Origin of the sequence: Rhodopseudomonas palustris (genome assembly GCF_013415845.1) — a bacterium.
Lineage (GTDB): Bacteria > Pseudomonadota > Alphaproteobacteria > Rhizobiales > Xanthobacteraceae > Rhodopseudomonas > Rhodopseudomonas palustris_F.
Genome location: NZ_CP058907.1, coordinates 340,023 through 790,057 on the forward strand (window position 1 = coordinate 340,023; position 450,035 = coordinate 790,057).

410 protein-coding genes, 5 tRNA genes, 1 other RNA gene, 2 pseudogenes and 3 riboswitches (1 of these 421 only partly in view) are annotated in these 450,035 nt (G+C 65.5%); of the genes and pseudogenes, 187 read left to right on the forward strand and 231 right to left on the reverse strand.

Going from position 1 to position 450,035, the window contains the following annotated elements; translation table 11 throughout:
* From olsB to rsmI, 9 genes are all read right to left on the reverse strand, one after another.
* Nucleotides 1–767: the 5' portion of a l-ornithine N(alpha)-acyltransferase gene (gene olsB / locus HZF03_RS01605; protein WP_012494061.1), read on the reverse strand. It extends 184 nt beyond the left edge of the window; the window shows 767 of its 951 coding nt (coding positions 1–767); its start codon is at nt 765–767; the stop codon falls past the left edge of the window.
* 160 nt (nt 768–927) lie between these two features.
* Complete coding sequence (locus HZF03_RS01610) at nt 928–2,838, reverse strand: ATP-binding protein (protein ID WP_119017634.1); 1,911 nt, start codon at nt 2,836–2,838, stop codon at nt 928–930.
* 126 nt (nt 2,839–2,964) lie between these two features.
* A complete protein-coding gene (locus HZF03_RS01615) occupies nt 2,965–4,503 on the reverse strand; it encodes a YifB family Mg chelatase-like AAA ATPase (protein WP_104512606.1) in 1,539 nt (512 codons plus the stop codon).
* A gap of 99 nt (nt 4,504–4,602) precedes the next feature.
* Complete coding sequence (locus HZF03_RS01620) at nt 4,603–4,827, reverse strand: hypothetical protein (RefSeq protein WP_011155887.1); 225 nt, start codon at nt 4,825–4,827, stop codon at nt 4,603–4,605.
* Entirely contained in the window at nt 4,824–5,480 is a 657-nt protein-coding gene (gene rpaI, locus HZF03_RS01625; RefSeq protein WP_119017633.1) for a 4-coumaroyl-homoserine lactone synthase, read from the reverse strand. Before rpaI ends, HZF03_RS01620 begins: the two co-directional genes overlap by 4 nt.
* 85 nt (nt 5,481–5,565) lie before the next feature.
* On the reverse strand, nt 5,566–6,297 hold the full coding sequence (gene rpaR, locus HZF03_RS01630) for an HTH-type quorum sensing-dependent transcriptional regulator RpaR (RefSeq protein WP_011155889.1): 732 nt from the start codon (nt 6,295–6,297) through the stop codon (nt 5,566–5,568).
* A gap of 236 nt (nt 6,298–6,533) precedes the next feature.
* Nucleotides 6,534–7,475, reverse strand: a complete 942-nt coding sequence (gene gshB / locus HZF03_RS01635; RefSeq protein WP_119017632.1) for a glutathione synthase — start codon at nt 7,473–7,475, stop codon at nt 6,534–6,536.
* Between the two features lie 72 nt (nt 7,476–7,547).
* A complete protein-coding gene (locus tag HZF03_RS01640; RefSeq protein ID WP_011155891.1) occupies nt 7,548–7,940 on the reverse strand; it encodes a YraN family protein in 393 nt (130 codons plus the stop codon).
* Nucleotides 7,927–8,883, reverse strand: coding sequence for a 16S rRNA (cytidine(1402)-2'-O)-methyltransferase (gene rsmI / locus HZF03_RS01645; protein ID WP_119017631.1), 957 nt, complete (start codon nt 8,881–8,883; stop codon nt 7,927–7,929). The genes HZF03_RS01640 and rsmI overlap by 14 nt, the downstream gene beginning before the upstream one ends.
* A gap of 218 nt (nt 8,884–9,101) precedes the next feature.
* Between rsmI and HZF03_RS01650 the strand changes: the two genes are divergently transcribed.
* The gene (locus HZF03_RS01650) at nt 9,102–10,301 is read left to right on the forward strand and encodes a penicillin-binding protein activator (RefSeq protein ID WP_104512610.1); all 1,200 of its coding nucleotides are present in this window, start codon (nt 9,102–9,104) and stop codon (nt 10,299–10,301) included.
* A gap of 14 nt (nt 10,302–10,315) precedes the next feature.
* Here the strand turns inward: HZF03_RS01650 and HZF03_RS01655 are convergent, their stop codons facing one another.
* Nucleotides 10,316–10,678, reverse strand: a complete 363-nt coding sequence (locus HZF03_RS01655) for a winged helix-turn-helix transcriptional regulator (protein ID WP_119017630.1) — start codon at nt 10,676–10,678, stop codon at nt 10,316–10,318.
* 69 nt (nt 10,679–10,747) lie between these two features.
* Here HZF03_RS01655 and HZF03_RS01660 point away from each other — a divergent pair, with 69 nt between their 5' ends.
* On the forward strand, nt 10,748–11,077 hold the full coding sequence (locus tag HZF03_RS01660) for a nuclear transport factor 2 family protein (RefSeq protein WP_119017629.1): 330 nt from the start codon (nt 10,748–10,750) through the stop codon (nt 11,075–11,077).
* A 4-nt stretch (nt 11,078–11,081) separates the two neighbouring features.
* Here the strand turns inward: HZF03_RS01660 and hemW are convergent, their stop codons facing one another.
* The 3 genes from hemW to rph are packed head-to-tail and all read right to left on the reverse strand — an operon-like array spanning nt 11,082 to nt 13,626.
* Entirely contained in the window at nt 11,082–12,239 is a 1,158-nt protein-coding gene (hemW, locus tag HZF03_RS01665; protein ID WP_011155895.1) for a radical SAM family heme chaperone HemW, read from the reverse strand.
* The gene (gene rdgB, locus HZF03_RS01670; protein ID WP_011155896.1) at nt 12,229–12,861 is read right to left on the reverse strand and encodes an RdgB/HAM1 family non-canonical purine NTP pyrophosphatase; all 633 of its coding nucleotides are present in this window, start codon (nt 12,859–12,861) and stop codon (nt 12,229–12,231) included. The genes hemW and rdgB overlap by 11 nt, the downstream gene beginning before the upstream one ends.
* A gap of 51 nt (nt 12,862–12,912) precedes the next feature.
* Entirely contained in the window at nt 12,913–13,626 is a 714-nt protein-coding gene (gene rph / locus HZF03_RS01675) for a ribonuclease PH (RefSeq protein ID WP_011155897.1), read from the reverse strand.
* A gap of 154 nt (nt 13,627–13,780) precedes the next feature.
* Here rph and hrcA point away from each other — a divergent pair, with 154 nt between their 5' ends.
* Together hrcA and grpE are read left to right on the forward strand one after the other, a co-directional pair.
* The gene (hrcA, locus tag HZF03_RS01680) at nt 13,781–14,869 is read left to right on the forward strand and encodes a heat-inducible transcriptional repressor HrcA (protein WP_011155898.1); all 1,089 of its coding nucleotides are present in this window, start codon (nt 13,781–13,783) and stop codon (nt 14,867–14,869) included.
* Between the two features lie 90 nt (nt 14,870–14,959).
* Complete coding sequence (grpE, locus tag HZF03_RS01685; protein ID WP_042440699.1) at nt 14,960–15,583, forward strand: nucleotide exchange factor GrpE; 624 nt, start codon at nt 14,960–14,962, stop codon at nt 15,581–15,583.
* Between the two features lie 98 nt (nt 15,584–15,681).
* Here the strand turns inward: grpE and HZF03_RS01690 are convergent, their stop codons facing one another.
* Complete coding sequence (locus HZF03_RS01690; protein WP_011155900.1) at nt 15,682–16,623, reverse strand: hypothetical protein; 942 nt, start codon at nt 16,621–16,623, stop codon at nt 15,682–15,684.
* Nucleotides 16,624–16,957: 334 nt separating this feature from the next.
* Between HZF03_RS01690 and dnaK the strand changes: the two genes are divergently transcribed.
* The 7 genes from dnaK (at nt 16,958) to dapB (ending at nt 23,556) form a co-directional block, all read left to right on the forward strand.
* On the forward strand, nt 16,958–18,853 hold the full coding sequence (dnaK, locus tag HZF03_RS01695) for a molecular chaperone DnaK (RefSeq protein ID WP_011155901.1): 1,896 nt from the start codon (nt 16,958–16,960) through the stop codon (nt 18,851–18,853).
* Between the two features lie 214 nt (nt 18,854–19,067).
* Nucleotides 19,068–20,207 (forward strand): molecular chaperone DnaJ, encoded by a 1,140-nt coding sequence (gene dnaJ / locus HZF03_RS01700; RefSeq protein WP_119017628.1) that lies wholly within the window; start codon nt 19,068–19,070, stop codon nt 20,205–20,207.
* A 93-nt stretch (nt 20,208–20,300) separates the two neighbouring features.
* Nucleotides 20,301–20,906 (forward strand): class I SAM-dependent methyltransferase, encoded by a 606-nt coding sequence (locus HZF03_RS01705; protein ID WP_119017627.1) that lies wholly within the window; start codon nt 20,301–20,303, stop codon nt 20,904–20,906.
* Nucleotides 20,907–21,007: 101 nt separating this feature from the next.
* The gene (locus HZF03_RS01710; RefSeq protein ID WP_119017626.1) at nt 21,008–21,589 is read left to right on the forward strand and encodes an NADPH-dependent FMN reductase; all 582 of its coding nucleotides are present in this window, start codon (nt 21,008–21,010) and stop codon (nt 21,587–21,589) included.
* 7 nt (nt 21,590–21,596) lie between these two features.
* On the forward strand, nt 21,597–22,310 hold the full coding sequence (gene pyrF, locus HZF03_RS01715; RefSeq protein ID WP_012494075.1) for an orotidine-5'-phosphate decarboxylase: 714 nt from the start codon (nt 21,597–21,599) through the stop codon (nt 22,308–22,310).
* A 25-nt stretch (nt 22,311–22,335) separates the two neighbouring features.
* Entirely contained in the window at nt 22,336–22,644 is a 309-nt protein-coding gene (locus HZF03_RS01720; RefSeq protein WP_012494076.1) for a DUF1330 domain-containing protein, read from the forward strand.
* A 96-nt stretch (nt 22,645–22,740) separates the two neighbouring features.
* Nucleotides 22,741–23,556, forward strand: a complete 816-nt coding sequence (gene dapB / locus HZF03_RS01725) for a 4-hydroxy-tetrahydrodipicolinate reductase (protein WP_119017625.1) — start codon at nt 22,741–22,743, stop codon at nt 23,554–23,556.
* Between the two features lie 91 nt (nt 23,557–23,647).
* Here dapB and HZF03_RS01730 read toward each other — a convergent pair.
* The 4 genes from HZF03_RS01730 to HZF03_RS01745 all read right to left on the reverse strand — a co-directional run bounded on the left by HZF03_RS01730 (nt 23,648) and on the right by HZF03_RS01745 (nt 27,755).
* Nucleotides 23,648–24,596 (reverse strand): IS630 family transposase gene (locus tag HZF03_RS01730; RefSeq protein WP_119017624.1). Its coding sequence is split into 2 segments (ribosomal slippage): nt 23,648–24,259 and nt 24,261–24,596, totalling 948 coding nucleotides; the frame shifts between segments, so codons are not numbered across the junction.
* A gap of 89 nt (nt 24,597–24,685) precedes the next feature.
* The gene (gene gpmI / locus HZF03_RS01735; protein ID WP_119017623.1) at nt 24,686–26,200 is read right to left on the reverse strand and encodes a 2,3-bisphosphoglycerate-independent phosphoglycerate mutase; all 1,515 of its coding nucleotides are present in this window, start codon (nt 26,198–26,200) and stop codon (nt 24,686–24,688) included.
* Between the two features lie 91 nt (nt 26,201–26,291).
* On the reverse strand, nt 26,292–27,188 hold the full coding sequence (locus tag HZF03_RS01740) for a methylated-DNA--[protein]-cysteine S-methyltransferase (protein ID WP_119017622.1): 897 nt from the start codon (nt 27,186–27,188) through the stop codon (nt 26,292–26,294).
* 51 nt (nt 27,189–27,239) lie between these two features.
* Entirely contained in the window at nt 27,240–27,755 is a 516-nt protein-coding gene (locus tag HZF03_RS01745) for a DUF2244 domain-containing protein (protein ID WP_119017621.1), read from the reverse strand.
* Between the two features lie 22 nt (nt 27,756–27,777).
* Here HZF03_RS01745 and nth point away from each other — a divergent pair, with 22 nt between their 5' ends.
* A complete protein-coding gene (gene nth / locus HZF03_RS01750; RefSeq protein ID WP_119017620.1) occupies nt 27,778–28,563 on the forward strand; it encodes an endonuclease III in 786 nt (261 codons plus the stop codon).
* 113 nt (nt 28,564–28,676) lie between these two features.
* Here the strand turns inward: nth and HZF03_RS01755 are convergent, their stop codons facing one another.
* From HZF03_RS01755 to lepA, 6 genes are all read right to left on the reverse strand, one after another.
* Nucleotides 28,677–30,242, reverse strand: a complete 1,566-nt coding sequence (locus tag HZF03_RS01755; protein ID WP_119017699.1) for a S10 family peptidase — start codon at nt 30,240–30,242, stop codon at nt 28,677–28,679.
* A gap of 128 nt (nt 30,243–30,370) precedes the next feature.
* Nucleotides 30,371–31,339, reverse strand: a complete 969-nt coding sequence (bchO, locus tag HZF03_RS01760; protein WP_119017619.1) for an alpha/beta fold hydrolase BchO — start codon at nt 31,337–31,339, stop codon at nt 30,371–30,373.
* A gap of 573 nt (nt 31,340–31,912) precedes the next feature.
* Nucleotides 31,913–32,656, reverse strand: coding sequence for a sulfate transporter family protein (locus HZF03_RS01765; RefSeq protein ID WP_011155914.1), 744 nt, complete (start codon nt 32,654–32,656; stop codon nt 31,913–31,915).
* A gap of 87 nt (nt 32,657–32,743) precedes the next feature.
* Nucleotides 32,744–34,576: a bifunctional isocitrate dehydrogenase kinase/phosphatase gene (gene aceK / locus HZF03_RS01770; RefSeq protein ID WP_119017618.1), complete on the reverse strand. Its 1,833-nt coding sequence runs from the start codon at nt 34,574–34,576 to the stop codon at nt 32,744–32,746.
* Nucleotides 34,577–34,926: 350 nt separating this feature from the next.
* Nucleotides 34,927–35,775, reverse strand: coding sequence for an alpha/beta fold hydrolase (locus tag HZF03_RS01775; protein WP_119017617.1), 849 nt, complete (start codon nt 35,773–35,775; stop codon nt 34,927–34,929).
* Between the two features lie 115 nt (nt 35,776–35,890).
* Nucleotides 35,891–37,702 (reverse strand): translation elongation factor 4, encoded by a 1,812-nt coding sequence (gene lepA, locus HZF03_RS01780; RefSeq protein ID WP_011155920.1) that lies wholly within the window; start codon nt 37,700–37,702, stop codon nt 35,891–35,893.
* Between the two features lie 144 nt (nt 37,703–37,846).
* On the opposite strand from lepA, the gene HZF03_RS01785 reads away from it, so the two are divergent.
* Nucleotides 37,847–39,385: a glycosyltransferase family 39 protein gene (locus HZF03_RS01785; RefSeq protein WP_119017616.1), complete on the forward strand. Its 1,539-nt coding sequence runs from the start codon at nt 37,847–37,849 to the stop codon at nt 39,383–39,385.
* A gap of 51 nt (nt 39,386–39,436) precedes the next feature.
* On the opposite strand, the gene HZF03_RS01790 is transcribed toward HZF03_RS01785, so the two are convergent.
* From HZF03_RS01790 to HZF03_RS01810, 5 genes are all read right to left on the reverse strand, one after another.
* The gene (locus HZF03_RS01790) at nt 39,437–39,769 is read right to left on the reverse strand and encodes an HPr family phosphocarrier protein (protein WP_012494088.1); all 333 of its coding nucleotides are present in this window, start codon (nt 39,767–39,769) and stop codon (nt 39,437–39,439) included.
* A complete protein-coding gene (locus tag HZF03_RS01795) occupies nt 39,766–40,167 on the reverse strand; it encodes a PTS sugar transporter subunit IIA (RefSeq protein ID WP_011155923.1) in 402 nt (133 codons plus the stop codon). Before HZF03_RS01795 ends, HZF03_RS01790 begins: the two co-directional genes overlap by 4 nt.
* Before the next feature lie 187 nt (nt 40,168–40,354).
* Complete coding sequence (locus HZF03_RS01800) at nt 40,355–40,822, reverse strand: HPr kinase/phosphorylase (protein ID WP_119017615.1); 468 nt, start codon at nt 40,820–40,822, stop codon at nt 40,355–40,357.
* On the reverse strand, nt 40,819–42,621 hold the full coding sequence (locus HZF03_RS01805; protein ID WP_179906251.1) for a sensor histidine kinase: 1,803 nt from the start codon (nt 42,619–42,621) through the stop codon (nt 40,819–40,821). Before HZF03_RS01805 ends, HZF03_RS01800 begins: the two co-directional genes overlap by 4 nt.
* A gap of 105 nt (nt 42,622–42,726) precedes the next feature.
* Nucleotides 42,727–43,428 (reverse strand): response regulator transcription factor, encoded by a 702-nt coding sequence (locus tag HZF03_RS01810; RefSeq protein WP_011155926.1) that lies wholly within the window; start codon nt 43,426–43,428, stop codon nt 42,727–42,729.
* A 233-nt stretch (nt 43,429–43,661) separates the two neighbouring features.
* Here HZF03_RS01810 and HZF03_RS01815 point away from each other — a divergent pair, with 233 nt between their 5' ends.
* Both HZF03_RS01815 and HZF03_RS01820 read left to right on the forward strand, forming a co-directional pair.
* Nucleotides 43,662–44,396 (forward strand): HugZ family pyridoxamine 5'-phosphate oxidase, encoded by a 735-nt coding sequence (locus HZF03_RS01815; protein ID WP_119017614.1) that lies wholly within the window; start codon nt 43,662–43,664, stop codon nt 44,394–44,396.
* Between the two features lie 188 nt (nt 44,397–44,584).
* Nucleotides 44,585–46,198, forward strand: coding sequence for a phosphoenolpyruvate carboxykinase (locus tag HZF03_RS01820; protein ID WP_119017613.1), 1,614 nt, complete (start codon nt 44,585–44,587; stop codon nt 46,196–46,198).
* A 77-nt stretch (nt 46,199–46,275) separates the two neighbouring features.
* Here the strand turns inward: HZF03_RS01820 and HZF03_RS01825 are convergent, their stop codons facing one another.
* Nucleotides 46,276–47,151 carry a hypothetical protein gene (locus HZF03_RS01825; RefSeq protein WP_119017612.1) on the reverse strand — a complete coding sequence of 292 codons (876 nt, stop codon included), beginning with the start codon at nt 47,149–47,151 and terminating at the stop codon, nt 46,276–46,278.
* A gap of 268 nt (nt 47,152–47,419) precedes the next feature.
* Between HZF03_RS01825 and bla the strand changes: the two genes are divergently transcribed.
* Entirely contained in the window at nt 47,420–48,295 is an 876-nt protein-coding gene (gene bla / locus HZF03_RS01830; protein WP_119017611.1) for a class A beta-lactamase, read from the forward strand.
* Between the two features lie 15 nt (nt 48,296–48,310).
* Here bla and HZF03_RS01835 read toward each other — a convergent pair whose 3' ends face one another.
* Both HZF03_RS01835 and HZF03_RS01840 read right to left on the reverse strand, forming a co-directional pair.
* On the reverse strand, nt 48,311–49,438 hold the full coding sequence (locus tag HZF03_RS01835) for an endonuclease/exonuclease/phosphatase family protein (RefSeq protein WP_119017610.1): 1,128 nt from the start codon (nt 49,436–49,438) through the stop codon (nt 48,311–48,313).
* Nucleotides 49,439–49,516: 78 nt separating this feature from the next.
* A complete protein-coding gene (locus HZF03_RS01840) occupies nt 49,517–50,320 on the reverse strand; it encodes a sulfite exporter TauE/SafE family protein (protein WP_119017609.1) in 804 nt (267 codons plus the stop codon).
* Between the two features lie 93 nt (nt 50,321–50,413).
* On the opposite strand from HZF03_RS01840, the gene HZF03_RS01845 reads away from it, so the two are divergent.
* A complete protein-coding gene (locus HZF03_RS01845; protein ID WP_119017608.1) occupies nt 50,414–51,310 on the forward strand; it encodes an MBL fold metallo-hydrolase in 897 nt (298 codons plus the stop codon).
* A gap of 98 nt (nt 51,311–51,408) precedes the next feature.
* The gene (locus HZF03_RS01850) at nt 51,409–51,771 is read left to right on the forward strand and encodes a hypothetical protein (RefSeq protein WP_119017607.1); all 363 of its coding nucleotides are present in this window, start codon (nt 51,409–51,411) and stop codon (nt 51,769–51,771) included.
* Between the two features lie 209 nt (nt 51,772–51,980).
* Here the strand turns inward: HZF03_RS01850 and rpoH are convergent, their stop codons facing one another.
* Together rpoH and HZF03_RS01860 are read right to left on the reverse strand one after the other, a co-directional pair.
* Complete coding sequence (gene rpoH, locus HZF03_RS01855) at nt 51,981–52,880, reverse strand: RNA polymerase sigma factor RpoH (protein WP_011155935.1); 900 nt, start codon at nt 52,878–52,880, stop codon at nt 51,981–51,983.
* Between the two features lie 221 nt (nt 52,881–53,101).
* On the reverse strand, nt 53,102–54,076 hold the full coding sequence (locus HZF03_RS01860) for an RluA family pseudouridine synthase (protein ID WP_165858097.1): 975 nt from the start codon (nt 54,074–54,076) through the stop codon (nt 53,102–53,104).
* Between the two features lie 72 nt (nt 54,077–54,148).
* Here HZF03_RS01860 and HZF03_RS01865 point away from each other — a divergent pair, with 72 nt between their 5' ends.
* Together HZF03_RS01865 and HZF03_RS01870 are read left to right on the forward strand one after the other, a co-directional pair.
* Complete coding sequence (locus HZF03_RS01865) at nt 54,149–54,484, forward strand: hypothetical protein (protein ID WP_012494099.1); 336 nt, start codon at nt 54,149–54,151, stop codon at nt 54,482–54,484.
* 240 nt (nt 54,485–54,724) lie between these two features.
* Nucleotides 54,725–54,799 (forward strand) — tRNA-Glu (locus tag HZF03_RS01870).
* A gap of 49 nt (nt 54,800–54,848) precedes the next feature.
* On the opposite strand, the gene HZF03_RS01875 is transcribed toward HZF03_RS01870, so the two are convergent.
* Together HZF03_RS01875 and megL are read right to left on the reverse strand one after the other, a co-directional pair.
* Entirely contained in the window at nt 54,849–57,227 is a 2,379-nt protein-coding gene (locus HZF03_RS01875; protein ID WP_234832177.1) for a sensor domain-containing protein, read from the reverse strand.
* 344 nt (nt 57,228–57,571) lie between these two features.
* Complete coding sequence (megL, locus tag HZF03_RS01880) at nt 57,572–58,756, reverse strand: methionine gamma-lyase (protein ID WP_119017605.1); 1,185 nt, start codon at nt 58,754–58,756, stop codon at nt 57,572–57,574.
* Nucleotides 58,757–58,865: 109 nt separating this feature from the next.
* Between megL and HZF03_RS01885 the strand changes: the two genes are divergently transcribed.
* On the forward strand, nt 58,866–59,351 hold the full coding sequence (locus HZF03_RS01885) for an Lrp/AsnC family transcriptional regulator (RefSeq protein WP_119017604.1): 486 nt from the start codon (nt 58,866–58,868) through the stop codon (nt 59,349–59,351).
* Here HZF03_RS01885 and trxC read toward each other — a convergent pair whose 3' ends face one another.
* The 3 genes from trxC to HZF03_RS01900 form a co-directional block, all read right to left on the reverse strand.
* Nucleotides 59,352–59,789: a thioredoxin TrxC gene (trxC, locus tag HZF03_RS01890; RefSeq protein ID WP_119017603.1), complete on the reverse strand. Its 438-nt coding sequence runs from the start codon at nt 59,787–59,789 to the stop codon at nt 59,352–59,354. It abuts the gene before it with no gap.
* A gap of 139 nt (nt 59,790–59,928) precedes the next feature.
* Nucleotides 59,929–60,912, reverse strand: a complete 984-nt coding sequence (locus tag HZF03_RS01895; protein ID WP_119017602.1) for a zinc-dependent alcohol dehydrogenase family protein — start codon at nt 60,910–60,912, stop codon at nt 59,929–59,931.
* A gap of 73 nt (nt 60,913–60,985) precedes the next feature.
* A complete protein-coding gene (locus HZF03_RS01900; RefSeq protein ID WP_011155943.1) occupies nt 60,986–61,207 on the reverse strand; it encodes a ChaB family protein in 222 nt (73 codons plus the stop codon).
* A gap of 229 nt (nt 61,208–61,436) precedes the next feature.
* Here HZF03_RS01900 and HZF03_RS01905 point away from each other — a divergent pair, with 229 nt between their 5' ends.
* Together HZF03_RS01905 and HZF03_RS01910 are read left to right on the forward strand one after the other, a co-directional pair.
* Nucleotides 61,437–62,159 (forward strand): protein-L-isoaspartate(D-aspartate) O-methyltransferase, encoded by a 723-nt coding sequence (locus HZF03_RS01905; protein WP_011155944.1) that lies wholly within the window; start codon nt 61,437–61,439, stop codon nt 62,157–62,159.
* Between the two features lie 151 nt (nt 62,160–62,310).
* Entirely contained in the window at nt 62,311–63,135 is an 825-nt protein-coding gene (locus HZF03_RS01910) for a universal stress protein (protein WP_119017601.1), read from the forward strand.
* A gap of 197 nt (nt 63,136–63,332) precedes the next feature.
* Here the strand turns inward: HZF03_RS01910 and HZF03_RS01915 are convergent, their stop codons facing one another.
* Nucleotides 63,333–64,613 (reverse strand): alpha-glucosidase/alpha-galactosidase, encoded by a 1,281-nt coding sequence (locus HZF03_RS01915; protein ID WP_119017600.1) that lies wholly within the window; start codon nt 64,611–64,613, stop codon nt 63,333–63,335.
* A gap of 223 nt (nt 64,614–64,836) precedes the next feature.
* Between HZF03_RS01915 and HZF03_RS01920 the strand changes: the two genes are divergently transcribed.
* The 7 genes from HZF03_RS01920 to HZF03_RS01950 all read left to right on the forward strand — a co-directional run bounded on the left by HZF03_RS01920 (nt 64,837) and on the right by HZF03_RS01950 (nt 74,362).
* Complete coding sequence (locus HZF03_RS01920; protein WP_119017599.1) at nt 64,837–65,775, forward strand: 1-phosphofructokinase; 939 nt, start codon at nt 64,837–64,839, stop codon at nt 65,773–65,775.
* A 114-nt stretch (nt 65,776–65,889) separates the two neighbouring features.
* Complete coding sequence (locus tag HZF03_RS01925) at nt 65,890–68,202, forward strand: FdhF/YdeP family oxidoreductase (RefSeq protein WP_119017598.1); 2,313 nt, start codon at nt 65,890–65,892, stop codon at nt 68,200–68,202.
* A 271-nt stretch (nt 68,203–68,473) separates the two neighbouring features.
* Entirely contained in the window at nt 68,474–69,736 is a 1,263-nt protein-coding gene (gene glgC, locus HZF03_RS01930; protein WP_011155949.1) for a glucose-1-phosphate adenylyltransferase, read from the forward strand.
* Entirely contained in the window at nt 69,733–71,184 is a 1,452-nt protein-coding gene (glgA, locus tag HZF03_RS01935) for a glycogen synthase GlgA (RefSeq protein WP_011155950.1), read from the forward strand. The genes glgC and glgA overlap by 4 nt, the downstream gene beginning before the upstream one ends.
* Before the next feature lie 686 nt (nt 71,185–71,870).
* Entirely contained in the window at nt 71,871–72,647 is a 777-nt protein-coding gene (locus HZF03_RS01940; protein ID WP_119017597.1) for a hypothetical protein, read from the forward strand.
* Between the two features lie 345 nt (nt 72,648–72,992).
* Entirely contained in the window at nt 72,993–73,793 is an 801-nt protein-coding gene (locus HZF03_RS01945) for a crotonase/enoyl-CoA hydratase family protein (RefSeq protein ID WP_011155951.1), read from the forward strand.
* A gap of 56 nt (nt 73,794–73,849) precedes the next feature.
* Nucleotides 73,850–74,362, forward strand: a complete 513-nt coding sequence (locus HZF03_RS01950; protein ID WP_234906865.1) for an Lcl C-terminal domain-containing protein — start codon at nt 73,850–73,852, stop codon at nt 74,360–74,362.
* Between the two features lie 15 nt (nt 74,363–74,377).
* Here HZF03_RS01950 and radC read toward each other — a convergent pair whose 3' ends face one another.
* Both radC and HZF03_RS01960 read right to left on the reverse strand, forming a co-directional pair.
* Nucleotides 74,378–75,097: a RadC family protein gene (gene radC / locus HZF03_RS01955; protein WP_012494114.1), complete on the reverse strand. Its 720-nt coding sequence runs from the start codon at nt 75,095–75,097 to the stop codon at nt 74,378–74,380.
* Between the two features lie 94 nt (nt 75,098–75,191).
* Nucleotides 75,192–75,434: a hypothetical protein gene (locus tag HZF03_RS01960; RefSeq protein WP_012494115.1), complete on the reverse strand. Its 243-nt coding sequence runs from the start codon at nt 75,432–75,434 to the stop codon at nt 75,192–75,194.
* A gap of 106 nt (nt 75,435–75,540) precedes the next feature.
* Between HZF03_RS01960 and ku the strand changes: the two genes are divergently transcribed.
* Nucleotides 75,541–76,533, forward strand: a complete 993-nt coding sequence (ku, locus tag HZF03_RS01965; protein WP_119017595.1) for a non-homologous end joining protein Ku — start codon at nt 75,541–75,543, stop codon at nt 76,531–76,533.
* A gap of 258 nt (nt 76,534–76,791) precedes the next feature.
* On the opposite strand, the gene map is transcribed toward ku, so the two are convergent.
* On the reverse strand, nt 76,792–77,616 hold the full coding sequence (gene map, locus HZF03_RS01970) for a type I methionyl aminopeptidase (RefSeq protein ID WP_119017594.1): 825 nt from the start codon (nt 77,614–77,616) through the stop codon (nt 76,792–76,794).
* 195 nt (nt 77,617–77,811) lie between these two features.
* Here map and HZF03_RS01975 point away from each other — a divergent pair, with 195 nt between their 5' ends.
* Nucleotides 77,812–79,605 carry a potassium/proton antiporter gene (locus HZF03_RS01975; protein WP_119017593.1) on the forward strand — a complete coding sequence of 598 codons (1,794 nt, stop codon included), beginning with the start codon at nt 77,812–77,814 and terminating at the stop codon, nt 79,603–79,605.
* Nucleotides 79,606–79,629: 24 nt separating this feature from the next.
* Here HZF03_RS01975 and mepA read toward each other — a convergent pair whose 3' ends face one another.
* A complete protein-coding gene (gene mepA / locus HZF03_RS01980; RefSeq protein ID WP_119017592.1) occupies nt 79,630–80,592 on the reverse strand; it encodes a penicillin-insensitive murein endopeptidase in 963 nt (320 codons plus the stop codon).
* 379 nt (nt 80,593–80,971) lie between these two features.
* Between mepA and HZF03_RS01985 the strand changes: the two genes are divergently transcribed.
* Entirely contained in the window at nt 80,972–83,209 is a 2,238-nt protein-coding gene (locus tag HZF03_RS01985; protein WP_011155958.1) for a putative bifunctional diguanylate cyclase/phosphodiesterase, read from the forward strand.
* A 15-nt stretch (nt 83,210–83,224) separates the two neighbouring features.
* Here HZF03_RS01985 and HZF03_RS01990 read toward each other — a convergent pair.
* The 8 genes and pseudogenes from HZF03_RS01990 to HZF03_RS02025 form a co-directional block, all read right to left on the reverse strand.
* Nucleotides 83,225–84,981: pseudogene (locus HZF03_RS01990) on the reverse strand (alkaline phosphatase).
* Between the two features lie 241 nt (nt 84,982–85,222).
* Nucleotides 85,223–86,560, reverse strand: coding sequence for an argininosuccinate synthase (argG, locus tag HZF03_RS01995; RefSeq protein ID WP_119017591.1), 1,338 nt, complete (start codon nt 86,558–86,560; stop codon nt 85,223–85,225).
* A 100-nt stretch (nt 86,561–86,660) separates the two neighbouring features.
* On the reverse strand, nt 86,661–87,440 hold the full coding sequence (locus HZF03_RS02000) for a phosphatase PAP2 family protein (protein WP_119017590.1): 780 nt from the start codon (nt 87,438–87,440) through the stop codon (nt 86,661–86,663).
* Nucleotides 87,437–87,937 (reverse strand): hypothetical protein, encoded by a 501-nt coding sequence (locus HZF03_RS02005; RefSeq protein ID WP_011155962.1) that lies wholly within the window; start codon nt 87,935–87,937, stop codon nt 87,437–87,439. Before HZF03_RS02005 ends, HZF03_RS02000 begins: the two co-directional genes overlap by 4 nt.
* On the reverse strand, nt 87,937–88,530 hold the full coding sequence (locus HZF03_RS02010) for an HD domain-containing protein (protein WP_119017589.1): 594 nt from the start codon (nt 88,528–88,530) through the stop codon (nt 87,937–87,939). The genes HZF03_RS02005 and HZF03_RS02010 overlap by 1 nt, the downstream gene beginning before the upstream one ends.
* A gap of 4 nt (nt 88,531–88,534) precedes the next feature.
* On the reverse strand, nt 88,535–89,734 hold the full coding sequence (gene rlmN / locus HZF03_RS02015) for a dual-specificity RNA methyltransferase RlmN (protein WP_119017588.1): 1,200 nt from the start codon (nt 89,732–89,734) through the stop codon (nt 88,535–88,537).
* Between the two features lie 186 nt (nt 89,735–89,920).
* Nucleotides 89,921–90,451: an invasion associated locus B family protein gene (locus HZF03_RS02020; RefSeq protein WP_420853836.1), complete on the reverse strand. Its 531-nt coding sequence runs from the start codon at nt 90,449–90,451 to the stop codon at nt 89,921–89,923.
* 197 nt (nt 90,452–90,648) lie between these two features.
* The gene (locus tag HZF03_RS02025; RefSeq protein WP_119017587.1) at nt 90,649–91,485 is read right to left on the reverse strand and encodes an SDR family oxidoreductase; all 837 of its coding nucleotides are present in this window, start codon (nt 91,483–91,485) and stop codon (nt 90,649–90,651) included.
* Nucleotides 91,486–91,716: 231 nt separating this feature from the next.
* On the opposite strand from HZF03_RS02025, the gene HZF03_RS02030 reads away from it, so the two are divergent.
* A complete protein-coding gene (locus tag HZF03_RS02030; protein WP_011155968.1) occupies nt 91,717–92,691 on the forward strand; it encodes an NADPH:quinone oxidoreductase family protein in 975 nt (324 codons plus the stop codon).
* A gap of 132 nt (nt 92,692–92,823) precedes the next feature.
* On the opposite strand, the gene HZF03_RS02035 is transcribed toward HZF03_RS02030, so the two are convergent.
* Nucleotides 92,824–94,959, reverse strand: a complete 2,136-nt coding sequence (locus tag HZF03_RS02035) for a phytoene desaturase family protein (RefSeq protein ID WP_119017586.1) — start codon at nt 94,957–94,959, stop codon at nt 92,824–92,826.
* 139 nt (nt 94,960–95,098) lie between these two features.
* On the opposite strand from HZF03_RS02035, the gene HZF03_RS02040 reads away from it, so the two are divergent.
* On the forward strand, nt 95,099–95,719 hold the full coding sequence (locus HZF03_RS02040) for a TetR/AcrR family transcriptional regulator (RefSeq protein ID WP_119017585.1): 621 nt from the start codon (nt 95,099–95,101) through the stop codon (nt 95,717–95,719).
* A gap of 18 nt (nt 95,720–95,737) precedes the next feature.
* Here the strand turns inward: HZF03_RS02040 and HZF03_RS02045 are convergent, their stop codons facing one another.
* Nucleotides 95,738–96,112: a YkvA family protein gene (locus HZF03_RS02045; protein ID WP_012494129.1), complete on the reverse strand. Its 375-nt coding sequence runs from the start codon at nt 96,110–96,112 to the stop codon at nt 95,738–95,740.
* A gap of 82 nt (nt 96,113–96,194) precedes the next feature.
* The gene (locus HZF03_RS02050) at nt 96,195–96,497 is read right to left on the reverse strand and encodes a 4a-hydroxytetrahydrobiopterin dehydratase (protein WP_119017584.1); all 303 of its coding nucleotides are present in this window, start codon (nt 96,495–96,497) and stop codon (nt 96,195–96,197) included.
* Nucleotides 96,498–96,696: 199 nt separating this feature from the next.
* On the opposite strand from HZF03_RS02050, the gene HZF03_RS02055 reads away from it, so the two are divergent.
* Nucleotides 96,697–98,085 carry a TAXI family TRAP transporter solute-binding subunit gene (locus HZF03_RS02055; RefSeq protein ID WP_234832176.1) on the forward strand — a complete coding sequence of 463 codons (1,389 nt, stop codon included), beginning with the start codon at nt 96,697–96,699 and terminating at the stop codon, nt 98,083–98,085.
* A 3-nt stretch (nt 98,086–98,088) separates the two neighbouring features.
* Here the strand turns inward: HZF03_RS02055 and HZF03_RS02060 are convergent, their stop codons facing one another.
* Nucleotides 98,089–99,534 carry a PepSY domain-containing protein gene (locus HZF03_RS02060; RefSeq protein ID WP_119017582.1) on the reverse strand — a complete coding sequence of 482 codons (1,446 nt, stop codon included), beginning with the start codon at nt 99,532–99,534 and terminating at the stop codon, nt 98,089–98,091.
* Nucleotides 99,535–99,538: 4 nt separating this feature from the next.
* Nucleotides 99,539–101,815 carry a TonB-dependent receptor gene (locus HZF03_RS02065; protein WP_119017581.1) on the reverse strand — a complete coding sequence of 759 codons (2,277 nt, stop codon included), beginning with the start codon at nt 101,813–101,815 and terminating at the stop codon, nt 99,539–99,541.
* 109 nt (nt 101,816–101,924) lie between these two features.
* A riboswitch (cobalamin riboswitch) is annotated at nt 101,925–102,120 on the reverse strand.
* Between the two features lie 423 nt (nt 102,121–102,543).
* Between HZF03_RS02065 and typA the strand changes: the two genes are divergently transcribed.
* The 5 genes and pseudogenes from typA to HZF03_RS02090 all read left to right on the forward strand — a co-directional run.
* On the forward strand, nt 102,544–104,367 hold the full coding sequence (typA, locus tag HZF03_RS02070; protein ID WP_011155976.1) for a translational GTPase TypA: 1,824 nt from the start codon (nt 102,544–102,546) through the stop codon (nt 104,365–104,367).
* A gap of 109 nt (nt 104,368–104,476) precedes the next feature.
* Nucleotides 104,477–105,745: a flavin monoamine oxidase family protein gene (locus tag HZF03_RS02075; protein WP_119017580.1), complete on the forward strand. Its 1,269-nt coding sequence runs from the start codon at nt 104,477–104,479 to the stop codon at nt 105,743–105,745.
* A gap of 175 nt (nt 105,746–105,920) precedes the next feature.
* Entirely contained in the window at nt 105,921–106,430 is a 510-nt protein-coding gene (locus HZF03_RS02080; protein WP_107357360.1) for a GNAT family N-acetyltransferase, read from the forward strand.
* 76 nt (nt 106,431–106,506) lie between these two features.
* Nucleotides 106,507–107,043 carry an inorganic diphosphatase gene (gene ppa, locus HZF03_RS02085; RefSeq protein WP_011155979.1) on the forward strand — a complete coding sequence of 179 codons (537 nt, stop codon included), beginning with the start codon at nt 106,507–106,509 and terminating at the stop codon, nt 107,041–107,043.
* 29 nt (nt 107,044–107,072) lie between these two features.
* A pseudogene (locus HZF03_RS02090) lies at nt 107,073–108,560 on the forward strand (M20 family peptidase); the annotation flags it as partial.
* A 188-nt stretch (nt 108,561–108,748) separates the two neighbouring features.
* On the opposite strand, the gene folD reads toward HZF03_RS02090, so the two are convergent.
* The 3 genes from folD to HZF03_RS02105 form a co-directional block, all read right to left on the reverse strand.
* On the reverse strand, nt 108,749–109,636 hold the full coding sequence (folD, locus tag HZF03_RS02095) for a bifunctional methylenetetrahydrofolate dehydrogenase/methenyltetrahydrofolate cyclohydrolase FolD (protein ID WP_119017578.1): 888 nt from the start codon (nt 109,634–109,636) through the stop codon (nt 108,749–108,751).
* A 106-nt stretch (nt 109,637–109,742) separates the two neighbouring features.
* Complete coding sequence (locus HZF03_RS02100; protein WP_012494136.1) at nt 109,743–110,069, reverse strand: DUF167 domain-containing protein; 327 nt, start codon at nt 110,067–110,069, stop codon at nt 109,743–109,745.
* Nucleotides 110,070–110,094: 25 nt separating this feature from the next.
* Nucleotides 110,095–110,385, reverse strand: coding sequence for a YggT family protein (locus tag HZF03_RS02105; protein WP_012494137.1), 291 nt, complete (start codon nt 110,383–110,385; stop codon nt 110,095–110,097).
* A gap of 199 nt (nt 110,386–110,584) precedes the next feature.
* Here HZF03_RS02105 and HZF03_RS02110 point away from each other — a divergent pair.
* A tRNA-Ala gene (locus HZF03_RS02110) sits at nt 110,585–110,660 on the forward strand.
* A gap of 204 nt (nt 110,661–110,864) precedes the next feature.
* On the opposite strand, the gene HZF03_RS02115 is transcribed toward HZF03_RS02110, so the two are convergent.
* From HZF03_RS02115 to HZF03_RS02145, 7 genes are all read right to left on the reverse strand, one after another.
* Entirely contained in the window at nt 110,865–111,677 is an 813-nt protein-coding gene (locus HZF03_RS02115) for an enoyl-CoA hydratase (protein ID WP_119017577.1), read from the reverse strand.
* An 81-nt stretch (nt 111,678–111,758) separates the two neighbouring features.
* Complete coding sequence (locus HZF03_RS02120; protein ID WP_119017576.1) at nt 111,759–112,259, reverse strand: nuclear transport factor 2 family protein; 501 nt, start codon at nt 112,257–112,259, stop codon at nt 111,759–111,761.
* Nucleotides 112,260–112,362: 103 nt separating this feature from the next.
* Nucleotides 112,363–113,160 carry a glutamine amidotransferase gene (locus HZF03_RS02125; RefSeq protein WP_119017575.1) on the reverse strand — a complete coding sequence of 266 codons (798 nt, stop codon included), beginning with the start codon at nt 113,158–113,160 and terminating at the stop codon, nt 112,363–112,365.
* A gap of 120 nt (nt 113,161–113,280) precedes the next feature.
* On the reverse strand, nt 113,281–114,060 hold the full coding sequence (locus HZF03_RS02130) for an SDR family NAD(P)-dependent oxidoreductase (RefSeq protein WP_011155987.1): 780 nt from the start codon (nt 114,058–114,060) through the stop codon (nt 113,281–113,283).
* 182 nt (nt 114,061–114,242) lie between these two features.
* Nucleotides 114,243–114,770 carry a tellurite resistance TerB family protein gene (locus HZF03_RS02135; RefSeq protein WP_042440712.1) on the reverse strand — a complete coding sequence of 176 codons (528 nt, stop codon included), beginning with the start codon at nt 114,768–114,770 and terminating at the stop codon, nt 114,243–114,245.
* 132 nt (nt 114,771–114,902) lie between these two features.
* A complete protein-coding gene (locus HZF03_RS02140) occupies nt 114,903–116,288 on the reverse strand; it encodes a cytochrome P450 (protein ID WP_119017574.1) in 1,386 nt (461 codons plus the stop codon).
* Nucleotides 116,289–116,408: 120 nt separating this feature from the next.
* Entirely contained in the window at nt 116,409–117,410 is a 1,002-nt protein-coding gene (locus HZF03_RS02145) for a 2-hydroxyacid dehydrogenase (RefSeq protein ID WP_011155990.1), read from the reverse strand.
* A gap of 252 nt (nt 117,411–117,662) precedes the next feature.
* Here HZF03_RS02145 and HZF03_RS02150 point away from each other — a divergent pair, with 252 nt between their 5' ends.
* Nucleotides 117,663–118,169: an SH3 domain-containing protein gene (locus HZF03_RS02150; RefSeq protein WP_234819424.1), complete on the forward strand. Its 507-nt coding sequence runs from the start codon at nt 117,663–117,665 to the stop codon at nt 118,167–118,169.
* A gap of 107 nt (nt 118,170–118,276) precedes the next feature.
* On the opposite strand, the gene irrA is transcribed toward HZF03_RS02150, so the two are convergent.
* Nucleotides 118,277–118,726, reverse strand: a complete 450-nt coding sequence (gene irrA, locus HZF03_RS02155) for an iron response transcriptional regulator IrrA (protein WP_012494143.1) — start codon at nt 118,724–118,726, stop codon at nt 118,277–118,279.
* Between the two features lie 300 nt (nt 118,727–119,026).
* On the opposite strand from irrA, the gene fabA reads away from it, so the two are divergent.
* The 3 genes from fabA to fabI all read left to right on the forward strand — a co-directional run bounded on the left by fabA (nt 119,027) and on the right by fabI (nt 121,827).
* Nucleotides 119,027–119,554, forward strand: coding sequence for a bifunctional 3-hydroxydecanoyl-ACP dehydratase/trans-2-decenoyl-ACP isomerase (gene fabA / locus HZF03_RS02160; protein WP_011155993.1), 528 nt, complete (start codon nt 119,027–119,029; stop codon nt 119,552–119,554).
* Between the two features lie 61 nt (nt 119,555–119,615).
* Nucleotides 119,616–120,842 (forward strand): beta-ketoacyl-ACP synthase I, encoded by a 1,227-nt coding sequence (fabB, locus tag HZF03_RS02165; RefSeq protein ID WP_119017573.1) that lies wholly within the window; start codon nt 119,616–119,618, stop codon nt 120,840–120,842.
* 175 nt (nt 120,843–121,017) lie between these two features.
* Complete coding sequence (gene fabI / locus HZF03_RS02170; protein WP_119017572.1) at nt 121,018–121,827, forward strand: enoyl-ACP reductase FabI; 810 nt, start codon at nt 121,018–121,020, stop codon at nt 121,825–121,827.
* A 183-nt stretch (nt 121,828–122,010) separates the two neighbouring features.
* Here fabI and HZF03_RS02175 read toward each other — a convergent pair whose 3' ends face one another.
* Nucleotides 122,011–122,529, reverse strand: coding sequence for a DUF3060 domain-containing protein (locus HZF03_RS02175; protein WP_104511818.1), 519 nt, complete (start codon nt 122,527–122,529; stop codon nt 122,011–122,013).
* Nucleotides 122,530–122,759: 230 nt separating this feature from the next.
* Complete coding sequence (gene katG, locus HZF03_RS02180; protein ID WP_165858095.1) at nt 122,760–124,970, reverse strand: catalase/peroxidase HPI; 2,211 nt, start codon at nt 124,968–124,970, stop codon at nt 122,760–122,762.
* 269 nt (nt 124,971–125,239) lie between these two features.
* Between katG and HZF03_RS02185 the strand changes: the two genes are divergently transcribed.
* Entirely contained in the window at nt 125,240–126,178 is a 939-nt protein-coding gene (locus HZF03_RS02185; protein WP_119017571.1) for a LysR substrate-binding domain-containing protein, read from the forward strand.
* 11 nt (nt 126,179–126,189) lie between these two features.
* Here the strand turns inward: HZF03_RS02185 and HZF03_RS02190 are convergent, their stop codons facing one another.
* From HZF03_RS02190 to rimP, 9 genes are all read right to left on the reverse strand, one after another.
* Nucleotides 126,190–127,872: a methyl-accepting chemotaxis protein gene (locus tag HZF03_RS02190; RefSeq protein ID WP_119017570.1), complete on the reverse strand. Its 1,683-nt coding sequence runs from the start codon at nt 127,870–127,872 to the stop codon at nt 126,190–126,192.
* Nucleotides 127,873–128,161: 289 nt separating this feature from the next.
* Entirely contained in the window at nt 128,162–130,330 is a 2,169-nt protein-coding gene (gene pnp, locus HZF03_RS02195) for a polyribonucleotide nucleotidyltransferase (RefSeq protein ID WP_119017569.1), read from the reverse strand.
* A 338-nt stretch (nt 130,331–130,668) separates the two neighbouring features.
* Nucleotides 130,669–130,938 carry a 30S ribosomal protein S15 gene (gene rpsO / locus HZF03_RS02200; protein ID WP_011156001.1) on the reverse strand — a complete coding sequence of 90 codons (270 nt, stop codon included), beginning with the start codon at nt 130,936–130,938 and terminating at the stop codon, nt 130,669–130,671.
* A 2-nt stretch (nt 130,939–130,940) separates the two neighbouring features.
* Nucleotides 130,941–132,041: a tRNA pseudouridine(55) synthase TruB gene (gene truB / locus HZF03_RS02205; protein ID WP_011156002.1), complete on the reverse strand. Its 1,101-nt coding sequence runs from the start codon at nt 132,039–132,041 to the stop codon at nt 130,941–130,943.
* On the reverse strand, nt 132,041–132,454 hold the full coding sequence (gene rbfA, locus HZF03_RS02210; RefSeq protein ID WP_011156003.1) for a 30S ribosome-binding factor RbfA: 414 nt from the start codon (nt 132,452–132,454) through the stop codon (nt 132,041–132,043). The genes truB and rbfA overlap by 1 nt, the downstream gene beginning before the upstream one ends.
* 173 nt (nt 132,455–132,627) lie before the next feature.
* A complete protein-coding gene (infB, locus tag HZF03_RS02215; RefSeq protein ID WP_011156004.1) occupies nt 132,628–135,279 on the reverse strand; it encodes a translation initiation factor IF-2 in 2,652 nt (883 codons plus the stop codon).
* The gene (locus tag HZF03_RS02220; protein WP_119017568.1) at nt 135,272–136,051 is read right to left on the reverse strand and encodes an RNA-binding protein; all 780 of its coding nucleotides are present in this window, start codon (nt 136,049–136,051) and stop codon (nt 135,272–135,274) included. Before HZF03_RS02220 ends, infB begins: the two co-directional genes overlap by 8 nt.
* Nucleotides 136,052–136,112: 61 nt before the next feature.
* Nucleotides 136,113–137,726, reverse strand: coding sequence for a transcription termination factor NusA (gene nusA, locus HZF03_RS02225; protein ID WP_012494154.1), 1,614 nt, complete (start codon nt 137,724–137,726; stop codon nt 136,113–136,115).
* Nucleotides 137,727–137,728: 2 nt separating this feature from the next.
* Nucleotides 137,729–138,508 carry a ribosome maturation factor RimP gene (gene rimP / locus HZF03_RS02230; RefSeq protein ID WP_119017567.1) on the reverse strand — a complete coding sequence of 260 codons (780 nt, stop codon included), beginning with the start codon at nt 138,506–138,508 and terminating at the stop codon, nt 137,729–137,731.
* A 333-nt stretch (nt 138,509–138,841) separates the two neighbouring features.
* On the opposite strand from rimP, the gene HZF03_RS02235 reads away from it, so the two are divergent.
* Both HZF03_RS02235 and HZF03_RS02240 read left to right on the forward strand, forming a co-directional pair.
* A complete protein-coding gene (locus tag HZF03_RS02235) occupies nt 138,842–139,927 on the forward strand; it encodes a DUF2336 domain-containing protein (RefSeq protein WP_119017566.1) in 1,086 nt (361 codons plus the stop codon).
* 123 nt (nt 139,928–140,050) lie between these two features.
* Nucleotides 140,051–140,899, forward strand: coding sequence for a phytanoyl-CoA dioxygenase family protein (locus HZF03_RS02240; RefSeq protein WP_119017696.1), 849 nt, complete (start codon nt 140,051–140,053; stop codon nt 140,897–140,899).
* A 12-nt stretch (nt 140,900–140,911) separates the two neighbouring features.
* Here HZF03_RS02240 and HZF03_RS02245 read toward each other — a convergent pair whose 3' ends face one another.
* The 15 genes from HZF03_RS02245 to murJ all read right to left on the reverse strand — a co-directional run bounded on the left by HZF03_RS02245 (nt 140,912) and on the right by murJ (nt 154,999).
* A complete protein-coding gene (locus HZF03_RS02245; RefSeq protein WP_234832175.1) occupies nt 140,912–141,655 on the reverse strand; it encodes a tRNA (guanine(46)-N(7))-methyltransferase TrmB in 744 nt (247 codons plus the stop codon).
* 128 nt (nt 141,656–141,783) lie between these two features.
* Nucleotides 141,784–142,203 carry a helix-turn-helix domain-containing protein gene (locus HZF03_RS02250; RefSeq protein WP_011156011.1) on the reverse strand — a complete coding sequence of 140 codons (420 nt, stop codon included), beginning with the start codon at nt 142,201–142,203 and terminating at the stop codon, nt 141,784–141,786.
* Between the two features lie 200 nt (nt 142,204–142,403).
* Nucleotides 142,404–144,014 carry an apolipoprotein N-acyltransferase gene (lnt, locus tag HZF03_RS02255; RefSeq protein WP_119017564.1) on the reverse strand — a complete coding sequence of 537 codons (1,611 nt, stop codon included), beginning with the start codon at nt 144,012–144,014 and terminating at the stop codon, nt 142,404–142,406.
* Complete coding sequence (locus HZF03_RS02260) at nt 144,011–145,156, reverse strand: hemolysin family protein (protein ID WP_011156013.1); 1,146 nt, start codon at nt 145,154–145,156, stop codon at nt 144,011–144,013. The genes lnt and HZF03_RS02260 overlap by 4 nt, the downstream gene beginning before the upstream one ends.
* 1 nt (nt 145,157) lies before the next feature.
* Nucleotides 145,158–145,661 (reverse strand): rRNA maturation RNase YbeY, encoded by a 504-nt coding sequence (gene ybeY / locus HZF03_RS02265; protein ID WP_165858094.1) that lies wholly within the window; start codon nt 145,659–145,661, stop codon nt 145,158–145,160.
* A gap of 68 nt (nt 145,662–145,729) precedes the next feature.
* Nucleotides 145,730–146,785, reverse strand: a complete 1,056-nt coding sequence (locus HZF03_RS02270; protein WP_119017562.1) for a PhoH family protein — start codon at nt 146,783–146,785, stop codon at nt 145,730–145,732.
* A gap of 6 nt (nt 146,786–146,791) precedes the next feature.
* Nucleotides 146,792–148,183 (reverse strand): tRNA (N6-isopentenyl adenosine(37)-C2)-methylthiotransferase MiaB, encoded by a 1,392-nt coding sequence (gene miaB, locus HZF03_RS02275; RefSeq protein WP_119017561.1) that lies wholly within the window; start codon nt 148,181–148,183, stop codon nt 146,792–146,794.
* A gap of 119 nt (nt 148,184–148,302) precedes the next feature.
* Nucleotides 148,303–148,962, reverse strand: a complete 660-nt coding sequence (locus HZF03_RS02280; RefSeq protein WP_119017560.1) for an HAD family hydrolase — start codon at nt 148,960–148,962, stop codon at nt 148,303–148,305.
* 87 nt (nt 148,963–149,049) lie between these two features.
* Nucleotides 149,050–149,481, reverse strand: coding sequence for a Fur family transcriptional regulator (locus HZF03_RS02285; RefSeq protein ID WP_011156018.1), 432 nt, complete (start codon nt 149,479–149,481; stop codon nt 149,050–149,052).
* Between the two features lie 62 nt (nt 149,482–149,543).
* Nucleotides 149,544–150,029 carry a ribosomal protein S18-alanine N-acetyltransferase gene (gene rimI / locus HZF03_RS02290; RefSeq protein WP_011156019.1) on the reverse strand — a complete coding sequence of 162 codons (486 nt, stop codon included), beginning with the start codon at nt 150,027–150,029 and terminating at the stop codon, nt 149,544–149,546.
* A 22-nt stretch (nt 150,030–150,051) separates the two neighbouring features.
* Nucleotides 150,052–150,747, reverse strand: a complete 696-nt coding sequence (tsaB, locus tag HZF03_RS02295; protein WP_011156020.1) for a tRNA (adenosine(37)-N6)-threonylcarbamoyltransferase complex dimerization subunit type 1 TsaB — start codon at nt 150,745–150,747, stop codon at nt 150,052–150,054.
* A gap of 135 nt (nt 150,748–150,882) precedes the next feature.
* Nucleotides 150,883–151,449 carry a NifU family protein gene (locus tag HZF03_RS02300; protein ID WP_119017559.1) on the reverse strand — a complete coding sequence of 189 codons (567 nt, stop codon included), beginning with the start codon at nt 151,447–151,449 and terminating at the stop codon, nt 150,883–150,885.
* A 145-nt stretch (nt 151,450–151,594) separates the two neighbouring features.
* Nucleotides 151,595–152,089: a universal stress protein gene (locus HZF03_RS02305; RefSeq protein ID WP_012494166.1), complete on the reverse strand. Its 495-nt coding sequence runs from the start codon at nt 152,087–152,089 to the stop codon at nt 151,595–151,597.
* Between the two features lie 245 nt (nt 152,090–152,334).
* The gene (gene trpS, locus HZF03_RS02310) at nt 152,335–153,387 is read right to left on the reverse strand and encodes a tryptophan--tRNA ligase (protein WP_119017558.1); all 1,053 of its coding nucleotides are present in this window, start codon (nt 153,385–153,387) and stop codon (nt 152,335–152,337) included.
* A 55-nt stretch (nt 153,388–153,442) separates the two neighbouring features.
* Nucleotides 153,443–154,999, reverse strand: coding sequence for a murein biosynthesis integral membrane protein MurJ (murJ, locus tag HZF03_RS02315; RefSeq protein ID WP_119017695.1), 1,557 nt, complete (start codon nt 154,997–154,999; stop codon nt 153,443–153,445).
* A gap of 340 nt (nt 155,000–155,339) precedes the next feature.
* Between murJ and HZF03_RS02320 the strand changes: the two genes are divergently transcribed.
* Nucleotides 155,340–156,341: an adenosine kinase gene (locus HZF03_RS02320; RefSeq protein ID WP_119017557.1), complete on the forward strand. Its 1,002-nt coding sequence runs from the start codon at nt 155,340–155,342 to the stop codon at nt 156,339–156,341.
* A gap of 219 nt (nt 156,342–156,560) precedes the next feature.
* Here the strand turns inward: HZF03_RS02320 and HZF03_RS02325 are convergent, their stop codons facing one another.
* Nucleotides 156,561–158,255, reverse strand: a complete 1,695-nt coding sequence (locus tag HZF03_RS02325; RefSeq protein ID WP_119017556.1) for an AMP-binding protein — start codon at nt 158,253–158,255, stop codon at nt 156,561–156,563.
* Nucleotides 158,256–158,384: 129 nt separating this feature from the next.
* Nucleotides 158,385–159,572: a serine hydrolase domain-containing protein gene (locus HZF03_RS02330; protein ID WP_012494171.1), complete on the reverse strand. Its 1,188-nt coding sequence runs from the start codon at nt 159,570–159,572 to the stop codon at nt 158,385–158,387.
* Between the two features lie 240 nt (nt 159,573–159,812).
* Between HZF03_RS02330 and HZF03_RS02335 the strand changes: the two genes are divergently transcribed.
* Together HZF03_RS02335 and HZF03_RS02340 are read left to right on the forward strand one after the other, a co-directional pair.
* Complete coding sequence (locus tag HZF03_RS02335) at nt 159,813–160,139, forward strand: hypothetical protein (protein WP_042440721.1); 327 nt, start codon at nt 159,813–159,815, stop codon at nt 160,137–160,139.
* Nucleotides 160,140–160,300: 161 nt separating this feature from the next.
* On the forward strand, nt 160,301–161,794 hold the full coding sequence (locus HZF03_RS02340) for an NAD-dependent succinate-semialdehyde dehydrogenase (RefSeq protein WP_119017555.1): 1,494 nt from the start codon (nt 160,301–160,303) through the stop codon (nt 161,792–161,794).
* Between the two features lie 54 nt (nt 161,795–161,848).
* Here HZF03_RS02340 and HZF03_RS02345 read toward each other — a convergent pair whose 3' ends face one another.
* The 6 genes from HZF03_RS02345 to HZF03_RS02370 form a co-directional block, all read right to left on the reverse strand.
* Entirely contained in the window at nt 161,849–163,285 is a 1,437-nt protein-coding gene (locus HZF03_RS02345) for a DUF1254 domain-containing protein (protein WP_119017554.1), read from the reverse strand.
* Between the two features lie 139 nt (nt 163,286–163,424).
* Nucleotides 163,425–164,108 (reverse strand): protease inhibitor Inh/omp19 family protein, encoded by a 684-nt coding sequence (locus HZF03_RS02350; protein ID WP_012494175.1) that lies wholly within the window; start codon nt 164,106–164,108, stop codon nt 163,425–163,427.
* A gap of 2 nt (nt 164,109–164,110) precedes the next feature.
* Nucleotides 164,111–165,097: a 2-hydroxyacid dehydrogenase gene (locus tag HZF03_RS02355; RefSeq protein ID WP_119017553.1), complete on the reverse strand. Its 987-nt coding sequence runs from the start codon at nt 165,095–165,097 to the stop codon at nt 164,111–164,113.
* Nucleotides 165,097–165,921 (reverse strand): ABC transporter permease, encoded by an 825-nt coding sequence (locus HZF03_RS02360; RefSeq protein ID WP_119017552.1) that lies wholly within the window; start codon nt 165,919–165,921, stop codon nt 165,097–165,099. Before HZF03_RS02360 ends, HZF03_RS02355 begins: the two co-directional genes overlap by 1 nt.
* Nucleotides 165,918–166,748: an ABC transporter ATP-binding protein gene (locus HZF03_RS02365; protein ID WP_119017551.1), complete on the reverse strand. Its 831-nt coding sequence runs from the start codon at nt 166,746–166,748 to the stop codon at nt 165,918–165,920. Before HZF03_RS02365 ends, HZF03_RS02360 begins: the two co-directional genes overlap by 4 nt.
* An 8-nt stretch (nt 166,749–166,756) precedes the next feature.
* A complete protein-coding gene (locus tag HZF03_RS02370) occupies nt 166,757–167,899 on the reverse strand; it encodes an ABC transporter substrate-binding protein (protein ID WP_119017550.1) in 1,143 nt (380 codons plus the stop codon).
* A 129-nt stretch (nt 167,900–168,028) separates the two neighbouring features.
* Here HZF03_RS02370 and HZF03_RS02375 point away from each other — a divergent pair, with 129 nt between their 5' ends.
* A complete protein-coding gene (locus tag HZF03_RS02375) occupies nt 168,029–168,841 on the forward strand; it encodes a creatininase family protein (RefSeq protein ID WP_119017549.1) in 813 nt (270 codons plus the stop codon).
* 374 nt (nt 168,842–169,215) lie between these two features.
* The gene (locus HZF03_RS02380; protein ID WP_119017548.1) at nt 169,216–171,285 is read left to right on the forward strand and encodes a carbohydrate porin; all 2,070 of its coding nucleotides are present in this window, start codon (nt 169,216–169,218) and stop codon (nt 171,283–171,285) included.
* A 30-nt stretch (nt 171,286–171,315) separates the two neighbouring features.
* On the opposite strand, the gene HZF03_RS02385 is transcribed toward HZF03_RS02380, so the two are convergent.
* Entirely contained in the window at nt 171,316–172,947 is a 1,632-nt protein-coding gene (locus HZF03_RS02385) for an FMN-binding glutamate synthase family protein (protein ID WP_119017547.1), read from the reverse strand.
* A 294-nt stretch (nt 172,948–173,241) separates the two neighbouring features.
* Here HZF03_RS02385 and HZF03_RS02390 point away from each other — a divergent pair, with 294 nt between their 5' ends.
* Together HZF03_RS02390 and HZF03_RS02395 are read left to right on the forward strand one after the other, a co-directional pair.
* Complete coding sequence (locus tag HZF03_RS02390; RefSeq protein WP_119017546.1) at nt 173,242–174,192, forward strand: ATP-grasp domain-containing protein; 951 nt, start codon at nt 173,242–173,244, stop codon at nt 174,190–174,192.
* A gap of 92 nt (nt 174,193–174,284) precedes the next feature.
* The gene (locus HZF03_RS02395; protein WP_119017545.1) at nt 174,285–175,286 is read left to right on the forward strand and encodes an NADP-dependent oxidoreductase; all 1,002 of its coding nucleotides are present in this window, start codon (nt 174,285–174,287) and stop codon (nt 175,284–175,286) included.
* A 66-nt stretch (nt 175,287–175,352) separates the two neighbouring features.
* On the opposite strand, the gene HZF03_RS02400 is transcribed toward HZF03_RS02395, so the two are convergent.
* A tRNA-Arg gene (locus tag HZF03_RS02400) sits at nt 175,353–175,429 on the reverse strand.
* A gap of 210 nt (nt 175,430–175,639) precedes the next feature.
* On the opposite strand from HZF03_RS02400, the gene HZF03_RS02405 reads away from it, so the two are divergent.
* From HZF03_RS02405 to HZF03_RS02415, 3 genes are all read left to right on the forward strand, one after another.
* A complete protein-coding gene (locus tag HZF03_RS02405) occupies nt 175,640–176,971 on the forward strand; it encodes a TadE/TadG family type IV pilus assembly protein (RefSeq protein WP_119017544.1) in 1,332 nt (443 codons plus the stop codon).
* A gap of 137 nt (nt 176,972–177,108) precedes the next feature.
* On the forward strand, nt 177,109–177,669 hold the full coding sequence (locus tag HZF03_RS02410) for a YidB family protein (protein ID WP_119017543.1): 561 nt from the start codon (nt 177,109–177,111) through the stop codon (nt 177,667–177,669).
* Between the two features lie 72 nt (nt 177,670–177,741).
* A complete protein-coding gene (locus tag HZF03_RS02415; protein ID WP_107354016.1) occupies nt 177,742–178,038 on the forward strand; it encodes a GlsB/YeaQ/YmgE family stress response membrane protein in 297 nt (98 codons plus the stop codon).
* A gap of 52 nt (nt 178,039–178,090) precedes the next feature.
* Here HZF03_RS02415 and HZF03_RS02420 read toward each other — a convergent pair whose 3' ends face one another.
* On the reverse strand, nt 178,091–178,873 hold the full coding sequence (locus HZF03_RS02420; RefSeq protein WP_119017542.1) for an SDR family NAD(P)-dependent oxidoreductase: 783 nt from the start codon (nt 178,871–178,873) through the stop codon (nt 178,091–178,093).
* A gap of 260 nt (nt 178,874–179,133) precedes the next feature.
* On the opposite strand from HZF03_RS02420, the gene HZF03_RS02425 reads away from it, so the two are divergent.
* The 3 genes from HZF03_RS02425 to HZF03_RS02435 are packed head-to-tail and all read left to right on the forward strand — an operon-like array spanning nt 179,134 to nt 182,225.
* Nucleotides 179,134–180,198: an acyl-CoA dehydrogenase family protein gene (locus tag HZF03_RS02425; RefSeq protein ID WP_119017694.1), complete on the forward strand. Its 1,065-nt coding sequence runs from the start codon at nt 179,134–179,136 to the stop codon at nt 180,196–180,198.
* A gap of 26 nt (nt 180,199–180,224) precedes the next feature.
* Complete coding sequence (locus HZF03_RS02430) at nt 180,225–181,385, forward strand: acyl-CoA dehydrogenase family protein (RefSeq protein ID WP_119017541.1); 1,161 nt, start codon at nt 180,225–180,227, stop codon at nt 181,383–181,385.
* A 33-nt stretch (nt 181,386–181,418) separates the two neighbouring features.
* On the forward strand, nt 181,419–182,225 hold the full coding sequence (locus HZF03_RS02435) for an enoyl-CoA hydratase/isomerase family protein (RefSeq protein ID WP_119017540.1): 807 nt from the start codon (nt 181,419–181,421) through the stop codon (nt 182,223–182,225).
* Nucleotides 182,226–182,369: 144 nt separating this feature from the next.
* On the opposite strand, the gene HZF03_RS02440 is transcribed toward HZF03_RS02435, so the two are convergent.
* The 3 genes from HZF03_RS02440 to HZF03_RS02450 all read right to left on the reverse strand — a co-directional run bounded on the left by HZF03_RS02440 (nt 182,370) and on the right by HZF03_RS02450 (nt 185,308).
* A complete protein-coding gene (locus HZF03_RS02440) occupies nt 182,370–183,134 on the reverse strand; it encodes a VOC family protein (protein ID WP_119017539.1) in 765 nt (254 codons plus the stop codon).
* A 2-nt stretch (nt 183,135–183,136) separates the two neighbouring features.
* Complete coding sequence (locus HZF03_RS02445) at nt 183,137–183,925, reverse strand: enoyl-CoA hydratase (protein WP_119017538.1); 789 nt, start codon at nt 183,923–183,925, stop codon at nt 183,137–183,139.
* A gap of 177 nt (nt 183,926–184,102) precedes the next feature.
* Nucleotides 184,103–185,308 carry an ABC transporter substrate-binding protein gene (locus HZF03_RS02450; RefSeq protein ID WP_012494190.1) on the reverse strand — a complete coding sequence of 402 codons (1,206 nt, stop codon included), beginning with the start codon at nt 185,306–185,308 and terminating at the stop codon, nt 184,103–184,105.
* A 26-nt stretch (nt 185,309–185,334) separates the two neighbouring features.
* On the opposite strand from HZF03_RS02450, the gene HZF03_RS02455 reads away from it, so the two are divergent.
* From HZF03_RS02455 to HZF03_RS02465, 3 genes are all read left to right on the forward strand, one after another.
* On the forward strand, nt 185,335–185,556 hold the full coding sequence (locus HZF03_RS02455; RefSeq protein WP_133303221.1) for a hypothetical protein: 222 nt from the start codon (nt 185,335–185,337) through the stop codon (nt 185,554–185,556).
* A gap of 105 nt (nt 185,557–185,661) precedes the next feature.
* Nucleotides 185,662–186,450: a thermonuclease family protein gene (locus HZF03_RS02460; RefSeq protein WP_119017537.1), complete on the forward strand. Its 789-nt coding sequence runs from the start codon at nt 185,662–185,664 to the stop codon at nt 186,448–186,450.
* Between the two features lie 23 nt (nt 186,451–186,473).
* Nucleotides 186,474–187,979: a M48 family metalloprotease gene (locus HZF03_RS02465; RefSeq protein WP_234832174.1), complete on the forward strand. Its 1,506-nt coding sequence runs from the start codon at nt 186,474–186,476 to the stop codon at nt 187,977–187,979.
* Between the two features lie 104 nt (nt 187,980–188,083).
* Here HZF03_RS02465 and HZF03_RS02470 read toward each other — a convergent pair whose 3' ends face one another.
* The 5 genes from HZF03_RS02470 to HZF03_RS02490 all read right to left on the reverse strand — a co-directional run bounded on the left by HZF03_RS02470 (nt 188,084) and on the right by HZF03_RS02490 (nt 194,570).
* The gene (locus HZF03_RS02470; RefSeq protein WP_119017535.1) at nt 188,084–189,202 is read right to left on the reverse strand and encodes a CarD family transcriptional regulator; all 1,119 of its coding nucleotides are present in this window, start codon (nt 189,200–189,202) and stop codon (nt 188,084–188,086) included.
* A 240-nt stretch (nt 189,203–189,442) separates the two neighbouring features.
* The gene (gene fdxA / locus HZF03_RS02475; RefSeq protein WP_011156057.1) at nt 189,443–189,781 is read right to left on the reverse strand and encodes a ferredoxin FdxA; all 339 of its coding nucleotides are present in this window, start codon (nt 189,779–189,781) and stop codon (nt 189,443–189,445) included.
* Nucleotides 189,782–189,855: 74 nt separating this feature from the next.
* Nucleotides 189,856–190,125, reverse strand: coding sequence for an RNA-binding S4 domain-containing protein (locus HZF03_RS02480; protein ID WP_042440725.1), 270 nt, complete (start codon nt 190,123–190,125; stop codon nt 189,856–189,858).
* Nucleotides 190,126–190,155: 30 nt separating this feature from the next.
* A complete protein-coding gene (locus tag HZF03_RS02485) occupies nt 190,156–193,437 on the reverse strand; it encodes a helicase-related protein (protein ID WP_119017534.1) in 3,282 nt (1,093 codons plus the stop codon).
* Between the two features lie 302 nt (nt 193,438–193,739).
* The gene (locus HZF03_RS02490) at nt 193,740–194,570 is read right to left on the reverse strand and encodes a DUF3108 domain-containing protein (RefSeq protein WP_420853857.1); all 831 of its coding nucleotides are present in this window, start codon (nt 194,568–194,570) and stop codon (nt 193,740–193,742) included.
* Between the two features lie 342 nt (nt 194,571–194,912).
* On the opposite strand from HZF03_RS02490, the gene rpmB reads away from it, so the two are divergent.
* Both rpmB and HZF03_RS02500 read left to right on the forward strand, forming a co-directional pair.
* Nucleotides 194,913–195,218 (forward strand): 50S ribosomal protein L28, encoded by a 306-nt coding sequence (rpmB, locus tag HZF03_RS02495; protein WP_011156061.1) that lies wholly within the window; start codon nt 194,913–194,915, stop codon nt 195,216–195,218.
* A 324-nt stretch (nt 195,219–195,542) separates the two neighbouring features.
* The gene (locus tag HZF03_RS02500) at nt 195,543–198,788 is read left to right on the forward strand and encodes a PAS domain S-box protein (protein WP_119017533.1); all 3,246 of its coding nucleotides are present in this window, start codon (nt 195,543–195,545) and stop codon (nt 198,786–198,788) included.
* 23 nt (nt 198,789–198,811) lie between these two features.
* On the opposite strand, the gene HZF03_RS02505 is transcribed toward HZF03_RS02500, so the two are convergent.
* From HZF03_RS02505 to cobS, 3 genes are all read right to left on the reverse strand, one after another.
* Nucleotides 198,812–199,960: an esterase-like activity of phytase family protein gene (locus tag HZF03_RS02505; RefSeq protein ID WP_119017532.1), complete on the reverse strand. Its 1,149-nt coding sequence runs from the start codon at nt 199,958–199,960 to the stop codon at nt 198,812–198,814.
* A gap of 24 nt (nt 199,961–199,984) precedes the next feature.
* The gene (gene cobT / locus HZF03_RS02510) at nt 199,985–201,889 is read right to left on the reverse strand and encodes a cobaltochelatase subunit CobT (RefSeq protein ID WP_104511846.1); all 1,905 of its coding nucleotides are present in this window, start codon (nt 201,887–201,889) and stop codon (nt 199,985–199,987) included.
* 139 nt (nt 201,890–202,028) lie between these two features.
* Nucleotides 202,029–203,024: a cobaltochelatase subunit CobS gene (gene cobS / locus HZF03_RS02515; RefSeq protein ID WP_119017531.1), complete on the reverse strand. Its 996-nt coding sequence runs from the start codon at nt 203,022–203,024 to the stop codon at nt 202,029–202,031.
* 279 nt (nt 203,025–203,303) lie between these two features.
* Between cobS and HZF03_RS02520 the strand changes: the two genes are divergently transcribed.
* Nucleotides 203,304–203,921, forward strand: coding sequence for a DedA family protein (locus HZF03_RS02520; protein ID WP_119017530.1), 618 nt, complete (start codon nt 203,304–203,306; stop codon nt 203,919–203,921).
* A 64-nt stretch (nt 203,922–203,985) separates the two neighbouring features.
* On the opposite strand, the gene HZF03_RS02525 is transcribed toward HZF03_RS02520, so the two are convergent.
* Nucleotides 203,986–204,630 carry a J domain-containing protein gene (locus tag HZF03_RS02525; RefSeq protein WP_011156068.1) on the reverse strand — a complete coding sequence of 215 codons (645 nt, stop codon included), beginning with the start codon at nt 204,628–204,630 and terminating at the stop codon, nt 203,986–203,988.
* A 120-nt stretch (nt 204,631–204,750) separates the two neighbouring features.
* On the opposite strand from HZF03_RS02525, the gene HZF03_RS02530 reads away from it, so the two are divergent.
* Nucleotides 204,751–205,020: a BolA family protein gene (locus HZF03_RS02530; RefSeq protein WP_011156069.1), complete on the forward strand. Its 270-nt coding sequence runs from the start codon at nt 204,751–204,753 to the stop codon at nt 205,018–205,020.
* A 17-nt stretch (nt 205,021–205,037) separates the two neighbouring features.
* On the opposite strand, the gene HZF03_RS02535 is transcribed toward HZF03_RS02530, so the two are convergent.
* From HZF03_RS02535 to HZF03_RS02545, 3 genes are read right to left on the reverse strand one after another with little or no spacing between them, the layout of a single operon-like run.
* Complete coding sequence (locus HZF03_RS02535) at nt 205,038–206,399, reverse strand: HlyC/CorC family transporter (protein ID WP_011156070.1); 1,362 nt, start codon at nt 206,397–206,399, stop codon at nt 205,038–205,040.
* A 47-nt stretch (nt 206,400–206,446) separates the two neighbouring features.
* Nucleotides 206,447–207,592: a 3-dehydroquinate synthase gene (gene aroB, locus HZF03_RS02540; RefSeq protein WP_119017529.1), complete on the reverse strand. Its 1,146-nt coding sequence runs from the start codon at nt 207,590–207,592 to the stop codon at nt 206,447–206,449.
* Nucleotides 207,593–207,602: 10 nt separating this feature from the next.
* Nucleotides 207,603–208,205, reverse strand: coding sequence for a shikimate kinase (locus HZF03_RS02545; RefSeq protein WP_119017528.1), 603 nt, complete (start codon nt 208,203–208,205; stop codon nt 207,603–207,605).
* Nucleotides 208,206–208,344: 139 nt separating this feature from the next.
* On the opposite strand from HZF03_RS02545, the gene HZF03_RS02550 reads away from it, so the two are divergent.
* Both HZF03_RS02550 and xerD read left to right on the forward strand, forming a co-directional pair.
* Nucleotides 208,345–208,491 (forward strand): hypothetical protein, encoded by a 147-nt coding sequence (locus HZF03_RS02550; protein WP_011156073.1) that lies wholly within the window; start codon nt 208,345–208,347, stop codon nt 208,489–208,491.
* Between the two features lie 16 nt (nt 208,492–208,507).
* Nucleotides 208,508–209,524: a site-specific tyrosine recombinase XerD gene (gene xerD / locus HZF03_RS02555; RefSeq protein ID WP_119017527.1), complete on the forward strand. Its 1,017-nt coding sequence runs from the start codon at nt 208,508–208,510 to the stop codon at nt 209,522–209,524.
* A 6-nt stretch (nt 209,525–209,530) separates the two neighbouring features.
* On the opposite strand, the gene HZF03_RS02560 is transcribed toward xerD, so the two are convergent.
* Entirely contained in the window at nt 209,531–210,106 is a 576-nt protein-coding gene (locus tag HZF03_RS02560; protein WP_119017526.1) for a cytochrome b, read from the reverse strand.
* 263 nt (nt 210,107–210,369) lie between these two features.
* Between HZF03_RS02560 and HZF03_RS02565 the strand changes: the two genes are divergently transcribed.
* On the forward strand, nt 210,370–211,332 hold the full coding sequence (locus HZF03_RS02565) for an acetyl-CoA carboxylase carboxyltransferase subunit alpha (RefSeq protein WP_041809404.1): 963 nt from the start codon (nt 210,370–210,372) through the stop codon (nt 211,330–211,332).
* 370 nt (nt 211,333–211,702) lie between these two features.
* The gene (locus tag HZF03_RS02570) at nt 211,703–213,139 is read left to right on the forward strand and encodes a L,D-transpeptidase family protein (RefSeq protein ID WP_119017692.1); all 1,437 of its coding nucleotides are present in this window, start codon (nt 211,703–211,705) and stop codon (nt 213,137–213,139) included.
* Between the two features lie 240 nt (nt 213,140–213,379).
* Here the strand turns inward: HZF03_RS02570 and secA are convergent, their stop codons facing one another.
* On the reverse strand, nt 213,380–216,220 hold the full coding sequence (secA, locus tag HZF03_RS02575) for a preprotein translocase subunit SecA (RefSeq protein WP_119017525.1): 2,841 nt from the start codon (nt 216,218–216,220) through the stop codon (nt 213,380–213,382).
* A gap of 342 nt (nt 216,221–216,562) precedes the next feature.
* Between secA and HZF03_RS02580 the strand changes: the two genes are divergently transcribed.
* The gene (locus tag HZF03_RS02580) at nt 216,563–217,516 is read left to right on the forward strand and encodes a peptidylprolyl isomerase (protein ID WP_119017524.1); all 954 of its coding nucleotides are present in this window, start codon (nt 216,563–216,565) and stop codon (nt 217,514–217,516) included.
* 93 nt (nt 217,517–217,609) lie between these two features.
* On the opposite strand, the gene mutS is transcribed toward HZF03_RS02580, so the two are convergent.
* Nucleotides 217,610–220,333: a DNA mismatch repair protein MutS gene (gene mutS / locus HZF03_RS02585; protein WP_119017523.1), complete on the reverse strand. Its 2,724-nt coding sequence runs from the start codon at nt 220,331–220,333 to the stop codon at nt 217,610–217,612.
* Nucleotides 220,334–220,508: 175 nt separating this feature from the next.
* On the opposite strand from mutS, the gene pcaF reads away from it, so the two are divergent.
* A complete protein-coding gene (gene pcaF / locus HZF03_RS02590) occupies nt 220,509–221,717 on the forward strand; it encodes a 3-oxoadipyl-CoA thiolase (protein WP_119017522.1) in 1,209 nt (402 codons plus the stop codon).
* A 178-nt stretch (nt 221,718–221,895) separates the two neighbouring features.
* Here pcaF and HZF03_RS02595 read toward each other — a convergent pair whose 3' ends face one another.
* The 3 genes from HZF03_RS02595 to HZF03_RS02605 are packed head-to-tail and all read right to left on the reverse strand — an operon-like array spanning nt 221,896 to nt 225,109.
* Complete coding sequence (locus HZF03_RS02595; protein ID WP_119017521.1) at nt 221,896–223,458, reverse strand: DHA2 family efflux MFS transporter permease subunit; 1,563 nt, start codon at nt 223,456–223,458, stop codon at nt 221,896–221,898.
* 3 nt (nt 223,459–223,461) lie between these two features.
* Nucleotides 223,462–224,631, reverse strand: coding sequence for an HlyD family secretion protein (locus HZF03_RS02600; RefSeq protein WP_119017520.1), 1,170 nt, complete (start codon nt 224,629–224,631; stop codon nt 223,462–223,464).
* Nucleotides 224,624–225,109 carry a MarR family winged helix-turn-helix transcriptional regulator gene (locus HZF03_RS02605; RefSeq protein WP_119017519.1) on the reverse strand — a complete coding sequence of 162 codons (486 nt, stop codon included), beginning with the start codon at nt 225,107–225,109 and terminating at the stop codon, nt 224,624–224,626. The genes HZF03_RS02600 and HZF03_RS02605 overlap by 8 nt, the downstream gene beginning before the upstream one ends.
* A gap of 198 nt (nt 225,110–225,307) precedes the next feature.
* On the opposite strand from HZF03_RS02605, the gene HZF03_RS02610 reads away from it, so the two are divergent.
* The 3 genes from HZF03_RS02610 (at nt 225,308) to ispG (ending at nt 228,193) form a co-directional block, all read left to right on the forward strand.
* On the forward strand, nt 225,308–225,796 hold the full coding sequence (locus HZF03_RS02610; RefSeq protein ID WP_041810137.1) for a Fur family transcriptional regulator: 489 nt from the start codon (nt 225,308–225,310) through the stop codon (nt 225,794–225,796).
* Nucleotides 225,797–225,960: 164 nt separating this feature from the next.
* Entirely contained in the window at nt 225,961–226,884 is a 924-nt protein-coding gene (locus tag HZF03_RS02615) for a DMT family transporter (RefSeq protein ID WP_012494213.1), read from the forward strand.
* Nucleotides 226,885–226,897: 13 nt separating this feature from the next.
* Nucleotides 226,898–228,193 carry a flavodoxin-dependent (E)-4-hydroxy-3-methylbut-2-enyl-diphosphate synthase gene (gene ispG / locus HZF03_RS02620; RefSeq protein ID WP_042440732.1) on the forward strand — a complete coding sequence of 432 codons (1,296 nt, stop codon included), beginning with the start codon at nt 226,898–226,900 and terminating at the stop codon, nt 228,191–228,193.
* A 243-nt stretch (nt 228,194–228,436) separates the two neighbouring features.
* On the opposite strand, the gene HZF03_RS02625 is transcribed toward ispG, so the two are convergent.
* A complete protein-coding gene (locus HZF03_RS02625; protein ID WP_119017518.1) occupies nt 228,437–230,089 on the reverse strand; it encodes a Na+/H+ antiporter in 1,653 nt (550 codons plus the stop codon).
* A 308-nt stretch (nt 230,090–230,397) separates the two neighbouring features.
* Between HZF03_RS02625 and HZF03_RS02630 the strand changes: the two genes are divergently transcribed.
* On the forward strand, nt 230,398–231,981 hold the full coding sequence (locus HZF03_RS02630) for a putative bifunctional diguanylate cyclase/phosphodiesterase (RefSeq protein WP_012494215.1): 1,584 nt from the start codon (nt 230,398–230,400) through the stop codon (nt 231,979–231,981).
* A 17-nt stretch (nt 231,982–231,998) separates the two neighbouring features.
* Nucleotides 231,999–232,442 carry a BLUF domain-containing protein gene (locus HZF03_RS02635; protein WP_119017517.1) on the forward strand — a complete coding sequence of 148 codons (444 nt, stop codon included), beginning with the start codon at nt 231,999–232,001 and terminating at the stop codon, nt 232,440–232,442.
* Nucleotides 232,443–232,452: 10 nt separating this feature from the next.
* On the opposite strand, the gene HZF03_RS02640 is transcribed toward HZF03_RS02635, so the two are convergent.
* Complete coding sequence (locus tag HZF03_RS02640; RefSeq protein WP_011156091.1) at nt 232,453–233,139, reverse strand: DUF1345 domain-containing protein; 687 nt, start codon at nt 233,137–233,139, stop codon at nt 232,453–232,455.
* 7 nt (nt 233,140–233,146) lie between these two features.
* Nucleotides 233,147–234,073, reverse strand: a complete 927-nt coding sequence (locus HZF03_RS02645) for a polyprenyl synthetase family protein (RefSeq protein WP_012494216.1) — start codon at nt 234,071–234,073, stop codon at nt 233,147–233,149.
* 101 nt (nt 234,074–234,174) lie between these two features.
* Between HZF03_RS02645 and mtgA the strand changes: the two genes are divergently transcribed.
* From mtgA to HZF03_RS02660, 3 genes are all read left to right on the forward strand, one after another.
* Nucleotides 234,175–234,885 (forward strand): monofunctional biosynthetic peptidoglycan transglycosylase, encoded by a 711-nt coding sequence (gene mtgA / locus HZF03_RS02650; RefSeq protein WP_011156093.1) that lies wholly within the window; start codon nt 234,175–234,177, stop codon nt 234,883–234,885.
* Nucleotides 234,886–235,046: 161 nt separating this feature from the next.
* Complete coding sequence (gene rpmF, locus HZF03_RS02655; protein ID WP_011156094.1) at nt 235,047–235,229, forward strand: 50S ribosomal protein L32; 183 nt, start codon at nt 235,047–235,049, stop codon at nt 235,227–235,229.
* A gap of 242 nt (nt 235,230–235,471) precedes the next feature.
* Nucleotides 235,472–236,104: a hypothetical protein gene (locus HZF03_RS02660; RefSeq protein ID WP_119017516.1), complete on the forward strand. Its 633-nt coding sequence runs from the start codon at nt 235,472–235,474 to the stop codon at nt 236,102–236,104.
* A gap of 16 nt (nt 236,105–236,120) precedes the next feature.
* Here HZF03_RS02660 and HZF03_RS02665 read toward each other — a convergent pair whose 3' ends face one another.
* Nucleotides 236,121–236,435, reverse strand: coding sequence for a hypothetical protein (locus HZF03_RS02665; RefSeq protein ID WP_042440733.1), 315 nt, complete (start codon nt 236,433–236,435; stop codon nt 236,121–236,123).
* A 238-nt stretch (nt 236,436–236,673) separates the two neighbouring features.
* On the opposite strand from HZF03_RS02665, the gene HZF03_RS02670 reads away from it, so the two are divergent.
* Nucleotides 236,674–238,416: a putative bifunctional diguanylate cyclase/phosphodiesterase gene (locus HZF03_RS02670; RefSeq protein ID WP_119017515.1), complete on the forward strand. Its 1,743-nt coding sequence runs from the start codon at nt 236,674–236,676 to the stop codon at nt 238,414–238,416.
* A 130-nt stretch (nt 238,417–238,546) separates the two neighbouring features.
* Here HZF03_RS02670 and phaR read toward each other — a convergent pair whose 3' ends face one another.
* Nucleotides 238,547–239,137 (reverse strand): polyhydroxyalkanoate synthesis repressor PhaR, encoded by a 591-nt coding sequence (gene phaR, locus HZF03_RS02675; protein ID WP_012494220.1) that lies wholly within the window; start codon nt 239,135–239,137, stop codon nt 238,547–238,549.
* A 281-nt stretch (nt 239,138–239,418) separates the two neighbouring features.
* Between phaR and HZF03_RS02680 the strand changes: the two genes are divergently transcribed.
* From HZF03_RS02680 to yddG, 3 genes are all read left to right on the forward strand, one after another.
* Nucleotides 239,419–240,597 carry an acetyl-CoA C-acetyltransferase gene (locus tag HZF03_RS02680; RefSeq protein WP_012494221.1) on the forward strand — a complete coding sequence of 393 codons (1,179 nt, stop codon included), beginning with the start codon at nt 239,419–239,421 and terminating at the stop codon, nt 240,595–240,597.
* A gap of 182 nt (nt 240,598–240,779) precedes the next feature.
* The gene (gene phbB, locus HZF03_RS02685) at nt 240,780–241,505 is read left to right on the forward strand and encodes an acetoacetyl-CoA reductase (protein WP_119017514.1); all 726 of its coding nucleotides are present in this window, start codon (nt 240,780–240,782) and stop codon (nt 241,503–241,505) included.
* 76 nt (nt 241,506–241,581) lie between these two features.
* The gene (yddG, locus tag HZF03_RS02690) at nt 241,582–242,448 is read left to right on the forward strand and encodes an aromatic amino acid exporter YddG (RefSeq protein ID WP_119017513.1); all 867 of its coding nucleotides are present in this window, start codon (nt 241,582–241,584) and stop codon (nt 242,446–242,448) included.
* 19 nt (nt 242,449–242,467) lie between these two features.
* Here the strand turns inward: yddG and HZF03_RS02695 are convergent, their stop codons facing one another.
* Both HZF03_RS02695 and hrpB read right to left on the reverse strand, forming a co-directional pair.
* The gene (locus HZF03_RS02695; protein WP_119017512.1) at nt 242,468–242,989 is read right to left on the reverse strand and encodes a TIGR02281 family clan AA aspartic protease; all 522 of its coding nucleotides are present in this window, start codon (nt 242,987–242,989) and stop codon (nt 242,468–242,470) included.
* A 130-nt stretch (nt 242,990–243,119) separates the two neighbouring features.
* Nucleotides 243,120–245,597: an ATP-dependent helicase HrpB gene (hrpB, locus tag HZF03_RS02700; RefSeq protein WP_119017511.1), complete on the reverse strand. Its 2,478-nt coding sequence runs from the start codon at nt 245,595–245,597 to the stop codon at nt 243,120–243,122.
* A 173-nt stretch (nt 245,598–245,770) separates the two neighbouring features.
* On the opposite strand from hrpB, the gene HZF03_RS02705 reads away from it, so the two are divergent.
* Entirely contained in the window at nt 245,771–246,823 is a 1,053-nt protein-coding gene (locus tag HZF03_RS02705; protein ID WP_119017510.1) for an acyltransferase family protein, read from the forward strand.
* Nucleotides 246,824–246,962: 139 nt separating this feature from the next.
* Here the strand turns inward: HZF03_RS02705 and HZF03_RS02710 are convergent, their stop codons facing one another.
* A complete protein-coding gene (locus HZF03_RS02710; RefSeq protein ID WP_119017509.1) occupies nt 246,963–248,522 on the reverse strand; it encodes an acetyl-CoA hydrolase/transferase family protein in 1,560 nt (519 codons plus the stop codon).
* Between the two features lie 737 nt (nt 248,523–249,259).
* Nucleotides 249,260–250,714 (reverse strand): porin, encoded by a 1,455-nt coding sequence (locus HZF03_RS02715; RefSeq protein ID WP_179906253.1) that lies wholly within the window; start codon nt 250,712–250,714, stop codon nt 249,260–249,262.
* A gap of 589 nt (nt 250,715–251,303) precedes the next feature.
* Here HZF03_RS02715 and HZF03_RS02720 point away from each other — a divergent pair.
* Entirely contained in the window at nt 251,304–251,816 is a 513-nt protein-coding gene (locus HZF03_RS02720) for a MarR family winged helix-turn-helix transcriptional regulator (RefSeq protein ID WP_119020101.1), read from the forward strand.
* On the opposite strand, the gene HZF03_RS02725 is transcribed toward HZF03_RS02720, so the two are convergent.
* A complete protein-coding gene (locus HZF03_RS02725) occupies nt 251,811–252,929 on the reverse strand; it encodes an alpha/beta hydrolase family protein (RefSeq protein ID WP_234832346.1) in 1,119 nt (372 codons plus the stop codon). The two genes, HZF03_RS02720 and HZF03_RS02725, sit on opposite strands and share 6 nt — an antisense overlap.
* A gap of 216 nt (nt 252,930–253,145) precedes the next feature.
* Nucleotides 253,146–253,230, reverse strand: a tRNA-Leu gene (locus tag HZF03_RS02730).
* 169 nt (nt 253,231–253,399) lie between these two features.
* Between HZF03_RS02730 and HZF03_RS02735 the strand changes: the two genes are divergently transcribed.
* Nucleotides 253,400–253,948, forward strand: coding sequence for a disulfide bond formation protein B (locus HZF03_RS02735; protein ID WP_119020103.1), 549 nt, complete (start codon nt 253,400–253,402; stop codon nt 253,946–253,948).
* A gap of 3 nt (nt 253,949–253,951) precedes the next feature.
* On the opposite strand, the gene HZF03_RS02740 is transcribed toward HZF03_RS02735, so the two are convergent.
* Nucleotides 253,952–255,004 carry an AbrB family transcriptional regulator gene (locus tag HZF03_RS02740; RefSeq protein ID WP_011156110.1) on the reverse strand — a complete coding sequence of 351 codons (1,053 nt, stop codon included), beginning with the start codon at nt 255,002–255,004 and terminating at the stop codon, nt 253,952–253,954.
* A gap of 194 nt (nt 255,005–255,198) precedes the next feature.
* On the opposite strand from HZF03_RS02740, the gene HZF03_RS02745 reads away from it, so the two are divergent.
* The 4 genes from HZF03_RS02745 (at nt 255,199) to HZF03_RS02760 (ending at nt 257,541) form a co-directional block, all read left to right on the forward strand.
* Nucleotides 255,199–255,726 carry a hypothetical protein gene (locus HZF03_RS02745; RefSeq protein WP_011156111.1) on the forward strand — a complete coding sequence of 176 codons (528 nt, stop codon included), beginning with the start codon at nt 255,199–255,201 and terminating at the stop codon, nt 255,724–255,726.
* 153 nt (nt 255,727–255,879) lie between these two features.
* Complete coding sequence (locus HZF03_RS02750; RefSeq protein ID WP_011156112.1) at nt 255,880–256,263, forward strand: CidA/LrgA family protein; 384 nt, start codon at nt 255,880–255,882, stop codon at nt 256,261–256,263.
* Complete coding sequence (locus tag HZF03_RS02755; RefSeq protein ID WP_011156113.1) at nt 256,260–256,982, forward strand: LrgB family protein; 723 nt, start codon at nt 256,260–256,262, stop codon at nt 256,980–256,982. The genes HZF03_RS02750 and HZF03_RS02755 overlap by 4 nt, the downstream gene beginning before the upstream one ends.
* A gap of 94 nt (nt 256,983–257,076) precedes the next feature.
* The gene (locus HZF03_RS02760) at nt 257,077–257,541 is read left to right on the forward strand and encodes a hypothetical protein (RefSeq protein ID WP_119020104.1); all 465 of its coding nucleotides are present in this window, start codon (nt 257,077–257,079) and stop codon (nt 257,539–257,541) included.
* 3 nt (nt 257,542–257,544) lie between these two features.
* Here HZF03_RS02760 and HZF03_RS02765 read toward each other — a convergent pair whose 3' ends face one another.
* Nucleotides 257,545–258,621, reverse strand: coding sequence for a carboxylesterase family protein (locus HZF03_RS02765; protein WP_119020105.1), 1,077 nt, complete (start codon nt 258,619–258,621; stop codon nt 257,545–257,547).
* A 182-nt stretch (nt 258,622–258,803) separates the two neighbouring features.
* On the opposite strand from HZF03_RS02765, the gene HZF03_RS02770 reads away from it, so the two are divergent.
* On the forward strand, nt 258,804–259,958 hold the full coding sequence (locus HZF03_RS02770) for an AI-2E family transporter (RefSeq protein ID WP_119020106.1): 1,155 nt from the start codon (nt 258,804–258,806) through the stop codon (nt 259,956–259,958).
* Here HZF03_RS02770 and HZF03_RS02775 read toward each other — a convergent pair.
* The 3 genes from HZF03_RS02775 to HZF03_RS02785 all read right to left on the reverse strand — a co-directional run bounded on the left by HZF03_RS02775 (nt 259,955) and on the right by HZF03_RS02785 (nt 262,710).
* Nucleotides 259,955–260,617 carry a ChrR family anti-sigma-E factor gene (locus HZF03_RS02775; RefSeq protein WP_119020107.1) on the reverse strand — a complete coding sequence of 221 codons (663 nt, stop codon included), beginning with the start codon at nt 260,615–260,617 and terminating at the stop codon, nt 259,955–259,957. The genes HZF03_RS02770 and HZF03_RS02775 overlap by 4 nt on opposite strands.
* Nucleotides 260,614–261,201: a sigma-70 family RNA polymerase sigma factor gene (locus HZF03_RS02780; RefSeq protein ID WP_119020108.1), complete on the reverse strand. Its 588-nt coding sequence runs from the start codon at nt 261,199–261,201 to the stop codon at nt 260,614–260,616. The genes HZF03_RS02775 and HZF03_RS02780 overlap by 4 nt, the downstream gene beginning before the upstream one ends.
* Nucleotides 261,202–261,828: 627 nt before the next feature.
* Entirely contained in the window at nt 261,829–262,710 is an 882-nt protein-coding gene (locus tag HZF03_RS02785) for a LysR family transcriptional regulator (protein WP_011156119.1), read from the reverse strand.
* 105 nt (nt 262,711–262,815) lie between these two features.
* Between HZF03_RS02785 and HZF03_RS02790 the strand changes: the two genes are divergently transcribed.
* Genes HZF03_RS02790 through HZF03_RS02800 form a run of 3 tightly spaced genes read left to right on the forward strand, consistent with a single transcriptional unit; the run spans nt 262,816 to nt 265,509 of the window.
* Nucleotides 262,816–264,123 (forward strand): dicarboxylate/amino acid:cation symporter, encoded by a 1,308-nt coding sequence (locus tag HZF03_RS02790; protein WP_012494237.1) that lies wholly within the window; start codon nt 262,816–262,818, stop codon nt 264,121–264,123.
* A 37-nt stretch (nt 264,124–264,160) separates the two neighbouring features.
* Entirely contained in the window at nt 264,161–265,000 is an 840-nt protein-coding gene (locus tag HZF03_RS02795; protein ID WP_119020063.1) for a bifunctional allantoicase/(S)-ureidoglycine aminohydrolase, read from the forward strand.
* Nucleotides 264,997–265,509, forward strand: coding sequence for an ureidoglycolate lyase (locus tag HZF03_RS02800; RefSeq protein WP_119020064.1), 513 nt, complete (start codon nt 264,997–264,999; stop codon nt 265,507–265,509). The genes HZF03_RS02795 and HZF03_RS02800 overlap by 4 nt, the downstream gene beginning before the upstream one ends.
* Nucleotides 265,510–265,558: 49 nt before the next feature.
* Here HZF03_RS02800 and HZF03_RS02805 read toward each other — a convergent pair whose 3' ends face one another.
* Nucleotides 265,559–266,179 carry a class I SAM-dependent methyltransferase gene (locus tag HZF03_RS02805; protein ID WP_119020065.1) on the reverse strand — a complete coding sequence of 207 codons (621 nt, stop codon included), beginning with the start codon at nt 266,177–266,179 and terminating at the stop codon, nt 265,559–265,561.
* Nucleotides 266,180–266,298: 119 nt separating this feature from the next.
* Nucleotides 266,299–266,856, reverse strand: coding sequence for an HNH endonuclease (locus HZF03_RS02810; RefSeq protein WP_011156124.1), 558 nt, complete (start codon nt 266,854–266,856; stop codon nt 266,299–266,301).
* A gap of 280 nt (nt 266,857–267,136) precedes the next feature.
* Here HZF03_RS02810 and cysK point away from each other — a divergent pair, with 280 nt between their 5' ends.
* A complete protein-coding gene (gene cysK / locus HZF03_RS02815; protein ID WP_011156125.1) occupies nt 267,137–268,135 on the forward strand; it encodes a cysteine synthase A in 999 nt (332 codons plus the stop codon).
* A 71-nt stretch (nt 268,136–268,206) separates the two neighbouring features.
* On the opposite strand, the gene HZF03_RS02820 is transcribed toward cysK, so the two are convergent.
* The 5 genes from HZF03_RS02820 to HZF03_RS02840 form a co-directional block, all read right to left on the reverse strand.
* The gene (locus HZF03_RS02820; protein WP_119020066.1) at nt 268,207–269,124 is read right to left on the reverse strand and encodes a phosphoribosylaminoimidazolesuccinocarboxamide synthase; all 918 of its coding nucleotides are present in this window, start codon (nt 269,122–269,124) and stop codon (nt 268,207–268,209) included.
* A 70-nt stretch (nt 269,125–269,194) separates the two neighbouring features.
* On the reverse strand, nt 269,195–270,112 hold the full coding sequence (locus HZF03_RS02825) for a pirin family protein (RefSeq protein WP_119017362.1): 918 nt from the start codon (nt 270,110–270,112) through the stop codon (nt 269,195–269,197).
* 127 nt (nt 270,113–270,239) lie between these two features.
* Entirely contained in the window at nt 270,240–271,661 is a 1,422-nt protein-coding gene (locus tag HZF03_RS02830; RefSeq protein ID WP_119017495.1) for a malonyl-CoA decarboxylase, read from the reverse strand.
* A gap of 174 nt (nt 271,662–271,835) precedes the next feature.
* A complete protein-coding gene (locus tag HZF03_RS02835; RefSeq protein WP_012494244.1) occupies nt 271,836–272,441 on the reverse strand; it encodes a PAS domain-containing protein in 606 nt (201 codons plus the stop codon).
* A gap of 75 nt (nt 272,442–272,516) precedes the next feature.
* Complete coding sequence (locus HZF03_RS02840; protein ID WP_119017363.1) at nt 272,517–273,881, reverse strand: MmgE/PrpD family protein; 1,365 nt, start codon at nt 273,879–273,881, stop codon at nt 272,517–272,519.
* A gap of 170 nt (nt 273,882–274,051) precedes the next feature.
* Here HZF03_RS02840 and HZF03_RS02845 point away from each other — a divergent pair, with 170 nt between their 5' ends.
* Nucleotides 274,052–275,164: an FUSC family protein gene (locus HZF03_RS02845; RefSeq protein WP_119017496.1), complete on the forward strand. Its 1,113-nt coding sequence runs from the start codon at nt 274,052–274,054 to the stop codon at nt 275,162–275,164.
* A gap of 4 nt (nt 275,165–275,168) precedes the next feature.
* On the opposite strand, the gene HZF03_RS02850 is transcribed toward HZF03_RS02845, so the two are convergent.
* A complete protein-coding gene (locus HZF03_RS02850) occupies nt 275,169–275,630 on the reverse strand; it encodes a DUF2269 family protein (protein WP_119017364.1) in 462 nt (153 codons plus the stop codon).
* 373 nt (nt 275,631–276,003) lie between these two features.
* Here HZF03_RS02850 and HZF03_RS02855 point away from each other — a divergent pair, with 373 nt between their 5' ends.
* The 3 genes from HZF03_RS02855 (at nt 276,004) to HZF03_RS02865 (ending at nt 278,168) form a co-directional block, all read left to right on the forward strand.
* The gene (locus tag HZF03_RS02855; RefSeq protein ID WP_012494248.1) at nt 276,004–276,270 is read left to right on the forward strand and encodes a hypothetical protein; all 267 of its coding nucleotides are present in this window, start codon (nt 276,004–276,006) and stop codon (nt 276,268–276,270) included.
* Between the two features lie 162 nt (nt 276,271–276,432).
* Nucleotides 276,433–277,620 (forward strand): extracellular catalytic domain type 1 short-chain-length polyhydroxyalkanoate depolymerase, encoded by a 1,188-nt coding sequence (locus HZF03_RS02860; RefSeq protein WP_119017365.1) that lies wholly within the window; start codon nt 276,433–276,435, stop codon nt 277,618–277,620.
* A gap of 128 nt (nt 277,621–277,748) precedes the next feature.
* Nucleotides 277,749–278,168 carry a DUF1236 domain-containing protein gene (locus HZF03_RS02865; protein ID WP_011156134.1) on the forward strand — a complete coding sequence of 140 codons (420 nt, stop codon included), beginning with the start codon at nt 277,749–277,751 and terminating at the stop codon, nt 278,166–278,168.
* 75 nt (nt 278,169–278,243) lie between these two features.
* Here the strand turns inward: HZF03_RS02865 and HZF03_RS02870 are convergent, their stop codons facing one another.
* The 3 genes from HZF03_RS02870 to HZF03_RS02880 form a co-directional block, all read right to left on the reverse strand.
* Nucleotides 278,244–279,221, reverse strand: a complete 978-nt coding sequence (locus tag HZF03_RS02870; protein ID WP_012494250.1) for an AraC family transcriptional regulator — start codon at nt 279,219–279,221, stop codon at nt 278,244–278,246.
* A 280-nt stretch (nt 279,222–279,501) separates the two neighbouring features.
* Nucleotides 279,502–280,167, reverse strand: coding sequence for an MBL fold metallo-hydrolase (locus HZF03_RS02875; protein ID WP_012494251.1), 666 nt, complete (start codon nt 280,165–280,167; stop codon nt 279,502–279,504).
* 89 nt (nt 280,168–280,256) lie between these two features.
* Complete coding sequence (locus HZF03_RS02880) at nt 280,257–281,375, reverse strand: vWA domain-containing protein (RefSeq protein ID WP_119017366.1); 1,119 nt, start codon at nt 281,373–281,375, stop codon at nt 280,257–280,259.
* Nucleotides 281,376–281,530: 155 nt separating this feature from the next.
* On the opposite strand from HZF03_RS02880, the gene HZF03_RS02885 reads away from it, so the two are divergent.
* A complete protein-coding gene (locus HZF03_RS02885; protein ID WP_041809418.1) occupies nt 281,531–282,010 on the forward strand; it encodes an MmcB family DNA repair protein in 480 nt (159 codons plus the stop codon).
* Between the two features lie 138 nt (nt 282,011–282,148).
* Here the strand turns inward: HZF03_RS02885 and HZF03_RS02890 are convergent, their stop codons facing one another.
* Nucleotides 282,149–282,703, reverse strand: coding sequence for an ActR/PrrA/RegA family redox response regulator transcription factor (locus tag HZF03_RS02890; RefSeq protein WP_011156139.1), 555 nt, complete (start codon nt 282,701–282,703; stop codon nt 282,149–282,151).
* Nucleotides 282,704–282,794: 91 nt separating this feature from the next.
* A complete protein-coding gene (locus tag HZF03_RS02895; protein WP_119017367.1) occupies nt 282,795–284,117 on the reverse strand; it encodes an ActS/PrrB/RegB family redox-sensitive histidine kinase in 1,323 nt (440 codons plus the stop codon).
* A gap of 107 nt (nt 284,118–284,224) precedes the next feature.
* On the opposite strand from HZF03_RS02895, the gene HZF03_RS02900 reads away from it, so the two are divergent.
* The 4 genes from HZF03_RS02900 to HZF03_RS02915 all read left to right on the forward strand — a co-directional run bounded on the left by HZF03_RS02900 (nt 284,225) and on the right by HZF03_RS02915 (nt 288,406).
* Complete coding sequence (locus tag HZF03_RS02900; RefSeq protein ID WP_179906255.1) at nt 284,225–285,022, forward strand: ABC transporter ATP-binding protein; 798 nt, start codon at nt 284,225–284,227, stop codon at nt 285,020–285,022.
* The gene (locus tag HZF03_RS02905; RefSeq protein ID WP_119017368.1) at nt 285,019–285,849 is read left to right on the forward strand and encodes an ABC transporter permease; all 831 of its coding nucleotides are present in this window, start codon (nt 285,019–285,021) and stop codon (nt 285,847–285,849) included. The genes HZF03_RS02900 and HZF03_RS02905 overlap by 4 nt, the downstream gene beginning before the upstream one ends.
* A gap of 138 nt (nt 285,850–285,987) precedes the next feature.
* Nucleotides 285,988–287,316 carry a polyhydroxyalkanoate depolymerase gene (locus HZF03_RS02910; RefSeq protein WP_011156143.1) on the forward strand — a complete coding sequence of 443 codons (1,329 nt, stop codon included), beginning with the start codon at nt 285,988–285,990 and terminating at the stop codon, nt 287,314–287,316.
* A 256-nt stretch (nt 287,317–287,572) separates the two neighbouring features.
* Nucleotides 287,573–288,406 (forward strand): M48 family metallopeptidase, encoded by an 834-nt coding sequence (locus HZF03_RS02915; RefSeq protein ID WP_119017369.1) that lies wholly within the window; start codon nt 287,573–287,575, stop codon nt 288,404–288,406.
* 271 nt (nt 288,407–288,677) lie between these two features.
* Here the strand turns inward: HZF03_RS02915 and HZF03_RS02920 are convergent, their stop codons facing one another.
* A complete protein-coding gene (locus tag HZF03_RS02920) occupies nt 288,678–290,897 on the reverse strand; it encodes a transglycosylase domain-containing protein (protein ID WP_119017498.1) in 2,220 nt (739 codons plus the stop codon).
* 182 nt (nt 290,898–291,079) lie between these two features.
* On the opposite strand from HZF03_RS02920, the gene HZF03_RS02925 reads away from it, so the two are divergent.
* Nucleotides 291,080–291,331, forward strand: a complete 252-nt coding sequence (locus HZF03_RS02925; protein WP_012494257.1) for a hypothetical protein — start codon at nt 291,080–291,082, stop codon at nt 291,329–291,331.
* A 95-nt stretch (nt 291,332–291,426) separates the two neighbouring features.
* Here HZF03_RS02925 and HZF03_RS02930 read toward each other — a convergent pair whose 3' ends face one another.
* From HZF03_RS02930 to HZF03_RS02940, 3 genes are all read right to left on the reverse strand, one after another.
* Nucleotides 291,427–291,639 (reverse strand): hypothetical protein, encoded by a 213-nt coding sequence (locus HZF03_RS02930; RefSeq protein ID WP_011156147.1) that lies wholly within the window; start codon nt 291,637–291,639, stop codon nt 291,427–291,429.
* A 291-nt stretch (nt 291,640–291,930) separates the two neighbouring features.
* A complete protein-coding gene (locus tag HZF03_RS02935) occupies nt 291,931–293,151 on the reverse strand; it encodes an ABC transporter substrate-binding protein (protein WP_119017370.1) in 1,221 nt (406 codons plus the stop codon).
* 150 nt (nt 293,152–293,301) lie between these two features.
* Nucleotides 293,302–293,664: a DUF1304 domain-containing protein gene (locus HZF03_RS02940; RefSeq protein ID WP_011156149.1), complete on the reverse strand. Its 363-nt coding sequence runs from the start codon at nt 293,662–293,664 to the stop codon at nt 293,302–293,304.
* A gap of 82 nt (nt 293,665–293,746) precedes the next feature.
* Here HZF03_RS02940 and HZF03_RS02945 point away from each other — a divergent pair, with 82 nt between their 5' ends.
* The 3 genes from HZF03_RS02945 to HZF03_RS02955 all read left to right on the forward strand — a co-directional run bounded on the left by HZF03_RS02945 (nt 293,747) and on the right by HZF03_RS02955 (nt 299,539).
* On the forward strand, nt 293,747–294,175 hold the full coding sequence (locus HZF03_RS02945) for a DUF1330 domain-containing protein (RefSeq protein WP_011156150.1): 429 nt from the start codon (nt 293,747–293,749) through the stop codon (nt 294,173–294,175).
* A 94-nt stretch (nt 294,176–294,269) separates the two neighbouring features.
* The gene (locus HZF03_RS02950; RefSeq protein ID WP_119017371.1) at nt 294,270–297,011 is read left to right on the forward strand and encodes a hybrid sensor histidine kinase/response regulator; all 2,742 of its coding nucleotides are present in this window, start codon (nt 294,270–294,272) and stop codon (nt 297,009–297,011) included.
* A 191-nt stretch (nt 297,012–297,202) separates the two neighbouring features.
* Entirely contained in the window at nt 297,203–299,539 is a 2,337-nt protein-coding gene (locus HZF03_RS02955) for a Tex family protein (RefSeq protein ID WP_119017372.1), read from the forward strand.
* A gap of 22 nt (nt 299,540–299,561) precedes the next feature.
* Here the strand turns inward: HZF03_RS02955 and chrA are convergent, their stop codons facing one another.
* Genes chrA through HZF03_RS02975 form a run of 4 tightly spaced genes read right to left on the reverse strand, consistent with a single transcriptional unit; the run spans nt 299,562 to nt 303,862 of the window.
* Nucleotides 299,562–300,785 carry a chromate efflux transporter gene (gene chrA / locus HZF03_RS02960; protein ID WP_119017373.1) on the reverse strand — a complete coding sequence of 408 codons (1,224 nt, stop codon included), beginning with the start codon at nt 300,783–300,785 and terminating at the stop codon, nt 299,562–299,564.
* Nucleotides 300,782–301,675 (reverse strand): SDR family NAD(P)-dependent oxidoreductase, encoded by an 894-nt coding sequence (locus HZF03_RS02965; protein ID WP_119017374.1) that lies wholly within the window; start codon nt 301,673–301,675, stop codon nt 300,782–300,784. Before HZF03_RS02965 ends, chrA begins: the two co-directional genes overlap by 4 nt.
* Before the next feature lie 29 nt (nt 301,676–301,704).
* Nucleotides 301,705–303,186 (reverse strand): amino acid permease, encoded by a 1,482-nt coding sequence (locus HZF03_RS02970; RefSeq protein WP_119017375.1) that lies wholly within the window; start codon nt 303,184–303,186, stop codon nt 301,705–301,707.
* Nucleotides 303,187–303,226: 40 nt separating this feature from the next.
* On the reverse strand, nt 303,227–303,862 hold the full coding sequence (locus HZF03_RS02975) for a TetR/AcrR family transcriptional regulator (RefSeq protein WP_234906866.1): 636 nt from the start codon (nt 303,860–303,862) through the stop codon (nt 303,227–303,229).
* A gap of 139 nt (nt 303,863–304,001) precedes the next feature.
* Between HZF03_RS02975 and HZF03_RS02980 the strand changes: the two genes are divergently transcribed.
* Complete coding sequence (locus HZF03_RS02980) at nt 304,002–305,669, forward strand: isovaleryl-CoA dehydrogenase (protein ID WP_119017377.1); 1,668 nt, start codon at nt 304,002–304,004, stop codon at nt 305,667–305,669.
* A 162-nt stretch (nt 305,670–305,831) separates the two neighbouring features.
* Here the strand turns inward: HZF03_RS02980 and HZF03_RS02985 are convergent, their stop codons facing one another.
* Nucleotides 305,832–307,172 (reverse strand): S41 family peptidase, encoded by a 1,341-nt coding sequence (locus HZF03_RS02985; RefSeq protein WP_011156158.1) that lies wholly within the window; start codon nt 307,170–307,172, stop codon nt 305,832–305,834.
* A gap of 163 nt (nt 307,173–307,335) precedes the next feature.
* Nucleotides 307,336–310,137, reverse strand: a complete 2,802-nt coding sequence (locus tag HZF03_RS02990) for a [protein-PII] uridylyltransferase (RefSeq protein WP_119017378.1) — start codon at nt 310,135–310,137, stop codon at nt 307,336–307,338.
* A gap of 222 nt (nt 310,138–310,359) precedes the next feature.
* Here HZF03_RS02990 and argJ point away from each other — a divergent pair, with 222 nt between their 5' ends.
* Genes argJ through HZF03_RS03005 form a run of 3 tightly spaced genes read left to right on the forward strand, consistent with a single transcriptional unit; the run spans nt 310,360 to nt 312,504 of the window.
* A complete protein-coding gene (gene argJ, locus HZF03_RS02995) occupies nt 310,360–311,601 on the forward strand; it encodes a bifunctional glutamate N-acetyltransferase/amino-acid acetyltransferase ArgJ (protein ID WP_119017379.1) in 1,242 nt (413 codons plus the stop codon).
* Nucleotides 311,598–312,095, forward strand: a complete 498-nt coding sequence (locus HZF03_RS03000) for a hypothetical protein (protein ID WP_011156161.1) — start codon at nt 311,598–311,600, stop codon at nt 312,093–312,095. The genes argJ and HZF03_RS03000 overlap by 4 nt, the downstream gene beginning before the upstream one ends.
* Nucleotides 312,096–312,102: 7 nt before the next feature.
* Entirely contained in the window at nt 312,103–312,504 is a 402-nt protein-coding gene (locus tag HZF03_RS03005; protein WP_011156162.1) for a (deoxy)nucleoside triphosphate pyrophosphohydrolase, read from the forward strand.
* 186 nt (nt 312,505–312,690) lie between these two features.
* On the opposite strand, the gene HZF03_RS03010 is transcribed toward HZF03_RS03005, so the two are convergent.
* Together HZF03_RS03010 and HZF03_RS03015 are read right to left on the reverse strand one after the other, a co-directional pair.
* Complete coding sequence (locus tag HZF03_RS03010; protein ID WP_119017380.1) at nt 312,691–313,515, reverse strand: methyltransferase domain-containing protein; 825 nt, start codon at nt 313,513–313,515, stop codon at nt 312,691–312,693.
* Between the two features lie 26 nt (nt 313,516–313,541).
* Nucleotides 313,542–313,841, reverse strand: coding sequence for a hypothetical protein (locus HZF03_RS03015; RefSeq protein WP_119017381.1), 300 nt, complete (start codon nt 313,839–313,841; stop codon nt 313,542–313,544).
* Nucleotides 313,842–313,946: 105 nt separating this feature from the next.
* Between HZF03_RS03015 and HZF03_RS03020 the strand changes: the two genes are divergently transcribed.
* The 5 genes from HZF03_RS03020 (at nt 313,947) to HZF03_RS03040 (ending at nt 317,102) form a co-directional block, all read left to right on the forward strand.
* Nucleotides 313,947–314,762 (forward strand): ComF family protein, encoded by an 816-nt coding sequence (locus HZF03_RS03020; protein WP_119017382.1) that lies wholly within the window; start codon nt 313,947–313,949, stop codon nt 314,760–314,762.
* Nucleotides 314,763–314,804: 42 nt separating this feature from the next.
* Nucleotides 314,805–315,080 (forward strand): glutaredoxin 3, encoded by a 276-nt coding sequence (gene grxC, locus HZF03_RS03025; protein ID WP_119017383.1) that lies wholly within the window; start codon nt 314,805–314,807, stop codon nt 315,078–315,080.
* Nucleotides 315,077–315,952 (forward strand): carbon-nitrogen hydrolase family protein, encoded by an 876-nt coding sequence (locus HZF03_RS03030; protein WP_119017384.1) that lies wholly within the window; start codon nt 315,077–315,079, stop codon nt 315,950–315,952. Before grxC ends, HZF03_RS03030 begins: the two co-directional genes overlap by 4 nt.
* Entirely contained in the window at nt 315,949–316,443 is a 495-nt protein-coding gene (locus HZF03_RS03035; protein ID WP_119017385.1) for a DUF1178 family protein, read from the forward strand. The genes HZF03_RS03030 and HZF03_RS03035 overlap by 4 nt, the downstream gene beginning before the upstream one ends.
* Before the next feature lie 221 nt (nt 316,444–316,664).
* Nucleotides 316,665–317,102: an EamA family transporter gene (locus HZF03_RS03040; RefSeq protein ID WP_104511874.1), complete on the forward strand. Its 438-nt coding sequence runs from the start codon at nt 316,665–316,667 to the stop codon at nt 317,100–317,102.
* On the opposite strand, the gene HZF03_RS03045 is transcribed toward HZF03_RS03040, so the two are convergent.
* Both HZF03_RS03045 and ubiG read right to left on the reverse strand, forming a co-directional pair.
* Nucleotides 317,103–318,002, reverse strand: a complete 900-nt coding sequence (locus HZF03_RS03045) for an EamA family transporter (protein WP_119017386.1) — start codon at nt 318,000–318,002, stop codon at nt 317,103–317,105.
* A 127-nt stretch (nt 318,003–318,129) separates the two neighbouring features.
* On the reverse strand, nt 318,130–318,891 hold the full coding sequence (gene ubiG / locus HZF03_RS03050) for a bifunctional 2-polyprenyl-6-hydroxyphenol methylase/3-demethylubiquinol 3-O-methyltransferase UbiG (RefSeq protein ID WP_104511875.1): 762 nt from the start codon (nt 318,889–318,891) through the stop codon (nt 318,130–318,132).
* 192 nt (nt 318,892–319,083) lie between these two features.
* On the opposite strand from ubiG, the gene HZF03_RS03055 reads away from it, so the two are divergent.
* The 5 genes from HZF03_RS03055 to HZF03_RS03075 all read left to right on the forward strand — a co-directional run bounded on the left by HZF03_RS03055 (nt 319,084) and on the right by HZF03_RS03075 (nt 326,094).
* The gene (locus HZF03_RS03055) at nt 319,084–320,337 is read left to right on the forward strand and encodes an aspartate kinase (protein WP_011156172.1); all 1,254 of its coding nucleotides are present in this window, start codon (nt 319,084–319,086) and stop codon (nt 320,335–320,337) included.
* A 334-nt stretch (nt 320,338–320,671) separates the two neighbouring features.
* Entirely contained in the window at nt 320,672–322,939 is a 2,268-nt protein-coding gene (ptsP, locus tag HZF03_RS03060) for a phosphoenolpyruvate--protein phosphotransferase (protein ID WP_012494271.1), read from the forward strand.
* A 56-nt stretch (nt 322,940–322,995) separates the two neighbouring features.
* Nucleotides 322,996–324,081 (forward strand): peptide chain release factor 1, encoded by a 1,086-nt coding sequence (gene prfA / locus HZF03_RS03065; RefSeq protein ID WP_011156174.1) that lies wholly within the window; start codon nt 322,996–322,998, stop codon nt 324,079–324,081.
* On the forward strand, nt 324,078–324,947 hold the full coding sequence (gene prmC / locus HZF03_RS03070) for a peptide chain release factor N(5)-glutamine methyltransferase (RefSeq protein WP_119017387.1): 870 nt from the start codon (nt 324,078–324,080) through the stop codon (nt 324,945–324,947). The genes prfA and prmC overlap by 4 nt, the downstream gene beginning before the upstream one ends.
* A gap of 451 nt (nt 324,948–325,398) precedes the next feature.
* Nucleotides 325,399–326,094 carry a DUF4167 domain-containing protein gene (locus HZF03_RS03075; protein ID WP_119017388.1) on the forward strand — a complete coding sequence of 232 codons (696 nt, stop codon included), beginning with the start codon at nt 325,399–325,401 and terminating at the stop codon, nt 326,092–326,094.
* A 102-nt stretch (nt 326,095–326,196) separates the two neighbouring features.
* Here HZF03_RS03075 and HZF03_RS03080 read toward each other — a convergent pair whose 3' ends face one another.
* Entirely contained in the window at nt 326,197–326,967 is a 771-nt protein-coding gene (locus HZF03_RS03080) for a class I SAM-dependent methyltransferase (protein WP_085977323.1), read from the reverse strand.
* Between the two features lie 177 nt (nt 326,968–327,144).
* Between HZF03_RS03080 and gloB the strand changes: the two genes are divergently transcribed.
* Both gloB and HZF03_RS03090 read left to right on the forward strand, forming a co-directional pair.
* Nucleotides 327,145–327,912: a hydroxyacylglutathione hydrolase gene (gene gloB, locus HZF03_RS03085; RefSeq protein WP_012494274.1), complete on the forward strand. Its 768-nt coding sequence runs from the start codon at nt 327,145–327,147 to the stop codon at nt 327,910–327,912.
* Nucleotides 327,909–328,346, forward strand: coding sequence for a cupin domain-containing protein (locus HZF03_RS03090; protein ID WP_119017389.1), 438 nt, complete (start codon nt 327,909–327,911; stop codon nt 328,344–328,346). Before gloB ends, HZF03_RS03090 begins: the two co-directional genes overlap by 4 nt.
* 127 nt (nt 328,347–328,473) lie before the next feature.
* Here HZF03_RS03090 and HZF03_RS03095 read toward each other — a convergent pair whose 3' ends face one another.
* The 3 genes from HZF03_RS03095 to HZF03_RS03105 are packed head-to-tail and all read right to left on the reverse strand — an operon-like array spanning nt 328,474 to nt 330,765.
* The gene (locus HZF03_RS03095; protein WP_119017390.1) at nt 328,474–329,412 is read right to left on the reverse strand and encodes a sugar kinase; all 939 of its coding nucleotides are present in this window, start codon (nt 329,410–329,412) and stop codon (nt 328,474–328,476) included.
* Nucleotides 329,409–330,341, reverse strand: a complete 933-nt coding sequence (nudC, locus tag HZF03_RS03100) for an NAD(+) diphosphatase (RefSeq protein ID WP_119017391.1) — start codon at nt 330,339–330,341, stop codon at nt 329,409–329,411. Before nudC ends, HZF03_RS03095 begins: the two co-directional genes overlap by 4 nt.
* A 4-nt stretch (nt 330,342–330,345) precedes the next feature.
* Nucleotides 330,346–330,765 carry an HIT domain-containing protein gene (locus HZF03_RS03105; RefSeq protein WP_012494278.1) on the reverse strand — a complete coding sequence of 140 codons (420 nt, stop codon included), beginning with the start codon at nt 330,763–330,765 and terminating at the stop codon, nt 330,346–330,348.
* Nucleotides 330,766–330,953: 188 nt separating this feature from the next.
* Between HZF03_RS03105 and ffs the strand changes: the two genes are divergently transcribed.
* The 5 genes from ffs (at nt 330,954) to HZF03_RS03130 (ending at nt 334,597) form a co-directional block, all read left to right on the forward strand.
* An RNA gene (gene ffs, locus HZF03_RS03110) (signal recognition particle sRNA small type) lies at nt 330,954–331,050 on the forward strand.
* A 185-nt stretch (nt 331,051–331,235) separates the two neighbouring features.
* Complete coding sequence (locus HZF03_RS03115) at nt 331,236–333,107, forward strand: DNA polymerase III subunit gamma/tau (protein WP_119017392.1); 1,872 nt, start codon at nt 331,236–331,238, stop codon at nt 333,105–333,107.
* 21 nt (nt 333,108–333,128) lie between these two features.
* Nucleotides 333,129–333,449 carry a YbaB/EbfC family nucleoid-associated protein gene (locus tag HZF03_RS03120; protein ID WP_012494280.1) on the forward strand — a complete coding sequence of 107 codons (321 nt, stop codon included), beginning with the start codon at nt 333,129–333,131 and terminating at the stop codon, nt 333,447–333,449.
* A 97-nt stretch (nt 333,450–333,546) separates the two neighbouring features.
* On the forward strand, nt 333,547–334,149 hold the full coding sequence (gene recR, locus HZF03_RS03125) for a recombination mediator RecR (RefSeq protein ID WP_011156185.1): 603 nt from the start codon (nt 333,547–333,549) through the stop codon (nt 334,147–334,149).
* 19 nt (nt 334,150–334,168) lie between these two features.
* A complete protein-coding gene (locus HZF03_RS03130) occupies nt 334,169–334,597 on the forward strand; it encodes a hypothetical protein (RefSeq protein WP_011156186.1) in 429 nt (142 codons plus the stop codon).
* A gap of 40 nt (nt 334,598–334,637) precedes the next feature.
* Here the strand turns inward: HZF03_RS03130 and HZF03_RS03135 are convergent, their stop codons facing one another.
* Both HZF03_RS03135 and HZF03_RS03140 read right to left on the reverse strand, forming a co-directional pair.
* Nucleotides 334,638–336,017, reverse strand: a complete 1,380-nt coding sequence (locus HZF03_RS03135; protein WP_420853839.1) for an AmpG family muropeptide MFS transporter — start codon at nt 336,015–336,017, stop codon at nt 334,638–334,640.
* A gap of 68 nt (nt 336,018–336,085) precedes the next feature.
* Complete coding sequence (locus HZF03_RS03140; RefSeq protein WP_119017393.1) at nt 336,086–337,288, reverse strand: DNA recombination protein RmuC; 1,203 nt, start codon at nt 337,286–337,288, stop codon at nt 336,086–336,088.
* Nucleotides 337,289–337,437: 149 nt separating this feature from the next.
* Between HZF03_RS03140 and def the strand changes: the two genes are divergently transcribed.
* The 3 genes from def to truA all read left to right on the forward strand — a co-directional run bounded on the left by def (nt 337,438) and on the right by truA (nt 339,900).
* Nucleotides 337,438–337,965, forward strand: a complete 528-nt coding sequence (gene def / locus HZF03_RS03145; RefSeq protein ID WP_011156189.1) for a peptide deformylase — start codon at nt 337,438–337,440, stop codon at nt 337,963–337,965.
* A gap of 78 nt (nt 337,966–338,043) precedes the next feature.
* Complete coding sequence (gene fmt, locus HZF03_RS03150) at nt 338,044–338,976, forward strand: methionyl-tRNA formyltransferase (RefSeq protein ID WP_119017394.1); 933 nt, start codon at nt 338,044–338,046, stop codon at nt 338,974–338,976.
* Nucleotides 338,977–339,162: 186 nt separating this feature from the next.
* Nucleotides 339,163–339,900: a tRNA pseudouridine(38-40) synthase TruA gene (truA, locus tag HZF03_RS03155; protein ID WP_012494285.1), complete on the forward strand. Its 738-nt coding sequence runs from the start codon at nt 339,163–339,165 to the stop codon at nt 339,898–339,900.
* Between the two features lie 138 nt (nt 339,901–340,038).
* On the opposite strand, the gene dapE is transcribed toward truA, so the two are convergent.
* The 11 genes from dapE to rpmH all read right to left on the reverse strand — a co-directional run bounded on the left by dapE (nt 340,039) and on the right by rpmH (nt 349,103).
* Nucleotides 340,039–341,202: a succinyl-diaminopimelate desuccinylase gene (gene dapE, locus HZF03_RS03160; protein WP_119017395.1), complete on the reverse strand. Its 1,164-nt coding sequence runs from the start codon at nt 341,200–341,202 to the stop codon at nt 340,039–340,041.
* Entirely contained in the window at nt 341,202–341,675 is a 474-nt protein-coding gene (locus HZF03_RS03165; protein ID WP_119017396.1) for a DUF805 domain-containing protein, read from the reverse strand. The genes dapE and HZF03_RS03165 overlap by 1 nt, the downstream gene beginning before the upstream one ends.
* 18 nt (nt 341,676–341,693) lie before the next feature.
* Nucleotides 341,694–342,539 (reverse strand): 2,3,4,5-tetrahydropyridine-2,6-dicarboxylate N-succinyltransferase, encoded by an 846-nt coding sequence (gene dapD, locus HZF03_RS03170; RefSeq protein WP_119017397.1) that lies wholly within the window; start codon nt 342,537–342,539, stop codon nt 341,694–341,696.
* A 184-nt stretch (nt 342,540–342,723) separates the two neighbouring features.
* On the reverse strand, nt 342,724–343,425 hold the full coding sequence (locus tag HZF03_RS03175) for a pyrimidine 5'-nucleotidase (protein ID WP_119017398.1): 702 nt from the start codon (nt 343,423–343,425) through the stop codon (nt 342,724–342,726).
* Complete coding sequence (locus tag HZF03_RS03180; RefSeq protein ID WP_119017399.1) at nt 343,422–344,441, reverse strand: DUF1036 domain-containing protein; 1,020 nt, start codon at nt 344,439–344,441, stop codon at nt 343,422–343,424. The genes HZF03_RS03175 and HZF03_RS03180 overlap by 4 nt, the downstream gene beginning before the upstream one ends.
* Before the next feature lie 86 nt (nt 344,442–344,527).
* Complete coding sequence (gene argB, locus HZF03_RS03185) at nt 344,528–345,424, reverse strand: acetylglutamate kinase (RefSeq protein WP_012494288.1); 897 nt, start codon at nt 345,422–345,424, stop codon at nt 344,528–344,530.
* A 124-nt stretch (nt 345,425–345,548) separates the two neighbouring features.
* Nucleotides 345,549–345,917: a DUF423 domain-containing protein gene (locus tag HZF03_RS03190; RefSeq protein ID WP_119017400.1), complete on the reverse strand. Its 369-nt coding sequence runs from the start codon at nt 345,915–345,917 to the stop codon at nt 345,549–345,551.
* Entirely contained in the window at nt 345,917–346,567 is a 651-nt protein-coding gene (gene yihA / locus HZF03_RS03195; RefSeq protein ID WP_011156199.1) for a ribosome biogenesis GTP-binding protein YihA/YsxC, read from the reverse strand. The genes HZF03_RS03190 and yihA overlap by 1 nt, the downstream gene beginning before the upstream one ends.
* Before the next feature lie 151 nt (nt 346,568–346,718).
* Entirely contained in the window at nt 346,719–348,587 is a 1,869-nt protein-coding gene (gene yidC / locus HZF03_RS03200) for a membrane protein insertase YidC (RefSeq protein WP_119017401.1), read from the reverse strand.
* 16 nt (nt 348,588–348,603) lie between these two features.
* Nucleotides 348,604–348,945, reverse strand: a complete 342-nt coding sequence (gene rnpA, locus HZF03_RS03205) for a ribonuclease P protein component (protein WP_011156201.1) — start codon at nt 348,943–348,945, stop codon at nt 348,604–348,606.
* A 23-nt stretch (nt 348,946–348,968) separates the two neighbouring features.
* Nucleotides 348,969–349,103, reverse strand: coding sequence for a 50S ribosomal protein L34 (gene rpmH, locus HZF03_RS03210; protein WP_006609582.1), 135 nt, complete (start codon nt 349,101–349,103; stop codon nt 348,969–348,971).
* A 330-nt stretch (nt 349,104–349,433) separates the two neighbouring features.
* On the opposite strand from rpmH, the gene HZF03_RS03215 reads away from it, so the two are divergent.
* Both HZF03_RS03215 and HZF03_RS03220 read left to right on the forward strand, forming a co-directional pair.
* Entirely contained in the window at nt 349,434–350,912 is a 1,479-nt protein-coding gene (locus tag HZF03_RS03215) for a sensor histidine kinase (RefSeq protein WP_119017402.1), read from the forward strand.
* 249 nt (nt 350,913–351,161) lie between these two features.
* Nucleotides 351,162–351,238 (forward strand) — tRNA-Arg (locus HZF03_RS03220).
* A 119-nt stretch (nt 351,239–351,357) separates the two neighbouring features.
* On the opposite strand, the gene HZF03_RS03225 is transcribed toward HZF03_RS03220, so the two are convergent.
* From HZF03_RS03225 to HZF03_RS03235, 3 genes are all read right to left on the reverse strand, one after another.
* A complete protein-coding gene (locus HZF03_RS03225) occupies nt 351,358–351,867 on the reverse strand; it encodes a hypothetical protein (protein WP_119017403.1) in 510 nt (169 codons plus the stop codon).
* A gap of 26 nt (nt 351,868–351,893) precedes the next feature.
* Nucleotides 351,894–353,222 carry a hypothetical protein gene (locus HZF03_RS03230; RefSeq protein WP_119017404.1) on the reverse strand — a complete coding sequence of 443 codons (1,329 nt, stop codon included), beginning with the start codon at nt 353,220–353,222 and terminating at the stop codon, nt 351,894–351,896.
* A 76-nt stretch (nt 353,223–353,298) separates the two neighbouring features.
* Nucleotides 353,299–355,701, reverse strand: a complete 2,403-nt coding sequence (locus HZF03_RS03235; protein ID WP_119017405.1) for a hypothetical protein — start codon at nt 355,699–355,701, stop codon at nt 353,299–353,301.
* 502 nt (nt 355,702–356,203) lie between these two features.
* Here HZF03_RS03235 and HZF03_RS03240 point away from each other — a divergent pair.
* Nucleotides 356,204–356,902 (forward strand): RNA polymerase sigma factor, encoded by a 699-nt coding sequence (locus HZF03_RS03240; protein ID WP_119017406.1) that lies wholly within the window; start codon nt 356,204–356,206, stop codon nt 356,900–356,902.
* A 142-nt stretch (nt 356,903–357,044) separates the two neighbouring features.
* Nucleotides 357,045–357,869 (forward strand): flagellin, encoded by an 825-nt coding sequence (locus HZF03_RS03245; RefSeq protein ID WP_011156207.1) that lies wholly within the window; start codon nt 357,045–357,047, stop codon nt 357,867–357,869.
* Here HZF03_RS03245 and HZF03_RS24415 read toward each other — a convergent pair.
* Nucleotides 357,853–358,116, reverse strand: coding sequence for a hypothetical protein (locus tag HZF03_RS24415; RefSeq protein ID WP_234832169.1), 264 nt, complete (start codon nt 358,114–358,116; stop codon nt 357,853–357,855). The genes HZF03_RS03245 and HZF03_RS24415 overlap by 17 nt on opposite strands.
* On the opposite strand from HZF03_RS24415, the gene fliD reads away from it, so the two are divergent.
* From fliD to HZF03_RS03290, 9 genes are all read left to right on the forward strand, one after another.
* Nucleotides 358,076–359,647, forward strand: a complete 1,572-nt coding sequence (gene fliD, locus HZF03_RS03250; RefSeq protein ID WP_234832170.1) for a flagellar filament capping protein FliD — start codon at nt 358,076–358,078, stop codon at nt 359,645–359,647. The genes HZF03_RS24415 and fliD overlap by 41 nt on opposite strands.
* Nucleotides 359,647–360,039: a flagellar export chaperone FliS gene (locus tag HZF03_RS03255; RefSeq protein ID WP_104511884.1), complete on the forward strand. Its 393-nt coding sequence runs from the start codon at nt 359,647–359,649 to the stop codon at nt 360,037–360,039. The genes fliD and HZF03_RS03255 overlap by 1 nt, the downstream gene beginning before the upstream one ends.
* 95 nt (nt 360,040–360,134) lie before the next feature.
* Nucleotides 360,135–360,434 (forward strand): hypothetical protein, encoded by a 300-nt coding sequence (locus tag HZF03_RS03260; RefSeq protein ID WP_119017500.1) that lies wholly within the window; start codon nt 360,135–360,137, stop codon nt 360,432–360,434.
* Nucleotides 360,435–360,811: 377 nt separating this feature from the next.
* Entirely contained in the window at nt 360,812–361,480 is a 669-nt protein-coding gene (locus HZF03_RS03265; RefSeq protein ID WP_119017408.1) for a flagellar hook assembly protein FlgD, read from the forward strand.
* Between the two features lie 19 nt (nt 361,481–361,499).
* On the forward strand, nt 361,500–362,765 hold the full coding sequence (flgE, locus tag HZF03_RS03270; RefSeq protein ID WP_119017409.1) for a flagellar hook protein FlgE: 1,266 nt from the start codon (nt 361,500–361,502) through the stop codon (nt 362,763–362,765).
* 5 nt (nt 362,766–362,770) lie between these two features.
* Nucleotides 362,771–363,028, forward strand: a complete 258-nt coding sequence (locus tag HZF03_RS03275) for a hypothetical protein (protein WP_119017410.1) — start codon at nt 362,771–362,773, stop codon at nt 363,026–363,028.
* 24 nt (nt 363,029–363,052) lie between these two features.
* Entirely contained in the window at nt 363,053–363,505 is a 453-nt protein-coding gene (locus HZF03_RS03280; RefSeq protein ID WP_119017501.1) for a flagellar protein FlgN, read from the forward strand.
* A 21-nt stretch (nt 363,506–363,526) separates the two neighbouring features.
* The gene (gene flgK / locus HZF03_RS03285; protein ID WP_119017411.1) at nt 363,527–365,290 is read left to right on the forward strand and encodes a flagellar hook-associated protein FlgK; all 1,764 of its coding nucleotides are present in this window, start codon (nt 363,527–363,529) and stop codon (nt 365,288–365,290) included.
* 15 nt (nt 365,291–365,305) lie between these two features.
* Complete coding sequence (locus HZF03_RS03290; protein ID WP_119017412.1) at nt 365,306–366,217, forward strand: flagellin; 912 nt, start codon at nt 365,306–365,308, stop codon at nt 366,215–366,217.
* 19 nt (nt 366,218–366,236) lie between these two features.
* On the opposite strand, the gene HZF03_RS03295 is transcribed toward HZF03_RS03290, so the two are convergent.
* The 5 genes from HZF03_RS03295 to badH form a co-directional block, all read right to left on the reverse strand.
* Nucleotides 366,237–367,013 carry an enoyl-CoA hydratase-related protein gene (locus tag HZF03_RS03295; protein ID WP_119017413.1) on the reverse strand — a complete coding sequence of 259 codons (777 nt, stop codon included), beginning with the start codon at nt 367,011–367,013 and terminating at the stop codon, nt 366,237–366,239.
* Nucleotides 367,014–367,040: 27 nt separating this feature from the next.
* Nucleotides 367,041–368,684: a cyclohexanecarboxylate-CoA ligase gene (aliA, locus tag HZF03_RS03300; protein ID WP_119017414.1), complete on the reverse strand. Its 1,644-nt coding sequence runs from the start codon at nt 368,682–368,684 to the stop codon at nt 367,041–367,043.
* Between the two features lie 56 nt (nt 368,685–368,740).
* Complete coding sequence (gene aliB, locus HZF03_RS03305) at nt 368,741–369,892, reverse strand: cyclohexanecarboxyl-CoA dehydrogenase (protein WP_119017415.1); 1,152 nt, start codon at nt 369,890–369,892, stop codon at nt 368,741–368,743.
* 64 nt (nt 369,893–369,956) lie between these two features.
* Entirely contained in the window at nt 369,957–370,739 is a 783-nt protein-coding gene (gene badI / locus HZF03_RS03310; RefSeq protein WP_107354141.1) for a 2-ketocyclohexanecarboxyl-CoA hydrolase, read from the reverse strand.
* Nucleotides 370,740–370,768: 29 nt separating this feature from the next.
* Entirely contained in the window at nt 370,769–371,536 is a 768-nt protein-coding gene (gene badH, locus HZF03_RS03315; RefSeq protein WP_119017416.1) for a 2-hydroxycyclohexanecarboxyl-CoA dehydrogenase, read from the reverse strand.
* A gap of 122 nt (nt 371,537–371,658) precedes the next feature.
* On the opposite strand from badH, the gene HZF03_RS03320 reads away from it, so the two are divergent.
* The 8 genes from HZF03_RS03320 to HZF03_RS03355 all read left to right on the forward strand — a co-directional run bounded on the left by HZF03_RS03320 (nt 371,659) and on the right by HZF03_RS03355 (nt 380,150).
* Nucleotides 371,659–372,186, forward strand: coding sequence for a MarR family transcriptional regulator (locus tag HZF03_RS03320; protein WP_119017417.1), 528 nt, complete (start codon nt 371,659–371,661; stop codon nt 372,184–372,186).
* A gap of 75 nt (nt 372,187–372,261) precedes the next feature.
* Nucleotides 372,262–373,281 (forward strand): zinc-binding dehydrogenase, encoded by a 1,020-nt coding sequence (locus HZF03_RS03325; protein WP_119017418.1) that lies wholly within the window; start codon nt 372,262–372,264, stop codon nt 373,279–373,281.
* A gap of 171 nt (nt 373,282–373,452) precedes the next feature.
* Nucleotides 373,453–374,637, forward strand: coding sequence for a benzoyl-CoA reductase subunit C (bcrC, locus tag HZF03_RS03330; protein ID WP_119017419.1), 1,185 nt, complete (start codon nt 373,453–373,455; stop codon nt 374,635–374,637).
* The gene (gene bcrB, locus HZF03_RS03335) at nt 374,634–375,944 is read left to right on the forward strand and encodes a benzoyl-CoA reductase subunit B (RefSeq protein WP_119017420.1); all 1,311 of its coding nucleotides are present in this window, start codon (nt 374,634–374,636) and stop codon (nt 375,942–375,944) included. The genes bcrC and bcrB overlap by 4 nt, the downstream gene beginning before the upstream one ends.
* A gap of 11 nt (nt 375,945–375,955) precedes the next feature.
* Nucleotides 375,956–377,269: a benzoyl-CoA reductase subunit A gene (gene bcrA, locus HZF03_RS03340; protein WP_012494375.1), complete on the forward strand. Its 1,314-nt coding sequence runs from the start codon at nt 375,956–375,958 to the stop codon at nt 377,267–377,269.
* Between the two features lie 93 nt (nt 377,270–377,362).
* Nucleotides 377,363–378,196: a benzoyl-CoA reductase subunit D gene (bcrD, locus tag HZF03_RS03345; protein ID WP_119017421.1), complete on the forward strand. Its 834-nt coding sequence runs from the start codon at nt 377,363–377,365 to the stop codon at nt 378,194–378,196.
* Nucleotides 378,197–378,311: 115 nt separating this feature from the next.
* Nucleotides 378,312–379,886 carry a benzoate-CoA ligase family protein gene (locus HZF03_RS03350; RefSeq protein WP_119017422.1) on the forward strand — a complete coding sequence of 525 codons (1,575 nt, stop codon included), beginning with the start codon at nt 378,312–378,314 and terminating at the stop codon, nt 379,884–379,886.
* Between the two features lie 18 nt (nt 379,887–379,904).
* On the forward strand, nt 379,905–380,150 hold the full coding sequence (locus HZF03_RS03355; RefSeq protein WP_011156229.1) for a YfhL family 4Fe-4S dicluster ferredoxin: 246 nt from the start codon (nt 379,905–379,907) through the stop codon (nt 380,148–380,150).
* Between the two features lie 48 nt (nt 380,151–380,198).
* Here HZF03_RS03355 and HZF03_RS03360 read toward each other — a convergent pair whose 3' ends face one another.
* The 7 genes from HZF03_RS03360 to hbaA form a co-directional block, all read right to left on the reverse strand.
* Complete coding sequence (locus HZF03_RS03360; RefSeq protein WP_119017423.1) at nt 380,199–380,669, reverse strand: Rrf2 family transcriptional regulator; 471 nt, start codon at nt 380,667–380,669, stop codon at nt 380,199–380,201.
* Between the two features lie 54 nt (nt 380,670–380,723).
* Nucleotides 380,724–381,203 (reverse strand): GNAT family N-acetyltransferase, encoded by a 480-nt coding sequence (locus HZF03_RS03365; protein WP_119017424.1) that lies wholly within the window; start codon nt 381,201–381,203, stop codon nt 380,724–380,726.
* Between the two features lie 98 nt (nt 381,204–381,301).
* Complete coding sequence (locus tag HZF03_RS03370) at nt 381,302–382,024, reverse strand: ABC transporter ATP-binding protein (protein ID WP_119017425.1); 723 nt, start codon at nt 382,022–382,024, stop codon at nt 381,302–381,304.
* Nucleotides 382,021–383,808 (reverse strand): branched-chain amino acid ABC transporter ATP-binding protein/permease, encoded by a 1,788-nt coding sequence (locus tag HZF03_RS03375; RefSeq protein WP_119017426.1) that lies wholly within the window; start codon nt 383,806–383,808, stop codon nt 382,021–382,023. The genes HZF03_RS03370 and HZF03_RS03375 overlap by 4 nt, the downstream gene beginning before the upstream one ends.
* Before the next feature lie 2 nt (nt 383,809–383,810).
* The gene (locus HZF03_RS03380) at nt 383,811–384,671 is read right to left on the reverse strand and encodes a branched-chain amino acid ABC transporter permease (RefSeq protein WP_012494382.1); all 861 of its coding nucleotides are present in this window, start codon (nt 384,669–384,671) and stop codon (nt 383,811–383,813) included.
* A gap of 85 nt (nt 384,672–384,756) precedes the next feature.
* The gene (locus HZF03_RS03385; protein ID WP_119017427.1) at nt 384,757–385,935 is read right to left on the reverse strand and encodes an ABC transporter substrate-binding protein; all 1,179 of its coding nucleotides are present in this window, start codon (nt 385,933–385,935) and stop codon (nt 384,757–384,759) included.
* A 176-nt stretch (nt 385,936–386,111) separates the two neighbouring features.
* Nucleotides 386,112–387,731 carry a bifunctional 4-hydroxybenzoate--CoA/benzoate--CoA ligase gene (gene hbaA / locus HZF03_RS03390; protein ID WP_119017428.1) on the reverse strand — a complete coding sequence of 540 codons (1,620 nt, stop codon included), beginning with the start codon at nt 387,729–387,731 and terminating at the stop codon, nt 386,112–386,114.
* A 166-nt stretch (nt 387,732–387,897) separates the two neighbouring features.
* Here hbaA and hcrC point away from each other — a divergent pair, with 166 nt between their 5' ends.
* From hcrC to hcrB, 3 genes are read left to right on the forward strand one after another with little or no spacing between them, the layout of a single operon-like run.
* The gene (hcrC, locus tag HZF03_RS03395; RefSeq protein WP_119017429.1) at nt 387,898–388,389 is read left to right on the forward strand and encodes a 4-hydroxybenzoyl-CoA reductase subunit gamma; all 492 of its coding nucleotides are present in this window, start codon (nt 387,898–387,900) and stop codon (nt 388,387–388,389) included.
* Entirely contained in the window at nt 388,386–390,719 is a 2,334-nt protein-coding gene (gene hcrA, locus HZF03_RS03400; RefSeq protein WP_119017430.1) for a 4-hydroxybenzoyl-CoA reductase subunit alpha, read from the forward strand. Before hcrC ends, hcrA begins: the two co-directional genes overlap by 4 nt.
* The gene (gene hcrB / locus HZF03_RS03405) at nt 390,716–391,699 is read left to right on the forward strand and encodes a 4-hydroxybenzoyl-CoA reductase subunit beta (RefSeq protein ID WP_119017431.1); all 984 of its coding nucleotides are present in this window, start codon (nt 390,716–390,718) and stop codon (nt 391,697–391,699) included. Before hcrA ends, hcrB begins: the two co-directional genes overlap by 4 nt.
* A 24-nt stretch (nt 391,700–391,723) precedes the next feature.
* On the opposite strand, the gene HZF03_RS03410 is transcribed toward hcrB, so the two are convergent.
* A complete protein-coding gene (locus HZF03_RS03410) occupies nt 391,724–392,449 on the reverse strand; it encodes a Crp/Fnr family transcriptional regulator (RefSeq protein ID WP_011156240.1) in 726 nt (241 codons plus the stop codon).
* A gap of 191 nt (nt 392,450–392,640) precedes the next feature.
* Between HZF03_RS03410 and HZF03_RS03415 the strand changes: the two genes are divergently transcribed.
* The 5 genes from HZF03_RS03415 to gltA all read left to right on the forward strand — a co-directional run bounded on the left by HZF03_RS03415 (nt 392,641) and on the right by gltA (nt 401,365).
* Entirely contained in the window at nt 392,641–393,753 is a 1,113-nt protein-coding gene (locus HZF03_RS03415) for a Zn-dependent alcohol dehydrogenase (protein ID WP_119017432.1), read from the forward strand.
* 35 nt (nt 393,754–393,788) lie between these two features.
* A complete protein-coding gene (locus HZF03_RS03420; RefSeq protein ID WP_119017433.1) occupies nt 393,789–394,610 on the forward strand; it encodes an alpha/beta fold hydrolase in 822 nt (273 codons plus the stop codon).
* Between the two features lie 128 nt (nt 394,611–394,738).
* Nucleotides 394,739–396,433: a 2,3-epoxybenzoyl-CoA dihydrolase gene (boxC, locus tag HZF03_RS03425; RefSeq protein WP_119017434.1), complete on the forward strand. Its 1,695-nt coding sequence runs from the start codon at nt 394,739–394,741 to the stop codon at nt 396,431–396,433.
* Nucleotides 396,434–396,602: 169 nt separating this feature from the next.
* Nucleotides 396,603–398,054, forward strand: coding sequence for a benzoyl-CoA 2,3-epoxidase subunit BoxB (gene boxB, locus HZF03_RS03430; RefSeq protein ID WP_119017435.1), 1,452 nt, complete (start codon nt 396,603–396,605; stop codon nt 398,052–398,054).
* A gap of 326 nt (nt 398,055–398,380) precedes the next feature.
* On the forward strand, nt 398,381–401,365 hold the full coding sequence (gene gltA / locus HZF03_RS03435) for an NADPH-dependent glutamate synthase (protein ID WP_119017436.1): 2,985 nt from the start codon (nt 398,381–398,383) through the stop codon (nt 401,363–401,365).
* A gap of 14 nt (nt 401,366–401,379) precedes the next feature.
* Here gltA and HZF03_RS03440 read toward each other — a convergent pair whose 3' ends face one another.
* Complete coding sequence (locus tag HZF03_RS03440; RefSeq protein ID WP_119017437.1) at nt 401,380–403,413, reverse strand: YgiQ family radical SAM protein; 2,034 nt, start codon at nt 403,411–403,413, stop codon at nt 401,380–401,382.
* Nucleotides 403,414–403,479: 66 nt separating this feature from the next.
* Nucleotides 403,480–404,082, reverse strand: coding sequence for a TetR/AcrR family transcriptional regulator (locus HZF03_RS03445; RefSeq protein WP_234803283.1), 603 nt, complete (start codon nt 404,080–404,082; stop codon nt 403,480–403,482).
* Nucleotides 404,083–404,241: 159 nt separating this feature from the next.
* Here HZF03_RS03445 and HZF03_RS03450 point away from each other — a divergent pair, with 159 nt between their 5' ends.
* The 3 genes from HZF03_RS03450 to HZF03_RS03460 are packed head-to-tail and all read left to right on the forward strand — an operon-like array spanning nt 404,242 to nt 409,114.
* Nucleotides 404,242–405,273 (forward strand): HlyD family secretion protein, encoded by a 1,032-nt coding sequence (locus HZF03_RS03450; RefSeq protein WP_119017502.1) that lies wholly within the window; start codon nt 404,242–404,244, stop codon nt 405,271–405,273.
* The gene (rbbA, locus tag HZF03_RS03455; RefSeq protein ID WP_011156249.1) at nt 405,270–407,984 is read left to right on the forward strand and encodes a ribosome-associated ATPase/putative transporter RbbA; all 2,715 of its coding nucleotides are present in this window, start codon (nt 405,270–405,272) and stop codon (nt 407,982–407,984) included. Before HZF03_RS03450 ends, rbbA begins: the two co-directional genes overlap by 4 nt.
* 2 nt (nt 407,985–407,986) lie before the next feature.
* A complete protein-coding gene (locus HZF03_RS03460) occupies nt 407,987–409,114 on the forward strand; it encodes an ABC transporter permease (RefSeq protein WP_119017438.1) in 1,128 nt (375 codons plus the stop codon).
* A 7-nt stretch (nt 409,115–409,121) separates the two neighbouring features.
* Here HZF03_RS03460 and HZF03_RS03465 read toward each other — a convergent pair whose 3' ends face one another.
* Complete coding sequence (locus HZF03_RS03465; RefSeq protein ID WP_119017439.1) at nt 409,122–409,301, reverse strand: hypothetical protein; 180 nt, start codon at nt 409,299–409,301, stop codon at nt 409,122–409,124.
* A 142-nt stretch (nt 409,302–409,443) separates the two neighbouring features.
* Here HZF03_RS03465 and HZF03_RS03470 point away from each other — a divergent pair, with 142 nt between their 5' ends.
* Complete coding sequence (locus tag HZF03_RS03470; RefSeq protein ID WP_119017440.1) at nt 409,444–410,319, forward strand: IclR family transcriptional regulator; 876 nt, start codon at nt 409,444–409,446, stop codon at nt 410,317–410,319.
* Between the two features lie 159 nt (nt 410,320–410,478).
* Complete coding sequence (locus HZF03_RS03475; protein ID WP_119017441.1) at nt 410,479–411,453, forward strand: Bug family tripartite tricarboxylate transporter substrate binding protein; 975 nt, start codon at nt 410,479–410,481, stop codon at nt 411,451–411,453.
* A gap of 49 nt (nt 411,454–411,502) precedes the next feature.
* On the opposite strand, the gene HZF03_RS03480 is transcribed toward HZF03_RS03475, so the two are convergent.
* The 9 genes from HZF03_RS03480 to phnG are packed head-to-tail and all read right to left on the reverse strand — an operon-like array spanning nt 411,503 to nt 418,462.
* Complete coding sequence (locus HZF03_RS03480; protein ID WP_119017442.1) at nt 411,503–412,150, reverse strand: pyridoxamine 5'-phosphate oxidase family protein; 648 nt, start codon at nt 412,148–412,150, stop codon at nt 411,503–411,505.
* A complete protein-coding gene (phnN, locus tag HZF03_RS03485) occupies nt 412,131–412,715 on the reverse strand; it encodes a phosphonate metabolism protein/1,5-bisphosphokinase (PRPP-forming) PhnN (protein ID WP_119017443.1) in 585 nt (194 codons plus the stop codon). Before phnN ends, HZF03_RS03480 begins: the two co-directional genes overlap by 20 nt.
* On the reverse strand, nt 412,712–413,890 hold the full coding sequence (locus HZF03_RS03490; protein WP_420853842.1) for an alpha-D-ribose 1-methylphosphonate 5-triphosphate diphosphatase: 1,179 nt from the start codon (nt 413,888–413,890) through the stop codon (nt 412,712–412,714). The genes phnN and HZF03_RS03490 overlap by 4 nt, the downstream gene beginning before the upstream one ends.
* Nucleotides 413,887–414,597, reverse strand: coding sequence for a phosphonate C-P lyase system protein PhnL (phnL, locus tag HZF03_RS03495; RefSeq protein WP_119017444.1), 711 nt, complete (start codon nt 414,595–414,597; stop codon nt 413,887–413,889). The genes HZF03_RS03490 and phnL overlap by 4 nt, the downstream gene beginning before the upstream one ends.
* Entirely contained in the window at nt 414,597–415,415 is an 819-nt protein-coding gene (gene phnK, locus HZF03_RS03500) for a phosphonate C-P lyase system protein PhnK (RefSeq protein WP_119017445.1), read from the reverse strand. Before phnK ends, phnL begins: the two co-directional genes overlap by 1 nt.
* A complete protein-coding gene (locus tag HZF03_RS03505) occupies nt 415,408–416,286 on the reverse strand; it encodes an alpha-D-ribose 1-methylphosphonate 5-phosphate C-P-lyase PhnJ (RefSeq protein ID WP_119017446.1) in 879 nt (292 codons plus the stop codon). The genes phnK and HZF03_RS03505 overlap by 8 nt, the downstream gene beginning before the upstream one ends.
* Nucleotides 416,283–417,380 (reverse strand): carbon-phosphorus lyase complex subunit, encoded by a 1,098-nt coding sequence (locus tag HZF03_RS03510; protein WP_119017447.1) that lies wholly within the window; start codon nt 417,378–417,380, stop codon nt 416,283–416,285. Before HZF03_RS03510 ends, HZF03_RS03505 begins: the two co-directional genes overlap by 4 nt.
* A gap of 3 nt (nt 417,381–417,383) precedes the next feature.
* A complete protein-coding gene (phnH, locus tag HZF03_RS03515; RefSeq protein ID WP_119017448.1) occupies nt 417,384–417,986 on the reverse strand; it encodes a phosphonate C-P lyase system protein PhnH in 603 nt (200 codons plus the stop codon).
* Nucleotides 417,987–417,988: 2 nt separating this feature from the next.
* Entirely contained in the window at nt 417,989–418,462 is a 474-nt protein-coding gene (gene phnG, locus HZF03_RS03520) for a phosphonate C-P lyase system protein PhnG (protein WP_119017504.1), read from the reverse strand.
* A 111-nt stretch (nt 418,463–418,573) separates the two neighbouring features.
* On the opposite strand from phnG, the gene phnF reads away from it, so the two are divergent.
* Nucleotides 418,574–419,302, forward strand: coding sequence for a phosphonate metabolism transcriptional regulator PhnF (gene phnF, locus HZF03_RS03525; protein ID WP_011156263.1), 729 nt, complete (start codon nt 418,574–418,576; stop codon nt 419,300–419,302).
* Nucleotides 419,303–419,323: 21 nt separating this feature from the next.
* Here the strand turns inward: phnF and HZF03_RS03530 are convergent, their stop codons facing one another.
* From HZF03_RS03530 to phnC, 5 genes are all read right to left on the reverse strand, one after another.
* On the reverse strand, nt 419,324–419,479 hold the full coding sequence (locus tag HZF03_RS03530) for a hypothetical protein (RefSeq protein ID WP_165858092.1): 156 nt from the start codon (nt 419,477–419,479) through the stop codon (nt 419,324–419,326).
* A 146-nt stretch (nt 419,480–419,625) separates the two neighbouring features.
* Nucleotides 419,626–420,492 (reverse strand): phosphonate ABC transporter, permease protein PhnE, encoded by an 867-nt coding sequence (gene phnE / locus HZF03_RS03535; protein WP_119017449.1) that lies wholly within the window; start codon nt 420,490–420,492, stop codon nt 419,626–419,628.
* Entirely contained in the window at nt 420,489–421,370 is an 882-nt protein-coding gene (phnE, locus tag HZF03_RS03540; protein ID WP_119017505.1) for a phosphonate ABC transporter, permease protein PhnE, read from the reverse strand. The genes phnE (HZF03_RS03535) and phnE (HZF03_RS03540) overlap by 4 nt, the downstream gene beginning before the upstream one ends.
* Nucleotides 421,371–421,438: 68 nt before the next feature.
* Nucleotides 421,439–422,347, reverse strand: a complete 909-nt coding sequence (gene phnD / locus HZF03_RS03545; protein ID WP_011156266.1) for a phosphonate ABC transporter substrate-binding protein — start codon at nt 422,345–422,347, stop codon at nt 421,439–421,441.
* 109 nt (nt 422,348–422,456) lie between these two features.
* Nucleotides 422,457–423,269: a phosphonate ABC transporter ATP-binding protein gene (phnC, locus tag HZF03_RS03550; RefSeq protein WP_011156267.1), complete on the reverse strand. Its 813-nt coding sequence runs from the start codon at nt 423,267–423,269 to the stop codon at nt 422,457–422,459.
* 179 nt (nt 423,270–423,448) lie between these two features.
* Between phnC and HZF03_RS03555 the strand changes: the two genes are divergently transcribed.
* From HZF03_RS03555 to HZF03_RS03565, 3 genes are read left to right on the forward strand one after another with little or no spacing between them, the layout of a single operon-like run.
* Nucleotides 423,449–424,126, forward strand: coding sequence for a transferase hexapeptide repeat family protein (locus tag HZF03_RS03555; RefSeq protein WP_119017450.1), 678 nt, complete (start codon nt 423,449–423,451; stop codon nt 424,124–424,126).
* Nucleotides 424,123–425,316 carry an alpha-D-ribose 1-methylphosphonate 5-triphosphate diphosphatase gene (locus HZF03_RS03560; RefSeq protein WP_119017451.1) on the forward strand — a complete coding sequence of 398 codons (1,194 nt, stop codon included), beginning with the start codon at nt 424,123–424,125 and terminating at the stop codon, nt 425,314–425,316. The genes HZF03_RS03555 and HZF03_RS03560 overlap by 4 nt, the downstream gene beginning before the upstream one ends.
* Nucleotides 425,317–425,338: 22 nt before the next feature.
* On the forward strand, nt 425,339–426,043 hold the full coding sequence (locus HZF03_RS03565; RefSeq protein ID WP_119017452.1) for a DUF1045 domain-containing protein: 705 nt from the start codon (nt 425,339–425,341) through the stop codon (nt 426,041–426,043).
* On the opposite strand, the gene HZF03_RS03570 is transcribed toward HZF03_RS03565, so the two are convergent.
* The gene (locus HZF03_RS03570; RefSeq protein ID WP_119017453.1) at nt 426,040–427,020 is read right to left on the reverse strand and encodes a YheT family hydrolase; all 981 of its coding nucleotides are present in this window, start codon (nt 427,018–427,020) and stop codon (nt 426,040–426,042) included. The two genes, HZF03_RS03565 and HZF03_RS03570, sit on opposite strands and share 4 nt — an antisense overlap.
* Before the next feature lie 244 nt (nt 427,021–427,264).
* Between HZF03_RS03570 and HZF03_RS03575 the strand changes: the two genes are divergently transcribed.
* Together HZF03_RS03575 and HZF03_RS03580 are read left to right on the forward strand one after the other, a co-directional pair.
* Nucleotides 427,265–427,459: a hypothetical protein gene (locus HZF03_RS03575; protein WP_011156272.1), complete on the forward strand. Its 195-nt coding sequence runs from the start codon at nt 427,265–427,267 to the stop codon at nt 427,457–427,459.
* Between the two features lie 501 nt (nt 427,460–427,960).
* A complete protein-coding gene (locus tag HZF03_RS03580; RefSeq protein ID WP_119017454.1) occupies nt 427,961–428,437 on the forward strand; it encodes a GIY-YIG nuclease family protein in 477 nt (158 codons plus the stop codon).
* Here the strand turns inward: HZF03_RS03580 and cutA are convergent.
* A complete protein-coding gene (cutA, locus tag HZF03_RS03585) occupies nt 428,415–428,738 on the reverse strand; it encodes a divalent-cation tolerance protein CutA (protein ID WP_011156274.1) in 324 nt (107 codons plus the stop codon). The genes HZF03_RS03580 and cutA overlap by 23 nt on opposite strands.
* Before the next feature lie 99 nt (nt 428,739–428,837).
* On the opposite strand from cutA, the gene HZF03_RS03590 reads away from it, so the two are divergent.
* From HZF03_RS03590 to HZF03_RS03600, 3 genes are all read left to right on the forward strand, one after another.
* Nucleotides 428,838–429,053, forward strand: coding sequence for an FmdB family zinc ribbon protein (locus HZF03_RS03590; RefSeq protein WP_012494414.1), 216 nt, complete (start codon nt 428,838–428,840; stop codon nt 429,051–429,053).
* Nucleotides 429,054–429,158: 105 nt separating this feature from the next.
* Entirely contained in the window at nt 429,159–429,671 is a 513-nt protein-coding gene (locus HZF03_RS03595; RefSeq protein WP_119017506.1) for a hypothetical protein, read from the forward strand.
* Nucleotides 429,672–429,785: 114 nt separating this feature from the next.
* Nucleotides 429,786–430,331, forward strand: coding sequence for a YbhB/YbcL family Raf kinase inhibitor-like protein (locus tag HZF03_RS03600; RefSeq protein WP_179906257.1), 546 nt, complete (start codon nt 429,786–429,788; stop codon nt 430,329–430,331).
* 526 nt (nt 430,332–430,857) lie between these two features.
* On the opposite strand, the gene bluB is transcribed toward HZF03_RS03600, so the two are convergent.
* Both bluB and cobT (HZF03_RS03610) read right to left on the reverse strand, forming a co-directional pair.
* On the reverse strand, nt 430,858–431,529 hold the full coding sequence (bluB, locus tag HZF03_RS03605; RefSeq protein WP_179906259.1) for a 5,6-dimethylbenzimidazole synthase: 672 nt from the start codon (nt 431,527–431,529) through the stop codon (nt 430,858–430,860).
* Nucleotides 431,530–431,555: 26 nt separating this feature from the next.
* Complete coding sequence (cobT, locus tag HZF03_RS03610) at nt 431,556–432,611, reverse strand: nicotinate-nucleotide--dimethylbenzimidazole phosphoribosyltransferase (protein ID WP_119017456.1); 1,056 nt, start codon at nt 432,609–432,611, stop codon at nt 431,556–431,558.
* A gap of 96 nt (nt 432,612–432,707) precedes the next feature.
* A riboswitch (cobalamin riboswitch) is annotated at nt 432,708–432,905 on the forward strand.
* Nucleotides 432,906–433,013: 108 nt separating this feature from the next.
* On the opposite strand from cobT (HZF03_RS03610), the gene HZF03_RS03615 reads away from it, so the two are divergent.
* From HZF03_RS03615 to HZF03_RS03640, 6 genes are all read left to right on the forward strand, one after another.
* Nucleotides 433,014–433,445 (forward strand): DUF1636 domain-containing protein, encoded by a 432-nt coding sequence (locus HZF03_RS03615; RefSeq protein WP_012494419.1) that lies wholly within the window; start codon nt 433,014–433,016, stop codon nt 433,443–433,445.
* Complete coding sequence (cobU, locus tag HZF03_RS03620) at nt 433,442–433,972, forward strand: bifunctional adenosylcobinamide kinase/adenosylcobinamide-phosphate guanylyltransferase (protein ID WP_011156281.1); 531 nt, start codon at nt 433,442–433,444, stop codon at nt 433,970–433,972. The genes HZF03_RS03615 and cobU overlap by 4 nt, the downstream gene beginning before the upstream one ends.
* A gap of 3 nt (nt 433,973–433,975) precedes the next feature.
* Entirely contained in the window at nt 433,976–434,980 is a 1,005-nt protein-coding gene (gene cobW, locus HZF03_RS03625; protein ID WP_012494420.1) for a cobalamin biosynthesis protein CobW, read from the forward strand.
* Between the two features lie 134 nt (nt 434,981–435,114).
* Nucleotides 435,115–438,864, forward strand: coding sequence for a cobaltochelatase subunit CobN (gene cobN / locus HZF03_RS03630; RefSeq protein WP_119017457.1), 3,750 nt, complete (start codon nt 435,115–435,117; stop codon nt 438,862–438,864).
* Complete coding sequence (gene cobO / locus HZF03_RS03635) at nt 438,861–439,487, forward strand: cob(I)yrinic acid a,c-diamide adenosyltransferase (protein WP_119017458.1); 627 nt, start codon at nt 438,861–438,863, stop codon at nt 439,485–439,487. Before cobN ends, cobO begins: the two co-directional genes overlap by 4 nt.
* A gap of 147 nt (nt 439,488–439,634) precedes the next feature.
* Nucleotides 439,635–441,119 carry a cobyric acid synthase gene (locus tag HZF03_RS03640; RefSeq protein WP_119017459.1) on the forward strand — a complete coding sequence of 495 codons (1,485 nt, stop codon included), beginning with the start codon at nt 439,635–439,637 and terminating at the stop codon, nt 441,117–441,119.
* Here HZF03_RS03640 and cbiB read toward each other — a convergent pair.
* The gene (cbiB, locus tag HZF03_RS03645; protein ID WP_119017460.1) at nt 441,092–442,063 is read right to left on the reverse strand and encodes an adenosylcobinamide-phosphate synthase CbiB; all 972 of its coding nucleotides are present in this window, start codon (nt 442,061–442,063) and stop codon (nt 441,092–441,094) included. The two genes, HZF03_RS03640 and cbiB, sit on opposite strands and share 28 nt — an antisense overlap.
* Nucleotide 442,064: 1 nt before the next feature.
* Nucleotides 442,065–442,877: an ABC transporter substrate-binding protein gene (locus HZF03_RS03650; RefSeq protein ID WP_119017461.1), complete on the reverse strand. Its 813-nt coding sequence runs from the start codon at nt 442,875–442,877 to the stop codon at nt 442,065–442,067.
* A 63-nt stretch (nt 442,878–442,940) separates the two neighbouring features.
* Here HZF03_RS03650 and cobD point away from each other — a divergent pair, with 63 nt between their 5' ends.
* Nucleotides 442,941–443,930, forward strand: a complete 990-nt coding sequence (gene cobD / locus HZF03_RS03655) for a threonine-phosphate decarboxylase CobD (RefSeq protein ID WP_119017462.1) — start codon at nt 442,941–442,943, stop codon at nt 443,928–443,930.
* Between the two features lie 11 nt (nt 443,931–443,941).
* Here cobD and HZF03_RS03660 read toward each other — a convergent pair whose 3' ends face one another.
* The 5 genes from HZF03_RS03660 to HZF03_RS03680 form a co-directional block, all read right to left on the reverse strand.
* Nucleotides 443,942–444,721 carry an ABC transporter ATP-binding protein gene (locus HZF03_RS03660; RefSeq protein ID WP_119017463.1) on the reverse strand — a complete coding sequence of 260 codons (780 nt, stop codon included), beginning with the start codon at nt 444,719–444,721 and terminating at the stop codon, nt 443,942–443,944.
* Nucleotides 444,718–445,743, reverse strand: a complete 1,026-nt coding sequence (locus HZF03_RS03665; protein WP_119017464.1) for a FecCD family ABC transporter permease — start codon at nt 445,741–445,743, stop codon at nt 444,718–444,720. The genes HZF03_RS03660 and HZF03_RS03665 overlap by 4 nt, the downstream gene beginning before the upstream one ends.
* 7 nt (nt 445,744–445,750) lie before the next feature.
* Nucleotides 445,751–446,809 (reverse strand): HoxN/HupN/NixA family nickel/cobalt transporter, encoded by a 1,059-nt coding sequence (locus HZF03_RS03670; RefSeq protein ID WP_119017465.1) that lies wholly within the window; start codon nt 446,807–446,809, stop codon nt 445,751–445,753.
* Nucleotides 446,810–446,882: 73 nt separating this feature from the next.
* A riboswitch (cobalamin riboswitch) is annotated at nt 446,883–447,097 on the reverse strand.
* Between the two features lie 44 nt (nt 447,098–447,141).
* On the reverse strand, nt 447,142–447,465 hold the full coding sequence (locus HZF03_RS03675) for a DMT family transporter (RefSeq protein ID WP_011156292.1): 324 nt from the start codon (nt 447,463–447,465) through the stop codon (nt 447,142–447,144).
* The gene (locus tag HZF03_RS03680; protein WP_119017466.1) at nt 447,462–448,199 is read right to left on the reverse strand and encodes a class I SAM-dependent methyltransferase; all 738 of its coding nucleotides are present in this window, start codon (nt 448,197–448,199) and stop codon (nt 447,462–447,464) included. Before HZF03_RS03680 ends, HZF03_RS03675 begins: the two co-directional genes overlap by 4 nt.
* Nucleotides 448,200–448,351: 152 nt before the next feature.
* Here HZF03_RS03680 and HZF03_RS03685 point away from each other — a divergent pair, with 152 nt between their 5' ends.
* Complete coding sequence (locus tag HZF03_RS03685) at nt 448,352–449,575, forward strand: BtaA family protein (RefSeq protein WP_119017467.1); 1,224 nt, start codon at nt 448,352–448,354, stop codon at nt 449,573–449,575.
* Nucleotides 449,576–450,035 lie beyond the last annotated feature (460 nt).

A 450,035-nucleotide genomic window follows, 5' to 3' on the forward strand; every position in this document is an offset into this window, starting at 1 on the left:
GCCTTCTGGTCGATCGCCTCTTTGGGCAGCCGGTTCATCTCGACATAGCGCGACGGGTGCGCGCGGGCCCGCCAGGCTTCCGGCGCCGGCGCGTAGTGATGCAGGAACGACAGCGGCAGTGCCAGGCGATCCGGATCGGTGCCGTCGAAGCTGGCGCAGCCGAGCATGACGTCGACGCCATGCTGGCGGACATAAGTCCAGATGCCATGCCACAGCAACTCGACGGTGCGCTTGTTACGATACGGCGGCAGCACGCAGGAACGGCCGAGTTCGAGAAAGCGCAGCTCCGGATGCCGGGTGATCAGTCCGCCGATGTCGAACTCGCTCTCGGTGTAGAAGCCGCCGTTGCGATTGGCGACGTCCTGACGGAGCAGCCGATAGGTACCGACCACTGGCTGCTTGCCGCTCAGCGACGGCTTGGCTGCGTGATCGACCACCAGCAGGTGATCACAGATCGGGTCGAATGCGTCCTTGTCACGGCGAGCCAGCATCGTCGGGGCGTCGGCGATCGCGGTGCCGTCCTTGTAGAACACTCGATAGCGCAGCTTCTGGGCGCGCTTGACGTCCTGCTTGGTCTGCGCGAGCCGAACTTCGAGCGGCCCGAGGCGGCCCAGCGTCGCGGGCGACGGGCCGATCGGCTTGCCGGTCTCGGCCAGTTTGAGCGCGGGCTTGAACCAGGTAATTGCGGTTTGCGCGGCGGCTCCGGCGGTCTCCGGGCGCAGCAGCTTGATGAATTTCTTCGAACGGGCGAGATGGTCGGTGTGCATGGCGTCCTCGCGACCGCACCCGTCCCGAAACGGAATCGCCGCGGCCTGATCGCACCAACAATCATGACCGTTCAACAGCGATGTGACGCGATGATTGCCGAACGATGACATCGCTGCTGACTTTGTTGTTAGCAGCGGCCCTCGGTATTTGCCTGCCGTGTCAGGCGGTTTGGTGCGCGGCGGCCACGCCCGCCAGGATCGTTGCGAGCCTATCCGGATCGATCGGCTTGACCAGGAAGCCGTCCATCCCGGACTCCAAACATGCCTCGCGATCCTCGGCCAGAGTGTTCGCGGTCAGCGCCAGGATCGGCACCCGCGACCTCGCCCGCTCAGCCTCGAGCGTCCTGATCTGTCGGGCCGCTGCCAGCCCATCGAGGATTGGCATCTGCACGTCCATCAGCACCAGATCGAACGGCGTACCGGTGTTATCAGCCGCGCCCCACGCTTCGACGGCACGGCGGCCGTCACCCACGATCTCGGCGTGATGGCCGAGCCGGTGCAGTAGTGCGCGAATCAGCAGCGCATTGATGTCGTTATCTTCGGCGACCAGGATTGCGAACGCTTCATGCGTGATGGCTGAGGACGCATCCTGAACGGGCGGCGGATCGCCGTCTGCGATACTTGGCGCGGCGACCTCGACCGCCGTGCCGAGCCGTGCGGCAAGCGACGCGGCCCGCAGCGGCTTCACCAGATAGCCTGTGAACGCGGCGGGCAGATCCGGCAGCAGCTCGTGCCGTGCCGCCGGCGTCAGCATCACCAGGCGATGGGGCGCACGCGGCAGAGCCTCGCGCGCTAGGGTCTCAATCGCGTCCGAACCGAACGCATGATCGATCAGCACTGCGTGCCAGCTTCGCTCCGGCAGCCGGGCGATCGCCGCGGCGAGATCATCACACAGGCAAGTCTCGGCGCCCCAGCGCTCTAGCCGCCGGGCGGCCAGCGAAGCTTCGACCCCGTGCGGCGAGACGATCATCACCGAGCTGCCATGCAGATCCGGCGGTGCAAATGCCACGGTTGCGCGATCGTTCTCGGCGGTGCTCAGCGGAAGCGTGATGGTGAAGGTCGAGCCTTCTCCTGGTTTACTCTCGAGCGCAATCCGGCCACCCATCGCCGCGACGATGCGGTCGCTGATACTGAGACCCAGCCCGGTGCCGCCGAAATTGCGGGCAATCCCGGCGTCGGCCTGTTCGAACTCGTGGAAGATTCGTGCCTGCGCGTCGGGCGCAACGCCGATGCCGGTGTCACGGACGATGATGCGGAGTTCGCCACTCTGGTCGCCTCGCTCGACGATCAGAGCGACGCCGCCAGTTTCAGTGAATTTGATGGCGTTGCCGCAGAGATTGAGCAGCACCTGACGCAACCGTGCGGCATCGCCAATCAGGCTTACCGGCAGCCGCTCGTCGATATCGGCCGCAATCTCGAGTCCGCGCGTCTGTGCCCGCGGCGCCAGCAATTCGATGATGTCTTCGATCAGACTGCTCAACACGAAGGGACGGCAATCGAGCTCGATCTTGCCAGCCTCGATCCGCGCGTAGTCGAGCAGCTCGTCCGTCAACGCCAGCAGCGCCTCGCCGGATGTTTTCACCGCCTTGGCGTAAGTCGCCTGTTCGGCGCTGAGCGGCGTATCGAGCAACAGCCGGCTCATGCCGATGATGCCGTTCAGTGGGGTGCGGATTTCGTGCGACGCCATTGCCAGCAACCGCGACTTGGCGTGGTTCGCGGCGTCGGCGCTCTCGCGCGCCGCGATCAGCGCGCGCGTCTTGCTTTGATTTGGCTGCAGATCCGGAGGTGGTTCCTGAGACGCAGTCAGCAGGCGCAGGCGGCCCCTCATTCGCCGCAGCCGCATCGTTTGCACCGCCAGCGCCAAGCAGGCCAGCGCGAACAGGAAACTGGCGCCAACGGCGAAGGCGTGCGGATCGTAGCCGGAGGTCTCCGGGTTGCTGCCGAGCAGCAGCCCATAAGCACCGCCGAACCCGGCGGAAAACGCCATCACGGCGCGGCCCGCCATCGTGATGCGCGGATGCCGGCGCGCCAACAGACGCAGCCTCGACCTGATCCGCAGCTTGCCCGCCATCGCCCTTCCCACAGTTGCCGCTATCGGCAACGCAGAACATGGCGTTTGGGGTGCTGCAGACAGGTTGAAACCTTGGCGGGAAGGCCTCAGCGCTGCGAATAGGGTTGAGGGCGCGTTAACAGCGGCTCAAGCCGCGCGGCGCTGATCGTCGGCCAGCGCGCGATACGACAATGCTTCGGCCAGATGGACGCGGCCGATGCGGTCGCAGCCGTCGAGGTCGGCCAGCGTGCGGGCAACCCGCAGCACGCGATGATAACCGCGCGCCGACAGCCGCATGGTCTCGGCGGCGTCGTGCAGCAGTTTCAGCCCGGCCGAATCCGGCTGCGCCGTGGTCTCCAGCACCGCCGCCGGCGCTTCCGCGTTGGTACGGATCTGCGGCAGCCCGATCGACGCGTAGCGTGTCCACTGTACGTCGCGCGCCGCAGCGACGCGCGCTGCGACTTCGGCCGAGCCTTCGGCTGGCGGCGGCAGGATCAGGTCGGCGGCGCTGACCGCCGGCACTTCGATGCGCAGATCGATGCGGTCCATCAGAGGACCGGAGATGCGGGATTGATAGTCCGACGTGCAGCGATCGACCCGGCCGCGCTTGCAGGCAAATCCCGGTTCGAATGCGTGGCCGCAGCGGCATGGATTCATCGCCGCCACCAGCATCACCCGCGCCGGATAGGTGACGCGGTGATTGGCGCGCGACACGGCGACTTCGCCGGTTTCCAGCGGTGCGCGCAGCGAATCCAGTACGCGCGGATCGAACTCCGGCAGCTCGTCGAGAAACAGCACGCCCTGATGCGCCAGCGAAATCTCCCCGGGCCGCGCCTTGATGCCGCCGCCGGTCAGCGCCGCCATGCTGGCGGAGTGGTGCGGCGCGCGGAACGGCCGGCGCGCCGTCAGCGCGCCATCGCGGATTTCGCCGGCGACCGAGGCGATCATCGACACTTCCAACAGCTCGGCCGGTGACAATGGCGGCAGGATCGAGGGCAGCCGCGCCGCCAGCATCGACTTGCCGGCACCCGGCGCTCCGATCATCAAGAGGTGATGCCCGCCGGCGGCGGCGATTTCGAGCGCGCGCTTGGCGCTCTCTTGGCCCTTGATGTCGCGCAGGTCGAGCATTGAGGCTTCGGCTTCCCGGACCCGCGGCTGCGGCCGCCCAAGCAATTGCGAGCCTTTGAAGTGATTGGCGATCTGGATCAGCGAGCTGGCCGCAATGATCTGGATGTCGGGGCTCGCCCAGGCTGCTTCGGAGCCGCAGGCCGCCGGGCAGATCAGGCCGTGCTCGCGCGCATTGGCGGCGATCGCGGCTGGCAAGACGCCGGCCACCGGCGCGATCGAGCCGTCGAGCCCGAGCTCGCCGAGGACCGTGAAGCCTTCGAGCGCGTCGGCTGGGATGGCACCGATCGCCGCCATCAGGCCGAGCGCGATCGGCAGGTCGTAATGGCTGCCTTCCTTGGGCAGATCGGCGGGAGCGAGATTGACAGTGATCCGCCGTGCCGGCAGCGCCAGGCCCGATGCGATCAGCGCCGATCGAACCCGTTCGCGCGCTTCCGACACAGCCTTGTCGGCCAACCCGACCATCGCGAAGGCCGGGAGTCCGGGCGACACCTGGACCTGGACATCGACGCTGCGCGCCTCGATGCCTTCGAACGCCACGGTGGATACGTGCTGGACCATAACGCCCTCTCCGCAGAGCAACGAGGCTAACCGCGGCGCAGTCCCTGCGCAAGAACATTAAGTGAACAAACCGGCGGGCATTCGCCCGCCGGTGCCGGGTCAGGCACTGTTTTTGGTGCGGCTCTCCAGCGCGATTTCCGTCAGGTCGACCTCCAGCCGCGCCATCATCAGCAGTTGGACTGCCGACGAGATGCCGAGCTCTTCGGCCTGCTCGATGGCGCGGTTGATGGTCGAGGCCAGCGCGTCGATGCAGACCGCGTGCTGTTTCAACGGCGGGTTCAGCGTGATCGGCCGAGCGCCGCGGGGCTTGGACGAGGCATTCATGAAATCACCTGGAATTCCGGAAGCGAATGACGGCGGATGGCTTCGAGCCCGCGCCATTCCAGCTTGGGTCCGGGTACCGAGCGGCGATTGCAGATGCCGACCCAGGCGTCGTCGTCGACGTCGACGATCACTGCGGTGGTCGAGAAGCCGTTGATGTCCTGAGGCAGGCCGAGCGGCTTAGCCTTCCAGCCCTGGTCCACCAGCCGCGGCAGCCACCAGGTCTCCAGCACGATGGTGAAGGCCGACAGACCGATCGACAGGCCGTACTCCATCGCGGCCGCCTGGATCACCGCTTCGGCGCGCGGGCCGCCATGCTCGCCGCGCTTGCGCGGTACCACGAAGATCCGCGACAGCTCGTAGGCATCCGGCCGCCGCACCGGGCCGGCCAGCGCAAGCTGCGGGAAGACGTCGCTGAGGAGCGTCGGTGACGTGGTCGGCACCATCCGCATGCCGGCGACGATGTCGTCATTGTCGACGCCGAGCAGATACACGGCGTCTTCGGTGTCGAACTGATCGATCTCGCGGCCATCCGGCCGATCGAGCTCCTTCCAGCCGCGCTCGACGACGTAGATCTGGTGACGGATGCGGAAGTACTTTTCGAGCAGACCGGCATAGAGCGCGCGGTTCTCTCGACGGATGACATGAACCTGCATGATGAAATTCCCCTCCTGCAGTGGGTCTGCAGGCGGGAACAGTGCAGGTGCGAACGGGAACCTAACTACTGTCCGATCGGACAGGTCACAAACGGATCAATCCGAGCGTCAATGCCTTGGCAACCGCCGCGGTGCGGTTGGCGGCGTCGAGCTTACGGGCGGCTTCGATCAGATGGAATTTCACGGTGCGCTCGGTGATGCAGAGGATCACCGAGATCTCCCAGGCGGTCTTGCCCTGCGCTGCCCATTGCAGGATCTCGCACTCGCGCGGCGTGAGCCGGTTGCGCCGGATCGGCTTTGGCCGGCTGAGCGCCCGCAGGCGACTATGCGCGTAGATGCTGACGAGCTGCATCGCGCCGCGCGCGGCCGGGCTGAGGTCCGGATCCTTGCCGGCCATGCTGATCGCGGCGCTACCGTCGTCGTAGTGCAGCGGAATGCAGTAGCCTTCGACCAGTCCAAATTCGGCCGCCCGGGTCATGACCCGGTGGGCGGCCGGATCACGGTCGCGGTCGTAGGGAGCATCGGACCATACGAAAGGATGAACCGTGGTAGCGCCGTGGCGCGGCACCGGATCGACCGCACTGAAGTTTTCGCTGACATACAGATCGAACCAGTCGCGCGGCCAGCCATTGGCCAGCGTCAGCTCCGGTAGTCCGGCATTGCGCGACGGCAGGCCGGCCATGATGTAGGCGGTAAATCCGCAGCTCGCGATCAGCGATTCGAACCGGCTGATCAGCGCCGGCGCCTCGAGCCGTTCGACGGAATCGACGAATTCCAGCGCACGCCGTCCCCAAAGCTGATCTTCGCCGACGATCATACCGCCGCAACCTCCGATCCGACTATCGGGGACCGCGGGGCTCTCTGTGCCAGCCGCCGCCCGATCGACCCATCAATAGCTTACCACCGGCGCTTCCACCACGCGCCCGATGTCTCGGCAGCGTTGCGGCTGTCCGCATAGTGGACGCGTCAGATACTTGTGCGGCCACCTTTGTCGGCTGGCAAGGGGGAGCGTTCGCGGCGAGGTGTCCCAAATGGTGATCGCCGCCGGCTTCGTCACGCCCGTTTCGCCTCGATCACGTCCCAGATCTTGGCTGCGATGTCGGGGCCGCCGAGCCGCGCCACGGCCCGGATGCCGGTCGGTGAGGTCACGTTGATCTCGGTGAGATAGCCGTCGATCACGTCGATACCGACGAACAACAGCCCGCGTTCACGCAGCTTTGGACCGAGCGTCGCGCAGATCTCGCGTTCGCGCGGCGACAATTCGGTCGCGGCTGCGGCGCCGCCGCGGACCATGTTGGAGCGCAGATCGTCTTCGGCCGGGACGCGATTGACCGCGCCGGCAAATTCGCCGTCGACCAGGATGATGCGTTTGTCGCCGTGCTTCACCTCGGGAAGGAAGCGCTGGATCACCCAGGGCTCGCGGAACGTGACCGCGAACATGTCGTACAGCGAGCCGAAATTGATGTCCTGCGGCAGCACCCGAAACACCGCGGCGCCGCCATGGCCGTGCAGCGGTTTCATCACCACGGCGCCGTGCTCGGCCCGGAACGCGTTGATCTCGTCCTTGTCGCGGCTGATCAGCGTCGGTGGCATCAGCTCGGCGAAATCCATCACGAACAATTTCTCCGGCGCATTGCGCACGCTGGCCGGATTGTTGACCACCAGCGTCGACGGATGAATCCGCTCGAGCAGATGCGTCGAGGTGATGTAGGCGAGATCGAACGGCGGATCCTGCCGCAGCAGCACCACGTCGTAACTACGCATATCGACGCGGGCCGGTTCGCCCAGCGTGAAGTGATCGCCTTCCTGGTCGCGCACTTTCAGGCTCTGCACCGAGGCCACGACGTCATTGCCGCGCAGCGACAGCTTGTCGGGCGTGAAGTACGAGATCGCGTGGCCGCGAGCTTGCGCTTCGAGCAGCAGCGCGAACGTCGAATCGCCGCGGATGTTGATCCGCGCGATGGGGTCCATCTGGACGGCGACCTTCAATGTCATGTCGTGTGTTCCGGAGTTGGCAGAGCGGCGGTGACGATGCGGGGTGGCGGCGGCTTGGTCAAGCAGCCGCGCTCATGGCGTGGCGTCGAACGCGCCGGGCAGATGCCGGGGCGCTGTGTTGGGAGCAATCAGGATGGCGTCGAAACGCAGCTCGCTCATCGCGTGCTCTGGATGTCGGCTCAGCCAGGCTTCGGCGGCCGCAACGATGCGGCTCTGCTGCCGCGGCGTCACCGCGTAGGCGGCATCGTCGACATTGCCGCGTGCCTTCACCTCGACGAACGCCACCAGCGCGTCGCGCTGCGCCACCAGATCGATCTCGCCGCAGCGGGTTTTGAAGCGCCGCGCCAGGATCCGGTAACCTTGTCGTTCGAGATAATCGGCGGCGCTGGCTTCGGCCGACAGGCCGGTGCGGAACGCGGCGATGCGCGCCAGCACGGAGGGTTGCGACCGATCAGTCTTCGCCATCGTCGGCCTCGCGCTGCCGCGACAGCTCCAACGCGCGCGCGTAGATATCGCGCTTGTGCCGGCCGGAGAGTTCGACCGCCTGTGCGACCGCGTCCTTGACGCTGTGGCGGGTCAGGGCTTCGCTCAGCCAGCGGTCGAGGTCGTCGTCGCTCATCACCCGTGAGGCGGGATCGGGCGGCGCGATCACCACGACGAATTCCCCGCGCGTCTCCATCGTGTCGGCCTTCGCGGCAAGCTCGCCGAGCGTAGCGCGTCGCACCTCCTGATGCAGCTTGGTCAGTTCGCGGCAGATAGCGGCCTCGCGCGTCCCACCGAGCAGGTCGGCAAGATCATGTACCGAGTTCTGAATCCGGCTGCCCGCTTCGAACAGCACCAGCGTCGCGTCGATCGCCGCCAGCTCACCGAGCCGCGTGCGGCGGGCTCCCTGTTTCGAAGGCAGGAAGCCGTCGAAGAAGAAACGGTCGGTCGGCAACCCGGCGAGCGACAGTGCAACCAACACGGCTGACGCGCCCGGAAGTCCGATCACTTGATGTCCGGCAGCGTACACCTCGCGCACCAACTTATAGCCGGGATCGGAGATCAGCGGCGTACCGGCATCGGAGACAAGCGCGACGGACTGACCCTGCGCCAGCATCTCCAGAAGCTTCGGCCGCGCCTGAGCGGCATTGTGCTCGTGGTACGGCTTCAGCCGTGCCGAGATGCCATATCGTTCGAGCAAGCGGTGCGTAATTCGTGTATCTTCGCAAGCGATCAGGTCGGCACCGGCGAGCGTTTCCAGCGCACGTAGCGTGATGTCGCCGAGATGACCGATCGGGGTGGCGACGAGATGCAGTCCCGGTGCGATGCGTGGGGCGACCAGACGTTGGCCGGCGACCAGAAACGTTCGTGCGTTCGGTTCCGCCGCTGCGGGCGGCGGTGCTGAAATTTCTGGTTTGACGCGCATCGTCACTAACTTGATCGGCCTGGACGGCAGGATGGCAGAGGAAAGGTTGAAAACGACGGCACGGTGATTTGTCCGGCGCTCGTAATGAGCATAAACCTTTTGGCCCGGTTATTCATTGGCCGACATTGTGATGAAATCTTCCGTCAAAGGCCGAAAGGCCGACCGTACGGAGGACGACACGGGATCCGGCAGCCCGCCGGACCGCTGCAAGAGATGGCATGGCAAGCTTGCACGATCCACACACGAAACCGTTGCGAACCACCCGCCGTACCGCGCTGGGGCTGCTCCTCGGAGCGCCACTGCTGAGCGCCTGCTCGGGCGTCCAGCAAAGCCTGAGCGATCAGTTCGGCCAGCAACAGCCCGCTGCCGGTCCGGCGCAGCAGCCGGCTGCGGTCGGCAATGGCCGGGTCAAGGTCGGGCTGGTGCTGCCGCTCTCGGCGCCGGGCAACGCCGGGCTCGCCGCGCAGTCGATGAAGAACGCCGCCGAAATGGCGCTGGCTGAATTCCGCAATCCGGACGTTCAGCTCCTGATCAAGGACGACGCCGGCAATCCGACGGGGGCGCAGACCGCGACCCAGCAGGCGCTGGACGAAGGCGCCGAGATCATTCTCGGGCCGCTGTTCGCTCAATCGGTGCCGGCTGCGGCACAGGCGGCCCGCGCCCGCGGCGTGTCGGTGATCGCGTTCTCGACCGACTCCAGCGTCGCCGGCCGCGGCGTGTTTCTGCTGAGTTTCCTGCCGGAGTCCGACGTCAACCGCATCATCGGCTATGCCGGCAGCATCGGAAAGCGATCCTACGCGGCGCTGCTCCCCGAGAATGCCTACGGTGCGGTGGTCGAAGCCGCGTTCAAGCAGATCACCAGCCAGAAGGGTGGCCGTATCGTCGCATTCGAAAAATACGGCGCCGACCGTGCCGGTCCGGCGCGGACCATTGCGGCCTCTCTTGCGAGTGCCGATGCGTTGTTGCTCGCCGATGATGGTGATGCGCTGGCCGCGGTGGCGGACGCGCTCGGTGCCGCCGGCGCGGATCTGAAGCGGGTGCAGCTGCTCGGCACCGGCCTGTGGGACAATCCGCGGGTGTTCGCCACCCAGGCCCTGCAGGGCGGGTTGTTTGCGGCGCCTGACCCGTCCGGCTTCCGCGCATTCGCGGGCCGGTACCGCGCCCGCTATGGGCAGGACCCGGTCCGCACCGCGACGCTCGCTTATGACGGTGTCGCGCTGGTGGCAGCGCTGGCCCGCACCCAGGGCCCGCAGCGGTTCTCGGCCGAAACGCTGACCAATCCGTCCGGTTTTGCCGGCATCGACGGGCTGTTCCGGTTCAGGGCCGATGGCACCAACGAACGCGGCCTTGCGGTGATGAAGGTCGCCAGCGGTGGCGCGCAGGCCGTCGCGGGCCCGCCGAAGAGCTTCGGCGCCTGACAATCACATGCGCCTCAGGGCTTCTGCTCCACCCAGCCCAGCAGGGCGTCGAGCGCGGGGCAAAGCGACTGCCCCCAATCGGTGAGGTGATATTCCACTCTCGGCGGCACTTCCGGATGCACCGTTCGCGCCACGATGCCGTCGGCCTCCAGTTGTCGCAGTTGCTGAGCCAGCATCTTCTGCGACACGTCGGGGATCGAGCGCTCCAGTTCGGAGAACCGCAGGACGCGGCCGCCGAACAGATGAAACAGGATCAGGATTTTCCAGCGCCCCTCGAGCAGCCGGAAGCCGGCCGCGATTCCCTGCGCGGCGGTCAGCGGCGTGTGGGCTGGGTTACTTCGAGGTAAGTCACCGACCTTTTCGTGCGTTCTTGTCATGGCTGCAGCCTATTGCCAGCTCTGTCACGTCGCAATCCTGCGGCGCTTTCGAGAGTTGAGCGAGGTCCCATGACGGTTTTCCTTCCCGCACCAATAGAAGCCTATTTCGTCGCCTCCAATGCACGGGCGGTGCAGGATGTTGCAGCGGCCTTCGCCGCCGACGCCGAGGTCCGTGACGAGGGCAAGATCCATCGTGGGCGCGCAGCGATCGCGGCATGGAAGCGCGCGGCACTCGACAAGTATCAGATGCAGATGGAGCCGTTGACGATCGAACGGGCCGCACAGACCGCGATCGTCACAGCCCGCGTCGCGGGCGACTTTCCGGGCAGTCCCGTGCGATTGACTTATCGGTTCGGTCTCGGCGAGGACGGCATCACATCGCTCGAGATCGGCGCATAGTCGGCTATGCCGCCAGATCGGCCACCACGGCGTCGAGCACCGGGAAGCCCTCTTGCGTCACGCGCAAGCGGCCGTCGGCATCGACCGCGATCGCGCCCTCTTCGCGCAGCAGCGCGATTCGCGACGGATCGAGCGGGCGGCCGGACAGCAACTGATAGCGCTGCGGATCAATGCCTTCGGCAAGCCGCAGCCCCATCAGCAGGAATTCGTCGGCGCGCTCCTCGCTGGTGAGGTGTTCGTCGGCGATCAGGCCGTGACCGGTGGCTTCCACCCGCATTAGCCAGCTCTCGGGGCGCTTCTCGGTGGCGGTGGCGTAGCGCGCATTGCCGATGTCGAGGCGGCCGTGCGCGCCGGGGCCGATCCCGGCATATTCGTGGCCGCGCCAATAGATCAGATTGTGCCGGCATTCCGCGCCCGGGCGGGCGTGGTTGGAAATCTCATAGGCCGGGAGTCCGAGTTCGGCGCAGACCGATTGCGTGACATCGTACAGCGCCCGTGCCTCGGCCTCGTCCGGCGTCGGCAGCTTGCCGGCCTTGTGCAAGGAATAGAACGGCGTGTCGGGCTCGATGGTGAGCTGATACAGCGACAGATGCTCTGCGGCCTCGCCGATCGCGTAGCGCAGCTCGGCTTCCCACATCGCCGCGGTCTGTCCGGGCCGCGCATAAATCAGGTCGAACGAGTAGCGGTCGAACGCCGACTTGGCGATCGCCACCGCGTTCAAGGCTTCTTCGGCCGAGTGCAGTCGCCCAAGCGCCTTCAGCGAGGCGTCGTCCAGCGCCTGCACGCCGAGTGACACGCGGTTGACGCCCGCAGCCCGATAGCCGCGAAACCGCGTGGCCTCGACGCTGGTTGGGTTGGCCTCGAGCGTCACTTCGGCCCCGGGTTCGACCTGCCAATGCCGGGCGATGGCATCGAGGATCGCCGCCACGGTCGAAGGCTGCATCAGAGATGGGGTGCCGCCGCCAAGAAAGATCGAGCTCACTTGGCGCGGCCCGATTCGCTCTGCGGTGGTGGCGATCTCACGCGCGAAGGCGCGGGCGAAGCGCTCCTCGTCGATCGCGGCGTGGCGGACATGGCTGTTGAAGTCGCAATACGGGCACTTCGACAGGCAGAACGGCCAGTGCACGTAGACGCCGAAAGCTGGGTCGGAGCTAGCCTGCAAGGCAGATCTCCGCCAGTTTGACGAACGCCTTGGCGCGATGCGACAGGCCGAGGCCGAGCGGCGGCAGGCCGTGCTTCTCGATGCTGGTCATCTCGCCGAAGGTGCGGCTGTGGCCCTCGGGCAGGAACACCGGGTCATAACCGAAGCCGGCGGTGCCGCGCGGCGGCCACACCAAGGTGCCGTCGGCGCGGGCTTCGACTTCTTCGATGTGCCCGTCCGGCCAGGCGACGCACAGTGCCGAGACGAAATGCGCGGTGCGTCGCTCCGGCGCGGTCGCGCCGCGCTCCTGCAGCAGTCGCTCGATCCGCGCCATCGCGCCAGCAAAATCCTTCGCATCCCCGGCCCAGCGGGCCGAATAGATCCCGGGAGCGCCGTCGAGTGCGTCGACCGCAAGGCCGGAATCATCAGCAAACGCAGGTAGTTGCGCGGCCTTGGCGGCGGCCTCGGCCTTGATCCGGGCATTCGCTTGGAAGCTGTCGCCGGTCTCGTCCGGTTCGGCAAGGCCGAGCTCGCCGGCGGAGATCGCCTCGATGCCGTAAGGAGCCAGCAGCTCGCGCATCTCGGCCAGCTTGCCGGGATTGTGGGTGGCGATCACGAGCTTGCCGGTGATTCGACGATGCATGGCGATGTCAGCCTAGCTCAGCTCGCGTTGCAAAGAAGTGGCAGGAATGACTCACCCAACCGCCATTTTCTGCAGGTCCACCAGCCGGGCGACGCCCTTCTGCGCCAGCGCCATCAGCTGGAGGAACTCGTCCTGCGAGAACGGAGTGCGTTCCGCGGTGCCCTGCACTTCGACCAGACGGCCGTCGCCGGTCATCACGAAGTTGGCGTCGGTCTCGGCCTCGGAATCCTCGGCGTAGTCGAGATCGAGCACCGGCGTACCGTTGTAGATCCCGCAGGAGATCGCCGCGACGTTGTCGCGAAGCACCTGGCCCTTGATCATGTTGCGGGCCTTCATCCAGTTCAGGCAGTCCGCAAGCGCGACCCAGGCGCCGGTAATCGAGGCGGTCCGGGTGCCGCCGTCGGCCTGCAGCACGTCGCAGTCCACCGTGATCTGGCGCTCGCCGAGCGCCTCGAGATCGACGATGGTGCGCAGCGAGCGGCCGATGAGGCGCTGAATCTCGACGGTGCGGCCGTTCTGCTTGCCGGCGGAGGCTTCGCGGCGGGTGCGCTCAAGGGTGGCGCGCGGCAGCATGCCGTATTCGGCCGTCACCCAGCCGCGGCCCTGGCCCTTCAGCCACGGCGGCAGCCGTTCTTCCAGGGTGGCGGTCACCAGCACGTGGGTGTCGCCGAACTTCACCAGGCAGGAGCCCTCGGCATATTTGACCACGCCGCGTTCCAGCGACACGGCGCGCAATTCGTCGGGCGCACGGCGGCTCGGCCGCATGGGGGACCTCCATCTATTGCGGGGGGAAAATCAACGTTGCGGTGCTTTTAGGGGGCCGCAGCCGCAGCGGCAAGGGTTGCGGCCGTCAACCCTACGCTCCCCGCTTGTAACTGAGCCCAAGCGACGACAGATTAGACGGATCACGGAGGAGAATTTGGCTCAGCACGACCCGATCGGCCTGATCGCGCCCAATGCCGGCCTTGCCCAGCTCAACGAGCGTTCGCGGGAGATTTTTCGTCAGATCGTCGAAAGCTACCTTGCGACCGGTGAGCCGGTGGGCTCCCGCAACATTTCTCGTTTGATTTCCGTCCCGCTGTCGCCGGCCTCGGTGCGCAACGTGATGGCCGACCTCGAACAGCTCGGCCTGATCTATGCCCCGCACACCTCGGCCGGGCGGCTGCCGACCGAACTCGGCCTGCGGTTCTTCGTCGACGCGCTGATGCAGATCGGCGACCTGACCGAGCCGGAGCGGCAGTCGATCCAGGCGCAGCTTTCGTCAGTAGGACGTGCCCATACGGTCGAAGCCGCGCTCGGCGAGGCGCTGACGCGGCTGTCGGGGCTGACACGCGCCGCCGCGGTGGTGCTGACCGCGAAGGCCAATGTCCGGCTCAAGCACATCGAATTCGTCCGGCTGGAGCCGGAGCGTGCGCTGGTGATCCTGGTGGCCGAAGACGGCCAGGTCGAGAACCGCGTGCTGACGCTGCCGCCGGGTGTGCCGTCCTCGGCTCTGATCGAAGCGGCCAATTATCTCAACGCCCGGATTCGCGGCCGGACGCTGGCTGAAGCCCGGCTCGAGCTCGAATCGCTGATGGTTCAGAACAAGGCGGAACTCGATCAGCTGACCCAGAAGGTGATCGCGGCGGGAATCGCCAGCTGGTCCGGCGGCGACGGCGAGGACCGCCAGTTGATCGTGCGCGGCCACGCCAATCTGCTCGAAGACCTGCATGCGCTCGACGACCTGGAGCGAGTGCGGTTGCTGTTCGACGATCTCGAGACCAAGCGCGGGGTGATCGATCTGCTCGGCCGCGCCGAGAGCGCCGACGGCGTGCGGATCTTCATCGGTTCGGAAAACAAGCTGTTCTCGCTGTCGGGCTCGTCGACCATTATCGCGCCCTACAGCGACGGCGCCGGCCACATCGTCGGCGTGCTCGGCGTGATCGGGCCGACCCGGCTGAACTATGCGCGGGTGATCCCGATGGTCGATTACACCGCGCGGATCGTCAGCCGGATGCTCGGCGGCTGATTTCCGAAACTTGATTTTCGCGCCGCAAACCACGATATCCCGGCCAGCTCTCCCGTAACGATCCAGACGATTTTTCAAGAAGGTAGCGTGATGACCGAGACTGATGGACAGAAGGACAACAACCAGGACACGGCGCAGGCCGCCGCCGATCCGGTCGTTTCCAAGCCGTACATCATGCCGGACGACCCGGAAGAAGGATCGAACGAGGCACTGGTGCGCGAGGCTGCGGACGCGCGCGACAAGATGCTGCGTACGCTCGCCGAAATGGAGAACCTGCGGAAGCGGACCCAGAAGGAAGTCGCCGACGCGCGCACCTATGGGGTGACCTCGTTCGCGCGCGACGTGCTCGATATCGCCGACAATCTGCAGCGCGCGCTCGATGCGGTGCCGGCTGACGCCCGCGCCAATGCCGAGCCGGGCCTGAAGGCGTTGATCGAGGGCGTCGAGCTGACCGAGCGCTCGCTGCTCAACGCGCTCGAAAAGAACGGCGTCAAGAAGTTCGATCCGAAGGGCCAGAAGTTCGATCCGAACTTCCAGCAGGCGATGTACGAAGTGCCGGATCCGTCGGTGCCGGCAGGCACCGTCGTGCAGGTGGTTCAGGCCGGCTTCACGATCGGCGACCGCGTGCTGCGTCCGGCGCTGGTCGGTGTCGCCAAGGGCGGCGCCAAGGCTGCGCCGAGCGATGGCGGCGGCGAGACCGGCAACCTCAACTGACGCGAGCTGCGGCTTCGGCGCGAGCCGGAGCCGCGTCGCTGATCAGCCTCAGCAAGTTGAGAAAAACGACGCGCCGCTCGCGCGTCGTTTGTGTTTGATCAGCGTGGCTGCAGACCGTCGCGGACTTTGCGGAAGCGCGGAAACGCCGTTTCCCATTGGTCTTTCGGTGATGAGCCGATCACCCGCATCGCCACATTGGCGCTGCCGAAGCGCAGCCACTGCACCACCGTCACCGGCGTATTGTTCTTGCCGCTGACACCCGTGACCCGGGTCTCGAATCCCGGCGCGCCGTCGATCCGCATCGGCTCCGACATCGTGATCTTGCTCTCTCGCACACCCGGGATCGCCTCGGCCGCCTGCTGGGCGAAGCGGGCGCGATCGTCGGTCTTCTCCGGCACCGAGCCGATCAGCCCCAGCACCATGAACGGGCCGGTCTCGACCGCCTCTTCGTTGCCGTCGGTCAGCAATAGCGCGGCGCCGGGCGCCAGCGTCCGCACCGTCTTGAAGTCGCCGAGCTCGCGGATCTTGAACGGCATCTGTGCGACCTGCTCGTCGACCGGCACCTGCTGCCGCACCGACACCGACGACAGCATCTTCTTGATTGCTTCGTCCGAGTAGGTCTTTGCCTCGGTTGCTGGCACCTGCACGGCGACGTAGCCGGAAAACAGCTTGCTGCCGGGCACGATCAGCGAGTAGCGGCGGACCTTGTCGGGACCCACCACAGCGTCTTCGGCGGTGAAATAGCCGTTGCCGGCAGCGGTCTCGATCTTCTCCGGCTTGACGTTGCCGAGCGAACCTTCGGGAGCTGCCTTGAACGCCGCGTCGATCTGATCGAACGCGGGCCCCGGCAGCTCGGACACCAGCACTTTGACGCCCTGGTCGCCGGACTCAAAGCCCAGGAAGGCGGTGGACTGGTTCAGCCCCGGCATCGGCACGATGCCGACCCGAATGCCGCGTGGGTAAACCGCGTCGGCGGCGACCGCGTTGGTCGCGGTGGCCGACAGCAGGGCAATCGCAAACAAGCGCGCTATCTGTCTCATGGCGAGTTGTCCTGGGGCTGCATTGAGGCCGTTGTTTGGTCGGGTTCGACCGGGTTTGGTGCTGCAAATCGGACGGCCGGCGACCGCGATGATGCGCTGCGTGCGCCGGCCCGGCAAGCCGCGCCGCAGCGCGCTGCGCAGGCGGTTCGTAACGATTCGTAAAGCCCATGTTTTCGTGATCGAAACGCCGCCACGGTCCTTGCGGACCCGACCCCCCCTCCTATATCAGGCTCACCGCCGCCAAATCGCGAGCAAGTGAATTTTCTTAGGGGGTTTGGACCGGTGCGCCGTCAGGGCCCGTCCAACTCGCCGCAAAAAGAAGGATGTGAACACCATGGGAAAGGTCATTGGTATCGACCTCGGCACCACGAATTCGTGCGTCGCCGTAATGGATGGTAAGTCTGCCAAAGTCATCGAGAACGCCGAGGGTATGCGCACGACCCCGTCGATCGTCGCGATCACCGACGACGGCGAGCGTCTGGTCGGCCAGCCGGCGAAGCGTCAGGCTGTCACCAATCCCGAGCGCACCTTCTTCGCAGTCAAGCGCCTGATCGGCCGCCGCTACGACGACCCGATGGTCGAGAAGGACAAGGGTCTCGTCCCCTACAAGATCGTCAAGGCTTCCAACGGCGACGCCTGGGTCGAAGCCGATGGCAAAACCTATTCGCCCTCGCAGGTCTCGGCCTTCATTCTGCAGAAGATGAAGGAGACCGCGGAAGCGCATCTCGGCCAGAAGGTCGATCAGGCCGTCATCACCGTTCCGGCGTACTTCAACGACGCCCAGCGCCAGGCCACCAAGGACGCCGGCAAGATCGCCGGTCTCGAAGTCCTGCGCATCATCAACGAGCCGACCGCGGCCGCGCTGGCCTACGGTCTCGATAAGGCCAAGACCGGCACCATCGCGGTGTACGACCTCGGCGGCGGCACCTTCGACGTCTCGATCCTGGAGATCGGCGACGGTGTGTTCGAGGTGAAGTCGACCAACGGCGACACCTTCCTCGGCGGTGAAGACTTCGACATGCGTCTGGTCAACTACCTCGCCGACGAATTCCAGAAGGAGCAGGGCATCGACCTGCGCAAGGACAAGCTTGCGCTGCAGCGCCTGAAGGAAGCCGCCGAAAAGGCCAAGATCGAGCTGTCGTCGACGACGCAGACCGAGATCAACCTGCCGTTCATCACCGCGGACCAGTCCGGTCCGAAGCATCTGACCATGAAGCTGACCCGCGCCAAGTTCGAAGCGCTGGTCGACGACCTGGTACAGAAGACCATCGAGCCGTGCCGCAAGGCCCTGAAGGATGCCGGCCTCACCGCCGGTGAGATCAGTGAAGTGGTGCTGGTCGGCGGCATGACCCGCATGCCGAAGGTCCAGGAAGTGGTGAAGCAGCTGTTCGGCAAGGAGCCGCACAAGGGCGTCAACCCGGACGAAGTCGTGGCGATCGGCGCGGCGATCCAGGCCGGCGTGCTGCAGGGCGACGTCAAGGACGTGCTGCTGCTCGACGTGACCCCGCTGTCGCTGGGCATCGAGACGCTGGGTGGCGTGTTCACCCGCATCATCGATCGCAACACCACGATCCCGACCAAGAAGAGCCAGGTGTTCTCGACCGCCGAAGACAATCAGAACGCGGTCACCATCCGGGTCTTCCAGGGCGAACGCGAAATGGCGGCCGACAACAAGATGCTCGGCCAGTTCGACCTGATGGGCATTCCGCCGGCACCGCGCGGCATGCCGCAGATCGAAGTGACCTTCGACATCGACGCCAACGGCATCGTCAACGTCTCGGCCAAGGACAAGGCGACCGGCAAAGAGCAGCAGATCCGCATCCAGGCTTCTGGTGGTCTGTCCGACTCCGAGATCGACAAGATGGTCAAGGACGCCGAAGCCAACGCGGCCGAAGACAAGAAGCGCCGCGAGGCGGTCGACGCCAAGAACCACGCCGACGCGCTGGTGCATTCCACCGAGAAGGCGCTGGCCGAGCACGGTTCGAAGGTCGACGAAAGCGAGCGCCGCAGCATCGAAGACGCGCTGAGCGATCTGCGCGAAGCGCTGAAGGGCGACGACGCCGAGGCGATCAAGGCCAAGAGCAACACGCTGGCGCAGGCTTCGATGAAGCTCGGCGAAGCGATGTACAAGCAGGCCGAAGCCGCCGGCGGTGCGCAGCAGGCCGGTAAGGACGACGTGGTCGACGCCGAGTTCACTGAAGTCGACGACGACAAGAAGAAGTCGGCGTAAGTCACCTCCGACGGAGACTTCGCGACGAGGACCATGCCCCCATCTGACGAACGCCATCCGCGGTCATCAGGTGGGGGTTGTCTTGTAAGGCGTACCGATCCCGCTCCGGGACGAGGGCGCCGGCCGCGGCGGACGCTCCTTCGGAACGGCTTCACCGGCACGAAAGCTGCAAGCACCCGGAGCCCAACGGGTCGAATTCCAGCAGGTTTGACGGATGTCCACTACCAAGCGTTGCTACTACGAAACCCTCGAAGTCGAGCGCAACGCCGACGATTCGACGCTGAAAAGCGCGTTCCGCAAGCTCGCGATGAAATGGCACCCGGACCGCAATCCGGGCGATCCGCAGTGCGAGATCAAGTTCAAAGAGATCAACGAAGCCTACGAAGTCCTCAAAGACGGCGATAAGCGCGCCGCCTACGACCGCTACGGCCACGCCGCGTTCGAGCAGGGCGGCTTCGGTGGCGGGGCCGGGTTTGGCGCGGGCTTCGCCTCGTCGTTCTCCGACATCTTCGAAGACCTGTTCGGCATGGCGGCGCAGCGCGGCCGCGGCACCGGTCGGGAGCGCGGCGCCGACCTGCGCTACAATATGGAAATCACCCTGGAGGACGCCTTCAAGGGCAAGACCGCGCAGATCGAAATCCCGGTCTCGGTCACCTGCGAAGCCTGCTCCGGAACCGGCGCCAAGGCTGGCACCAAGCCGAAGACCTGTTCGACGTGCGGCGGCGCCGGCCGTGTCCGCCAGGCCCAGGGCTTCTTCACGCTGGAGCGCACCTGCCCGAGCTGCCAGGGCCGCGGCCAGACCATCGAAGACCCCTGCCCGTCCTGCACTGGCTCCGGCCGCGTCACCAAGGAGCGGACGCTGTCGGTCAACATTCCGCAGGGCGTCGAAGACGGCACCCGGATTCGGCTGGCTGGCGAAGGCGAAGCAGGCCTGCGCGGCGGTCCACCCGGTGACCTCTACATTTTCTTGTCGCTGGCCAACCACGCTATCTTCCAACGCGACGGCGCCGATCTGCACTGCCGCGTGCCGATCTCGATGGTGACCGCGGCGCTTGGTGGCGAATTCGAAGTGCCGACCATCGATCGCGGTAAGACCAAGGTCAAAGTACCGTCGGGTACCCAGACCGGCCGCCGATTCCGCATCGCCGGCAAGGGCATGCCAGTGCTGCGTTCGCGGCAGGTCGGCGACATGTACGTTCAGGTGGTCGTCGAAACGCCACAGAATCTGACCAAGAAGCAGCAGGAGCTGCTGGCAGAGTTCGAAAAGTTGTCGTCGGGTGAAACTCAGCCCGAGGCCATGGGTTTCTTCTCCAAGGTCAAAGAATTCTTTGGCTCCCGCGCAAGCGCTCCCTGACGGTCGTCTAACTTGACCGGCCTGGATGTGGCCTATACTTGTTGATGTAACAAAAATTTGACACTGGGCCGCGTTTCCCCGGTTGGTAGCTGAATGGCTTTGCAGTCGTCCGTTCGCGCGTTCAAGAAGCCACCCCGTCCGCTTGTCGACGAGGTTCGCTTTCTGCGCTCTTGGATCGAAAAGCCGCTTCACATGGGCGCGGTAATGCCGTCGGGCAAGCTGCTTGCCCGCACCATGGCGCGCTACGTCGATATCCAATCAGATGGTCCCGTCATCGAACTCGGACCGGGTACCGGCGCGATTACCAGCGCGCTGGTTGAACACGGCGTCGATCAGAAGCGTCTGGTTCTACTCGAGTTTGATCCCGGGTTCTGCGCGCTGCTACGCGAGCGTTTTCCGCTCGCCAAGGTCGTGCAGGGCGATGCTTATCGGCTCCGTGACTCGCTGTGGGATGCGCTTGAGATCCCTGCGACCGCGGTGGTATCCGGCTTGCCGCTGGTTACCAAACCGATGCTGACGCGGATGAAACTGATCCGCGATGCGTTCACGCTGCTCGAACCCGGCGCGCCGTTCGTGCAATTCACCTATTCGGTGGCGCCGCCGATCCCGAAATCGCTGCCCGGTGTGTCCACCGAAGGTTCCGAACGGATCTGGATGAACGTCCCGCCCGCACGGGTCTGGGTTTACCGCAAGCGCTGACACGCCGCCGCTCCCGACTACATCCCAATTTCCTGCCAAGCTCGCCGGAGATCATTCCCGCCTGCCCTTGATCGCGGCGGCACGCTGGGGGATACCGGGCCATGTCCGCGGTCAAGATCCTGATCATTCCCGGCTCGCTGCGCACCGGCTCGCACAATGTGCGGCTGGCGGCCACCGCTGCGCATGAATTCGCCCGGGCCGATATCGACACCACCTGGCTGTCGCTCGCCGATTATGCGCTGCCGATCTACGATGCGGACTTCGAGGCCAAATCCGGCGTTCCGAAAAACGCCGTCGGCCTGAAGCGAATGATCGGCGCGCATCATGGCGTGCTGATCGTCAGCCCCGAATACAATTCGGCGCCGCCGCCGCTGCTGAAGAACGCGATCGACTGGGTGTCGCGGGTCGAGGATCCGCACGAGACCCAGGGCCAAGTGTTTCGCGACCGAGTCTTCGCGCTCGCCGCAGCGTCCGAAGGCAAGCTCGGCGGTGCGCGATGCCTTGCCGCGCTGCGGCTGATCCTGAGCGGCTGCCGCGCGCCCGTGATTCCCAATCAGCTCACGCTGTCGTTCGCCCACGAGGCCTATGACGACAACGACCGGCTCAAACACCCCGCCGACGCCGCAGCGCTGCAGGCAATGGTGCGGCAATTGATCGATTTCGCTCAGCAGATGATGAGGTAACGAGTTCATGGCGCCAGTCGATATCCCTGACCGCGACCGGCTGATCGTCGCGCTCGATTTGCCTGATCTCCGTGTCGCCGAAGCGATGGTCGACCGGCTCGGCGACAGCGTCGGTTTCTACAAGATCGGCTATCAGCTCGCTTATGCGGGCGGCCTGCCGCTCGCCCGCGCTCTGGTCGGCGCCGGCAAGAAGGTGTTCGTCGATCTCAAGCTGCACGACATCGGCAACACCGTCGCGCGCGGCGTCGAAAGCCTGAGCCATCTCGGCGCATCCTTCCTCACCGTCCATGCCTACCCGCAGACCATGAAGGCCGCGGTCGAGGCCCGTGGCTCCTCCAAGGTGAAGATCCTCGCTGTCACCGTGCTGACCTCTTATGACGACCGCGATCTGGCGGACGCCGGCTATCGGTTCGGCGTGCGCGACCTGGTCGAAGCGCGCGCCCGGCAGGCGCAGGCGATCGGCGTCGACGGCCTGGTCTGTTCGCCGGAGGAAGCCGCGCATCTGCGCGGCATTGTCGGCCCCGAAATGGATCTGGTGACGCCGGGCATTCGCCCCGCGGGTGCTGCGGCCGGCGATCAGAAGCGGATCATGACGCCCGCCAAGGCGATCGCGGCCGGTGCCAGCTATCTGGTGGTCGGCCGGCCGGTACTGGACGCGCCAGATCCCAAGGCCGCTGCGGATGCGATCGTTGCCGAGATCGCTGCCGCACGCGGATCATAACGAACAGCAAAGGGAGAGCTTTGAGATGCCGAAGGGCTATTGGGTGGGGCGGATCGACGTGCACGATCTCGACGGCTACAAGCGCGACTACGTCGCCCACAACGGCGCGGTGTTCGCCAAATACGGCGCCAAGTTTCTGACCCGCGGCGGTACTTACGAGGCCAAAGAGGGACAGGCGCGATCGCGTAACGTGGTGATCGAGTTCAAGGACTACGAGACTGCGCTAGCCTGCTACCATTCGCCGGAGTATCAGGCGCTGATCAAGGCGCGGGCGCCGTTCTCCGAAGGTGAAATGGTGGTCGTCGAGGGTTACGACGGTCCGCAGCCGTCCTGATCTGCGAGCCAAACGCCACCGGGTCGCCGCTCGGTAAGTTGTCGGACACGGGGCCGGCGGCTATACCGCGGGCGTTCAACAAAGGATGCTGAGCCGATGTCCGAGATGCGCCTGATCGTTGCCGGAGCCGGCGGCCGCATGGGCCGGGCGTTGACCCGTGCCATCAGCGAGACCGAGGGCGTGGTGCTGACCGGCGCCCTGGAGTCGCCGAATTCCGAGCTGCTCGGCAAGGACGCCGGCACCCTCGCCGGCCTCTCGGCCAACGGCGTGCTGCTGTCGGCCGATCTGTGGTCGCTGTCGGCGAATGCCGACGGCATCGTCGATTTCACCGTGCCGCAGGCCACCATCGCCAATGTGGCGATCGCGGCGCAGCGCGGCATCGCCCACATCATTGGCACCACCGGGCTGTCGACCTCGGACAACGCAGTGATTCAGAGCGTCACCGATCGTGCCGTAGTGGTGAAGTCCGGCAATATGAGCCTCGGCGTCAACTTATTGGCGGCGATCGCCAAGCGCGTGGCGCAGTCGCTCGACGACAGCTTCGACATCGAAATTGTCGAAATGCATCACCGCGCCAAGGTCGACGCCCCGTCCGGCACGGCACTCTTGCTCGGCGAAGCGGTGGCGGCTGGCCGCAAGATCGACCTTGCCACTCACTCTGCCCGCGGTCGCGACGGCTTCACCGGCGCCCGCAAGCCCGGCGACATCGGCTTTGCGTCGCTGCGCGGCGGCACCGTCACCGGCGATCACACCGTGATCTTCGCCGGCGCCTCGGAGCGGATCGAACTCACCCACAAGGCCGAGGATCGGATGATCTTCGCCCATGGCGCGCTGACGGCGGCGCGCTGGGCCAAGGGCAAGAAGCCCGGCCTGTATTCGATGGCCGACGTGCTCGGCCTCGGCGACATCTGACGCCTGCGTCGATTAGTTGAGCGTCATCCTGAGGGGGGCCCGTTCGGCCCGCCCTCACAGCGCTTGAGCGCTCGGTAAATCCTAGAGCGTTTCACGTTTTGATGGAAGCGTATCCAGCGTTGCTGAAATAGTTGCTGCATTCGGCGGCGGGAATCTTGCCGACGAGGTCGCCGATATAGTCGCAAGCCGCGTCGATCGCGCGCTTCTGAGCGATGCGCATCCAGTGCTTGATCTTGGCGAAGACCTGCTCGATCGGGTTGAGGTCGGGAGAGTATGGCGGCAGGTACCAGAGCCTGGCGCCGGCTCCTCTAATCATCTGGCGAACGGCCGGAGATTTGTGGCTCCCCAGATTGTCCATGACGACGATGTCGCCGGGTTTGAGCACCGCGACGAGTTGCTGTTCGACATAGGCACGGAAGCTCTCACCGTTGATCGGGCCGTCGAACACGCAAGGTGCGGTGAGGCGGTCGCAGCGCAGGGCGCCGAGGAAGGTCAGCGTACGCCAATGGCCATGTGGCGCAAAGCTGCGCAGCCGCTCGCCCTTCGGTCCCCAGCCACAGAGTGGGGCCATGTTGGTCTTGATCCAGGTCTCGTCGAGAAAGACCAGCCGGTCAGGGTCGAGGCGGTCCTGAAAGCTGCGCCAGCGCTGTCGCCGCCACGCGACATCAGCGCGGCCCTGTTCAAGAGCGAACAGTGTTTTTTTTGAAGCTGAGCCCCTCGCGCTTCATGAAGGTCCACACCGCGTTGTGGGACACCTTCACGCCTCGCGCGGCGAGTTCGTCCTTCAGCCCGTGCAGCGTCAGATGTGGCATCTGCCTGATCCGCTCCACGATGAACGCGCGATGCGGCTCCAGTATAGCCTTGCGGTGTCCACCCATCTTGCCCGGCGCCACCGATCCCGTCTCGCGATAACGCTGGCACCACTTCACGACGGACGACACCGCGACAGCAAACCGGGCCGCTACAGCATGACAGCTCTCGCCGGCCTCAACTGCCGCCACGGCCCGTTCACGAAGATCATTGGAAAGAGGTCGGACCATCGATGCTGGCCTCCGATCCAGCCAGCATCTTGAATCACAAAACCCCGCCCGCCGGAATCCCTCTCGATTCAATCAAGCGATGAACCGCTCTAGCCGATCAGCGATTTGCCCGTCATCTCGGCCGGCTGCGGCAATTCCATCAGCTTCAGCAGGGTCGGGGCGAGGTCGGAGAGCTGGCCGTCGGCCAGCGGGCCGTTGTCGCCGACAAGCAGCACCGGCACCGGATTGGTGGTGTGCGCGGTATGCGGGCCGCCGGTTTCCGGATCGCGCATCATCTCGCAATTGCCGTGGTCGGCCGTGACCAGCAGCGCCCCTCCGGCCTTGCGGATCGCCGCGACGATGTGGCCGAGCTGGGTGTCGACGGTCTCCACCGCTTTGATCGCCGCCGGCAGGCTACCGGTGTGGCCGACCATGTCCGGATTGGCGAAGTTGAGGACGATCAGGTCGTACTTGCCGGACTCGATCGCCGCGACGGCCTTGTCGCCGAGCTCTGGCGCCGACATTTCCGGCTGCAGATCGTAGGTCGCCACTTTCGGCGACGGCACCATGATCCGGTCTTCGCCCGGATAAGGCACTTCCTCGCCGCCATTCAGGAAGTACGTGACGTGCGGATATTTCTCTGTCTCCGCCATCCGGAGCTGATGCAGGCCGGCGTCGGCGACCACTTGGCCGAGGCCGTTCACCAGACTTTGCGGCGGGAAGATCGTGCCCATCAGCGCGTCGAGCGCGGTCGAGTACTGCGTCATGCCGGCGGCGGCCGCGATCTGCTTCACTTGCTTGCGCGGGAAGCCCGCGAAAGCGGTGTCGAGCAAGGCGGCGAGAATCTCGCGCACCCGGTCGGCGCGGAAGTTGAAGCACAGCACGCCATCGCCGTCGCGCATGCCCTGATAATCGCCGACGACTGCGGGCACGATGAATTCGTCGTTCACCCCGGCCGCATAGCCGTCGGCGATCACCGCATCTGCGTTCGCAAACCGCGGTCCGTCAGCGTCGGCGATCACGCCGTAGGCTTTGGAGACGCGCTCCCAGCGGTTGTCGCGGTCCATCGCATAATAGCGGCCGCTGACGGTGGCGATCGGCACATTCGGCGGCAGTTCGGCGCGCAGCCGCACGATGTCGTCGACCGCGGATTTCGGCGGCGTATCCCGGCCGTCGGTGAATGCATGCAGCACTGTCTTTACGCCGGCCTTGGTCAGGATCTTGGCCAGTGCGCAGGCATGATCTTGCAGCGAGTGCACGCCACCGGGCGAAACGAGGCCCATCAGATGGCAGGTGCCGCCGCTGGCCTTCAATTTGTCGATGAACGCCACCAGACCCGGCGCCCGCTCGATCTCGCCGTTGGCGATTGCATCGCTGATCCGCGGCAGATCCTGCATCACCACGCGGCCGGCGCCGATGTTGAGGTGGCCGACCTCGGAGTTGCCCATCTGGCCGTTCGGCAGCCCGACCGATTTGCCGGAGGTGCGCAGAAACGCATGCGGGCCGTTGGTCCAGAGCGCGTCGAAGGTCGGAGTCTTGGCCTGCAGCACGGCATTGTCGGCGGGGTCCTCGCGCCACCCCCAGCCATCGAGAATCACGAGCATCACGGGGCGGCGGGACTGCATGGCGAGAACTTTCCTGGATGTGGGGGGCGCCTGAGCGCTCCTCACACCTATGGTCGCGACCCGCCCCCGTCAATCGGGTTAGGCCTGCGGCTCACTCGGCCCTGAGTTGCCCGGCTTCCCAGCCGATCATCGCCTGCTTGCGGGTCAGGCCCCAGTGATAGCCGGTGAGTGCGCCGCCTTTGCCAAGCGCGCGATGGCACGGCACCACGAACGAGATCGGGTTCTTGCCGACCGCGGCGCCGACCGCGCGCGAGGCTTTCGGCAGGCTGATCTTGGCGGCGATGTCTGAGTAGCAAACCGCCTTGCCGAGCGGGATCTTCAGCAGCGTCTCCCACACCCGCACTTCGAAATCGGTGCCGATCAGCACCACCCGCAGCGGCTGCTCCGCACGCCATTGCGCCGGATCGAAGATCCGCCGCGCCAGCGGCGCGGTCGCCTCCTGGTCCGGGACGCATAACGCGCGGGGCCAACGCTGTTGCAGATCGACGAACGCCGCCTGCTCCTCGCCCGGGTCGGCGAAGGCCAGACCGGCAAGGCCGCGATCGGAGGCGATGATCACCGCGGTGCCGAACGGCGATGGATGAAAGCCGTAGCGCAGGCTGAGCCCGGCGCCGCCGCTCTTCCATTCGCCCGGCGACATCGCCTCGTGGGTCACGAACAGATCATGCAGTCGGCCGGGGCCGGACAGCCCGGAGGCCAGCGCGGCGTCGAGCACGCTGGCGGAATCCCGCAGCAGCGATTTGGCGTGGTCAAGCGTCAGTGCCTGCATGAACGCCTTCGGCGTCAGCCCGGCCCAGCGCCTGAAGAGATGGTGCAGCTCGTCGGCTGTCAGGCCGGCGGCGTCGGCGATCGCCTCGATGGTCGGCTGCGCCTTCCATTTCTGTGAGATGAAGGCGATGGCGCGGCGCACGCAGTCGTAGTCCGCCAGCGCGGAATCGCGGGCGCCGGGTTTGATGAGCTGGTGGTCGGCAATGGCAAGGTTCATCATACCGCTGATGTTATCCGCCGCGGCGCGCCCCGCCACCCGATTTCCTGGTTGTCAGGCCGGGTACAGCGGACCGCGCCGCGCGGCGTCGAGCGCCGCCATCAAGGCCTTGGCGAAGTTCGCTTTTTCTTCCGCGCCGAGAAAACTCGCGATCGCCAGCCGGCGGCCTGACGAGACCAGATACAGCCGCTCGATGCCGGCGTCGTGGTGGACGATCTTTTCCAGCCGCACCCACAGCGGGTTCAGCACCCATTCGGCCACTTCGCCACGCGCCGAGGTGCGGCGGACCCGCAATTCGCTGCAGGTCATCGAGATTTCCTCGCTGGCCCTGGCGCGGGCGAAGCTCACCTTGAAGGCGAACGCGAGTGCCAGCACGTCCAGCCCGAAAAACCCGAACACCGGCCAGGCGCCCATCATCCAGAACGCCAGCCCGGCGGCGAAACTGGCGGTGCCGACCAGCCCGATCAGGATTAGAAATCCATTGTGACTCAAGGCGCGATGCGGCTTCAGCCGAGCCGAAAACAGTTTCGGCTCTGTCGAATCCGGACCAAGATCGGGTTCTATAGCCATAGCGGAATATTATACCTTACCCATGCCGAAAACCACTCGCCGCCCTGCCAAGCCGGCCGCCAAGACGCCTGCAGTCTCGCCTGCCAAACCCGCCAAGCGCACCGCGGCCGCCAAACCGAAATCGGCGTCAGCCAAGCCGGCGACGTCTCGCCGGGATAAGTCGCCTCGGCGCTGGAGCGCGGCCGAAGTCCACGAGGCTTTCAGCCGCTTTGCCAAGGCGAACCCAGAGCCGAAGGGCGAACTCGAACATCTCAACCCGTTCACGCTGCTGGTCGCAGTGGTGCTGTCGGCGCAGGCGACCGATGCCGGCGTCAATAAAGCGACGCGGCCGCTGTTCGCGGTCGCCGATACGCCGCAGAAGATGCTGGCGCTCGGTGAGGACCGCGTGCGCGAGTACATCAAGACCATCGGCCTTTTTCGCACCAAGGCCAAGAACGTGATTGCGCTGTCGCAAAAGCTGATCACCGACTTTGGCGGTGAGGTCCCGAATACGCGCGAGGCGCTCGAGACGCTCCCCGGCGCCGGCCGAAAGACCGCCAATGTGGTGTTGAACATGGCGTTCGGTCAGCCGACCATGGCGGTCGATACCCATGTGTTCCGGGTTGGTAATCGCACCGGGCTGGCGCCGGGCGAGACGCCACTCGCGGTGGAGCTCGGCCTCGAGCGAGTGATCCCGGCCGAGTTCATGCAGCACGCCCACCACTGGCTGATCCTGCACGGCCGCTACACCTGCCTCGCCCGCAAGCCACGCTGCGAGGTCTGCCTGATCAACGATCTGTGCCGCTGGCCCGAGAAGACGGTGAGTTAGTTCGGACTTTAGCGTCATTGCGAGGAGCGAAGCGACGAAGCAATCGACTCGGTGCACCGGGCTCTGGATTGCTTCGCTACGCTCGCAATGACGGATGTGGGATTGCAGCGCGACTACTTCATCATCGCCTTCACTTCGTCATGCAGCGATTGCCGGGCAGCGTCCTCGGCGTAGAACATGTGGCCGCCGGGATAGACGACGAACTTCACGCGTTTTTCCGCCAGCGTCGGTGGCAGCTGATCGAGCACCATCTGGGTGCCGAAATACGGCGCGGCGAGATCGAACAACCCGCCGGTGACCAGCACCTGCAGGCTCGGATCGACGCTGAGGATCTCGCGGAGCTGCGTGGTCGATTCCAGCGGCTGCCGGCCACGGCCGAAATCCCATTGCTCGGCGACAGATCCGTTCAGCAGTTCGTACGATCCGTCCGGTTTCCAGTTCAGCGTGGAGCGGGTCAGCTGCACGGCCGCACTTGTCAGCGGCGCGATCAGTGAATCCGCCGACGGATCGCCGAAATGCGCAGCGCTGGAATCCGGGAACGGATCAAGCCCCAGCTTGGCGCCGTCGAACCGTCCGGTGACCCGGCCGCGATCGCGGTCCAATTCACGCTGGAATTCGCGGGTGTCGAAGCGTCCGGCGAGCCGCCGGCTCACGGTCTTGTCGATCCCGGTGAGCGCGGAGACGCGGTCGGCAAGCCGCGTGGTGGCTTCCTTGTCGGCCTCGCCTTTGACCAGATCGGTGAGGAATTCACTGCGGGCGTAGCTCTCGACGTCGGCGAGGTCGGCGCGGTTCACCTTGCCCTTCTGCTGCCGCGCCACCGCGGTCATCGACGGCAGCCGCGCCGCATATTGCAGCAGGCTGGAGCCGGACAGATCGCGGAAGTCGAGCACCGGCGACACCAGGATCAGACCATTGACGCCGACGCCCTGCTTGGTCTGCAGATTGTCCACGACCTTCGGTCCGCGGATGCCGCCGTAACTTTCACCGGCTAGATACTTCGGCGAAACGAGCCGGTCGTTCTTCTCGAGCCAACGCCGGATCACCACCGCCATCGCCGAGATGTCACCCTCGACCGCATAGAAATGCTTGCGGACCTCGTCGCCGCTGGCGACGAAACGGCTGTAGCCGGTGCCGACCGGATCGATGAACACCAGGTCGGTGAAATCGAGCCAGGTCTCTGCATTGGCCTGCAGCACCGGCGGCGAAGACGCCACCACGCTGTTGCCGATCGGCAGCCGCCACGGTCCGGCGGCGCCGAGCTGCAGCCAGGCCGAGGATGCGCCGGGGCCGCCGTTGAACAGGAAAGTCACCGGCCGGGTTCGTGCATCGGCGCCGTCGAGCTTGTAGGTGGTGATGGCAACATCGGCCTGCGGTTCGCCCTTGCCGTTGAACAGCCGGATCGAGCCGGCGGTGGCGGTGAACGCGAGAGTTCGCCCCGGCAACGCCAGACCGTGCTTGGTGGTGACGTCCGGCGGCAGGCTGTTGAGCTCTGCACGGGCCGGAGAGGCCTCGGCTTTACTCGCGACTGCGTCCGCCTGCTCTGCATTCGGCTTGGCACGCTCGGCGTGTGGTGCCGCGGGTCGCGCCTCTTGGGCGACGGCGCTCGAGCCGAGCTGCGGCAGCGCCAGCGCTGCGATCAACATCGAGGCGGTCACGGCGGACCGGGGCGACAGCGGCATCGACATCTCCTTCGCCAACGTCGCGGCTTCACCGCAGCGTTGGGCATGGGGCTTGAAATGGTCGGGACCGACTCTGAGCGCAGGACTGCGTCAGTTTGGCGACGCTGAGGCCGGTGCGGTCGCCAGCGTCACTCCGCCGCGGCGAGCGCCGGCGGTAGCGCGCCGTGCTCGCGGGCGAATTCGACGATCAGTCCGGCGACGTCCTGGGGGCGTTCTTCGTGCGCGAGGTGGCCGAGGCCGGGCATGACGATGGCGCGGGCGCCAGGAACGATCGCCTGCACCCGTCCGGCGTCGGCCGATGCGATCGTCGTGTCGTTGCTGCCGGCGATCAGCAGCAGGTGCGGGGCGAGATGAGGAAGCTCTGCGGCCAGCTGCTCCAGCCGCCAGCTCGCCATCATGGTCAGTGCCGCCGCAACATGGCCCGGACTGCATACCAGCCGGCGATACAACTCGATGCCGTGCGGATCGAGCGACGATCCGGTGTCGGCGATCATCCGCTCCACCAGGCCCTGCCTGCGCGCGAACCGTGCCACCAGCCGCGGCACCATCGTGCTGCTCGCCAGCAGTCGCGCCAGCGGCAGCATCCAGCGTCCGGCACGTCCGCCGATGGGCAGCAGCGCTCCGTTGAGGCTGACAAGTCCCGCGGGCGCGATGGCGCCGTCGAGGCACATCCGCGCCAGCACGGCAACGCCAGCCGAATGGCCTGCGACCAGCATTGGTCGATGCCCCAGCGTACGGAGCAGCGCGGCGATATCCGCGGCCATGCCTTCAAGCGACATCCGTTTCCGCGCCGGGGTTTCGGTGAAGCCGTGACCGGGAAGGTCGGGGGCGATCACGGTGAAATGCTCGGCGAGTAGCGGCGCGAGCTGCCGCCACGAATGCGTCGCCGCGCCGGTGCCGTGGAGCATTAGCAGTGCAGGACCGCGGCCCAGCAGTTGCACGTGCCAACGCAGACCGCCGGCTTCGACGAAGCGGCTAGTGTCTCGATGAGGCCAATCGTGGTTGTCTCGCTCCCAATCCGGCTTGGGACAATGGGGCCGTGTTGCCGCCGTTCGTGATGACGAGGTGTGAAGCGGATCGCGCGCCGGATTGACCAAAGCTGATCGTCTCCATGACACCGGCCGGATGGACGGCGTGCACAGACAAATGCAATTCGGCCTCAGAGTTCCTTCGGCGAATCGATTTCACGTCTCATGGTCGCTGAGTGGTAATCGGTGCGGAAGATCGGCAAGTCGTCGGCGCCACGCAACTAACAACTCCCTCGCATCGCGTGATGTGGTTGACAGTCCATTCGTCAAGTCGCCGCGACAGCTTGCGTGACTAATAGTCTCGGCGTCCTGCTCTGTTGACGGTCTGTGTCAGGCACCGCGGACAGTCGTTCGATTGTTTGGCGGCACCGAGCTCTTTTGGCCATCCGCCTCACGTAAACTAACTGATACTTCCTCGCAACTTGGAACGTCGCGATGCAGTCCAGGTTCAAACAAGAGGACATTGGCGCCCGACACGGCGCAGTGTCCGTCAGGAGGATTTTAGCGATGAAGATGTCTCACCTTGCAAATTTTCTGCTGATGATCGTCGGCGGCGCCGTGCAGGAGGTGTCGTCCGTAGTTCGCCGCAAGCTGCGCGGCGCTCCGCGAAACGACTGACACCGGGCGCACGTTTAACGCGGCTTAGCGCAGCATGCTGCGCTGATCCGGCGCCAGCACTTCGGGGCGTGATCCCGACAGCCGCTTGTGCAGATGGACCATGAAGGCCATGCCGAACAGCGGCGTCGCCAGATTGACGATCGGGATCGACACGAAAGCCGCGATGATCAGGCCGCCGATGAACACCGTGGTGGCGTTGTCGCGCCGCATCGCCTTGGCTTCCGGCGCGGTGCGGAAACGCATCGCGGCGAGTTCGAAATATTCCCGGCCGAGCAGCCACGCGGTCGCGACGAAAAACACGATCGCGCCGGCGCCGGCGACGAACAGGAACGGCAGCGCCACCAGGTACACCAGGATGGTCAGCAGGGCGGTCTTCACCGTTTCCCAGGTCGCAAGGCCGATCGGGAGTGCGACGCCCGGCGCTTCGTGCGGATAGGATTCACGTTCGACGTGCTCGGCCGCCTCGTCGACGAAGATGCCGGCGACCAGTGAGGTCACCGCCGGCATCAGGAACACAGCGCCGACCACGATGCCGAGGCCGGCAGCGATCGACAGCACCCAGGACAGGATATTCAGCGGAGTCTGGAAGCCGCCCAGCGCCGCCTCGGCCCAGAGCTCGCTTGACGTGGCCGCCCAGCTCAACAGCCGTTGCAATCCGATCGCCGCCACCGCGATCAAGGCCAGCGCAAAGCCGACCGAGCGCCACAGGATCGAGCGCATCGGCGGCGATAGAATCTGGGTCAGCGCCTTGATGGCGGCGTCGAGCATGGCGGCGTCCTCGTCCCGAAAAACAGCCTCGAACAGGTAGAGAGCGCGCCGATGTTCGGCAAGGGCCGGGACGTCTGCGTCGCGCGCCTACCGTCGCAGCCGCCGCGAGGCCGGATAATTCATCACCTTCGGCACCTTGCCGTCGCGAAGTGCGCGCTGCATGCCTTCCCAATAATCCGCCTGCATCAGCTCGGGATGCGCATCACGGAAGGCGCGGCGCAGGCCGGGGTCGTCGATCCGCAGCCCCTCCAGCATCTCCTGCGGCCGGAACACCACGCCGTCATCGAATTCGCCTGGCGCAGCGCCGTCGCTGCGAACCGTGACCGAGGTCAGCGGCTCCACCGCGTCGTAGTCGAACAGGTACACTTTGCGAATGCGGCTGACGCCGTAATTGCGGCCGTCGAGATCCTTGTTGAAGATGTCGGCCGCGGCATTGTTCTTGATGCAATCGCCGAGATTGATCACCGCGGCGCGGGATTCGGCCGCGGACGCGTTGGCGAGATACAATGGCAGCGGCGTCAGCTTGATCTGCACGATCAGATGCCGGAATACCAGCGCGCCGCGATCGAGCGTCACCGTTCCGATCCCTGCTTCCAGCAGTTCATCGAGCAGCTCCGCCGCGAACATTGCGCGGTCGAGCTTGACGTTGGAATAGATGATGTTGTCGAGCATCGAGCCGGCGCGGTCGATCTCGTGCACCAGGTTGTATTTGCGCAACACCTCGTCGAGGCCGTCGAAGTAATCGAACTTGTAGTCGTCGGTCGGATGGTCGCGGATGATCTTCAGCACATAGGCCGACGACGGCGTCGTGAAGGCGATCGCGACCGTTCCCTTGAAGCCTGGCGCGGTGGCGAGTCTCTCCTTTGTCTTGCGATGTTCCGCCAGGATCTCGCTCATCACCGCGACCTTGCCGAGGTGATGGAAGCCGATGCACGAGTACTGCGTGCCGAGCGGCCGCTTCGGCATCAGCTCGTAAAGCAGCCGGGCCAGTTCATGATAGCGCGGATTGGTGGCGTGATAGTTTGCCAGCGTCGAGGAGAATGCGTATTGCAGCTCGTCGCTGTCGGTCAGCACAGCGTCGACGACCAGCCCGTCCTTCTCGTTGAGCAGCGCGATCAGCAGCGGCAGGTTGCGCATCGGCATGTCGCCGCGGTCCCGCAGCTTGATCCGCCCGACCAGGCAGGCGCCCCGATTGCGGAAGAAGCCGGCGTCGGCGATCTCGATTTTGACCGGTTCGCCGGGCCGCGGGCTGAGCGGCTCCAGCGCCGTCTCGATCGCCTGCGCGGCGAGCGCCGCGTCGCCGTCTCGATCGCGCCACGGCACGCGGAAGCCGGCCTCGTCGAGAATCCCGGCGATCACCTCCGCGGTGATAGGCAGCGTGGTCGTGGTCGTCTTCAGCACTGCCGCGGGCGACGTGGTGCGCCGCGCGGTGGAGCCGGCGTCATAGGAAACCGGCCGCCATTCGTCGCTGACCAGCTTGCGGCGCAGCGACTGCCAGAACGCGAAGGCGAAATCGGCCTCGTAGCGGCCCTCGATTGCGGCCAGCAGTTCGGCCTCGGCGGTCGGCCAGAGCTGTTCGTCTGTGGTTAGCTCCGGCAGCCCCGCTTTCAGCAGCGGCACCAGCTGGTCGATGCAGGCCGTGTACAGCCCGATCCGGATCTTCGACAGCCGCACCGTCACCGGCCAGTCGCGCGCCTCGAACGCCGCCTGAGCCAGCGCCGGGATTCGCCGCGACACCGCGTAATAGTTATCGAAAGCCGACAGCACCACGCGCGCCAGCAGGCGCGCCTGATCGTCGGGATCGTCGGTGCGGTACAGCGCGTCGAGCAGGTCGAAGTCGGGCTCGGCGATCCGCGTGGCGTGTTCGATCTCGGAGGCACCGAGCGGCCGGGCGCGGGTGTGGGAAGCAGTGGCGGTCATTGCGTGGGGTCAGCGCATCTCGTCGTTTCGCGCCTCCGGCCGTTTGTCGGCGCCGACCTGTCAGCCGGCCGCCGACCGAACCACCGGGGCGATCACGCCATCATGGGAGGCTTTGGGGCCTGGAAGCGTGATCTGACGCAAACCACCCCCCACCGAAAGATGGATGCGACAATCTGCCGGGGGCGGCGCGATTGCGGTCGAGCGGGATGGGCGACCGAGGCTGGCCGGTTAGCGGGCGAGGCAGAGGACGAGCAACCGCGCGCTGTCCAGCCTGCCCGCGTGACGTCTTTAGGCTTTCCAAGATCAACGGGTGCGATCAGTATGACGACGTCGTTCAGCTTCAGGCTGCCTCATGGCTGCGTGGGTGGCGGAGCGACGGACGCGTTCGGCTCGATCTTCGGTGTCACGGTCTCGTTGGTCTCGAAGAACGTCAGCGCGGCGGCTGAGAAGCCTTCGGGAGTCTCGTACATCAGATGGTGCGTTGCGTCCTTGAACTGGACCAGCCACGCTCCGGGAATCGCGGAGGCAATCGTCTTCGAACTCTCGGTGCCGACCACGTTGTCGGCGGTGCCGACCACCAGCATCACCTGATTGTCGATCGACGGCAGCTTATCCAGCGGGGTCTTCCACTGGGTGGTGGCCTCGACCTGCCGGGCCACGATCGGGTCGGTCGGCACCCGGCCGTGCAGCGCCTTGGCGACGTTGCTGCCGTCGGTCGAGGTGGCATGGATCAGCGCTTTGTTGAACCGGTCCGGATACTGCAGCAGCAATTGCTGGGTAATCGTGCTGCCCATCGAATAGCCGAGCACATCGCTGCGCTTGACGCCGAGCGCATCGAGCAGCCCGGTCACGTCGGCGGCGAACAACGGATAGCTGAAGGCGGTGTCGTTGGCGGTCGAGTGCCCCATGCCGCGATTGTCCATCAGAATCAGCTGATGGTCTTTCGCCAGTGCCTCGACCACCTGTGGCGGCCAGTTCTCGGCGGTGCCGCCGAGCCCCATGATCATCACCATCGGCGCGCCCTGGCCGATCAGCTTGTAGCCGATCGAAATGCCGTTGGCGTCGACCTGATAGATGGTGCGCCCACCCGCGTCCTGGCCGATCGCCTTGCCGGCCGGCGCGATCGGATCGGCGATGGCGGAGGTTACGGAGACCAGCGCAAACGCGCCTAAAAACAGAAGTCTAGCCAGCCTTGTCATGCGAATCACCCCGCAGCGCATCGACTAACTGACGATTAGCAGGGGGCGGGATCGGCTGTCCTTGATCGGGCCACGACAAGCAAGTCGAGGCCTTCGCCGAGTGGTGGCCTGGTACTCAGCTATCCACCTTCAGCGCCGCAATGAACGCTTCCTGCGGAATGTCGACCTTGCCGAACTGCCGCATCTTCTTCTTGCCCTCCTTCTGTTTCTCCAGAAGTTTGCGCTTTCTGGTGATGTCGCCGCCGTAGCATTTGGCGGTGACGTCCTTGCGCAGGGCGCGGACGGTTTCGCGGGCGATCACCTTGCCGCCGATCGCCGCCTGGATCGGGATCTGGAACATGTGCGGCGGGATCAGCTCTTTCATCTTCTCGACCATGGCGCGGCCGCGGCCCTCGGCGCGCGTCCGGTGCACCAGCATCGACAGCGCGTCGACCGGCTCGGCATTGACCAGGATCTGCATCTTGACGAGATCGGCCGGTTTGTAGTCGGTGAGGTGATAGTCGAACGAGGCGTAGCCCTTCGACACGCTCTTCAGCCGGTCGTAGAAGTCGAAAACCACCTCGTTGAGCGGCAGGTCGTACTTCACCATCGCGCGGGCGCCGACGTAGGTCAGTTCTTTCTGATTGCCGCGGCGATCCTGGCACAGCTTCAGAACCGAGCCCAAGTATTCGTCGGGCGTCAGGATCGTGGCTTCGATCCACGGCTCCTCGATCTCGGCGATCTTCACCACGTCCGGCATGTCGACCGGATTGTGGATCTCCATCTCGGTGCCGTCGGTTAGCTTCATCTTGTAGATCACGCTCGGCGCGGTCGCGATCAGATCGAGGTCGAATTCGCGGCTGAGCCGCTCCTGGATGATCTCCAGATGCAGCAGGCCGAGGAAACCGCAGCGGAAGCCGAAGCCGAGCGCGGCCGAGGTTTCCATCTCGAACGAGAAGCTGGCGTCGTTCAGTCGGAGCTTGCCCATCGCGGCACGCAGCGTCTCGAAATCGTCAGCGTCGACCGGGAACAGGCCGCAGAACACCACCGGGATCGCCGGCTTGAAGCCCGGCAGCATGTCGGTAACCGGCTTCTTGTCGTCAGTGATGGTGTCGCCGACGCGGGTGTCGGCAACTTCCTTGATCGCCGCGGTGATGAAGCCGACCTCGCCGGGGCCGAGTTCTTCGACGTTGACCATCTTGGGCGTGAAATAGCCGACGCGCTCGACGTCGTAGGCGGCGCCGGTGCCCATCATCCGAATGCGCTGACCCTTCTTGAGCACGCCATCGACGACCCGCACCAGCACCACGACGCCGAGATAGACGTCGTACCAGCTATCGACCAACAACGCCTTCAGGGTCGCGTCGCGGTCGCCCTTGGGCGGCGGCAGCCGAGTGACGATCGCTTCCAGCACGTCGGGCACGCCGAGGCCGGTCTTGGCCGAGATCATCACCGCGTCGGAGGCGTCGAGGCCGATCACGTCCTCGATCTGCTGCTTGATCTTCTCGGGCTCGGCGGCCGGCAAATCGACCTTGTTGAGCACGGGCACGATCTCGTGGCCGGCGTCGAGCGCGTGATAGACGTTGGCGAGCGTCTGCGCTTCGACGCCCTGGCTGGCGTCCACCACCAGCAGCGAGCCTTCGCACGCCGCCAGCGACCGCGACACTTCGTAGGCGAAGTCGACGTGGCCGGGCGTGTCCATCAGGTTGAAGATGTAGTCCTTGCCGTCATGGGCGCGGTATTTCAGACGAACGGTCTGCGCCTTGATGGTGATGCCGCGCTCACGCTCAATGTCCATCGAATCGAGCACCTGCTCCTTGCCGGCCATTTCACGGTCGGACATGCCGCCGGTGATCTGGATCAGGCGGTCGGCGAGCGTCGACTTGCCATGGTCGATATGGGCGACGATGGAGAAGTTGCGGATGTTGTCGATGGGGGCGGTTGTCATTGCGGCCAGATAGCATCGCGACTCAGGCCGGGCAAGGCGAACGGAAGCCGCAACCTCCCGAAAAACCGCCGGTTTTGCGATGCTTGACGCGACCGGCGGAAGCGGATGATGTCCGCCGCGCCACGCCTCCAGCCCAGGGCCCGGATGTCCCCTCGTTCCACCCCCCGCCGCCCCTTCGCTCCACTGACGCGCTGGCTCGACGCCCTGCTCGATCCCAAGCGGCAGGAGCTTACCGTTATCTGGACGCTGCTCGCCTATATGGCGGTCTGGACCGCGTACCGGATCATCGCCACCTGGCCGCGCGATCTGCATGCCGACGAGACCGAGCTGTATGGTTGGTCGCGGCATCTGGCGCTCGGCACCGACAAGCATCCGCCGTTCTCGGCCTGGGTGGCGCGCGCCTGGTTCACGCTGGTTCCGCCGTCCGACCTGTCGGTGCATCTGCTGGCGACCGCCAATATCGCGCTGACGCTGTACATCGCCTGGCGGACGATGCGGCGCTACATGGACGCCGAGAAGTCGCTGTTCGGGCTGGCGCTGCTGACGCTGATCCCGTTCTTCAATTTCATCGCCCTGAAATACAATGCCAATGCGGTGCTGCTGCCGCTGTGGGCACTCACCATCCATTGCTTCCTGCGCGCGCTGGAAAGCCGCGCCGTGCTGTGGGGGGCGCTTGCGGGTGTGTTCGCCGGCGCCTCGATGCTCGGCAAATATTGGTCGATCGTGCTGGTCGTCGCGCTCGGGCTGGCGGCGCTGATCGATCCGCGGCGCGGCCGGTTCTTCGCCTCACCGGCGCCGTGGCTGATGATCCTGTGCGGCGGCCTGGTGTTGGGCCCGCATGTCTGGTGGCTGGCCGACCACGGCTTTCCGACGCTCGCCTATGCGGCCGCGCACGAGTCGGCCGACTTGGCCGATAACCTGCGGGATACGCTCACCTATCTGCCCGGCGCCGTCGCCTATGCGGCGGTGGCGCTGATCACCGCCGCGGTGGTGCTGCGGCCGTCGCGCGCGGCGCTGGCCGACATCGCGGGGCCCGCTGGGTCGGAGCGGCGCACCATCCTGCTGATCCAGCTGCTGCTGATCGTGGCGCCGATGCCGGTGGCGCTGGCGACCGGTATCCGGATCGTTCCGCTATGGGCGATGCCGGCCTACACGCTGCTGCCGATCGTGCTGCTGGCCTCGCCGCTGATCGCGGTCGGACGCGACGCGGTGCGGCGCTGCCTGATCGTTGCGTCCGCGGTGTCGCTCGGCTCGCTGGCGCTGTCGCCGGTGGTGGCGCTGGTGATCCACCTCAGCGATCCGCCTGGACCGTTCGAATACGCCTCGCTGCTCGCCGACCACGTCGACCGCGAATGGCGCCGGAACATCGACGAGCCGGTGCCGCTGGTTGCCGGCGAAACCGTCCTGGCCGAGAACACAGCGTTCTATCTGCGCACCGACACGCTGGGCTTCGAAACCGCGGACCTCGCCGCGCTGAAGCAGCGGGCGGCGGCGCGTGGCGCCATCCTGGTGTGCCCGGCCGACGACAAGGGCTGTATCGCGACCGCCGAGCAGATCATCGCCGGCCAGCCCCAGATCCTGCGCGGCAAGGTGTGGCTCAGCCGGCCGCTGTTCGGGCAGCCGGGAGGGCGGGTCAGCGACGTGTTCTTCCTGGTATTGCCTTCGGGGACGAACGCGAAATAGCCGAGACTCGCTCTCAGCGAGGCGGCCTGGTCGACCGGCCTTGCGGCGGGGCTATTCTTCTTCGCCGAACTTCGAGCCCATCAGCTCGGTGATCGCATCCAGCGCCTGGCGCGCTTCGGGGCCGCTCGCCGAGACGGTCACGGTGGTACCGATTCCGGCGGCCAACATCATCAGGCCCATGATCGAGGTACCGCCGACGGTCTCGCCGTTGCGGGTGACCCAGACCTCGGCATTGAAGCGCTCGGCCATCTGCACAAACTTGGCCGAAGCCCGCGCATGCAGGCCGCGCTTATTGATGACGGGAATCTCACGGGAAATCTTATCGCCGGAAGCGCCGGAGGCTTGGTCCGGTCCGGAACCGGGCTGAGGCGCGTCGATGGTCATTTACCGGCCAATACCCGACTGGCGATGGTGACATATTTGCGTCCGGCCTCCTGGGCCAGCGCAATCGCCTCCGGCAGCGAGCGTTCCTCGCGGACTTTGGCGAGCTTCACCAGCATGGGCAAATTAATGCCCGCGAGCACTTCGACTTTCGGCCGGCTCATGCAGGAAATCGCCAGGTTGGACGGCGTGCCCCCGAACATGTCGGTCAGGATCGCCACGCCCTCGCCGCTGTCGACGCGGTTGACCGCCTCGATGATGTCACTGCGGCACAGATCGGCGTCGTCTTCGGCGCCAATCGTGACGGCTTCGATTTGTTGCTGTGGCCCCATCACGTGTTCCAGCGCTGCCTTGAACTCGTCGGCAAGGCGCCCGTGGGTCACAAGTACCAGACCAATCATCGGAAACTCCTCGCGGGTGCTTGTGGTGCACCGCGCGAACCGGTCACTTTGACCATCCAGAGCCCCTATGCAAGGGGGTCTTCGCGATTCTCCGTCGAAGGCAAGGCGGTGAGGAGCTGCGGCGGGGCCGTTCAGTGACGATTGTGTGGCTGATATAGTTACCAAATCGCTGCGAACAAACCTCCAATCACGCTTCCTCCCCGGCCATGCCGGTTGTCGTCAGAGCAGCCACTACCAAGGGTAGCGGATCGTAGCCGGCGGCGACCGGAACCCGCGGCAATTGGACGCCGCCGATTTCGGTCCGCAGTGCCGCCGTTTCCGGCATTCGCGACGCGTCCGCGGCTACCAGGTCGACCACCAGACCGACCGTTGCGGCGGCGACCGACGCTGTTTGCCGCAAGCCAACACCGCGGATTTCGATCAGGCCTGCCAGCTCCGGCACCTGCCGGACCGTCAGCCGTCCCTGATCCGGTTCCATGAAGACACGGTCGTCGCCGATCAGTTCCGCGCGCGGAATCTGCCCGGCGCGCCCGGCCAGGATCAGCGCCCAGGCCAGTCGCGATTTCCCGGAACCTGAAGGGCCGCGAATCACCACCGCCAGGTCCCCGACCTTCACGGCGGAGGCATGGACGGTGCGCGGCACAGCTTCGGTCATGTCGCCGGCAGCCGGACGATGAAGCGGGCGCCGGCGATGGTCGGTTCGCCGTCCTCGCCCCGCGGGCCGACCCGGTTCTCAGCCCAGATCTTGCCGCCATGAGCTTCGACGATCTGCTTGGAGATCGACAGGCCGAGGCCCGAATTCTGGCCGAAGCCCTGGTGCGGCCGGTCGGTGTAGAAGCGCTCGAAGATCTTCTCGAATGCGTCGTCGCGGATGCCGGGGCCCTCGTCCTCGACGATGATCTCGATCTCGGTCTTGCGCCGGCGGCACAGAATCCGGACCTTGCCGCCTTCGCGCGAGAACGACTGCGCGTTCGACAGCAGGTTGGAGATCACCTGGCCGAGCCGGGAGTCGTGGCCGGGCACCGAAAACTGATCTGCAGCCGCGCCGTCGAATTTCACCTCGACCAGCGCGTTGTGACCGAGCCGGGTCTCATTGGCGACCAGCGTCAGCGTCGTCAGCAGCCGGCGCAAATCGACCTGCGCGGCGTCCTGGCGCTGCAATTCGGCGTCGAGCCGGCTGGCATCGGAAATGTCCGAGATCAGCCGGTCGAGCCGTTTGACGTCGTGTTCGATCACGCTGAGCAGCCGCGCCCGGCTGGTGTCGGTCTTGGCGAGCGGCAGCGTTTCGACCGCCGAGCGCAGCGAGGTCAGCGGGTTCTTCAGCTCGTGGCTGACGTCGGCGGCGAACCGCTCGATCGCCTCGATGCGGTTGTACAGCGAGTCCGTCATGTCGCGCAGCGCGCCGGACAGATGCCCGATCTCGTCGCGGCGCCTTGTGAAATCCGGGATCTCGACCCGGGCGCGGATGCGGCGGCGGACCCGCTCGGCGGCGTCGGCGAGCCGGCGCACCGGGCCGGCGATGGTCGAGGCCAGCAGCACCGACAGCACGAACATCACCACCGCGGCAACGCCGAACACTTTGAGGATTGCGAGCCGCTCGGCGGTGACCATCTGGTCGATATCGTCGCCTTGGGTCGACAGCATCAGCGAGCCGTAGATCGCGCGGAAGCGTTGCACAGGCACCGACACCGAGACGATCACTTCGCCGCGGTCGTTGATGCGCACCATGCTGCTCTTCTGGCCTTTGAGCGACTGGGCGACTTCCTGATAGCCGTTGCCGTTCTCCGGTCCGAGCTCGCGATACAGCGGCAGGTCGCCGCGATTGAACCAGGTGCGGATCGCAATCATCGCCCGCTCGACGATGCTGGGTTTTTCGGCGGTCGGCGGCGGCAGCTCGAACCGCATCACGTCGCCGCGGCCATACAGGCTGCGGCTGTCCAGGATCAGCACGCCATCGCGATCGTAGATCCGGGCGCGGGTCTTGGTCGGCGAGATCAGCCGCCGCAGCACCGGGGCGACGCGCTCCGGATTGATCGGGAAATCCAGCACCGCATATTCGTCCGGCGGGCCGTAGCTCTCACCGGGCTTGAGATCGAGCAGCCGGTCGGGATCGATGGTGATGGTGTTGGTTTCGACGGTCGCGGATGCGGCGATCGCGCCGGCGATGATTTCGGCCTGCACCAGCAGGCTCTGCGCCCGCGCGTCGATCAGGCCGGCGCGGAATTGCGACAGGTACAGAATGCTCGCCGACAGCGCCATCAGGCCGGCGAGGTTCAGCGACAGAATCCGCCGCGTCAGGCTGGAGAAGCTGAGCGTGAAGAAGAATTGGCCGGTACGGCGCACCCAGTCGAGCGGCCGCGGCCAACGGCGACCGTGCACCGGAGTCTCGTCGCGCACCGGGGATTCGTCCTCGGTGTCACGGCGGTCTGAATCAGGCGAGGTGCGATCTAGCAATGGCCATCAGCCCGATGGTTACCGACACGCGCTTGGCGCGCGTCGCGGAGTGTAGCGCAATGCAGCGACATCGTCAGCCGCAGCGCCGGCGGCATGCCGCCCCGATCAGATTTCCTTAAAGCGATAGCCGACGCCGTACAGCGTCTCGATCATCTCGAACTCGTCGTCGACCGCCTTGAACTTCTTGCGCAGCCGTTTGATGTGGCTGTCGATGGTGCGGTCGTCGACATAGACCTGATCGTCATAGGCGGCGTCCATCAGCGCATTGCGGCTCTTCACCACGCCGGGCCGGGTCGCGAGCGCCTGCAGGATCAGGAATTCGGTGACGGTGAGGGTCACCGGCTCGTTCTTCCAGGTGCAGGTATGGCGCTCCGGGTCCATCCGCAGCGGGCCGCGGTCGAGCGCCTTGGCGTCGTTTTCCTTCGGAGCCGCAGCCGGGTCCTTCGGCGCCGAACGCCGCAGCACCGCCTTGACGCGCTCCACCAGCAGCCGCTGCGAGAACGGTTTGCGGATGAAATCGTCGGCGCCCATCTTCAGGCCGAACAGCTCGTCGATCTCCTCGTCCTTCGAGGTGAGGAAGATCACCGGCAGATCGGACTTCTGGCGCAGCCGACGCAGCGTCTCCATGCCGTCCATCCGCGGCATCTTGATGTCGAGGATGGCGAGGTCGGGCGGCGTGGTCCGGAAGCCGTCGAGCGCCGAGGCGCCGTCGGTGTAGGTCATGATCCGGTAGCCTTCGGCTTCCAGCGCGATCGAGACCGAAGTCAGAATGTTGCGGTCGTCGTCGACCAAAGCGATTGTAGGCATGAGGCTTCTTTCCGAAACGGCGTGGCGAGACAGCGAAACGATTCGGCGATCCGCGGTGTGAGGTGGCCCAGAAAGCACAGTCAACGAGCAATGCAAGCTGGGCTGAAATGTGGCCGGTTCCGAATTCGCGCGATCGGGGCAGGCCGGCCTTGATATATGCCGGTTTTTCGTGCCGCAAAGGGCTCCCGGTGCCAATCGTTGGCAGGAACTGAACTCCATTCGACAGGTCTTTGATGCAACCGACCCCCGATTTCAGTGCCCCGAAGCTCGCCAAAACGCTGCTGCGCCGTCGCCGCGAGGGCGCGCTCGCGACGCTGATGGAAAACAGCGGTGCGCCATATTGCTCACTGGTGAATCTCGCCAGCCATCCTGACGGCTCCCCGCTGCTGCTGATCTCCCGTCTTGCGATCCATACCCGCAACGTCCTGGCCGACCCGCGGGTGTCGCTGATGCTTGACGAGCGGAGTGCCGGGGACCCGCTCGAGGGGGCGCGGATCATGTTGGCCGGCAGGGCTGTTCTGGCGCGCCCTGATGAGCTGCCGCTGTGGCGTCGGCGGTATCTCGCGGCGCATCCGGCGGCGGAGGGCTACATCGACTTCGCCGACTTCTCGCTGTTCAAGATCGAGAGCTCGGGACTTCATTTGGTGGCCGGGTTCGGCCGGATCCTGGACTTGTCGCCCGACCGTTACTTGACCGATCTGACCGGCGCAGAGGCGCTGCTCGAGGTCGAGGCTTCGGCGGTCGAGCACATCAATGCCAATCATCCAGATACAATGAAGTTGTACGCCACTCAGCTACTCGGCTCTGGCGAAGCCGACTGGCGCTGCACCGGCATCGATCCGGAAGGGCTGGATCTGCAATGCGAGCGTGCGACGCTGCGGCTCGATTTTCCAAGTCGCGTGGAAAACTCTGCTGCATTGCGGGACATGCTGAAACGCATGGCTGACATTGCCCGCAAAACGGAATGACTTGAGCCAGCGCAATGTCGCTCGGCGGTAAACGAAATAATGCCGGCCGGGTTGGCAAACCCCTCGTTCGCCACTATTCAGTCGCCCCACTGGATCAGGGCGGTATATATTGACGTTACCGCGGCCAGTGATGCGCGTTGGCGGCAATCGCGCGATCGAGACAACGCGGATTCGAGGAGGATCTATTCGTGCAAGAGACGGGCGTGCATAACGGTGCATATGGCACCGACAAATTCGGCCTCAAAAATCTCAAAGGCGTGTACTGGAACTTCGGTGCACCTCAGCTCTATGAGCACGCCCTGAAGAACGGCGAAGCGGTGTTGTCGTCGGACGGCGCCCTCGTTGCTGACACCGGCGTGTTCACCGGCCGCAGCCCGAAGGACAAGTTCACGGTCCGCGACGCCACCACCGAAAACACCATGTGGTGGGGTGGTAATCAGTCGATCACTGCCGAGCAGTTCGAGACGCTGTATCAGGACTTCCTCAAGCACGCCGAAGGCATGACCCTGTTCGCGCAGGACCTGTACGGTGGCGCCGATCCGACCTTCCGCATCAAGACTCGCGTTTACACCGAGCTCGCCTGGCACTCGCTGTTCATCCGCACGCTGCTGCGCCGTCCCGAGCGCGCCGAGCTGGAGAACTTCGTTCCCGAGCTGACGCTGATCGATTTGCCGAGCTTCCGCGCTGATCCGAAGCGCCATGGCTGCCGCTCCGAAAACGTCGTCGCGATCGACTTTGCCCGTAAGATCGTGCTGATCGGCGGCACTCAGTACGCCGGCGAAATGAAGAAGAGCGTGTTCACCACGCTGAACTACTACCTGCCCGAGAAGGGCGTGCTGCCGATGCACTGCTCGGCCAACGTCGGCCCGAACGGCGACACCGCGATCTTCTTCGGCCTGTCCGGCACCGGCAAGACCACGCTCTCGGCCGATCCGAACCGCACGCTGATCGGTGACGACGAGCACGGCTGGGGCAAGGACGGCGTCTTCAACTTCGAAGGCGGCTGCTACGCCAAGTGCATCAAGCTGTCGTCCGAGAACGAGCCGGAAATCTACGCCGCCTCGACCCGCTTCGGCGCCGTGCTCGAGAACGTCGTGCTCGGCGATCTCGATCGCAAGCCGGACTTCGACGACGGCTCCAAGACCGAGAACACCCGCTCGGCCTATCCGCTCGAGTCGATCCCGAATGCGTCGCTGACCGGCCGCGCCGGCCAGCCGAAGAACGTGGTGATGCTCGCCGCCGACGCGTTCGGCGTGATGCCGCCGATCGCCAAGCTGACCCCGGCGCAGGCGATGTATCACTTCCTGTCGGGCTACACCGCCAAGGTCGCCGGCACCGAGCGCGGCGTCACCGAGCCGACCCCGGAATTCTCGACCTGCTTCGGCTCGCCGTTCCTGCCGCGCGATCCGTCGGTGTACGGCAACATGCTGCGCGAGCTGATCGCCAAGCACAATGTCGACTGCTGGCTGGTCAACACCGGCTGGACCGGCGGCATCTACGGCACTGGCCACCGCATGCCGATCAAGGTCACCCGCGCGCTGCTCACCGCCGCGCTGGACGGCTCGCTGCGCAATGTCGAATTCCGCACCGATCCCTACTTCGGCTTCGCGGTCCCGACCGCGCTGCCGGGCGTGCCGAGCGAAATCCTCGATCCGGTGAAGACCTGGGCCGACAAGGCCGCGTTCGACACCACCGCGCGCAAGCTGGTCGGCATGTTCCAGAAGAACTTCGCCAAGTTCGAAGCGCAGGTCGACGCCGAAGTCCGCGCCGCCGCGCCGGACGTCAAGATGGCGGCCGAGTAAGCGCGCCAGCGACCAGTTGAAACGCAAAGGGCGGCCCGCGAGGCCGCCCTTTTCTTGTCCGCGTACTGACGCGGCGATTACTTCAGCGACGCCGTCTTGCCGGTGGCGACGTTCGTCACCGAGCCGTCTTCGAGGCTGATCCGGTAGACCTCGCGCAGCACGTTGCCGGCAAAGCCGAGCTCGACGATCGACACAGTCTTGAAGGTGGCGTCGACGCCGTCCGGCAGGATCTGGTTGAACTCCTTGGCGGCCTGATTCATCTGCGCCTGCAGATCCGGCGTGAACTTGGCCATGCTGTAGACCAGCGTGGTGTGCGGATTGTGCGAGCGCAGCTCCTTGCCGTCCTTGACGACGTTGACGCCGCTGACGCCGACGGTGCGGACCAGATCCTTGGCGGCGTCGCCCATCGCCGCATAGACCGGGCCGGTGCAGCGCGGCAGCGGACCGTCGCGCAGCGGCGTCAGCGCTGCAGTGGCGGTGGTGTTGAACGCCATCATGTCGTCGAAGCTCTTGCCTTCCTTGACCAGGCCGAGGTCGAACCACCACGGCCGGCCGGCGCCCTTGGCCGCTTCGGTGGTGTAGAACGTCTTCAGCTTGACGGTGAGCACCGGCGGCAGCTTCGGCATCGCCGCCAGCATCTTCTCCGGCGTCGCCGGATCGGCGCTGTGGACGTGCACCACGGTGACGTGCGGGATGTTGAACATCTGCGCTTCGGTGTCGAGCTTGGCGTTCAGCAGCTTTTCCTTCAGCGGCCCGCGGATGGTGCTGTCGAGAACGTCGTTGACGTTCTTGGGCAGGGTGTAGACCAGGCCGAAGGTGCGGGCGTGATCGCGAAATTCGGATTTCGACAGCGCGCTGTTGTCGATCGTGCCGTCGGCGGCAGCGGCGACGCCGGCGGAGACCGCCACGGCGAGCAGCACGGAAGTAATCGAAGTCAGCAGGGTGTTGCGCATGAGTTGGCCCTTCGCGGGATTTGAACGGAGGTGATGCGATCGCGCCGACGCTGCCCGGATCGGGCGCGACGTTCGATCGGCATCAGGCGGTCGATGACGAGACATCGACTGCGAATTACCGATGCTGCATGACAGTGCTGTTGCAGACGCCCGGCCGCGGCCTGAGGCGCACTGTCGCAGATCGGCGCGTTGGATGACAAAGTGGCCGCAACACCGCCTCGTTTCGTCCTGATACATATCGTCCGAATATCCGGGTAGCAGGTGATGAATGATCGATCGGCGTGAATTGATGAAGGCCGCGACGGGGCTTGCCGGCTTAGGCCTGTTCGGCAGTTCCGCCGCGCTGGCAGCCGACGCACTCGCCGATATGTGCGCGCGGCTCGAAGCCGGCAGCGGCGGCCGGCTTGGTGTCGGTGTGCTCGACACCGCCAGCGGCCGCATGATCGGTCATCGTCTCGATGAGCGGTTTCCGATGTGCAGCACCTTCAAGGTGTTGGCCGCCGGTCTGGTGCTGGCGCGAGTCGACCGCAAGCAGGAAAAACTCGATCGCCGGGTCAGCTACGCCAAGGCGGACCTCGTCACCTATTCGCCGGCGACAGAGAAGCACGTCGAGGATGGCATGACGATCGCCGAGCTGTGCAAGGCGGCGATCACGCTGAGTGACAACACCGCTGCGAACCTTCTGCTGGCGAGCTTCGGCGGCCCGGCCGGTCTCACCGCGTTCGCCCGCTCGCTCGGCGACGAGACCACGCGGCTCGACCGGATCGAAACCGAACTCAACGAGGCGCTGCCGGGCGATCCGCGCGACACCACTTCGCCGCGGGCGATGGCGCAGGATCTGCGCGCGCTCACACTCGGCGACGCGTTGTCGCCTGCGTCGCGCGCGCAACTGATCACTTGGCTGAAAGCCAACACCACGGGTGGCACGCGCTTGCGCGCCGGCGTGCCGCCGGGCTGGACCGTCGGCGACAAGACCGGCACCGGCGGTCGCGGCACCGCCAACGATATCGCGGTGCTGTGGCCGCCGCAGCGCACGCCGTTGATCGTCACCGTGTATCTGACCGGCGCGACGGTGGTGCGCGATCAGCAAAACAAGATCATCGCGGACGTCGGCGCCGCGGTGGCGGACGCCATGCGCGGCTGAGCCGCGCACGGCGCGTCACGACCGCTTGGCGGCTTTCTTCTTCGCCGCCTTGGTTTTCGCGGTGGTCTTCTTCACGGCCGTCTTGGCTGTCTTCTTCGTCGCGGCTTTCTTTGTGCCGCCCTTAGGGGCGGAGGCTTGCTCACGCATCAGCGTCTTCAGATAGGCGTCGGTCTTGTCGACGTTGAATTCGGTCCACATGATCAGGTGGTCGGACATCTGGAAGGTGCGCCAGGTGTTGAAGGCCGCGCTCGCCGGCATCACGCCTTTGTAGAGCTTCGGATCATTGAAGGCGTACTGATAGAAGTTGAACACGCCGGCGTTCGAGCACTCGATGCCGCGGGTCTCCTTGAAGAACGCGATCTGGTCGTAGAACTTGTCCTCGGAAACGTTGCTGCCCTTTTGTCTCAACAGCGGCTCCGGAATCACGAAACGGTTCTTGGTCAGCGCCTGGAAGGTCGCATCCTCGCGGCCGAAGATGTTGAAGTCACCGAGCAGAACCAGGTTCTCCGGCGAGTAGTCCACCGGGTCGTCGAGGTTGATGTAACTCTTGGCCTTGTCGGCGAGCAGCTTCGCGGTTTTCTCGATCTCCTCGATCCGCTTCGGGTCGTCCTTCTTGCCTTCGCCGTAGTAGATGTGGACGGTGCACAGATTGAACTTCGCCCAGCCGGACTGGAAGCCGCAGATGAATGGGGTGCGGGCGATTTGCGCGACCAGCTTGCTGGCCGACTTGCTCGGCAGCACAAGTTCGCCTGCGAGCCCGGTGAAGCGGACCCGCGAGCGGTTAAACAGAAAGGCGAGCCGTTCGCCGTTGCCGCCGTCGGCAAGGCTGACGTCGTTGTAGATGTAGTCCCAGTCGCGGCCGAGAATCCGAACGACCTGTTTGAGCGCGACGAGATCCTGCCGGACTTCCTGGACGGCAACCAGATCGAACCGGCTGATGCATTCGGCGATGCAGTACAACGCATCGGGAATCCGGCCGCGATACTTGGTGCCGCCGAATTCGCGGATGTTCCAAGTCGCGAGCAGGAAGTTGCCCGGACCTTTGGCCGGCAACCGCCGTAAGCCGGTGCGCAGGCCGGTGAGGGTGGTGATAAGGCGGCCGCGATCGGCGTCGCTCATTCTGCGGAGGCCGGTGTAGTCCATGCGATCCTCCTTGGTACTGAAAGGAGGAAGGTTAGCGCCTCGGAACGAGCGGGTGCAACTACTGATTGTAACCGGCGGTCACGTCAGGAAGTACATCGCACCGCGATAGCAGACGTACAGCCCGACCGCGATGACCACCGCGGAGAATACGCTGCGCAGCACTTTGTCGTGGCCGCCGATCAGTTTGCCGGTGCCGATCCCGATCAGGCCGCCGATCAGGCCGCCGCCGATGAAGGTGCCGGCGAGCCGCCAGTCGATCAATCCCGACAGCGCGTAACTGGTCGCGGTCGAGGCGCCGAACGCCACCACGGCGACCAGCGAGGTGCCGATTGCCGAGGTCAGCGGCATCCCGGTGGCGAGGATCAGGCCAGGCACGATCAGGAAGCCGCCGCCGATGCCGAGGAAGCCGGCCAGTAGTCCGACGCCGAAACCGGTGCCGATCAGCCGCGGCAGCATCGCCCTAGCGGTGTCCCGCGTCAGCCTCACGGCCGGATCGCCGCCGCCGCGATTCTTGCGCGACATCAGCGCGCCGATCACGATCATTAATAGCCCGAACAGGATCAGCAACTTCTGGCCGTCGACCTGCTTGGCAATGGTGGCGCCGGCAAATGCGCCGCCGATGCCCGCCGCGGAGAACACGACCGCGCAGGCCCAGCGCACATTGCCGGCGGCCCAGTGCGACAGCATGTTGGCCAGCGCGCTGATCGCCACCGCAATCGACGAGGTGCCGATCGCCATGTGCGGCGAGCGCACCCCGACCACATAGACCAGGAGCGGCACCGCCAGCACCGAGCCGCCACCGCCGATCAGCGCCAGGATGAACCCGACCAGGGCCCCCGACGCGACGGTGACGAGGTCAGTGAAAGGAATATTCGGCAGCATGAAATTCTACAAAAAGCTCCTTGTGCACATAAAATATGCTAATAAATCTGACTTGCACGCAATGTAAATTCTCTCGGATCAGGACACTCGCTCGTGACCAGCCCGTCCTCGCCAGCCATCCGTGCGTTCTTCGACGAGCCGACCAACACGGTCAGCTATCTCGTCTCCGATCCTGCCAGCGGCCGTGCGGCGGTGATCGATCCGGTGCTCGACTATGACCACGGGGACGGCTCGGTCGACGTCCGCTCGGTCGAGACGATCCTGGACGCTGCGCGCGCCGACGGGCTGATGATCGACTGGGTGCTCGAGACTCATGCCCATGCCGATCACCTGTCCGGCGCGCCCTACATCAAGGCCAAGACCGGCGCCCGGGTCGGGATCGGCGAGCATATCAAGGACGTGCAGAAGATCTTCCGGCCGCTGTTCAACGCCGACGATCTGCGCACCGACGGCAGCGATTTCGATCACCTGTTCAAGGACGGCGAGCGGTTCATGATCGGCGGCCTCACGGTCGAGGTGATGCACACGCCCGGTCACACGCCGGCCGACATCGCCTACAGGATCGCCGATGCGGTGTTCGTCGGTGACACGCTGTTCATGCCTGACTACGGCACGGCGCGGGCCGACTTCCCGGGCGGCGACGCCCACCAGCTGTATCGCTCGATCCAGAAGCTGTTGGCGCTGCCGCCGCAGACCCGGCTGTTCATGTGCCACGACTACAAGGCGCCGGGCCGCGACACCTATGCTTGGGAAACCACCGTTCAGGCCGAGCGCGAAGGCAACGTGCATCTGCGCGGCGGGGTGAGTGAGGAAGACTTCGTCGCGATGCGGACCAAGCGCGACGCGACCCTGAAGGCGCCGACGCTGCTGCTGCCGTCGATCCAGGTCAACATCCGCGCCGGCCGCTTCCCGAAGGCGCAGCACAACGGCGTGCGCTATCTGCTGCTGCCGGTGCGCCCAAGGCCCGGCGCCGAGGCCGGAATTAGCTGACGGTGGCGGCCGCGGCCAACCGACGCGCCAAACCTTAACACGGTGTTAACCGCCGAGGTGTGGAGTGCCGACGCGAGATTCGTCATGGGAGCCGCGCGATGGCTGACATCATGAGCGTGCTGGCGTCGGGTTACTCGTCCGCGGCGCTGCAGACGCCGTCGAAGACCAAATACGTCAATGTCGATCCGGCGCTCTACAACGGCACCTGGACCGGCACCTATTCGAACACCAAGAAGTTCTCGATCACCGTCTCGGACGTGCAGGGTTTCCGCGCGCAGGTGAAGTATCAGAGCGAAGGCACGGTGAAGTATCAGAGCGTGTTGATCAAGGACGGCGCGTTCCGGATCGGCGACACCAAGTTTGCGCTTGGTAAGAACGACACCGCCTCGATCCGCAACGTCGTCACCGATGCGGCGACCGGCCAGACTCAGCTCGTCACCGGCACCGCCAAGCGAAGCTGAGGCATCGCGCTCACGGCTTGCCCTCCGCCGCTCTTCGTACGGGGCATTTTCATCAGTTGTCGTTATGGCCGGGCTGGTCCCGGCCATCTGTGTTTCCGGGCTTCAGATGTGGATGCCCGCACGAGGCTAGGCGCGCCGCGCGAGCAACCAAACAAAAACCCCGCCGGTGAGGGCGGGGTTCGTAGCTATCAGCTCTGCGCGGCTTGCGATCAGTGCGCGGCTTCCAGAGCCGCCTGTTCCTGGCGGGCGATGGTGCCCTTGACGGCGCTCTGCACCTTCTCGAACGCCCGCACTTCGATCTGGCGCACGCGCTCGCGCGACACGCCGAATTCGGAGGCGAGATCTTCAAGCGTCATCGGCTCGTCGGCGAGGCGGCGGGCCTCGAAGATCCGCCGTTCGCGCGGGTTCAGCACCTGGATCGCCCCGTTGAGCGCGGCCCGGCGCTGGTCGAGCTCTTCGTGCTCGGCCATCACCGCTTCCTGGCTCGGCGACTGATCGACCAGCCAGTCCTGCCATTCGCCCGGCTCGCCGTCGTCGCGGATCGGCGCGTTGAGCGAAGCGTCGCCGCCGAGGCGGCGGTTCATGTCGACCACGTCCTGCTCGGTCACCCCGAGCCGGGTGGCGATCAGCTTGACCTGGTCGGGATGCAGATCGCCCTCGTCCAGCGCCGAGATCTTGCTCTTCGCCTTGCGCAGATTGAAGAACAGCTTCTTCTGGTTCGCGGTGGTACCCATCTTCACGAGTGACCACGAACGCAGGATGTACTCTTGAATCGACGCCTTGATCCACCACATCGCGTAGGTGGCGAGGCGGAAGCCCTTCTCGGGCTCGAACCGCTTCACCGCCTGCATCAGGCCGACGTTGCCTTCCGAGACGACCTCGGAGATCGGCAGGCCATAGCCGCGGTAGCCCATCGCGATTTTGGCGACGAGGCGAAGGTGGCTGGTGACGAGTTGATGCGCCGCGTCGCGATCACCGTGTTCGCGCCAGCGTTTGGCGAGCATGTACTCTTGCTGAGGCTCGAGCATCGGAAACTTGCGGATTTCCGCAAGGTAGCGAGCAAGGCCGGATTCTCCGTTGAGAATCGGGAGAGTAGCAGCACGGGCCATTCAGCGCCCTCCAATTGGTTTCAGGCCCCCGATAGCGGGCGGCCAGGCAGACGGGCCGCTGTGTCAAAGCCGACCGGCCTGCGAAGGTTCCGCGTTGGCTCATCCCAACGCACCTGCAATATACAATACGTTAGTCGCGCAAGTTTAGTTACGGTCTTGTCACGTCGTTGTTACGCCGCAACAACGCGGTGAAATGATTTACGTTTTCTGACTTTGCTGCGTCATTCCGTCGCCGTCAGCGCGGCCTGAAGATGGGCCAAATCGGCCGGCAGGGGTGATTCCCAGGTCAGCACCTCGCCGGTCGAGGGGTGCTCCAGCGTCAGCAAATACGCGTGCAGCGCCTGCCGTCCGAGCCCTGCCAACGCGGCGCGCCCCGCCGGGGCGAGCTGGTTAGCCTTGGTCTTGAAGTGCGGCCCGTAGACGTCGTCGCCGAGCAGGGGATGGCCGAGATGGGCGAGGTGCACCCGGATCTGATGGGTCCGGCCGGTCTCGAGCTGGCAGGCGATCAGCGCCGCGACCGGCTTGCCGTCCTTGCCGGAGAAGTTCTCCAGTACCTCCCAATGGGTAATCGCCTCCCGGCCGCCCTGGCGCACCGCCATCTTCTCCCGCGCATGCGGGTGGCGGTCGATCGGGGCGTCGATCGTGCCGTATTTGCGGCCCGGCACCCCCCAGACGAAGGCGAGGTAGCCGCGGCGCAGTTCCCCGGTGCGGCCGTGGTCGGCGAATTGCGCGCTCAGCGACTGGTGCGCTTTGTCGTTCTTGGCCGCCACCATCAGGCCGGTGGTATCTTTATCCAGCCGGTGCACGATCCCCGGCCGCCTCACCCCGCCGATCCCGGACAGCGACGCCCCGCAATGCGCGATCAGGGCGTTGACCAGGGTCCCGGTCTCGTGCCCGGCCGCCGGGTGGACCACCAGCCCGCGCGGCTTGTTCAGCACGATGATGTCGGCGTCCTCGTAGACGATGTCGAGCGCGATCGCCTCGCCGGCCGGCTCGGCCGGGACCGGCGGCGGCACGTCGATTGTGATCGTCTCGCCCGGGGAGGCGTGATAAGCGGGGTCGCGGACGAGGGTGCCGGCGATCGCCACCCGGCCGTCGAGGATCAGCGCTTTCAGCCGCGACCGCGACAGCTCGGGGCAGCGCGCCGCCAGCACGCGGTCGAGCCGCTGCGAGCCCTCGTCGCCGGCCACCACCACATTCACGGGATTTTCCGGCGTTTCGCCCACAACCGCACCTTCCAAAACAGCCGCCTTCAAACAGAGATTCGCATGACCGACACCGCCACGCCCGACCCCACCCCCGAGCAGGCCGCGCTGTTTGCGCGGGTGCGGCGGATGATGCTGATCGCGGGCCTGACCACGACGCTGGCGGTGGCCGCGGTGTTGATCGCCATCGGCTATAAGCTTTTCCGCGCCGAGGGAAGCGCGCCGGCCGCCACCGAGCACACCCTGCGGCTGCCGAAGGGCGCCCGCGTGGTCTCGACCGCCTCCGCCGGCGACTATGTGGTCGTCACCCTCGACATCGGCGGCGCCACCGAGCTGCGCACCTTCGAGGCCAAAACCCTCAAACCCACCGGCCGCCTGACCTTCGCGACCGAACCGTAGGCGGTGGGGCGCGTTCGTTCGGTTCCGTCCGTCTTGAAGACGAGCGCCTTGCCTTTAGATCGATGTCTTGCCCCACTAACGTCGTCATGGCCGGGCTTGCCCCGGCCATCCACGGCCACAGGCACGGCCATTCTTTAAGGATGGATGCCCGGGTCCGAGCCCGGGCATGACGGATTTCGGAAAAGGCCGCCCCCCGATCTTGCGGCGGCGCGGTTTCGCGGCTATTGGTTCGGCCCTCACGCTCCCTTCGTCTAGCGGTTAGGACGCGGCCCTCTCAAGGCTGAAACAGGGGTTCGATTCCCCTAGGGAGCGCCATTCGCGTTAATAGCTGCGGATGCCGACCTCACGCAGGTCTTCCCGGCGATCAGTTATTCGAGCCGGCTCCCCGCTCAATACCCGCCGCCACCACCGGCGCCTGATCTGCTGCGACCGGCCGTGAGAACACGTAGCCCTGCACGAAATCACAGTCGAAGGCGGTGAGCAGATCGACCTCGGCGGCCAGTTCGGCGCCTTCGGCGACGACGCTCATGCCGAGGCCGTGCGCCAGCGCGATGATGCCGCCGAGCAGTTTGCACTTCTCGGGCACGGTGGCGATGCCGTCGACGAAGGTGCGGTCGATCTTCAGGCGATTGAACGGCAGGCGTGTCAGATAGCCGAGCGACGAATAGCCGGAGCCGAAATCATCGAGCGCGAGCTGGATGCCCAGCTTCGACAGCGCCGCGAGCGTCGTGCTGACTTTCTGTTTGGTGTGATCGACGAACAGATTCTCGGTCAGCTCCAGGCACAGCAGCTCCGGCGGCAGGCCGGTGTCGGCCAGCACCGTGGCCACGACTTTCTCGAAATCGCCGTTCCAGATCTGCGCCGGAGACACGTTCACCGAGATGGTCCTGGCCGGCAGTCCGGCGTCGAGCCAGCCGCGCATCTGCTTGCAGGCATCGCGCAGCACCCAATGGCCGAGATCGACGATCAGGCCGGTGGTTTCCGCGATCGGAATGAACTCCGCCGGTGAAATCGGCCCGCGTTCGGGATGGCTCCAGCGCAGCAGCGCTTCGAAGCCGATGACCCGACCGGTCTTGAGGTCGATCTGCGGCTGGTAATGCGTATTGAGGCCGCCGCTGTCGACGGCATGGCGCAGCCTCCGGCCGAGGTCGAGCTTCTGATCGACCGCCTCGGCATACATCGGCTCGAACAGCTGCGCCCGGCCGCGCCCGGCCTCTTTGGCCATATAGAGCGCAAGATCCGCATTGCGCGAGGCCTTCTCCGCGGTTGCGCCGTGCTCCGGCAAGATGGCGATGCCGATGGTGGCGCCGATGCAGGCCTCGCCTTCGGCAAGCTCGACCGGGACTGATAGTTTCGCGATCAACCGGTCCGCAAGGGCGGTCGTCGCTTCGACAGACGTATTTGGAGAGTTCGTCAGCACCGCAAATTCGTCGCCGCCGATCCGGGCGATAAAGGCTTGCGGACCCAGCTCCTGTCGCAACACTCCCGCCACGTGAATCAGCAGGCTGTCGCCGGTGGAATGGCCGAGGGAATCGTTGACCTCTTTGAAGCGATCGAGGTCGATCAGGTACAGCGCGTTCTGGCCGTGCTCCGCCATCGGGTTCTCGAACAGATCGGCGAGCTTGCGCTTGTAGAGCGCGCGATTAGCAAGGCCGGTCAGCGGATCCGTATAGGCGAGCTGCTCGAGCCGGCGCTCCGCCTCCTTGCGATCGGTGACGTCTTGCGCGGTGCCGATCAGGCCGATGACCCTCCCGTTCGAAATCTCGGCCTTGCAGATGATGGCCAGATCGCGTGGCGTGCCGTCGGTGTGCAGAATCCGAATGTCGGTAGCTTCCGTCGTGCTGGTGCGAAGAACGCGCTTCTGGATCTTCAGCAGGCGTGCGGCGTCATCGTCCAGAAAATAAGGCTCTGTGCCTTCATAGGTCGGTTCGAACGCATCGGGCTCCAGGCCAAGCAGCTGATAGAGTTCGGGCGACCACACGGTCCGGCCGGTGTCGAGCCGATGAGTCCAGGTCCCGATCCGGCCGAGCCGATGAGCCTCTTCCAACGCTCCGGTGCGCTGGTCGAGCAATGTTCTGGCGGCCGCAAGCTGGGTGATGTCGCTGGCTGTGCCGCGATAGCCCAGGAATGTCCCGTCATCGGCAAAGATCGGCTTGCCGCTGGTCGAAATAATGATCCGCGAGCCGTCGTTGCCAATCGATGTGTAGATGAAGTCACGGAACGGGCGATGGGCTTCCATATCGTCCCGGTGCAGGGCCATGGAGCCTTCTTCGTCGGGCGCATAAGCGAGCTCCCACCGCGCCTTTCCGCCGGACGCGACGGTCTGCAGCGCCGCATTGCCATCGAGTGATTTCGGATAGGGAAGCAACCGATGGTCGGGGCCGGACTCCCAACACCAGTCCGACGCGGTGCTGACGAAATCTGCCAGACGCTGTTCGCTCACGGCCAGCTGCCGGAGGGCAGATGTTTCAGGAGTTGCATCGCGGACGATGCCGAACACCCGCTGGACCTGACCGTTCGCATCGAACTCCGGCTCGCCGTGCACGACGCAATCGAGCAGACGGCCATCAGGCTTGATCAGTTTCGTTTCCACCGCAAACGGCCGGCCCTCCGTCCAGCACGCGGCGTAGTGAGCCTGCAGAATCGCGTGGCTGTCGGTGAGGTCATGGTCACGAGCCGGCGCGAGCGGAACGGAATCGTCGGGCGTGTCGGCATCGTAGAGCGACGTGAATTCAGCCGACATCCAGAAATCGGTTGCGGCGGCGCTGTAAGACTCCCAATACGCAGCGCGCGCCATCCGCATCGCGCGACGCAGCGACCACTCCTGATGCCACCCCCGCGGTTCTCGTGGGTAAGGCTGCCGCAATGACACTCCCCGAACGGCCATCTTTCACCACCCAAGACGAACCCGCATCATGGTACAGTCGTAACATGAGGCTACCCGGCTTCAGAGCGAAAGTTCCAACGAGATCAGAGCGCTCGCCATCGTGGTATAATTTGCGTGAACCGACTTGGAACCGGCGTGGCCGCGCCGGAGTAGATCGAGGTTGGAACTTCGGGTTCCGCCTTGTCGGAACAACGCGTAGTTCATAGCGCCCCAAGCAAGTCCTGTTTCAGATCCTCATAATCCTCCAGTCCTACTGAGATCCTGATCAGTCCGTCGGTAAATCCGTGCCGCGCGCGTTCGGCCGGATCGTAGGTCGCGTGGGTCATGCTGGCCGGGTGTTGGATCAGGGTCTCGGCGTCGCCGAGACTGACCGCTCGCGTCGCCAGCTTCACCTTGTCCATGAAGCTGCGGCCGGCTGCTAATCCGCCTCTGAGCTCGAGTGCGATCATGCCGCCGGGCTGGCGCATCTGCCGCTGCGCGAGGTTGCGCTGCTTGTGGCTGTCGAGACCGGGGTAGTACACGGCGGCGACGGCGGGATGCGCTTCGAGATCGTGCGCGAGCTTTACGGCGGTGGCGCTGTGGCGATCCATCCGCAGGTTCAACGTCTTCAGGCCGCGCAGGATCAGGAAGGCGTCGAACGCCGAGATGCAGGCACCGTTCAGCTCCTTAATGCCGACGAAGCGGAGCTGATCGATGATCTCCTTCGGCCCCACCACCGCGCCGGCGAGCAGGTCGCCATGGCCGCCGAGATACTTCGTCGCCGAATGGGTGACGAGATCTGCGCCGAGATCGAGCGGGCGCTGCAGATAAGGCGTGCAGTAGGTGTTGTCGACGACGAGGCGAGCGTCGGCGCGCCGGCAGATCTCGGCGCAGGCGGCGATGTCGACCAGCCGCATGTTCGGATTGGTCGGGGTCTCGGTGAACACCAGCCGGGTATTCGGCCGTAGCGCGGCCTGCAGATTGGCCGGATCGGTGAGATCGGCGAACACCACCTCGATGCCGAACCGTGGCAGATGATGCTCGAACAGACCGAAGGTGCAGCCGTACAGCATCTGGTCGGCGATGATGCCGTCGCCCGTCTTCAGCAGCGTCCAGATCAGCGCCGTCAGGGCTCCGACGCCCGAGGCGGTGGCGAGCGCGGCCTCGCCGCCTTCCAGCGCCGCCAGTCGGCTCTCCAGCACCGCCACCGTCGGATTGCCGACCCGCGAATACACGAAGCCTTCGGCCTCGCCGGCGAACCGCGCCGCGCCCTCAGCGGCGCTGGCGAACGCGTAGGTCGAGGTCAGGAACAGCGGCGGGTTGAGCGCACCGTGATGCGCCAGCGGGTCGTAGCCGTGGTGGATCGCGGTGGTGGCAAAGCCGGGCGAGTGGGACGATTCGGTCATGGCGGGGCTCCTTTTTGGCGAGTATGGCCCGAAGCCCGCTTCTAAACTTGCCAATCATGCTATCAAACACATACAAATTGGCAATCTTCTTCACTTTGCTGCGCAGCATATGGTCAATCCTGCTAAAATCACCCTGGATGCGATCGACCTGAAAATCCTCGCCGAGCTGCAGGCCGACGCCCGGATTCCGAATATCGTGCTGGCCGAGAAGGTCGGGTTGTCGCCGTCGCCATGCTCGCGGCGGGTCAAGCTCTTGGAGCAGGCCGGCGTGCTGGCGAGCTATCGGGCGCTGGTCGACCGCGCCGCGGTCGGGCTAGCGGTCACGGCGTTTGCGTTCATCCGGGTCGAGCGGCATTCCCGCGACAATGCCGAGAGCTTCATCGAAGCCGTGCAGACGATGCCGGAAGTGATCGCCTGCCATCTGGTGTCCGGAGACAGCGACTTCCTGCTCGAAGTGGTAGTGCCGGACATCGCCAGCTATGAGACCACCGTGCTGCGGGGCCTGCTGGCGCTGCCAACAGTGCGCGACATCCGCACCTCGTTCGCGATGCGCAGCTACAAGCTCAGCGGGCCGTTGCCGCTGCCGGCGGCGTGATCACGCCGGCAGGTGCTGTCTCACCCAGCGCACGATCTCTCCCGCCGGCATCGCGCCCGAGGTCCGGGCGCGCTCGCGTCCGTTGTCGAACAGGATCATGGTCGGGATGCCCTGGATGCCGAGCCGGCCGGCGACCTGCTGTTCGTTGTCGGAGTTGAGCTTGATCAGGCGGACATTCGGCTCCAGCTCATGCGCGGCCTGCTCGTAGGCCGGCGCCATTGCTCGGCACGGTCCGCACCACGGCGCCCAGACATCGACCAGCACCGGCACGCTGCTGCGCGACACCTGCTTGTCGAGCTGATCGCCGCTGACGTCGGCCGGATGGCCTTCGAACAGTCTATGACCGCACTTGCCGCATTTGCCGTCCAGCGCCGGCCGCTGCTCCGGCAGCCGATTGACCCCGCCGCAATGCGTGCACACCACGAGACGGTCGGACATCGTCGGATCTCCTCGATCGATTATCTAGGCGTTCCCTTCGTCATTGCGAGGAGGCGAAGCCGCCGAAGCAATCCAGTTCGGCGGGCGCGGCTGTTGGATTGTTTCGCCTTCGGCCCCGCAATGACGGTGCGAGGCGTCGCTATGGCACCAGCACCGCCGCACCGAGCAGTTCGCCCGCGCGGAGTTTGTTCAAAACCGTGTTGGCCTCACGTAGCGGAAAGGCATGGGTCTCGGTCCGGATGCCGGCCTGCTGCGCCACCTCGAGAAAATCGACACCGTCCTGCCGGGTGAGGTTGGCGACCGAAACGAGCTGGCGTTCCTCCCACAGCAGGTCGTACGGAAAGCTCGGGATGTCGCTCATATGGATGCCGGCGCAGACCACGCGGCCGCCTTTGCGCACCGCCTTCAGCGCGGCTGGTACCAGGCTGCCAACCGGCGCGTAGATGATCGCGGCGTCGAGCGGCTGCGGCGGTTGCTCCTCGGAAGCGCCGGCCCACACTGCGCCGAGGCTGCGGGCGAAGTCCTGAGCCGCGACATCGCCGCCGCGAGTGAAGGCGTACACCTGCCGTCCTTGCCAGCGCGCGACCTGCGCCACGATATGGCCGGCGTCACCGAAGCCGTAGATTCCGAGCCGCTCGGCCGCGCCGGCGATCACCAGCGAGCGCCAGCCGATCAGTCCGGCGCACAGTAGCGGCGCAATCGCAACGTCATCGCCGGCCTCGCCGAGCGGAAATGCGTAGCGCGCGTCGGCGATGGCGTGAGACGCAAATCCGCCGTCGCGGGTGTAGCCGGTGAACAGCGGCGCATCGCACAGATTCTCCATGCCGCTTCGGCAGTAGCGGCACAGCCCGCAAGTGTGGCCGAGCCAGGGAATGCCGACGCGGTCACCGATCTGATGTGTGGTGACCCCAGCGCCGACCGCCGCGACGCGGCCGACGATCTCATGGCCGGGAATGATCGGATAACGGATGTTCGGCAATTCGCCATCGACGACGTGAAGGTCAGTGCGGCAGACGCCGCAAGCGCTCACCGTGACCAGCACCTCGCCGTCACCCGGCTGCGGCGTGTCGCGCGATTGCCATTGCAGCGACGTGCCCGGTGCCGTCAGCACCATCGCATCCATCGCGGGCTCCTGGGTCGGAGATCGGATACGATGGATATAGCGCGCGTGGCCTTATCGATCAAAGCCGAGCCGATCAGCTCCGTTCGCGCGCCACCCAGTTTTCGCCCTGCTTGCGGTAAAGCTTCTTCACCGCAGCCCATGCGACGCGATGTGCGGTAGCCTCCTGCTCCTCCGGGCCTCGATCCTGGTACTCGGCGAAGGCGTTGTTGAAGGCCGCGATGTAGATCTCCTGAGCGTGCAGTGGCAGCCGGACTTGCAGTCCCGGCGCAAGATCGTCGGTGGAAGCATAAGGCACGCGGGCCCTCCCTTGTCGCGCCGCTTCGCCGAGGAACTGGCTTCCGTGATCGCCCGTTCCTGGCTGTGCGTCGCTACCTGTCGCGACGCTCGCATCCGATTGCGGCAAGCTCGCGTCGCAGGTCTGGCGTTGACGCCGGTCAATCGGCCGGCCCGTTGCGGCTCCTAGACTGAAGCGAGCTCGGCCGGTCAGGCCCGGCCAACAAAATAACAAGCACGGGGAGATGGCGATGACGTCTCCAGCTTCGGACTTGCCGCCGCTCAGCGGTCGTTCGTTCGCGGTGCTGCGCGAACTGATGGTCGAGCGCCAGATCGCAGCGCGCGGCGTGCATGATCCGCGCGTGCTTGCCGCGATGCGCAAGGTGCCGCGCGAAGCCTTCCTGCCGGAACCGATGCGTGATCTGGCGTACGAAGACGCGCCGGTGCCGATCGCCGCCGAGCAGACGATGTCGCAGCCCTACATCGTGGCGCTGATGGTCGAGGCGCTGTTACTGCAGGGCAGCGACAACGTGCTCGAAATCGGCGCCGGCTCCGGTTATGCCGCCGCGGTGCTCGGCGAGATCGCCGGTCATGTCACCACGGTGGAGCGCATCGCTACGCTGGCGGACGCTGCGGCGGCGAAGCTCGCCGAGCTCGGTTACGGCGATGTCGACGTGCATCGGAGCGATGGCACCCGCGGTTGGCCCGCAGCGGCGCCTTACGACGCGATCGTGGTCGCCGCCGGCGGGCCGCAGGTGCCGGAGTCGCTGAAGGCCCAGCTCAAGATCGGCGGACGGCTGGTGATGCCGGTCGGAGCCGATCAGCAAGCCCAGGAACTGGTGCGGCTGACGCGGCTCGGCGAGGCCGATTTCAAGCGCGAGCATCTCGGCGACGTGCGTTTCGTGCCGCTGCTCGGCGCCGAAGGCTGGCAGCAGCCGGAGCCGGCCGGCAGGACGGCACGCGAAAAGGGATGATCGACCTTGCGGAAGATCAGCATTGCCCGATCTTCATCGGTCTGGAACAAAGGCGGTGCTAAAGTTCGAGGATTGGCCGTCGGCGCCCGTCACGGCCCCCCTCTCGACCACTTCGAATCAAATCCAACAAGACGCAGCCGGGGAGCGCGACATGATCAAGGATCTCATCGTCAATCTCGAACGTAGCAAGGATCGCCAGCAGATCACCGACATTGCGCTCGGCGTCGCCGAGCTGTTCGGCGCCCATGTGGCCGGCTGCTGCTTCGCCTATGATTCGCTGCCGAGCTTCACGATGCCGGACTTTCCGTCAGACGTGCTGAGCAAGATGCTGGCGGCGAGCGAAGAAGCGGCGCGCGCAGCGGTCGCCCAATTCGAAACCGCCTGCAAACGCGAGGGCGTCTCGGCCGAGCATCATCTGCTCGAGACCGCCTATGGCACCTCGGGACGTTTCCCGAAGATGGCGCGCCGGTTCGATCTGTCGGTGATCATGCAGTCGGATGCCGAGAACGGCGACAACGACATTCTGATCGAGCAGGTGCTGTTCGATTCGGGGCGGCCGCTGTTGATCGTTCCTTACATCCAGAAGACTCCGGTCAAGCTCGATCGCGTGATCTGCTGCTGGGACGGCAGCCGCGCCGCGACCCGCGCCATCAACGACGCCAAGCCGTTCCTGCGCCGCGCCGGACAGGTCGAACTGGTGATCGTACGCGATCACAAGGTGCGCGATCCCAATGAGCTGCGCGGCATCGAGATGGCCAATCACTTGGCGCGCTATGACGTCAAGGTCGACATCAAGACCATCACGGCGCCCGATATCGGCGTCTCCGGCACGATCTTGTCGCATGTCGCCGATACCTCGGCCGACCTCTTGGTGATGGGCGGCTACGGCCACTCCCGCCTGCGCGAATTCGTGCTCGGCGGCGTCACCCGCGAGATGCTGACGTCGATGACCGTGCCGGTGCTGATGTCGCATTGAAGCGGTCGTTCGGCACTCCCGCCAAATCCCGATCGTCATTCCGGGGCGCGCGCAGCGCGAACCCGGAATCCCGAGATTGTTGCGGATCAGGCCGTTTCCACCACGTCGGGATTCCGGGTTCGCTTGCTAACGCAAATGCCCCGGAATGACCGCTGGATTTCTTCGCTTCGCTCACAATGACGGGCAGCGAAGTAACGTTACACACACTTCCGAATATACGGCCGGTTGATCTCCCACAATTCGTCCAGGATCTTTTCGGCCGCGATGGCCGAGTTGACCACCGGATCGATCAGCAGCGCCTGCAGGGCCAGTTCCTTCGAGGCGTGGACGGCGGCCTCGACCGCGAGCTGCTGCACGCTGGCCTGCATCAGCATCAGCTTGGCGATCGGGTCGGGCAACGGGCCGAGCGACACCGGATGCACGCCGGCAGCATCCACCGTCACCGGGACTTCGACCGCGAGCTCCGCCGGCAGGTTGGGGATCACGCCGCGATTGATGACGATGCCGGATTCGATGAAGCGCTTCTGGTTGTGCAGCATCGCGGCGATCACCGCGGCGCCGCGCTCGCCCGACGGTTCGGTCCACCACTGCGGAATCGGCATGGTGCCGCCGAGCACGCCATTCAGCTGGGTGAGAAATTCGCCGCGCCAGCGTTCGTCCTGGTCGAAATCGTAGCCCTTCTCGCCGGCTTCCCAGCCATACGGCAGATACTCGCCGAGATGATCATCGCTGCAGGTCAGCCAATAGCCGAACGCGCGATACAGCCGTCGCGTGAACCGCCACGCATCGGGATCAAAGCTCTGTTCGGCGGCGCGAAACCGCGGATACAGATCCTCGCCGGTGTCGCGGTGACGGATCTCGGTCAGACACTGGAAGTGATTGAGCCCGGCGCCCCACACTTCAATCTCTTCGCGCGGCATCTGCATGATGTAGGCGACCGCGTCGCGGCCCATGAAGATGCCGTGACATAGCCCGATGTGGCGCACCTTGGTGTAGCGGCCGAGCGCCAGAATGATCCGGCTTTCGGGATTGGAGTAGTTGAGGAACAGCGCGGTCGGGCACAGCTCCTCGATGTCGCGGATGAAGTCGAACACCAAAGGGAGCGTGCGCAGCGTGAAGAACAATCCGCCCGGGCCGCCGTTCTCGCCGAGGGCGTGACGGATGCCGTGCTTCTTCGGTACCTCGAAGTCCTGCTTCCACAGCCGGTTGCGATCGATCGCGGTGGCGTTGATGACGAAGCCTGCGCCGTCCAGTGCGGCGCGGCGGTCGGTGGTCTGTTCGATGATCAGTCCGGCACCGGACCTTGCGTTCATCAGCTTCGCCAGCTCGGTCATTCTGCCGAGCGCTTCCGGATTGCGTCCGACCAGCGTCAGCGTCGAGCCGGCCAACACCGGCGACGCGAACAGGTCACGAAACATGCTGAGACCGAACGACGCACTGGAGGCGCCGAGGAACACGATCTTGGTGGTGTTGGTCATCTCAGGTCGCCTCCGCCTGCAGGCCGTTTAGCCGCGTGAGACGGGGCGATCCGCGCACGGGCTTTCGCCTGCTATCCGCTGCGAACGGATATGAAGTGAACCGCACCCGTGCGGACGCGGTCTTGACGCCGATCAACGGCACCGGCAGATGGCCACGCCACACTGACTGCCCGCCCGCCTGTCGAAATTTCATCAAAAGCATCAAACCGGAGTGCGCCTCGCGATGGTCGACATCGTCACCCTTACGCCCAATCCTGCGATCGACCTGTCGACGTCGGTCGAGCGTTTGGTGCCGAGCCGCAAGCTGCGCTGTGCGGCGCAGAAGCGCGACCCCGGCGGTGGTGGTATCAACGTGGCGCGTGTGGTCCAGCGGCTCGGGGGAAACGTCGAGGCGATCTTTCCGGCCGGCGGCTTCACCGGCAAGCTGCTCAAGCTGCTGCTCGACGAGGAGAACGTCCCAAACCGCATCGTCGAAGCGGTCGCGGAGACCCGCGAGGACTTCTCGGTCAGCGAAAATGCTACCGGCGAACAATTCCGCTTCGTGCTGCCCGGCCTGCCGCTGGCCGAGCACGAATGGCGCGGCATGCTGGAGACTCTGGCGGCGACCTCGCCGGCGCCGAAGATCGTGATCGGCAGCGGTAGCCTGCCGCCGGGCGTGCCGGTCGATTTCTACGCGCAGGCCGCCGCGGTGGCGAAACAGATCGGCGCGAAGTTCTTCCTCGATACCTCCGGCAAGCCGCTGACCGCGGCGCTGGCGCAGGGCGTCACGCTGATCAAGCCGAACCTGCGCGAGATGCAGGAGCTCGCCGGCCGCCCGCTCGGCTGCGAGAAGGAATGGGTCGACGCTGCGCGCGCGCATATCACGGCCGGTCAGGTCGAGATCGTGGCGCTGTCCCTCGGCCATCTCGGCGCGCTGCTGGTCACCAAGGACCAGGCGCTGCGGTCGCCGGCGTTGCCGGTGACCCCGGTGTCGACGGTCGGTGCCGGTGACAGCTTCCTGGCTGCCATCGCGCATCGCCTGGCGCAGGGCGGTTCGGTCGCGGACGCGTTCCGGCTCGGTCTTGCGGCCGGCTCGGCGACTCTCACCGTGCACGGCACGCAGCTGTGCGGGCCGGCCGAGGTCGAACGGCTGTACGGGCAGGTGATCATCGAGCCGATCTGAGCGGGCGCCTCGGTTCTGGTTGCTCGCGCGGTTTTGCCGCGCCGCGCAGGAACCGTTCGCGGAACCCCTGGTTGACGTGCGCAATGGCTGGCGGCGCGTTGCCAGGGAGTGCGCATGTCCCAAGACGAAGCCCGACTTCAAGACACCGACATCCCTGACACCGCCGACGGCACGGTCACCTATGATGGCCCGGCGGGCGGTTGGGGGTCGCTGCAGGGGATCAGTCAGATCTTCGGCAGGGAGTGGAGTTCGCCGGCCGCGATCGAAACCCTGATGCGCCAAAACAAGCCAAAAGGCTTCATGTGCGTCTCGTGCTCCTGGGCCAAACCCGCCGACCACCACACGTTCGAATTCTGCGAGAACGGCGCCAAGGCGACGCTGTGGGAGCTGACCAGCGCGCGCTGCACGCCGGAGTTCTTCGCCGAGCACAGCGTCACCGAGCTGCGCGGCTGGGCCGACTACGACCTTGAAATGCAGGGCCGGCTGACCGAGCCGATGCGCTATGACGCAACGACCGATCACTACGTGCCGTGTTCGTGGGACGAAGCGTTTCAGGCGATCGGCGAGCATCTGCGTTCGCTCGACCCGAAATCGGTGATCTTCTACGCCTCCGGCCGCGCCAGCCTGGAGACGTCGTATCTTTATGCGCTGTTTGCGCGGCTGTACGGCAACAACAACCTGCCCGACAGCTCCAACATGTGCCACGAGACCACCTCGGTGGCGCTGAAGAAGCTGCTCGGCGTCGGCGTCGGTACAGTCGTGTTCGACGATCTGGCGAAGTGCGACGCGATGTTCTTCTTCGGCCAGAACACCGGATCGAATAGCCCGCGCTTTCTGCACCCGCTGCAGGAAGCCGCCAAGCGCGGCGTCGAGATCATCACGTTCAATCCGGTGCGCGAGAAGGGGCTCGAAAGCTTCGTCAATCCGCAGAACCCGGCCGAGATGCTGACCGGGCGCAAAACCCGGATCAGCAGCCAATATCATCAGGTCAAAGCCGGCGGCGATGTCGCCGTGCTGATCGGCTTGTGCAAGCATGTGTTCGCCCGCGACGACGAGGCGAGGCGCGAGGGGCGCCGCGTGCTCGACGTCGATTTCATCGAAGTGCACACCCATGGTCTCGACGAATTCGAAGCCAAGGTTCGCGCCATCTCCTGGGACGAGATCGAGCGCGAGTCGGGTCTCAGCCGGGAGGCGATCGAGTCCGCCGGCGATGTTTATGTGAAAGCCGAGCGTGTGATCGGTGTCTATGGCATGGGCCTGACCCAGCACGCCCACGGTTTTCTCAACGTCGCGATGTTCGTCAATCTGCTGCTGCTGAGGGGAAATATTGGCCGCGACGGCACCGGCATTTCGCCGGTGCGCGGCCACTCCAACGTGCAGGGCCAGCGGACCGTCGGCATCTCGGAGAAGCCCGAGCTCGTGCCGCTGGACAAGATGGCCGAGCAGTTCGGGTTCGACCCGCCGCGCGACAAGGGCATGAACACGGTGGAGGCGTGCCACGGTCTCCTTGAAGGCAAGGTCCGAGCCTTCATCAGCCTCGGCGGCAATTTCGTTCGGGCGATCCCGGAGCGTGATGCGATGGAAGCCGCCTGGACGCGGATGCAGCTCACGGTGCAGATCGCCACCAAGCTGAATCGCAGCCATCTGATCAACGGCAAGGCCGCCTATCTGCTGCCCTGCCTCGGCCGCACCGAGCAGGATATCCAAGCGACCGGCCCTCAAGCGGTGACGATGGAAGATACATTCAGTTGCATTCAGGGCTCGATCGGTCTGCGCAAGCCGGCCAGCGAGCAGCTCAAGTCGGAGCTGGCGATCGTCGCCGGCATCGCCAAGGCGACGCTGCCGGACAACCCGAAGCTGAAATGGGACGACTGGGTCGGCGACTACGGCCTGGTGCGTGACCTGATCGCCGAGAGCTATCCGGAGATGTTTCACGACTTCAACGACCGGATGTTTACGCCCGGCGGGTTCTACAAGGGCAACGCGGCGCGCGAGCGGATCTGGAAGACCGAAAGCGGCAAGGCGGAGTTCACCACGCCGGACCGTCTGAATTCGATCGGCTTCGACGATGCGCCCGGCCGCTACCGGTTGATGACGCTGCGCTCCAACGATCAGTTCAACACCACAATCTACGGCATGAGTGACCGGCTGCGCGGCATCGAGGGACGCCGCGACGTGTTGCTGATCAATCCGGACGAGATGGCACGCGCCGGGCTGAGCGAAGGCCAGGAGGTCTGGCTCGAAGGCGACGCCGGTGACGGCGTGCATCGCGAAGCCGGGCCGCTCCGGGTGACACCGTTCAGGCTGCCCGATGGCTGCCTCGGCGCCTATTATCCGGAGATGAACTCGTTGATGCCGGTGTGGCACCATGACGACCCGTCGAAAACGCCGGCGGCCAAATCGGTGCCGGTGCGGATTCGGACCTGAGGCGGCATTCCAGCTTGATCCACGTCATCGCCTGTTCACGCCGTTCGATTAAGCCGCGGCAGGATGCGTCGTGTCGCACGCGCGTCATGCGGCCGGGTTGCGGCTTGCTCCAGCCGAATGATCGAGTTGCGCCAGCGCACGGCGGGGTGGCATTGCAAGGCTTGCACGCGTCGGCCACTATGCGGCGCTGCGACATCGCCGTCGGAACGCGCAAGACACCGTCGCGCACAGTGGGAATGGCCGGTTTCCGGCCGCTGGAATGAGAGGCCGCATGAGTCAAGGTGTCACCGCTCCGTTCGCCCGTCATGCGATGGCTTACGTGCTGGCGGGGGGACGCGGCAGCCGGCTGATGGAGCTCACCGACTGGCGTGCCAAACCTGCGGTGTATTTCGGCGGCAAATCCCGCATCATCGATTTCGCGCTGTCGAACGCGCTGAATTCGGGTATCCGCCGCATCGCGGTGGCGACGCAGTACAAGGCCCACAGCCTGATTCGGCATCTGCAGCGCGGCTGGAACTTCTTCCGCCCGGAGCGCAACGAGAGCTTCGACATTCTGCCGGCCAGTCAGCGCGTCTCGGAAGAGATGTGGTACCGGGGGACGGCCGACGCCGTCTTTCAGAACATCGACATCATCGAGAGCTACGATCCGAAGTTCATCGTGCTGCTGGCGGGCGACCACGTCTACAAGATGGACTACGAGAAGATGCTGCAGCAGCACGTCGAGCAAGGCGCCGACGTCACGGTCGGCTGCCTCGAAGTGCCGCGCGCCGAAGCGACCGCGTTCGGCGTGATGCACACCGATACGACCGACCGCATCATCTCGTTCCTGGAAAAGCCGGCCGATCCGCCGGCGATGCCCGGCAAGGCCGACAAGTCGCTGGTCAGCATGGGCATCTACGTGTTCGAGACCAAGTTTCTGCTCGACGAGCTGCGCCGTGACGCAGCCGATCCGAATTCGTCGCACGATTTCGGCAAGGACATCATCCCCTACATCGTCAAGCACGGCAAAGCGGTGGCGCATCACTTCGACAAGTCGTGCCGCCGGTCGAGTTCGGAGGCCGTCAGCTATTGGCGTGACGTCGGCACGGTTGACGCGTATTGGGCGGCCAATATCGATCTCACTGACATCGTGCCGGAGCTCGACCTGTATGATCGCGAGTGGCCGATCTGGACCTATGGCGAGATCACCCCGCCGGCGAAATTCGTCCACGACAAGGAAGGCCGCCGCGGCGAAGCGGTGTCGTCGCTGGTGTCCGGCGGCTGCATCATCTCAGGCGCGTCGCTGCGACACTCGCTGCTGTTCACCGGCGTTCGCGTTCACTCGTTCTCCCATGTCGAGAACACTGTGGTGCTGCCTTACGCCGACATCGGCCGCTCGTGCCGGCTGAAGAATGTGGTGATCGATGCCGAGGTCAAGCTGCCGGCCGGTCTGGTGGTCGGTGAAGATCCAGAGTTTGACGCGAAGCGCTTCAGGCGTACCGAAAACGGCATCTGTCTGATTACCCGCGCGATGATCGAGAAGCTCGACGCATGACGACACTGGCGGTTCTATCTGTTGCGTCGGAACTGTTTCCGCTGATCAAGACCGGGGGCCTCGCCGATGTGGCCGGCGCATTGCCGGCCGCCCTGCGTGCCAACGACGTCGCCGTCACCTCGCTGCTGCCGGGCTATCCGGCGGTGCTCGGCGGTATCGAGGATCCGCAGCAGGTCCACAGCTTCAACGAGCTGTTCGGCGGCACCGCGCGGCTGCTGGCGGCGCGCTGCGGCGATCTCGATCTATTTGTGCTCGACGCTCCGCATCTCTATGTCCGGCCCGGCAATCCCTATGTCGGCCCGGATGGCAAGGACTGGCCCGACAACGGCCTGCGTTTTGCGGCGCTGGCGCAGGTCGGCGCCGCGCTCGGCCAGGGCCTGCTGCCGCACTACAAGCCGGATGTGCTGCACGCCCATGACTGGCAGACCGGGCTGTTGCCAGCCTATCTGAAATATAGCGGCCGGCCTGGGCCGAAGACTGTCTTCACCATCCACAATCTGGCGTTCCAGGGGAGGTTTCCCTACGAGCTGCTCGGCAGGCTGGGCCTGCCGGAGCGCGCCTTCGGTCTCGACGGCATCGAGTATTACGGCGGTATCGGTTATCTCAAGGCCGGCCTGCAACTCGCCGACCGCATCACCACCGTGTCGCCGACCTACGCGGCCGAGATCCAGGGTTCGGAAGCCGGCATGGGCCTCGACGGCCTGCTGCGGCTGCGCGCCGATCGGCTGTCCGGCATCCTCAACGGCATCGATACCGACGTCTGGAATCCGGCCAGCGATGCGTTGATCTCCGCCACCTACGATGTCGAAAGCATCGCAGCCCGCGCCCGCAACAAGAAGGTGCTGCAAGCGCGGTTCGGTCTGAAGCCCGAGCCGGGCGCATTGCTGTACGGCGTGATCAGCCGGCTGTCGTGGCAGAAGGGGCTCGATCTCTTGCTCGAAGCCCTGCCGCAATTGATCGGTGGTGGTGCCCAGCTCGCCCTGCTCGGCTCCGGCGATGCCGAACTCGAACAGGGCTACGCGGCCGCGGCTCGCAAGTATCCCGGCCAGGTCGGCGCAGTGATCGGCTACGACGAAGCGCTCGCGCATCAGATCCAGGCCGGCGCCGACGCGCTGCTTGTGCCGTCGCGATTCGAACCCTGCGGCCTGACGCAGCTCTGCGCCCTGCGCTATGGCGCGGTGCCAGTGGTGGCGCGGGTGGGCGGTCTGGCCGATACGGTGGTCGACGCCAACGAGATGGCGACTGCCACAGGCGTCGCGACCGGCGTCCAGTTCGCACCGGTGACGACTGACGCGCTGATCAAGGCGTTCGGCAAAACCCGCGCGCTGTTTGCAGACGTCGTCGCCTGGCGCAATCTGCAGATCAACGGCATGACCACTGATGTGTCCTGGAAGAACCCGGCGCAGCACTACGCGAAGCTGTATCGCGATCTGGTGGCGGAGCGCTGAGCCGGTCGCCGGCGAGGTGTGCCCATCATCCCCGGTATTGTGGCGCAAACGCCACAAGCATTTGAGCCGGTAATCATCCATATCCACCGGCATGAGCCCGAACGGCAATCAGTACGCTGTTCACCTCTTGAAGGATCTCCGCGCCACCTTGGACGGGGCTCGCCAGGCCGAAACAACAATCCGAGATCGGGAGGAGTAGCTAGGCCACCTCGACGCCTCGCTGCGCATTATTCATCCCGACTATAGGGTCGACAGCGTCGCTCCCAAGCGATGCGCCGCGTCAAGCTGTTCGGAGGCGGGGAGCTTAACCGGCTCATCCTGGACGCGTTGGGGCGCTTAAGGGCGCCACTGTCAGGCTGGAAATCGCCTAGGCTATCGTGGTCGTGAAGGGCTATGGCGCGGAGGCGTTGCCGGCCTCGCCAAGCGCGGGCGAATCTCACCGATGAGGAGTTACCAGAACGGCTCAAAGCGTACCGCTTCTCCGAACCCAAGGTGAGTATTGCTAATAAGCCATCGCGCGTCGCTAACCGCATCGTTCTTCTTCGTCTATCTTGCGGTGATGGAGCTTCAGGGAGTAGCTTTGGAGGTGATTTAGAAGAGGCGAAAAAACTACGTAGAGTATTTTGAGCATAAAAAAATAACGCGATACCTTCGACATAAAGCCGGATACCAAGGCAGGAATCTTGATGGGGCTTAAAGAAGATTACGAAGCCAAAAAGGCCGCAGATGAGGACCGGTACAACAGAAAACAGCGGGCCGACAAAGAAGCTAAATGGGCGCGGGAGAGTTTTCTCCGCCACCCAGATAGAATGATCAAGTACACTGGATACTTGCAGCTTTATACCCTCGTCCTCTCCGTCTCTACCATCCTTCTTTTCGCCGCTACAATTTACAATGCAGTGGTGCTGCATTCCACCGATGAGAAAATCGGGGAGTCCTATACCGCGGTCCAGCGGCCATTCGTTACCGCCAAGGATGTGATAGTCGATGAGAATGTGATGCCGGGCTACTGGATGTTCGGCGTTCGATTCGAGAACAATGGGAACACCCCAACTTACAAAATGAACTACTCGTCCATTTCCAGTCTCAGCCTCCCAACTGACCCGGAAGATGCGCCGCGCGATCCAAGTCAAATTGTATCTAAAGGCACCGCCTTGATCGGACCTAAGGGGCAGTACCTTCCGGAAGGAACTCAAAGCGGAATATTGGTAAAGACCGCGGAAGAACTCGCCGCCTCCAGAGGTAAATATTTCATTCGTGGTGTGGCTCGCTATCGCGATCTCTTCAAGGGATCGGAGGAACACATCACAAAGTACTGCTTTGCGGTCACCCCATACCTTGAAGGCAACATTCTGAAGGCAGGAATTCAGCGCTGCCTTTACTGGAACTGCGCAGACGACGAGTGCAAGGAAGACAAAGAGCGCTACGAAGCCGCACTCAAGAAGGTGAACACTCCCAAATAGCGCCGCCGCCCATCGGTTGACGGGGCTAATCCCACCGCAAACTGCCGCCATCCACCAGGAGAGGCGGCATGGCCAAACGTCGGAAGCAATCCCAAAAGCCCACTCATAACCCGGACTTCTGGTTCAAGGCGGCGGACTCTGTCGCCCGCATTATTGAGGCTGTTGCACTCCTTGTAGGTAAGTTTTGGACTTGATCGGCGCTTGTGGCGTTCGTGCCATAATACCGATCATCCCCAGCATCTCGCCTTGCCGCAGCGATGGTCTTGATCGCCGTCGCGGCTCGTGACAGCGATACTGTCACGACGATCCCGCCAAGGGACGCGAACGACAACAAGGGAGAAACCCATGCCCGGCCAGGATACCGTGCTGATCGAGCGCGACGGTCCGGTGACCATCGTCACGATTAATCGCCCCGAGCGCCGCAACGCCGTTGATGGCGCGACCGCCAAAAAACTGTACGACGCCTTCCTGGCGTTCGATGCCGACGAGTCCGCTTCCGTTGCGGTGTTCACCGGCGCGGGCGGCACGTTCTGCGCCGGGGCCGATTTGAAAGCGGTGGCGGCGGGCGATGCCGAAAAGAAGCGCGAAATCGCCGGCCACAATACGCTGGCGCCGATGGGGCCGAGCCGTCTGCGGCTGTCCAAGCCGGTGATCGCGGCGGTCGAGGGCTTTGCGGTCGCCGGCGGGCTCGAACTGGCGCTGTGGGCCGATATGCGCGTGGTCGCCGAAGACGCGACGTTCGGGGTGTTCTGCCGCCGTTTCGGCGTGCCGCTGATCGATCTCGGCACCATCCGGTTGCCGCGGCTGATCGGCCATTCGCAGGCGATGGATCTGATCCTCACCGGCCGGCCGGTGGCGGCCGACGAGGCGCACCGCATCGGCCTCGCCAACCGCTTGGTGCCGCGCGGTGAAGCGCTGCCGAGGGCGATCGAACTCGCCAAGCAGATCTCGCAATTTCCGCAAACCTGCCTGCGCGCCGACCGGCTGTCCGCCTTCCAGCAATGGGATCTGCCCGAAGAAGACGCGATCATGAACGAGATGCGCGGCGGGCTGAAGGTCATCCAGTCCGGCGAGACTCTGTCCGGAGCGACCCGCTTCGCCCAGGGCGAAGGGCGGCATGGGGCGTTCGGCAAGCCGGCTCCATGATCAGGCGTAGCGACCAGGCCGGGACCGGCAGATCGCATCGCGGTGCGATTGCCGCGTTGCTTTGCATTGCGCTGTCGTTCGCCGCCTCCGCGGCCCGCGCCGATTGCTACGACCGCGACCGCAGCGGCCATCAGACGCGCTTTCGTCTGGCGGCTGCGGAGGCGATCGACCAGCGTACCGGGCTGATCTGGCAGCGCTGCTCGGTGGGCAAGAGCTGGAGCGACAACGCCGGCTGCAAGGGCGAGGCTGGTTATTTGGGCCTCGATCAGGCGATCGCCGCGGCGAGCGCCGCTGGCAATGGCTGGCGCGTGCCGTCGGGCGCGGAGTTGGAGAGCATCGTCGATACCGACTGCGGCAGCCCGGTGGTCGATACCACGGTGTTTCCCGACATCGTGCCGACCGAGGAAGGCCTGGCCAAATACTGGTCCGTCACGCCGTACGGAATGCTCGACCTGTACTGGAATTTTGACTTTGTCGACGGCCATCCGGACAGCAACAGCCGGGGTATCCGCCTCGCCGTGCGGCTGGTGCGCGCGGCCAAACCCGAAACCAAGCCGAACGCGAACTAAGCGCTGCGGCCAGCCTCAAATCAGCCTCAGGCCCTTGAGACTGGCGTGGCCGTTCTTGCCGACGATGATGTGGTCGTGCACTGCGATGCCGAGAGGCTCGGCGATCGCCACGATCGATTTCGTCATCTGAATATCGGCCTGCGACGGCGTCGGATCGCCCGAGGGGTGATTGTGCACCATGATCACCGCGGTCGCCGACAATTCCAGTCCGCGTTTGACGATCTCGCGCGGATACACCGGCGTGTGGTCGACGGTGCCGACCTGCTGCAGTTCGTCGGCGATGAGCTGGTTGCGCTTGTCGAGGAACAGGATTCGGAACTGCTCCTTGTCGGCGAACGCCATGGTGGTGCGGCAATAGTCGATCACTGCCGACCAGGACGACAGCACGGTTCGCTGCTTCACCTGCCCCTTGGTCACCCGCGCAGCCGCAGCCGCGATCAGTCCGATCTCGATGATGGCGGCTTCGCCGACCCCGCTGACTTCGCGCAGCCGTTCGGCCGGCGCATGCACCGCCTCGGCGAACGAACCGAACCGGGCGATCAGCTCCTTCGCGATCGGTTTGACGTCCCGGCGCGGCAGCGCCCGGAACAGCACCAGTTCGAGCAGTTCGTAGTCGGATAGCGCGTCGGAACCGGCCTCGCGAAACCGCTCCCGCAGCCGCTCGCGATGGCCATGATAATGCGGCGCTTCGGCAAATCCTGGCTGCTGCAGTCGCTCGGCGTTGTCTGTCGGCATGTCCACGGCCGCGCATTTGATGCTGCCACAACCATGCCGTGCCGGGCGGCATTTGCAACCCGAATCCGGCCCTTCTTTCGGGCGCTTAACAGAATCAGTCGGCGCTCGGTAGCCGCCGCATCGTGAATTCGATGGTGTCGCCGGGCAGTTCGCGCCAGCTCTCGACGCTGCTCATGTAGGCCGCCTTCGGCCACGCCTCGAGAAACTCCTTCGCCTTGGCGCGGGCGGCGGGCCTGGGCAGCACGAAGGTCTCGCGCAGAAAGCCGTCGGCAGGCCTGCTGCGCTGCGCCATCCGCGTCGCAAGATCGCGCGGCAAGTCCCGGGGACGATCGACCATGGCGGCGCCTCCGCTGCGCTCCTTCGCACCCAAGATAGTCGGTCCCGGGAACGAATCCGAGTCCTTCGACTTTGAGTCCGGTTCGAGTAGCAGTGGAGTATGCGTCATGGCCCCCCGCGCCAACTGGAAGGGCTTTCTACGGTTGTCCCTGGTGACCTGCCCGGTAGCGCTCTACCCGGCCACGTCGGATTCCGACAAGATCAGCTTCAATCAGATCAACCGCGCCACCGGCCACCGGATCAAGTACCTCAAGGTCGACGCCGAGACCGGCGACGAGGTGCCGACCGACGAGATCATGAAGGGCTATAAGGTCGATACCGACAGCTACATCGAGATCACCAAAGATGAACTCGACAATCTTGCGCTTGAATCGACCCGCACGATCGAGATCGATCAGTTCGTGCCGCGCGCGGAGATCGACGATCTGTATCTGGTGCGCCCCTACTATCTGGTGCCGGACGGCAAGGTCGGCCACGACGCCTATGCGGTGATCCGCGAGACCATCCGGTCGATGGACAAGGTGGCGCTGGCGCGGGTGGTGCTGACCAACCGCGAGCACGTCATCGCGCTGGAGGCGCGCGACAACGGCCTGGTCGGAATGCTGTTGCGCTATCCGTATGAGGTGCGCGATGCCGCCGATTATTTCGACGATATCCAGGACGTGAAGATCACCAAGGACATGCTCGACCTCGCCAAGCACATCGTCGAACAGAAGTCCGGCCATTTTCGGCCGGACCTGTTCGAGGATCACTACGAGACCGCGCTCACCGAACTGATCAACACAAAGATGGCCGGACAGCCGGTCAAGCCGCAGGCCCGTCCGCGCGGGGACAACGTTGTCGATCTGATGGACGCGCTGCGGAGGAGCCTCGGCGAGGGCGGAAAGTCGGTGCCGGCAACTGCATCGAAAAACTCAGGCGCGGACAAGCCCGCCGCCGCCAAACCTGCCAAAGCCAAGAAGCGCAAGACCGCGCCTGGCCAGAAGGAAATGCTGCTGCCGATCTCAGGTGCGGGCGCCAGTAAGGCCAAGGACGAGACCGCGAAGACGAAGAAGCCGGCGCGGAGCCCGGCGACGGTGAAGACGAGGAAGGCTGGTTAGTGGCGCCTCGCCGAGGCTGTGCGAGCAAAGCCTCTCAACGAGTCATTCCGGGGCGCGAGCATAGCTCGCGGACCCGGAATCCATATGCCGCAGCAGCGCGGAGAAGCACCGCGTGAGTCAACCGCGGACCGTGCTTCAATCGAGAGTCTAGGGGTTATGGATTCCGGGTTCGCCGCTGCGTGGCGCCCCGGAATGACGAAGGTGGAAAATCCAGATGGGTCAGGGCGAGAGAGGGCTGTGCCCACGCTAGGCTGACCGTCAGCCCTGGAACGGCGGCTTGTCGAGGCCCTTGGGAGAGGCGGTGAAGATTTCGCAGCCGTCTTCGGTGACGCCGATCGAGTGTTCGAACTGCGCCGACAGAGAGCGGTCGCGGGTCACCGCGGTCCAGCCGTCGGACAGGATCTTCACATAGGGTTTGCCGAGATTGATCATCGGCTCGATGGTGAAGAACATGCCGGGCTTCAGCACCGCACCCTGCCCCGGGCTGCCGACGTGAATGATGTTCGGCTCGTCGTGGAACAGCCGGCCGAGGCCGTGGCCGCAGAAGTCGCGCACCACGCTCATCTGCTGCGGTTCGACGAAGCTCTGGATGGCGTGGCCGATGTCGCCGGTGGTGGCGCCCGGTTTGACGGCCGCGATGCCGCGCAACAGCGACTCGTAGGTGACGTCGATCAGCCGCTCGGCTTTGCGGGCGATCGGGCCGACCGGATACATCCGGCTGGAATCGCCGTACCAGCCGTCGACGATCATGGTCACGTCGACATTGACGATGTCGCCTTCCTTCAGCGGCCGGTCGCCCGGCATGCCGTGGCAGACCACGTGGTTGAGCGAGGTGCAGGTCGAGTAGCGGTAGCCGCGGTACATCAGCGTGGCCGGATAGGCGCCGTTGCTGAAGGCGAAGTCGCGAACGAAATCGTCGATCCGCGAGGTCGGAACCCCCGGCTTGACGATGTCGACGAGTTCGTCGAGGCAGCGCGCCACCACTTGGCCAGCCTTGCGCATACCGGCGAAGCCGGCGGGGCCGTGCAGCTTGATCTGCCCGGTCTTGCGCTGGGCGGTTTCGGTGGCGTCGACGTAGCTCATGCGGACCAGTCTGTTTAAGGGTGATTTGAGCCCAATCTAGTGACCGCAGCCCGATGCAGCAAGCGCGGGCGCCGGCCGTCTGGGTCGCCGGCCGGACATGGCCGCGGTAAGCGGCCTCGGCGGCAATGCTCTCTTGGCGACGCAATCCGGCGACGTTAAGGATGAACAGCACCTTCACCAAATCGCAGAGAGGCAATGGAGTCCCTCGACTCGGTCAGCATCGCCATTCTGCTCGGTTCGGTCCTGGTGATGGCGGGAATCCTGTCGAGCCTGCTGGCGCTGCGGTTCGGCGCGCCGCTGCTGCTCGTGTTCCTGGTCATCGGCATTCTGGCCGGCGAGTCCGGTCCCGGCGGCATCAACTTCAACGATCTCGGCACCACCTACCTCGTCGGCTCGGTCGCGCTGGCGCTGATCCTGTTCGACGGCGGTTTGAAAACGCGATTCTCCAGCATCAAGGCGGTGCTGGCGCCGTCGATGGGGCTGGCCACGGTCGGCGTGCTGCTCACCGCGCTGGTGACCGCGCCGGTTGCCCGATACGCGCTCGATCTGAGCTGGGTCGAAGCGCTGCTGGCGGGCGCTGTCGTCGCCTCGACCGACGCAGCGGCGGTGTTCCTCCTGGTCCATGCCCAGGGGCTGCGGCTGCGCCCGCGCGTCGGTGCGACCCTGGAGGTCGAATCCGGCACCAACGATCCGTTCGCGGTGTTCCTCACCTTGATGCTGGTCGAGCTGATCACGCGCGGTGAAAGCTCGATCCTGCATGTGCTGATCGAGTTCGTCCGCGAGGCCGCGCTCGGCGCGGTGATCGGCGTGGTCGGCGGCCGCGTCGTGGTGATGGCGCTGAACCGGGTGGCGCTACCGCAAGGCCTGCATGCGCCGTTCGTGACCACCGCAGCGCTGGTGGTATTCGGTGCCGCGCAGATGTCGCATGCCTCGGGATTTCTCGCGGTGTATCTCGCCGGCATGATCATCGGCAATCAGCCGACCCGCGCGCACAATTCCGTGGTGGCGTTTCTCGATGCTGCCACCTGGCTGGCGCAGATCGTGATGTTCGTGCTGCTCGGCCTTCTGGTATCGCCGCAGCGGCTGATGGGCAGCATCGGCCCGGCGGTGGTGATCGCGCTCGCCCTGATGCTGGTGGCGCGACCGCTCGCGGTGTTCATCTGCCTGGCGCCGTTCCGCTTCAACTGGCGGGAGCGGCTGTTTATCGCCTGGGTCGGCCTGCGCGGCGCGGTCGCGATCTTTCTGGCGTCGATCCCGATGCTGGTCGGGTTGTCGAAGGCGTATCTGTATTTTGATGTCGCCTTCGTGGTGGTGCTGATCTCGCTGATGCTGCAGGGCTGGACGCTGGCGCCGGCGGCCCGCAAGCTGCTTGTCGCGCTGCCGCGCTCCGATCGCGGCCCGCGCCGTATCGAACTGGATCTGCCCGGCCAGCTCGAACAGCAGCTGGTCGGCTATGCGGTCCGGCCGAAGAGCCTGTATCTGAAGCGCGGCCTGATCCCGTCGTGGTCGAAGCCGACGCTGGTGATCCGCGATCAACGCATTCTCACCCCCGAAGAGGCCGAGCCGGTGGCCCCCGGCGACTACGTCTATCTGCTGGCGCCGCCCGAGAAGGCCGCGGCGCTCGATCGCTTCTTCGTCGACATGCCGCCGTCGACGGCGCCGGATCCGCATCTGCTCGGCGACTTCATCGTGCCGGGCGAGACCTCGCTCGGCGATCTCGCCGCCGCCTACGGAATCAGCGTGCCGCCCGGCCAGGAGGCGCTGACGCTGGCCGATTACTTCGACATCTATCTCGATCAGGCCCCGATGGTCGGCGCGACGCTGCCACTGGATTCGATCGTGCTGGTGGCGCGCAGCCTCGGCGGCGGCCGCGTCAATGTGGTCGGCCTGCGGCTGCCGGAGGAAGAAGACGAAGCTCCGACGCCGACCCGGCTCACCAAAGTCAGGACCAAGCTGTCGGAGGTCTGGTCGTTGCTGGCCGGCGTGTAGCCTGGAACAACTCAAACGAAGTGATTAGTCCGGCTTTTTGTCGGGCGCGTTCAGCACCGTCCGGCATTCGGCCGGCAGTTCCGACAGCGTGAGCTGATGCCGCGGCGGAGGCGGCTTGAGCGGCGGCTTCGGATGCAGCACTGCGTCGCTGAACCAGTAGGCGAAGTCGGAGGCATCGCAGCCTTCGCCCGGCGGCGGTTCGGCCTGCGCTTCGCAGCCCTCGATACCGGCGGGGCAGCGCAGCCGGATGTGGAAGTGGTAATCGTGGCCGTACATCGGCCGCACCTTGTGCAGCCAGCCGCGGTCGCCTTTGGCCTCGCGGCACAGCGCCTTCTTGATCGCAGCGTTGACGAAGATTCGGTCCACCTGTGGCTCCAGCGCCGCGGCGCGGATCACCTTCCAATGCGTCGGCGTCCAGGCCGACGGCTCGATGTCCAGCCGGTCGCTGCGGACCATCATCACCGCCGACATCTCTTCGCGCTCGTTGCGCGACAATTGCCGGTTCGGCATCGGCGTCAGCCAGATATCGGCGTCGAGCCCAACCTGGTGGCTGGCGTGGCCGGTCAGCATCGGCCCGCCGCGCGGCTGGGACATGTCGCCGACCAGGATACCGTTCCAGCCCGCCTGCTCGCGCGCCTTGTCGGCGACTCGCTCGATCAGCCGTACGGTGGCGGGAAGCGCCCACGCCCGATTGCGCGACAGGCGCATCACCTGCCAGCTCGGCCCGTTGATAGGTAGTGAAATGCCGCCGGCCATGCAGCCCTTGGCGTAGAATCCGATCGGGCGGGGCTGTTGCGCGGTTGGGCGCAGCTTGCGGGCGAACAGCTCGCGTGCCGCGAGGTTGGGATCGTCCGGATGCGCCAGCGGAGGCAGCGGTTTGGGATCGAGCGTGCCTTTGTCCTGGGCCACGGCAGCCGGGACGAGCGACATCATCGCAGCAAGTAAGCTGGCGAGCCGGACCGGAGCAGCAAGAATCGCGCGGCGCATTCCATCACTATACCGCACGCGCGCCTGATCTCGACGGGCACGCGGGGGCTTTGGCTTGGCCGGGCGGGGATGACTTCCGCTGAATTCGTCCGTTCTTAAGCCCACGCTAACCTTGCCGGAGTCTGGCGCAATTTGCAGCGCCGGGTGGGCAATCGCTCACCGCGTGGGCAATGTCGGGCTGGAGTCCGCGGAAAGACCGTCGAATCCCTCTGCTGGAGGTTATTCGACACCGTCTTGAACCTGCGACTTGCCTGCCCGGCGAGCACATCCCGGTCCGGCCCGCCCCCTTCCAGCCTGCGACATCCCTGCCGTTATACAATTTTTTCAGACACTTATTGCACAACCAGGGCGTCATTTGCGTGTTGGTGGGGCGTGGTGAATGCCGCAAGTCCGGCTGAAGAAAAAGAAGACGGCCCGAATCCGTCCGCCTGCCGGCAGCGCCAAGCCGCGCCGCAGCGCGCTGCCCGCCCCCAAGACGTTGTCGAAACCGCGCCGGACGGCGCGGCCGGCGGATGTTGCAGAAGGTGAGCGCGCGGTAGCGGCCGCGCTGGAGGAAGCCAGGCGCTCGCACGCGCGGCTGCGTGAGGCGATCGACATCCTGCCCCAAGGTATCGTGTTCCTCGATGCCGAGGGCCGCTACATCCTCTGGAACAAGCGCTACGCCGAGATCTACAAGGCAAGCGCCGATCAGTTCAGTCCCGGCGCGCGGATCCAGGATACGATGCGCATCGGCATCGCGCGCGGCGACTATCCGGAGGCCGAGGGCCGCGAGGAAGAATGGATCGCCGAGCGGCTGCAGCGGATGTTTAATCCCGGCTCCAGCCATGAGCAGGTGCTGGCCGACGGCCGCTGCATCCAGATCGAAGAGCGGACCACTTCCGACGGCGGCATCATCGGCCTGCGCGTCGACATCACCGAGCTGAAGCAGCGCGAAGCCTCGTTCCGGCTGATGTTCGAAAGCAATCCGGTGCCGATGATCGTCTGCGCGGTGAACGACGAACGCATCCTCGCCGTGAACGATGCCGCGGTCGAGCACTACGGCTACTCGCCGTCCGAATTCGCCTCGCTGACGATCCGCCGCCTGCAGGCATTCGAGACCGAGCTGCCCTGGGCCGGCAACCACACCCATGAAGAGCGCACCGCGCGCACCTGGAAGCACGTTAAGGCCGACGGCTCGCTGATCGATCTGGCGATCTACTCCCGTCAGCTCACCTATAATGGCGAGCCCGCGGTGCTGCTGGCGCTGATGGACATCACCGAGCGCAAGCGCGCCGAGATGCGGCTCGCCTTCATGGCGCATCATGACGGCCTCACCGGACTGCCGAACCGCAATTCGCTGCGCAAGCGGCTCGACGAGCTGCTGATTCAGACCCGACGCACCGGCGAGAAGATCGCGGTGCTGTTCGTCGGCATCGACAATTTCAAGGCCGTCAACGACACGCTCGGCCATGCGGTCGGCGACAAGCTGCTGCGCGGTGTCGCCCGCCGGCTGCGCTCGACGCTGCGTGAGGAAGATCCGCTGGCGCGGCTCAACTCCGACGAATTCGCCGTGATCCAGACCGGCATCAAGCGGCCCGAGGATATCGTGCTGCTTGCTAAGCGGCTGCTGCACGCGATCGCCGAGCCCTATCTGCTGCAAGGCCATTCGGTGGTGGTCGGCGCCAGCATCGGCATCGCGGTGGCGCCCGGCGACGGCGACGATTCCGAAAAACTGCTGATGAACGCCGACATGGCGCTGTCGCGCGCCAAGAAAGACACCCGCGGCACCTTCAGCTTCTTCGAAGTGGGGATGGACGCGCGTGCCCAAGCGAGGCGCAAGATCGAGACCGATCTGCGTGCAGCGTTGCAGCACGAAGTGCTGCGCCCTTACTATCAGCCACTGGTCCGCCTCGCCGACGGCCGCATCACAGGTAGCGAAGCGTTGGTACGCTGGCCGCATCCTGAGCGCGGCATGATCTCGCCGGCCGAATTCATTCCGGTCGCCGAAGACACCGGACTGATCAACGCCATCGGCGCGCAGATCCTGCGCTCGGCCTGCATGGATGCTGCGCGCTGGCCGGACGATGTCCGCGTCGCCGTCAACTTGTCGCCGTTGCAGTTCCGGGTCGGCAATCTGCTGTCGGTGGTGATGGATGCGCTGAAGCAATCCGGCCTGCCGCCGCGCCGGCTGGAGCTCGAGATCACCGAAACGCTGCTGCTCGAAAAGAGCAGCCAGGTGCTGGCGACGCTGCATGCGCTGCGCGCCCTCGGGGTGCGGATCTCGATGGACGATTTCGGTACCGGCTATTCGTCGCTGAGCTATTTGCGCAGCTTCCCGTTCGACAAGATCAAGATCGATCAGTCGTTCGTCCGCGGGCTGTGCGACAATCGCGAATCCCAGGCGATCGTGCGCTCGATCATCAGTCTCGGCAACGGCCTCGGCGTCACCATCACGGCCGAGGGCGTCGAAAGCGAGGCGGAGCTGAGCTGGCTGCGTGCAGAAGGCTGCCAGGAGGCGCAAGGCTTCCTGTTCAGCCAGGCCCGCCCGAACGCCGAAATCACCGGGCTACTCGACCTGCAGCAGAGCGGAGCCTCCGCCGGTGCAGAGTTTGCGATGGGATCGGCGCGGGTAGCTTAAACCTCGCGCCGCCTACTACTTGGCCTCGGCGCCGAGGCCCAGCGCGTCGGCCATCACCCGGAACACGTCGGTGTTCTCCAGCGAACCGCGAACGCGGTCGCTGCCGGGGCCGGCGGCGGTCAGGATCACGTCCTCGCCGGAGTGCACGCTGGCATTCATCATCGCCGGCAGATTGCCGATGCGCAGCACCGCCCCGGGCACGCCCTTGTACTTGTCGTTGGCCTTGAAGGTGCCGGGCTTGTCGCCCGCCTCGGTCGGCTGGTTCGGCCCGTCGAGCTTCGGCCGCAGCGTCTCGTAGTGATCCGGAAGACTGGCCGAGAAGATCGCGATGCGCCGGCTGACATCGACGCGGTCCGGATAGCCGTCCGCATCGGGTGCCGGATAGTTCGGAAAGCCGGCGCGTTCGTACACGCCGATCCGCTCGCGCAGCGGCACGTCGTCACCCTCGGCGAGATCGTCGCGCACGGTGCCGACCAGCGCGTTGGGATGGTTGTGATCGGCCACCACCAGGATCAGCGTGTCGTCGCCGCGGGCCTTGGCCCAGTCGCGGGTCTGGCGCACCGCGTTGTCGAGCATGATGGTGTCATAGACGGCGCGCTCCATGTCGAGCGCATGGGCGTATTTGTCGATCAGGCCGGATTCGACCATCAGGAAGAAGCCCGCGTCGTTCTTCGACAGCACATCGAGCGCGACCGCGACCTGCTGGGTCAGATCAGGCTGGTCGGGGTTCTTGGCGACGCCACCACCTTTCAGGAAACGGCGGTCGAGCACGCCGTCCATGTTGCCGGGCGCGAACAGGCCGAGCAGTTTTCGCGGGCCCGTCTTGCTCGCCGCGTCGAGGTCGGTCGTGTTAGTGACGACCGCGTAGCCGGCGTCGCGGAACTTCGCCAGATAATCGATATCATCCTTGCGCTTGCCGTTCGCGCTCTTTGGCAGGAAGTAAGCGGCGCCCCGCCCATCAGCACGTCGGGCTGCGCGGCATAGAACTGCGCGACGATGTCGTCATAAGTCGCGCGGCGGCGGGTGTGGGCGATCACCGCGGCGGGCGTCGCGTCTTCCACTTCGGTGTTGGTGACGATGCCGATCGACAGCCCCAGCCGTCGCTTCGCGACCGACGCAAGCGTTTCCACCTTGGGATCGTCGAGCGGGTCGGGGGTGCGGTCCGCATAGACCCCCATCGCGTTGACGGCGGCCTTGTGGCCGGTCGCGTAGGCGCTGGCCGCATTGGCCGAGTCGGTGATGATCGAGTCGCTGCCCGCGGTCGAGACCAGCGCCATCTGCGGCATATCGTCGATCGCCAGCTTGCCGCCCGCACGGCCTTCCTGAATGCCTTTCGACAGCAGTCGTGCCGCCACCCGATGCGCCGGCGACAGCCCGTCGCCGATAAACAGGATCACGTTCTTGGCCCAGCGTGGCCCGGTGTCGTACACGGTCCAGCTCACGCTGCGGCGCGCAGCGCCGTCGCCGGCTTCGACGGTGTAGCGGCCGGGCGTGCTCAGCGTCACGTCGCGCAGCAACAGCGCCGATCGCGGCTGGCCCGCTTCTTGCGCGATCAGCTCCGGCGCCTTGCCGAACACGCTCGCGGCGTCAGCGCCATTGATGGTGATGCTGGCTTTATCGGCGGTGACTTCGCCGGCGAATTCGACCTTGAGGTCGAATCTGGTGCCGGCCAGGATCTCGGCGCGGTCGATTGGATAAATGGTTTGGGCCGAAGCGGCTGAAACGAACATCAGTGACGCAAACGCCGTCGCGACAATATGCTTGGTCATCATAAACGGTCCTGATTGGCGCGCGGACCGTATGAGCGGCAAATGACGGCTGGATGACGAAGGCGCATGGCGGTGGCTGTTGCTCGATCTTAGCAACCAACCACGCATGTCATTCCGGGGCGCGTGAGCGCAAGCTCGCGCGAACCCGGAATCTCGACGTTTGGGGCACTGCCGGTCGTTCAACAACCTCGAGATTCCGGGTTCGCGAGCTGCGCTCGCGCCCCGGAATGACGGTGAGTTGCTATCAGCCCTTGTCGTTTTCCAGCTGCGGGATCGGCGTGCCTTCGCCGGACGACAGCAGGCCGGTCTTGGCGTAGAGGCCGAGCTTGGCGCGGGTGTCGGTGATGTCGAGGTTGCGCATAGTGAGCTGGCCGATGCGGTCGGCCGGCGTGAACGGCGCGTCCTCGACCTTCTCCATGCTCAGCCGCTCCGGCGCGTAGGTCAGGTTCGGGCTGACGGTGTTGAGGATCGAGTAGTCGTTGCCGCGGCGCAGTTCGAGCGTCACCTCGCCGGTGATGGCACGGGCGACCCAGCGCTGCGCAGTCTCGCGCAGCATCAAAGCCTGCGAGTCGAACCAGCGGCCCTGATACAGCAGCCGGCCGAGCTTCATGCCGTTGATGCGGTACTGCTCGATGGTGTCTTCGTTGTGAATGCCGGTGACCAGCCGCTCATAGGCGATGTGCAGCAGCGCCATGCCGGGCGCCTCGTAGATGCCGCGGCTCTTGGCCTCGATGATGCGGTTCTCGATCTGGTCGCTCATGCCGAGGCCGTGACGTCCGCCGATGGCATTGGCTTCGTAGAACATCGCGACCGGATCAGTGAAAGTCTGGCCATTGAGCGCGACCGGCTGGCCTTCCTCGAACCGCACCGTGACGGCTTCGGCTTTCACCGCGCAGTCGTCCCGCCAGAACGGCACGCCCATGATCGGGTTGACGATCTTGATGCCGCTGTCGAGATGTTCGAGGTCCTTGGCCTCGTGGGTGGCGCCGAGCAGGTTGCTGTCGGTGGAGTACGCCTTTTCGGCGCTCATCTTGTAGGCGAAGCCGTGCGAAGTCATGAATGCCGACATCTCGGCGCGGCCGCCGAGCTCGTCGATGAACTGCTGGTCGAGCCAGGGCTTGTAGATCCGCAAGGCCGGATTGGTCAGCAGGCCGTACCGGTAGAACCGCTCGATGTCGTTGCCCTTGTAGGTCGAGCCGTCGCCCCAGATGTTGACGCCGTCTTCCTTCATCGCCGACACCAGCATGGTGCCGGTCACGGCGCGGCCGAGCGGGGTGGTGTTGAAATACGCGATGCCACCGGTCGAGACGTGGAAGGCGCCGGCCTGGATCGCCGCGATGCCTTCGTGCACCAGCTGGGTGCGGCAATCGACCAGCCGGGCTTTCTCGGCGCCGAACTCCATCGCCTTGCGCGGGATCGCGTCGTAGTCGGCCTCGTCGGGCTGGCCGAGGTTCGCCGTATAGGCGAACACCTTGGCGCCCTTCTGCTTCATCCACAGCAGCGCCGCGCTGGTATCGAGACCCCCTGAGAAAGCGATGCCGACGTTTTCGCCCTTGGGCAGGCTTTTCAAGATCGTAGTCATTGGAAGTCCCAATCGGTTGAAGCAGTTGCGGTTGCTGCGCGCATATCAAACTTCGCGGCCAGCGGCACGCGTTTAATCGCGGCGGAGGTGCGGATGCGGCTCAGGCGGCCGGCGCCGGGCCGATGTCCTGGCCGCGCCATTTCTTCAGCCGCAGCCGGTACAGCGGCCAGAACGCGCGGGTCAGCGCCGCGTCGATCGCCTCGTCCGAGGTCTGGCTCCAGGCCCAGCGGTAGATCAGTGCGTAAAGCAGCCAGATCACCAGGAAGGTGACGAGGCCGGCGATGGCCACATCCGTGAAGAAGTGTCCGCCGAATGCCATCCGCAGGCCGCTGGTGACGGTGCCGAAGGTGAAGGCCGCCGCATAGGCGTAGGGGCGCACCGCCGGCGGGGTCAGCGCCGCGGGCGCGAAGGTCCAATAGGCGGTGGCGCCCTCGCCGGAGAAGAACGAGCAGTTCTTCGGGCAGGCGCCGGAATTGTCCCACCACGCCTTGAACTGCCACGGGCCATTGAATTCGGTCACCGCGGCCGGCCGCGGCCGGCCCCAATGGCTCTTGAAGGTCATGTTGGTGAGGACGCCGGCCGACAGCGTGATGCTGATCAGCAGAAACGCCACCGTACGGCCGGGCATCACCAGCGGCCGGTCCGGCCGGATCATCTTATAGACCAGCGCGAAGATCGACGGCGCCGCGATCGCCCAGGCGACCCACATCGCAAAGTCGCGGGCGAATTCGAGATCCGGCATCGCGCGCATCGGGAAGGTCTTGGCGGCCGTGTCGTAGAACAGGCCGGCCAGCCACAGGTCGAGGCCCGGAAACAGACCGAACGTCAGCCCGATGCCGGCGAACAGCGCCAGCGCGATGAGAAGTCCGTTGCGGTTCATGGGGCGCGGTTTACCGGAGGCGGTTCGGGTTGGGAAGGCGGCAAGGGCGCACGCCGGCGCGGCGGATCGCGCCAGGCGCCAGCGTTGCGGCCAGCGACCAGCCAATACACCATGCCGCCGACGATGCCGGCCCCGGTCATGATTTCGAGGTGGCGGCGGATGATGCCATCGAAATGCAGCGTCGCGGGATCGAACGGCACCAGGCCGAGATAGCAGGCCACTCCGACCAGGCCCCCGCCGATCGCATAGGCCAGCGCGCTGCGGATCGAGAACGCCTCGGTGATCAGCACCACCACCAGCGCCGGCAGCAGGGCGAAGCCGGACACGAAGATGAAGCCGAAGCCCATCATGATATTCAGCGCGTCGGGGTCGATCGGGCCGTCGGCGATCTGGCTCAGCTCGGGAAACAGCAGCATCCCGACCACCACCAGGCCGGCGGCGATCGAGGCGAGCAGAAAGCCGATCGCGATCACGAACAGGCGGCCGAGCAATGCCATCAGTGGGGTGCTCCGGAAGCTTGCTGCGCTGCCATCCGCGCCCTGGTGTCGTTGTCGAGTTCGGCGCGGATCGCGCTCACCAGCGGATGAACTGCGGTGTGCCTGGCGCCGTAATCGAGATTGAACGCGTAGTCGAAGTCGGCCGGGTTGAGGCCCTGGGTGTGTTGCAGGATGGTCTCCAGCTTATCGAGCCCCTTGGCGAGCCGTCCTTCCGGCGAGGCTCCGGTCTCGTAGTCGTGCCACAAACCCAGAAGCTCGGCGCGGCGGTTATCGTCGAGCGACTGCGTCAGAGTTTCGATATCGGCGCGCTCCCGTGCGACTCTGTCGTCACCCTCCACCTGGGCCACCGCCGGCACGTCGCCGTGCAGGGCTTCGCCGAGGTCGTGGACGATGCAGATCTTCAAAAGGCGAGCGACGTCGATATCGCCGAGCCCGTCGGCGAGCAGCATCGCCATCAGGCACAGACGCCAGGTGTGTTCGGCGGTGCTCTCGGGGCGGCCGGTGGACGTGTACCCGCTGCGGATCACGCTCTTGAGCCGCTCGGCTTCCCGCAGGAAGGCGAGCACGCCCTTGATCTCGTTGGCGGGCAGCATTGGATCAGTCCGTCATCGCCATCGCGCGGAGCGCGTTGCGTTCGCGCACCGAGAGCTTTTCGGTTTCGGACTTGAGCTGGCCGCAGGCCGCCAGAATGTCGCGGCCGCGCGGGGTGCGCACCGGCGACGAGTAGCCGGCGTTGAAAATGTATTCCGAGAACTTCTCGATCTGGTCCCAGTCCGAGCACTCGTAGTTCGAGCCCGGCCATGGATTGAACGGGATCAGATTGATCTTGGCCGGAATTCCCTTGAGCAACTGTACCAGCTTGCGCGCATCGTCGAGCGAGTCGTTGACGCCCTTCAGCATCACGTATTCGAAGGTGATGCGGCGAGCGTTGGACGCGCCCGGATAGTCGCGGCAGGCCTGCAGCAATTCCTTCAGCGGATATTTGCGGTTCAGCGGCACCAGCTCGTCGCGGAGTTCGTCGCGCACCGCGTGCAGCGAGATCGCCAGCATCACGCCGATCTCGTCGCCGGTCCGCTTGATGTTCGGCACCACGCCGGAGGTCGACAGCGTGATCCGCCGCCGCGAGATGCCGATGCCTTCATTGTCGGAGACGATCAGCAGCGCGTCGCGCACCGCATCGAAATTGTACAGCGGCTCGCCCATCCCCATCATCACGATGTTGGTGATCAGGCGGTTGCCGTTCGGGGTCTCGCGGTCGATCCAGTCACCCAGCCGGTCGCGCGCCACCATCACTTGGCCGACGATCTCGCCGGCAGTGAGGTTGCGCACCAGGCGCTGGGTGCCGGTGTGACAGAACGCGCAATTCAGGGTGCAGCCGACCTGGCTGGAGACGCACAGCGTGCCGCGGTCGGTCTCCGGGATATAGACGCACTCGACCTCGTGAGCCTTCTGGCCGTCGCCGCCGCTCGGCAGCCGCAGCAGCCATTTGCGGGTGCCGTCGGCCGAAATCTGCTCGGCCACAACTTCGGGCCGGTCGACCGTGAAGTGCTCCGCCAGCGTTGCCCGCATCTCCTTGGAGACATTGGTCATTTCGGAGAAGTCACGGGCGCCACGGACATACATCCAGTGCCAGAGCTGCTGCGCCCGCATCTTGCGCTGGGGCGGCGCCACCCCGACGTCGCCGAGCCGGTCGCACAATTGCGCCCGCGACAGCCCGATCAGCGACGGCTTGGCCGGCGGCACATAGGTTTCCAGCGGGGTCTTCTCGACCAGGGCCGAGGCTGCAGAAGGCGTCATCGCATCACGTTCAGGTTGGTGGCCGGCCAATCCGCGCCGGGCGTGCAGAGCGGGGCACAAGCCGCCGGTCGCCATGCATATAAGAACCCGCCGCCCGGTTGTCGCCGGCTGGCGGGTCGTCTGTGCCGGAATGCTTTACCGAACGGGGCGGCCGGCCTCAATAGCGGCGGCCCGCGGGGCGGGCTCTCAGCTGCCGCAGGCCTGCGCCACCTTGTCGAGCGCCTGGGCCAGCCCCTTCAGCGAAAACACGTCAGTGCTGGCGGTTCCCTTGGCGGAGACACCCTTGACGGTGATTTCGGCGCCGCGGCGCATCGCCTCGACCAGCCGTTCTTCCTCGGCGGCGTTCTTGATCCAGATGCCGTCGCCCTGAGTGTACATCGCGAACGAGCTACCGGCGACCTCGATGGCCGATTCCGAGCCCGGCTTCAGCGGATAGCCGACCATCACCGAGACCTCGTTGACCACCTTTTCGGACGGCCGGGTCGAGATGAACGCATAGGCCGGATCGCGCGGCCGGTTCGGCGGGGTGGTCTTCGAGGACGAGGGCTTGGCCAGCGCGAAGCACACCTTCTTGCCGCCGGGGGACGCCGTATAGGCGCCCCAGCTGCCGAACTGGCCGATCAGCGTCGGCTCCCCGCCGCCCGAGGCGGCCGCCGGCGTCGCGGCCGGTTTGCCCTTGGCTTCGCGCGCCACTGCAGCGTTGCCCGCTGCAACCATCAATGAACCCGCCAACGCGGCAATCAGCATTCGCCTCATGATCATGGGCAAGTCTGGTCCCTCATCATTGTGACTGCAAAATGGCTCGCGGGGGTCGCTGGTCACGACGCCCGGAATAACCGGGCCGGTCGATTCTGGAAAGCCGTCAGCGGGCGTTGCTCACCGCCGATCGGCCTCGGCATGTAGCTGGCGTACCGTCAGGATTTGGCCCGCCCGGCCCGATGCGCGGACCATTGCTGATCGTTCCATTGCAGCAGGTCTTCGGCGCCGGAGCTGCGCAGATGGGTGCCGCCGTCCTGCACCACCATCTCGCCGGTGATGTAGCCGGCCTGATCGGAGATCAGGAAGCTGGCGAGATTGGCGAGTTCGTCGTGGCGACCGACTCGGCCGAGTGGCACCCGGTCCGCCGGATTGGCGGAGCGGCCGTCGGGCCTGAGCTGCGCGGTTGCACCCGCGGTCGGAAATGCACCCGGCGCGATCGCCACCAACCGGATCTGCTTCGGTCCCCATTCGACCGCGAGGCTCTTGGTCATCGCCAGCACCGCCGACTTGGCCATTGCTGACGGCACCGTGAAGGCGCGGCCGGTGATCGTCGAGGTCGACAGGATGCTGAGCACGACGCCCGCATGTTCGCCGTCGATCCAGCGCCGGCCGGCGCCGAGCGTGCAGTACATCGCGCCGTGCAGCGTCGGCGCCAGGATCGCGTCGGCGGCACGCGCCGACAGGCGTTCGGTCTGTGCGATGAAGGTCGCAGCGGCGTTGTTGACCAGTACGTCAAGCGGCGCCGTGCGCCAGATCTCGTCGAGCATGGCTTCGACCGCTTGCGGATCGCGCACGTCGCACACGATGGTGTCGACTTGGTTGCCGTGTGACCGGAGTTGCTCCGCGGTCTCTTGCAGCACCTCGGCGCGTCGGCCGCACAGCACCAGCGACGCACCGAGTTCGGCAAAGCGTGCCGCCATCGCGGCGCCGAGTCCGGAGCCGCCGCCGGTAATCAGAATCCGTCTGTTCGCGAGCAGTCCAGCCTCGAACATCGCGCGCCTCCTTGATTAACCGCGAAGCGGAATTCGTGCGGAATTAGTCCCACATGCAGCGTCATGCCCGGACTTGATCCGGGCATCCATCATCTTTCGAGAACGGATGGATTGCCGGGTCAAGCCCGGCAATGACGACACGGCAGAGCGCGCGGGCCGAATCCGATTGTCCCTCGCGTGCAAATCCGGCAGAACGGCAGGCAATCAGAAACCTCGCACCCGGGTGGATACATGAAGGCTATTCTCTGCCAGCAATATTGCGGTCCCGACGATCTCGTTTACGCCGACGTGCCCGATCCGGTCGCCGGCCCCGGTGAAGCGGTGATCGCGGTCAAGGCGGCGGCGCTGAACTTCTTCGACATCCTGATGATCCAAGGCAAGTACCAGATCAAGCCGCCGTTCCCGTTCTCGCCGGGTGCGGAAGTCGCGGGCGTGATCGAAAGCGTCGGCGAAGGCGTCACCGACCTGAAGGTCGGCGATCGCGTGGTGGCCTCGTGCGGTCACAATGGCGCGCGCGAGAAGATCGCGCTGCCGGCACAGATGATCGTGAAGATTCCCGATAATCTCGATTTCGACCGCGCCGCCGGCATCATCATTATCTACGGCACCGCGCTGCATGCGCTGGAAGACCGCGCCAGCCCGAAGCCGGGCGAGACGCTGGCGGTGCTCGGCGCTGCCGGCGGCACCGGCCTCGCAGCCTGCGAGCTCGGCAAGCTGATGGGCCTCAAAGTGATCGCCTGCGCCTCGTCGGAGGAGAAGCTGGCTTTCGCCAAGCAGCACGGCGCCGAACTGACGCTGAACTACGCGACCGAAGATCTGAAAGAGGGTCTGAAGAAGCTGACCGGCGGCAAGGGCGTCGACATCATCTTCGATCCGGTCGGAGGCACGTACGCCGAGGCTGCGTTGCGCTCGATCGCCTGGGAAGGCCGCTTCCTGGTGATCGGCTTTGCGGCCGGCGACATTCCGAAGATGCCGCTCAACCTCGCGCTGCTGAAGGGCTGCGATATCCGCGGCGTGTTCTGGGGCGCGTGGACCCGGCTCAATCCGGAGAAGAACCGCGCCAATCTCGAGAAGCTGGTCAAGTGGGCGGCCGAGGGCAAGATTTCCTCGCACGTCGACCGCACCTTCCCGCTGGCGCAGACCGCCGACGCCCTCAAGGTGCTCGCCGGCCGTCAGGCGATGGGCAAGGTGATCCTGCATCCGTGAGAATGCTGAATCGTAGGGTGGGTTAGCGCGCAGCGCGTAACCCACCGATTCACATCACCGCGCGAAGATGGTGGGTTACGACGCAAGAGCGCCTAACCCACCCTTGTATCAGCGAGCTACGAGTGATCGCCGTTACGCCGGCATCAACTCCGGCCTCGTAGCCGCGGCGGGCTCGCTTGCGACCGGTTGCGCGCTCGCCAGCAGTCCCGGCATCAGCGCTTCAGCAGCCTCGGCGCCCGATATCACCACGGCCTCGATGCCGGCGCCGATATTGCCGCCGCCCGCGATGACAAGATTGCGCAGCGGCGACTTCGAGCCTTTGAGCTGCCCGGCGTGCGACATGCCGTAGATCGAACCGAAGCTGGCCCAATCGTAGCGCGCGTAGGTCACCGGGCTCGCATCGGTACGGTACACGATGTGCTGCGACAGGTTGGGGATCACGGTTTCGGCCGCCGCGATCATGCGGTCGCCGAGCTCCTGTTTGCGGCGCAGATACGCCTCCGAACGCCGCCAGGATTTCCAGTCGTGTTCGGGCTCCGGCGGAAACCAGCTTTTCGCCTCCGCGTGGGGCACCAGATGAATCAGCGACAGGATCGAGTGTCCTGCTGGTGCGGCGGTTGGGTCGAGCTTCGACATCATCGCCAGCCCGACCCGCATCGGCGCGTGCAGATGCACCGACGGGCGGATGTCCGGCACGCAGTCGAGCCCGAGATACACGCTGAAGCAGGAATTTGCCGGCGCCGCCTCGGTAATCCAGCGCCGGGCGTGCTGCGGCAGCGCCTCGGATGGGACGAGGTCGAGCAGCGTGCGCCTCAGGTCGGCATTGGAGATCACCGCGCGGGCCCGCACCGTCGCCCCGTTGCCGAGCACCACGCCGGCGGCCGTGTCGTTCTCAACCAGGATGCGTGCCACGGGCGACTTGAGGTTTACCTCGCCGCCGCGCGCCTCGATCGCCGCGACTAGCGCGTCGGAGACGACGCCCGAGCCGCCGCGCGGATAGTAGCCGCCGTGGAAGTAATAGCCGAAGATCGGCACCATCCGGGCGCAGGTCGGCGGCTCGCTGCCGTCACCGATGTAGCCGGCGAGGCCGTTGATGAACGCCACCGCCGCGGGATCCTGGACATAGGTCGCGACTAGGTCCGCGAACGGCCGATTCATCCAGCGATAGGCGTGCGGGTGGTTGCGCGGAAATGCCAGCAGCTCATCGATGCTCGACGGCATTCCAGGCACGCCGCCGCGGCCGGCGGCGGTCGCGAACATGTCGTCGAAGATCGCTTTGATCTCGTCGAACAGGGCCGAGAGGCGGGCGGCGCTGGCCGGAAACCGCTCACCAAGCAGCCGGACGTAGTCGCGCCAGTCCGCTGGAACCTCAATCGCGCCCGCCTGGGTGTGGAAGCTGTGCGTCACCCGCTCCCAGGTGATGCGATTCCCAACGCCGAGCCGCTGCAGCAGCGTCGCGAACGGCCCGCCCGGCTGCACGCCGGAGAAGTCGTGCGGTCCGGCGTCGAACCGGTACAGCACCGGCCGGCCGCGATGATGCGCCTTGCGCAAATAAGTGTGGCAATAGCCGCCGGCGACGACGTGCTGCTCGAACACTTTCACCTTCAGCCCGGCGTCGGCGAGCAGCGCCGCCGCCGTCAGGCCGCCAATGCCGGAGCCGATCACCACGACGTCGCAATCCTGCCCCTCGAACGGCGCGAACGACGGCGCCGGCCAGCGATAGCTTTCCCGCGACGCCGCCATTCGGTTCAGGATCAGGTGAATGGCCAGCTTCGGTCCGAAGATCGAGATCAGCGCGCCGACGCTGACGATGGCGGTGATGACCTCGCCCGGCGCGTCGACATAGCGGCAGGCGGCAATCGCGCCGAACAGCACCGCCCAGAGAGCGGTGATCGCAGCATTGACCAGGAAGAACTGCGGCGTGTCGGCGTTGTCCGGATGGGCGGCGCGCGAATAGTCGGAGGTCCAGGGCCGCTTTGCCGCTAGGCTGAGCGCGCTGATCCCGGCCAGCCCCGCGAACGACAGCCACAGCGCGTTGCCGGCGGCGACAGCAGGCGCGATCAGTGAGAGCGCTGCGAGAGCTGCGAATAGCGCCAGCCCGCCGGCTTCGAGCACGAACAGCTCGCTGCGATACGCCCGCCAGGCATTACCCGCCAGAGACAGCCCGAGGCCGAGCCAGATCGCCCAGGAGGGTTGATGGAGCGCCAGCAGTGCCCAGAACACCGCAAAGGGAACCAGGACCAGCTTCACCGTCAGGAAGGTCTTCATGCTGCCTCCGGGGCTCAGGGTCCGCTAAAAACCGGCTTTGACCTCGGTTCTGCTTGCGGTACCACTTGGTACCAATCCTATCACATCTGGTACTGAATGGTACCAGAATCTGTCCCAAACCCGGCCGATTACCTAAGTCATGGAAAAACAACAAGAACCAGTGCACGACGCGCGCCGCGCCGCGATCCTGCAGGCGGCCTTCGATGTTTTCGTCGAAAAGGGGTTCGAGGCGGCGACCACCGCCGAGATCGTCCGCCGGGCCAGGACCTCGAAGCGGACGCTGTACGAGTTCTTCGCCAGCAAGCAGGAGATCCTGACGGCCCTGATCCGCTATGGCGCCACCAAGATGCAGCCATCGCCGGAGCTCCCCGAGCCACAAAACCGGCAGCAGTTTCTCGTCGTGCTGGAGCAGTTCGGCCGGATCTTCCTTAGCGAGCTCCTGCATCCCGAGCGGACCGCGATGTATCGGCTCGCGATCGCCGAGGCGGCGCGCGGCGGTGGTTCGGTCGCAGGAGAGCTGGAAGCCAGCGGTCGGGCGCCGGTGACGCAAGCCGCGACCCGGTTCTTCGAGCAGGCTGCTGCTCGCGGCATCATTCGCCGCGAGCAGGTCGCGACGCTGATCAGCGTGTTCTTTTCGGTGCTGATCGGCATCACGCCGCTGCAGGTGCTGCTCGGTGAGCCGCCGATCAGCGCGGATGCGATTGCGCAGCGGGCAGCGCTGGCGACGCAGGTGATGGCGCGGATGATCGAGCCGGCCTGAGGCCGTTCGGCAGCGTTGTTACGCCTCGTCCTCCAGCCCGCGCTGCATCGCTGCGCGCGCGGCTTCGCGGTGTTCGGGCGTGATGTTGCTGGCGACCATCCGCAGTGCGGTGGCGAGGATCGCGGCGTCGTCGGTGAAGCCAAGCACCGGCAGAATGTCGGGCAGGAAATCGAACGGCAAGATGAAGTAAGCGATCGCGCCGAGCAGCGCGATCTGGACGTGCCGCGGCGTCTGCCGGTCGAACGCGCAGTAATACGCCGCGAGAATGTCTTCGACGAACGGCAGCCGGACCGCAACGCTCTTGATCTTGCGCCAGAACCGCCGGCGCACCTGTTCAGGATCCTGCGCCAAGCGGTCGGCAGGTTCGAACCCCACGCTGTGATCAGTCGTCATTGAAGTACTCCAGCGGCCGCGAACCCGTTTTGGCGGTCCCTCCGAATCTGGTGATCGGTCCGCGTCCTCGCAAGGCGGCGCGTCATCGCGCGCCGCAGCGTTCCGCGATCGCGTCCATCGCCTTCGCCAGCTTCACATCGCGTTCTGTGACGCCGCCGGCGTCGTGCGTCGTCAGCACAACGTCGACCGTCCTGTAAACGTTGCGCCATTCCGGATGATGGTCGGCCCTCTCGGCGGCGAGCGCGACGCGCGTCATAAAGCCGAATGCCTCGCTGAAATCCTTGAATTGATAGCTGCGGCCGATTGCCTCGCGCTCCTCGAGTTCCTGCCAGCCGGGGAGTTCTCGAAGAGCCGCCTGCCGTTCCGACGCCGATAATCGATTCATACCGCTCTCCTCTGCTGCTGGCCGGCGATCGCGGCCGCCGTGCCGCCACCATAATGCAGCCAAACCAGTCAGCTAGCGAGGCAGCAGGAGCCGGAACTTCGTCCGCTCCGGGAACTCCAACCGGGAAGGTTTCGGATCGCGGATGAGCAGCAGGCAGCGATTGTCACGGTTGGCGGATGGTTCCGACACCATGGAGGCCATGCTGCAGCCATCCCTTCGTTCGCCCTGGCGACGAATGCTGCTGATCATCCTGGCAACTACCCTGTCGCTGATCGGGATCGCCAGCGCCGGTTATTACTTCGCGATGCGGCCGGTCACCCTGAAGATCGCGGTCGGGCCGCAGGCCGGTGACGATTACAAACTAATTCAGGCGCTGACCCAAGTGTTCGCGCGCGAGCGGAATACCGTTCGGCTGCGGCCGGTGGTGACCGATGGTCCGGCCGCCAGCGCACTGGCGCTGAAGTCCGGTGCCGTCGACCTCGCAGTGATCCGCGGCGACCTGCCGGTCCCGAAGCAGGCGCAGTCGGTGGCCGTTCTGCATAAGAATGTCGCGGTGCTGTGGGCGCCCGCCAGCCAACAGCCGAAAGGCAAACGCAAAGGCAGCAAGACGGCGGGCATTGCCGGCATCACCGATTTGACCGGCAAGCGCGTCGGCGTCGTTGGCCGCACCGAAGCGAACGCCGGTCTGCTCACCGTGATCCTGCAGCAATACGGCGTCGATCCGTCGAAAGTGCAGACCCTTTCGGTGCCGGTGGCCGAAGTCGCCGACGCGGTCCGCACCGGCAAGGTCGATGCGCTGCTGGCCGCCGGGCCGCTCAACAGCAAGATCATCGGCGATGCGGTGGCGGCGACAGCTCATACCGGGCGCGAGCCGGTGTTTCTGTCGATCGAATCTTCCGAAGCGCTGGCCGCCAATCATCCGTCCTACGAGGCGGCGTCGATCCCCGCAGGGGCGTTCGGCGGCGCGCCGGCGCGGCCGGACAACGAGGTCAAGACGGTCAGCTTCTCGCACTACATCGTGGCGCGTGAGGGCGCTTCCGACACCACGATCGCCACCTTCACCGAGCAATTGTTCACCGCCCGCCAGATCGTGATTGGCGAAGTGCCGCTCGCCGCCAAGATCGAAACGCCCGACACCGACAAGGACGCGGTGATCCCGGTGCAGCCGGGCGCCGCCGCCTATGTGGACGGCGAAGAAAAGAGCTTCCTCGACCGCTACAGCGATCTGATCTGGTTTTCGCTGATGGGACTGTCGTTGATGGGCTCGGCCGGTGCCTGGTTCGCCAGCTTCCTGCGCAAGGACGAGCGCACCAGCACGGCGTCACAGCGCGAACGGCTGCTCGACATGCTGGCCACCGCGCGGCGCTGCTCTTCCGCCGAGGAACTCGACACGATGCAGACCGAGGCGGACGCGATCCTGCGCGATACTCTGACGGCTTACGAGAACGGCGCGATCGACAGCGCGGCGCTGACCGCGTTCAGCATCGCACTGGAGCAGTTCCACAACGCCGTCACCGACCGCAAACTGCTGCTCGCCGATGTGTCGCCGCTGCCGCCGCTGCGTGGCGTAAGGCCGCAGGCGGTGTAGAGCTCAACGCACGAGCCGCCGCCAACCGATCACCACGCCGCTGACCGAGATCACTAGGCCGGCGAGGGACAGCACGATCACCACCAGGTCCCATGCCGGCCGGTAGGCCAGCAGCACCGGGAAGTCGAAGCTGTGTGGCGCGTTGAACAGCCAGCGATAGCTACGCGCGCTGTTATCGCTGCGTCCGAGCAGTTCACCGGTCGCGGGATCGAGGTGAAACCACGTCGAGGCCGGGTCGTCGAACCCGACCCGCAGCACCGGCAGCACGCGCTGGCGATGGTGCCGGTACCAATAGGCGTCGTACCGTTCGAGCCGCTGGCGCAGCACCATCGTGGCGTCCGGGAGTAACCGGGTCGCCGCCGCGATGATCGTTTTCTCCGGCAGCCGTTTGGCGGTGCCGTCGTCGGGATCGGCGACAGTCTGCCGGCCGTCGCGGTGTCCCAGCAGGATCAGCGGCGTGCCGCCGATCCAGGTGAAGCGGGCTTCGACGACACCCGGCAGGAGCGTGGTTGGAAGTTTGGCTGCGATTGTCGGAGCATCGTGGCCAGCATAGCGCTGCAGCATGTCGCGGCTCTCGCCGCGACGGGCGAAGGTCTCGCCCGGATTCATCGACAGCCAGCCGGAGAACATCCAGGTCAGCACGACTACGCCGCCGATCAGGCCGGTGATGTGGTGCCAGGCCATCCAGCCGCGATACGGCGTGATCCGGCCCGACGCATAGCGCCGCCGCAGGCCGGCGCGGAGCAGTCCGATCCAGATGCCGCTCGCCGCGACCATCATCAGTACGCCCGAGACCCACAGCACCACCTGCCGCCACAGCGGCCCGTCCTGGCGCAGCACCGTGAAGTAGATCCAGTGCGGGATCGCGCCGAGCCAATTCCAGATCCGCTCTTGCCGCGTAGTGTCGAGCACGATCTCGCCGCCGCGGGACGCGACATAGAGCTCAGTGCCGGCGGTGTCGCCGAGCCCGATCAGGTACAGCGGCCTGAACGAATCGTAGCGCGAGGTCACGCTCCATTGGTTGCGATCGACCGTCTCGATCAGCTGCGGCGCGGCGGCGGCCGGATGATGCCGCGCGATCCCCAGCGCCTGATCGGCGCTGACCTGATCGATCTTGCGGCCATCGATCGCCGACACCGTGGTACGCTGACCCCGCCAGTCGAGCAGCCGGTAAACCGGCTCGGTATCGAGCATCACCAGCCGGAGGTCGCGCGGATAGTGCGTCACGCCGGCCGCCTGCATCGCCTGGTCGGGTGACAATGCTACGTGCTGCCAGGCGAGGTCGGGTAACGCCGCCCAGCGTTCTTCTTTGTCGTAATGCGGAAACGCGACGTACATCATCACCACGCCGGAGATGAACCACATCGCGAACAGCAGACACCCGGCGATGCCGAGCCAGCGGTGGCCGAGATACAGCCACCGCTTCGCGCGCCTGACGACGCTGGACATCGCCTTAGAACTTCACGTTGTAGGACAGTTCCGCCGTGCGCGGCATGCCGAGCTGCCACATGGTCGTGTTGCCCGATGTCGTGTAGACGGTGTCGAACAAATTGTAGACTCGGAGTGCCAGCGTCTGCCGGGTGTCCGGCTTCCACATCAGCCCGGCATTGACGACGTTATAGGCCGGTCGCACCAGCGTGTTGGCGTCGTCGGCCCAGGTGTCGCCGACGAGCTGTATGCCGGCATTGGCCGACCAGCCCGGCGCGAACGCCCAGGTCGCCCAGATGTTGCTGACGATCTGCGGCACGTTGTTGGGGACGTTGCCGGCGTAGTTCACCGCGCGGCCGCCGACTACCTGGGTGAAGTCGTCGTATTTGGCCCGCAGCCAGGCGACGTTGGCATCGAGCCGGATGGTGTCGGTGACCTTGAGGCCGGCCGAGGCTTCGATGCCGCGCGACGATTGCTGGCCGATCTGCAGTGGGTTGGTGTTGGCGGGGTTCTGTGGATCGCGCGCCAGCAGGTTGTTCTTGACGATGTGATATGCCGCAAGCGTCCATTCGGCGCGGCCGCCGGCGAGCTGCTGCTTGATGCCGACCTCCACCTGCTTGCCGGTCGACAGCGAGAAGTCGCGGTTCACGCCCGTCATGGTGATCAGGTTGGTGACCGGATCGACCGCGGTCGAATACTGGCCGTAGAGCGAGAGGTTCTCGATCGGATTGTACACCGCTCCGACCCGCCAGCTCGGCGCCGAGTAGGTCTTCTCGAAACTATTCGAAGGCGAGAGGAAGTCGGTGCGCTGCACGGTCGGATTATCGGAACGGATACCGCCGATCAGCGAGAGCTGGTCGGTCAGGCTGAGCCGGTTCTCGGCGAACACGCCATATTGTGTCGTCAGCGTATGGAAGCTCGGCCGCGTCGGGCTCACCGGCAGGAAATAGCCAGGATCGAAATTGTACGTGGGCACCGAGGATGTGCCAGCGTAGGGCGAGTTGTTGGTATGGGTGAAAGCGATGCGGTTGACGTCGAAGCCGGCTACGAATTCGTTGGCGAGGCCGAAGACATGGCCCTTGAAAGTGGTGTCGAAGCGGTTGCCGATCTGCTCCTGGTCGTGAAAGATCTCGATGTAGGAGCTGCGGCCGATGTTGCCGCGGAGCGGATTGTAGGCGTAGCTCTCGACGTCCTTCCAGTGCCGGTGCGTGCTAAGATAGTAGGTGACGTTCTTCACCGATACGCCTTCGGCAACGTCCCACTCGGTCTTGAGCTGGGTCCAGTTGTCGCGATAGCGAATCGAGGCATCGCCGACATTGTAGTTCTGGAAGCGTAGCGCCTCGTCGAGCCGGCCGTTCACCAAAGGCGTGCCGAAATAGCGCGACGGGCTGCGATCGGCGTAGTCTTCACTCAGCGTGAAGGCGAGGTTGTCGGCGGCCTGCACCCGTACCGAGCCCGATACCGCGACGTTCGAGTTCTTGTCACGGTCGACCCAGCCGTCCGACATGTTGCCGATCGCGGCGAGCCGGTAGCTGACATTGGGATTGATCGGCCCGCCAGAGTCGACGGCGAGACGACGGCTCATGTTGGTGTCGAGCGAGATCTCGGCTTCGTTGCGTGCCACGTCGAGCGGCTTCTTCGAGATCACGTTGATGGCGCCGCCGATCGCGCCTTCGCCGTACATCACCGAGGCCGGGCCGCGCAGCACTTCGATGCTCTGGGCCGTCCAGGTATCGAATGGGAACGTCATGGTGCCCGAGCCGACATACAGCCGGGTGCCGTCGTAGAGCGACATCACCGTGCCGTTGCCGGTGAAGCCGCGCGTGGTGAAGGCGAGGCCGCCATTTCCCGGCCGCGGGCTCGCAGTGAAGCCGGTGGCGTTCTGCGTCACCGCGTCGATGACGTTGTGCTGGCCGCGCTCGGCGATGGTCTCGGCGCGAATCACTTCCACGCTGGCCGGCGTTTGCAGCGGCGTCAGGCCGAGGCGGCTGCCGGTCGAGGACGGGGTGCCGAGGTTGAAGGTAGGGGCGGTCGCCGCGGTCGTCGTCGGCTGAGTAGGCGCGGGGGCGGGCGTCGCGACGGGACGCGCAGCGGCCCGGCGCTGGCGCGACGATCCGGCATTGGCCGTCGCGCGCGGCTTGGCGGCACGCACGGTCTGGCCCTCGACCACGATCGGGTCGAGACCGCGCGGATTGGCCGAGGCGGTTTGCGCAAGGCCGTCAACCGGCCAGAGCAGAGGGACGAGGGCGACAGAGGACAGCAGGCGACGATTGCGCCCGAGAGGCAGAACGGCGGGAGTCATTTTCTTGGCTCGCGGCTAACGTGGCACGTCACCGCGAAACAGGTCTGCCGCAGCCTTCTTGTGGGCTACGGTTCGACTCGCACCAGGACACCCCGCCCGATGTGCTCGCGTGTGACCACGACTGACGGCAGGTCTCCTGGCTCGCGGGTCGTTGCCGTTCACCGCCTTCCCAGGACGAAAGCCCAGTGGCGTGTGGCGAATGGCTCGCCGCTTACAGTTGCGGGGGCAGCCGCGGAATAGAGACCGAAAGCCCGCACCGCGTTCCCTATTGATCCCTTTCGGGAACCGTCGCTGGTCACGGTATTGGACATACGGCAGCGGTGTCAACGAACCGACCGGAAAAAATCCAGTCAGTCCAAGGGGCAGTGGCTGCACTATCAAATTACCCATCCAGCGACAGTAGACGTAATGTTATAACATTACGTCATCAGGTCAAGCATTCTGAACGTGGAACTAGGAGGCGCGGGCCTCGACCGGAGCGATCGGTTGCCGAAGCAGCTCTGTCCATCCGCAACCGTCATTGTTATTTCGCGATTTCTGCGTATATTGCGTCGCAACGCGTGCTGGTGCCCGGTCCTATTCGGCCGGGCCTGTTTTTTGCGATTTCAGATTGCGATTGCCCGGCGCGTTTCAGACATAGGCTGGCTTCGGCGCGCCCTTCGGCGCATCCCGCGGTGTGCCTATGATCTCGCTGATCAGGCAACGCCCGCAGGACCGACAGAAGAGCCATGACCCTCCGTAACATCGCCATTATCGCCCACGTCGACCACGGCAAGACCACTCTTGTCGACAAACTGCTGCAGCAGTCCGGCACCTATCGCGACAACCAGCGCCAGGTCGAACGGGCGATGGACTCCAACGATCTCGAACGCGAGCGTGGCATCACCATTCTGGCGAAGTGTACTTCGGTGGTCTGGGGCGACACCCACATCAACATCGTCGACACGCCCGGCCACGCCGACTTCGGCGGCGAAGTCGAGCGTATCCTGTCGATGGTCGATGGCGTGATCGTGCTGGTCGACGCTGCCGAGGGCCCGATGCCGCAGACCAAGTTCGTGGTCGGCAAGGCGCTGAAGCTCGGCCTCAAGCCGATCGTCGCAATCAACAAGGTCGACCGCTCCGACGCCCGCGTCACCGAAGTGGTCAACGAGGTGTTTGACCTGTTCGCCGCGCTCGACGCGACCGACGAGCAGCTCGACTTCCCGATCCTGTACGGCTCCGGCAAGAACGGCTGGATGTCGGACAAGCCGGACGGCGATCCGAGCGAAGGCATGAAGCCGCTGTTCGAGCTGGTGCTCAAGCACGTTCATCCGCCGGTGGTGGAAGAAGGTCCGTTCCGCCTGCTCGGCACCATCCTCGAAGCCAATCCCTATCTCGGCCGCATCATCACCGGCCGCATCGCGTCGGGCTCGGTGAAGCCGAACCAGGCCGTCAAGGTGCTGTCGCGCGACGGCAAGCTGGTCGAGCAGGGCCGCATCAGCAAGATCCTCGCCTTCCGCGGCCTCGAGCGCGTGCCGCTCGATATCGCCGAAGCCGGTGACATCGTGGCGATCGCCGGCCTGACCAAGGGGACCGTCGCCGACACCTTCTGCGATCCGGCGGTCGATACCCCGATCCAGGCCCAGGCGATCGATCCGCCGACCGTGTCGATGTCGTTCATCGTCAACAACTCGCCGCTTGCCGGCACCGAAGGCGACAAGGTCACCAGCCGCCTGATCCGCGACCGCCTGCTCCGCGAGGCCGAGGGCAACGTCGCGCTGCGCGTGGTCGAATCCGCCGACAAGGACGCGATGGAAGTGTCGGGTCGCGGCGAATTGCAGCTCGCGATCCTGATCGAGAACATGCGCCGTGAAGGTTTCGAACTCAGCGTGTCGCGTCCGCGCGTCGTGCTGACCCGCGACGAGAACGGCCAGCTGCTCGAGCCGGTCGAGGAAGTCGTGATCGACGTCGACGAGGAATTCTCCGGCGTCGTCGTGCAGAAGATGAGCGAACGCAAGGCCGAGATGATCGAGATGCGGCCCTCGGGCGGCAATCGTCTGCGGCTGGTGTTCTACGCGCCGACCCGCGGCCTGATCGGCTACCAGGGCGAACTGATGACCGATACCAAGGGTACGGCCATCATGAACCGGCTGTTCCACAACTACCTGCCGTATCGCGGCGAGATCCAGGGCCGCCGCAACGGCGTGCTGATCTCCAACGATCAGGGCGAGGCTGTGGCTTATGCGATGTTCAAGCTGGAAGACCGCGGCCCGATGATGATCGAGCCGGGCTGGAAGGTCTACAAGGGCATGATCGTCGGTGAGCACACCCGCGACAACGACCTCGAGATCAACGTCCTCAAGGGCAAGCAGCTCACCAACATCCGCACCACCTCGAAGGACGAGGCGGTGCGTCTGACGCCGCCGATCCGGATGACGCTGGAAAAGGCGCTGGCCTATATCGAAGACGACGAGCTGGTCGAGATCACGCCGAAGTCGATCCGGCTGCGCAAGCGCCTGCTCGACCCCAACGAGCGCAAGCGCGCCGAGAAAAGCAAGCAGGCGGTCGCCTGATCGTCTGTCTGATACTCTGACTTTCCGATGCCCGGCCTTCGTGCCGGGCATCGTCGTCTCAAGGCCCCCCTGACATCGAACCGCCGTCAGCCCCGTGATAGGATCGCGCATGCCGTCATCCAGCTTTCCGCCCTCGGTCGACATCGCGATCATCGGCGCCGGCGCGTCCGGCCTCGGCGCGGCGCGGACGCTGGAAGGGACGGGCCTGTCGGTGATCGTGCTGGAAGCGCGGAACCGGATCGGCGGCCGAGCCTGGACCCGGATGGTGACGCCGGAGATCGCATTCGACGTCGGCTGCGGCTGGCTACATTCGGCCGACGAGAACTCATTCGTCGGCATCGCCAAGCAGCTTGGCATTGGCATCGACAAGACGCATCCACCGTGGGGCGAGGCGAGCTTCGGCGATGTGTTTCCCAAGCGCGACCGCGCGGCCTTCGGCAAAGCACTCGACGCGTTCTACGAGCGGGTCTGGCGCGCGGCGAAACACAAGACCGATGTGGTTGCAACGACGCTACTCGAGCCTGGCAACCGCTGGAATCCGATGATCGATGCGGTCTCGACCTACGTCAACGGCGCCGAGCTCGATCGCATCTCGGTGCACGATCTCGAATCCTATCGCGACACCGGCATCAACTGGCGGGTTCGCGAAGGCTACGGCACGCTGATCGCGGCTTACGGCGCGCCTTGCCCCGTGGCGCTGAACTGTGTGGTCGAACTGATCGATCACTCCGAGCGGCGGATCAAAATCAACACCTCGCTCGGTACGCTCAGCGCCAGCCAGGTCATCATCACGGTGCCGACCAATCTGATTGCCGACGAGGCGATCCGGTTCGCGCCGGCGCTGCCGGGCAAGGTCGAGGCCGCGCGCCATTTGCCGCTCGGCGTCGACGACAAGGTGATGCTGAAGCTCTCCGACTCGAATGGTTTTCCTGCCGACGGCAATCTGCGTGCCGCCACGATGCGGAGCGCGATGGGGACGTATCACCTGCGCCCGTTCGGCCATGATTGTATCGAAGGCTTTTTCGGCGGCCGCTACGCGCGCGAGCTGGAGGACGCCGGCGAGGGGGCTTTCGCCGCGCAGGCGATCGACGAGATCGCCGATCTGCTCGGCAACGACATCCGCCGCAAGCTGTCGCCGCTGGCGGAATCGCGCTGGGCCCACGACCCGTTCGCGCGCGGCGCCTATTCGCATGCGCTTCCCGGCCATGCCGGTGCCCGAGCCGTGCTGGCGGCGCTGGTCGATGGCCGGCTGTTCTTCGCCGGAGAGGCGACCTCGCCGCAGTTCTTTTCGACCGCGCATGGCGCGCGTGATTCGGGCGAGCGTGCAGCGCGACAAGCGATCGATTGTCGCAGCGGCCCAGGTTTCGCGGCGAACTAACTTCCACCCCAAGTGTCGCGATTGCCGCAAATCGGCGCGGAAATACGCAAGTCGTCCGGTCAGTTGTCCGATTCCGGCACAGTGCGGGCGTGGTCTGGTGCAGAAAATCCACACGTTAACCGATAATTAACGTTGGAGCTTGAAGCCGGCCCCGCGACTTGCTTTGATCACCGTCATGAGCACGACCCTGATCGAGGTACGAGCGGCAAGGGCAGCGGATGCGCCCGCGGTCGCGGCCACCCATGACGAAGCCTGGCGTTCCGCGTATCAGGGCATCATCCCGGGTGCGGAGCTGGAAAAGCTGATCAACCGCCGCGGTCCGACCTGGTGGGACTCGGCGATCCGCAAGGGCAGCCGAATCAGCGTGCTGTGCTTCGGCGACAAGATTGCCGGCTACGCCAATTACGGTCGTAACCGCGCCCGCAGCCTGCAGTTCGAAGGCGAGATCTACGAGCTCTATCTGCGTCCCGAGTTCCAGGGGCTGGGCTTCGGTCGCCGGCTGTTCGCCGCCGCTCGGCGCGATCTGGTGCAGAGCGGCCTAAAGAGCATGGTGATCTGGGCGCTGTCGGATAACGAGCCGGCGACCGAATTCTATCGCGCGCTCGGCGGCCGGATGGTTGCCCGCTCGTCGGAGCGGTTCGGGCCGAAGTCGCTCGACAAGGTTGCGTTTGCCTGGAGCAATTGAGCTTTTTGCGCTGGCGGACGCCGCGAGCGCAGGCTATTCGGGTGGTTCCTGAAATCAAATCAGTCTGGAGCTCTTGATGCGCATCGACGCAATCCCCGTCGGCGTGAACCCTCCGTATGACGTCAACGTCATCATCGAGGTGCCGGTCGGCGGTGAGCCGATCAAGTACGAAATGGATAAGGCTGCCGGTACCTTGGTGGTCGATCGGTTTCTCTATACCGCGATGCATTATCCGGGGAATTACGGCTTCATCCCCCACACCCTGTCGGACGACGGCGACCCTTGCGACGTGCTGGTCGCCAACACCCGCGGCATCGTGCCGGGCGCGGTGATGAGCGTGCGGCCGGTCGGCGTGTTGTACATGAGCGACGAAGCGGGCCACGACGAGAAGATCATCGCGGTACCGTCGTCGAAGCTCACCCAGCGCTACGATCGCATCAAGACCTACTCGGACCTGCCGGAGATCACGCTGGCTCAGTTCCAGCACTTCTTCGAGCACTACAAGGACCTCGAGCCCGGCAAGTGGGTCAAGGTGGTGCGTTGGGGCGGCGCCGACGAAGCCCATAAGCTGATCCTCGAAGGCCTCGACCGGGCCAAGAAGGCCAAGGGCTAAGCGGCCGGACGAAGCGCCGGCGAACAGGAGTTCTGATGCGCCGGCTGCTTCGATGGATTCGTAACCTGGTCGCGATCGCCTTGCTGGCGGTCGCGGTCCTGGCCGGTGTGCTGGCCTACAACACGTTCCGGCACGGCTCGCGGCAGATCACAGTCGCCGCGGTGCCGCCGATCGCGATTGACGAGCAGGGCGCCGCTGAGCGGTTGTCGCAGTCGATCCGCTTCCAGACCATCTCCAATTTCCTCAATCCCGAGCAGGACGCCGAGGCGCTGCGCGGTTTGCGCGCGCACATCCAGTCCAGCTTCCCGGCGTTCCACGCCGCGGCGAAGCGAGAAATCGTCGGCGGTCATAGCCTGCTCTACACCTGGGAAGGCAGCGACCCGCAGGCCAAGCCGATCGGGCTATTGGCGCATCAGGACGTGGTGCCGATCGCCCCCAAGACCGAGCAGGACTGGCAGCAGCCGCCGTTCAGCGGTGCGATCGAAGGTGGCTACGTCTGGGGCCGCGGCTCGTGGGACGACAAGGGCAACCTCTACGCCATGCTGGAGGCCGCCGAGCTGATGGCCAAGCAGGGCTTCAGGCCCAAGCGCACCATCTATTTCGCGTTCGGCCATGACGAGGAAGTCTCCGGCCTGCGCGGGGCCGCCAAGATCGCCGAGCTCCTGGCCTCGCGGAACGTCCGGCTCGATTTCGTGCTCGACGAGGGGCTGCTGATCACCGACGGGGTGATGAAGGGCCTCGACAAGCCCGCCGCGCTGATCGGCGTCTCCGAGAAGGGCTACGCCACGCTGGTGTTGACGGCCCGCGGCACCCCGGGCCACTCGTCGATGCCGCCGCGCGACACCACGATCGGGATGCTGGCCGCCGCGTTGACGCATCTCGAAGACAACCGGCTGCCGATGCGGATCCGCGGCTCGGTGGCCGAGATGTTCGACACCCTGGCGCCCGAGATGAGCGGTTTCAGCCGGGTCGCGCTGTCCAATCTGTGGCTGTTCCGGCCACTGTTGCTGCGGGAGTTCGCCAAGAGCGGCACCACGGCGGCGATGGTGCAGACGACGACGGCGCTCACCGTGTTCAACGCCGGTGACAAGGACAACGTGCTGCCCGGCGTGGCCGAGGCCAGCGTCAATTTCCGCCTGCTGCCGGGCGACACCCAGACGAGCGTCACCGATCACGTCCGCAGCGTGGTCGCCAACGACCGAATCGGTATCCAGGGGTTCGACGGCAATTTCGATCCGCCGCCGGTGACCGGGACGAGCAGCGTGTCCTATCAGGCGCTGAATCGCACCATCCGCGAGGTGTTTCCGGATGTCGTGGTCGCTCCCGGCCTGATGATCGCCGCGACCGACTCAAGGCATTATGCGCAGGTCGCCGACAACATCTTCCGGTTCTCGCCGGTGCGCGCCACGCCCGAGGACCTCAAGCGCTTCCACGGCACCAACGAGCGCATCAGCATCAAGAACTACGCGGATATGATCCGGTTCTATGTCCGACTGATGCAGTCGACGGCGGGCTGAAGTACGGCGCCTCCGGTCACCGCACCGTCCGTGACATAACGCGTCGCGTCATTGCCGGGCTCGACCCGGCAATCCATCATCTCGATGAAACGCTTCTTTCGCGCGCTCGCGCGCGCGATGGATACGCGGGTCAAGCCTGCGTATGACGAATGTGGAGGAAGCAGCGTAAGCCGCCAAGTCGCGCCCGCTTACACCGCCGGCTTAGGTAGGCCGTGGATTGCGCAGGCGGCACGGACGGTGTTGACCAGCAGGCACGCCACCGTCATCAGGCCGACGCCGCCGGGCACCGGGGTGATGGCGCCGGCAACCTCCTTGGCCTCGGCGAAGGCGACGTCGCCGAGCAGCTTGTCCTTGCCGCCGTCCTTGCCCGGCGTGCGGTTGATGCCGACGTCGATCACGGTGGCGCCCGGCTTGATCCAGTCGCCCTTCACCATCTCGGCCTTCCCGACCGCCGCGAACACCAGATCGGCCTGGCGGCACAGCGCCGGCAGGTCGCGGGTGCGCGAATGCGCGATCGTCACCGTGGCGTTCTCGTTCAGCAGCAATTGCACCAGCGGCTTGCCGACCAGATTGGAGCGGCCGATCACCAGCGCGTTCATGCCCTCGAGCGAAGCGTGCACAGTCTTGGCCATGATGATGCTGCCGAGCGGCGTGCACGGCGTCAGCGCGAACAGGCCGGAGGCCAGCCGGCCGGCATTGGTCGGGTTGAGGCCGTCGACATCCTTGGCAGGATCGATCGCGTCGATCACCGCGTTGCTGTCGAGCCCCTTCGGCAGCGGCAATTGCACCAGAATGCCGTGCACGGCCGGATCGGCATTGAGCGTTGCGATCAACGCCATCACCTCGGCCTGCGGCACGTCGGCGGGCAGCCGGTGCTCGAACGAGGCCATGCCGGCCTCCTGGGTCTGCTTGTGCTTGGAGCGGACATAGACCTCGGAAGCCGGGTCGTTGCCGACCAGCACCACCGCCAGGCCCGGCGTGATGCCGTGGTCGGTCTTCAGCCGCGTGACCTCGGCGGCGACGCGGGCGCGCACCTCGGCCGAGATGGTTTTTCCGTCGATGATCCGGGCGGTCATGTCGTCCTCTTTGACTGGTCCAGCCGATGCGTCCGCATCGAAATGACAACGCCTCCCCGGACGGAGAGGCGAACGGTGGATCGCCCTCGCGGGCCTCCCGGGTTGTTCATTCGGCGGGCTTGGCCGCCACCAGGCGGCGCAACGCCTCGCCGAGCTGTTTTGGATCGCCGTCGATCGCGATCTGTTTTTGCCGCGATGTCGCGCCGGACAGCAGCCTGACATTGCGTTTCGGCACCCCGACCGCTTTCGCCAGCAGCTCGGTCACCGCCCGGTTGGCCTCGCCGCCGTCGGCGATCGCCCGGACCCGCACTTTGACCACCGGCCGACCGTCGGACAGCGTCTCCAGCCCGTCGATGTCATCGCGGCCGCCGCGCGGGGTGACCCGCACCGCCACCGCAACGCCCTGAGCCGAATACCGCCAAGCTTCCGCCATGCCGGCGCTCGCCTTTTCGGCGCGGTTAGAACACCGCTGGGTAGATGTAATAGGTGATCACCCGCTGCAGGAACATGATCAGAAGGATCAGGATGATCGGCGAGATGTCGAGACCGCCGAGCGAGGGCAGCAGATTGCGGATCGGCGCCAGCAGCGGCTCGGTGATTCGGTACAGAAACTCGGACACCGCGCCGACGAACTGGTTACGCGTGTTCACCACGTTGAAGGCGATCAGCCAGGACAGGATCGCGGACGCGATCAGCAGCCAGATGTAGAGATCGAGGATGATGAGAACGATGTCGAGAATGGCGCGCATGGCGGGGGAAAACTCGCGGTTTCGGTCGCGGAAAGCTCGAGCCGTAGATATCGGTTCACCCCCGTCCAAACAAGGGAACTCGGCGGCAATAAAGCCGCGGCCGGCCGATTTCGATCCGCCCTGTCGTCCTTGACTTGGTCGCGACCTGCACTGTAAATGGCGGCGTTCGCTGGCGGTACGACATGTGCCGCCTGCGCAAGGGGCCATAGCTCAGCTGGGAGAGCGCATCGTTCGCAATGATGAGGTCGGCGGTTCGATCCCGCCTGGCTCCACCAACTTTCCGAAACAGAGTCGGGAAGTTGGCGACCTTCGCGGCACGATCCCAGCAATCTGTTTTTCCGAAATCGAGAACGACGACCCGGTCTCCCTTTTGGTAAGGACCGTGAATCTGCTTGTCCGAGCGACATCGCCGGCCGCCAGTCGCCGCGCGCCTTGGCGGCCGAGCGCCCTGTTCGAGACGCCCGGCCTGAGCCTGACGATCACACGCTGCTGAATCGCGGCGGGCGCTTTTCGACGAAGCTGGCGACGCCCTCCTTGAAGTCGGCGCTGGCGAGCGAGATCGCCATCTCGCGATTGGCCTCGATCGTCGCTTCCGCCAGGGTCTGGAACGGCACGTCGTAGAGCTGGCGCTTGATCACCCGCATCGAGGCCGGCGCGACGTTGTCGGCGAGGTCGTGGGCGTAGGCATAGGTCTGCTCGCGGAGCTGATCGGCCGAATACAGCCGGTTGACCAGCCCCATCCGCAGCGCCTCATCGGCCGCGACCCGGCGGGCGGACAGCAGCAGGTCGAGCGCGTTGGCGTGGCCGACGATCTGCGGCAGCATCCAGGAGATGCCGTGCTCGGCGATCAGGCCGCGGCGCGCAAAGGCGGTGGTGAACACCGCAGAGTCGACGGCGAAGCGAACGTCGCAATACAGCGCGTGCACCAGACCGATGCCCGCCGTGGCGCCGTTGAGCATGCCGATGATCGGCTTGGGAATCGACGGATAGAACGCGTAGCGCGTCTGCCAATCGGGGCGACGATTCATGTCGAACGGCGGCAGGTCGGTGGCACGGCGCACGTCGGACGGATCGATCGTCTGCAGTACCTGCATGTCGGCGCCGGCACAGAAGCCGCGGCCGGCGCCGGTCAGCACGATGACGCGCACCTCGCTGTCCGCGGCCGCCTGCTGCATGGCCGTTCGTACCTCGCGCTCCATCACCGGCGTCCACGCATTCATGCGGTCCGGCCGGTTCAGCGTGATAGTCGCGATTCTGTCGGCGACCTCATAGAGGATGTCCTGATAGCTCAACGGCGTTTCTCCTTTTGTTGATTGTTGTTGGGCGCACGGAGTTCGTCCGTGCTTGTCTCCGCCCGCCGTGGGCGACAGATCTCAGGTGCGGCGCGTGCCTTTGGGCCGGGCCAGATAGTCCTGGGTTTCGGGGCGATGCTGCAGCCAGCCGCTCCATTTGCGGAAGACCTTCGCCATCCGCTCGGGCGCGACGCCGAGCTGCGCCATTGCCACGCCGCCATTGACCGACTCGCGATACTCCGCGATCAGCTCGCCGCGCAGGACGAATCGGCTCATGCCGTCGATCACCACGCGCTGGCCTCTGAAATCGGGAACGGTGGAGGTGAAGCTCGACAACGACCAAGCGTAGCCGAGGTCGCCGTTGCAGACCGGGTCGAACATCTCCCAGCGATAATCGGCGGCGTCGCGATGAAACAGATCCTGCATCATCGTGGCGATCTCGGCGCGGCCGATGTGCGGGCCGTAGATGTAGTCGTGATACGTCGCGTCTTCGGTGAAATGGCCGGCGAACCGTGCGCCGTCGCCGGATTCCGCCGCGCGGGTCAGGCTCTCCAGCAGCCGCGCGAACTCCTCGCTCGTCATGCTCACTCCCTTGCTGCCCCGGTCATGGCTGCCGAAGCTTGGCAAAGAGCTTAGCAATCGCCGCGGTCGCGAGGGAAGCGCATTTGCGGCGGGGAGCCCGGCGTTATTCCGCGGCCTCACGCAACGCGGCGACCGGTTCGCCGAGCGGCGTGCGCGACAGCCAGTGATCGAGGAAGTGTTCGAGCCAGATTCGTTCGGCGAGATCGTGCACGGCGCGATCGGCAAAATGCTCGCGCCGTGGTCGCGCGCCGGGAAGCGAAAGCCGGTCGTGTCCCTTGGTGGTCCAGCGATGCATCATCGCCGAGGTGACGTCAGGATGGAATTGAAAGCCGTAGGCCGTATCGCTGCGGATCGCCTGCACCGGGAAGTCGCCGCCTTCCGCCAACAGATCCGCGCCGGCCGGCAGCTCGAAGCCTTCGACGTGCCAGTGATACACTTGGCGCGGCCAGTGCGCGCACATCGCGCGGCCGGCGGCGGTGGGACGGATGTCGTAGTAGCCGACCTCAGCGCGGCCGTGCTGATGCGGCGCGACGCGGGCGCCGAGCTGCTTGGCCAGCATCTGTGCGCCCAGGCAGATGCCGAGAAATGGCCGCCGTTCCTTCATCGGCACCGCGATCCAATCGATCTCGCGGCGGATGTAATCGTCCGGATCGTTGGCGCTCATCGGACCGCCGAAGATCACCGCGCCGGCGTGATCGTCGAGCGAATGCGGCAGGGGATCGCCGAACCGCGGCCGACGAATGTCCAGCGGATGGCCGAGCGCGCGCAGCGCGTTGCCGACTCGGCCGGGTGTCGAGGTTTCCTGGTGCAGCACGATCAGCACCGGCCTGGGATCATTGGTCTTCGCAGGTTGCAGCGCGGGCGAAGCCACCCGGCCGCAATCAGTCAGTCGAACAAGCATGGGAGGGTCAGTCCAGAGCCGCGCCGAACAGGATTGCCGCACCGCCGGTCAGAATGTCCGGCGGAAGATGACAAATCCTTAAAGCAAGCCCCGGGCCAGAATATGTCCCGGCGTCCCGCGTCAGCGGCGGCGCAACTGGAAGCCGCTGACGGCGGCGGCGATGAAGCCGCGCGGGAAGAACCGCAGCAGGAACGGCACGATCTTCACGCCGAGGCCGGGCAGCACGATCCGCTTGTTGTTCATCAGTCCCTGATAGGCCTGACGTGCGACCTCGGCGGGGGTGACGTTGAGCACGGCGCTGTCGAAACCCGGCTCGAAACCGGCGCGGTTCTGGAACTCGGTCTGCACCGGGCCGGGGCACAGCGCGGTGACGCGCACGCCCTTCGGCCCGAGCTCCTGATGCATCGCCTCGCTGAACGACAGCACATAGGCCTTGGACGCGTAGTACACCGCCATGCCGGGGCCGGGCAGGAAGCCGGCGATCGACGCGACATTGAGGATGCCGCCGCGAAGCCGTGCGATGCTGTCGGCAAACCGCAGCGTCAGATCGGTGAGCGCCCTGTTATTGACGTCGATGATACCAAGCTGGCTTTCACGATCGAGCTCCATCGCCCGGCCGAATAGTCCGTATCCGGCGTTGTTGACGAGGTACTCGACCTCGACGCCGGCAGCGGCAAGCGCCGCGATGATCTGCTCGGCCGCGTCGGGCTTACCGAGATCGCACGCGATTACGATCGGTTCCGGCCCGCCCTTGGCGCGGATCTCAGCCGCCAGCGATTCGAGCCGGTCGCCACGCCGCGCCACCAGGGCCACCCGATGAGCATTGTCTGCAAAAATTCGCGCCAGTTCGACACCGATCCCGGCCGATGCGCCTGTAATCAACGTTACACGTTCAGTCACGACAGGAAACTCATGTTTCAAAATGGGCCGAACGGCCTCCGGGGAACAGCTATGGCCTTATGCGGGAAGCAAGCAGCGTGCAAGGGCCCATGCGGCTCGCAGGACTGAAACTCACGCTGACGCGGTGAGGTGTGTGACACAGGTACGGGTTCCCGTTACCCGAGGTTTCACCGCATTGCTGGTTAGTTGGCGGGATCGACCTCGGCGACACTCCCCATCGTCGTACCGCCCTGGGCGGCACCGGGCGCAACGGGAGCTGCGGCAGCTACCTTCTGGCGCAGGGTGACGCGGTCGCGGGTCGAGACCGCCAACAGATCGGCTGCGCGCCACACCACGTTCTCTTCAAACTCCGTGACGGTGCCGTCAGCGTACACCAGCTCCCACATCATTTCGACGATCCGGAGCCGGCCCTGCTCATTCACCGAACGCATGATCACGCTCGTGAAATGATAAAGGTCAACGGCCTCGCCTTCGACCAGTGTCGCCGAGGCGATCAGCCGGGTGGCGGTTGCGGCATCGAGACCGAAGCGCTGTTCGAGCAATGAATGCAGCTTTTGCTTTTCGACTTCCGACGGATCGCCGTCGATCGAAATCACATGGATCAGCAGCGCCGTGGCGGCGAGGCGGTAGCCGCCGTCATCGAGCGTCAGCTCGTCCGGGGCGCTCGGGGCGACGACATCGGTGATGAATTGGCGCAGTTTATCCAGCATCGTCTCTCGTCTTTCGATGGGGGCGACGGCTCGTCGCTCTATGGCGTGGAAAGGGAACGCCCGCAATCCTGCCCCGGTTCCGGGGAGTTCCATGACGGTTTGGCAATGCGCGAGCTTCAAGGTGACGCGGGCTCAGCGTGGCGTCAGCCGGAACAGTGGCGACCGATCGGGCTGGGTGGTGACGATCCCGATCGGGATCACCGGCTCGGTGTCGATCAGCTCGATCCGGAACGTGCCGACGATTTTCGCCAGGGCCAGCGTCGCTTCGACCAGGGCGAAGTGCGCCCCGATGCAGACCCGCGGGCCGACGCCGAACGGCAGGTAGGCGAATCGGTCCGGTGAGGGGGCGCCCGGCAGAAAGCGCTCCGGTACGAACGCGTTCGGCTCGCTCCAGAGCTTGTCGTGCCGGTGCAGCAGCCATGGCGCGATCAGCATCACGTCGTGCTTGCGGACGGCGAAGCCGGCGACCTGGTCGGGCCCCGCTGCTTCCCGCACGATCAGGAACGCGGGCGGATACAGCCGCAGCGTCTCGTCGAGCACCGCACGGGTGAATGGCAGCCGCTCGATCTCGGTCCCACCGAGGCCGACCCGGCGAACTTCATTGGCCAACCGCTCCTGGGCGTCGGGATCCAGCGCCAGCAGGTACAGCGCCCAGAACAGCGCCGTAGCGGTTGTCTCGTGCCCGGCCAGGATCATGGTGGCGACCTGATCGCCGAGCTGCGCGTCGGTGAATGCTTCGCCGGTTTCCGGGTCGCGGGCCGCCAGCATCAGTTCGAACAGGTCGCGCGGCGGAGCGCCTTCGGCCTTGCCGGCCGCGCGCCGCGCAGCGATCAGTTCGCCGATGAATCGGGTCCAGCGCCGGCGAAACAGCGCGCGCGAAACATCCTGTGGCGTTGGCCAGCCGAGCGGCAGCAGCAGATCGAGAAATCGCGGGCTCGCCAGCCGGGTGCCGTAGTCGATCACAAAGCCGCGCAGCGCCTGGCCGTGCGTCCCCATCTCGAACGAGAACATCGTCCGCCCGGCGATCTCCAGCGCCAGATGCTGCATGGTTTCGCGCAAGTCCAGGGGGATGCCGGTCTTGCGACGCAGCCCCTCGACAACCTCGTCCGTCGCCGACGCCATATGCGGCACCAGCGTTGCGACGGCCCGCGGGGTGAATGCCGGCGCCAGCGTCCGGCGCTGATGCTTCCAGGCGCGGCCTTCGGCCAGCAGAAGTCCCTCGCCGAGCATCGGCCGCAGCACGCGAATTCCGGTGGCGGTACGGCGATAGTTGTCAGTGTTATCGACCAGCACGTGCCGGATCGCGTCCGGCGTGTTGAGGATGTAGCTGGAATGGGCGAAGAACCGGCCCCTGACGACATCGTCCTGGTAGGCGCGGTCGCCCCAGCTCGCGATCGCATTGTGGCGGATCGCCGCGAGCCGGCCGAGCGCCGAGAGATTCTCCGGCGCACGCGGGGGCGTCGGCGGGATCAGCGGTGCACGGGATGCCGGGCGGTCGTCGATTGCGGCGATGCTCACCTCGAACCCACTCCCTCGTCGTTGTCCAACGAAGGTAGTGTGGGAAACGGGCAGGGAGAAGGCGCCGACGGAACCCACGCGCGAGGCGTTAGGCCGCAGCAGACCGCTTGGAAACGGAGATCAGAGCATCCCGGGCAGGACGCGATCCGGCGGCTTATGATTATCCAGGAAGGTGCGGATGTTGATGATCACCTTCTCGCCCATCTCGACACGGCCCTCGATCGTGGCCGAGCCCATGTGCGGCAGCAGCACCACCTTGCCGTGCTTGGCGAGCCGGACCAGCTTCGGATTGACCGCGGGCTCGTGCTCGTAAACGTCGAGGCCGGCGCCGGCGATGTCGCCGGCTTCGATCAGCTTGGTCAGGGTTTCTTCGTCGATCACCTCGCCGCGCGCGGTGTTGACGATGAAGGCGTCCTTGCGGACCAGTTTCAGACGCCGCGCTGACAACAAATGGAACGTTGCCGGGGTGTGCGGACAGTTCACCGAGATGATGTCCATCCGCGCCAGCATCTGGTCGAGCGAATCCCAGTAGGTCGCCCCGAGTTCGTCGGCGATCCGCGGCGCGACCGGCTTGCGGTTGTGATAGTGGATCTGCAGCCCGAAGGCGCGGGCGCGGCGCGCCACCGCCTGGCCGATCCGGCCCATGCCGATGATGCCGAGCCGCTTGCCGCCGAGCCTGCGGCCGAGCATCCAGGTCGGTGACCAGCCGGGCCATTCGCCGCCATCGGTCAACAGCGCAGCACCCTCGATCATCCGCCGCGGCACCGCGAGGATGAGCGCCATGGTCATGTCGGCGGTGTCTTCGGTCAGAACTTTGGGGGTGTTGGTGACGGTGATGCCGCGCGCATGCGCTGCGGCCACGTCGAGATTGTCGATGCCGTTGCCGAAATGCGCGATCAGCCGCAGCTTGCAGTCGGGCTGGTTGACCATCGCGGCGGTGATCTCGTCGGTCACCGTTGGTACCAGGACGTCGGCGGTGCGGGCGGCTTCGGCGAGCTGCTCGGCGGTCATCGGGACATCGTCGAGATTCAGCCGGGCGTCGAACAGCTCACGCATCCGGGTTTCGATCGAGTCCGGAAGCTTGCGGGTGACGACGACCAGAGGCTTTTTCTTAACCGACATTCCAACGCTCTCTGACGAGCTTAACGAGATCGTTTAGTCCCCGTTAACTCAGCTGTTCGACACTCCCGCAGCAGCGTGACCACAGGGGCCGGTCCCGACCATAAGGTCCCTTCCGTTCCTTGGGTTACCGGATGCCTTCCGGCCTTCTCTAGCAGAAGACCGCGCCAAGACAAGGACCCCTGGGTTTCGCCGGAGACGGCCGCGCCGCAAATCCCGCGACGAAGAGGCGTGTCGATGACGATGAAATACCTGATGGCGGTAACGGCGTTCGCAGGTGCGATGATTTGCGCCGCGACCTTCGCGCACGCCGGCAAGGAGTCACCATTGTCGGCGAGCGGACTGCCGGTGCCGCGATACGTCAGTCTTAAGTCTGATCACGTCAATGTCCGGGTCGGGCCGACCAAGGACAACGACGTCGCCTGGGTCTACACCCGCGCCGGCCTGCCGGTCGAAGTCACGGCCGAGTTCGAGAACTGGCGCCGGGTTCGGGACTCCGAGGGCGCCGAGGGGTGGGTATATCACTCGCTCCTGTCCGGTCGCCGCACCGCGGTCGTCACCATGAAGGACAAAGACGGCTTGGCGCCGCTGTATGAGAACGCCAGCTCCGGCAGCGCCGTGGTGGCCCGGCTGCAGGCCGGCGTGGTGGCCCAGGTCAAGCGCTGCGACATGAAATGGTGCCGGATCGTCGGGAGTGGCTTCGACGGCTGGATCGAGAAGCTGCAGCTGTGGGGCGTTTACGCCGACGAGCAGGTCAACTGATTGCCCCCGCGGCCGATGCGTGAGGCCGGCAAGGGCGCGCAAAAAAGCCCGAGGGCATGCTGCGCTCGGGCCAGAACCATCACCAAGAATAACTCGAAAGACGGCGCTCAGCCCTTCTTTCGCAGACGCACGACGACGTCCACCCGGGCGATCTCGTAGCCCTCGGGAACATCCGGGGTCGCCTTGAGTTCGAGCTCGGCATTCGGAATGTCGATCAGCTCGTGGTTGTTTTCGAGGTAGAAGTGCTGGTGCGCCGACACGTTGGTGTCGAAATAGGTCTTAGTGCCGTCGACACTGACCTGGCGCAGCAGACCGACGTCGGTCAGCTGGTTCAGGGTATTGTACACGGTCGCCAGCGACACCGGGACCTTGGCCTGACTGGCCTCTTCGTACAGCATTTCAGCGGTGAGATGCCGGTCGCCCTTGCCGAACAGCAGCCAACCGAGCGCCATGCGCTGCCGGGTCGGACGCAGGCCGACCGACTGCAGCATCTCGTTCACATCATGCCACGGGCAGCCGTTCAGCCGAGGCTCCGCATGCGAGTGTGCCTCGTGCACCGGTTCCTCTTGCAAAAATGCCACTCGTTCACCGATGTCCACTTCCGCAACCCCTAATGCGCACCTGCCAGAAACCCGACCGTTTGATTATAGGAAGCATTCCTTGTTGGTGCAAGCGCTTCGCAACTGGCGAAGCTCGGTCATTTTGCTTAAGTAAGATCCCGGAGGTGCCGCTAGGCGGGGCAATATGCCTATGTTACAGACCCGCGCATTCACCGGGCGCGCCTCGCGCACGCACCGAAATCCGGCCGCGTGGGCCGCCAAATCCTCTCGAACGAATTCAGAAAAAGGCATCGTCGCATGCGGGACCGTCGCTCCAGCTACGAATACGAAGATCTGCTGGCCTGCGGCCGGGGCGAACTGTTCGGCGCTGGGAACGCCCAGCTGCCGCTGCCGCCGATGCTGATGTTCGATCGCATCACCACCATCACCGAAGACGGCGGCGAGTTCGGCAAGGGCCACGTTCGCGCCGAGCTCGACGTCAATCCGGACCTCTGGTTCTTCGCCTGCCACTTCAAGAACGATCCGGTGATGCCGGGCTGTCTCGGCCTCGATGCGATGTGGCAGATGGTCGGCTTCTTTCTCGGCTGGGTCGGCGGCGAAGGTCCGGGCCGTGCGCTTGGCCTCGGGGAACTAAAGTTCACCGGGCAGGTGCTGCCGAACATCAGCAAAGTCGTCTACAATGTCGATATCAAGCGGGTGATGCGCTCCAAGCTTTGGCTCGGCATTGCCGATGGCTGGCTTTCGGCCGACGACGAGATCATCTACCGCGCAAAGGATCTGAAAGTCGGTCTGTTCAAGCAGACGGCGCAGCCGGTTGCTGGCTAGCGAGTGCTAGCCGAGCCGTGTCTTCAGCCGCGAACGACCCTGGAATGAACGAGGCGATCACATGAGACGAGTTGTTGTGACGGGGATGGGGATCGTCTCGTCGATTGGTAACAACACCCAAGAAGTTCTGGCGAGCCTGCACGACGCCAAGTCGGGTATTTCGCGTGCCGAAAAGCATGCCGAGCTCGGCTTCCGCTCGCAGGTCCAGGGCGCGCCGACGCTGAATCCGGCCGATGTGGTCGATCGTCGCGCGATGCGTTTCCTCGGTGAGGGCGCGGCGTGGAACCACGTCGCGATGGAACAGGCGATCGCCGATTCCGGGCTGGAAGAGTCCGAGATCTCCAATATCCGCACTGGCATCGTGATGGGTTCGGGCGGCCCGTCGGCACGCACCATCGTCGAGGCCGCTGATATCACCCGCACCAAGGGTCCGAAGCGCGTCGGTCCGTTTGCGGTGCCGAAGGCGATGAGCTCGACCGCGTCGGCGACGCTCGCCACCTGGTTCAAGATCAAGGGCGTCAACTACTCGATCTCGTCGGCCTGCGCGACCTCCAACCACTGCATCGGCAACGCCTATGAGCTGATCCAGTGGGGCAAGCAGGACGTGATGTTCGCGGGCGGCTGCGAGGAACTCGACTGGTCGCTGTCGGTGCTGTTCGACGCGATGGGCGCGATGTCGTCGAAGTACAACGACACCCCGGCCACTGCCTCGCGTCCCTATGACGTCAATCGCGACGGCTTCGTGATCGCCGGCGGCGCCGGCGTGCTGGTGCTGGAAGAGCTCGAGCACGCCAAGGCGCGCGGTGCCAAGATTTACGGCGAGATCATCGGCTATGGCGCCACCAGCGACGGCTACGACATGGTGGCGCCGTCGGGCGAAGGCGCCGAGCGCTGCATGAAGATGGCGCTGTCGACCACCGGCGGCATCAAGATCGACTACATCAATCCGCACGCGACCTCGACGCCGGCCGGCGACCCGCCGGAAATGAACGCGATCCGCGCCGTGTTCGGCATCGGCGACAAGTGCCCGCCGATCTCCGCCACCAAGGCGCTGACCGGCCACTCGCTTGGCGCCACCGGCGTCCAGGAGGCGATTTACTCGCTGCTGATGATGCAGAACGGCTTCATCTGCGAGAGCGCGCACATCACCGAACTCGATCCGGCCTTCGCCGACATGCCGATCGTGCGCAAGCGCGTCGACAACGCCAAGCTCGGTGTCGTGCTGTCGAACTCGTTCGGCTTCGGCGGGACCAACGCGACGCTGGTGTTCAAGCGGCTGGAGGCGTGACGTTGAGGCTCTCTCCGGCCCCGGAGAGTTGCCACATCCACGTGCTACGATCCTCATGGTGAGAAGGCGCCTCTTGGCGCCGTCCCGAACCATGAGTTGTTGACCCGCTTCATCCTTCGAGACGCGCGCAGGCGCGCGCTCCTCAGGATGAGGTCCGAACCAGAGAGCGACCACAATGCAAGGACTGATGCAGGGCAAGCGCGGGCTGATCATGGGCGTCGCCAACGACCATTCGATCGCCTGGGGCATGGCGAAGACGCTGGCGGCGCACGGCGCCGAGCTCGCTTTCACCTACCAGGGCGAAGCGCTCGCGCGCCGCGTCAAGCCGCTGGCGCAGTCGCTGAATTCCGATCTGGTGCTGCCCTGCGACGTCGAAGACATCGCCAGCGTCGATGCGGTGTTCAACACGCTGAAGGACAAGTGGGGCAAGCTCGACTTCGTCATTCACGCGATCGGCTTTTCCGACAAGAACGAGCTGCGCGGTCAGTACATCGACACCAGCCGCGCGAACTTCTCGCGCACCATGGTGATCTCCTGCTTCTCCTTCACCGAGGTCGCCAAGCGCGCCGCGGCGCTGATGCCGGATGGCGGCGCGATGATCACGCTGACGTTCGGCGCGTCCGAGCGCGCGATGCCGAACTACAACGTGATGGGCCTCGCCAAGGCCGCGCTGGAAGCCAGCGTGCGCTATCTCGCCTGCGATCTCGGCCCCAAGGGCATCCGCGTCAACGCGGTCTCGGCCGGTCCGGTGCGGACGCTGGCCGGCGCCGGCATCGGCGATTCGCGTGCGATGTTCGGCTTCATGGAAAAGCACTCGCCGCTCGGCCGCGGCGTGACGCTGGAAGAACTCGGCGGTTCGGCGCTGTATCTGCTGTCGGACCTCTCCGGTGGTGTCACCGGCGAAACCCACTACGTCGACTCCGGCTACAACATCGTGCTGATGCCAAAGCCCGAGGCCCTGAAGGCGGACGCCGACAAGGCGTAGCGGATAAGCCGGGGTATCGCCCGTCGTCTCCTATCAGGACGTGATCGGGGCGAAGGCACCTGGCGTCTAGTCCAGCGTGATGAGTTGCGGCGAACGCTGCTGCCGTGCCTGGGGTGAGGGCGACGCGCGTCGCAGCATCGGTCATCCTGGCGAAAGCGGAGATGCAGCCGGCAGGCGCCGTGCTTACTTCTTCCGCTTGATAGAATTCAGCGCGCCGGACGAGCGGACTTCGGGATTGGGCGCGCCGTCTGCCTTCGACCACTCGACGACCTGCTCGACGCCGCCGACGTCCAGCCGCGACGGGCCGGACAGCACCAGCGTTATCTTGTTATTGGCGCCGGTGGCTTTTAGCGTGCCTGGCTCGTCGCCGGCTTCCAACGTCGTCGTCACGGTGTTCTTCGCCACGCTGACCACGACGTCTTTGGCGCGGCCGCCGTTGACGGTGTTGTCCGAGCCCGACACCGACAGCGTCTGCCCCTGCTCGAAACTGACCTTGTGCTTGCTGCCATGCACGGTGATGGTGCGGCATTGGCCGGTCAGAGCGATCTCGTTCTCTGCGCCGTACACGCCGACATTCTTACCCTGACAGTCGACGTCGCGGCTGATTCCAATGCCTTGAATCGCCAGCTCATCGTCATCGGCATGAGCGAGGCCGACAACGGCCAACATCGCAGCGGTGATCACAGGCAGACGAAGCAGCATCAAGACATCCTTGCGTTGTTGAAGGGACGCAAAGGAAAGCAAACCGATCAAGTATCGTCAACGCACGGCAGAAAAATGGAACCGGAACGGCGCGCGGACCATTTCGCGAGATGGACAAACTGATCGAGGTTCGCGTCCATCCAGCGTTGCTATCAGGTCCACTCGCGGAAACGCAAAAGGGCGACCCGAAGGCCGCCCTTTTGTCGTCATCAACTAATCGTAGGTGGCGGTCAGGCCGCCTGCTTCTTGGCGACGATGTCGAACCGATCGGCGTTCATCACCTTGGTCCAGGCGGTGACGAAGTCGCTGACGAACTTCTCCTGCGCATCCGAGCACGCATACACCTCGGCAAAGGCGCGGAGCTGGGAGTGCGAGCCGAAGACCAGATCGACGCGAGTGCCGGTCCACTTCAGTTCGCCGTTCTTGCGGTCGCGGCCTTCGTAGATCTCGACCTCGCCGTTCGCCTTGGTCCACTTGGTGCCCATGTCGAGCAGATTGACGAAGAAGTCGTTGGTCAGCTTCTCGGGCCGTTCGGTGAGCACGCCGTGGGTCGAGTGCGCGTAGTTGGCGCCGAGCACGCGCAGGCCGCCGACCAGCACCGTCAGTTCAGGGCCGGTGAGCGTGAGGAGCTGGGCCTTGTCGACCAGCGCCTCTTCGGGATGCATGAACTGATGCCGCTTGGTGTTGATGTAGTTGCGGAAGCCATCGGCCCGCGGCTCCAGCACCTTGAACGACTCGACGTCGGTCTGCTCCGCCGAGGCATCCATCCGGCCCGGCGTGAACGGCACCTTGACGGCGGTGCCGGCGTCCTTGGCAGCCTTCTCGATTGCCGCGGCGCCGCCGAGCACGATCAGGTCGGCGAGCGAGACCTTCTTGCCGTCCTTCTGCGCGCCGTTGAATTCGCCCTGGATCGCTTCGAGCTTGCCGAGCACCTGCGCCAGCTCGGCCGGTTGGTTGACCTCCCAGTCCTTCTGCGGAGCCAGGCGGATGCGCGCGCCGTTGGCGCCGCCGCGCTTGTCCGAGCCGCGGAAGGTCGAGGCGGACGCCCACGCGGTGGAGACGAGCTGCGCCACCGACAGACCGGAGGCGAGGATCTTCGCCTTCAGCGCTTCGATATCGGCCTCGCCGACCAGTTCGTGGTTCACGGCCGGGATCGGGTCCTGCCAGATCAGCTCTTCCTTCGGCACTTCCGGGCCGAGGTAGCGCTCGCGCGGTCCCATGTCGCGGTGGGTCAGCTTGAACCAGGCGCGGGCGAACGCGTCGGCGAACTGATCGGGATTCTCCAGGAAGCGACGCGAGATCTTTTCGTAGATCGGGTCGAAGCGCAGCGACAGGTCGGTCGTCAGCATCGTCGGCACGCGCTTCTTGGCGGGATCGAACGGATCCGGCACGGTTGCTTCGGCGCCCTTGGCCTTCCACTGCTTGGCGCCGGCTGGGCTCTTGTCGAGCTCCCATTCGAAGCCGAACAGATTCTCGAAGAAGTGGTTGCTCCACTGCGTCGGGGTCTGGGTCCAGATCACTTCCGGGCCGCCCGTGATGGCGTCGGCGCCAAAGCCGGTGCCGTACTTGCTGGTCCAGCCAAGGCCCTGCTCCTCGAGCAGCCCGCCTTCCGGAGCCGGCCCGATCAGCGACGGATCGCCGGCGCCGTGGGTCTTGCCGAAGGTGTGGCCGCCGGCGATCAGCGCGACGGTCTCTTCGTCGTCCATCGCCATGCGGGCGAACGTCTCACGGATGTCCTTGGCGGCGGCGACCGGGTCGGGATTGCCGTTCGGGCCTTCGGGGTTGACGTAGATCAGGCCCATCTGCACAGCGCCGAGCGGCTCGGCGAGCTGGCGTTCGCCGGAATAGCGCTCGTCGCCCAGCCAGGTGCCTTCCGGGCCCCAATACAGCTCTTCCGGCTCCCAGACGTCGGCGCGCCCGCCGGCGAAGCCGAAAGTCTTGAAGCCCATCGATTCCAGCGCGACGTTGCCGGTGAGGACCATCAGGTCGGCCCAGGAGATCTTGCTGCCGTATTTCTGCTTGATCGGCCACAGCAGACGGCGGGCCTTGTCGAGGTTGGCGTTGTCCGGCCACGAGTTCAGCGGCGCGAAGCGCTGCTGGCCGGCGCCGGCGCCGCCACGGCCGTCGGTGATGCGATAGGTGCCGGCCGAGTGCCAGGCCATGCGGACGAACAGGCCACCGTAGTGACCGAAGTCGGCCGGCCACCATTCCTGCGAATCGGTCATCAGCGCGTGAAGGTCCTTCTTCACCGCTTCCAGATCGAGCTTCTTGAACTCTTCGGCGTAATTGAACGCCGCACCCATCGGGTCGGACTTCTTCGAATTGTTGTGCAGCACCGAAATGTCGAGCTGATCCGGCCACCAGTCACGGTTGCGATGGCCGTGGCTGCCGCCCGAGAACGGGCACTTGCCTGCGCCCTTGTCGTCCGTCTTTGCGTCCATGGTGTCTCTCCGATCTCGCGTTGCAGTTTCTTCCCGGCTCAATGTGCTGGCGTCTTTGGAAAGTTTCATGACGCCGGCCAGGGCCGGGATCGAATTGAACGTCGCGGGCGTGGGGGATCGCCCGCGACGTTGCTTCCTGGGGTGAATGTGTTGTGTTGGCCGTTCACTCCCGGAAGTTGTGTTCCAGGTCCGGCATGCAGACTTTGGATCAGTTCTATCATCAGGTCCAGTCGAATTGATTTTGTATCACGATCAGATAAATTGATCGCATGATCTCCCTGCGCCAGCTTCGCTATCTGTCTGCCTTGGCCCGACATGGCCATTTCGGCCGGGCGGCTGATGCCTGCTCGGTGACCCAGCCGGCGCTGTCGATGCAGATCGCCGAGCTGGAGCGGACGCTCGGCGTCAAAGTGGTGGAGCGTCGGCCGGGCGAGGTGTTCCTCACCGACATCGGCCGCGAGATCGCCCGCCGCGCCGAAGAGGTGCTGGCGGCGACCCGCGATCTGGTGGATTTCGCCCGTCACCGGGCTAAACCGCTGACCGGGCGGCTCAGTCTCGGGGTGATTCCGTCGCTGGCGCCGTATCTGCTGCCGAAGGTACTGCCGCTGCTGCAGCAACATTTCCCTGAGCTGCGGCTGGAGCTGCGCGAAAGCCAGACCCGGCCGCTGGTCGCCGACGTGGTCAGCGGCGTGCTCGACGCGGCGCTGCTGGCCCTGCCCGTCGGCCATTCGGATCTCGACGCGATCCCGTTGTTCGATGATCCGTTCCTGCTTGCGGTGCCGGCCGACGATCCGCGCGCCGAAACGACGCCGATCGGCGTCGAGGAGATCGACCAGTCTCGGCTGATCCTGCTGGAGGACGGTCACTGCCTGCGCGATCAGGCGCTGGCGTTCTGCGCCACAGCGCGCAATCGCGGCATCCAGATGGGCAGTGCCGGCACGGCGAGCTTCGGCGCTTCCAGCCTCACCACGGTGATCCAGATGGTCGCGGGCGGTTACGGCATCACGCTGATTCCGCAGATCGCTGCCGAGGTCGAGCGCCGTGATTCGCGGGTGAAGTTCCTGCGGCTGCGCCGGCCGCAACCGGGCCGCAGCGTTGGCCTCGTGTTTCGCAAGACCTCGCCCCGCCGTGGTGACTTCGAAGCGTTCGGCGAGGTCGTTAAACAGGGGATCGGCGGCGCGGCACCGATCGAGTCCGCGGTCGCCTGAGGCCGGTTCGCTTAGCCGGCTGCGATCGCGGCCGCTTCGGCGGCGGCGCGCTGCATGCTCGACGACATCTCGCTGGTCACCGTGCTCTGCTCCTCCACCGCCGCAGCCGTCGAGCTGACGTACTCGCTGACGTTCTGGATCGCGCTCTTGATCTTGCCGAGCGCGCCGACCACGTCGCCGGAGACGCTGGTGAGATTGCTGATCTCGGTCCCGATCTTGTCGGTGGCCTGCTTGGCCTGATTGGCGAGGTTCTTCACCTCAGCCGCCACCACAGCAAAGCCGCGCCCGGCCTCGCCGGCGCGCGCCGACTCGATCGTGGCGTTGAGGGCCAGCAGATTGATCTGCCCGGTGATGTGGTTGATCAGTTCGACGATGCCGCTCATTGCTTGAGCCGCGTCGTTGAGCTGATTGGCCTGAGAGTCGGCGGCATCGACTTCGCCGACGGCGTTCATCGCTGTCTGCCTCGACTTGGTCATCGCTTCGGAAATCTCGCGCACCGAAGCGTTCAGCTCCTCCGCTCCGGCCGCCACCGATTCCATCATGGCGCGGACGCGCTCGTTGCCGAGCCGGGTGAGTACCTGGCGGGTGGTGTCGGCGGCGTATTTCACCACCTTGAAAGGCCGTCCATTGAGGTCGAGGATCGGGTTGTAGGAGGCCTGGATCCAGACTTCCCTGCCGCCTTTGCCGATGCGCTTGTATTCGCCGGCCTGATAATCGCCGCGACCGAGCGCCGCCCAGAATGCCCGATAGGCCGCGCTCTCGCGCTCGGCGGGGTCGATGAACATACTGTGATGCCGGCCCTTGATCTCGCCCAGCGAGTAGCCCAGCGCGTGCAGGAAGTTGTCGTTGGCGTCCAGCACTGTGCCGTCGATGCTGAATTCGATCACCGCCTGTGACTTGCGGATCGCATCGATCTGGCCGGAGAAGTCGGCGTTCTTCAGCTTCTGCGCGGTGACGTCGGTGGCGTATTTCACCACTTTGAACGGCTTGCCGCGTGCGTCGAGGATCGGGTTGTAGGACGCCAGAATCCAGACCTCCTTGCCGCCCTTGCCGATCCGCTTGAACTCGCCGGGGAAGTATTCGCCGCGGTTGAGCCGCGCCCAAAACTCGCGGTAGTCGCTGCTCTCGCGCACCGACGGCTCGACAAACATGCTGTGATGCTTGCCCTTGATCTCGCCAAGCGAGTACCCCATCGCGGCGAGAAAGTTATCGTTGGCGGTGAGGACGGTGCCGTCCATCGCAAACTCGATCACCGCCTGGGCGCGGCCGATTGCCGCGAGCTTGCCGGCATCCTCCAGCGATTGGGTCTTGGCCGCGGTGATGTCGGCCGCGAACTTCACGACGCCGGTCGGCTTGCCGTTCTTGTCGAGGATCGGGTTGTAGGACGCCTGGATCCAGACCTCGCGGCCGCCCTTGCCGATGCGGTGGAATTCGCCGGCCTGGTACTGGCCGGCGCGCAACGCGGTCCAGAACTCGCGATAGGCTGTGCTGTCGTGCTCGCTCGGATCGACGAACATCCGGTGATGCTTGCCCTTGATCTCTGGAAGCGAGTAGCCGAGTGCGGTCAGAAAGTTGTCGTTTGCGTCGATGACGTTGCCGTCGAGATCGAACTCGATCACCGCCTGGGAGCGATTGAGCGCCGCGAGCATCGCTGCCGCATGATCATGGCCGGCAGAGCGGGTGAAGGAGAACATTCCAAGCCTTTCCCTGATGCGGCCTTGCACGATCGCGCGACCTGGAAGCAGAAGCTGGCGGCCATTTTGGTGAAGACGTCGTTAAATTTAGCCTAGCCCCGTGAGAGCAATCTGCACTCAATTACCGAATTTATCGCAACCTCGGATTCGTACCGCGAACTAACAGCACGCGCTCTGGTAGAAGTTGGCGTCCGCTGTCGCACGGAAGGCGCCGCAAAGAAAAAGGGCGGCCTGGTGAGGCCGCCCTTGATCGATGCTGACTTGCTGCGACGGTGTCGCGCCGGAAGGCTTACTCGCCGGCAGCCTGCGCGGGCGCTTCGCCTTCGGCCTTGGCTTCCGCCTTCTGCTTGGCTTCGAGGTCTTCACCGGTGGTCTGATCGACCACCTTCATCGACAGCCGGGTCTTGCCGCGGTCGTCGAAGCCGAGCAGCTTGACCTTGACCTTGTCGCCTTCCTTGACGACGTCGGATGTCTTCTGCACGCGGCCGGCGGCGAGCTGGCTGATGTGCACCAGACCATCCTTGGCGCCGAAGAAGTTCACGAACGCGCCGAACTCCATCACCTTGACGACGGTGCCTTCGTAGATCTCGCCGACTTCCGGATCGGACGCGATCGACTTGATCCACTTGATCGCGGCCTTGATCGACTCACCATCCGACGAAGCCACCTTCACGGTGCCGTCGTCCTCGATGTTGACCTTGGCGCCAGTCTTTTCGACGATCTCGCGGATCACCTTACCGCCGGTACCGATCACTTCGCGGATCTTGTCGGTCGGGATCTTGAAGGTCTCGATCCGCGGCGCGTGTTCGCCGAGCTCGGCGCGGGCACGGTCGAGCGCCTTGGACATCTCACCCAGGATATGGATGCGGCCGTCCTTGGCCTGGCCGAGCGCCACCTTCATGATCTCTTCGGTGATGCCGGCGATCTTGATGTCCATCTGCAGCGAGGTGATGCCCGCCTCGGTGCCCGCCACCTTGAAGTCCATGTCGCCGAGGTGGTCCTCGTCGCCGAGGATGTCGGACAGCACGGCGAAGCGGTCACCTTCCAGGATCAGACCCATCGCGATACCCGCGGTCGGCCGCTTCAGCGGCACGCCCGCGTCCATCAGCGCCAGCGAGGCACCGCAAACCGACGCCATCGAGGACGAACCGTTCGACTCGGTGATCTCCGAGACGACGCGGATGGTGTAGGGGAACTCGTGATGCGGCGGCAGCACCGGATGGATCGCGCGCCACGCCAGCTTGCCGTGGCCGATCTCGCGGCGCTTGGTGCCGCCGAGGCGGCCGGTCTCGCCGACCGAGTAGGGCGGGAAGTTGTAGTGCAGCAGGAACGTCTCTTTGTACGTTCCCGACAGCGAGTCGACATACTGCTCGTCTTCACCGGTGCCGAGCGTGGTCACGACCATCGCCTGGGTTTCGCCGCGGGTGAACAGCGCCGAACCGTGGGTACGCGGAAGCACGCCGACCTGAGCCAGGATGTTGCGAACGGTCTTGCTGTCACGGCCGTCGATGCGCTTGCCGGTGTCGAGGATGTTCCAGCGAACGATCTTGGCCTCGAGCTCCTTGAACACGCCGGCGATGCGCAGCTTGTCGTATTTCGGCTCCTGGCCTTCCGGGAAGAAGTGCGCAATCGCCTTTTCCTTGACCTTGCCGACCGCGGCGTAGCGGTCCTGCTTGACCGGGATGGCGTAGGCGGCACGCAGCTCCTGCTCGACCAGGCCGAGCATTTCCTTTTCGATCTCGCTGTCGTCGACGACGGTGAGTTCGCGCGGCTCCTTGGCGGCCTTCTCGGCGAGGTCGATGATCGCGTCGATCACCGGCTGGAAGTGGCGGTGACCGAACATCACGGCGCCGAGCATGATCTCTTCCGACAGCTCCTTGGCTTCGGATTCGACCATCAGCACCGCGTCGGCGGTACCGGCAACCACCAGCTCGAGCTGGGTTTCGGCCATCTCGTCGAGCACGGGATTGAGCACGTATTCGTCGTTGATGAAGCCGACGCGGGCGGCGCCGATCGGGCCCTTGAACGGCACGCCGGACAGCGTCAGCGCCGCGGAGGCGGCGACCATCGCCAGCACGTCCGGATCGTTCTCCATGTCGTGCGACAGAACGGTGACGATGACCTGGGTCTCGTTGCGCCAGCCGTCGGCGAACAGCGGACGGATCGGGCGGTCGATCAGACGGGAGACCAGCGTCTCCTTCTCGGTCGGACGGCCTTCACGCTTGAAGTAGCCGCCGGGAATGCGGCCGGCCGCGTAGGCCTTTTCTTGGTAGTCGACGGTGAGGGGGAGGAAGTCGACGCCTTCACGCGGCGCCTTGGCGGCCACCACGGTGGCGAGCACGACGGTCTCGCCATAGGTCGCGACGACGGCGCCGTCGGCCTGGCGGGCGACCTTGCCGGTTTCAAGCTTGAGGGGACGGCCACCCCAATCGATTTCCACGGAATGGATATTGAACATCGGGTCTTTCTTTCATCGGTTTTCGGGAAGACCGGACGCCAAATACCAAAAGACCATGCGCAAGATGGCGAGACGCTGACTGCGCGCTTGCACAAACAGCGTCCGGCGATCCTGCCATGGTCTTCAGTTGGGAAATGGCGTTCATTCCTCCCGGCTGCGGGGAAGACACTTGTCTTCGGTCCCGCACGGCGGGCTGGAGGCCCGTTGACGAGCTCAACCGCCGGAATGCGACTGAGCCGACTGACACGGGCGGATGTGAGACTCGCCCGTGCGAACATCTTGCTTCGGCCGTCGCGGAGGCGTCGTGGCGCGTCCGCTTCGGCCGGTCGTCCGACGCCTCAGCGACGGATGTTGTGCTTCTCGAGCAGCGCCTTGTAGCGCGCTTCGTCCTTCTTCTTGATGTAGTCGAGAAGCGAACGGCGCGTCGACACCAGCTTCAACAGCCCACGGCGGGAGTGGTTGTCCTTGGTGTGGGTCTTGAAGTGCGCGGTCAGGTTGGTGATGCGTTCCGACAGGATCGCGACCTGAACCTCGGGCGAACCGGTATCACCGGCCTTGGTGGCGCTGGTCTTGATGACTTCCGCTTTGCGTTCTGCGGTAATCGACATCGTCAGATACTTTCCTTGCGAACGGCCGAGCTGGCAGTCAGCCCGGTGAGGTTGAACACGCGCTTGGGGATGAGCTCGCCATTGCCGACTTCGGCGAGGGCCAGAAGCCGGCCTGCCACCGTGACATAGACTGTGCCGCTACAATGAGGCGCATCCCGTCCGCGCAACAAAACGGCCTGGCCCCGATGGAGCCTTGCCGCATCAGCCCGAGTGACGGCCAGTGCCGGGATGTCGTCCAGCGCGGTCTCAACGGGCAGTAGCGCGTCGGCGAGGCTACCCTCGCCGGACGCCGCTCTATCGCACAAAGCCTGTAGTTCTTCCAGCGGAATCATGTCCGACTCGTCGAACGGCCCCACCACGGTGCGGCGCAGCGCGCAGATATGACCGTAGCAGCCGAGCAGCCGGCCCATGTCGCGGGCGAGCGCCCGCACATAGGTTCCCTTGCCGCACTCGGCCTCGAACACCGAGCGGCCGTCATCTCCATGTTCCACAAGGGTTAATTCGTGAATCTCGACCGGGCGCGGGACCAGCGGCACGACCTCGCCGTCGCGCGCCAGGTCGTAGGCGCGCTCGCCCTGGATCTTCACGGCCGAGTATTGCGGCGGAACCTGCTCGATCACGCCGGTAAAGCGCGGCAGCAGCGCCCTGATCGCCTCGGCGGTTGGCCGATCCGGGCTGGTCGCGACCGCGCGGCCCTCGGTGTCGTCGGTGTCCCGTTCCTCGCCCCAGGCCACGGTGAAGCGGTAGCGCTTGCGGCCGTCCATCACGAACGGCACCGTCTTGGTGGCTTCGCCCATCGCGATCGGCAGGCCGCCGGAGGCCAGCGGATCGAGGGTACCGGCATGGCCGGCGCGCTTGGCCGAGAACAGCCGCTTCAGCACCGCGACCGCCTGGGTCGAGGTCATGCCGATCGGCTTGTCCAGCACCACCCAGCCGTGGACGTCGCGTTTGTCGCGGCGCGGCTTACCATTGCCGCCGCCGCGATTGGCATTGCGCGGGTCGTTGTTGTCGCGCGGCTTACGGATCTGCGCGGCGGATTCGTCGGCGCCGGCGTGCTGCACGTCGTGCGGGGCGAGCAGGGCGTCGGGGGTGGTCACGGTCATTAATCCTGGTCCGAATTCGGTTCGAGGTCTTTCTGGACTGCCGGCGAGCGCAGCAGTTTGTCGATCCGCTCGGCCTCGGCGAAACGTTCGTCGATGCGGAAGCGGAGTTCGGGGGCGAACTTCAAATTGACGCGGTGAGCGATTTCACCGCGCAGGAAGCGCTTGTGATGCTCGAGCGCATCGATCACGAGCTTCTCGTCGCGGCCACCGAGCGGCATCACGTAGATGGTCGCGAGCTTGAGGTCGGGCGACATCCGCACTTCGGGCACGGTGACGAGGTGGCTTTCGAGTACCGGGTCGTGCACGCCGCCCTGGGCGAGGATCTCGGCCACGGCGTGGCGGATCAGCTCACCGACGCGCAGCGAGCGGGTCGAGCCGCCGGGCGGGGAGCTCTTCTGGTGTTGGCGGGACATGATGTTCTCTCAAATACTGCCGCCATGCCCGCGTTTGGCCGCGGGCATGCACGCCTTCGATGTGGCAAAGCAAGACGTGGACGGCCGGGACTTAGTCGCGAAGACGTGCTTCGCGCGTTGGCCCGGCCATGACGCCTCAGTTCAATCGAGCGTCTCGACTGTAAGAATCGGACTTACAGCGAGCGCTGGATGGTCTCGACGCGGTAGCACTCGATGATGTCGCCTGCCCGCATGTCGGTGTAGTTCTCGAACGCCATGCCGCATTCCTGGCCGGCGACGACTTCCTTCACTTCGTCCTTGAAGCGCTTCAAGGTCGACAGCTTTCCTTCGTGCACCACGACGTTGTCGCGGATCAGGCGGACATTGGCGCCGCGCTCGACGGTACCGTCGGTGACGCGGCAGCCGGCGACCTTGCCGACCTTGGAGATGTTGAAGATCTCCAGGATCTGCGCGTTGCCCAGCATGGTTTCGCGCAGGGTCGGCGCGAGCAGGCCGCTCATCGCCTTCTTAATGTCATCCACCAGGTCGTAGATGATGTTGTAGTAGCGGATCTCGATGCCGTTGCGCTTGGCGGCCGCAGCGGCCTCCTTGTTGGCACGGACCGAGAAGCCGAGGATCACGGCGTTGAAGCCTTCGGCCAGCGTCACGTCGCTCTCGCTGATGCCGCCGACGCCGGCGTGCAGGATGCGCGCGGCGACTTCGTCGGTGCCGAGCTTCTCCAGCGAGCCGAGGATCGCTTCCAGCGAGCCCTGCACGTCCGCCTTGACGATCAGCGGGAATTCCTTCCGGCCGGACGTCTTCAGCTGCGTCATCATCTGCTCGAGCGAGCCGCGCATGCCCGAAACCGAGGCCGCGGACTTCTCGCGCTTCTGATGCGCACGGTAATCGGTGATCTGGCGGGCGCGGGCTTCGTTCTCGACCACCGCGAGGCGGTCGCCCGCTTCCGGCGGACCGTTGAAGCCGAGCACTTCGACCGGGACCGACGGGCCGGCTTCCTGCACGGTCTCGCCCTGGTCGGAGATCAGCGCGCGGACGCGGCCCATTTCGGCGCCGGCCACGATGATGTCGCCAACCCGCAGGGTGCCGCGCTGAACCAGCACGGTGGCGACCGGACCACGGCCGCGATCGAGCTTGGCTTCGATCACGGTGCCCTCGGCCGGGCGCTGGGTGTTGGTCTTGAGCTCCAGGATTTCGGCCTGCAGCGCGATCATTTCGAGCAGCTTGTCGAGATTGATCTTGTTCTTGGCAGAAACCTCGACGTCGACGACGTCGCCGCCCATCGATTCCACCTGCACGTTGTGCTGCAGCAGGTCGGTGCGGACACGGTCGGGCTTGGCGTCCGGCTTGTCGATCTTGTTGATCGCCACGATGATCGGAACGCCGGCCGCCTTGGCGTGATTGATCGCCTCGATGGTCTGCGGCATCACGCCGTCGTCGGCAGCAACCACCAGCACCACGATGTCGGTCACCTTGGCGCCGCGGGCGCGCATCGCGGTGAACGCGGCGTGGCCGGGGGTGTCGATGAAGGTGATCTTCTTGCCGCTTTCCGGCGAGGTCACCTGATAGGCACCGATGTGCTGGGTGATTCCGCCGGCTTCGCCCGACACCACGTTGGCGTGGCGCAGCGCGTCGAGCAGCGAGGTCTTACCGTGGTCGACGTGGCCCATCACGGTCACGACCGGCGAACGCGGCTCGGTATCGGTGGAATCGTCGACGACGTCGAACAGACCTTCTTCCACGTCCGACGCGGCAACGCGCTTGACGGTGTGGCCGAGCTCTTCGGCGATCAGCTGCGCAGTGTCGGCGTCGATCACGTCGGTGATCTTGTGCATCGCGCCCTGCTTCATCAGCAGGCGGATCACGTCGACCGCACGTTCGGACATGCGGTTGGCGAGTTCCTGGATGGCGATCACTTCGGGAATAACGACTTCACGCACCAACTTTTCTTTCGGCTCGTTCGAGGCGTGGCCCTTCAGCCGCTGGGTGCGGCGACGGAACGAGGCGATCGAACGTTCGCGCACGTCATCGGCATTGAGCGCGGTGACGACGGTGAGACGGCCGCGCTGCTTCGAGGCGCCCGGCTTAGCGGCCGGCTGCTTCGGCGGCGGCGCCGGACGGGCGGGGCCGCCCGGACGGCGGATCATCCGCGGGGCTTCATCGTCGTCGCCAGCTTCGGCTGCAACGGCCGGCGGACGGCCGGCCGGAGTCGGAGTGCGCGTCGTCGTGGTCGCCGGACGGGCCGGCGCAGCCGTCGTGGTGGTGGTCGAGGTCTCGGCCGGCTTCTTGGCCGGCTCGGCGTCGCCGAAGCGCTTCTTGGCCTCAGTCTCGGCCTTCCGCTTGGCTTCGTCTTCCTGGCGGTGACGCTCTTCCTCGGCCTTGCGGCGCGCCTCGGCGGCTTCGCGCTCGGCCTTCTCGATCTTTTCCTGCTCGGCGCGGCGCTGCGCTTCGATCTCGGCCTGCTTGCGCTCTTCGATCTCGCGCACGCGGGCATCGGCCAGCGCGGTGGCGCGGGCGGTGCGCTCGTCCTCGGTCAAGGTGCGCAGCACCATACCGCTGCGCGACTGCTGCGGCGCGGGGCGCGATTGCTGCTGCCGGGGCGGTGCGGCGGGTGCCGGTGCCGGCTTCTTTGCCACTTCAGGCGCCGCCGGTGCGGCCGGCTCGTCGCCACCAAGGCGCCGCTTGCCGCGTTTTTCGACCACCACCTGCTTGCTACGGCCGTGGCTGAAGCTCTGGCGCACGACGCCCTGCTCGACGCGGGGCTTCAGCGTCAAGGTCTTGGTCGGCATCGTCAGAGTCTTGTCGCCAGGAGTTTTCGTATCAACCATTCAGTAGTCCCAATCTCTCAACGTTGTGCGCGTTCGCACGGACTTCGTCAGCGGCGTCTTGGTCAGCAGCGTCTTTCGGCGTGTCGATCGGCGTTCCTGCCGTGGCCGCATCGGCATTGCCGTCGTCCGCCAGCCGGTATCGGACCAGGATCTGGCAGCGCGACAGGAATGTTTGTCCGGCCGGGCCCGCAAGCAGGGCAGCATGTATCACATTTGACCGCCCTAATGCCAAATCCAATTCTGCAGAGCTGAGTGCGGCGATCCGAGGAAATTTGCGACCCGCGGTCGCATCTTCGTCGATTTGCCGACAAAGCCCGTCCAGCTTGCGGATTCCATCGGCGGCGCCGTCGGTGGCGTGGATCACCGCGACCGCTTCGCGGCTCTTCAGCGCGGTTTCGACCTTGCCGAAACCGCAGACCACCTGGCCGGCCTTGGCGGCGATCGCCAGCGCATCCTGCGCCGAGCGCACCAGCAGCCGCTCGATCGCCTCGGCGAGATCCGCCGGCGCCTTGACGTCGCGTTTGAAACCTTTGGCGAAGACGCGGCGGCGAACCGCCTGCCTCACCATCTCCCGGGACGCCGTGACCCACAGGCCGCGGCCCGGAAGCTTGCGCTTCAGATCGGCCACCGCCTCACCGGCCGGACCAACCACGAACCGGATCAGTTCTCCGGTCGGCCGCACCTGCCGCGTGACCGCGCACATCCGTTCGGTCGCGGGCGTCTTGGCCCGCGGTCCGTCGTCGAGATCTGCGCCGGTTTCGGCAGCAAGCATGGGGGCAGCAGGCCTTTCATCTCACGTGCTGCGCGGGTTCGGGGCGCGACGCATCGGCGGTTCAGTCCGCCGACTCGTCGGACGCTTCGTCCGCGGGTTCTTCTTCGGAGGCTAGCTCCGACTCGTCGATCCAGCCGGCCTTGACGCGGGCCTGCATGATCAGGTGTTCGGCGTCCTCGCGCGACATCTCCATGCCGTCGAGAATGCCAGGATACTTCACCGGCTCGGCGCCGTCCTTGCGCTCGGTCCAACCCACCAGATCGTCGGTGGCGCAGCCGGCCAGATCTTCGACCGTCTTGACGTCGTTCTCGCCGAACTTGACCAGCATCTTCGAGGTGACGCCGGGAACGTCCTTCAGAGCATCTTCGACGCCGAGCTCCAGGCGCCGGGCCTCGAGCTCGGATTCAATCCGGTCGAGATATTCGCTGGCGCGGGTCTGCAGTTCGGCGGCGGTTTCCTCGTCGAAACCTTCGATCGAGGCGAGTTCGCGCGGGTCGACCAGCGCCAGTTCTTCGACCGAGGTGAAACCTTCGGAAGCGAGCAGCTGGCCGACGACCTCGTCGACGTTCAGCGCGTCCATGAAGGCCCGGGTGGTCTTCTCGAAGTCGGCCTGGCGGCGCTCGGATTCTTCGCTCTCGGTCAGGATGTCGATGTCCCAGCCGGTGAGCTGCGAAGCGAGCCGCACGTTCTGACCGCGGCGACCAATCGCCAGGGATAGTTGGTTATTGGTATCCGGAACCACAACCTCGATGCGTTCGCGATCTTCGTCGATCACGACCTTCGAGACTTCGGCCGGCGCCAGCGCGTTGACCACGAAGGTGGCGATGTCCGGCGACCACGGAATGATGTCGATCTTCTCGCCCTGCAGCTCGTTCACCACCGCCTGCACGCGCGAACCGCGCATACCGACGCAGGCGCCGACCGGATCGACCGAGGAGTCCCGCGAGACGACGCCGATCTTGGCGCGCGAGCCCGGATCGCGGGCGACCGCCTTGATCTCGACGATGCCGTCGTAGATTTCCGGCACTTCCTGCGCGAACAGCTTGGCCATGAACTGCGGATGGGTGCGCGACAGGAAGATCTGCGGGCCGCGGGTCTCGCGGCGGACGTCGAACACATAGGCGCGGACGCGGTCGCCGTTGCGGAACGACTCGCGCGGCAGCATCTCGTCGCGGCGGATGATCGCTTCGCCGCGGCCGAGGTCGACGATCACGCTGCCGTATTCGACGCGCTTGACGACGCCGTTGACGATGTCGCCGATCCGGTCCTTGAATTCCATGTACTGGCGGTCGCGCTCGGCCTCACGGACCTTCTGCACGATCACCTGCTTGGCCGACTGCGCGGCGATACGGCCGTATTCCAGCGGCGGCAGGGTGTCGGCGATGGTGTCGCCGATCTGCGCGCCCGGATTGGCGCGCTGCGCGTCCTTCAGCGAAATCTGGTTGGCGGGGTTTTCGACCTGCTCGACCACCAGCATATGGCGCGACAGCCGCAGCTCGCCCTTCTTCGGGTCGATCTCGGCATGGACGTCGGTCTCCGAGCCGTAGCGGGCGCGCGCCGCCTTGGCGATCGCATCTTCCATCGCCGCAATCACGATGCTGCGGTCGATGGTTTTTTCGCGAGCCACCGCATCGGCGATCTGCAGCAGTTCCAGCCTATTGGCGCTGACGGCCATGGTCAGTCTCCCTCAGAGGTGTCGATCTCGCCGCGCCGCGCTTTGTCGGCGGCGAGACGGTGTTGCTTGGTGTTCTGCGGTTTCGGCTTGGTCGGCGCCTTGGCGGCCTTCGGGCCGCGCTTGGGCGCATGGCTCTTCTTCGGATCGCTGCGCTTGGCATGCGGCGGCGGTTCCGGTGCGAGCCCAAGGCTCTGCTTCAGGTCGCGCTCGGCCTGCTTGCCGCGCCGCATTGATTCGGCGATCAGCTCGTCGGTCAGCACCAGCCGGGCATCGCCGATGTCGTGCATCGGCAGCAGCACCAGCGGATCTTCGTCCTTCGTGGCGCCCTCGCGCTGGACCCGCACGGCATCGCCTTCGACGCCGTCGAGCAGGCCGCGGTACCGTTTCCGGCCCTGGTGCGGAACCGCCATCTCGATCTTGACCAGGTGCCCGGCGTAACGGGCGAAATCGGAGCGGCGCACCAGCGGACGGTCGATCCCCGGCGAGGAGATCTCCAGCCGATAGGCGCGATCGATCGGATCGGCGACGTCGAGCACCGGCGACAATGCCCGCGACACGGCCTCGCAATCGTCGATCAGCATGGTGCCGTCGGGCCGCTCGGCCATGATCTGAACGGTGCAGCCGGCGTCGCCGGAGACCTTGATCCGGACCAGGCGGTAACCCATTGCCATCAGCACCGGCTCGGCGACCGCGCAGAACCGCGCCGCGACGCCGGGCTCGATCACCAGGCGCGGTTCGGCCAAGTCATCGGTTTCCGGAACAGCAGGGGTCGGCTCGGTCATGTCGTGGGTCAAAGCGTTACAACGTCTCGCCGATAAACGGTATCAAGGTGGTGAATGAAGGCCGCGCTCCCGAGGGGGCGGCGGTCCACGTCCGACGATCCAGGTAATAAAAAAGAGCGGGTCCCGGAGGGCCCACTCTCGATACGGATCGTATGAGAATTTCGAAGTAGCGCCGATATAGCGCTTTTTTCCTCCAGCGACAAGAGCCGTCCGGGGTGGGCGACCGGCCGAGGCCGTGGCCGAAGAAAATGCGACGCCGCGGCTCAACCCTTCGTTCATGCAGCGCGTCTAGGTTCCAGCCGTACCAATGCGGCCTGCCCGCGAGAACGATGGATGCCTGCCGCTACATCTCTGCTTCCTGAACTCGATGACATTGTCAGGCAGGGCGATCCCGTCCGGCGCGCCGACGCCGTGCGCCGGATTTCCGACCTGTATATTCGGGGCGCCGAGAGCTTCCAGCCCGATCATGTCGCGCTGTTTGATGGCATCCTGCTGACGCTGGTGCCGGAGATCGACGTCGAAGTTCGCAGCGAACTGGCACAGCGGTTTTCGGAAATCACCAATGCGCCGCCCGAACTGGTCCGGCAGCTCGTGCATGACGAAGACATCGGCATCGCCGGGCCGCTGTTGCGGCGCTCGACGATGCTCGATGATCCAACGCTCGTCGAACTCGCCAGGCTGCGTGGTCAGACGCATCTTCTGGCGATCTCCGAGCGGCTGAGCATTTCGCCGCCGATCACCGACGTGATCGTGCGTCGGGGTGACCGCGATGTGGTGCGCAAGGTCGCCGGCAATGCGGGCGCTGAATTCTCCGCCACCGGTTTCAACGGCCTGATCCGCCGTGCCGCGCAGGACGGTGTGCTGGCGATCGCGGTTGGCACGCGGGACGATCTGTCGCCGCCGCGGCTGAAGGATCTCTTGGCGTGCTCGACCGATCTGGTGCGCCGGCGCTTGTTCGAAAGTGCGCGGCCGAGTGCGCGGATCGCGATCAACCGGGCGATGCGCGAGCTCGCCGGCGAGTCGCGGCAGCCGTCGGTGCAGCGCGATTTCGATGCCGCACAGCGCTCGGTGGTGGAGCTGCACAACAGGGGTGAACTCAACGAAGCGACGGTGATCGGCTTCGCGCGGGCGCATCAATACGAGGAGACCGTGGCGGCGCTGTCGGCGATGACCGGTACGCGAATCTCCACCCTCGACCAGATGATGTCCGGTGAGCGGCACGACCCGGTGCTGATCCTCGGCAAAGCGCTCGGCTTCGGCTGGGCAACGGTGCGGGCCCTGATCGGGCTGCGGCTCGGGCCGGACCGCTCGGTGGCCTGCCCCGACGTCGAAGAAGCGCAGCACAATTTCGAGCGCCTGGCGCTGTCCACGGCGCAGCGCGTGCTCGGCTTCTGGAAGATGCGACAGGCCGACGCCTGAGCCGCCCGCGCGGCTGACAGACTTGCGCGTCATCCTTCCGCACAAAGCCGTGTCCACTTAGGTCAAAATCGCTCTATGCTTGTCTCAACGGCGTGCTCACAGCGCCGGCCAGGGAGGATGATCATGCTCAGCGAAGCTGACATTACTACGCATGCCCAGCGCATCCGCGACGACGGCTACACCGTGATCGAACGGGCCGCGGACCCGGCGTTGGTCGCGGCGCTGATCGGCGCGGTCGAACGGATTGAGCGCGACCATCAGCTCGGTTGCGCCAAGACGTCGTTCGAAGGCTTCAAGACGCTCCGGGTCAACAACTTGCTCACTTACGACGAGGTGTTCTGGGAAGTGCCGCTGCATAGCTGCGTGCTGCCGGTCGTCGAGGCGGTACTCGATAAGGAGTGCCTGTTATCGTCGTTCTGCTCGCTGGTGCTCGGGCCCGGCCAGGAGGCGCAGCCGATTCACGAAGATACGCAACTCATTCCGCTGCCGCGGCCGCACATTCCGATCACGCTGAACGCAATTTGGGCGCTGTCGGATTTCACCGCGACTAACGGCGCGACCCGGATCATCCCTGGAAGTCATAAGTACGAGACCTCGCCGGTGTACGGCCAGGACTACGACGCGGTCACCGCGACAATGCCTGCTGGCAGCGTGATGCTGTTCGACAGCGCGTTGTGGCACGGCGGTGGCCCCAACACCTCGGAGGCCCGCCGCTTCGCGTTCTCCTGCGCCTATTGCTGGGGTTGGATGCGGCAGCAGGAAAACTTTCAGCTCGGAATTCCGCGGGAGATCGCGCAGCGCTTTCCGCGGCGGCTGCAGGAACTGTGCGGCTACAGTGTCTACAAAGGTCAGTTCGGTCACATCGACAATCGCGATCCGATCGAATTGCTCGGCCGCGAGCGTGGCAAGCGAATGGTGTGGGAGGCCACCGACGTGCGAAACGCGAGGCTCGCGGGGCAGGTGACGAACTAATCGCCGCTTAGCTTAGAGTCGCTCGAAACGCAGGTAGTTGGCGCGTCGGCCCTCGCGTTCGGCTTTGCGGCCGTAGCGCGTCATCGTGTAGTTGGGCCACGGCTTACGCCAATCATCGGCACGCTGAGCGAGCCAGTCGAAGCAGGGCGCGCGCAGCAGATGCGCCAGCGTCCAGGCAGTGTAGCCGTCGATGTCGCAGACGAAGCGGAATTCGCCGTGCGGTGTCAGCGCGCGCGCCATCGCCGCGACGGTGGCGTCCTGCACGAAGCGACGCTTCCAGTGTCGCCGCTTCGGCCACGGATCGGGATGGATCAGGTCGATCCGTGCCAGTGAGCCGGCCGGCACCCAGGCCAGCAGTTCCGAAGCGTCTCCGGCAAACAGCCGGATGTTGCGGATATTCTCGGCCTCGATCCGCGCCAGAATCTTAGCCATTCCGTTGACGTAAGGCTCGGCGCCGATGAAGCCCGTGTCTGGATGAGCAAGCGCTTCGGCGATCAGGTGTTCACCACCGCCGAAACCGATTTCGAGGCGCATGTGCTCGACCGGGGGATCGAACAATGTGGTGAGCGGTTCGGGCGCCGGCGAGTCGATCTGCAGCGACAGGTGCGGCAGCAGGTTCTCGATCAGGTCGGCCTGATGAGCACGCAGCTTGTGGCCCTTACGTCGGCCGAAGAACGATCCCTGGCCGTGCATCACGACGTCGCCATCGTGATCTTCGTTGTCTGGCGCCGTGTCTGGTTGATCAATATTGAACATCAAACGACTGCGCTCGCACTTCTGCACCGGCCGCCCTGCATACAGGACCGCCATCTTGTTCGACCGTGAACGAAAAACCGGCCCCGCTTATATCATGGCGGAGGCCGGCGCGACGGGAGGTCGATCGATCAGTTCGTCTCGTCCGCTTCGCGCGCGGCAATCCGTTCGACGAGATCGACGATGCTGCGACGAAGCTTGGCATCAGTGATCTTGGTAAAGGCGCGGGTGAGCGCCAGACCTTCGGAAGTCGCGAGGAAGTCGGACACGTATGAAGGCGACGGCGCCTCACTGAAGCCGTTGCCGTTAGCGAGGCCGCCGCTCGGGCCGCCTTCAAACAAGAAGGACACCGGGACCTGCAGGACTTCAGCGATCTGCTGAATGCGGCTGGCGCCGACGCGGTTGGTCCCCTTCTCGTATTTCTGCACTTGCTGAAAAGTCAGACCCAGCGCTTCGCCGAGTTTCTCCTGACTCATGCCCAGCATGATGCGTCGCATGCGCACACGGCTGCCGACGTATTTGTCAACAGGATTGGGCGCTTTAGTCGACATCTCACTCACTCCTCAGGCACGTGCATACGCCAACAGTTAGCGTATGCGGGTTGGAATACGCCTCAAATATTGGAGTCGTCAAATGTCTTTGGAATCCAACGGGGATTCGGCGTTAATTTACGCCGAGGAAAATTCGCGGGCTGCGAGAGTGCGAATTTTCTCGAACTTAATCTCTGGTTGCGTCACCGATCTGCGTATTATCACGAGCCCGGCGGGCGCTTTCGTAATAGTACAAGCATCATCACTAACGCAACCAGCACGGCTGCAGGAAGTTCGCCGACCCGCGCATAGATCGTCGGCGCGACGGGCGCGGGCAGCCCCGAATCCAGCACCCCTTCGACGCCGAGGCCGAGCTCTGCGACGATCCGTCCGACCGGATCGATCACTGCAGAAACGCCGGTGTTCGCTGCGCGAACGAGCGGCAGGCCCTGCTCGATGGCGCGCATCCGTGCCTGCTGCAGGTGTTGATAGGGGCCGCTGGAAATGCCGAACCAGCCGTCGTTTGTGAGATTCAGCATCCAGCCGGGACGGTTGTTGCCGATCGCAATTTCGTCCGGAAAGATCGCCTCGTAACAGATCAGCGGCAGCAGCGGCGGGGCGTTGGGCAGTTCGAGGTTATGACGCGCCACACCGGATAAAAATCCGCCCTGCACCTTGGTGAGTTGGACGAAGCCGATCTTCTCCATCAGATTCTGGTACGGCAGAAATTCGCCGAATGGGACCAGATGGAGTTTGTCGTAGACCGACAAAATGCTGCCATCATGGTCGATCGCATAGATCGAATTGTACGCGCGGGTAATCCGGCGCCCCGGCGGTAATTCAGGCGGGCGGACCGCCCCGGTCAGCAGCACGGTGCCTTTCGGCAACAGCTCTGCGATCTGCGCCATCGCATCCGCTTCTCGCGACAGGAAGAACGGAAACGCCGATTCCGGCCAGATCAGCAGCGAGACGTCGCGAACGCCGGTCGATTTCGGCCCTGTCGAGCGGTCCGACAGTGACAGATATTTCTGCATCACGTCGGCTTTGGCCGAATAATTGAAGCGGGCGTCCTGCGGCAGGTTGGGCTGCATGATCCGCAGCCGGACGTTGTCGACGAGCTGGGTCGGCGACAATTTGAGTCGAATGCCGCCAAACACTGCCATCGCGGCCAGCACGCCCAGCGCCATCGCCGGCACTGCCCAGCGCCGCCTGGCGTTGGTGCCGCCATCGATCAGCACTGCGGGCGAAGCGAAGATCGCCACCGTCAGCAGGGTCAGTCCCCAGATGCCGATCACTGAGATGCTCTGCGCCAGCGCCAGTGGCTCGGTCAGGGCATAGCCGAACGCATTCCAGGGAAAGCCGGTGAGCAGATGGCCGCGCAGCCACTCGCTGATCGTCAGGCTGACGGCGAGCGACAGGATGCGCAGACTATCCGGGCGCCACAACAGCCGAGCCAGGGCGAAGCCGAGTGCGGTAAACAACGCCAGATAGGCCGGCAAGCCACAGATCGCGGCCGGCAGCAGCCAGGCGAAGGTGTCGGCATCGACCAGAAACGCGTAGCCGATCCAGTACAGGCCGGGGACGAAATAACCGAAGCCGAACCACCAGCCGGCCATCGCCGCAGCCGGCACGCCGCGCCGCTTGCCGGCTGCAGAGCCGTCGATCAGCCACACCGCGATCGGGAAGGTGATGAACAGAACCGGCCAGGCGTTGAACGGCTCCATGGCCAGCGAGGAGACTGCGCCGGCCAGCAGCGCGATCACGGCGCGTTTCCAGCCCCACGCCAGGATGATGCCCGAGGCGATCCGGCTCAGCACACCCCGACGCGTCACGGCGAACCGGTCCCGTCGCCGGCAGGTGGAGAGGAGGTGGATCCGCCGCTGTCAGTAGTCTGCGGCGCGGTGGAATCGGTCGCGGTCTCGCGCCGCCGGCTGTCGCGTGTGCGTGGGGCGGGACGTTCCTTGCGCGGCCCGATCCGCAACCGCTTCACCCGTCGCGGGTCGGCGTCGAGCACTTCGAATTCGAAGGTGCCGGGGCCGGCGATCACTTCGCCGCGAACCGGCAGCCGGCCGACGTGGTTGACGAGGTAACCGCCGAGGGTTTCGACGTCTTCGCCCGCTTCGCCGGTGACGAACTGATCGCCGATCATGGCGCGGACGTCTTCCAGACTGGCTCGCGCATCGGCGATGAATGAGCCGTCGGCCTGGCGCACGATCGACGGCGGCTCGGTCGAGTCGTGTTCATCATCGATCTCGCCGACGATCTGTTCGACGATATCTTCGATCGAGACCAGGCCGTCAGTACCGCCGTATTCGTCGACCACCAGCGCCAGATGGATGCGCGCCGCCTGCATCTGCGCCAGCAGGTCGATCGCCCGCATCGACGGCGGCACATACAGCAGCTTGCGGATGATGCCGGTTTCGGTCAGCGGCATCTTCAGATCGATCGCGCGCAGATCGAGGCCCGCGGGCAGCGCCTTCTTGCGCTTGGCGACCGTCGCCGGCGGCACCTTGGCCTTTGCGGTCATGAACGCCACGAGGTCGCGGATGTGAACGATGCCGACCGGATCATCGAGCGTTTCGTTGTAAACCACGAGCCGCGAATGCGCTGCGTCCTGAAACAGGCTGAGCAGTTCGCCGAGCTGGATGTCCTGCTTGATCGCGACGATGTCGGCGCGATGCACCATCACGTCGGCGATCCGGCGATCGTGCAGCCCGAGGATGTTGCGCAGCATCGTGCGCTCGAGCGTCGAGAAGCCTGTGTCGTCGGGCGGGCTGGTGTCGAGCACGACCTGCAGGTCGTCGCGCACCGAGCCGGGTTTCCAACCGAACAGCGAACGGATCGCACGGATCAGCCAACTGCCGCCATGCGGATGCAGCACTTCGCCCTGATGCACCACCGCGGGTAACTGGCCGCGTGTGGAGTCCTGCAGCGAGGCCTGCGAACCGTTCTCGGCTCTGTCGCCGTCGGGCATGTCAGCTCACCCGATCCTGGCCCGCATACGGATCCGGAATCCCGAGCCGCGCCAGGATTGCGCGTTCGGCGTCTTCCATCTCCTCGGCTTCCTCATCGGATTCGTGGTCGTAACCGACCAGATGAAGGAAGCCGTGCACGGCGAGGTGACTGAGGTGGTGATCGAACGGTTTGCCTTCGTCGTCGGCCTCGCGGCGGACGGTCTGATACGCGATCGCGATGTCACCGAGCATCCGTGGCGCGCCGTCCGGCTGCACCTCGGGCTGCGCGGCAGGAAACGACAGCACGTTGGTCGGCTTGTCCTTGCCGCGGAACGAGGCGTTGAGCTGACGGATGTGATCGTCGTCGGTGAGCATCACCGCCAGCTCAGCGCCTCCGGTGTCGGCGTCGACTGCATCGGCGGCGGTTTCGATCGCGCGCAGCACGGTTGCTTCGGCCGATGCTTCGGCCTGCCAGCAATCGGCTTCGATCACGACTTCGGTGAAAGGACGAGCACTGTGGGTCATCGAAGCAAAATTACTATCCGGGTCCGCCCCGTTGCAATCGGGGCGGCGCCCAGGGCGTGGTTGCGACATCACGACTTACCATTCGCCGGGGACGGCGCTCCTTCGTAGGCGGCGACGATCCGCGCCACCAATTCGTGCCGGATCACGTCCTCGGCCCTGAATTGCACCTGCGCGATGCCCTCGACGCCGGATAGCAGCCGGGCCGCTTCGGCCAGGCCCGACGTCTGGCCGTTCGGCAGGTCGACCTGGCTCGGGTCGCCGGTGATGATCATCCGGCTGTTCTCGCCGAGACGAGTGAGAAACATTTTCATCTGCATCGACGTGGTGTTCTGCGCTTCGTCGAGGATGATCGCCGCGTTGGTCAGGGTGCGGCCGCGCATGAACGCCAGGGGGGCGATTTCGATCTCGCCGGACTGCAGCGCGCGCTCGACGATCCGGGCATCCATCAGATCGTACAGCGCGTCGTAGATCGGCCGTAAGTAAGGATCGACCTTCTCGCGCAGGTCACCGGGCAAAAAGCCGAGCCGCTCGCCGGCTTCGACCGCGGGCCGCGACAGGATGATGCGGTCGACTTCCTTGCGCTCGAACAGCTGCGCGGCGTGCGCCACCGCCAGCCAGGTCTTGCCGGTGCCGGCCGGGCCGACGCCGAACACCAACTCGTGGCGCTTCAGCGCGCGGATGTAGGAGTCCTGCGCGGCTGTGCGAGCCCGCACCGGGCGCTTACGCAAGTTGATCGCCTCGAACGCGGTGGCGGAGGGCTGCTTGGTGTCGAATTCGAACAGCGAGCCCTGGGCGATCACGGCGCGGATCGCGCCTTCGACGTCGCCCTGCACCAGATCGTGGCCGGAGATCGCCTGGGCATACAGCGTTTCCAACACGCGCCGTGCCGCATCGCAGCCCTCACGAGAGCCGCCGATGGTGATGTGGTTGCCGCGCGAGTCCACCACCACGCTGAGCCTGCGCTCGATCTGAGCGAGGTTCTGGCCGTAGGGGCCGACCAGAGCGGAGGCGGCACGGTTGTCGTCGAAATCGATGACGACCTGGGTTTCAGGCGGGTTCAAGCTGTCGCGATCGGGTTTGCGGCGGGAAACGAATGAAGACGAATCCGGTGCGCTTTTGACCAAGGGGGCTCAGGCTCCTGTGGCGGCCATCGCATCGGCCGGCCGGGAGGTTGCGGATGCGAGTTCGCCAAGCAGACTGTAGCGTTCGAGGCTATCGACGCGGACCGGGAGCACCTTTCCGATGATGCTGTCGGGCGCCATCACATGGGCGGGCTGCAGATAAGCGGTGCGGCCGACGATCTGACCGGGTTTGCGGCCGGCGCGCTCGAACAGGACCTCCACGGTCCGGCCGATCGCAGCCTTGTTGAAGGCCGATTGCTGCTGGTCGATCAATTGCTGGAGCTGCTCCAACCGCTCGTCCATGACCGCTGCAGGCACCATCTCCGCCATGTCCGCCGCGGGCGTGCCGGGCCGCGGGGAGTATTTGAACGAATACGCTCCAGCGTAGCCGATTTGTGCGACAAGCGCGAGAGTTGCGGAAAAATCGCGATCGGTTTCACCCGGGAAACCGACGATGAAGTCGGACGAGAACGCGATCGCCTCGGAGGCAGACCGGAACCGGTCGATCACGCGGCGATAATCGTCGGCGGTGTGCTTGCGGTTCATCGCCGCCAAGATCCGGTCCGAGCCGGACTGCACCGGCAGATGCACGAACGGCATCAGCGCCGGCAGATCGCGGTGCGCGGCCAAGAGATCATCGTCGACGTCGTTCGGATGGCTGGTCGAGTAGCGCAGCCGGACGATACCGGGAATTTCGGCAAGGCGCCGCACCAGGCGCCCGAGCGACCAGGCGCGCCCGTCCGGCCCGTCGCCGTGATAGGCATTGACGTTCTGGCCGATCAGCGTGACCTCGCGAACCCCGTTCTCGGCGAGCCGTTTGACGTCCTCGACGATCGCCGCCACCGGGCGCGACATCTCGGCGCCGCGGGTATAGGGCACGACGCAGAAGGTGCAGAATTTGTCGCAGCCTTCCTGGACAGTCACGAACGCCGAAATGCCGCGGGCACGGATCGCGTCCGGTGCCGGCTGCGGCAACACGCCGAACTTGTCCTCGATCGGGAACTCGGTCTCCAGCGCTCGGCCGTGCTGCTCGGCCTTTGCCAGCAATTGCGGCAGGTTGTGATAGCTCTGCGGCCCGACCACGACGTCGACCACTGGCGCGCGGCGGATGATTTCCTCGCCCTCCGCCTGCGCTACGCATCCGGCGACCGCGATCTGCATCCGCCGGCCATGGTTTGCGGCTTCGTCGCGCGCGACGCGCAGCCGGCCGAGCTCGGAATAGACCTTCTCGGACGCTTTTTCGCGGATGTGGCAGGTGTTCAGGATCACCAGGTCGGCGTCATCCACGTTCGCGGTCTCGACAAAGCCTTCCGGCGCCAGCGCATCCACCATGCGCTGAGCATCGTAGACATTCATCTGACAGCCGTATGACTTGATGTGCAGCTTGCGCGGCGGAGACATCGTGTGCGGGAGCCCAAACAAAAAACGCGCGTGTTCCAGCGCGTTACCGTCACTTATAGGCGAAACCCGGCGAAATCCAGCCGCGACCGGCGTTTTGCCGCGTGCGCTCCGCTGGACGCCTAAATTTCTTCAATGATTTCAGTTAATTGTCTCATGTCGTCAAAACAGCGGCCGGCCCCGGCAGCGGCCAGTGCGGCGGCAGTAGCATCGGTGCAATGACTGCCGCCGTGAAAACCGAGCACGGTCATGCCGGCGGCTTTCGCACCCAGCACCCCGGGCACGCTGTCTTCGATCACCACGCAGCGCTCCGGGGCGGCGCCCATCTGGGCCGCCGCGAACAGGAACAGGTCGGGCGCCGGTTTGCCGTGCGCGACCTGCTGGGCCGAAAACAGATGCGGGGCGAACCGGGCATGCAGGCCGGCATGGGTCAGTGCCACCCCGATGCGATCGAGCGTGCCGCTCGAGGCGACGCAGAACGGTCGTCCAAGCGTGTCGAGAGCGTCGGTGACGAATGGGATCGGCTGCAGCGTTTCGGCGAAAGCGCGCAGCAGCGCGTCGAGCAGGTTTGCTTCGATGTCGTCGGCGAAGCGCCGGCCAATCTCAGCTTCGATCTCGCGCCGGGCTTCGCGGCCCGAACGGCCAAGGAAGCGCGCCGCGACCTGGTCCGGCGTGATTGGATAGCCGTAGCGGGTCAGCGTCTCGGCGTGAACCCGACAGGAGATCAGCTCACTGTCGACCAGGACACCGTCACAATCGAAAATAACAAGTTCGGGAGTCACATCTGCGGCCGGCTGCAGTTTAAACTAATACGCCGCGAGCCGGTGAGCTCGCGGCGGATCGGCAGATGCGTCAGTTCGCGCTGCAGCTCAGGACTTATCGTCTTCGAGCGGCACGCAATACAGCTCGAGCCGATGATCGACCAGCTTGTAACCGAGGCGGCGGGCGATCTCGGCCTGCAGCTTCTCGATCTCTTCGTTGGTGAACTCGATCACCGTGCCGTCGCGCAGGTTGATCAGGTGGTCATGATGGCTGTCGCGCATCTGCTCGTAGCGGGCGCGGCCTTCACGGAAGTCGTGACGTTCGATGATGCCGGCATCTTCGAACAGCTTGACGGTGCGGTACACCGTCGAGATCGAGATCTTGTCGTCGATCGCAACGCAGCGGGTGTACAGTTCTTCGACGTCGGGATGGTCTTCCGACTCCGCCAGAACTCGTGCGATCACGCGGCGCTGCTCCGTCATGCGCATGCCGGTGGCGGCACAGCGGGCTTCGATTTCAGTTGCCTTGGGTTCGGACATCGGCGTCAACGTGGTTGCGGGTGAATGGTTATCTTGGTCATTGTTCTGCCACTGCAGGGCGATCAGGACAAGTCGCGACGCATTATCAATGCGTTCAATTGTTCCCCATTGGGCTGTCGGTAATAGCGCTCGCGTCGGCCAACCACCTGAAAACCGGTACGATTGTAGAGTCGCCGTGCCGGCTGATTGTTTTCTTCCACCTCGAGAAACACCGTGGCAACGCCACGCCCTGCAAGATGACCGAGGTGAGTGAGCAGCATTTCACGCGACAGACCGCGGCCCCGATACGAGGCGGCGACCGCAATTGATAGGATTTCGGCTTCGTCCGCGCCGATCCGCGATGCAACAAATCCGATGATTCGCCGGCCGACCCGCAGTCTGTGCACCAGCGTATTGCGCTCGCTCAAAAGGTCGGCGAATTCCTGCTCGTCCCAGCCGCGATGAAACGAAGCGGCATGCAGCTCGGCGAGCTTCGGCGCGTCGCGCAGCGTCGCCGTTTCGACCACGGTGTCGGCGTAGCCCCAGAATTCGGCCAGCCAAGTCATCATTGATGGCACATACGGCAGCGCGTCATGCGGCGGGCTGCGCCGATTGAGCGATGGGATCGATCTTCGGCTTGGCGTCCGGTGGCCGCAGGTAGAACGGCTTGGCAGGCGCGGCTTCCGGTGTTGCTGCTGCACCAAGCCAGGCGAGCCAGCCGATATCCGGGGCGGGGCGCTGATCAACCGCGAGCGGCGGCGGAGTCAGGGCCGGCCAGCGATCGGCAATCAGCTGCGCGGCGTTGCCGACCAGCCGCGGAGCGCCGTAACGTGCTGATTCCAGCGCTTCGGCGATCGGCGCCACCCGCGGGCGCACGATCATCGTGCCGTTGCCGGCGACGAGCTGGTAGTAGACGTGGTCGTGACGGGCATCGATCACCGACAGGATCGGGGTCTCGTCGGTTTCGCTCACCAGAGGCGCCGCGAAAGCCGACAGCGTCGTCAGCCCGACGACCGGTTTTGCGGCCGCGAGAGCGATGCCGCGCGCTGCCGACAGGCCGACCCGGAGGCCGGTGAAGCTACCAGGCCCCGTGGTTACCGCGATGCGGTCGATATCGAGAAAGCCGATTCCCGACGCGTCCATTACCCGGCCGAGCAGCGGCATCAAGGCTTCGGCGTGACCGCGCTGCATCGCTTGAGATTCGCCCGCGAGCAGCCGATTTGCCTCGGTGTCCAGCACCGCTGCTGCGCAGGCGTCGAGCGCCGTATCGATGGCGAGGATCAGCATCCGGCTAACATATCAGCAATGCGACGGTTGCGTCATGTCCCGGCCGGGGCGATCGACAACTATTCGGATGGGCGGCATGGCGCGGAGCGTCATGCCTGTTTGTCGTGCTTGCCTAGCGTTGCGGCAGTCGCCGGGTCAGGTGACCGGGCGAACTTCCACCACTTCGGGCACGAAGTGCTTCAGCAGGTTCTGGATGCCGTGCTGCAAGGTTGCGGTCGACGACGGGCAGCCCGCGCAGGCGCCGCGCATGTTGAGATAGACGATGCCGTCCTTGAAGCCGCGGAAGGTGATATCGCCGCCGTCGTTGGCGACCGCCGGACGCACCCGCGTTTCGATCAGATCCTTGATGATCTCGACCGTCTCGGCGTCGGCGTCGGCATAGAACTCGTCGTCGTCGCCGTCTTCACCGTCCGACTTGCCGCCGGCCAGGATCGGCGTGCCCGACATGTAGTGCTCCATGATGGCGCCGAGGATCGCGGGCTTGAGGTGCTGCCACTCGCCCTTGTCCTTCGTGACGGTCACGAAGTCGGTGCCGTAGAACACGCCGCTGACACCATCGATGTCGAACAGCCGCGCCGCGAGCGGCGAGCGTGCGGCCTGGGACGCGTCCGTGAATTCCAGCGTCCCGCTGTCGAGCACGCTCCGGCCGGGAATGAACTTCAACGTGGCTGGATTGGGGGTCGGTTCGGTCTGAATGAACATCGAATATCTCCATCGTCGCCGGTTCAAGGCCGGTGCGTGAGTTTCTCCTAGCAAATAGCGCTCGGAAACGCACGGTCAACCCGCGGGCTCTCCCGGAGGGAGCCGAAAGTCGCTGACAAAGCTCACATTTCCGAGTGAAGCGCGGTCAGGCGAGAGCGTCGATGTCGTCGTCGGTGAGGCTGGAGGCGACCATCATCACCGGCACAGGGAACGTGCCGAGATGGCGCACCATCGCGGTGACGATCGGGCCCGGTCCTTCCGGGCCATCATCCGCCGCCAGCACCAGCATCACGATGTCGACGTCCTGCTCGATCACCTTGCGCACCTGCGCGATGGTGTCGCCCTCGCGGATCACCCGCTCCGGCGTGATCCCGGCGACGCCGTTGGCGCGGCCCGAGGCGCGATCGAGCGCAAGCTCGGCGGTTTCGATTGCTTCGGCACGCATCACGTCGGCGACGCCGAGCCATTGCTGGTTCTTGTCGAGGATCTCGATCACCCGCAGCATCACCACGCCGCCGCCGACCCGCACCGCCCAGCGGCTGCCGTAATACACCGCGCGATCCCACTCGGCGGTGTCGTCGACGATCACCAGGCATTTCGGCTTGTGGCCGGATTCATAGCTCCGTCGCTGGCTGCTCATTGGTGCCCCCGGAGTTCCCCAGCGCGCGCCCGCGCAACGATGCGATGCTGCCATGGCTGCAGCGGGAAGGACAAGCGGGCGTCTCGGACACAGACGTCGTGCGCGGACTTGACCCGCATGCGGGGCAGAAGCCCCTTCGGCGCGGCGAAGGCCCGCGCGTCCATCCACCTTAGCAACAGTCCTACGAAGATGACGGATGGCCGGGGCGAGTCCGGCTACGACGGGCGTTCCAGAAGGGGAGCGTCTCAGCTCGTCTTGCGCACCATGCCCATGATGTCCTTCACGGCCCGCATGGTTTCGGCCGCGATCGCACGGGCCCGGTCGCTGCCGTCGGCGAGCACCGAGTCGACATACGCATGGTCGGCCGAGAGCCGCTTCATTTCGTCGGCGATCGGCGACAGCTTGGTGACGGCGAGGTCGACCAGGTTCGACTTGAACGCGGAGAACTGCGCGCCGCCGAACTCGGTGAGCACGTCGGCCTTCGGCTTGCCGGAGAGCGCAGCGTAGATGCCGACCAAATTGTCGGCTTCGGGCCGAGTCTCCAGGCCCTTTTCTTCGCTCGGCAGCGGCTCCGGATCGGTCTTGGCCTTCTTGATCTTCTGCGCGATCGCGTCGGCATCGTCGGTCAGGTTGATGCGCGAGTAATCGGAGGGGTCCGACTTCGACATCTTCTTGGTGCCGTCGCGCAGGCTCATCACCCGGGTTGCCGGGCCGGTGATCACCGGCTCGGGCAGCGGGAAGTAAGCGTCGCCAAAGCCCTGCGCCGCGATCGAGGCCGAGAAGTCGTTGTTGAACTTCTGGGCGATGTCGCGGGTGAGTTCGACATGCTGCTTCTGATCCTCGCCGACCGGCACATGGGTGGCGCGATACACCAGAATGTCGGCCGCCATCAGCACCGGATAATCGTACAGGCCGACTGATACGTTCTCGCGATCCTTACCGGCCTTCTCCTTGAACTGGGTCATGCGATTCAGCCAGCCGAGCCGCGCGATGCAGTTCAGCACCCAGGCCAGTTCCGAATGTTCCGCCACCTGGCTCTGGTTGAAGATGATCTGCTTCTTCGGATCGATGCCGGACGCGATGAACGCCGCCGTGACTTCACGGATGTTCTTGCGAAGTTCGTCCGGTCCGCCCCAGACCGTCACCGGGACGGTGATCGCGTGAAGATCGACGACGCAGTAAACGCAATTGTGCGTCTCCTGCATCTTCACGAAGTTCACGATCGCGCCGAGGTAATTGCCGAGATGCAGATTGCCGGTCGGCTGGATGCCGGAGAATACCCGCTGCGTGATGGCCATGATCGTGATTCCCGCGCTTGGTCTGGAAAAGGCGCCGTGAAGTGGCACAGCTCCGCTAGTCGCGCAAGCCGCGTGGCCGCCGCAGCGCATGGAGCGCCGCATTCGGCCGGACCACGCCGAGCAGGATCAATGCGGCCGCATAGACGATCAGGCCGCCGCCGATCAGGACCGCCAGCACAGCGGCTTGGACCAAAGTGGAGCCCGCCGCAGCGATCGGCAGCACAAAGCTGGAGGCCTGCCACAGCAGGGCGCCCATCGCACCGGCTGCGAGCGCGATCAGCATCAGACGGCGCCGCGCCGGCGCATCGATCGTGACGCCGAAACGCTGCACGCCGCGCCCCAGCAGCAGGGCTGCGTTGCTCCAGGCGCCGATGCTGATCGCAGCCGCCACCCCGGCGGCGCCAAATAGCCGCCCGAGCAGCACGGCGGCGACAAGTGCGACCGCGACCGAGATGAGGGTCGCCATCAAAGGCGTGCGGGTGTCCTCGCGGGCGAAGAACGCGGCCGACCAGTTCTTGGCCAGCACCTGGGCCGGCAAGCCTGCCGCCAGCACCGCCAGCGCCTGAGCGGTGGCGGCGGCGTCCGCGGCGCTGAACGCGCCGTGCTCGAACAACAGCCGCACGATTGGTTCGGCGAGTACGATCAGTCCGAAAGTCGCAGGCAGCGCCACCCCGACCGCCAGTTCCAAGCCGCGCGAGGCAGCTTCCGACAGCGCGGTCCGATCGCCGCCGCGGACGGCGCGTGCCAGTTCCGGCACCAGCACCGCGCCCATCGCCACGCCGACGATGCCGAGCGGCAGCTCGATCAGCCGGTTGGCGAAATACAGCCACGACACTGCCGCCGGCTGCGACGAGGCGATGATGGCGCCGGCGACGATCAGGAGCTGCGGCCCGGAATTGGCAATCATCCCGGGGATCGCCTTGGCGAAGAACGTCCGCATCGCAGCGTCGAAGCCGGCGCGCAGCGGTGTCGCCAGCCGTTCGCCGTGGCCGTTGAACGCCAGGATCGATAGCTGCAACAGGCCGGCGACGCCGACCGTGCCGGACAGGATCAGCGCCGCGGTGGTGGGGTCATCGTGACCGAGCAGCAGCGCGGCGGTGACGATGATCAGCGATGCGTTGAACAATAGCGGCGAGAACGCAGTGAGGCCGACTTTGCCCTGCGCGTTGAACAACCCCATCATCACCGCGACCGGGCCGGCGAACGCCAGATAGGGTAGCATCAGACGGGCGTCGCGGGTCGCCATCAGCAGGGCGGGCTGGCCGACGAAGCCCGGGGCCAGCACCGCGATCAGCAGCGGCATGAACACACCGAGCAGGATCGCCAGCAGCAGAGTTGCAAGCGCGATGGTGCCGAGCAGCCGCCCGGCGAACGCAGCCGCCGCGGCCGTGCCGTTATACTCCCGGACTTTCAGCCAAGCCGGCACCAGCGCGGCGTTGAGCGCGCCTTCGGTCAATAGCCGCCGCGTTACATTGACGAGCTGAAACGCCAGCAGGAACGCATCCGCCACCACGCCGGCGCCGAGCAACGCCGCGACTAGCGCGTCGCGAACGAATCCCAATAAGCGTGACGACAGAGTCCCTGCGGAGACGGTGAGCAGCGGGCGAAGCATTCCGGCCTTATAGCCGGATTGCCGGCGCAACGGCCCGGCGCAGCTCGGTTTAGTGGCCGATTGGTAAAGGGGGTGGCCCTGTTGGCCGGTAGGCTTCCTTACTCCCGCCGTCATGGCCGGGCTCGACCCGGCCATCCATCCTATCTCAAAACAGCATCTTGCGAAGACGATGGATGCGCGGGTCGAGCCCGCGCATGACGACCTTGGGAACCGCCCTCGCTTGCGGCTGCCGACCCGAACATGATAGGCCGGCGCGCCTTTCGCGCGGCCGGCGATGCACCGGCCCGACCCGCACGATTGCGGGATTTTCCTTGTTTCTCCCCGCTATGGATCGAATTCGATGAGCTCAGCCCAATACGATGTCCTCGCCATCGGCAACGCGATCTTCGACGTGCTGGTCCGCACCGAAGAGGACTTTCTGGTCAAGCACGGCATGGCCAAGGGCGGCATGGCGCTGATCGACGAAGCCCGCGCCGCGGCGATCTATGCCGACATGGGCCAGGCCACCGAAATGTCCGGCGGCTCAGCGGCCAACACCATTGTCGGCCTCGCCTCGTTCGGTGCCCGCACGGCCTATCTCGGCAAGGTCAAGGACGATCAGATCGGCAAGCTCTATACCCACGATATCCGCGCTGCGGGCGTCACCTTCGATACCAAGCCGGCAACGGGCGGCCCGGCGACCGGCTGCTCCTACATCCTGGTGACGCCGGACGGCCAGCGCACGATGAACACCTATCTCGGCGCTGCGCAGGATCTGTCGCCGGCCGATATCGACGAGGCCAAGATCGCCGCCTCGGCCATCATCTATCTCGAAGGCTATCTGTGGGATCCGCCGCAGGCCAAGGAAGCGTTCCTGAAGGCCTCGAAGATCGCCCATGGCGCCGGTCGCAAGGTGGCACTGACGCTGTCGGATGCGTTCTGCGTCGATCGTTATCGCGGCGAATTCCTCGAGCTGATGCGGTCCAAGACCGTCGACCTGATCTTCGCCAACGAGGCCGAGCTGCACTCGCTGTACCAGACCTCGGATTTCGACGCGGCGCTGAATCTGCTGGCTCAGGACGTCTCGCTCGGCGTTGTCACCCGGAGCGAGAAGGGCTGCGCGGTGGTCGATAAGGATGGCGTCACCCTGGTGCCTGCCGCCGCGATTGATCAGCTCGTCGACACCACCGGCGCCGGCGACCTGTTCGCGGCCGGCTTCCTGTTCGGTCTGGTCCGCAACCTCGGCTACGAAAACGCCGGCCGCCTCGGCGCGCTGGCGGCAGCCGAAGTGATCCAGCACATCGGCGCCCGCCCGCAGGTGTCGTTGAAGGAACTGGCGCAGCAGCACGGGCTGGCGGTGTAGTTCGCTCTCAAGCGGATACATCAGCGTTCGTCATTCCGGGGCGCGAACGCAGTTCGCGAGCCCGGAATCCATAACCCCTGCCGTTGCTACTTACGCACGGCGGTGGCTCTGGCCGTGCCTATCCGCGATTCCAGGGAGTATGGATTCCGGGCTCGCGCTCCGCGCGCCCCGGAATGACGACTACTAATGTCGGTGCACGGCTCGCCTGAAGCCAACGCCTCACGCCGTCTTCATCGCTTTGAGCCCGAGCTTGGACTCGACCTTCTCGCGCATGATGAATTTCTGGATCTTGCCGGTCACCGTCATCGGGAATTCGTCGACGAATTCGATGTAGCGCGGGATCTTGTTATGGGCGATCTGGCCCTGGCAGAACGCGCGGACGTCGTCGGCGGTCAGCGTTTCTCCCGGGCGCGGGCGGACCCAGGCGCAGAGTTCTTCGCCGTAGCGGTCGTCGGCGACACCGAAGATCTGGACGTCTTGGATCTTGGGATGGCGATACAGGAATTCCTCGATCTCGCGCGGATACAGGTTCTCGCCGCCGCGGATCACCATGTCCTTGATGCGGCCGACGATGTTGCAGAAGCCCTTGTCGTCGATGGTGGCGAGGTCGCCGGTGTGCATCCAGCCGGCGGCGTCCAGCACGTCGGCGGTTTTTTCCGCCTCGTCCCAATAGCCGAGCATCACGCTGTAGCCGCGGGTGCACAGCTCGCCGCGCTGGCCGCGCGGCACGATCTTGCCGTCGAGATCGACGACTTTCACTTCGACATGCGGATGGATGCGGCCGACGGTCGAGACCCGCCGCTCTTCCGGATCGTCGACCGCGCTCTGGAAGCTGACCGGGCTCGTCTCGGTCATGCCGTAGGCGATGGTCACTTCGCGCATGTTCATTGCATCGTTGACCCTTCGCATCACTTCCACCGGGCACGGCGCGCCCGCCATGATCCCGGTGCGCAGTGACGACAGATCAAAGCTGGCGAATTCCGGATGATCGAGTTCGGCGATGAACATCGTCGGCACGCCATACAGCGCTGTGCACTTCTCGCGTGACGCGGTCTGCAGCGTCACCAGCGGGTCGAAGCCTTCGCCGGGATACACCATCGCGGCGCCGGAGGTGACGGAGGCGAGGCTGCCCATCACCATGCCGAAGCAGTGATACAGCGGCACCGGAATGCAGATCCGGTCCGCCTCTGTCAGCTTCATCGCGCGGCCGACGAAGTAACCGTTGTTGAGGATGTTGTGATGCGTCAGCGTCACGCCCTTGGGCGAGCCGGTGGTGCCGCTGGTGAACTGGATGTTGACGGCATCGTCGAACTGCAGCTCGCTTGCGAAGGCGGCGATCTGATCGCGGTGCCGCGCGCCGCCCATGGCCGCGACCTCGTCGAACGCAATCGTCCCCGGCGCTTTCGGTCCGCCGATCTGGATCACGGTGCGCAGCTTCGGCAGCTTGGCCGATTGCAGCGCGCCCGGCGACGAGATCGCCAGTTCCGGGATCAGCGTGTTCAGCATCTCCATGTAGTGCGAGGTCTTGAACGCGGTGGCCGTCACCAGCGCGGCGCAGCCGACTTTGGCGAGCGCGAATTCCAGTTCGCTCAGGCGGTAGGCCGGATTAATGGTGACCAGGATCAGTCCCGCTTTGGCGGCGGCGAATTGTGTGAGGGTCCATTCCGGTCGGTTCATCGACCAGATGCCGATGCGGGCGCCGCGCTCCAGGCCGAGCGCGAGAAAACCGGCTGCCAGCGCATCCACCCGCGCGGCGAAGTCGCTCCAGGTCCACCGGGTGTCATGGCTGGGTGAAACCAGCGCTTCGCGATCCGGCCACAGCGCCACCGCGCGGTCGAGCGCCTGGCCAATGGTAATTCCGAGCAGCGGGGCGTCGGAGACGCCGCAGACATAGCTGGGGGTCGAGCTGGTCACGTCCTTGGTCCTCGCCTTATCGCCCGGGCTTCTTGGAGTGCCGGGTCGTCATCGTGTGGGCTTGTCGCCTCTTTCACGAAGCATAGCGCCGCCGGCGGGGCATTGCGACCCCGCCGACGGCGCGAGAACTCAGGCTGCCTGCTGTCCGGCGCCGAGAGCGGCATAAACGCCGCGCTCGAACGCAGCGAACGCCTCCAGGCACTTGGCGTCGGCGAACGGCAGCACCTGCATCAGGATCACGCCGCAGACGTCACGGGTCGGATCGATCCAGTAATAGGTATTGGCGAGCCCGGCCCAGGCGAGGCTGCCGGCGCTGCGGCCTTCCGGCGTCTTCTCGGTGTTGATCAGGAAGCTGAGGCCCCACTTCTTGGTCATGCCGGGATAGAGGTCGACGTCGTTGGTGGCGAAGGCAATCGCCGAGTTCAGCTTGGTGACGTTGAGATCACCGATGTGGTTCTGGCCCATCATCGCCACGGTCTCGGGCTTCAGCACCTGGTTGCCGTTGCCGCGGCCCTTGTTGAGGATCATCTGGGTGAACTTCAGATAGTCCGCCGCGGTGCCGTACAGGCCACCGCCACCCATGTGGAATTCCGGTTCCTGCGCGACCTCGAACGGGATCGGCGACAGCGAGCCATCCTCGCCGCGGGCATGCACCGCGACCAGCCGCTTCCGTTGTTCATCTTTGATCTTGAAGCCCATGTCGGTCATGCCGAGCGGCGCGAACAGATGATCGCGCAAATATGCGTCCAGCTTCATGCCGCTGGCCGCTTCGACCGCCTTGCCGGCGAAGTCGATGTTGATGCCGTACTCCCAGCGCGTGCCCGGATCAGACGCAAGCGGCGTCTTCAGCGCGGCTTCCTGGCAGCCGATGATGCCGGGGATGCCGTGCCGCTCCATGTACTTCACCATGTCGGCGTTCCACATGTCGTAGCAGAAGCCGGCGGTGTGGGTGAGCAATTGCCGCAGCGTGATCGGAGATTTGGCCGGCCGGGTCTTCGGCGTACCGTCGGCGTCGAATCCGTCGAGCACCAGCGGTTCGGCGAGATCGGGCAGCACCTTGCCGATCGGCTCGTCGAGCGACAGCTTACCTTGCTCGACGAGCTGCATTGCGGCCGCAGCCGTAATCGCCTTGGTCATCGACGCGATCCAGAACACGCTGTCGGTGGTCATCTGCTCGGGTTTCGACAGATCGCGCTTGCCGAACGCGCCCTGATACAGGACCTCCTTCGAATTGCCGGCGATCGCCACCACGCCGGGGATATCCCCGCGCTCGCTCATCTGTCGCAAGCTTTGATCGATCTGGTTGCTGCTCTGCATGTTCGTCCTCCCTTGTTTGGCTGGCAGTTTCTAAAAGCGGCCGGATTTTTCACCGAGCGGTTCCGCTCCGCAAGCGATAACGAGGTCGAGCGACAAAGTCTCGCATTTGCGAGCGACGACGATTTCGTGCCGGGAACGAACGGGGTGGCGTGGCGTTCACAAAGTCGCCGCAGTGTTGAACCTCGCGGCGGCAGCCAACGTCCAACTCAAAGTTGCGACGCCCTCGCCTGGAGCACCGAGATGATCCCGACCTGGAGTGACTGGAAGCGCTATCCGCAGCCCGGCCGCGGCGGCAATATCGAGGCGCCGATCAGTCCGGGGATCTATGAAGTGCGATACGCCCAGACCGGTGCGCTGTACGGATTCGAGGCAGTCGACAATCTGGCGGTCGCACTCGCGCAACTTCCTGTGAAGTCGCGCGTCGGGTCGTGGTTCGGACGCCGCGCCGCACAACCTTTCCCCGAGCTTGAATACCGCATCTGCGCCACAACTTCCCGGGCGCATGCACGCACCGCAGCCGATCGGATGGTCAATCGCCGAAGCACCTGGATTGCCGGCGCCGCCTGAGCGACTTGCGGAGCGCCTCCATTCACAGTCGCGAAATCGCTCCTCATGCGAAGGACGAGGCCGGCCTGCGCTGTGCTCCCCGCGTTCTACCCCTATATTGACCGGCAACCGGGATCCATCGCGGTCCCGCCTGCGATCCACCAGCAACGCCGGAGCATTCAATGTCACCCACCGCCGCCGCACGCGCCGCCGATCAAGCCGCCTCTCTGCGCGATCGGCTAAAGGACCCGTCGCTGCTGCGCGAGCAGTGCTATATCGACGGCGCCTGGTCGGGCACGTCGACGATCGCGGTGACTAATCCGGCGAGCGGGCAGACGATCGCCAAGGTGCCGCATCTCGGCGCCGCCGAGGCAACTCAGGCGGTGGAGGCTGCCGCGCAAGCATTTCCGGCCTGGGCGAAGCTCACTGCCAAGCAGCGCTCCAACATCTTGCGCAAATGGTTCGAGCTGATCATCGCCAGCCGCGAGGATCTGGCTCTGATCCTGACCTCCGAACAGGGCAAACCGCTCTCCGAGGCGCTTGGCGAAGTCGATATCGGCGCCGCCTATGTCGAGTTTTTCGCCGAAGAGGCGCGGCGGGTGTATGGCGAAACCATCCCGACCCAGCGCGCCGATGCGCGGCTGATCGCCATCAAGCAGCCGATCGGCGTCTGCGGCGCGATCACGCCGTGGAACTTCCCGAGTTCGATGATCACCCGCAAAGTCTCGCCGGCGCTCGCAGCAGGCTGCACAGTGGTGCTGAAGCCGGCCGAGGAAACGCCGCTGAGCGCCTTCGCGCTGGCGGCGCTGGCCGAAAAGGCGGGCGTGCCGAAGGGCGTGTTCAACGTCCTCACCGGCGATGCGCCGGCAATTGGAAAGGTACTGTGTGAACATCCGGCCGTCCGGTTCGTCGGTTTCACCGGCTCCACCGAAGTCGGCAAGATCCTCTACAAACAGGCGTCGGTCGGGGTGAAGAAGCTCGGATTGGAGCTCGGCGGTAACGCGCCGTTCATCGTGTTCGACGATGCCGATGTCGACGCTGCGGTCGAAGGCGCGATGGTGTCGAAATATCGCAACATGGGCCAGACCTGCGTTTGCGCCAATCGGCTCTACGTGCAGGACGGCGTCTACGACGCGTTCGTCGAGAAGCTCGCCGCCAAGGTCAAGGCCATGAAGGTCGGCGACGGCACCGAGCAGGGCGTCACCCAAGGGCCGCTGATCAACGAGGCCGCGGTCGAGAAGACCGAGCGGCACATCGCGGATGCGCTATCCAACGGCGCCAAGATCATCACCGGTGGCAAGCGTCATGCGCTCGGCGGCACCTTCTTCGAGCCGACCGTGCTGGCCGATGTCCGGCCCGACGCGCTGGTGGCGCATGAAGAAACCTTCGGCCCGCTGGCGCCGGTGTTCCGCTTCAAGGACGAAGCCGAAGTGATCAAGCTCGCCAACAACTCGCCGTTCGGCCTCGCCAGCTACTTCTACGCCCGCGATTTGGGCCGCGTCTGGCGCGTTGCCGAGGCGCTGGAGAGCGGCATGGTCGGCGTCAACACCGGCCTGATCACCACCGAAGTCGCCCCGTTCGGCGGCGTCAAGGAATCCGGCCTCGGCCGCGAAGGCTCACATCACGGCATCGAGGAGTATGTCGAGATCAAATACGTGATGATGGCGGGGATCTGAGAGCAGCCTTGTCGATGAACGGCGCGCCGGGTGACGCGCCGTTCGTCGTGGGGACTATTGCTGGCCGAGCGGGGTTGGCTGCTGTACTCGTGTCACCGGCGGCGGGGCCCAGCGGCCGGTCAGGGCTTCCTGCTTGGGTGCGTACATCCGCATCGTCAGGGTGAACGGTCCTTTTGGCGCCGGCAGCCAGTTCGATTCGTGCTCGGTGCCGGGACTGGCGTTCTGGATCAGCAGGTCGAGCGAACCGTCGGCGTTGGGCTTCAGCGGCATCCAGCTGCTCAGCGCTTGGCGCTGCAGCGCGTTCGGCACCGGAAAGCCCTCGGAATCGTACAGCGTCAGCGACCAGAACGTGTCGACCGGCGGTGTGGCGCCCTTCTGGAAATGCAGCACGTAGTTGCTGGTGCCATCGAGCGGCTTGCCGGTCTCGTCGGCAACGTTGACCGGATAGATCGCGTCCTCCGGCACGTTGGCGCCGAGCCCGAACTGGGCGACGATGGCGCGCTTCAGGTAGTAATTTCCGTACACGCCCATGGTGTCGATGTTCATGCTCCAGCCATTGGTCACGCGGGCCATGGTCGGCATCTTCCAGCTCATCAGCTTCAGCGCCTCGGCCGGTGCTGCGTCCAGTGCTTTCCGCACGTTGGGCGCGGCTTTGCCGAGATCGAAGCCCTTGCCCGGCTCCAGCCCGATCCGGCGCAGCCGCGCGATCATCGGCTGGTCGGTGATATGCGGCGGGTTCTGTTTCAGGAGTTCGGCCGCGTACGCGAAAAACTGGCCGGCCGGCATGCTGTCGACCTGCTGCTTCGGCGGCATCTTCATGTCGATCGTGGGATCGGGCACGAAGGCAGGGGCCGGCACCGGCGGCTTGCCCCATTGCGACAGCGGCGTCGCGGTGTAGCCGGCTTGGATCTGGTGCACCGCTGCGTAGTCCGCTGGCCCGTCGGTCTTGGTGCGGCCGATGATCCAAATGATCGGCGTCGGCGATTCAACCCGCTGCATCCCGGTCGGCACAGCGCCGCTCCAGCCGGGCGCCGTGACCAGGAATTTCTGCGCCTGGGTGCCGGTGGTGCGCCAGCCGGGCGAGGCGAACACGTCGGTCCACATGTCCAGCATCGGCAGCAGGTAGTAGCGGCCGTTCGTGTCGGGCGCCGTCACCACCATCGGCTCGCGCGACAGGTCGAGCCAGGCGATCGAATACAGCGTATCGAAATTTGGTCGCACGATCGTCCTGAAATCCGCCGGCGGATAAGCCGGCACGCTGACGAAGCTATTCATCGGCCCTTTGCCGAACTCCTTGCCCGCCTCGACATTGGTCGATTGCTTGCGGGTGAGATCCATCGTCACCAGCGGATAGAGATACAAATAAGCGTCGACCCCGAGGCTCAGCGCCTCTTCGTCGGAGACCGGCGCCTGCTCGCTACGCGCGGGCGCCGTCATCAGCAAGAGTGCGGTCGTTGCGGCCGCCGATATCGCCTTCAACCACCCAATCATGGTGCAGTCCTCCCTTGACGCATCGCAGATTGCGTTCCAGGCAGGATGCTGAGTGGGGCGCGGACTGAGCTATGACGCAGGTCAAACGGCCGGTAGCTCGCCTGTCGATTCCGGACGAAAGACTGGTAATTTTACGGGGTTATTGCCGCAGCATGATCAGCGGGTCAGCGGTATCGGGCATCTTGCGCCACTGCGCATTGTCGTCGGCCTCGAACCGCCAAGTATCTCCGTTCGGCGCGACCAGCAGCATCGCACCATGCTCGAGCCGCCACATCGTCGGGCCGAAGCCGGCGATCTGCGCATCGCAGCGCGGCTTCAGGAACGCCTGGAAATTATCGTTGCCCGCCTCGGTGTTAGTCAGCGTCAGGCCGCAGACCTGGCGGCCATTGCCGCGCACCATCGTCCAGTCGCCGATCATCTGCTCCATCGATTTGGCGAGCGAGCGGGCTGCGACCAGGTTCTGCAGGATGTAGATCCCTTCGCCGTCGCGATGGCCTTCGAAGATGCCGCTCTCGACCTCGGTGAAATCGATCACCGAGTCGCCGTCGGCGGTCTCCAGCCTGACGATATCGAGACCCTTCACGTCCCAGGCGACGATCGCCTTGGTGAACGGCAGCGTCTTGGCGCAGTCTGGCTCCAGCGTCAGTTTCAGCCCCTTGGCGGCGGGCTCGGACGTCAGCGTCACGACGCAGGTCTTGCTGCGTTCGGTGGTCGCCAGCTCCCACTGGCCGACCATGTCCTTCTTCATCGAAGCTGCGTCCTGTGCCGCGGCAGCGGACGCGAGCAGCGCCGAGAGGATCACCGTGCCGAACGCGCGCCACATGGTCAGCGGCCTTTCACCGGAGTTTCGGCCACCGGCGTCAGCGGCGGACGGCCGGAGAACCAGGCTTTCAGATTGTCGACCACGAGCTGGTTCATCGCGTTGCGCGTCACCACCGAGGCCGAGCCGATATGCGGCAGCAACACGACATTGTCCATCGCGCGCAGCTCTTCCGGCACGGTCGGTTCGGCTGCGAATACGTCGAGGCCGGCAGCGAGAATCTTGCCGGATTTCAGGGCCTCAATCAGGGCCGCTTCGTCGATCACCGAGCCGCGCGCGACGTTGATCACCACGCCGCGCGGTCCGAGCGCATCGAGCACCTCGGCGTTGATCAGCTTGGCGGTGGTGGGGCCGCCCGGGATGATCACCACCAGGGTGTCGACCTCCTTGGCCATCTCGATCAGGTTCGGATAGTGCTGATAGGCGACGCCGGGCGCCGGCTTGCGCGAGTGATACACGACCGGCACCAGCGAGGCGTCGAGCCGGCGGGCGATTGCCTGGCCGATCCGGCCCATGCCGACCATGCCAACCTTGCGGTCGCGCAGCGAGCCGGTGCTGAGCGGATAGTCCTGCGTCTGCCATCGTCCGGCGCGGACGTATTTGTCGGCGCGGATGAACTCGCGCAACGTCGCAATCAGCAGCCCGAGCGCGGTATCGGCGACTTCTTCGGTGAGCACGTCGGGGGTGTTGGTGACGATGACGCCATGCTGCGCCGCCCAGGCGGAATCGACATGGTCGTAGCCGACGCCGAAGCTCGCCACGATTTCGAGTTTCGGAAACCGCGCCAGCATTGCTGCACCGGTCGGCACCAAACCGGTGACGGCAATACCGCGGATTCGGCCGCGAGCTTCGTCGCTCAGCTTCTCGAGGTCGTCGGCGCGCTCACATTTGTGGAGCACATAACCGGCCGGGAAGCCCTGATCGATGACCTCCTTGCGCGGGCCATAGATCAACAGATCAATCGGCTCCGACGCGCCCGTTTCCCCCGGCATCAATTATCCTTTCCCAACGCGCTCTCGTGCCAGCGCCGCAGCAGCAGATGCGACACCAGCGCCAGCAGCAGATAGATCACAATGCCCGCCGTCGACAGCAACAGCAATGCTGCGAACATGCGCGGAATGTTGAGCCGGTATCCGGATTCGGCAATCCGGTAGGCAAGGCCCGAGCCGGCGCCGGCCGAACCGGCCGCGATCTCGGCGACCACGGCGCCGATCAGCGACAGTCCGCCGGCGATGCGCAGGCCGCCGAGGATGTAGGGCAGCGCCGCCGGCAGCTTCAGCCGCAGCAGCGTCTGCCAGCGCGAGGCGCCGTATAGCCGGAACAGCCCGGCGAGATTGCGGTCGACCGAGTTGAGGCCCAGCGTGGTGTTGGACAACACCGGAAAGAACGCCACGATCCAGGCGCAGACGATGACGGCTGTTTCCTGCGGCAGGTAGATCAGCAGCAGCGGCGCGATCGCGATCACCGGCGTGACCTGCAGCACCACCGCATAGGGGAACAGCGAATATTCGAGCAGCCGCGACTGGTTGAACAGCAGCGCCAGCGCGATGCCGCCGACCGCGGCGGCGACGAAGCCTTCCAACGTGGTCCATAGCGTGGTCAGCAGCGAGCCGAACAGCACCGGCCAGTCCTGCATCAGCGTCGAAGCCACCAGCAGCGGGCCCGGCAGCACATAAGCCGGGATTTGATTGAGCCGGACGATCAGATCCCAGGCGACGACCGCGGCAAACAGTACCACGATCGGCAGCGCGACCCGGAGCCCGGCGCGAGCGCCGAACGGAGACGTCTCGTCACGCGAGGTGGGCTGGGCGCTCATGCTCGCGCCTCGCGGGTGGAGAGGGCGCCTTCGCTGGCCGACGCCAGCGCGCGCGAAACCTCGCGGCACTGCGCCGCATAATCGGCCGAGAGGCGGAACTCTTCGCCCCGGGAGGTCGGCGCATCGATATCGAAAGAGGCGGCGATCCGGCCGGGGCGCGGCGTCATCACCACCACGCGCTGCGACAGATACACAGACTCGAACACCGAATGGGTGACGAACACCACCGTCATCTGCAGCTCGCGCCACAGCGCCAGCAGATCGTCGTTGAGCCGGAATCGGGTGATCTCATCGAGTGCGGCGAACGGCTCATCCATCAGCAAGATGTCGGGCCTCGTCACCAGCGCGCGTGCCAGCGACGCTCGCATCTTCATGCCACCAGACAGTTCGCGCGGCAACGCGTCGGCGAACTCGGACAGCTCGACCCGCGCCAGCACCTCGTCGACACGCCGGGCGATGTCGGTACTGGCGACATGTGCCAGCTTCAGCGGCAACGCGACGTTGTGGCGGATGCTCGCCCACGGCATCAGCGTCGGCTCCTGAAACACGAAGCCGATCGGGTGTTCGCCTCGGCCGCGTGGCGACGCGGTACCGACCTCGATCCGCCCCGAAGACGGCGCCGCCAGCCCGGCAATCATGCGGAGTGCTGTCGACTTGCCGCATCCGGAGGGGCCGAGCAGTGACACGAACTCGCCGCGGCCGATGTTGAGATCGATCGGGCCGAGCGCCAGCGTGCCGGTGTGGTAGGTTTTGGTGACGCTGCGCAGTTCGATCGCCGGCCCGGTGGCGCCGGCATCCGCAGCGGACGGTCGCGGCGATGAGGCCATGCGGCCGGCTATTTCTGCTTCGGACGCAGGTCGACGCCGACGCCCTTGTTGATGAACTGCAGCGTATAGGCTTTGCGGAAATCGAGGCCGCGAGTCACCACGCCGGCGCGCGCCATTTTGTCGAAGAACGAGGCGTAGCGTTCGTCGCTCATCGCGCCGATGCCGTTCCTGATGGCGTCTCCGGAATCGACGATGCCGTATTGCTTCATCTTCTCGACCGAATAGGCCAGCATCTCGTCGGTCATTTCCGGATTGAGCTGCTTGATCATCGCGTTGCCGGCGGAATTATCGCCATACAGATAATTGTACCAGCCGATGATCGACGCATCGACGAAGCGCTGGATCATGTCAGGGTTCTTGTCGATCAGATCACGCCGGGTCTCGATCAGGGTCGAGTAGCCGTTCAGCCCGTAGTCGGCCAGCAGCAGCACGCTCGGCTTGAACTTGGCGGCTTGTTCGACTGTGAACGGCTCCGAGGTGACGTAGCCCTGCATCGCGCTGCGGCGATCGATAATGAACGGCTGCGGGTTGAAGGTGTAGGGCTTCACCTTGGCTTCGCTGAAGCCGTATTCCGACTTCAGCCACTGGAAGTAGCTGGTGATGCCCTCCTTAGAGACGAATAGCGTCAGCGGCTTCAGATCGTTCAGCGTCTCGATCTTCGACTCCGGGTGCGAGACGAACACCTGCGGGTCTTTCTGGAACATCGCGGCAATCGCCACCACCGGCACGTTGTTGGCCACTGCGTCGAACGACTGCAGCGTGTTCGCGGTCATGAAGAAGTCGAGCTTGCCGGCGATCAGCAGCGCGCGATTGTTCACGTTCGGGCCGCCCGGCACGATGCTGACGTCGAGGCCGTAGGTCTTGTAGGTGCCGTCCGCGACCGCCTGGAAGAACCCGCCATGCTCACCTTCGGCCACCCAATTGGTGCCGAACGACACCTTGTCGAAGCCGCCTTCGGGCACTTTGCGCACCGGCTGCACCTTCGGCGGCGGCGGCTTCTTCGGTCGGGGCGGGGGCGGCGGTTCCGGCGGCTTTTCGGCGGGCTTTTCGGCGCCATGGCCGTGGCCGGAGGCATGAACGGGGGAAGCCAGCGCCACCCCCACCGCCAACAGCACCCCGGTTAACGCTCGCAGCAGGAAAGCGGGGCTCATGGTTGGACTCCGTCGTTCATTTTGGCCCATGATGGCGGCATCAGGGCGGCGCGGATTCGAGCGTTTCAGGATTGATAGCGAAACAATGCCGGCATTTGAACCACTTCCCCGTCACCCCGCATTTCGCCGATGACCAAGCTGCCGCCCCGCGACTGGAGCGCGATTTACTGGCCTGAGATCGCCGGCGCTGATCCTTCGCGCTGGATCGCGGTGCTGCCGCTCGCCGCGATCGAGCAGCACGGGCCGCATCTGCCGCTGTCGACCGACGTCACCATTGCGGAAGCCTATCTGGCGCGGGTGAGAGATCGCCTGCCGGACGACATTCCCGCGACTTTCCTGCCCGTGCAGGCGATCGGCCTGTCGACCGAGCATCTGTCGTTTCCGGGCACGCTGACGCTATCGACCGAGACCGCGCTGAAGCTGTGGACCGAGATCGGCGACAGCATCGCCCGGGCGGGGGTGCGCAAGCTGGTGATGGTGACGAGCCATGGCGGCAACAGCGCCGCGATGGGCTTGGTGGCGCAGGAGCTGCGCACCCGGCACCAAATGCTGGTGGTGACCACCGGCTGGGCGCGCTTCGGCGTGCCCGAAGGTCTGTTCGCCGCCGACGAGCTGCGTCACGGCATCCATGGTGGCGCGACGGAGACCTCGATCATGCTGGCGCACGCGCCGGAGCTGGTGCGGGCCGATCGGATCGCCGACTTCCGCCCGACCAGCGTGGCGATGGAGCAGACCTATCGTTGGTTATCGGCACAGCGGCCGGCGCCGTTTGCCTGGGCGGCCGAAGACCTGCATCCGAGCGGAGCTATCGGCGACGCCTCCGCGGCAACCGCCGAGAAGGGGCGGCGACTGCTCGATCATGGTGCCGGCGCGTTCTGCGAACTGCTGGCCGACATGCACTGCTTCGATCTCGCCGCGCTGTCGATCAAACCCTCCGCCTGAGAAACAGTCCCGCGTACATCGGCGGTGACGCTACTTTGGGTTGCGGTGCGGCTCGCCTGCGCCCTGCCCGGCTGACTGGTTCTGCCTCTGATACCACTCGATCTTTTGACACCGAGAGGCCGCCCGCCAGACGAGCGCCTCATAAGCGGCAGTAAGTTACCGCGCCATCTGGACTTTGAGGAATTCCAGACTGGCGCTGTCTTGCGCCCGACGCTTCAAGTTGTGTGCGCTAGATGGCGCTTTTGCGTGTCACCGGCCCTCAAGAGCTGACACTGCTTCCGACTTTCGTCAGGTTGCGAACGACATTCAGATGCCTTCGGGGTGATGAGGCGCGACCAAACGCCGCGCGATCTTTTGCGTTCCAGGTGAGCTTGATGATTGTTCGACGACGCCCCGCCCGCCCGACTTCGGCCCGCCGCGACTTCGGCTCGCGTGAGCTATCCACGCCGCACAATCGGATCTCTCTGCGTCCGTCCGCCTCGGCGCTGATCGCCGGCGCGGCGACCGCCGCAGCTTTGCTGCTGCCGCAGGGCGCCGCCGCGGGCGGCATAGGCAAGCAGCGGCCGGACCCGGCGTACGACTGGAGCGGGTTCTATGTCGGCGCCCACGCGGGTTACGTCCGCGGCCATGCCGGCGCGACGCTGCAGGACGCGACGTCGGTCGCGCAGAACAGCAACGGCGCTGGCGGCATCACCGCGGGCGCCCAGGCGGGCTACAATTTCGTTACCGGATCGAACCTGCTGCTCGGCGTGGAGGCCGACATCTCGTTTCCGAGCTATCTGCCGCAGAATGCGGTGCTGTCGGAGTTCGACAACGGTACCGCCAATACGCTGCAGCACCTCGACTATTACGGCACGGTCCGCGCCCGGCTCGGCGTCATTGCCGGCCGTTGGCTCGGCTACGTCACCGGTGGCCTCGCCTTCGAGCACGAGCGCTACCTCACCGATCCCGATGTCGGCCGTGTGATGAATGCTCGGATCGGCTGGGCCGCAGGTGCGGGCGTAGAATACGGCTTCACGCCGAACTGGAGCGCGCGGATCGAATATCTCTACAGCCAATACCAGAATGCGACCGTCGATCTGCCGACCGGGGCGAGCTACGCCACGTCGCTGAATCTGCAGACCGTCCGGGTCGGCGTGAACCGCAAGATCGACTGGTTCGGCACCGGCGGCACAGACGCCTTCCCGTCGCTCGCGGCGGTCGCCGATCCGCAGTCCGACCGCTGGGAGATCCACGGCCAGACCACTTTCATCGGGCAGGGCTACCCGTCGTTCCGGGCGCCGTATAGCGGCACCAATAGTCTGTTTCCCGGCGCGCAGTTCAAGAACACCTGGAGCACCAGCCTGTTCGCCAACGTCCGGCTGTGGGACGGCGGCGAACTCTATTTCAACCCTGAATTCCTGCAGGGCTACGGGCTCAGCGACACGGTGGGGGCCGGCGGCTTCCCGAACGGCGAAGCGCAGAAATCCGGCTTCGCCTACCCGCATTTCAGCCCGTCACGGTTCTATCTGCGCCAGACCTTCGGGCTCGGCGGCGAGCAGGAACAGCTCGCGTCGAGCGGTTCGCAGCTCTCCGGCAAGGCCGACATCTCGCGGCTGACGCTGCAGGTCGGCCGCTTCAGCGTCATCGACGTGTTCGACGGCAACTCTTACGCGCACGATCCGCGCCGCGATTTCATGAACTGGTCGATCTGGGCGTCGGGCGCGTTCGACTACGCGGCCGACAAGCTCGGCCTCGGCTATGGCGCCACCGCCGAACTCAACCAGAAACAATGGGCGATCCGCGCCGGCTACTTCCTGGTCGATGCTGAATCCAACTCGAACAATTACGACATGAAGCTGCTCAGGCGCGGTGAATACGTCGCCGAGCTCGAGACCCGCTATTCGCTGTTCGGCCTTCCCGGCAAGCTGCGCACGCTGGGCTTCATCAACAGCACCTATTCGGGGAGCTATCGCGAGACGCTCAACGATCCGTCGCTGAACCTCGACATCACCCAGACCCGCCGCGGCCGGATCAAATACGGCTATGCGTTGAATCTGGAGCAGGCGGTCACCGACGACATCGGCGTGTTCGGACGCTGGAGCTGGAACGACGGCAAGAACGAGATCATGGCGTTCACCGATATCGACAGCAGCCTGTCGGGCGGTGTGTCGATCCGCGGCCAGCGCTGGGGCAGGCCGGACGACGTGATCGGCATTGCCGGCGCGCTCAACGGCTTGTCGCGCGATCATCGCGATTTCCTCGCCGCCGGCGGCCTCGGCCCGCTGATCGGCGACGGCGCTCTCAACTATCGCCGCGAGCGTGTGTTCGAGAGTTACTACGCGCTGGCGCTCAATTCGTCGTGGACCGCGACCGCCGACTACCAGCTGATCGCCAACCCCGCCTACAACGCCGACCGCGGCCCGGTCTCGGTGTTCTCTGGCCGGGTGCACGGGGAGTTCTGACGCGTCCCCATTTGCGCTGCGATGACGAGATTAAACGAGTGGCACAAAGCTCTCCGCTTGGGCCATCTCCCAGGCCTGCTTGAAGCGGGGATCGTCGGTTCCTTCCAACAGTTCTCCCGGGCGTAGCGCTGGGTAGAGCTGCGCCAGAGAAACGACATCCGATGGCGAAGTGCGCTGCGAGAAGTGATACGGGCGGATGTCGCGTGGATGGTCGAGCCCGGCGGCGGCCACCAGCTCGGCGAGTGCCTGGAGTGTCGCGCGGTGATAGTTGTAAACCCGCTCCAGCTTGTGCGGCACCACCAGCGCGCGGTAGCGCGACGGCTCCTGTGTGGTCACGCCGGTCGGGCAACGGTCGGTGTGGCAGCTCAGCGACTGTATGCAGCCGAGCGCGAACATGAAGCCGCGCGCCGAGTTGCACCAGTCGGCGCCGAGCGCCATGGCGCGGGCGACATCGAAGCCGGTGGCGATCTTGCCGGCGGCGCCGAGCTTGATGCGGTCGCGGGCGCCGATCCCGATCAGCGCGTTGTGTACGAAGCTGATGCCGTCGCGCATCGGCATGCCGAGGTGGTCCATGAACTCGAGCGGCGCGGCGCCGGTGCCGCCTTCCTTGCCGTCGACCACGATGAAATCCGGATAGATCCCGGTGACGAGCATCGCCTTGCAGATCGCCAGAAATTCCCAGGGATGGCCGACGCAGAGCTTGAAGCCGGTTGGCTTGCCGCCGGCGAGGCGGCGCATCTCGGCGATGAACCGCATCATCTCGATCGGTGTCGAGAACGCCTTGTGATACGGCGGCGAGACACAGTCTTCGTCCATGCCGACGCCGCGGATCTGCGCGATCTCTTCTGAGATCTTGGCCATTGGGAGCACGCCGCCATGGCCCGGCTTGGCGCCCTGGCTGACCTTCAGCTCGACCATCTTGATCTGGTCGTCCGCCGCGACGCGGGCGAACGCCTCGGGATCGAACCTTCCGTCGCGGGTACGGCAGCCGAAGTAACCGGAGCCGATCTCCCAGATCAGGTCGCCGCCGTGCTCGCGGTGATACGGGCTAACGCCGCCTTCGCCGGTGTCGTGCGCGAAGCCGCCTTTCTTGGCGCCGGCATTGAGCGCACGGATCGCGTTCGGGCTCAGCGCGCCGTAGCTCATCGCCGAGATGTTGAACACCGATGCTGAATACGGTTTGGCGCAATCCGGCCCGCCGATTGTGATCCGGAACGGTTCATCGGCGTGCGGCCGCGGCGCCACCGAATGGTGCATCCACTCGTAGCCATCGCCATAGACATCCTTCTGGGTCCCGAATGGACGCTTATCGAGTTCCATCTTGGCGCGCTGATAGATCAGCGCGCGGGTGTCGCGGCTGAACGGCTTGCCGTCCTTCTCGCTTTCGAAGAAGTACTGCCGCATCTCCGGGCGCATCTCTTCGAGCAGGAAGCGCAGATGCGCCGCGATCGGATAGTTGCGCAGCACCGCGTGACTGGTTTGCAAGAGGTCGTGAATACCAAGCAGCGTCAGCGCGCCGAACACCAGCAGCGGCACCAGCACCACGCCGAACATCGGCGTGTCCACATCAAATGCCGCGAGTGTGGCGAGGAGCGTGGTGAGTACGGCGCTGATAGTGAGAACGATGTAGCGCGGCGAGAGCGGAAGCAGCAGCGTTTCCATGAAATCCCCGCAGGACCGGCAGGACAGACATCCGATCAACCGTCGCAGCGGGGAGCCCCGTGCGTCTGAGTGCGGCGACCGGGCCGCGGTATAGCACGGCGCGCCGGCCTCGATAACCTCGGAGCTTCCGCGATCATCCGGTCACGCCGCGGTCGCAATCCCGTGACGATGGCTGGCGCCCGGAGTGTCTGGCGATGCGGTTCGGCTTGACATTTCGCCGCTGCAAAGCGATCCCACCGCGCGCCGGCTGGCAGCCGCCCCCGCGCCGGTCACTGCCTGTTGACGAGACCCCCGATGCAATATGCCGACCGCGTGATCGTCCGGATCGTCAAAGACTATTGTGACGCGAGCGGCGTCGACGTCACGCTCGGGCTCGACGGCTGGCTGATCGTGCTGAGTAAGGGGGGCGCCCGGCATTTTATCTATGGTTACGATTTCGGTCTGAACAGCTCGGTCACGCATCGCCTCGCCAATGACAAAGCGGCGACCGCCGACATCCTCGGTGCGGCCGGCATTGCCTGCGTGCCGCACCGGCTGTTCATGAATCACGAACACTTCAAGTACGTGCCAAGCAGCGGCCACTGGTCGGCGATGCTGGAGATGCTGCGCGCGCACCCGGCCGGGCTGGTGCTCAAGCCGAACGAGGGCACCTGCGGTCATCTGGTGTTCAAGGCGACGACGGAGCTCGAGCTCGAACAGGCCGCCACCGCGATCTTCGCCGCCAATCAGAATCTGGCGATCGCGCCGTATTTCGATATCGCCCGCGAGGTTCGCGTCATCCTGCTCGATCGCGAGCCGCTGGTGGTTTACGAAAAGAAGCGGCCGGCGATCAGCGGCGACGGCGTGCGCAGCGCGTTGCAACTTCTGCTCGATGCGGTCCCGGCGGATCGGCTCGGCGCCGTGCTGGCAAACCTGCCGGCGGATCACGCTGCGCTCGATGCCGTGGTGCCGGCCGGCGTGCAGTTCCGGCTCGATTGGCGGCACAATCTCGAATTCGGCGCGGAGCCCGAACTGATCGGCGATGGCGAGCTGCGCGACAGCTGCGTTGCGCTTGCGGCCGAAGCGGCCCGTGCGATCGGGCTCGGCTTCGGCGCCGTCGATGTGGTGTGGACCGCGCAAGGCCCCCGCGTGCTCGAGATCAATTCGGGCGTGATGATCGAATCGCTCAGCCGCCGGTTTCCGGACATCGCCCGGCAGGTCTACACACGCGCGCTCGATCGCGTGATGCGGGCGATGGCGGTCTAACAGCACGACCTTCGGCGTCGCCGATTTCCTTTCGCCGCGGATCAACTAAGATCGCGTCGCGTCCGCATTCCCATCAAGCAACAAGGAAGCTCATGACCGCGACCGTCAACCGCCAGATCCTGCTGATCGAGAAGCCGAAGGAGAAACTCGGCCCGGAGCATTTCCGTTTGGCGGAATCGCCGATTCCCGAGCCGAAAGACGGCGAGGCGCTGGTCAAGGTTCGCTACATCTCGCTTGATGCCGCTAACCGCGCCTGGATGCAGGGCGCGACCTATCGGGCCGCGGTCGAAACCGACAGCGTGATGCCGGGCGGCAGCGTCGCCGAGGTGGTGAGTTCGAAAGCGCCGGGCCTGGCGCCGGGCGATCTCGTGTTTGCCGATACCGGCTGGCAGGACTATGCGGCGCTGCCCGCCAAGCATCTCGCCAAGCTGCCCAAGGTCGAGCCGATGACGCATCTGCTCAGCGTCTACGGCATCGCCGGCCTGACCGCTTACTTCGGGCTGCTCGACATCGGCAAGCCGCGCGCCGGTGAGACGGTGGTGGTGTCGGCCGCGGCCGGTTCGGTCGGCTCGATCGTCGGCCAAATTGCGAAGATCAAAGGCTGCCGCGTCGTCGGTATCGCCGGCGGCAAGCAGAAGTGCGACTGGCTGGTGAGCGAGCTCGGCTTCGATGCCGCGGTCGACTACAAGGACGGAGCTTTGTTCAAGGCGCTGCGCGCCGCGGCGCCGAACGGCATCGATGTGTATTTCGACAATGTCGGCGGCGACATTCTCGAAGCCTGCCTGCCGCAGATGAACCTGAAGGGCCGGATCGCCTGCTGCGGCGCGGTCTCGCAATACGACCGCACCCCCTCGGCCACCGGGCCGCGCGGCATCCCCGGCCTGATCGTGGTGAAGCGGCTGATCATGCAGGGCTTCATCGTGATGGACTACATGGATCAGCGCGACGAAGCGGTCGCCAAGCTGCAGGAGTGGGTCTCGAGCGGCAAGCTCAAGGTGCAGGAGGACGTCATCGACGGCCTGGAGAACACCCCGCAGGCGCTGATCGGCCTGCTGGCCGGCGAAAACCGCGGCAAGCGGATGGTGAAGGTGTGAGCGAAGGGGGGCTTGCCCGTCGACCTGGCCGGCCTCGTGCCGGCCAGCCGTGCCGGGGAGCAAAGCTGGCGATCCCGGGATGACTCGAACATCCGACCTACGGTTTAGGAAACCGCCGCTCTATCCGGCTGAGCTACGGGACCGTCCGGCTGCGGCCAGGGCCGCGAGCAGGAGCCTCCCATAGCAGAGCGGCGGACCGATCGCCACCCGGAAGTCGGGCTTGCTGACCGCGATCGGGCTCCACCCGATTGTCGCCCGGCGCCGGCTTTAGCCGTTGTTTCGTCATAGACTTTAAATCTTGCTTAGGCGGCCCCCGCTAGGTTCGCGCCCGGCTGTGTTAGTCGGGCGTACCCATGACGTTTTCGAGGTCGATAGCTCGCTTTTCTCGTGACCGGCGCGGCAATATCGCGGTGATTTTTGCGCTGGTGTTGATTCCGCTGATCTCCGCAATCGGCTGCGCGGTCGATTACAGCCGCGCCAATGCGCTGCGAAGCAAGCTGCAGGCCGCGGCGGATGCGGCCTCGGTCGGTGCGGTGTCGCGGACCTCGCCGGCCTATGTGGCCGCCGGAGCGATGTCGGGCGACGGTGTGATCTCGTCCGGTGCGGATGACGCACTGCGGATCTTCAACGGCAATCTGAACGGTCTGACCGGCTACACCCTCGCCAGCTCATCGGCGACGGTGACCAAGGTGTCGGACGTCGTCACCTCGCAGGTGACGTTCTCGGCCCAGATCTCGACGATGTTCATGAAGGTGGTCGGGATGTCGGCCATGACGGTGGGCGGCACCTCCACCGCCACCGCCAGCATGCCGAAATACATCGATTTCTATCTGCTGCTCGACAACTCGCCGTCGATGGGCGTGGGCGCCACCCCCAATGACGTGTCGGCGATGATCGCGGCCACCGCCAACAAGTCGTCCGACGACCACTGCGCGTTCGCCTGTCACGACGTCAACAACAAGAATAACTACTACAATCTGGCCAAGTCGCTCGGTATCACCACCCGGATCGACGTGCTGCGCAGCGCCACGCAGCAACTGATGGACACCGCGAACGCGACCGCGACCTACTCCAATCAGTTCCGCATGGCGATCTACGATTTCGGCGCGTCGGCCCAGTCTGCCGGACTGCGCAACCTGTTCTCGCTATCGGCGAGCCTGTCGAGCGCCAAGACTGCGGCGAGCGCGATCGACCTGATGACCGTGAAGGGTCAGAACGACAACAACGATCAGGACACCAGCTACACGACGATCTTTCCCGCCATCAACAAAGAGATCAGCGCGCCCGGCTCGGGTGTGTCCGGCTCGCCGCAGAAATATCTGTTCTTTGTCTCGGACGGCGTCGCCGACGAATACAATCCAAGCTGCCTGAAGCCGAAGACCGGCAACCGCTGCCAGTCGCCGATCAATCCGGCGCTGTGCAAGACCTTGAAGGATCGCGGCGTCAAGATCGCGGTGCTGTACACCACCTATCTCAACCTGCCGAGCAACGACTGGTACAAGCAGTGGATCGCGCCGTTCAACGCCGGCCCCTACGGCCCGTCGCCGAACAGCGAGATCGCCCAGAACATGGAAGCCTGCGCGTCGCCGGGCTTCTACTTCGAGGTCAGTCCGACCCAGGGTATCGCCGAAGCGATGAACGCGTTGTTCAAGAAGGCAGTCGCCGACGCGCGCATCACCAGCTGAGCGACAGGTACGGTTTTCGGATTCGGCGCGACCGCCGGGTCCGCCTTGGAAACTCCATCACCCCTTCCTACGTTGTGATGCCGGCCGGGAGCGCTGCGCCGGAGCGGCGCCGTGCCGGCACCACATAGGAGGTCTCGATGGGCTTGCTCGATATCCTCAACGGCATGCAGAACGGCCCGCGCGGCCCGGCCGACCCGCAGGACAAAAGCGGCGGCATGTCCAAGTTCACCATGGCGATTCTCGCGCTGCTGGCGTGGAAGGCCTACAAACATATGACCAGCGGCCAGCCGCAGGCTGCGCCGGCCAATCAGCCGCGCCCGGTGCCGGCGCCTCAGCCCGCGAATACCGGCGGTGGTTGGGGTGACTTCCTGAAGGGCGGTCTTGGAGGCCTGGTACTCGGCGGTGCGGCCGGCAGCGTGCTGTCGGGCGGGCTCGGCGATCTGCTGCGGCAGCTTCAGCACAATGGCCTCGGCGACGCCGCCAACTCCTGGGTCGGTCACGGCCCCAACCAGCAGATCGGCCCGAGCGATCTCGCCAACGCGCTCGGCTCTGAACAGATCGACGCGATGACCCGGCAGACCGGGATGTCGCGCGACGAATTGCTCGACGGCCTTAGTCGCTATCTGCCCGACGTGGTCGACCAGCTCACCCCGGACGGGCGACTGCCGACCGACGACGAAGCGTCGCGCTGGATCTGATCGGCAGCGACCGGGTTGTTGTTGCTTGGGTTGCGGGCGGTCCGGAGCGGACCGTGAGAAAGGATACGGAAGATGGGCGGGTTACTCTGGATTCTGCTGGTCGGCTTTGTTGCCGGCATCATCGCGCGGGTGCTGTCGCCGGGGCCGAACAATCCGCAAGGATTCGTGCTCACCACGGTGCTCGGCATCGCGGGCGCATTCCTCGCCACCGCGGTCGGGCAGATGATCGGGCACTACGGCCCTAATCAGGGCGCCGGCTTCATCACCGCGACGATCGGCGCGGTGGCGGTGCTGTTCATCTGGAACAGGCTGGTGGCGCGGCGGGTGATCTCCGATCCCGGCAATCGCTATCCCTACGATCCGCGCTGAGCTGCCGCGGCCCGGTTTGCCGGGCCGCTCACTGCTGCCTACGGATGTGACGTCAGCCGGCCAGGTGCATGCCGGCGTCCATCCGCACCAGTTCGCCGGTCATGCTGCTCGATTTCGGCGTTGCCAGGAAGCATACCAGTTCGGCGATGTCTTCGGCGGTCGAGGCGATTTTCAGCGGCACGCGCGACACCACCATGTCGCGCACCTGCTTGGCCTCCTCGGCGCCGCGGCCCTTGGTGAACCACGGCGTGTCGATGTAGCCGGGGCAGATCGCGTTGACGCGGATGTTCGGCGCCAGCGCGCGCGACAGCGACAACGTCATGGTGTTGAGCGCGCCCTTGCTGGCCGCATAGGCGATCGACGAGCCGATGCCGCTGATGCCCGCGACCGACGAGACATTGACCACCGCCGATGCACGGCCGGCCGCCTTGGCGCCGGCGACGAGCAGCTCGCGCGCCGCGCGGACCATCTGGTACGGGCCGATGGTGTTGATCGCGTAGATCCGCTGGAAGTCGTCAGCCGACAATTGATCGAGCAGATGATGCGCCACGTGCTTTGTGGTGCCGGCGTTGTTCACCAGCGCGTCGAGCTTGCCCCAGGGGGCCGCGGCTTCGACGATGCGTTTGCAATCCTCGTCCTTGGCGACGTCGCCCTGTACCACGATGACTTCGGCGGCGCCGAGCTCGCGGCACTCTTCGGCGGTCTTTTCGGCGTCGTCCTTGCTCGATGCGTAGTTGATCACCAGCCGCGCGCCGTCCTTGGCGAGGATCTTGGCGGTCGCGGCGCCGAGGCCCGAGGCCGACCCGGTGACGATTACGTTCAGTCCGTCTGACATCTTCACTCCCTTTGCATCGAACCGGCTTCGCCGCGTCGCCGCAACCATATCGGTTGCGATATCGAGAGCAAGCCGGCAAAGCCCATGATGCGGAATAAGCCTGCGGCGTGAAGCGTTTGGACCATGTCCGGCGCGCAATCCGCCCCGTGCCGGCTGCGCTTGTGTTCGTTTCAGCTTTTCCGCATCATGCCGCGCAACAACAAGACCAGCACACATGCTTGGCGATCCGCCGGGAGCTGAGTGCGCAACCGGGAAACGCCGTGACGGAGACCGACAATATCGTCGTCGAGACCGCGGAGAAGATCTTCGCCGACCTCGCCGATCCGCAAACCATCAACGCCGACAAAGCCGAGACCTGGAAGGCGCCGCTGTGGCAGGCGCTGAGTGAATCCGGGTTGCCGCTGTCATGGGTGCCGGAGGAATTCGGTGGCTCGGGCGCGAGCCTTGCCGAGGGCTTCGGCGTCCTCAACGCAGCAGGCCGCGCCGGCCTCGCCGTGCCGCTCGCCGAGACCATGCTGGCCGGCTGGCTGCTGGCGCAGGGCAAGATCGCCGCGCCGGAAGGCGCCATGACGATCGCGCCGGCCCACCCGAAAGATCGCCTCACGCTCGATGCCGACGGCAAGCTGTCGGGTCGCGCGCGCAGCGTGCCGTTCGCGCAAGACGCACAGCATGTCGCTGTGCTGGCGCAGAGCGCCGCCGGCGCGAAGATCGCGCTGGTCCCGGCGTCCGCGTGCCGAATTGATAGAGGCCTCGGCCTTGGGGGCGATGCGTCGGATGTCGTCACCTTCGACAAGGTCGCGCCGATTACCACGGCGCCCGCCCCCCAAGGGCTCGATCAGACTTCGCTGATGCTGATGGGCGCCGTCGCGCGCAGCCTGCAGATCGCCGGCGCGCTGGAAACGCTGCTCGACCGCAGCGTGACTTACGCCAATGAGCGCGTCGCGTTCGAAAAGAAGATCGGCAAATTCCAGGCGGTGCAGCACAATCTGGCGAAGCTCGCCGGCGAGACGTCTGCTGCCTTGGCCGCCGCAACTTCCGCGGCCGATGCGATCAGCAGCGCCGAAGGCTTCGACGACGCCGTGTTCCTCGAAGCCAGTGCGGCCAAGATCCGCTGCGCCGAAGCGGCTGAGAAAGGCGCGGCGATCGCCCATCAGGTGCACGGCGCGATCGGCTTCACCCGCGAGCACATCCTGCATCGCTTCAGCCTGCGCGCGCTCGCCTGGCGCGACGATTTTGGCAACGAGAGCCATTGGGCGGTCGAGCTCGGCCGCAAGGTCGCGGCGCGCGGCGCCGATGATTTGTGGCCGCTGGTCGCTTCGCGCTGACCGCATCAACGTAGCGAGATAATGCGATGACCGCCGCCCTCCGTTTCGATCCGATCCGCCTGCCGCCCGTCTGCGAAGAACTGCGCAAGGAAGTCCGCGCTTTCCTCGCCGAAGAGATCGCCGCCGGCACCTTCGATCCGAATAAGCCGCAGCGCGAAGATTCCGACGCGCCTGAATTCTCCCGCCGTGTCGGCGAGCGTGGCTGGCTCGGCATGACCTGGCCGAAGAAATACGGCGGCCACGAGCGCACCTTCCTGGAGCGCTACGTCGTCACCGAAGAGATGCGCATCGCCAATGCGCCGACACGCCGGTTCTTCGTCGCCGATCGCCAGAGCGGCCCGGTGCTGCTGAAATACGCGCCCGAGCACATCAAGATGGACATTCTACCGCGGATCTGCCGTGGCGAATTGTGCTTCGCCATCGGCATGAGTGAGCCGAATTCCGGCTCCGATCTGTTCGCAGCAAAGACCAAAGCGACCAAGACCGATGGCGGCTATCTGATCAACGGCTCGAAGATCTGGACCACCTCGGCGCACATCGCCGACTACATGATCGCGATATTCCGCACCTCGCCGCCGACCAAGGAAAACCGCCGCCACGGCCTCACCCAGTTCCTGGTCAACATGAAGTCGCCGGGCATCAAGGTGAACCCGATCGCGCAGATCACCGGGCAGTACGAATTCAACGAGGTGGTGTTCACCGACGTGTTCGTGCCGGACGACCATCTGCTCGGCGAGGTCGACGGCGCCTGGAAGCAGGCGACTTCCGAACTCGCTTACGAGCGTTCGGGGCCGGAACGCTTCCTCGAGACCTACTACGTGCTCACCGAACTGGTGCGCGCACTCGGTTCCGATCCTGACACTCGCGGGGCCGAGGGCATCGGCCGTCTGGTGGCGCAGCTCCACACCATGCGGCGGATGTCGGTGTCGGTGGCCGGCATGCTGCAGGCCGGCAAGGAGCCGGTGGTCGAGGCCTCGATCGTCAAGGACATCGGCACGATCTGGGAGCAGCAGTTGCCGCACCGGGTGCGTGAGCTTGCCGCCTTCGTCGACGGTGAGGCGTCGAATCATGCAACGCTCGACGAGCTGACGGCGTTCGCCACCAAGCTGGCGCCGAAGCTCACCATCCAGGGTGGCACCACCGAGGTGCTGCGCGGCATCATCGCCCGCGGGCTCGGCCTGCGCTGACGCCGGCGCGCATCGAACGATCGAGGATCAATCATGAGCAGCTACACCGATATCGCGGTCGACAAGAACGGCCACGTCGCCACCATCGAAATCCAGCGGCCGCCGCTGAACTTCTTCGACATTTCGCTGATCCGGCAGATCGCCAACGCGCTGGATGAGATCGACGCCGATCCGCAGATCCGCGCCACCGTGCTGGCGGCACAGGGCAAGGCGTTCTGCGCCGGCGCTAACTTCGGCGATCCGGCCCGGCAGGAAGCGGACCCGGCGGCTGCGAAGGGCGATCCGGCCGACAGCCTCGGCGAGATCGGTCATCTGTACTACGAGGCGGTACGGATCTTCCGCGCCAAGAAGCCGATCATCGCGGCGGTGCACGGCGCGGCGATCGGCGGCGGGCTTGGTCTCGCCGTGTCGGCAGACTTCCGCGTCACCTGCGCCGAAGCACGATTCTCCGCCAATTTCACCAAGCTCGGCTTCCATCCCGGCTTCGGCCTCACCGTGACGCTGCCGGAGCTGATCGGCAAGAACAACGCCGAGCTGATGTTCTACACCTCGCGCCGCGTCACCGGCGAAGAGGCGGTGCAGATGGGCCTCGCCAACGTGCTGGTGCCGATCAACGAGGTGCGCAGCGGCGCTCTGAAGCTGGCACGCGAGATCGCCGAATGCTCGCCGCTCGGTCTTCTGTCGACCCGCGCCACCATGCGCGCGAACCTGGCCGACCGGGTGATGGAAGCCACCAAGCACGAACTCGCCGAACAAACCCGCCTGCGCGCCACCGAAGACTTCAAGGAAGGCGTCAAAGCCACCGAAGAACGCCGCGTCGCGCATTTCAAGGGGCGGTAGGACCAAAACTACTCGTCAGCCCCACGTTGTCATTCCGGGGCGCGCGTAGCGCGAACCCGGAATCTCGAAATTGTTGCTACTGTCCGCTGGACGTCAGAGATTCCGGGTTCGCTCGCTTTGCGAGCGCCCCGGAATGACGCGTGGTTAGGTGGTCAGCCTAAACTCGACGCCTGCCAGGCGGAAGCCATTGGCAGTGAGCGGCACGCCCTGCGCCTGTGCGGCTGCGCGGACTGTCTCGGGAGCTGCGACCTTGAACGTCAGCGCCGTCATGGCTTCGCTGGCGCCTTGTACGAACCGGAATGTGGCGTTCGGCAGTCGAAGTTCGGCGACGCCATCCGCATCCGTTTCCACCGGCAGTTCGAGAATCCGGCCCCAATGCGCGGCGAGATCGGCTGGGTCGGGACTTTGCATCTCGACTGCGGTCAGCGCCTGGGTGGTGTCGGTGCGGATCGCCTTGGCCCACTCGGGGCCGGCCGGTGGGTAGGGGCCGCGAATGTTGTCGCTGCCTTCGGTGTGGTTGAGCTCAATGAAGGCAGCCCGGCAGTCGCGCGGGTGGAGCTGCACGCCGTGATACGGCGCATGGTCGATCACATTGGCGGTGCGCACGCCAAGGCTCGCGGCATGGCGGCCGCGGGCATCCGGATCGTCGCAACAGAAGATCGCCATGTAGCCGCCGCGGCCTTGGGTCTTCTCCAGGAAACGGCCGGCCGCGGTGCCGGGCTGGGTCGGTGCCACGATTTCCAGAAGCGTCGCATCGACCGGCAGCAGGACATTCTCCAGGCCGTATTTGCCGACGTGGGGATCGCGGTAGCAGATGTTGAGTCCCATGATCGTCGCAATGCGCGAGGCGGCGGGCTCGATCGGCTCAGTGACGAGGCAGATCTGGCGCAGGCGGAGGAACGGCGCCATCGTCAGCGGCCCTGAAACGCCGGCGCGCGCTTCTCGACGAAGGCGGCGGCGGCTTCCTTGTGGTCGGCAGTCTCAGCACAGCGCGAGTGATGCAGCGCTTCGGCGTCGAAGCAGGCTTCGAGCGACAGGCTTTCGGCGTTATTGATGTTGGTCTTGATGTAGCCGAGCGTCACGGTCGGGCCTTGCGCCAGCGACAGGGCCAGCTCGCGCGTGGCGGACTCGACCTCGGCGTCGGGCACCACGCGGCTGACGATGCCGAGTGCCTGCGCCTGCTCGGCGGTCAGCACCGGCGAGGTGAGGTACAGCTCCCGCGCCTTCGCGGCGCCGATCAGCTGAGTCAGGAAGTACGTGCCGCCGAAATCGCCGGAGAGGCCGACCTTGGCGAAGGCAGTGGTGATCTTGGCCGAAGCACCTGCGACCCGCAGATCACAGGCGAGCGCCATCGACAGGCCTGCGCCGGCGGCCGCGCCGTCGATCTGCGCCACCACCGGCTTCGGCATCTGATGCAGGATGCGGGACACCTCCATGCCGCGGCGGAGGTTCGCCACCTTCTGTTCCAGCGGCGGCGGAGCACCTGCAGCCGCCATCGACTTGACGTCGCCGCCGACGCAGAACGTGCCGCCGGCGCCCTTCAACAACACCGCGCGGACTTCCGGATCATCCTTGGCGCGATGCGCCGCCTCCACCAAGCCGCGGATCATGTCCTGATTGAGCGCGTTGCGCCGATCCGGACGGTTCATCGTGATGGTGAGCAGGCCGCGGTCGAGATCTTGCAGGACGATGTCGGTCATGGCGGGTCCTTGTTGTTATTCGTTGCGCTCCAGGCACGGGCACCCATGGTGAGGAGGCGCCAGCGCCGTCTCGAACCATGAGCGTTCTGTCGTTGCGAGCCGAAGGCGAAGCAATCCAGCTTGGTACACCGAGCTGGATTGCCTCGTCGGCTTCGCCTCCTCCGCAATGACGGGTAGTTACTTCTTCACCAGCGGGCAGCGCGAGTCGGCGAGCGACTGGAATGCCTGATCGCCGGGAACGGTCGCGAGCAGCTTGTAATAGTCCCAGCGGCCCTTCGACTCCGATGGTTTCTTGACCTCGAACAGGTACATGTCGTGCACCATCCGGCCATCCTCACGGATCTTGCCGTTCTTGGCGAAGAAGTCGTTGATCGGCATTTCCTTCATCTTCTTGGTCACCGCGGCCGCATCGGTGGTGCCTGCCGCCTTGACGGCCTGCAGGTAGTGCATCGTTTCGGAGTAAAGGCCCGCCTGCGCCGAGGTCGGCATCCGCTTGGTGCGCTCCATGAACCGCTTGGAGAACGCGCGGGTCTCGTCGTTGAGATCCCAATAGAAAGCTTCGGCCAGGATCAGGCCCTGCGCGGTTTCCAGCCCGACGCTGTCGATGTCTGAGATGAAGGCGAGCAGCGGCGAGATCTTCTGGCCGCCTTTGGTGATGCCGAATTCGGCGCCCTGCTTGATCGCGTTGATGGTGTCGCCGCCGGCGTTGGCGAGGCCGATCACCTTGGCCTTTGAGCTTTGCGCCTGCAGCAGGAACGAGGAGAAGTCGGAGGTGTTGAGCGGATGCTTGACGCTGCCCAGCACCTTGCCGCCCGACGCCTTGATGACGTTGGTGGTGTCGCGCTCGAGGTCCTGGCCGAACGCGTAGTCGGCCGACAGGAAGAACCAGGTGTCGAGCCCCTGCTTCACCGCGGCAAGGCCGGTGGTGTTGGCCTGCGCGAAGGTGTCGAACACGTAGTGCACGGTATAGGGGCCGCAGGCTTCGTTGCTGAGCCGGATCGACCCCGGGCCGGAGAACATGATGATCTTGTTGCGGGCCTTGGCGATCTCGGCGGCGGCCAGCGCGGTCGCCGAGGCGGCGACGTCGATGATCGCTTCGACGCCCTGATTGTCGAGCATGTCGCGGGCGATATTGGCGGACAGATCTGCCTTGTTGAGATGGTCGGCGGCGATGATCTCGACCTTGCGCCCCAGCACCGTGCCGCCGAAATCCTCCACCGCCATCTTGGCCGCGGTCTCGCTGCCCGTTCCGGTGATGTCGGCGTAGAGGCCCGACATGTCGAGGATCGCGCCGAGCTTCAGCGGTGGCTGCGATTGCGCCTGCGCGGCGGTGATCGCCGCGATCGATAGACATGCGAGCAAAGTGGTGCGGAACGGCTTCAAGACATCCTCCCTGGCGAGCGCCGATCATGATCGCGGCGCTTCTGATGATTGGCGCGATCATGCCGCATCGCCTGCTGCGCGGCAAGCGATGCGGTTTTCCGGTGAATGGAATGAGTTTGTGCGTGCAGGGACCTGTTACTACACGTGACGGATCTGAAACGATTAGTAGTTGCGCGATCGCGATCATTGCTGCCCGGCGCGATGCGCGTCGCATCGGCCGCGATTCTAAACATCGGTCTGTCGCGTGACGGTCAGCGTCTCGACCGAGATCGATCGCCATTCCACTTCGCCGGGATCGTGCGGGTCGCTAGTCTGGTGATGTTGCGGCGAACCGAATCAGCACGGCGGTCTCAATGGCATTTCGGCGAATCGGCGCCCGGTGGCTGACTGCGATCTGCGGCGGTGCTGTGCTGCTGTCGCAGCCGGGCGGCGCTGCGGCGGCGGGCTGTTTGGATCTGCCGGTCCAGGGCGAGGGCCTGGTGGCGTCGGTGATCGATCCGCGCACGCTGCGCCTTGCCGACGGCCGCGAAATCCGGCTCTCCGGAATCGAGCCGGCCCGCGAACAACATGATGCGGAGGTTGCGGCCTTGTCGTCCCTGACTCTTGGCCGACGGGTTTCGCTGCATGGCGCCGACGACGGACCGGACCGCTACGGCCGGCAATTAGCCTTCGTGGGCGCGGAGCCGGGCATGGAGCTGGTGCAGCGTCGGCTGCTGGCTGAGGGTGGTGCACTGGTAGGGATCGACGCCATGCCGGCGGAGTGCCGGCAGGAATTGCTGGCGGCTGAGGCCGGCGCCCGCGCTGCGGCGGTCGGTATCTGGATGGCGAGGGATGTCATAAAAAACGCCGCAAATTCCGGCGATATGGTGACCCGGATAGGGCGCTTTACCGTGATCGAAGGCCGAATCACCTCGGTGCGGGAGGTCGGTTCGACGGTCTATCTGAACTTTGGCGGTCGCTGGACTCGTGGCTTTGCGGTGACTATTTCAAGGCGCATCGTCGGGTTGTTCGAGGCCGCCGGGCTCGCACCCAAGTCTCTGACAGGACAACGAATTCGGGTGCGCGGCTGGGTCGAGAAGCGGGCCGGGGCGAGCATGGCGGTGCGCGACGTGGGACAGATCGAACGAGCGGGCGGGGACTGAAGGGCCCGAAAGTGAGCAGTCGCGTGAATTGGGGTGCAGCACGGCGCAACTTCCGAAAGGGCCGCCGCCAGGTGGCGGCGTGGCTGCTGCTGGGTGCTGCCCTGACGCTGGCCGGCTGCGGCGATCCCAGTCGGTTCGAGACCGGGCCGGTCGTCGCCGCGCCGTCCGCCAAGCCTGTGCGCCCGCCGGTGCAGTCGCAGGCGGCGGAGCGCGAGCACGAGCGCATCCTGGCGACCTATGGGGGCGCCTATGACGATCCCAAGCTCGAAGCGCTGATTTCCGGCATCGTCGACCGGCTGGTCGCCGCGTCGGATAGGCCGGATCTGACCTACAAGGTGACGATCCTCAATTCTGGCGCCGTCAACGCCTTCGCGCTGCCGACAGGCCAGCTCTACGTCACCCGCGGCCTGATTGCGCTCGCCACCGACACGTCCGAACTGTCGTCGGTGCTGTCGCACGAGATGGCTCATGTGCTCGCCAAACACGCCGCCATCCGGGAGGACCAGGCGCGGCAGGCGGCGCTGGTCGCCCGCGTCGTCACCGACATGGGCAACGATCCCAGCATGACCGCGCTGGCGCTCGCCAAGACCAAGCTGTCGATGGCGAGTTTCTCGCGGCAGCAGGAGCTCGAGGCTGACGGCATCGGCATCGGCATCTCGGCGCGTGCTCAGTTCGATCCCTACGGCGCGGCGCGCTTCCTCACCGCGATGGAGCGCAACGCGGCGCTCAAGGCCAATCGGGGCACCGGCGACAGCCGCACCGACTTTCTGTCGTCCCATCCGGCGACTCCGGAGCGTGTCAGCAACGCCCAGAACAACGCCCGGCAGTACACCGCTCCGCAGGGCGGCTGGCGTGGCGAACGCGGCGAGCGTGACCGCGAGGCCTATCTCAACGCCATCGACAACATCGTCTATGGCGAGGACCCGAGCGAAGGCTTCGTCCGCGGCCGCCGCTTCCTGCATCCCAAGCTCGGCTTCACTTTCCAGGTGCCGGACTCGTTCACGCTCGACAACACGGCGCAGGCGGTGATCGGGCTGCGCGAGGGCGGCAATCAGGCGATGCGATTCGACGTCGTCCGGGTGCCGGCGGAGCAGTCGCTCGCCGACTATCTGAATTCCGGCTGGATGGAGAACGTCGACAAGAGCTCCACCGAGGAGCTGACCGTCAACGGCTTCCCGACCGCGTCGGTGACGGCGCGCGGCGAGCAGTGGCAGTTCAGGGTGTATGCGTTGCGGTTCGGCAGCGACGTCTATCGCTTCATCTTCGCGACCCGGCAGCGCACCGCCGAGAGTGACCGCAACGCCCGCGAGACGGTGAATTCGTTCCGGCGGCTGTCGCTCGACGAAATCCAGGCGGCGCGTCCGCTGCGCATCAAGGTGATCAGCGTGCAGCCCGGCGACACCGTCGAGTCGCTGTCGCACCGGATGTCCGGCGTCGATCGGCCACTGGAGCGCTTCCGTGTTCTCAACGGTCTCGACGCCCACGCCCAGGTCAAGCCGCGCGAGCTGGTGAAGATCGTCATCGACTGAGCCACAAGCGAGCCCTGCGCCGCGCCGCGCGCAACAGCCTCGCGCCCACGAAAAAGGCCCGGCGATTCGCCGGGCCTTGATGTCTTCGAACCGACTGCGGTCGCTTACGCGGCCTCGTCGGTCACCGCCTCGTCGTCGGAATCGCCATCGAGATCCGCATCGGCCTCGGCTTCCGCCTCGGCCTTGGCGCCGCGGCGCGGGCTCTTGGCGAGCTGGCTCTCGACTTCCTTGACGGCTTCGGTCTCGGTGATGTGCTGCACAACCGCGATCTCGCGTGACAGGCGGTCGAGCGCGGCTTCATAGAGCTGCCGCTCGCTGTAGGACTGCTCCGGCTGCGATTCCGAGCGGTACAGGTCGCGGACCACCTCGGCGATCGCGACGATGTCGCCCGAGTTGATCTTGGCTTCGTATTCCTGCGCGCGGCGCGACCACATCGTCCGCTTGACGCGGGCACGGCCCTTCAGGGTCTCCAACGCCTTCTTCACCAGCGCCGGATCGGACAGCTTGCGCATGCCGACATTGCCGACCTTGGCGGTGGGCACGCGCAGCGTCATCTTGTCCTTGATGAAGTTGATGACGAACAGCTCAAGCTTGGCGCCCGCGATTTCCTGCTCCTCGATCGCGAGAATTTGGCCGACGCCATGGGCCGGATAGACCACGAACTCGTTGGCCTTGAAGCCCTGACGCTGGGTGACGGCCTTCTTCGGCTCCTCGACGCGCGCGGGCGCAGGGGCCGCCGGCTTTGCCGCCGCCACAGGCTGCTTCACTTCCGGCTTCGCCGCCGCCTTGGCAACCGGCGCCTTCACCTCGGTCTTGACCTCGGCGTTCACCTCCGCCTTCGGAGCGACGGCAGCCTTGGCAGGCTTCGCCGCCGGCTTGGTTGCTGCGGCGGGCTTGGAGGCCGCCGGCTGGGCGGGAGTTTTCGCAGACTTGGTTGGCATTTCACTTCTTTTGATTTTCGAGGACTTGAAGGCCGGAGCTTTGGAGGCCGAAGCCTTTGCAGCAGACCCCTTTGCGGTAGCGTGTTTGGTGGCGCTCGCCTTGCTGGCGCCCGCCTTGGTCTGGGTCTTGGAAACAGAAGCCTTTGCGGCGGTCGCTTTGGCGGCTGTCCGGGTGTCCTTGACAGAAGCCTTCGAACGGCTCTTTGTGGCTCCGCGGCTGGCCGCAGATGCCTTCTTGGCACCCTTTGAAGAAACACTCGTTTTACGCGTTTTCTGTGACACAGCCTGCGCGTGGAACCGCCACGCCCCTGTTCGTTGCTTTTGACGGGGAACCCTTCCCGGCCGCAAAAACGGCATGCCGGAGTTGACGAATGTGCTAAATATAGCACATTCCCCGCAAAAATCAATGATTTATGACGATTCCAGCCCATTCGGGGCGGTGCCCCGGGGCTCATCGCGTCAACAGGGTTAAGCTGGTCGGCCGGCTGTGCCGGCCTCTCAAGACCTTCAGCAGACCTCGGCTTAGTCGCCCGAACCCGGCTCCGAAGAGAAGTACTTCTCGAACTTGCCGGCCTGACCGTCGAACTCCTTGGCGTCCGCAGGAGCGTCCTTCTTCTGGGTCAGGTTCGGCCAAGTCTTGGCGTATTCCGAATTCAGCTCAAGCCATTTCTCGAGGCCCGGCTCGGTGTCCGGCTTGATCGCTTCCGCCGGGCATTCCGGCTCGCACACGCCGCAGTCGATGCATTCGTCCGGATGGATGACGAGCATATTGTCGCCCTCGTAGAAACAATCCACGGGGCAGACTTCAACGCAGTCGGTGTATTTGCACTTGATGCAGTTTTCAGTGACGACGTAAGTCATCCCAACGCTCCGGAACGGTTCTAATTTTGAGTGTTTGCGTACCGCAGGAGCTCCGCAGCCGCAAGTGTCGATGCCTATTCCCGTGGCATTCCGAGATCGGCATAAAGTCCAGTAACCGACTCGGCGTCGCCGCGGCGCTCAGTAAATCCAACCACCTTCAGCACCCGCACGCCACGATCCAGCGCAATCGTCAGCACGTCGCCGACTTTGATGCCGTGTCCGGGTGAGGTCTCGCGCATGCCGTTGATGCGGACATGGCCGCGTTCGACAAGAGCGGCAGCGCTGGTGCGTGCACGCACCACGCGGGCATGCCACAGCCATTTATCGAGACGCTGACGCTCCAAGCCCGAACCATCGGCTGTGCCGGCGCGGCCTTAGTCCTTGCGGCCGGCGGTGAGTTGCTCCTTCAGCGCGGCGAGCTTGGCGAACGGCGAATTCGGATCCATCGGCCGGTCACGCTCGCGCGGGGCGCTGGAATGCACCTGCCGGTGCGAGCCGCCGCCCTGATTGTCGCGGCCGCCCTTCCCGCCCTGATGCTTGTCCTGGAATTTGTCGCGGCCCTTGAAGCGCTCGCGCGGCGGGCGCCCTTCAGCAGAGGCCTCGCGGCGCACGCCTTCGCCTTCCTGATCGCGGCGATCGCGACGAAACTCGCCCTTGCCGCGGCGACCACCACTGCGGTCGCCCTTGGCTTCGGCGCTCTCGCTTTCGTTCGCACCGGCGGGAGCGCCGTGCTGCGGACGATTGCGATGGCGATTACGATCGTGACGCGGCCGATGCTCGTCGGAACGGCCACCCGGACGCCAGACTTCGACCAGCTCCGGCTCCGCCTTGGCAGCCGGCGCAGCTTCTGCGCTGGCAGCTTCGGACGGGGCTTCGGTTGTCGTCACTTCGCTCGCGGGGGCTTCGCTCGCGTCAGCGGCAGGCTGCTCCGCGGTTTCGGCGGCGGCGGCCTCTCCGGCCGGTTCGGCTGCGGTAGCTACGGGCTGATCGACAGCAGCAGGCTCGTCGGCGGCAGGCTGCTCGTCAACGGTCGACGCAGCTTCGGCAACGTCGCCTTCGGCTGTCGGAGACGGTTCGAACGCAATCGCCCCGGCCAGAATCGCCTGGTCTTCGGCCGACATGTCGCTGGTGGCTGCAGCCTCTTCCGTGGCGGGGGAAGCGGTCTCGGCAGCCTTCGGCGCGGGCGGCGGTGCCGGGCGCCGCTCCATCCGGTAGCCGAGCGCTTTCAAGATCGACGCAAAGTCTTCGCCGGCCGAACCGGTCAGCGAGGTCATCGCCTGGGTGACCACGAAGCTCCGGCCGTCGAAGGCACCAGCCGGCTTCTCGCCGGACGCGCCTTCGCGCCACGCCAGCGCGGGCCGGATTAGATCGGCCAGACGTTCGAGAATATCGACGCGGACGGCGCGCTCGCCGCACAGCCGGTAGCCGAGCGTGCGATACGCATCGCGATCGAGCGCCTTGTCGGCCGGAAACGAGGTGCGGCCGCTGCCGGCGAGATGCTGCGCGCTGGACAGCGCGGCGAGATCGACATTGTCCTGCTTCTGGGCCCACAGCAGCGAGGCAAGTGCCCGCGCCGCCGGCTTCAGCAGCGACGGAAAGTAGATGTGATAGGCGCCAAACCGCACGCCGTATTTGCGCAATGTCGCGCGCGACGGCTGGTCCAGATCCTTCATCTCGGTCGCGATCTTGGCGCGCTCCAGCACGCCGAGCGACTCGATCAACTGGAAGGCGATGCCGCGGGCAATGCCGCTGACATCTTCGGCCTTGCCGAGTTCGAACAGCGGCCCGAGGATCTTCTCGACATGGGTCTTGAGCCACAGATCGAGACGGGTCTGCACCGCTTCGCGCGGGGCGCCGGCGAGCCGGTCGTCGGCGATGATCCGCAGCCGCGGCCGCAGCACGTCGTCCGAGCCGACCAGTCGCGCGACCGCATCGCCGGTCCAGCGAATGGTCCCGTCGGAGGTCAGGATGAACTGATCGTCCGGTGCGTTCGACAACTTTTCGGCGCGCGCGTCGATTTCGCCGGCCAGCGCCTTTTGCGCCGTCGCCTGCAACGCCTTCGCATCCGAGCCGGCCTCGGCCGCGTCGGGCGCAAAGGTGAAGCCATCGAGCCGGCCAATCACGTGGCCCTCGACGATCACCTCACCAGTCTTGCCAATTTCCGTATTCAACATCGTGTTTTCCCGCAGGCGGCGCATCAATACACTGGTCCGGCGATCGACGAAACGTTCCGTGAGCCGTTCGTGCAATGCATCTGACAATTTATTTTCAACGTCGCGCGAGATGCCCTGCCAGTGTTCGGGGTCGGCGAGCCAATCCGGCCGGTTGGCGACGAAGGTCCAGGTGCGGATTTGCGCAATTCTCGCGGAAAGCGTGTCGATGCCGCCGTCGGTGCGATCCGCCTGATCGACCTGGGCAGCGAACCAGCTATCCGGTATCCGCCCCTTTTGCATCAAGAACCGGTACAGCGTGATCACCAGCTCGGCATGGGCTGCTGGTGCGATCTTACGGTAATCCGGGACCTGACAGACATCCCATAGCCGCTCTACTGCGGCTTTGCCCTGCGCGATTTCGCGCACCTCGGCGTCGCGGGCAACATGGTCGAGCACGCGGAGATCCTCGGCGACCGGCGCGCGGGTCAGCGCTTCGTGCCGCGGCGACTCGGCGAGCGACACTTGCAGTGCGCCGATCGAGGCGAAATCCAGCTCCGCGTTGCGCCACTGCAGCATCTTCACCGGCTCGAAGCTGTGATTTTGCAAGGCGTTGACCAGCTCGGGCTCGAATGGCGCGCAGCGCCCGGTGGTGCCGAAGGTGCCGTCCCGAGTGGCACGCCCGGCGCGTCCGCCGATCTGGGCGAATTCCGCCGGGGTGAGGCGGCGAAACTGGTAGCCGTCGAATTTGCGGTCGGACGCGAAGGCGACGTGGTCGACATCGAGGTTGAGCCCCATGCCGATCGCGTCGGTGGCGATCAGGTAATCGACGTCGCCGGACTGAAACATCGCCACCTGGGCGTTGCGGGTGCGTGGGCTCAGCGAGCCGAGCACCACCGCAGCGCCGCCATGCTGGCGCTTGATCAGCTCGGCGATCGCATAGACCTCGTCGGCCGAGAACGCCACGATCGCGGTCCGGCGCGGCTGCCGGGTCAGCTTGCGGTCGCCGGCATATTCGAGCTGCGACAGCCGCGGCCGGGTGACGATGCTGGCGCCAGGCAGCAGCCGCTCGATCATCGGCCGCATCGTCGCGGCGCCGAGCAGCAGCGTCTCGTCGCGGCCGCGCCGGCGCAGGATGCGATCGGTGAAGACGTGGCCGCGCTCGAGATCGGCCGCGATCTGGATTTCGTCGACGGCCAGAAACGAGACGTCGAGATCGCGCGGCATCGCCTCGACGGTCGAGACCCAGTAGCGCGGCTTGGAGGGTTTGATCTTCTCTTCGCCGGTCACCAGCGCGACGGCGTTGGCGCCGACCTTGTCGACGATCTTGTTGTAGACCTCGCGCGCCAACAGCCGCAGCGGAAGGCCGATCAGGCCCGATGGGTGTGCGACCATCCGCTCGATCGCCAGATGCGTCTTGCCGGTGTTGGTCGGGCCCAGCACCGCGGTCACACCGGCGCCGGGGACGCGGTCAGCAGTAAACGCTTCAGAGTACAGATTGGGCATTTCGACTGGATTTCTGCGTGGTCGCGGTCAGATCTGTGTCACATTGCGACGCCGCAGCAATCGCCGATTAAGGGCTGGAACGAGTCCGGAACGAAACGCGGCCGAATCGCTGACTCGGTCGGAGTCGGGCGCAGCCCACCCAATATCTCGTATCGAAGTCCGGGGCACGCTCAAGATCAGGTGAAAAGACAGGCCGAAATCCTCTTGGGCGGGATGAGTCTCCAGTGACTGATGCGTTCCGCGATTCCGCAGGGAGTCAACATGATTCAAGGCCGCCGGCCGGCGGAGCGCGGCGCCACGCGTTATTGCGCCCGGGAGGCCGATTTCGGCGGTGTCGCCTGCGAGATGAACTGCGTCGCTTCCAGCATCGCATTGCCGACCGGCGTCGGGATCTTCAGCCGAAAGGGCGCCAGCACGCGGGTGCCGGCGATCGGCGCCAGCCAGACTTCCATGTCGCGCTGCTTGATCAGATATTTGATCGCGGCGCGATCGGGGATGTAGCCGGACACCGGGTTGAAATAGACCGCGCAGACCAGCGCCGGCCCGCGATAGCCTTTTTCGGCTTTGACGGTTTCGGTGCGCTTGTATTCCATCCGCAGATCGTAGCGCATCCGGCCATCGAAGATCGGCGTCGATACCCGGCAGGAGTCCGGGCTGAGCACGTCGCCGGTGCCGGGCACGCGCAGGAAAGACGCGGTCATCGGATCGATCACACCGCGGCGATGCGCGTCAGTCACCGGGATGCGGTCGTCGTCCGGCGGCGGCTCCGGCTCGATGCTGGACTCTTTGACGTTGCCGTTTGCGAGCGTGATGCGGATGGTCTCGGTCTTCTTGCCGCCGGTGATGCTCGCCACGTAATTGCCGGGCACCAACTGGCCGTTGATCACCCGGCCCTGCGCTTCGCCGCGGCCGTGGCCGCCGGAAAACGCCTGCATCACGCCGGAGGTCGTACCGGTCGCCGACGCCGAATAGAAATCATCGTCGACCTGGATCGCCCAGGCGCCCTTGCCGACCTCGATGCCGGCGAGAGAGGCCTCATAGCGCGCGTCGAGCTTGCCCTGAGCGGCCGCAGGCGCTGCCGTCAGCACCGCGGCGCCGGCCAGCAGCCCGCCCAGGCCGGCGTACCGGGTCACCGCGGGAAAGACATTGGCGAAGTGGCGGCTGCTGATGTTCACGAACGATGTCCTGCCTGGCGCGGAAGCGCCGTCGATGGTCAACTCGCATCGGGCCGATCTGTTGGTGTCGGAACCGATTACGTCCTTTATATGGTGCCAGATGCTTGATGGCGCGTACAAATCCGCGTATCGCGGTGCGCCTTCCGGCAGTTCCCGATTCGCCAATTTCGGGTTCCTGCGCTGCGGTCGCTTGACGCTGCGCCCCAGCCCTTTTATAGGTCCGCGGTTCCTGAAAACGGACGAATGATGAAGCCCCGTGCCTGCTGGTGGGCCGGCGGGGGATGACAGAGGATTTTCGCCATGTCTCGGCGCTGCGAACTGACCGCCAAGGGTGCCCAGGTCGGCCACAAGGTCAGCCATTCGAACATCAAGACCAAGCGGCGTTTCCTGCCCAACCTGGTCAACGTGACTTTCCTGTCGGATACGCTCGGCCGTGCGGTGCGGCTGCGTGTTTCGACCAACGCGCTGAAGAGCGTCGACCATCGCGGTGGTCTCGACGCCTATCTGCTCAAGGCTCGTGAAGCCGAGCTGTCGCCGAAGGCGGTGGAGCTGAAGCGCGCGATCGCCAAGAAGATGGCGGGCGAGCCGGTTGCCGCGGCGAGCTGATCGCCGCTCCGCCAATTCGGTTTGATTGAGATTTCGGCGGCCGGGTCGTTCGACCCGGCCGTTTTGTCGTGCGTGCTGGCCTGGCAAGGCAGCCGCAGACTCCGGCGTGGCCAGGATCGACATTTGAAGGTGCGACGTCCCGGTATCACTCCCAGGAGTATACCTTCGTTCGAATCACGTACTTTCCCGAGGTGACGGAGCGGTCGGCCGATCGCACAACTTGTTCTCGTCGGTCTGATCGCCCGTTAGAGCGCATACCGCAGCATAAGCCGCCGCCGGCGCCTTTCCATGCGCGTTGGTGCGGTCGCCATCGCAGGGGCCTTCATGAAACTGTCGACCCGGCTGACCCTCGCCATGGTAGCGCTGGTTCTGGTGACCACCGCGGTCCTCGGATTTCTCAACTACCAAAATGTCGTCGACCTGGTGATGCCGCGGGCCCTGATGCGGCTTCACACCCACGCTCAGCTCAACGCGCTGCTGATCGAGACCTCGCTGCAGAATACTCACGCCGACGCGGTCGGAGCGCAGTCTTCGGCGGCATTGCGCGATCTGCTGACGGCCCGGCGCGACGGCCTGCAGAGCGGCGGCGAGGAGCCGGCGAATTGGCGCAAGCGGATCGAAGCCCGCTTCATCGCCGAGATGGTTGCCAAGCCGAGCTGCGCGATCCTGCGTATCATCGGCCCGGAGGATGACGGGCGCGAGCTGGTGCGGGTCGACCGGCTCGGCCCGAACAACAGCATTCGCGCCGTACCGCCGTCCGAGCTGGCCCGGCGCGGCGACCGCACTTACTTCAAGGAAGGCATGGCGTTGCCGCCGAACCGGGTGGCGATGTCGAAGGTCGAGCTCAACAAGACCGCGAACGGGCTCGAAACAACCTATGTGCCGACGGTGCGGACCATGGCGCCGATCGACGCGGCCGATGGAACGCGGCTCGGTCTCCTCGTCATCAATACCGATTTGAGCGGCCTGCTCGAGCGGATCCGCGAGAGTTCCGACGGCAGCAACATCATCTACGTCGTCAACGCCGATGGCGATTACTTGCTGCATCCCGACCGGTCGCGCGAGTTCGGTTTCGACATCGGCAAACCGAGCCGCATCCAAGACGACTTCCCGCGCATGTCCGAACTGCTGCTTCTCCGCAAGGGTGGCGATACGCCGACACTGGTCGCTGACAGCGCCGGCGACCGCTTCGGCGCCGGGTGGGACTGGGCCGAGTTGCCGAACGGGCCGAGGCTCGCGGTGGTGGAAATGCGGCCCTATGTGTCGCTGACGTCGGTGCAAACGGCGGTACGGAATTCCACCATCCTGGGCGGCACGGTGGCGGTCCTGGTGGCGATGCTGATGGCGTTTCCGCTCGCGCGATCGTTGACGCGCCCGTTGGTACGGATCACCAATTCGATCGTCGCATTCTCTTCGAGCGGCGTGCCGGTCAAGGTGAAGACCGGCGGCGGCCACGAGATCAATATGCTGGCCGAGGCTTTCACACGGATGGCTTCGGAATCCCAGCGCAAGGCCGTCGCCCTCGCCTCCGAAGTCGAGCAGCGTTCGCGGATTGCCGAAGTGCTGCAGAACACCATCGACAATATGGTCGATCCGGTGCTGGTCGCCGACGCCAACGGCATGGTGATCCTTACCAACCCGGCCGCGCGGGAGACCTTCGGTCAGCTCTCCGGCGTCGGCATGCTCAACACCACGCGTTCGTTCGACCGGTTCGATGCCGACGGCAATCCGATGGCGCAGGATCAGTCGCCGCTGCTACGCGCCTATCACGGCGAGACCATCATCAATTTCGAGTTCGCGGTGCAGCCGATCGGCTCGGCGCGCCGTTCCTATCTGATAGCCAACGGCCGGCCGCTGCGGAACGAGACCGGCGAGATCCAGGGCGCCGTGATGGTGTATCACGACATTACCAAAACCAAGAAGGCCGAGGACGCGCTTCGCCGCAGCGAGCAGATGTCGCGCGCGATCATCGATACGGCGCTCGATGCGTTCGTGCAGCTCGACGCGCAGGGGCGTATTACCGATTGGAGCCCGCACGCCGAGTCGATGCTGGGCTGGAGCCGCGAGGAAGCGATCGGCCAAGACTTCGGCGAACTGGCGCTGCCGCCGGATCAAACCAGAGAGATCAAGACTGGCTATCGACGCTTCATCGAAGCGATCGAACACGACATGAGCGTGATTCAGGGCCATCGCATCGAGATCGAAGCGGTTCGGCGTGATGGCTCGCCGATCGCACTCGAAGTGTCAATGACGGCACTGCCGGTCGAGGGACGGTTCGTCGTCAACGTCTTCATGCGCGATCTGACCGAGAAGATCGCGTTCGAGGAGCAGCTTCGGCAGTCGCAGAAGATGGAGTCGATCGGACAACTCACCGGCGGTATCGCGCACGACTTCAACAACATGCTGACGGTGATCACCGGCACCATCGACATCATCAGCGACGGCGTCGCCGACCAGCCGCATCTGGCCGCGATCGCCAAGCTGATCAGCGAGGCGGCCGACCGCGGCGCGGAACTGACCCGGCTGCTGCTCGCCTTCGCGCGCAAGCAGCCGCTGCGCCCGGACGAAACCGAGGTCAACGCGCTGCTGTCGGGCTTGCAGAGCCTGCTGCGGCCGACGCTCGGCGAACCGATCGAAGTCGAAACCGTGCTCGCTCCCGATACGTGGTCGATCTATGTCGATCGCGGCCAGCTCGAATCGGCGCTGGTCAATCTTGCTGTGAATGCACGCGACGCGATGCCGAAGGGTGGCAAACTCACGATCGAGACCAGCAACGTCGTGGTGGATCCGGATCTCGGCAAGCGGTTCGGCGATCTGGCGCCTGGCGATTACGTGATGATTGCGATCACCGATTCCGGTTGCGGCATTCCGGAGACGATCCGCAGCAAGGTGTTCGATCCGTTCTTCACCACCAAGGAAGTCGGAAAGGGCACCGGGCTCGGCCTCAGCATGGTGTACGGCTTCATCAAGCAGTCCGGCGGCCACATCACGCTGGACAGCGAGGAGGGGCAGGGCACGACGTTCCGGCTGTATCTGCCGCGAGCCCAGATCCAGGTCGACGCCGAGGTCGCGCCGGCCATCGAGCAGAACGCGGTCGGTGGCACCGAGACGATCCTGGTGGTCGAAGACGACGCCATGGTGCGCAGCTACGTCAACGCTCAGCTCAAGAGCCTCGGCTACACCACGCTGTCGGTGGGCAACGCCGCCGCAGCCCTGTCGATCGGCGAGAGCGACACCGCATTCGACCTGTTGTTCACGGATGTCGTGATGCCGGGCCCGATGAACGGCGTGCAGCTCGCGGCCGAGATGATCAAGCGTCGGCCGGGGCTCAGGGTGCTTTACACCAGCGGCTATTCGGAGAACGCGCTGATCCACAATGACCGGATTGATTCCGATGTCCTCCTGCTGTCGAAGCCGTATCGGCGCAGCGATCTGGCCCGGATGATCCGCCGGGCACTTGCGGCCAGCCAGGAGGTCGAGGCGGCGCGATCGACCACCACCACCACCACCACCACCACCGCCGCCGAGCCGGCCAAGCCGAGCAGGGCCGCAGCGGCACGGCCGGCCTGAACCGCGAAGTAAAGATCGGCGGGTTAGTCGGCTTCCAGCGTGAATTGCAGCAGCAGGGTTCGCTGCAGCATCGAGAAATTGTCGTCCGACACCATCGTCAGCACGATCGCGCCGCCGGCGTCGATATGGACGTCCAGCCCTTCCATGTTGTCGATCTCGTTGCCGAGGTCGGCCTCGAAGATCGACGGGCCGTCCACGGTCGCGCCCGGAACGATCGTGCTCAGCGCAATCCGCCGGATGCGGATGTGCACGCCCTCGAACCAGGAGAACTTGCGCTCCAGGATCAACAGCTCCCCGCCAGGCAGCAGCGCGGCGTCGGCAATGTCGTAGTTCTCAGTGCGGCGGACCGAGAACTGCCCGGGAGACTTGCCGCCAATCAGGAAGCCGATGGTGTTGCGCTCGGCATCGAGGCCGCGCTCGGACAGCGCGATCAGCGTGCCGGCCAGCGGGTGCGGCTTCGGCACCATCACCAGCGATTCGATGCCCTTGTTGTTCGGTAGCTTGCGCAGCGCCGGGGGCACCGCGATCGGCTGGCCACGCGCGCGGATGCCGTCGCGCCCGTAGTCGAATTTGACGATCTGGTTGACGCGCTCGAAGCCCACATAGGCCGTGCCGCCGTCGAAAGCGAGCGACTCGCTATCGTACCACTTACGTGAGCGCAGCGGCATGCCGTCGGGGCCGAGCAACGGCGCTGCTTCGACGTCGGCAAGACCGCTCAGCGCCGTTCCGTCATAGACGATGCGGCCGGTGAACCAGGTGGCCTTGTCGCTGATCGCGACGAACCGCTCGCCGCGGGGATCGAGCCGCAGCGCGGATAGCCCGCCGAAGCCGCGGAAGCCGGATGTGAGGATCAGGCCGCTGCGAAACTGTAGCGCACCGAACTGGCGATGGGCCCGATCGCGCAGATCGAAATGGTCAATCTGGCGAGCCCGCACCTCGATCGAACGCGGCGCCGGCGGTGTCAGCTCGTCGGCTTCGACAGGCTTGGTCTGCGCCAACGCCAGGGTCGGCACGAAACCGGCCAAGGTGGCGGCGCCGCCAAGCGACAGGCCGCTCGCAAGCAAATGGCGACGCGTCGTCGTGGCGAAGTCCTGTGCGGCAGCAGCCGCGCAACCGTCGTCTGTCGCCGTGTGGTCGCTCTGCTTCCCAGCCTCGCCCCGCGGAGCGTTCATCGGCTCATCTCAGCCCAAGAGCGCTCACGAATGCAGACGGCGGCGTCGCGGGCCCGGCGTCGCGGCCGGGGTGGCGGTTTCGCTGAACAGCTCGGCGAGCTTCTCGGTGATGGCGCCGCCGAGCTCTTCGGCGTCGACGATGGTCACGGCGCGGCGATAGTAGCGCGTCACGTCGTGGCCGATGCCGATCGCGATCAGCTCCACCGGCGAGCGGGTCTCGATCTCCTCGATGATGTGGCGCAGGTGCCGTTCGAGGTAGTTGCCGGGATTGACCGACAGCGTCGAGTCGTCGACCGGGGCGCCGTCCGAGATCATCATCAGGATCTTGCGCTGCTCGGGGCGGCCGAGCAGGCGCTTATGCGCCCAGTCCAGCGCCTCGCCGTCGATGTTCTCCTTGAGCAGACCCTCGCGCATCATCAATCCGAGATTCTTGCGAGCTCGGCGCCACGGCGCGTCCGCCGACTTGTAGATGATGTGTCGCAGATCGTTGAGCCGGCCTGGATTGGCCGGCTTGCCGGCGGCGAGCCAGGCCTCGCGCGATTGTCCGCCCTTCCAGGCGCGCGTGGTGAAGCCGAGGATCTCGACCTTGACGCCGCAACGCTCCAGCGTCCGCGCCAGAATGTCGGCGCAGGTCGCCGCCACCGTGATCGGGCGGCCGCGCATCGAACCGGAATTGTCGAGCAGCAGCGTCACTACGGTGTCGCGGAAGGTCGCTTCCTTCTCGCTCATGAACGACAGCGGATGGAACGGATCGATCACCACGCGCGACAGGCGCGCCGGATCGAGAATGCCTTCTTCGAGGTCGAAGTCCCAGGCGCGGTTCTGCTGCGCCATCAGCCGGCGCTGCAGCCGGTTGGCGAGGCGGGCGACGATCCCCTGCAGATGCGCCAACTGCTTGTCCAGATAGCTGCGCAGCCGTTCCAGCTCGTCGTGGTCGCACAAATCTTCGGCGGCGACGATCTCGTCGAACTTCGGCGCGAAGGCGTGATACTCCGGCCCGCGCGGCTCGTTGGCGCCGCGATTGTGCGGACGGGTGGCTTCGCCCGGCGTTTCGTCCTCGCCGAGTTCGGAATCGTCGAAGGCGTCGGAGGTCGACGCCTGGGCGCTTTCCATCTGGCTGTCGCTGACCTCGTCGCTGGTCGCTTCGGCCTGCTCGGCGCTCATCTCCTGCGCGGCTTCGCCCTGCGGCTCGCCCTCGGCACCGGACTGATCGTTCTCGCCTTCCTGCTTATCGTCCTGGTTCTCGTCTTCGTCGGTCTCGGTGTCGCGATCATCGCCAAGCTCGAGTGCGTCGAGCATGTCGTGGATCACGTCACCGAACTTGGCCTGGTTGTCGGCGAAGTGTTCGAGCTGATCGAGCCGCGGACCGAGCTTGTCTTCGAGCACCGGCCGCCACAGGTCGACCAGTTTCTTGGCCGCCGTGGGCGGCGCGAGACCCGTCAGCCGCTCGCGCACCAGCATAGCCAGCGCATCCGACAGCGGCGCATCCGCGCGGTCGGTGATCTCGTCGAACTTGCCGCGATGGAAATGATCGTCGAGCATCGCCGTGAGGTTCTTGGCGACGCCCGCCATCCGCCGCGCGCCGAGCGCTTCGACGCGCGCCTGCTCGACCGCTTCGAACACGCCGCGGGCCTGCGGATTACCCGGCATCAGCTTGCGATGCACTTTCGGGTCGTGACAGGCGAGCTTCAGCGCGATCGAGTCGGCGTGACCGCGCACAATCGCGGCGTCGCGCTTGCTCATCTTGCGCGCCGGCTCGGGGAGCCGGGCCTTGCCGGGCGCGAGGCCGGGGCGCTCGGCTGCGAAAGTAACCTCCAGCTCCGGCGCCTTGGCGATGGCGCGCAGGCACGAGGTCACGGCGCGCTTGAAAGGCTCGGTCGGCGCTTCCTTCGATCCGGTGCGGAGTTTGCTGTTGGTCGTGGTGCTCATCGCCGCCTTCTCCCTCTTCCCGCCAGCGAGGAGAGGGTCGCGGTGAGGGGGTTATGCGTCCGTCGCGCGAAGAGGCCCCTCACCCGGCTCGCTTCGGTTGCCGACCTCTCCCCGCGCGCGGGGAGAGGTGAAACGATCGTCAGCTCATCGCGATGTTGACCGAGCTCTCCGGCAACTCTGCATTGAAGCAGCGCTGATAGAACTCCGCCACCAGCGGGCGCTCCAGCTCGTCGCATTTGTTGAGGAAGGTGACGCGGAACGCGAAGCCGATGTCGCCGAAGATATCGGCGTTTTCCGACCAGGTGATCACCGTGCGCGGGCTCATCACGGTCGACAGATCGCCGTTGGCGAAGGCGTTGCGCGTCAGGTCCGCGAGCCGGACCATCTTGTTGACGATGTCGCGCCCTTCGGCATTGCGATAGTGCTTGGCCTTGGCGAGGATGATCTCGACTTCCTCGTCGTGCGGCAGATAGTTCAGTGTGGTGACGATCGACCAGCGGTCCATCTGGCCCTGGTTGATCTGCTGCGTGCCGTGATACAGGCCCGACGTGTCGCCGAGGCCGATGGTGTTGGCGGTAGCGAACAGCCGGAATGCCGGATGCGGCTTGATGACCTTGTTCTGGTCGAGCAGCGTCAGCCGGCCGGAGACTTCCAGCACACGCTGGATCACGAACATCACGTCCGGGCGGCCGGCATCGTATTCGTCGAACACCAGCGCAACGTTGTGTTGGAGCGCCCAGGGCAGAATGCCGTCGCGGAATTCGGTGACCTGCTTGCCCTCGCGGACCACGATGGCGTCCTTGCCGACCAGATCGATACGGCTGATGTGGCTGTCGAGGTTGACGCGCACACACGGCCAGTTGAGTCGCGCCGCGACCTGCTCGATGTGCGTCGACTTGCCGGTGCCGTGGAAGCCGGTCACCATCACGCGCCGGTTCTTGGCGAAGCCTGCCAGAATCGCGAGGGTGGTGGCGCGATCGAAACGGTAATCCGGATCAACATCCGGCACATGGGGGTCGACCTCGGAATAGGCCGGAACTTCAAGGTCGCTGTCGATGCCGAAGACCTGCCGGACCGACACCTTCATGTCGGGTAAGCCAGTGATCTCCGGAGCGGTGGTCGTAGCGGCGGTCATCAATCCTCCGTGGTCCCGGACGCGCCCGAAACCCGATCTTCGTTGGTGGATGCGGTTGAGTGCGGAATTGAACCTAGCAGAGAGCCGCGATCCGCAGAAGCCCGCCGCGCGATCAAAGTTCCGTCGATCTTTCATTGAGATAGGAGCATGACGCGGTTTTGTGAAGGCTGTGTTGCGGATTCGGTGGGCGATGCCGAATCGGCGTGCAACTTTTCGGCAGGGCGGAAGTCGTAAGCTGTCGCAATTGCCGACCAATCCCGATGAGGAGCCTGCACGGCCTTGAGTTCACTGCTCGACTCGCTGGTCCATTTCGCCGCGTCGCATTCCGGCCTCGCCTATCTGGCGCTGTTTATGGCGGCGCTGCTCGAAGCCGTGCCGGTGGTGGGATCGCTGGTGCCGGGATCGACCGTCATCCTGGCGCTGAGCGCTCTGATTCCCGGTGGCGAATTGAGTCTGGCTGGGGTTCTCGCCTCGGCGATCGCCGGCGCGCTGATCGGCGATGGTGCGGCGTATTGGGTCGGCCATCGCGCGCAGCGCAGCATTTTAAGTGCCTGGCCGCTGTCGAACTATCCGGACGTTGTGGCGCAGGCCGAAGCGTTCTTCGTGCGCTACGGCACCTGGGCGGTGTTGTTCGGCCGGTTCGTGCCGCCGATCCGCGCCTTCGTGCCGGTCACAGCGGGCGCACTGCAGATGACGCCGCAGCGGTTCTTCGCCGTCGATGTGCCTGCGATCCTGCTGTGGGCCCCGGCCCACGTGCTGCCTGGCGTGGTCGCGGCCACCGCGCTGGAGCGTAACCACGCGACGCTGCACCACTGGCTGCCGGTGCTGGCCGGCGTCGCCGGAACGCTGCTGCTGGGGCTATGGGCGTATCGGCGTTGGAGGGGCACGCCGGCCTAGCTTCAATCAAGGTCAACGACGCAAGCGTTATACGCCAGCGACCGGCAGGTGCCGCCCAGAGCGGTCAGCTCCGCACCACCGTCTTCAGATAGTTGTACGCCTTGATGATCTCGATCAGGCGGTCTTCGGTCGAGCGGTCGCCGCCGTTGGCGTCGGGGTGATGCTGCTTCACCAGCGCCTTGTACTTGGCCTTGACCACTTCGAGCGTGGCGTCGCTGTCGAGGCCCATCACCTGCAGCGCCTTGCGTTCGGCGTTGAACACCTTGCGTGGCTCGGCGCGCGCCTCGTCGGCCGGATCGGGCCCGCGACGCCGCCGGCGGCTGCCGGTGAATTCGTTGAAGACGTTGAACGGATCGGCGGCGCCTTCGAGATCCTCGGGGCTGCGGGCGCGGCTTTTGGCGCCGTTCTGCCCCATCTTCCAGGTCGGGCGATGACCTGTCAGCGCGTCCTTCTGATAGCGGGCGACGTCATCCGGATTCATCCCTTCGAAGAAGTTATAACCCTGGTTGAATTCACGGACGTGATTGAGACAGAAGTGCCAGTAATCCTTCTCGTACCCGCGGCCCTTGGGCGCGCGGTGTGCGGCGCGGCTGGTGCAGCCCGGGGCGTCGCACATCCGCACCTGCTCGCGCACGGCCTCGCGCGCCGCTTCGGCGGCTCGCGGCTTGACGCGGATCTTGTCGAAGAATTTGGATGAGTCGATTGGCATGGACGGACTTTGACTACGCAACGCTTCGGGCTTCAAGTCTTGACATTCCAAGCAGCCCCCGGGTTGATTGCGTCGCAGACAGGTTTGACGGAATAACGGCCGAACGGTGGGCATCAGCGCATGGGCACGCAGGACACTATCACGCAGAAGTTGCGCGAAGCTTTCACGCCGGAAAGCCTCGCGGTCATCGACGAGTCCAACCTACATGAAGGTCATGCCGGTCATTCCGGCCGCAGCGAAACCCATTTTCGGGTGAATATCGTGTCGGCTGCCTTCGCGGGCAAGAGCCGGGTCGATCGTCATCGCATGGTGAACGACCTGCTGGCGCCGGAACTGAAGGGCGGCGTTCACGCGCTGGCGATCAAGGCCAAGGCGCCGGGCGAGGCCTGAGTGCAGCCTGGGTCTTCTTAGACGGATCCGGCCCGCGTCTTTCGGCTCTTCTTTTCGATCAGATCAGCCTCGCCGTCGCGCGGCACCGGCGAGATCCGCAGCGCGGTGATGCGGTTGCGCTCGCGGCGCAGAACGCGGAAGCGGAAGCCGTGGAAGGTGAAGTTCTGGCCGCGGTCCGGAATCGAGCGCGCCTCGTGAATCACCAGGCCCGCCACTGTGGTGGCTTCCTCGTCGGGCAGGTTCCAGTCCATTGCGCGGTTGAGATCGCGGATCGGCACCGAGCCGTCGACCACCACCGAACCGTCGGGCTGAGTCCGAACGCCGGCGACCACCACGTCGTGCTCGTCGGAGATGTCGCCGACGATTTCCTCAAGGATGTCCTCGAGCGTCACCATGCCTTCGACTTCGCCGTACTCGTCGACCACCAGCGCGAAGTGAGTCTTGCGGGTGCGGAACGCTTTGAGCTGTTCCGACACCGGACGCATCTCCGGAACGAACCACGGCTGCAGCGCGATCTTGCCGATGTCGAGTTTGGACGCGTCGCCGTCAGCAGCGCGTAGCGCGCGCAGCAAATCCTTGGCGTGCAGCACGCCGACGATGTTCTCCGGCTTGTCGCGCCACAGCGGCACGCGGGTGTACTCAGTCGCCAGAACTTCTTTCACCAATTGTTCGCTGGGCTGGTCGGCATTGACGGTGACCATCGCGGTCCGGTGCACCATCACATCCGACACCACCAGTTCGCCGAACCGGAACACGTTTTGGATGTACTCCGCCTCGCCGCTTTCGATCTTGCCGTGCTCGGCGGATTCGCCGACCAGCCCTTCGATTTCGACGTCGGTGAGGATCTCGTGCTCGGAGTTTTCTTCGACGCCGAGCAGCTTCAACACACCGCGCGAGGCCTGGTTCAGCAGCCAATTCAGCGGATACAGCAGGATGAACGAGATGTGCAGCGGATAGGCGATCCACTGCGACACCGGCTCCGGCTGGCGGATCGCCAGCGTTTTCGGCACCTGTTCGCCGATCACGATGTGCAGCGACGAGAAGAACAGGAAGCCGCCGAGAAACGCGATGAAGTGCTGTGCCGATTCCGACAGGCCCATCGGCTGCAGCACCGGCGCGAGCAGCGCCGAGACAGTCGGCTCGCCGACCCAGCCGAGTCCGAGCGACGCCATGGTGATGCCGAGTTGGCAGCAGGCCAGATACGCTTCGACGTTGCCGAGGATGTGCTGCACCAGTTCGGCGCCGAACCGCTGCTTCTCGACCATTGCCTTGATGCGGAAGCCGCGGCTGCGTACCAGCGCGAACTCCGCCGCGACGTAGAAGGCGTTGGCGATCAGCAGCAGGACCGCGATCAGAACGTTGCTCAGAGTCGAGTTCATGATGCTCTTGGGTTCGCCTGCGTGACCGCGTGGCGCCGCGGCGGCCTTTAGGCTTGCGCCAGTTTCCGCTGCAGGAAGTCGCGCACCGGCGCCGGCTCGACCTTGCTCGCGATCACCGCGCGGCCGATGCCTTCCATCAGGATGAAGGTGAGTTCGCCGCGCTTGACCTTCTTGTCCTGCGACATCAGCGCCATCAGGCGGTCGGCGTCGGCAAGGCCCTCCTGGGTGAAGCCTGCGATGTCCTGCAGCCGCGTCGGCAGGCCGACGTCGGCGAGGTGCTTGGCCAGCCGCTGCGCGTCGGTGGCCGGCATCATGCCGCGTTCGGCGGAGAACTCCGCCGCCAGCACCATGCCGATCGCCACGCCCTCGCCGTGGAACAGCCGGTCGGAGAATCCGGTCGCCGCTTCCAGGGCATGGCCGAAGGTGTGACCGAGATTGAGCAGCGCGCGGTCACCGGTCTCGCGTTCGTCGCGGGCGACGATCGCGGCCTTGGCTCGGCATGAGGTGGCCACCGCGTGCTCGCGCGCGGCGCCGCCGTTGAACAGCTCGGCATGGTTGGCTTCGAGCCAGGCGAAGAACGCCTCGTCGCCGAGCGCGCCATATTTCGCGACTTCGGCATAGCCGGCGCGGAATTGGCGCGGCGACAGCGTGTCGAGGATCGCGGTGTCGGCCAAGACCAGCACCGGCTGATGGAACGTGCCGATCAGATTCTTGCCCTGCGGCGAGTTGATGCCGGTCTTGCCGCCGACCGAGGAGTCGACCTGCGCCAGCAGCGAGGTCGGCACCTGCACGAAGTCGACGCCGCGGCGCAGCAGCGAGGCCGAGAAACCGGCAAGATCGCCGATCACGCCGCCGCCGAGCGCGATCACCAGATCGTTGCGCTCGATTTTGGCGGCGATCAGCGCCTCGCACACCTGCTCGAGCCCCGCATAGCTTTTGGAGCTTTCGCCTTCGCCGACGATCACCGACGCATGCGCGATGCCAGCCTGATCCAGCACCTCCTCGGTGCGCTTCAGCCAGGTCTTCGCCACGGTGCGATCGGTGACGATCGCGGTGCGTGCGCCGGGCCGCAGCTTGGCGATCCGCTCGCCCAGCGAGGCGATCACGTCGCGGCCGATCACGATCTCATAGGCGCGGTCGCCGAGGGCGACTTCGACGGTGATCGGGGCGGAGTGTTTCTGCGGGGCGTTCATGAAGTCTCGCTCAAGGTTGGGACGGCGCGGCGCACAGATAGTCGTGGAGCGCCGCGACGCATTCGTCGACGATCTTCTCGTGCGGCACGTCGCGGGACGCGATGGTGATATCGGCCTCGCGGTATAGCGGATATCGTTCGGCGATCAGCCGGGCGATGGTGCCGGCCGGATCTGGCGTCTTCAGCAGCGGCCGGTCCGCCCGGCGCTTGACCCGGCGCAGGATCACGTCGGCCTCCGCCTCGAGCCACATCGAGATCGCCTTCTCGCGAATCCGGTCGCGAGTTTCCTCGCGCATGAAGGCGCCGCCACCGGTCGCCAGCACCTTGGTGCCGCCGTCGAGCAGCCGCGAAATCACCCGGGCCTCACCGTCGCGAAAATGCGGCTCGCCATGGGTTTCGAATATCTCCGGGATGGTCATCGCGGCGGCCGATTCAATCTCGGTGTCGGCGTCGAGAAACGGCAGCCCGAGTCGCAGCGCCAGTCGGCGTCCGACGGTGGATTTGCCGGCGCCCATCATGCCGATGAGCACGACCGGGCGATCGCCCAGCGCCGCGACGATCTCGGCTTCCTGGGGCGACCTGCCGGCAGCAGCCGTCGGTACGGTTTCAGACATTCTCGGCATCCGTGGGATAGAAAGGGCAAGCTATACTACCTTGGTCGCCGGGCTTGCCAGAGTCTCTTGCAAGGGACGGGCGAACATGGTCGTAGTCGCGCGTCGCTGCCAAACGCCCTGCCGCTGCCGAGATTCGCGAATGCCTACCCTCTTTCGGTTCCTGACGGTGATTGGTGTGGTGGGCGGTATCATTTACGGGACGATTTTCGCGCTGGCCAATTTCGTCGGGCCGAACAGCCGCGAAATGACCGTGACGATCGGCCCGGACAAATTTCTCAAGAAATAGCCGCTAGGCTGGTCGCATGCGTCGACCGCGAACCATATCCAGAGCCGCCCCGCTGCGGGAGCCTGAAGCTCAGGCCGCGCCGCTGCGCCCTGCTTCCTATTCGGACGCCGGGCTGACCGAGCTTTTTCTCGACATGATCGCGGCCGAGCAAGGCGCCTCCGCCAACACGCTGGACGCCTATCGGCGCGATCTGGCGGATCTATCGCACTTTCTGTCCCGCCGCCGGCTCAGCATCGGCTCCGCCGACACCGCGGCGCTGCGCAGTTATCTGGCGGATCTCGACAACCGCGGCTTTGCCACCTCCAGCGTGGCGCGGCGATTGTCGGCGCTGCGGCATTTGTTCCGGTTTCTGCTTAGCGAGCGGATTCGCGCTGACGATCCGGCCGCGATCCTGGCTGGGCCAAAGCGCGGCCGCAGCCTGCCGAAAGTGCTGTCGATCGCGGATGTCGACCGGCTGCTCGCCTGTGCCCGGCAGGAGATCGATGCCGCAGAAGGTGGCGCACGGCTGCGTGCGGCACGGCTGAACTGCCTGCTCGAAGTGCTCTACGCCACCGGGTTGCGCGTCTCGGAGCTGGTGTCGCTGCCGCTGTCGGCGGCCCGGCGCGATGCCCGGATGATTGTGGTGCGCGGCAAGGGCGACAAAGAGCGGCTGGTGCCGCTCAACGCCGGCGCCAAACAGGCGATGGCGCGCTATCTGGAAGAGATGGCGGTCGCCAAGGACCCCAAAGACGGCCCTACGCCGAAATGGCTGTTCCCGTCCTTCGGCGAGAGCGGGTATCTCACCCGGCAGCATTTTGCGCGGGATCTGAAGGATTTAGCCGCGCGGGCCGGGCTGTCGCCTCGGCTGGTTAGCCCGCACGTGCTGCGCCATGCCTTTGCCAGCCACCTGCTGCACAACGGCGCCGACCTGCGGATCGTGCAGACGCTGCTCGGCCACAGCGACATCTCGACCACCCAGATCTACACCCATGTGGTCGAGGAGCGCCTGAAGAGCCTGGTGCGCGACCTCCATCCGCTCGGCGAAGGCCGCTGAACCGCCCTAGCTTTCGGAAGCTCGGCCGGTCATTCGCGACAGCACTTCGTCGCGTTTGACGAACTGATGCCAGCACACTGCGCCGAGATGCAGCGCCAGCACCGCGCCCAGCACCCAGGCGCCGCGATCGTGCAGCACTTGGCCCCATTCGGAGAGGGCGTGATCACGCGGCACCAGACGCGGCCATTGAAACAGCCCGAACCACGGCAGCGAATAGCCGCCAGCGCCGGAGAACAGATAGCCGCTGAGCGGCATGAGCAGCAATAGGCCGTAGAGCGCCAGATGGCCGGCGCGGGCCGCCATTTCTGTGAGATGGCCGAGCGGCCGCCGATATGGCGGTTCGCCGCTGATCAGCCGCAACACGATGCGGACGACGAGCAGCGCCAGGATGGTGAAGCCGATCGATTTGTGCAGTTCGAGCAGGCCCTGCCGCGGCTGCTGGCCTGACGGATAGTAGGCCGCGACGATGCCGAGCCCGATCGCAGCGAAGATCAGCAGCGCCATCGACCAGTGCAGCCAGCGCTGCGCGCGCCCGAACATGAAGCGATCGGTCGAGATGGGAGCGTCGTCTGAGGCGGTCATGTTGGACTTTCTGGCTAGGGCAGGGGCGATGCCGAGCCATCAGATCGGCGAATGAAAATCAACTTACCGAAGCGTTATCGATTTCGACCACAGCCCGCAGCGCTTCTGCGGTTCAACCGCCGGCTGCCGGCGCGAGCTGCGCCGGCCGTTGCACGATCCGGCGCTGCGGCACTTGTCCGAGCCGCTTGACTTGGCTCCCGGATGGCTTGAAAAGCCGGGCGGCCCTATCGGCCGCAGCTTTCCTCCCCCATATCGCCAAAGTCATGTCCGGGCCCATGCGCAGCTATCTCGACTTCGAAAAGCCGGTGGCGGAACTCGATTCCAAGATCGACGAATTGCGCACGCTCGCGGCCTCCGGCAGCGACATCCACGAGGAAATCGAGAAGATCGAGGAGAAAGCGCAGCAGGCGCTGCAGGATCTCTATGCGGCGCTGACGCCGTGGCAGAAGACCCAGGTCGCGCGTCATCCGCAGCGGCCGCACTGCGTCGATTACATCGAAGGGCTGATCACCGAGTTCACGCCTTTGGCGGGCGACCGCAAGTTCGGCGACGACGAAGCGCTGGTCGGCGGCTTCGGCCGGTTCCGCGGCGAAGCCGTCTGTGTAATCGGCCAGGAAAAGGGTTCGACCACCGAAACCCGGCTCCGGCATAATTTCGGCATGGCGCGGCCGGAAGGCTATCGCAAGGCGGTGCGGCTGATGGAAATGGCCGACCGCTTCGACCTGCCGGTGCTGTCGCTGGTCGACACCGCGGGCGCCTACCCCGGCATCGGCGCCGAGGAGCGCGGCCAGGCCGAGGCGATCGCCCGCTCGACCGACGCCTGCCTGCAGCTCGGCGTTCCCAATGTGGCCCTGGTGATCGGTGAGGGCGGCTCCGGCGGCGCCATCGCGATCGCCACGGCCAACAAGGTTCTGATGCTCGAACACGCGGTTTACAGCGTGATCTCGCCGGAAGCGGCATCCTCAATCCTGTGGCGCGACGGCACCAAGGCGCAGGAGGCGGCGAACTCGATGAAGATCACCGCCCAGGACCTGCTGAAGTTCGGAGTGATCGACCAGATCCTGGCCGAGCCGAAGGGCGGCGCGCATCGTGATCCGGAGGCGATGATCGCCACTGCCGGCGATGCGATCGCGGCTGCCTTCGCCGAGCTGAAGGGGCAGGGCCGCGATGCGATCCGAGCTAAGCGCCGGCAGAAATTCCTCGATATCGGCCGCAAGCTGGCCTGATCGGCCCCGCCCAGAGGCCGGGGCGGCAAATTGATCAAATCTTAACCAAACCCGTACCGCTGGTGCCAAATTCGGCGCTCGGCCGCAGTTTCGCCGCGCCCCGGCGATTCAATGTTCCTTGACCATGATCTCCGGACCGCCCCGCCGCCGGCCTGATCGGCTTGCGACCCCAAGGGCTTAAGGATAATCTTGGCAGACTGCACACGGCTCCAACGGTTTGGGCCAACGCGGTGCAGAGTTTGGTAAATGCGAGCGGTCGAATTCGCTGGATCTTGCAAGATCCGGTGCCGGAGATGGCCGCGCGGAAGCTGGACGGCTGGGTAGCTCGAATGTGGGGTGCGGGTTTGCCGGTCGTCGGGGGAGCTTCGTGGTGAAGAAAAGCCCGCTTGTACGCGCGCTGATGCTGACAGCTGCGCTCGCGACGATGCCTTTGCTCGCCGGCTGCAACAGCGATCAGATGGCGCTGGCCACCAATGCCAAGGCCAATCAGCCGGTGCCGCCCAAGCTGGTCGCGGCGATGCAGGAAAAGAACATGGACCTGCAGTCGCCGATCCTAGTGCGACTGTTCAAGCAGGAAGCCGAGCTCGAGGTCTGGAAGCAGGACCGCACCGGCGTCTTCCAGTTGCTCAAGTCCTATCCGATCTGCCGCTGGTCCGGCGATCTCGGCCCGAAGATCCGCGAAGGCGATCGTCAGGCGCCCGAGGGGTTCTATTCGATCTCGCCCGGCCAGATGAACCCGCAGTCCTCGTATTATCTGTCGTTCAACACCGGCTATCCGAATGCGTTCGACAAATCGCTCGGCCGCACCGGCTCGCAGTTGATGGTGCACGGCGATTGCTCGTCGCGCGGCTGCTACGCGATGACCGACGAGCAGATCGCCGAGATCTACGCGCTGGGGCGCGAGTCGTTCTTCGGCGGCCAGCGCGCGTTCCAGCTGCAGGCCTACCCCTTCAAGATGACTCCGGTGAATTTCGCCAAGCATCGCAACAACCCGAACATGCCGTTCTGGAAGATGCTGAAGGAAGGCTACGACCATTTCGAAGTCACCCGGCAGGAGCCGAAGGTCGACTTCTGCGAGCATAAATACGTGTTCGACGCGGCGCCGCCGCCCGGTTCGAGCAAGCCGCTGCAGTTCAACGCTTCGGCCAAGTGTCCGACCTATGAGGTCCGTCCCGACATCGCCGAGGCGGTGCGCGAGAAGGACAAGCAGGACAACATCAAGATCGCCGAGCTGGTCGCCAAGGGCACGCCGGTGGCCCGGCTGAACACCGGCATCGACGGCGGCATGAACCACGTGTTCGCCTCGAAGATTCCGGACGCATCGACCGGGCTGTCGGAAGTGCCCGAGGACAAGTCGCTGGCGGTTGCCTCGTTCGACCGCGCACCCGGCACCATTCCGCCGACTGTGAATCCGCCGCGTCCCTCGGACAATCTGCTGGTCGCCGCTCCTGCGGAGTCGAGTGCATCCGCCGCGAAGGCGCGCGTCGCCTCGGCGTCGAAGGATGACATCGGTGGTCTGCTCGCCGGCAGCCGCAAACCCGGCAACGAGTCGACCGCGTCCGCCCGTCCGGCTCCGTCCGCCCCGGTCAGCACCGCGGCTCGCCACGAGCCAGCGCCGCGTCCGCAAGGCGCCGCGCCGAAGGCTGCCGAGACTAAGCAGGCCGCCGCGTCGCGCCCGCCGTTGAAGCCGAGCGTCGATGCCGAAACCACCTCGTCAGCCCCCACCAGGCCGTCCGGCATGATCTCCGGCGGCGCGCCGGTGGTGTCGTCGAATTCGTTCGACAGCCGGTTCTCGGCGTTCCGCTAAAGGCGGCGCGCTCTCTTCCGCAAAGTCCATCGGCCAGTCATTCCGGGCGCTCACGTCAGTGAGCGAACCCGGAACTCGCCGTGCGGGGCACCACCAGGGATTTCAACAATCTCCGGATTTCGGGTTTGCGCAGCTTCGCTGCGCGCCCCGGAATGACGGCTGCGGGCCAGAGCTCCAGACAGCAAAATGCCCGGCGCGAGGCCGGGCATTGCTTATTCGCTTGATCTGCTTGGCGACACCTTAAGCGTAGCGGCCGTGGCAGTGCTTGTACTTCTTGCCGCTTCCGCACGGGCAGTCTTCGTTGCGGCCGACCTTGCCCCAGGTCTCGGGCTTGTTCGGATCGCGGTCCGCCTTGTCGGTGGTCTGTGCCGGCGCCAGCGTGACATTGGCGAGCGCCATCTCGTCCTGTCCGGTGTCGGGGTCCATCTTGTGGACTTCCATCGGCGGCAGTTCCTGCGGCTGATCCGGCGGAATGATCTCGACCCGCATCAGCTGCGCCGTCACCGCCTCGCGCAGATGCGAGCTCATTTCCTGGAAGAGATTGAAGGCTTCGGACTTGTACTCCTGCAGCGGATCGCGCTGGCCGTAGCCGCGCAGGCCGATCACCTGACGCAGGTGATCGAGCATCACCAGATGCTCGCGCCACAGATGGTCGAGGGTCTGCAGCAGGATGCTCTTCTCGGCGTAGCGCATCACGTCCGAGCCCCACTGGCCGACCTTGGCGGCCATGTGTTCGTCGAACACCCGCTCCAGTCGCGTGATCAGCTCCTCGTCGGCGATACCTTCTTCCTTGGCCCATTCGTCGACCGGAATGTCGAGGCCGACCACGCGCTCGACCTCGGCCTTCAGCCCCGCGACGTCCCACTGCTCCGCATAAGCGTGCTCGGGCACGTACTTGGCCACCAGGTCTTCGATGTAGGTGTGGCGCATGTCGGTGACCGTTTCGGCCACGCTGTCTTCCTTCATCAGCTCGATGCGCTGATCGAAGATCACCTTGCGCTGGTCGTTCTGAACGTCGTCGAATTTCAGCAGGTTCTTGCGGATGTCGAAGTTGCGCGCCTCGACCTTCTGCTGCGCTTTTTCCAGCGCCTTGTTGATCCAAGGATGGATGATCGCCTCGCCTTCCTTCAGGCCGAGGCGGGTCAGCATGGTGTCGAGCTTATCGGAGCCGAAGATCCGCATCAGGTCGTCTTCCAGCGACAGGAAGAACTTGGAGCGCCCCGGGTCGCCCTGACGGCCGGAACGGCCACGCAGCTGGTTGTCGATACGCCGGCTCTCGTGGCGTTCGGAGCCGATGATGTACAGGCCGCCGGGACGCTTCGCGGTCTTGGCCGGCTTGTTGCCCTTGGCGGGCTCGATCTCGATCTCGTCCTCGGCCTTCAGCACGATGTCGCGGAAGCGCTCGATGTCGGCCTTGATCTCGGTGATCTTCGCCGCCCGCTCGGCCTCGTCGGTGATGTGCGCGGCTTCCTGCTGAATCCGCATCTCCAGCGAGCCGCCCAGCTTAATGTCGGTGCCGCGGCCCGCCATGTTGGTGGCGATAGTGATCGCGCCCGGCACGCCGGCTTCGGCCACGATGTAGGCTTCCTGCTCATGGAAGCGCGCGTTGAGCACCGCGAACAGCTTCGCGGGTTTGCCGGCGCGGGCGGCTGCGTACAGCTTGTCCATCCCCTTCGGGTCGGTGAAGTCGATCTGCTTGTAGCCGTTCTTCTTCAGATACTCGGCCAGCACCTCGGACTTTTCGATCGAAGCGGTGCCGACCAGCACCGGCTGCATCCGCTTGTTGGCGCGCTCGACCTCGGCGAGGATCGCGGCGTACTTCTCCTGCTGGGTCCGATACACCTCGTCGTCTTCGTCGAGGCGGGCGATCGGCAGATTGGTCGGGATCTCGACCACTTCGAGCTTGTAGATGTCGAAGAACTCGTCGGCCTCGGTGGCCGCCGTGCCGGTCATGCCGGCGAGCTTGTCGTACATCCGGAAGTAGTTCTGGAAGGTGATCGACGCCAGCGTCTGGTTTTCCGGCTGGACGGTGACGTGCTCCTTGGCTTCCAGCGCCTGGTGCAGGCCTTCCGAATAGCGCCGGCCCTGCATCATGCGGCCGGTGAACTCGTCGATGATCACCACCTCGTCGTTGCGGACGATGTAGTCCTTGTCGCGCTGGAACAGCGCGTGGGCGCGCAGCGCCTGATTGACGTGGTGCACCACCGAGACGTTTTCGACGTCGTACAGCGACTCGCCGCGCAGCTGGCCGGCATCGCGCAGCAGCGTCTCGATCTTCTCCATGCCGGCTTCGGTCAGCGTCACGGTGCGCTGCTTCTCGTCGACGTCGTAGTCCGACTTGTCGAGTCGCGGGATGAAGGTATCGATGGTGTTGTAGAAGTCAGAACGGTCGTCGAGCGGACCGGAGATGATGAGCGGGGTGCGGGCTTCGTCGATCAGGATCGAGTCGACTTCGTCGACGATCGCGAAATTGTGCCCGCGCTGGACCATGTCCTCCAGCCGGTACTTCATATTGTCGCGCAGATAGTCGAAGCCGTATTCGTTGTTGGTGCCGTAGGTAATGTCGCAGGCATAGGCCGCCTGGCGCTGGGCATCGTCGAGCCCATGCACGATCACGCCGGTGGTCATGCCGAGGAAGCCGTAGATCTGGCCCATCCAGCCGGAGTCGCGCTTGGCCAGGTAATCGTTGACGGTGACGACGTGGACGCCCTTGCCGGCGAGTGCGTTGAGGTACACGGCGAGCGTCGCGACCAGGGTCTTACCTTCGCCGGTCTTCATCTCGGCGATGTCGCCCTCGTGCAGCACCATGCCGCCGATCAGCTGGACGTCGAAGTGGCGCTGGCCGAGCGTGCGCTTGGCGGCTTCGCGGACGGTGGCGAACGCCGGTACCAGCAGGTCGTCGAGGGTCTTACCGTTGGCGAGCTCGGCGCGGAATTCAGCGGTACGGGCGCGCAGCGCCTCGTCGGACAGCGCGGCCAGTTCCGGTTCGAGCGCATTGATCGCGGCAACCCGCGTCTGGTAGCCCTTGACCCTGCGGTCGTTAGCGGAGCCGAAGAGTTTGCGGGCGAGCGCGCCGATCATGCCAGCTTCCTGTTGTTGCGGTGTGACTTCGCAGCCTTGATGCCGTTCGCTCGAGCCACTATCAACTCATCGTGACGCTCAGGCACCTATCAGGATACAGGTGCGCGCGCGAAATGATTGGTAATCCAGCAATCCGAGGGCCGGCTGCCCAGGGTGCGGTCGCGCGACGACCGCCCGACCCGAGCCTGTGGCGGCACAGATATGGCTGGGCCTGAGGGTTGTCAACGCGCCCGCCTTTCAAGGATTTCATCATTTTGACAGAGTTTTCGCGTTGCCAAGGCACCGCGATTGGGTGACTGTTCCGCCGCCCCGACACCCCGGCTTTCAAGACAAGGATTTTCCATGACACCTGCGTCCAACGCAGTCTCATCCGGCCTGCGCGCCGGCCTCATCAGCGCGGCTGTGACAGGTTGTCTCGCATTTGCGCTGCTGGCCGCGCCGGCTGCGCGCGCCCAGGATGCGAACCCCGTGCTCGCCAAGGTCAACGGCGCCGAAATCCGCCAGAGCGACGTCGACCTTGCCGAGCAGGAGCTCGGCCCGAGCCTCGCCCAGCTCGATCCCGCGACCCGGAAGGAAAATGTGCTCGCCTTCCTGATCGACATGAAGATCGTCGCCAAGGCAGCCGAGGACAAGAAGATCCAGGACAACGCGGATTTCAAGAAGCGCCTGGATTTCGCCCGTAACCGTCTGCTGATGGACGATGTGCTCGCCGCCGAAGGCAAGGCCGCGACCACCGACGAGGCGATGAAGAAGGTTTATGACGAGGCCGCCAAGCAGATTTCCGGCGAGCAGGAAGTTCACGCTCGCCACATCCTGGTCGAGACCGAGGACGAGGCCAAGGCGGTCGCCGAAGAGCTGAAGAAGGGCGCCGATTTCGCCGAGCTGGCGAAGAAGAAGTCCAAGGATCCGGGCGCCTCCGACGGCGGCGATCTCGGCTTCTTCACCAAGGACCAGATGGTGCCGGAATTCTCTGCCGCAGCCTTCGCGCTGGAGCCGGGCAAGATCTCCGACCCGATCAAGACCCAGTTCGGTTGGCACATCATCAAGGTCGAAGAAAAGCGCAACCGCAAGCCGCCGAGCTTCGATCAGGTCAAGGCGCAGATCGAGCAGTACGTCACCCGCAAGGCGCAGTCGGATTACGTCAGCAAGCTGCGCCAAGCCGCCAAGATCGAGCGACTGGACCAGCCGGCCGCCAAGCCCGACGCGGCTGCGAAGCCGGATGCCGCCAAGCCGACGGACGCGGCGAAGCCTGCCGATGCGGCCAAGCCCGCCACCCCGGCGCCGGCCAAGAAGTAAATCTTTTCAAAGAGTTGATTGTCGAAATGGCCGGGCTCGTCCCGGCCATTTTTCGTTGTCGGGCGCGGTTTAATGCCTGACGCAGAACAGACGTCAGTCGGCCTTCTGTAGCTTCGCCTTCAGGGCGTACAACGCATCCAGCGCCTCGCGCGGGGTCATCTCGTCGGGATGCAGCGCCTTGACCGCGTCGATCAGCTGCTCGGCCTCGCTCGGTGGGGCGGCTTCGGCGGGTGCGCGAGCCGTGATGGCGAACAGCGGCAGGTCGTCGATCAGCGTCTTCGGCTGACCGCGGTCGTTGGCTTCGAGCTTGGCCAGCACGGCCTTCGCGCGGCTCACCACGCTGGGGGGGAGCCCCGCCAGCTTGGCGACCTGGATGCCGTAGGAGCGGTCGGCGGAGCCCGGCAGCACCTCGTGCAGAAACACCACCTCACCGCGCCATTCCTTGACCCGCACGGTGGCGTTGAACAGCCGGGGCAGCTTGGCCGACAGTGCGGTCAGCTCATGGTAGTGCGTGGCGAACAGCGAACGACACCTGTTCTGTTCGTGCAGGTGCTCGATCGCGGCCCAGGCGATCGACAGGCCGTCGAACGTCGCGGTGCCGCGGCCGATCTCGTCGAGGATCACCAACGCCCGTTCGGAGGCCTGGTTCAGGATCGCGGCGGTCTCGACCATCTCGACCATGAAGGTCGAACGGCCGCGGGCGAGGTCGTCGGCGGCGCCGACGCGCGAGAACAGCCGGTCGACGATGCCGATCCGTGCCCGGTTCGCCGGCACGAAGCTGCCGACCTGGGCGAGCAGGGCGATCAGCGCGTTCTGGCGCAGGAAGGTCGACTTACCGGCCATGTTCGGGCCGGTCAGCAGCCAGATCTGGCCGCTGGTCTGCGCCGGGCCGGGCGACAGGTCGCAGGCATTGGCGATGAACGGCTCGCCAGCCTTCTTCAGCGCCTGCTCGACCACCGGATGCCGGCCGCCTTCGATCGCAAAGCTCAGCGACTCATCGACCTCGGGCCGCACGTAGTTGTCGTCGCTGGCGAGCTTGGCGAGCGCGGTGGCGACATCGAGCAGCGCGAACGCATGGGCGGCGGCGCGCAGGTCTTCACCGGCCGCATCGATCATCGCGGCGAGGCGGTCGAAGATCTCCAGCTCCAGCCCGAGTGCACGGTCGCCCGCATTGGCGATCTTGGCCTCGATCTCGCCGAGTTCGGCGGTGGTGAAGCGCACCTGCCCGGCCAGCGTCTGGCGATGGATGAAAGTGGCGTTCAGTGGCGGCGCCATCAGTTTGTCGCCGTGCTGCGCCGAGACTTCGACGAAGTAACCGAGCACGTTGTTGTGCCGGATCTTCAGCGCCTTGATGCCGGTGTCGTCGGCGTAGCGCGCCTGCATCGACGCGACGACGAGGCGCGAGGCGTCGCGCAGCTTGCGGGTCTCGTCGAGCGCCGGCTCGTAGCCTTCGCGCACAAAGCCGCCGTCGCGCTTGAGAAGCGGCAGATCGTCGGCGAGCGCGCGGCCGAGTTCAGCGCACAATGCGCGTGACGGCCGCTGCAGCGCCGCCATCGCGCTCGCGAGCTCCTGCGGCGGGCTTGCGAGCTGGCCAAGCTGCGCAAGCACCTCGTCGGCAGCACGGATGCCATCGCGCAAGTTCGCGAGATCCCGCGGGCCTCCGCGGCCGAGCGACAGCCGCGCCAGTGCACGCGCCATGTCGGGCGCCGCACGTAGCGAGCTGCGGATCTGTTCGCGAAGTCCCGCATCCCCGGTGAAGGCTTCGACCGCGTCGAGCCGCCGCGCGATCGCCGCCGCATCGGTCAGCGGCGCGGCGAGCCGCTGCGCCAAGAGGCGCGATCCTGCGGCTGTGACCGTGCAGTCGATCGCGTCGAGCAGCGAGCCGCGGCGTTCGCCGGCTAGCGTGCGGGTGAGTTCGAGATTGGCGCGGGTCGCCGGGTCGATCGCCATCGTGGTGCCGGCGGCTTCGCGTGACGGCGGCGACAGCGGCGGCCGTTTGCCGAGCTGGGTACGGTCGACATAGGTGACGCAGGCCGCGGCGGCGGTCGCTTCCAGCCGTGACAGCGCGGCGAGGCCGTCCATGGTGGCGACAGCGAAGTAATCGCACAGCCGCCGCTCGGCGGTGGCGGAATCGAACACGTCACGCGTCAGCGGCGTGACGGCGGCGAGCTCGCGCAAGATCGGGGCGAGTTCTGTGTCGCTGTACAGCGCGTCCGGCACGATGGCTTCGTTCGGATTGATCCGCGCCAGCGTCGCGGCGAGTTCTGCGGTCGAACACTCGGTGACGCAGAATTCGCCAGTCGAAATGTCGATCCAGGCGAGCCCGATGCGATCGGCGCCGGCCGAGCCGCGGACGCGCGCGATCGCCAGCAGGTAGTTGTTGGCGCGGGCGTCGAGCAGGGTATCTTCGGTCAGCGTGCCGGGCGTGATCAGCCGCACCACGTCGCGCCGCACCACGCTCTTGCGGGCGCGTGCCGCGGCCGGGTCTTCGGTCTGCTCGCACACAGCGACGCGGTGACCCAGCGCGATCAGCCGGTGCAGGTAGTCGTCGGAGCGCTCGACCGGCACACCGCACATCGGAATGTCGGCGCCGAGATGCTTGCCGCGCTTGGTCAGGGTAATGCCGAGCGCGCGTGACGCGATTTCGGCATCCTCGAAGAACAGCTCGTAAAAATCGCCCATCCGGTAGAACAGCAACAGACCAGGATTGGCGGCCTTGATCTCGTGGTACTGCTCCATCATCGGCGACATTTTGGCGGGCGCCTCCGGAGGCGGAGCGGCGTCGGGCGGCAGAGCGATGTCGGGGCGGATGGTCATGGCCGATGCATAGCAAAATTCGCACCTTCGTTCCTACCTCCGGCGGCGAGCCATGCACGGGTTTCAACCGGACCCGCGCCGATCTGCGGCACATTGACCTGCTGGGCGCCGCTTCCTACAAACCGGCTTCAAGTCCGGCGTCCCAGCCCGGATCGGCAAAACAGGGAGAGTTTCGATGGCCGACGTGTTTGTCTGCGACGCGGTGCGCACCCCGATCGGCCGTTACGGCGGATCGCTCGCCAAGGTGCGGACCGATGATCTCGCGGCGGTGCCGATCAAGGCGCTGATGGCCAAACATCCGGACATGGATTGGAGCGCGGTGGACGAGGTGTTCTTCGGCTGCGCCAATCAGGCCGGCGAAGACAACCGCAACGTCGCCCGGATGGCGGCGCTGCTGGCGGGCTTGCCGGATTCGGTGCCCGGCCAGACTCTCAATCGGTTGTGCGCCTCCGGCCTCGATGCGGTCGGCGCGGCGGGCCGTGCGATCCGCGGCGGCGAGATCGATCTGGCGATCGCCGGCGGCGTCGAGTCGATGACCCGGGCGCCGTTCGTGCAGGGCAAGGCCACCGAAGCGTTCGCGCGCTCGGCCGACATCTTCGACACCACGATCGGTTGGCGCTTCATCAATCCGCTGATGAAACAGCAATACGGCGTCGACTCGATGCCGGAGACCGGCGAGAACGTCGCCGAAGAATTCCAGATCTCGCGCGCAGATCAGGATGCGTTCGCGATCCGCAGCCAGCAGCGCGCCGGCGCGGCGATCGCGGCCGGCTACTTTGCCGAGGAGATCGCGCCGGTGACCTACGCGGGCGGCAAGGCCGGCCCGATCACGGTCGATAAGGACGAGCATCCGCGCCCCGAAACCACGCTGGAGGGTCTCGCCAAGCTAAAGCCGATCGTGCGCAATCCGGGCACCGTGACGGCCGGTAACGCCTCGGGCGTCAATGACGGCGCCGCAGCGCTGCTGATCGCCTCGGAAGCCGCGGTGAAGAAATACGGCCTGACGCCGCGCGCCAAGATTCTGGGCCTCGCCTCGGCGGCGGTGCCGCCGCGGATCATGGGCATCGGCCCGGTGCCGGCGACCCGCAAGCTGATGGAACGGCTCGGGCTGAAGATCAGCGACTTCGACCTGATCGAGCTGAACGAAGCGTTCGCCAGCCAGGGCCTCGCCTGCCTGCGCCAGCTCGGCGTCAAAGACGACGCCGACTTCGTCAATCCGCATGGCGGCGCGATCGCTCTCGGACACCCGCTCGGCATGAGCGGCGCCCGCCTGGCGCTCACCGCGGTCCACGGCCTGGAAAAGCGCGGCGGCAAGCTCGCCCTCGCCACGATGTGCGTCGGCGTTGGTCAGGGCGTCGCGATGGCGATCGAGAAGCTGAACTAACTAGGATATCACGTCATTGCCGGGCTTGACCCGGCAATCCATCCTCTACGCAAAGGCTTGCGAGAGGCGCGTTCCGCGCGCGATGGATGCGCGGGGCAAACCCGCGCATGACGCCGCGATTTGAGGCGGCGCTTCCGATGAACTCCCTCGCCCGCTCTTGCGGGGAGAGGTGAGCAGGCTACTCCATCACCGCGGCATGATCCGCCGGGGCTTCGCTTTGCTTGCGTAGCGCCGCCTTGGTCGAGCCGATGATGATCGCCATCGGCACCGCCGCGGCGGTCAGGAACATCACCATCGCGTAGTCGTGTGAGAATGCGATGATCTGCGCCTGCATGGTGACGATCGCGTCCATCATCGCCTTGCCGGTGGTGGTCGACAGATCAATCATGCCAGTGACGTTGGGCATCTGCAGCGCGTTGTTGAACGGGTTGATGTGCTCGGTGAGGATCGAGTGCGCCGTCGTGGTTCCGGACGACAGCTTGGCGATCACCACCGAGATCCCGACCGAGCTGGCGACGTTGCGCACCAGCGTCAGCATCGCGGTGCCGTCGGTGCGGAGCTGCCCGGGCAGCGTCATGAACGCCACCGTCGACAGCGGCACGAAGACGAGACCGAAGCCGAAGCCCTGAATGATGCTGGTGACGACCACGCTCGACACACTGGTCTGATCGGTCCAGCCGGTCATCACATAGAGCGACGCGCAGGTCAGCGACAGGCCTGTGGCGATCAGAGTGCGGGCCTCGATGTAGCGCATGATCCGCCCGACGATCATCATCGCCACGAAGGTGCCGCAGCCGCGCGAGGCCAGCAGCAGGCCGGCGGTCATGATCGGGTAGCCTTCGACGTTCTGCAGGAACGGCGACGACAGCGCCATGGTGGAGAACAGCACCAGCCCCATCACCGTCATGAACACCACGCCGCCGACGAAGTTGCGGTCCTTGAAGATCGCGAACTGGATGAAGGGGCGCTCGGTGGTGAAGGAGTGGGCGAAGAAGTAGTAGAACCCGACCACCGAGACGATCGACTCGATGATGATCTCGGGCGAGTTGAACCAGTCGAGCTGCTCGCCGCGGTCGAGCGCGAGCTGCATCGCGCCGATGCCGACCGCGAGCGCCGCGAAGCCGAACCAGTCGAACTTCAATTCCTGGTTCTTATCGGTTTCGTCCATGAACATCGCCAGACCCAGCACCGTGATGGCGCCGAACGGCAGGTTGACGAAGAACACCCAGTGCCAGGAGTACGTTTCGGTCAGCCAGGCGCCGAGCGAGGGGCCCATGATCGGCCCCATCATCACGCCCATGCCCCAGATCGACATCGCCTTGGCGCGCTCGTGCAGCGCGTAGCTGTCGAGCATCACCGCCTGCGACAGCGGCACCAGCGCGGCGCCGAACACGCCCTGCAGCAGCCGGAACACCACCATCTGGGTGATATCCTGGGCAAGGCCGCACATCACCGACGCGATGGTGAATCCGGCCGAGCAGACAATGAAGATGCGCTTGCGGCCGAACCGGTTGGCGATCCAGCCCACCGGCGCCGTCATGATCGCGGCGGCGACGATGTAGGAGGTCAGCACCCAGTTGATCTGGTCCTGAGACGCCGACAGCGAGCCCTGCATATAGGGCAACGCGACGTTGGCGATCGTGGTGTCGAGCGCCTGCATGATCGTGGCGGTCATGGCGCAGATCGTCACCATGTTCCGGCGAAAGCCGGGGACCGCGTGAGATTGTGCCGCGCCCGCCATCGGTTAGTTGTGCTCCGGCGTTGCAGCTGCGGCGTGGCCGAAGCCGAGCAGGCCGGCCAGCGAACGGCGGTGGTGGGTGTCGATCGCGACGTTGACGCTCATGCCGGCCTTCAGCCGCTTGATCATCGGATCGGTCTCGTCGAGCGCGATCCGCAGCGGCACGCGCTGCACTACCTTGACGAAGTTGCCGGTAGCGTTCTGCGGCGGCAGCACGGCGAATTGCGCGCCGGTGCCCGGCGACAGCGACGACACCCGTCCCTTGAACTGATGATCCGGGAAGGCGTCGACATCGAGCGTCACGGTCTGGCCCACCGCCACATAGGTGAAGTCGCTTTCCTTAGGATTGGCGTCGACCCATGGCTGCGTGGTGTCGATCACGCTGAACACCGGCGTGCCGGCGGCGACGAAGCGGCCGAGCTGGATGTTGTCGACCTGGGTGGCGGTGCCGCTCATCGGTGCCCGCACGGTCGACAGCCGCAGGTTACGTTCGGCGTCGTCGAGCGCCGCCTTGGCCTGGGCATAGGCGGGGAATTTCTCCAGCGGCAGTTCGGGATCGCCGAGCAACTGATTGAGCGCGGTCGACTGCTGCTGCTTGACGAGCTGCAGCTGCGCCTGCGCGGTCACCAGCGCGGCGGTGGAGTTGTCGAGGTCGAGCTGCGAACCGGCGCGGCTCTGCACCAGCGACGTCTTGCGCTCGACGTCGCGCTGCTTCAGCGCGATGCCGGCGTTCACCAGGTCGATGGTCTGGCCGTACAGCTTGACGTTGGCGACCAGATTGGCGTGGCTGGTCTTGGCGTCGGCGAGCTTGGCCTGGGCCTGCGCCACCGCGAGGCGGAACGGCACCGGATCGATCTGGAACAGCTCGTCACCGGGTTGGACGCGTTGGCCTTCCTTGACGGTCACTTCGACGATCTTGCCGGCAACGTCCGGCGTGATCAGCACCTTCTGGGCGCCGACATAAGCGTCGTCGGTGGTAACGTAGCGGCCGCCCTCCAGATAGAAGGTAACGCCGCCGATCAGCGCCACCAGCGGCAGAACGATCAGCAGCAGCGGCCGCCGATAGCGACGCAGCGTGCCGCCGATACCGCGGCGCGGTCCGCCACTCGTGGCGACGGCCGGATCCCCCGCAGGCTCCTTCTGCTCGATCGGAAATTTTAGCGCCGGTTCAGCCATAGTGCTCCTCCCGTCGTTTTTCTTCGCGGTGGCAGTCGTGTTGGATCGCGCCCCGCAAATTTTCCTTGATGATCTGCATCTGCCGCACCAGGCGCTGGGCATCCTCCGGCGTCAGGCCGGCGAGCGCGGTGTCGGTGAGTTCGGCGCGGAGGCCGGCGAGCTTGCCGAGCAGCGGCCGGGCCGCCTCGCGCAGGTAGAGCCGTTTGCAGCGCCGGTCGCTGTCGTCGCTGCGGCGTTCCAGCCAGCCGTGGTCGCACAGCTTGTCGATCAGCCGGGTCAGCGTGATCGGCTGCAGTTCCATCTGTTCGGCGAGTTCGGACTGCTTCAGCCCTTCGGCGCGCTCGACCTTGGCCAGCACCGCCCATTGGGCGCGGGTGATGCCGTGCCGGGAGGCCTGCTTGTCCGCATATGCGCGCAGCAGTCGCTGCGCCTCGGCGAACGCGAAGATGAAGTTCTGGTCTTCCGGGCCCCGGGTCATACCGCTGCCTCCTAAGCTTCGAATAAGATAAGCAAGCTTATTATTTCTCAAGGCGCCGATTCGCATAGGATCGATCCAAGCTGCGCATGCCTCGCAAACCCGGGTGGCCTGGCGAGACTTGAACGCCGCCCCGATGTAGACTGTTGCTAAAGACATGAGCCGGTCCGGTTGGCCGGCACGTGAGTGGTGATGGGCCCGATGACCGCATTGAAGCCGACTTTCCCCGCGCCGGGGCACGATCACGACCGCTGCTCCGCCGAGGGGCTGGAACATGCGGAGCGGGTTTGTGCCGGCCGGTCGCAGAACTTGACGCCCATCCGCCGGCAGGTGCTGCGCGCACTGCTGTCGAGCCACCGGCCGCTCGGCGCCTATGAGGTGATCGAGGAACTCGCTCGGGTGATGCCGCGGCCGGCGCCGATCACGGTGTACCGGGCTCTCGATTTCCTGATGCAGAACGGGCTGGTGCACCGGATCGAGAGCCGCAACGCGTTCCTGGCCTGCGGCCACGACCACGGCGACGCGGCGACTGTCGCGTTCCTGATCTGCGAATGCTGCGGCTCGGTTGCCGAGGTCCCTGCCTCCGAAGTGACACAGCGCCTCAACGAAGCCGCACGCCAGACCGGGTTCACGCCGAAGATGTCGGTGGTCGAGATCACCGGCGTGTGCGGCCATTGCCAAGCCGCCTGACGCGGTTTACGCCTTGATCTATGGGAGGAGCGTGGCGCGCCAGCGCCCGCCACAACACGGCGAAAAGCCGGAGGCACCATGTCGGTCAAGACGTCACGCCGGTCCCCGGCCATTCCCGCGCGCCTGATTAATCAGCCCCCGCGACCGCTGCGGTGAGCGGCACCATGGGGCGTCCGCTGAGCGCCGGCGCGATCGCGCTGATGCTGCTGTGCTGCCTGTCGTGGGGCTTCAACCAGATCGCCGTGAAACTGGTGCTGCCGGATATTCCGCCGTTCCTGCAAGCCGCGATCCGGTCGGCCGGTGCCCTGATCGTGATCCTGATCATCGCGACATCGCGGCGGGTGAAGCTGTTCCAGCGCGACGGAACGCTGCGGGCCGGGCTGTTCGCCGGCGTGCTGTTCGGGCTCGAATTCGTGCTGATCTATCACGGCCTGACGCTGACCACGGCGTCGCGGGCGGTCGTGTTCCTGTACACCGCGCCATTCTTCGTCGCGCTCGGCTCGTACCGGCTGCTCGGCGAGCGGCTACGCCGGATGCAATGGGCCGGGCTGGCGCTGAGCTTCGCCGGCGTGGCGCTGGCGATCGGGGTGCCGCAGGCGGATGTCGACGCCAGCGTCCTGCTCGGCGACCTGTTGCTGGTCGGGGGCGGCGCGCTGTGGGCCGCCACCACCCTGATCGTCAAGGGAACCCGGCTGCAGCGGGCTCCGGCCGAGAAGGGGCTGGCCTACCAAGTGGCGATCTCGGTGCCGATTCTGACCGGCGCGGCGCTGCTGTCGGGCGAAACCATCACCAAAATGCCGTCGACGCTGTCGATCGGACTGATGGCCTATCAGACCATCTGGGTGGTCGGACTGACATTTTTGCTCTGGTTCGGGCTGGTGAAGACCTATTCGGCCAGCAAATTGTCGGCTTTCACTTTCATTACCCCTTTATTCGGGGTGGCGGCCGGCTATCTGATCATGCACGACCCGCTGACCCCGGCATTCGGCGCCGCGGCGGTGCTGGTGATCGCCGGCCTTTACCTCGTGAACCGGCCGGCTCCGGTTCCTGCACCCAACGATCCATTGCTGAATGTCACCAAAACCTGATATTCGGACCGCCATGAACAAGCTCGAAAATCCGCTGCGAGACGACGTCGCCGGCCCCGCGCCGCGGCACCAAACCACCCAGGTCATGGTCGGCGATGTGGCCGTCGGCGGCGGTGCCCCGATCGTCGTTCAGTCGATGACCAATACCGACACCGCGGATGTCGAGGGCACCATCAAGCAGATTGCCGCGCTGGCCCGGGCCGGTTCGGAGATGGTCCGGATCACCGTCGATCGCGAGGAGGCGGCCGCCGCCGTCCCACACATCCGCGACGGCATCCGCAAGCTAGGTCTGACCACGCCGATCATCGGCGACTTCCATTACATCGGCCACAAGCTGCTCGCCGAATACCCGGCGTGCGCCGAGGCGCTCGACAAGTACCGGATCAATCCGGGCAATGTCGGCTTCAAGAACAAGCGTGACACGCAGTTCGCCGACATCGTCGAGATCGCAATCAAGAACAACAAGGCGGTCCGCATCGGCGCCAATTGGGGCTCGCTCGACCAGGAGTTGCTCACCAAGCTGATGGACGAGAACGCTGCGTCGGCCAATCCGCGTGATGTCCGCGCCGTCACCCGCGAGGCGATGGTGCAGTCGGCGCTGCTGTCAGCCGCGCGCGCCGAAGAGATCGGCCTGCCGAAGAACAAGATGATCCTGTCCGCCAAGGTCTCGGCGGTGCAGGACCTGATTGCCGTGTACCAGGATCTCGCCTCGCGCTCCGACTACGCGATCCACCTCGGCCTCACCGAGGCTGGCATGGGCTCGAAGGGCATCGTCGCATCGTCCGCGGCGCTCGGCATCCTGCTGCAGCAGGGCATCGGTGACACCATTCGGATTTCGCTGACCCCCGAGCCGGGCGGTGACCGCACCCGCGAGGTTCAGGTCGGGCAGGAACTGCTGCAGACCATGGGCTTCCGCACCTTCGTGCCGCTGGTCGCGGCGTGTCCCGGCTGCGGCCGGACCACCTCGACGACCTTCCAGGAGCTGGCGCGCTCGATCCAGGACTTCATCCGCGACGAGATGCCGGAGTGGCGCAGCCGCTATCCGGGCGTCGAGAATCTCAACGTTGCGGTGATGGGCTGCATCGTCAACGGCCCGGGCGAAAGCAAGCATGCCAATATCGGCATTTCGCTGCCCGGCACCGGCGAAACCCCGGCGGCGCCGGTGTTCGTCGACGGCGAGAAATTCCGTACCCTGCGCGGCGAGAATATCGCGGCCGACTTCAAGGCGCTGGTGATCGACTACATCGAGCAGCGCTACGGCGCGACGCCGAAGCCAGATGCAGCCCAGATGGTGCCGGCGGCGGAGTAAGTCGAGGCCTCGGCACGCGCTCTCATTCGGAGCGTGTGGGATCGATCTTGCGGTGTGGCGGATCCTAAAAGTCCGGCAGCGAGATTGCTCCTTCAGATCGGGCGCCGTTCTCTCCACTCGTCTTGCCCGGGCTTGATCCGGGCATCCACGTTTTTTGAGCGCTCTTTGCAGGGCAGAATGTGGATGGCCGACGAGGTCGGCCATGACGGACACCTAGCTGTTCACACTTCCTATGGATGCGCTCTAAAGCGGCGCGGGGCCGCTTTCGCGGTTCGCGAGGCTGGCCTCCTCCAGGTCGAGGTCGCGCTCGATCCGGCGTCGCGCCTCGTCGGTGATCTTGCCGGCGCGGAGCTGGGCGTGGATGAACTTACGCTCGACCGCGATCAGCTCGCGCACCAGGGCGATGCCGACCGCCGAGGCCTCGTGCTCCGGTGAGCCGATCGGATCGGGCAGCAGGCTGGCGCGGGTCTGGTGCCGGGCGTGCAGCAGCTTCAGCACTTCGTCGGTCAGTTCGCGATTGTCGGTGATCTTCTTCAGCGATGCCTGCGCGGCAGCCAGTGCTTCGCGGCGGGCGGTGATCTCGTCGTCGTGCTCGGCGATCTGCTCCCGGTGTCCGACGCGGGTGACGCCGAGCAGCCTCACCACGGCGGGCAGCGTCAGGCCGAGGCCGACCAGCGTGATCAGGATCACCCCAAAAGTGACGAACAGAATCAGGTCGCGATACGGGAATGTCTCGCCGCCCGGCAGCGCATAGGGCAGCGCCAGCGCAGCGGCGAGCGAGACCGCGCCGCGCACGCCGGTGAAGCCGATCACGAAAACGGTGCGCCACGACGGGTAGGGATCACTCGCTCGCAAGCGGCGGCTGAGAAACCGGGGCAGATAGAACGCCGGATAAACCCAGATGAAGCGCGCGGCGATCACGATTGCAGCGACCAGCAGCGTGGCGGACAGGATGTCGCCGAAGGCAAATTCCTTCGAGCGCTCCAGCAGGGCGCGCAGTTGGAAGCCGGTGAGCAGAAACAGCATCCCCTCGATCAGGTAGATCACCAGATCCCAGAAGAAGATGCCCTGCAGCCGCGTCGCCGCCGAGATCAGCAGCGGGCCGTTCCATGAGATATAAAGACCGCAGGCGACGGTGGCGATCACGCCGGAGCCGCCATGATGCTCCGGAATCCAATAGGCGATGTAAGGCGTCAGCAGCGACAGCGTGATCTCGATCTGCGGGTCGCGAACCCAATGCCGCGCGCGCAGGCTAAGCCAGCCGACTGCGACACCGAACGCGAGCTCGCCCGCCATGATGGCCACGAAGGTGCCGGAGGCTTTGGTCAGCGAGAACGCGCCGGTCATGATCGCCGCCACCGCGAATCGGTACAGGATCAGCGCGGTCGCATCATTGGCCAGCCCTTCGCCTTCCAGCACCACCACGATGCGCCGCGGCAGGCCGAGCTTGCGGGCGATCGCCAGCGGGGCAACCACGTCGGGGGGCGCGACGATTGCACCGAGCAGGAAGCCGACCGACCACGGCAGGCCGATCAGATAATGCGAGGCCGCCGCCACCGCGCATGCGGTGAAGATCACACAGCCGATCGCGAGCAGGCCGATCGCCCGCAGATTGGCGCAGAATTCGCGCCAGCTCATTGCCACGCTCGCCGAGTAGATCAGCGGCGGCAGCACCAACAGCAGGATCAGATCCGGCGGCAGTTCAATTGCCGGCATCCCAGGAATGAAGGCCAGGGTGATGCCGGCAATCAGCAGCAGGATCGCGGGTGCGATGTTGACCCGCCGGGCCAGCAGCGCCGTTCCGGCGAGCACCGCAAGCAGCGTGAGAAAAATCTGGAATTTGGCTTCCACGTCACCACGCTGATTTTGAGTGAACCTGCCGGCGACAGCCTGCATCGCCCGGAAGTTTGGATCGGTCAAGCGGTAACTAATTACGCATTAGGACGCTGCCCTCGTAGAGCTACGTGCGACTTTCGTCTCAAACGCCGTCCGTTCAACTAACCAGCGATTTACCGTCACTGTGGCGGCTTGGTGGTAATTATGTATTTGGCAATACTCCCCGCGTTTTGTTCAAGGTTATGGGGGTAGTCTCAGTCATCAGAACGGCAGATTTGCTGGAGCCACAGGCGAGCGGAAACGCTCCGGGTGGCGCGGCTGATCACGACCCGTCGCACCGCACCGCTCAGCTCACGCTGGCGGCGTTCATGGCGATCGACATCGGGTTGGCGCTAATCTCGCCCGAGGGTGAGATCGTGATGACCAATCCGATGTTCGATCTGGCATTCGGTGCGATCCCGCACGAACAATTGCTGAGCCGGTTCGGCTTCGACGCCTGCCGCGAGGGCGGCAAGGTCGCGCGCCCGGCGATCTTCCCGGGCGACCGAATCTACTGGGTCGACATCACGTCTTTCCCCGACGGCTGGCTGATCAGCGCCGCCGATATCAGCGAGCGCCTGCGCCAGGGCATCGTCGGCGCCGAACTCGCGCGCACCGATCGCCTCACCCAACTGGCAAACCGGCTGGTGTTCCACGAGCGGCTCGCCGATCTGCTGGCGCAGCCGGCCGATGTCCGGCGCGACGCTGCGGTACTGACGATCGACCTCGATCGCTTCAAGGCGATCAACGACTCGCTCGGGCGCAATATCGGCGATGCGCTGCTGTGCCTGGTGGCCAAGCGCATCAGTTCCGCGCTGACGCCGAGCGACGTGCTTGCCCGGATCGAGGCTGATGAGTTCGGCGTGATCCAGGTGGGGCGCGATCAGCCTGATGCTGCGGTGATCCTGGCCAAGCGTCTGGTCGATCTGCTGAGCCGGCCGTATCTGCTCGAAGGTCAGCTGATCAATGTCAGCGCTTTCGTCGGCATAGCGCTGCCGATCGACGACGAACTCGACGTCGACGGCGTGCTGAAGAACGCCGACCTGGCGCTGCATCGCGCCAAGCAGGAGCGCTATGCGGGCTATCGCGTGTTCGAATCCGCCATGGACGAGAGCATGCGGGCGCGGCGTGCGCTGGAGACCGATCTGCGCCGCGCGCTGGCGCTGCGCGAGTTTTCGCTGGTGTATCAGCCGCAGGTCAATCTGCAGAGCCGCCGGGTGGCGGGCTTCGAGGCGCTGCTGCGGTGGCGCTGCCCGAGGCGCGGCCCGGTGTCGCCGCTCGATTTCATTCCGATCGCCGAGGAAACCGGGATCATCGGCCCGATCGGCGAATGGGTGCTGCGCACCGCCTGCCGCGATGCAGCAAGCTGGCCGGGCGACTACACGGTTGCGGTCAACATTTCGGCGATCCAGTTCACCAACCGGTCGCTGGTCGCGACTGTCGTCTCCGCTATCGCCGACAGCGGGCTCGATCCGCGGCGGCTGGAATTGGAGATCACCGAAAGTGTGATGCTCGATGCCCGCGGCAATGCGCTGGCGGTGCTGCAGCAACTCCGCGGCCTCGGCGTCCGGGTGTCGCTCGATGATTTCGGAACCGGCTATTCGTCGCTCGGCTACTTGCGCAGCTTCCCGTTTGACAAGATCAAGATCGATCAGTCGTTCGTGCGCGAGGCCTCCGACGATCGCGGCAACCGCGCGATCGTGCGGGCGATCGCCTCGCTCGGCGCCAGCCTCGGCATGGCGACGGTGGCCGAGGGCGTCGAAACCGAGGATCAGCTGGCGCGGGTCGCGGCCGACGGCTGCACCGACGTCCAAGGCTATCTGATCAGCCGGCCGATCCCGCCGGGAGAGATCGAGCATTTTCTTGCCGAGAGCCGCAATGTGATCGATGCGGCGACGGAAGTCAGTCTCTGACCGGGGAGCATCCGCCGATGCCGAGCGAGCTGTATCGCTGCGTGTACTACAGCAAGAACCTGATCGCCGGCGGCCCGGCGCGGATCGCCGAGGAGATCGAGTCGATCCTGGCGGCAGCCCGGCGCAACAACCCGACGCTGCAGGTCACCGGCGCGCTGGTGTTCAATCGCGGCCTGTTCGCCCAGGTGCTCGAAGGGCCTTGTCCGTCCGTGGAAGCGCTGTTCGAGAAGATCTCGCGCGACGAACGCCACGGCGACATTCAGGTGCTGGCCTTCCGCGCCGTTCCCGAGCGACTGTTCAGCAACTGGTCGATGGCGTTTCTCGGCCGTTCGCGCGAGGACGAGAACCTGTTCGGCCATATCGGCCCGCAGACCGGGTTCAGTACCGAGCGGCTCGAGGGAGACCGGCTGCTCGAGATCGTGCGCAATCTTGCTTTCGAAGAAGAAGCGCGCGCCGCCTAAGACAGCGGCGTCAGATCGCGCTCGCCGCGATGTTGACCATTAGCGCCACTAAGGCGGTGTTGAACACGAACGATACGACGCCGTGCGCGGTCGCAGTGCGGCGGATCGTCCGGTCGGTGATGCCGACATCCGACACCTGCGCGGTCATCCCGATCACGAACGAGAAATACACGAAGTCCCAATAGTCGGGCTCGGTGTGCTCGTCGCTGCCCGGAAACGCCAGCCCTCCCTCGCGGTCGCCGCGATAATATTCGTGCGCGTAGTGGAGCGCGAAGGTGGTGTGCACCGCCGCCCAGGACAGCGCGATGGTGAAGGTCGCGAGCGCTAGCTCGGCGGCACCGCGATGGGCGGTGCCGAGTTCGGTGACGATCGCCGCGATGGTGGCGTAGGCGCCGATCGCGGTGACCATCAGAATCAGGAAACGGCCGTCGTCCTGCAGCACCGCATTGCGCCGGATGTAGGCGACGCCGCAGCGTGCCATCATCGTGTAGGCCAGCGCCAGATACACGATGATCGAGACGTCCCAGCCGATCAGCGCGCGCGTCACCGGCCGAAGCCAGCCCGGCAGCAGCGCGAATGCGACCACGCCGATCGCGATCGACGCGAACAGCCGCGGCCGCGAATACACCAGGCGAACGATCCGCGGCAGCTTCCGAAAGCGAAGCAGCAGCGGATCGTCGTCCGGGTGCTCTGTCATGCGCCGATCAGCTCTTCCGCTCGGCGACGAAGCGGGCGGCGGCGCGCAGCACCTCGCCGCGCTCGCCGAACGGCGCCAGCGCCTGGTCGGCACGCGCGATCAGGTCGCGCAGCCGCTGCTTGGCGCCGTCGATGCCGAGTTGGGTGACGAAGGTGGTCTTGCCGAGCGCGGCATCGGCTCCGGCCGGCTTGCCGAGCGCGGCAGCGTCGCCTTCGACATCGAGCAGGTCGTCGGCGATCTGGAACGCCTCACCGAGCGCACGGCCGTAATCGTCGAGCGCGCGATACTGGTCGGGGCTTGCCTGGCCGAGGATCGCGCCGGCGACGCAGCCGTAGCGGAGAAGGGCGCCGGTCTTCATCTGTTGCAGCCGCGCGACGTCGACCGGCTCGCGGTCGCCGAACCGGCCTTCGCCGGCAAGATCAAGCATCTGGCCGCCGACCATGCCGCCGAGCCCGGCGCAGCGCGCCAGCACTCGTGTCAGCAGCAGCCGCACCGTCGGATCGTTGTGCACCTCGTCGCGGGTGACGATGTCGAACGCGAAGGTCAGCAGCGCGTCGCCGGCGAGGATCGCAGTGGCGTCGTCATAGGCCTTGTGCAGCGTCGGACGGCCGCGGCGCAGATCGCTGTTGTCCATCGAGGGCAGGTCGTCGTGGATCAGCGAGTAGCAGTGGATGCACTCCAGCGCGGCGCCGACCAAGAGCGCGGCGGCACGATCGATGCCGAACACTGCGGCGCTCTCGACCGCCAGGAACGGCCGCAGCCGCTTGCCGCCGCCGAGCGTGGAGTAGCGGATCGCGTCCATCAGCCGGCGCGGCCGGGCGATCTCGTCGGACATCAATTCGTCGGACAACAGCCGGCCGAGCAGCGCTTCGGTTTCCTCGGCGGTAGTGTCGAGCCGCTTGGCAAAGTCGATCGTGGAAGTGCCGGTGGCCATTCGGAAGTGCTCCAGATAAAATTCGGCCGGACCATTCATCATGGCACCGGCTTCGTCAATTCGGCGGACGGCAAGGGGCCAGGCCATCACCGGGAGCGATCGTGTCTGATCCCGTTGCATCTGCGCCTCGCACCAAGCGTGTGGTTCGCATTGTCATCTTAGTGGCGCTCGCGCTGCTGGCTCTGCCTTATCTCCTCACCATCCTGTATGGCGGCGGCCAGCCGGTCTCGACCCTGATGCTGTGGCGCTGGGCCACCGGGGCGCCGGTCAGCCGCACCTGGATCGACATCGAGAATATTTCGCCGGCGCTGCCGCGCAGCGTGGTGGCGGCCGAGGACGCCAAGTTCTGCAGCCATCACGGTATTGACTGGGATTCGGTGCGCGACGTGATCGACGACATGCAGGACGGCGAGGCCAGCCGCGGCGGCTCGACCATCACTCAGCAGGTCGCAAAGAACCTGTTCCTGTGGCCGGGCCGCAGCATGATCCGTAAGGCGCTCGAGGCGCCGCTGGCGCTGTGGATCGACTTCGTGCTGCCCAAGCAGCGGATTCTCGAAATCTACCTAAACATCGCCGAATGGGGGCCGGACGGTCAGTTTGGCGCCATGGCCGGCGCCGACTATGCGTTCGGCCGCTCCGCCGCGCAGTTGTCCGCCAAGGAGGCTGCAACGCTCGCGGCGATTCTGCCCAATCCACGGGTCCGCAGCGCGAAAGCCCCAGGTCCGGGCGTTCGCCGCCTTGCCGCCACTTACGTGGCCCGTGCGCGAGCGGCCGAGCTGCGGCAGTGCTGGCGTGAAAATCGTGAGTCCTGACGACCGCTTGGGACGCATTTTGCGCGCCGACCGCCCTAGCATTCCGATCCGGCTTCCGTTATAAGCCCGGCCTTACGCATTTCGCCTGCGCGCAAGCGGGCCGTCCAAACGCGGACGCCGAGACCGATTTCGCCAGGGAACCTCCGTTAAGGATTACCGATATGGCCGTTCCGAGAAGAAAAACTTCGCCCTCGCGGCGTGGCATGCGCCGGTCCGCGGACGCGATCAAGCGCCCGACCTATGTCGAGGACAAGGATTCCGGCGAACTGCGCCGCCCGCACCATCTCGATCTCAAGACCGGGATGTACAAGGGCCGCCAGGTTCTGAAGAAGAAGGATTCCTGAGCTCTCGCTCGGATCCTTGAGTCGGCGCGGCATGTCGCGTGGTTTCGACCACGCTCTGACAAGACGCCGCGTCGCACTCGCGGGAAGGACGCAAGTGTCGGCCGCGCACGCGCGGCGGCACATCGCGCAATGCGATCCGCCCGATGCCTGAATTCGTACCAAGTGTTGCGTTAGGGAGTTGACGTCCGCGTCCGGACGATCGCCCACTCGCGTCCGGTCGTTCTGAACCACAGGCTTCGCCGATGTCGATTATCGGTTTCCCGCTGCTGCTGATCCCGGTTGCGATCTGCAACATCATCGTCTTCCTGATGCCGGGATTGGCGTTCGACGCGGCGCTGACCCGTGTCGTGCTGCCCTCCGGCGCCACCTGGACGATCGCGCTCGGCGACACGCTGGTGGCGCTCGGCGTGCTGCTGCTGCTGCCCGAAGTGATGAAGGCGGCCCGGCCCGGCGCCAAATACCTCACCGATCATCTGCTGTCGCTGCTGGTGCTCGGCGGCATCACGGCTGAGTTCGTGATGCTGCCGCAGTTCGCCAATGCCACCGTGGCTCTGCTGTCGCTGCTGGCGGTGGTCGATTTTCTCAGCGGCATCGCGCTGCGCAGCCGGCACAAGCGCGAAGCTCGCGCGGCGCGTTCGGCCGTTGCCAAATCGTCTGCCGAGACCATTGAAGACGAGCCGGAGCAGCCGGCGACGGTTGCCGAGCCGGCACCGGTGGTGGTGCCGGCGACCGAGCTGGCGCCGCAGACGGTCGAGCCGGCTTCCGCGTCCGCCGCTTCCGCGGCGTCGATCGCCGAGGCGGTGCTGCTCGACCGGCCTGAGCCGGTGAAGCCGTCCGAGACGGCAAAGAACGAGGAAAAGTCCCCGGCGCGCTGACGCGCAGCGTAGGCGATCAGGACATCCGCTGGGTTTTAAACCCGGTGGGCGGCGCCGTATGGGCGTGGCCGGTGGTCGACCGATACGCCGCATTGGCCTGTCCCGGTTCGGCTCGATTGCAGTCGCGGGTCTGCGGGTAGCCCCCGTCGATCGCCATCAATTGTGCCACGAAGTTCGAGGATGGGCGGACCAGCCTGTCGGTGTAGCGGGTTCGCATCGGCGGCGGTGTCACCGGGACCGGAAGCGGTTCGATCAGTTCTGCTTCGGCGCAATCCGGCTCCGCTGAGGCGCTGTAGACGTCGCTTCCGTCGTCGATCCAGACCTTCGCCATTGTTGCACCTGCGTTAATTGTCTCGTTTCGGGACGGTTGACCCCATCCTGTTGGTGTCATCGCAAGTCGTGTGCCGGAGGCGTTCACCTGGTAGTATGCCGAGGGACGGCCATCCGTTCCTGTCCCGGAATCCGAATTGGTTTCCAATTTCTTTATATTATCGACCTAGCTTTGGGGTATTGGGCCGACCTATCCTGCACAGGAGAATCACCTGACAGCGTCCCGAAACGAGGCAGTCGTGTCGTCCGCCGCTCCTGCGCCCCGCTCATCGACCGCGCAGACCGTGACCGCGCCTGATTCGTTGTTGCTGTCGCTGCTCGGCCAAGCCGCCTTCGTCTGGGATCTCGCCTCCGATACGCTGAGCTGGACCGGCCGGGCTGCCGAACTTTTTCAGGACATTCCCGCCGAAACGCTGGCCACCGGCGCAAGCTTCGCGGCGCTGCTGGAGCCATCGCGCCACGTCCGGTCGGACGCGTTGCTGAACGGCGCCGCCGCGGCCGGACCGGGCTGCGTGCCGTATCGGATCGAATACGGCATCCGGGCCTCGACTGCGGCCCCGGTAAGCTGGATCGAGGAGACCGGGGTCTGGTTCGCCGGTCCCGACGGCCGCCCGGCGCGGGTCGAGGGCATCGTCCGCATCAACAACGAGCGTCACGCCCGCGACGAGCAACTCCTCAAGCTGTCGCAGCACGATCCGCTGACCGGCGAACTCAACCGCACCCATCTGATAGGTGCGCTCGCCGAAGCGATCGAGGAAGCTACGCGCTTCCGCACCAGCCTGTCGTTCATGCTGGTCGGCCTCGATCATCTGGCGCGCGTCAACGACTCGTTCGGCTTCGATGTCGCCGACGAAGTGATCTTGACTATTGCCGGCCGTATCCGCAATCGGCTGCGCGCCGGCGATCAGCTCGGTCGGTTCTCCGGCAACAAATTCGGACTGGTGCTGAAGAACTGCACGGTCGACGACGCCCATATAGCGGCTGAACGGTTTCTCGCCGCGGTGCGTGACGAGATCGTGCCGACCAAATCGGGCCCGGTATCGCTCACCGCGTCGATCGGTGCGGTAAGCGCGCCGCGCCACGCCCGCACCGCCGATGAAGCCATCAACCGCGCCCAAGAGGCATTGGCCGCCGCCAAGCATCGGCGCAGCGGCTCATTCGCGATGTGGCGGCCGAATGTCGAGCGCGACACGCAGCGCCGCGTCAACATCCGCGTCACCGACGAGATCGTCACCGCGCTGAACGAACGCCGCATCGTGCTGGCCTACGAGCCGGTGGTCGACGCATCGTCGCGGGCGCCGGCTTTCCACGAATGCCTGGTGCGTATGAAGACCGACGATGGTCAGGTTCTGTTTGCGCCGGACATCGTCCCGGTGGCGGAGCGGCTCGGGCTGATCCGGCTGGTCGATCATCGCGTGCTCGAACTGGTGGTGGCCGAACTCGCTGCGGCGCCCGGCGTGACGCTCAGCCTCAACATCTCGCCCGACACCACCATCGATGCCGATTGGTGGGCCGGCATCGAATCGCTGATGCTGGCTCATCCCGGCATCGCCGAGCGGCTGATCGTCGAGATCACCGAGACGGTGGCGATCCCTGACCTTGATGAGGTGCGCGGCTTCGTCAATCGGCTGAAGACTCTGGGTGCGAAGATCGCGATCGACGATTTCGGCGCCGGCTACACTTCATTCCGCAATCTGCGCGCGCTCGGCGTCGACATCGTCAAGATCGACGGCGCCTTCGTGCAGAACATCGCACGGTCGGCCGATGACCGCGCGTTCGTGCAGACGCTGATCGATCTGGCGCGCCGGCTCGGCATCAAGACCGTGGCCGAATGGGTGCAGGACGACGAGTCCGCGCAGCTGTTGCGCGACTGGGGTTGCGACTACATCCAGGGGCGGCTTATCGGCCTGGCGTCACAGCAGCGGCCGTGGCCGCTAGCCGCCGAAGCGGCTGCGCGCCTCGCCGGCAAAGCCGTCAATTAGCAAGGCCGAGAGAGCGGTCGAGCACCGCGAATGCTGGCCGGCCCGGCGTAAACTCTGTTGAGCGGTCGTCGAAGACATCCGGTTCTGACATGATCAGAACCGGAAGATGCCTCAGCAGCAAACCTCGCTGCTATTCGTCCTTCTTCGGCTGTTCGAGCGACATCCGCTCCAGCCGCTCCTGCATCTCTTTCATCTGCCGGCGCAGATCTTCGATGCTGTCGGCGCCGCCGCTGGTTTCGGCCGGTACCTCGTCGGTCGATTCGTGGCTCGGCGGGCGCGGCACGAACATCGAGAAAGTCTGCTGAAACAGCTCCATGTTGCGGCGGACGGTCTCTTCCAGCGGCGCGAACGGCGTCAGGCTGAAGGTCGACGCCATCTGCTTGCGGAATTTCTCCTGCTCGCGCGTCAGCGAATCGATCGACTGCTCCAGATACTTCGGCACCACCATCTGCATGCTGTCGCCGTAGAAGCGGATGAGTTGCCGAAGGAAGGTGGTCGGCAGAAGGTTCTGCCCGGCCTTGTTCTCTTGCTCGAAGATGATCTGTGCGAGCACGCTGCGGGTGATGTCGTCGCCGGTCTTGGCGTCGTAAACGAGGAAGTCCTCGCCGTCCTTCACCATCGTGGCGAGGTCTTCGAGCGTCACGTAAGTACTGGTGCCGGTGTTGTAGAGTCGCCGGTTCGCGTATTTTTTGATCGTGGTCGGTTGGTCTGATTTCGCCATGTCACCCACACACACGGAGGATAAGGAACCCGCCGCCTCCCGACAGCAGGCTGAGACGCAATGCAATAAAGTAAGCACTTTCAATGCACCTCGGCTACCGTTTTGTGCGGCGCCCGCCGCCGGGTGGTGTCAGGGTGAATTTATCGGTCTCGCCGCGCCAAGATGCGTGTGCCGGATTGACACGCCGCCGCCGGCTTCACAGGATGTGCGCCGACACCGGCACGCCAACCCAGGCCCCGCCGTCCAAGAGCACGTCAAAAACTCAAGCCCAGGAGATGTCCATGTCGGACGATGTCGTCATCGTCAGCGCCGCACGCACCGCTGTCGGAAGTTTTAACGGCGCCTTCGCCAATACGCCGGCGCACGAGCTCGGCGCGGTCGCGATCAAAGCTGCGCTGGAGCGCGGCGGCATCGATCCGGCGCAGGTCTCCGAAGTGATCATGGGCCAGATCCTCACCGCCGGTCAGGGGCAGAATCCGGCGAGGCAGGCCTCGATTGCCGCCGGTATTCCGGTCGAGAGCCCGGCATGGGGCATCAACCAGCTTTGCGGCTCCGGTCTCCGCTCGGTCGCGCTCGGTTACCAGGCACTGATGAACGGCGACTCCGATATCGTCATCGCCGGCGGCCAGGAGTCGATGAGCATGGCGCCGCATGCGCAATATTTGCGCGGCGGCGTAAAGATGGGCGCGGTCGAACTCGTCGACACCATGCTCAAGGACGGCCTGTGGGATGCCTTCAACGGTTACCACATGGGCAACACCGCCGAGAACGTCGCGCGGCAGTGGCAGATCACCCGCGATCAGCAGGATGAATTCGCGGTGGCTTCGCAGCAGAAGGCCGAAGCTGCGCAGAAGGCCGGCAAGTTCAAGGACGAGATCGTCCCGGTGACGATCAAGACCCGCAAGGGCGACATCGTGGTCGACACCGACGAGTACCCGCGCCACGGCGCCACGCTCGAAGCGATGGCCAAGCTGAAGCCGGCGTTCGAGAAGGACGGCACCGTTACGGCGGGTTCTGCGTCGGGCATCAACGACGGCGCCGCTGCGGTGGTGCTGATGACCGCCAAGCAGGCGGAGAAGCTCGGCAAGAAGCCGCTGGCCCGCATCGTGTCGTGGGGGCAGGCCGGTGTCGATCCGAAGATCATGGGCTCAGGCCCGATCCCGGCGTCGCGTGCGGCGCTGAAGAAGGCTGGCTGGTCGGTCGGCGATCTCGATCTGATCGAAGCCAACGAAGCGTTCGCGGCGCAGGCCTGTGCGGTGAACAAGGATCTCGGCTGGGACACATCGAAGGTTAACGTCAATGGCGGTGCGATCGCGATCGGTCATCCGATCGGCGCGTCGGGTGCGCGCGTCCTTGTGACGCTGCTGCACGAGATGCAGAAGCGCGATTCGAAGAAAGGTCTTGCCACGCTATGCATCGGCGGTGGCATGGGCATCGCGATGTGCCTCGCGCGCGATTGATCGCCGTGTGTCGCGACGACGTCGCGATACACGGACTGATCAGTTGCAGTGCAAGAACGATTGTTCAAACGCCCGGCAGATTGCCGGGCGTTTTTGCTTGATGTTCACGAGCGAGCATCCTTTTATTCGAAAAGACACAATCGCGTTCTAGACAAAAAAGGAATTGCGGGAGGAGCTTTGCAATGACGCGGGTGGCGTTGGTGACTGGGGGGACGCGCGGTATCGGTGCAGCAATCAGCAAGGCGTTAAAAGCGGCGGGCTACAAAGTCGCAGCGTCTTATGCGGGCAACGATTCGGCAGCGGAGAAATTCAAAAGCGAGACGGGTATTCCGGTATATAAATGGGACGTGAGTTCGTTCGATGCCTGTGCCGAGGGCGTCAAGAAAGTCGAGGCCGAACTCGGTCCCGTCGATGTTCTGATCAACAATGCCGGCATCACGCGCGACGGCGCCTTCCACAAGATGACGCTCGAGCAATGGAATGCGGTGATCAACACCAATCTCGGCTCGCTGTTCAACATGACTCGGCAGGTGATCGAAGGCATGCGCACGCGCAAGTTCGGGCGCATCGTCAACATCTCGTCGATCAACGGTCAGAAGGGGCAGTTCGGTCAGGTGAATTATTCGGCCGCGAAGGCGGGCGACATCGGCTTCACCAAAGCGCTGGCGCTGGAGAATGCGCGCGGCGGCATCACCGTCAATGTGATCTGCCCGGGCTACATCAACACCGAAATGGTGCAGGCCGTGCCGAAGGACGTGCTCGACAAGGCGATCCTGCCGCTGATTCCGTGCAACCGGCTCGGCGAAGCCGAGGAGATCGCGCGCGCCGTGGTGTTCCTCGCCGGCGACGATGCGGGCTACATCACCGGTTCGACGCTCACCATCAACGGCGGCCAATACATGGTTTGAGGCACAGCGAATCGTCTGCGATCCTTGCACAGCGTGTGCTGCGCGTTTATGCGAGGCGCGGCTGGCGGGCGCACGCATGACCTCGCGCGTCGCGACCCTGATCGGGCTGTCGGCCATCCTGATGTGGTCGCTGCTTGCGGTGATGACGGTCGCGACCGGCACCATCCCGCCGTTTCAGCTTGCCGCCATGTCGTTCGCGATCGGTGCGCTTGCTGCCGCGGTCGGCTGGATCGTGCGGCCGCAGGCGGTTCGCGCGCTGCGCCAGCCGCCGCTGGTGTGGGCGGTCGGCGTCGGCGGATTGTTCGGTTATCACGCGCTGTATTTCCTGGCGCTCCGGCTGGCCCCGCCGGCCGAGGCCGGTCTGTTGAATTATCTGTGGCCGCTGCTGATCGTGCTGTTCTCCTCGCTGCTGCCGGGCGAGCGGTTGAAGCTGCATCATCTGGCTGGCGCACTGCTCGGTCTGGCCGGCACGGTACTGCTGTTCACCGGCAACGGGGCAGCGATCGAGCGGGCTTATCTGCCGGGGCTGGCCGCGGCGTTCGTCGCAGCTTTCGTGTGGGCGAGTTATTCGGTGCTGTCGCGGCGGCTGAGTGCAGTGCCGACCGATGCGGTCGCAGGCTTCTGCTTCGTCACCGCGCTGCTTGCCGCAGCCGTGCATGTGCTGATCGAGCCGACCGTGTGGCCGGACGATGCGCTGCAATGGACCTTGATCGTCGCGCTCGGTATCGGCCCGGTAGGCGCGGCGTTCTATGCCTGGGACATCGGTATGAAGCGCGGAGACATCCGCGTGCTCGGCGCGGCCTCCTACGCGACGCCGCTGCTGTCGACTGCGTTTCTGATCGTTGCCGGTTATGCCCGGCCGTCGACCGCGCTGGCGGTTGCGGCGCTTCTGATTGCAGGCGGCGGCTTGCTCGCCGCCAAGGACATGCTCAAGCGCGGCTGACGGTGCTTAAACAGCGGCCTTACTGCTCGAGAACCATGCGGCCGTCGGCATAGGCGAAGCGCTTCAGTTTCGACAGATACGACAGGCCGAGCAGGTTTTCCGACAGTGCTTCGTCGGGAAGTACCAGCGCATCGACGTCGCGCACGATCAGGCCGCCTACATCCAGCATCGCGATGCGGGCGCGCGCGGCTTTCACCTGGCCGTTCGCGGTCGAGACTTTGGTTGTGTAGTCGCCGCGGGACGGCCGCAGACCGAATCGCGCCGCCGAGGTTTCGTTGAGGGCGACCACCGAAGCGCCAGTGTCGACCATGAACGACAGACGCTGGCCGTCGATCCGTCCGTCGGTGCGGAAGTGGCCACGCGGATCGCGGTCGATGCTGACGCTGCGACCGTAGTTTTCTGAAGTCGCCGCCGCCATGCCGATGGTGCCGTGAGGCGCGGCATGAGCCTGCGCCGGAGCCGGCGTAATCCGGTCGGCGATTTGAGCCATCGCGGTGCCGAGCACCACCAGGGCTGCGGCGAAAATCAGAATGCTACGCATAACGCCTACTCACACAGTCCGTCGCCGCACCGATTGGATCACGCGCGGGTGCCAGGCGCGACCGCGGCGCCCGATGCATCCGGTTGTTTTTGGCGAAAACGGTGAGCGAAGGATTAATGCGAGCGTCGGCTCAGGTGCCTTTCGGCTTGGCGCGGCGGGTCGGCGGCGCCGAGGCGGGGTCTTCAGGCCAGGGGTGGCGTGGATAGCGGCCGCGCAGATCGGCCCGCACCCCGGCGTAGGAGCCCCGCCAGAATCCTGGAAGGTCGCGCGTGACCTGCACCGGGCGGTGCGCCGGTGACAACAGCTCCAGCACCAGCGGCACGGCGCCGCCGGCGACCGATGGATGGGTGGTCAGGCCGAACAATTCCTGCAGCCGCACCGCGATCGTCGGGCCCTGCTCGGCCTCGTAGTCGATCGGCAGCTTCGAGCCGGTGGGCGCCTCGAAATGCGTCGGTGCCTCCCGGTCGAGCCGGGCGCGCAGCTCCCACGGCAGCAGATTCATCAGGGCGTCCGACAGGTCGGAGGCCGAAAAATCCTTCAGGCCGGTCTTGTCGAACAGGGTGGGCACCAGCCAATTTTCGCGCGAGTCGGCGAGGGCGGCATCCGACAAATCAGGCCATGGGTCACCCTCGGCCTTGCGCAGAAACATCACCCTGCCGCGCCATTGCTGAAGCTGCTTCGACCACGGCAGCCGGTCGAGTCCGGCCACGACAAGGCCCTCGGCGAGCACGCGCGCGGTCTGTTCGGACGGTGTCAGCGCCAGCGGTGCTTCTGACAGCGTGATCGCATGCAGCGCGCGGCGCCGCCGCGCCCGCAGCGCCATCGCGGAGCGGTCGAAGCTCACCTCGTCCGCGTCGGTGATCTGATCGCCGAAATGCAGCTCGATCTCGGACAGCGTGATTGGCGCCGCCAGCAGGATGCGGCCCTGCGCGGCGCTGCCGGTAAGTTCGCCGACCGCCAGATACGGTGCGCGCGCCAGCGCGGAAGTCTGCTCGACCGCGGCGCCGCGGCCGTTGGCGAGCGTGAAGCTACCATTGCCGCGATTCTTGGCGACGCGATCCGGGAACGCGAAGGCGAGCAGGACGCCGGAGCTGAGCTCGCCTGCGTCTTGCGGGGAGGGAGATGACGATGCGGCCTGCGCCGCCCAACGCTGCGCCATCTGCCGGGCGCTGCTGGCGCGCTGCGAGCGGTCGCGGCGGAATTGATCGCGGCGATGGTCGAGGTCGGCGCTATCGCCGCCCAGCCCGCGCTCGGTCAGAATCGCGGCGACTTCGGCGGCGTCCTTGGCGCAGTCGTGGCGGGCGGCATCGACGATCATCCGCGCCAACCGGGGCGGCAATGCCATCGCCCGCAGGCTGCGGCCCTCGTCGGTGATGCGGCCGTCCGGGTCGAGTGCGCCGAGCTCGCCGAGCAGCTCACGGGCTTCCTTCAGCGCCGGCTGGGGCGGCGGATCGAGAAACGCCAGCGACGACGGATCGGCAACGCCCCATTGGGCGAGGTCGAGTAGCAGCGATGACAGATCGGCGGATAGGATTTCAGGTTGCGTATAGGCCGGCAGCGACGCGGTCTGCGGCTCGTCCCACAGTCGGTAGCACACGCCGGGCTCGATACGGCCGGCGCGGCCGCGGCGCTGATCGACCGCGGCGCGCGAGGCGCGGACGGTCTCGAGCCGGGTGAGGCCGAGGTCGGGCTCGTAACGGGGGACCCGTGACAAGCCGCAATCGACCACGATCCGCACGCCTTCGATCGTCAGCGAGGTCTCGGCGATCGAGGTCGCCAGCACCACTTTGCGCCGGCCCTTCGGCGCCGGCTGGATGGCGCGGTCCTGCACGGCGGCGTCGAGCGCGCCGAACAGCGGCACGATCTCGACCCCCGGGTCCTGCACACGCTCGCGCAGCATCGTCTCGGTACGCCGGATCTCGGCGGCGCCGGGCAGAAACGCCAGCACCGATCCGGTTTCCGCCCGCAGCGCCTGCGCGATCGACTCGGCCATCTGCCTCTCTAGCGGCGCGTCGCTGCGGCGGCCGAGATAGCGGGTCTCGACTGGAAACGCCCGGCCGAGGCTTTCGACCACCGGCGCATCGCCGAGCAGCCGGGCGACGCGGGCGCCGTCGATGGTGGCCGACATCACCAGGATTCGCAGATCTTCGCGCAGACCTTGCTGGGCGTCGCGGGCCAGCGCCAAGCCGAGATCGGCATCGAGCGAGCGCTCGTGAAATTCGTCGAACAGCACCGCGCCGACGCCGGTGAGTTCCGGGTCGTCGAGGATCTGCCGGGTGAAAATGCCCTCGGTGACGACCTCGATACGGGTGGCGCGTGACACCTTGGAGCCAAACCGGACGCGATAACCGACCGTCTCGCCAGCCTTCTCGCCCAGCGTCTTCGCCATCCGCTCGGCGCTGGCGCGGGCGGCGATCCGCCGTGGCTCGAGCACGATGATCTTTTGGTTTCTCAGCCACGGTGCATCAAGCAGCGCGAGCGGCACGCGGGTGGTTTTGCCGGCGCCGGGGGGCGCTACCAACACTGCGGTGTTGCTGGCCTCGAGCGCGCCAGTGAGGTCGTCGAGTGCGTTGTCGATCGGCAGCGGGGTGTCGAAGGTGAGGGTCAAAAGGCAGCTCGAATGGTGCAAGGGAAGGATGGTTAACAGAAACGACCTGCAGCGGCAAAACAGCCCACCCAGGCTCCCAATTCCGGAAATGCCGTACATTCGAAGCTGAGGGCAACACTAACTCAACCGATCGCGCCGATGATGCATCCGAGCCGCATCAGACGGGAATAACCATGACTGCGAACGGCACACTGGCTCCGCGCATGCACGGCGGCCGGGTCGACTGGGTCGACTACGCCAAGGGCATCTGCATCATCATGGTGGTGATGATGCACTCGGTGCTCGGCGTCGAGGCTGCCGCAGGCCAGACCAGTTTCATGCACTACGTGGTCGAGTTCGCCCGCCCGTTCCGGATGCCGGACTTCTTCCTGATCTCCGGCCTGTTCCTCAGTGTGGTGATCGATCGCGGCTGGCGGACCTATCTCGACCGCAAGGTCGTGCACTTCGCCTACTTCTACGTGCTGTGGGTGACGATCCAGTTCGCCTTCAAGGCGCCGAGCTTCGCCGCCGAAATGGGCTGGGCCGGGGTCGCCAAGCTTTATGCGCTGTCGTTCATCGATCCGTTCGGCACGCTATGGTTCATCTATCTGTTGCCGATCTTCTTCGTCGTCACCAAGCTGACGCGGCGGCTGCCGCCGCTGCTGATCTGGGGCGTGGCAGCGCTGCTGGAATCGCTGCACGTCACCACCGGCTGGATGGTACCGGACGAATTCAGCGCGCGGTTCTTCTATTTCTACACCGGCTATCTGTTCGCCCGGCATGTCTTCGCTTTCTCCGATTCGGCCCGCGCCCGCCCGGCTCTGACGCTGCTCGGCCTCGCGGCATGGGCGGTCGTCAACGCCGTACTGGTGCATGTCGGGGCTGCCGACCTGCCGGTGATTTCGCTGTTGCTCGGGCTCGCGGGCGCCTGCGCCATCATCACGGTCGGCACGTTGCTGGCGGAGAAGCGCTGGCTCGACGGTCTGCGGTTCTGCGGCGAGCATTCGATCGTGATCTATCTCGCTTTCTTCCTGCCGATGGCGATCAGCCGGTCGCTGCTGCTGAAGTACGCGCCATTTCTCGATCTCGGTGTGATCGCGATCATCGTCAACATTGCCGGGGTGGTCGGCGCGCTGATCATCTGGAAACTGGCGATGAAGAGCGGCGCCACGTTCCTGTTCGAACGTCCCGACGCCTTCAGGATCGCCCCGCGCAAAAAGACTCCGCGGCTGCAGGCCGCGGAGTAATCAAGACTTACGTCTTCATAGCTGGGCAACTCGGATCGGCGCTTTACGCCGTCCGAGCACAGCCCTGTCGCGAAGCAGTCCAGCCTCGTATGGGGCTGGATGCTTCGCGTCGCTTGTAACGACGGAGAGGGGGCGGTCTTTACCGCCAGGCGTCGGCCTGCACCACGGCGTCGTCGCGCCAGGCTTCGCGGGCGGCCTTGTTGGCCATCCAGTTCGGCAGGAAGGTCAGCGCTTCGTCGAGAATGTGCGGGGTGTGCAGGCCCGGCGAATATTCCAGTGCGCGCTTGAAGTACTCCTTCAACGCCGGCCGGAAGGTCGGGTGGGCGCAGTTCTCGATGATCACCTTGGCACGCTGCTTCGGCGACAGACCGCGCAGATCGGCGAGCCCCTGCTCGGTGACGATCACCTGAACGTCGTGCTCGGTGTGGTCGACATGCGAGGTCATCGGCACGATGCAGGAGATCTTGCCGCCCTTGGCGGCCGACGGCGTCATGAAGAACGACAGGAAGCTGTTGCGGGCGAAGTCGCCGGAGCCGCCGATGCCGTTCATGATGCTGGTGCCCATCACGTGGGTCGAGTTGACGTTGCCGTAGATGTCGGCCTCGATCATGCCGTTCATGGCGATCACGCCGAGCCGGCGGATCACTTCCGGATGGTTGGAAATCTCCTGCTGACGCAGCACGATGCGCTCGCGATAGAAGTCGAGATTGCGCAGGAATTCATCGTAGCCTTCCGGTGACAGCGACAACGCGGTCGCCGAGGCGTGAGCCAGCTTTCCCTTGCGCAACAGGTGCAGCATGCCGTCCTGCAGCACTTCGGTATAGGCGGTGAGATTGTCGAACGGGCCATCTTCGAGGCCGGCCATTACCGCATTGGCGACGTTGCCGACGCCCGATTGCAACGGCAACAGGTTGTGCGGCAGCCGGCCCTTCTTCACTTCGTGGCCAAGGAAATCGAGGATGTGGCCGGCGATCGCCTGCGAGGTGTCGTCGGGCGGCGAGAACGCCGAGTTGCGGTCGGGCAAATTGGTCTCGACGATCGCGACGATCTTGGCGGGATCGCAGCGCAGATACTGCTCCCCGATGCGGTCGCCGGAAGCGATGATCGGAATCGGTTTGCGGTTCGGCGGCAGCTGCGTGCCGTAATAGACGTCGTGCATGCCTTCGAGGCGGATGTCCTGCCAGGCGTTGACCTCCAGGATCACCTTGTCGGCGAGATCGAGCCAGGTCTTGTTGTTGCCGATCGACGACGACGGGATCAGGCTGCCGTCCTCGCGGATGCCGGCGACTTCGACCACGGCAATGTCGAGCTTGCCGAGGAAGCCGAACCAGGCGTGCTGGGCGACGTGGGACAGATGGATGTCGATGTATTCCATCCGCCCGGCGTTGATGCGCTTGCGGCAGGTTGGATCGGATTGATACGGCAGCCGCATCTCGATGCCGTCGACCTTGGCGAGTGCGCCGTCGAGCTCGGGCGCCGTCGAGGCGCCAGTCCAGACGCTGACCTTGAACTTCTGGCCGCGGGCGTGATGCGCGTTGATGCGCTCGGCGAGCGCCAGCGGCAGCAGCTTCGGATAACCGGCGCCGGTGAAGCCGCTCATGCCGACATGCGCGCCGGACGGAATCAGCGCGGCAGCGTCAGCTGCGGTCATGACCTTGGAGCGGAGGTGAGGAGCAAGGATGCGCTCGGCGTTGACCATCAACGACTCTTTCTTGCTAGGAGCGGCCAGGGGATTGATGCGATTCGTCTAGTCGCTGTGACAGAAAGAGCCATGCAACCTATGGCGAAGGAGGCATGCGTCCCGCTCCCAAATGATGTCCGGCGCGGCATCGAGATGCCATGTCCGGCGCCGCACCTTCCCGGCAGCTATTTGATTCCTCAATCAAACTCCGTGAAACGGAAATCGTCAAATGGCGCTGGAGACATCCGCGCGAGGATGGCGAGGTGGCATGTGGAGTTTGCAGGGCAGGCCCGCGCCAATAGCTGTTCGACGATCCGTCATTTTTCCTGTGAGCCTTTTGGATGTCGATGGCACGCATCCAAAAGCGAAAACCTCCGGCAGGGCATTGCCGGAGGTTTCCTGGAGGTCTCATGAAGGAACCGAAATCTCTTTCCTCTCCTTCGACGGTCACCGATCACCCGCTGACCTTGTTCATAAGTATATGAGTATTTTTCCTGACTACAACAGGTAATTTACTAAATGAATTCGGCCGATCGACAAGTCTCAAGTAAGCAGCTGGGCGAACACTCGGAGCGGACAGCGAGGACGAACTCTGCTGAAGAGTGAGCGCTGATACATGCGGTCTTCAGATCCACGCTTCGCGTTGTGCGCTTGCTTACGATCGGAATCATTCAGAGAGCGGTGTTCGCTGCGCAACGAAAAACCCCGGCGGTTGCCCGCCGGGGCTCATCAGATCTCGCTTCGAGAAGCGGGGATCAGAAGTTGCGCTGAACGCGGAGGTTGCCGCTCCAGACGCCCTGGTCCTTGAACTCGTAGTTCGCGGCCGGCTTGGTCGCCGAAGCGGTCAGCGGCAGCACACCCGAGGAAGCCTGATCGAGGTAGGTGTACATCACTTCGCCCGACAGGGTCAGGTTTTTGACCGGGGTCCAACGGGTGACGGTGCCCACCTGAGCAATCGCGAAGTCCGGATTGCAGTTGAAACCGGCGACATTCGCAGCGCCGAGACCGTTGCAGATCAGAGCAGTCGCGGTGCCGTTGTAGTCGATCTTGGTGTACGAACCGAACAGCGAGGTCGACCAGTAGGGGTTCCAGTTGTGGTTGAACGCACCACGGATGCCCCAGGCGCTGGTCTTCTCGATGCCGGTACCGGTCAGGTTGTTGAGGCCGGCGAACACGCCGTCAGCCGCAACGCCGAACGCGACGCTCTGGTAGGTGCCCGGAACCGAGTTGTTGCCGTAGATCGCGAACGAGTTCGGGCTCACGCCGCCCAGCACGTAACGGGTCGCGCCGTTCGAGTAGCTCGCCGTGATGTTGATGCTGTCGCCGGGGCCGGTCGGCAGGTTCTTGAGCGACAGAGCGCCCTGAACCGCGTAGCCCCAGGTGTCGCTCGGATGGCCGGAGGTCTCGAGTGCTGGGTTGTAGTAGCTGGCGCGAACCTGATGCGCCGCGGCCGAAACCTGGAACAGACCCCAAGCCTGGTCGACGCGGATCTTGCCGACGATGTCGGGGATCGAGGTGCCGGCATAGGAGTTGGCGCCGTAGGCCAGGAAGTTCGGGGCGGACGAAACGTTGTACAGCGCCGACTGCAGGTACGACGACTGATCTTCGAGCGAGATCGACGCCGACACGCCGTTGCCGAACTCCGCGGTGTACGACACCTGGTTGATGCCGGTGACGTCGTCGTAGCCGCCGATCAGGAACGAAGTGTTGTTGCCCGGATAGCCGGTCCAGGGAGTGTCGAACTGCGACACGGCCTTACCGAAGGTGAAGCCGGCGAACTGGATGAACGCGTAGTACACGCCGAGCGAACCGTTGGCGATGGTGTCAGAGCCGGTGGTCCAGTTGAACGTCGCGTCAAAGTAGGTACGAACCACGCCGTATTCGGTCGCGGTGCGGGTATCAATGTTGATGTCCTGACGAGACCGGAAGATGTAGTCGTTGGAAAGACGGTTCTTCTGACCCGCGTTGCCGTTCCAGGCCGGAGCGTTATAGCCGCCGCTGCCGAACATCGTGACGTCGGCGCGCAGATAGCCGCCGAGCTTGATGCAGGTGTCGGTGCCCGGGATGTAGTAGAAGCCGGCGCCGTAGATCGAGCAGACCTTCACGTATTCGACGGCTTTCGCCTTCAACGGAAGATCAGCGGCCTGAGCGCTGCCGACGGCGATCACCGCCGCAGCTGTTCCCAGCGCCAGTTGCTTAATGATGTTCATTGCAACCCTCCAAGGTCAACAAAGTGGATGGAGCCGGTTCCTTCGGGGGTGCCCCGAGGTGGCCCTGTGACGCGAAGTTCGCCAGCGCCTCGGCGCGACAGACCTCTCAACGGGACGACTAGTGTTTGCCCCACCCCGTCTGCGGCGGATCATGGTTGATTTCATCACGTTAGCAAATTCATTTATCTACTCAGCAATATGATTTGGATCGGCACGTTGCATTTGTGCAACAAGACTATGGCAGCGCACCAATTTCCACGGCCCACCGGAGGCCGAGGTGTTGCAGGAAGGTCGAGGTCGTTTCAGAAGCTTCCTGTCTGACGTCACGTTGAAGCGGCACTTTGAGCGGATGCCGCCGCCGCTCTGCCCTGAAGCACTCACAAGTTATGCAGCAAGCGGCTGTCTTGACCGCACTTGTCCGGGCAGCAATCTTCTCCCAAACCCTTTATAAGATGCGCGCAGCGTGCACGAACGCGCGCGTTCGACCGGAATTGATGTGAGCGGTTGAAGAAGTTGTGTACACTGCCAACCTAGTTGTGCGACGAGCTATGCACGAGCAGCGGCGCTTGTGCGGGATAATGACCGGACAATGCAGACCAAGAGTAAAGCAGAGGCTCGCGCGCCACGCGGCTCGACGATCGACCCTGACCTCGCCCGGCGTTTCGCCACAACGGTCGCGAGTGTCACTGTGTTTCTCGACGAGATCCGTCAGTTCCGCGCCAAGTCACTCGGCATCAGCGGGCCGCAGTTCGCGCTGTTGATGGCCGTGATGGACCTCGAGCAGGGCGACGGAGTTTCGATCCGCCACGTCGCGAAGGCGGTCCACGTCGATCCGTCGTTCATTACCACGCAATCCAAGCTTCTGGAGAAGAAAGGCCTGGTCCGGCGACAGGTCGACAGCCACGACGCGCGGGTGGTGAAGCTGTCTTTGTCGGATAAGGCCTACAAACAGATTGCCGCTCTGGCCACCGACGAGCGCGACCTTAACAGCTTCATCTTTGAAGACATCAGCGGCGACGCGCTGGAACAGCTCACGTCCCAGCTCGGCGACCTACAGAACCGCCTGGAAAAGGCGACCGTCAAACTCGCCAGCGGCCTATAGCCGAGACTCCAGCCGGCGAATGCAGTCGGCGTCTCCAGTCGCGGCTTTCAATTGCTGGCCGACCCAGTCGAACACGAAATCGGCCACCAGAATTGGATCGTAGCCGTTCAGTGTCCACGGGCCGCTGCTCGTTTCGCCGAACACCTTCAGCAGGATGTCGCGGTTTCCGGGGTGATGTTCGGTCAGCAGTTGGCGGGCGTGACCCGGCTCGATGCCCTCGCTCGCCAGCAGCGGCACCAGCATCGGACAGCTCACCGCCGGCCGCCGGGCGCAACCCTGAACCATGCCGAGCGCCGCGCCGCAGGCTTCGGTCTGGCGGGCCACCCACAAATCCCAGAGGCCGCCGTCGCATACAGCGGCGGCGATTCGACCGTCGAGCGCGATCCCCCGGGTCACGAGCGACGACGGGCTGCCATCGCTGATCACAGCGATCCGCTTCGCATCAATCCCGCGACCATCGATCAGGTAGTCGAGGATCGCAGGGATCCCGGTCTCCGGCCCGGCGCGCGACGATGGCGGCTCATCAGGCAGGTCCACGCACAGCAAGGTCATGCCACGTTTCCGGGCGGAGCGTAGAACGAGCGAGAGAATCTCTTCCTTGGTACGCCGGGTCTCGGCGATACAGACCACGACGGGGCCGGTTTCAGCGCTGTAAGTCCCGACCGGCAGATAGAACCCCTCGAGCGATCGCGGTTCGAGCCAGGGTATTGCGACGGCTTCGCCCTGAGGCGTCAGGTGTGCCAAATAGTTGTGCAGGCAGCTTCGGGCCAAAGCCCCCAACGCCGGCTCTGCGCCCTCGGGACAGCTCTCGATTGCCGCGGCCATGAAGTAGTTCGCCGCATGCAACCAGCTCTTTTGCGCCTCCGGTTCATTGCCGGTCCGACGAGCCTCTTCGGCGCGCTGCACGTGTGATCTGGCGAGCTCTTCCCAGGCCTGCCGCCAACCGGGCCCGTTGCTCGATCGGATCAGTTTCGCGGCGGCCACGCATTCAGAAAAGCTGACGCCTTCGTTCTGCGCCACGCATAGCAATCTGCTGAATTCGCCACTGTACTCGTCGTGATCGAGCAGTCCTCGAACATCGCAATGATCCTGAATGCCGCTGACCAGTCGCAAGACTGCGACCCCTCCCGTTTACCTCGACCGACTTCGTTAAATTACTTAGTTGATCGAATAACTGAATTGCGAGCAACTGTCACTCGCGAAGCGGGTCCTGAAAGCTAAGATCGATGCTGCGTTGCACGTTCTGCTGCGCAGTGCAGCGAGCCGACACGTGGCAGGGGCGTACAAAAGGGGGCTTGCGAAGCGCGGCCGTCAGGTTTGGCCGGAAAATGGTGCCCCTGGCCGGGATCGAACCAGCACTCCTTGCGGAACTCGATTTTGAGTCGAGCGCGTCTACCAGTTCCGCCACAGGGGCCCGCGCGGCCGAAACAATCCAGCCGCGAAGCGCGCGGGACTATAGCGGCCCCGGAGTCGGGGTCAACCCGGCGGGCCGAGGCGCTGCCGGACACTCTGGTTTGATCGGACGGCGCCTCGACAGCGCCTCGGACGCGAGATACGACCCTACCGCATCCCGGAGATCGACATTGAGCGCCGACCTGATCGACCATCGAGGCACCCTGTCCGAGACGGGCCGTCCAGAGCGGATCGCCGGGGGCGTGGGGTTGACCGTCGCGGGCGTGGCCGTGGCGGCGCTTGGGTTGGCGTGGTTCTCCCAGCTCGTGCTGGAGCTAGCGCCGTGCAAGCTCTGCCTGGAGCAGCGTTACGCCTACTATCTGGACATCCCGCTCGGGCTGCTAATCGCCTTCGCGGCCTGGCGCCGCGCGCCGGTCGGACTGCTGGCGGCGGGGCTGGTCGTGCTCGGCCTGATGGCGCTCGGCAACGCCGGCCTTGCCGCCTACCACGCCGGCGTCGAATGGCGGTTCTGGGCCGGTCCGTCGGATTGCTCGGGACCGATCCTGGACCTCAGCAAGGCCGGCGGCCTGCTGGCCCAGCTCGACACGGTCAAAGTGGTGCGTTGCGACGAGGTGCAGTGGCGATTCCTCGGCCTGTCGTTTGCCGGCTACAACGTGCTGGTGTCGCTGGCGCTCGCCGCCCTGTGCGGATGGGGCCTTGGGCGTCTCAAGCGGCGCTGATGGTCAGTCGTCGACGTCGTCCGGGCTGTGCCCGAACCAATGCACGATCCCCGGCGTCACGATCGAGACGTAGATGAAGCGCGACAGATGGTGCGCGCCGACGAACACCGGATCGATGTGCAGCGTCAACGCCAGCGCCATCATGGCGTCCATCGCTCCGGGTGAGAACGCCACCACCAGGTCGTTCAGCTTGACCGGCGTGGTCAGCATGATGGCGACGACGAACACTGCCGAGATCGCGATCGCGACGGCGAACGAGCCGAGCGCCGCCCCGATATAACTGAGGATCGTGCGCGGCTTGATGGCGCCGAACCGAGCGCCGATCAGAGTGCCGATTCCGACCAGTGCGGCCAGATAGGCCCATTGCGGCAGCGTGCCTTCCACCCAACCGCCGCCGTGCAGCACCGATGAGCCGAGCATTGCGCCGAACATCCAGCTTGCGGGGAAGTTCACCAGCCGCAGCAGCAGCGCGACGCCGACCGCGACAGCGATCAGGACCGCCAGGACGAGCGGTGTCGCCTCCGGCCCGCGGGACGGCAGCGCCCCGTGACCCGCCATGCCGATCAGCGCCAGCAGCATCGGTACTGCGCTGGTCAGGATGATCACGCGCATGACTTGAACGACGGCAATGCCTGGCACATCCGCTTTGCGTTCGGTAGCCAGCATGATGATCTGCGATAGCGCACCGGGACTGCCGGCCAGCAATGCCGACGTCCGGTCCCAGCCATGGACGCGCTGCAGATAGATGCTGCTGCCGAAGGTGGCGCAGAACGTCGCCACCGCGAGCAGCCCGATCGTCACCGGGTAGGACGCCAGATTGTGCACCATGGTGGGCGACACCACAGAGCCCAGCGAGACGCCGAGCGCCATTAGCACGATGTGCGATAGTGGCGGCGGCAGGCCCATCTTGCGTCCGGCAAGGCCGGCGGCGCCGACCGCGATCATCGCGCCCGTGATCAGTCCGCCGGGGAGCTGGGCCCAATAGAACAATGCGCCGCCGGCAGAGCCGATGGCGATCGTTTCGATCACCTGGAGAGTCTTGGACCGCAATGTCATGGCGGTCAGCGCGGGATTTTGAGGCACGCGACCTTATTGCAAATCATTATACCTTCGGCAATTGCGCCTCGCGCGCGCAGCCATGCCGGCGGCGCGGGTACTCGCGGTCCGTCGCCGCTGGTAATCGGATCGCAATTGTCAGTTGCATGCCGCGAGATAGAATACTGCCGGGTGGCACACCAGGGAGATGGGACATGAGAGTTCTGAGGTACGAGACCCGTGCGGCGCTGCTGACGGCGGCGGCGCTGCTGACATGGTCGGCCGCAACGCCCGCGCAGGCGCTGACCGCGCAGGAGTGCAGTGCCAAGTATCAGGCCGCAAAGACCGACGGCACACTGAACGGGCAGGGCTGGAACGACTTCCGCAAGGAGCATTGCGGGGCAGCCGCGAGCGCCGACAGCAAGGCGGCGGAAGCCAAGCCGGCAGATGCGAAGCCTGACGCGAAGCCGGAAGCCAAATCCGAAGCCAAGCCGGCCGACTCCAAACCCGAGAGCAAGTCGAAAGCAAAGAGCGCCGCAGTGCCGTCTGTGCCGCAGGGGCCTGCGGTGTATCCAAGTGCGATCGACGCCAAGTTCGCCCAGGAAAAGCCGACGCTGGCGCGGCTGCATACCTGCGCGCAGCAGTGGAAGGCCAATAAGGCCGCCAACACAACGGGCGGCCTGCGTTGGATCCAGAAGGGCGGCGGCTACTGGAGCGAGTGCAACAAGCGCCTAAAGGGCTGATTAACCCCGAACGGGACGGCAGCCTCATCGTCGGACGAAGGCTCTTGGCGACGACGACGGTATCGGGTGCATAGCAGCCGTCCCGCTCCTGCGATTGACAGGCTCCGGCGGAGCCCGCATCGGTGCGCGCGATTTTCCGCGTGAGGGAACCTGATGATCGCCAGTGTCGGCCTGATCCTGCTGTGCCAGCTCGTCGGCGAAGTGATCGCTCGCGGGCTCGGGTTGCCGCTGCCGAGCCCGGTGTTGGGGTTGTTGTTGTTGTTCGTGCTGCTCGTGGTGCGCGATTACATCAAGCCGCTCGCGATCGGACCGCTCGGCAATGGCGGCGTCGAGGATGCCTCCAAGGGCATGCTGGCGCATTTGTCGCTGTTGTTCGTGCCCGCCGGTGTGGGGGTGATCCAGCAGCTCGATATGATCACCACACACGGTATTGCGATCATGCTGGTCCTGGCCGGCTCGGTGCTGATCACGCTGGTGGTCACGGTGGTGACATTCGTGGTGGTGGCTCGGCTGCTGGCAATGTGGGTACCCCGATGAACGCCAACCCGTTCTCGCTGTGGGTGTACCTGTCGCAGACGCCGCTGCTGTGGCTGACCGTGACGCTGCTGGTCTATGCGGCGACCGATGCGGTGTCGCAGGCGACCGGGCGCAATCCGCTGGTCAATCCGGTTCTGCACGCCATGTGGATCATCGGCGTGTTCCTGTGGGCGACCGGCACCTCCTACACGACCTATTTCAGCGGCGCGCAGTTCGTGCATTTTCTGCTCGGCCCCGCCACCGTGGCGCTGGCGGTTCCGCTGTACGAGAACCGCAAGCTGGTGCTGGCCGCGATTCTGCCGATGGCCCTGGCGCTGGTGGTCGGCTGTGTCACCGCGATCGTTTCGGTGGTCTGGCTGGCGCAGCTTGCCGGGTTGCCTGAGACGGTGGTGCTGTCGCTGGCGCCGAAATCGGTGACGGCCGGCGTCGCAATGGGTATCAGCGAGTCGCTGCATGCCGACCCGTCGCTCACCGCGGTGGCGGTGATCCTCACCGGCATCCTCGGCGCGATCGTCGTCTCGCCGCTGATGAACCGGCTCGGGATTCGGGACTACCGGGCGCGCGGCTTCGCCGTCGGCCTCGCCTCGCACGGCATCGGCACCGCGCGGGCATTCCAGGTCGACGCCATTGCCGGCGTGTTCGCCGGCATCGCGATGAGCCTGAATGCGCTGATAACCGCGCTCCTGGTGCCGGTCCTGGTTACTCTGCTGGTGCGCTGAGCCAGCGCGGCCGCCGTCGCTGCAGTGTGATTTGCCGCCGCCGCAACCGCCGCGTTACGTTCGCGCGCACGATCACCAGCCGAGGAACTCGCCGATGTCGGACGCCTCTGTGCTATCCGCCGCACATGCTGCGGCACCGCCGCCGAGCTGGGCGATGCCGCGCCCGATTTTGGCGATCGTGGCCGCGCTGATCGCGGCGGCTATGGCCGCGCTGGCCGTTCCCGATGCGGCCTCGGCTGCAAACGCCCAGAGCGATGCCGAACTGGTGCTGTTGCTGCGCTTCATGGCGGGCGTGAAGGCCGTACTGGCGCTGGCCGCGCTTGGTGCGGTGGTGTGGCGGCTCGGCTATGCGGCTTCGCCGTTCCTCAGTGCAGTTTATCTGTTGGCGCCGGCCCTGATGGTCGCAGCACCGGTGCTGATCTGGCAGATCGCCCCGACGGCGCTCGGCGCCGGGCTGTTTCATGGCGGCCTGGCGCTGCTGCTGCTCGCTCTGTTCGCCGACCGCGGCCAGACCTCGAAACTGGTCCGGCACAAACTGTTGGCGCGGCACACCGCCTGAGCTCTACGCCGCCGGCACCTTCAGCCAATCCAAGAGAGCGACGTTGGCCTCGCGCGGGTAACTGTGGCTGAGGTCGGCGATCTCGCGGTAGCTGACGTCGGCGCCGGCCGAGACCAGCGCCTCGTGCGCCTGCCGGGCCACCTCCACCGGAAACATCCAGTCGTGGCGGCCGTGGACGATCTGGATCGGCAGCCCGCGCAGCCGTGACGAATCCGCCGCCCCCGCGAGCAGCGGATGAAAGCTCGCGGCGATCGGCGCCAGATGGGTGAAGGGCGAGTCGCTGGTCAGGCCCGAGACGTAGCAAAACGTGCCGCCGTCGCTGAGGCCGGTCATCAGCAGCCGGGACGGATCGATCCGCCAATGCCCCCGCACCTCGTCGAGGATGCGGGCCAGATTGGGCGAATCGACATCCTCGCCCATCAGCGCCCAGGTTCGCCCGGTCGCAGTCGGCGCCACTACGATCGCGCCGCGGGCGCGGGCGTCGCGCAGCCAGCTCCACAGAAACAGCCGGCCGTGACCGCTGCCGCCATGCAGCGCCATCACCAGCGGCCACTCCCGATCGGGGGCGTAATATTCCGGCACGTAGAGCGAATAGCCGCCGCGGCTGCCGGGCTCGTTGAACCGGTGAAACACGCCGCTGTCCGGATGCTTCGGCTGCGTCAGTCGCGCCAGCAATGCTTCGTTCTGCTGGTTGTCCGGATCGAGGAAGAAACTCGACACCGGCGGCAGATTGGCAGCGAGCGGATACAGCGCCTCCAGCGCCTGCGGCAGATGCCGGAGCGCCCGGAATACATCGCCGAGATCGCCCTGGCCGGCATCGACCGCGCGCAGGCCGGCAAAGGCCGTGAGCGCCTGCTCGCCGGCGGTCTGCAGCGGACCACGCAGATGCGCGAAGGTCTCAGGCCAATTCGCCAGTCGTGGCAACTCGGTCTGCAGGGCCTCGTCGGGCGTGCCGGCGAGCTTAAGAAGGTCGCCGAATTCCGGCGGGTGCAGATAGCGCGCGACGAAGCCGAGCGATTCGAGGCTCTGCAGCAGCGGCGGCAGCAGCGCCACGATGTCGTCGATCACGGCTTCGCTCATCCCATCCCTTCCCGATTTCTGTCTGCGAAGGTCCGACAGTGTCAGGGATCGGGCCGGCTGCAAACCGCAAACCGAGCGCGAAGCGGTGATCCGGCAGGTCCCATTCGGCGCAAAACCCTTTAGGGTGGCGAGGAGCCAAAGGCCGGCGGGATCGTTGCCGTCGGTGAGGCAAGGGGACCTGGATGCCGGCATCCGAAAACAAGTTCTTCATTCTTCTGCTGGTGGTCGCCACCGGCCTATTCGGTTGGATCCTGTGGCCGCTGTACAGCGCGGTGCTGTGGGGCATGGTGATCGCGATTCTGTTCGCGCCGCTGAACCGGGGCCTCAACCGCGCCTTCGGCTTCCGGCGCAACCTTGCGGCTCTGATGTCGGTGACGATCATCGTGCTGATGGTGCTGCTGCCGATGTCGCTGCTCGGTGCAGCGTTGGCCAGGGAAGCGGCCGGCATGTACACCAAGATCGAGTCCGGCAACCTCGATCTGCTGAAAACCATGCGGGAGCTATTGGCGGCCCGGCCGGATTGGCTCGGCGATCTGCTCAGCCGTTTCGGCGTCGGCAATCTCGCGGACATCCAGCAGCGGCTGTCGGCTGCGCTGTTGCGCGGCAGCCAGTATCTGGCCGGGCAGGCGCTCGACATCGGGCAGAGCACCTTCGACTTCACCGTCAATCTGTTCGTGATGGTGTATCTGCTGTTCTTCCTGCTACGCGACGGAGATCTTCTGGCGGCGCGGATCCGGCGCGCGACGCCGCTCGGCGTCGATCATCAGACCCGGTTGCTGGACAAGTTCACCGTGGTGATCCGCGCCACCGTGAAGGGCAACATGCTGATCGCCCTGATCCAGGGCGCGCTCGGCGGGCTCGCCTTCTATGTGCTCGGCATCAGTGGCGCGCTGATGTGGGCGGTGGTGATGGCGTTTCTGTCGCTGCTGCCGGCGGTCGGCGCCGGCATCGTCTGGCTGCCGATGGCGCTGTATCTGATCGCGTCCGGCTCGGTCTGGCATGGCGTCGGGTTGATCGTGTGGGGCATGCTGGTGATCGGCATGGTCGACAATTTCCTGCGCCCGATCCTGGTCGGCAAGGACACACGGATGCCGGACTACGTCGTGCTGATCTCCACCCTCGGCGGGCTGGAAGTGTTCGGCCTGAACGGCTTCGTCATCGGCCCGGTGATCGCCGCGATGTTCATCGCCACCTGGGACATCTATTCGATCGCGCGCGAGGATGCGGGCGACACGCCCCGGATCGGCGCCGGCACCGGGCCGGCGGCGGTCGCGCCCTCCGAGCCCGGCGGACCCGTGCCGGTCCGCAGCGATAGCGGGACGACGCCTGTCGCCTAGATACCGAACCAGGGCTGCAGCAGCCGGGCGAACCGGCTCTTGAACCGCAGCGGCGCGTCGGTAACGGCGAGGCAGATACAGTCGCCGTCGGGGCCGGCCTGCGGCTGGTGCTCGGTGCCCTCGTCCGTCTCGGCGACGTCACCGCGCCGCATCACCGCAGCGCCGTCGCACAGTGATCCGTGCAACACCAGCGTCAGCTCGCGCCCGGAATGCCCGTGTTCAAGAACACGCGTGCCGGCCTCGAACCGCAGCATCCGCGCGCGAGGACGGCAACCCGGAATGTCGATGGTGATCTGCTGCACCCGTGGCGCCAGCCGTGTCCAGCGCAGGCCGGCGAGGTCGGTGCCCAGATAGCTGCGCAGTGGCTCCGGGATCACGATATCGGAACGCGGCCGCAGCGCCGTTGCAGGGATGGCCGGCGGTGTCTCCGGCTGGTCTTGCGTCCGCGCCAGCACGTTCTGCCACAGCTCCGGTGTCACCGCCGCTGCAGGCAGCGCGTCGAGCATTTCGCCGCCGAGCGCATCGGCGGCTGCTGCGCGGGCGCGGCAATGCGGGCACAGCGCCAGATGGGTGGCGACCAGCAGGCTCGAGGCCTCGTCCAGCGTACCGGCGGCATAGCTCAGCAGCAGATCATCGCCGATATGGTGCCGCACCGTCATCGCAGTTCTCCGGCGGGGGTGTCGAGCGCGGCGCGCAGTTTGCCGAAGGCGAGCCGGATCCGCGATTTCACCGTGCCGACCGGCAGGCCGAGCTGTTCGGCGATCTCGCTATGCGATTGGTTTTCGTAGAACGACAACATCAAAACACTCTTCTCGTTGAACGACAGCGTCTCCATCACCTCGCGCACCCGCTGCTCAGTTTCGGTGCGCTCCAGCCGCCGGTCGGGAGGCTCCTCCTCGTCGGGTACGAACGCCGGATCATGGGGATCGAAGCCAGGCCGCTTCGCCTGGCGCAGCCGGTCGATGCTGAGATTGCGCGCGATGGTGAAGATCCAGGTCGAGGCCGAGGCTCTGGCCGGGTCGAACTGCGCGGCACTGCGCCAGACCGACACCATCGTCTCCTGGGTGATCTCTTCGGCCAGTGCCGGATCGCCGCCGCGCCGCGCGAAGTACGATTTCAGGCGCGGCGCGAAGTGGCGAAACAGTGTCTCGAACGCCGCGCGATCCTGCCCGGCCGCGATGCGGACGATGCAGTCCGCCATCTCCGCCGAGGGCGGGCGTGGACCGTCGCGCAATTGATCCATGACGACCGCTCCGTTGCCGGGCGCGCACCGATCCGCAAGATCGCCGTGAGGCGCACGCTCTGAACCCTGCAGCCTAACGCGGGGCGCGGCGATGCGGAGCGCGCCATGTGTCGCGCTCACATGCTCGCGAGTAGTAATCAGGTAGTCGCGCGCGAGAGCCGAATCTGGTGTGCGGAGAATCATGAGCAGCGAGAGCGCGGTCGGATCGATTGCATTTGTTCTGATACGAGCCGGCCGATCGTTTGGATCACCGCATCCCGAGAAAAATCGCATGCGGCGCCTGAGCGCATCAGGCTGGATGCGGCTCACGCGGCTGTGATGGCAAGGCAGTGATCCGTCGGCGCCGCCGCTTCGTAAACAGCGTGCTAACAGCCAACGGGAGGTTTGATGATGTCGATGCTTCGGAAACTGAACGGCATGGAAGCTGCTGTGATCGGCGGTGCGCTCCTGATGACGCTCGCTCCGCTGGTGCCCTACGCGATGCTCGGTTGATCTTCGGCGAAAGCAACGTGACCGATCGAACGCGAGTCCAGCATGGTCGTGGGGCCTGCCGGCGATGCCGGCGGGCCCTCGACTGTGAGTTGGATTTTTGCGTGGTTCGGCTGCTGCGCCGAACAAATCAGATCGTCAGCTCGCCTTGCCAGACAGCGTCTGCACCAGTGCGATGAACTGACTCGCGAGCGGGTTGTTGGCGGCGGTCGTCAGTGCATGAACGTCGGCCGAAATCGGCGGTCCGGCGATCGGCCGATACACCACGTCGGGGTGGGCCAGCTTGCTGACGAATTCCGGGATGATGGCGACGCCGAGACCTGCTGCGACCAGACTCGTCAGCGAGGTCGACTCGATCGCCTGATGGGTGACGCGCGGCGCGTAGCCCGCCTCGAAACAGCACTGCCATAAGTATTTCGCAAACAGGGAGTCCTCCAGCCGCAGAAACACGAAGCTCTCGTCCCGGAGATCCGCCAGGGTCACCTTCCTGGCCGATAGCGCATGGCCTTTCGGCAGGACCAGCCGGACCGATTCCCGCCACGCCAGTTCGCTGGCGATCTCGGCATCCTGCGGCGGACAGCGCAGGAAGCTCACATCGGTCTGGCCGGATTTCAGCGCCGCAACCTGTCGGTCGGGCGACATCTCGTGGATGCGGAGATCGACGTTCGGATAGTTGAGCGCGAATTGCTGGATCGCCCGTCCGAGCGGGCCGGTCAGCACTGATCCGGTCAGCCCGACATTGAGGATGCCGGCGGTGCCTGCGCCGATCGAGCGGGCGCGCTGAACGGCATTGTCGGCGCGCTCCAGAATGGCGAGCGCCTGCTTCAGGAAATCCTCGCCGGCGCGGGTCAGCGCCACACGCCGGGTCGTCCGCTCGAACAGCGGGGTGCCGATCTCGGCTTCCAGGTCCCGAATTTGCTGACTGAGCGGAGGCTGGGCGACGCCGAGGCTCTCGGCGGCTGCCGTGAAGTTCAGGTGCCGCGCGACGGCGGCGAAATAACGGAGATGGCGGATTTCCATCCTCAAATCATATGCCAAACGTCTCAATCGAGACATATGAAATATTTGACGTCTAGAAACTCAGCAGTGATTGTTTCTCAGGCTCCAGATCCCGGGAACATTCCGATGAAGCGGTTTTTCGCGTCGCTGTTTGGGCAGGTGGTCACCGCCCTCGTGCTTGGTGTCGTCGTCGGTGCGCTGTGGCCTGAGGTCGGGGTCGCGCTGAAGCCGCTCGGCGACCTGTTCATCAAACTGATCAAGTTCGCGATCGCGCCTCTGGTATTCGGCGTCGTCGTCAACGGCATCGTCGGCGCCGGAGACCTGAAGAAGGTCGGACGCGTCGGGCTGAAATCGCTGATCTACTTCGAGGCGGTGACGACGCTGGCGCTCGCGCTCGGCATCGCGCTGGCCTACGTGTTCCAGCCCGGCGCCGGCATGAACGTCAACACGGCGACGCTCGATGGTTCGGCGCTCGCCGGCTACAGCAGCCACGTCAAGGAAGTCACCGGCTTCACCGACTTCATCATGCGGCTGGTGCCGACCACCTTCATCGATGCGTTCGCCAAGGGTGACGTGCTGCAGGTGCTGATCATCGCGATCCTGTTCGGTGCCGGCTTGTCGCTGCTCGGCGAGCGCGGCAAGCCCTTGGCCGACAGCATCGAGCGGATCACCGAGGTGCTGTTCAAGATCATCGGCATCATCGTCAAGCTGGCGCCGCTCGGTGTGCTCGGCGCGGTGTCGTTCACGGTCGCCAAATACGGCATCGGCTCGCTCAAGCAGCTCGGCCTGCTTGTCGGCCTGTTCTATGTCGGCGTCGCGCTGTTCGTGTTCGTGATCCTCGGCGGCATCATGCGGCTGGCGGGCTTCAGCCTGATCAAGCTGCTGGCTTATTTGCGCGAAGAACTCACGGTGGTGGCCGGCACCGCGTCGTCGGACAGCGTGCTGCCGCAGGTGATGCGCAAGCTGGAGCGGCTCGGCATCAAGGACTCCACGGTCGGTCTGGTGATTCCGACCGGCTACTCGTTCAATCTCGACGCGTTCTCGCTGTACCTGACGCTGGCGACGGTGTTCATCGCCCAGGCCACCAATACGCCGCTGTCGTTCGGCCATCTGCTGGTGATCCTCGGCATCGCGCTGCTCACCTCCAAGGGCGCCCACGGCGTCCCCGGCTCGGCGATCGTGGTACTGGCCGCGACGCTGTCGGCGGTGCCGGACATTCCGCTGATCGGCCTGGTGCTGGTGCTCTCGGTCGACTGGTTCGTCGGGATCGCCCGCGCGCTCGGCAATCTGGTCGGCAACTGCGTGGCGACCGTGGTGATCGCCGCATGGGAGGGCGATATCGACCGGGCTCAAGCGAAGCGTGTGCTGAACGGCGAGGTCACCACCGACACCGCCGCGATCCTGGATGCGCCGGTCGCGGAAGCCTCCGCCTGACGGCGGCCCGCCAACGAGAAACCATGGGAGAGGCCCAATGAACGCCCCAACCTACAACCCGGCCTGCGGCGGCCTGCCGCCTCAGACCGCGCTGCACACCGGCCGCGCGGTGTTCACCGAGGCCTATGCGGTGATCCCGCATGGCGTGATGAGCGACATCGTCACCAGCCTGCTGCCCGGCTGGACCAATACCCGCGTCTGGATTTTGGCGCGGCCGCTGTCCGGTTTCGCCGAGACCTTCGCGCAATATCTGGTGGAGGTCGCGCCCGGCGGCGGCAGCGATCATCCGGAGCCGGACCCGCAGGGCGAAGGCGTGCTGTTCGTGGTCGGCGGTACGCCGAGCCTCGATCTCGGCGGTAACACCCACGCGTTGCGCCCCGGCAGCTACGCCTATCTGCCGCCGGGCTGCGGCTGGCGGCTGCGCAACGCTGGCAGCGAGCCGGCGCGCTTCCATTGGGTTCGCAAAGCCTATGAAGCCGTCCCCGGTCTCGATGCGCCGGACGCCTTCGTCACCCATGAGTCGGAGATCGAGCGGGCCGGCATGACCGGCACCGGCGGCAGCTGGGCGACGACGCGCTTCGTCTCGCCCGAGGACCTGCGCCACGATATGCACGTCAACATCGTCACGCTGCAGCCCGGCGCCTCGATCCCGTTCGAGGAGACCCATGTGATGGAGCACGGGCTGTTCGTGCTCGAAGGCAAGGCGGTGTATCGGCTGAACCGCGACTGGGTCGAGGTCGAGGCCGGCGACTTCATGTGGCTGCGCGCGTTCTGTCCGCAGGCCTGCTACGCGGGCGGTCCCGCCCCCTTCCGCTATCTGCTGTACAAGGACGTCAACCGCCATCCGGCGCTCGGCCGCCGCGGGCTCGGACGATGACAGACACCGCGCGAAAAATCGTCGCCCAGCCGCTGAGTGCAGCGGCGTTCGCGCCGTTCGGCCAAGTGATCGATACGGCGCAGGTCGACTCGCGTCCGATGAATGCCGGCAGGGCGAGGCGCTTCCACGATCTCGCTGAGATCGAGGTGATCGGCGACGGCGCCCGCGTGGTGGTCGGTCTGGTCGAGGCGCAGCCTTACGCGGTGCCGCTCTGGCTCAACCTGGTCGAGCGCCATCCGCTCGGCGCCCAGGCGTTCGTGCCGCTGAACGCCGCGCCGTTTCTAGTGGTCGTCTGCCCGGACGAATCCGGCAAGCCGGGCGCGCCGCAAGCCTTCATCACCGCCCCGCATCAGGGCGTCTGCTACGCCCGCAACACCTGGCACAGCGTGCTGACGCCGTTCGGCGCCGCGCAGGATTTCGTGGTGATCGACCGCGGCGGACCGGGGGTGAATCTGGAAGAGCACCTGTTCGACGAACCGTGGATCGTGCACCTGTCGACCAGCCGCTGACGTTCGCGGCTCTGCAAACGAGCCGTGCCGGACGTCTCGTCGCTGACGGCTACGTCCGTTCGAACGTGATGCTGTAGCCGAAAGCGTTGCCGACGCAGCGCAGCTCGCGAAATCCCGCGGCCGAGACCCGCTCCCGCACGCGGCGGCGGGAGACGTAGTGCGGATCGAACACGCTTTCGGCGACCAGCAGCCGGCCGCCGGGGCGCAGCATGCGATGCACCGAGGGAAATATCTCGGTGCCGCTCGGAAATTCGCCGAGTGCCATCACCATCACGGCCGCATCCAGCGAGCCCGCCACGACGGCCGCTTCCCGCACGTCGGCTCGGAGCAGGCGGATATTGGTCAGCGCTTCGGCTGCAGCCTTGGCCGCAACCTTCGCCAGCATCCCGTCCTGGACGTCGAGCGCGGTCACCTGGCCGTTTGGTCCAACGGCCCGCGCCAGCGGGAGCGTCACGCGCCCGGGGCCGCAACCGATGTCGATCGCATGGTCGCCTGGTCGCAGCTGCAATTGCGCCACGACCTGCTCGGAGCGCGTGGCGCGCGCCAGCGGGTTTTCCATCTCCACCAGCCAGGCGATCTCCGAGGGGCAAGGCAACACCGTCCGCCTGGACGCCATACGCCAGCCGATCCAGAGGGCCGGCGGCAACAGCAGAAGAAGAAAACCCGACATCACTGATCCGTTCGCACGCGAATTCGAGCGTAGCAGTGCAGCCTGTCGGTGGCGGTGTAAAGCGAGCAGGGAAGCTGCGCCGGCGTGCCGAGTCGAGACGGCTTCCGGCCGAGGGTGGACTACGGGTCCAGCTCGGTGTCCCAATATAAGTAATCGAGCCAGCTCTCGTGCAGATAGTTCGGCGGGAACAGCCGGCCGTTGCGGTGGAGCTGATGCACTGTCGGGGCGAACGCGGTCTGGCGTGGGAACATCTTGGCTTGCTCGGGCGTCAGATTGCCCTTGCGCAAGTTGCACGGCGAGCAGGCCGCGACGACGTTCTCCCAGGTGGTCTGGCCGCCCTTGGAGCGCGGGATGATGTGGTCGAAGGTGAGATCGTCGGGCGCGCCGCAATATTGGCAAACGAACCGATCGCGCAGGAACACGTTGAACCGCGTGAAGGCCGGATTCGTGGTCGGTTTGACGAAGGATTTCAGAGATACGACGCTGGGGAGCCGGAATTCGAGGTTCGGGCTGTGCACCGCACGGTCGTAATGGGCGACGATATTGACGCGATCAAGGAACACCGCTTTGACCGCGTCCTGCCACGACCAAAGCGACAACGGATAGTAGCTGAGCGGCCGGAAGTCCGCGTTGAGCACCAGCACCGGCCAACCGCCATGTGAGACATGCGCGTTCAAGAAACGCTCCTGACCCCCGTCGATCGACGCTGCGAAGCAGCATGCGAAGGCATACTACAGTCAGGGTGACGGCCTTGTGAAGGGCGATGCAGAAATGTCCCTCCCGCAGGGCGGGATTTCAGCCCAAGCTGGGCCGCATAGGCAGCAGACGTATTCCAGAAAACTGTCGCTATAGAGGTGTTTGTTCCATTTTTACCAGCCGCGTTGACGGGGCCGTGGCGGGCTAGCAGATTGACCCTGACAGTTCCCGTAAATCCGCCAATCCAAGTGAGGAGGCGTCATGTCCAGCGCAGCAACCGCATCGATCAAAGCCGTCGCAGAAGCACCAGCCCATCGTCCCGGCCGCGGCCGGGTGTATGAGTCGATCGCCGATGCTTACGGCGATACGCCGCTGGTACGTCTGAACCGGCTGCCGCAGCAGCACGGCGTCAAGGCGACGATCTATGCCAAGCTCGAGTACTTCAATCCGGCGAGCAGCGTGAAGGACCGTATCGGTGCGGCGATGATCGCGGCGCTGGAGCAGGAAGGTATCATCAAGCCCGACACCGTGCTGATCGAACCGACCTCCGGTAACACTGGTATCGCGCTGGCCTTCGTGGCGGCCGCCAAGGGCTACCGGCTGAAGCTGGTGATGCCGGAATCGATGTCGATCGAGCGCCGCAAGATGCTCGCCTTCCTCGGCGCCGAACTGGTGCTGACCGAAGCCGCCAAGGGCATGAAGGGTGCGGTCGCGAAGGCCGAAGAGCTGGTGGCGGCGACCCCGAACGCCGTGATGCCGCAGCAGTTCAAGAACCTCGCCAACCCGGCGGTGCATCGCCGCACCACCGCGGAGGAGATCTGGAACGACACCGACGGCGCGGTCGATATCTTCGTGGCCGGCGTCGGCACCGGCGGCACCGTCTCGGGCGTCGGCCAGGTGCTGAAGCCGCGCAAGGCGTCGCTGAAGGTGGTGGCGGTCGAGCCGGAGGAAAGCCCGGTGCTGTCGGGCGGCGCGCCCGGCCCGCACAAGATCCAGGGCATCGGCGCCGGTTTCGTGCCGGACATTCTCGACCGTTCGGTGATCGACGAGGTGGTCAAGATCCCGAGCGCCACCGCGATCGAAACCTCGCGCGCGCTGGCGCGGCACGAAGGCATTCCGGGCGGCATCTCGTCGGGCGCCGCGATCGCTGCCGCGATCGAACTCGGCAAGCGGCCGGAAAATGCCGGCAAGACGATCGTGGCGATCGTGCCGTCGTTCTCGGAACGCTACCTGTCGACGGTGCTGTTCGAAGGCGTCTGATCGATCAGGCCGTGACGCTACAGCCGGATTGCGGGAGCCATGCCCGCGATCCGGCTCAGCACGGAGTGACCTTAAGTCACCACCAGATCGGTGCCGGTGAGCCGGCGGTAGGCATCGAGATAGCGCTTCGAGGTCGCCTCGACGATCTCGGCGGGCAGCTTCGGCGGCGGCGCTTCGCCGTTCCAGCGGCCGGCACGGCGTTCGGCGTCGAGATAATCGCGCAGCGGCTGCTTGTCGAATGACGGCTGCGACCGGCCCGGCGCGTACGTATCGGCCGCCCAGAACCGCGAACTATCCGGCGTCATCACCTCGTCGATCAGGATGATGCGGCCGTCCTTGTCGCGGCCGAACTCGAACTTGGTATCGGCGATGATGATGCCCTGCTCGCGGGCGACCTCTTCGCCCTGGGTGTAGATCGCGCGCGTCATGCTTTCGAGCGTGTAGGCGGCCTCGTCGCCGACGATCTCGCGCATCCGTGCGATGGTGATGTTCTCGTCGTGACCGGTCTCGGCCTTGGTGGCCGGCGAGAAGATCGGCGGCTCCAGCCGCTCGCTCTCCGTCAGCCCCGCGGCCAGCTTCTCGCCCGCCAGCGTGCCGGAGGCGGCGTATTCCTTCCAGGCCGAGCCGGTGATGTAGCCACGGATCACGCATTCGATCGGGAATACGGTGGTGCGTCGGCACAGCATGGTGCGGCCGGCCAGCGCCGCGCGATGGCCCTGCAGTGTCGGGACCGCGGCGATGATCTCGTCGATGTCGGCGCTGATCATGTGATGCGGCACCACGCCGCCGAGCTGGCCGAACCAGAATGCGCTCACCTGGGTCAGCACGGCGCCCTTCATCGGAATGGTCTCGCCCATCACCACGTCGAAGGCGCTGATCCGGTCGGTGGTGACGAGCAGCAGCCGGTCGTCGTCGACGGCATAGATGTCGCGCACCTTGCCGCGGCCGATCTTGGTCAGCGGCAGGTCGCTCGAGAGCATCGTGGTCATGGGCGGTGTTCCAGGCAGAGGCGGCCGCCGGCGCGGCCGGCGGCGGGGATCGTTGCGGGCCCGCAGTCTATCATTCCGGCAGCGGAATGAACTCGCTCTCGTTCGGGACTGCGGCGAAACGACCGGTTTTCCAGTCCTGTTTGGCCTGTTCGATCCGCTCTTTGCTGGACGAGACGAAATTCCACCAGATGTGGCGCGGCCCCTCCAGCGCGTCGCCGCCGAGGAACATCATCCGGGTGTCCGTCTTTGCCCGGACAGTGATGCGGTCGCCGGGGCGGAAAATCAGCAGGGTCGGGCCGACGTGACGCTCGCCGGCGATCTCGACCTCGCCGTCGACCACATAGATCGCGCGCTCCTCGTGGTCCGGATCGAGCGGCACCGCGGTGCCGGCCTTGGCGTTGACCTCGACATAGAACCACGGCGACACCATCGTCACCGGCGAGGCCTTGCCGAAGGCCGAGCCGGCGATCACCCGGGCGGTGAAGCCGGTGTCCTGGACCATCGGCAGCGTCGCCGCGGCGAAGTGCTGGAAGCTCGGCGCGATCTCTTCGGAAGCCTGCGGCAGCGCGATCCAGCTTTGCAGGCCGAGCATCGACTGGCCAATGCTGCGTTCGACATCCGGCGTGCGCTCCGAATGCGCGATGCCGCGGCCGGCGGTCATCAGGTTCATCGCGCCGGGCGCGATTTCCTGAATGTTGCCCTCGCTGTCGCGGTGCATGATCTTGCCGTCGAACAGGTAAGTGACGGTGGCAAGCCCGATATGCGGATGCGGCCGCACGTCCATGCCTTTGCCGGCGATGAACTGCACCGGCCCGAAGTGATCGAAGAAGATGAACGGGCCGACCATCTGCCGCTTGCCGTGCGGCAGCGCCCGGCGCACCGCGAAGCCGTCGCCGAGATCGCGCGTCCGCGGCACGATGATCAATTCCAGCGCATCGCAGGTGGTCGGATCGCCGAGCACCGGATCGTTGGTGGGCATCCAGCTCATCTGATCACTCCCTGGTTGTCTTCGTCATTGCAAGGAGCGCAGCGTCGAAGCAATCCAGACACGTGTACTGAGCTGGTTTGCTTCGCTACGCCGCAATGACGAGGCTCGTGCTTCTCATCAATAGTTATCACGCCGTCGGCGCGGCCTGCGGGGCGCTGGCAGTCTTTCCGTTGCCCTTGCGCGGTTCGCTGCTCACCGGCTTGGTCGGCACCAGCTTGCGCACTGCGGAGGCGGCGGCGATCTGGCCGCGTTCGAACAGCGCCTCGTGGTTGGCCTCGATGTCGCCGAGCGCGTACAGGTAGTTGACCATCAGCCCGTGCGACTGGCGCATGCCGTTCGGCGAACGGTCGCCGAGGAAGTTCAGCCGGTCGAGCCGCGCGCCGTTGCCGAGGTGGAAGCGGGCCACTGGATCAAGCGGCCGGCCGTTCGGCCCCTTGACCTGCAGGAAGTAAGCGGCGGCGAGCTGCAGCACGATCGGCTTCAGCCGGTCGGCGGTGTCGGCATCGTCGAACCAGTTCGGCGTATCGAGCGCTTCGAGCGCGGTGCGCGCGGAGGCATCGAGCAGCGTCGAGTCCGGATTGTCGCGTTCGCGCTTCAGCCACTTGGCGAAGCCCGGCACCGGCGACAGCGTCACGAAGGTCTGCACATTCGGCAGCTCGCGCTTGATCTCCTCCACCACCTGCTTGATCAGGAAATTGCCGAACGAGATCCCGGCGAGGCCCTGCTGGGTGTTGGAGATCGAATAGAACACCGCAGTCGTTGCATCGCTGGCGGCGATCGGCTCGCGCTCGAGATCGAGCAGCGGTGCGATCGCGGCCGGGCTGTCCTTGGTCAGCGCGACCTCGACGAAGATCAGCGGCTCGTCGACCAGCCGCGGATGGAAGAAGCCGTAGCAACGCCGGTCCGGCGGGGCCAGCCGCGCGCGCAGATCGTCCCAGTCGTGGATGGTGTGCACCTGCTCGTAGCGGATGATCTTTTCCAGGATGTTGGCCGGCGTCGTCCAGTCGATCCGCTGCAGCACGAGAAATCCCCGATTGAACCACGACGTGAACAGATGCACGAAATCGTCGTCGACGTGACGAAGCTGCGGATGCGCGGCGATGCGGGCGAGCACCGCCTCGCGCATCTTCACCAGCGCCGCGGTGCCGCCCGGCGCGTGATTGAGGCGGCGGATCAGCTCCTGCCGGCGCGGCTCGGCGGCGCGGAGCAATTCACCGGTCGCCTCGGCCGAGGCGTCGGCGCGAAACGCCTCGATCGCGGCGTTGAGTTCGGCGAGGTCGGGCCCGAACTGTTCGGCGAGCGCATCGAGAAACGCCAGCTTGTCGTCTTCGTCGGCAGCCTCGTAGCCGGCGAGCAGCGATGCGGCCAGCGCGACGCCGGATGCTTCACCCCGCCGCGACAGCAGCGTCTCACTAAGCGCGATCAGTTCGTCCCCGGACATCGGCTGTGAGCTGGTCAGCCCGAACAGGCTGCGGCCGCGTTCGGTGAGGCTGTTGAACAAGCCGCCGAGAAATTCCGAAGCGCGGTCTGCAGTGGTGGCTATCGGCATCAGCTTCATCCCCAGGCTTGCGACATCGTCGCCGCACGTACGGAGTGCGGTACCTCGCAACCATAGACGTTCCGGACAACGCCTTCCAGACGCATGAGCAGGGCGATGGTTTCGCCACGGCTTCGTGACCGGCCGGGAAGGGGAGGTGTTGCCTGCGCCGAGTACCGCCGCCGGCTAATTCGCCAGCACTTCGGCGGTGACGTCTTCGACATTGTGCAGCAGGCAGATCAGCTTGCCGCCGGCGTCGCGCACCGGCGTGTTGATCGATTGCCAGTAGCGCTCGACGAACACGCCCTCGGTGTTGCGCATATCGTAGCGCTGCACAGCGAGCGCGTGCGGCTCGCCGGTTTCGACCACGGCGCGCAGCGAGTTGTAGACGTTGCTCACGCCGTCGGCGGTGTCGATCGCCGGATTGTCCGGGAAGATCTCGAACAGCGGCTTGCCGACGATGGCCTCGCGCGCCGTGAACGTCGCGCGCGCATAGGCGTCGTTGATGTCGATGATCTTCAGCCCGGGGCCGGCATCGATCAGCATGTAGGGATGGTCGGAGGCATCGAAGCCGGCGCGGATTTGCGCCAGCACGGAATTGAGATCACCGCCTCGGTTGCGATACGCCAGCGGCGACAGGTCGGCGCCGGAGAGCTGCGAGTGCAGCAGTGCCAGTTCGCGCTTGGCAGACGACAGCAGGCCGAGCAGCGTTCGCCGCAGCTTCTCGTCCTCGGCAGTCTCGAGCAGCTTTTGGAAGTGCGCGATGTTCTGTTCGCAGACGAAACGCTGCATCGGCCGCTCTCCGCCGGGAGTGTCGGCTCTTCTGCTACGCCAGATTGAAAGTATGTCAATACCGCGGAAGGTTCCCTAGCGACCCAAGGCGGTTGCTTCGCTCACCTTGGCGAACCGCTCCAGCGTCAGCACAGCATCAGCAAAACTCTGTGCGCGACCGTCCAAAACCGGACGGGCGAGCTGCAGGAATTTCTGCGTCATCGCCTGGTCGCTCGGGAACGAGCTCGGCTCGCCGGACGGATCGGCGTAGATCCGTTCATGCACGCCGTCCTCGGTGGTGATCGAGACACGGGCGCCGAACGGATGGGTTTTGCCCTCGAGCCGTTCGTCGCGCACCACATCGAACTTGTCAGCAAGTGCATCAATCGCCGGGTCGCCGAGCCGCGTGTAGTCGTCCCAGCCGAAGCTGCCCTGCTCCAGCGCCAATGCGCCGGTGAAGAACATCGAGAATTGACCACCGACGATCGAGCGCGGATGCCGCTTGGTCGGCGCGTCGCCGGTGAGCGTGATGCCGTTCTTGTGCAGCCCGACCTCGACGCGCGTGATTTGCTCCGGCGTCAGATTGTGCTCGCGGCGCATCGCGATCAGCGCGTCGATCGCGGCGTGGGTGTAGCGGCAGCTCGGATACGGCTTCACGCCGATCTTCATGGTCTCGTAGACGCTGCCGAGATCGGCCACCGCTTTATCGGGATGCGGCGTGTCGGTGTAGCCGACCAGGAGCCCATGGATGCCTTCGACCGACTCGGTCGAGCCGATGAATCCGTTCTTCGCCAGCGTCGCAGCGATCACGCCGTTCATCGCGGCGGCTCCGACCTGGTAGCGCTTGTTCCAGGCACCGTTGACCAGGAATTGCAGCGAGCCCGCGGCCTGGCTGCCCGAGACGCCGAACGCCGCGACGGTCTGATCCTGCGACAGGCCGAACAGTTTGGCGGCCGCTGCGGCGGCGCCGTAGGTGCCGGCGGTTGCGGTGGGATGGAAGCCGCGTGCGTAGTGCGAGGTCGGGTCGAGTGCGTTGCCGAGCCGGCAGCACACTTCGTAGCCGGCGACGATCGCGGTCAGCACGTCGCGGCCCGAGGCGCCGACCAATTCGCCGACCGCGAATGCGGCCGGCACCACCGGCGCCGAGGGATGCAGCGACGAATCGGCGTGGGTATCGTCGAAATCGAGCGAATGACCGAGCGCGCCGTTCAGCAGCGCCGCCACCGCCGGGGTCCAACGCTTGTCATCGCCGAACACCGTGGATTCGCCGGCTCCGTCGAGCGACAGCGCCTGCAGCATCTGCAGGATCGACGGCGTCGATTCGGCTTCGCGCCGGGCGCGGATCGCGCTGCCGAGGAAGTCGAGCGTCAGCACCTTGGCGCGCGCCAGAACGTCCTGCGGAATGTCGGTGAATTGCAGCGCGGCGACGTAGCCGGCGAGCGTGGCGGTTTCGTTGGCCATCTGGGCTCCCTCTTTTGCGCGGCACGTTAGGCGGGCCGCGAACCCGGTTCAAGCCGCGCTGGTGCAGGCCCCATCCGCAGTGGTGCGGATTTGCGCGGTGCGCAGGGCCGTGCTCTCTGGCGCGGGTGATTCCGCGCCAGACGGTGCAACCGGAACGATTGCTGCCGCCGATGACATCCTCCAGGACACGCCTGCTTTCGCAATGGAAACCGCGCCGGCCCCAATGGGGCCTGGCGCTGCGTATCACCCTCGCGGCGCTGCTTGCGCTGGGGTTCGCGCAAAGCCTGCATTTGCATCTGCCGCTGTGGGCGGTGCTCACCGCGATCATCGTGACGCAGACCAGCGTCGGTCGGTCGCTGAAAACGGCGGGCGATTATCTCATCGGCACCATCGGTGGCGCGATCTACGGCGGCGCCATCACGATCTTCGTGCCGCATCATAGCGAGCTCGGGCTGCTCGGAGCCCTGGCGCTGGCGGTCGCACCGTTGGCGCTGCTTGCGGCCATCAAGCCTAACCTCAACGTCGCCACGGTCACGGCGATCATCGTGCTGCTGGTGCCGACCATCACCAAGGTCGAGCCGCTGGCCTCGGCGATCGACCGCGTGCTCGAAGTCGGGGTCGGGGCAATCGTGGGGCTCGCGGTATCGTTCGTGGTGCTGCCGTCGCGGGCGCAGGGACAGGCGCTCGCCGCGGCGGCGCGCTCGCTGGAACTGATGGCCGATGCACTCGGCGCCCTGCTGGCGGGCCTGACAAAGGGCCTCGACAACGATGCGCTGCACCGGCTGCAGGACGGCATCGGGGCGTCGCTGGTGACGCTCGCGGAAATCGGCGCCGAGGCACAGCGCGAGCGCAACGCCGGGCTGTCACGCGGGCCGGACGTCGCGCCTCTCGTCCGCACGCTGCTGCGGCTGCGCCACGATCTGGTGATCGTGGGCCGGGCCGTCACCGCGCCGCTGCCGCCGTCGCTGCAGGACCGGCTGGGCGGCGCGGTCGACAACCTGCGCCTTGCGGCGACCTCGCATCTGTCGGCCTGCGCCAATGCGCTGCGCGAACGCCGCGCGCCGCCGCCGCTCGGCCTGATGGAACAGGCGCTGGCTGCTTACGTCACGGAAGTCGCAGCGGTCCGGCGGGACGGCTTGATTCGGGCACTCCCCGGCGATCAGGCCGAGCGGTTCTTCGCGCTCGGCTTTGCGATGGAGCAGCTGCACCAGAACTTCCGTGACCTCGAAATGCGGGTCACCGAATGGGCGCTGCCGGGCAAGCCGACCGCGCGGGTCGTGTGAACGTTTAGATTTTGTAAATCATCACGAACACGGCCGCGACCAGCGGCACCGTCGCAGTGATGCCCCAGATCAGCCAGGTCTTGGCGTCGCGCCAGTATTGCGCCGGGATCTCGCCGCCCTGGGCGAAGCTGCGCGCCGTGCGGGCCTGCCGGATCTGCAGCGGGATCAGAATGCCGAACCACATCAGGCCGGAGATCACGAACATGATCTGCCCGGCCACCAGCCAGAACGAGTTGAACAGCGGCATGTCCTTGACCAGCGCGGCGCCGTAGCCGCCGATGATGATCAGGGCGATGCCGGTCAGCGTGAAGATGAAATCCGACACCGTGACGCCGCGCTGCGCGTGCGCGACGATCTTCGGATCGCGGGTCATGTCGGAGAACGCTTTCCAGAAGGCGGTGATGGTAACGTTGCCGACCAGAACGACCACGCCGACGACGTGGAGAAACTTGAAAACATCATACATCGGGTCTGTTCCGCGCCTGTGCCGTCGTGAGCAGCACTCCGCCGCGCCACTGCTCGATTTTTCGCTTCGTGCTCATGGTTTTAGGATGATTGTCAAATCGACCTTCGTCGCGGCGTCGCGCGCATCTTGTTCCCGATCGGATCGTCGGCTGCGCTCTGCGTGGGTGGGCTCGATGCGAGCGCGCCGGCGCGTCTTTAGTTGTCACGAGCATCGCGTCGAGCGCAACGACTGTGGCCACAGAGTCTGTGGCTGCTTCAAGACGCCGCGCTGGATGACCGTGCCGCCGAATCGCTGGGCATCGCCGCGGAGGGAAGCGCAGCGAGGAACATTCGAACCGGCAGCCTGTTGGCCGTGACCGCGACAGGAGGACGACATGAAACAGGTAATGCTCGCTGCGGCGCTTGGTGCGGCCATCGGCGTGTTCGCCGCCGGTGGCGCTTCGGCTCAGACCACAGGTCCGGCCCCGCAGGACTCGACGAAGATGAACAATCCAATGTCTCCCGGCTCGTCGGCGGGCACGGCAAAGACCAGCACGCGCCAGGGCGCCACCACGGGCATGGCAGCCAAGACATCCAAGAAACACCCGACGAAGAAAAACGACGTGCAGCCCAGCAGCATGTCGAAAGGCAGCGCCAAGTAGCTCGCGTTTGCCGAATTCGTCCACGATGATGGCCCGCCGCCCCCAAGCTGCGGGCCATTTTGCGGGTGGCTGCCGGTGGACCCGATTACCGTCCAAGGCCTACCATATTGCAACGCAGCAATTATATGGAAATCCGGGCAGGGGCCCAGACCAGGAGCGACCGTGTCACTTAAGAATCCTATCGACTTCCTCGGGCAGCTCCGAAAAATGCAAAGCATGAATGGTTTGGGTTGGGGGGAGGTGCCTACCGACAACCGCCTGATCGAGACCGTCTCGTTCGGTACCAATCCGGGCGATCTCCGGATGTTCTCGTTCGTCCCCAAAGGGGCGATGCAGCGGCTGCCGCTGGTGGTCGTTCTGCACGGCTGCACCCAGAATGCCGCCGCCTACGAAATCGGCGCCGGCTGGTGCACGCTGGCGCAGCGCTATGGGTTTGCGTTGCTGCTGCCGGAACAGACCCGCACCAACAATCCCAACACCTGCTTCAACTGGTTCAGCCCGGACGACATCCGTCGCGGCAGCGGGGAAGTCGGCTCGATCCACCAGATGATCGAGCATATGACGCGCACGCATCAGATCGATCAGGCGCGGATCTTCGCCACCGGCCTGTCGGCGGGCGGCGGGATGACCGCAGCGCTGCTGGCGACCTATCCGGACGTGTTTGCCGGTGGTGCGGTGATCGCCGGCCTGCCCTATGGCGTCGCGCACAATGTCCGGCAGGCGCTGAAGGAAATGCGCCATGCCACGCCGCGCTCAGGTCATGAGCTCGGCGAGCTGGTGCGTGACGCCACCGCGCATCAGGGACCGTGGCCGAAGCTCGCCGTCTGGCACGGCGACGCCGATCGCACCGTCGACCCGGCGAATGCGGATGCGCTGGTGCGGCAGTGGCTCGACCTGCACGGCCTCGCCGAAGCGCCGACCGCACAGAACGAGGTCTGCGGCTATCCCCATCGCGCGTGGCGCAATTCGAGCGGTGAAACCGTGGTCGAATCCTACACCGTCACCGGGATGGCACACGGCACGCCGCTCGGCGCTGGCGCGGGCGACGAGCGCTACGGCGTCGCCGGCGCGTATCTGCTCGATGTCGGGATTTCGTCGTCCTATCACATCGCTCAGTTCTTTGGGCTGACGAGCCGGATTCACCAGCCGCGGTCCGCGGACACGTCAGCCAAAGATCGGCCGGCCCATGATGGGCATCGCGAACTGACCACGGACGTAGCACGCAGGAGCCGCAAATCCGCCGGAACCGGGCATGCCGAGGGGGCAGCGGCGCCGCCGCACGGCAAGCGCGGGATCGATGTCGGTGCGGTGATCACGCGTGCGCTGACCGCTGCCGGATTGATGAAGTAGGCGGCGCGGTTGCAACTTCGGACTGCCCTCAAGATCGCCGTCGTCGTCGGTCATTGGTGCAGCGGGGTACGGAACAGATCGCGTGACACCGACTTGTCAGACTACCTTTACCGAACGGGAGTCTGACCATGATCAATCGTTTTGCCGGAACCGCCATCGTCGTCCTTGCGCTCGCCGCGCCCGCTGTCGCCCACGCCCAAGGCGTACCCGGTGGCATCGAGCGTGGTGCACGTGACGGCGAGCGGGCCGCTGGTCCGGTCGGCGCGGTCGTCGGCGGTACGATCGGTGGCGTCGTGGGTGGCGTAGCCGGCATTCTCGGTGTCGACGATCGCCCGCAGTTCCGTAGCTACGTCGTCGAACAGCGCCACCCGTCGTATCGCTATCGCGATGAAGTCCGGGTTGGTGTCGTTCTCCCCGGCGACGGCGTGACGTATTACGAAGTGCCGGATCGCTTCGGCCGTGCCAGCGAGTATCGCTACACTGTGGTGAACGATCGCACCGTGCTGGTCGATCCCCGCACCCACAAGGTGGTCGAGATCATCGAGTAATCGGACCGCTGAGCTCGCTTAGCTGATCAATCCAAGGTCGGGCCGCGTCGAGGGACGTGGCCCGATCTTTATTGCTTAGGGTCGCGCGCGTTGCAGTGTTTCCGAGGGCTTTTCACCGAACATGTCGCGATAGTCGCGGGCGAAATGCCCGAGATTGGAAAAGCCGCAGGACAGCGCTGCAGCCGTGACCGTGGTGGGCGTCGCGCCGTCCGACAGCAGGTTATGGGCGTGCTGCAGCCGCACCCGCTTGGCGAAGGCCATCGGCGAGTAGCCACGGCTGCGCTGGAACGCCTTGAAGATGCCGCGTGAGCTGATCCCGGTCAGAGCCGTCAGCTTCTCGATGGTGATCGGCCGCATCCAGTTGGCTTCGATATATTCCTCGACCTGGCGGACGTGCTTCGGCGCGATCCCGTGCGACTCCCGTTCGAGCTGCCGGCTGTAATTGTGCCGGAAGGCGCTGAGGAACAGCAGGGTGATCGCTTCCTGCAGCTCGGCCAGAACCACCGGCGGCAGCGGGCTGCAATTCAGCTGATTGGCCAGGAAGCACAGCATCCGGCGCAAGTTGACCACCTGCGGAGCTTCGTTGTTGGCCGCCGGCTCGAATTCGAGCGAAGCCTTCGGCTTGCAGCCGAGCAGGGTGGTCAGCTTCCGCTCCAGCGCCGAGGTGCTTATGCGCAGCAGGGTGAAGCTGTAGTTCTGCCCATACTCGGTGCGGGCATTGCGGCCCGGCGAGATGATGCCGGCCTGCCGTGCGTTGATCGCCGTGCTGGTGCCGCCGCTGCGGGTGGTGAACTGCCCGGAGAGCGCGATCTGCAGCCGCGCACATTCCCCCTCGGGGAATTCGACCGCGATTGATCCCGTGCCGACACCGAAGGCGAGCGCGATGTCATCGAGCTGGACGAAATTGCTGCGCGCATGGAAGTCAGCGGCGATGGGACCTTCCACCAGCTTGGCGCCGTAAACGGAGCTCAAGGCCTGTCGCAGTTCTTCCGGATCGGCGGTGTCGAACGCGGGGTACCTGGAGAGTGGTTCGTTGAGAAGCTCGACGGTCATCTCCGATTACGTCTCCAGTCCGCACGCAACATTCCAGCCAATCCTGGTAACAGAACGGGGGGACCGGATGTCCTCGTAAGATTCCCAGGTATTTGCCGAAAATTGGACGTAGCAGCGGGCAATAGGTTCAAATGGCTGACCAGAGCACCTTTTGGTGGCTCGCACGGAAAGTTGGTGGCTCGCACGGAAAGCGGTTTTGGCCAGCGCGAACGAGTCGCGCCGGCCGGGTCAGATCGGAAAACAGGTCAAATCGGAAAAACGAAAGAGCCGGAGGCGGCGATCAGGCTTCGCCGGTCAGGAACGGGTTGGTCAGGCGCTCCTGACCGAAGCTGGAGCCGGGGCCGTGACCGCAGATGAAGCCGACGTCGTCGCCGAGCGGCAGCAGCTTCTGGGTGATCGACTGAATCAGGGTGGCGTGGCTGCCGCCCGGCAGATCGGTACGGCCGACCGAGCCGGCAAACAGCACGTCGCCGACGAAGGCGAACCGCATCGCATCGTTGAAGAACACCACGCTGCCCGGCGAATGGCCGGGGCAGTGCAGGATCTGAAAATTCAGCTCGCCGATGCTGACGCTGTCACCGTCGTCGAGCCAGCGGTCCGGGGTGACGTCGCGGACGCCGTCGATGCCGAAGCTGCGCCCGGAGTTGACGACGTTGTCGAGCAGGAACTGGTCGTCGCGATGCGGGCCGATCACCTCGACCTTAAGGGCATCGCGCAGATCGGCGGCGCCGCCGACATGGTCGATGTGGCCATGGGTGAGCCAGATCGCGCCGACGTCGACTTTGGTTTTTTCGATCGCGGCCAGGATCTCGGGCACGTCGCCGCCGGGATCGACCACCACAGCCTTGCGGGTGGCTTCGCACCACAACAGCGTGCAGTTCTGTTGGAACGGCGTCACGGGAATGATCGCGGCGCCGGCTTTGGCCTTGGTCTGGGTCTCGCTCATGGCCGGACAATGCCGCGTCGAAGAGGGTGAGTCAAAGCTGAGCTCACCCTCCAATATCGCGGCTGCGCCCGAACGGGCGGCGTCGCTCGCTATCGCTTCAGCTGCGCCTTCAGGGTCGCCTCGACCTCGCGGTCGAACGACGAGGCCTGCTTCGGCTGCTTGTCGCGCTGGGCCAGCAGATAGGCATCGCGCTGCTTGACCAGGGCCGCGAGTTTGTCGTTGAGCGCCTTGCGGGCCGTCATCTGCGCGTCGAGCTTGGCGGCACGTTGTTCGGCCGGCAGCGCGCGCAACTCGGGCGGCAGATCCTCCTCCTTGACCTGATCGAGCTTCTGTCGACCTGCCTGCACGTCGCTGACCAGGTCGCCGCCGCCGGTGACGGCTTCTGACGAACTGCGGGCGCGCTTGTTGATGTAGCTGGCCATGTCGGACGCCGACGCCGGTGCCGAGGCTGCGACCTTGGCGAGCTGTCCGGTCTTCTCTTCGGTCCGCCGCTGCATCGGCGCCGGGCCGTAGGGGATCACGGTGCCGTTGATCTGTTTCTGCAGGATGATGATGTCGTCGTCGTACGGCGTCTGGATCACCACGATCTGCCCGCCATCCTGCGGGATCGGAATATAGCGGCCACGGCCGCCGTCAGCGATTTCATGCCACACCCGCGCGGTGTCGCGTGCGTCGCCCGCCTGCACCGCGTTGACGATGATGTCCTTCTGCCGGGCGACCGCCAGGGTCTCCGGGTATTTGGTATCCTGCGCGTAGTCCATATGCGGCGGAGCATCGCCGACCAGGAACACGATGCGGCGGGTGTCGCCGCCCTGCCGCCAATGCAGCTTGTTGATCGCCGTATCGAGTGCCTCGTTGACGCTCTCGGGCCAGTCCCCGCCACCGCGCGCCTGCAGTTGCAGGAGTTGGCCGTAGAGGTCCTGGATATCGGTGGTGAGATCGACGCTGCGGACCACGTAGTCGTCGCCGATGTCCCGATAGGCGACCAGCCCCATCCGGATGTCGGCGTCGGGATTGTCGTCGAGGATCGTGGTGGCGATCGACCAGATCTTGCGCTTGGCGCCTTCGATCAGGCCGCTCATCGAGCCGGTGGTGTCGAGCACGAATGCGACTTCGACCGACGGACGCGCGTGCGCGGCCGTCGCGAAGGAGAGTGGAAGCGCCAGCGCCGCCAAGGTCAGCGCAGTTTGGAAGGTGATGCGTTTCATCGTGATGGTCTCCGGCGCCCCCGCCAAGCCCGCAACTCAATGCTCCGCCGTGCAGCGCCTTCGAAGAAGGTGCCGCCGCAACGGTCCTGCGGCCGAGGACGGAACTGACGTGACCGGTTGGGCACCTGCTCCGACTTCGGCTAGACTTGGACGCGATGGAATCGAATGCCGTTCAAATGATTCTGCCGCGTGATTTGCGGCAATCGGAGACCGCGCTGAACATCGCGCGCGGCACGCAGCGGCTGCTGCGTTCGCTGGGCTTTGCCTGCGTCAGCGAACTGCCGCTGCCGTCCGGGCGGCGCGCCGATCTGGTGGCGCTGAATGAGCGCGGCGAGATCTGGATCGTGGAGATCAAATCGTCGGTCGAGGATCTGCGGGCTGATCACAAATGGCCCGATTACCGGGCGCATTGCGACCGGCTGTTCTTCGCCTTCACCCAGGATCTGCCGTGCGAGATCTTTCCGGCCGAAACCGGGCTGATCGTGGCCGACGGCTACGGCGCCCACCTGCATTGCGAAGCGCCGGAGCACAAGCTGCCGGCGGCCACTCGCAAGGTGATGATGCTGCGCTTCGCGCTGGCCGCCGCCCAACGCCTCGGCCGCCTCAGCGACCCGCAGGGATTTGCGGACGGGTAGTTATCCGCCGTCATTCCGGGGCGCCGCGTCGCGGCGAACCCTGAATCTCGATGGATTCTTTGCGTGTCGGATTCCGGGTTCGCGAGCTTTCGCTAGCGCCGCGGAATGACCGCGCTGATCATCGGCAGAGAGCTGGACTTACCGCGGCGCGCGCTTGGCGAGGATGCGCTGCAGGGTGCGGCGGTGCATGTTGAGGCGGCGCGCGGTCTCGGAGACGTTGCGGTTGCACATCTCGTAGATGCGCTGGATGTGCTCCCAGCGGACGCGGTCGGCCGACATCGGGTTCGGCGGCGGTTCGGATTTCTCGGTGCCGGTCGAGAGCAGCGCCGCGACGACGTCGTCGGCGTCCGCAGGCTTCGACAGATAGTCCACTGCGCCCATCTTCACGGCGGTGACCGCGGTGGCGATGTTGCCGTAACCGGTCAGCACGATGGCGCGGCAATCGGGGCGCTCTCGCTTCAGCGCCGAAACGACATCGAGGCCATTGCCGTCGCCGAGGCGAAGATCGACCACCGCAAACGCCGGCGCCGCCTTGCCGATCTGGGCGAGACCGCTGGAGACGCTGTCGCAAGCCGTGACCGCAAAGCCGCGCGTTTCCATCGCCCGGGCCAGCCGGTCGAGGAACGGCTTGTCATCCTCCACGATCAGCAGCGAGCGATCGGTGTGGTCATTCAGTTCGGGAATGGCGTTCACGGCGTGGCTCCTCGTCGAGTGTCACAAGATATGGGGGTGCGACACCGCGCTGCCAAGAGCGAAAGCCTGCGACCGGAGCGCGCGGGGCAGGTCAAGCCATTGTTTCTTCGGTCTTTTCGATGGTCTCGAAGCGGTTCCTGGGCCAGCTGAGCTGGACGATGGCACCGTGATCCGGGAAGGTCTTGTTGCGGAACTCGACCTTGGCACCGGTTCGCTCCAACAGGGTCCGGGCGATGAACACGCCAAGGCCGAGCCCGGAGCGCTCACGATTGGGGTCGTCGGCGCTGCGGCGGCGCGACAGATAAGGCTCGCCGATCCGGCGCAGCACGTCCGGCTTGATGCCGGGTCCGTCGTCCGACACCACGATCTGCACGGTCTCGGCATTCCACCAGGCGTTCACCTCGACGGCGGTGCGGGCGAAGTCGACCGCGTTCTCCAGGATATTGCCGATGCCGTACAGGATCGCGGGGTTGCGCATCACCACCGGCTCGGGTTCGCCGTGCTGCGCCAGCCGGATCTTGATGGCGATGCCGAAGTCGCGATGCGGCGCTACTGCTTCCTCGATCAGCGTCGACAGCGGCATCCGGTCGAACGGCGCGCCGGCCGACGACAGCTGGGCGATCTTGCCGAGGATCTCACGGCAGCGCTGCGCCTGTTCGCGCAGCGTCCGCAGGTCGGAGGCCATCTCAGGCGGGGCGGTTGTCTCCAGCTCGCGCGAGATCAGGAAGATGGTCGACAGCGGCGTGCCGAGTTCGTGCGCGGCCGCGGCGGCGAGGCCATCGAGCTGGGTCAGATGCTGCTCGCGCTCCAGCACCAGTTCGGCGGCCGACAGCGCATCGGCGAGCTTGCGGGCCTCTTCGGTGACCTGGAAGGTGTAGAGGCTGGTGACGCCGATCGCGAGCAGGATCGAGAGCCAGACCCCGACCAGATAGATCCGCGGCAGCGCCACCGGCTCCTCGCCGGCCCAGGGCAGCGGCAGATGGCTGTAGCCGAGGAATGCCGCGCAGCCGGCCGCGAAGATCCCGAGCGAGATCGTCATCCGGGTCGGCAGCGCGGTGGCGCTGATCAGCACCGGCCCGAGGAACAGGAACGCGAACGGGTTCTGCAGGCCGCCGGTAAAGTACAACAGGCCCGCCAGCTCGGAGATGTTGAGCGCGAGCAGCAGCGCGGCGTAGATCGGCTCCATCCGCTGCATCGGATTGAAGGCGATCTGCAGCGCGAGGTTGACCAGGCCCGACACGGCGATGATGACGATGCACGGCATCACCGCGAAGTCGAATTCCAGCCCTTCCGAGACCACGAAGATCGCGGAGAGCTGGCCGAGCGCCGCCAGCCAGCGCAGTCGTAGGATGGTATCGAGGCGAACATGGCGCCGCGGATGCCGGAAGTCGGCGGAAATCAGATCATCGGACATGCGCCGGACAGTAGCGTCGGCGCAACGGGATGCCAATTGACGCCGCCCGCGGCGGATCGCCCGGCTGCAAGCTTGCGCTCTCGGCCGGCAATCGCCAAACAGGCGGCATGATGGCGATCGATAGCGTTGGCCGGGCGGACGACCCGGCGGGGTCTTCCTCCGTGTCTGCGGCGATCGAGGTCTCGCATCTGGTCAAGACCTACAAGATCACGCGGGCGGTCGACGACATCTCGTTCCGCGTTCCGCGCGGCAGCATCACCGGACTGCTCGGCGGCAACGGCGCGGGCAAGACCACGACGATCGCGATGATCATGGGGCTGGTGCTGCCGACCGCAGGGCGGATCCGCGTACTCGGCTGCGCGATGCCCGAGCAGCGCGCCGATGTGCTCGGCCGGATCAATTTCGAAAGTCCTTATGTCGACATGCCGTCGCGGCTGACGGTGCGGCAAAACCTGACGGTGTTCGGCCAGCTCTACGCGGTGCCGGACTTGCGCGGCCGGATTGCCGAACTCGCCGCCGATTTCGATCTGACCGACTTTCTCGACCGCGCCTCCGGCAAATTGTCGGCCGGGCAGAAGACCCGGGTGGCGCTGGCAAAGGCGCTGATCAACCAGCCCGAATTGTTGCTGCTCGACGAGCCGACCGCTTCGCTCGATCCCGACACCGCCGACTGGATCAGGTCGCATCTGGAAAGTTATCGCAAGCGCCGCGGCGCCAGCATCCTGCTGGCTTCGCACAACATGCTCGAGGTCGAGCGGCTGTGCGATCGCGTCGTGATCATGAAGCGCGGCCGGATCGAGGACGACGATACTCCGTCGGCAATCATGGCGCGCTATCACCGGTCGACGCTGGAGGAGGTGTTTCTCGACGTCGCCCGCGGCCGGGCACGGGATGCTGAATCATGAGAAGTCTGGTCGCCAGCCTCGAACTCGGTCACGGCCTCGCCTGGCATCGCATCAGCGCCATGGTGCTGCGCTATTGGTACCTGCTGCTGTCGTCGTGGCCGCGGCTGTTCGAGCTGGTGTACTGGCCGGCGCTGCAAGTGATCACTTGGGGCTTTCTGCAAAGCTACGTGGCGCAGAATGCCGGGTTCTTCGCCCGCGCCGGCGGCACGCTGATCGGCGCGGTGATCCTGTGGGACATTCTGTTTCGCGGTCAGCTCGGGTTTTCGATCTCCTTCCTTGAGGAGATGTGGGCGCGCAATCTCGGCAACCTGATGATGAGCCCGCTGAAGCCGCTCGAGTTTCTCATCGCCTTGATGATCATGAGCCTGATCCGTCTCGCCATCGGTGTGGTGCCGATGGTGGTGCTGGCGATGACGCTGTTCGACTTCAATCTGTTCGGCTTCGGGCTGCCGCTCGGTGCGTTCTTCTGTAACCTGATCTTTACCTCGTGGGCGCTCGGCATCTTCGTGTCCGGGCTGGTGCTACGCCACGGTCTCGGCGCCGAGAGCATCGTGTGGAGCCTGATGTTCGGGGTGATGCCGCTCGCCTGCGTGTACTATCCGGTGGCGGTGCTGCCACATTGGCTGCAGTTCGTCGCCTGGACGCTGCCGCCGACCTATGTGTTCGAAGGCATGCGCGCGTTGCTGATCGATCACCAGTTCCGCGGCGATCTGATGCTGTGGGCGCTCGGCATCAACGTGGTGCTGTTCGTGGCTGCGTTCATCAGTTTTCTGGCGATGCTGAACAGCGCCCGGCGCCACGGCTCGCTGATCCAGAGCGGCGAGTAGGACGATTCCGGACAGGCCTGTGGACTGTCCGTGCTTACTTTTTACGCCGCGAAGCGCATATTTCGATCTTGTGATTGACGCGCCTGTACCCAGCCGCCAGTATGTTGCGCTGCACGGGGTTACGAGGGACACGACACGATGCCGGTTGTCATTGGTGAATTTGGTCGCCCGCCGGATATGCCTGCGGAAGTCAGTCCGGCGCTCACCACGCCGATGTACTGGTTTTACGAGATGGCGCACGCCTCGCTGAATCCAGCGCGGGCGATGTCGGACGCGACCAAGCTGGCGTTCAAGAACCCGCTCAACCCGTGGAGCCACACCGAATTCGGCAAGTCGATCGCCGCGGCCTGCGAAGTGTTCGAACGCACCACCCGCCGCTACGGCAAGCCGGAGTGGGGGCTCGACGACACTGAAGTCAACGGCATGCGGGTCCCGATCGAGATCCACAACGTCTGGGAAAAGCCGTTCTGCCGGCTGTTATATTTCGAACGCAAGCTGGAGCGTCCGCTGCGCCATCCGCAGCCGCGGCTGCTGATCGTGGCGCCGATGTCCGGCCACTACGCCACGCTGCTGCGCGGCACCGTCGAAGCTTTCCTGCCGACCCATGAGGTCTACATCACCGACTGGGCGGACGCCCGGATGGTGCCGATGGCCGCCGGCCGGTTCGACCTCGACGATTATGTCGATTATGTCATCGAGATGCTGCAGACGCTGGGCGGCAACGTTCACGTCATGGCGGTGTGTCAGCCGTCGGTGCCGGTGCTGACCGCGGTGTCGGTGATGGAGGCGAACGAAGATCCATTCGTGCCGCTGTCGATGACGCTGATGGGTGGCCCGATCGACACCCGCCGCAGTCCGACAGCAGTGAACAACCTCGCGGCCGAGAAGGGCATCGACTGGTTCCGCAACCACGTCATCACCAAAGTGCCGTTCCCTCATCCGGGCTTCATGCGCGACGTCTATCCGGGATTTCTGCAGCTCAACGGGTTCATCAGCATGAACCTCGACCGGCACATGGACGCGCATCGCAATCTGTTCAACCATCTGGTTCAGGGCGACGGCGACCTCGCCGACAAACACCGCGAGTTCTACGACGAGTATCTGGCGGTGATGGATCTGACGGCGGAGTTCTATCTGCAGACCGTCGATCTGGTGTTCGTCAAGCACGCGCTGCCGAAGGGCGAGATGACGCATCGCGGCAAGCTGGTCGAGCCGTCCAAGGTCAAGCGCGTCGCGCTGATGACGGTGGAAGGCGAGAACGACGACATCTCCGGTCTCGGCCAGACCGAGGCCACGCATGGTTTGTGTTCGTCGATTCCGGATAATCGGCGCGTGCACTACGTGCAAAAGGGTGTCGGCCACTACGGTGTGTTCAACGGTTCGCGTTTCCGCTCGGAAATCGTGCCGCGGATCTGTGATTTCCATGCGTCGTCGACGAGCGATACGTCGGCGCGCGCGGCGGAGTGATTACTACGCGTCGTCGTTAGCTGGTGCTGTGGATGGCGCGTCGACAGATGATGAGTTTGCGCTGATAAATCAACGCGCAAGCATCCTGATGTCTTGTTTACATGGCCTGGGGGAATCTGGATTCAGGGGTTCCGCAAGTAGTGAGGAGTGAGTCACCTCTCAGGGCATGGTTTTGAATCAAAATTCGCGAAATTTTCGGGTTCCGGGCCCCATCACTTAGGGGTGCGACATCGGCTTTGCCCTGTATATTGGGCAAATGATTTGTTTTTGCGCCGAGCGCTTCCAATGGCGGCGGTTATGGCAGATTCCAGGGGACCTTCTTTTCCCTGGACCTGCAGACATGGCCCGCGCACTTCTCTATCGGCGCCCCACGGAGCCGTCGACCATCCCCGTTCGGCACGGCTCGCAGTTCTTCGCCGTTCGCATTCGCCGCCACCGCCGGGCGCGACGTTACACCTTGCGGATTCATCCGAGCGATCGCGAGGCGATCCTGACGATGCCGCCGCGCGGCACGCTCGCCGACGCCAAGGAATTCGCCCAGCGTCACGGCGCGTGGATCGCCGCGCGTCTCGGCCGGCTGCCGAAGGCGGCGCCGTTCCTGCCTGGCACCCTGGTGCCGCTGCGAGGTCATGACCATAAGATCGTGCATCGCGCCGGCCGCGGCACGGTGTGGACCGAAGTGCGCGAGTCCGGCGAAAAGATCCTGTGCGTCGCCGGCGAGACCGAGCACATCGAGCGCCGGGTGCTGGATTTCCTCAAGCGCGAGGCGCGCAAGGACCTTCAGAAGGCGTGCGATCGCTATGCGCCGGAGCTCGGCGTGAAGGTGACGCGGCTGTCGATCCGCGACCAGTCGAGCCGTTGGGGCTCGTGCACCTCGGCGGGCTCGCTGTCGTTCTCGTGGCGGCTGATCCTGGCGCCGTCCTATGTGCTCGATTATCTGGCTGCACACGAAGTGGCGCATCTGGTCGAGATGAACCACTCGGCGCGGTTCTGGCGCGTGGTCGGCAAGGTGTGCCCGCAGATGGAGCGCGCCAAGACCTGGCTCGACTCCTACGGCAACGACCTGCACCGCTACGGGATCAGCGACTGAACGCCTTGATTGCGGGCGCTGTGCCCGCGTCGCCCTCACCCCCGACCTTCTTCCGCAAGCAGGAGAGGGGGATCGGCTCCCGCTGGGTGAGGTCGCACCGTCAGAGACATCGACGCTCACAAAGCCATCGTCAGACGAAGAGGCGCGCTGTGTGGTCGGCGGCGGCGCCACGCGTGCGGCCGGCTCCCTCTCTCGCCTGCGAGAGAGGGGTGGGTGAGGGCAGCCAAGCAGGCCAACGCCTGCTGCTAACCGCTCAGATCTGCACGACGCATCACCGCCCGAACAGCCGATCCATCAGCCATCCATCCAGGCCGGCGTCGGCCTCCGGTCGCACATTGGCGCGGGTCGGCGGAGGCATCCGGCCTGACCCTGGGGGCGGCGGAGCGTTGATCACCTGGGTTTCGCCGCGCGGTCCGGCTTGCGCGATGGTGCCGCCGCCCGTCGGGGCGCCGCTTAGGCTCCCGCCGAGCGTGGAGGGCGTGCTGCTGACGATCGGGCCGCCGCTCCAGTCGCCCGGCAAGGGCTGCGGAGTCTCGCCCTTGAGCGCTTCGCGCATGAACCGCGTCCACACTTCGACCGGCAATCCACCGCCGGTCGCCTTCTTGGTCGGCGAGTTGTCATCGTTGCCGAGCCAGACGCCGGTGACCAGCGTAGAGGTGTAGCCGAGGAACCAGGCGTCGCGGAAATCCTGGCTGGTGCCGGTTTTGCCGGCCGCGACCCAGCCCGGCAGGTCCGCCTTGTGGGCGGTGCCGGAGCGCAGCGTCTCCTGCATCATGGTGTTCATCATCGCCACCGCGCGGGGGTCGACCACCCGGCTCGCCGGCTCGTCGCTGCGGACGTACAGCATCTTGTTGCCCTGCAAGGTGCGAATCCGCTTCACCACATGCGGCGACACCAATAGCCCGCCATTGGCGAAGGTGGAGTAGGCGCCGACCAGCTCGGTCAGCGTGACTTCCGAAGTGCCGAGCGCGATCGACGGGTTGGCGTCGAGCTTGGAGGCGATGCCGAGCCGGTGCGCGGTCCGAACCACGTTCTTCGGCCCGACCTCGAGCCCGAGCCGCACCGCCACCGTGTTCAGCGACATCGCCAGCGCCTGGGTCAGCGTGACCGAGCCGAAATATTCGTGGGTGTAGTTCTCCGGCTTCCAGCCTTTGAGATCGAGCGGCGCGTCCTGGCGGATGGTGTCGGGCGTCAGCCCAGCTTCGACCGCGGTCAGATACACGAACGGCTTGAATGCCGAGCCCGGCTGCCGCTTGGCGGTGACGGCACGGTTGAACTGGCTGTCGGCGTAATTGCGCCCGCCGATCATCGCCCGCACCGTGCCGTCCGGCGTCATCGCCACCAGCGCCCCCTGCGTCACCTTGTATTTGACACTCTTGGCGGCCAGCTCGTCGATGATCGCGGCCTCGGCGACCGACTGCAGCCTTGGATCGATCGAGGTCTCGACGATGATCGACTGGTCGATTTGGCCGACCAGATCATCCAGGACCTCGGTGATCCAGTCGGCGACGTAGTTGATGGTGCCGGCGCCGGTCGGCTTGACGGTGTAGACCGGGTTGGCGATCGCGGCCTGGGCCTGCTTGTCGGTGACGAAGCCGGCGTCCGCCATCGCGGCCAACACGATCTGGGCGCGCTTTTCGGCGCCTTCGGGATTGCGGTTCGGCGCGAGGCGCGAGGGCGATTTGACGAGACCGGCCAGCATCGCCGCCTCGACCAGCGTGACGTCCTTGGCCGATTTGCCGAAATACTTCTGCGCCGCAGCCTCGACGCCGTAGGCGCCGGAGCCGAAATAGACCCGGTTCAGATACAGTTCTAGGATCTCGGCCTTAGAGTGCTTGCGCTCCAGCCACAGCGCCAGCTCGACCTCCTGCAGCTTGCGGGTCAGCGTGCGGTCCTGCGTCAGGAACAGGTTCTTGGCGAGCTGCTGGGTCAGCGTTGAACCGCCCTGCGACACGCCCCGGTGCAGCACGTTGGCCACCGCGGCGCGGGCGATGCCGAGCGGATCGACGCCGAAGTGCTGATAGAACCGCCGGTCTTCGATCGCGATGAATGCTTTCGGCAGGTACGGCGGCAGCTCCTTGAGCGCCACGTTGGTGCCGGCCTGCTCGCCGCGCACCGCCATGGTCGAGCCGTCGTCGGCCACGATGGTGATGGTCGGCGGCCGCTTCGGAATCTCCAGCGACTGGATCGGCGGCAGGTGCGCGCCCACCCAGACCATGACGCCGACCACGGCCAGCACCGCCCAGATGCCGGCGACCGCGCTCCAATACACCACGCGGCCGACCGCCTGGCGCACCGACGCGATCACGCCCTTGCGCGGCTTGCGCTTGCTGCGCGCTCCGCCGCCGGCCTTGCCCGCGGGTTTCTTCTTCGGCTTGTCGTCGGCCACGTTCACCCGATCCTGCGGCGTCAGGCGCATGTCGGCGAGCGATTCACCGGACCCGAATTTCGGCTCTCGCCTCTCGCCGGCTTTTTTCCTGCCCCACGCCATCGCATCGTCCACGCCGACCGTTACCGGCGACGCTAGCGAAGCCGGTTTAAGGCCCGGTAAAGCGAAGGTTAAAGTCGGGTTCCCGATTTGACGGAACCGCGTAGACTTGAGCCATCTCAAGACCTTGCGCTACAGCTCTGCGATCGATGCGGCGCCTGCCGACCGTACAGAAGGAACCAATGATGACGAGGGTGTTGAGGACCGCGGAGGAGATCGAGGCCCTGCTGCTGCAGGACGTCCGCGGCCAGCGTCATTGCGACAAGGTCGAGGCGATCCGGATCCGGCCGTGCCAGCCCTGCGACGACACCAACGGTGCCAATTGGAAAGTCGCTTCGGTCGATCCCGGCCAAGCCAGCCGCGAATTCGCCGGCGCCGCGGTGATGACCGCGATGGATCGGCTTCAGCGCGAAGTCAGTGCGATCCCGTGGGAGTAATCGCGAGGATCAGCGACCCGTGGCGGTTCTGATTTAGGCGGAGCCGTTCCCTTGGTGAGTGCCAAGCTGCTGCACCGGCAATCGGGTATCCGCGTTTAGTGATAGTTGCGGCGTCGCGGCGTCGCGCCGATCTCGCCCATCAGCCAACTCTTCATCTTGGCCCGGCTGGCGAACCGCTTGGCCTCTTCGAGCAGCTCGTCGCGCTCCTCGCCGGCCGGCGTCAATGCCGCCTCGATGTACTTGGCGACCGCCAGCTCCTCGAGCTGCTCGACGGTGAAATAGCGGTTGCTGGTGCTGTCTGCTCTCATGCTGATCCGCCGCCGCAGGCAGCGCCTCCACTCAACGGCTTCCACTCCCGTTTATTGCGGACATTCGATCCCGATTCGGTCAGCCTGTCTGTGCAGAATTGGTCGATATCCGGCGACATACCGGGCGTCCCTGGTATCCGGCTGACTAACGCTCGGCTTTGAGGCTTTTGGAAACGTGCCTTGCGCGACCTGGTATCGACGGTTGCGGTTGCAAAAGCGGCAAAAGTCCGGGTCGCGAGTTCCATTCGCGGCCCGGACTGACATAGCGGACAGCCGAACTGATTGCGGCGATTACATCGCCGCATCGTCCTCGATGATCGGGCCGAACAGTTCCCAGCGCTCGCCGTTGAACTTCATCATCCGGAGCTGCTTGTTGACCCGGAAGTCAGTCGGCGAAGTGTTGACCGACATGCCCGGCAGCGACAGGTCGCCAACGATATTCTTCAGGTTGGCGGCCTGCTTCATGACGTTCTCGCGGGTCAGGTTGTCGCCGCACTGCTTGAGGATCGTGATTAGCAGCTCTGCGGTGCTGTAGCCGTAGCTGTTGACGGTGTTGAGCTTGTCGCCCTCCGGATAGTACTTGTCCATGAAGGCGAAGTACTTCTTCACGCCCTCATCGTTGGCCCATTGTGGGTCGGCAGGGTCCTTGCCGTAATTGACGCTGATGATGCCTTTGGAGATGTCGAGGCCGGCCGGCTTGAGCGTCGCCGACACCGGGCTGGCGTTGATGTCGAGGATATGGACCGGATTCCAGCCGAGGTCTGCGACCTTCTTGATCGCCTGCGCGGCGAAGCGCGGTGTCGAGGCGTTGTACAGCAGCGTGGCGCCGGCGGACTTCAGCTTGACGATCTGCGAGTCGACGGTCGGGTCGGTGAGCTCGTAGGAGGCTTCGGCGACGATCATCTTGTCGGCCTTGTCGCCGAGTGCGGCGCGAAGGCCGGTGACGTAGTCGCGGCCGAGGTCGTCATTCTGGAACAAGATGCCGATCTTGGCGTCGGGGTGATGCTGCAGGATATAGCGGCCGTAGATGCGGCCTTCGGTCTGGTAGTTGGGGTTGAAGCCCATCGTCCAGGGGAAGTTCTTTGGATCGGTGAACCGCGTCGCGCCGGTCGAGGCCAGCAGTTGCGGCACCTTCTTGGCGTTGAGATATTTCTGCACGGCGGCGTTGGATGGCGTGCCGATGATCTGGAAGGTCAGCAACACCTCGTCGCTCTCGACCAGCTTGCGAACCTGCTCGACGGCCTTGGGCGGCGAATAGGCGTCGTCGTATTGAATCAGGTTGATCTTGCGTCCGTTGATGCCGCCTTGCTCATTGATCATCCGCATATAGGCGGCCTGCGTCTTGCCGATGCCCGCATAGGCTGACGCCGGGCCGGAGAACGGCACGGTTTGGCCGATCTTGATCTCGGTGTCGGACGCTCCCGGATCGTATTTTTTCTGCGCCGCGGCGGGTGCGGCGGACAGCGCAACGGTCGCAAGAGCCGCCACGGCGGCCCGATACAGGCTCTTCATCGCTGGTCTACTCCCTATGGCCTTATGACCGGCGGCGTTTTGCCTGCCGCCGTTAGCGGGGAGTGTGGATCAGCACTTGAGGTCTGGCAATGCCGCTCTGACGCGTCGTGCAATTTGCCGCGCTGTGCGATGCAGCATCCTAATTGCCGACTACGCGATCCACGCTGCGATCAGCGCCAACGCGGCGGGAGCTGCCTGGACGTAGAGAATGCGCCGGCTCACCGTCCAGGCGCCGTACAATCCGGCGACGATGACGCAACCGAGGAAGAAGGTCGCTAGCTGCAGCGCCACCGCGGCGTTCGGGTGCAGCAGCGACCAGATCAGCCCGGCAGCCAGGAATCCGTTGTACAGACCCTGATTGGCGGCCAGCACCGCGGACGCTGCGGCCTTGTCGGGACTATTGCGAAACACCTTGAGCCCGAGCGGCTTGGTCCAGAGAAACATCTCGAGCACGAGAAAGAAGACGTGCAGGGCCGCGACCAGCGCGACAAGAAAGGTGGCAGCGGCGTTCACGCACAGGCTCCGGTGGCAGACATCGGCGGCTCAATCGTGATACTAGCACGGCCAAACAAATTCAAAGCAACAGGAGGGGCGCATGACCGGCCATATCGATCCAACCAAGGAAGTGTTCGCGCAGTTTCGCGCCAATGATCGCGAAGGTCCGATCCACATGCTCAATCTTGTGCGGCTGCGTCCGCGCGCGGCGTATCCGGATGGGCGCGAAACCACTGGCGCCGAAGCCTACGCGGCGTACGGCCGCGACTCGGGCCCGGTGTTCGAGCGGCTCGGCGGCAAGGTGGTGTGGCAGGGACAGTTCGAACTGATGCTGATCGGTCCGCAGGACGAGCACTGGGATCACGTATTCATCGCCGAGTACCCGAGTGTTGCGGCATTCGTGGAGATGATTCGCGATCCGGTGTATCGCGAGGCGGTGAAACACCGTCAGGCGGCTGTCGAGGATTCCCGACTGATCCGCTTGAAGCCGCTGAAGCCTGGCAAAGGATTCGGCGAGATCCCGACCTGATCCGTCCGACGTCAGGATAGGACTGTGGTAGCGCCGCTTCGGCGCTTCCTATAGTTTGCCTTCCATCTTGCGTTCCTTCCCGGAGATTCGATCGATGCGCCTGTCGGTGCGCCTGACCCTGGCGATGACCGCGCTGGTGGCGTGTACGGTGGCGGCGATCGGAGTGCTCGCTTACTACAATATCGGCCGGGCGGTGGTGCCGTCCGGACTGACACGGCTCGCCTATCAGGCCAAGGCGCGGCTCGGTGCCTACGAGTCGGTGCTCCGCATCATCCGCAACGAAGTGTTGTCGGCCCGGCTGTTGCCGGCGCATCTCGGCATCGCGCGGGCGCAGCGCGGCAGCGGCTTCGATCCCGAAGTCGGGCTGAGCGACGCGCAATGGCGCAAGCATCTGGCCGCGGCCTATGCGGGGAACATGCGGGTCAAGCCCGGCATTCTGGCGTATCGCCTGATCGGCGTCGCCGACGATGGCCGCACCCTGATCGCTGTCGATCGCCATGGTCCGAACGGTAGCGTACGAACGGTGCCGGACGCCGAGCTGACGCGGCTCGGCGGCGATGAAGCGTTCCGCCGCGCTTTGGAACTCACCGGCGATGAGGTGTTCTTCTCGCCGATCCGGATCTTCTCCGACACGAACAACGCCGGCACGGTTCCATCTTCGCCGCGATTCACCGTGGCTGCGCCGGTCCGCGATGAGGAGGGCACCGTGTTTGCGGTGCTGATGGTTACGCTCGACCTGCGGCCGATTTTCGAGCGCATCCGTGACGTGCTGGACAACGACACCGACGTGTACTTCGTCGAGGCCGACGGCAGCTACATGATGACCTATATCGATGGTCGGATCCTGCCGGCCGAGCCGGAGCGGCGCTGGCAGGACGACTTTCCGCAACTGGCGGCCACGCTCGGCGACAAGCCTGGAACCGCGGCGGTGTTCTCCCGCCCCGATGGCGAGCGCGTCGCCGCCGCAATCGTGATGGCGACGCTGTCGAGCGGCGTACGCACCGCTGTGATCGAAACCGAGCCTCTGGAACGGATCATGGCGCCCGCCACCGCGCTGCGGACGTCGGGATTGATCGTCGGCCTTGCCGCCATCCTCGGTGCGGTGCTGCTGTCGGCGCTGTTGTCGCGCTCGCTGGCCAAGCCGATCGCGCAACTGACCCGCGCGGTGATTGCGTTCTCACGGACCGGGCGGCTGGTGGTGCCGGTTGGGCTGCACGGCGAGAGCCGCATCCTCGCCGACGCGTTCGACGAAACCGTCGCCAAGATCGACGCAGCGAATGCGGCGCTGCGCGGCAAGTCCGAACTGCTCGACAAGACCATCGCCAGTATGGCGGATGCGGTCGCTGTGCTCGACGCCGACGGCAAGCGGGTGTTTGCCAATCCGACCTGCGTGACGTTGTTCGGAGTCGCGGAAGATATCGGCTCCGAGCGCTGGAAGCTGAAATACAAGCGCTTCCTCGCCGACGGCGTGACGCCGATGCCGGACTACGACAGCCCGGCGGCGCGGGCGCGGCGCGGCGAGAGTTTCGACAACGTCGAACTCGGTATCCGACATGGCGACGACCCGGTGGTACAGCTCGCCGCAAGTGCGCGGCGGATCGAGAACCCCGACGGTTCGTTCGCCGGCGCGGTGATCGTGTATCGCAACCTGACAGCGTTCAAGGAATCCGAGCGGCAGCTGCGCCAGGCGCAGAAGATGCAAGCGATCGGCCAGCTCACCGGCGGCGTCGCGCACGACCTCAACAACATTCTCACCGTGATCACCGGCGGCATCGAAATTCTCGCTGACGGCGTGTCCGACCGGCCGGGGTTGAAGGATGTCGCCGCGATGGTCGACCAGGCGGTGACGCGGGCCTCCGATCTCACCCACGGCCTGCTGTCGTTCTCGCGCAAGCAGCCACTGCAGCCGCGCAGCATCGACGTCAACGCGCTGATGCTCGACACCGTCAAGCTGCTGCGGCCGACGCTTGGGGCCGGCATCGAGATCGATGTCGAGCCTGCGCCTGATCTGCGGCCGGCGCTCGCCGATCCGTCGCAGCTCGGCAGCGCGCTGATCAATCTTGCGATAAACGCCCGCGATGCGATGAAGGGTAACGGCAAGCTGCTGCTGGAGACCGGCAACGTCGACCTCGACCAGGCCTATGCGGCACAGCACGACGAAGTCAGCGCCGGACGCTACGTGATGCTGGCTGTGAGTGATACCGGCTGCGGCATTCCGGCGTCGATCCGCGATCGGGTGTTCGAACCGTTCTTCACCACCAAGGCGGTCGGCGAGGGCACCGGGCTTGGGCTGAGCATGGTGTACGGCTTCGTCAAGCAGTCCGGCGGCCACATCGAGCTGTACAGCGAGGAAGGCCACGGCACCACCATCCGGCTGTATCTGCCTTATGCCGCGGCGAATCTCGATGTCGGGCCCGACAGCGCTGCACCGCCGCTGGCGCAAGGCGGGCGCGAGTCGGTGCTGGTGGTGGAAGACGATGCGCTGGTGCGTAGCTACGTGATGACGCATCTGAAGGCGCTCGGCTACACGGCGCATTCGGCGGCTTCTGCGGCGGAAGCGATGTCGATGGTGTATGACGACGTCGAGTTCGATCTGCTGTTTACCGACGTGATGCTGTCCGGCGGCATGAACGGGCCGCAGCTCGCCGACGAGCTGCGCAAGTACAAGCCGAATCTGAAGGTGCTGTTCACTTCCGGCTATACCGAGAATGCGATGCTGCATCACGGCCGGCTCGACCCCGCGGTGATGCTACTGCCGAAGCCGTATCGCCGCGCCGATCTGGCCCAGATGCTGCGCCGGGTGCTCGACGCCGAAGCCGACGTGCCGGCGAAATAAATCGGCCTTTTCAACAGGGAACACGGCGAAACGGTTTGGCCCGGTGCGGCGCCCGAGGGGTTATGCACACGTGGCGCACCGGCCGGTCACGTGTGCTGCATCTTGGCCGCAAGATCGCGTAGGTTGCCTTCGATTCGCCGCGCCGCCGTGGCCGAGTCCCCCTCCTTTCGAATCTGCCAAAGAGACTCCCAGTGCCGAACATCGCGTCCGTCATCGCATCCGAACTCGCCGTCCGTGAGCAGCAGGTCCAGGCCGCAATCGACCTGCTCGACGGCGGATCGACCGTGCCGTTCATCGCCCGCTACCGCAAAGAGGCGACCGGTATGCTCGACGACACGCAGCTCCGCACCCTCGAGGAGCGGCTGCGTTACCTTCGCGAGATGGAGGCGCGGCGCACCGCGATCATCGACAGCATCAAGCAGCAGGGCAAGATGACGCCTGAGCTGGAGGCGGCGCTGCTGAAGGCCGACAGCAAGGCGCGGCTCGAAGACATCTATCTGCCGTTCAAGGAGAAGCGGCGCACCAAGGCGCAGATCGCGCGCGAGGCCGGCCTGGAGCCGCTCGCCGACCTGTTGCTGCAGAACCCCGACAGGGATCCGCAGGCCGAGGCGGCGGCCTATGTGAAGGCGGAGGGCGAGCATCCGGTCGCCGACGTCAAGGCGGCGCTCGAAGGCGCGCGCGCCATCCTGGTCGAGCGCTTCTCCGAACACGCCGACCTCACCGGCTCGCTGCGCGAAGCAATGTGGAGCCGCGGCGCGCTGAAGGCCGGCGTGCGCGACGGCAAGAAGACCGTCGGTGCCAAGTTCGCCGATTACTTCGACTTCTCCGAGCCGTACGAGAAGCTTCCTTCGCACCGCATTCTGGCGCTGCTGCGCGGCGAGAAGGAAGAGGTGCTGTCGCTCGATTTCGGTGACGGCGAAGATCCGGAGTCGAAAGAACCGACCCAATACGAGAACCGCATCGCCGCGACCTTCGGCATCGCCCGCAAGGGCCGCCCGGCCGATGGCTTCCTGTCGGATTGCGTGCGCTGGGCGTGGCGGACCCGGATCAAGACCGCGCTGGCGCTCGATATGCGGATGCGGCTGTGGCAGCAGGCCGAGACCGAGGCGGTGCGGGTGTTTGCGGCGAATCTGCGCGACCTGCTGCTCGCCGCGCCGGCCGGCGGCCGCGCGACGCTCGGGCTCGATCCGGGCTTCCGAACCGGCGTGAAGGTCGCGGTGATCGACCGCACCGGCAAGATGGTCGACCACGCCACCATCTATCCGCACGAGCCGCAGCGGCAATGGAACGAGAGCATGCTGACGCTGGCGCAGCTGTGCGTGAAGCATCGAATCGAGCTGGTGGCGATCGGCAATGGCACCGCCTCGCGCGAGACCGAGAAGCTGGTCACTGATCTGATGAAGGCCAAGCCGGATCTGAAGCTGACCAAGGCGATCGTGTCGGAAGCCGGCGCGTCGGTGTACTCGGCCTCGGAATTCGCCTCCAAGGAATTCCCCGATCTCGACGTCTCGATCCGCGGCGCGGTGTCGATCGCGCGGCGCTTGCAGGATCCGCTCGGCGAACTCGTGAAGGTGCCGCCGCAGTCGATCGGCGTCGGCCAGTATCAGCATGACCTCAATCAGCACGCGCTGGCGCGCGCGCTGGACGCCACGGTGGAAGACTGCGTGAACGCGGTCGGCGTCGATCTCAACACCGCGTCGGCGCCGCTGCTCGCGCGGGTGTCGGGCATCGGCGAGACGCTGGCGACCAACATCGTGGCGCACCGCGACGCCAACGGCCCGTTCCCGAGCCGCGACAAGCTGAAGGAAGTGCCTCGGCTGGGGCCGAAGGCGTTCGAACAGTGCGCCGGGTTCTTGCGGATCCGCGACGGCGAAAACCCGCTCGACGCCTCCGGCGTGCATCCGGAATCCTATCCGATCGTCAAGAAAATCCTGGCTGCCACCAAGAGCGACATCAAGGCGCTGATCGGCCAGACCAAAATGCTGCAGGGGCTCAAGCCGCAGGCCTTCGCGGACGAGAAGTTCGGTATCCCGACCGTCAGCGACATTCTGAAAGAGCTGGAAAAGCCCGGCCGCGACCCGCGTCCCGAGTTCAAGACCGCGACCTTCCAGGAGGGCGTCGAGAAGATCACTGACTTGAAGCCCGGCATGATCCTGGAAGCGACCATCACCAACGTCGCGGCGTTCGGCGCTTTCGCCGATATCGGCGTGCATCAGGACGGTCTGATCCACATCTCGGCGATGTCGGAGCGACGCATCAACGATCCGCGCGAAGTGGTGAAGCCGGGCCAGGTGGTGAAGGTCAAGGTGCTCGAGGTCGACGTGCCGCGTAACCGCATCGGCCTGACGCTGCGGATGTCCGACCCGATTCCCGCGCCCGGCGAACGCCGCAGCGGCGGCGGTGGCGGTGGCGCCAGCGCCAAGCTGGTCGACCGCTACAAGCCGCGCCAGGAAGCCCCGAGCGGCGGCGGCGCATTCGCCGCGGCGCTGGCGAAGGCGGCCGAGAAGGGACGCAGCAAAGGGCGGTAGGCGCGGACGCCGCTTCCCCCGCTTAGCCGAACAGTGCGCCGGCGATTCCCGCCGCCGCGCTGAAGGCGACGACAATCAGCGGTGGGACGCGCCAGATCGTCAGCAACGCGAAGCCGATCAGCGCGACCGCGACGTCGGCCGTGCTGCGGATCGTGCTGGTCCACACCGGGCTGTACAGTGCGGCGCCGAGCAGGCCGACCACGGCGGCGTTGACGCCGCGCATCATCGCCTGCGCGGCCGGATAGTGGCGCAGCCCATGCCAGAACGGCAGGACGCCGAGCAGGATCAGGAATCCGGGCAGGAAGATACCGACAAGACCGATCGCCGCGCCGACCAGCCCGGGCGCCGGTGCAGCGATCGCTCCCAGATAGGCAGCGAAGCTGAACAGCGGTCCCGGTACGGCCTGCGCCGCGCCGTAGCCGGCGAGGAACGCGTCGTCGCTCACCCATCCCGGCCCGACGAACGCATCGCGGAGCAGCGGCAGCACCACATGGCCGCCGCCGAACACCAGCGCGCCCGAGCGATAGAACGCATCGAACGCCGCGACGATCGACGACCCGCTCCATTGAGCGAGGAGCGGCAGGCCGAGCAACAGCATCACGAAGCCGAGCAGCGCGGCGACACCGACCGATCGCGAGACGCGCGCGCCGACGTCGCCGAAGTGCTGCAGCGCGTCGCTTCGGCACCACAACATCCCGGCCATCCCGCCGAGCGCGATCGCGCCGAGCTGAGCGATCGGCATTGCGCTGAGGAGCACGATCAGCGCCGCCGCCACCGCGATCGTGGCGCGCTCGCGATCCGGGCAGAGCTGCCGCGACATCCCCCACACCGCCTGGGCGACGATCGCCACCGCTGTCAGCTTCAGCCCGTGCAGCAGGCCGGTGCCGACCGCACCGTCGAGCGCCGCTGCGCCATAGGCGAACAGCACCAGCGCGAGCGCCGACGGCAGCGTGAAGCCGGTCCAGGCGGCGAGCGCGCCGAGATAGCCGGCGCGTAGCAGGCCGATCGCGAACCCGACCTGGCTGCTGGCGGGGCCGGGCAGGAATTGGCACAGCCCGACGAGATCACCGTAACTCTGCTCGTCCAGCCAGCCTCGCCGGACCACGAATTCGTCGCGGAAGTATCCGAGATGCGCGATCGGACCGCCGAAACAGGTCAGCCCGAGTTTGAAGAACACTCCCAGCACTTCGCGTGGCGTGCCGCTGCGTGGCTGCTGGGTGGTCAATGGCTTGGGCTGCGCGATCAAGTTGCCGCCTGGTCGCCGACGGTCTGCGACTGTGTCAGTCCCGTCATCCTCTCGCTGATCTCCCACAGTCGCCTGTTCGCTTCCGCATCGAGTGCCTGAGCCGGTGCCGGGATCGTCTTGCGGTTCGCGTAGTACTGGCCACTGACACCCTCCAGCTCCGGTGCGTTCGCCAGATACAGCACCCGCTGCGCCGCGCTTTCCGGTTTCGGGATCGCCCAGCCGCCGAGCTTGGCCAGCAGTTTCCAGAACAGACCCTGGGCGCCGTCGGTGCCGCCGAGATTGGACTTGAACACGCCGGGGAAGACGCAGTTCACGGTGACGCCGCTGCCTTCAAGCCGGCGCGCCAGTTCGAAGGTGAAGTGCAGATTGCCGAGCTTGGACTGGGCGTAGCCCTTCATCATGCCGTAAGGGCGCTTGTCCCAGTTGAGGTCGTCGAAATCGATCGCCGCGTCGATGCGGGTGCCGACATTGACGATCCGTGCCGGCGCGCTGGCTTTGATCAGATCGAGCAGCAGATTGGTGAGCAGGAACGGGCCGAGGTGATTGATCGCGAAGGCGCGCTCGATCCCCTGCGGGCTCAGCCGCCGCTCCGGGAAGGCGGTGCCGGCGTTGTTGATGAGCAGATGCAGCCGATCAAAACGGTTGCGCACCGCCTGCGCCAGGGCGCGGACAGAGACATGATCGGCGAGATCGGCGACGAATAGGTGCAGGTCTTGATTGCCGGTGGCGGCGCGAACATCGGCGAGCGCTGCCTCGCCGCGGCCGCGGTCGCGCGCCACCAGGCCGACACGCAGGCCGTCCGCCGCCAGCGCGGTGACGATGGCCTTGCCGAGGCCGGAATTGGCGCCGGTGACCAGCGCGGTGCGTTTGTGTTCGGGGCTCGTGCTCATCGGGGCCTCCTGGCCGTCATCCGCTGAGCTTAGCGCCTCGCGGGCTTGCTGTGATGACGGCCGTACAGGAAGTAGATCGCAAGGCCGATCGCCAGCCACACCGCCAGCCGTATCCAGGTATCGAGCGGCAGGCCAAGCATCAGGATGAACGATACGATCGCCCCGGCCGGCGCCACCAGCCAGATCGCCGGCACCTTGAACGGGCGGTGCTGCTCGGGATGCTTGATCCGCAGCGCCAGCACACCGACGCAGACCACCGCGAACGCGAACAGCGTGCCGATGCTGACCAATTCGCCGACCAGTCCGATCGGCAGCACCCCGGCGAGGCCGGCGACGATCACGCCAGTGCCGATGGTGGCGACATGCGGGGTGCGGAAGCGCGGGTGGGTGGCGGCGGCGCTCCTCGGCATCAGGCCGTCATGCGCCATCGCCCGCAGCACGCGGGTCTGCCCGAGCATCAGCACCAGGATCACCGAGGTCAGCCCGGTGACGACGCCGATCTTGACGATCGAGGACAGCCAGCCGATCCCGGCGGCGTCGATCCCGACCGCGATCGGATCGGGCACGTTGAGCCGGTCGTATGGCACGATCCCGGTCAGCACGAATGCGACCGAGACATACAGCACGGTGCAGATCGCCAGCGAGCCGAGGATGCCGAGCGGCATGTCGCGCTGCGGGTTCTTGGCTTCCTGTGCGGCGGTCGAGACCGCGTCGAACCCGATGAAGGCGAAGAACACCACCGCGGCGCCGCGCAGCACGCCGGACCAGCCGAAGATGCCGTTCTCCTGCGCCGGTGGAATGAACGCGCCATCCGGATTGGCCGCCGTCACCCAGTTGGCCGGCGTCACCATCGGAGCGGCGAAGATCAGAAACAGCGCGATCACCGTCAGCTTGATGCCGACGATGACGTTGTTGAACCGCGCCGATTCCTGGATCCCGATCACCAGCAGTGTGGCGATCGCGACGACGATCGCTATTGCCGGCAGGTTGAGAAACGCCCCGGTGGTCGACCAGGCGTGGGTTGCGGCGTCGTAGGCGAGCGGCGCCGTGGTGAACTGCGGCGGCAGATGAATGCCGAAATTGCCGAGCAGACTGACGAAGTAACCGGACCAGCCGATCGCCACCGTGATGGCGCCGACCGCGTATTCCAGGATCAGGTCCCAGCCGATGATCCAGGCCACCAGCTCGCCGATCGTCGCATACGCATAGGTGTAGGCGCTGCCGGAGACCGGCACGGTCGAGGCCATCTCGGCGTAGCACAGCCCGGCGAACGCGCAGGTGATCGCGCCGAGCAGGAACGACAGCGACACCGCCGGCCCGGCATTGGCGGCGGCGGCGTGGCCGGTGAGCACGAAGATGCCGGCACCGATGATGCCGCCGACCCCGAGGGCGACCAGATTGACTGCCGACAGCGACCGCTTCAGGTGGCGGACCTCGCCGTCGCCGCTGTCCCCGGCCGCAGCCTCGATTTGCAGGCTGCTCAGCGATTTACGCGTCCAGATCCCGGCCACTCTCGAACCCCCATTGCCCTGCGGCGGAACCCGCTCGATCTCAAGCGCGGCGACGGCCGCCGGGTTCCATTGCGCCGGCGCTCGCTTCTGGCGGCACCATCGCCGTCAGGCAGCCGAGCGCCGCCCGCACCAGCTGGTGGCGGTACACCGCAAATTCGGCGGGCGGCATGCCGCGGATCAAAGCGTGGGCGAACATTCCGTACATCAAGCTGAAAACCGGCAACGCTGCTTCGGCGGCGGAGCGGCCGGCGGGCCAATCCGAGGCGCCTTCGAGCAACGCCTGCCACTCCTTCAGGAACAGGTCGTAGGCTTCGAGATAGTGGCTGCGCTCGCTCTTGTGCCGCTCCAGCATGAAATGCTGCATCCATTCCCGCGGCGCCTGGGCATAGATTTCGGCCTGCGCCGTGATCGCCGCCGTGACGCCGGTGGCGAGATCGTAGCTGCCGAGCGCGGTGCGGCGGCGGCGCAGCGCCAGCAGCAGATCCTTGGTCCGCAGATGCACGCAGGCGCGTGCCAGTTCGTCCTTGCTGGAGAAATATTCGTAGAAGGTGCCGAGCCCGACGCCGGCCACCAGCACGATCTCGCGGATCGTGACTTCGGAGAACGGCTTTTCGTCGAGAAGCCGAACAAATGCGTCGCGGATCGCCCGCGAGGTCTCGTGCGAGCGCGGCTGCACCGGCCTTCGCCGTGATTTTGCTGGGGTTTCCGCGCGCTTCGCCATCCAGGCCCAATCCGAACACCTGCCCGATACGGCTTGCCTATGATGCCTGCCGAACCATCGCAAGCGCCAGACGCGCCGCTCCGGGAGGACCTAAATGCTCAACGCCGCCATCGCCGACAGCTACGGCGCCGTCACCCATGAGGTGATCAACCAGCCGGTCGAACTCGCCGACTACAATCTGTTCAGCGCCGACCGGCCGCTGGTCGAGGCGGTGACGCGCGAGGGCGCCGAATGGGCCGCCAACGACATTGCCGATTTCGGCGCCCGGATCGGCACCGCCGAGTATCTCGAACTCGGCGCGCTCGCCAACCGGCATCTGCCGGAATTCGACACCCATGATCGCTACGGCCGCCGCACCGACCTGGTGCGCTTCCATCCGGCCTATCACCGGCTGATGCAGACCTCGATCGAGAACGGGCTGCACTCTTCGCCGTGGACCGATCCGCGCAAGGGCGCGCACGTTGCCCGCGCCGCGCGGTTCTATCTGCACAGCCAGATCGAGGCCGGCCACGGCTGCCCGATCAGCATGACGTTCGCGGCGGTGCCGTGCATCAGCCTGCAGCCGGACGTCGCCAAGGTGTGGCTTCCGAAGGTCCTGGCGCGCAGCTACGACGCGCGCAACGTGCCGGCCGAGCAGAAGCAGGGCATTACCATCGGCATGGCGATGACCGAGAAACAGGGCGGCTCGGATGTCCGGGCCAATACCACCCGGGCGATTCCGATTGGTGCCGGCGGGCCGGGTGGCGAGTACGAACTGGTCGGCCACAAGTTCTTCGTCTCGGCGCCGATGTGCGATGCCTTCCTGGTGCTGGCGCAGGCGCCGGGCGGACTGTCGTGCTTCCTGGTGCCGCGCTGGAAGCCGGACGGCGCCAAGAACCCGCTGCAGGTGCTGCGGCTGAAGAAGAAGATGGGCAACGCCTCGAACGCCTCGAGCGAGACCGAGCTGCGCGGCGCGTTCGGCTGGATGATCGGGCCCGAAGGCCGCGGCGTTGCCACCATCATCGAGATGGTGGCGATGACAAGGTTCGACTGCATGATCGGCTCGTCCGCGATCATGCGCGCGGCGCTGTCGCAGGCGATCGATCATTGCCGCCAGCGTGCCGCGTTCGGCCGGCTGCTGATCGAGCAGCCGATCATGCAGAACGTGCTGGCGGATCTCGCGATCGAAACCGAAGCGGCGCTGGCGCTGACGATGCGGATCGCCCGGGCGCTCGACCATCGCACCGAGGAACATGAGGCGCATCTGATCCGGATCGGATCGGCGATCGGCAAGTACTGGATCTGCAAGCGCACGCCCGGTCTCACCGCCGAGGCGATGGAGTGCATCGGCGGCTCCGGCGTGATGGAAGACGGGCCGATGCCGCGTCACTTCCGCGAAAGCCCGGTCAATGCGATCTGGGAAGGCTCGGGCAACGTGCAGTGCCTCGACGTGCTGCGGGCGATGACGCGCGCGCCGGAAACGCTGCAGGCGTATTTCGCCGAGGTCGAGCAGGCCAAGGGCGCCGACGTGGCGTTCGATCGCCACATCGCCGCGCTGAAGGACGACATGCGTGATGCGTCCGACTTCGAGGAGCGTGCCCGCGACCTGGTCGATCGTTTGGCCGTCGGGCTGCAGGCCAGCGTGCTGATCCGGCATGCGCCTGACGAGGTCGCGGAGGCATACTGCGCCTCGCGGCTGGCGCAGCGCGGCGCGCATCATTACGGCGCGCTGCCCAAGGGCGTGAACTTCGCCGCGATCATCGACCGCGCCCGGCCGCGGTAACCATTGCGGTTATGAGAGAGGCCTCGCATTCATTCGTCATGCCTCGCGCTTGTCGCGGGCATCCACGTCTTGAAGGGCAAGGTCAGATCAAAACGTCGATGCCCGGCGCAAAGGCCGGGCATCACGTGTATCAGGCGGACCGCTGCGTTTGTGTGCTGGTTGTTACTTCGGCGCCGCGTCCTTCTTCAGGACCAGCGCCAGCGCAGCGTTGAGCTGGGCGTCTTCGGGCTTGCCGATCAGGTCCGCCTTGATCGGCGCCGAGGTCGCGGACTTGGTCTTGTCGTCGGTCGGCTCGCCGGTCTTCGGCGTCGCCTTGGTGGCGCTGGCGTCCGACTTGCCGAGCTGGCCCGGATTGGCGATCGCGCCGTGCAGCGCGCTTTCGCGGATCAGCGGGCCGCCGCTGATCTGCTGATCCTTCGGCGCCTCTTCGATCACGTCCGGCACGATGCCCTCGTCCTGGATCGAGCGGCCGGCCGGCGTGTAGTACAGCGCCGTGGTCAGCCGCACCGCGCCGTGACCCTTGATCGGAATCACGGTTTGCACCGAGCCCTTGCCGAAGCTGGTGGTGCCCATCACGGTGGCGCGCTTGCGGTCCTGCAGCGCGCCGGCAACAATCTCCGACGCCGACGCCGAGGCGCCGTTGATCAGCACCACGATCGGCACGCCCGGCAGCTTGTCGCCCTTCGACGGCGCCGAGAACACCCGCTGGTCGTCGGCCTGGCGGCCGCGGATCGACACCACGGTGCCGCCGTCGAGCAGGTCGCCCGCCACCGAGACGGCGGCGTTGAGCAGCCCGCCCGGATCGTTGCGCAGGTCGATCACCAGCCCCTTGAGGCCGCCGTCCTTGGCGTCGCTCTTCAGCTTGGTGAGCGCAGCGGTGAAGCCGTCGGCGGTGTCGGCGCCGAACTGGCTGATGCGGATGTAGCCGACGCCGTCCGGCTTGATCTCCGACTTCACCGAAGCGACGCGGATGATTTCACGGGTCAGGGTAACGTCGAACGGCTCGTCCTTGCCGCGCAGAACCGTGATGGTGACCTTGGTGCCGGGGGCGCCGCGCAGCATGTCGACGACGTTACGCAGGCTCATGCCCTGAGTGGTGGCGGTGCCGACCTTGATGATCAGGTCGCCCGGCTCGAGCTTGGCGCGCGCCGCCGGGGTGCCGTCGATCGGCGACACAATCCGCGGAATCCCGCCCTGAGCGGTGATCTGCATGCCGAGGCCGCCGAACTGGCCCGACATGTCGGTCTGCATGTCCTTGAATTCCTTCTCGTCCATGTAGTCCGAATGCGGATCGAGCCGGTTCAGCAGGCCCTTCAGGGCATCCTTGGTCAGCTCGTCCGAGGGGATCGGATGGACGTAGGCGCGCTGCACCAGCTGGATCACGCCGCCGATCAGGTCGAGATCGGCCGGGGCGGTCTGCTCGCGCTGCAGGGCGAGCGCGGAGACGACGGGAACCGCGACGACGCCGAGGACGGCAAGCGAGCGGACGACGATTTTGCGCATGGACTAACTCATGTGAAGGGGCGGAAAATTGCCGCCGTGGTGGCGTTGCGGAACCAGAACCGACCGCGGTCGCCATCGGTTCCCGTGAAGGGGGCACCGGCGCCCGGATAGGACGCCTGATCAGATACGTGCGAAGCGGGCGTGATCAAGGCACCCGATGCGGTCAAGCCGCCGGCTTTTCGGCGGCGTCGCCGTTGGCGAGCAGGTGCACCAGCGCCCGCTTGATCGCCGCCTGGCGGGTCGGGGCGGTGATCTGCGCACCTAACAAATCGGTCACGTAGAACACGTCGCGGGCACGTTCGCCGAAGGTCGCGACATGCGCCGAGGCGATGTTGAGGTTGAGTTTCGAGATCGCCGTGGTGAGCTGGTACAGCAGGCCCGGGCGATCCAGGCCGCTGACTTCGATCACCGTATAGCGGTCGGACCAGTTGTTGTTGATTTCGACCTCGGGCTCGACCACGAAGGCGCGCAGCTTGGCCTTGCTGCCGCTGCTCGCGCGGCGTGCGACCGCCTCGGGTAGCCGCAGCTTGCCTTCGAGTACCTCTTCGATGGTCTCGCCGATGCGGGTGGCGCGGCGCCCCTCGTCCTCGTCGCGGTCGTATTCGCGGCTGATCGAGATAGTGTCGAGCGCGCGGCCGTCGGTCGTGGTGTAGATCTGGGCGTCGACGATGTTGGCGCCGGCGCTGGCACAAGCTCCCGCGATCACCGACAGCAGCCACGGATGGTCGACCGCCAGGATGGTGAGTTCGGTGACGGCGCGGGCTTCGTCGAAGCCGACATTGATCGCCAGCTTATGGCCTGCCTGTTCGGAGGCGCGCAGGAAGCGGGCATGGCGGATCTTGCGCTGCAGATCGACCTTCAGCCAGTACGCCGGATAGTGCCGCGCCACATAGGCGTTGAGGTCGGCCTCCGGCCATTCGGTGAAGGCGGCGCGGAATTCGGCTTGCGCGGCGCGGATGCGCTCGGCGCGGTTCACTTCCGAGAAGCCGCCGGTCAGCACCGGCTCGGTCTCGTAGTACAAGGTCCGGATCAGCTGCGCCTTCCAGCCGTTCCACACCCCCGGACCGACGCCGCGGATGTCGGCGGTGGTCAGGATGGTGAGCATCTTCATCTGCTCGACGGTCTCGACCACCGCGGCGAAATTCTCGATGGTCTTGCGGTCCGACAGGTCGCGCGACTGCGCCACCGTGGACATCACCAGATGCTTCTCGATCAGCCACGCCACCAGCTCGGTGTCGGCGGTGCTGAACCCGAACCGCGGGCAAAGCCGCCGCGCCACCTTGGCGCCGGCGGTGGAGTGATCCTCGGGCTGGCCCTTGGCGATATCGTGCAGCAGCACCGCGGCATACAGCACCGCACGGTGATCGGGCCTGATCTTCCGGATCAGCTCCGACGACAGCGCGAACTCATCGTTCCCGCCGCGTTCGATCTCCTGCAGATTGCCGACGCAGCGGATCAAATGCTCGTCCACCGTGTAGCTGTGATACATGTTGAACTGCATCATCGACACGATGCGGCCGAAGGCGCGGATGAAGCGGCCGAGCACGCCGGTCTCGTTCATCCGCCGCAGCACCGGCTCGGCGTTGTCGGAAGTCAGAATCTCGACGAACAGCCGGTTGGCTTCGGGATTGTCGCGAAGCTGCGGCGTAATCAGCGACAGCGACCGCGTCACGCTGCGCATCGCGTCCGGGTGGAAGGCGAGATTGTTCTTCTGCGCCAGCCGGAAGATCCGGATCAGATTGACCGGATCGTGCTTGAACACGTCCGGCACAGCCAGATTGATGCGGTTATTGTCGATGACGAAATCGTCGCTCTCCGGCACCCGGCGGCGCTTGGCGGCGGGCCGCAGCCGCGCCATCATCCGCGTGAGCGCCGGCGCCGCCTTGGCCTGCTGATCCTCCAGCTTGGCGCACAGGATCGCGGTGAGGTTGCCGACTTCCTTGGCGATCAGGAAGTAGTGCTTCATGAAGCGCTCGACATCCTGCATTCCCGGATGCGAGGTGTAGCCGAGCCGCACGCCGATCTCGCGCTGCAGATCGAACGACAGCCGGTCTTCGGCGCGCTTGGTCACGAAGTGAATGTTGCAGCGGACCGACCACAGGAAGTCTTCGCAGCGGCGGAACGTGCGGAATTCGGCCGGATCGAACACGCCGCGCTCGGACAGCTCGCTGGCTTCGCGAACCCGGTAGACGTATTTGGCGATCCAGAACAGCGTGTGTAGGTCGCGCAGGCCGCCCTTGCCGTCCTTGACGTTGGGCTCGACCAGATAGCGTGACTGGCCGGAGCGGCGGTGGCGCTCCTCGCGCTCGGCGAGCTTGGCGGCGACGAATTCGGCCGCGGTGCCCTCGACCACCTCCTTGTCGAAACGCTCGACCAGCTCGGCGTACAGCGCCTCGTCGCCGGCCAGAAACCGCGTCTCCAGGATCGCGGTGCGGATCGTCATGTCGGCGCGCGCCTGGCGGATGCACTCGTCGACCGAGCGGGTGGCATGGCCGACTTTCAGCCCGATGTCCCACAGGCAGTACAGGATGACTTCGGCGACCTGCTCGCCCCAGGCGGTCTGCTTGTAGGGCAGGATGAACAGCAGGTCGATGTCGCTCTCCGGCGCCATCAGGCCGCGGCCGTAGCCGCCGGTCGCCACCACTGTCATCCGCTCAGAACTCGAGGGCGTCGGGGTGTTGTAGAGGTATTCAGTTGCGGCGTTGAACAGCAGCCGGATGATCGCGTCCTGGACGTAGCACAGCCGCTCGGCGCAGCGCCGGCCGTGGCGGTCGCGCAGCAACTGCGCTTCGGCCTCGGTGCGGGCTTTGGCCAGCTCCGCCTTCATCAGCATCGCCAGCGCGGTGCGGAACGCGGCGTCGTTGCCGGAGTGTTTTTCGGCCAGCGTTGCGATTTCGGCGGCGACCCGGGCGCTGTCGAAGCGCTCGTCGGCGGCGGGGCGGGGAGGTGACACGACTTTGTCCATGGCTATTTCCGGATATCGGACGGCAACGCTGCTGTCACGGAATTCCACCCAAGGGTAACTGCGGAGGCGGCCTTGGCCCAGCCAGCATAGGCGCCTGCAACGGATTGTGACGATGGGATTTTCGTCAGTTTTCGTGAATTCTCCTTCTCATCGTCGCGAGCTTGTGAGAGAGGGGAACGCCGCTCCCGCGCCGGCGGGGGTACAACCTGCCGAAAGCGCCCGATGTCCAGTAAAGTCTCCCCGCTCGCCCCCACCGATGTCCCCGCCATGCCGATGATCGCCGGCGTGCGCCTCGCGACCGCCGCGGCCGGCATCCGTTACAAGGGCCGCACCGACGTGCTGCTGGTCGAAATGGAGAAGGGCACCACGGTCGCCGGGGTGTTCACCACCTCCAAATGCGCCTCCGCGCCGGTGGAATGGTGCCGCGACAAGCTGAAGGGCGGCGGCGCCCGGGCGCTGGTGGTCAACTCGGGTAACGCCAACGCCTTCACCGGCAAGTCCGGCAAGCAGGCCACCACGCTGACCGCACAGCTCGCCGCCAAGGCGATCGGCTGCAAGCCGGCCGAAGTGTTCCTGGCTTCGACCGGCGTGATCGGCGAACCGCTCGACGCCACCAAGTTCGACGGCGTTCTCGATGCGCTGGCGCTTGACGCCGGCCCCGACGGCTGGATGGACGCCGCCAAGGCGATTATGACCACCGATACCTTCCCGAAGGTCGCGACCGCCACCGTCAAGCTCGGCAAAGCCAAGGTGACGATCAACGGCATGGCCAAGGGCGCCGGCATGATCGCGCCCGACATGGCGACGATGTTGTCGTTCATCTTCACCGATGCGCCGCTGTCGGCCTCCTGCCTGCAGGCGCTGCTCAAGGCCGGCGTCACCGACACTTTCAACGCAGTGACCATCGACGGCGATACCTCGACCTCTGACACGCTGCTGGCGTTCGCGACCGGCGCAGCCGCCGAGAACGGCGCGCCGAAGATTTCGCGCGCCTCGGACCCGCGGCTGAAGGCCTTCGTCAAGGCGTTCAACGCGGTGCTGGCCGATCTCGCTGAGCAGGTGGCGCGCGACGGCGAAGGCGCCCGCAAGCTGGTCGAGATCATCGTCGAGGGCGCCAAGACCAAGGTTTCGGCTCGCAAGATCGCGCTGTCGATCGCCAATTCGCCGCTGGTGAAGACCGCCATCGCCGGCGAAGACGCCAATTGGGGCCGGGTGGTGATGGCGGTCGGCAAGGCCGGCGAGCCGGCCGATCGCGATAAGCTGTCGATCTCGTTCAACGGCATCCGCGTCGCCAAGGCCGGCGCGCGCGATCCGTCCTACAACGAGAAGGAAGTCTCGGCCGAGATGAAGAAGCCGGTGATCCAGATCAAGGTCGCCCTCGGCCTCGGCAAAGGCCGCGACCGCGTGCTGACCTGCGACCTCACCAAGGAATACGTCGCGATTAACGGCGATTATCGGTCGTGAACCGGGCGGTCGCTGCAGGCATCGTCGTCACGGCGGCGGTGCTGGTCGGCGCAGCGTGCGCGCAGGCCGAGACGGCGTATTTGCGCCGTACCGTGCCGAGCGATACCGAAACCATGATCGGCATCGGGGCCCGCTTCGACAAAGCCTGCCGGAGTGTTGGGCTGTTCGAGGTCCTGCTCGACGAACCGCCGCAGCACGGGTCGGTGTGCATGCTTGCGGGGTCGGTCCGGCCGACGCGACTGTTCGCCGGCTCGGGTACAAAGTGTCTGGGGCAGCCGATGCCCGGAGTTCAGATCATGTACCGATCCGATCCAGGCTACGCCGGCCGCGATACGCTGCGCTATACGTTGAAATCCCCGCGGATCAGCAAGCCGCATCAATTCACGATCGAAGTCCGAGCGACCTCCAAGATTGAAGGTGGTCGACGATTGGATGTTGAGCAACCGCGCCAGTCGCCGGGGCCGATGCCTACCTGCGTGGCGCTGACATCGTAGGCAATCCATGAACCTCCTCCTCGTCGTCGCCGTGGCGCTGATCGATGCCGATAATCGCGTGCTGATCGCGCAGCGGCCAAAGCACAAGCAGCTCGGCGGTCTGTGGGAGTTTCCCGGCGGCAAGCTCGATCCCGGCGAGCGGCCGGAGGCGGCGCTGATTCGCGAGCTCGACGAGGAGCTCGGCATCACCGTGAAGGAAGCCTGTCTGGCGCCGCTGACCTTCGCCAGCCACGCCTACGAGGACTTTCACCTGCTGATGCCGCTGTATGTCTGCCGGCGGTGGGAAGGCCTGGCGATGCCGCGCGAAGGCCAGGAGCTCGCCTGGGTCCGCGCCAACAAGCTGCGCGACTATCCGATGCCACCGGCGGACCTGCCGCTGATCCCGCCGCTGATCGAACTGCTGATGTAGGGCGCCGGCCAAATTCGAAGGCGTCATGCGCGGGCTTGACCCGCCTGCGGGGCCGAAGCCCCTTCGGCGCGGCGAAGGCCCGCGCATCCATCATCTTGCGAAGAGGGATGGATCGCCGGGTCAAGTGTTCAGCCCGGCGATGACCGCGATAGACAAGAGCAAAGGCCTGCAACGGGGGCAGGCTGCTCAGCGTTTCCCCTTGATCGCCTCTTCCAGACTCACCTTCGCCGAGCCCGGCTTCAGCGGCTGCTGCTGGCTTTCGTGCGGAGACCAGCCGGACAGCCAGACGATTTCGAAGGTGGCGCGGATGCGGCCGTCGGGGTCGCTGAAGCGGTCGGCATAGATCTGCGCCATCCGTGTCAGGGTGGTGCGGCGCAGCGGCGTCCGGCGGCGCTCGATCAGGACATTGGTGGCGCCCATCCGCCGCAGATCCTGCATCAAGGCGAAGGCGTGGTCGTAGCGCACCACGACGCGGTCGACGTCGGTGACCGGCAGCGCGAAGCCTGCGCGCTGCAGCAGCGCGCCGAGATCGCGCAAATCGGCGGCCGGCGCGACGCGCGGCGACACGCCGCCTTCGATCTCTGCTTCGGCGGAAGCGAACGCCTGGCGCAGCTCGGTCAGCGTATCGCCGCCGGTCAGCGCCGCGAGCAGCAGCCCGTCAGGCTTGAGTGCGCGGCGAAGCTGCGCCAGCACGCCCGGCAGGTCGTTGGCGAATTGCAGCGCCAGCGCCGAGACCACGAGGTCGAGCGATCCGGGCGCGAACGGCAGGGCTTCGCTGCCGGACGGATCCACTGCAAGATGCGCGAGCTTGGGAAACCGCTGCAGCTTCAGCCCGCCGGGCGTCCAGAGATCGGCGACCTCGGTGAAGTCGCGCAGCACGGCATGGAGCCGCTCGTCCATCTCGTCGGCGACGCGGTCGAGCAGGAAAGGCACCGAGCCGAGCGCGGCGGCGCGGTGCAGCCGCGCCGTGAGCAGCCGGCGATCGAACAGGATCGGCGTCGAGTCAGCCATGGCAAATCAGAATCGAGAAAGCACGATCAGTTCAGCTTGGAGGCCGCGGCCGGGCCCTGCTGCGAGGCTTCGAACATCTTCAGCACCGCATCCAGCGCGTTGCGCAAGTGCTGCGCGCCGGCCTGGCTGCAGCGCAGCCGGGCGGTGGTGACGAACTTCACCTCGACCGTTCCGTCCGTCAGCGGGTTGAGCGTGCGCGCCGCGAGTTCGACCTCGACGCCGTTGGCAATTACCCCGTGCGCCGGCGCGATGTCGAAATACACGTGCGGCGCGGTCGGAATATCCAGATAGGTGACGTCGGCAGGCTTGTCGGTGGGCTCGGACACGGCGATCTCCCGGAGAAGGACTGGCGGTGTTGTGCGCTTTTTTCCGGCCCGGCACTACAAGGTTCTGTCGCTTGACGGTTGCGGGGATAGCGCTAGCCTCGCGTCATGCGTGTGGGGACGATCAATCGGGCCGGCGTGGGCGGGCTGAGCAGCTTTTCGGCCGCTGCCAATAGTTTGCGCCGGATCTGGACCCGCGCGACTCAGGCGGCGCTCGATTTGGCGCTACCGACGCTGTGCGTCGCCTGCCGCGAGCCGGTCGCCGGCGAGGGCGTCTGTGCGCAGTGCTGGTCGCAGCTGTCCTTTATCGCCCCGCCTTACTGCGAAAAGCTCGGCATCCCGTTCGTCTATGATCCCGGCCCCGGTATGCTGTCGATGCAGGCGATCGCCGATCCGCCGGCCTATAGCCGCGCCCGCGCCGCCGTGCGTTACGACGAGGTCGCCAAGGCGCTGGTGCACGGCCTCAAGTTCCATGACCGCACCGATCTGGCGCCGATCATGGGGCGGTGGATGGCTCGTGCCGGCCAGCCGCTTCTCGCCGATGCCGATCTGCTGGTGCCGGTGCCGCTGCATTGGCGCCGCGGTTTCTCGCGTCGCTACAATCAGTCCGGCGCACTGGCGCAGGTGATCGGTCGGCAGGCCAAATTGTCGGTCGCGGTCGAGGCGCTACAGCGGGTTCGCCCGACCGCGCATCAGATCGGGCTATCGCGCAGCGAGCGTGCCGCCAATGTGCAGGGCGCCTTCAAGGTTCCGAAGCACCGCAAGGCCGAGATCCAGGGCCGGCGGATCGTGCTGATCGACGACGTGCTGACCTCTGGCGCCACCGTCGATGCCTGCGCCCGGGCGCTGCTCCGGGCGAGGGCGGCCTCGGTCGACGTGCTGGTCTTCGCGCGGGTTGTCGATACGCTGAAATCCCCCATATAATCCGCTCCTTGCGCCCATCCTCGGCAACCAAACGGAGCCTGAATGCCCGCAGCGATCGAGATCTTCACCCGCCCCGGCTGCGGCTATTGCAGCGCCGCCAAGTCGCTCCTCAACCGCAAGAAGGCGGTCTTCACCGAGTACGACGTCGCGGTCGATCCGGGCTACCGGGTGAAGATGGACGAGCGCGCCGGCCCCGGCGCCACCTATCCGCAGATCTTCATCGGCGACTTCCACGTCGGCGGCTGTGATGATCTCTACGCACTCGACCGCGAGGGCAAGCTCGATGCGCTGCTCGCCGACGAGAAGGCTGCGTCATGACCGAAGCGGTGCCGTTCAATGCCGCCCTTGTGCAGATGCGCAGCGGCCTCACTCCCGAGCCCAATCTCGAGCAGGGCACCCGGCTGATCCGCGAGGCGGTGAAGGCTGGCGCCGACTACGTGCTCACCCCTGAGGTGAGCAACATGATGCAGCTCAACCGCGAAGCGCTGTTCGCGCAGCTCGCCGAGCAGGACGACGATCTGTCGCTGAAGGCGTATCGCGAGCTGGCGCGCGAACTGAACATTCATCTGCACATCGGCTCGCTGGCGCTGCGCGCCTCGCCGGAGCGCGCGGTCAACCGCTCGTTCCTGATCGGCCCGGACGGCGCGATCCTTGCGAGCTACGATAAGATCCACATGTTCGACATCGATCTCGGCAATGGCGAAAGCTACCGGGAGTCGGCGAACTACCAGCCGGGCGAGACCGCGGTGATCTCGGATCTGCCGTGGGGCCGGATCGGCCTGACGATCTGCTACGACGTGCGTTTCCCGGCGCTGTACCGCGCGCTGGCCGAATCCGGCGCGTCGTTCCTGGCGGTGCCGGCGGCGTTCACCAAGCCGACCGGCGAGGCGCACTGGCACGTGCTGCTGCGCGCCCGCGCCATCGAGAACGGCTGCTTCGTCTTCGCCGCGGCGCAGGGAGGCCTGCACGAGAACAAGCGCGAGACTTTCGGCCATTCGCTGATCATCGATCCGTGGGGCAAGGTCCTGGCCGAAGGCGGCATCGAGCCCGGCTTCGTCATGGCGCGGATCGATCCGGCCGAAGTGACGAAGGCGCGCGGCAAGATTCCGTCGCTGCAGCACGGCCGGCGCTTCACTGTCGCCGATGCGAACGCGGGCCCCGGCCATCTGCATCTGGTCCGGCAATCATGATCCGCTACAGCCTGCGCTGCGACAAAGGCCACGTGTTCGAAAGCTGGTTTCAGGGCTCGTCGGCTTATGAGTCCCAGGTTCGGCGCAAGCTGGTGAGCTGCCCGCAATGCGATTCGGTGAAGGTCGAAAAGGCGATCATGGCGCCGCAGATCGTCGGCAAGAAAGGCCGCGGCCGCGCGCCCGAGCCGGCTGCCGCCGAACCCGCCGCGACCAACCTTCCGGCGGAGACTGCTTCTGCAAATTCGCCGACGCCGCTATTGATGGCTCAGGAGCGCGAGCTGCGCGCCAAGCTGAAGGAATTGCGCGACCATATCGTCAAGACCGCCGACAATGTCGGCGAACGCTTCCCCGAGCAGGCGCGCGCGATGCACTATGGCGATATCGAACACCGCCCGATCTACGGCGAGGCTTCGCCGACCGAGGCCAAGGCGCTGATCGAGGAAGGCATCGAGGTCGCGCCGCTACCGGTGTTGCCGGACGATCGGAATTGACCTCTTGGCTGTAGCGAGCCTCATGCTCTCTTTCGTCATTCCGGGGCGCGCGAAGCGCGAGCCCGGAATCCATACGCCGCAGCGTCGGTTGTGACGCGAGGCGGCTGTTACTTTGTCCACGAGGTGGGCACAGGGGTTATGGGTTCCGGGTTCGCGCTTCGCGCGCCCCGGAACGACGAACGAGAGGTTTGGGTGCCAAGTCGTTCGCTGGAGACCCCGCTGTGAACCCCGACACGCTCCTCTCCTGGCAACTCTGGGCCATCCTTTCAGCGGTGTTCGCCGCCCTGACGGCGATCTTTGCCAAGGTCGGCGTGGCGGACATCAATTCGGATCTCGCCACTTTCATCCGCACCGTGGTGGTTCTGGTGGCACTCGGCGGGCTGCTGGCGGCGACCGGCAAGCTCGTCGCAGATGGGCCGATCAGTGCCAAGACTTGGACGTTCCTGGTCCTGTCCGGGCTGTGCACCGGGGCGTCGTGGCTGTGCTATTTCCGGGCGCTCAAGCTCGGCCCGGCCAGCCTGGTGGCACCGATCGACAAGCTCAGCGTGGTGCTTGTCGTGCTGTTCGGCGTGCTGTTTCTCGGTGAGCGGCCGTCCGGCACCGAGTGGATCGGGATCGCGCTGATCGCCGCCGGTGCCGTGATCATCGCGCTGAAGTAATCACACCGCGACCAGCAGCGCGACGCCGAGCACGATCAGGAGGATGCCAAGGATCTCGCGCGGCGCCACCGGCTGCTTGAACGAGTAGTATGCTACGGCCTGCGCGAACAGCACCTCGATCAGCGCCAGGGTGCGGACATTGGCGGCGGCGGTGAGCGCAAACGCCAGGAACCAGAACTGCGATGCTGCCGCCCCGATGAAACCGGCCAGCATCGACGGTCGCCACAGCCTCAGGATGTCGCGCAGCACCTGCGGCGCCCGCGCCAGCAGGTAGATCGTCAGCACCAGCGTCTGCACCCCGAGCGCGAACACCAGCGTGAAGGTCGCGGCGGTGACGAAGGTGACATCCGGCACCACGATGATTGCGCCACGAAACCCGACCGCCGACAGCGCAAAGGCTGCTGCGGCGCCCAGCCCGAGCAGCGTCGGCCGCAGGCTGACGAGGCCGCGGGCGGCGCCCGGGCGCAGCGCCGTGACGACGACGCCGACGGTCGCGATCAGGATCGCCACCACCTTCCACAGGTTCAGGTGATCGCCGAGGAACACGAAGCCGAAGATCGCGGTCTGGATCGCCTCGGTCTTCAGATATGCGGTGGTGACCACGAACGAGCGTTCGTTCATCGCCGCCAGCATCATCCCGGTGGCGGCGATCTGCGACAGCGCGCCGAGCAGCAGCCACGGCCAGAATTCGAGGCCCGGCCAGCTCACGGTATCTCCGGTTGCCACGATCACGCCGGCGAAGAACAGCAGCGAGAACGGGAAGCCGAACAGGAACCGGATGTTGGTGGCGCCCCAGGTGCCGAGCGGCCCGGTCAGCGAGCGCTGCATCGCGTTGCGCGCGACCTGGCCGAGCGCAGCGACGAGCGTGAAGGGGATCCAGAGCGAAGCGACGGTGAACATGGCGATGGCGGCAGGAGGGACGCTGCAGCCTCGGCGATCCGGTCCGCAGCGGTCAACCGGACCCGGATCATGCCTGCATTGCGAGGGATTTCGCGCGCCGGAGTGATCGGCGCGCGGTCGTCCAGACCTACGGGGCCGCTTCGGCGACCATCATGTAGTTCACGTCCATGTCGGGCGACAGCTTCCAGCGGTCGGCGAGCGGATTGAACACCAGGCCGGACTGTTCCGTGACGGTGAGCTTCAGCCGGTTGAGGTGCTGCTCGAGCTCGGCGGGGGTGACGAATTTGTCCCACTGATGGGTGCCGCGCGGCAGCCAGCGCATCACATATTCGGCGCCGACGATGGCGAGCGCAAAGCTCTTCCAGTTCCGGTTGAGCGTTGCCACCACCATGATTCCGGTCGGCTTCATCAGGGCGGCGCAGCGCGACAGGAACGCGCCGACGTCGGTGACGTGCTCGATCACCTCCATCGCCAGCACGATGTCGAACCGCTCACGCGGGTCGATTTCCTCGACCATGACGTTGCGGTAGTCGATCGCCAGATGCGACTTATCGGCATGCAGCTTGGCGGCCGCGATGTTGGTGGCGGAGGGGTCGATTCCGATCACCTGGGCCCCGAGTCGGGTGAACGGCTCGCACAGCAGGCCGGCGCCGCAGCCGATGTCCAGCATCCGCAAGCCTTCGAGGCAGCTCAGGCTCTTGGCGTTGCGCTCGAATTTCCGGCAGGCCGCGTCGCGGATAAAGCTGATCCGCAGCGGGTTGATCCGGTGCAGCGGCGCCATCCGCCCCGTGGGGTCCCACCACTCGGCCGACAGTTTGGAGAATTTCGCGATCTCGGCCGGATCGACGGTCGAGGCCGGCTGGCCGGGGGACTCGGGTTGCAGTGCCATGGGGTGCGCGATGCTCCTCAATGTCCGTACCTGTCGCCTCGGCACACGGCCGAAGCGGCTTGCGCCTGTTCCGCGGCCGCAATGCCATTGCTTGCCCGAAACCGCGACGCTGTGTATACGCGCCACGCGGCTCCCGCCTGACGGATTCCGCGCCATCAATACTCGTTGTCTCCAAGGATTGCACTATTCGTCATGGGCCGGCTGGTGATGAAATTCGGCGGCACGTCCGTCGCCAATATCGAGCGCATCCAGAACGTCGCGCGCCATGTCAAACGCGAGGTCGACGCTGGCCATGAGGTTGCCGTGGTGGTGTCGGCGATGTCCGGCAAGACCAACGAGCTGGTGGCTTGGTGCACTGAAGCCTCGCCGCTGCACGACGCCCGCGAATACGACGCGGTGGTGGCGTCCGGCGAGCAGGTGACGTCCGGCCTTCTTGCGATTGCCCTGCAGTCGCTCGGCATTCAGGCGCGGTCCTGGCAGGGCTGGCAGATCCCGATCTTGACCAGCGACGCTCACGCCTCGGCGCGGATCGTCGGGATCGACGGCAGCGAAATCATCAAGCGCTTTTCCGAGCGCAAGGAAGTGGCGGTGATCGCCGGTTTCCAGGGCATCCATGCCGAAACCGGCCGGATCACCACGCTGGGCCGCGGCGGCTCCGATACCTCGGCGGTGGCGATCGCGGCGGCGCTGAAGGCGGACCGTTGCGACATCTATACCGACGTCGACGGCGTCTACACCACCGATCCGCGGGTGGTGCCGAAGGCGCGCCGGCTCGACAAGGTGTCGTTCGAAGAGATGCTGGAATTGGCCTCGCTTGGCGCCAAGGTGCTGCAGGTCCGCTCGGTCGAGCTCGGCATGGTCCACAACATGCCGATCTTCGTCCGCTCCAGTTTCGACAAGCCCGAAGATATCGATCCGCACGGCACGCCGCCGGGCACGCTGATCAGCAGCGAGGAGAATTCCATGGAGAACCACGTCGTCACCGGCATCGCCTTTTCCAAGGACGAGGCGCAGATCTCGGTGCGCCGGATCGAGGACAAGCCGGGCGTGGCGGCGTCGATCTTCGGACCCCTGGCCGACGCCAACATCAACGTCGACATGATCGTCCAGAACGTCTCCGAGGACGGCAAGACCACCGATCTGACCTTCACAGTGCCGGCCTCCGACTTCGCCCGCGCCAAGCAGACCATCACGTCGGCGCAGGACAAGATTGGCTATGCCCGCTTCGACAGCGAGACCGACGTCGCCAAGGTGTCGGTGATCGGTTCGGGCATGCGCAGCCATGCCGGCGTTGCCGCCCAGGCGTTCGCCGCGCTGGCCGCCCGCAACATCAACATCCGCGCCATCACCACCTCGGAGATCAAGTTCTCGGTGCTGATCGACGCCGCCTACACCGAGTTGGCGGTGCGGACGCTGCATACGCTCTATGGGTTGGATCAAGTTTAGAACAATTTTTCGGTGATTTGAGAGCGCGAGCGGGCGCAGCGTTGCGTTCGCTGGCAGGCGTTTTGCTTGGCAAATCAAGCGTCAATTCGCTATACGGCCTGAGCGGCGCGACGCGCTGACAGGACGGCTGGCAAGGCCGGTTTTGTTGCGTTGCGAAGGCCCGGTGGCGGATATCCGCAACCGGACTCGCCGTTCGTTCGTGTTCGACTCCGGACACGCGTCGCGGGCCAACGCTCGCGGCCCGGGTCGACGCTGGACGATGATTGTTTTTGGAGCATTTCTGCTGGCGCTGCGTCGCGCCGGACGGCAATGCTCGCAGAGGAGATTGCGGCACATGCGGAGCACGTCGGGTGGCCCCCGCGTCTTGCTGAGACGGCTCCGCGAAACCATGGCGGAGCAAGTCTCCGCGCAGGAACGCCTCGACAAGATCGTGGTGTTGATCGCGGCCAACATGGTCGCCGAAGTGTGCTCGGTCTATGTGCTGCGGATCGACAACACCCTCGAGCTGTACGCCACCGAAGGTCTGAACCGCGAGGCGGTGCACCAGACCGTGCTGAACGCCCATGAAGGTCTGGTCGGTCTGGTCGCCTCGGAAGCGACGCCGCTGAACCTGTCGGATGCGCAAAGCCATCCGGCGTTCTCGTTCCGCCCGGAGACCGGCGAAGAAATCTACCACTCGTTCCTCGGCGTGCCGATCCTGCGCGCCGGTAACACCCTCGGCGTGCTGGTGGTGCAGAACCGCGCCAAGCGCACCTATGTCGAGGAAGAGGTCGAGGCGCTGCAGACCACCGCGATGGTGCTGGCCGAGATGATCGCCTCGGGCGAGCTGTCGGCGCTGGCACAGCCCGGTGCCGAACCGGCTGCGCGGCACTCGATCCACAAGACCGGCGCGGTGCTGTCCGACGGCATCGCGCTTGGTCACGTCGTGCTGCACGAGCCGCGCGTCGTCATCACCAATTACATCGCCGAAGACCTGCCGAAGGAAATCAAGCGGCTCGACGCGGCGCTCGCCAAGCTGCGCTCCGATCTCGACCGGATGCTGGAGCGGGGCGACTTCGCCGAGGGCGGCGAGCATCGCGACGTGCTCGAAGCCTACCGGATGTTCGCCAATGATCACGGCTGGTCGCACAAGCTGCACGAGGCGGTCGCCACCGGTCTCACCGCCGAGGCCGCTGTCGAACGCGTGCAGTCGGACACCAGAGCGCGGATGCTGCGCTCGACCGATCCTTACTTGCGCGACCGGCTGCACGATCTCGAAGACCTCGGCCACCGCCTGATGCGCCAGCTCGTCGGGCAGGACCATGCGCCGTCGCGCGAGCAACTGCCTGACAATGCCATCCTGATCGCGCGCTCGATGGGGCCTGCGGCGCTGCTCGACTACGACCGCAAGCGGCTGCGCGGCCTGGTGCTCGAAGAAGGCACCGCCAATTCGCACGTCTCGATCGTGGCCCGCGCCCTCGGCATCGCAGCGATCGGCGAGGTGCCGAACGCGCCGGGCATCGCCGATCCGGGCGACGCGATCATCGTCGATGCCACCTCGGGCTCGATCTATGTCCGCCCGTCTGCCGAAATCGAAGCCGCCTATGCGGAGCGGGTGCGCTTCCGCGCCCGGCGACAGGCGCAGTATTCGGCGCTCCGCGATCTGCCCTGCGCCACCAAGGATGGTCAGCCGATCGACCTGATGATCAACGCGGGCCTGACCATCGACCTGCCGCACATCGAAGACACCGGCTCTTCCGGCATCGGCCTGTTCCGCACCGAGCTGCAGTTCATGGTCGGCCAGAGCCTGCCGCGCTCGTCCGATCAGCTTGCGCTGTATCGCGCCGTGCTCGACGCCGCCGGCAGCAAGCCGGTGACCTTCCGCACCCTCGACATCGGCGGCGACAAGGCGCTGCCCTACATGGAGACGGTGGTCGAGGAGAATCCGGCACTTGGCTGGCGCGCGATCCGGCTCGGGCTTGACCGGCCCGGCCTGCTGCGCAGCCAGATTCGCGCGCTGCTGCGTGCCGCCGCGGGTCGTTACCTGCGGGTGATGTTCCCGATGATCTCTGAGGTGGCCGAGTTCGATGCCGCCAAGAGCATCATCGAGCGCGAACTGACTTATCTGCGCCAGCATGGCCACACCCTGCCGGAGCGCGTCGACGTCGGCACCATGCTGGAAGTGCCGGCGCTGTTGTATCAGCTCGACGAGCTGTTCAAGCGCGCGGACTTCGTGTCGGTCGGCTCCAACGACCTGTTCCAGTTCCTGTTCGCGGTCGATCGCGGCAACTCGAAAGTGTCGGAGCGGTTCGACACTCTGTCGGCGCCGATCCTGCGGGCGCTGCGCGACATCGTCCGCAAGGCGCGTGCGGCCAAGCGCTCACTGTCGCTGTGCGGCGAGATGGCCTCGCAGCCGCTGGCGGCATTGGCCCTGATCGCGATCGGCTACCGCTCGCTGTCGGTGTCGGCACTGGCACACGGCCCGGTGAAGGCGATGATCCTCGGTCTCGACCTCGCCAAGGCGGAGGCGATGATCGGGCCGCTGCTCGACGCGCCGGCCGGCAGCGTCTCGATTCGCGACAAGCTGATCGAATTCGCCGAAGCGCATCAGCTCGCCTTGTAGCGACGCGGCTGCCCCGCCGCCGCTTTGTCGTCTCACGCGTTTATCCGAGATCGTCCATGTCCACACTGCCCGAAGCCAAGCTCGACGTCCTCCTCGCGCATCACGCCGCGCTCGAAGCGCAGTTGATGGCCCAGGTCGGTGCCGAGGACTATGTCCGCATCACCCGCGAATTGTCGGAGCTCAATCCGCTGGTCGAAGCGGTGAAGAGCTATCGCCAGGTCCGCGATGAACTCGGTGAGATCGACGAACTGCTGGAAGATCCGGCCACCGAACCCGAGATGCGGGCGATGGCGGAGGCCGAGCGCGACGCGCTCGACGCCCATCGCGACGAACTGATCCAGCAGATCCGTATCGCGCTGTTGCCGAAGGACGCGATGGACGAGCGCAATGTGATGCTGGAAATCCGCGCCGGCACTGGTGGCGACGAGGCCTCGTTGTTCGCCGGCGACCTGTTCCGGATGTACGAGAAGTTCGCCGCGCTGCAGGGCTGGAGCGTCGAAGTGATTTCGGCCAGCGAAGGCACCGTCGGCGGCTACAAGGAAATCATCGCCGAAGTGAAGGGCCGCGGCGCGTTCGCCAAGCTGAAGTTCGAATCGGGCGTACACCGTGTCCAGCGCGTGCCCGATACTGAAACGCAGGGACGCATCCACACCTCGGCCGCGACCGTCGCGGTGCTGCCCGAGGTCGAGGACGTCGACGTCGATATCAAGCAGGACGACCTGCGGATCGAGACGATGCGGGCGCAGGGCGCCGGCGGCCAGCACGTCAACAAGACCGAGTCGGCGATCCGCATCACCCATCTGCCGACCGGCATCGTGGTGATGATGCAGGACAGCCGCTCGCAGCATAAGAACCGCGCCTCGGCGATGAACATCCTGCGCTCGCGGATCTACGACGCCGAACAGCAGCGTCTCGACGCGGCGCGCTCCGCCGAGCGCAAGGCCAAGGTCGGCTCCGGCGACCGCTCCGAGCGGATCCGCACCTACAACTTCCCGCAAGGCCGCGTCACCGATCACCGCATCAATCTGACGCTGTACAAGCTGCCGCAAGTGATCGCCGGCGAAGCGCTCGGCGAACTGATCGACGCGCTCACCACCGAGCATCAGGCGGCGCAGCTCGCCGAGCAGGGCAACGCGGCGTGAGCGACGCTCCGACGATCGCATCCGCGCGTCGTCGTCTCGCCCGGCAATTCCAAGACGCGGGCATCGAGTCCGCCGCGCTCGATGCCCGGCTGTTGGTCGGCGAAGTCTCCGGGCTCGATCTCACCGGGCTTTTGATTCAGGCCGAGCGTATCTTGACCGCCGAGGAGAACGAGCGGCTGCAGTCGTTCGCGGCGCGGCGGCTCAGGGGCGAGCCGGTGGCGCGCATCCTCGGGATGCGCGAGTTCTGGGGGCTGCCGTTCGAGCTCTCCGCCGACACGCTGGTGCCGCGCCCTGATACCGAGACGATCGTAGAGGCCGCACTCGCGATTCTGGCCGAACGATCCTCACTAGCGCCGCGGATTCTCGATATCGGGACCGGGAGCGGTGCAATCCTGCTGGCGCTGCTACACGAATGTCCGGACGCCGTCGGCGTTGCGACAGACATCAGCCTCGGCGCGCTACGCACCGCGCGAGGCAATGCGCAGCGTCTTGGGCTTGCTGATCGCGCCTGCTTCGTCGCCTGCGACTACGCTTCGGCGCTGTGCGGGCCGTTCGACCTGATCGTCTCCAACCCGCCCTATATTCCAGGTAACGAGATTGCGGCGCTTGATCGCGAGGTGCGGGACCACGATCCGCGACGCGCGCTCGACGGTGGCGACGACGGGCTCGATGCTTACCGGAAAATCATCCCCGAATCGGTCCGGCTGTTGCAACCAGGCGGCGTGTTGGTGGTTGAAATCGGACAGGGCCAGGAAGGCGATGTAAGCGCCCTGATGCAGGCTTCGGGGTTAACCGTCTCTGACCCCTTCCGTCCTGATTTGTCAGGGATTTTCCGGGCGGTGACAGGGCGTCTCGCGGTCCTCTGATATCGGAACAAATTGCAAAAAACCGCTTGGAATATCGACCGAGAGCGACTACGTTCCGCTCCAGATATCGGTAAGAGCGGCTGGCCCCGCGGTGCGGAGTGGGGCATATTGGTCTCGATGAGAGCCCCTGACCGAATGGGTTCCACACGGCGGCTTCGATCAAGCGCGATTGGCTGGGACAGCCGCGCAGCTTTCAGCCGCGGAGCGCACGAAAGCCTAACGACTCACGCTTGAAGAACTCACGCGAGATGAGCTGAGCCCTTTAGCACGGGCTCGATGAATTGATCCGGCCGGCGGTGTAACGGCCGCCGGATTTGGAGAACGCGTCTTTGCTGAGCGCGACACGCAGCATTAGCGATTTGAGACTGATGGGCTGTTCGGACGGGCGTGGCCAGACCTGCGCGTAGCGCAGCCATGCTTTGCAAAATGGGGTTCGGTAAGAAGGTAGGACATGAGAAACGGGCAGAACAATAAGCGGCTGCGCAATCGGAATAACGGCGGCAATAACAACAACAACCGGCGCGGCCAGAACCCGATGACTCGGGTGTTCGAGTCGAACGGTCCCGATATCAAGATCCGCGGTACCGCCTCTCACATCGCCGAGAAATACGTTCAGCTCGCCCGCGATGCCCGCTCCTCGGGGGATCCCGTAGCGGCCGAGAACTACTATCAGCACGCCGAGCACTACTTTCGTCTGATCGCGGCGGCCCAGGAGCAGTTCCGGCAGAACCAGCCGCAGCCGCGCATCGACAACGACACGCTGGACAACGACGACGACGGCGAGGGCGATTTCTCCAATTTCGGCGCCGAGCCGGGCCTCGTCCCTGTACAGCAGCCCCAGCCGTACCAGCAGCGCGAGCAGCCGCAGCCCTATCAGCCGCGTGAGCAGCCGCAGCCGCGTGAGCATCGCCCGCAGCCTCAGTTCGTGCCGCGCGAGCAGCCGCAGCCGGCGGCGGAGGGCGTCGATCGTCTGCCGTCCTTCATCACCGGCCCGCAGCCGCAGCTAGGCCCCAACGCGTTCGAAGGCAACGGCGGCGGCGGTGAACGCTTCCCGCCGCGTCGCCGTCGTCGTCCGCGCGGTGAGCCGGCAGCGGCGCAGGCCGTCGCCCCGGCTCCGTCGGGCGAGGATGCCGGCGCCGGCGAGTAAGCCTTCGCGACCGGCCGCAAGAGGTCGATCAAATCAGACGAGGCCGCGCCGGTTGGTGCGGCCTTTGTCGTTTCGGCACGTCTTGGTTCAGTCGATGCCGTGTCAGCGCAGCAGCGGCGGCGCGTCCGGCTCGTCGGCCTGCATCGGAGTTGGTGACGGCACCAGCGACGGCTCAAGCGACGGAATCAACCGAATCCGCTCGCGCTTGACCGGCTGCGCCCGGACCACCTGTTTGGTGGCTTCGACCACGTGCACGCCGGCGAACGGCATGGAGGTCGATGCGCCGATCCGCTCCCAGGCCGGCGCCGAGCGCAGCAGCCAGCCTTGCCCCAGAGGAGGCACGAACAGCGCCTCGCTCCAGGCCGTCGGGGTGAACCAGGTTCGCCGGAGCAGGTCGGCGATCTGCGAGCGCGAATACGGCCGGCCGTGACCGAACGGGGTGTTGTCGAGCCGCGCCCAAACGCCGCGGCGATTGGGGACGATCGCGAGCAGCCGACCGGCCGGCGCCAGCACCCGCCACACCTCGCGCAGCAGCCGTTCAGGATCGTCGGACATCTCCAACGCATGCACCAGCAGGATGCGATCGACCGCGGCGTCCGGCAGCGGCAACGCGTGTTCGTCGACCAGCGAGGACAGCGTCGACCGCGCGGTTGGCCATTTCAGCACGCCCTGGGCCGCCGGCATGAAGGCAATGCAGCGTTCGCACCTGTCGCGGAACAGGCCGAGATACGGCGTCGGATAGCCGAAGCCGAGTACGCGATCGCCGCGCGCATCCGGCCATCGCGACTGGATGCCGCGGTTGATCAGCCGTCGTGCCACGATGCCGAGCCGGCTACTGTAGAACTCTCGCAGATCCACGACGTCGATGGTCATGGCCGACATTTACCACGCCGTCGTATGGTCCGGCAAAGCCACACCCTGCTTGGTTTACGAGGCTGTGACCGCTTCATTTCGTCCCGGTCTGCCCCCATGTTAGAGTTCGACTTGCGTGACGCCGGCGACAGAAACGGCGCCGGGCACGCTCCTGCCGCCTTTAGTTCCGGAGATCTCATGCCCGCCGACATCCGCATCGTTCCGTGTCTCACCGACAATTTCGGCTATCTGGTCCACGATCCGGCCACCGGTGCCACCGCTTCGATCGACGCGCCGGAAGCTGCTCCCCTGATCGCCGCATTGGACAAGGAAGGCTGGAAGCTGACCGACATTCTGGTCACGCATCACCACGGTGACCATGTCGGCGGCATAGCCGAGCTGAAGAAGAAGTATCAGTGCCGCGTCCATGCGCCGCACGACGCCAACGCCAAGATCGCGGACGCCGACGTGAGGCTGCAGGAAGGTGACGTCGTTCGGGTCGGTGACCTCACCGCGCGGGTGCTGGAAACTCCCGGTCACACCCTCGATCACCTTTCCTACGTGTTCGACGCCGACCGTGCGCTGTTCGCGGCCGACACGCTGTTCTCGATCGGCTGCGGCCGGGTGTTCGAGGGCACCTATCCGATGATGTGGGAATCGCTGCTGAAGCTGCGGGCCCTGCCCGACGACTTCAAGCTGTATTGCGGCCACGAATACACCGCCTCCAACGTCAAATTCGCGCTCGGCATCGAGCCCGACAACGCCGCGCTGCAGGCACGCGCCAAGCAGGTCGAGGCACTTCGCGCCGAAGGTAAGCCGACGATTCCGGTGACGCTCGGCGAGGAGAAGCAGGCCAACGTATTCCTGCGCGCCGACGTGCCGTCGGTCGCCGCCGCAGTCGGAATGCCCGGCGCTCCCGCCGCCGAAGTGTTCGGCGAGATCCGCGAGCGCAAGAATAACGGGTGAGCGCGGTGTCTCTCACTGCCGCGGAGGTGATCGCGCGGCTCGGTCTGCAGCCGCACCCGGAGGGCGGACACTATCGCGAAACGTTTCGCGATCCCCGCTGCGACGCCAGCGGACGCAGCTACTCGACCGCGATCCACTTTCTGCTGCGGGCGGGCGAGCGCTCGCACTGGCACCGGATCGATGCGGTCGAAGTCTGGCACTATTACGCAGGCGCGGCCCTGATGCTGGAAGTCGCCGGCGAAGACGGTCACCGCGCCGCGACGCTCGGCCCAGATCTCGTCGCCGGGCATCTGCCACAAGTGATCGTGCCGCCGCAGGCCTGGCAGGCGGCAACATCGACCGGCGAGTGGACGCTGGTCGGCTGCACTGTCGCGCCGGGCTTCGATTTCGCCGGCTTCGAACTGGCGCCGCCCGGCTGGGAGCCGGCGCGATGAAGTTCGTCGGGAGGATGAGGCTGGAGGATGGGTTCGCGCGCTGCGCGTAACCTACCGCAACAAACCGCCGAGCAGCATGATGGATCGAGGCGCAGGGCGCTTAATTCATCATGCGAGTCTGGGTGATTTACAGCGCGCCGACCGGTGATTTCGCCAGCAGTTCGTCGACTTCCGCGCGGCTCGGGCAGGCGAACGCGCCGCCGGGGCGGGTGCATTTCAGCGCCGCGGCTGCGGAGGCAAAGCGCAGCGCGTGGGCGATGTCCTGGCCTTCGCCGTACGCGACGGTGAAGCCGCCATGGAAGATGTCGCCAGCACCAAGCGTGTCAACCGAATGCACCGGAAACGCCGGAGTCTCGCGGAACTGCTGCTTGTCGTCGAGCCACAGCGTGCCCTTCGGGCCGCGTGTCACTGCCACGAAAGCATGTGTCAGCGTTGCCAGCTTCTTCAACGCTTCGGCATCATCGGCGATGCCGGCGGTGCCGTGCAGGGCTTCGGCCGAGCAGATCAGATGCGACGCCGCCGTCAGCAGGCCCTCGTTCATCGACATCGCGTTATCGACATCGACCACCACAGGAATGCCACGCCGGGTCGCCTCGGCGCACAGCGGCGTGACGAAGCTGGAGCAGCGGCTTTCGGTGAGGATGGCGTCGCAGTCTCTGAGCAGCGTGTCGGCGTCGGGCAGCGCGACCTTCCACAGTCCGGGATCGCGGAACGTCACGATGGTGCGCTCACCGGTCGGATCGACCAGCACCGCGGAGATCGGCGTCACCAGCCCGGGCATGTGAATGAGCCCGCTGGAGCCGATGCCTTCTTCAGCCAGCTTGTCGAAGATGAAGCCCGCTGCGGCTTCGCTGGCGTCGCCCATCGGGCCGCACATCTGCGCCTTGCCGCCGAGCCGCGCGATGCCGATCGCAGCGTTGAGCGCGTTGCCGCCGCAGATCTCGCCGAACGAGCTCGCCGGCACCTTGTTGCCGCGGCCGGGCACCGCCTCGATCCGGAAAGTGAGGTCGCGCACCGGAATCCCGATGCACAACACCCGCGGCTGGCGTTTGGCAGTGTCGCTCATGATTGTCCCTCCAGCCAGCGGCCGAGAAGATGGTGCGCGATGGCGAACGGGTGCGGCCCGAGCAGTCCGTCCGGATGCTCGCGCTTCAGCATCTGCGCCGCCTCGTCGCGGGAAAACCACCGCGCGTCTTCAAGTTCAGTAAGATCGACGGTGATGTCGTCGCTCGTGGCGGTCGCCGTGCAGGCGATCATCAGCGACGACGGATACGGCCATGGCTGCGTCATGTAGTAACGCACGTCGGTGCACAGAATGCCGGACTCCTCGACGATCTCGCGGCGCACCGCGTCCTCGATCGTCTCGGCTGCTTCGACGAAGCCGGCGAGGCACGAATACATCCCGGCCGGAAACTGCTTCTGCCGGCCGAGCAGGCATTGGTCGCCGCGCGTCACCAGCATGATCACCACCGGATCGGTGCGCGGGAAGTGCTCGGCCTTGCAGGACGGGCAGTCGCGCTTCCAGCCGCCTTGCCCCATCGCGGTGCGGGTGCCGCAATTGGCGCAATAGCCGTGGCGCTGATGCCAGTTCACCAGCGACTTCGCCATCGCGATCGCCGAGAGCTGTTCGACCGGCAGCACGCCCTGCATCGCAAGGCCGCGCAGCTCGGCGAGACCGGCATCGGTCCGGCCGGCGAGCTTATCGGCCGCAGGGGTGCCGATCCCCATGCCGAACACGGCTGCGCCGTTTCGCAGACCGAGGAAGATCGTGCCGGGGTTGGCGCCGAGCGCCAGCGCCTCCTGGATCGTCAGCTCGGCCCGCGGGCCGCTGGCTTCGTGCTTCACAAGCAGCGAATCGCGGTGCACGACGTAGGCGCGGGTATCGCCGCGCTCCTCCATCGCCATCAGCTTGGCGTCGTTGCCGCGCAGATGCGCGGCGCGGTCGAGCACGTGGGTGACGAAGGCTGGCCGGCCGAGCGGGAAAGGTGTGCTCATCGGCTCAGCTCAACCAGATCTTGCGGCGGAGCAGGTTGATGAACTGCTGCACCTCTTCGGGATCGTGCGCCAGCGGCGGCATCACGCCCCACACCGGCCGCGGCCAGGCGACATCGCTGGAGCGCCGCGCGATGATGTGAATGTGGAGCTGCGGCACCAGATTGCCGAGCGCCGCGACATTGAGCTTGTCGCATTTGGTGACCTCTTTGAGCGCCCGGCTCACTCTGGCGATCTCTGTCATCAACTGCGCCTGCGCCACCTCGTCGAGGTCAATGATCTCGCTGACATCGGGCCGGCGCGGCACCAGCAGCAGCCACGGATAATGCGCGTCCTTGATCACCAGCACCCGGCTGAGCGGCAGGTCGCCGATGCTGATGGTGTCTTGTTCGAGCCTTGAGCTCAGCGACCAGTCGGAGGGGGACATTGCGGTTCCATCGGCCCGTTCGGGGAGGCATGGGCTCTTGTCTGTGGCGGGGACGGCGCACGGCCGCCTCGCAGTCATACCAAGCCGTCCGGACCGGCGGAAGCGCCCCCTAGCCGAAGGTCCAAGGCGTGCCAAGCGGCGTGACCGGCGACTTGCATTCGGGTCGGTTTGGCGCCAAATAGGGACCGGGAGATTGGCGGTGGACGAGCCTCTCGCCAACCGGGTCAGGTCCGGAAGGAAGCAGCCCTAACGAGGTCTGGATCGGGTCGCTCGTCAGTCTCCTACCTCATTTTTCGGCCGTGCTGCCCCGTGATCGGGGCACCGCGGCCGAATGAAGGTGGGGCCAGGACTGGCAGATGCCGGTCCGGTGTGAGGGGTGTTTCGGGCCAGCCGCATGATCCTGCCCCGTCGCAACCGCCCCGTTCCCCTCCGCAATCCGGCCCCACAGACACAGCATTGCGGACCGACCGATGAGTGACTCTGGCCTTTCCGCGACGCCGCCCGCTGCTCCTGAGCAGCCGGTCAGCGCGAGCGCGCCGGCCGGTGCCTATCGGGTGCTGGCGCGGAAATATCGCCCCAACAGCTTCGACGATCTGATCGGCCAGGAAGCGGTGGTGCGCACCGTCTCCAACGCGTTCGATACCGGACGGATTCCGCAGGCCTGGATTCTCACCGGCGTTCGCGGCGTCGGCAAGACCACCACCGCGCGCATCCTCGCCCGGGCGCTGAATTACGAATTGCCGGACGGTTCGGTGAAGGGGCCGACCATCCACATGCCGGTGCATGGCGTGCACTGCAAGGCGATCATGGAAAGCCGGCACATGGACGTGCTGGAGATGGACGCCGCCTCGCACACCGGCGTCGACGACGTTCGCCAGATCAACGATAGCGTGCGCTACGCGCCGGCCTCCGCGCGCTACAAAGTGTACATCATCGACGAAGTCCACATGCTGTCGACGGCGGCGTTCAACGCCTTCCTGAAGACACTTGAGGAACCGCCGGAGCACGCAAAATTCGTGTTCGCCACCACCGAAATCCGGAAAGTGCCGGTGACGGTGCTGTCGCGCTGTCAGCGTTTCGATCTGCGCCGGGTCGAAGCCGACGTGCTGATGACGCATCTTGGCAATATCGCGCAGAAGGAAGGCGTCGAGGTCGAGCCTGAGGCGCTCGGAATCATCGCGCGCGCGGCCGAAGGCTCGGTGCGCGATTCGCTGTCGCTGTTCGACCAGGCGATCGCGCATGCGGCCGGCCTAGTGCGCGCCGACGCGGTGCGGCAGATGCTCGGCCTCGCCGACCGCACCCGCGTGATCGAACTGTTCGACGCACTGGCGCGCGGCGATATTGCAGCCGCCTTCGCTGAATTCCGAGACCAGTACGACACAGGTGCCGATCCGGTCGTCGTGCTGTCCGATCTCGCCGAATTCGTCAATTTCGTCACCCGCGTGAAGATCGTGCCGGCGATCGCCGACAACGTTGCGTTCGGTGAGACCGAGCGGGTGCGCGGCCGCGAATTCGCCGCCAAGCTGTCGATGCGGGTGCTGTCGCGGATGTGGCAGATGCTGCTGAAGGGCATCGCCGAGGTGCAGGGAGCGACCCGCCCGGCGGCCGCCGCCGAAATGGTGCTGGTGCGGATCGCCTATGCGGCAGACCTGCCGACGCCCGATGAAGTGCTGCGGATGTTGGAGCAGAGCGGTGGCGGCGATGCGCCGGCCATCTCAGGCGGTGGTGGCAGCAGCAGTCGCGGCGGTCCGTCCGCTTCCCTGGCGTCGGCCCCGGCTTTGTCCGCTCCCAGTGCGATGATGCCGCGTAGCGCACCGACCATGAGCGCCGCAACTGCGCCGACCATGCTGCGCGGCGGCCCCGACGGTGCGGCGCGTTCGCCGGTCAGCGCGCCGGCGCCAGCGCCCGAACCACCGGCGCTGAAGATCACGACGTTTCCGCAACTCGTCGCGCTGGCTTCCGAGAAGCGCGACGTGATGACTCGGCTAGCGCTCGAAGCCGATGTGCGGCTGGTGCGAATCGAGGACGGACGGCTCGAACTGGCGCTGGAGCCGAGCGCATCGCGCAGCCTGATCAACGATCTCGGCCGCAAGCTCGAACAATGGACCGGACGGCGCTGGACCGTGATCGTCTCCAACGCGCCAGGCGAGCCGACGCTGCGCCAGCAGAGCATGGCACAGCAGAACGAACGCGAGCGTGCGGCGGAGAACGATCCGCGAGTCCAGGAAGTGCTGGCGCGATTTCCCGGCGCCAAGCTGACGGTGCGGCGCCTCGCCCCCGAGCCGGTGGAGATCGAGTCTGATATGGACGATCCCTCCGAGCGAATCGACGACGACGATTAGCGATCTGAAAGGAAACCGATCATGGCTGACTTTCTCGGCATGATGAAACAGGCTGCCCAGCTTCAGTCGAAGATGAAGGCAATGCAGGCTGAGCTCGACCAGATCGAGGTCGAAGGCTTGTCCGGTGGTGGCCTCGTCAAGGTACGGATGAGCGCCAAGATGGAGGTGCGTGGCATCTCGATTGATCCGTCGCTGATCAAGGCCGACGAGCGCGAAGTGCTCGAAGACCTGCTGGTGGCGGCGCATGGCGACGCCCATCGCAAGGCGGAAGCCGCGATGCAGGAGAAGATGCAGGCCCTGACCGGCGGCCTCGGCCTGCCGCCCGGGCTCGGCCTGGGCTAGTCTTTCTGGCCTTTCGATTCGCGCCTTAGACGCTCGTCTCGTCAATGAGAGTGGCGGAGCGGTGCGTCGTCGCGTCTGATCAACACACGGAGACCCGATGGCCGGTGCCGCAGGCCCCGAGATCGAACGTCTGATTCAGTTGCTGGCGCGGCTACCCGGATTGGGGCCGCGCTCGGCGCGCCGCGCCGCGCTGCATTTGATCAAGAAGCGCGACGCGCTGATGGCGCCGCTCGCCTCCGCCCTGCAGGTTGCGATCGACAAGATCGAAGTGTGCAGCACCTGCGGCAACATCGATTCACAAAACCCGTGCACGGTGTGCACCGATCCGCGACGGGATTCCTCGATCATCGTGGTGGTGGCTGACGTTGCGGATTTGTGGGCACTCGAACGCGCCTCTGCCACAAACGGCCGGTACCACGTTCTGGGAGCGACGCTCTCGCCGCTCGACGGCGTCGGCCCCGAAGATCTGACGATCGACGCGTTGGTGAAGCGTGCACATGACCCCGGCGTTGCCGAGATCATCCTGGCGCTCAACGCCACCGTCGATGGCCAGACCACCGCACATTACGTCACCGACCTCTTGCAGGACGCCAACGTCAAGGTGACCCGGCTCGCTCACGGCGTGCCGGTCGGTGGCGAACTCGACTATCTCGACGAAGGTACGCTGTCGGCGGCGATGCGACAGCGCACCTTGTTCTGACCCAACCGGATTGGACCTGATGACTCAGCCACGCTTGACGCTCTCGACGATTGCCGCGCTCGCCCTGACGCTCGTTGCCTCCGGGGTGTCCGCGCAAGATTCGCCGCAGGGTGCGACGCAGGCAGCGCTGCCGAAGCCGACCGCGCTGCGGGTGGGCGACATTCTCAGCGGCGAGCTGAATGCGTTGAAGACGCGGGCCAAGGGCACAAAGGGCCCGGTGTATCAGCTCGTCAGCGATCCGCGCCGGTTGCCGGCACCGTCCGGGCTGTGCAACCTCGAGAATGGCCCGGAGACCTTCCAGATTGTCCCCGCCGACGATGCCCAGGCGGCGCAGCTCAAGTCACACCGCGGCAAGCAGGTGGCGCTGAAGGTCAGCTCGGTAGCGTGCGCCAACGAGCCCGGCCAGATGAGCGAGGCGGTGGTGACGAAATGGAGTCTGGTGAAGTAAGCGACGGGCTCTCGTCGGCGTTGCGAGGAGCGGGCGGCGCCTAAACCTTCACCGGTCCGAGCGCGGCGAAATGGCCGCGGCGTTGCAGCCACGCCAGCAGCACCAAGCTCGGCGCCGCGACCGCAACGCTGATGGTGAAGAACGCCGGCCAGCCGGTGGCCTGCGCGACGTATCCGGCGCTCGCGGACAGGTAGGTGCGGCCGACGGCGGCGAGGGCGGTGAGCAGCGCGTATTGCGTCGCAGTGTGCAGCGGGTTCTGGCACAGCGCCGACAGGTAGGCGACGAAGATCACGGTGCCGATCGCGCCGGTGAAATTTTCCACCGAGATCGCCAGCGCCAGCGCCCATTGGTTGACGCCGACGGTCGACAGCCAGGCGAACGCCAGATTCGACACCGCCTGCAGCACCGCACCGATCCATAGGCTCGCCACCAGCGAATAGCGCCGCGCCAGATAGCCGCCGGCGAAGCCGCCGATCAGCGTCGCCGCCAGCCCGACGCCCTTCACGATTGCCGCATAATCATTGCGCGAATAGCCGAGATCGATCACGAACGGCGCCGTCATGGTGCCGGAAAATGCATCGGTGAACTTGAACAGCACCACGAAGGAGAGAGCGGTGAGCGCGTCCTTGCGGGTGAGAAATTCGGTGAACGCCCCCAGAGCGGCGTGGATCACCCGCTTCAATGCGCTCTCGCCGCTGGTCGCCGCTTCGGCGCGGCGCGACTGTTCCGGCTCGGTGGCGAGCAGCGCGGTGACGGTGCCGATCAGCACCATCGCGGCCATCGTCACATAGCCCCACATCCATGCGGTGGTTCGGGTCAGTCCGGTACTTTCATAAGCGCTGACCAGGAACAGCACGCCGGCGGTGGAGATCAACATGCCGATGCGGTAGGCAGCCACGTAGGACGCCATGCCGGCAGCCTGCTCCTCTTCCGGCAGGCTCTCGACCCGGAACGCGTCGACCACGATGTCCTGGGTCGCCGAGGCGGTGGCGACCAGCAGCGCGCCGATTGCCACATACAGCGGCGACTTCGCCGGATCGGTGAGCGCCAGCAGCAGGATCGCGGCGATCAGCAGCAGTTGGACGAACACCAGCCAGCCGCGGCGGCGTCCGAATGCTCTGGTGAACAGCGGCACGTGCAGCGCATCGACCAGCGGCGCCCAGATGAACTTCAGCGTGTAGGGCGTGCCGACCAGCGCGAACAACCCGATCGTGCCGAGGTCGACGCCGGACTCCCGCATCCATACCAATAGGGTCGAGCCGGACAGCGCCAGCGGCAGCCCCGACGAGAACCCGAGGAACAGCACCACCAGCACCCGCGGCTGCAAGTACACCGCCATCGCCTCGCGCCAGCTCGGCTTGGTGGAGATCTGCGGAGCGGCGGGATCGGCCTCTGGCAGGCCGGCAGTAGGGCTGGTCATGGGATGAACCTATCCGATTCGGCGACACCGGGCGGACGGCCCGGCGGTCGCGGCCCGAGCGGGCTGCGTCAGCTCCGCGTCATTTCATCGATCCGGAAACTCGCTGCGGCGAACAGATCGGCGCGATCCGGCGCCAATGGGGCTTCGGGGGCAGGTGCTGATGCCGTCCCGGCGGCTTGGTCGGTGAAGTCCAGCTCCTCGATCCGAGCGGCGCGGCGCTCGATCTTGTCGGCGGAGATCAGGATCTGGCGGACGTCGTCCGTGACCTGGCCGAAATGGGTCTGCAGTTTGGTGACGCGCTCGCGCAGCCGAGCCAGATCGTCGCCAAGACTGAGCACCTCGGTGCGGATCTGGTCGGCGGCGTCCCGCATCCGAGCGTCTTTGAGGATCTGCTGCATCACCTGGATCGCCAGCATCAGCAGAGACGGCGACACCAGCACGACGCGAGCCCGGTAGGCTTTCTGAATGACGTCGTCGAAGCCTTCGTGGATTTCCGCATAGACCGACTCCGACGGGACGAACATCAGCGCGGTGTCCTGGGTCTCGCCGGGGATCAGGTATTTCGACGCGATATCGTCGACATGGCGCATCACGTCGGTGCGTAGCCGCTGCGAGGCCGCTTTCTTGGCTTCCTCGGTGGTCGCTTCGCGCAGCGCGGTGACCGCTTCGAGCGGGAACTTGGCGTCGATGCACAGCGGCGGCTGATTCGGCATCAGCACCACGCAGTCTGGCCGTTTGCCGGTCGACAGCGTGTACTGGAACGCGAACGAGCCTTTCGGCAGCCCGTCCTGCACGATCGTCTCCATCCGCGCCTGGCCGAAGGCGCCGCGGGCCTGCTTGTTGGCGAGCACGTCGCGGAGCGTCGTCACCTGGTCGGTCAGCTCGGTGAGGTTGTCGTGGGCACGGTCGATGATGCCGAGCCGCTCGTGCAGCGCCTGCAGGCTCTGCATGGTGTATCGGGTCGACTGGGTCAGCGACTGGCCGAACCGGTGGGTGACGCTGTCGAGCCGTTCGCTCATCGCCCGCGCCATCTCGGCCTGGCGGCCGGCGAGTGCCCGGCCCATCGCATCGACCCGGCCGTTGGCCTCGTGCTGAGCCCGCATCAAAAGCGCCAGTCGTTGATCGATTTCCGCGGTCCGCCGCGTGGCGCTGCCACGGGCGATCAGCACGACGATGGTCGTCAGCAGGACCAGCGCCAGGGCGGCGAAAACGGCGGCGGCCATGCCGATGTTGACCGGCAGATCGCCGAGCCTGAACAGAATCTGGTCCATCGCCGCCGGTGTAGCAGATTGCACAGCCATCAAGAACGAAGATAGAACATGACGCTGAACAGACCTTTAAGGCGAGCCGCGCCGAAAGTGGCAGAAGCTCCGGTCGGTCCCGGATTGACCGCAACGTCGGCGCCGCTTAAATCGCCGCCATGGCCCTACGCGAAATCATCATTCTGCCCGACAAACGGCTGCGCGAGATCTCCAAGCCCGTCACCGAGGTGACGACCGAGATCCGCAAACTCGCCGACGACATGTTCGAGAGCATGTACGAGGCCCCCGGGATCGGACTGGCGGCGATCCAGATCGCCGAGCCGGTGCGGCTGATCACGATGGACATCGTTCGCAAGGAGGGCGACGGCAAGAGCGATCCGCGCGCCTTCATCAATCCTGAGATCGTCGGCGCGTCCTCGGAGATGAACGTTTACGAGGAAGGCTGCCTCTCGATCCCGGAATACTATGCCGAGGTCGAGCGCCCGAAGACGGTGCGGATCCGCTACACCGATCTCGACGGCAACGTGAAGGAAGAGGACGCCGACGGCCTGTTCGCGACCTGCATCCAGCACGAGATCGATCATCTCAACGGCGTGCTGTTCGTCGATCACCTGTCGAAGCTGAAACGCGCGATGGTGATCCGCAAGTTCGAGAAGGCTGCCAAGCGCGGCATCAAGTACGTCTGAGCGCTCGCGAAGGTGATCGGCCGGCGCGTTGCGACGCTCGGCCCTCCGTCGCCCAGACCTGTCCGGGACCTTCACGCCATGCCGCTTCGCCTCGTCTTCATGGGAACGCCCGAGTTCGCGGTACCGACGCTGCTGGCGCTGGCGGCTCATGGCCACGACATCGCCGCGGTTTATACGCGCGAGCCGAAGCCTGCCGGTCGGGGCATGAAGCTGCAGGAGACGCCGGTGGCGCTCGCCGCGCACCGGTTGCAGGCGCCCGTGCTGACGCCGAAGACGCTACGCACCGATGAAGCACTGGCGAATTTTCGCGCCCACGAGGCGGATGCGGCCGTCGTCGTCGCTTATGGCATGATCCTGCCACAGGCGATTCTCGATGCCCCCGAGCTCGGCTGCTACAATTTGCACGGTTCGCTGCTGCCGCGCTGGCGCGGCGCCGCGCCGCTCAATCGCGCCATCATGGCCGGCGACGCCGAGACCGGCGTGATGGTGATGAAAATGGACGCCGGGCTGGACACCGGCGATGTCGCGATGGCCGAGCGCATCGCCATTACCGATGCCATGACGGTCACGGACGTGCACGATCAGCTTGCCAGGCTCGGTGCCGATCTGATGGTGCGGGCGATGGCGGCGCTGGAGCGCGGCGGGCTGCAGCTCACCAAACAGAGCGAAGACGGCGTCACTTACGCGGCCAAGATCGACAAGGCCGAAGCCAAGATCGACTTCGCCAAGCCGACGCGGGCGGTGCTGCGCCACATCCACGGCCTGTCGCCGTTTCCGGGGGCGTGGTGCGAACTGCCGATCGAAGGTCAGCCGGTGCGGATCAAGGTGCTACGCTGCGCGATCGCGGACGGGCGTGGGGAGCCCGGCGAGGTGATCGGCGACCATCTCACCATCGCCTGTGGTGATGGGGCGATCCGGGTGTCGCAGCTGCAGCGCGCCGGCAAGCAGCCGATGACCGCCGAAGAATTTCTGCGCGGCACGCCGATCGCGAAGGGTGTGCGGGTGGGTTAGGGCTGAGGCGCAGCCTGAGCCTGAGCGCCACCCCACCTTCGGTCGTCACCACCCGCGAAAGCGGGTGGCCCAGTATCCCAGAGCGTTCGTGATCTGTTACTGACGTTCTGCAATACTGGGTCGCCCGGTCGAGCCGGGCGATGACGACAGAATTCGGGGCTACGCCGCGCCCTAAAGATGAGTCGCATGCCCCGCTACAAACTCACCATCGAATATGACGGCGCGCCGTTTTGTGGCTGGCAGTTGCAGCCGGCACTGCCGTCGGTGCAGGGCGCGCTGGAGGTTGCGGCGCTGGCGACCTGCGGCGAGGCGGTGCGGGTCCACGGCGCCGGCCGCACCGACGCCGGCGTGCATGCGCTGGGTCAGGTCGCGCATGTCGATATTCCGAAGCCGTTCCGCGCCGACAAGCTCCGCGACGCGCTGAATGCCCATCTGCGCCCCAACCCGGTGGCGGTGCTGGCAGCCGAGATCGTACCCGACACGTTCGAGGCGCGGTTCTCGGCCGTGAGGCGGCACTATCGCTACCGCATCGCCAACCGCCGCTCCAATCTGGCGCTCGACCTCGGCAAGGTGTGGCGGGTGCCAAAGCAGCTCGACACCGATGCGATGCACCGTGCCGCGCAGGTGCTGATCGGCAAGCACGACTTCACCACATTCCGCGACACCGAGTGTCAGGCCGCCTCGCCTGAAAAGACGCTCGACGTGCTCGACGTGGTTCGCGACGGCGATGCGGTCGATATCATCACCAACGCGCGCTCCTATCTGCACAGCCAGGTCCGCTCGATGGTCGGCTCGCTGGTGTGGGTCGGCGAAGGCCGCTGGACCGCCGACGATCTCGCCGCCGCGCTCGCCGCGCGTCGCCGCTCTGCCTGCGGCCCAGTCGCGCCGCCGGAAGGGTTGTATCTGATGCAGGTGGATTACTGAGCGGCGCGGCCGTCATTCCGGGGCGCGCGTGAAACGCGCGAACCCGGAATCCCGATGTTGTCGCGAATTCAGTGGTGCCCTGAATCTCGGGATTCCGGTTTCGCGAGCTGTGCTCGCGCCCCGGAATGACGGGGAGAGTCAGGCGAAATATCTCTGCAGCACGCCGCGGTAGATCGCGGTGAGTTTGTCGAGGTCGCTGACCGGCGTGCGCTCGTCGATCTGGTGCATGGTCTGGCCGACCAAGCCGAATTCGACCACCTGGCAATATTTCGCGATGAAGCGAGCGTCGGATGTGCCGCCGCCGGTGTTGAGCTCGGGCGTGCGTCCGGTGACCTCGGCGATCGCGGCGCCGACCAGATCGGTGAAGGCGCCGGGCTTGGTGACGAACACATCGGCGTTCGACGGCAGCCATTCGATGTGGGCGCGGATGCGGTTGCCACACGCCGCAGCCAGCCGCTGCTCGACCAGTGCCTTCAGCGTTTCCTGAGTGTGGTGATCGTTGAAGCGGATGTTGAATTTGGCGCGCGCTTGCGCCGGGATCACGTTGGTGGCCGGATTGCCGACATCGACCGAGGTGAATTCCAGGTTGGACGGCTGGAATTGCGCCGAGCCGTGATCGAGCGGCTCGTCGTTCAGCGTGGTGATCAGCCGGGCGATATCCGGCACCGGATTGGCGGCGCGGTGCGGATAGGCGACGTGGCCCTGCACACCGTCGACGATCAGCACGCCGGATTGCGAGCCGCGCCGGCCGATCTTGATGGTGTCGCCGATCGTCTCGACATTGCTCGGCTCACCGACGATGCAGTGATCGAATTGCTCGCCGCGCTCGGCGGCCCATTGCAGCAGCTTGACGGTGCCGTTGACCGCGACGTCTTCCTCGTCGCCGGTGATCAGGAACGAGATCGAGCCCTTGGGTTGGCCGCCGGTCGCCGCCAGGTAGTCCAGCGTCGCTGCGACCGCGCAGGCGATACCACCTTTCATGTCGACCGCACCGCGGCCGTACAGCAGGCCGTCCGCAACGTCGCCGGCGAACGCGCCGTGGGTCCAGGCACTGGCATCGCCCGGCGGCACCACGTCGGTGTGCCCGGCGAAGCAAAGATGCGGCGCGCCGTCGCCGATCCGCGCATACAGATTGTCGATGTCGGCGGTGCCCGGCTCCGAGAAGGTGACGCGATGCACCGTGAAGCCCGCCCCCTTGAGCAGCGTCTCCAGCACGTCGAGTGCGCCGGCGTCCGCCGGAGTCACGGACGGGCAGCGCAGCAGGTTTTGGGCGATCGAAAGCGCAGTCGGAGTCGAGGTCATCAGGTCAGCGTGCCTTGCGGCTCCAACGGGTCGGGGCCGTATTGGTTAGGACCGGGGGTACCGCGCAGGCAGCCGAGTTCGACGAAGCCCCAGATCGCGATGCCGAGCCCGATCAGCGCCAGCACGAGGCTGACGGGGCTGTCCTCCATGGTCTGATTTGAGCCACCAAGCAGGCTCGGGCCGAACCAGAACAGCAGGATCCACCAACCGCTCTTATCGCGGTCGTGCAGCCGTTTGACGCCGGTGGCCAGGCCCGACCAGGTGCCGGCAAGGCCGAGTGCAATCGCGATCAGCCAGATCAGTATTGCGCCGCCGGCGAAGCGGAATAGCTGGTCGGGATCGATGCCGCCGAGCCAAGTGATGGCGAGCACGGTGAACACCATCCAGGCGGCGACGTAGATCAGTCCGACCAACCAGTATTTGGCGCGGTTGATGCGACCTCGAAAGCTGAAGAACAGCGTGGTCCAGTCCATCCGCGCCTCCTCTGGGGATCAGTCTCGCAGCAATTCGTTGATCGAGGTCTTGGAACGGGTGCGCTCGTCGACGCGCTTGACGATCACCGCGCAGGCGGTGGCCGGGCCGGGGGCGCCGTTCTTCATCGGCTTGCCGGGCAGGGTGCCGGGCACCAGCACGGCATATTCCGGCACTTCGCCAACGAAGACTTCGCCGGTCTCTCGGTCGACGATCTTGGTCGACGCACCGAGGAAAACCCCCATCGCCAGCACAGCACCCTTGCGGACGATCACGCCCTCGGCGACCTCGGAGCGCGCGCCGATGAAGCAGTCATCCTCGATGATCACCGGTCCGGCCTGCAGCGGCTCGAGTACCCCGCCGATGCCGGCGCCGCCGGAAATGTGCACGCGCTTACCGATCTGGGCGCAGGAGCCAACGGTCGCCCAGGTGTCGACCATGGTGCTTTCATCGACGTAAGCGCCGAGATTGACGAACGACGGCATCAGCACTGCGTTCTTGGCGATAAAGGCAGAGCGGCGCACGATCGCGCCCGGCACCGCGCGGAAGCCGGCTTCGCGGAAGCGGTTCTCACCCCAACCCTCGAACTTCGACGGCACCTTGTCCCACCAGTTGGCACCGCCCGGCCCGCCGGCGATCACGCCCATGTCGTTGAGCCGGAACGACAGCAGCACCGCCTTCTTCAGCCACTGATTGACTGTCCAAGCGCCGGAGGCATCACGCTGCGCGACCCGCACCTTGCCCTGGTCGAGCAGATCGAGTGAGTCCTCAACGGCCTGACGGATCTCGCCCTGCGTCGCCGCGGTGACGGTGTCGCGCGCGTCGAAAGCGGCGTTGATGGTAGATTCCAGGGCGGTGAGCGGCATCGACGGGTCCTTGGGAAGGCTGATTTCAGGGAGAGTTTTGCGGAGTGTTGTCCGGATTCGACCAGAGAGAGTCAAGGCTGGGCGAGGGGCGCTGAAGTGGGGGGCGGCAATCGCAGACGCTCTGGAATACTGGGGCGCCCGTCTGCGTGCGCGATGACGTCTTTCTTTGGGGAGGCTCGCCGCCCTACTTCGCGGGGCTCAGCTTCCCCAAAAACCCCGTCAGATCGTCGGTCACGTGATCGACGTGGGCGGCGTCGCGGCCTTCGAGCTCCCAGTCTTCGCGCACCACGTCCTGGCTGTCGTCAGGCACCACCAGCACCGTGGTCATGCCGAGCTGGTGCGGTACGGTGAGGTTGCGGGCGAGGTCTTCGAACATCGCGGCGCGGGCCGGGTCGACGCCGTGGCGGTCGAGAAAGCGGCGGTAGGTCTGCGGTGCCGGCTTCGGCTCGAGCTCAGCGGCGATGATGTCGAACACCGCTTCAAAATGATGACCGATGCCGAGCCGCTCCAGCACCTTGCCGGCGTGCGCGGTCGAGCCGTTGGTCAGGATCAGCTTGCGGCCTGGCAGTCGCTCGATGGCATCGCCCATCGCCGGATTCGGCAGCAGCGGCGAATGGTCGATCGCGTGGACGTAAGCTAGGTAGTCGTCGGCGTGGACGCCGTGCTCGGTCATCATCCCGCGCATCGTGGTGCCGTAGCGCTTGTAGTAGTCCTTCTGGATGCGGAAGGCTTCTTCCGGCGGCACTTTCAGCCAATCGGAGACGAAGTCGCGAATCCGCGCATCGACCTGCTGCCACAGATTGAGATGATGCGGGTACAGCGTGTTGTCGAGATCGAACACCCAGGTCTCAACGTGATCGAAGCCGCGCTTGCCGAGCTGCATCATGGTGCGGACAACCTCAATGTCTTACCGCTACTTAGATCGACGGCGGCAAAGCCGGTGGCGGCGAGGCCGCGGGCCGCGCAATCTCCCTGCTCGCCGATCTCGAACTTGCTGTCGCGCGTGCACAGCGTGGTGCCGCCGCCCCAGTTGAGCGCGCGGCCCTTGATGGTGACCGGCCGGCCGCTACTGTCGACCGCTTCGGCGAAGCTGAACACCCGCTTCGGCTGGGCGCCGAGGTCCGGGCGCAGGCACTGGCCGGGCGCGACGCCGTACCAGCCGCGGCTGGTGATGGTCTTGCCGTCGTCTTCGGCGACCGCTGCCATGATCTTGTACTTGGTGTCGTTGCACCAGGTCAGCCCGCTGCCGGACGGCTGCTGCACCGCCTTGATCATCACGTCGAAGAAATCCGGTGCATCGACGATTTCGGGCTTCAGGCCGCGGCTCTTGAGAAAGGCGGACAGCGCCGCCTGCGTCTTCGGTCCGTCGACGCCATCGATCGGTGAAGCGTCGTAGCCGGCGATCACCAACAGCCGCTGGATCGCGGCGAGCTTGGCCTGCTCGTCGTCATAGCCGGAGTCCTCGGCCAGATACGCGATCTTGTTGCCGTCCTCGGTGTCGGTCGGCTTGATCTCGGTGAAGGCGGCGAGCGTCTGGCCGCCGCGGCATTGCCGCGCGGCGGCGATGACGAAATTGTCCTCGGCGATGCACAGCCGGTCGGTGCCGTTCTGCGGCAGCGGCGAGACGCCGTACACCGGCAGCGCGCGGGCATTCAGCATGATGCGGTCAGCGTTGAGCGCGCCTTGCACCACGACCCGGCATTGCGCCGGATCGATCCGCAGCCATCCGCGCGACGCGGTGGTGCCGTTGGAATCCACCCCGATTGCCGTCTCGACCACGTAGCTCATGCGGTTGCAGAGCTTGAGGTCGGCGTGAGCCGCGGAGGTGAGGGAGAGAGTGGTGACAATGGTGGCGAGGGCGCGTGATCTCCACCCCGTCATGCCCGGCCTTGTGCCGGGCATCCACGTCTTGCTGAGGAAACCGCCGGAAAGACGTGGATGGCCGGGACGAGCCCGGCCATGACGGATGTTATCGCCGCCGCCCCGCATCACTTGTGGATCAGCGTGCCGGTGCCCTGGTTGGTGAACAGTTCGAGCAGCACTGCGTGCGGGACCTTGCCGTCGAGGATGACGACGCCTTCGACGCCCTGTTCGAGCGCGTAGATGCAGGTCTCTACCTTGGGGATCATGCCGCCCGAGATGGTGCCGTCCGCGATCAGCTTGCGGGCATCCTTGATCGACAGTTCGGGGATCAGCTTCTTGTTCTGGTCGAGCACGCCCGGCACGTCTGTCAGCAACAGCAGACGCTTGGCCCGCAGCGCGCCGGCAACGGCGCCGGCAAAGGTGTCGGCATTGACGTTGAAGGTTTGGCCCGACGCGGAGGTCGCGAGCGGCGCCAGCACCGGGATCAGTTCGTGGCCGATCAGCTGGTTGAGCAGGGTCAGGTCGACCTTCTCCGGCTCGCCGACGAAACCGAGATCGATCACCTCTTCGATGCGCGAATCCGGATCGACCATGGTTCGCGTCGCCTTGGTGGCGGACACCATGTTGCCGTCCTTGCCGCACAGGCCGACGGCCTTGCCGCCGGCCTCGTTGATGTAGCCGACTAGTTGCTTATTGATCGAGCCGGCCAGCACCATCTCGACGATCTCGATGGTGGCGGCGTCGGTGATGCGCAGGCCTGCAGCGAATTCAGACTTGATGCCAAGTCGCTTGAGCATCTGCGCGATCTGCGGGCCGCCGCCGTGCACCACCACAGGGTTCACCGCGGTCTGCTCGAGCAGCACGATGTCGCGCGCGAACGCCTTGGCGGTGTCCTCGGCGCCCATGGCGTGACCGCCGTATTTGATGACGATGGTTTCTTCGTCGTAGCGCTGCATGTGCGGCAGCGCTTCGGACAGAATCCGGGCCTGATCGAGCGGGCTGATGACGGGCGCGTCGGTCATGAAGCGGTCTTTCGAGCTGAAGGGACGATCTGAACGAGCAATTCCGGGGCCGTTGCGGCGGGACAGATCGCTAGCATTTCGGCGCGGCCGATCCTAGGGGCGGAATCCGCGGCCCGGGTTATCGCTAGCGCCGTGGCCACAGTGCGGCGACTGCGAGCAACAGCCAGCTGCCGATCAGCAACGAGCCACCGGTCGGCGCCGCCATCGGAAACAGGCCGTGGCCTGTGAACTGCCGCAGTGTCAGCGCGCCGGCGAACAGCGCTGTGCCGAGCACGAAGCCGAACACCGCCGCCAGTCCGGCAATCCGGTGGGCGATGCCGCGCTCCACCAACAGCACTGCTGCGGAAATCGCGCAGGCGTGAAACAGCAGCATTGACGACGCCGGGCCGAGCCGGCTGGCATCCGGCAGATGCGCGCTCGCCGCCGCGAGGGCGACGCCGGCACCGCCGTACAGCCCGGCGATCACGATCGGCAGGCGGAGCAAAAAGTTCATCAGCGACGCTCGTCGAGCAGGCGGATCATCGCCGCCCGCAGCTCCGGCATCCCTGCCCCGGTGCGTGAGGAGGTGGTGAGCACTTCCGGGAATGCGGCAGGGTGCTTCGCCAGTGCCGCGACGGTCGCGGTCACCCGCTCGGCGAGCTCGGCGGCTTTGACCTGATCGGCCTTGGTCAGCACGATCTGGTAGCTGACGGCGGCCTTGTCGAGCGTCTTCAGGATGTCGAGGTCGACGTCCTTCAGCCCGTGGCGGCCGTCGATCAGCACATAGACGCGGGCCAGTGTGGCGCGGCCCTGCAGGAAGTGGTGGATCAGCGAGGTCCAGGACGCGACCTTGGCCTTGGAGGCGGCGGCGTAGCCGTAGCCGGGCATGTCGACCAGCCGCAGCCCGGCATTCGGCGGGCCTTCGAAGAAGATCAATTCCTGAGTCCGGCCCGGGGTGTGCGAGGTCCGGGCCAGCGCGTTGCGGCCGGTGAGCGCATTGATCAGGCTGGACTTGCCGACATTGGAGCGGCCCGCGAAGGCAATCTCGACGCTGCCCATCGGCGGCAGAGTCTCGATCGACGGCGACGCCCAGATGAAATGCCAGTCGCCGGCAAACATCTTGCGGCCGCGTTCGATCAGGTCGGGATCGATGGCGTCGGTCATGCGGCGAGGCTCCGAAACTGATGCGGGCCTTGGCCCGGTGCTGGCGTCGTTCCCGCGCCCTCGTGAAACCAGCGAAACCGGAATCGCCGTGCAGCTCGAAATTCCAGGGCTGCGCGCCTCACGGCACGCAGCCCGGAATGACGAGGTCGTCTCAGGTCGGCTTTTTCTTCTTGGCGAAGCTGGTTCTCAGATTGTCCCAGAGCTCCACCTTCACGCCGTTGCGCTGCATGATGAAGGCCTGCTGCGCCACCGACAGAGTGTTGTTCCAGGCCCAGTAGATCACCAGACCGGCCGGGAAGTGCGCCAGCATGAAGGTGAAGATCACCGGCATCCAGGCGAAGATCATCTGCTGGGTCGGATCCGGCGGCTGCGGGTTCAGCTTCATCTGGAACCACATCGTGAAGCCCATCACCAGCGGCCAGGCACCGAGCACCAGATAGTGGCCGAGCACCGGGATCGCGGTCGGATCGTAGGGGATCAGGCCGAACAGGTTGAAGATGTTGGTCGGATCCGGTGCCGAGAGGTCGTGAATCCAGCCGAAGAACGGCGCGTGCCGCATTTCGATGGTAACGAACAGCACCTTGTACAGCGAGAAGAACACCGGGATCTGCAGCAGGATCGGAAGACATCCGGCGACCGGATTGATCTTCTCCTTGCGGTAGATCTCCATCATTTCCTGCTGCTGCTTTACCTTGTCGTCGGGGTGGCGCTCCTTGAGCGCGGCAAGCTGCGGCTGGATCGCCTTCATCTTCGCCATCGAGGCGTAAGACTTGTTGGCGAGCGGCAGGAACAAGAGCTTGACCAGCACCGTCACCAGCAGAATGGCGACGCCGAAATTCCCGACCAGATGGAAGAAGAAGTCCAGCGCCAGGAACATCGGCTTGGTGATGAAGTAGAACCAGCCCCAGTCGATCAACAGGTCGAAATGGTTCAGGCCGAGCTGGCGGTCGTAACCGCCGAGGCCGGCGAACGGGAAGTTGATGCCGACCACCCGCGCTTCCTTGGCGCCGGCGAACAGCCGTGCGTTCGCGGTAACGGTGCCGCCGATCGGAACGGTGCGGGCGTCTTCGAGATAATCGGTCTGATAGGTGGTGACGTTGCCGACCTTGTTGGCCGAGAACCGCGCCTGGAGCTGGGCGCTGGTGTCGGGCAGCAGCGCCGAGGCCCAGTACTTGTCGGTGATGCCGAGCCAGCCGTTGGTCGCCTTGAAGCCGACCGACTTGGCCTCGTCGATCTTGCTGTAGCTGTATTCCTGCAGGCCCTGGTCGCCGAGATAACCGATCAGGCCTTCGTGCAGGATGTAGTAGCCTTCGACGTGCGGGGTGCCGTGGCGCGAGATCAGCGCGAACGGATACAGCGTTACCGGGGCGCCGCCGGTGTTGGTGACGTCGTCCTTGACGGTGAACAGATAGCGGTCGTCGACGGTGATCTGGCGGCGGAAGGTGAGACCTTCGCCGTTATCCCATTTCAGCGTGACCGGATTGGCCGGTGTCAGGGCGCCGGTGCCTTCCTGCTCCCACAGCGTGTTTTGGTCCGGCAGCTTGACGCTGGCGCCGGCGGCACCGACCCAACCGAATTCGGCGTAATACGGCCGGGCGCTGCCCGACGGCGAGAACAGCTCGATCGGTGGCGACTTCGGATCGACCGTTTCGCGATATTGCATCAGCGCCAGATCGTCGATCCGGGCGCCCTTCAGCGCGATCGAGCCGGACAGGCGCGGAGTTTCGACCTTGATGCGCGGCCCGGCAGCAAGCGCGGCTTCGCGGCTGACGGTCGGAGCCGCGGCCGGCTGCTGCGGGCTTGCGGGAGCCGAACCCGGGGCGCCAGGCGCGGCCGGTGCGGCGGCGGGTGAAGCTGCGCCCGGCGTTTGGGTTTCAGCCTGCTGCTTGGCGGCCTGCTGCTGCGCCTGCTGGGCGGCGCGCTGCTTTTCCATCTGCGGGATGTTGAAGAAGTACTGCCAGCCGAGCAGCACGAGGCCCGACAGAACGACGGCGAGGATGGTGTTGCGATTGTCGGACATCGTCGGGTCTCGTCACTCACGCGGGTTTGGGAGAGCGCCGCGCCACCCGCTCGAGTGCGGTGCGCAGATCGCCGAGCATGACGGCAAAGTCGCGGCTCAGCGCCGCACGGCGTCCGACCAGCACATAGTCGCTGTGCGGCAGCAGAAAACCGCGATCCGTCCGCTTCACCAATTCGCGCAGTCTGCGGCGAATTCGATTGCGTTCGGTCGCGGTGCCGATTTTCTTGGTCACGGTGAAGCCGACCCGGATCGGGCCCTGGTCTTCGCGGCGCAGGCTCTGCAGCACGAAGGCAGGCCCATTGATCCGCAGCCCGCCGGCAACGGCGATGAAATCCGCCCGCTGCCGTAACCGCTCCATCAACAGGTCCCGGGCAAGCCCGATCAGGCGCTCAGACGCTTGCGTCCGCGGGCGCGGCGCGCCGCAAGCACCTTGCGGCCACCGGTCGTGGCGAGACGGGCACGAAAGCCGTGACGGCGCTTGCGCACCAATTTGCTGGGTTGATAAGTCCGCTTCACGGGTCGTTCTCCGTTGCCGGGTCAGTTATTCATAAGTGGTGGGTAAGCCCGGAGATGTCGGCTCACGAATGAGCCGGATGCAGCCCAAAAATGAACCGCCCCGGGCAGAGCCGGGCCATCGCGGACAGTTGGCGCGGCTTATACGGGAGCGCCCTGGTCTCGTCAATTGCGCCCGACGCGGCTTTGGACGTGTCGAAACCGCGCGCGCGTCTTCACGAATGAGGAAACGGTAATTTGACCTGCTTCTGGCAAAGGAGCATCTTGACATTAGATATTGTCGCGATTCCGGCCGAGTTCGGGCGGTGAGGAGCGGGCCGAGGGCAAGACGCGGTGCAGGCAGCGGACAAACAGCCGGAGACGCACGCTTGGCGGCGCGGCCTGGAGCCCAAAATCGGGCTGTCCGGCAAGCTGCTGCTGCTGACGATTCCGCTGATCCTGATTGCCGAAATCCTGATCTATGTGCCGTCGATCGCCAACTATCGACTGAACCGGCTCAATGACCGCTTGGCTGCTGCCAACACCGCGGCGCTGGTTCTGGATGCATCGCCATCGGGGCGAGTGCCCGACTCGCTGGCGCAGCAGATTCTCGATTCGATCGAAGCGCGTGCGGTGGCGATCAAGATGGGCCAGCAGCGCCGGCTGCTCGCCAGCTCGAATCTGCCGACCAAGATCGACCACGTCGTCGACATGCGCAACGTCACGCCGTGGGGCGCGATCCTGGACTCCTTCGTGGTGATGCTGGAAAGCGGCAACCCGGCGATTCGCGTGGTCGGGCCGGCCGAAGGCAACGCCGAATTCATCGAGGTGGTGATCGACGCCGCGCCGCTGCGCAACGCGATGTATCGCTTCTCCAGCAATCTTTTGCTGGTGTCGCTGACCATCACCAGTCTGACGACGGGGCTGATCTATCTGGCGCTGCACTTCCTGTTCGTGCGGCCGATGCGGCGGCTGACCGCCAACATGGTCAATTTCCGCCGCGATCCGGAAAGCCCGGCCTCGATCGTGGTGCCCGGCCCACGCGGCGACGAAATCGGTCTCGCCGAGCGCGAATTGTCGGATATGCAGCGCGATCTGGTGTCGATGCTGCATCAGAAGAGTCGTCTTGCCGCGCTCGGGCTCGCAGTTTCGAAGATCAATCACGACCTGCGCAACCTGCTGGCGTCGTCACAGCTGTTGTCCGATCAGCTCTCCAGCGTGCCGGATCCGCGGGTGCAGCGGTTCGCCCCGAAGCTGGTGCGCTCGTTGGAGCGCGCAATCGCGTTCTGCCAGTCGACGCTGTCCTACGGCCGCGCCCAGGAAGCGGCGCCGGACCGCCGCAGCATCCTGATCGAGCCTTTGGTCAACGATGTTCGCGAAACCGCAGGGCTCGCAGATGAAGCGTCGATCACCTGGGTCAGTGCGATCGAGCGCGGCCTGACCATCGATGCCGACCCGGACCAACTGTTCCGTGTGCTGCTCAACTTGGTGCGCAACGCCGCCCAGGCGCTGGAAGGCCAGCCGCGCAACGACGCCAACCTGCAGCAGATCCGCATCACTGGCCGCCGTGAAGGTTCGGTCACGGTGCTCGAGGTGTCGGACACCGGCCCCGGCGTGCCGCAAAAGGCGCGCGATCACCTGTTCGAGGCGTTCCACGGCTCGGTCCGCGCTGGCGGTTCGGGCCTCGGCCTCGCCATCGCGGCGGAGCTGGTCCGGGCCCATGGCGGCGAGATCAAGCTGGTGGAAGGCACGATCGGCGCCACCTTCCGGATCTCGATCCCCGACCGCCCGGTCGATCTGCACAGCCTGCGCAGCGAACGGGCTCGCGCCTAACTCCCTGCAGCTCAAGATTTTTCGAAGCCGACGGCCGTCCGCGCGGGCATGCGTTGGCGTGGTTGCGGACTGGCTTTGCCACTGACAATCCCCAGGACGGCCGCAGCGTCGTCAATCCGTAAGAAAAGAGCAGCCGGGGCGCTTGCCAATCCGAACCGGAGCCGCTAGCTATGGCGGCCTTCGCAGCGCTTCGCCGTTGCGGAACGCCGGCGGCTCCAGGCTCTAACGCCCAGCGAGTTCGCGGCAGACGCGCCCGTAGCTCAGCTGGATAGAGCACCAGACTACGAATCTGGGGGTCAGAGGTTCGAATCCTTTCGGGCGCGCCATTTCGAATTTTCCCGAACTCGATATCTGTTCAGGCGGCGGCAAAGAGATGTGATCGCCTCGCGCTGTCCAGGCAGCGCAGGTCGTGCCGGCCCAGCGCAGAAGCTTTGCGATCAGTCCATCAGTTCAAACGGGTGCTGCGCGGTTCGGCGGGCATGCTTTCGCAAGCGATGGCGTGCGATAGGCGCCAGAACATCCGGGCGAGGCGGGTGAAGGCGATCAGGTCGCGCTGTGGGGCCTCGATGTTCGCCGGCAGCGTGACGGTCTCGATGTCGATGATCTGATCGAACGGTGCGGCGTCGCCGATCGATTGCGCGATCACCGAAACGCACGGGCCGTCATCTTCGGTCTCCTGGGCGGTGCTCGGTGCCAGCCCCGGGTACTGCAGCGGCGCGTAGTAGAACTGATAGGCGCCGTGGCCGATCTGCTTCACCACATCGCTCTGCAGCGTCAGCGGGCCGCCGAAACACACCAGGCGCGACTCCTGCAGTTCCTCGGGCTCGAGCTGCTCCAGATCGCAGAGTTCGAGATCGTCACTGACGGTCAGTCCGGGATTGTGCTCGCGCAGCAGCGCGGCGAGCGCGGGCCGGTGTTCGTCGTTGGCGGCGAACAGGATCAGGTTTTTCAGCATGACGATCTCCTGGTGGTGATGGCGAGTTAGCGACCGTGGGCAATCAGGGAAGGGGCTCCGGCGTCCTGCCGATCGAGCCTGGCGAAGAAGTCGTGAGGGATCGGCTGGCCGGGCACGATCTCCGCGACGCGCAGCCGCGCCGATGCCGCCGCTTCGCGCGCGAAGTCGACTTCATCCCGCCATGCGCACAGCATCAGTTCGAGCCGGCCGAACCCGCCATTGTCGGCTGCGAAGGCGCTCGTCGTGGTCTCGACCGTTGTGGCGACGAGCCGGCTGTCCGCGGCCGCGATGTCCCGCAGGATGACCGCAACGCCGTCGCCGGAGGCTTGATGTGACGTCATCACCACCAGCGCGTCACGTCCGCCAGTGCGGCCGGCGCGGCGCGCGGTACGCACCAGCGATGCGAAGCCGGGGTCCGGGCCGAGGTCGGCCGAGGTGCCGGGCAGATCGTGAACGATCACCGCCGAGGGCTGCGCCGGATCGCCATGCAGCGTGTGATAGCTGCGCGGCAGCCAGACCGTGTCGAGCGCGCTGCGCGATAGCGCCAGACTCCAGGCCTGGTCGAGCAGATAGCCGTCCCAGACGGCGGGGTGGGCTTTGGCCAACCGCAGCCAGCCGAGCAGCAGCGCCTTCGCTGCGTCCGAACGGCCGAAATACAAGGTTCGCGCCGACAGCTCCCAGCGATTCCATCGGTGCAGGGCGACGTCGCAATCGAGCTGTGCCGGCAGAAGCGGCTGTGCCTGCAACAACGCGCCGGCTTCGATATAGAGCAGCGGTTCGGGAAACAGCTCCCAGGCCTGCAGGATGAACTCGGCCTTCTCATAAGCGAGCAGACGGTCGTCGCATTCGCTCATCAGTGGGCCGATGTGCGCGGCGAGACCGAACGACTCGGCGGCTTGCTGCAGCGGCCAGACCAGATCGTCGCAGCCGTGCTGATAGCAGGACACGATCCGAGGTCGGGCTGTCTCGCCAGAATCGGCTACCAGCGTCTCGGCGTCGCCGACTCCGCCCCACCACATTTCATGCGGGCCCTCGGCTCCGCATGGTCCGACGGTGCCGAACTCGGTGAGTTTGGATTTGAGGAAATCGAAGTCGGGATTTTCCCCGAAAGGCAGCACCACCATGCAATCCCGCGGCAGCGCGTTGCAGAACAGCTCGGCGCCGGCCCCGCTCATCGGCTCTGTGACGATCACCAGCCCGGCGTCACGGTCCGGCGCTTCGCCGGGACGCTGCAGCCGTGCGGGACCCACGCGATCCGCCAGCCAGTCCAGTCGTCGCCGCTGCGACGTCCCGAGCCGCAGCCCGCTTGCTTGCAGCAGTTCGGTGAGCTTGGCGGAGGGGGAGGTCGGCATCATGGCGCGCTCGTTGAAGGCATGGTTATGACTTCAACGCAGCAGGCCGTCGGATCAGGCGCGGCCGGCGCCTGGTCCGCTAACAGCCGAGCGGGGTCACTGCGACGGTGTAAATGGTGATGCCGTCCGCCGGCTCGACCGGAATCAGCAGGCAGCCCTCGTCGTCTGCAGCGAGGTAGTGCCGTCCGCTGCGGGTCAGCCCGGCCGCGCTGAGGCGGTCGGCGGCGACCGGCATGAACGCTTCGGTGCGCATCGTCTCGGCGGCCGTGCTTCCGCGCTGGATCATCACCCCGTCGATCAGGCCCTCGCGCGCGAGCCGGCCCAGCGGCACCGCGATCATGGCGATCTGCATCGCGCCAGACAGTGGAATGCGCAGGCGCAAGCCGCCGAAACCAGTACGCAGCACCGACACCTCCTGAAGCGATCCCGCGCCATCCGCACCGAACAGACCGATTCGGAGCGAGCCGTGAGGCCGGTCGCCGACCATCTCGCCGGGAAGTTGGCCTGCGCCGAACAACGCATAGAGATAGGCATGCGACGGCGAGACCGCAGCGAAGCTACCCGCCATCCACATCGGCGGCGGCGACAGCGCACAGGTCACCGGCAGCCCCCGCAGCGCGATCTGGTTGCTGATCGCGTTGCTGTGAATCATGGGCGCGAGCGTATCGGTGCCGAGATTGACGTCGTGCTGAAATGAGCCGAACAGCGCCAGTTCTTCGTCGTCCGGCAGCAGCAACAGGCGGCCGAGCGTCGTGGCGGTCGCGCGCGCGGCGACGCCGAGGTCCCGATAGGGATCGAGCCCGAATTCGTGGGCGACGCCGCGTGCCGCCGACGCGTAGTTCAACACTCCCGCCTGAATCTCGGATGTCACCTCGATCTGCGTGGCCGGTCGCGGATCGGGCTCGCGGAGCACATGACCGTCCTCATAGTCGCGTACCGAGCCGTCTGCCGAGCAGCAGATCTGCTCGAGGATCGGCGCGTTACGGATCAGCATTCGATTGAGATGCGGCGCCAGCACCAGATCGTCGATCAGCCCGGAAACGGAGTCCTCCTCGGCGAGCTCGTCCCACGCGTCGCCGAGGGCGAGCAAATAGCAGCCGTGGACGCGCAGCTCGAGACCGGCGAGTTTGAACACGCGGCTCAGCGCCTTCTGCACGCTGGCCGAATAGCCGAGATCGACCAGCAGCAGGTCGGTGCAGTCGTCGAGGTCGGGAATCTGCTGCCTGATGTAATCGAGCAGGCGTTCGCGCAGACCGGCCGCCAGCATTGCGATCTCGTGCGGCTCGATCAGGTTTGGAAGGGCATCAGCCAGTTCGGCGCCGGTGGCGATTCCACCGTCGCAGTGCGCAAAAAAATCCGCCAGGGCCGGCGGCAAGATTTTGAGCATGTCCTGCAGTTTCGCCGCGTCGATCCTTGGGATCTTGCGGATCAATTCGCAGATCGGCCCGATCGTATCGGCCGAGGCAATCAGGCTGACCCGGCGATTGACCTCCAGATAAGCGGCGGGCTCGCCGCGGGTCTGATGCCACAGGCGGTGCGACAGGAAGCCGTCGCGGCCCAAAAACCCGATCGCGATACGGCGGCCATCACCTGCAAGGTCGGCCCTGCGCGTCGCCACGAATTCGTCGAATGCTGCCAACACCGGTCCGACCACCGTGCTGCCGAGATGATGCGCCGCAGATTTTTCGGCACTACGCGCCGCCACCATCCGCCGTAGCGTGCGCGCGCCGTGGTCGAGCCTCGTCGGCTGTCCTTTGAACATCAGTTGCTGCAGCGAATCTTCGCGCAGCAGCCGCGTTGTGAGCCGCGGTCCGGCTTGCGGAATGTGCTGTGGCCGGATGCCATGGCGCTTCGCGCCGCGAATGTCGGCATGCTCATTGTCGCCGACATGGTATGCCGAGCTCGCGTCGATACCTTGTTGGCGCAGATAGGTCGCGAACAGATCCTCTGCCTTGCCGGTGCCGTGATCGCACGATGCGTAGAGGAAATCCCACGTCAGCCCCGGACTGCAGGCGCGCAGCAGCCGGCCCAGCCGCTCGGTATTCCAATAGGTGTCGGAGATGAAGCCGACGCGATTTCCGGCGCGGCGCCGCGCGCGATATTGCTCGAGCATGTCCGGATTGATTCGGCATAGTTCGAGTTCGGCGTTGAACTCGGCCTCGATCAGGTGGTTGAGATCCTCGCGCTCCAATCCGAACAGCCGGAAGGGGAAGCGCGCGTAGATCTGGTCGATGTTGATCTCTGTCGCCTCTCCGCGCGAACGCGCCGCCTCGCGCACACGCGACTCAGCCAGGATACGATGCTGGACGAAATGGTCAGACACATTCGGACACAGATTCGAAACACGCGACAGCTGATAAGTCCGCTCGAATACGCCGGTCGGCGTGGTGCAGGCGCGGATCAGAAATGTATCGAAAACATCGAACGACCAGGCGAAACGATTTTGAGCGCGCGGTGTGTGATCGATAGAAACAAAAGACATAAGGCGAAACTCAATTGTTTGCCTTTGTTCAACGGACGCATGGTACAAATCAGGCGCGTCGATACAGAAAGTCGTCGTGCGATCAGTTGATTGCTTTCACCGAGAACTGACAGATTCGAACATGTGTGATCGTCGGATCGATGAGTTGGAAATTTCCGCGGGCGGAGATGCCGCCTTCGCTGACAGTTCTTCGGCGAATTGATCGCCCCAAGGTCGCTCAGCGCCGGCTTCGACTTTCTGCGCTTCGTTCTTCTACCACCAGCACTGCTGTCCCGATGACGTCGTGGTCGCGCGCGGCCGGTTTCGCGTTGCGCGGAGCGGCTGTTTGCGTTTCGTCGCCGCGCTCAAGGCGGCAAAATTTGCCCGCCGGTGGGCAAATTATTCCTCCTAAGTGTCTGAAAAAATTGCAAAATCCAGCGCCTGATCGAGGGCGGTGGCGCGTTCAACTCGATGAGCCCGCGTTGGCGGAGTTTTGCCGGGGCTGCGAGTTGGAGGATGCGAGATGAATGGCGCGCTCGATGTTTTGGCTCCCGCCGAAGTCATAGTCGCCGCGACTGCCCCGGCCGATAACGAAGCGTCGGACATGCCGCCGGTCGAGATCGTGCTCGATAGTCCGCCGGTGAGTGCCGAGATGGTGTTCGACGAGGACGCCGATCTGCTCGACCGGCTCGCGACCGACGACGAAGCGGCCTTCAGGATGCTGGTCGAGCGGCACATCGACCGGGCCTATTCGATCGCGCTCCGTATCCTCAGCAATGCGGCCGATGCCGAAGACGTGGTGCAGGACACCATGCTGAAGGTGTGGACGCATCGCGGGCGCTGGCAGCACGGCCGTGCCAAGTTCTCGACCTGGCTGTATCGCGTCGTCAGCAATCGCTGCATCGACCTGCGCCGTAAGCCGCGTACCGAGAACGTTGAAGCCGTTCCCGAGGTGGCTGATACTCAGCCGGATGCTGTCCGCGTGATCGAGCGCAACGAGCTTAGCAATCTGCTCGAAGCGGCGATGCAGCGGCTGCCCGAGCAGCAGCGGATCGCCGTGATTCTGTCGTACCACGAGAACATGAGCAACGCCGAGATCGCCGAGGTAATGGACACCACCATCGCCGCGGTGGAGTCGCTGCTCAAACGCGGGCGTCAGCAGCTTCGCGCAAGGCTCAGCGGCGATGAGTCCGAGCTGCGGGCGGCGTTTACCGATTTTTGACCATAACTTTCGCTGCGTCCGCGCCGGTCGCCTGATCGCGGCGGGTCCCTCCGTTTGAGCAATCAGACGGGGACGATCCCGCGTCGTCAGGTGTCATCGCCGCGATGCGGCGGGTTATGCCGTTCAGCACAGGAGCCTTGATATGCCCGCGATCTCGACAAACACGGCGGCCAACTCCGCGGTCCGCTACCTCAACATCAACTCCGCCCAGGAGACCAGCTCGCTGTCGAAACTGGCGAGCGGCTCGCGCATCACCTCGGCGTCCGACGACGCCGCCGGCCTTGCGATCTCGACGCGGATCTCGTCCGACGTCACCACGCTGCAGCAGGCCGCCACCAACGCGTCCCAAGCCGTGGCGATCCTGCAGACTGCCGACGGTGGTGCGTCGAACATCAGCGACATCCTGGCCCGGATGAAGTCGCTGGCCTCGGAATCGGCCTCCGGCACCACCACCGACTCCAGCCGCGCTTACATCAATTCGGAATTCTCGCAACTTTCCAGTCAGATCGATTCGATCGCGAGCGGCACCCGCTATTCGAGCCAGAGCCTGCTCGACGGCACCAGCGTGTTCGCCTCCGGCGTCGCCGTGCTGGTCGGCACGCAGAGCAGCGACTCGATCACCATTACGCTGTCGAACCTGAAGGCTTCGACGCTGGGCGTGTCGACGCTGGACGTCAGCAGCCTGTCCGGCGCTACCACGGCGCTGAGCGCACTCGACACCGCGATCAACACCGTATCGTCGGCCCGCGCCAGCATCGGCGCGCAGGAGTCGCGGTTCAATTTCAGCGCCGACTCGATCTCGACCCAGACGCAGAATTTGCAGTCGGCGAATTCCGCCATCAAGGACGTCGATATCGCGGCCGAACAGGCGAAGCTGTCGTCCGCCGAGGTGAAGACCCAGGCAGCGGTGTCGGCCGAAGCCGCAGCGAACCAGATGCCGCAATACCTGCTCAAGCTGCTCGGCTGATGACATCTGATCCGGGCCGGCACCGGCCGTGCCCGGCCTCCTCCTGTGATCGGACTTTGGTCATGACCTCGGTCAGCAGCACGACGTCGAGCACTGCCACGACCAGCAGCACGAGTTCGTTGACGTCGTCATCGGGCGCCTCGGTGACGACTTCGGGCAGCTCGACAACCACCAGCGTTGACTGGGATTCGCTGATCGCCTCGGCGGTGAACGCCAAGCTTGCCGCGGCCACTTCGATCTCGACCAAGATCACCGCCAACGAGGCGAAGATCTCGGCTTATCAGACGTTGCAGACCGATCTCAGCAAGCTGTCGTCCGGATTGTCCTCGCTGGCGACTGCGGTGGTCAATTCGCTGGCCACCAACGTGTTCGCCACGCGGGCCGCAACGCTGTCGTCGACCGGTGACGTCAGCGCCTCCTCGGCGCTGTCGATGAGCGTCAGCAACGGTGCCGCGACCGGCGACCATGCGCTGACGATCAGCCAGATCGCCACCGCCCACAAGGTGATGGGCACGACGCAGTCCAGTCAAACCGACGATCTCGGCTATTCGGGCGTGTTTTCGCTCGGGCTCGCGGGTGGATCCAGCGCAAACATCACCGTCACCAGCGCGATGTCGCTGCAGGATATCGTCGATGCGGTCAATGCGCAGACCTCGACCACGAATGTCGAGGCCTCGATCGTCCAGGTCTCCTCCGGCGCCTACGAAATGGTGCTGACCGGTACCAAGGATGCGGCCGATATCACCTATTCCAGCAGTTCTGGAACCGACATTCTGAATTCGCTCGGGTTCACCGGCAGCTCCGGAGCTCTTGCCAACGTGCTGCAAACCGCTCAAGCGGCGAAGTTCTCGCTCGACGGCATCTCGATGACGCGAGATACCAACGACATTACCGACGTGCTCGCAGGCGTCACCTTCAACCTGCTGCAGGCAACACCGACCGGCTCGGCCATCAACATCAGCATCGGAACCGACACCAGCCAGATCCAATCGGCGCTGACCACCTTCGTCACCAATTACAATACGTATCGGGACGAGGTGATCGCGCAGCAGGCGACTAACTCCGACGGCACGGCATCGGACAGCGCCGTGCTGTTCGGCGACGGGACCATGCGCGACATCACGACCCGGCTGGAAGCGGCGCTGAACACGACGGTGGGTGGACTGTCGATGAGCGACCTCGGCCTGTCGTTCAACGATCAGAACGAACTCGAACTCGATACAAGCACGCTGTCGACGATCCTCTCCACCAATCTCAGCGGCGTCACCAAGCTGCTGTCGGCGCAGACCACCACGTCGTCCAGCCAGCTCAGCGTCGTCAACACCGGAACGTCCCCCCAGTCGTTCACGCTGGATCTGACCGTTGATTCCAGCGGAACGCTGAGCAGCGCTTCGGTCGGTGGCGACAGTTCGCTGTTCACGATCAGCGGCAACACGATCATCGGCGCGTCCGGCAGCATCTACGCCGGTATGGCATTCACCTATACCGGCACCACCTCGCAGTCGATCACCGTCACGTCGACATCGGGCATTGCCACGCAAATGTACCAGATCGCCAAGACGGCCTCGGCCAGCACCGGCTCGCTGCAGACACTGATCACCAATCTTCAGAGCCGCGACAGCGAGCTGCAGCAGCGGGTAGACGACATCACGGCCGCGGCGGCCACGTTCAAGGCGCAGCTGCAGACGCAGTATGCCAAATACCAGGCGGCGATCGCGAGCGCCGACAACACGATGACCTATCTGAAGGCCCTGCTCAACGCCAGTTCGAGTAATTGATGACCCAGCATGCAATGGCGCACCGCGCCAATCAGGCTTATCGCGGCACTGCCGTGACCGTTCCCCCGCTGAAGGCCGTGGTGATGTTGCATGGCGGCGCCATGACGCTGCTGCATCAGGCGATCGAGGCGCAGGAAGCGCGACGATTCGAGCATGGCCACGATTGCCTGGTGCGGGCGACCGCCATTCTCCGCGGCCTGAGCCATCATCTCGATTGCAGCCGCGGTGGCGCCGTCGCCGAGCGGCTGTACGAGACGTACAATGCGCTGGTGCTGGCGGCGCTGCGGTCCTATGGCAGGCCGCATGCGGAGGCCAACCTGCGGCGGATCATCGCGAGCATCGCCGAGTTGCGCGAGGCCTGGGAGTACGTCGCGGTGACGACGCGACGTTGATAACGATGATCCCCGTAATCGTCTCCACCGAAAACGGATTTCCGCCGGCGCGCAATTGCTTTATGAGGGAGGTGGCAGCCCTCGGCGAGCACAGCATGGACGTTGCGGAACTTGAAGACCTGATCGATCGGCTGGGGGAAGATCCGTCCCGCTGGCCGGATGATCGACGTCTCGCCGCGGAGAGATTGCTGCAGGAGTCCGCCGCTGCGCGTGCGCTGTTGGCTCAGGTGCGTGCCGTCCGTGAGGCGCTGTCCGCTCCACCGGTCCGGGCCCCGGCAGGACTCGCTGACCGGATCGTTGCGGCTGCCGTGCGCGCCGAAACGGCCAAGACAACTGCCAAGACCGAACCCGCCGACGATCGCGCTTCCTCCGAGCCCGCGACTCCCCACGGCTAGCGAGACTCTGCTGACGCGCCAGCGATTCTGGAGCGACGCGTTCCAGCGCGTTGCTTTCCGGATCAGCCGGCTAGGCGATGATGCCGGGGCCCAATTCATCCAACGTTTTTGAATCGATCTCGATATCGCGCTGACGCGTCTGCGGCGCGTATCGCCATTGGCTGGGTGGTACGCATTCTGATCGTGCCGGCGCCGTTCCGTCTCGTCCTCAACAGGCAAATTCTGCCGAGCAATCAAATTGTTCTGCCGTGGCGAACGCGCGCCTGATTTGGCCGCCTCGCCCGTTTGATCAGCAGACCACCTTGCGATCACCGCCACGACGATCACCACACGACCGAGTCCTCCGCCGCATCCGGCGAAGACAGGATGGCTGCGCCATGACCACGATTTCCAGCGCCGTATCGACGGCCGCCACCACGACCAGCACAGCGAGTTCGACCAGTTCGGCGTCTTCGTCGCTGAGCTCGAGCGATTTTCTCAGCCTGCTGATCAGCGAATTGCAAAACCAGGACCCGCTGAACGCGACCAGCACGACCGACTTCATCAATCAGCTGACATCCTATGCGAATTTCAGCCAGCAGCAGGAGATCAACTCCAGCATGACTTCGCTGGCGAATTCGTTCTCCAGCCTGGTGACGCTGAACTCCGTCAACTACATCGGTCACACCGTCGAAGCGAAGACCGACACGGCGACACTGACGGGCGGCTCGGCGACCTTCGGCTACACGCTGTCCTCGGCGGCCTCCGATGTGTCGATCAGCATCAAGGATTCCTCCGGCAACACCGTGTGGAGCGGCACGGGCTCGGGCAACGCGGGCTCCAACAGCTTCACCTGGGACGGCAAGAATTCGAGCGGCACCCAGCTCGCGGACGGCGGCCAGTACACCATCTCGGTGAGCGCGACCGATTCCGCCGGTAACTCCGTCTACAAATATTCGACCGTCAGCGGCACCGTGACCGGAATCGACACCTCGTCGAGCACGCCGGCCCTGCTCGTCAACGGCGTGTCGGTCAGCGCCAGCAACATCATCGGCGTTTCGTCCTGAGTGCGGCCGGAGTAGTATCATGAGTCTCACTGGCGCGCTTTCCTCAGCGATTTCTGCGCTCAACGCGCAGAGCCAATCCCTGTCGATGATCTCCGACAATATCGCCAACTCCGACACCACCGGCTACAAGACTACCTCGGCGATGTTCAGCCAGCTGGTGACGGCGTCGAGCAGCGCGACGTCCTACGCATCCGGCGGCGTCACCGTGGCGGGACGCGCCAACATCAGCCAGCAGGGACTTCTGGCCGCGACCAGCAACGCGACCGACGTTGCCATCCAGGGTTCCGGCTTTTTCGTCGTGTCCGACCAGACCTCCGGCGGCACAACGTCCTATACCCGAAATGGCGCGTTCTCGATCGACAACGCCGGCTACCTGGTCAACAGCGGCTATTACCTCGAAGGCTGGCGCACCGATGCCGACGGCAAGATCGTCGGCGACGCATCGTCGGCGACACTGTCGCCGATCAACACCAACGTGGCCGCGACCAGCGGCAGCGCGACCACCAAGACCACCTTCGCGGCCAATCTGCCGGCGGATGCCGCAACGGGCGCGACTTATTCGAGCTCGATGACGGTGTACGATTCGCTCGGCACCGCCAACTCGATCCAAGTGACTTGGACCAAGACCGCGTCGAATGCCTGGACGGCGAGCTTCGCCAATCCGACGCTGTCGTCGAGCACCAGCACCACCACCGGTACCACCTCCGGCTCGGTGTCGCTGACGTTCAACAGTGATGGCTCACTCGCATCCACCAATCCCAGTCCGCCGACGATCTCGGTGTCCGGCTGGACCAACGGCGCTGCGAACAGCACGATCTCGCTCGATTTGGGAACGGTCGGTAAGACCAATGGCCTTACCCAATATGCATCGGGTGAAGCGACGCCGACCATCAATGTCACCAGTATTTCGTCGGATGGCCTGCCTTACGGCAAACTGAGCAGCATCGCGGTCGGCGACGACGGCACGGTCAATGCCACCTATTCTAACGGACAGACCATCGCGATCTACAAGATCGCGGTCGCGACCTTCAAGGATCCCGACGGCCTGTCGGTGAACAGCTACGGCATCTATTCGGTGACCGCGGCATCCGGTGATGCGTCGGTGCAGACGTCCGGCAGCAACGGTGCCGGCAAGATCTACGGCAGCGAGCTGGAATCCAGCACCACCGACACGTCGAGCCAATTCGCCAGCATGATCTCGGCGCAGCAAGCTTATTCGGCAGCCTCGCAGGTGATCACGACGGTGAACAAGATGTTCGACACCCTGATCTCGGCAATGAGGTAGCCGCCATGGTCACTGCCGTCAGCGATGAGACGCATCTCGAATTGCTGCTCAGCCGGCTAGCACGGCTCAAGCTGCTGTCGCAGGCAGTGGACGGCGGCGATCGCGGCCAACTGGTCGCGCTGCTGGACGAGATCGAGAAGATCAAGCGTGAGCTCGTCCGAGGCCGGGAGCGGGTCGGCAGCGAGATGGCCCGCGCGACGACGCGGACCACGGCGATCAAGGCCTACGCGCGCGGGGCAGGCGTACCCGTGCGGCGTCACTGAATTCGAACAACGGGAATGATGAAGATGGCACAGATTGGCACCCCCACGGTTTCCCCGGTGAGCGACGAGCGCGCGCTGGCGATGATCGCGCTGATCGATGACCTGATCCTGGTGATCGACGACGAGAATGTCGAACTCGCCAAGGGATTGCCCGCGTCGCGGCTGAAGCAGGTCGACGAGAAGGCGCGGCTCGCCGAGCTGTTTGAGCGCTGGGTGGCTGAATGCACTGGCGGCAATGGGGCGATCCAGGTGCAGAACCGCCAGCTGCGCGACAGACTGCTCGACCGGATTCTTCAGCTCCGTGGCGCGATGGATGAAAACCTGATGCGTCTGCGCGCTGCGATCGAAGCCAGCAATCGTCGGATCGAGGCGGTGATGCAGGCGATCCGCGAGCAACTGGCCGGCAATGCGCCGTATGGCGCCGCCGGGACGCGCACCGCCCGCGCGGTGTCGTGCGGGACCAGCCTTCGCGCCTGATCCAAGCCCAGGGAGGTTCGCGTGTCGCTCAACATCGCCCGCAGCATCGCGTTCAGCGGCCTCGCGGCGACGCAGGTCCAGATCTCAGTGACCTCGGCGAACATCTCGAATGCCGACACGACGGGCTACACCAAGAAGACGGCCGGTCAGGCCAGCAGCGTCACCGGCGGGGTCGGCACCGGCGTCACCGTCACCGGCATCACCAGCTCGGTCGACAAGCTGCTGTTGAAATCGCTGATCGCGGCGAATTCGGACCTGGGCGCGGCCGACACCACCAACAGCTACCTGACCTCGCTGCAGCAGCTCTACGGCTCCTCGACCAGCGCCACCAGTACCTCGACCGGAACCTCGCTCGCCAATACGCTGGCATCGCTGGAGTCGGCGTTGTCGTCGCTTGCGAGCACGCCGACCAGTTCGGCGCTGCAGTCCAATGTGGTCGATGCGCTCGACAGCGTGACGTCGCAATTGCGCGAGACCTCCAGCGGCATCCAGAAACTGCGGTCCAATGCCGATCAGGACATCGCTTCGGCGGTCGGCTCGGTGAACGACGATGTGCAGAAGATCGCCGATCTGAATGCGGCGATCAAACAGGCGGCGGCCGCGGGCCAGTCGACGGCGGATCTCGAAGACAAGCGCAACACCGCGCTGCAGGATCTGTCGTCTCAGATGAACATCAGCTACTACACCGCGTCGAACGGCGATCTGCAGGTCTATACCGCAACCGGTCAGGCGCTGGTCGACAGCACGGCGCATCCTTTGAGCTACACTACGACGGCGAGCGTCAGCGCCGCGACCAGCTACAGCAGCAGCGGCTTCAGCGGCATCATGCTCAATGGCGTCAATGTCACGTCGCAGATCACGTCGGGCAAAATCGGTGCACTGGTGACGCTGCGCGACCAGACGCTACCGGCCGCCCAATCGCAACTCGACGAACTGGCACAGCAGCTTGCGACCAGGCTCAATGCTGTGTCCAACAGCCAGACCACGCTGCCGCCGCCAGCGAGCCTGACTGGTACCGCCACGGTCGGCAGTTCGGACGCGTTGTCCGCGACGGGCTCGATGCGTCTCGCGGTCACCGATTCAAGCGGCAAGCTGATCTCCTATAGCGATCTCGATTTGTCGTCCTATTCGAATGTGGGTGATCTGGTGAACGCCATTAACGGCGTGTCCGGGCTGTCGGCCACGATCGATTCCAGCGGGCACCTGAAGATCGCCACGACCGCGTCCAACACAGGCGTTTCGATTGCGGGGCTCACCAGTTCGGTCGGCAGCGCCGGTGAAAGCTTCTCCGACTATTTCGGCCTCAACGATCTCGTAACCGCCACCGGGGCGTCGGACATCGCGGTCCGTAGCGATATCCTGTCCGGCAAAACGTCGCTGTCGCTGGCGACACTGTCGTCGTCGGCACTGCTCACCATCGGTAGCTCGGTGCTGTCGTCCGATGGCGCCAGCGCTGCCAGTGCGCTGTACGATGTGCTGACCGGATCGACCAGCTTCAAAGCGGTGGGGGGGCTGGCGGCCGTCACCGGCTCGTTCGCCGGCTTCGCCTCGACCATCGTTTCCAGCGTCGCGGGGAAAGCGTCGCAGGCGTCCTCGACCTACAGCGCCAAGGAGGCTGCGCAATCGACCTACGCCAATTCGCTGTCGTCGCAGTCCGGCGTCAATCTCGATGAAGAGTCGGCGCGGCTCAGCGAATTGCAGAATAAATACACTGCCGCTTCACAACTGATCCAGGCGATCAATGCGATGTTCACCGCGCTGGTCAGCGCCGTGAGCTCGACCTGACGCTGGAGCCAGCGCATGACGGTGATGCGGGTCGCGACCTTCGCGCAGTCCGGACAGATGATCGCAGACGCGCTGCGGGTGCAGTCGCGGATGGCGGAGCTGCAGATCCAGGAAGCCTCGGGCGTGAAGTCCGAGAGCTTCGCCGGCTACGGCGCCGACGCCCAGCACGTCGTCAATCTGCAGGTCGGGGTCACCCGCGCGCAGTCTTACATCGATGCGGCGACGCTGGCCGGCGGCAAAGTCCAGGTGATGTATTCGGCGGCCGGCTCGATCGCCGACATCGTAACGCAGCTCCGCTCGCAGCTCAGTGCGGCGTCGACTGGAAGCACCACCGAAGCGACCTCGGCGATCAGCTCGGCGCAGCAGATGCTGCAGCAGGTGGGGTCGCTGCTGAATACGCAATACGACGGCCAATACGTATTTGCCGGCAGTAAGACATCGACGCCGCCGGTCGATCTCAGCAGCTTTGCCTCGAGCGCCGGCAGCACCACTACCGCCGACACCAGCTATTACGTCGGCGACGATGCGACCACGTCCGTCCGCGTCAGCGCCGACCAGTCGGTGGCCTACGGCGTCAATGCCGACAACTCCGCGTTCGAGCAGGTGATGCGCGTGCTGCGCTATGTGGCCAACAGTTCGTCGCTGTCCTCTGGCCAGATCGCGACGGCGCTCGATCTGGCGAGTTCCGCGCTTGATGCGACTGCCTCGGTGCAGGAAAGACTCGGAAACGCGGCGTCCGCGATCGAGAACGCCAGTGCGCGGCAGAGCGACTACAAGAGCTTCGCCTCGACGCTGGCGAGTGACCTGACCAGCGTTGACGTCGCTGCGGTCACCGCCGAACTGTCGACCTACCAGTCGCAATTGACCGCGTCGTATTCGGCGATCGGCAAGATCTTCAGTCTCAATCTTGCCAGCTATCTGAAATGACGAGGCGGCGCCGCACCGCCTAGCGGTGGGTGAACTGCGGTGCGCGTTTTTCGAGGAAGGCTTGAATGCCCTCGCGGGCGTCGGCGCTGGCGAAGCGGGCATGCAACTCGCGGCGTTCGAACAGGATGCCTTCGGCGAGCGTGCTTTCGAATGCGCGGTTGAGGCTTTCCTTCAGCGCCATCAGGGCGGGGGCGGAGAACGCCGCGATCGTGGTGGCCAGCGCCACGGTCTCGTCGCGCAGTCTGTCGTCATCGACCACGCGCGACACCAGGCCGTAGCGATCGGCCTCTTCGGCGTTGAGCGGCCGCGCCGACAGGCACATGTCCATCGCCTTCGCCTTGCCGATCGCGCGCGGCAAGCGTTGCGTGCCGCCGGCGCCGGGCAACAGGCCGAGCTTGATTTCCGGCAGCGCGAATTTGGCACTGCGGCCGGCGATCACGATGTCGCAGGCGAGCGCCAATTCGCAGCCGCCGCCATAAGCGAGGCCGCCCACCGCGGCCAGCACCGGCTTTCGCACCTGACGGATCGTCTCCCAATTGCGGGTGATGAAGTTCGAGCCGTAGACGTCACTATAGCTCCACGCCGCCATCGAGGCGATGTCGGCGCCTGCCGCGAACGCGCGGGCATTGCCGGCGATCACGATCGCGCCGATGCCGTCGTCGGCATCGAACGCCAGCAGCGCGGCGCCGAGCGCATCCATCAGCGCATCGTTCAGGGCGTTGAGGACTTCAGGGCGGTTCAGCGTGATGATGCCGACCCGGCCCTGGGTTTCGGTGATAATGGGATTGGACGACAAGGTCGTGCTCCGTGATCGGTGTGCACTTTACAGATCGTTGTGCTGCAGCATCTCGCGCAGCCGGAATTTCTGGATCTTGCCGGACGGCGTCGCCGGCATCGCATCGCGGACGACTAGCCGCTCGGGGATGTATTGCAGCGCCAGCTTCTGCGCCTTCAGGAACTCGACCATTGCGGCGAAGTCGATGCTTGCGCCGGTCTTCGGCACCACCACGGCGCAGGCGCGCTCGCCAAGCCGTTCGTCCGGATAGGCGACGATCGCGACCTGGGCGACGGCGGGGTGCTTGTAGAGCAGCGCCTCGACCTCGACGACCGGGATGTTTTCGCCGCCGCGGATGATCACGTCCTTGCTGCGGCCGCTGATCCGGATGTAGCCATCGGCCGTCATGTAGGCGAGGTCGCCGGTGTCGAACCAGCCGTCGGCGTCGGTGCCGTTCCAATGCGGCCGCTTCAGATAGCCACCGAAGTTCGAACACGACCGTACCACCAGCCGGCCGATCTGGTTCGGCGGCAGCGCTTTGCCGTCGCCATCGATTACTTTCACCTCGACGCCGGGCAGCGGGCAGCCGTCGGTGGTCGAGGCGAGCTTGTCGTCGTCGTCGAGCTTGATCAGCGTCACCGCGCCGTTCTCGGTCATGCCCCAGGCCGACACGATCTTGGCGCCGAGACCGGCCTGAGCCTGTTCGACCAGCGGCCCGGGAATCGGCGCGCCGGCGCACAGGAAGGTCTTCAGGCTGGGTACCGGCTCGTCGCTCTCCTTCACCACGCGGGTCAGGTCGGTGAGGAACGGCGTCGACGCCATGGTGAAGGTGACGCGCTCGGTGCGAATCAGTTCGGCCGCTTTCGTCGGCTCCCAGATGTCCTGCAGCACCGCGCTGGCGCGCAGCATGATCGGCATCATCAGCCCGTACATGAAGCCGGTCTGATGTGCCATCGGCGACGCCATCAGGATCACGTCGGACTCGCGAAGCGCGAGCCGCTGCGCGTAGGGCACGATATTGGCCATCAGCGTGTTGGCGCTGTGCATCACGCCTTTCGGCTCGCCGGTGGTGCCGGAGGTGTAGATCAGTTGTGTGATGTCGTCAGGAGAAGGACGGCTGCCTTGAAGGATCGTCGCGGCGTCCGGCTGCTTTTCCCATTCGGGCGTTGTCAGCAGCGTGTCGAAATCGTCTGCACCGCCGCCATCGACCACGACGATCGTACGCAGAGCCGGCAGATCGGGCTGCAGGCTACGCGCCATCGCTTCATGGTCGAAGCCGCGGAAGCTCTTCGGCACCACCAGTACCTTGGCGTCGCCGTGCTTCAGCATGAACGACAGCTCGCGCTCACGGAAGATCGGCATTAGCGGGTTGAGCACCGCGCCGATCCGCGAGCAGGCGAGATACAGCACGGTGAACTGCCACCAGTTCGGCAGCTGCATCGCGACGACATCGCCGTGGCCGACGCCGAGCCGGCTGAGGCCAACCGCGACGCGATCGGCCAGCGTCGGGAGCTCGCGGTAGCTGAAGCGGCGCACCGCGCCGCCGTCGAGCCGAACCGCGGTCAGTGCGACTTTGTCGGGGCAATACGCCGCGCAGGCATCGAGATCGTCGTTGATGGTTCGGTCGTGCCACAGGCCGGCGGCGATGCTCGCGGCGCGGCGTGGCGGCAGCAGAACGGCGTCGAACTCCATGTTTCCCCCGGAATAGTTGTTCGTTATGGACGCGAAATGTCGGGCGGCGCCTCCGTTCAGGCCGGCACTGCGGCGCGGCCGGCCCGGTGGCGCGCGATGATCGTCTTCATGATCTGCGCGGTGCCGTCGCCGATCTGGAAGCCGAGCACGTCGCGCAGCCGCTGCTCCATCGGGCCGCGGTCGTAGCCACCGTGGCCGTGCATCAGCAGGCATTGATGGATCACGTCGTAAGCGAGCTTCGGCGCCCACCATTTGCACATCGCGGCCTCGGCGCTGTGCGGGGCGCCGTGGTCCTTTAGCCAAAGCGCCTGCAGGCACAACAGACGCGCGGCCTCGACCTGGGTGTCGAGGTCAGCGAGCGGATGCGACACGCCCTGAAACGCCGACAGCGGTTTGCCGAACGCCTGCCGCTCCGCGACATGCGCCCAGGTCTCCTCGAGTGCGACGCGCGCGACGGCGAGCACTTGCAGGCCGATCAGCGCGCGGGAGAAGTCAAAGCCCTGCATCACCTGGACGAAGCCCTTGTTCTCGTCGCCGAGCCGATGCGCGGTCGGGACGCGAACGTTCTCGAAAAACAGCGAGCCGCGGCCGATCGCACGCTGGCCGTGGCAGTCGAACCTGTTGCGGGTGATGCCGGGCAGGTCCATCGGAATCAGCAGCGCGGTGACGCCATGTGCGCCGGCGTCGATCGAGCCGGTGCGGCCGAACACTACCGCCGCATCCGCCTGATCGGCTGCGGAGATCGAAGTCTTCTCGCCATTGACGATGTAGTCGTCGCCGTCGCGCTCGATCCGCAGCCGCAGGTTCGCCGCATCCGAGCCGCCGCGCGGTTCGGTCAGCGCGATCGCGAACAGCGCGTCGCCGGCGATCAGCTTCGTCAGCCACGGCTGCACGATCTCGCGCTGGCCGTGCTGCGACAGGATCTGACCGTTCAGCGAGGCCAGCAGATTGACGTAGGACATGCTGAGGTCGGCGCGCGCGATCTCCTCGTGGATCACGCCGGCCGCGAGGCTGCCCATGCCGAGCCCGCCGCAGGCTTCCGGCAGTTCGGGCGCGATGAAGCCCATCTCGCCCATCGCCTTCATCAAGCCGCGGTCGAGCACCCGCGTCCGGTCGCGTTCCTGAAATCCCGGCGCGATCCGGTCGGCGGCGAACCGCCGGGCCTGCGTGGCCAGCGCCACGAGGTCTTCATTCAAATATGGATTCATGCCTCGCCCTCCTTGAGAATTCGAGCGCCGGCGTTGCCGGCGCCGTTCGTCGGCGGGAGAGCGGTTATTTGATGTACTTGCGGAATTCGGGCTTACGTTTCTCCTGCAGCGCCTTGACGCCTTCGCGCGATTCCTCTGTGTCGTAATAGAGTTTCAGCGCGTACATCCCCATGCCGGCGATGCCGGCTTGATGCGCTGTGTCCATGTTGAAGCTGCGCTTGGCGATCGCGAGCGCGGTCGGTGACCGTTCGCACAGCTCTTCGCCCCACTTCTGCACTTCGGCATCGAGCTCCTCGTGCGGCACGCAGAGATTGGCGAGGCCCATCGCCTCGGCTTCCTTGCCCGAGTAACGCCGGCACATGTACCAGATCTCGCGGGCCTTCTTTTCTCCGACGACGCGGGCCAGGAACGCGGTGCCGTAGCCGGGATCGACCGAGCCCATCTTCGGGCCGACCTGGCCGAAGATCGCCTTCTCCGAGCAGATCGTCAGGTCGCAGATCGTCGCCAGCACATTGCCGCCGCCGATCGCATAGCCCTGGACGCGGGCGATCACCGGCTTGGGCACGTCGCGGATCGCAGTGTGCAGTTCCTCCATCGGCAGCCCGACGGTGCCGCGACCGTCGTAATTGCCGTCGTGGGTGGACTGATCGCCGCCGGTGCAGAAGGCGCGGTCGCCGGCGCCGGCCAGTACGATCGCCCCGACGTCCTTGTCGTAGCCCGCCTTGTACAGGGCCTTGATCAACTCGTCGCAGGTGGTGCCGCGGAACGCATTCATCTTGTCCGGACGGTTGATGATGATCCACGCCACGCCGTTGCGGATTTCATAGATCAGGTCTTCGAACTGCATCGGAATCCTCCCGTTATTGTTGATTGGGCTCAGCCGTTCATCGTCAGGCCGCCGGAGACGCTCAGCACCTGGCCGGTGATGAAGCCGGCGTCGTCGCTGCCGAAGAACGCGATCGCGCCGGCGAGATCGTCCGGCTTGCCGAGCCGGCCGATCGGAATCGCCTTGGTGAAGGCTTCGATCAGTTTTTCCGGATTGGCGGCGCCGGAGGTCACGCCGGCGAGCAGCGCGGTGTCGGTCGGCCCCGGGCAGACGACGTTGACGGTGATGCCGTGGCGGGCGTGTTCGCGTGCCAGGGTCTTGGAGAATGCGACGAGGCCGCCTTTGCAGGCGGCGTACACCGCTTCGCCCGACGAGCCGACGCGCGCTGCGTCAGAGGCGATGTTGACGATGCGGCCGTAGCGCCGCTCGACCATGCCGGGCAGCACCGCGTGATGCATGTGCAGCGCGCCGGTGAGGTTGATGGCGATCAGTCGCTCCCATTCGCCCGGCTCGCTCTTGGTGAACGGCTTGAAGATGTCCCAGCCGGCGTTGTTGACCAGAATGTCCACCGGCCCGAGTTTGTCCGTCGTCGTCGCGATCGCGGCGTCGACGCTTTTGCGGTCGGCGATGTCGCAGCGGATCGCTTCGGCCGCGCCACCCGCGGCGCGGATCTCGCCGGCGATCTTCTCGGCGGCGTCGAGATTGAGGTCGAGCACTGCGACCTTGGCCCCGTCCTGCGCAAACCGGCGACACGTCGCCCCGCCGATGCCGCCGCCACCACCCGTGATCACCGCCGTTTTGTTCTGCAGCCGCGCCATCCTCGCTCGCTCCTCTTTGATTCTGATCTGTTTTTCCCCAGGAAGCCCGCGGTCGAAGCTGGCAACTAGGACAATATATTGCTATATTTAGTCAGCGTTGCGAAGATGCGTCAAGATGGTCAATGATGGCAAATAAGCGCACGAGTGCCGATAATGTTGCAGATGCGAAGATGGAATTGGCCAACCGGCTGTTCTTTCGTCTCTATCAATGCGCCAATATGTTGCATAAAACCGGCACGCGGGCGGTCGAAGCCGAGGGGCTGACGACGCAGCAATGGGCGGTGCTCGGAGCGCTGTCGCGACCCGCTGTGGCGAACGGCATGAGCATCGGCGATCTGGCGCGCTATCTGATGGTGAGCCGGCAGAACCTCACTGGTCTGATCGGTCGGATGGAGCGCGACGGTCATGTCGCGGTCGTTCCGGATGAGCGCGATCGCCGCTCACGGCTGGTGACGATGACCAAGTCCGGGCGTCACGTCTGGGAGGTGCTCGCGCAGCCGAAGATCCGGGCGTATTACGGCGAAGTGCTCGGCGATTTTTCGATCAATGATGTCACCCACGCGCTGCACTACCTGCTCAAGATCCTCGACAACATGAAGCGTCTCGACGATGGCGCTGCGGGCGAAGCTGTGGCGACGGAACTGGAATGACTTTGGTCAAGGCGCGCGGGCGTCATCCAACGTCTATCGGGTGGAAGCGATAACAAGACGAGGGGGGCGGAGGCGATGAGAGCGGTATTCATGACCGGTCACGGCGGCAACGAGGTGATCGAGGTCGGCGATCGCCCGACGCCGCAGCGCCGCCCGGGTGAAGTGCTGGTGCGGATGCGCGCCGCGACCGTCAACCGCGTCGACCTCTACATGCGCGACAGCGGCGCCGGCATCACCCACAGCCTGCCGCAGATCATGGGGGTGGACGGGGCCGGCGTGATCGAGGAGGCGGACACGCCGGAGCTGATCGGGCGGCGGGTGACGCTGTATCCGGGCATTGTCTGCGGTTCTTGCGAATTCTGCCGCCGCGGCGAGCCGGTGCTGTGCGCCAAGATGAGCCTGCTCGGCGAGCATCGCGACGGCACCATGGCTGAGTATGTCTGCGTGCCGGCCGGAAATGCACTGCCGATCCCTGACCGGCTCGATTTCGCCCAGGCCGCTGCGCTCGGCGTGAACTATCTCACGGCGTGGCGGATGCTGTTAACCAAGGCGAAGCTGCAACCGGGCGAAACCGTGCTGGTGTTCGGGGTTGGTGGCGGCGTGTCGCTCGCGGCGATGCAGATTGCTGCGGCCGCCGGCGCCCGTGTGCTGGCGACCTCACGCAGCGCCGACAAGCTGGCGCGGGCCCGGGCGCTCGGCGCCGATGCGGTGATCGATGCGCCGGCCGACAAGATCCCCGCCGCGGTGATGGAGTTGACCGGCGGCCGCGGCGCCGACGTGGTGATCGAGAATATCGGCGGGGCGATGTGGAGCGCGGCGCTGAAATCGCTGGTGCGCGGCGGGCGGGTCGCGACCTGCGGTGCCACGATCGGCGATCAGCCTCCGGCCGATTTGCGCCGGGTATTCATCCGCCAGCTTCAGATCTTCGGCTCGACCCTCGGCAACCCGAGTGAGCTTTCCGAGCTGATCGCCTGGTGCGATGCCGGAAAGCTGACACCGCCGATCGATCTGCACTATCCGCTCGGCGATATCCGCGCCGCATTCGATCATCTCGAATCCGGTAGCCAGTTCGGCAAGATCGCGATCGACATCTGAGTCTCGCGGCGGCGGAGCGCCGTCCGTCGCGTGTCGGCTCTCCATCGCCAAATTTGATCCGCATCAAATTAATTCCCGCATTTCAATACTAGATTACATTTAAATCGCCGGACCGAAAAATGGCCGGCAGCGCGACCCCGGCAGAGCCGCCGGGCAGGGAGGACGACCGGCATGCTCGACAGGCCGCATCACACCACGGCGGACATCATCGCCCGTTGCGAGGCGCTGTTCTCCGACCTCAGCTTCACCGCCGCCCGCGAATGGAAGGCCGCAGAGCCCGGCCGCATCGTGGTCGGCTTTCTGCCCTACTACGCTCCCCGCGAACTGGTCCACGCCGCCGGCGGATTGCCGCTCGGGATCTTCGGTGGCGGCGACCAGCTCGAAGTCATCCACGGCGACGCCTACTATCAGAGCTACATCTGCCGAATTCCGCGTTCGACCATCGAGCTCGGCGTCTCCGGCCGGCTCGATTTCGTCGACGGCATGATGTTCCCATCGATCTGCGACGTGATCCGCAATCTGTCGGGGATGTGGAAGCTGATGTTCCCGTCCAAGGGCGCGCGCTACATCGACCTGCCGCACAATTTCGACGACGATCTCGGCGGCGAGTTCTATGTCAGCGAGCTGCGCGAAACCTGCGAATGGTTGTCGAGCCTTACCGGCAAGCCGATCACCTCCGATGCGATCCGCGCCTCGATCGCGGTGTTCAACGACAATCGCCGGCTGGTCCGTGCACTGTATCAGCTGCGCGCCGACGAGCCCTGGAACGTGCCGTCCGCGGAACTTTATCTGCTGCTCCGCGCCGGCATGGTGATCCCGGTCGAGGAGCACAACCAGATGCTCGCGGACTATCTGGCGGCGGTTCGCCTGCAGCAGCGGCCGATCAAGGACAATTCGCGCGTGGTGATCTGCGGCATGTTCTGTGAGCAGCCACCGCTGAACCTGATCAAGTCGATCGAGCTGTCCGGTTGCTACATCGTCGACGACGACTTCATTCTGGTGACGCGCTGGGAGAATTCCGACGTCGCGCTCGACGGCGATCCGCTGCAGAGCCTCGCCCGCGCCTATCTGCACGATTCCAAATCGACGCCGCCGAAATACGAGCCGGACGAGGCCAAGAAGGGGCTGTATCTCGTCGACAGCGTGCGGAAGAACCGGGCCGAAGGCGTGATCTTCGCCATGACGTCGTTCTGCGATCCCGGCCTGCTCGAGCGGCCGATGCTGCAGGCGGTGCTGAAGAGCCATGGCATTCCGCAGATCGCATTCAAATACGCCGAGAACTCCGGCCAGATGCAGCCGATCCGCGAGCAGGCCGGCACCTTCGCCGATTCGATCAAATTGTGGAGCGGAGCATGACCGTCATCGTCGGACCGAAGACCAAGCCGCCGGAAGCCATCAAGGATGCGTCGATGGCGCGGCAGAAGCAGATGGTCAACGCCCACTACGATCGCCTCGCGAGCGCCAAGGAGCGCGGCGAGAAGGTCGCCGCGACCTTCGTGCCGGGCAATCTCAACGAGCTGCTGATGTGCTTCGACATGGTCAACAACCTGCCGGAGGTCAACGCGATCCAGAACGGGCTGAGGCGGCAAAGCGGCGGCTACGTGATGGAGGCGGAAAAGCTCGGCCATTCCGAGGACGTCTGCACCTATGTCAAATCCGATATCGGCATGATGGCCAAGGGCAATATCGGTCCGAACGGCAAGCCGTTGCCCGACCCGGACGTGCTGCTGTTGTCCTACACCGGCTGCTTCACCTTCATGAAATGGTTCGAGCTGCTGCGCCGGCAGTACAAATGCGAGACCATCATGTTCCAGACGCCGTATCTGGCCGATGGCCGGATCACCAAGGACATGATCAGCTACATGGTCAAGCAGCTCCGGCAGGACGTCATCCCGAAGCTGGAGCGGATCTCGGGCGTCAAGTTCGACATCGATCGGCTGCGTGAATACTTACGCAAATCCGCCAAGGCCGAGGACGATCACGTCTGGGTGCTGCAATCGGCCAAGCACAAACCGTCGCCGATCGATGCCTATTTCGGCGGGATCTATTACATCGGGCCGATTTTCGGCGCCTTCCGCGGCACCGACGATGCGATCGAGTATTACAAATTCCTGCGCTCCGAGGTCGAACAGAGGATCGCGCAAGGCAAGGGGCCGGTGACGCCCGACGGCGACATGGGGCAGGAGCGCTACCGGCTGGTGGTCGAAGGGCCGCCGAACTACACCAATTTCCGCCAGTTCTGGAAGATGTTCTACGACGAAGGCGCCGTCGTGGTCGCCTCGAGCTACACCAAGGTCGGCGGCACCTACGATTACGGCTTCCGCCACGACCCCGACAGGCCGCTAGAGTCGCTCGCCGAATACTGCCTCAACGTCTACACCAACCGCAATCTGCCGATGCGGGTGGACATGCTGGAGAACTACATCAACGAATACGAGGCGGACGGACTCCTGATCAACTCGATCAAGAGCTGCAATTCGTTTTCCGCCGGCCAGCTCCTGATGATGCGCGAGGTCGAGAAACGCACCGGCAAGCCGGCGGCGTTCATCGAAACAGACCTTGTCGACCCGCGCTATTTCTCCGCCGCCAACGTCAAGAACCGGCTGGAGAGCTATTTCCAGATGATCGAACAAAAGCGCGCGGGCTTCCGCGGCGCCGCCTGAGGAGCGGAACGATGCGCACATTCGTCGGCATAGATCTCGGCTCCACCACCACCAAGGCGGTGCTGATGGACGAGAACAAGGAGGTGATCGGGCGCGGCATTACCAATTCGCGCTCGAACTACGCTACCGCGGCCCGCGTCGCCTCCGAAGAGGCGCGAATCGACGCCCGCTTCACGCTGTTCCGCCGGGCCTTGCATGTCGGCGAAGCCGGCCACGAGCACAGCGCCGAGTTTCTGGCGGCGCTGGAGCGCAACTTCCGACTGATCCAGTTTCTCGAGCAACTCGACGATCTGGAGGAGACCTGTCACCGCCAGCTCGAGGCGGAGCGGTTCAAGGCCGTCGCCGGACCGCTGCAGGAGGCGTTGCACGTCATCTTCGCCCGGCTACGGGAGGAGGCAGCTTCGCTCTATGCCCCCGGTGCGAAGCGCAAGTCCGACTTCTTTCGCGACATCGCCGGCTCGCGGTTTCACGTCCACGCTGAAGCGGTCGCCCGCGAGATGGGCATTGCGCTCGAGATGGTGCTGAACGCCTACGACAAATCGATCATCGAGGTCGAGAACCGGCCGCCGGGCGGTGAGCTCAGCGAGAAGTTCCGCCGCGCCGTCGCGCGGATGCTGGCTGTGGATTCGCACGCGGCCGACGGCGAAGGCGATTTCGCCGCGATGATCGAATCGGCGCTCGGGATCGAGCTGGAGGAAACCTATCTGGTCGGCACCGGCTACGGCCGGGTGACGCTGCCGTTCTCCAAGGAGCACATTCGCTCCGAGATTCTCTGCCACGGTCTCGGCGCCCACATGATGTATCCCGGCACGCGCACCGTGCTCGACATCGGCGGACAGGACACCAAGGGCATTCAGATCGACGGCCACGGGATCGTCGAGAATTTCCAGATGAACGACCGCTGCGCCGCCGGCTGCGGCCGCTATCTCGGCTACATCGCCGACGAAATGAACATGGGGCTGCACGAACTCGGCCCGCTGGCGATGCAGTCCAATCGCCCGGCGCGGATTAATTCGACCTGCACGGTGTTCGCCGGCGCCGAACTGCGCGACCGGCTGTCGCTCGGTGAGAAGCGCGAGGACATTCTGGCCGGCTTGCACCGCGCCATCATTCTGCGGGCGATCTCGATCATCTCGCGCTCCGGCGGCGTCACCGATCAGTTCACCTTCACCGGCGGCGTCGCCAAGAACGAGGCGGCGGTGCGCGAGCTGCGCAAGCTGATCCAGGAGAACTACGGCGAGGTGACGATCAACATCAATCCGGACTCGATCTACACCGGCGCCCTCGGCGCCTCCGAATTCGCCCGCCGCGCCGTCGCGGCGTGACGACGGGGTTGGATAGTGCCGCTTCGTCCGCAAGGGCGAATGGGCAACGGCTTGGTTGATCGAACATACGGCCGGACTTTTGAGGAGGAAACGATGACCATTACGTCGGGGATCGATGTCGGGACCGGGGCCATCAAGGTGGTGGCGTTCGAGGTCGATGGCGACCAGGAACGTTGCCTCGGCAAGCGGGTCGAGCGGGTGCGGCAGCGAGATCCGTTGAAGCTCGCCGGCGACATCTATGACGATTTGCTGAAAGAGACGGGCGTGGTGCGCGCCGACGTCGCCTATTGCGCCACGACGGGAGAAGGCGAGGCGCTCACCTTCCACACCGGGCACTTCTACTCGATGACCACGCATGCCCGCGGCGCGATCTATCTCAATCCGGCCAGCCGCGCGGTGCTGGACACCGGCGCGCTGCATGGCCGGGCGATCCGCATGGACGAGCGCGGCAAGGTGCTGGCCTACAAGATGACCAGCCAATGTGCGTCGGGCTCCGGGCAATTCCTGGAGAACATTGCCCGCTATCTCGGTATCGCGCAGGACGAGATCGGTTCGCTGTCGCAGCGTGCCGACAACCCGGAGAAAGTCTCCGGCATCTGCGCCGTGTTGGCCGAGACCGACGTCATCAACATGGTGTCGCGCGGCATCTCGTCGCCGAATATCTTGCGCGGCATCCATGAATCGATGGCCGACCGGCTTGCCAAGCTGCTCAAAACTCTCGGCAGCCTCGACGGCACGGTGCAGATGACCGGCGGTCTGGCGCTCGACGCCGGGCTGGTCGAGGCGATGAAGGACGCCGTGGTCAAGGCCAAGGTCGACGTAGCGATCGAGAGCCACCCGGATTCGATCTATGCCGGCGCGATCGGCGCAGCACTGTGGGGAGCCTTCCGTCACAAGAGGCTTGCCGACATGGCCCGCGCCGCCTGATAATTGCGATCAGCCTGAAGCCGGGCGGGTGCCTCAATCGACATCCGCAACCGGCGAGCGGAAAGCGACGCCAAGATCGCTTCCGGACAACGATAAAGGCGATCAGGAGGAAACCATGAATGCAGTCGCGGTCACGCCGCCATCCGAGAAATTCAATTTCGCCGAGCACCTGCTGCAGATCAATCGCGTGCGGCCGGACAAGACGGCCTTCGTCGACGACATCTCGTCGCTGAGCTTCGCGCAACTCGAAGCTCAGACGCGGCAGCTCGCCGCCGCCTTACGCGCGATCGGGGTGAAACGCGAAGAGCGCGTGCTGCTGCTGATGCTCGACGGCACGGATTGGCCGGTGGCATTTCTCGGCGCAATCTACGCCGGCATCGTGCCAGTCGCGGTCAATACGCTGCTGACGGCGGACGACTACGCCTACATGCTCGAGCATTCGCGGGCTCAGGCCGTGCTGGTCAGCGGGGCGCTGCACCCGGTGCTCAAGGCAGCGCTGACCAAGAGCGATCACGAGGTGCAGCGAGTGATCGTTTCGCGCCCAGCGGCTCCGCTGGAGCCGGGCGAGGTCGACTTCGCTGAGTTCGTCGGCGCACATGCGCCGCTTGACAAGCCTGCCGCTACGCAAGCGGACGATCCGGCGTTCTGGCTGTATTCGTCGGGTTCGACCGGGCGGCCGAAGGGCGTGGTGCACACTCACGCCAATCCGTACTGGACCTCGGAGCTGTACGGCCGCAACACGCTGCATCTGCGCGAAGACGACGTCTGCTTTTCGGCGGCCAAACTGTTTTTCGCTTACGGCCTCGGCAACGCGCTGACGTTTCCGATGTCGGTCGGCGCCACCACGCTGCTGATGGGCGAGCGACCGACGCCGGACGCGGTGTTCAAGCGCTGGCTCGGCGGCGTCGGCGGGGTGAAGCCGACCGTGTTCTATGGCGCGCCCACCGGTTACGCCGGCATGCTGGCCGCACCGAACCTGCCGCCGCGCGACCAGGTGGCGTTGCGGCTTGCCTCGTCGGCGGGCGAAGCGTTGCCGGCGGAGATCGGGCAGCGGTTCCTGCGTCATTTCGGTATCGATATCGTCGACGGCATCGGCTCGACCGAGATGTTGCACATCTTTCTGTCGAATTTGCCGGGCCGGGTGCGCTACGGCACCACCGGATGGCCGGTGCCGGGCTATCAGATCGAGCTGCGCGGCGATGGCGGCGGACCGGTCGCCGACGGTGAGCCGGGCGATCTCTACATTCACGGCCCGTCGTCGGCGACAATGTACTGGGGCAACCGGGCCAAGAGCCGCGACACCTTTCAGGGCGGCTGGACCAAGAGCGGTGACAAATACGTCCGCAACGACGACGGCTCCTACACCTATGCGGGCCGCACCGACGACATGCTGAAGGTCAGCGGCATCTATGTGAGCCCGTTCGAGATCGAAGCGACGCTGGTGCAGCATCCCGGCGTGCTCGAAGCCGCCGTGGTCGGCGTCGCCGACGAGCACGGCCTGACCAAGCCGAAGGCCTATGTGGTGGCCCGGCCAGGTCAGACTCTGTCGGAGACCGAACTGAAGACTTTCATTAAGGATCGATTGGCGCCGTACAAATATCCGCGCAGCACGGTGTTCGTCGCCGAATTGCCGAAGACCGCGACCGGCAAGATCCAGCGCTTCAAGCTGCGCGAGGGTGTGTTGGGCTGAACCCGGGAGGAGGGCGACATGGCGCTGATGATCAACGAGGACTGCACGGCCTGCGACGCATGTCGGCCGGTGTGTCCGAACCAGGCGATCTCGGCCAGCGACACGATCTACGCGGTCGATGCGCTCCGCTGCACCGAGTGCGTCGGCGCCGAGGACGAGCCGCAGTGCCAGCTCGTCTGTCCGGCCGACTGCATCGTGCCCAATCCGGATTGGCGCGAGACGCCCGAGCAGTTGCAGGACAAGTACCAGCAACTGCATTCCTGAGAGCGGCAGCACCGCAGCTGCGTTGCCGACTGAAAGTTCGGTTGAGGGCTACGCTCGTCCGGCGGAGGAATGCCGCGCCGAGGCGCCGTTCGGACCGCGTTCGGCCTTGCGGCGTTCGGTATCCATTACCTTGAGCAGCGAGGTGATTGATACCGACCGCAGCGTCGTCATCGCGATCTCGTCGATGTCGCGCAGAACCTTATGCAGCGCCCGGCTCTCTTCATGATCGTCGGAAGCGGCCTCCTGCAGGTCGAGGCCGGTGTCTTCGAACAGCGCGATGATGTCGAGCAGGGCGACGCGCTTCGGATTGCCAGCGAAGCGGTAGCCGCCGCCGGGGCCGCGTACCGACTCGATCAGCCGCGCGCGCACCAGGGCGCGCAGCACCTTCGCCAGATGATTGAGCGAGATATCGTATTTGTCGGCGATGTCACCGGCCGAGACCTGACGATCCGGGTTCGCCGCGAGTTCGAGTACGGCGTACAATCCACACATCGTTGATTTCTGCAGCCGCATCGGCATCAATCTTCATGTTGGTCTCGACCACAAACTGCACGAGCTTGTCGGGCGCTTCGATCAGTCGAGATTCTTTTCCATTCCGATGAACCGGCCGACCATCAGGCCCTGACTGCGGAAGAACGCCATGACGAGCTGATTGTCGTGCTCGATCATCGTGCGAACCTTCCTCACCCCCGCCTGAGTGAAAATTTGGCAAATCTCTTCAAAGAGTTGGGTGCCGATACTGTTCACCCTTATCGCAGGATCGACGGTCAACGCAAACACCCAGCCGCAGCTTTCCGCACCGAACTCGAAATCCCGCACTTCGCCGCAGATGAAACCGACAACCTCGCCCTTCAGCTCGGCGATCAGGAAGGCGCGGCAGCCAGTGCGGGCCTGCGAAAAATTCTCAAACAGGCTTTGCCAATACCGCGGCTTGGCTTCGCCGGTCGCCGCCTCGTCGATCGCCGCCACGCGCGCCACATCCGGCGCGACAGCGGGCCGGATCTGCACGTCGCGGTACGGCTCGGTCGCGGTGATGCTGCTTGCGCCACTCATCGCGTTGTCCTCCCTCGTGGTGCCGCGTGATCCCGGCTCCTGATGCGGATTATGCAGGCGCGGCGCCGGGCGTCGATTGATCTTTGAGACGAGCCGGCTCAGACGCCCAGCATGGTTCTCACCATCTCCTGGTCGGCGAGCAGCTGTGCGGAGGTGCCTTCGAACACCACCTGTCCCTTGGTCAGGACGACGTGGCGGTCGACCAGTTCGACCAGGTCGTCGAGGTTCTTGTCGACGATCACGATCGAGATCCCCTTGCGCGCAATAATGCCGAGCGTTTCCCAGATCGCGTCGCGCATCTTGGGCGCAAGACCTTCGGTCGCTTCGTCGATCAGTAGGATACTGGGATTGCTGAGCAGCACCCGGCCGATCGTCAGCATCTGCTGCTCGCCCCCGGACAGCTGATTGCCCCAGATCCGCCGCCGCTCGAACAGCCGCGGAAACATCTGGTAGATCGCCTCCTGGGTCCAGTCGACCCGGCCATCGGGGCCCGGGCGCGCTGCAAACAGCAGGTTCTCTTCGACCGACAGGTTCGGGAAGATGCCACGGCCCTCCGGCACAAAACCCATGCCGGCGCGCGCCTTGATGTTGGCTCTCGCTTCGGTAACGTCGCGGCCGTCGAGCAGGATTGCGCCGCGTTTCGGTTTCAGCAGTCCCATCAGCGTCCGCAGCAGCGTCGTCTTGCCCATACCGTTGCGGCCGAGCAGACTGACGGTCTCGCCGCGGCCGACGTGGAAGTTCACGCCGCGCAGGATGTGGCTGGGTCCGTAGAAGGTGTCGATGCCGCGCGCGTCGAGCATCGCCTGCGTCGGGGCGGTCATGCCGACTCCTTCATCTTGGCGTGATGGCCGAGATAGGCTTCGAGCACGGCTTCGTTGCGCCGAATCTCGTCGGGCCGGCCGCGGGCGAACAGCTTGCCCTGCACCAGCACCGTGAGCGTATCGGCAGCAGCGAACACCGCATCCATGTCGTGCTCGATCACGATGACGGTGTGGTCGCGCACCAGGTCGCGAAGCAGCGCCACCACCCGCTGGGTTTCCTCCGGCCCCATGCCGGCCAGCGGCTCGTCGAGGATCAAGAGATCGGCGCCCGAGGCGATCAGCATCGCGATTTCGAGCTGCCGCTGCTCGCCGTTCGACATCCGCCCGGCGATGGTGTCGCCGCGATCGGCGAGCCCGGCGACCCGCAGGGCGCGGTCGACCGCGGCTTGTTCGCGCGTTCGATACGGCGCATCGCGCAGCCGCCACAGCGCGCCCTTGTCGAGTTGCGCCGCGAGCGCGCAGTTCTCGCGCACCGTGAAGCGCGGGAAGATGTTGGTCCGCTGATAGGAGCGGCCGAGGCCGGCGCGGGCGATCCGGTAGGCTGGCCAGCCGGTGACGTCGAGCTCGTCGATCTGCACGCTGCCGGCGCTGGCCGGCAGTGCGCCCGACAATAGATTGGTGAAGGTGGTCTTGCCGGCGCCGTTCGGGCCGATGATGGCGTGAACCTTGTTGGGCTCGAACGTCACGGAGACGTCGCTGACCGCGGCGATGCCGTTGAAGTTCTTGCTGAGATGGTTGGTCGCGAGTGCCTTCGCGGTTTTCGCCGGGCGCTGCGGCTCGTCCGCCGGCGGCCGCGCTGGCGTAGCCTGCGGCTGTTTGCGCCGCCAGTTCAGCAATCCAGCCAGCCCGTCGGGGGACATCAGCACGGCCGCGATCAGCGTCGCGCCGGTGCCGAGCCGCCAATGGTCGGCGACAAAAGAGCCGACCATGCTGGCGGTCTTCAATAGTTCTTCCAGCGACGAATAGGCGAGCGCGCCGAGGATCGGGCCGAACAGCGTGCCGGCGCCGCCCAGCACCACCATCATGATTGCGAGGCCGGATTGATGCCAGTTGAGCAGGTCGGGGGTGACGAAGCCGTCGATCGATGCGAACAGCGCACCGGCGAGCCCTGCCACCATCCCGGCAATCGTGAAGGCGGCGAGCTTGTAGCGATAGGTGTCGTAGCCGAGCGAGCTCATCCGCACCTCGTTGGCGCGGATGCCCTGCAGCACCCGGCCGAACGGCGACCGAACCAGCGCCAGCAGCAGGCCATAGGCGGCAATCAGCATGACGACACAGACGTAATAGAACTGCCGGCGGTCGGAGAAATCGAGCAGCGTCAGGCCGGCCAGCGTCAGCTCGGGCTTGACGTTGATGTAGGCGCCGTCCGAGCCTTTGGCGATGTCGGTGTCGTGGAACAGCGCGAACAACATCTGGCCGGCCGCCAGCGTCACCATGATGAAATAGAAGCCGCGCGTCAGTGTCGCGAACGCGCCTACCACCAGCGCGGCAAGCCCCCCGGCCAGTAGCCCGGCGCCGAGTGCGACGATGACGTTGGCGGCTTCCGCTTCCGGCGAGACGAAATACATCGCATAGGCGCCGCAGCCGAAGAAGGCGGCGTGACCGAAGCTGACGAGGCCGGTGACGCCGATCAAGAGGTCGAGGCTGAGGACGAAGGTCGCGATGATCACGATCCGGGTCATCAGCTTGACCGGATACGGCCCGGCGACGAACGGCAGCGCCAGCAGGCAGCCGAGCAGCAGCGTGAAGAACAGGACGACGACGAGGTTGGGGCGGGTCAGCATCGTCATGCCCGCCCGAACAGCCCGGCCGGGCGTATCACCAGCACCAGCGCCATCAACGCGTAGATGATGATGCTGGAGAACTGCGGCAGGAACACCTTGCCAAAGGCGTCGGCCATGCCGATCAGCAGCGATCCAATGAAAGCGCCGCGCACCGAACCGATGCCGCCGATCACCACAACCACGAACGAGACGATCAGCACGCGATCGCCGATGCCTGGATAGGCGCTCTCGATTGGGGCTGCGAGCATGCCGGCGGTGGCGGCGAGTGCGACACCGGTGGCGAACACCATCCGGAAGATCAGCCGCGAGTCGAAGCCGAGCGCTTCGACCATCTCGCGATTGGACTCGGCGGCACGGATCAGGCGGCCGATCCGGGTCTTCTGGATCACCAGCGCCATCGCAATCGCCAGCGCGACGCAGATCGCCATCAGCGCCAATCGATAGACCGGGTAACTCAGACCTTCGGTGAGCCGGACGCTGTTGGCCAGATAGCTCGGCGCCGGGATCGAGTGCGGATACGACCCCCACACCACTTGCTGGAATTCATTGAAGATCAGGATCAGCGCGAAGGTCAGCAGCACCTGCTGCAGGTGGTCGCGGTCGTAGAGATGGCGGATGAACAGCCACTCGATCGCCAGACCAAGCAGGAAGGCGAGCGGGATGCCGGCGATCAGCGCCAGAAAGACGTCGCCGAACATGCCGGTCAGCGAGAGCGCCAAATAGGCGCCGAGCATGTAGAACGAGCCGTGCGAGAGATTGATGACGCCGAGAATGCCGAACACCAGGGTCAGGCCGCTGGCGGCCAGGAAGATCACCAGCCCGGTCTGTAGGCCGTTCAGCGCCTGGATCAGAATAAGACTCATGGGACTGGTCACCGATGTCGTTCGGGCAGGGCAGCGGGCGGCGACGATGCGCCGGCCGCTGTCGCACCCCTCCGTCGGGCAATTGTCAGCTCAGCTTGCAGCCGATCGCTTCGTCGGCGACTGCCGGTGAAGCGAGGCCGAGATTGACGCTCTTGCCGCCCTTCAGCTCGCGCAAATAGAAATTCTGCACCGGGTTGTGCGCGGCCGACAGCCTGAACGGTCCGCGCGGGCTGGCGAAGCTCGCCGCTGCCATCGCAGCATTGAGCTCCTTGCGCTTAGCGACATCGCCGCCGACCGCCTTGAGGCCGGCGTCGAGCAGTTGCCCGGCATCCCAGCCCTGCACCGCGAACACGTCCGGCGGGATCTTGTAGGCAGCCTCGAACGATTTGACGAAGGCCTGGTTCTCGGCGTTGTCGAGGTCGCTCACGTAGTGCAGCACGGTCTTGATGCCGTCACCGGCCGGACCGGCCGCGGCTTCGACGCCGTCGGTGAGGAAGCCCGGTCCCCACAGCGGAATGCCGAGATTGGCCGCCGCGTAATCCTTGATGAATTTCAGCGCGCCGCCGCCGGAGAAGAACGCATAGACGCAGTCCGGCTTTAGCGACGCGATCTCGGCCAGCGCCGACTGGAATTCGACGTCCGGGAACGCGATGGTGATGTCCTTGACCACCTCGCCCTTGCCGGCGGTGAATGACTTCTTGAAGCCGGACACCATCTCTTCGCCCGCGGCGTATTTCCAGGTCACCGTGACGGCCTTCTTCAGACCGGCCTTGATCATGGCATCGCCGGTGGCTCGGCCGATCTGGCCGTTGGCGAACGAGGTGCGGAACACGTTAGGCGCACACATCGCGCGGGTGATGATGTCGGCGCCGGCATTCGGAACGATGGTCGGGATGCCGTCCTCACGAGCAATCTTCACCATCGCCATTGCGACGCCGGAATGCACCGTGCCGATCAGCACGTCCGCTTTCTCGCTCTGGATCAGCTTGGTGGTGAGCTCGGTGGCCTTGGGCGGCGCGGATTCGTCATCGACTTTGACGAAGCTGATGCTACGACCGCCGAGCTTGCCGCCCTGCGATTGCACATACAGCTCGAGCCCGCGGGTGATGGCTTCGCCGAGGGGCGCATAGGTGCCGCTGTAGGGCAGCAGCAGCCCGACTTTCAAGGCGCCGGCTTGCGCATAAGACGGGCGAATGAACGGGCCGCAGGCCAGCGCGGCACCGGCCGACGCTCCGAGCGACAACAGACGACGTCGATCGATCATGGTAGTCCTCCCCTCGATCTTCCCTTCGCGAGCGATCAGCTCGTCATTTTGTTTTTCGGTACGTTATTGCGACTATTACATCGAGCCAGATCAATTTGCGAGACGCCAATGAGGCCGATGGTCGCATCGTCAGTCTCGCTGATATTGCGCTGCACCCGCAAGCGCCGACTTTGTTGTCATCGTCCGTTGCCGGCGACGACGCGTCCGTAGAGTGCGGGCTCAGAGGGCGCGCGTTCCGTAGCTTCAATCCCGCCGAGCGTCATCTCGCGCAGAAGATAGCGCTGCAGTTTGCCGCTCGATGTCTTCGGCAGGTCGTCCATGATCTGAATCCAGCGCGGATATTTCCATGGCCCGATCGCGGACTTGACGTGCTCCTTCAGTTCGTCGAACAGAGCGCCGGGATCGATATCGCCGCGCGACGCCAGTACGATGAACGCCTTCGGCTTGACCAGCCCATCGGTGTCCTCGGCCGGGATCACCGCAGCCTCCAGCACCTTGGCGTGACTCATCAGCGCCTGTTCGATCTCGAATGGTGACACCCAGATGCCGCTGACCTTGAAGATGTCGTCGGTCCGCCCGCAATAGGTGTAAACGCCGTCGGCGCGCCGGTGATATTTGTCGCCGGTCCGGGTCCATTCGCCGACGAAGGTCGTTCGTGTCTTGTCGCGCTGATTCCAATAGCCCGCGGCCGACGAGCCGCCGCTCACCAGCAATTCGCCGATCTCGTCGTCGGTGACGTCCTGGCCGCGGTCGTCGACCAGCCGCAGCCGATAGCCGTCGACCGGCACGCCAGACGTGCCGTATTCGACCGCGTGCGGCAGATTGGTCAGGAACAAATGACCCATCTCGGTCGAGCCGACGCCGTTGACGATGTCGTGCCCGAAACGATTGCGCCAGTTGAGGCCGACCTGCGCCGGCAGGGGTTCGCCAGCGGATATGCACAGCCGGAGCCGGTCTGGAAGTGTCTCGGTTCGAGAGCGCGGATCGGCGAGCATCGCGGCATACAGCGTCGGCACTGCGAACAGCAGCGTCGGTTGGTGGAACCGTAACGTATCGAATACCGAGTCGGCGGTCGGTCGCTCAGGATAAAGCACCGAGGTGGCGCCGATCCCCATGGTGCAGAACATCGCGTTGCCAAGCCCGTAAGCGAAAAACAGCTTGGCCGCCGAGAACACCACGTCATCTTCGCGGTAGCCGATCCGGCGTCCGGCGTTCTCCGCCATCACCCGCGGGCTCGAATGCACGTGCATCACACCCTTCGGCATCCCCGTGGTGCCGGAGGAATACTGCCAATAGGCGATGTCGTCGGAGCAGGTCGCTGCCGGCGCGCCGCCCTCCTGCTCGGCAGCGAGCAGATCGGCCAGTTGCAATGTCGGTGGCGGAGCGTCGCCGACAGCGATCATCGTACGCAGATGCGGCAGGTCGGCCGCCGCCTCTTCGATCACCGGCAGGAATTCCGATGAGGCGAAAACCACCTTGGATCGTGAATCCTCGAGCAGATAGCGATACTGATCGGCGGTCAGCCGGGTGTTGAGAAGCACCGGAACGATGCCGGCCCGGATGGCACCCCAGAACAGGATCGGGAAGTCGACGGTGTCCTTCAGGACCAGCGCGATGCGGTTTTCCTGCTCGATGCCGAGCCGTGCCAGCATCGGCCCAACGCGCGCGATGGCGTCGCGCAGCTCGCCATAACTCAAACTGCGCTGCGGGTCGATGAAGGCGATTTTGCCGCCCCGGCCTTCCGCCACGTTGCGGTCGACGAAATCGACCGCCGCGTTGTAGTCGCGTAGCGGCATTGTCCCCTCCGCCGTCGTTGAGTTGGGGTGATCTAAGCGTCCGCCCGGAGTGATCTCCTTGATTTTTGCTAAGCGCTCCGTCGGTTGTGCGGCGTGACGATTGCTTGACTTTGGTCATGGATGAGGTCCTCCCGCGCCGACAGTCTGGCGGGCGAGGGAGCGATCCATGGATGAAACGATGCTGCGACGCCGCAAGCGTTTGCTCGGCCTGAACGTCAACGGTCGATGGCGCGAGGACGCGGTTACTGACGACATGTTGCTGGTCGATTACTTGCGCGATATCGCGGGCCTCACCGGCGTCAAGACCGGCTGCGACGGCGGCGAGTGCGGTGCTTGCACCGTGCTGATCGACGGCGAAGCAGCGCCATCCTGCCTGGTGCTCGCGGTGCGCTGCGAGGGACGCCACGTCGAGACAATCGAGGGCCTGGCGGCGAATGGGCGGCTGCATCGTCTGCAGCAGACTTTTCACGAGCGGCTCGGTGCCCAATGCGGCTTCTGCACCCCCGGCATGATCATGGCGGCGGAAGGCCTGTTGCGCCGCAATCCCACGCCGACCGACGAAGAGATCAGGACCGCGCTATCCGGTAATCTCTGCCGATGCACCGGTTACGCTAAGATCGTGGAATCGGTGCAGGCCGCCGCGGAGATCGCGCCATGAGCGGTCCCGCATTCCAAGGCGGTCTCGACCGCGCCGGCGTGCCGCTGGTCGACGGTATTGATAAGGTCACGGGGCGGGCGCGGTACACCGCCGATCTCGATCATACCGGAGCATTAGTTGCTCGCATCCTACGTAGCCCGATCAGTCATGGCGATATCGTCCGGCTCGATGTCAGCAAGGCGTTGGCACTCGACGGTGTCGCGGCGATCGTCACCGGCCAGGACTGCGCAATCACGTATGGCGTGTTGCCGATCGCGATGAACGAGTATCCGATGGCGCGTGATCGCGTCCGGTATCGCGGTGAACCGGTTGCGGCAGTGGCCGCGGTCGATGCCGAGACGGCGCGGCAGGCGCTCGACCTGATCGAACTCGAGCTGCGTGAACTGCCGGCTTACTACGAGTCGGAGGCCGCCCGTGCCCCGGATGTCTGGCTACTGCACGACAACAAGCCAGGCAATATCGAGCGCGAGGTTCACAACGAGTTCGGCGATCTCGCCGCAGGCTTCGAAGCCGCCGATCTGATCCGCATCCACACGCATCATTGTGCCGAGGTCAATCACGCGCAGATCGAGCCGCACGCCTGCTTGATGGATTACGATCCAGTCACCGGGAGGCTGACCGCCCAGAGCGTATCGCAGGTCGGCTATTATCTGCACCTGATGCTGGCCCGGTGTCTTGAGATCGATCCGTCGCGGGTGCGGGTGATCAAGCCGTTCGTCGGCGGTGGCTTCGGCGCCCGCGTGGAAGTGTTGAATTTCGAGGTGATTGCCGCACTGCTCGCCCGTAAGGCCGGTGGCAGAGTGTCGATGCGGCTGAGCCGTGAAGAGACCTTCATCACCCACCGCGCCCGGCCGCAGACCGACATCACCTTGACGATCGGGATGCGGCGCGACGGCCGGCTCACCGCCTGCTCGTGCGAAGTGGTGCAGCGCGGCGGCGCCTATGCGGGTTACGGCATCGTTACCATCCTGTATGCTGGCGCGCTGCTGCAGGGGCTGTACGACATCCCCGCCGTCAAATACGACGGCTACCGCGTCTACACCAACCTGCCACCCTGCGGCGCGATGCGCGGGCACGGCTCGGTCGACGTTCGTCACGCCTTCGAGAATCTGGTCGATCGGATGGCGCGCGAACTCGGTCTCGATCCTTTTGCGGTGCGCCGCGCCAATCTGCTGGCCGCGCCGACGCGCACCCTCAACGATCTGATGGTCAACAGCTATGGTCTCGCCGAATGCCTCGACAAGGTCGAGCGCGCCAGCGGTTGGCATGAGCGAATTGGCCGGCTGCCGCCGGGCAAGGGTCTCGGCATGGCGTGTTCGCACTATGTCAGCGGTTCGGCCAAGCCGATCCATTTCACCGGCGAGCCCCATGCAGTGGTGGCGCTGCGGCTCGATTTCGATGGCGGCATCACCGCGCTCACCGGCGCCGCCGACATCGGCCAGGGCTCGTCGACGGTCGTGGCGATCACTGTTGCTGAAACCCTGGGCGTCGCACTGAACCGGGTCCGGGTAATTTCCGGCGACTCTGCAGTTACCCCGAAGGACAATGGCGCGTATTCGTCGCGCATCACCTTCATGGTCGGCAACGCCGCAATCGATGCGGCGACCAAGTTGAAACAGATCCTGATCGCGGCGGCAGCGCGGAAACTCGAAGCCGCGCCGGAGCAGATCGAGTGTGCCGGCGAGAGCTTCTTCATCGGCAGCGGTGCCCAGGCCGCGCTCGGCTTCGCCGAGGTGGTGAAAGCCGCGCTGGTCGACGAGGGCGCCATCACCGTCAAGGGCACCTTCACCTGCCCGCCGGAATCGCAGGGCGGCAAACATCGCGGCGGTGCGGTCGGCTCGACGATGGGCTTCAGCTATGCGGCCCAGGTGGTCGAGGTCAGCGTCGACGACGCGACTGGCCTGATCACCGTCGACAAGGTCTGGGCCGCGCTCGATTGCGGCCGTGCCATCAATCCGCTCGCCGTGGTCGGGCAGGTGCAGGGCGCCGTGTGGATGGGGATGGGGCAGGCGATGTGCGAGGAGACGCGCTATCTCGACGGGCTGCCCGCGCATGCCAGCTTCCTCGAATATCGGATGCCGACGATGATCGAATCGCCGCCGATCGAGGTCGCGATCGTCGAGAGCGTCGATCCGTTCGGGCCGTTCGGCGCCAAGGAGGCCAGCGAAGCCGCTCTCGCCGGTTTCCCGCCGGCGATGGTGAATGCCGTCGCCAATGCGATCGGTATCGATCTCGATGATTTGCCGGCAACGCCCGATCGGGTCGTCGAGGCGCTGGCACGGCGGCGGCGCGAGGCAAAGCGGGCGGTGGCGGCGAGGGCAGTCTCATGACCGCCTTGAATGCGTTGAATTTGCTTCGGCCGGGCTCGGTGGACGAAGCGATCGCCGCACTGCTGGCGCATCCGGGCGGACGGCTGCTCGGTGGTGGAACGGATCTTCTAGTCAACATGCGGCGCGGTGTGACGCAGCCGGAGACACTGATCGACACTACCGGCATTGCCGAGATCAAGCAGCTCGTCGCCGATGGCAGCGGTCTGACCATCGGCGCGGGTGTCACCCTGGCGAGTCTCGCCGCCGATGGCCGGGTCGCCGCGCGCTATCCGGCGCTGAGCGAGGCTGCGCGTGCCGTAGCGGGGCCCGGTCACCGCAAACTGGGCACCGTCGGCGGCAATCTCTGCCTCGACACCCGCTGCATCTACTACAATCAAAGCGAATGGTGGCGGCGCGCGAATTCGTACTGCTTGAAGAACCGCGGCGAGACCTGTCATGTCGCGCCGAAGGGCAATCGATGCCACGCTGCCTTCAGCGGTGATCTGGCACCTGCGCTGCTGGTCCTCGGTGCCGAGGTGGAGATCGCCGGGCTGGCCGGCCGGCGCCGCATCCCACTCGGCGAGCTGTATGTCGAAGACGGCCGGGCGCATCTTGCGCTGCGGCCGGGCGAGGTCGTGGTCACGGTGCGGCTGCCAGCCGACCCGCTCGCGTCGCGCTACGTCAAGGTGCGGCAGCGCGGCGCGATCGACTATCCGCTCGCCGGAGTCGCTGTGGCGCTGGCGCGGTCGGGCTCCAGACTCGCGCAGCTTCGCATTGCACTGACCGGGACCAATTCGCGGCCGTTTCTGCTCGCAGAAACGGCAGCCTTCGCGCAACGGTCGCTCGATGACGCGCTGCTGCGCGAGATCGATCGGCTGGTGCAGAAGCAGGTGCAGCCGATGCGGACGACGCTGATGCCGGCCAACTACCGGCGCGTCGTTGCAGCGGCTCTGGCCAGCCGCATCACGGCCGAGCTGTTCGCCTCGCTGGCGCCCGCGTAGTACGGATCGATCCGCAATCACGCTTCAACGCACGGCCTGCAGTTTGCCACGCACTGCGCTGCGGCCATCGGTGGCCAGCTTGCGCAACCTTGCGACATCGCGCACCGCGACTTGCGAGGCATCGACGGTGACGCCGATGCTGCGCAGCTTGGCGAAGGCCCGCGACAGCGATTCCGGCGTCAGCCCCAATTCGCCGGCGATTAGCGCCTTATCGTAGGGCAGCACCAGCGCGCAGGAGCCTTGCTCGGTGATCGCAAGCGAGGCGAGGAATTCGGCGAGCCGCTGCACGCCGCTCTGTGCCTTGAGCTGCTCGACCCGCTGAACCAAATGATGCATGTGCTGGCAGATCGAGGCGATCATCGGCACCGAGATGTCTGGATTGGCGCGGATACAGCGGACCAAATGATCGGCGGGAATCCGCGCGACACGGGCGTCCGTGACAGCCTCGGCGTTTGCCAAATAACGGTGGCCGGTCAGCGCCGCGGCTTCGGCAAAACTGCCGCCGCGGCTCATGATCTCGATCACCGCCTCATCGCCCGCCAGATTACTGCGAAACAGCTTCACCCAGCCGCCGACGACGATGAAGAACGCGGTCGCCGGCTCGTCTTGACGGGCGATCGACTCGCGCGCCCGCACGCTGATCGCGGTGGCCGGCGCGATCATGTGCGCGACGGTCTCCGCCTTCAATCCGCGAAACACGGCAATCCGGGTGATGATCTGCAGATCACCACCGGTGAGCTTCGAAGCCATCGAGAGCGTTTCCAATCTTGGTTACGCCAACTACACTCCAGGCGTGTTTCGTGCTTCCTTGATCGCCATCAACTATTTTGTGCATTCCGGTACGAAATTGTGCTGCATTGCAGCGCGATGTTGCGCAGCAATGACCACGCAGCCCCTTCGAGGTGCGTTGAAAACTTGCGAACCGCTGCTAACCTGCGGGCATGGACATTCGGGCGGCCGTGTTTCGGGAAGTCGGGGCTGCGCTACGCGTCGAGCGGATCGTGCTGGATCCGCCGCGGCCGACCGAAGTGCTGGTGCGGCTCGCCGCAATTGGTCTGTGCCGCACCGACTATCACGTGATGCGCGGCGAGCGCCGGGTCGCGATGCAGCCGATGGTGCTGGGCCATGAAGCCGCGGGTATCGTCGAGGCGATCGGCGACCGAGTGCGAGGCGTCGCGCCGGGCGATCACGTGGTGCTCACCTTCATTCCCGGCTGCGGCCGCTGTCGTTGGTGCCAGCGCGGATTGCATCATCTATGCGCCGAGGGGCCGCGCATCACGCATGGCCCACAGCTCGATGGGAGCTTCCGCCGGCGCGATGCCGGTGGCCGCGACGTCGGTGCGTTCTGCATGATCGGAGCGTTTGCGGAGGCCACGGTGGTCGATCAGGCTTCGGTGCTGGTGATCGATAAGGACGTTCCGCTCGATCATGCCAGCCTGATCGCGTGCGGCGTGCCGGCCGGCGTCGGCGCCGCGCGGTATCGGGCGCGCGTCAAGCCGGGCGATACGGTTCTGGTGGTCGGTTGCGGCGGCGACGGCATGAACGTGGTGCAGGGCGCAAAACTCTGCGGCGCGTCGATGATCATCGCCGCCGACATCGTCGCGCAGAAACTTGAATGGGCGCGGGATTTCGGCGCCACGCATGGCACCACGGCGCAAGGCGATGAGCTGATCAGCACGGTGCTGGCGCTGACCGAAGGAATCGGCGTCGATCACGCTTTCGTCTGCATCAATCCCGCCGAGACGCTGCTGCCGGCGTTTCGTGCCACCACCAAGGCTGGCAACGTGGTGGTCACCGCGATTACGCCCGACACCGTCAAGCAGATCGACGTGCCGCCGCTGGAGCTGTTCGCCACCCAGAAGGCAGTCATGGGTGCTGTATACGGCTTCGCCAGCCCGCGGCTGCAGATCCCCGAACTGCTGGGTCTCTATCGCCGCGGCGACCTCAAGCTCGGTGAGCTGATCAGCCGGACCTATCGGCTCGACGAGATCAACCAAGGCTATGCTGACCTCGATGCCGGGCGGAACCTGCGCGGCGTGGTGTTGATCGACTGAATTCAGTGCGCAAGCTGATGACAAAAGGAAGAACAATGGCAGGCTTGTCCCCGACCGGCACACTCGCGATCGAAGCTGCCCAGCTGGAGTATCGCTTTATCGGCCCGCAGCCGGACGTCGCGCCGACTCTCGTGCTGCTGCACGAAGGTTTGGGCTCCGCGGCGCTGTGGGGCGAGTTTCCGGACAGACTCGCGGCCATGACCGGCGCCGGTGTGTTCGTGTATTCCCGCGCCGGTTATGGCCGCTCGACGCCGGCCTCGTTGCCACGCCTGCCCGATTACATGCATCGCGAGGCCCTGCAGGTGCTGCCGCAGGTGCTCGATCGAATCGGTTTTCGCCGCGGACTGCTGGTCGGGCACTCCGATGGGGCCTCGATTGCGGCGCTGTATGCGGGCGGTGTCGCAGATCACCGCATCCGCGGCGTCTCGCTGATCGCGCCCCACTTCGTCGTCGAAGACATTTCGGTTGCGTCGATCGCGGCGATCCGGACCACCTACGAGACGACAGAGCTGCGAGCCAAGCTGGCGCGCTGGCACGACGACGTCGACAATGCCTTTTATGGCTGGAACGACGCCTGGCTCAATCCGGCGTTCCGCGCCTGGGACATCGCCGACTCGCTCGCTTACATCCGGGTGCCGCTGCAGATCGTGCAGGGCGAGACCGATCAATATGGAACGATGCGGCAAATCGAGATCGCACGTTCGGAATGCTACTGCCCGCTCGAAGTCGAACTCCTCGCGGGAGCGGGGCATTCGCCGCATCGCGAAGCCGCCGACGCAACGCTGCGGCTGGTCGCCGGCTTCGCGGACCGCATTCTGAACGGCCATGCCGAAGCGAGTGACGGCCGCGCGGCCTAATCAGCCATCGATCGCGGACTAAGCTCAATCGCATTAAAATGCATCAAAGTCGCATTTGCGGCTGGACTTCACGGTAAAACATGAATTATAATGCATATTAGAAGCAAGAGGAAACGCAGGGAGCCGCCATGGCCGAGGCCGCAGACACGCGTCCGCTCGCGAACGGAGCTGTGCGGGTCGATTTTCAGACCGAGCCGTCCCGCTACCGGCATTGGAAGCTGACGGTCGATGGCGAGATCGCGACGCTCACCCTCGATGTCGACGAGAACGGCGGCCTGTTCGAGGGCTACCAGCTCAAGCTGAATTCCTACGATCTCGGAGTCGACATCGAGCTTGCCGACGCGATGCAGCGGCTTCGGTTTGAGCATCCGGCCGTGAAAGTCATCCTACTTCGCTCCGGCAAGAACCGGGTGTTCTGCGCCGGCGCCAACATCCGGATGCTCGCCGGCGCCAGCCATGTCCACAAAGTCAACTTCTGCAAGTTCACCAACGAAACCCGCAATGGCATCGAGGATTCCTCGCAGCATTCCGGCCAGCGCAGCATCGCGGTGATCAACGGCACCGCGGCCGGCGGCGGCTACGAACTCGCGCTCGCCGCCGATCACATCATTATGGCTGACGACGGTTCGGCTGCAGTGGCGTTGCCGGAAGTGCCTCTACTTGCGGTGCTGCCGGGCACCGGCGGCCTGACCCGCGTCATCGATAAGCGCAAGGTGCGCCGCGACCACGCCGACGTGTTCTGCACCATCGAAGAAGGCATCAAGGGCAAGCGCGCGGTGCAGTGGCGGCTGGTCGACGATATCGTCGCCACTACCAAGCTTGACGCGAAGGTGACTGAGCGCGCCAGTGAGCTTGCTGCGGCTTCCCCGCGCAACGGAAGCGGCGCGGGTGTCCCGTTGACGCCGCTGCAGCGCCAATTCGACGACACCAGCGTGCGCTATGGATTGGTCGGCGTCGAGATCGATCGTACCGCCCGGATCGCGACCATCACGCTGACGGGCCCGGACGCGGCTCCGCCGACTTCGATCGATGCATTGCAAGCGCAGGGCGCTGCGTTCTGGCCGTTGCAGCTCGCTCGCGAACTCGACGACGCCATCCTGCATCTGCGGCTGAACGAACCGGAATTGGGACTCTGGGTGTTCAAGTCCCACGGTGATGCCGAGCAAGTCCTGGCCTATGACGCGCTGCTCGAAGCGCACAAAGGCCACTGGCTGGTCAACGAAATCCGTCACTTCTGGAAGCGCGTACTGAAGCGCGTCGACGTCACGTCGCGTTCTCTGGTCACGCTAGTCGAGCCAGGCTCGTGCTTCGCCGGCACGCTGGCGGAGCTCGTGTTCGCCGCCGACCGCAGCTACATGCTGATTGGCTCTCGCGACGGCGACAACCGTCCGCCGCCGATGCTGACGCTGTCGGCGCTGAACTTCGGCGCCTATCCGATGAGCCACGGTCTCACCCGGCTGCAGTCGCGCTTCCAAGCTGATCCGGCCGACCACGCGGCGGTGCAGAGCAAAACTGGCGAAGCGCTCGACGCCGAGGCGGCTGAGACGCTCGGTCTGGTCACATTTGCGCTCGACGATATCGATTGGGACGACGAGGTCCGCGTCTTCCTGGAAGAGCGCGCGTCGTTTTCGCCCGACAGCCTCTCCGGCATGGAAGCCAACCTGCGCTTCGTCGGTCCCGAGACGATGGAATCGAAAATCTTCGCCCGGCTCACCGCCTGGCAGAACTGGATCTTCCAGCGTCCTAATGCGGTCGGCGAAGTCGGCGCGCTGCGCCGCTACGGCAGCGGCCAGAAGCCACAATTCGATATGACGAGAGTCTGACACGCGCGATCAGCTTGATGTGGCGCGCTCTCGCTGAAACGAGACATCTGCTTCGTCATTGCGAGCGTAGCGAAGCAATCCAGGACCGCGCGCGAGGCCCTGGATTGCTTCGTCGCTTCGCCCCTCGCAATGACGGTGATTGATACCGCGATCAACCCGGGAGCCGCCGATGAATATGAACATCATGCACGTCGACTACTCGACCAAGATTCCCAACAACGTCGATCTCGGTTCCGATCGCCAGGTGCTGAAGGCGCTCGAGGGATGGCATCCTGGCTATATCGACTGGTGGAACGACATGGGGCCGGAGGGTTTCCAGGAGTCGCTGGTGTATTTGCGCACGGCGTATTCGGTCGACCCGCGCGGTTGGGCAAAGTTCGACTACGTCAAGATGCCAGACTATCGCTGGGGTATTCTGCTGGCTCCGAAGGAGGAGGGCCGCGTCGTGCCGTTCGGCCAGCATTATGGCGAGCCGGCCTGGCAGGAGGTGCCGGGCGAGCACCGTGCGATGCTGCGCCGGCTGATCGTGATCCAGGGCGACACCGAGCCGGCCTCGGTGGAGCAGCAGCGCCATCTCGGCAAGACCGCGCCGTCGCTCTACGACATGCGCAACCTGTTCCAGGTCAACGTCGAAGAAGGCCGCCATCTGTGGGCGATGGTTTATCTGCTGCAGAAATATTTCGGCCGCGACGGCCGTGAGGAGGCCGATGGTCTGCTCCGCCGCCGTTCCGGCTCGGACGACGCACCGCGGATGCTGGGCGCGTTCAACGAGGCCACGCCGGACTGGCTGTCGTTCTTCATGTTCACCTACTTCACCGACCGCGACGGCAAGATGCAGCTGCATAGCCTGGCGCAGTCGGGCTTCGATCCTCTGTCGCGCACCTGCCGGTTCATGCTGACCGAAGAAGCGCACCATATGTTCGTCGGCGAGACCGGCATCAGCCGGGTGGTGCAGCGGACCTGCGACGCGATGCGTGTCGCCGGGATCACCGATCCGACCGATGTCGACAAGGTGCGCGCGCTCGGCGTCATCGACCTGCCGACTGTGCAGAAGAAGCTCAATCTGCACTACTCGCTGTCACTCGATCTGTTCGGTTCGGAAGTTTCGACCAACGCCGCCAACGCCTTCAATGCCGGCATCAAGGGGCGCTTCCACGAGACCCAGATCCAGGACGACCACAAGCTTGAGCGCGACACCTATCCGGTGCTGAAGCTGGTCGACGGCGAGATCAAGCGGGTCGACGAACCGGCGCTCACCGCGCTCAACATGCGGCTGCGCGACGATTACTCGCAGGACTGCGTCAAGGGCCTGTTGCGCTGGAACAAGGTGATCACCACCGCCGGCTACGATTTCCAGCTCAAGCTGCCGCATGTCGCATTCCATCGCCAGATCGGCGAGTTCAAGGACGTCGAAGCGACACCGGACGGCGTGCTGATCGATCCGGCGACCTGGGCCAAGCGGCGCCACGAATGGCTGCCGTCGGCCGACGACGGAGAGTTCATCGCCTCGCTGATGGTGCCGGTGTCCGAGCCCGGGCAGTACGCGCCGTGGATCTCGCCGCCGAAGGTTGGCATCGACAATCGTCCCGGCGATTTCGAGTACGTCAAGATCGAGACCTGAGGCGCGCCGCGCTGTCGCGGCGCTCTCGTTATTAGACCTATGTCTAAGGCCGCCCCGCCGAAAGCGGGGCGGCCTTTGCAGGCCGGTCATGCGGTCGGAACGCCGAGCGGAGTCTCGTGTGTTGCCCGTCAGCGCCGGTGAATGGCGCACAAATCAGCCCAATCCGTTGATGGTGACCACGAAGATGGGGCCCGCCGGCAAGCGTGCGGCACCGGACCGGACATGACCGAAGTCAAATCAATTTGGCGCTCGTTGGCTATTTTGGGCCGCTTTCCCTTCACCTTTCGACGCCGTTCGCCGGCCTCGGACCAATCTGTGCTGTCACCATGTATCGTATTGTGCGACGCGAGCAGTTCTCGGACGCGACCTTTCTGTGGGACGTCGAGGCGCCGGATATCGCGGCTTCGGCCGAGCCCGGCCATTTCGTGATGCTGCGTCTCTACGACGGTGCCGAGCGCATTCCGCTCACCGTTGCCGATTTCGATCGCGACAAGGGACTGGTGACCGTCGTCGTCCAGGCGCTCGGCAAGACCACGCGAGAGATGCGCGACAAGTTCAAGGAAGGTGAGGCGTTCGAGGATTTCGTCGGGCCGCTCGGCCTGCCGCAACACATCGATAAGGTCGATCACGTGGTGTTCGTCGGCGGCGGCCTCGGCGTCGCGCCGATCTTCCCGCAGCTTCGCGCCTTCAAGCAATCCGGCGCGCGCACCACCGCGATCATGGGCTTCCGCACCAAGGATCTGGTGTTTTGGGAAGACAAGTTCCGCGAGTTCGCCGACGAACTGATCATCTGCACCGATGACGGCAGCTACGGCGAGCCCGGCCTCGTCACCGCAGCGCTGGAGCGGGTGATCACCCAGCAGAAGCCCGACAAGGTGGTGGCGATCGGCCCGATGCCGATGATGCACGCTTGCGTCGAGACGACCCGTCCGCACGGCGTCAAGACCATGGTGTCGCTCAACACCATCATGGTCGATGGCACCGGCATGTGCGGTTCGTGCCGCGTCACGGTCGGTGGCGAAGTGAAGTTCGCCTGTGTCGACGGCCCGGATTTCGACGGCCACAAGGTCGACTTCCACGAGTTGCATGCGCGCCAGAAGCGGTTCAAGACCGAGGAAGACAAGGCGAATGAACACTTCGCCCATGTCTGCAATCTGGAAAAGCAGCTGATCGTCGAGGGCAAGCGCAACTACAAGAAGCTGGCGACGCTGCCGCCGCATCAGACGCCGATGCCGGAGCGCGATGCCCACGAGCGCGCCACCAACTTCAAGGAAGTCAATCTCGGCTATTCGGTCGAGGAAGCCCTGCAGGAAGCCGAGCGCTGCATCCAGTGCATCACACCGACCTGCGTCGCCGGCTGCCCGGTCGGGATCGACATTCCGGTTTTCATCCGCAACATCCTGTTCCGCGATTTCGACGCCGCGCTGGAGACGATCTATCAGTCGAGCATCTTCCCATCGATCTGCGGCCGCGTCTGTCCGCAGGAGACCCAGTGCGAAGCGCAGTGCATCATCCGCAAATACAAGAAGCATGAGCCGGTCGCGATCGGCCGGCTTGAGCGCTTCATCGGCGACAATGCGCGGGCGCCGAAGAGCAAGCCGATCGATCTCAGCAAAGCCATCGGCAAGGTCGCGATCGTCGGCTCCGGTCCGGCTGGCCTCGCCGCCGCCGCTGATCTCACCCGCTACAATGTCGAGACCACGGTGTACGAGGCGCTGCACGTGCTCGGCGGCGTGCTGCAATACGGCATTCCGTCGTTCCGGCTGCCGCGCGACATCATCGATCGCGAAATCCAGCGGCTGAAGGACATCGGCGTCAAGTTCGAGACCAACAAGGTCGTCGGCAAGACCTTCACCATCGAACAGTTGATGAATGGACGCGGCTTCGACGCGGTGTTCGTGGCGGCGGGCGCCGGTGCGCCGACCTTCCTGGGTATTCCCGGTGAGTTCGCCGGCCGGGTCTATTCGGCCAACGAGTTCCTCACTCGTATCAACCTCATGGGCGGCGACCGCTTCCCGTATCTCGACACGCCGGTCAGCGTCGGCAACAGCGTTATCGTGATCGGTGCCGGCAACACCGCGATGGACTGCCTGCGCGTCGCCCGCCGCGTCGGCGCCGCGACGGTGCGCTGCGTGTATCGCCGCTCCGAGGCTGAAGCGCCGGCCCGCATCGAGGAAATCCGCCACGCCAAGGAGGAGGGAGTCGATTTCTTCTTCCTGCACTCGCCGGTGGAGATTCTTGTCACCGAAAGCGGCGACGTTCGTGCGGTGCGGCTGCAGAAAATGGAGCTCGGCGAGGCCGACGAGCGCGGCCGCCGCAAGCCGGTGCCGCTCGACGAGTTTATCGAGCTCGAATGCGACACCGTGATCTACGCGCTCGGCACCAAGCCCAATCCGATCATCGGCCAGGCGACGCCCGGCCTCGCGCTCAACAAGTGGGGCAACATCGCAGCCGATGACGACACCCAGTCGACCAACATGCCGGGCGTGTTCGCCGGCGGCGATATCGTCACCGGTGGCGCGACTGTGATCTTGGCGATGAGCGCGGGTCGCCGCGCCGCCAAGTCGATCGCGGCCTGGCTGCGGCTGAACAAGACCAAGTGGCCCATCACGGTGCAGGATGCCGACGACTTCGTCGCCGGCAAGCTGGCGCCTGCGATCGAGGAGGATGGCGTGGCGCATTGCCCGAAGTGTCACCAGCCACTGGAAGGCTCCGAAGAGTACATCTGCTGCGCTGGTTCGGAGCTGCAGTGGCGCTGCGACAACTGTGCCAAGGTCAGCGAAGGCTTCGCGTTCCCCTATGGCATGTGCCCGCACTGCGGCGGCAAGCTGCAGCCGCTCGATCGCGCCGGCGTTAGCGATGAGGCGGGACTTGGGGCGATCCGCACCGCTTTCGAGATCGAGCTTGGTGGCCGCGCGTTCTATGCCCGCGCCGCAAAGGAGACCTCCGATCCGACATTGCAGGAGCTGTTCCTCAGCTTCGCCGCGATGGAAGAGGAGCACATGACCACGCTGGCCAATCGCTACCATGTGGCGATTCCGCAGGCGACCGAGGGTTTCCATCTCAGCACCGCGGCGATCATGGCCGGCGTCAAAGGCCGGATCGGCGATCCGACCACGCTGTTCGAAGCCGCGATCGAGTTTGAACGGCGCGCCGCCTCGTTCTTCAAGACCCGGGTCGGCGAGACGCCGGACGGTTCGGTCGAGCGCCAGCTCTATCGCGAGCTCGCCGCCGAAGAGGACGAGCACGTCTCGGTGCTGCAGACCGAATTCGCGCGCTGGAAGGAAGGCAAGCGCGGGCTGCTGACGTAAGCCCGCGGGCGCGGTTACTTGACCAACCGCACGCCCTTAGTGGTGAAACGCTGCGGCTTCGGTCCGTCGCCGCGCACCGGGCGGCGGGTGCCGGCGGCTTTGCCGGTGCCAGGCGGCTGATGCGCCGGGACCAGCTGGTCAGGCCGCGAGCCGATCAGGTCGGCACGGCCCATTGCCTTCAACGCCTCGCGCAGCACCGGCCAGTTGTCCGGATCGTGATAGCGCAGGAACGCCTTGTGTAGCCGGCGCTGCCGCAGTCCCTTGATTGCCTCGACCGGTTCACTGGCGCCGTGGCGCACCCCGCGCAGCGGGTTGACGCCGGTGTGATACATCGCAGTCGCGGTCGCCATCGGCGAGGGCAGGAAGGTCTGCACCTGGTCGGCACGGTAGCGATTGCGCTTCAGCCACAGCGCGAGGTTCATCATATCCTCGTCCGTGGTTCCCGGATGAGCCGCGATGAAATACGGGATCAGATAGTACTGTTTGCCGGCCTGTTTGGCGGCGGCCTCGAACATTTGCTTGAAGCGATGATAGGTGCCGATGCCCGGCTTCATCATCTTGTCGAGCGGGCCGCGCTCGGTGTGCTCCGGCGCGATCTTCAAGTAGCCGCCGACGTGATGGCTCACCAGCTCCTTGATGTAGGCCGGGCTTTTGACGGCGAGATCGTAGCGCACGCCCGACGCCACCATCACCCTCTTGATGCCCTTCACCTCGCGCACTTTGCGATACAGCCGGATCAGGTCATCGTGCGAGGTGTTGAGGTTCGGGCAAATGTCCGGAAACACGCAGGACGGCTTGCGGCAGGACGACTCGATATTCGGGTCCTTGCAGGCCATCCGGTACATATTCGCGGTAGGCCCGCCGATATCCGAGATCACGCCGGTGAAGCCTGGCGTCTTGTCGCGAATCTTCTCGATCTCTTGCAGGATCGAGGCTTCCGACCGGCTCTGGATGATGCGGCCTTCGTGTTCGGTGATCGAGCAGAAGGTACAGCCGCCGAAGCAGCCGCGCATGATCGTCACCGAGGTCTTGATCATGTCCCACGCCGGGATCTTGGCATTGCCGTAGGACGGATGCGGGGCGCGGGCGTAGGGCAGATCGTAGACCGAGTCCATTTCTTCAGTCGTCAGCGGAATCGGCGGCGGATTGAGCCACAGGTCGCGATCGCCGTGACGCTGCACCAAGGGCCGCGCGTTACCGGGGTTGCTTTCCCGGTGCAGCACGCGCGAGGCGCGGGCATAGGCTTCCTTGTCCTGCTCGACCTGCTCACAGCTCGGCAGCCGGATGACGACGTCGCCACGCACCTGGCGCGCGCCTTCGTCGGCTGCGTCGAGATCGTCGGCGTGCAGCTCGATGGTGTTCTCAGGCACGCGACGGAACAGCGCGACACCGCGGATATCCTCGAGTTCGCGTGGCGCCTCACCCGCAGCCAAACGATGTGCGACTTCGATAACCGCGCGCTCGGCATTGCCGTACAGCAACAGATCGGCCTTGGCGTCAGCCAGCACCGAGCGACGAACTTTGTCGGACCAGTAATCGTAATGCGCGATCCGGCGCAGTGAGGCTTCGATGCCGCCGAGAATGATCGGCACGTCTTTGAACGCTTCGCGGCAACGCTGCGCATAGACCAGCGTGCAGCGGTCCGGCCGTTTGCCGCCTTCGCCGTTCGGCGTGTAGGCGTCGTCATGGCGCAGCCTGCGGTCCGCCGTGTAGCGGTTGACCATCGAGTCCATGTTGCCGCCGGTGACGCCGAAGAACACCCGCGGCTTGCCAAGCGCCTTGAACGGTTCGGCGGACTGCCAATCTGGCTGCGAGATGATGCCGACGCGGAAACCCTGGGATTCAAGGAGGCGGCCGATGATCGCCATGCCGAAGCTCGGATGGTCGACGTAAGCGTCGCCGGTCACCAAGACGATGTCGCACGCATCCCAGCCGAGCTTATCCATCTCGGCCCGGCTCATCGGCAGGAACGGCGCGGGCTTGCGCGGGGCCGCACTGGGGCGGAACCGGGACATCAGCGGCGGCACAACTTCGGTGGAGGTCTGCATCGCCCAGGCATAAGACCGGGGGGCGGTAAGTTCAACGGCGAGGTCCCTGCCGTCTCGCCGCTGTGATCACTCCGGCAGCGGCGGCAGATCGCCGGCCGCCAGGTTCCGTGCTTCCTCGCGCGACACCCCGAGGCCGACCAGCACCCATTCCACGGTCTCGGTGGCCGCGTCCGCCCACGTGCGGTGGCCGTCGAGACCCGTAAAGATGGCACCCAGGACTGCGCCGGAGATGAAATTAGCAGCCGAGGCAATTTGCTCAGGACTGAGGCTGTGGCCGCGCTCCGCCAGCCCGGTGGCGAGGTCGTCGAGCGGTCGTCCGTCCCAGACCACCCGTAGTGTCGTCGAGCTCATGCCGAACCGGCAGACGAACCTGCCGAGCCGCGGCTCTTCGTGCGCCTGACGGATCAATAGCCGCATCCAGGTGGCGAGCCGCTGCACCGGCTCGTGGCAATCCGCCAGCGCCACGGTCAGCCGCGGATTCAATTCGGTGGCCAAATTGGTAACCACCAGGTCGAACAGGCCAGTGAGGTCGCCGAGGTTATTGTAAACTGTGCCCCGCGCGACACCGGCCGCCTGGGCCAAATCGGTTACGCTGATCTGCGTCAGGCCGCGCTCGGCGAATAATTGCATCGCCGCCAGATAGATCTGTCGCTGCGCCGGGCTGGACACAATCCTTGAACACACTTGATCTGATTTGAACAATTGTGTTCAATACCGCGAACGAGCTTCGCAGACAATCCGTTTCAACGCGGAATTGGCCTTTAACAAGCGGAGGGATAGCTGAGGCGGGGGCGCTCACTGTTCAGTCCGTGATTCCGGAGCCGTATGATGACGATCTTCCACCCGACCCGCCGTGGTGTCCGGCTGTTCAGCGCCCTGTGTCTCGGAGCCGGCATTTTGGCCGGTCCGCTTCCGGCTCACGCCGACGACAAATTCGACAAGCTGATCCAGAAGCTGATGCCGAAGCGGTTGCCCGAGGGCTTCGCCTCGGCCAACGGCCGGCTTGAATCCGAACAGGTCGAGATCGCCACCAAGCTGGCGGGCCGGATCGCCGAAGTTCTGGTGAAGGAGGGCGACGAAGTCGAGAAGGGCCAGCTTCTGGTGAAGATGGACGTCTCCGACATTCAGGCTCAGCTCCTTGCCGCCGAAGCGCAGGAGCGCCGCGCCGTGCAGAGCAAGGCGGTGGCTGAAGCGATGGTGCTGCAGCGGGAGAGTGAGCAGAAGCTCGCCGCTCAACAGCTCGGCCGCGCCGAAGCACTGTTCGAAAAAGGCTTCTCCACCGCGGAAATCCGTGACCAGCGTCAGGCTGCGCAGAACGTCGCCGACGCGTCGCTGATTGCCGCGAAGGCGAGCCTCAGTGACGCCACCGCTGCGATCGATGCCGCCCGCGCCGAAGTCGCGCGGATCAAGACCGTGCTGGACGACATGCAGCTGAAGGCGCCGCGCCGCGGCCGCATTCAGTACAAGTTGGCGCAGGCCGGCGAAGTGCTCGGTGCCGGCTCCCGCGTGTTGACGCTGGTTGATCTCACCGATGTCTACATGACGGTATTTGTGCCGGCGAGCGTCGCCGCCGCATTGGCTTACGGCTCGGACGCCCGGCTGATTCTCGATGCGATCCCGCAATATGTCGTGCCGGCGAAAGTCACCTTCGTGGCCAGCGAGGCGCAGTTCACGCCCAAGGCGGTCGAAACCAAGGACGAGCGCGAGAAGCTGATGTTCCGCGTCAAGCTGACGCTGCCGCCGGACCTGCTACGCAAATACGAGCGTGAGGTGAAGACCGGCGTGCGCGGGATGGCGTATTTGCGCACGGACAGCGACAAGCAATGGCCGGATAATCTCAAGGTCAAGCTGCCGCAATGACCGGCTTCGCCGCGCGTCTCACGCATGTCACTCACACCTATGGTGCGACACATGCGCTGGACGACGTCACGCTGGAATTGCCTGCCGGCAAGATGGTCGGTCTGATCGGGCCCGACGGGGTCGGCAAATCGACTCTGCTGGCCTTGATCGCCGGCGTGCGCCGGATCCAGAGCGGCGAGGTGCTGGCGCTGGACGGCGATATGCGTGACGCCCGCCATCGAGCCCAGAGTGCGGCGCGGATCGCCTATATGCCGCAGGGCCTCGGACGTAATCTGTATCCGACACTGTCGGTGTTCGAGAATCTGGATTTCTTCGGCCGGCTGTTCGGCCAGGGCGCTGCCGAGCGCAACGCGCGCATTGCCGACCTGCTCCGCGCCACCGGGCTGTCGCCATTCGGCGATCGGCCGGCGGGCAAATTGTCCGGCGGCATGAAGCAGAAGTTGTCGCTGTGCTGCGCGCTGATCCACGATCCGGATCTGCTCATCCTCGATGAGCCGACGACCGGCGTCGACCCGCTGTCGCGACGGCAGTTCTGGGAGCTGATCGATCGCATCCGCAAACGGCGGCCGCAGATGAGCGTCCTGGTCGCCACCGCCTATATGGAAGAGGCCGAGCGGTTCGATTGGCTCGCTGCTCTCAACGACGGCAAGGTCATCGGCGCCGGTACGCCCGCCGAGCTGCGGGCGCAGACCAAGCAACCGACACTCGACGCCGCCTTCATCGCGCTGCTGCCGGCCGAGATGCGCGCCAACTACGCCGATGTGGTACTGCCGCCGCTACCGAACAGCGGCGATGGCTACGCGATCGAAGCCGAGAACCTGACCTGCCGGTTCGGCGATTTCACCGCGGTCGACCACGTCAACTTCCAGATCAAGCGCGGCGAGATCTTCGGCTTCCTCGGCTCCAACGGCTGCGGCAAGTCGACGACGATGAAGATGCTCACCGGCCTGCTGACGCCGACCGAAGGCGAGGCGCGGCTGTTCGGCGAGGTGCTCGACGCCTCCGACATGGCGACCCGCAAGCGCGTCGGCTACATGTCGCAGAGCTTCTCACTCTACTCGGAACTGACGGTCCGGCAGAACCTGTTGCTGCACGCGCAACTGTTCGAACTGCCGAGCGCGCAGATTCCTGATCGCGTTGCCGAAATGCTGACGCGGTTCGACCTTGCCGACGCCGCCGATTCCCGGCCCGACAGCCTGCCGCTCGGTATGCGCCAGCGGCTGCAGCTGGCGGTTGCGGTGATCCATCGCCCCGAGGTGCTGATTCTCGACGAGCCGACTTCCGGCGTTGATCCGGTGGCGCGGGATTCGTTCTGGCGGATGCTGATTGCGCTGTCGCGGGAGGATGGCGTCACCATCTTCATCTCGACCCACTTCATGAACGAGGCCGAGCGCTGCGATCGGATTTCACTGATGCACGCCGGCAAGGTGCTGGCGGTCGGTGCGCCGCATGAACTGGTCGAGCGCCGCGGCGCTGCCGATCTCGAACAGACCTTTATCGCTTACCTCGAAGAAGCGACCGGCGCGCAGCGCGACGGCGAAGAGACCAGCTTCGCAGCACCGCGCGAGGCCGACACCAGGCAGCGCTGGTTCGATCCGGCGCGGCTCTGGGCCTATGCCCGCCGCGAGACAATGGAGATCCTCCGCGACCGGCTGCGGCTGGCTTTCGCGATCCTTGGCCCGCTGGTGCTGATGCTGACCTTTGGGTTCGGCATCTCGTTCGACGTCGAGAACCTGACCTACGCGGTGTACGACCAGGACAACACGCTGGAAAGCAGAGAACTGCTCGAGAGCTTCTCCGGGTCGCGCTACTTCCAGCAGGCACCGGATATCAAATCCGCGGCGGAGATCGATCGCCGACTTGCCAGCGGTGAATTGAAGCTGGTGATCGAAGTCCCCCACGGTTTCGGACGCGACCTGTTGACCAACAAGTCGCCGGAAGTGGCGGTGTGGATCGACGGTGCGATGCCGTTCCGCGCCGAGACCATTCGATCCTACGTCACCGGCTTGTCGCAGGCCTATCTGGCCGAGCAGTATCGGCGGCATGCGATGGCCTCGCCGACCGCGCCGATCAACATCGAAACCCGGTTCCGCTACAACCAGGCATTCAAGAGCGTGTACTCGATCATTCCCGGCGTGATTACGCTGATCCTGATGCTGATCCCGGCGATGCTCACCGCCGTCGGCGTGGTCCGCGAGAAGGAAGTCGGCTCGATCACGAACTTCCGTTCGACACCTGTGACCGCGACGGAATTCCTGCTCGGCAAGCAGATCCCTTACGCGCTGCTGTCGTTCTTCAGCTTCCTGCTGTTGCTGCTCGGGGCAATCGTGATCTTCGGTGTTCCGGTGCGAGGCTCGGTCATTGCACTGGTCGGCGGCGCGCTGCTCTATGTGTTCTCCACTACGGCGCTGGGTGTGCTGTTCTCATCGTTCCTGAGCACCCAGATCGCTGCGATCTTCATCGTCGCGATCATCTCGATCATTCCGGCCGTCAACTTCTCGGGTCTGTTGGTGCCAGTGTCGTCGTTGTCGCAGGTCGGGCGGCTGTTCGGCGAGGCGTTCCCTGCCGCCTGGTTTCAAGAGGTTAGCATCGGCGCCTTCACCAAAGGCATGGGCTTCTGGATGCTGGCGCCGAACCTGCTGATCCTGTTCGGTTTTGGTCTCGTCTATCTGATTGGTGCGATCCTTGCGCTGCGCAAGCAGGAGGCATGACGATGGGCTCGATGCTACGGCATATCTATCGCCTCACCGGCAAGGAATTGCGCAGCCTGTGGGCTGACCCGATCCTGCTCGGCTTCATCGTCTACGTGTTCACCGTCGCAATCTACACGATCGCCACTGGCGCCAAACTGGAGGTGGAGGCCGCGCGAGTCGCTGTGGTGGACGAGGATCATTCCGAGCTGTCGCGCCGGATCGCAGCCGCGATGCTGCCACCGCTGTTCCGCGCCGCCGAGCCCATCGCTCCGTCGGAGATCGATTCGTCGATGGACACCGGTCGCTACGTGTTCGTCGTCGAGATCCCGCCAAAATTCGAGTCCGACGCACTATCCGGCAAAAAACCCACCTTGCAGATCGATGTCGATGCGACCGCGATGGCGATCGCCGGCAACGGTGCGGTCGATATCCAGAACATTGTGTTGCGCGAAACAGCTGCCTACCTGCGCAAGGATTCCGGCTCCACAGATAATCCGGTCAACCTGGTGATGCACGCCAAGTTCAATCCGAATCTGAACTCGGCCTGGTTCACCTCGGTGATGCAGGTGATCAACAACATCGCGACGCTCTCGATCATCCTCACCGGCGCCGCGCTGATCCGGGAGCGTGAGCGCGGCACCATCGAGCATCTGTTGGTAATGCCGGTGAGGCCGCTCGACATCATGCTGTCGAAGATCATCGCCAACGGCGCTGTGATCGTCATCGCCGCGCTGCTGTCGCTGCAGTTCATGGTCAAAGGCGTGCTGGGCGTGCCGATCATCGGGTCGGTGCCACTATTCACCTTCGGTATGGTGCTGTTTATGTTTTCGGTGACGGCGCTCGGTCTGCTGCTGGCGACCTATGCCCGTACGATGCCGCAGTTCGGTCTGCTGGCGATCCCGGTGATCGTCATTCTCTATCTTCTCTCAGGCGCGAGCACCCCAATCGAGACGATGCCACCTTGGCTGCAGTTCGTCATGCAGTTTACGCCGAACACGCAATTCGTCTCGTTCTCCCAAGCGGTTCTGTACCGCGGCGCAGGCCTTGATCTGGTCTGGCGTCAACTTCTGGCGTTGCTCGTCATCGGCGTCGTCACGCTTGCGATCTGCCGTATCCGCTTCGCCAAGACCATCTCAGCGCAGGACTGACGCCGCGTCAGGCGGACCAGCAGTCCTGCTCGTCACGATACGCCTGCTCGTTAAGGCGGTCGGCGATGTCGTCGGCGAGCTTCTTGCTTTTGGCTTCGGCGATCGGCTGACCGTCGCTGGTCTTCAGCGCGGTCTGATCGGTTTCGATCGGGAAATCCTGAGGCTCGAGTTCCTTGTGGTCACTCATGGCGAGTTCCTCCTGTCCGTCAACGCACCACCCCCAAATCGGTTGCTTAGTTTGGTGAGCAGTTTTGTCCACATGTCGGACGCTATGTGAACCGATACGCAATTAATTGGACAAGTTTAGAGTTCTTCCAGATACTTGGAATATGACTGATACAGCCCGCGTCCGCTCGACCTTTATGCCGAGCCAATCCGCCGAAGCTCTGCTAGCCGAAAGCGCCAGCGATGGGGCGTTTGCGACGACGCTTGCTAAGGGACTTGTGGTGCTTGAGGCGTTCGAGGGCGGTGGGCTGCTCGGCAATATGGAGATCTCGGTCCGCACCGGGATTCCGCGGCCGACGGTTGCCCGGCTGACCCATACGCTCGCCGAGCTCGGTTACCTGAACCACGACGCGCTCGTCGCCAAATACGCGGTAGGCGGGCGCGCCTTGCGGATGCTGCATCCGCTACTCGCCGGTATGCCGTTCCGCCAGTTGGCGCGGCCGCTGATGCAGGATCTCGCCTACAGCGTGCGCGGCACCGTCTCGATCGGCCTGCTCGACGGCCCATCGGTGGTTTACGTCGAGACCGCGCGATCGGGCGATGTCGGGCCGCACACGCCCGACATCGGGATGCCGATACCGGTGGTTCGCACCGCGATGGGCCGGGCCGCCGCCTCGACGCTGCCGGAGGCAGAGGCCGAAAGACTCGAACGGCAACTCGAAGCCGCCGATGGGGCGATGTGGGCGAGCCATCGCGATCTGTATCGCGACGGGCTGCGGCAATGTGCCGAGCGGCAATTCTGTACCTGTTTCGGCGATTACCTCCCGGCGATTCATGCCGTCGCGGCGCCGCTGTTCCGGCTGCGCGATCGTTCGTTCGCGATCAATTGCGGCATCCCGGCGTTTCGATTGCAGCCCGGTCAGCTCGAAGACGAAATCGGACCGCGCGTTCGTGCGCTGGCGGAGAGTATCCGCGCGCTCGGCGTCGATCCGGAACCTGCCGCGCCGCGCGTGCGGCCGGCCAAGACCAATACGAGGTGAGACGACGATCGCCCGCCGCTGCACGCGTAGCGGCATGCGCATTGTTGGATAACGCCCCGCAGGGAGAGAAACCTGCAGGTCGCGCCGCGGGGAGTTGCGGCCGCGTTCACGCTTCGACTGACGTCGCGCCAGCAGCTTCAAACCACAAGGAGGGACGCCATGCCGATCACCCGCCGCGCGCTACTTGCCAGCACCGCTGCTGCGTTCACAGCTTCCTCCTGGCCGGCGCGTGCGGCCCCCGACTGGCCGTCTCGCATCGTCAAGACGATTTCGCCCTACGGCGCCGGTGGCGCCAACGACATCTCGCTGCGGATCATCAACGATTTCCTCGAGCGCGAGCTGCACCAGCAGTTCATCGTCGAGAATAAGCCCGGCGCCGGCACCCGCCTTGCCAACGAGATGGTCGCGCACAGCCAGCCCGACGGTTACACCTTCCTGTATGCCGCGGCGCCGTATGCCACGGCGGAAGCGCTGTTCGGCAAGCTGAACTATCAACGCCGTGACTTGCGGCCGGTGGCGATGGCGGCGTTCGCGCCGATCTTCCTGATCGTCAACGCCAAGTCCGATTTCAAGACGCTGCCGGACCTGATCGCCTACGGCAAGTCGAAGCCGGAGGGGCTGACGTTCGGCTCGCCCGGGCCAGGTTCGCAGCCGCATCTTGCGGCCGAGCTGCTGTTCAGGATCGCCGGCGTCAAGGGCCTGAACGTGCCGCTGCGCGGCGACGCTGCGGCCTATACCGAACTCCTTGCGGGACGTGTCGACGCCACCTTCACGGCGATCAGCTCGGCACTGCCGCACATCCAGGCCGGGAACTTCCGCGTGCTTGGTGCCGGCTCGGCCCAGCGCAGCGCGATCTATCCGGACGCGCCGACGCTGGTCGAACTGGGCTTCCCACAGATCGTCGCCACCGGCTGGTACGGCTTCATGGCGCCGGCGGCCACGCCTGCGCCCATTATCGACCGGCTGCAGGACGCGGTGCTGCGGGCGCTCGGCGATGCCGACGTGAAGAAGAAGCTGATCGCTCAGGGGCTCGAGGCGCACGGATTGAATGGTTCGGACTTCGCGGCCTTCATCGATGCCGAGACCGCGAAGTGGAGCCGCGTGATCGAGGAGGCCGGCCTCAGAGAGAATTGAGCGGACAGCGAGATGACGCCGGTTCAATGACGGAGCAAAGGGGCGCCCGCTACCACATCGACGCCTTGGCGCGTTCCGGCCAGGCGCGGTCGTAATCTTCGCCGCCGACGCGGCCTTCGGTCATCGAAGCGAGGATTTCGCCGGGCGTCGGCAGCGTGTCCTGCGCGACTTGTTTGCTTGGGTCCCACAGGCCGGAGCGGATCAGCGCGCGGCCGCACTGAAAGTAGATCTCCTCGACCGTCATCACGATCACGGTGCGTGGCGCCTTGCCTTCGACGTCGAACGACATCCGTAAGGCCTCGTCGGCGGTGACGTAGCCGCGGCCGTTGATGCGCAGCGCGTTGATCGAGCCGGGGATCAGCAGCATCAGCGCGATGCGCGGATCGCGTACCACGTTGCGCAAGGAATCGATCCGGTTGTTGCCGCGGCGATCCGGGATCAGCAGCGTGGTGTCGTCATGCACACGAATAAAGCCCGGCACGTCGCCGCGCGGCGAACAGTCGAGCCCCTCCGGCCCCACCGTGGCGAGCGCGGCAAACGGCGATTTCTCGATCAGGGTGCGATAGGGCGGCGTGATCCAGTGTGCCACTTTTTCGGTGGAGGCGTCGTTGGGTACGCCGTAGATCGCCTCCAGCGACTCGACCGTGTCGAGCGCGGGGAAGGCGGTGCGGCGATCGTCAGGGCTGCGGGCGTCCATGGCGGATGATCTCCAACAAGTCACGGGCGTGGGCGATCGGATCGCCGACATTGCTGATGGTGACGTCGGGATGCGCCGCAACGCTGCGCCCGACGCGGTCGGTGATGCTGCCGTCGCTGGCGCGCGCGCGCGCCGCGATCCGGGAGGCCAGCACCTCGGCCGGCGCCGTGATCAGCACGACGACGACATTGGCGTAAGCGCTGCGTGCTGGGTCGATCACCATCCGAGAGACGTTGGCCACCACGGTCCGTCCGGCGCGGATATCGTCGTCGAGACCGCGCGGCAGACCGTAGGCGTGGCCGTGGGCGCGCCAATGCAGTGCGAAGTCGCCGGCCGCTTCGAGGCGGCTGAAGTCGTCCGGCGTGACCTGTAGATTGTCTTCGGCCGCGGAGGCTTCGCGGGTGACGATGCGACGCGCAAACACGATCGCCGTGTCGCCGGCACAGAGTGAGCGGGCGGCATTGATCAGCGTGTCCTTGCCGGCGCCGGATGGGCCGACCACCAGCACCAGCCGACCCGGGCCGATCAGTTTCGTTGCCTGCTCCGCCACCGCGATATCGGTCATGCCACGCGCTGTCCTTCGCGCCAGACGCTGCGCACCGCCGGCACGTCATGCGCGACGTGGACACGGATCAGGTCGGCACGGTTGCCCTTGGAGATTTCGCCGCGATCGTTGAGGCCGACCGCCTCGGCCGGTGCCTTGGTGACGGTGCGGATCGCGGCGGCAAGATCGATCGCCGGCGCGCGCATCGGCAATTGCAGCGCGGCGATCAACAGGCTCGACGGAATGTAGTCCGACGACAGAATGTCGAGCAGTCCCTCATGCGCCAGATCGATCGCCGCGATATTGCCTGAGTGCGAGCCGCCGCGCACCACGTTGGGCGCGCCCATCAGGATGTCGATGCCGGCCTGGTGCAGTTCACGTGCTGCTTCGAGCGTGGTCGGGAATTCGGCGACCGCGACCCGGTCGCGGATCGCGTCGGCGACGTTCTCCGGCGTGGTGTCGTCGTGGCTTGCCAGCGGAATCTCGTAGCGATGCGCCAGCTCGACGATCGCCCGCATGTTGGCGTCGGCATAATTCTCCTTGCAGTACACCCGGCGTGCGAACATCACGTCGAGCTCGGCATCGGTCATGCCGGCGCCCTTGCCACGGTAGTAGTCGCGCAGCTTCTCCTCGTCGCGGAACTGGCGCTGGCCCGGCGTATGATCCATCAGCGACATCAGCCGGATGTCGGGGCGGTCGATCAGCTCCTTGGCCTCGGCGACCACGTTCGGCATCGGGATTTCGCAGCGCAGATGCAGGAAGTGATCAGCGCGCAGCAGCTGCGCGTCGCGCGCCGTCGAGATTGCGCCGGCCAGCACGATCGCCTGGCCGTCGACCTCCTCGGCGCCTTCCTCGCGCCACACCCGCAACGAGTCGAGCACCGTGGTGATGCCGCAGGTGGCGAGCTGGCCGTCGTAGGACACCACGGCTGCGACTGGATTCCACTGCACCTTCGGCCGCGGCGTGTAGTGCGCTTCGAGATGATCGGTGTGCAGTTCGACCAGCCCCGGCATCACCAGATCGCCGTGCATGTCCTTGGCGCCGTTCGGCGCGTCGCCTTCGCCGACTTCCGCGATCACACCGTCAGCGATCGCGACCCAGCCGTGCTCGATCACTCGGTCGGCCAGCACCAGCCGGGCATTGCCCAGCACCATCTCCTGCGAATTGTTCATGGTCTCGTTGATTCCATTGGTCATGCGGCGGCGGCAAACGAGGTCACGTCGACGATGCGGTCCGCGATGATCTCACGGATCTCGTCGTCGTGCACGATGGCGATGATCGCGGCGCCCTGCGCCTTGGTCTGCCCGATCAGCTCGACCACCACGGCGCGATTCTTGGCGTCGAGCGATGCGGTCGGCTCGTCGAGCAGCAGGATCGGCGTATGCGAGATGAAGCCGCGAGCGATATTGACGCGCTGCTGCTCGCCGCCCGAGAACGTCGCCGGCGGCAGCGTCCACAGCCTCTCTGGAATGTTGAGCCGGCGCAGCAGCACAGCGGCCTGTTCACGCGCCGCCTCGCGGGTGGTGCCCTGCACGATCAGCGGCTCGGCGACGACGTCGAGCGCCGCGACGCGGGGGACGGCGCGCAGAAACTGGCTGACATAGCCGATGCTGCCGCGCCGTGCGGCGAGGATCTGCCGCGGCTGCGCGGTAGCGATGTCGAGCGTATCGCCCTCATGGGCGATACGGATCGCGCCGGAGTCGCAGCGATAATTGCCGAAGATCATTTTCAGGATCGACGATTTGCCCGCGCCGGAGGGGCCGGACAGCACGACGCATTCGCCGGGCTGCACCTGGAAGCTGACGCCGCGCACCACCGGCAGCGTCACGCCGCCCTGCAGATGCATGACGAAACTCTTCTGGGCGTTATCGACGACGAGAGCGGGAGCTTGGGTCATGGTCATCACGCCGGAAGGATCGAGGAGACGAGCAGTTGCGTATAGGGTTCGCGCGGATCGTCGAGCACCTGGTCGGTCAGCCCGGTCTCGATGACGCGGCCTGATTTCATCACCAGGATCCGATGCGACAGCAGCCGCGCCACCGTGAGATCGTGGGTGACGACGATCGCGGCCAGCCCGAGTTCGGCCACCAGGCTGCGGACCAGATCGAGCAGCCGCGCCTGTACCGAGACGTCGAGCCCCCCGGTCGGCTCGTCCATGAAGACGAGGCGCGGATCGGTAACGAGGTTGCGGGCGATCTGCAGCCGCTGCCGCATGCCGCCCGAATAGGTGCGCGGCGCGTCGTCGATGCGGCCGGTGTCGATCTCGACCCGCTCCAGCCAGTCGCTGGCGACGCTCCGAATCTTGCCGTAGTGATTCCAACCGATCGCCATCAACCGTTCACCGACATTGGCGCCGGCCGAGACCGCCATGCGGAGGCCCTGCGCGGGATCCTGATGCACGAAGCCCCAATCGGTGCGCAGCAGCAGCCGGCGCTCGGCTTCACCGAGTTCGGCAAGATCGCGCAGGACGCCGTCGCGCATCCGATAGGACACGCGCCCGGCGCTCGGCGTCATCTGTCCCGACAGCATCTGCAGCAGGGTCGATTTGCCGGAACCGGACTCGCCGACGATCGCCAGCACTTCGCCAGGGAAGAGTTCGAACGACACGCCGCGACAGGCGTCGATCCGGCCGTAGCGTTTCGACAGGCCGTCGGCGATCAGCAGCGGTTGGTCGGCCGCGGTGAAGGCGCCTGGTGCGGCGGATGAGACGCGATCAAGCATGGGCGCTCTCCATCGGGGCCGTTTCGCTGCCGGTGTGACCCTGGGCGCGGCGGCCTTCGCAATAATCTGTGTCCGAGCACACGAACATCCGGGTGCCGGCGTTATCGGTGACAATCTCGTCGAGATAGGAATCGTCAGCGCCGCACAGCGCACAGCAGCCGGCCTGGCGATAGCGCGTGAACGGATGGTCCTCGAAATCCAGCGACACCACCTGCGTGTAGGGCGGGATCGCGTAGATCCGTTTCTCGCGGCCGGCGCCGAACAGCTGCAGCGCCGGGCAGTTGTCCATCTTCGGGTTGTCGAACTTCGGCGTGGGGGAGGGGTCCATCACGTAGCGGCCCGCGACCTTCACCGGATAGGCATAGGCGGTGGCGATGTGGCCGAACTTGGCGATGTCCTCGTACAGCTTGACGTGCATCAGGCCGTATTCAGCGAGTGCATGCATGCGCCGCGTCTCGGTCTCGCGCGGTTCGAGATAGCGCAGCGGTTCGGGGATCGGCACCTGATACACTAGTACCTGGCCTTCGTGCAGCGGCGTTTCGGGAATCCGGTGCCGGGTCTGGATCACGCTCGCGTCCGGCGTTGCCGTCGTCGTTGCGACGCCGGCAGTCTTGGCGAAGAACTTGCGGATCGAGATCGCGTTGGTGGTGTCGTCGCTGCCCTGGTCGATCACCTTCAGCGTATCGTCGGGACCGAGGATCGACGCAGTCACCTGCACGCCGCCGGTGCCCCAGCCATAAGGCATCGGCATCTCGCGGCTGGCGAACGGCACCTGATAGCCGGGGATCGCGATTCCTTTCAGGATCGCGCGGCGGATCATCCGCTTGGTCTGCTCGTCGAGATAAGCGAAATTGTAGGTCGCCTCGGTCATTCCGCAGCCTCGCGCAGCTCGGGTTGGCCCTGGTTGAATTCGGCGCGGAGCTTGCGCAGCAGGCCGAGCTCGGACTGGAAATCGACGTAGTGCGGCAGCTTCAGATGCTCGACGAAACCGGTGGCCTGGACGTTGTCGGAATGCGACAGCACGAACTCCTCGTCCTGCGCCGGGGCTTTGACGTCCTCGCCGAGTTCTTGCGCGCGCAGCGCACGATCGACCAGTGCCATCGACATCGCCTTGCGCTCGCTCTGGCCGAAGGCGAGGCCGTAGCCGCGGGTGAAACGCGGCGCCTCGGTTGCCGAGCCTTTGAACTGATTGACCATCTGGCACTCGGTCAGCGCCACGCTGCCGAGCGGCACCGCGAAGCCGGCGTCTTCGGCCTCGAAGAACACCTCGACTTCGCCGAACCGGATCTCGCCGGCGAACGGATGATTGCGGCCGTAGCCGCGCTGAGTGGAATAGCCGAGCGCCAGAAGAAAGCCCTCGTCGGCGCGGGCGAGGTTCTGCAGCCGAAGGTCGCGCCCGGCCGGAAAGTTCAGCGGCTCGCGGGTGAGGTCGCCGACAGCGCTGTCGTCGTCCGCAACCGGCGATTCTTCGATCAGCCCGTCCTGGCGCAGGATGTCGGTCACCCGCGGTGTCAGCGCCTCACTGGCTTCCGCTGTCGCCGGCTCAGCGGGATCGCTGCCTTCGGCGAGCTGCGGATCGAGCAGCCGATGGGTGTAGTCGAAGGTCGGGCCGAGGATCTGGCCGCCCGGAATGTCCTTGAAGGTTGAGGAAATGCGCCGCCGTACCGCCATTGCGCCGGTGTCGACCGGCTCGGAGGAGCCGAACCGCGGCAGCGTGGCGCGGAACGCCCGCACCAGGAAGATCGCTTCGATCAGATCACCGCGCGCCTGCTTGATCGCCAGCGCCGCGAGCTCGCGGTCGTACAGCGAGCCTTCGCTTATCACCCGATCGACGCCGAGTGCGAGCTGTTCGGAGATCTGGTCGAGCGTCAGCTCCGGCACGTCGCGTTTCCCGCGGCGGGCATCGGCGAGCAACCGGTGGGCATTGTCGATGGCGCGTTCGCCGCCTTTGACTGCGACATACATCGGTCAGCTCCCTTGGCTGAGGCGTGTGGTGCGCGGGATCGCCACCACCTGATCGCCGTTCACCAGCACCACGTCGACGCCGCGCGGAAACAGCGCCGCATTGATACTCAGGCGATCGAACAGGTCGGCTGGCTGTAGCGATGCCTGCAGCAGCGTCTCGCCGTCGATGCCGGGACCGCGCAACCGGAAGCCGTCGCCGGAGCCGAGCGCCTGCACTTGAATAATGAGTGTCGTCGAACGGTCCGGATATTCGGGCGTGCCGAGCGCGAAACGCTCGAGCGGCAGCAACGCTGAGCCGTCACCGATCAGCGCAAATGCCGCGGTGGAGGGATCGTCGGTCAGCGGCGCACCGGTGTGAAATTTCAGCCAGCGCGCGACCGTGCCGTCCGCCGCGATCGCGTCGTCGAGCCAGATCGGGGTGTCGTGGTCGAACAGCGTCAAGGCCAGTGCGGCGCTGGCGTGCATGAGCGGCGCCGGTGTGCCGGCTTCGACGCTGATGCGTTGGATCCGGCCGGGCCGCGCCATCGCTTCCATCACGGCGCGGAAGGTCGATTGCGCCCCCAGTACCTTGTCGGCAAAGCCGGCGGCAAGTTCGGTGGTGGTCATGGTCAGCCCTCTCCGCGCACCAGCGTGTAGAAATCGACCTTGGTGGCCGCCGTCTGGGCGGCCTTTTCGGCACGTGCGGCTTCAACTTCGGTGCGCAGCGGCGCGATCACCTCGGCCTCGACCGCAGCCGAATAGTCCGCCGATTGCAGCAGCGCGTCGCACAGCGCGATCAGCTTCGCCTTGGTGCGGTCTCGCCCCAAGGTGTAGCCGAACCCGACCTCACCGCTGGCGAGCCGCACCGCAGCGCGCGACACCGTCGCCTCGCCGACATTGAAGGCGGAGCCATCGCCGCCGATCCGGCCGCGCAGCATCACCAGTCCTTGTTCCGGCTCGCGCAGCAGTGTGAACGCCGGCGGCGCCAGGGCCTCGACGCGGGCGTCGATCGCAGCGGTATCCGACGCGGCCAGCACCGCCATTGCGGCGCGGCGGCGTGCGATCGCGGTTTGTTCGGGGAGGTTTGTGGTTTCGGCGTGCATCGCCATTGCCCAGTTCAAGTTGTCTATGTTAATAGACAACTTGATAGAGGCACAATGTGAAAACTCGATGACGACGAATTCCGTGGCGATGATCACGAAAGCGTTCCTGTCATGACCGCCGAGGCACTCTCTTCAGGCGTCGCATTGTGGCGTCAGGTCGCCGACGGCATCGAGCTGGCGATCGCCGACGGTCGCTACCTGCCCGGCGGCAAGTTGCCGGGGGAGACCGAGATCGCCGAGAATTACGGGGTGAACCGCCACACCGTCCGCCGCGCGCTCGCAGCGCTGGCGGAGCGCGGGCTGGTGCGCGCCGAGCGCGGCAGCGGCACCTTCGTGCGCAGCCGGCGGATCGCCTATCCGCTGCGCACCCGGACGCGGTTTTCCGAAATCATCAATGCGGGCGGGCGCGAACCGCGCGGGCAGTTGATCGCCGCGGAGCGCGAGGCCGCGACCGGTGCGCTGGCCGGCCAGCTCGATCTCGACATCGGCGCGCCCCTTTTCCGCATCGAGGCGCTGCGGTCGGCGGACGGCGTGCCGATCAGCCGCGGCACGACCTGGCTGTCGGCGGTGCGATTTCCCGATGCGCCCAAGGTTTTCGCGGCGAAACGCTCGATGACCAAGGTGCTGGCGCATTACGGCATCAGTGACTATCGCCGGCTGTCGACCCGGATCACGGCTTCGGTGGTCGATGCCGCAGATGCCGCGCGACTCGATCTGGCGGCCGGGCGGCCGGTGCTGGTGGTCGAGAGCATCGACGTCGCTGCCGACGGCACACCGCTGCTTACCTCCCGCGCCCGCTTCGCCGCGGAGCGGGTGGAGTTCGTGATCGAGCCGGATTAGCTGGCGTCGAGGCCACGACGACTATCCGCCATTGCCGGTGGCGAGCACGATGGCGGCATTGATGGTGATGCTGACGACCATCAGCGCGCCGAGCAGCAAGCTCGACCGCCACGCCTTCTGCGCCCGAACGATGGCCCTGCGATTCCGCCCGCTATAAATCGCACCCTGGCTGTACATGCTCGATCCTCCGTATCGTTCGGGATTCGCCGAACGCTTGGTAAAGATCGGCCGATCGGCATAAAGGATCGAGAGGGCGGCGACCGCGTTCTGATAAGGGCGACATAAGAAACGGGCGGGCGATCGATCCGCACGCGCCCCAGCGGTTACCCCACCGCCTTCCGCCCGATGATCGCGAAGCGCAGTTTGCTGGAGATCCAGTCGATCGCCGCCACGGTGACCAGGATCATCAGGATCAGGAATGACACCTTCTGCCATTCCAGCACCCGGATCTGCTCGGCGAGCTGCAGGCCGATGCCTCCGGCGCCGACGATGCCGATGATGGTGGCGGAGCGGGTGTTGGACTCGAAGAAGTACAGGACCTGGCTGGCGAGGATCGGGACCACTTGTGGCAACATGCCGAAGCGGACGCCGTGGACGTGCGAGCCGCCGGTCGCCTTGACGCCTTCGCTCGGCTTTTCGTCGGCGGCCTCGAAGGCCTCCGAGAACAGCTTACCGAAATTGCCGAAGTCCGAGCACATCACAGCGAGAATGCCGGCGAACGGACCGAGGCCGACGACGCCGACCCAGATCAGCGCCCAGATCAGGGTGTCGATACCGCGCACCGCGTCGAGCAGGCGCCGCGTCAAGAGTTGCAGCGGACGGATGCGCAGCACATTGCGGGCCGCCAGGAACGACACGGGAAATGCCAGCAGCGCGCCGCCGAGCGTGCCGAGAAAGGCGATCGCCAGCGTTTCGCCCATGGCGTGCAGATAAACTTGGGCGAGCTGCCACGATCCCGGATCGGGCGGCAGCATCAGGCCGAGAAACTCGATCAGGCGGCCAATGCCGCCAAACAGCCTGTCGAACGGGATCTCGAGCCGGATCAGGCCGAACACGAAGATGGCTGCAGCCAATGTCAGGCCGCCGATCAGCTTGGCGCGGTTGATCCAGTTGGGACGGAATTGTTCGGGAAAGCGAGCGGCGATGCCGGATTCGTCGCCGAAGCTCAGGGTGCGGCGGGCGGTGCTCATCGTCGCTCCTGACCGATCAGGCGGCGGCGCACGCCTTCGGTGAAATAGTCGATCATCATCACGGTCACGATGATCAGCAACAGTATCGCGCTGACGTCGCTGTAATAGAATTTGCGCACCGCCTCGATCAGGTCCTGGCCGATGCCGCCGGCGCCGACGAAGCCCATCACGGCCGCGCCGCGGACGTTGATCTCGAACCGCAGCAGTGCGTAGCTGACGAAATTCGACAGCACCTGCGGCACGACCGCAAAACGTACCATCTCGAACCAGTCGCCGCCGGACGACGCCACGCCTTCCAGCGGCTTGTCGTCGATGTTTTCGACGACTTCGGCGAACAGCTTGCCGAGCGCGCCAGCGGTATGAATCGCGATTGCCAGCACGCCCGGCAGCGGTCCGAGCCCGAACGCCAGCACGAACAGCAGCGCGAACACGATGTCCGGCACGGTGCGGCAGAATTCGAGGAAGCGGCGTGTGACAAACACCAACGTGCGCGAACGCACCAGATTGGCCGAGGCGAGAAAGCACAGCGCGAAGCCGGCGAGCGCGCCGAGCAGCGTGCCCACATAGGCGATCAGGATGGTGTCGAGCAGCAGTCCGGTCCAGCGCTTGATGCCCCAGAACCAGTCGGCGAGGTCCGCCCACAGCGTGGCAAGCGACAGCTTCGGAGTGATGGAGATGAAATACGATGGGAACCGCCAGAAATTTTCGGCGAACTTCTTCGGATCGACTTCACCCATCCAGGCCGCTGCGGCGATCGCAGCAATCAGGATCACGCCGCCCAGCGCCAGCCGCCGCCGCTTCGCCGCTACCGCCGCATCGTAGTGATCGGCGAGGGCGCGGAGCTGAGGTTCGGGAAGTTCTGTGACGGCTGCCTGCATTCGGGTGTCCGACATGACGACGTGGGCGACCGGTCGGCCGCCCACGTTCGATGAAGTGCGAGGATGGATCAGGACTTCGACTTGCGCAGGCTGTCGACGAACTTGATCAGTTCGACCACCGGCTCATAGTCCTTGTGGCTGGTCGCCGCATAGGGCTTGGCCTTGCCTTCATAGATCTTGTTGAAGGTCTCCGGATCGTTGGTGGCGAGATCGAGCACCGCCTTGCGGATCGCCGCCTTGAGGTCTTCCGGCATGTCAGACAGATAGGCCATCGGCGAGTTCACGATCAGGTCCGACTTCAGGATGATGCGGAAGTCCGCGGCCTTGACCATGCCCTTGCGGTCCATCCGCAGCAGGTTGGATTCGTCCTCGGTGTTCCACCAATTGAACGCCGCATCGCAAGTGCCCTGAGCGACGCCGATCACCGCATTCTCGTGGCTGCCGGCGTAGATCACCTTGGCGAAGAACTTGTCGGGATCGATCGACATCTTGTTCATCATGAAGCGCGGCACGTTGTTGCCCGAGGTCGAATTCGGGTCGACCAGGCAGAGGTTCTTGCCCTTGAGGTCTTCGATCTTCTGGTAGGGCGAGTCCTTCTTCACATACAGCACCGAGTGATAGCCCTTGGAGCCGTCACCGTTGACCTCGATGGCGAACGGCTCGACCTTGGCGCCGACCAGATAGGCGCGGGCGTAGGACGCCGGGCCGTACATGCCGATGTGGATGTTGCCGGCGCGCTGGCCTTCGATCACCGCGGCGTAGTCGTTGGCGATGCGGAGTTTCACCGGCACGCCGAGCTGCTTGGTGAGGTAGTCGGTCAGCGGGGTCCAGCGGGTGGTGGTGCCCGAGGCGTTCTCGTCCGGGATCTTGCCGAACACCAGTTCGGGATATTTCGCCTTCCAGTCCTGCGCCGGCGCGGCGTGCGCCGTGAACGCCAGCGCGGCAGCGGCGGCGACGAGAGTACGGAGCTTGATCATGACGTTTCCTGTCTCTTCAAGTCGATGAACGGTCGAAACACGGCAACCGCACGCGGTCGCGCCGCACGCGGTGCCGGATAGGGGAGACGGCGAACGATCGCCGCCGGGATCAGGCCACGGCGACGCCGGCCAATGCGGGGGCGGGAAGGCCGTGCGGCACGTGCGATGCGGTGCCGAGTACTTCGTCGGCTTCGAGGTCGTAGAGTTCGCGTGCGATCTGGTCGGTGAGCGCGGCCGGCGCGCCATCGAACACCACGCGGCCGGAGGCCATGCCGATCAGCCGGTCGCAATAGCTGCGGGCCAGATCGAGCGAGTGCAGATTGCACAGCACGGTGATGCCGAAGTGCTTGTTGATGCGCAGCAGCGCATCCATCACGATCTTGGTGTTGCGCGGATCGAGCGAGGCGATCGGCTCGTCGGCGAGCACGATATCGGGCTGCTGCACCAGGGCGCGGGCGATCGCGACGCGCTGCTGCTGACCGCCGGAGAGCTGGTCGGCGCGCTGCGCCGCGTAGGACGCCATGTCGAACTGATCGAGCGCCGAGATCGCCAGGGCGCGATCCTGCTCGGGCCACATCTGCACCAGCGAGCGCCACGACGGCACTTCGGACAGCCGGCCCATCAGCACGTTGGTCAGCACGTCGAGCCGGCCGATCAGGTTGAATTGCTGGAAGATCATCGCCGAGCGTGCGCGCCATTGCCGCAGCTCGCGGCCCTGCAGCGCGGTCACATCGATGCCTTCGAACAGGATGCGGCCCTCGGAAGGCTCCGCCAGCCGGTTCAGCATGCGCAGTAGAGTCGACTTACCTGCGCCGGATCGGCCGATCACCCCGACGAAGCTGCCGCGCTCCACCGAAAACGATGCGCCATCTACGGCGGCTTTGCTGCCAAAACGGCAGGTCAGACCCTCAACTACCAGCATGCGCTGCTCCCGAAACAGGTTCGGGAGGAATCGCTAACGCCGTTGTTTTGCAACCGTGTGACAGTCGATGTAGTTCCGCCGACATATCAAGGTCTTCGCTACGTCATCGATGCGTCACGACGACGTCATGAGCGACGCCGATGACAGGCTCAACCCCAATCATCGCGCACGAGAAACCCATGGCTGCGAAACTGCTAACGGTCGCGCCGACCGTCGATCCGACCGCCAAGCTGCACGACGTCTCGCTGGGCGCCTATTGCGAAGTCGGCGCCCGCACTATCCTGAACGAAGTGGCGATGGGCGATTACTCCTACGTCGTCAACGACTCGCAGATCACCTACACCAGCATCGGCAAGTTCTGCTCGATCGCGGCGATGACCAGGATCAACCCCGGCAATCACCCGATGCAGCGCGCCACCCAGGCGCACTTCACCTACCGCGCCAGCACCTATTTCGAGGGCGAGAGCGACGACGCCGAGTTCTTCGCCTGGCGCCGCGCCCATCATGTCGAGATCGGCCACGACGTCTGGATCGGTCACGGCGCCATCGTGCTGCCGGGCCGCAACATCGGCACCGGCGCGGTGGTTGCGGCCGGCGCGATCGTCACCCGGGACGTGCCCGCTTACACGATCGTGGCCGGCAATCCGGCGCGGCCGATCCGCCGGCGTTTCTCCGAGGAACAGGCGGAGCGTTTGGTGGCGCTGGCGTGGTGGAATTGGGACCACGAAGCGTTGCGCAAAGCGCTACCCGACTTCCGGAAATTGTCAGTGGACGAATTCCTCGACCGATATGAAGGTGCGGCCAAAGTGCAGCCGTCGGACCGGGAGCCGGCGACCGAACAGCAGGTGATGGGATGAGCGAGATCGCGATCGAAGGTGGCCGGACGCTGGTTGGCGACGAGATTGCCGAGGCCTCGCTGCAGATCGCCGGCGGCGCCATCGCCGCGGTCGGCTCCGCCGCCAGCAACGCGGCGATCCGCATCGATGCGCACGGCCTGCTGGTGCTGCCTGGGATCGTCGATCTGCACGGCGATGCCTTCGAGCGGCAGATGATGCCGCGGCCGGGCGTCGACTTTCCGATCGATGTCGCGCTGATCGACAGCGACCGCCAGGCGATCGCCAACGGCCTGACCACGGTCTTTCATGCCGTCACCTGGTCGTGGGAGCCCGGCCTGCGCAGCGCCGACAACGCTCGCCGGATGCTGGACGCGATCGATCTGACCAAGCCGCTGCTCTTGGCCGACACGCGGATTCATCTGCGCCACGAAACCTTTAATCTCGATGCGGTCGACGAGATCGCGCAATGGATCGGCGACCGCCGCGTCGATCTGTTCGCCTTCAACGATCACATGGACTCGACGCTGGCGAACCTCGCCAAGCCGCAGAAGCGGAACCGGATGGTCGAGCGCACCGGTCTGTCCGACGACGAATTCGATCGGTTGGTCGAACGCATCGCGGCGCGTGGCGACGAAGTGCCACAGGCAAATCGGCGCCTCGCCGCCATCGCACGAGAGGTGTCGATGCCGATGCTGTCGCACGATGACGACACGCCGGCGATACGGCAGGGCTACCGTGATCTCGGCGTCGGCATCGCCGAATTCCCCACCACCGAGGAGACCGCACGCGATGCGGCGCTGCACGGCGACTTCATCGTGTTCGGCTCGCCGAACGTGGTGCGCGGTGGCAGCCACACCGGCTGGACCAAGGCGGCCGACATGATCGCCAAGGGACTGTGCTCGGTGCTGGCCTCCGATTACTACTACCCGGCGCCGCTGCTGGCCGCGTTCCGGCTGGTGCATGACGGCATCCTGCCGCTGGAGCAGGCCTGGAAGTTGATCTCGGAAAACCCCGCCAGCGCCGCAGGTCTGTCTGAGCGCGGCACGATCGCGAGCGGCCAGCGCGCCGACGTGCTGCTGGTCGACGATCGCGTCGCGCTGCGGCCGCGGATCGTCGCGGTGATCGCCGGCGGCCGGCTGGTGCATGTCGACGATCCGGAGCGGTTCGTGATCACGCGCAAACTGCCGCACCCGGCTGGCGTTGCCGCTTGATCTGACGTTATCATCATCGGTGATGTCGAATTTTCCACGCTACGCGATTTACTATCTGCCCGCCGCAGGGAGCGCTCTGGCGCAGTTCGGGTCGGCGATGCTCGGTTACGATGTCGTCTCCGGCGACGATGTCCCGTTCGGCGAGGCGACTGCGTGCATCGCGGACTGGCGCGACATCACCGCAGACCCGCGGGGCTACGGCTTTCACGCCACCCTGAAGGCGCCGTTCGGTTTGAGCGGCGGCCGCAGCGAAAGCGATCTGCTGTGGGCCTGTGCGACCTTCGCCGAAACGCCGCGCGCAATTCCGCAGATCGCGCCGGTGATCCGTCCGATCGGCCGGTTCATCGCGCTGGTGCCCGAGGGGCCCTCGGAGACGCTGCAGCAACTCGCCGCAGACTGCGTCCGCGACTTCGACGAGTTCCGGGCACCGCTGTCGGCGGAGGATCGCGCCCGGCGCAAGCCGGAACGGTTGACGCCCGAGCAGGTCGGCTATCTCGACCGCTGGGGCTACCCTTATGTGATGGACGAGTTCCGGTTTCACATGACGCTGACCGGCGCGCTCGATCCGGCTCGCCATGACGAACTATTGGCGCTGCTGCGCGGACAGTTTGCGGCTACCGGCATCGACCGGATCGCGATCGATCGGATCGCGGTGCTGCGCCAGGACGCGCGCGGCGCACGCTTCAAGAGCATCGCGCAATTCGAATTGCGTAGCGCTGATTATTAGCGCTCGAGAACGGCGCCGAGCCAGTCGCTGACCGCCTCCGGCATGGCGGCGACCCGGCCGGGCCAGGGACCGGTGGCGAAGCCGACATGGCCCCCTTCATCGGGCTGCCACAACGTCACCATCTCGCCGACCTCGTCCTGGGTCGGCAGTGAGACGGCCGGCACGAACGGGTCGTTGCGCGCGTTCACCACCAGCGCCGGGATCGTGATCTTGTGCAGATGAGGCTTGGACGAGGCGCGGGTCCAGTAATCGTCGACGCCGGTGAAGCCGTGCAGCGGCGCCGTGAAGGCGTCGTCGAATTCGCGCAAGGTTGTTGCCCGTTGCACCCGTTCGCGGTCGAACAGTCCCGGATGTTGCTGCCACTTCGCCAGCGCATTTGGAATCATCGTGCGCAGGAAGTGCCTTGTGTAGATCAGGCGGTTGACGCCGCTGTCGATCGCAGCACCGGCGGCCACCAGATCGATGGGCGCTGAGACCGCCGCGACCGCGCGCGCGATTTCTGTAGCGCCCCTCCCGGCTTCCTCCGCCCAGCGCAGCAGCGCGTTGCCGCCAAGCGAGACGCCGGCGGCGAGCACCGGCGCGTCGGCGCGGTCGCGAATCCGCGCCAGCAGCCAGCCGACCTCCTGGAAGTCGCCGGAGTGGTACGAGCGCGGCGCCAGATTGAGTTCGCCCGAGCAGCCGCGAAAATGCGGGATCGACAGCCGCCAGCCACGCGCCAATGCGCCTTGGGCGAAGGCGATCGCGTAGCGGCTCGCCGACGATCCTTCGAGGCCGTGAAACAGCACCAGCCACGGCGCATGATCGGGGCCGGGCAGATGATCGATGTCGATGAAGTCGCCGTCGGGCGCCCGCCAGCGTTCGCGGTTGAGCTTGATGGCTTGTGAGGCCCGCGGCTGCGCGAACAACGTCGGCCAGATGGTTTGCAGATGGCCGCCGGGCAGCCACCACGGTGCGCGATAGGATCGCAGATCGGTCATATCGAATGAGGCAAAGGAGCGGGCAAACAGACACAGGACGCGCGAAGGAGGCCTAGCTATCCACCCGCACCGTGACGAGTGCAACTGGTCGCGTCAATGCCGCGCCAGCTTTGCATTTGCAACTGGCGTCCGCTGCAGCCGCTATGTCGCAGTTGTTGTCGGGCCGGCATCGCCGTAAGCTTCGTCCGATAAAGATAAGCGACCGGCGCCGACGCGGCCCGGATCGCACCACGAGGAAACCGCCATGAAGGTCGCCGACACAGCTCCCTTCCGCAACCTGTCGCCCGACGAGTTGGAATGGCTCGCCGCCGCCGAATGGGCGCAGGCCGAATCGCTCAGCGACGCTCCGAAGGGACTGGTGATGCAGTCCGCCACCGAGATGCATGCGCGCGCCAAGCTGAAGCGCATCCTGCTCAGCCAGGTCCCGACGAAGCACTAGGATCTGGAGCTTCGAACAGTCCGTTCGAGACCGGCTCTCTGTGCGGTAACTTCGTCCGCTGTGCGCGCGACAAGAATCTAGAACTTTCGTCGGCGTCGCTCGACGCTACCCTCGAACTTGCATTTGCCATTCGAGGGTTCTGTTCAGGACGTGAGTTGTGGTGTGGGGGGGGCGACGCCAGAGATAGTTTTCGATTTAATCATTGCGTGGTCATTCCAGCGAATCGATTAGCAATCGAGGAAAGGCCGGTCGCATAAGCCAAATCCGTTTGCGAGGTGCTTGCCGATCAGCGCGAGACAGCTCCCGAAATCGCGCCTGTGATCAGGTCGCTGTCCAGTCTTTTGTTCGGTCGCGCCTGTGTACTGGCATGCTCGATCGTCGCAAGAATTGCGACGCCGGCTATGGTGGCCCCGAACGTCGCCGGGCGCGTGACAAAGGATGGTCGCAGGCTGCGTGAACCGATAGTTGACTGGTCTGCGTGGGCGCGCCCACAACGAGCCGATGACCAGTGCCTCGCTCTCCGTCTGTCCGGTTGGCCCCGGCGCCTATGTGGTGGCGATCGCGATCGCGGCACCGCTCACGGTCCGGCTCGGCGGCGCCCTGTCGGCGCGGCTTCGGCCTGGGCGTTATCTGTATTGCGGTTCGGCCTATGGGCCGGGCGGACTGCAGGCCCGGCTCGCGCGGCATTTTCGCAAGGACAAATCGATCCGTTGGCACGTCGATCAATTGACCACGGCCGGCGAGGTCAAAGGCGCCTGGGCCATCGCGCTCGGCAACGAATGCGCGCTCGTAGATCGGCTCGGATTTCTTCCGGTGCCGATCGAGGGATTCGGCGCCACCGATTGTGCGCACTGCCGCAGTCATCTGCTGTGCTGGCCATCGCGCGTACCTGCCCGCGCCATTCGCGCCGCGCTGGCCGCGGGCGGCGAAGCGCCGGTGTGGCTGCGGGTAAGCGCTACGCCCCGGTCTCGCGCCTGATCCAGCCGAGATACTTCTCTGCGCCGGCGGTCACCGGGAGCTGGATGATCTCCGGGGTGTCGTAGGAGTGCAGCGAGGTGATCAGGTCGCGCAGGGCGGCGAATTTCGTCGGCAGGGTCTTGAACAGGAGCAGTTGCTCGGCGTCGCTGGTGATCTTGCCGTCCCACCAATAATGGCTGGTGATGGCCTGGATCTGGACGCAGGCGGCGAGCCGGGCCTCGAGTGTTGCGACTGCCAAGCGTTCCGCTTCCTCCTTGTTCGGCGCCGTCACCATCACCACGCAGGCCTCGCCCTGATCCATCGCCGCGCTCCTTGGCTTCGATTTGATCCGACGCGTTGCAGGCCGCGCCGGTTGTTTGCTAGGCGCAAGTGGTTCCCAGTCAGCTTCGGAAGGTCCGTCATGCCGATTTACGGCTTCGTCTGCAACAAATGCGGTCACCAGTTCGAGACGCTGCTGTTCTCCGGTGAATCCGCGGTGTGCCCGTCCTGCGAGAGCACCAGCCTCGAGCAGCAATTGTCGCTGATCGCCAGGCCCGCCAAGGGCGGGCCGGAGGCGCCGATGTGCGACGGCAAGGGGGGCTGTGGCGGTTGCTGCATGCCGGACGTCTGCGCCTAGCCGGTCGGACGGCTCCCGCTGGGGACGCCGCGTCTGCCGGAAGGAACGATCCTGCGCTTCAGGTCGTTTGCACGCCGACGAGCAACCCTCCGAGGCATGCCAGACATGACGCAGATCACCCGTACGTTCGACAGTGCCGCACAGGCCAAGGCCGCAGTCGCCGAACTCAAGCAGCGCGGCTTCAACCGGGTCGAACTCGTCGAGGTACCCGATCGTCGCGGTCCGAGCGGCGGCGGGGCCGTCGTGCGGGTCGAGCCGCCGTTTGGGTCAGCGCTCGCCGCCACGACCATTCTCGATGGTCATAGTGGCAGCCGGGCCGGCGCCGCCAGCCCCGCTGCGCCGCCTCCCGCGCAGCCGGCGAAGACCGAGTTGCAGTCTGCGCCGGCCGCCAGCAGACCAACAGCCTCGGCTGCCACACTAACCGCCGCGCCGGCGCGCCCGGCACTGCCGCAGGAGCGTCGCGAGGAGCTGCGGGGCGGTCCCCGCACGGTGTCTGAATGGCTTGGGATTCCGGTGCTGATCGATTCCAATACCTTCTTTTCCGGCTTCCCGTTGCTGCTGAGGCGGCCGCGTAAATCTGCTGCCGCAAACGCATCTCCCGCGACCAAGCCCGAGTGATCCGGCGGATTTGTCGCCGGCTTTCGACGGCCTCCCTGCTTCCGTCCGCGGATTCTGCTTGCTAGCATCCGCGTCGCCTCGCCGCCCGGCGGGGACCACGACATCAGCGACCCGATGACGTGCGCTGCGCGCCAGCCGGCGTGCGCGCCGCATGCGGCAGGAGTGCAGGCCATGAAGCTCACCAGTCCCGACATCGCCGAAGGCGCCACCATCACGCACGAGCAATTGTTCAACAGCTTCGGCTGCACCGGCGCCAACGTCTCGCCGGCGTTGAGTTGGAGCGACGCGCCCGCCGGCACCAAGAGCTTCGCGGTGACGATGTACGATCCGGACGCACCGACTGGCAGCGGCTGGTGGCACTGGGTGGTGTTCAACATTCCGGCCACGACGACGTCGTTGCCGAAGGGCGCGGGAGATGTCGCAAAGGGCTTGATGCCAGAAGGCACGATCCAGGGCCTGACCGACTTCGGCGTGCCCGGTTACGGCGGTCCGTGCCCGCCGCCGGGTGACAAGCCGCACCGCTACCAGATCACAGTGTTCGCGGTCGATGTCGAAAAGCTGCCGAACGCCGGCGCCACGGCGATGCCGGCGCTGGTCGGCTTCGACCTCAACTTCCACACCCTGGCGAAGACGACGATCACCGGACTGTTCGGGCGTTAAGCCCGAGCAGATGCCATCCTGTTCGCTGCTGATGCCGGATTGCTCCGGTTATCAGCAACGACGGGATTGAAGCGTAAGGGCCAGGACGACCGAGACCGCGCCGGTCGTCTCGAAGGCGCTGTGATCAGTTGCTGGCTTCTGAGCTTCGGCTTGACGAGCTGCGCGTAATCGCGGCGGCCGGTCCGCTCGAAAGGCAGGGAATCTGGCGCCATGATCCGTCGGGTGCGCGTTCGTAGGAGCTGCATCCCGACGCCGTCGCTGCGGCCTCGCCGGCGTTGCGCTGATCCTGCTGACCGCGCGCCAGTGCCGGTGCGGCAGAGAGGCTCGACGCGACCAGCGCGCCGGCAAACAAAGCGGTCGTCCAAAGATTGGTAGTTCGCATGTCCGGTCCTCCGTTATCGGAAACGCGGACGGAGTCCTGACGCGCGAATGTGACGATTTCTTGCAAATTGCGGCCGTCGCCGCGATCTTGCCTTAACGATCAACAAACAGCGCGGGCGCTCAGTGCGCCCGCGCACCATGGAACTCAGCGCGACAGCACAATGCGGCCTGCGGTGGTGCGGTCCTGCCAATGATGGCGTACCAGTTCCGGGTCGACGTGGTGTTCCACCGGCCAGCCGACGCACAGATAGGCGATGAACTTCCAGGTCGGCGGCACGTCGAGCTCGGTGGTGATTGCGTCTGGATCAAGGATCGATACCCAGCCGACTCCGAGGCCGAGCGTCCGCGCGGCGAGCCAGAACGTCTCGATCATCGCCACCACGGAGTAATCGAGCGCCTCGGGCATGGTCTGGCGTCCGACGCCGAGGCCCTGTGCGGTGGTGCGGTCGCAGAACAGCGCGAATTGCCGCGGCGCGACATCGATGCCTTCGAGCTTGAGCTTAGCGTACAGTGCCGCGCGCTCGCCCTGATACGCGCTCGCCGCGATCTCGTTGCAGCGCAGGAAGTTGGCGCGAATCCGCGCCCGCGTCTCGGCCGAGTCGACGCTGATCCAGCGCCACGGCTGGCTGTTGCCGACCGAAGGGGCGAGCTGGGCAAGATCGAGCAGTTGCTCGATCAGTTCCGGCGCCACGGAATCGGTCTTGAAGCGGCGGACGTCGCGGCGCCATGCGATCAGTTCGGCGAACTTGTCCCTAAACGCTTCGTCGAATACTGGCGGATTGGCGTTGGCGGCGGCGATCTCGGCCGGGTCGGTCATCGCCGCCACTTTGGTCAGCGCCGAACTCACAGCTTACCTGCCAGTACGTCGGCGAGATCGGCAACATCGGTGAGTAGCCGCGAGGCGGCGCGCACCAGAGGCACTGCGAGGATCGCCCCGGTTCCTTCGCCGAGCCGTAGCCGGAGATCGAGCAGCGGCGCGGCATCCATCGCCTGCAGCGCGAGATCGTGGCCGCGTTCGGCCGAGCGGTGGGCGAACACGCAATAGTCGCGCGCTTCCGGCGCCAGTCGCACCGCGACCAGCGCCGCGGCGGTGGCGATAAAGCCGTCGATGATCACCGGGCGGCGCTGCGAGGCAGCACCCAGCACGGCCCCGGCCATCATGGCGATCTCGAGCCCACCGAATTCAGCCAGCACCTCGAGCGGCGCGGTTGCGGTGCTGCGGATTGCCGCCTTTTCGATCGCCGCCTTCTTCTTGGCCATGCCGTCGGCGTCCTGACCGGCGCCAATCCCGATGCTCTGGTCGAGCGGCGCCGGGCCGAGCCGGTGCAGCAGCAGCGACGATGATGCCGTGTTGCCGATCCCCATCTCGCCCAGCGCGATCACGTCGGCCCCTGCCGCGATCTCGGCGCGCGCCAGTTCGGCGCCGCGGTCCAGCGCCTGACCGGCCTCGGCGACGCTCATCGCCGGCTCGCGCGCCGCATTGCCGGTTCCCATCCGCACCTTGGCGTCGATCAGGTCGGGATGTTTCGGCAGGTCGGCGGCGACGCCGGCGTCGATCACCCGGACATCGACATGGTTGGCTGCCGCGAATGCGTTGGCGGTGGCCTTGCCGGCCAGATAGGTCATCACCATCGCGACCGTCACGGCCGACGGATATTGCGAGACGCCTTCTTCGGTCAGGCCGTGATCGCCGGCGAACACCATCAGCACCGCGTTGTCGGCGCGCGGCGGCTCCGGATGCCGCATCAAAGCGAGCTCGATCGCGAGATCTTCGATCCGCCCGAGCGAGCCGAGCGGCTTGGCCTTGCCGTCCACCCGCGCTCGCAAGGCTGCTTTCAGCGACGCGTCGACCGGTGTGATCGAGGGCGGCTGCCAGGTGACGAGAGTGTCGGTCGGCATCGGACGGTCCTTTGGTTCGGCAAGGCGCGCAACTGACTCAAACGCGGAAGCTCGGTCAACACCACCTTCGCGTTGTTGACCCGCAACCGCGTCGCAGCTAGCGTGCCAAGCGATGGTCCTTCCGTCAGGAAGGTGAAAAGGGAAGCCGGTGGGAGGCGCGGTGCGTCTCGATCCCGGAGCTGCCCCCGCAACTGTAAGCGACGAGCCATTGCCGAGGCCACTGGGAATTCCTGGGAAGGCGGCGAATGGCGGCGACTCGCGAGCCAGGAGACCTGCCATCGCGTATTGTGCTTTGAAGGCGTCGTCGGGGCGGGGTGCACCGGACGGAAGCAGCGCGGTTGGCAAAGGCCTCTCCCGTGCGTTCCGACAAAGCTCGATAGCTGCCGCGATGATTCGAGCCCGATGGATTCCCAGCCCCCCGCCGATGTGAGCGCCGATCCGCCGCGCGTGCTGCCGAGCGCGCCCGTGATGGTCAGCGTCTGCACCACCTGCAAGACGATCGACGGCGTCGCCGTCGGTGCGCCGATGCTGGAAGCGGTCCGCGCCGCGCTGGCGGGTTCCGCAAGCGTGCAGGTGCGCGCGGTGCAATGCCTGTCCGCATGCAAGCGCGCCGCCACCGTCGCTGTGTCGAGCGAAGGTGGCTACACCTTTGTGTTCGGTGATCTCGATCGCGCGAGCGGTGCCGACGCGGTCGCGACGTTCGTGGCTTCCTATCAGGATAGTCACTACGGTCTGGTGCCGTGGCGGCAGCGTCCAGAAGTCCTGCGCAAGGGCACCGTTGTCCGCCTGCCGCCGCCGCAATGGTCTCCCGATGATGGGCGGGCGCCGGCATGAGCGCGCTGATCTCCACCCTGGTGCTCGGCGGCGCGCGCTCCGGCAAATCGGTGTTCGGCGAACGGCTGGTCGCCGAGAGTGGCCTGGCCAGGATCTATCTCGCGACCGCGACCGCCAGCGACGACGAAATGTCCGATCGCATCGCGCATCACCGCGCCCGTCGTGGCGACGGCTGGACCACGATCGAGGAACCGCTCGGGCTGGTCGATGCGCTCACTCAGCACGCCGGCCGCGGCCGCGCCGTGCTGGTCGATTGCCTGACACTGTGGCTGTTCAACCTGATGGAAGCCGGCCGCGATCCAGAGGTCGAGGCCAGGCGGCTGGCGCGTTATCTCGGCGTCGCCGCCGGTCCGATCGTGCTCGTCTCCAACGAAGTCGGCCTCGGCCTGGTGCCGGAGACGCCGCTCGGCCGTGCCTTCCGCGACGCGCAAGGCCGCCTCAATCAGACCATCGCTGCCGCCGTGCCCAATGTCGCCTTCATCGCCGCCGGCCTGCCGCTGTGGCTGAAACGCCAAACAGGAGAGTAGTTCATGACCGCCCGCGTTCCCGTCACGGTGCTCACCGGCTTTCTCGGCGCCGGCAAGACTACGCTGCTGCGTGCGCTGCTGAACCAGTCGAGCGGTCGTCGTATCGCGGTGATCGTCAATGAATTTGGCGATGCCGGTTTTGACGGCTCGCTGGTCGAGGATTGCGGCGCGTCGGTGTGCGCGCCGGGCGATATCGTCGAACTCACCAACGGCTGCATCTGCTGCACCGTGGCGGACGATTTCATTCCGACGATGGAGAAGCTGCTGAACCGCGACACGCCGCTCGACGCCATCGTGATCGAGACCTCCGGGTTGGCGTTGCCGCAGCCGCTCCTCAAGGCATTCGCCTGGCCGGCGGTGAAGACCCGCGCCACCGCCGACGGCGTCGTCACCGTGGTCGACGCGCTGGCGCTGAGCGAGGGCCGCGTGCCGCTCGACGATGATGCCGTGAAGGCGCAGCGCGACGCCACGCACGACGATCCGATCGAGGAAGTGTTCGAGGATCAGCTCGCCTGCGCCGATTTGGTGGTGCTGTCGAAGAGCGATTTGGTGGATCCCGAGCAACTCGCCGCGCTCGAAGCCAAGCTGGCGAGCCGGGTGCGGCCGAATGTCCGCATCGTCCGCTCGCATGGCACGCTGGCGCCGTCGGTGTTGATCGGGCTCGATGCCGAAGCCGAAAACGATCTTGCGTCCCGCACCGGCCATCACGCCGAAGGCGAGGAACACGATCACGACGATTTCGACTCGCTGGTGATCACCCCGCAGCCGGCAGAGACGCTCGACGCCATGAAGGCCCGCGTCGGCGATGCGCTCGGTCTCGACGGCGTACTCCGTGTCAAGGGCCATGCCCGCGTTGCCGGCAAGCCGGCGCCGGTGGTGGTGCAGGCGGTCGGCTCCCGGATCGATCTGGCGTTCGCCCGCCCCGATGCCGAGCGCCCCGACCATCTGGTGGTTATCGGCCTCAAGGGTTTCGACGCCGACGCCGCGCGGCGCGCGCTGGCGGGATAGTCCATGTCGCCTTCCGTCATTGCGAGCGAAGCGAAGCAATCCAGAACTTTCGGGCTCGGAGCTGGATTGCTTCGTCGCTTCGCTCCTCGCAATGACGGAGAGAACATGGTGCTCGTGCCACCAAGGCCCCTCGCATGCACCTGAAGCTCGACACCAGCGTCAGCATCGACGACGGCGATGTCGCGCGCGATCTGCAGCAGTCGACGGCCGATATCGTGGTGTTGTCGGCGGCTGATAGCGATCTGGCGGCATTCGGTGCAGCGCGGGCCGGGATGCCGGACGACTATCCGACGCTCCAGCTCACCAATTTTCTAGCGCTTGGCCATCCGGCTTCGGTCGACCTCTATGTCGAGCGCACGCTGGCGAAGGCCAAGCTGGTGATCCTGCGGATGCTCGGCGGCGAAGCCTATTGGCCGCACGGCGTCGACAGTTTGCGGCGCGATGCGCTGGCACGTGGCGCGCAGTTCGTCTGCATTCCGGGCGAGATGGAGTGGAATGCGGAGCTCGCGGCGCGCGGTACTGCCGATCTCGACGACGCTCACGCGCTGTGGCGCTATTGCAGCGAGGGCGGCGTCGACAACATCCGCCTGGCGCTGCGCTACGCCGCCTGGATGATCCTGCGCGACGATTGCCCGCCACCGGCGCGGCCGATGCCGGCCGCTGGGTTCTGGCCGGCCGAGCCGCCGTCATCGCCGCGCCGCCGCGCGCTGGTGATCTTCTATCGGGCGCTGGCGGCGAGCGGTGATACCGCGGCGATCGCGGCGCTGCGAGATGCGCTGACCGCGCGCTGCCTCGACCCCGTCTGCGTCTTCGTTACCAGCCTGAAGGATGCACGCTCGATCGCGTTTCTACGCAGCGTGCTGACCGCGACGCCGCCCGACGTCATCGTCAACGCCACGGCGTTCGCGACCGCCACCGCAACGGACGAGTCCGGAGTCCTCGCGTCCGCAGACTGTCCGATCCTGCAGGTGGCGCAGGCCGGAGTGACGCGCGAGCACTGGGAGCAATCCGGCCGTGGCCTCAATCCGCGCGACCTCGCCATGCATGTCGTGCTGCCGGAAGTCGACGGCCGCGTGTTCGCTGGCGCGGTGGCGTTCAAGCAGCGCGGCGGCGACGCTGAATTTGCGCCGACCGTGTATCAGCCGCTGCAGGATCGGATCGACGCGGTGGCGGATCTGGCGCGGGCCTGGGTGCGGTTGCGGCATTTGCAACGCGATCAGCGCCGCGTTGCCATCGTGCTCGCCAACTATCCGAACCGCGATGGACGGCTCGGCAACGGCGTCGGTCTCGACACCCCGCAATCGCTGCACGACCTGCTGTTCACGCTGCGGACCGAAGGTTACCTCACCGGCGAGCTGCCTGCCGACACCGCTGCGCTGATGGATCGGCTGCAGCACGGTCCGACCAATGAACTGAATGACCGAGCGGCGCGGGATGGCGGCGTGAGCTGGCCGGTTACGGACTATGCGGCGGCGTTCGAGGGATTGCCGCAGGCGGTGCGCGACACAGTGACGGCGCGGTGGGGGGCGCCGGAGGACGATCCGTATGTCGCGGATGGGGTTTTCCGTCTCGGCCTGCATCGCTTCGGCAACATCCTGGTCGGCGTGCAGCCGGCGCGTGGCTATGCAATCGATCCGAAATCGAGCTTCCATGATCCGGAGCTGCCGCCGCCGCATCACTATGTGGCGTTCTATCTATGGCTGCGGCAGGCGTTCGGCGCCGATGCGGTGATCCATCTCGGCAAGCACGGCAATCTCGAATGGCTGCCGGGCAAGAGCGCCGGGCTGTCGCGCGACTGTTTCCCTGTGGCGCTGCTCGGGCCGCTGCCGCATCTCTATCCGTTCATTGTCAACGATCCTGGCGAGGGCATCCAGGCCAAGCGGCGCAGTGCCGCGGTGATCGTCGATCATCTGACGCCGCCGATGACCCGCGCCGAGCTGCACGACGAGATGGCGCGGCTGGAAGCGCTGGTCGACGAATATGCGATGGCGGCCGATCTCGATCCCAATCGCGCGGACGCGATCGCCGAGGACATCATCTCGCTGGCTCGGGCGACGCGTCTCGACGAAGACGTTGCGATCGATCGCGACACTGCGACGCTCGATGCGCTGCGGGCGATCGACGCGCATCTGTGCGATCTGAAAGAGATGCAGATCCGCGACGGCCTGCACGTGTTCGGCCGCACGCCGCAGGCATCCCAGCGCGACGAGCTGCTGGTATCGATTGCGCGGTTGCCGCGCTCCGAACTGAAGCCGCAGGACGCCTCGCTGCATCGTGCGCTGGCACGAGACCTCGGACTGACGGCTAGCGACCGAGCCGAATTCGATCCGCTGACCCGTGACCTCGCGACGCCTTACATCGGCACCCGCCCGGCCGTTCTCGCGGCGCTGAGCGATCGGCCGTGGCGGACGAGTGGCGACACCGTCGAGCGCGTCGAGATGCTGGCGCTGCAACTGGTGTCGACTCTTCATCAAGCCGCCCCCTCTCCCGCGAGGGGCGAGGCTGAGCGGCCTCAGTCGCTGCCGCATACTCAGCCCGTGCTTGACTGGATCGCCGCGTCGCTGCGTCCGGCGATCGAAGCGTCCGGCGATGCCGAGCGCGAGGCGTTGCTGCGCGGGCTCGATGGACGGTTCATTCGGCCGGGGCCCTCCGGGGCGCCGACCCGCGGCCGTCCCGACGTGCTGCCCACGGGACGCAATTTCTTCGCAGTCGATGTCCGCGCGGTGCCGACACCGTCGGCGTGGCGAATCGGCCAGCTCGCCGCCGAGCGGCTGGTCGAGTCCTATTGGCAGGAAGCCGGCGAGTGGCCGCGCTCGATCGCGCTGTCGGCGTGGGGCACCGCAAATATGCGCACCGGGGGCGACGACGTCGCCCAGGCGCTGGCGCTGATCGGCGTTCGGCCGACCTGGGAAGACGCCACCGGCCGCGTCACCGGTTTTGCGATTGTGCCGTTGTCGGAGCTGCGGCGGCCGCGCGTCGACGTCACCTTCCGCGTCTCAGGGCTATTCCGCGACGCCTTCCCGGTGCAGATGGATCTGATCGCCAGTGCGGTCGCGGCGGTGGCAGCGTTGGACGAGCCCGCCGACGCCAATCCGATCGCCGCGCAGGTCCGCCTCCGCAGCGAACAATTAGTTCAGAGCGGCGTCGATCCCGAGCTGGCGAAAAAGCAGGCCGGCGCGCGGGTGTTCGGCGCGCGGCCCGGCAGTTACGGAGCCGGGTTGCAGGCGATGATCGATGACGGCGGCTGGAATAGCCGCGATGATCTTGCGGGCGCTTACCTCGCCTGGGGCGGCTACGCCTATGGGGCGGGGCAGGACGGCGCCGAGGCGACCGATGCGTTCGCGGCCCGGCTGAAGGCGGTCGATCTGGTGGCGCAGGCGCAGGACAACCGCGAGCACGACATTCTCGACTCCGACGATTACTACCAGTTCATCGGCGGCCTCACCGCGACGGTGGAAAGTCTGCGCGGACAGGCGCCGCGGATCGCTCATGTCGACACGTCGCGGCCCGAAGCGCCGCTGCCGCGGACGCTGGCGCACGAGATTTCGCGCGTGGTGCGCGGTCGCGCGGCCAACCCGAAGTGGATCCAGGGCGTGATGCGCCACGGCTACAAGGGCGCCTCCGAAATCGCCGCCACGGTCGATTATCTGTTTGGCTTTGCGGCCTCGACCGATGCCGTCGGCAACCGCCATTTCGACCTGCTGTTCGCCGCTTATCTGGAAGACGACGCGGTGCGCGAGTTTCTGCAGGACGCCAATCCGGCGGCACTGCGCGATATCGTGGCGCGGTTCGACGAGGCGATCCGACGCGGGCTGTGGACGCCGCGCTCCAACCGCGCCGCCGACCTGCTCGCCGAAATTCTCACTCCGAAGGAAGCTGCATGACCGATCCACTGTCCGACCGCGACGAAAACACCCGCCACGCCGAGAAGGCGAAGAAGCGGAAAGCCGCGCACGACAAGAAGCTGTCAGGAATGACCGACAGCAAGGGCCTGATCATCGTCCACACTGGCACTGGCAAGGGCAAGACTTCGGCGGCGCTCGGCATGGTGTTCCGCCACATCGGCCACGGCATGCCGGTCGGCGTGGTGCACTTCACCAAGTCGGAGAAATGGAACACCGGCGAGGCCAAGCTGCTGGCGAAGTTTCCGGAGCTCGCGACGTTGCACATCATGGGCGAGGGCTTCACCTGGGAGACCCAGGACCGCGAACGGGACATCGCCGCGGCGCGGGCCGGCTGGGAGCGCGCCAAGGAGCTGATCCGTGACGATCGCCATCGCATGGTGCTGCTCGACGAGTTGAACATCGTGCTGCGCTACGACTATCTGCCAATCGAGGAGATCGTCGCGGTGCTGCTCGACGAGAAGCCGGCCGACAAGCACGTGGTGATTACCGGCCGCAACGCCCACCCGGCGCTGATCGAAATCGCCGATCTGGTGACCGACATGACCCTGGTGAAGCACCCGTTCCGCTCTGGCGTGAAGGCGCAGAAGGGCGTTGAGTTTTGAGCGGGCGGCAGAAGCCCAAGTACGTCATTCCGGGGCGCGAGCGCCAGCTCGCGAACCCGGAATCTCGACATTTAGAGCACCTCGGGATTCCGGGTCCGCGCCTGTCGGCGCACCCCGGAATGACGGCCACGTGGTGAGAAAACTGCGATGACTGTTACCCCCGCGCTGATGATCCAGGGCACCTGCTCCAATGCCGGCAAGTCGACGCTGGTGGCGGGGTTGTGCCGGGCGCTGGTGCGGCGGGGGCTGAAGGTGGCGCCGTTCAAGCCGCAGAATATGTCGAACAACGCTGCGGTGACGGTCGACGGCGGCGAGATCGGCCGGGCGCAGGCGGTGCAGGCGCGGGCAGCAAAGCTGCCGCCGACCGTGCACATGAACCCGGTGCTGCTGAAGCCGGAGACCGACACCGGCGCGCAGGTGATCGTGCAGGGCAAGCGCTTCGGCCGGCTTGGCGCGCAGCACTTCCTCGCCAAGAAAGCGGCGCTGATGCCGCACGTGCTGGACAGCTTCGCGCAGCTCGCACGCGACGCCGATATCGTGCTGGTCGAAGGCGCTGGTTCGCCGGCGGAGATCAATCTGCGCGCTGGCGACATTGCCAATATGGGCTTTGCCCAGGCAGCGAATGTGCCGGTGGTGATTGCCGGCGACATCGAGCGAGGCGGCGTGATCGCCAGTCTCGCCGGCACCCATCTGGTGCTCGACGATGCTGAGCGGGCGCTGGTGCAGGGCTATCTGATCAACAAATTCCGCGGCGACATGCGGCTGTTCGATCATGGACTGACGGCGATCACCGGATTGACCGGTTGGCCATCGCTCGGTGTGGTGCCGTGGCTACCATCGGCCGCCTTGCTGCCGGCCGAGGACGCGGTCGATCTCGACCGGGCGCAGGCATCGACTGCCAAGCGCATCATCGCCGTGCCGATGCTGGCGCGCATCGCCAATTTCGACGATCTCGATCCGCTCGGAATGGAGCCCGGCGTCAAGCTGGTGTTCGTGCCGCCTGGCACGCCGATTCCAGCCGAGGCCGACGTGGTGATCATTCCCGGCAGCAAGTCGACGCTGGGCGATCTCGCCTTCCTGCGTGCGCAGGGCTGGGACGTCGACATCGCGGCCCATGTCCGCCGCGGCGGACATCTGCTCGGACTGTGCGGCGGCTACCAGATGCTCGGGCGCGGCATCGCCGATCCGGACGGCGTCGATGGTGTGCCCGGCACAGTCGAGGGGCTCGGCCTGCTCGACACCGTCACCACAATGCAGGGCGACAAGTCGACTACGCTGGTGCGTGGCACGCATGGTGCGACCGGGGCACCGGTCGAGGGCTACGAGATTCATCTGGGGCGCACCGAGGGCCCCGATTGCGCGCGGCCGGTGGTGACGATCGAGGGCCGGCCCGATGGCGCGATCTCGCGCGATGGCCGGGTGCAGGGAACCTATCTGCACGGCCTGTTCACGAACGATGAGTTCCGCCGCGCCTGGCTGGCTGGTCTCGGCATCGCCTCGCAGCTCGCCTATGAGGCGCAGATCGAAACCGCACTCGATGCGCTAGCCGACCACCTCGAAGCGCATCTCGACGTCGAGCGGATGATTGCAATCGCGCGCGGCCGTCAGAGCACCAACGCCAGCGCCGCGTAGATCGCCGCCTGCAGGCCGCAAGCCGCGATCATCACCCGCAGCGCGCGGCCGATATCGGCCGGGGTTGCCTCGCTACGTGCTTCGGCGTTGAGATAAGGATCGTCGGTGATCTTGCCGCCGTAGCTGCGCGGGCCCGCGAGCGCGACGCCGATCGCCGCGGCCATCGCCGATTCCGGCCAGCCGGCATTCGGCGAGCGATGCTTGCCGGCGTCGCGCCGCATCACCGTGATCGCTTGCCTGACCGAGCCGCGGACGATCGGCGCCGCCAGCGCGATCAGCAGGCCCGACAGCCGTGCCGGAACTAGATTCAGGACGTCGTCGAGCCGCGCCGCGGCCCAGCCGAACGAACGGTGCAGCGGCGTCAGATGCCCGATCATCGAATCCGCGGTGTTGATCGTCTTGTAGATCAACAGACCCGGCAGCCCGAATAGCGCCAGCCAGAACACCGGTGCGACCACGCCGTCGGAGAAATTCTCGGCGCTGGATTCGATCGCGGCGCGGCAGACACCGGCTTCGTCCAGCGTCTGCGGATCGCGGCCGACGATCAGAGATACCTTCTCACGCGCGTCCTTGAGACCACCGGCGGCGAAGGCGTCGCGCACGCGCGCGACGTGATCGTACAGGCTGCGCTGCGCGATCAGCGTCGCGGCCAATACGGCCGCGATGATCCAACCGCCAGGCAATTGCCGCAGCGGCGCTTCCAGCAACAGGCCGACCAGTCCTGCGACCGCGATCAAGAAGATCACCGCGACGATGCCGGCGATCTTCTTGGTGCGCTCCGCCCAGTCGTCGCGATTGAGTGTCCGATCGAGCCAGCCGATCAGCGTGCCGATCAACACCACCGGATGCGCCAGCCGCTTCCACAGCCAGTCGGGATCGCCGATCAGCGCGTCGAGCTCGAGTGCGACCACGACGATCAGCAGCGCGTGGGAATCCAGCAACATGTCAACGCTCCACGCGGATCAACTCCTCGGTCAGCCGATCGAGCGCATCGGCGAGCATCGGCCCGCCGCACACTGTCAGCCGCTCCGGCACCGTAATCCGCTTCGAGGGCGGATAGAAGCGTTGCAGCGCCGGGTGCAGCACAAAGGCGCGGCCTTCGTCCTCGGCAAAATCGCTGTCTTCCGAGATCAGCAGAAAGTCCGGCCGCAGCGCCACCACCGCCTCCAGCGAGGCGAAGCCGCCGCGTTGCAAGCCGAGACCGCTTGCGGCATTGCCGAGCCCGACGGTGTCGAGCAGCGCGCTGATCAGGCTGTCGCGGCCTGACACCCAGCCGCGCCGTGCCAGCGGCAGCACGGTGAGCCGCGTACGCGACGCGGCTTGCTTGGCACGCGTCACCGCAGCGTCGATACGAGCGATCGCGGCGCCGGCGCGTTCGGGATGGCCGAGCAGGTCCGCCATCTGCCGGATTTGCGCCTTGGCTTCGTCGATCGTTTTGACCGAATCGAATTCGGCGACGCGCTGACCCATCTGCTTCAGTAGTTCGCGTGTGGCGCGTTTGGTGTATCTGCCGCCGACGACGATGTCGGGCTTCAGCATGAGCACTTCTTCGGCCTCGCCCGAGAGCTGCGGAAAACGAGCCGCCTCGGCGGCGAGGAACGAGCGATCGGCATCGCGTGCATACGGGCTGAGTCCGAGGATCTGATCGGGATCGGCGAGCGTCAGCAGCAACTGATCGGTGCAGGCGTTGATCGATACCACCTTCGGCGCCGCGGCTGCGCTCGCAGCGCCTGCGACACTCGCAACTAACAGCATCATCAATCCGGCTAAAACACCGCCGAACCTCTCGCGCTTTGGTCGCGATGGTGGCAAGACACGGTGATGAAGCACGGCGGCGATCTCACGGCGGCGATGGCACGGCACGGCGGCGATGCCGCCGACTGGCTCGATCTCTCCACTGGCATCAATCCGCGGCCCTGGCCGATTCCGGATATCGCTGCGGATGCGTGGCTGCGTCTGCCGTCGCAGGCCGACGAGACCGCGCTGTGCGATGCTGCGCGCCTGGCCTACGAGGTGCCCGATGAGTCCGGCATCGTCGCCGCTGCCGGCACCCAGGCGCTGATCCAATGGCTGCCGTATCTCGCCGCACCTGGCGGCGTTGCGATCGTCGGGCCGACTTATGCGGAGCACGCGTTGGCTTGGCGTAACGCTGGGCGCGAGCTGGTTGGCATCGCTTCGCTCGATGACATTCCGGAGCAGGCCCGCCACGCGGTCGTGGTGAATCCGAACAATCCCGACGGCCGCGTCGTCGCACCAGACACCTTGCGCCGCGCAGCTGCGCAACTGCGCCGGCGCGGCGGCTGGCTGGTGGTCGACGAAGCCTTCGCCGACGTTGATCCGTCGTTCAGTGCGGCATCGCTCACGCCCGAGCTGCCGATCGTCGTGTTGCGTTCGTTCGGCAAGTTCTACGGCCTTGCCGGCGTCCGGCTCGGATTTGCGATCGCGGGTGAGGCGACTGCTCGGCGGATCGCATTGGCGCTCGGGCCGTGGAGCTGTTCCGGGCCGGCGCTGCGGATCGGCGCCGCGGCGCTGCGCGATCAAGCGTGGACGATCGAAACCCGCGACGAACTGCGCGAACAGGCGACGCGGCTCGACGACGTGCTGCGCGTCGGCCGACTCGAAATCGTCGGCGGAACGCCGCTGTTCCGGCTGGCGCGTCACGCCGAGGCACATCGGTTGCACGAAGCGCTGGCGCAGCAGCGGATCTGGTGTCGCAGGTTCGATTGGGCCGACGATCTGCTCAGGTTCGGCCTGCCTGCCGACGCGGCCGGGCTCGATCGGCTCGCAGCCGCGCTCGCCGCGCCCTTGTAGCGGCGGCACCTTCAGGTTCCGGACCACGGCAGGATCACGCCGCTGTCCTGATATTGTGCCCGATAGGCGCTGACGCGAAAGACCTGCTGCATGATCTCGTCCGACAGCGCTTCGGCGGGCGTGCCATGGGCAGCGAGCCCGCCATTTGCCATCACCAGCACGGTATCGGCAAAGCGCGCGGCGAGGCCGAGGTCGTGGGTGACAACGATCACCAGCGTGCCGGCGTCGGCGGTGGTACGCAAGGTCTGCATCACGTCGAGCTGATAGCGCGGATCGAGCGAGGCGGTCGGCTCGTCGGCGAGCACCACCGGCGCCTCGACCGCCAACACGCGGGCGAGCGCGACGCGGCTGCGTTCGCCACCGGACAGTTCGGTGACGATGCGGTCGGCGAACTGGGCGACGTCGGTCACCGCCATTGCGCGCGTCACCGCCTCGGCATCGTGCGGCGACAGCCAGGCCGGATCGGTGGCGCCGTGCGGAAACCGGCCGAGTGCGACGACGTCCCGCACCGGCAGCGGCCAATGCACCAGATGGCCCTGCGGCAAATAGCCGAACCGCTTGGCGCGTTCGCGCAGCGGCAATGCCGCCAAGGAATCGCCGCCGATCATGATCTCGCCCTGCGCCTCGACCAGGCCGGCGAGGGCACGCAGCAGCGTGGTCTTGCCGGCGCCGTTGGGGCCGACCAGCGCCACCAGATGCCCGCGGGTCAGTGACAGCGACACACCACGTAGCACCTCGCGGCCCGACAGCGTGACGGCGAGGTCGCGCGCAGTGAGGAAGGCGGCGGTCATGCGACGCCTCCACCGAGCGCGCGGCGTTCGCGCACGATCAGATACAGGAAGAACGGTACGCCGATGATCGAGGTCAGCACCCCGACCTTGATATCGGTGCTGGCCGGGATCAGCCGCACCGCGATGTCGGCGGCGAGCAGCAGCGCCGCGCCCGCGAGCGCGCTCGGCAGCAGCACGCGGGCAGGATCGTGGCCGATCAAGGGGCGCACCAGATGCGGCGCGACCAGACCGATGAAACCGATCGTGCCCGACACCGACACGGCGCCGCCGACGCCGAGCGCAGTGCCGGCGATGACGATCAGCCGCAGCCGGCCGACGTCGATGCCGAGGCTCTGCGCGGTTTCTTCGCCCAAGCTGAGGGCGCGAAATGCGGCGCGCTGGCTGAACAGCAGCACGCCGCCGGCGACGATGAACGGCAGCGCCAGCACGACATGGCGGAAGCTGCGGTCTTCCAGCGAGCCGAGCAGCCAGAACGCGATTTCCAGGCTGGCGAACGGATTGGCCGACAGGTTCATCACCAGCGCGGTGGCTGCGCCGGCGAGGGCGGAAATCGCCAGCCCTGCGAGGATCAGCAGCAGCAGGCTGGCGTTGCGCCCGGCGATTGCCAGCAGCACGAACACCGACACGAACGCCATCGTGATCGCCGCGACCGGCAGCGCGAACGAGCGGACGTCGGCGAGCCCGAGCGCGATGATCAGCACCGCGCCGAACGCGGCCGATTGCGGCGCGCCGAACAGCGACGGCGATGCCAGCGGGTTGCGCAGTAGGCCCTGCAGCGCCGCGCCGGACAGGCCCAGAATGCCGCCGATCGCGAGCGCCAAAATGGTGCGCGGCAGCCGGATCTCCTGCACGATGATCTGCTGCACCTCGCCGCCGAGTCCGACCAGCGCCTGCACCACGGTGAGCGGCGACAGCTTGACTGGTCCCACCGCGAGCGATCCGATCGCCAGCAGGGTTACGAGCACCGCAAGCACAGCGGTCACGGCCGCCGCGCGCGAATTCGGTCCGGAATGTCGGGTCATACCGCGCTCATTTCTGCACGGCCGCGGCTGCCTGGTCGAGCCGGTGATAGCCGTTGAGGCGATAGATGATGGTGGAGACGATCCAGCTCGCCACGAACAGCGCCACGATGCCGTAGCCGAGCGCGCCGAAATTGGAATTGAGTTCTTCGATCCACTCCCAGAACGCGCCTTCGAGATGGAAGCGCCCGGCGAGCAGTCCGAGCGTCTCGATGCCGCCGATCAGCAGCGCCACCAGCACCGACACCGTCGTGATCGTCATGTTGTAGTACAGCTTGCGGATCGGATTGCGATACGCCCAGCCATAGGCGCCGAGCATCAGCACGCCGTCGAGGGTGTCGACCAGGGTCATACCGGCGGCAAACAGCGCCGGGAACACCAGGATCGTCCAGTGCGAAATGCTGCCGGAGGCGTTGGCGGCCAGTCCGAACAGGCTGATTTCGCTGGCGGTCTCGAAGCCGAGGGCGAACAATAGCCCGATCGGAAACAACTGCCAGCTCTTGGAGACGAAGCGGAACAGCGGCCGGAATAGCCGCGCCAGCCAGCCGCGCTGCTGCAGCAGCGCGTTGATGTCGTCGTCGTGCACGACCTCGCCGGCCTTGGCCTTCTTGAACGCCCGATACACGCCGCTCAGCACCGACAGATTGGCGATGGCGATCGCGAACAGAAACAGCGCCGACGCCGAGGTGCCGATCACCCCGCCGATCTCGCGATAGCCCGAGAACCGTTCGGTCAGCGAATTGGCTGCGACTGCGATCGCCAGCGACGCCACCAGCACGACGGTGGAATGGCCGAGCGCGAAGAACAGCCCGACCGCGACCGGCCGCTTGCCCTCCTGCATCAGCTTGCGGGTGACGTTGTCGATCGCCGCAATATGATCGGCATCGAGCGCGTGGCGCAGGCCGAGGCTATAGGCCAGAACCGCGGTGCCGATCAGCACCGGCTCGCCCGCGAACGCGGTCAGCGCCCAGGCCCAGGCGGCGATATTGGCGAGCACCAGGCCGCCGAGCACCGCGACCAGGCGGAAGCGGAATCCATCGGAAGAAGCGGGCAGAACGAGATCGGTCATGGCGGTCTCCGGCCGGTGAGCAGCATCCTGTCACCTGTGCGGCGGACCGCTCCAGCCGCGCGCGCCGCACGGTGGAAGATGACGTACTCAGGCCGGTCTCCTGGCTCACGGGTCGTCGCAATCCTTCGCCTTCCCGGGCAAGTGCTGCCCAGTGGCCGATTGAAGGATCGCTCACCGCTCACAGTTGCGGGCGCAGCGCCGGATTTGGGTTTGCGGCCATAAGCTTGGGCCCGCACCGGCTTCCCTGTGCCGGACGATTCCCGGCACACCTGAACGGGCGCGATCAAATGGAAGCGGGCCTGCTTTGTCAATCGCCGCCTTGGTTGTGCTGCCTAGGCGGGAGTGCTGAGCTTCAGCCCGATCATGCCGGCGACGATCATCGACAGGCACAACACCCGGAGCCCGCTGGCCGGCTCGCCATACAGCGTCATTCCGACCACGATGCTGCCGGCAGCGCCGATTCCGGTCCACACCGCATAGGCGGTGCCGAACGGCAGCGATTTCAAGGCTATGCTCATCAGGCCGAAGCTGGCCAGGATGGCGGCCAGTGTCACGACCGCGGGCCAGAACCGGGTGAAGCCCTCGGAATGCTTCAGCCCCAGCGCCCAGACGATCTCCATCAGGCCCGCGGCAAACAGCGCGAGCCAGCCGGTCATGGCTTCTTGCGCGGCGGCAGCGTCAGCACGGCTCGCTGCGCATAGCCCCGATACGGCCGCTCGAACCGCAGGCCGGCGCCGGTTCGGGCCGCGACTTGCATCAGGACGGCTTCCAGGCTGTCGCGCGGGGTGACGTCGAACAGCGTCAGCCAGCGCCGCAGCAGGTTGCGCGCCACTGAAGGCAGGCCGCGCTGGTCGCCGAAATCGACGATGTGCAGCTTGCCGCCCGGCTTCAGGTTGGCGACAGCGCGATCGATCACTGCGGTCCAGTCGGGGATCATCGATAGGCTGTAGGAAATCATGACGTGGTCGAACGCGACCGACTGGCCGAACACCGCCTGTGCGGTGAAGGCCGTGGCGTCGCCATGCGCGACCTTGACCCGGGCCATCAGCCCGGCGCCTTCGATCGAACTGATCGCCGAGGTCAGCATCTCGGTCGACACATCGAATCCGTAGAATTTCGCCTCGCGGTATCGGGTCGACGCCTGGATCAGGTTGCGGCCGGTGCCGCAGCCGACTTCCAGCACGGTTTCGGCCGCGTTCGGCTGCAGCTCGGCGATCAGCCGATCGCGGCCGAGAAGATAGTACCGGCGGGTCAGGTCGTAGATGTGCCGCTGATAGCGATACATCCGATTCATGCGCGAGGTCGCGTCGACCGGCCACGCCGGATCGGCAATGAGTTCGGGGTGCGTCAGCGCGGTGCGCGGAAGATCGGTGCGAGTGAGCGTCGTCATGGCCTGCCACCCTGGTTCGGCATCATCCGCCTTCCATCGCGATTTCAAGCGACAGGGTGATGACAAAGGCGTTGCCACCGATCAGTTCCGCGTTGTCGCAAAACTGCAGTGTTGCGCAGCTAATTTGGATCGATTGCCGAGTCGAGGATTTGATGAACACGCAGCAACTGATCGCGGACGCCGTCCGCAACAGCAAGGATCGCAGCGAGTCGACGCTGTGGGACGCTTTGTTTTCGATCTGGTTTCGTCGCCTGGTCTATACCCAGATCTGGGAAGATCCCGAGGCCGACCTCGCGGCTCTGCAATTGCCGATCGGTTCCACCATCGTGACGATCTCGTCGGGCGGCTGCAACGCGCTGTCCTACCTCACCGCCAAGCCGGCGCAGGTATTTGCGGTCGATCTTAACGAGGCGCATCTGGCGCTGCTCAAGTTGAAGCTCGCCGGCCTGCGGGCGCTGCCGGACTATGCATCGTTCTGGCAGTTCTTCGGCGAAGGCACCGCGGCCGGTAACGCAGACCTGTATCGCCGGCGGCTGCGCCCCGCGCTCGATCTCGACGCCCGCGGCTTCTGGGACGAGCGCGACTTCCGCGGCCGGCCCCGCTACCGTTATTTCACCGACGGCTTCTATCGCCACGGCGCGCTCGGACGCTTCATCGGCTTTGCGCATCTGCTGGCGAAGATCGCCAAGATCGACCTCAACGTGCTGCTGAAGGGCGCGCCGGACTCGCCGGAGCGGCGGGCAGCGCTGCAGCGCGTCGATTGGCTGTTCCACTCGCGGTTCGCCCGCATGCTTACCCGGACTCCGGCGCTGCTGTTCAGCCTCGGCATTCCGCCGCAGCAGCGCGAGTTGCTCGGTGGCGACCAGCCGCTCAACGAAGTGCTGCATCAGCGCCTTCTCCGGCTGATCGATGTCTATCCGAACGACACCAATTACTTCGCCTGGCAGGCGCTGAGCCGCAGCTATGCGGGCCCGGGCGACCGCTGCCTGCCGCTATATCTGCAGGAGAGCCGCTATCAGCAGATGCGCGCCGGCGCCGGGCTGGTGATCCCGGTGCACGAGAACCTGCGGGTGTTCCTGGAGAGCCTGCCGGCCCGCCAGATCGATGCCGTGGTGCTCTTGGATTCGCAGGATTGGATGGCGCCGGACGAAATCCGCGCGCTGTGGGACGCGATCGACCGCGCCGGCAAGGAGCAAGTGCGGGTGATCTTCCGCACCGCAGGCGCCGAATCCCCGTTGGAGACCGAGCCGCTGGCTCCGCTGCAGCAGACCTGGCAACGCGACGCCGAACGCAGCGCCATCGGCTTCGACCGCGACCGGTCGGGGATTTATGGCGGCTTCCACTGCTATATGCGTCGCTCGGGGGCGGGGAGCTAGGCAGGACTACTGATAGGGTTCGTCCGAGGCTGAGGGCGGGCCGAACGAGTCCAGGATCATTGCTGGCAAGCTTCGTTTTTTTGCGACTGCCGACTCCATGCCGATCAGGCTGCATTGATTCCACCGTAGAGTTACATCGTCCGGTTGCGGACTGAGGATGGCGCAGCAGACGCGAGCACGTCAGCCCGGTGCTGGTGAACTAATCGACGGCTGTGCAGCCAGCATGGGGCATTCAGGTCGAGCCGATGCGGGCGCGACTGCCCCCGTCCAGATCAAATAATACTTGGCTAACAGGGTCTTAGGTCAGGATCGCTAACCCAGAAGGGCGTCCCGGGATTCGGGCGTTTACTGCTTCTTAAACAAACCGCTCGGACCAGCTTCGACCGACTTTCAAGTGCGGACGTTCACGCGGTCGGCTTAAGCATTGCTTAGCGGTGCCTCTCCAACATTCACTGCTGCA

What these genes read in the sequence shown, in the direction of transcription:
- HZF03_RS01610 (WP_119017634.1), bottom strand. Translation starts at nt 2,838, where the DNA reads ATGGCGGGCAAGCTGCGGATCAGGTCGAGGCTGCGTCTGTTGGCGCGC.
- HZF03_RS01615 (WP_104512606.1), bottom strand. Translation starts at nt 4,503, where the DNA reads ATGGTCCAGCACGTATCCACCGTGGCGTTCGAAGGCATCGAGGCGCGC.
- HZF03_RS01620 (WP_011155887.1), bottom strand. Translation starts at nt 4,827, where the DNA reads ATGAATGCCTCGTCCAAGCCCCGCGGCGCTCGGCCGATCACGCTGAAC.
- rpaI (WP_119017633.1), bottom strand. Translation starts at nt 5,480, where the DNA reads ATGCAGGTTCATGTCATCCGTCGAGAGAACCGCGCGCTCTATGCCGGT.
- rpaR (WP_011155889.1), bottom strand. Translation starts at nt 6,297, where the DNA reads ATGATCGTCGGCGAAGATCAGCTTTGGGGACGGCGTGCGCTGGAATTC.
- gshB (WP_119017632.1), bottom strand. Translation starts at nt 7,475, where the DNA reads ATGACATTGAAGGTCGCCGTCCAGATGGACCCCATCGCGCGGATCAAC.
- HZF03_RS01640 (WP_011155891.1), bottom strand. Translation starts at nt 7,940, where the DNA reads ATGGCGAAGACTGATCGGTCGCAACCCTCCGTGCTGGCGCGCATCGCC.
- rsmI (WP_119017631.1), bottom strand. Translation starts at nt 8,883, where the DNA reads ATGCGCGTCAAACCAGAAATTTCAGCACCGCCGCCCGCAGCGGCGGAA.
- HZF03_RS01650 (WP_104512610.1), top strand. Translation starts at nt 9,102, where the DNA reads ATGGCAAGCTTGCACGATCCACACACGAAACCGTTGCGAACCACCCGC.
- HZF03_RS01655 (WP_119017630.1), bottom strand. Translation starts at nt 10,678, where the DNA reads ATGACAAGAACGCACGAAAAGGTCGGTGACTTACCTCGAAGTAACCCA.
- HZF03_RS01660 (WP_119017629.1), top strand. Translation starts at nt 10,748, where the DNA reads ATGACGGTTTTCCTTCCCGCACCAATAGAAGCCTATTTCGTCGCCTCC.
- rdgB (WP_011155896.1), bottom strand. Translation starts at nt 12,861, where the DNA reads ATGCATCGTCGAATCACCGGCAAGCTCGTGATCGCCACCCACAATCCC.
- rph (WP_011155897.1), bottom strand. Translation starts at nt 13,626, where the DNA reads ATGCGGCCGAGCCGCCGTGCGCCCGACGAATTGCGCGCCGTGTCGCTG.
- grpE (WP_042440699.1), top strand. Translation starts at nt 14,960, where the DNA reads ATGACCGAGACTGATGGACAGAAGGACAACAACCAGGACACGGCGCAG.
- HZF03_RS01690 (WP_011155900.1), bottom strand. Translation starts at nt 16,623, where the DNA reads ATGAGACAGATAGCGCGCTTGTTTGCGATTGCCCTGCTGTCGGCCACC.
- dnaK (WP_011155901.1), top strand. Translation starts at nt 16,958, where the DNA reads ATGGGAAAGGTCATTGGTATCGACCTCGGCACCACGAATTCGTGCGTC.
- dnaJ (WP_119017628.1), top strand. Translation starts at nt 19,068, where the DNA reads ATGTCCACTACCAAGCGTTGCTACTACGAAACCCTCGAAGTCGAGCGC.
- HZF03_RS01705 (WP_119017627.1), top strand. Translation starts at nt 20,301, where the DNA reads ATGGCTTTGCAGTCGTCCGTTCGCGCGTTCAAGAAGCCACCCCGTCCG.
- HZF03_RS01710 (WP_119017626.1), top strand. Translation starts at nt 21,008, where the DNA reads ATGTCCGCGGTCAAGATCCTGATCATTCCCGGCTCGCTGCGCACCGGC.
- pyrF (WP_012494075.1), top strand. Translation starts at nt 21,597, where the DNA reads ATGGCGCCAGTCGATATCCCTGACCGCGACCGGCTGATCGTCGCGCTC.
- HZF03_RS01720 (WP_012494076.1), top strand. Translation starts at nt 22,336, where the DNA reads ATGCCGAAGGGCTATTGGGTGGGGCGGATCGACGTGCACGATCTCGAC.
- dapB (WP_119017625.1), top strand. Translation starts at nt 22,741, where the DNA reads ATGTCCGAGATGCGCCTGATCGTTGCCGGAGCCGGCGGCCGCATGGGC.
- gpmI (WP_119017623.1), bottom strand. Translation starts at nt 26,200, where the DNA reads ATGCAGTCCCGCCGCCCCGTGATGCTCGTGATTCTCGATGGCTGGGGG.
- HZF03_RS01740 (WP_119017622.1), bottom strand. Translation starts at nt 27,188, where the DNA reads ATGATGAACCTTGCCATTGCCGACCACCAGCTCATCAAACCCGGCGCC.
- HZF03_RS01745 (WP_119017621.1), bottom strand. Translation starts at nt 27,755, where the DNA reads ATGGCTATAGAACCCGATCTTGGTCCGGATTCGACAGAGCCGAAACTG.
- nth (WP_119017620.1), top strand. Translation starts at nt 27,778, where the DNA reads ATGCCGAAAACCACTCGCCGCCCTGCCAAGCCGGCCGCCAAGACGCCT.
- HZF03_RS01755 (WP_119017699.1), bottom strand. Translation starts at nt 30,242, where the DNA reads ATGCCGCTGTCGCCCCGGTCCGCCGTGACCGCCTCGATGTTGATCGCA.
- HZF03_RS01765 (WP_011155914.1), bottom strand. Translation starts at nt 32,656, where the DNA reads ATGCTCGACGCCGCCATCAAGGCGCTGACCCAGATTCTATCGCCGCCG.
- aceK (WP_119017618.1), bottom strand. Translation starts at nt 34,576, where the DNA reads ATGACCGCCACTGCTTCCCACACCCGCGCCCGGCCGCTCGGTGCCTCC.
- HZF03_RS01775 (WP_119017617.1), bottom strand. Translation starts at nt 35,775, where the DNA reads ATGACAAGGCTGGCTAGACTTCTGTTTTTAGGCGCGTTTGCGCTGGTC.
- lepA (WP_011155920.1), bottom strand. Translation starts at nt 37,702, where the DNA reads ATGACAACCGCCCCCATCGACAACATCCGCAACTTCTCCATCGTCGCC.
- HZF03_RS01785 (WP_119017616.1), top strand. Translation starts at nt 37,847, where the DNA reads ATGTCCCCTCGTTCCACCCCCCGCCGCCCCTTCGCTCCACTGACGCGC.
- HZF03_RS01790 (WP_012494088.1), bottom strand. Translation starts at nt 39,769, where the DNA reads ATGACCATCGACGCGCCTCAGCCCGGTTCCGGACCGGACCAAGCCTCC.
- HZF03_RS01795 (WP_011155923.1), bottom strand. Translation starts at nt 40,167, where the DNA reads ATGATTGGTCTGGTACTTGTGACCCACGGGCGCCTTGCCGACGAGTTC.
- HZF03_RS01800 (WP_119017615.1), bottom strand. Translation starts at nt 40,822, where the DNA reads ATGACCGAAGCTGTGCCGCGCACCGTCCATGCCTCCGCCGTGAAGGTC.
- HZF03_RS01810 (WP_011155926.1), bottom strand. Translation starts at nt 43,428, where the DNA reads ATGCCTACAATCGCTTTGGTCGACGACGACCGCAACATTCTGACTTCG.
- HZF03_RS01815 (WP_119017614.1), top strand. Translation starts at nt 43,662, where the DNA reads ATGCAACCGACCCCCGATTTCAGTGCCCCGAAGCTCGCCAAAACGCTG.
- HZF03_RS01825 (WP_119017612.1), bottom strand. Translation starts at nt 47,151, where the DNA reads ATGCGCAACACCCTGCTGACTTCGATTACTTCCGTGCTGCTCGCCGTG.
- bla (WP_119017611.1), top strand. Translation starts at nt 47,420, where the DNA reads ATGATCGATCGGCGTGAATTGATGAAGGCCGCGACGGGGCTTGCCGGC.
- HZF03_RS01835 (WP_119017610.1), bottom strand. Translation starts at nt 49,438, where the DNA reads ATGGACTACACCGGCCTCCGCAGAATGAGCGACGCCGATCGCGGCCGC.
- HZF03_RS01840 (WP_119017609.1), bottom strand. Translation starts at nt 50,320, where the DNA reads ATGCTGCCGAATATTCCTTTCACTGACCTCGTCACCGTCGCGTCGGGG.
- HZF03_RS01850 (WP_119017607.1), top strand. Translation starts at nt 51,409, where the DNA reads ATGGCTGACATCATGAGCGTGCTGGCGTCGGGTTACTCGTCCGCGGCG.
- rpoH (WP_011155935.1), bottom strand. Translation starts at nt 52,880, where the DNA reads ATGGCCCGTGCTGCTACTCTCCCGATTCTCAACGGAGAATCCGGCCTT.
- HZF03_RS01865 (WP_012494099.1), top strand. Translation starts at nt 54,149, where the DNA reads ATGACCGACACCGCCACGCCCGACCCCACCCCCGAGCAGGCCGCGCTG.
- HZF03_RS01875 (WP_234832177.1), bottom strand. Translation starts at nt 57,227, where the DNA reads ATGTCGGCTGAATTCACGTCGCTCTACGATGCCGACACGCCCGACGAT.
- megL (WP_119017605.1), bottom strand. Translation starts at nt 58,756, where the DNA reads ATGACCGAATCGTCCCACTCGCCCGGCTTTGCCACCACCGCGATCCAC.
- HZF03_RS01885 (WP_119017604.1), top strand. Translation starts at nt 58,866, where the DNA reads ATGGTCAATCCTGCTAAAATCACCCTGGATGCGATCGACCTGAAAATC.
- trxC (WP_119017603.1), bottom strand. Translation starts at nt 59,789, where the DNA reads ATGTCCGACCGTCTCGTGGTGTGCACGCATTGCGGCGGGGTCAATCGG.
- HZF03_RS01895 (WP_119017602.1), bottom strand. Translation starts at nt 60,912, where the DNA reads ATGGATGCGATGGTGCTGACGGCACCGGGCACGTCGCTGCAATGGCAA.
- HZF03_RS01905 (WP_011155944.1), top strand. Translation starts at nt 61,437, where the DNA reads ATGACGTCTCCAGCTTCGGACTTGCCGCCGCTCAGCGGTCGTTCGTTC.
- HZF03_RS01910 (WP_119017601.1), top strand. Translation starts at nt 62,311, where the DNA reads ATGATCAAGGATCTCATCGTCAATCTCGAACGTAGCAAGGATCGCCAG.
- HZF03_RS01915 (WP_119017600.1), bottom strand. Translation starts at nt 64,613, where the DNA reads ATGACCAACACCACCAAGATCGTGTTCCTCGGCGCCTCCAGTGCGTCG.
- HZF03_RS01920 (WP_119017599.1), top strand. Translation starts at nt 64,837, where the DNA reads ATGGTCGACATCGTCACCCTTACGCCCAATCCTGCGATCGACCTGTCG.
- HZF03_RS01925 (WP_119017598.1), top strand. Translation starts at nt 65,890, where the DNA reads ATGTCCCAAGACGAAGCCCGACTTCAAGACACCGACATCCCTGACACC.
- glgC (WP_011155949.1), top strand. Translation starts at nt 68,474, where the DNA reads ATGAGTCAAGGTGTCACCGCTCCGTTCGCCCGTCATGCGATGGCTTAC.
- glgA (WP_011155950.1), top strand. Translation starts at nt 69,733, where the DNA reads ATGACGACACTGGCGGTTCTATCTGTTGCGTCGGAACTGTTTCCGCTG.
- HZF03_RS01940 (WP_119017597.1), top strand. Translation starts at nt 71,871, where the DNA reads ATGGGGCTTAAAGAAGATTACGAAGCCAAAAAGGCCGCAGATGAGGAC.
- HZF03_RS01945 (WP_011155951.1), top strand. Translation starts at nt 72,993, where the DNA reads ATGCCCGGCCAGGATACCGTGCTGATCGAGCGCGACGGTCCGGTGACC.
- radC (WP_012494114.1), bottom strand. Translation starts at nt 75,097, where the DNA reads ATGCCGACAGACAACGCCGAGCGACTGCAGCAGCCAGGATTTGCCGAA.
- HZF03_RS01960 (WP_012494115.1), bottom strand. Translation starts at nt 75,434, where the DNA reads ATGGTCGATCGTCCCCGGGACTTGCCGCGCGATCTTGCGACGCGGATG.
- ku (WP_119017595.1), top strand. Translation starts at nt 75,541, where the DNA reads ATGGCCCCCCGCGCCAACTGGAAGGGCTTTCTACGGTTGTCCCTGGTG.
- map (WP_119017594.1), bottom strand. Translation starts at nt 77,616, where the DNA reads ATGAGCTACGTCGACGCCACCGAAACCGCCCAGCGCAAGACCGGGCAG.
- HZF03_RS01975 (WP_119017593.1), top strand. Translation starts at nt 77,812, where the DNA reads ATGGAGTCCCTCGACTCGGTCAGCATCGCCATTCTGCTCGGTTCGGTC.
- mepA (WP_119017592.1), bottom strand. Translation starts at nt 80,592, where the DNA reads ATGCGCCGCGCGATTCTTGCTGCTCCGGTCCGGCTCGCCAGCTTACTT.
- HZF03_RS01985 (WP_011155958.1), top strand. Translation starts at nt 80,972, where the DNA reads ATGCCGCAAGTCCGGCTGAAGAAAAAGAAGACGGCCCGAATCCGTCCG.
- argG (WP_119017591.1), bottom strand. Translation starts at nt 86,560, where the DNA reads ATGACTACGATCTTGAAAAGCCTGCCCAAGGGCGAAAACGTCGGCATC.
- HZF03_RS02000 (WP_119017590.1), bottom strand. Translation starts at nt 87,440, where the DNA reads ATGAACCGCAACGGACTTCTCATCGCGCTGGCGCTGTTCGCCGGCATC.
- HZF03_RS02005 (WP_011155962.1), bottom strand. Translation starts at nt 87,937, where the DNA reads ATGGCATTGCTCGGCCGCCTGTTCGTGATCGCGATCGGCTTTCTGCTC.
- HZF03_RS02010 (WP_119017589.1), bottom strand. Translation starts at nt 88,530, where the DNA reads ATGCTGCCCGCCAACGAGATCAAGGGCGTGCTCGCCTTCCTGCGGGAA.
- rlmN (WP_119017588.1), bottom strand. Translation starts at nt 89,734, where the DNA reads ATGACGCCTTCTGCAGCCTCGGCCCTGGTCGAGAAGACCCCGCTGGAA.
- HZF03_RS02020 (WP_420853836.1), bottom strand. Translation starts at nt 90,451, where the DNA reads ATGGTTGCAGCGGGCAACGCTGCAGTGGCGCGCGAAGCCAAGGGCAAA.
- HZF03_RS02025 (WP_119017587.1), bottom strand. Translation starts at nt 91,485, where the DNA reads ATGTTCGAGGCTGGACTGCTCGCGAACAGACGGATTCTGATTACCGGC.
- HZF03_RS02030 (WP_011155968.1), top strand. Translation starts at nt 91,717, where the DNA reads ATGAAGGCTATTCTCTGCCAGCAATATTGCGGTCCCGACGATCTCGTT.
- HZF03_RS02035 (WP_119017586.1), bottom strand. Translation starts at nt 94,959, where the DNA reads ATGAAGACCTTCCTGACGGTGAAGCTGGTCCTGGTTCCCTTTGCGGTG.
- HZF03_RS02040 (WP_119017585.1), top strand. Translation starts at nt 95,099, where the DNA reads ATGGAAAAACAACAAGAACCAGTGCACGACGCGCGCCGCGCCGCGATC.
- HZF03_RS02045 (WP_012494129.1), bottom strand. Translation starts at nt 96,112, where the DNA reads ATGACGACTGATCACAGCGTGGGGTTCGAACCTGCCGACCGCTTGGCG.
- HZF03_RS02050 (WP_119017584.1), bottom strand. Translation starts at nt 96,497, where the DNA reads ATGAATCGATTATCGGCGTCGGAACGGCAGGCGGCTCTTCGAGAACTC.
- HZF03_RS02055 (WP_234832176.1), top strand. Translation starts at nt 96,697, where the DNA reads ATGCTGCAGCCATCCCTTCGTTCGCCCTGGCGACGAATGCTGCTGATC.
- HZF03_RS02060 (WP_119017582.1), bottom strand. Translation starts at nt 99,534, where the DNA reads ATGTCCAGCGTCGTCAGGCGCGCGAAGCGGTGGCTGTATCTCGGCCAC.
- HZF03_RS02065 (WP_119017581.1), bottom strand. Translation starts at nt 101,815, where the DNA reads ATGACTCCCGCCGTTCTGCCTCTCGGGCGCAATCGTCGCCTGCTGTCC.
- typA (WP_011155976.1), top strand. Translation starts at nt 102,544, where the DNA reads ATGACCCTCCGTAACATCGCCATTATCGCCCACGTCGACCACGGCAAG.
- HZF03_RS02075 (WP_119017580.1), top strand. Translation starts at nt 104,477, where the DNA reads ATGCCGTCATCCAGCTTTCCGCCCTCGGTCGACATCGCGATCATCGGC.
- HZF03_RS02080 (WP_107357360.1), top strand. Translation starts at nt 105,921, where the DNA reads ATGAGCACGACCCTGATCGAGGTACGAGCGGCAAGGGCAGCGGATGCG.
- ppa (WP_011155979.1), top strand. Translation starts at nt 106,507, where the DNA reads ATGCGCATCGACGCAATCCCCGTCGGCGTGAACCCTCCGTATGACGTC.
- folD (WP_119017578.1), bottom strand. Translation starts at nt 109,636, where the DNA reads ATGACCGCCCGGATCATCGACGGAAAAACCATCTCGGCCGAGGTGCGC.
- HZF03_RS02100 (WP_012494136.1), bottom strand. Translation starts at nt 110,069, where the DNA reads ATGGCGGAAGCTTGGCGGTATTCGGCTCAGGGCGTTGCGGTGGCGGTG.
- HZF03_RS02105 (WP_012494137.1), bottom strand. Translation starts at nt 110,385, where the DNA reads ATGCGCGCCATTCTCGACATCGTTCTCATCATCCTCGATCTCTACATC.
- HZF03_RS02120 (WP_119017576.1), bottom strand. Translation starts at nt 112,259, where the DNA reads ATGACGAGCGAGGAGTTCGCGCGGCTGCTGGAGAGCCTGACCCGCGCG.
- HZF03_RS02125 (WP_119017575.1), bottom strand. Translation starts at nt 113,160, where the DNA reads ATGCTTGTTCGACTGACTGATTGCGGCCGGGTGGCTTCGCCCGCGCTG.
- HZF03_RS02135 (WP_042440712.1), bottom strand. Translation starts at nt 114,770, where the DNA reads ATGCTGGATAAACTGCGCCAATTCATCACCGATGTCGTCGCCCCGAGC.
- HZF03_RS02145 (WP_011155990.1), bottom strand. Translation starts at nt 117,410, where the DNA reads ATGTCGGTTAAGAAAAAGCCTCTGGTCGTCGTCACCCGCAAGCTTCCG.
- HZF03_RS02150 (WP_234819424.1), top strand. Translation starts at nt 117,663, where the DNA reads ATGGCGGTAACGGCGTTCGCAGGTGCGATGATTTGCGCCGCGACCTTC.
- fabA (WP_011155993.1), top strand. Translation starts at nt 119,027, where the DNA reads ATGCGGGACCGTCGCTCCAGCTACGAATACGAAGATCTGCTGGCCTGC.
- fabB (WP_119017573.1), top strand. Translation starts at nt 119,616, where the DNA reads ATGAGACGAGTTGTTGTGACGGGGATGGGGATCGTCTCGTCGATTGGT.
- fabI (WP_119017572.1), top strand. Translation starts at nt 121,018, where the DNA reads ATGCAAGGACTGATGCAGGGCAAGCGCGGGCTGATCATGGGCGTCGCC.
- HZF03_RS02175 (WP_104511818.1), bottom strand. Translation starts at nt 122,529, where the DNA reads ATGCTGCTTCGTCTGCCTGTGATCACCGCTGCGATGTTGGCCGTTGTC.
- katG (WP_165858095.1), bottom strand. Translation starts at nt 124,970, where the DNA reads ATGGACGCAAAGACGGACGACAAGGGCGCAGGCAAGTGCCCGTTCTCG.
- HZF03_RS02185 (WP_119017571.1), top strand. Translation starts at nt 125,240, where the DNA reads ATGATCTCCCTGCGCCAGCTTCGCTATCTGTCTGCCTTGGCCCGACAT.
- HZF03_RS02190 (WP_119017570.1), bottom strand. Translation starts at nt 127,872, where the DNA reads ATGTTCTCCTTCACCCGCTCTGCCGGCCATGATCATGCGGCAGCGATG.
- pnp (WP_119017569.1), bottom strand. Translation starts at nt 130,330, where the DNA reads ATGTTCAATATCCATTCCGTGGAAATCGATTGGGGTGGCCGTCCCCTC.
- rpsO (WP_011156001.1), bottom strand. Translation starts at nt 130,938, where the DNA reads ATGTCGATTACCGCAGAACGCAAAGCGGAAGTCATCAAGACCAGCGCC.
- truB (WP_011156002.1), bottom strand. Translation starts at nt 132,041, where the DNA reads ATGACCGTGACCACCCCCGACGCCCTGCTCGCCCCGCACGACGTGCAG.
- rbfA (WP_011156003.1), bottom strand. Translation starts at nt 132,454, where the DNA reads ATGTCCCGCCAACACCAGAAGAGCTCCCCGCCCGGCGGCTCGACCCGC.
- infB (WP_011156004.1), bottom strand. Translation starts at nt 135,279, where the DNA reads ATGGTTGATACGAAAACTCCTGGCGACAAGACTCTGACGATGCCGACC.
- HZF03_RS02220 (WP_119017568.1), bottom strand. Translation starts at nt 136,051, where the DNA reads ATGCTTGCTGCCGAAACCGGCGCAGATCTCGACGACGGACCGCGGGCC.
- nusA (WP_012494154.1), bottom strand. Translation starts at nt 137,726, where the DNA reads ATGGCCGTCAGCGCCAATAGGCTGGAACTGCTGCAGATCGCCGATGCG.
- rimP (WP_119017567.1), bottom strand. Translation starts at nt 138,508, where the DNA reads ATGACCGAGCCGACCCCTGCTGTTCCGGAAACCGATGACTTGGCCGAA.
- HZF03_RS02235 (WP_119017566.1), top strand. Translation starts at nt 138,842, where the DNA reads ATGCCTGCCGCTACATCTCTGCTTCCTGAACTCGATGACATTGTCAGG.
- HZF03_RS02240 (WP_119017696.1), top strand. Translation starts at nt 140,051, where the DNA reads ATGCTCAGCGAAGCTGACATTACTACGCATGCCCAGCGCATCCGCGAC.
- HZF03_RS02245 (WP_234832175.1), bottom strand. Translation starts at nt 141,655, where the DNA reads ATGTTCAATATTGATCAACCAGACACGGCGCCAGACAACGAAGATCAC.
- HZF03_RS02250 (WP_011156011.1), bottom strand. Translation starts at nt 142,203, where the DNA reads ATGTCGACTAAAGCGCCCAATCCTGTTGACAAATACGTCGGCAGCCGT.
- HZF03_RS02260 (WP_011156013.1), bottom strand. Translation starts at nt 145,156, where the DNA reads ATGCCCGACGGCGACAGAGCCGAGAACGGTTCGCAGGCCTCGCTGCAG.
- ybeY (WP_165858094.1), bottom strand. Translation starts at nt 145,661, where the DNA reads ATGACCCACAGTGCTCGTCCTTTCACCGAAGTCGTGATCGAAGCCGAT.
- miaB (WP_119017561.1), bottom strand. Translation starts at nt 148,183, where the DNA reads ATGTCTCCGCCGCGCAAGCTGCACATCAAGTCATACGGCTGTCAGATG.
- HZF03_RS02285 (WP_011156018.1), bottom strand. Translation starts at nt 149,481, where the DNA reads ATGTCCGAACCCAAGGCAACTGAAATCGAAGCCCGCTGTGCCGCCACC.
- rimI (WP_011156019.1), bottom strand. Translation starts at nt 150,029, where the DNA reads ATGATGACTTGGCTGGCCGAATTCTGGGGCTACGCCGACACCGTGGTC.
- tsaB (WP_011156020.1), bottom strand. Translation starts at nt 150,747, where the DNA reads ATGCTGATCCTCGCCATCGATACGGCGCTCGACGCCTGCGCAGCAGCG.
- HZF03_RS02300 (WP_119017559.1), bottom strand. Translation starts at nt 151,449, where the DNA reads ATGTTCATTCAGACCGAACCGACCCCCAATCCAGCCACGTTGAAGTTC.
- HZF03_RS02305 (WP_012494166.1), bottom strand. Translation starts at nt 152,089, where the DNA reads ATGAGCAGCCAGCGACGGAGCTATGAATCCGGCCACAAGCCGAAATGC.
- trpS (WP_119017558.1), bottom strand. Translation starts at nt 153,387, where the DNA reads ATGGCCATCACGCAGCGGGTATTCTCCGGCATCCAGCCGACCGGCAAT.
- murJ (WP_119017695.1), bottom strand. Translation starts at nt 154,999, where the DNA reads ATGCTTCGCCCGCTGCTCACCGTCTCCGCAGGGACTCTGTCGTCACGC.
- HZF03_RS02320 (WP_119017557.1), top strand. Translation starts at nt 155,340, where the DNA reads ATGAGCTCAGCCCAATACGATGTCCTCGCCATCGGCAACGCGATCTTC.
- HZF03_RS02330 (WP_012494171.1), bottom strand. Translation starts at nt 159,572, where the DNA reads ATGCAGAGCAGCAACCAGATCGATCAAAGCTTGCGACAGATGAGCGAG.
- HZF03_RS02335 (WP_042440721.1), top strand. Translation starts at nt 159,813, where the DNA reads ATGATCCCGACCTGGAGTGACTGGAAGCGCTATCCGCAGCCCGGCCGC.
- HZF03_RS02340 (WP_119017555.1), top strand. Translation starts at nt 160,301, where the DNA reads ATGTCACCCACCGCCGCCGCACGCGCCGCCGATCAAGCCGCCTCTCTG.
- HZF03_RS02345 (WP_119017554.1), bottom strand. Translation starts at nt 163,285, where the DNA reads ATGATTGGGTGGTTGAAGGCGATATCGGCGGCCGCAACGACCGCACTC.
- HZF03_RS02350 (WP_012494175.1), bottom strand. Translation starts at nt 164,108, where the DNA reads ATGTGGCGCGCGTTCGGCACGGTGATCCTCTCGGCGCTGCTCGCGTCC.
- HZF03_RS02355 (WP_119017553.1), bottom strand. Translation starts at nt 165,097, where the DNA reads ATGCCGGGGGAAACGGGCGCGTCGGAGCCGATTGATCTGTTGATCTAT.
- HZF03_RS02360 (WP_119017552.1), bottom strand. Translation starts at nt 165,921, where the DNA reads ATGAGCGCCCAGCCCACCTCGCGTGACGAGACGTCTCCGTTCGGCGCT.
- HZF03_RS02365 (WP_119017551.1), bottom strand. Translation starts at nt 166,748, where the DNA reads ATGGCCTCATCGCCGCGACCGTCCGCTGCGGATGCCGGCGCCACCGGG.
- HZF03_RS02370 (WP_119017550.1), bottom strand. Translation starts at nt 167,899, where the DNA reads ATGAGCCCCGCTTTCCTGCTGCGAGCGTTAACCGGGGTGCTGTTGGCG.
- HZF03_RS02375 (WP_119017549.1), top strand. Translation starts at nt 168,029, where the DNA reads ATGACCAAGCTGCCGCCCCGCGACTGGAGCGCGATTTACTGGCCTGAG.
- HZF03_RS02380 (WP_119017548.1), top strand. Translation starts at nt 169,216, where the DNA reads ATGATTGTTCGACGACGCCCCGCCCGCCCGACTTCGGCCCGCCGCGAC.
- HZF03_RS02385 (WP_119017547.1), bottom strand. Translation starts at nt 172,947, where the DNA reads ATGGAAACGCTGCTGCTTCCGCTCTCGCCGCGCTACATCGTTCTCACT.
- HZF03_RS02390 (WP_119017546.1), top strand. Translation starts at nt 173,242, where the DNA reads ATGCAATATGCCGACCGCGTGATCGTCCGGATCGTCAAAGACTATTGT.
- HZF03_RS02395 (WP_119017545.1), top strand. Translation starts at nt 174,285, where the DNA reads ATGACCGCGACCGTCAACCGCCAGATCCTGCTGATCGAGAAGCCGAAG.
- HZF03_RS02405 (WP_119017544.1), top strand. Translation starts at nt 175,640, where the DNA reads ATGACGTTTTCGAGGTCGATAGCTCGCTTTTCTCGTGACCGGCGCGGC.
- HZF03_RS02410 (WP_119017543.1), top strand. Translation starts at nt 177,109, where the DNA reads ATGGGCTTGCTCGATATCCTCAACGGCATGCAGAACGGCCCGCGCGGC.
- HZF03_RS02415 (WP_107354016.1), top strand. Translation starts at nt 177,742, where the DNA reads ATGGGCGGGTTACTCTGGATTCTGCTGGTCGGCTTTGTTGCCGGCATC.
- HZF03_RS02420 (WP_119017542.1), bottom strand. Translation starts at nt 178,873, where the DNA reads ATGTCAGACGGACTGAACGTAATCGTCACCGGGTCGGCCTCGGGCCTC.
- HZF03_RS02430 (WP_119017541.1), top strand. Translation starts at nt 180,225, where the DNA reads ATGACCGCCGCCCTCCGTTTCGATCCGATCCGCCTGCCGCCCGTCTGC.
- HZF03_RS02435 (WP_119017540.1), top strand. Translation starts at nt 181,419, where the DNA reads ATGAGCAGCTACACCGATATCGCGGTCGACAAGAACGGCCACGTCGCC.
- HZF03_RS02440 (WP_119017539.1), bottom strand. Translation starts at nt 183,134, where the DNA reads ATGGCGCCGTTCCTCCGCCTGCGCCAGATCTGCCTCGTCACTGAGCCG.
- HZF03_RS02445 (WP_119017538.1), bottom strand. Translation starts at nt 183,925, where the DNA reads ATGACCGACATCGTCCTGCAAGATCTCGACCGCGGCCTGCTCACCATC.
- HZF03_RS02455 (WP_133303221.1), top strand. Translation starts at nt 185,335, where the DNA reads ATGATCGCGGCGCTTCTGATGATTGGCGCGATCATGCCGCATCGCCTG.
- HZF03_RS02460 (WP_119017537.1), top strand. Translation starts at nt 185,662, where the DNA reads ATGGCATTTCGGCGAATCGGCGCCCGGTGGCTGACTGCGATCTGCGGC.
- fdxA (WP_011156057.1), bottom strand. Translation starts at nt 189,781, where the DNA reads ATGACTTACGTCGTCACTGAAAACTGCATCAAGTGCAAATACACCGAC.
- HZF03_RS02485 (WP_119017534.1), bottom strand. Translation starts at nt 193,437, where the DNA reads ATGCCCAATCTGTACTCTGAAGCGTTTACTGCTGACCGCGTCCCCGGC.
- rpmB (WP_011156061.1), top strand. Translation starts at nt 194,913, where the DNA reads ATGTCTCGGCGCTGCGAACTGACCGCCAAGGGTGCCCAGGTCGGCCAC.
- HZF03_RS02500 (WP_119017533.1), top strand. Translation starts at nt 195,543, where the DNA reads ATGAAACTGTCGACCCGGCTGACCCTCGCCATGGTAGCGCTGGTTCTG.
- HZF03_RS02505 (WP_119017532.1), bottom strand. Translation starts at nt 199,960, where the DNA reads ATGAACGCTCCGCGGGGCGAGGCTGGGAAGCAGAGCGACCACACGGCG.
- cobT (WP_104511846.1), bottom strand. Translation starts at nt 201,889, where the DNA reads ATGAGCACCACGACCAACAGCAAACTCCGCACCGGATCGAAGGAAGCG.
- cobS (WP_119017531.1), bottom strand. Translation starts at nt 203,024, where the DNA reads ATGACCGCCGCTACGACCACCGCTCCGGAGATCACTGGCTTACCCGAC.
- HZF03_RS02525 (WP_011156068.1), bottom strand. Translation starts at nt 204,630, where the DNA reads ATGCCAATCGACTCATCCAAATTCTTCGACAAGATCCGCGTCAAGCCG.
- HZF03_RS02530 (WP_011156069.1), top strand. Translation starts at nt 204,751, where the DNA reads ATGGGCACGCAGGACACTATCACGCAGAAGTTGCGCGAAGCTTTCACG.
- HZF03_RS02535 (WP_011156070.1), bottom strand. Translation starts at nt 206,399, where the DNA reads ATGAACTCGACTCTGAGCAACGTTCTGATCGCGGTCCTGCTGCTGATC.
- aroB (WP_119017529.1), bottom strand. Translation starts at nt 207,592, where the DNA reads ATGAACGCCCCGCAGAAACACTCCGCCCCGATCACCGTCGAAGTCGCC.
- HZF03_RS02545 (WP_119017528.1), bottom strand. Translation starts at nt 208,205, where the DNA reads ATGTCTGAAACCGTACCGACGGCTGCTGCCGGCAGGTCGCCCCAGGAA.
- HZF03_RS02550 (WP_011156073.1), top strand. Translation starts at nt 208,345, where the DNA reads ATGCCTACCCTCTTTCGGTTCCTGACGGTGATTGGTGTGGTGGGCGGT.
- xerD (WP_119017527.1), top strand. Translation starts at nt 208,508, where the DNA reads ATGCGTCGACCGCGAACCATATCCAGAGCCGCCCCGCTGCGGGAGCCT.
- HZF03_RS02560 (WP_119017526.1), bottom strand. Translation starts at nt 210,106, where the DNA reads ATGACCGCCTCAGACGACGCTCCCATCTCGACCGATCGCTTCATGTTC.
- HZF03_RS02565 (WP_041809404.1), top strand. Translation starts at nt 210,370, where the DNA reads ATGTCCGGGCCCATGCGCAGCTATCTCGACTTCGAAAAGCCGGTGGCG.
- secA (WP_119017525.1), bottom strand. Translation starts at nt 216,220, where the DNA reads ATGATCGGCGCGCTCGCCCGCAAACTCTTCGGCTCCGCTAACGACCGC.
- HZF03_RS02580 (WP_119017524.1), top strand. Translation starts at nt 216,563, where the DNA reads ATGACACCTGCGTCCAACGCAGTCTCATCCGGCCTGCGCGCCGGCCTC.
- mutS (WP_119017523.1), bottom strand. Translation starts at nt 220,333, where the DNA reads ATGACCATCCGCCCCGACATCGCTCTGCCGCCCGACGCCGCTCCGCCT.
- pcaF (WP_119017522.1), top strand. Translation starts at nt 220,509, where the DNA reads ATGGCCGACGTGTTTGTCTGCGACGCGGTGCGCACCCCGATCGGCCGT.
- HZF03_RS02595 (WP_119017521.1), bottom strand. Translation starts at nt 223,458, where the DNA reads ATGGCGGGCGCGGCACAATCTCACGCGGTCCCCGGCTTTCGCCGGAAC.
- HZF03_RS02600 (WP_119017520.1), bottom strand. Translation starts at nt 224,631, where the DNA reads ATGGCTGAACCGGCGCTAAAATTTCCGATCGAGCAGAAGGAGCCTGCG.
- HZF03_RS02605 (WP_119017519.1), bottom strand. Translation starts at nt 225,109, where the DNA reads ATGACCCGGGGCCCGGAAGACCAGAACTTCATCTTCGCGTTCGCCGAG.
- HZF03_RS02610 (WP_041810137.1), top strand. Translation starts at nt 225,308, where the DNA reads ATGACCGCATTGAAGCCGACTTTCCCCGCGCCGGGGCACGATCACGAC.
- HZF03_RS02615 (WP_012494213.1), top strand. Translation starts at nt 225,961, where the DNA reads ATGGGGCGTCCGCTGAGCGCCGGCGCGATCGCGCTGATGCTGCTGTGC.
- ispG (WP_042440732.1), top strand. Translation starts at nt 226,898, where the DNA reads ATGAACAAGCTCGAAAATCCGCTGCGAGACGACGTCGCCGGCCCCGCG.
- HZF03_RS02625 (WP_119017518.1), bottom strand. Translation starts at nt 230,089, where the DNA reads ATGCAGGCTGTCGCCGGCAGGTTCACTCAAAATCAGCGTGGTGACGTG.
- HZF03_RS02630 (WP_012494215.1), top strand. Translation starts at nt 230,398, where the DNA reads ATGGCGATCGACATCGGGTTGGCGCTAATCTCGCCCGAGGGTGAGATC.
- HZF03_RS02635 (WP_119017517.1), top strand. Translation starts at nt 231,999, where the DNA reads ATGCCGAGCGAGCTGTATCGCTGCGTGTACTACAGCAAGAACCTGATC.
- HZF03_RS02640 (WP_011156091.1), bottom strand. Translation starts at nt 233,139, where the DNA reads ATGACAGAGCACCCGGACGACGATCCGCTGCTGCTTCGCTTTCGGAAG.
- HZF03_RS02645 (WP_012494216.1), bottom strand. Translation starts at nt 234,073, where the DNA reads ATGGCCACCGGCACTTCCACGATCGACTTTGCCAAGCGGCTCGACACT.
- rpmF (WP_011156094.1), top strand. Translation starts at nt 235,047, where the DNA reads ATGGCCGTTCCGAGAAGAAAAACTTCGCCCTCGCGGCGTGGCATGCGC.
- HZF03_RS02660 (WP_119017516.1), top strand. Translation starts at nt 235,472, where the DNA reads ATGTCGATTATCGGTTTCCCGCTGCTGCTGATCCCGGTTGCGATCTGC.
- HZF03_RS02665 (WP_042440733.1), bottom strand. Translation starts at nt 236,435, where the DNA reads ATGGCGAAGGTCTGGATCGACGACGGAAGCGACGTCTACAGCGCCTCA.
- phaR (WP_012494220.1), bottom strand. Translation starts at nt 239,137, where the DNA reads ATGGCGAAATCAGACCAACCGACCACGATCAAAAAATACGCGAACCGG.
- HZF03_RS02680 (WP_012494221.1), top strand. Translation starts at nt 239,419, where the DNA reads ATGTCGGACGATGTCGTCATCGTCAGCGCCGCACGCACCGCTGTCGGA.
- phbB (WP_119017514.1), top strand. Translation starts at nt 240,780, where the DNA reads ATGACGCGGGTGGCGTTGGTGACTGGGGGGACGCGCGGTATCGGTGCA.
- yddG (WP_119017513.1), top strand. Translation starts at nt 241,582, where the DNA reads ATGACCTCGCGCGTCGCGACCCTGATCGGGCTGTCGGCCATCCTGATG.
- HZF03_RS02695 (WP_119017512.1), bottom strand. Translation starts at nt 242,989, where the DNA reads ATGCGTAGCATTCTGATTTTCGCCGCAGCCCTGGTGGTGCTCGGCACC.
- HZF03_RS02705 (WP_119017510.1), top strand. Translation starts at nt 245,771, where the DNA reads ATGACTGCGAACGGCACACTGGCTCCGCGCATGCACGGCGGCCGGGTC.
- HZF03_RS02710 (WP_119017509.1), bottom strand. Translation starts at nt 248,522, where the DNA reads ATGGTCAACGCCGAGCGCATCCTTGCTCCTCACCTCCGCTCCAAGGTC.
- HZF03_RS02715 (WP_179906253.1), bottom strand. Translation starts at nt 250,714, where the DNA reads ATGAACATCATTAAGCAACTGGCGCTGGGAACAGCTGCGGCGGTGATC.
- HZF03_RS02720 (WP_119020101.1), top strand. Translation starts at nt 251,304, where the DNA reads ATGCAGACCAAGAGTAAAGCAGAGGCTCGCGCGCCACGCGGCTCGACG.
- HZF03_RS02740 (WP_011156110.1), bottom strand. Translation starts at nt 255,004, where the DNA reads ATGACATTGCGGTCCAAGACTCTCCAGGTGATCGAAACGATCGCCATC.
- HZF03_RS02745 (WP_011156111.1), top strand. Translation starts at nt 255,199, where the DNA reads ATGAGAGTTCTGAGGTACGAGACCCGTGCGGCGCTGCTGACGGCGGCG.
- HZF03_RS02750 (WP_011156112.1), top strand. Translation starts at nt 255,880, where the DNA reads ATGATCGCCAGTGTCGGCCTGATCCTGCTGTGCCAGCTCGTCGGCGAA.
- HZF03_RS02755 (WP_011156113.1), top strand. Translation starts at nt 256,260, where the DNA reads ATGAACGCCAACCCGTTCTCGCTGTGGGTGTACCTGTCGCAGACGCCG.
- HZF03_RS02760 (WP_119020104.1), top strand. Translation starts at nt 257,077, where the DNA reads ATGTCGGACGCCTCTGTGCTATCCGCCGCACATGCTGCGGCACCGCCG.
- HZF03_RS02765 (WP_119020105.1), bottom strand. Translation starts at nt 258,621, where the DNA reads ATGAGCGAAGCCGTGATCGACGACATCGTGGCGCTGCTGCCGCCGCTG.
- HZF03_RS02770 (WP_119020106.1), top strand. Translation starts at nt 258,804, where the DNA reads ATGCCGGCATCCGAAAACAAGTTCTTCATTCTTCTGCTGGTGGTCGCC.
- HZF03_RS02775 (WP_119020107.1), bottom strand. Translation starts at nt 260,617, where the DNA reads ATGACGGTGCGGCACCATATCGGCGATGATCTGCTGCTGAGCTATGCC.
- HZF03_RS02780 (WP_119020108.1), bottom strand. Translation starts at nt 261,201, where the DNA reads ATGGATCAATTGCGCGACGGTCCACGCCCGCCCTCGGCGGAGATGGCG.
- HZF03_RS02785 (WP_011156119.1), bottom strand. Translation starts at nt 262,710, where the DNA reads ATGGAAATCCGCCATCTCCGTTATTTCGCCGCCGTCGCGCGGCACCTG.
- HZF03_RS02790 (WP_012494237.1), top strand. Translation starts at nt 262,816, where the DNA reads ATGAAGCGGTTTTTCGCGTCGCTGTTTGGGCAGGTGGTCACCGCCCTC.
- HZF03_RS02795 (WP_119020063.1), top strand. Translation starts at nt 264,161, where the DNA reads ATGAACGCCCCAACCTACAACCCGGCCTGCGGCGGCCTGCCGCCTCAG.
- HZF03_RS02800 (WP_119020064.1), top strand. Translation starts at nt 264,997, where the DNA reads ATGACAGACACCGCGCGAAAAATCGTCGCCCAGCCGCTGAGTGCAGCG.
- HZF03_RS02805 (WP_119020065.1), bottom strand. Translation starts at nt 266,179, where the DNA reads ATGTCGGGTTTTCTTCTTCTGCTGTTGCCGCCGGCCCTCTGGATCGGC.
- cysK (WP_011156125.1), top strand. Translation starts at nt 267,137, where the DNA reads ATGTCCAGCGCAGCAACCGCATCGATCAAAGCCGTCGCAGAAGCACCA.
- HZF03_RS02820 (WP_119020066.1), bottom strand. Translation starts at nt 269,124, where the DNA reads ATGACCACGATGCTCTCGAGCGACCTGCCGCTGACCAAGATCGGCCGC.
- HZF03_RS02825 (WP_119017362.1), bottom strand. Translation starts at nt 270,112, where the DNA reads ATGAGCTGGATGCCCACCAACGATCCGGTGCTCGGCGATCCGACCACC.
- HZF03_RS02830 (WP_119017495.1), bottom strand. Translation starts at nt 271,661, where the DNA reads ATGCCGATAGCCACCACTGCAGACCGCGCTTCGGAATTTCTCGGCGGC.
- HZF03_RS02835 (WP_012494244.1), bottom strand. Translation starts at nt 272,441, where the DNA reads ATGCAGCGTTTCGTCTGCGAACAGAACATCGCGCACTTCCAAAAGCTG.
- HZF03_RS02840 (WP_119017363.1), bottom strand. Translation starts at nt 273,881, where the DNA reads ATGGCCAACGAAACCGCCACGCTCGCCGGCTACGTCGCCGCGCTGCAA.
- HZF03_RS02845 (WP_119017496.1), top strand. Translation starts at nt 274,052, where the DNA reads ATGACATCCTCCAGGACACGCCTGCTTTCGCAATGGAAACCGCGCCGG.
- HZF03_RS02850 (WP_119017364.1), bottom strand. Translation starts at nt 275,630, where the DNA reads ATGTATGATGTTTTCAAGTTTCTCCACGTCGTCGGCGTGGTCGTTCTG.
- HZF03_RS02855 (WP_012494248.1), top strand. Translation starts at nt 276,004, where the DNA reads ATGAAACAGGTAATGCTCGCTGCGGCGCTTGGTGCGGCCATCGGCGTG.
- HZF03_RS02865 (WP_011156134.1), top strand. Translation starts at nt 277,749, where the DNA reads ATGATCAATCGTTTTGCCGGAACCGCCATCGTCGTCCTTGCGCTCGCC.
- HZF03_RS02870 (WP_012494250.1), bottom strand. Translation starts at nt 279,221, where the DNA reads ATGACCGTCGAGCTTCTCAACGAACCACTCTCCAGGTACCCCGCGTTC.
- HZF03_RS02875 (WP_012494251.1), bottom strand. Translation starts at nt 280,167, where the DNA reads ATGAGCGAGACCCAGACCAAGGCCAAAGCCGGCGCCGCGATCATTCCC.
- HZF03_RS02880 (WP_119017366.1), bottom strand. Translation starts at nt 281,375, where the DNA reads ATGAAACGCATCACCTTCCAAACTGCGCTGACCTTGGCGGCGCTGGCG.
- HZF03_RS02885 (WP_041809418.1), top strand. Translation starts at nt 281,531, where the DNA reads ATGGAATCGAATGCCGTTCAAATGATTCTGCCGCGTGATTTGCGGCAA.
- HZF03_RS02895 (WP_119017367.1), bottom strand. Translation starts at nt 284,117, where the DNA reads ATGTCCGATGATCTGATTTCCGCCGACTTCCGGCATCCGCGGCGCCAT.
- HZF03_RS02900 (WP_179906255.1), top strand. Translation starts at nt 284,225, where the DNA reads ATGATGGCGATCGATAGCGTTGGCCGGGCGGACGACCCGGCGGGGTCT.
- HZF03_RS02905 (WP_119017368.1), top strand. Translation starts at nt 285,019, where the DNA reads ATGAGAAGTCTGGTCGCCAGCCTCGAACTCGGTCACGGCCTCGCCTGG.
- HZF03_RS02910 (WP_011156143.1), top strand. Translation starts at nt 285,988, where the DNA reads ATGCCGGTTGTCATTGGTGAATTTGGTCGCCCGCCGGATATGCCTGCG.
- HZF03_RS02915 (WP_119017369.1), top strand. Translation starts at nt 287,573, where the DNA reads ATGATTTGTTTTTGCGCCGAGCGCTTCCAATGGCGGCGGTTATGGCAG.
- HZF03_RS02920 (WP_119017498.1), bottom strand. Translation starts at nt 290,897, where the DNA reads ATGGCGTGGGGCAGGAAAAAAGCCGGCGAGAGGCGAGAGCCGAAATTC.
- HZF03_RS02925 (WP_012494257.1), top strand. Translation starts at nt 291,080, where the DNA reads ATGACGAGGGTGTTGAGGACCGCGGAGGAGATCGAGGCCCTGCTGCTG.
- HZF03_RS02930 (WP_011156147.1), bottom strand. Translation starts at nt 291,639, where the DNA reads ATGAGAGCAGACAGCACCAGCAACCGCTATTTCACCGTCGAGCAGCTC.
- HZF03_RS02935 (WP_119017370.1), bottom strand. Translation starts at nt 293,151, where the DNA reads ATGAAGAGCCTGTATCGGGCCGCCGTGGCGGCTCTTGCGACCGTTGCG.
- HZF03_RS02945 (WP_011156150.1), top strand. Translation starts at nt 293,747, where the DNA reads ATGACCGGCCATATCGATCCAACCAAGGAAGTGTTCGCGCAGTTTCGC.
- HZF03_RS02950 (WP_119017371.1), top strand. Translation starts at nt 294,270, where the DNA reads ATGCGCCTGTCGGTGCGCCTGACCCTGGCGATGACCGCGCTGGTGGCG.
- HZF03_RS02965 (WP_119017374.1), bottom strand. Translation starts at nt 301,675, where the DNA reads ATGAGCACGAGCCCCGAACACAAACGCACCGCGCTGGTCACCGGCGCC.
- HZF03_RS02980 (WP_119017377.1), top strand. Translation starts at nt 304,002, where the DNA reads ATGCTCAACGCCGCCATCGCCGACAGCTACGGCGCCGTCACCCATGAG.
- HZF03_RS02985 (WP_011156158.1), bottom strand. Translation starts at nt 307,172, where the DNA reads ATGCGCAAAATCGTCGTCCGCTCGCTTGCCGTCCTCGGCGTCGTCGCG.
- HZF03_RS02990 (WP_119017378.1), bottom strand. Translation starts at nt 310,137, where the DNA reads ATGGACAAAGTCGTGTCACCTCCCCGCCCCGCCGCCGACGAGCGCTTC.
- argJ (WP_119017379.1), top strand. Translation starts at nt 310,360, where the DNA reads ATGTCCAGTAAAGTCTCCCCGCTCGCCCCCACCGATGTCCCCGCCATG.
- HZF03_RS03005 (WP_011156162.1), top strand. Translation starts at nt 312,103, where the DNA reads ATGAACCTCCTCCTCGTCGTCGCCGTGGCGCTGATCGATGCCGATAAT.
- HZF03_RS03010 (WP_119017380.1), bottom strand. Translation starts at nt 313,515, where the DNA reads ATGGCTGACTCGACGCCGATCCTGTTCGATCGCCGGCTGCTCACGGCG.
- HZF03_RS03020 (WP_119017382.1), top strand. Translation starts at nt 313,947, where the DNA reads ATGCGTGTGGGGACGATCAATCGGGCCGGCGTGGGCGGGCTGAGCAGC.
- grxC (WP_119017383.1), top strand. Translation starts at nt 314,805, where the DNA reads ATGCCCGCAGCGATCGAGATCTTCACCCGCCCCGGCTGCGGCTATTGC.
- HZF03_RS03030 (WP_119017384.1), top strand. Translation starts at nt 315,077, where the DNA reads ATGACCGAAGCGGTGCCGTTCAATGCCGCCCTTGTGCAGATGCGCAGC.
- HZF03_RS03035 (WP_119017385.1), top strand. Translation starts at nt 315,949, where the DNA reads ATGATCCGCTACAGCCTGCGCTGCGACAAAGGCCACGTGTTCGAAAGC.
- HZF03_RS03045 (WP_119017386.1), bottom strand. Translation starts at nt 318,002, where the DNA reads ATGTTCACCGTCGCTTCGCTCTGGATCCCCTTCACGCTCGTCGCTGCG.
- ubiG (WP_104511875.1), bottom strand. Translation starts at nt 318,891, where the DNA reads ATGGCACTGCAACCCGAGTCCCCCGGCCAGCCGGCCTCGACCGTCGAT.
- HZF03_RS03055 (WP_011156172.1), top strand. Translation starts at nt 319,084, where the DNA reads ATGGGCCGGCTGGTGATGAAATTCGGCGGCACGTCCGTCGCCAATATC.
- ptsP (WP_012494271.1), top strand. Translation starts at nt 320,672, where the DNA reads ATGCGGAGCACGTCGGGTGGCCCCCGCGTCTTGCTGAGACGGCTCCGC.
- prfA (WP_011156174.1), top strand. Translation starts at nt 322,996, where the DNA reads ATGTCCACACTGCCCGAAGCCAAGCTCGACGTCCTCCTCGCGCATCAC.
- HZF03_RS03075 (WP_119017388.1), top strand. Translation starts at nt 325,399, where the DNA reads ATGAGAAACGGGCAGAACAATAAGCGGCTGCGCAATCGGAATAACGGC.
- HZF03_RS03080 (WP_085977323.1), bottom strand. Translation starts at nt 326,967, where the DNA reads ATGACCATCGACGTCGTGGATCTGCGAGAGTTCTACAGTAGCCGGCTC.
- gloB (WP_012494274.1), top strand. Translation starts at nt 327,145, where the DNA reads ATGCCCGCCGACATCCGCATCGTTCCGTGTCTCACCGACAATTTCGGC.
- HZF03_RS03095 (WP_119017390.1), bottom strand. Translation starts at nt 329,412, where the DNA reads ATGAGCGACACTGCCAAACGCCAGCCGCGGGTGTTGTGCATCGGGATT.
- nudC (WP_119017391.1), bottom strand. Translation starts at nt 330,341, where the DNA reads ATGAGCACACCTTTCCCGCTCGGCCGGCCAGCCTTCGTCACCCACGTG.
- HZF03_RS03105 (WP_012494278.1), bottom strand. Translation starts at nt 330,765, where the DNA reads ATGTCCCCCTCCGACTGGTCGCTGAGCTCAAGGCTCGAACAAGACACC.
- HZF03_RS03115 (WP_119017392.1), top strand. Translation starts at nt 331,236, where the DNA reads ATGAGTGACTCTGGCCTTTCCGCGACGCCGCCCGCTGCTCCTGAGCAG.
- HZF03_RS03120 (WP_012494280.1), top strand. Translation starts at nt 333,129, where the DNA reads ATGGCTGACTTTCTCGGCATGATGAAACAGGCTGCCCAGCTTCAGTCG.
- recR (WP_011156185.1), top strand. Translation starts at nt 333,547, where the DNA reads ATGGCCGGTGCCGCAGGCCCCGAGATCGAACGTCTGATTCAGTTGCTG.
- HZF03_RS03130 (WP_011156186.1), top strand. Translation starts at nt 334,169, where the DNA reads ATGACTCAGCCACGCTTGACGCTCTCGACGATTGCCGCGCTCGCCCTG.
- HZF03_RS03135 (WP_420853839.1), bottom strand. Translation starts at nt 336,017, where the DNA reads ATGACCAGCCCTACTGCCGGCCTGCCAGAGGCCGATCCCGCCGCTCCG.
- HZF03_RS03140 (WP_119017393.1), bottom strand. Translation starts at nt 337,288, where the DNA reads ATGGACCAGATTCTGTTCAGGCTCGGCGATCTGCCGGTCAACATCGGC.
- def (WP_011156189.1), top strand. Translation starts at nt 337,438, where the DNA reads ATGGCCCTACGCGAAATCATCATTCTGCCCGACAAACGGCTGCGCGAG.
- fmt (WP_119017394.1), top strand. Translation starts at nt 338,044, where the DNA reads ATGCCGCTTCGCCTCGTCTTCATGGGAACGCCCGAGTTCGCGGTACCG.
- truA (WP_012494285.1), top strand. Translation starts at nt 339,163, where the DNA reads ATGCCCCGCTACAAACTCACCATCGAATATGACGGCGCGCCGTTTTGT.
- dapE (WP_119017395.1), bottom strand. Translation starts at nt 341,202, where the DNA reads ATGACCTCGACTCCGACTGCGCTTTCGATCGCCCAAAACCTGCTGCGC.
- HZF03_RS03165 (WP_119017396.1), bottom strand. Translation starts at nt 341,675, where the DNA reads ATGGACTGGACCACGCTGTTCTTCAGCTTTCGAGGTCGCATCAACCGC.
- dapD (WP_119017397.1), bottom strand. Translation starts at nt 342,539, where the DNA reads ATGCCGCTCACCGCCCTGGAATCTACCATCAACGCCGCTTTCGACGCG.
- HZF03_RS03175 (WP_119017398.1), bottom strand. Translation starts at nt 343,425, where the DNA reads ATGATGCAGCTCGGCAAGCGCGGCTTCGATCACGTTGAGACCTGGGTG.
- HZF03_RS03180 (WP_119017399.1), bottom strand. Translation starts at nt 344,441, where the DNA reads ATGCCCGGCACAAGGCCGGGCATGACGGGGTGGAGATCACGCGCCCTC.
- argB (WP_012494288.1), bottom strand. Translation starts at nt 345,424, where the DNA reads ATGACCGACGCGCCCGTCATCAGCCCGCTCGATCAGGCCCGGATTCTG.
- HZF03_RS03190 (WP_119017400.1), bottom strand. Translation starts at nt 345,917, where the DNA reads ATGAACTTTTTGCTCCGCCTGCCGATCGTGATCGCCGGGCTGTACGGC.
- yihA (WP_011156199.1), bottom strand. Translation starts at nt 346,567, where the DNA reads ATGACCGACGCCATCGATCCCGACCTGATCGAACGCGGCCGCAAGATG.
- yidC (WP_119017401.1), bottom strand. Translation starts at nt 348,587, where the DNA reads ATGTCCGACAATCGCAACACCATCCTCGCCGTCGTTCTGTCGGGCCTC.
- rnpA (WP_011156201.1), bottom strand. Translation starts at nt 348,945, where the DNA reads ATGGAGCGGTTACGGCAGCGGGCGGATTTCATCGCCGTTGCCGGCGGG.
- HZF03_RS03225 (WP_119017403.1), bottom strand. Translation starts at nt 351,867, where the DNA reads ATGCTGAAAAACCTGATCCTGTTCGCCGCCAACGACGAACACCGGCCC.
- HZF03_RS03230 (WP_119017404.1), bottom strand. Translation starts at nt 353,222, where the DNA reads ATGATGCCGACCTCCCCCTCCGCCAAGCTCACCGAACTGCTGCAAGCA.
- HZF03_RS03235 (WP_119017405.1), bottom strand. Translation starts at nt 355,701, where the DNA reads ATGTCTTTTGTTTCTATCGATCACACACCGCGCGCTCAAAATCGTTTC.
- HZF03_RS03240 (WP_119017406.1), top strand. Translation starts at nt 356,204, where the DNA reads ATGAATGGCGCGCTCGATGTTTTGGCTCCCGCCGAAGTCATAGTCGCC.
- HZF03_RS03245 (WP_011156207.1), top strand. Translation starts at nt 357,045, where the DNA reads ATGCCCGCGATCTCGACAAACACGGCGGCCAACTCCGCGGTCCGCTAC.
- HZF03_RS03255 (WP_104511884.1), top strand. Translation starts at nt 359,647, where the DNA reads ATGACCCAGCATGCAATGGCGCACCGCGCCAATCAGGCTTATCGCGGC.
- HZF03_RS03260 (WP_119017500.1), top strand. Translation starts at nt 360,135, where the DNA reads ATGGACGTTGCGGAACTTGAAGACCTGATCGATCGGCTGGGGGAAGAT.
- HZF03_RS03265 (WP_119017408.1), top strand. Translation starts at nt 360,812, where the DNA reads ATGACCACGATTTCCAGCGCCGTATCGACGGCCGCCACCACGACCAGC.
- flgE (WP_119017409.1), top strand. Translation starts at nt 361,500, where the DNA reads ATGAGTCTCACTGGCGCGCTTTCCTCAGCGATTTCTGCGCTCAACGCG.
- HZF03_RS03275 (WP_119017410.1), top strand. Translation starts at nt 362,771, where the DNA reads ATGGTCACTGCCGTCAGCGATGAGACGCATCTCGAATTGCTGCTCAGC.
- HZF03_RS03280 (WP_119017501.1), top strand. Translation starts at nt 363,053, where the DNA reads ATGGCACAGATTGGCACCCCCACGGTTTCCCCGGTGAGCGACGAGCGC.
- HZF03_RS03290 (WP_119017412.1), top strand. Translation starts at nt 365,306, where the DNA reads ATGACGGTGATGCGGGTCGCGACCTTCGCGCAGTCCGGACAGATGATC.
- aliA (WP_119017414.1), bottom strand. Translation starts at nt 368,684, where the DNA reads ATGGAGTTCGACGCCGTTCTGCTGCCGCCACGCCGCGCCGCGAGCATC.
- aliB (WP_119017415.1), bottom strand. Translation starts at nt 369,892, where the DNA reads ATGAATCCATATTTGAATGAAGACCTCGTGGCGCTGGCCACGCAGGCC.
- badI (WP_107354141.1), bottom strand. Translation starts at nt 370,739, where the DNA reads ATGCAGTTCGAAGACCTGATCTATGAAATCCGCAACGGCGTGGCGTGG.
- badH (WP_119017416.1), bottom strand. Translation starts at nt 371,536, where the DNA reads ATGGCGCGGCTGCAGAACAAAACGGCGGTGATCACGGGTGGTGGCGGC.
- HZF03_RS03320 (WP_119017417.1), top strand. Translation starts at nt 371,659, where the DNA reads ATGATGGCAAATAAGCGCACGAGTGCCGATAATGTTGCAGATGCGAAG.
- HZF03_RS03325 (WP_119017418.1), top strand. Translation starts at nt 372,262, where the DNA reads ATGAGAGCGGTATTCATGACCGGTCACGGCGGCAACGAGGTGATCGAG.
- bcrC (WP_119017419.1), top strand. Translation starts at nt 373,453, where the DNA reads ATGCTCGACAGGCCGCATCACACCACGGCGGACATCATCGCCCGTTGC.
- bcrB (WP_119017420.1), top strand. Translation starts at nt 374,634, where the DNA reads ATGACCGTCATCGTCGGACCGAAGACCAAGCCGCCGGAAGCCATCAAG.
- bcrA (WP_012494375.1), top strand. Translation starts at nt 375,956, where the DNA reads ATGCGCACATTCGTCGGCATAGATCTCGGCTCCACCACCACCAAGGCG.
- bcrD (WP_119017421.1), top strand. Translation starts at nt 377,363, where the DNA reads ATGACCATTACGTCGGGGATCGATGTCGGGACCGGGGCCATCAAGGTG.
- HZF03_RS03350 (WP_119017422.1), top strand. Translation starts at nt 378,312, where the DNA reads ATGAATGCAGTCGCGGTCACGCCGCCATCCGAGAAATTCAATTTCGCC.
- HZF03_RS03355 (WP_011156229.1), top strand. Translation starts at nt 379,905, where the DNA reads ATGGCGCTGATGATCAACGAGGACTGCACGGCCTGCGACGCATGTCGG.
- HZF03_RS03360 (WP_119017423.1), bottom strand. Translation starts at nt 380,669, where the DNA reads ATGCCGATGCGGCTGCAGAAATCAACGATGTGTGGATTGTACGCCGTA.
- HZF03_RS03365 (WP_119017424.1), bottom strand. Translation starts at nt 381,203, where the DNA reads ATGAGTGGCGCAAGCAGCATCACCGCGACCGAGCCGTACCGCGACGTG.
- HZF03_RS03370 (WP_119017425.1), bottom strand. Translation starts at nt 382,024, where the DNA reads ATGACCGCCCCGACGCAGGCGATGCTCGACGCGCGCGGCATCGACACC.
- HZF03_RS03375 (WP_119017426.1), bottom strand. Translation starts at nt 383,808, where the DNA reads ATGCTGACCCGCCCCAACCTCGTCGTCGTCCTGTTCTTCACGCTGCTG.
- HZF03_RS03380 (WP_012494382.1), bottom strand. Translation starts at nt 384,671, where the DNA reads ATGAGTCTTATTCTGATCCAGGCGCTGAACGGCCTACAGACCGGGCTG.
- HZF03_RS03385 (WP_119017427.1), bottom strand. Translation starts at nt 385,935, where the DNA reads ATGATCGATCGACGTCGTCTGTTGTCGCTCGGAGCGTCGGCCGGTGCC.
- hbaA (WP_119017428.1), bottom strand. Translation starts at nt 387,731, where the DNA reads ATGCCGCTACGCGACTACAACGCGGCGGTCGATTTCGTCGACCGCAAC.
- hcrC (WP_119017429.1), top strand. Translation starts at nt 387,898, where the DNA reads ATGGATGAAACGATGCTGCGACGCCGCAAGCGTTTGCTCGGCCTGAAC.
- hcrA (WP_119017430.1), top strand. Translation starts at nt 388,386, where the DNA reads ATGAGCGGTCCCGCATTCCAAGGCGGTCTCGACCGCGCCGGCGTGCCG.
- hcrB (WP_119017431.1), top strand. Translation starts at nt 390,716, where the DNA reads ATGACCGCCTTGAATGCGTTGAATTTGCTTCGGCCGGGCTCGGTGGAC.
- HZF03_RS03410 (WP_011156240.1), bottom strand. Translation starts at nt 392,449, where the DNA reads ATGGCTTCGAAGCTCACCGGTGGTGATCTGCAGATCATCACCCGGATT.
- HZF03_RS03415 (WP_119017432.1), top strand. Translation starts at nt 392,641, where the DNA reads ATGGACATTCGGGCGGCCGTGTTTCGGGAAGTCGGGGCTGCGCTACGC.
- HZF03_RS03420 (WP_119017433.1), top strand. Translation starts at nt 393,789, where the DNA reads ATGGCAGGCTTGTCCCCGACCGGCACACTCGCGATCGAAGCTGCCCAG.
- boxC (WP_119017434.1), top strand. Translation starts at nt 394,739, where the DNA reads ATGGCCGAGGCCGCAGACACGCGTCCGCTCGCGAACGGAGCTGTGCGG.
- boxB (WP_119017435.1), top strand. Translation starts at nt 396,603, where the DNA reads ATGAATATGAACATCATGCACGTCGACTACTCGACCAAGATTCCCAAC.
- gltA (WP_119017436.1), top strand. Translation starts at nt 398,381, where the DNA reads ATGTATCGTATTGTGCGACGCGAGCAGTTCTCGGACGCGACCTTTCTG.
- HZF03_RS03440 (WP_119017437.1), bottom strand. Translation starts at nt 403,413, where the DNA reads ATGCAGACCTCCACCGAAGTTGTGCCGCCGCTGATGTCCCGGTTCCGC.
- HZF03_RS03450 (WP_119017502.1), top strand. Translation starts at nt 404,242, where the DNA reads ATGACGATCTTCCACCCGACCCGCCGTGGTGTCCGGCTGTTCAGCGCC.
- rbbA (WP_011156249.1), top strand. Translation starts at nt 405,270, where the DNA reads ATGACCGGCTTCGCCGCGCGTCTCACGCATGTCACTCACACCTATGGT.
- HZF03_RS03460 (WP_119017438.1), top strand. Translation starts at nt 407,987, where the DNA reads ATGGGCTCGATGCTACGGCATATCTATCGCCTCACCGGCAAGGAATTG.
- HZF03_RS03465 (WP_119017439.1), bottom strand. Translation starts at nt 409,301, where the DNA reads ATGAGTGACCACAAGGAACTCGAGCCTCAGGATTTCCCGATCGAAACC.
- HZF03_RS03470 (WP_119017440.1), top strand. Translation starts at nt 409,444, where the DNA reads ATGACTGATACAGCCCGCGTCCGCTCGACCTTTATGCCGAGCCAATCC.
- HZF03_RS03475 (WP_119017441.1), top strand. Translation starts at nt 410,479, where the DNA reads ATGCCGATCACCCGCCGCGCGCTACTTGCCAGCACCGCTGCTGCGTTC.
- HZF03_RS03480 (WP_119017442.1), bottom strand. Translation starts at nt 412,150, where the DNA reads ATGGACGCCCGCAGCCCTGACGATCGCCGCACCGCCTTCCCCGCGCTC.
- phnN (WP_119017443.1), bottom strand. Translation starts at nt 412,715, where the DNA reads ATGACCGATATCGCGGTGGCGGAGCAGGCAACGAAACTGATCGGCCCG.
- HZF03_RS03490 (WP_420853842.1), bottom strand. Translation starts at nt 413,890, where the DNA reads ATGACCAATGGAATCAACGAGACCATGAACAATTCGCAGGAGATGGTG.
- phnL (WP_119017444.1), bottom strand. Translation starts at nt 414,597, where the DNA reads ATGACCATGACCCAAGCTCCCGCTCTCGTCGTCGATAACGCCCAGAAG.
- phnK (WP_119017445.1), bottom strand. Translation starts at nt 415,415, where the DNA reads ATGCTTGATCGCGTCTCATCCGCCGCACCAGGCGCCTTCACCGCGGCC.
- HZF03_RS03505 (WP_119017446.1), bottom strand. Translation starts at nt 416,286, where the DNA reads ATGACCGAGGCGACCTACAATTTCGCTTATCTCGACGAGCAGACCAAG.
- HZF03_RS03510 (WP_119017447.1), bottom strand. Translation starts at nt 417,380, where the DNA reads ATGTATGTCGCAGTCAAAGGCGGCGAACGCGCCATCGACAATGCCCAC.
- phnH (WP_119017448.1), bottom strand. Translation starts at nt 417,986, where the DNA reads ATGACCACCACCGAACTTGCCGCCGGCTTTGCCGACAAGGTACTGGGG.
- phnG (WP_119017504.1), bottom strand. Translation starts at nt 418,462, where the DNA reads ATGCACGCCGAAACCACAAACCTCCCCGAACAAACCGCGATCGCACGC.
- phnF (WP_011156263.1), top strand. Translation starts at nt 418,574, where the DNA reads ATGACCGCCGAGGCACTCTCTTCAGGCGTCGCATTGTGGCGTCAGGTC.
- HZF03_RS03530 (WP_165858092.1), bottom strand. Translation starts at nt 419,479, where the DNA reads ATGTACAGCCAGGGTGCGATTTATAGCGGGCGGAATCGCAGGGCCATC.
- phnE (WP_119017449.1), bottom strand. Translation starts at nt 420,492, where the DNA reads ATGAGCACCGCCCGCCGCACCCTGAGCTTCGGCGACGAATCCGGCATC.
- phnE (WP_119017505.1), bottom strand. Translation starts at nt 421,370, where the DNA reads ATGCAGGCAGCCGTCACAGAACTTCCCGAACCTCAGCTCCGCGCCCTC.
- phnD (WP_011156266.1), bottom strand. Translation starts at nt 422,347, where the DNA reads ATGATCAAGCTCCGTACTCTCGTCGCCGCCGCTGCCGCGCTGGCGTTC.
- phnC (WP_011156267.1), bottom strand. Translation starts at nt 423,269, where the DNA reads ATGCTGGTAGTTGAGGGTCTGACCTGCCGTTTTGGCAGCAAAGCCGCC.
- HZF03_RS03555 (WP_119017450.1), top strand. Translation starts at nt 423,449, where the DNA reads ATGGCTGCGAAACTGCTAACGGTCGCGCCGACCGTCGATCCGACCGCC.
- HZF03_RS03560 (WP_119017451.1), top strand. Translation starts at nt 424,123, where the DNA reads ATGAGCGAGATCGCGATCGAAGGTGGCCGGACGCTGGTTGGCGACGAG.
- HZF03_RS03565 (WP_119017452.1), top strand. Translation starts at nt 425,339, where the DNA reads ATGTCGAATTTTCCACGCTACGCGATTTACTATCTGCCCGCCGCAGGG.
- HZF03_RS03570 (WP_119017453.1), bottom strand. Translation starts at nt 427,020, where the DNA reads ATGACCGATCTGCGATCCTATCGCGCACCGTGGTGGCTGCCCGGCGGC.
- HZF03_RS03575 (WP_011156272.1), top strand. Translation starts at nt 427,265, where the DNA reads ATGAAGGTCGCCGACACAGCTCCCTTCCGCAACCTGTCGCCCGACGAG.
- HZF03_RS03580 (WP_119017454.1), top strand. Translation starts at nt 427,961, where the DNA reads ATGACCAGTGCCTCGCTCTCCGTCTGTCCGGTTGGCCCCGGCGCCTAT.
- cutA (WP_011156274.1), bottom strand. Translation starts at nt 428,738, where the DNA reads ATGGATCAGGGCGAGGCCTGCGTGGTGATGGTGACGGCGCCGAACAAG.
- HZF03_RS03590 (WP_012494414.1), top strand. Translation starts at nt 428,838, where the DNA reads ATGCCGATTTACGGCTTCGTCTGCAACAAATGCGGTCACCAGTTCGAG.
- HZF03_RS03595 (WP_119017506.1), top strand. Translation starts at nt 429,159, where the DNA reads ATGACGCAGATCACCCGTACGTTCGACAGTGCCGCACAGGCCAAGGCC.
- HZF03_RS03600 (WP_179906257.1), top strand. Translation starts at nt 429,786, where the DNA reads ATGACGTGCGCTGCGCGCCAGCCGGCGTGCGCGCCGCATGCGGCAGGA.
- bluB (WP_179906259.1), bottom strand. Translation starts at nt 431,529, where the DNA reads ATGACCGACCCGGCCGAGATCGCCGCCGCCAACGCCAATCCGCCAGTA.
- cobT (WP_119017456.1), bottom strand. Translation starts at nt 432,611, where the DNA reads ATGCCGACCGACACTCTCGTCACCTGGCAGCCGCCCTCGATCACACCG.
- HZF03_RS03615 (WP_012494419.1), top strand. Translation starts at nt 433,014, where the DNA reads ATGGATTCCCAGCCCCCCGCCGATGTGAGCGCCGATCCGCCGCGCGTG.
- cobU (WP_011156281.1), top strand. Translation starts at nt 433,442, where the DNA reads ATGAGCGCGCTGATCTCCACCCTGGTGCTCGGCGGCGCGCGCTCCGGC.
- cobW (WP_012494420.1), top strand. Translation starts at nt 433,976, where the DNA reads ATGACCGCCCGCGTTCCCGTCACGGTGCTCACCGGCTTTCTCGGCGCC.
- cobN (WP_119017457.1), top strand. Translation starts at nt 435,115, where the DNA reads ATGCACCTGAAGCTCGACACCAGCGTCAGCATCGACGACGGCGATGTC.
- cobO (WP_119017458.1), top strand. Translation starts at nt 438,861, where the DNA reads ATGACCGATCCACTGTCCGACCGCGACGAAAACACCCGCCACGCCGAG.
- HZF03_RS03640 (WP_119017459.1), top strand. Translation starts at nt 439,635, where the DNA reads ATGACTGTTACCCCCGCGCTGATGATCCAGGGCACCTGCTCCAATGCC.
- cbiB (WP_119017460.1), bottom strand. Translation starts at nt 442,063, where the DNA reads ATGTTGCTGGATTCCCACGCGCTGCTGATCGTCGTGGTCGCACTCGAG.
- HZF03_RS03650 (WP_119017461.1), bottom strand. Translation starts at nt 442,877, where the DNA reads ATGATGCTGTTAGTTGCGAGTGTCGCAGGCGCTGCGAGCGCAGCCGCG.
- cobD (WP_119017462.1), top strand. Translation starts at nt 442,941, where the DNA reads ATGAAGCACGGCGGCGATCTCACGGCGGCGATGGCACGGCACGGCGGC.
- HZF03_RS03660 (WP_119017463.1), bottom strand. Translation starts at nt 444,721, where the DNA reads ATGACCGCCGCCTTCCTCACTGCGCGCGACCTCGCCGTCACGCTGTCG.
- HZF03_RS03665 (WP_119017464.1), bottom strand. Translation starts at nt 445,743, where the DNA reads ATGACCCGACATTCCGGACCGAATTCGCGCGCGGCGGCCGTGACCGCT.
- HZF03_RS03670 (WP_119017465.1), bottom strand. Translation starts at nt 446,809, where the DNA reads ATGACCGATCTCGTTCTGCCCGCTTCTTCCGATGGATTCCGCTTCCGC.
- HZF03_RS03675 (WP_011156292.1), bottom strand. Translation starts at nt 447,465, where the DNA reads ATGACCGGCTGGCTCGCGCTGTTTGCCGCGGGCCTGATGGAGATCGTC.
- HZF03_RS03680 (WP_119017466.1), bottom strand. Translation starts at nt 448,199, where the DNA reads ATGACGACGCTCACTCGCACCGATCTTCCGCGCACCGCGCTGACGCAC.
- HZF03_RS03685 (WP_119017467.1), top strand. Translation starts at nt 448,352, where the DNA reads ATGAACACGCAGCAACTGATCGCGGACGCCGTCCGCAACAGCAAGGAT.